Genomic DNA, 450,955 nt, shown 5'->3' with positions numbered 1-450,955 from the left:
TACCGTATCAATCTCGCCAGACGAAACCTCAGCCTTCAAATGCTCAAATGTCAGCATACAATACCTCTGTGATATGCGAGAATTTTCGACGAAAATTCTTTGTCCCTGTAACGACCGGCCCGCGAAAGAGCGGGCCGGTCAAGTATTTTATCCGTAACGATAGGGCCGCCCGGCCTTGAGCATTTCAGCGTTGTAGCGCTTGAAGATATCCACGACCTTTGCCTTGGTCTCGGATTCCGCAGCAATTTCGTCCCAGAACTTAACAGCAGCTTCTTCAACCGTCGCCCACTCTTCATCCGGGATGGTCGTCAATTGCATCTTGGTACCGTTAACCCGCAGGTTGGCCTCGCCGCCCCAATACCACCACTGGCGGTAGTAGTGCGACTGGTCACAGCAGACCTTGAACAGAGTTTGCAGATCTTCCGGCAGCTCGTTCCAGCGATCCATATTGGCAAAGAAGTGGCCGGCCCAGGCCCCCGAAATGTTGTTGGTTAGGAAGTAGTTAGTCACATCCGCCCAACCCACGGTGTAGTCTTCGGTGATGCCCGACCAGGCAATACCGTCCAACTCGCCGGTTTGAACTGCAACTTCGATGTCTTCCCACGGCAGCGTGACGGGAACAACGCCAAACTGGCTGAGGAACCGGCCTGCTGTCGGGAAGGTGAAGATGCGTTTGCCCTTCATATCCTCCAGCGAATTGATCGGATCCTTGGTCGCAAAGTGACACGGATCCCACGCGCCGGCGCTGATGTGTTTAACGCCAACCTTGGAATACTCTTCGTCCCAGATTTCGTTCAAGCCCCACTGGTTGAACAGCACCGGTACGTCCAGCGAATAGCGCGAAGCGAACGGGAAGTAGCCGCCGAAAACAGTGACTTCGGTGGGCGAGGCCATCGAGTCATCATCCGATTGAACCGCGTCGATGGTTCCCTTCTGCATAGCGCGGAACAGCTCTCCGGTCGGGACCAGTTGATCGGCGTAGAACAGCTCGATCTGCATACGGTCACCGGCGATCTGGTTGAACATCTTGATAGCCGGGTCGATCACATGCTCGGCCAGTGCAGGACCGGCATATGTCTGCATCCGCCATGTGATCGTGCTTTGCGCCAGTGCAGGCGTTGCCAAAGGTGCCGCCGCAACCCCTACCCCCGCAGTTTTCAGAAACTTACGTCTTGTCGTCATGTCAATTTCCTCTCCGTTTAAGTTTGGGTGCCCGTGTGTCGGGCCTTCTGGTTAATTTCCGTAAACATACCCGGGCAGCCACAAGGCGATCTCGGGGAATATCATGATTATTGCGAGCGCCAGGATCATCACCCCGACAAAGGGCACGATTGAGCGGTAGATGTCCCGCAGGCTGATTTCTGGTGGAGCCATTGCGCGCATCAGGAACAGGTTGTAGCCGAAAGGCGGCGTCATATACGCGATCTGGGTGGTGATGGTGTAAAGTACACCGTACCAGATCAGATCGAAGCCAAGCGCCCCCACGAGCGGCACATAGAGCGGCGCCACGATGACGAGCATTGCGGTGTCGTCCAGGAACGTGCCCATGATGATAAAGCTGAGCTGCATCAGGATCAGGATCAGCCACGGTGACAGCCCCAACTGCTCGGTGAACAGGTTCTCGATGGCCTTGACCGCGCCCAGCCCGTCAAACACCGCGCCGAAGCCCAGCGCCGCAAGGATGATCCACATGAACATGCACGAGATGGCCAAGGTTTGCTTGGTACAGTCCTCGAAAATCTTCCACGTCATCCGACGTTTGAGGACTGACGCCACAAGCGCCGCCAACGCTCCGATGGCCGAACTTTCTACCAATGAGGTCCAACCGTTCACGAACGGCAGCATCATCGCAGCGAAAATCATCAATGGCAGTGCCCCGGCCCAGAGCAGACGGAGTTTCTCGGACCTCGGGACCTCGTGCGCGTCTTCCATCGCTGGTCCCAGATGCGGTTGAAGCCGGCAACGAATCCAAATGTAGAGGATGAACAAAGACGCCATCAGCAGCCCCGGCACAATGCCTGCCAGCCAAAGTTGACCGACAGGTTGCCGCGCGATCATGGCATAAAGCACCAGAACTACCGAGGGCGGCACAAGGATGCCCAAGCTCGACCCAGCCTGAATGACTCCCGTCACCATGGTCTTGTCGTATCCGCGCCGCAGCAGTTCAGGCAGTGCAATCGTCGCCCCGATAGCCATACCTGCCACGCTAAGCCCGTTCATCGCCGAGACCAGCACCATCAGGCCGATGGTGCCGATGGCAAGCCCACCGTTCACCGGCCCCATCCAGACGTGGAACATGCGATAGAGGTCATCGGCCAGACGACTTTCGCTCAGGACATAGCCCATGAAGATGAACATCGGCAGGGTCAGCAGTGGGTACCATTTCATCAGCTTCATCGCCGCCGAAAACGGAATGTCCTGCCCGCCTGTCCCCCAGAGCGCCAGTGCCGCAATGGCTGCGACGGCACCAATTGCACCAAAGACGCGCTGCCCGGTGAACAGCATCAGCATCATCGAAGCGAACATGAAGATTGCGATAAATTCCTGGCTCATGCCCGCGCTGCCCCGATCTCTTGCCCGTTGATCCGCGCAATGTCTTTGAAAAATTCTGATATCGCCTGCAGCAGCATCAGGAAGAAGCCGAAGACCATGATCGCCTTGACCGGCCAGATGTATGGTCGCCACGCAGTGGAGGATCGTTCTAGCCGTCCGACTTCTTCGCTGCCGGTCAGAAGGCCTGTGAAATAGGCGACAGGCTCATCACCCCAATAGCCCAGGCTGTACGCCGTGGATCCAAGCCCACCGTAGAACAGTACACCCAGATAAAGGATCAGCAGCAGTACCGTGAAGGCATCGAACCAGGCTTTCCGGCGATGGCTCCAATTATGATAAAACAGATCCATTCGCACGTTCGAACCCAGTTGGATCGAATACGGCCCCCCCATGATGTAATAAGTCACCATCGCAAACTGCGCCATTTCTAGCGTCCAGAGCGAAGGCAGAAAGAAGGTCTTCGAGATCGAGGACCACAGCAGGATGCCCATCATCACGAACAGGCCCCACATCATGACCCGCCCGATCCGGTAGTTCACCGCATCGACTACACGCACATATGCTGACATTGCCTTGATCATTCGCCCACCCCGCTACAGAACGGAGCAATGGTACGATTGATCCACGGGGCCAGACAATCGGCCATGACCCGCTGCTGCTCGGCTGTCTGAATCAGATCATTCCGGATCTCGATCATGACGTTTAACAATCCGTTGGGCGCTGCGTGAAGATCCAAAGTGTGCGCCACCCCGTCTGCCGCCGAATAGGGTTCGTTCAATCGAGTAACCAGGGGCAGCTCGTGCGCGGCGCTGGCCAACATCGCCTTGGCAAAGCGGGCGTCCTGGCCATGCAGCAAACCAAGCTCAACATCGCGCGGTGTTCCGCGGTATATCGGCGTGAAACTATGAACCGTCACCATGAGTTTTAGCGTGCGGTGATGACGGATCAGAACATCCTCTAGCCCTTGGCAAAACGGCACATATACGCCTTCAATCCGCTGCTGACGCGCATTGGCGCTCAGTTCAAGGTTCGCCGGGATCGGTGTGTCTTCACTGCATTCCGGCATAGCATCGGGGGCTTCGGGAGGGCGGTTGCAGTCATAAACCAGCCTCGACACCCCGCCATGCACCAGCACGCCGTTCAACTGCTGGGCCAGTGCCTGTGCAACCGGCAGCGCGCCCGGGTCCCACGCGATATGGCTGCGCAGTGCCTCGGCACTTAGCCCCATGTCCCCCAGTCCGTCCGGGATACGATGCGAGGCGTGTTCGCACACCACCACAACCGAAGGCTCTTCCGGCGCGTCGTCGATGTGAACGACGGGACCGAAATCAGGCTGAGCAGAGGTGAGAGTGGCGCTACGTGATTCCATTTGGAAAAAATTCCACAGAGGTTCTTAACCTGTCAATAAATTTCCTGTATAAAATTCCCCAAGTCAGATTGCATTGTCAAATTTTCCACATAAACATGGGTAGAAAGGGAAAGGAGTATTCCGTGCGAGTGACAGAAAGGCTCCTTGCGCATCGCGAAATGATGACACCGACCGAGCGGCAGTTGGTCAACGTGCTGCTGGATGATTACCCCATGGCAGGGCTTGGCAGCATTACCGAGCTGGCCAGTATCGCCTCGGTTTCCACCGCCACGGTTGCGCGGATGCTTCAGAAAACCGGCTTTGATGGCTATCCGCAGTTTCAGTCCGCGATACGTAGCGAAGTGAAAGAGATGATCTCGGGGCCCGTCGCCAAACGGGATGTCTGGCAGAATGACTTACCTGAAGAACACATTCTCAACCGCTACTCCCGCCAAGCGCTTGAGAACCAGCGGCGTTCGATTGATGAGGTCGACCCGGATGAGTTTGACAGTTTCTGCCGTATGCTTTGCGATCCCAAACGGCGTGTTTTCATCACCGGCGGACGCATAACCGGGACCCTGGCGCAATATCTCTACCTCCACCTGCAGATGATCCGTCCTGATGTGAAGCTGCTGTCAGATGCAGCGTCGTGGACTCACGATCTGCTCGAAGTGCGCGAAGGCGACGTGCTGGTGGCCTTGGATGTGCGGCGTTATGAGAACACTACTTTGTTGATCGGGCAGCTTTGCCATGAACGCGGGGCCGAGGTTGTCCTGCTGACGGATCAATGGCGATCCCCCATCCACCGGCTGGCGAAACACACCTTTGCGGTAAGGATCGCAGTGCCTTCGGCATGGGATTCCATGACTTCGCTAATGGTGCTATTGGAATGCGCCATTGCCGAAATGCAGGAACGTCTCTGGGACAGTGTCAAGCAGCGCACGGACGAGTTAGAGCAGGCCTTTGACCGGACGAAGCTGTTTCGCAAGTTCGGCCAAAGCTCGGGGTCCTGACGTCAGGTAGCGACGTTTCATAAGGTACAACTGCGCGTGAGCCCTGTTGTCAGACGCTGCGCAGACCGTACACTCCAGCGTATGACATTCATCGCTGAAAACCAATTACCTCTGCTGATACTGGCCTTTATGATCGGCCTGTTTGGCACAGGATTTCTGTTCCGCAAACCTGCAGGGCATCGGGCGTGGAAACTGGCGGATCTGGTCTGGGTCGTATTGGGTGGGATCGGTGCGCTGGTCGCCGTGTTGGCCGGGCTTTACACCTCGGACAGTTCGCGGCTGGACCGGCAGATCGACGTTGCTTATGCCGCCACGCTTGCATTCGACCGTGATGCCGCGCGGTTTCGGCTGAGGTTCTGTGACCCCGCTTACGACCCGGATACAGCTGTTTTGTGCGAAAAGGTAGAGTTTCTGTCCGCCTCAACCGCAAGCAATGCCGATTTACCGTTGTTCATCGCGGTCACGAACGAAGTAGCCCCGCTTCAAGGCCTGCATTTTCTATTCGGCCGCACGTCGAGTGATGACATGGATGAGGCCCGCGAGATGGCCGCGAAAGCGGATGCCTTCAGCATCGATCAATTTCTCGTCTTCACATCTCTGGACGATGATACACAAACCGCAATTGACAACATGCGGCGCAAGGTGCCTGCGATTGCTGGTGATTATCTGATCCTGGCCCAAAGCTATGACGATCTGATCGAACAGGTCGGCAAGCTCAAGGATGAATGGGAATATCTGCAGGCGAATGCGCATATTTTGGTACTGCAGATCATCGCCCTATGTCTGGTAAGTTTTGCTGCACCGTTCCGTCTGGGCAAATCCATCGTTGAGCTACGCACAGCCTTCAACGCCGATACGACTGCGCCAGCAGATGCGGATCAGCCCCCAGAAAGTACCGCGCCAGAGTCCAAAGGTTCCGCGCGCCCCGCCGAAACCAACCCTGATGGATATAGCGTTCCGCACTCGTAACCGCGTCTGCTTTCAACAGCACCGGGCGCGGCAAAGCGCGGATCAAGGCGACATCCTCCATCAGTGGCTGATCTGGGAATCCTCCGACAGAGTCATATTCCCTGCGACGCACCAACAGCCCCTGATCGCCGTAGGGCAAACCAAACACTCTGCTACGCAGGTTGGCCCAACCGGCAACCCAGCGGGCACCAATCCCACTGACGCGAAACCGCAATCGGAAGGCTGCTGGTCTGTGCGAACGCAGATGCTCTGCCACGATGGCGCTCCAGCCTGACTGCAACTCGGTGTCGGCATGCAGGATCAGCAGCCAGTCGCCAGATGCTTTGGCACACCCCCTTTGCAACTGCCCTCCCCTTGACGCCGGACCTGTTACGATCATGGCTCCGGCTTCATCCGCCATCTCAAGTGTTGGGTCCTCTGAGCCGCCATCGGTCACGATTAACTCTCGGATCAGGCCCGAATGAAGCCCTTCCATCAAAGCCTGCAGCGTTCCCGGCAGGGAATGCCCCGCGTTAAGGGTCGGAATCACAATGCTGATCGGGGCGGACACGTCTGAAACCCTCTGGTCATGGCGGCGCGATTTCCTATATCACGAAGCCAGACGAATTGACGAGGATCAACCCATGTCCAATCGCCGCATTCTGCGCCTGACCGGCAACGATACTGATAGCTTTCTGCAGGGGCTGATCACAAATGACGTGCAGCGGCTGGACGACGGGCTGGTCTACGCCGCCCTTCTGACCCCGCAGGGCAAGTACCTGGCTGACTTCTTTCTCAAACGAGACGGTGAGTCGGTGCTGCTGGATGTGGCCGAAGTGCTGGCCGACGGGCTTGCCAAACGACTGACGATGTACAAGCTGCGTGCAGATGTGACCATCGACCAGACCGACCTGAACGTACAACGCGGCACCGGCCCCGCGCCCGAGGGCGCCCTACCCGACCCGCGGCATCCTGATCTGGGATGGCGCGCTTATTCTACCGCTCTGGAAAGTGATGACGGTACGGACTGGGATGCGATCCGCGTCCGTCACTGTATCCCCGAAACCAGCATCGAACTGACGCCAGACAGCTATATTCTTGAGTCCGGGTTCGAGGCGCTGAATGGCTTGGACTTCAAGAAGGGCTGCTATGTCGGACAAGAGGTCACCGCGCGCATGAAGCACAAGACTGAGTTGCGCAAAGGTTTGCGCGTTGTCGAGATCGCGGGCACCGCTCCGGTCGGGACCGAGATTCACTCCAGTGGTAAACCCGCCGGGGTGTTGTTTACACAGTCTGGCGGAAAGGCGATCGCATACCTTCGGCTGGATCGCGCGGGGGACGAGATGCAGGCAGGTGGCGCGACGCTAAAACTGCCAGGTTGATTTTGTTGCTGAACCGGCACGCCCATTCTTTTGAAACTGTTTGCGTATTTGACGCGGCCGGGCCGCGCGGTATCACTGACTGCAATCGGCCTAACGGGATACGTGCATGTTTCGCCTCTATACCGCGATATGGCGTGTCAGCGCCGGACGGCAAATCATCCTTATTCTGCTGTCATTGGCGGTGGCTGCGCTGGCGGCTGCTCCGCTTGAGTTCCAGCGCGACATCGTCAATCACCTGACATCTGATAGCATCGAAGTGGATCGCCTGCTGTTGCTGGGCACCGGGATGATGGGCGTCATCCTGTTGAGCCTCACGTTGAAATGGGTGCTCGGGTATCGCTCTGGAACGCTGGGCGAAGACATCATCCGACTGATCCGGGGACGGTTGCTTGCCCGATCAATCGATCTCAGCGAAGAGGGGCAAGACCTTCGTTCGGGCACGATGACAACGGCCGTATCCGCTGAGGCGGAAGAGCTGGGCAAGTTCGCAGGCGGTGCATTTTCTGACCCCGTGGTGCAAATCGGCACATTGATCAGCGTAATCGGCTACATCTCTTCCACCCAACCGGGGCTGGGCTTGATCGCACTTTCCATGATCGTTCCTCAGATCATTATCGTTCTGGCCTCTCAGCGAAAAGTGAACATCTTCGTGGCCGAGCGTGTTCGAATTCTGCGCAGCGCGACCGACCGCTTGACGCACGAGGATATCGAGGCGGCATCGCGAGCGATTGAGAAACAGTTCGACGAGATATTCGAGACCCGCCGCAAGATGTTCATCTGGAAACTCTCGGCCAAGTTCCTGCTGAGTGTCATCAATGGCGCAGGGACTGTTGGGATTCTGATGCTGGGCGGCTGGCTGGTGTTGCAGGGTAAAACCGATGTCGGCACCGTCGTGGCCGCGATAAGCGGTCTCGGACGCATTCAAGGCCCGACCGCTTTCTTGATCGCGTTCTACCGACAGGTCAGCGCCAATCGCATCAAGTACGAACTGATGCTGGAGCTGTTTGGAGATCATCCCGAGCGCTATCGCATTCGGACCTAAAAAAGGGCCGCAGAGCGACCCTTTTGCACCGAACCATCGTCCGCTTACGCGCGTTCGGAATATTCCATGGTCTCGGTATTCACTACGATCATCTCATCCTGCCCGATAAAAGGCGGCACCATGACCTTGACGCCATTGTCCAGAACCGCTGGCTTAAACGAGTTCGCCGCAGTTTGACCCTTCACAACCGGCTCGGTCTCGACGATCTTGCAAGTCACTTTTTGGGGCAGCGTGGCGTTCAGCGCCTCGCTTTCATAAAACTCCACTACGATGGTCATGCCGTCCTGCAGAAACGGGCGGCGCTCACCCAGCAGTTCCGAAGGCAGTTCGATCTGCTCGTAGGTCTCGGAATCCATGAACACCAGCATGCCATCGGATTCGTACAGGAACTGCTGATCCTTCTGCTCAAGGCGCACGCGTTCGACTTTGTCGGCCGAACGGAAGCGTTCGTTCAGCTTTGAGCCATTGCGCAGGTTGCGCAGCTCGACCTGGGCAAAAGCTCCGCCTTTGCCGGGCTTTACGTGATCCACTTTGACCGCCGCCCACAGTCCGTCATTATGCTCAAGCACATTGCCGGGGCGAATTTCGTTCCCATTTATCTTGGGCATGACTTAAATCCTTCACAAACGGTTGATGCGTCAGTTCTCGTCCCTATATCTGGCGTGACCACACCTGACAAGACAACGAAACCTAGTGCTGCACCTGCAGCGAGCCATGCAAATGACGCAACGCAACTATGCATTTTAGGTGTATCCGAATCGCATGTAATAGGTCATAAGGACCGTCACGCCGAAAATTGCAAGAGCAAGAAAAACAGGAAAGACGAGATGAGAGATTTCGTTGACGGCACTGCCTTTAACAACGAACAAGGCAATCGTGCACGCAAACTTTTCGCAGCCGTTGTACTGGCTGCTCTGGATGATGCCATCGCCGACGACAAGAAGTATGGCAACGGACCGGAACAAATTGCCCGTTGGGCACGTTCGCGCGATGGGCGCGAAGTACTATCGTGCGCCGGCATCGACCCCAATGAGCGGGTTGTAGGCGGGCTGATGGAATTTGTTGGTCGCGGCGTACGGACGTCTGTCGCCCTGTCCCGCGAAGAAAGCGAACGCCGGAATGCGGCTCAGCAGGCCGAAGCTGCCTGATTGTTCCCCGCATCCGATCGAAAAAACGCGCCCTGACATCGGGGCGCGTTTTTCTTTGGGCTGATTGGTCAGATCAAAAATACATGATCCATTGCCACGCCACCCAAAGCTCGGCCGCCAGTAACAGCGCAAAGAACAGTTTTGCCGAAACCGACAGGCCGCGCTGCCAAAGCACCACATAGGCGGCAATGCAAATCGTCACTGAGATCGGCGCGATCCAAGCCGCATGATGTGTGCTGTCCCAATAGCTGATCGGACTGTGAAAGACCCATGAACTGATCGGCCAGAACTGTGGTCGGCCATCGCCTGCGTGCAATAAGAAATCCATCACCAAATGAAGTATCCCTGCGGATGCGCCAATAGTCAGCAGGTGCCAGCCGCGCCACAGCCCGAGTGCAAGTGCCACTCCCCACAAAATGAACGAGTTATCGATGGCGAATACGGTTTGCCACGCGGGTGAAAAGTAAAGCTGATCAAACACCACCTGTGCCGGGATGTTCAGGATGTGCAGCGAAACGCCGGCCATCAGGTATAGCGACAAATCCGGCAACAAGGACCCAAACAGAGCTGCCCATAGCGTCGCGCCCCGGGCCGGGCGCGCAAAAACAGCAGCACCGATCAAAAGATGCGCAGGTGTATTCATATGGGGCTTTTCCTTTGGCCTTAAATCAGGTCATCTGCGCCCGAGCATAGGAGACAGGCCATGGCGCGGTCCATCATGATTCAAGGCACCGGCAGCAATGTCGGCAAATCGGTTTTGGTGGCCGGGTTGGCCCGCGCCTATACGCGACGCGGGTTGCGCGTGGCTCCGTTCAAGCCGCAGAACATGTCGAACAACGCCGCTGTTACGGAAAACGGCGGCGAAATCGGGCGCGCGCAAGCCCTGCAGGCGCGGGCGGCCAAACGACCGACGCATACGGATATGAACCCAATCCTGCTCAAACCCGAAACTGATACCGGCGCGCAGATCATTCTTCAGGGCCAGCGCGCAGGTACAATGAAGGCGGGCGATTATCGCAAGGACAAGTCTAAGCTGCTGGGGGCGGCTCTGGAAAGCTTTGAAAGGCTTTGCAGCGACGCTGATCTGGTGTTGATCGAAGGCGCGGGTAGTCCGGCAGAAACTAACCTGCGCAAGGGTGACATCGCCAATATGGGATTTGCTTGTGCCGCACAGGTTCCGGTGGTTCTGGTGGGCGACATTCATCGGGGTGGCGTGATCGCTCAGATCGTGGGGACGCAAGCCGTCTTGGAGGCCGGGGACCTTGCGATGATCCGGGGCTTTGCGATTAACCGCTTCAAGGGCGATGTCTCCCTGTTCGATGAAGGGCGCGACGATATCGCATCCCGGACCGGCTGGCCCTGTATGGGCGTGGTGCCCTGGTTCCATGACGCATGGAAGCTGCCGGCAGAAGATATGATGGACATCCGCTCTCATGCCGGAGGGGCATGCAAGATCGCTGTGCCTCAGCTTGAGCGGATGGCCAATTTCGACGATCTCGACCCGCTTTCCGCCGAACCGGGCGTTACGGTCGAGATCATCCCAGCAGGCCGCCCCCTGCCCGGAGATGCCGATCTGGTGCTGTTGCCGGGCAGCAAGTCTACAATCGGCGATCTGGCCTATTTCCGGGCGCAGGGTTGGGATATCGACCTTTATGCCCATGTCCGCCGCGGGGGTCATGTTCTGGGCCTGTGCGGGGGTTATCAGATGCTGGGCAAAACCATCTCGGACCCCGATGGCGTCGATGGACGCCCCGGTCAGGTCGAAGGGTTGGGATTGCTGGATGTCAGCACCACAATGGCCGGAGAAAAGCAGGTTATCCTGCGCTCAGCAACCGCCCTGCCCGGTCATGAACCCGTCAGCGGATATGAGATCCACATGGGCCGTACTGATGGCCCGGATTGCGCTCGGGCCTGGCTGCAGATCGAAGGTCGCCCGGAAGGTGCCGCCAGCGCCAATGGGCGCATACGCGGCAGCTATCTGCATGGGATTTTCACCTCGGACACGTTTCGCGCCAGCTATCTGGCAGAGCTGGGCGTGACATCGGAAACAGCTTACGAAGACGGCGTCGAACAAGTGCTGGACGACCTTGCTGACCATCTGGAACAGCATATGGATCTGGATCTGCTTCTCGCGATGGCGCAGACGCCACGCACCAGTTAGACCTCAGTCAACATCCGCTGCGGCGATCGCCCGCGTGATCTCACGCCGAACCATCTTGCGCAGGTTTTTCGTGATCCGTTCGCCCAGCGCGCCCTGCAGCTCTTCCCGGACGATCTGGGCGACGAGTTCGCGCAATTCCTCTTCTCCGATTGTAACATCGGTCGGCTTCTGTGCCATATCTTCCACCACCTCCGGGTCGCGAATAAATGTGGCTTCGGATTTTGGTTCAGCCGCCTGAGACTGCGCAAAAGCCCTGTCTACCGGCCATTCAACAGCCTGCGTCTTGGTGCCAGAGTAGTCATCATCGCTCTCGCCATCAGGCTCCCACTGATCCTCGGTGCGCGCGATAGCAGCTTCCAAAGCTTCAATCTTGGCGCTGAGGCTTCCCGCTAGGTCGCGCTTTGGTGCGTCTGCCTTGGCGTCGACATCACCAGCGCGCACAATATCGCTGGGTTGCAGCCGCATCGGTTCGGCAGGGTTGCTTGGCGCATTTGCGGCCTGCTTTGCGGTACTGTCACCCGCGCTATGCTGGGGCATCAGTTTCAAGGGCGCGGCCTTCTTGGCGATCAGCGGTTCATTGCTGACGCGCAGCGCATCCGTTAAAACCAACCGGCCCGGCTTGGCAGCCGGGGCCGTCGGAACAAATATGAATTCTGATTCGTCATGCGCGTCCTCGTCGACCATTCGCTTAACCGACGAAAGAACGTCCTGAATATTGGCGCTTACAACACGATCTGACATTATTTTCTACCGCTCTAACCTAGGCCCGATTGTAGCCAATCTGAGCCAGCGCCACAACAGGTAGCGATGCCCTTTAGTCGCGGCGCAATGCCTTGAGCACTCGATCCAGATCGCGGCTTTGCTTACTGACCTGCGACGGCGCCTTTTTCACAAGGTTGTAATACAGGGTCGGATCATAGATCTGCACTGCAAGACCCAAACGCTCTGCTGTCAACAGCCCCTGGGCTTGCAGCAGTTCATATGCAGCCCGCGACCGCTCGGTTCGGGATGCTACCTCGGCCAATTGCGCGTCCAGCAAATCCTGCTGGGCATTCAGGACGTCCAAGGTCGTCCGTGCACCCAACGTTGCTTCTTCACGAATACCGTCAAACGCCACCTGCGAAGCACGAACCCGTTCCGTTGACGCCCGCAGGCTTGCAGTTGCCGCCTGAAACGCAGCATAGCGATCGGCAACACCTTGTGTGATGTCTTTCTGAACGTTCAGAAGGTTGGCACGCGACGCATCACGAGTTGCCATCGCACGACGCACCGCTGCCGCCAGACCGCCACCGGAATAGATCGGCTGATTGAAGTTCAGTGAGATCGTCGCATCGTTGATGTAATCGTCATTGTCGTAGCTCTCGGTAATGCCCGCATCCGCATTCAGGCTGACATTCGGACCCAGATTTGCACGCTGCTGCTGCACGATCAGGTCCAGCGCACGCACCTGATGCTGTGCGGAAAGAATCGCAGGGTGGTTCCGCTGAGCCAAATTCACCGCATCCGCCTCTGAACGCGGCAGGTTGGGCAGCCTTGGCTGACCAGCCGTCCGCCCAGGTGTCTTGCCAACGGCGTTTACGTATTCAGCCTGAGCAATGCTCAGGTTACCACGTGCGACCGCCAAATCAGCCTGAGAGCTGGCCAATTGTGCCTCGGACAGGGCAACGTCTGTACGTGTAACCTCACCTACTTCAAAGCGATCCTGTGATGCGCGCAGTTCTTCCGCCGACACTTCCACGTTGTTCTGGCGGATCGCAACCGTCTCTTCCTGCAGCAGAACACCCAGATAGGCGTTCGCGGCTCTGATCAGGATTTGTTGTTCAATATCAATAAGAGACTGACGGGTGGATAGCACAGTTTCCTGCGCCGATTGCTTGCCAAGGATGGAAGCGCCACCGTCATAGATCAACTGGCTCAGCGTGAGACCGGAAAAAAAGCTCGAAGGCTCGCGCGTCGTGATCAAGCTGCTCGTGTTGGTGCGCGTGTAATCCCGGCTCACCCGTACGGTCCAGTTGATGATCGGACGCAGCGCTGAGAGCGCAATGGCGACATCTTCATCCGCTGCGCGTAACAAGGCACGGTTCTGCTCAAGCAGGCCGCTGGTGTTATACGCGCCGATGAATGCATCGGTCAGATTATCTGCCCAAACCGACCTTCCGGGCATCACACTTAATGCAACACCAGCAGCCAAAGTCAGGCCTTTGACCAGCTTTCCTGTCGTCGTCCCGCGCATAACTAAGTCCTCTCAAATCGAAATTACGCAACCACCAGCGCAGTTTGCGCCGGTGTTTTCAAGTAATCAAGGCATCAAAATACTTCTATTGCCAACTATAGCGAAAATGCACACTCAGCGCAAAATGCGGGCAAAATCGGTGCGCTAGCATTGAATGCAAATCGCCACGAGACACGGCCTGAGGACTTGAGACCCATACGAACCGTGCCAAGATCACCCTCCATGAACAGGCAAATGATCCGGCCCCCATCCTTGAGTTGATCCAGCAAAGTGTCTGAAAGCTGCTCGACCCCACCCTGAATCATGATCACATCGTAGGGTCCATGCTCAACCGCGCCTTGTTCAAGCGGTCCTTCATGAACAATGGCGTTGTCTACATCAGCTTCCATCAGAAGCGTCTGAGCTTCAGCCGCCAATGCCGGGTCGGATTCCACGGCCACAACCAACTCTGCCATTCGTGCGGCAATTGCGGTTGAGTAACCCAGCCCCGGCGCGATATCCAGCACCACTTCATCATTGGAAATGTTGACTGCGTCCAACATCTTAGCCAGCGTCCTGGGCTCAAGCAGACAACGTCCATCACCCAACTCGACCAGATCACCAACATAGGCTGCCTCACGTTGCGCATCCGGCACGAAATTTTCGCGCGCAACGCTCAGCATCGCATCAATGATAGGGAACTTGGTCACATCCGAGGGCCTGACCTGAGTATCAACCATCGTAAGGCGCCGGGCTGCGAAATCTGTCATGTGATCGCTCATTCCTTATCAGACTGTTATCTGGCTTTTGCCACATCCGCCTGCCTGCAGCAACGGGCCAGATTGCATTTCCGGGCGCGGCAAAAACGTACCATTGGGGTATTGTCAAATTTCCAAACAAGACAGAAATAATCGCCCTCAAGGCTATGGACGTTCAACCTGAAAGCTGATAGAACGCCCCTCACACCACGGCAAGTTATTGATATTGCTTAAAAAGGCGAGTTGGCGGAGTGGTGACGCAGCGGATTGCAAATCCGTGTACACCGGTTCGATTCCGGTACTCGCCTCCAACAAATTCAGTGGGTTGCATAGCTTTCGCTCTCCTTCTGCTCCATTTTTGAAACACGCGTTGAAACTTTCATGTTTCGATCTTGCTCTGTTCCATCCGATTTCTGGCATTCTGCGCGCGCGTAGCCAGTTCACGCTGACGCACCATCCCTCCATATTTTTTAAGCATCTCTACCCCAGAATGGCCGGTGACTGCCTTAACCATCTCGTCGTCGCTACCAGCTAGGTATAGTTCGATTGTCGCGTTTTTTCTTAGTCCGTGCGTTACATAGGTTGAAGCATCGGAATGCTTCATTCGGGCTTTTACGTCACGCATTTCTTGTGCGATGGTACGATACCTCACGGAGCGGCCTTTTGCGTCGCAGACAACATTCTCGCCGCATCTCTCAACCATCTCCAAGAAATCCTTCAAGCGGTCCGTGAGTGGGATCCACATTGGCTTGTCAGTTTTTCCCTGTTTGAAGTCATAGAAGCCATTCTCGATGTGCTCCCACTTTATCTCCAGAATGTCGCCTATGCGCTGGCCGAGGCCCAAACAAAGCTCATAGACTAACCGCGCTCGCGGAGGTGCAATTGCCTCAAACTCATCGCGTACTTCTTTGGGCCAAGGTTCCCAGCCGTCGCTTTGCTGCTTGAAAAGCGGGATACCTTTTGCGGGATTTCCGTGCTCATTCCCAAGAAAGCCAATTAAGCGTGCATGTTTCATCAAGACGACCAGGACTTGAACTAAGTAGTTGGCCTGACGCCAACGATCTGCGTTTGCCTGATGAAGCTTGTAGATATGGTGAGGTTCGACCTTCGCCGGGTCCTTTCTCCCCCAGATCTTCCGGATATGCTCAATATGTTTTCTGTAGTCTGATTGCGTCCGCGGTTTGAGTTTCTTAAACGCTTCGCTTTCAAAATAGCTAAGGATCAGAGCTTCAAATGTGCGCTGTGTTGGGGCGGGTTTCTTTCCCTTGATCAGTCGGTTGTAGTGATCCCAGAATTCAGGAGATCCAAATTCCTCTTTCATCATTACTGATTGACCACGAGGTCGGCGGATGAAGCGCAGGTAACCTCGATCTTCATAAACATATGTCGGCAAATTTTTTCTGGTCACTTGCCCATTCTCAGTTCGGTGTCGAGAAAATCATCTAGAGGCTCTGCATCAGCCATACCCGCATCAATTGTAACGCTTCCGTCTGGTTTGATTTCAAACCGCGCCCGAGACCAGCCCGCCTCACGAGCTTCTCTGAGCAATGCAGAGATCGTTTGCTTGGCGGCAGTGTAAGGACGCGAATTCGCCATCTTTAAACCCCTTAATCCTCGAGGAGAGCATCGACATGCTCTGGGAGAAGCAACATTTGCTTACCGCACATCATGAAATGACCTCGTTCGCGAGCTCGCTTCTTCATCGTCCGGACTGCAACCCGCACGCCGTGAGTTTGCCGAAGGGCATCGCACCAAGCCTCAACGGTTCGACCGCGCGACAACGCAGCAGGGAGGCTCTTTAGGGGCTCTTTATCAACTATATCGGATTCCTTACTCATCTTTCATATTCCTAGCTGTTGCCAGATCAGACCAACTAACGCATGATGTCGCCAGTATTGCACCATTATGGCACATATAGGTTTATGATACGCACAAATAACGACATTACAAGCCTTCGTAAAGAAATTGGAGCGCGCCTAGCCCAGTTCAGAGACATGTTGGGGCTCCTTCAGTCTGAATTTGCAAAGGAATTGGATTTGTCTCCGCGCAGCTATCAAAACTATGAGCTCGGAATTCGAGAGGTGCCAATTTCCGTCGTCTCAAGGTTAGTCGCGAAGTTTGGTCTTAATAGCCATTGGCTAATAACCGGTCATGGTGGACCATATTATTTAGACCCGGTAACGGCCTCACGAACGGCTCTCGAAGAAATCATTAATCTTGCATCAGGTTCGAAAATCAACCCTGATCTGAGTAAATTACCCGACATAGTTGCGATTACGGTAGAGCAAGAAACTAAGCTAAGAAGTCTCAGTGAAGACGAGATGAAAAGACTAATCAGGCTTGCCTCTAGGCCGAGCTAATCACTCGCTCAACAGTTCTTCCGCGGTTCGTCTGATCCGGGCTTCGGTCGCTAAGTGATCCCGGCTATATGCCTTTGAAATCAATCGGATAGCCCCACGCACGTCACCCGGAGATTTACCTCCCATCTCGTTAGTCTGGAACGGGGCATCCGTTTCCGTAAGGACTCGTTCAATTGGGGCAATCTCAAGCAAGTTTCGCCCTCTTGGAACCTGCAACATCTGTTCGTTGACAGAAAAGTAGCATCCCAATTCTAATGCCCGCCTGATCTCCGAACCCGAAGCGTTAAACCAATGCAGTACTGGAACACATGTGCGATACGCACCCGTCCGCTCCACGACGTCGAGCACCTGTTTGGCGGTTCGAACACTGTGAATGCTGATTACTTTGTCGCCGAGCCTCGCGGAGAGTTCCATAACGCGTTCGAAGACGAGCTTTTGACGTTCGAAGGATGTATAGAACCGGCGACCGGCATCCAGGCCAACCTCACCTATGTACTTGGTCGAGGGCGCGAGCTCTTCAAAAAGGGAAAGTTCCGAAGCTCTCTCGGCGACAAGCTGCGGGTGCAATCCAAGGGCCGCCCGCACGAAGCGGCCATTGCGCGCCATGTCGTCGTTTCGAGTAAACGCTTTAGGTGTCGTCGTGACCGCGAGTGTCAGGCACCGCGTGGCCTCACACCTCGCATATTCCGCCCGCATGTTCTTACAGAGATCGAGATGGCAATGAAAGTCGACCGGACCGGACCAATCTAAATCAGACATGTTTTGCTCTCACGCCCTTAAGGATCTCTGATACTTCATTCATGCCTCGACGATATACATCTACATAGGCAGCTAAATCATCGCGATCTAGGGGACCCGGTTTTTGCACGAGGAACCTTGCCCGGGCCGGATTTTGTCTCAGGTTCTCCGCCGCAAACATGAAGGACCTGATGTTCTTCCCGTCCGCCGATTTCGAGTCCAAAACGCCACTCTTCAAGTCATCAAGAAAGTATTTCGTGGTATCCGCTTCATCGAGCCCGGCGGCAAGTGATGCTCGGCGGATCAGGCACGGGACACAGCGTCCGCAGTGCTGGGGCGGCGCGCTCTCGAAACGGACCTGCGCGGGGTGGGAACACGACATTGAAGCAGGTGCGAGTTTGGTAAGCAGATCGCGATCAAAACACTCCCTGGCCATCTCTCCCTTCGTCTTGAAACGATAAGGGTTTTCGAGCGTTACGTCGATGCCCAGAGCCTTGACCAGTTTGGACATCGACCCGATGAAATGCGGATGGGCTGTCCGTGTGCTAAGTGACCCGAGCCGATGGGCATCCATTGGCACGTTGAGCGCGATTAAACCATTCTCGGGGATAAGCACGTTGTTCGTTGAGGCGACGGCATCGGCCGCTACCACAGCGAGGCTGTAGAAAAGGAAAGAGCGCGCCCTCTGGTTGTTGTCACTTCCGGCTTCAGCAAAGTCCGACTTCCGGAAACCGATATAGGCTCGGACAGATTCGAACGCGCCGTCGTGCCGTTCCTTTAATACCTCGAGCAGCTGTCGTTGTGCGCTGGATGCCTCTCCATCCCAGTAATGGCTGACTAGGAGCGGTCGCCGTCCTGAGGCGAGTAGATCAATCGCTCCGATGAGACTGTCCAATCCGCCCGAGAACAAGCTAACTTCTGTGAAGTCAGTAAGATCCATCTCTTCGGGCTGCTTCGTGAAGGATTGGAAGTCATCCGGTCGATGGCGAAACGTGAAACTCCAATGATCGCCGGTCAAGAATTGCAACATCCGGGACAGATGGTCGTGCTGGAGTCGCCAGAGCTCCGGTTCCGCCACGGGAACGCTGAGATCAATCATGCGCGTCCAGCCGTCATCAGCGTACCGGTCTCGCGAGACGCCAGTGTCGGCCGCATACACCGCAGTCGCTACGATCATAAGATCGACAGCAGACTCGCATGGTCTCGCACCTAACTTGAAGAGCCGGTCCAGCAACTGGCCCAACCCCCTGTCGAGATCACCGAAACTGTCGATCATATCGATGGTGATATCTGCCGTGTCCTCAGCTGGTTCCTCGTCGCCGCGCCCCAATCGTACAAAAATGCTCCGTCTCATTGCATAGTCTCCAGAACTGCCCCGAGCATGTCGAAGGTATCGGCATAGACCTCGGAAATGCTTCTGTCGATTTCGGATTGTGTTGGACGCGATCCAACATCGAGCCTGCTACCAAGCGCGTCCCTGACCCGCCCTTGCGTAAAATCTCGCGTTATCCGCTCTGCCTCCCGAAAATCAGCGTCGGATGCGGATCCGTGCAACGCGTTCGTCCCAATCTCGTTTAGGACCTTGGTCACCACACTGCGGGTGATCACGTCACATAGGAATTCATCGAGTTGATCTGCTGTAAGCTCATCAAACGCACCGGGATCATCTTCTGCGACCTCCGCGATAGCTTCGAGCATCGCGTCACGGGCAATTGATTCATCGATTGTCCCGCCGTCGGGACAGATGACCTCCGCTACGGCTTCTAGGACCTCTGCGGCGGGACGGCCCGCAAGGCCTTGAAGATCAAATTGGGCGAGCGCCGCCTCGGCGCCTTCATTCGCGACCGCACTTGCGAGCCCAGCTATACCGGATGCCACCCGAGTAGAGTTCGGCATTCGCCGTGCAGCCCCGGCACCACCCCCTGCGGCGCTGACGTAACCCTTTAACGCCCGTCCGAGCGACTTGCTCCCGCCTCCGTTCGTGAATCGGGTGAACTGGCCACGAGGATAGGTGAATGTTCCACCGCTAGGTGCTACGGCGGGCGGTGTCTGCGCTACTCCGCTATCTTCGCCCTCATCCGGCGTTGGGTTTTCGAATTCAGAGCCGTTAGTTGCATCCTGATCAGACCCATCTTCACCATCACCCATTCCCGGGTCTACGCCGTCGACCCAATCCGGAACGAGACCGGACGTTGGTCCACCGTATGAACTCGACGTTCCCATTATCCTACCCCCTTCCCTCGGGTACTTCGTCCGCCACCCGCAGCGAGCTGGAGAGGTTTGTTCTCATCAAGTTTGGCCCAGCCCTCCTTGAGTTTGGCGAACTCGCGCTTGGCCTCCGCCCCAGTGAAGACCTTGTCCCAACCCGTGGCTGCCCAAGGCCCCAACTGACCGCTTGGAAGGTCAGCGAGAAGGCGAACAGTCGGGGTTTGGAGACTGGCGGATATTTTGCAAAGCTCAGCAAGGCCTTCGATGCCATTAGGTCGCCTCTTAAGGTCCGTTGCCGCCCGGATCCTAGCAGCCACAACATCAAATATTTGCTCAATCTCTCCAGGCGTGAGCTTCGCAATTTCCACAGCAGCAGCGCGCGCACCCAAGGTGCTACCGCAGAGCTTCTCGATCCAATCCTCTTTCAGCGCGAGGTTGGAACCTGCGGTGAATAGCGCCTTACGATCTCGGGAAACGAATAAATACGGGCGCAAATCCTCATCTGCGAGGGCTGGAGAGACCAGAGCCCATCGTCTCACCCATTCACTCGTAAGAAGGTCATCTTCCGGGGTTTTCTCCGATTGAGCCCGGCCCTTGCCAGTGGTCAGTTTTTCGGTTTTCTCGGGCTCCGAGTCGTCGTTTCGCAACGCTTGTTCGAGTGTAGCGACGGTTTTTGAGGAGCCGCTGACGGCGGCCTCGGCTTCGAGGCGCTCAAAGAAATCGGCTTTAAAGCGCTCTGCGAGCATCAGTTTGGCGAGGACTGCGGAGTTAACTTCGTCTCCAATCCCACGTGCGTCTGCTATCGCGAGACGAAGGTTGAGCGCGTTTAGAAATCTCTTGATCTGCCTCGGATTGCCTTGAGCGCCTTCGGCCAGTGGCAACGCGAGTTGATCGGCGAGAATGAGCGCGTTTTCCAGTTCTGCCGAGACCGAACCGAGACGCTCTTCGATCATACCACGACTCAGCCCGTTCCCGTCCCAAGGGCGTCTCAACGCCTCACGCCCAATTTCGAGTAATGAAACGAACTGAACCGAACCGGAGTCGAGTGAGCTTCCGGCCACGAGGAGGGTCAGATAAATCTTGGTTTCGACGTATCCAAGTGGAGGCAGGCGGAACGGTACCTGGATGAGTTTTTCAAGGTAATTCCGGGCGTAAGTCGACGGGCCAGACGAGAGTGGTAAATCAGGGAAATGGGACCTAACGGCGTATTCGATCATCCCCTCGTCGGCTGCAATGACAAAGGCCGCCCCTGGCACAAATAGAAAGAGGCGTATCGCCTCAAGCGTCTCGATTGCGGTCGCGGGAAGGCATCGGTCCAGATCATCAACGACGACGACCAGGCGATCTATATCCGCGGCCGCGAGCAGATCCTCAAATTCTGACCTGAAGGCATGGATTTGGGCGGGCAAGGTTTCGGCATCAGGGTCGTTGAGACAATCTGTGACATTCCTGATGTACCCTGACACATCGCCAACAGTCAGATCTCCGCCGTCGGCCAGGAGTTTTTTCCCCTGTTCCATGATTCCGCTGAGCATGTCAGGGGACGGGATACCGGTGAACCCGGTCAGCGCGAGACCGCCCGCCTTGGACGCGACCTTCATAAAATCGACGCGCTTCAGCAATTTTTTGGATGCGTCCTTCAGCTTGGTGGTGAGCGCCCGGTCCCGCAGCAATTGCTCAACGATCGTTTCGATTACGACGGTCTTCGCATCTTCGAGGCCCTGAAATAGCCATCCGTTGAACCGGATGACTGATGTGCGATCGTCGTCGGAGAACGCATCCTCCAGCATTAGCAAAACGCTCGACTTTCCTGCACCCCAATCCCCGTGGACGCCGACCGTGAGAGGCTCGGCCCCCGAGTCTCTGATCACCTTCGCAACTGTCGCGGAGACAGCTTCTGAATAGATCATGTCAACGGCGGTCTCGTTATCTGGAATAATCATAAAATTTCATTTCCGTGTTATGTCGTAGTTTAAAAAATTGTAGCTTTCGTGCCGTTGGCCCACATGTCACTGACTGGTGCGTTAGTCGTATCCCTGCAAGTTTTCATGATCATCGGTCGTAGCTACTCGTTCATATATCATCTCAGCAAATCTCGAACTGGGACGAACGCCAGATTGGTTTCGGCGGCACGGCGTAGCTTTTCGTCAAGCACGTCGATTAATGAGAGTCGGTTATGAACGACCTGATGCAGATCGAGCCCATCGGCGCAGATAATATTTGTGCGCCGACCAGTCCCGAATGCCTTCAGGCCATCCTCGGAAAAACCCGAATTACTGATGAAGAGCCCGCGCGTCCACGTTGCCTTGCCCGAGACCTTTCCCGAAAAGGTTAGCAGATCGGATTGTCCCGTGAGGCCTGCCTGCCATTTGGCTTCGACGAGGTAAGTCTCCCCATGCAGCTTGAAGCTTCCATCTATCTGTTCGCCTGTCAGCTTGAAAGGTGCCCGTGGTGTCAGACCATAAGCCTCGAAAAGCTCATTGAGAAAGCGCTCATATTCATAGCCACGCCGCTGAGGCGGGTGTTCAAATAGGCCAATCAAGCGAGCCGATAGCGCCTGCGCCAATTCGTCCGAAAGCTTAGTGACCTTCGACGCCGCCTTCGTCTCCGGCTCAGACTGGTCTCCGGGCAGTGTTTCAAGAAACGCGGGATCGTTCAACTCTGGCACTTTTAACGACAAACGCAATAGCAGCACGTTCAATCCATCTATCTCCGCCCGGGTTAGAGGCTCTCCTTTGCCTCTGCGCCAAGTCATCGATTGTCGGACGATCGCAAGCATCAATGGGCTAAACTTGTGACGCCGTTGACTGAGGATTGAGGACAACATTAGGACAATCGCCGGGCGCTTGCTCCCACCGGTCCAGTGGTCTTCGCATTGGACTTGTGCGGCCGCCAATGGGAATGCTGTCCGGGAGTTTCCGCTCCCGGGCAAGAAGTTGTAGAGTAGGTCTGCGAGATCTTCCACGCATTGTTCCTCGACGAAATTCATGAGCGAATCCAATGGCATAATAAAGAAGCAGCTAACATGTTCTCGCTGAACGCTCCTGTAATCCTTCGCAATCTGACTTTCACTAGTTGCCTTTCCCTCCCATCAACTCTCGGGACAGTGCCCTCTGCAAAGTGCTGCGGTTCACACCGAGGAGTTCTGCCATCCCGGAAACGGTCTCACGTTTCGCTTCGATAGCGGTTTTCGCGTGAAAGATTTGTGCGGCGGTCAGGGCGGGTGGTCGGCCCAACCGTTTGCCGCGCTTTCTCGCAGCTCGAAGACCTGCCTTGGTCCGCTCTTGGATCAAATCACGCTCAAACTCAGCCAATGCGCCCATGATATGAAACACAAGCCTTCCACCTGCGGTCGTCGTGTCGATTCCGTCTGTCAGGCTGCGGAATTCGATACCAATATCCCCGAAAAGTTTCAGAAGGTGGATCAGGTCGGCGATGGACCGCCCTACCCTGTCTAGCTTCCAGACCACCAGAAGATCGCCCTCGCCCAATAGTTCCATCACCTCTGAAAAACCCGCGCGAGATTCTGCCACTTTCGCGCCGCTTTGCGCTTTGTCGGTGATGATACGGTCGCACCCGGCCTCGGTCAGCGCCTCGATCTGTAGATCAAGGCTCTGTTCTTCCGTGGAGACCCGTGCATAACCGATTTTCATAGAATCGTTTTGCACGAGGTTTTTGCGGCGGTCCAGTACAATTGGAATCAATGACTTAGCAGAAACAGGAAAAGTGCCGCAAAAAGGGTCCTTTTCGCCTCACCCCGAACAATGTTAGCCGTTTGCTGTGCTGAACACGAACTCGAAAGATGCGGACAAAGCCGCCATCTGGTCAAAGTCTGCTTTGGCAATTTCAAGAAGTTGAGGGCTCTTGAAACAAGGTGTCCAAAATCGGGCAGTCTGGTACATCGCCGCGGCTGCACTCTGACGCCATCTTTTTCAGCGCATCTTCCAACCGGCGCAGGGCCAGGATTTTCTCTTTGACCGAGGCTAAGTGGTTTATCGTCATGCTGTGAACCTCGCCGCAGGTGAAGTCACGCCGATCCACCATTTCCAGCAATGCGCGGATTTCTTCGATGCTAAATCCAATCTCCCGAGAACGCTTGATGAAGGATAGGCGCTTGAGTTGATCGTGGTTGTATTGACGATTGCCGCCCGCCGTTCTGTCCGGCTTTGGCATGATCTCAATTCGCTCGTAGTAGCGGATAGTCTCGATGTTTACTCCTGTGTGCTTCGACATTGCCCCGATTGGGTAGCCTCTCGCGTTCGTGAACTCAGACATCGAAAAAACCCCTTGTTTCTGTAGTTGCTACAGATCGTATCTTGCATCTCGAAACTTGAAAAGCGAGTCCGTGAATGACTGACGTAATTGAAGTCGACCAGAAACAGGTCGATCCCGAAACCCGAAAAACGCGTATGATTGCGGCTGGGGGTATCCTTGGTGCACTTGCCGCATCAACCTGTTGCGTTGTGCCATTGATCCTTTTCAGCCTCGGTATTTCCGGGGCGTGGATCGGCAATTTGACCGCCCTTGAGCCTTACAAGCCTGTCTTCGTAGTCGTTACACTTGGTTTCCTCGGTTACGGCTTCTGGATGGTTTACCGCAAACCCAAGGCCTGCGCCGAGGGCGAGGTCTGCGCGCGACCACTTCCTAATCGGCTGGTAAAGTCCGCGCTCTGGGTATCGACAGGTCTGATCTTGATTGCGTTGTTCTGGAACTGGATAGCGCCGGTCGTCGCCCCCATTCTTCTTGGTCTTTGAAAGGAACATCCATGAAACTCTACACCCCCGTCTTGGCTCTGATCAGTTTGGTAGCCACCGCACCTGCCTTTGCGGCAGAGCAAACCGTGACATTCTCGGTGCCTGGTATGCACTGCCCGAGTTGTCCTTTTATTGTTGAATCTGCGATGGGCAGCGTCGAAGGCGTCACCCAAGTGACGGCAGATTCTGAGGCGCTGACGGCAGAAGTTGTCTTTGACGATGCTGTTGCGAGCGCTGAGGATATTGCGCGCGCATCTGCCGCTGCCGGATATAAGGCCGATCTCGTCACCGCTTCGTCCGGTTCTTGAGCGCTTCCTATGAAGGACGGTTCAACAGGTGGCATCCTCGCATTCTTGATTGCGGCTCCTGTTGTCGTCATCTGTTGCGGCGGACACGCGGCTCTACTTGCCTCCATGTTGAGCGGTGCCATAGGCGCAGCAAACGGCCTTGATGTACTCACTGCCCTGTTGATCGCCGTTGGAACGGGCGTGTTCATCCTTGCCATTCGAACGGTCCTTCGAAGCCGCAGGGTCAGCGACACTGAAGATCGAAAAACTGAGGAAACCACGTGAGCAATAGACTTCTCAAAACGGGTATTATCGGTACGATCATCGCGGCACTCTGCTGCTTCACACCTTTGCTCGTTGGGCTACTCGGTGTCGTCGGTCTCTCCGCAGTCGTCGGCTATCTTGACTACGTGCTGATGCCTGCGCTTGCGGTGTTCATCCTGATTACAATCTACGCGCTGATCCGTCGCGCCCGAAATACGAACTCCTGAAAGGCAGTATTATGTCTGACTGTTGCTCCCCTGAAAATTCTGAAACTGCCGAATTTGACCTCGTTGTCATCGGCGCAGGGTCTGCCGGTTTTTCCGCTGCGATCACGGCAGCGGATGAAGGCGCGCGTGTCGCGCTGATTGGGTACGGCACGATTGGAGGCACATGCGTAAATGTCGGCTGTGTGCCATCCAAAGCAATGATCCGTGCCGTCGAAACACTGCACAGTGCAAAAGCAGCCAGTCGCTTTGATGGTGTTGAAGCATCTGGACAGATCACCGACTGGAAAGCGCTAATCGCTCAGAAACAGGCGTTGGTGGATGATCTGCGGGCTGCAAAATACGTAGATGTGCTGCCTAACTATGAGGCCGTGACGTATATCGAAGGCCAGGCTGTCTTTCAGGAAGACGGTTCTGTTCAGGTTGGTGAGCGCAACCTGAAACCCGCAAAGGTTATTGTTGCAACCGGATCATCCCAGCATGTGCCTGAGATTTCTGGTCTGGCTGAAATTGAATGGCTGGACAGCACGTCCGCTTTGCAACTCGATGAAAGGCCCGCGTCTTTGATGGTTATGGGCGGCGGCTACATTGGTGTCGAGATTGCACAGGTCTTTGCACGGGCCGGAGCCAATGTGACAATTGTGACGCGTCGCGGGCTGTTGCCCGAAGCTGAACCCGAAATCAGCGCGGCGCTCACGGAAGCCTTTGTTGGCGAAGCCATTACGGTTCTCGATGGTCTGTCCTATGACCGCTTTGAAACCGCCGACAACGGAGTACGGTTGCATGCCATCCGAAACGGCCAGCCAGTGACAGTTGATGCAGAAAAATTGATGCTGGCGACGGGTCGTGTGCCAAACACCGGATCGCTGGCGCTCGATGTTGTCGGGATCGCAACGGATGCAAGAGGTGGGATTGTAGTGGACCCTGCGATGACCAGTTCCCGTGAAGGCGTATACGCGGCGGGCGATGTGACCGGAATTGACCAGTTTGTCTACATGGCGGCCTATGGGGCAAAGTTAGCCGCAAAGAATGCTATGAACGGCAACTCGTTGAGCTATGACAACGGCGTCATGCCGTCTGTTGTTTTCTCTGACCCTCAAGTTGCCAGCGTTGGGGCGACCGAGGCGCAAGCCGTTGCCCAAGGCTACGAAGTCATCACTTCCGTATTGGGACTTGAGCACGTCCCGCGCGCACTTGCGGCGCGCGACACCCGTGGCGTTATCAAGCTGGTGGCAGATAAGCAGACCAAAAAACTGCTGGGTGCTCACATCATCGCACCTGAAGGAGCGGATACGATCCAGACCGCGGCAATGGCCCTGAAAATGGGAATGACTTACGATGATCTGGGAGACATGATCTTTCCCTACCTCACAACTGTCGAGGGGCTTAAGTTGGCAGCGCAGACGTTCGAAAAGGATGTAGCAAAGCTGTCCTGCTGCGCCGGATAATGGCTCCTTTTGATCGCAGCCCCTATCTGGACTGGTCAGACGTGACTGATCCAGTCGCGGATAATGCGCTGCGATGCCTTTTGACAGTAGATCGGATGCGTGAACGGTGGTTCGGCCTTTCGGAAGAAACACGTTCTGTTCACGGGATAATTCTTGAAAGCTTTGTCCAGCGCGCTCGACCACCAACGCCCCAAGACCTGTCAGTGTTGGGAATACCAGAGTTCCAGGTCAAGGAAGTGTTGGAGGAGCTGGATCGTCGCGACCTGATAGTGTTTCGGCGGGGCGCAATCAATTCTGCCTATCCATTTTCGGCGAGCGAGACGCGGCACACTGTAGAAGCAGATGCAGTAAGAAATTGGACCGTTTGTGCAATTGACGCGCTCGGAACTGCGGCAATGCTTGGAAAAGCTGCTACCGTCCGGTCAAGCTGCCCAATCTGTGGCGAGAATCTGCAAATCCACGTGACCAAAGACGGACTATCGGCCTACGAGATCACCCCTTCGCGCGTGGTTGTTTGGGCGGGTGTTGCAGAAACAGACGGATGTGCTGCCGAGACGCAGTGTCGGTCCATGCTGGCTTTTTGCTCTATGGATCATCTTGAGGAATGGAAACCCGAGAGCGCAGCAGGATTTCGACTTTCACCGAGACAGGCAATTCAAGTCGGGGCTGCCATTTTCAAACCGTTTTTGTGAATGGTAACTTGGCCAGATTTTGCTGTTAGTCGGTTTGCCATGAGCCGCAATTCTACCTATTTCGACAGGCCGGAGATGATGTCTGATATGTTAGCAAACTACGCGAAGCCGACATTCGCTACGTAGCAGATTTTGGCAGGTCTGGGCTCGTTCAAGACTTTAGCTGCAAAGCGTTCGGATCGCGGCAAGGCGGACGAAGCAGTCGTTGGTAGTCACTTACCCTAGCTTTGTAAGAATAAGACCGTCAGGGCCGTTTGAAATTTGTCCAGGAACATGGACCAAATCACCAACCTCAAAATAAAGCACTAGGTTGAATAGTTTGCCAATGCATGCTCGACTGAGATTACTTTGTTAGCAACCGATATGACCCTGCTATGCCAGACCTTACAATCGATCTTTCGGATGAGCTTCACGAGCGCATAAATCAAGTTGCCAAGGCGGAAGTAACAGATGCGGAAACTCTGGTTAGTCAGATAATTGCTCTGAAAGTTGGCTACAATCCGTCTACACGGGAACAGCCAATTTCAACGGGTTTTATTATGAGACAGACAGATGATGTGCTGTCGGTTGCCAAAAAAGAACCCATCTTCTTCATCGATTCTGAAAAACGGGAATTTGTTCTGGTGTCCGAAGAACACTTTAGTCAATCATCAACACACAACACATCCGACGAACAAAAATAAGAGGGGGCTGTCTGCCCCCGCACCTGACGGCGCTCCCCCGAGGATGTATGAAGGAAGATGAATGTGCAGGTATTTATTCCCTCACACATTAGGCGCAGCTGCCGCTGATGGCCTAGTTGCGCTTGCTATTTTTCTTCCACTTGAGACGAAGAATTAGGTAAAATGTCAGTCTTTGGCTCGAAGGTTGATTGCTCTCTTTCAACCGACCAGATGACAACAGGCTTGTTTCCACTCTTCGCTATCGCCAAGGCTTCATGTGCACCTCGGATGAGGCTTTGACCAATTTTTCCCATTCCCAATTCCTCATCTGCTCGCACCACGGAAAACAAATGGCCTCGTCCTGTAAATACTGCCAAATGAATACATACCTCTTTGTTGCGGGAGGTCCAAGACGGCAAGCAACACTGGATCGATCTGACTCAAAAGGACTAACGGGTGAGTCGATCGGCCCGTTCTTTCATTCTTAGCAGTTTAGCGCCTGTGCCACTACTTTGCGGATCTGATTTGCGAGTGGTCGCATCACTAGCAGATAAAGTTCCTCGCTCCATGTTTCGGTGGATGACATCTGGTTTTGACCGAATGCCAGTTTGTGGCGGCCGTGTCATACGTTGCCCTATTCCTCCCGCAAACGACCCCACGATACCGGCGTTGATGTCACCCGAAAGAGTTCGCACAATAGTCGGGATAAACCAAATCATCGCCAGCGATAGCGAAATAAGTGCAAGAAAGGGAATGGCAGCACCGATATTGGGTGTATCTCCAGCGCCACCCAGGGCGCTCTGCATCACCCGCATAAGGCCGAAAATCACTGAAAAAACACCAGCGATCACCACGGGGTAGAACGACCAACTTACAAGAGCCGAGAGCCAACGCTGGAAGTAGTCCTGGGTTATCCTGAACATCGACATCATGATCATTGCTGGTGCGATGCCGATCAACATCGTTACCATCATTTTGGCTAGCACCAGCACGAGCGCCGCCGCACCGCCAAGAACTGAAAGCAGCACAGTAAGAACCACGCTCAAAACTGCTCCTGTCATCCAATTTAGGTTCGACCCGATTTCATTGGCATAGTCGGCAAGATCATCAATCATCTGATCGAAACGATCGGCGAAATACCCAGCACCTGAGCCATTATCGCCAGTTATCGACCCGATCAGCATTCCAGCGACGTTATCAAGCCCATCAAAGATTAGGCCACTGACATAGTTGAAATTCACCCAATTGAAGGCAAAAGCATTGATCAATGCAATTTTGAACAGAAGGGGATAGACCTCGCTGGCGACCATCGGCTTGATCTGCAAGGCTACGTTGATGAACAACGTAATCATGGCGAACGTGGCGACGACAAGGATCACTGTTCCAAGGCCGCCTGCTACAGCAGCAAACTGAGAGGCCGCTACGGTTTCGAGACCTTGGTCGGCTGCATCTACAATGAAACTGACAACCCCCATCACTCAATCTCCCCGCAAAGATGTTGCACGGCTTCGCGAAGATCTGAGATTACCGGAAAATATTCGGTATCCACCCAATCATCATAAGCGCTTGATTTTCCTTCTGAAAACCCCAATGATTGGTAATCACCCTCTATGACAGACCAATCCGGCCGCAAAGTCGCGCAATCGCAGCTCTGATCCTTCAACGACGCGCCATAGCGATGGATATCATAGAGTTTGTCAGCGGCAATCGAACGCCAGGCATCTCGGAATGTGATAAACGTCAGATGTTCTGGACGCTGCAAGATCTGACATCCGAAGCGATCAACTTTAAGGCCCTCATTCTTGAACTGGGGCTGTGGGGCATCGGCAAATGCGATTGATGCCGCACAAACGAAGCAAGTCAGAAATAATCTCAATATCATAAAGTTACTCCTCTGTTGCCTGTTGCTTGTTGCCTGTTGCCTGTTGCCTGTTGCCTGTTGCCTGTTGCCTGTTGCCTGTTGCCTGTTGCCTGTTGAAGGTGCCGTGTTCTTTGTTCCTTGCAACATGTTGCTTGTTCCCTGTTCCCAGCAGATCAGTGACGAAGGCCATGAAGTTCCTCCTCATTTTGGTGGCTTAAAGTGTCGTGAGTTGCTTCTGAGCTCTCTTTACGTGCTCCATGCTGTCTTTCAGCTTCGGCGAGTTCTGCTCCGTGCCTGAGGCATCCTGCATCCAGCCGTTTAAGGCTTCGACCAATGAGATCTGTGATCTGAGCAACGCGATCACTGAGTTGCGCAAACAATCCACTTCTTCCTCGAGGCCTTTCCTCGAATTGACCAATTCCCTCACTGATGCCTCGGAGGTTTTCGTCAACCGCTCGACGTAGCTCAGCAATTCGCGTTCTAACGGTGTCAGACCATCCATTGCTCAGTCCTCGCTGATTTTCAGGCAGCTCACTGCCTGACCTGCGAGCGTACATCTGGTCAGCACCGCATTGTTGCTTGTTGGGATCAAATAGGTCGCTTCTGGTCGTTCGATTTTCCTGACACCCATTGACGCCATCGATGGCGTCAACCAAGTCAACACCGACCAAGTGGCCGTCGACGAGCTGATCATCAGACAACAGGCCACCAACACCGGCCAGATCATCGCTCTCGCTTCCGAGTGTGCTTTGTTCGCGCTCTGCCTCAGCAGGTGTTTCCTCACCCGCAGAAGATACCCTTCTGTATCGGTCTTGATTATAGCCAGCGCGCCTTCGGCAGTGGCTTTCAAATCGCTCCTGAAGCTCATCAATTGAGAATCTATCAAGGCGGCGTTCTCTGTTCTGATCCGCTCTATATCCTCGTTCAGTTTCTCGCTCAGACGTTGTTTCGGCACGCCAGTCTTCATGAAAAATCACTCCTTTCAGCCGAAACCGCTCTTCGGTATCGGGGTCTTTGACGGTCAGATAGTTTTTTCCCGCACGGGGCACCTCGAAGCCCGCATCTTTCAGAACAGCAATCATCTCAGCTCGATCATCGATCAGGCCCATAGAAATCTGATCACTAATCCAGGCATGTAGCCCGTCGCGCCCGGCGGCGCGGTCCGGGGCCTCCGCCACCGACTTGACCTCGGCCGCTCGCTCCAAATCCATGGGATCGGCCCAGCCATAGGTCTTATTCATCAGGTCGCGCAGACTGTCGAAGGCACGCTCATAGCCGGGTGGAGCGATGTTTAAACTGCGCCCGCTGTGCAGCTCCATACGCGGTGTGCAGAAATGCAGCTCAACACGATCTTCGTGAGTGTGTCGCACCCAAAGGCAGGCGTAACGATCGACATCAAGGCTGGCGAAAGCGATCTCCTCGAAACGATCGATCACCTCCTGCTGCTGTTCTTCGGTCGGGGCATCTTCGCGAGCGAAGCTTACAACGCCGGCGCGGTAGGACCATTTGTGCGGGCAGGCATCGATTAGGTCGATCATGCCCTGGGGATCGCCGCGCACGATTTCCGGCAAGGGCTCACGGGTCACGGACATGGGCCGCCCCGAGGCATCGCGGATCAGGTCGCGGTTGTCGTCATAGGCAAGCACCGTGCGGGCTGTCAGATACTGGACAGGACCCACGCCGCTGCCTTTGCCGTTGGGGAAAAATTTGATCAGCATCAGGACGGTCTCCTGTGCTGAGCTACAATTTCCGCCAACCGCCGCTCGATGCCTACCAAGGCCGCTGCCACACGCAGAGCATCGACCTCTCTGGCTGAGCCCGCGCGGGTTACGGTATTAAGCCAACGCGAAATCTGGTTGAGGTTCCCGCCGTAGCGGGACACAGCCAGAATAAGCGCTGGATCGACATGGGGCGCGGGTTTGCGCCGCTTCGGAGTCGCACCGGTGGCAAGCTGTCGAAGCATGGCAGACATCGACAGCCCGAGATCCACCGCCGCCTGTCGGATCAGCGCCTTTTCATCGGAGGAGCAATAAAAGAACACCGCTTCTTGCTTCTCTGAGGAGACCGCGCCCTGCGTGGTCTGGTTGGGGTTCGAAGGGGAGGCTCGCCGCCCCTCGCAAGGTCCCGGTTCGCAGGTCGCAGACCTAGAATTGGGTCGCCTTGCTCTTTGCTCAAACTGCATGGTGAAGCTCATGCTTTGATGATGTTAACAAGGTCCAGCGTTCGGTGATGAGCCAGTTTCGCCACATTGGCCAATCATCTTTGTTGGTCGGAGGGAACCTGCTAGGAAGCCAGTAGCCGCGTTCGCCGTTTACAACGGTTTCCGGAAGAACCCGATCGATCCATCTTGCAAACATTCGTTCGGTGAACTGCTCCCATTGGCGGCAACCGAAAGATTGGCGCGAAACGAAAACAGCTCGCGAAACACACTCGCGCGCCGAGCCGGATGGCCCTCCATTCGGCAGATCCGGTTCAAGCGCGGGGATTTGTTCTGTAGATTGTTCTATCGTTATATAGGAAAGATCACCCATGCGCCTTTTGTCTGTAACAGGTGAACCCTTTCGCCCTCCCGAAAGGCTCACCGATGCATCCTTTTTCTTCGAGCGAAACGGGATGATCTTTGCAGGAGCGCGAAGGTCATATTCTGTGTGATTACCGGCCCCGCGCCCTTCCGAACGGAACAGCCAGCCGAACTCGACAAGCTGCTTCAGGCAGCGTTTGATGGTAGCGAGCGACATTCCCGCCAGGAACTCGTTCAGAGTCTTTAGCGAAGGGTTCAACTGCCCCGTCTTGTCATTCGCAAATTGAACGGAGAGAGCAGAGGCAACTGCTTTAGTTGATGAATTAAGGTCTGCACACTGCAAAACAGCCTTCAACCATTCAAAGCGATTAAGCTTAGGCATGTGCGCCTCCCGCGATTGCGGTGGCACACGGTAACGTGCTATGATTTGCTGAAAGCGATGAGGCTTTGAAAATTTGGGCTCCGATCACAGTTGCCGCTGTGACGGAGCCTTTTTCTTTTGTTGCACTTAAGCAGTGCAATTCCGCATTTGAAACATTCGCGGTCTGTTCGCAATATGTCCCGGGGCAATTTGAAACACTAACTCGATGTTTTTCATTGCGTTTTAACCGGATTGCAAATCCGTGTACACCGGTTCGATTCCGGTACTCGCCTCCAATTCACTCTAGATCATTGACTTAGGGCGAGTACGTTGTCCGCCTTGTGCGCATTTTCCTGGAAAACGACAACACGCTACGCCAGTCCCACCTGCGCCAGCTATTTCGGCACTTCACCAAAATTCTCCGGCTCCTGTACTACGCAGTTCTAGACGGTGTTGGCTGCAAAGCGAAGGCGCTGACGACAAACTATGTCGCCGTGTTTCAGAATCTGGATAAAAGGCACCTGAAGCCATGAGGAACGACAGGCGGCATACCTCAACTTCAATCGCCTAGATAAGTCCAGCGGTAGTGGGGTGGCGTAGGGCCTTTGTTGCGTCCGCCTTGCTGGGTCTGCTCCCAGGCATGGGCCAGAATGCCGACCGACCGCGAAAGGCAAAACAAGCCTCGTGCCAATGGCGGGGCAAAGCCTAGCTCTGCATAGATCACTGCCGTGACACCATCGATATTCATCGGCACCGGCTTGCCTTTCCGGCGCATCAGGTCGGTTTCCACGGCTTGCCCGACTTTCATGAACCGACCTTCGCAGGCGTCCTGTTCGACTGCATCAGCAACCAGGGCCATCAGCCGGGGTGCGCGCGGGTCCGTCGGTGTATGGAACCGATGCCCGAAACCCGGCAGTATCTTCCCGCGTTCGGCGATCCAGTCGTCCAATGCCTGTTCTGGGCCTTCGGCATGGGCGTCTACAAAGTGATAAAGCTCCATCGCCTGCTCGCCGGCACCACCATGGATGTCACCCAGCATGTTAACAGCACTCGCCATCGCGTTGTTAAGAGACAGCCCGCAGGTCACCGCCATTCGTGCAGCCGCGATCGAGGGGGCTTGCGGGCCGTGATCCACGGCGGCGACCAAAGCGGCCTCGAACAATCGAGCCTGCGCAGGTGTCGGTCTGTCACCCCGCACCATCAACCAAATCATTTCAGCGAAACCCAGATTGCCGATCAGGTCTTGAATCGGCTGGCCACGCAGTTCAATGCGCCCGGGCTCCATATCGATGATGGCGGTGCGCCACCAATCGGCAACATCGCTCATATCACCCTCTCATGTCGCAACGTTTTGATCTCTGCGTCCGACAGTCCAAGCTCGGCCCAAATCGAGAGGTTGTCGGCCCCAAGATCCGGTGGCGCGGATCGTGGCATGCGGCGTGCGCCATCAATGACCACTGGGCTGCCCGCAAGGCGTAACCTCTCTCCGTGCGCCGACAGAGTTCCAATCAGCCCGCGACCTGAGAGTTGATCGTCGGACAAAGCCTGCGGCACCGTCATAACCGGCCCGGCCGGTACACCCAACGCATTCAACTCTTGGACCCAATCACTGGATGGACGGGTAGAAAGCGTGCGTTCCAGCTCTTGACGCAATTCATGCCGGTTGGTCTTGCGATCCTCGCGGGTTAGATAGTCCGGATGCGTCAAAAGGTCGGCGCGGCCCAGATGTTGGGCGAGCGCATGCCATTGTTCGTCGCGATTGGCGGCGATATTAATAGGGTTGTCGGATGTGGCAAAAGTTCCGGACGGGGCCGAGGTTGTGTTTTCGTTCCCATGCGGCGCAGGAGTCACACCACCGACCAGATAGTTGGACACCACCCACCCCATGGTCGAAACCACCGCCTCGCTCATTGCGACATCAAGGAATGCCCCGCGCGGGTTGGCATTCAAGGCCGCGCTTATGGCAAAGGCCGCCGTCATCCCGCCGACGGTATCTGCCAGAGGATAACCGACCCGGTAAGGCGCGGTATCCGACGCACCTGTGATTGACATGACACCGCTGATCCCCTGCACGATCTGGTCATAGGCCGGGTCATCCCGGCGTGGTCCATCCTGACCAAACCCGCTGATGGCACAATAAATCAGTCTGGGGTTCTCGGCGCGCAGAACCTGATACCCCAGCCCAAGCCGGTCCATCACGCCGGGCCGGAAGTTCTCGACCAGCACATCGGCAGTCTTGACCAGACGCTTGAGCAGAGCCTTTCCCCGATCAGCCTTCATATCCAGAGTCACGGATTTCTTGTCCGCATTCTGCGCCAGAAAGCTTATGCCCATGCCAGCCTTGTTCCGATCAGGATCCGCCCCCAGCACACGGGCCAGATCTCCGCTGCCGGGCCGTTCGACTTTGATCACTTCGGCCCCCATCAGGGCCAGTTGGTAGCAACAATACGGCCCGGCCAGGACATTAGTCAGGTCAAGAACCCGAATGCCTGAAAGTGGCTCAGTCGCCATCGGCCACGCCTGCCGCTCGCGCCTTGGCGCGACGTGCGCGGTAACTGGGCAACAGCACCAGAAGGAGGGCAATCACCAACAGGCCCAGCGTCATCGGACGTTCCCAGATAAAGGCGATGCCGTCATACAGCTGCATGGAACGGGCGAAGTTATCCTCCATCATGCCACCAAGGATGAAACCGATCAGCAGTGGTGCCAGAGGGTAATCGGCAAATTTCAGTGCCGTGGCGCAGACGCCAAAGCCCACCAATATCAGCAGTTCCGTGGCATTGTTCTGCCCGATATAGGCCCCCATGAGGGTGAAGAACAAAATGAACGGGATCAGATAGTTGCGCGGTACTGCAAGCACCTTGGCGATATAGGGGATCAACGGCAGGTTCAGGATCAGCAGCACCAGATTGCCAATGAACATCGACATGATGACAGCCCAGAATACCTGTGGCTCGTCGATCATCAGGCGCGGACCCGGTGTCACATTCAGCGCGATCAGGGCGCCCAACAAAATGGCCGTAGTTCCGGAACCTGGAATGCCGAGCGTCAGCAACGGAACAAAGGAACCGGTACAGGCAGCATTGTTAGCTGTCTCGGGTGCTGCCAGACCTTTGATCGAGCCTTTGCCGAACTCCTCCTGCTCTTCTTTCGGGGCAATATTGCGTTCAACCGCATAGCCAAGGAAACTGGCAATCGTTGCCCCTGCCCCCGGAAGCACACCGATAAAGAAACCCTGCACAGATTGGCGACCAACCACCGGAGCGATGGCCTTTGCCTCGGATCCTGTGATGCGCAGGTCCTTGATTTCGCCTTCGTCGCCTTGCAGGTCCTTGGGTTTGAGAACCAAAAACAGCGCTTCGGGCAGGGCAAACATCGCCATTGCAAGCGTGATGAAACCAAAGCCGGACTGCAGATCCATGATCCCCATCGTGAAACGCGGCAAGTTGAACAGCGCGCCCTCGCCGACAGTGGCCATGATCAGCCCGAGAATGGTCATGACAATTGCCTTGGCCACCTGCCCGGTTCCCGCAAAGGCGGCGATGGCGGATAGACCCACTACCATCAAGGCAAAGTACTCAGCCGAGTGGAACAGCAGTGCGACCGAGGATAATGCAGGCGCAAAGACCATCAGCAGTAGCGCGCCTATCGTACCCCCGGCGAAACTGGCGATAGCGGCAACTGTGAGCGCCTTCCCGGCTTTGCCCTGGCGAGCCATCGGATAGCCGTCGAAGCTTGAGGCCACGGTTCCCGCGACCCCCGGCGCGTTCAGAAGAATGGAAGATGTCGAGCCACCAAAGATTGCGCCGTAATAGACACCGGCAAGCAGGATCAATGCGGCGGACGGATCGCCCATCGAAATGGCGACCGGAATCATGATGGCGATAATCGACATCGGCCCAAGACCGGGCAGCATGCCGATGAATGTACCAATCAGACAGCCCGCTATGACCATCAACAAGTTTTGGATGGAGAATGCCGTTTGTAGGCCGATCAACAATCCTTCAAGCATGTCAGCCTCCGAAAACGCCCGGCAAGGGTCGCATGTAGATGCCAAGAACCTCTTGCACTAGGTACCAGACTGAACCTGTAGCGATTACGGCAACCGGCAGCATGACGTGCCATTTGCGTTCGCCCAGAATGAAAGAACCGAGGATCAGGAACCCGGATGTCGAGATCAGAAATCCAACCGGACGCAGGCACAGCGCATAGGCAACCATCAAAGCCAACAACAGCAACGCCTGGCCCAGATGATATTCGCCCAGCCTCCTATAATCGATATCAGCCTCTTTGGGCTCAGCCTTTTCAAATCCCAGCAAAATAATCGTTGTGGCAATTATCCCCAAAATCGACAGCACCTTGGGAAAGGTGCTCGGCCAAATGGGGTTGCGCTGCATGAAGGGGGGCAGACTGCCATCCATCGTGAACCAGGCGGTGTAGCCATATGTCAGGCATATGCCCAGCAAAACGAGCGCGATCCAGCGATCCAGCGCCATGTTTCCCCCTCCTTTGATTTATTGTTGGTTGAGGCAGAGCGGTTGCCCGCTCTGCCCGAGGTATCCTTACAGGAAACCCAACTTTTTCATCAGATCGCCGATCTGCTTTTCCTGCTGTTCCAGGAACGATTGGAAATCAGCACCCGAGTTGTGGATGTTCACCCAACCGTTACGGGCGCGGACCTCTTCCCATTCAGGTGTGTCATACATCTTGGCGATGGCTTCTTGATAAGCGACCAGCTTGTCCTCGGGCAGACCAGGAGCAGCAAAGAACCCACGCCAGTTCACGAAAGTTGTGTCGATGCCCTGCTCTTTCATGGTCTGCGCATCAGGGGCTGCATCCACGCGCTCTTCTGCGGTGACGCCAATGATCTTCACCTCACCCGCATTCGCCAGATCGACAGCCTCCGAGAAACCGGTCGACAGCGCGGCAATCTCACCGGACAGAAGCGCGGCCATCGCTTTGCCACCTGCATCATAGGGGATGTACTTCACGCCCAAAGCGTCCTTGCCTGCCGCTTCCATAACCATCGCCGCGACCAGATGGTCCATCCCACCCGGCACAGAACCGCCGCCGATGGCCGTTGTACTTGGATCGGCGTCATACGCGGCTAGCAGGTCCGCCATTGAATTGATGGGGCTGTCTTTGCCCACAACAATCGCGGCGTAATCGCCGATCGTGCCCGAGACCAGTGTCAGGTCGCGGAAATTGTGCGGGAACACTCCGGTCAGAGAGCGGATCACGATCGGGGTCGAGTTGACCATAAGCGTGCCGTGGTTGCTGTCGGCGTTTTCGATCAGATATCCAATGGCTTTACCACCACCGCCGCCCGACATGTTTTCGTAGGATGCAGTTCCCACGAGACCCGCATTCGTCAGCGCCTCACCGGTGCCACGGGCCGTGCCGTCCCAGCCGCCTCCTGCGCCACCGGGGATCAGAAAGTGGATGCTATCTACGACCTCTTCAGCGAAAGTCGGTCCAGCCAGACCAATAGCGGTCACAGCCGCGATAAGGGCGCGACGGCCCAGTTTGATTGTCGTCATGAATTCCTCCCGTTTGACAACCGGCCGCAGTGCGGCTCAGATTATTCGAAACCTAAACACATCAACCTGACATCAACCTGTCATGGGTGAAATTACTATTGGATCCCGATGAAATTCCTCTTGGTCGAAGACAATCTGGACCTCGCCAATGCCATAAGTTCGCGCATGCGACTGGACGGGCATGTGGTTGATCACGCAGAGAAAATAGAAGATGCTGTGGCCTTTGTTGAAATCGATGAGTATGACCTGATCCTGCTGGACATCATGCTTCCCGACGGGGACGGGCGCGATTTCCTCAAACGGCATCGCGCCAGCCATCTGGACACACCTGTCATCGTTCTGACCGCCCGCAGTCAAGTGTCGGATCGAATCGGCTCACTCGATCTTGGGGCGGACGATTATGTCACCAAGCCCTTCGACCATGCCGAACTTGAGGCGCGCTGCCGCGCAGTGCTTAGACGCAAATCCGGCAAGACCAAAACGACGATTGAAATTGGCGGCGTCGTCTTTGATCCGGTTGCGGGTCATTTGACGGTGGGCGACGACATCGTCTCGCTTCGCAACCGCGAACTGCGCTTGTTGGAACTGCTGATCAACGCCCCCGGTCAGGTGTTTTCTAAGCAGAAGCTGGCGGACCGGTTGTTCTCCTACGACGACAATGTTTCGGACAATGCCATCGAGGTCTATGTCGGCCGACTGCGAAAGCATCTGGAAAAATCGGACCTCAGGATCACAACGTTGCGCGGTTTGGGCTACAGGCTGGATCATGGCAACTAATCCAAACGTTTCCGGATCACTACGAAACCGTCTTGCGCTAACGCTAATCGGCGGTGCCGCGATTCTGGCCCTTGTGCTGTTCTTTGCTGTCCGCGACTATGCAGTTCAGGTTGCCCAGCAAGGTCAGGACAACATTCTGGGTGCCTCAGTCACCTCGATCCTCGACGCCGCGGCGCTGCGCGGAGGCGAGCTTGAAGTCGATATCCCCTATGCTGCCTTTTCAATGCTGAGCACGCCGTCGGACGACCGGGTGTTTTATGCGATCTTTCAGGATGGCGAGTTCCTGTCCGGCTACGAAGACCTGACCCCAACTCAAGGACCCGCTGATGGAAAGTGGACCTTTCGCTTCGGTGAGGTGCGTGGTGAAAACGTTCGTCAGGTCAGTGCCAGCCGCACACTGGTCGGGCTGGGAAATCAGACAGAAATCGAAGTGGCCTTGGGACAGACCCAAGATGCGCTGTCGGAGACGCTGGATCAAATCTCACGCAATGCCGGCCTTTTGGGATTGGGGTTCTTTGTGCTTGCGGCTGTATTGTCCTTCTGGGTGAGTTCGGCCACCATTGGTCAGCTCGACAGATTAACGACATCCGTCACCCGTCGGGGACCGCAAGATCTCAGCCCATTCAAAAAACCAGTACCGCGTGAAATGGCGCCTTTGGTGTCATCGCTGAATTCGCTTATGGGACGCCTGGACCAGTCTCTCAGCCAATCCGAGGACTTTATCGCCGAGGCCGCCCATAGGGTCCGCACCCCGCTGGCAACGGTCAGGTCTTATGCCGAGGCGACGCTGCAACGGGTCGAGAGAGAAGACAACCGCGAGGCGTTAAGATCAATGATGCGCGCCATCGACGAAAGCTCTAGGGCTGCGGGGCAACTACTGGATCACGCCATGATCACATTCCGCGCCGACCATCTGGAGCGCGAGGATATCGATCTGGTGACTCTGATCCGTGAACTTGTCCAGCGCTTGACGCCCATCGCTGAAATGAAAGACCTTTCGCTTGCTTTGAGCGGCGATCCGCAGGTCATGTATTCGGGCGACCCCATCCTCATCCAAAATGCGGTGCGGAACATGGTAGACAATGCGCTTAAATATGCGCCAGCGGACAGTACCGTAGTCATCGATGTCGCAGGGTCACCCACAGCCCGGATCACGGTCAGTGACCAGGGGCCAGGCTTTCCGCCAGATGAAATCGAAACGCTCACAAGACGTTTCGAACGTGGTCAGAACGCGGCGGGAACCATCGGATCGGGCCTCGGGCTAACCATTGCCCAGGACGTCGCGGTCGCCCATGGCGGCACGCTGGTACTGTCAAACAAAGCGGAGGGCGGCGCATGCGTTATCTTGTCACTCTGATCCTGTGCCTATTCGCCAGCGGCGCAGGGGCTCAGGATTGGGAAGACCGACAAATATTCAACGAAAGTGCCGACGGCCCCCGACTGCGGGTCATTTCCAGCACCGATACCGCCCTGTTTGCGCCGCTGATCGAGGATTTCGTCGCCCAGAATCCAGCGATATCGGTCGAATATCTGGTGACCGGCACGGCCGATATCGACCGACGCGTCCGAGCCACGCCAGAAGCGTTCGACGTTGTCGTTTCCAGCGCGATGGACCTGCAACTGAAGCTCGCGAATGACGGATATGCGCTGGCGCTTAACGATCTTCCGCACCCCCCTTGGGCGCAATGGCATCAAAGCCTGTTCGCCTTCACTTCGGAACCCGCAACCATCGTTGTCAACCGCACCGCGTTCGAAGGACAACCAATGCCGCAAACGCGGCAGGAACTGATCGAAGCGCTGCGTGCCCGCCCGGATGATTTTCGGGGCAAAGTCGGCACTTATGACGTGCGCCAGTCGGGATTGGGCTATTTGTTCGCCACGCAGGACGCCCGCGCCTCGGAAACCTATTGGCGCTTGATGGAGGTTTTGGGCGGCCTGGATGTGCGGCTGTATTGTTGTTCGGGCGACATGATTAACGACCTGGCGGATGGTACAATCGCGGTGGCCTACAACGTGCTTGGCAGTTATGCGGCGGTACGAACAGAAGGAAAGGATGCCCTTCAGATCATTCTGCCTTCCGATTTTCAGACGACGATGATGCGAACCGCCATGGTAACTGGCAAAAGCCGCTTGCCGGAGGAAGCGGAAACCTTTGTCCGGCACCTGACCACGCTGAATCCGGAATCACTGGCAGCACTGCCACTTCTGGACACGCAGGACTCCACGACCGAAAGCGCAGCGATAGCGCTGGACCCTGCGTTGTTGACGTTCCTCGATACGCTGAAGCGCAGAAAGTTCCTGTCTGCCTGGGAAAGTGCCGCTATTCAAAGATGATCGGACTTAGACAACAACCCTATCCGTCATCGCTGAACTTGTTGCTTAACACTGTTGACGCTGGAAGACACTAGCCAGCCTGGGTTACGTCGCACGAATCTATAATCAGAAAAATGATCTCGGCTCAAAGTTTCTCGACGGCCACCTGCGCCCCCATGATGGCCTTGAGCCGCAGCCCCGCAGAATTTGCCCCGAGGAATTCGTGGAACGCACGCATCACGTCATCTTTCCACCAACCGCGCCTGTGATAATCGTCAAGCATGATTACGCCGCCTTCGATCATCTTGGGCAGCAAAGCATCCAGATCCGTTTTTACGCCCTCGTAGGAATGGTCGCCGTCCAAATAGGCAAACCCGATGCTCTGATCTTCAAACAGGCTTAGCGCCGGTCGCGAATAGTCGCGAATGATCGAAATTTGCCCCTTGGCGATCTCGGTGCTGTATTTACCCGTTACTGCCTCGTATATTCGATCCATATCCTTCTGCGTGCGCGCTCCGGCAAGCGAAGCACCGCCATCTGGGTCTTGCTGTACTTGCCAGGGATCGATGAGGCACAATTTCGAGGGCTGCAGCTCTTCCAGCAGAATCCGCGAAAATTCGCCCTTCCAAACGCCAATTTCAACGCTCAGCCGTCCATGCGGCATGGTCTTGAGCATTTCGCGCCGCAGGGAATCCTTCCGCTCGCGCTGCTCAGCTTGCTTCTTGCGGCGATCCTCAGCAGATACAGCTTCACCCATAGACGTCTTCTCCGGTTGAGGAATTTTGCAACGCTTCAACCAGATCAACCCAGTCCGGTCTGGCTCTCAATTCTTCGGCTTTCGACCTGTGCCACTCACATGCTTGGTGATGGAGGTCTGCCAATTGCGGATCTGCCATCATCTCAGCTTTGATGTCGTGCATAGCCGGCATATGTTCCAGAATTGAGCGATCCTCAACATCATTGTGGTTCATCATGAGCCAGTATTTGAGCCCTTGATCCTGCCCCACATGATTGGTGCGCCCACGGTCGCGCTTGACCAAAAAGCTATCAGTGCTGCGCACAGCATAATGATGAATGCGCGCGAATTCATGGCTGAAACCACGCCATGCTTTCCATTTCACTTGGTCTGCTGGGTAGAGGTTCCCGCCCGAATCCCGCCACAACACGCCTTCGTATGGCGCGTCAGGGTTCGGTGCATCTTCTGGATTGATCCTGGGACGATGCGCGCGAAAACGGCTGAATTTTCCGTTGTTGCGGAACAGCGTTTTGAACCCTTTGGTCCGGTGATGCGGATAGCCGTCTTCCGTGGCGGCCAGAAAGAAAGTCTCAGGTACAGGTCGATCAACGAAATCGTTCTGACCCGCGTTTCCGAACATGCGCCAGCAGATCGAGATCGCATCCGCCACGCCGCTGGCCTCAACGAGGCTTCTTATATCACTATTGGGCAAACGGATATTGATATACTCGTCCACATCCAAACTTAGAATCCAATCCGATGACAGATAGCTTGGGTGATTCCGCGCAAGCGAAAATGCACGAACCTGCGGCGCGGCGCGCGGACCCAGTCTGTTTCGTTGGTGGTGAGCCCAGCCAAGCGCTTGCAACCGTTCGCCCATGGCATCGGTACCATCAGCGCAATCATTGGTATAAATCAGAATGTCATCAAAGCCGATTGCGTGGTTGTAGGCCACCCAATCGATCATGAAAGGCCCTTCGTTTTTCATCGTTGTTACGATGAGAAAGGTCTCATTCGTCATAAGTTGTTCTCTTGCCTGTGCCGGTGTCGGACTCCTGTCGACCTATTTAGAATAGCACCAGAATTTTGTCCAACCAGGTCGCCAGACAGCCGCAATGCTTGCCGATTAATCGATCTACCGATTCTGCGGGATCACCTCATAACCCGGTTCTTCTGGCTCGTCGTCCAGCATCTCGGTTGGGAACCCTGGCGCCTGGATCTCCAGTCCGGTCGCGTCCTCTAGCCGCCTGATGATGTTCGGGGACAGTTCACGCTCACCATATCGCGCGATGCCATCTTCGAAAATCTTGATCATCAATGGGTTTATCTCCAGAGGAACTCCGGCACGGTCGGCGACCTCCTGAAACAGACCGATATCTTTTTTCACCAGATCCATGGTGAAGGAAATATCGCGCGAGCCGTTCAGGATGACCTGACTTTCGGTCTCGTGCACGAAGGATGTGCCTGACGATATCTTGATCGCTTCATAGGTGGTTCCAAGGTCCATACCGGCGGCCTTGGCTGTCACCAATGCCTCGGCGCAGGTGATCAGGTTGGCGGTAGCCAGATAATTGGTCAACACCTTCAGAACAGAGGCCGAGCCCAGATCGCCCGTGTGCAAAATGCGCCGCCCCATGGTGGTCAGGAATGGCAGGATACGTTCAAAAGTCTCACGATCACAGCCTGCGAAGATCGAGATATTACCCGTCGCTGCCCGGTGACATCCGCCGGAAACCGGGCAATCCACCGCTGCGCCGCCTCGTTCGATGACCATTGCGCCAAGGCGTTTGACTTCGGCTTCGTCAGTGGTCGACATTTCCATCCAGATTTTGCCAGGGCCGACCTCTGGCAACATTTCCTGCATCACCGCATCCGAGGCCGCAGGAGAAGGCAAACAGGTTATAACAGCATCGCAATCGCGCATCAGTTGCGCCGGGCTTTTGGCGGCTTTGGCACCCTTGGCGACGAATTCGGTCACCAGATCCGGGTTCAGGTCATGAACCGTCAGATCGATACCGTTTCGTAGCAGCGATCCAGATAGCTTGCCCCCTACATTCCCCAGCCCGATAAACCCTACTTTCATGCGCGGTATCCTCCTGTTCGCATCTTGCTGCCATGCCAGCACGTCGTTGCAGAAGTATCATGCCGCCCAGCGACCCCGACAGGTCGCTTTTTATCCGCTTTTTCACGGATCGGCGCGACTCGCTTGACAAGCAACCCTGCCCTGCCGCATGTCCCTTTCGTTGGTGTCTGCGAGAGCAGATGAAAAGGGAATGCGTCAGCGGTTTTTGCCGTCAAACGCAGCCGCCCCCGCGACCGTGACCGGAGAGGGTGCCCAAAGCCACTGGCAGTATGGCCGGGAAGGCGGGACATCCGACAGAGGCCTCCTCTGACATCCGCAAGCCGGGAGACCTGCCAACGCCCGAAGATGAAACCGGACGGGGTGTTCCGGTGTGGGGCTGTGATCGGCCCGCATGAAACCCCGTCCCCCACGAAGAGGATTTGGGGGGATGAGAGACATGACCGAGACCGCACCGGTCGAACTGCTGGTTTGCACTACCTGCCGTCGCGGGCTGCCTGTCGAGGATGACGCCCAGCGCCCCGGCACGTTGCTGCACAAGGCGCTTGAACAGGCGGGCCTGCCCGAAGGCATTACCTTGAAAGCTGTGGAATGCCTGTCGAATTGCGATGAAGGCTGCTCGATCGTGCTACGCGGAGGACCGGATCGCTGGACTTTCGTGTATGAGCATCTGAACGAGATCGACCATGTTGAAACCATCGTCGAAGGCGCAGCCAAATACCTCGCCACCGAGGACGGTTTGGTCAAATGGCGCGAACGTCCCGAACATTTCCGCAAAAACTGTGCGGCCCGCATTCCCCCGATTGGAGCCCTGAAATGAGCAATCTCGAGAAACTTCCCGTCACTGTGATCACCGGCTTTTTGGGCTCGGGCAAAACCACTTTGGTGCGACACCTGATGCAGAACCCGCAGGGCAAGCGTCTGGCGGTGGTCGTCAACGAATTCGGCGATGTCGGCGTCGATGGCGATATCCTGAAGTCCTGCGCCATTCCTGATTGCCCCGCAGAAAACATCATGGAACTGGCCAATGGTTGCATCTGCTGCACCGTGGCCGATGATTTCATCCCGACCATTGAAGCCCTGATGGCACTAGAGCCGCGACCTGATCACATCCTGATCGAAACCTCCGGTCTCGCCCTGCCAAAACCGTTGTTGAAAGCGTTCGACTGGCCCGATATCCGCTCGAAAATCACCGTCGATGGCGTGATTGCTCTGGCCGATGCCGAGGCTGTGGCCGCTGGTCGGTTCGCTCCAAATGTCGAGGCGGTGGATGCGCAACGCATGGCAGATGACTCGATTGATCATGAAACTCCCTTGTCCGAGGTGTTCGAGGATCAGATTTCCTGCGCCGACATCATTCTGCTGACCAAGCCCGATCTGGCTGGCCCGGAAGGCGTTGCGAAAGCGAAAGAGATCATCGCCGCCGAAGCGCCCCGCCCCATGCCCGTGGTCGAAGTGGCCGAGGGTGCCGTGGACGTCCGCGTCGTGCTGGGTCTAGAAGCCGCGGCCGAGGATGACATGGACGCGCGTCCCAGCCATCACGACGGCCATCACGATCACGAGCATGACGATTTCGAAAGCATCATCGTTGAACTGCCCGAGCAAACCGATCCGATTGATCTAGTCGCCAAGATTGAACGATTGGCCAACGAGTTGAATATCCTGCGCGTCAAAGGCTATGCCGCCGTTCAGGGCAAGCCCATGCGCCTACTGGTTCAGGCCGTCGGTGCGCGCGTGCGTCACCAATATGACCGCCCGTGGGAGCCCGGCGAAGACCGTCGGTCGCGCCTTGTGGTCATTGCCGAGCATGACGATATCAAAGAGGCCGAGATCCGCGATATCCTCGTGGGTGTTACCGAGGCTGCCGAGTAAGACCTATGCACGTCGTCTTCCGCGAAAGCCATGGGCTCGAAGAAACCGAGACCCCGACCGATCTGGGCCAGAGCCCGGCGGACCTGGTGGTGCTGTCCTTTTCCGACAGTGACCTTGGCGCTTTCGCGGCGGGATGGCATCGTGGAGGTGGGCCTGAAGGACGCATGCCAACGATGCGGCTGGCCAATCTGACGGCGCTGAAGCATCCCCTCTCAGTCGACACATATGTCGAGCAGACACTGGAGGGCGCAAAGGGCATCCTGATCCGTCTAATTGGCGGTGTGCCTTATTGGGCTTACGGACTGCAACAGGTTCTGGCACTGGCGCAGGCCAACGGAATTGCGCTGGCCGTTCTGCCTGCAGACGGGCGCGAGGATACACGGCTGGACGACTACTCTACCCTACCCGTCTCGACCCTGCGGCGGCTGGCGCATCTCTGCGACACCGGCGGAGAGGTCGCGGCGCAGGCCGCTCTGGCGCAGATGGCACTGGCTGCTGGATTGTATGCAGGTCCGGTCATGGGCGCGAAGACCATCCCCGAATGCGGCGCCTGGTGCCCGGATCGCGGTGTGATCCCGGCAGAAAACGCTCTGTCAGGTGATACGAAACGTATCATCGTGACCTTTTATCGCGCATACCTGACCTCGGCAGATACCGCCCCAATTGCGGCGTTGATCCGCAGCTTGCGGGCGCGGGGTTTTGAGGCCGTCGGCCTGTTTGCCCCGTCGCTCAAAGCACCAAATGCCGCCGATTGGCTGCGCGAGACTATTGTGGCGCTGAAGCCTTCGGCGATCGTGAACGCCACCTCATTCTCAGGCAAGGGCGCATCAGGCACCTCACCTCTCGATGTGGCAGAGGTGCCGGTCTTTCAGGTCGCGCTGGCCACGTCACGCCGCAAAGCGTGGGCCGAAGCGGAACGTGGCCTTTCACCAGCTGATCTTGCCATGCATGTGGTCCTTCCGGAAGTGGACGGGCGGATCAACGCGGGCATCGTATCCTTCAAAGAGCCGGGCAAACGCGACCCGCATCTCGAGTATTCTCGTTTCGCTCATCGGGCTGAACCCGAACGGATCGAAGCCATCATCAACCGCATCTCCGGCTGGCTGAACCTTCACGACAAACCCAAAGCGGAGCAGGTTCCGGCGCTGGTACTATCGACCTATCCCGGCAAAGACTGGCAGATGGCACATGCAGTGGGTCTGGATGCGCTGGCCTCGGCTGAGGCAATGTTGCTCGATCTGCAAGGCGAAGGGTATGACACCGCGCCTGCCGAGCCGATTGCTGAAACTCTTCTTGATGCCCGGATTTCATGGCCGCTAGAGGATTATCAGGCGGCGCTGGCGGCGCTGCCGGAAACACTCCGCGCCGATCTCAATAAGGTTTGGGGCACTCCCGAAGACGACCCTGCTTTCACAAATGGCGCGTTCCACTTCACTGCGCTGCGTCGCGGAAAGGCTCTGATCGCGCTGCAGCCCGAGCGCGGCACACCCGAACTGCGCGATGACGACTATCACGATCTGTCGCGCACACCGCGCCACGCCTACGTCGCCTTTTACTTGTGGCTGCGCAAAGGATTGGTCGCGGATGCGCTGATCCATATCGGCGCACATGGCACGCTGGAATGGTTGCCGGGAAAATCAGTCGCCTTGTGCAACGAATGTTGGCCCGAGGCGTTAATCGGCGATCTGCCGGTGATCTACCCCTTCATAGTCAACGACCCCGGCGAGGCCGCGCAGGCCAAGCGTCGGATCGGGGCGGTTACGTTGGGCCATATCCCACCCCCGATGAAGGAAAGCGGCACACCAGATCGCATGGTGCGGCTGGAATCGCTGTTGGACGAGTTCTCGAACGCGGACGGGCTAGACCCCAAACGCCGCGATCGCCTGCAGGAAGATATCCGGGACGAGGCGCAGGCGATCGGGCTGGAAAGCGATCTTGGCCTCGATCAGGCCACCTGTACCGCTGAGGCGATCACGCGCATTGACCGATTTGTCTGCGACATCAAGGAAAGCCAATTCGGAGATGGGCTGCATATCTTTGGGCGCGTCCCCGATGTGACGGGTAATTTCGACGCTGCCCCCTCAGCCCAAGCTGAACGCTCTGCCCTGATTGACGCTTTAGCGGGCAAACGGATCGAGGCCGGGCCGTCCGGATCCCCCTATCGCGGACGTACGGATGTATTGCCGACCGGGCGGAATCTTTTCACGACCGACCCGCGCTCGGTTCCCACGCGCGCGGCCTATACACAAGGCGTCAAGCTCGCTGAGGAACTGGTTCGGCGGCACCTGCAAGAAGAAGGCGACTACCCCAAGGGCTTGATCGTCGATCTATGGGGTTCGGCCACTATGCGCACAGCGGGCGAGGAATTCGCCCTGGCGCTGCACCTGCTGGGGGTGAAGCCGGTTTGGGATAAAGGGTCTGAGCGGGTCTCGGGCATCGAAGTGTTGCCGATCACCGATCTCAGCCGCCCGCGTCTGGACGTAACATTGCGCGTCTCAGGTCTTTTCCGGGACGTGTTCCCGACGCTTTCGGCGCTATACGGTCAGGCTGTCCGCGCATTGACCAAACGAGATGAAGCACCCGACTGGAATCCTTACGCCGGTCAGGAGCCTGCGGCGCGGGTCTATGGGCCAGCCCCCGGCAGCTATGGTCTGAACATGACTCATCTGTCCGAAACCTATACGGATGAGGCACGCGTGCAAGCGGGTGAGGCTTGGCTTGATGCCAGTTCCTTCGCTTTGGAAGGCGAGCATATAGCGCAAGATAAGGACGGTATCTCGCAACGCGTCGCCAACGCCGACAGCTTTGTGCACCTACAGGACCTGACCGAGACGGACTTGTTGCTGGCCAATGATTATGCAACGCACGAGGCCGGATTTGCTGCCGCCAAGAAAATCACTGGTGGTACTGCGCAGCTTTATCATCTGGACAATACCAACCCGGACAACCCGCGCGCCCGCACCCTGCCCGAGGAAATCAGCCGCGTCGTCTATGCCCGCGCCGCCAACCCGGGATGGATTGCCGGAATGCAGCGGCACGGGTTTCGGGGTGCCGCTGAAATCGCGGCGACGCTGGATCATATGGCATCTTTCGCGCATCTGTCCGGCACAGTCGCACCGCATCTGTTCGATCTGTACCACGACGCCACGCTGGGCAATGAAGAGGTCGACGCCTTCCTGCAACAGGCAAACCCGCAAGCACATCAGGCCATGCAGGATCGGTTCCGGGCACTGCTGGAGGCAGGGCTATGGCATACCCGCCGGAACTCGATCCGCGCCGACCTGGAGGGGTTGGGATGAGTGCGCCCATCGTGCAGGGCTGGTGCCCCGGTGCCCATCGCCCGATGATGTCCGGTGATGGGCTGGTCGTGCGTGTGCGCCCTCGGCTGGCGCGCCTGGATGCCCAACAGGCGATAGGGCTGTGCGAATTGGCGGAACGGTTCGGCAATGGCACGATCGACCTTACCAACCGCGCCAACCTTCAGCTGCGTGGAGCAAAGGAAACCGACCATCAATCCTTGTTGGCCGCGCTTTCCTCGCTGAACCTGCTGGACGCCGAACCCGGAATCGAAATTCGCCGCAACATTCTGGTCTCGCCACTCTATGAAGCCGGTGATCTGACCGCTCGGCTGACACAGGAATTGATCCAGCGTCTGGCCGAGCTTCCGGATTTACCTGCCAAGTTCGGCTTTGCCATCGACACAGGTTCCGAGCGTTTATTGGCCGATGACTCGGCGGATATCCGGCTTGAACTCGGTTCGGGCAGCCTGATCCTGCGCGCGGACGGGGCCGAAACCGGGCGAGTGGTGTCGGAAGCTCAAGCCATCGACCAAGTGATCGCGTTGGCGCAGTGGTTTGCGCAAACCCACACAACCGAGACCCGCCGCATGGCGCGGACCGTTGCCACATATGGTTTGCCCGGCGAGTGGCAAGGCAGCGCGCCCGGCCCCATTGGCGTGCCTCTTCAGCCGGGAGCCTGCGTGCAGGGGACACTCTATGGCGCTGCCTTTGGGCAGCTACCGGCGCGGCAACTCCTTTTGCTGATCGAAAACAGCAACGCCACTGCCCTGCGGGTCACACCATGGCGGCTGTTCCTGTTGGAAGGCGGGGCGGCGATACCCGCCCTTGACTTTGTCACAGATGGCACCGACCCGCTGAGAACAACCGACGCCTGCCCCGGCGCGCCATACTGCCCGCAGGCGCAGGTCGAAACCCGCGGTGTGGCGCGCGCCCTGGCCGCGCGCGTTGCAGGCAGCCTGCATGTATCGGGCTGCGCCAAGGGATGCGCCCGAATGGGTCCGGCCGATGTCACTTTGGTTGGCAATTCCGGACGATTTGACCTTGTCAAACAAGGCCGTGCGGGGGATGAGCCCTGCCAACGCGGCCTGACCGAAGAAACACTCATGACCATGGACTTCACCTGATGCCCTATGAATACGAAACCGACGGCGCGGCGATCTACAAGCAGAGCTTTGCCACCATCCGATCCGAGGCTGATCTGGCCCGGTTCGATGCCGATGAAGAACAGGTCGCCGTTCGGATGATCCACGCCGCAGGGATGGTCGGGCTGGAAGAGTTCGTCCATTTCTCGGACGGTTTTGTCTCGGCAGCGCGTTCCGCGCTGGAAAATGGCGCGCCGATCCTGTGTGATGCCCGCATGGTCAGCGAAGGCGTCACCCGCTTTCGCCTGCCCGCTGATAACGAAGTGATCTGCACCCTGCATGACGAGCGCGTGCGCCCTCTGGCTGCCGAAATGAGCAACACGCGCTCTGCCGCCGCGCTAGAGCTGTGGCGTCCGCATCTGCAAGGAGCACTGGTCGCGATCGGTAACGCCCCTACCGCGCTTTTCCACCTTCTGAACATGTTGGAAGATCCCGACTGCCCACGCCCCGCTGCCATTATCGGCTGCCCGGTGGGCTTCGTCGGAGCGGTCGAGTCCAAGGATGCCTTGTGGGAAGCGCAGCCCGTACCCTCCTGCATCGTCAAAGGCCGTTTGGGAGGCAGTGCGATCACAGTTGCTGCCATCAATGCTATCGCGAGCCGCACGGAATGAGCGGGGGTAAAATATACGGCGTGGGCCTCGGCCCCGGCGATCCGGACCTGATGAGTGTCCGTGCGGACCGCCTGCTGCGCAATGCCCGCCATGTGGCGTTTTTTCGCAAACCTGGCCGCACAGGTCAGGCCCGCAAGATCGTCAATGGAATGATCCCCGGCGACGCCATCGAGTTTCCAATGGAGTACCCGGTAACCACCGAAATCCCGGTGACGGATCCAAGGTATAATGAACTCCTTTCGGTGTTTTACGAAGACTGTGCCGCACATCTGAAGTCGCTTACCGAAAATGGTGAGGATGTAGTGGTCCTGTGCGAAGGCGATCCGTTCTTCTATGGATCATTTATGCACCTTTACAATCGACTACGAGACATATCTGAAGTCGAAGTCGTACCTGCCATAACCGGCATGTCCGGCGCCTGGACCGCAACCGGTGACCCGATAACTTGGGGCGACGATGTCCTCACGGTTCTTGTTGGAACCTTGCCCGAGGATACTCTGACTGAACGCATGACCCAGACCGACGCGCTGGTTGTCATGAAGATCGGGCGGAACTTCGACAAGGTAAAGCGCGCGCTGAGACAAGCCGGGCTGTATGACCGCGCGTGGATCGTCGAATACGCTCAGATGCCGAACCAACGGGTCTGCAAACTGTCTGACAATTGCGAAGGGATCACGCCCTATTTCTCAATCATTCTGGTTCATGGACAGGGACGCCGACCATGAGCGGTTGGGTCAAGATCGCTGGCCTTGGGCCTGGAAACGAAGCACTGGTCACTCCCGAAGTCACTGCCGCGCTGGCAGAAGCGACGGACGTGGTTGGCTACATCCCTTATGTTGCTCGGGTGGCCGAGCGAGAGGGATTGACCCTGCACGCCAGCGATAACCGGGTCGAGATCGACCGCTCTCAGCACGCTTTGCAAATGGCGGCCGACGGTAAGCGCGTCGTTGTAGTCTCGTCAGGGGATCCCGGCGTGTTTGCGATGGCCGCAGCGGTGTTTGAAGCGCTTGAAAACGGGCCGAATGACTGGCGCGACATACAGATCGAAGTGTTGCCCGGGATCACTGCGATGCTGGCGGCTTCGGCCCGCGCTGGGGCACCGTTAGGGCATGATTTCTGCGCCATCAACCTGAGCGACAACCTGAAGCCATGGCCACTGATCGAAAAGCGCCTCCGACTTGCCGCGCAGGGCGATTTCGCCATGGCGTTCTATAACCCTCGCTCGAAGTCTCGACCGGAAGGGTTTGAAAAAACGCTGGAAATCCTGCGAGAGGAATGTGAGCCGGAACGACTGATCCTGTTCGCACGCGCTGTATCCCGCGAGGATGAGGCTTTGCGGATTTCAACTCTGGAAGAAGCCACGGCAGATATGGCGGACATGCAGACCGTCGTCATCGTCGGCTCGTCCCTGACCCGCATAGTCGAGCGCAACAGCGCCCCGATCGTCTACACCCCGAGATTCACGCTGGCCAAGGATTAAGCATGCGCCAGCCAGTCCAAGACCTGCGTGACATTTGCCAACTCGGTCCGCTTCGGCAGGGTCGGACGGTCTATCATCAGAACCGGCAAGCCCAGCGCCCTGGCGGCATCGAGTTTGGCCCGCGCGCCGGTGCCACCCGCATTCTTGGATACAATCAATTGCGTATGGTGACGTTCCATCAAGGCCCGGTCCTCTTCAACAGAAAACGGGCCCCGCGAAACGATCACATCGCTTTTCGGAAGCGGCAATGCGTCCGGATCGTCTACAAGCCGCAAAAGATAGTGATGCTGAGGTTGGGCTGCGAAGTCATGAAGATGCATGCGGCCAACTGCCAGGAAGACGCGGCGGGCTGGACCGGCCAGAGCTTCAACCGCACCTTCAATATCCGGTACGTGCTGCCAGTTGTCCCCGTCTTGCGCGACCCAAGCAGGTCGCGTCAAAGCGGCCAAGGGCGTTGCGCCCCCCGCACAGGCTTCCACCGCATTTCGGCTCATCTGCGCTGCAAAGGGGTGAGTCGCATCGACAACATGGCTGACGCCGTGCTCGTGAATGTACCGCGCCAGTCCCGCTGCACCACCAAACCCGCCCACGCGCATCGGCACGGGTTGCGAGCGCGGGTTATCGACACGTCCAGCGTAGGAATATGTAGCGGGAATGCCTTGATCGGCAACCGATTTTGCCAGAGCATTCGCCTCGGTCGTGCCACCAAGAATCAGGAGGTTGGGCATGTCTGAAACTCCGTGGCTGACTGTATTGGGTTTGGGCGAAGATGGACTGGATGGCCTGTCCCCTGCAAGCCGTCAAGTGCTGGACCGCGCTGAGATTGTCATGGGTCCGACACGCCACCTGTCGTTGATACCAGACAGCGCGGCGGAACGGATTGAATGGCCGGTCCCATTTGCCGATGGCCTGCCAATTCTGACCGCATTGCGCGGTCGGCAAACCGTTGTGCTGGCCTCGGGTGATCCGTTCTGGTTCGGGGCCGGGTCCGTTATCGCGCGTAATTTCGATGCGAACGAATGGATTGCCCTACCCGGCCAGTCGACCTTTTCGCTTGCTGCTGCGCGGCTTGGTTGGCCGCTTGAAAACACGTTGACCTTCGGGCTACATGCCGCGCCTCTGACGCGCCTTCGCCCTCACTTGGCACCCGGCCTGCGCGCGATTCTCTTGCTGCGCGACGGCAAAGCCGTAGCTGAGCTTGCGACCTATCTGGGCGAAACCGATTTTGCCGATTGCACTCTGCACGTCATGGAAGCGCTCGGTGGCCCCCGTGAACGCGCGCGCAGCGTGTCGCTGACCGAGGCGTTGCTTGGAACATTCGAACATCCGGTTTGTGTCGGTCTTGATGTCGCGGGTACTGGGCGTGCCTTTCCCAAAGCCTCGGGAAAGCCCGATGACATCTTTGAAACCGACGGCCAGATCACCAAGCGCCCCATTCGCGCGCTAACCCTGTCGGCGCTTGCCCCTCAGCGGGGTGAGCATCTGTGGGATATTGGCGGCGGCACCGGTTCGATCAGCATCGAATGGCTGATGTGCGATCCGACGCTAACTGCAACGACTATCGAGCCGCGTGCTGATCGGGCCGAACGCATTCGCCGAAACGCCAATACACTGGGGCAGGATCGGTTGTGCGTTGTGCACGGTTCTGCACCAGAGTCGTTGGCTGATCTTGAACGACCCGATGTGGTGTTCATCGGTGGCGGTCTGAGTGCGGATCTGCTGAACTGGCTACACGCAAACCTTCAGGGCGGCACGCGGCTGATCGCCAACGCGGTGACACTCGAAAGCGAAGCGCTGCTAGCTGAATGGCACGACAAGCTGGGCGGAGACCTGCTGCGCATCGAACTGGCGCAGGCAGCTGCGCTTGGTCCACGGCGAGGCTGGAAATCTGCCTATCCCGTAGTGCAGTGGAGCCTCACGTTATGATCGTCGCGGGGTTAGGTTTCTCATCCTCTGCTACGCTGGCCAGTCTTCGTGCCGCTTTCGAGCTTGCCTCGACAGGAAAAACTGTCGATGCCCTTGCGACCGTTGCGGACAAGGACGGACACACCGCACTTGCCGCGCTTGCAGAAGCAACTGAGCTGCCGGTACATTTCATTCCGGCAAATGATCTTGCCGAACAACGCACACTTACTTGCTCAACCCGTAGTCGCGCCACATATGGCACCGGCAGCGTGGCCGAAGCATCCGCTCTTGCCGCCGCCGGACATGGCGCGCGGCTGATTTCACCCAGACAAATCTCGGACGACCGGCTTGCAACCTGCGCCGTCGCCATCGGAGGACAGACATGACCGTTCATTTCATCGGCGCCGGACCGGGCGCCGCCGACCTGCTGACCCTGCGCGGGCGCGATATCATCGCCTCCTGCCCGGTGTGCCTCTATGCGGGTTCATTGGTACCCGAGGAGATTCTAGGCCACTGCCCCGAAGGTGCGAAGATCGTAAACACCGCACCCATGGATCTGGATCAGATCATGGCCGAAATCGAAGCAGCGCATAACGCTGGACAGGACGTGGCGCGGCTGCATTCCGGGGACCTCTCGGTCTGGTCGGCGATGGGTGAGCAAATCAGACGTCTGAAAGAGATGGGTGTCCCGGTCAGCGTCACGCCCGGTGTACCCTCGTTTGCGGCTGCGGCTGCAGCGCTCGGGACCGAGCTGACACTGCCCGGTCTGGCGCAATCAGTGGTCTTGACCCGCACGCCCGGGCGTGCGTCTTCGATGCCGGAAGGCGAGACACTGAAAAACTTCGCTAAAACAGGTGCGACTTTGGCTATCCACCTTTCGATCGGAAATCTGGATAACGTCATCGCCGACCTGACACCTGCCTATGGGGCAGACTGCCCGGTCGCCGTGGTCTACCGCGCTAGTTGGCCGGATGAGAAGATCATCCGCGCAACGCTTACCACGTTGAAGGAGGCACTGGACAACAGCATCTCGCGCACCGCACTGATCATGGTTGGTCCGGCGCTTGCAGGTGAAGGGTTTGACGAAAGCTGTCTGTATTCCAAGACATATGACCGCCGCTATCGCCCTCAAAGCGCCGACAGTCCGTGGTCGAGCTGGAGCCATGGTGATGACTAACCCCCCCGGAATACTGATTTCCGCTCCGTCGTCGGGTACAGGCAAGACCACTGTCATGCTGGGATTGCTCCGGGCTTTGGCCGAGGACGGCTTGACCGTACAACCGTTCAAAAGCGGACCGGACTACATCGACCCGGCTTTTCACCGGGCTGCGGCAGGCCGTGCCTCGTTCAATCTGGATAGCTGGGCGATGGGGGAGCCGCTGCTAAGCGCGATCTCTAAGCAGGCCACGGGCGCGGATATTGTGGTGGCCGAAGGCTCAATGGGTTTGTTTGATGGCGTCGCCAAACCCGGAGAGCTGGGGCATGGGTCGAGCGCTGAAACGGCGCTACGCATGGGATGGCCGGTCGTTCTGGTCCTGGATGTCGGAGGACAGGCGCAATCGGCGGCGGCGACTGCGCTTGGCTTTCAGATGTATAACCCCGATCTACCTTTTGCCGGGGTGATCCTGAACCGCTGCGCCAGCCCAAGACATGAGCGGCTGACGCGGCTGGGCATGGAACGGGCTGGATTGCCGGTTCTGGGCGTTCTTCCGCGCCGAGGTGACCTGACCCTGCCCGAAAGACATCTAGGCCTGATCCAGGCGGTTGAGCATCCGGATCTGGAAACGGCAATCGCCGGATATGCCGCATTCCTGCGTGAACATGTCGATCTGGATGCGATCAAACGGGCGGCCTCCTCAGGCCCTGCTGGGCCATCGTCAGCCGCGCTGCCGCGCCCCCCCGCGCAGCGGATCGCACTGGCCCGTGATGCAGCGTTTTCATTTACCTACCCGCATCTGCTGGAAGGGTGGCGCAGCGCCGGTGCAGAAATACTGCCCTTTTCGCCACTGGCAAACGAAGCGCCAGCTGCAGACGCTGAACTGGTCTGGCTACCGGGGGGCTATCCCGAGCTGCACGCAGGAACATTGGCGGCAGCAGATACTTTCTTGACGGGGCTGCGCAAACACGCGGAAACGCGGCCCGTGCATGGTGAATGCGGGGGCTATATGGCATTGGGGGAAGTTCTGGTCGACAAGGAAGGCGCGCCACATCAGATGGCGGGGTTGTTGGGTCTGCAAACCTCATACCAAAAGCGCAAATTCAACCTTGGCTATCGCAGGGCTGAACTTTTGGCGTCGATGCCGGGCTTTGCCAAGGGTACAGCCTTGCGCGGACATGAGTTCCACTATTCCTCGATCATCGAACAACCTGACGCTCCTCTTGCGCGAGTCTTCGATGCCGAGGGGGCCGAAGGCCCTCAGACAGGATCGCGACGTGGCAATGTCACCGGCACATTTTTCCATCTTATTGCAGAGGCCTCGGCATGACCGGTTTTGTCTCTTTCATTGGCTCCGGTCCGGGTGATCCGGAGCTACTAACGCTCAAGGCCGTAGACCGGATGCAGAAGGCCGATGCGGTGCTGTTTGATGATCTCAGCAGCGGCCCGATCCTGACCCATGCGCGTGACGATGCTGATCTGGTTGGTGTTGGCAAACGCGCCGGTCGCCCTTCGCCCAAGCAGGATCACGTCAGCCGATTGTTGGTGGAGTATGCGCAGACCGGTCAGCAGGTGGTACGCCTGAAATCCGGTGACGGAGGATTGTTCGGTCGACTGGAGGAAGAACTGGTCGCGTTGCAGGCAGCCGGCATCAAATATGAGATCATTCCCGGCATCCCCTCTGCCGTCGCGGCGGCAGCTGCCGCTGGTATCCCTCTGACCCGACGCCTGACTGCACGTCGTGTTCAATTCGTCACCGGGCATGACGTAAGTGGCAAATTGCCGACCGATCTGAACCTTCCCGCCCTGGCTGATGCTAGCGCGACGACGGTCGTATTTATGGGCAAGCGCACTTTTCCCTTGCTGGTCGAAGCCCTGAGCGCGCATGGCTTGCCGTTGGACACGCCTGCTTTGATGGCCGAATCTGTTTCAACTCCCGAGCAATCCTTGGGGCGCTCCACAATCGGAGACCTGTCCGACAAGCTGCGATCCGAGGTTGGAACCGCCCCGGCCCTGATCCTGTATGGCCCGCTGGCAGAGTTCGAAGATGTTTGAACTGATCCTGATCGGAATCGGAACGGGTAATCCCGACCACCTGACCTTTCAGGGGGCGAAGGCGATCAGATCAGCGGACCTGATCCTGATTCCGCGAAAAGGAGAGAACAAAGCCGATCTGGCCGGTTTGCGCGAAGACATCATCACGCAAGTCACCGACAAACCTGCACGGATCGCCTATTTCGACGTTCCCAAACGCCGGGCAGATGACGGTTATCTCCGAGGCGTCGACGAATGGCACGACGCAATTGCCGTACGCTGGCACGAGGCGATTTCAGCCTACCCGGACGCGCAGAAGGTGGCGTTGCTGATCTGGGGTGATCCGTCGCTGTATGACAGTTCGCTAAGAATTGCAGCGCGGCTGGACCCGCAACCGCGAGTCCAGGTTATGCCGGGAATCACAGCGTTACAGGCGTTGACTGCAGCCCATGCGATCCCGATCAATGATCTGGGTGCGCCCTATGTCGTGACCACAGGCCGTCGCATCCGCGATGATGGATGGCCTGAAACGGCGTCGAAAGTGGCCGTAATGCTGGATGGCGAATGCTCGTTCCAGAGCCTGAAGATGACCGATTATGACATCTGGTGGGGGGCATATGTGGGCATGAAAGAAGAGATTCTGATCAAAGGCCCATTGGCGGATGTGGCGCAAGACATTCTGGATACCCGCGCGCAGGCCCGTTCTGATCACGGCTGGATCATGGATATCTATCTGCTGAAGAAACGTGCGACCTGACGCGCGCACAGGATTGTGAGCCCCGTTTCAGCGCTTTTCTGTCATCAATTCCCCAGTCAACAGGAAGGGAAAGAACATGAGGGCGCTTTGGGCTGCGATCTGCCTGCTGGCGATGCCTGCTTGGGCCAACGGCATCGAACCTCTTACTGGATGGGCGGTTTACTCCAGCGGAAAAAGCTATGAGACCCTCGTGGATGACACAAAGGCCGCGGTAAAGGAAAACGGCCTGATCGTTGTGACACAGGCCGGGCCGACCAAAGCGGCGGCCTCGCGCGGTATCAGCATTCCGGGCAACCGGGTGATTGGCGCATTCAACAACGATTACGCGGTTCGTGTTCTTGAAACCTCGACCAACGCGATGATCGAAGCGCCCATCCGCTTCTACGTAACCGAGAACGAGGACGGCACTGCAACCCTTTCTTACAAGACACCAAGCTTCGTCTTTGCCCCTTACGCAGACGAGGGCGGAGACGCTCTGCGCGAGATTGCCATAGAATTGGACGCAAAGTTTCAGGCCGTAGCGGAAAACGCCGTCAAATAGTCACACTGACGTGAACCTGCTTGCGTCCGGACGCGTCCTCCGCAATCTGCTGACAGATAACTTTGTCGGAGCTTGATTAATGCAGGACCTGTCTCCCCGCGCTGCGGATTTGTTGGCACAACGCCTTTTCGAGGCCGGATGCCGCCATGCGTTCGGAATGCCCGGCGGCGAGGTTCTGACATTGGTGGATGCGCTGGAACGCGCGGGCATTGCTTTCCACCTTGCAAAACACGAAAACTCAGCAGGTTTCATGGCCGAAGCGGTCCACCATCGCGATGGTGCACCTGCAATCCTCGTGGCCACACTCGGACCCGGAGCGATGAACGGGATCAATGTTGTCGCCAACGCCCTGCAGGATCGGGTGCCGATGATCGTGCTGACCGGATGTGTCGACGCGGATGAGGCGTTGACCTACACCCATCAGGTGATGGATCACGCGCAAGTCTATCGCTCGATCACCAAAGGCAGCTTCATGCTGACGGCCGACGGGGCCGATATCATCGCCGACAAGGCGGTATCGCTTGCCAACCAAGCGCGCCCCGGCCCGGTACACATCGATGTGCCTATCTCGGTGGCCGATACGCGCGTATCAGGGGTTAAACGTCGTCGACTGGCAAAAGTTGCTCCTGTCGCGCCTGGCGCGGAATGTCTGGAAAAGGCCCGCCGCTGGGTGGCCGAGGCTGAGCGACCTTTGGCGATCATCGGTCTTGATGTTCTTTACGACGACTCGCGCTGTGTGGTGCGAGCATTTCTAGAGCATTTCAACATTCCCTTTCTCACCACCTACAAGGCCAAGGGGGTGGTGCCCGAGGATCATCCACTCTGCCTGGGCGGGGCGGGTTTGTCTCCGCTGGCCGATAAGCACCTAGTCCCGCTGGTGGAACAGGCTGATCTGGTACTGTGTTTGGGATATGACCCTATCGAGATGCGCCCCGGCTGGCGCGAGATATGGAACCCAGAAACCAAGCGCGTGATCGACATATCAGCCGTGGTGAACGATCATTACATGCATCAGGCTGGGCTAAATCTGGTCGCCGACACCGGCGCAACGCTTGAGGCCATTGCCAAGGGCAACCCTGCCGGCAAGACTTGGCCGAATGGTGAGCCTGAACAGGTCAAGGCTGCGCTGGCGAATGCTTTTCCGATAGATGAAGACTGGGGACCGGCGGCGATCATCGCAGAAACTCGTGCCGTTCTGCCACCCGAGACCCTCGCCACGGCCGACAGCGGCGCGCATCGCATTCTGCTCAGTCAGATGTGGGAGTGTTCGGAGGCACGAGGGTTGATCCAGTCCTCGGCGCTCTGCACCATGGGGTGTGCCGTTCCGATGGCGATCGGTCTGAAATTGGCCGAACCGGATCGCCCCGTGATCAGCTTTTCTGGCGATGCCGGCTTTCTGATGGTTGCCGGAGAGCTGTCGACTGCCGCCGAATTGGGTGGCAACCCAATTTTTCTGGTCTTTGTCGATGCCAGCCTTGCGCTGATCGAACTGAAACAGCGCCAGCGCCAGATGGGCAATCGCGGAGTGGACTTTGACCGCCATGACTTTGCCGCTTTAGGCCGCGCATTCGGCGGTTATGGTCACACAGTTCGTAGCCGCGACGATTTGCGGGCTGCATTGGATCAGGCGTTGAAAGCAGACAAATTCACTGTCATTGCTGCGGAAATTGACCGTGGAGGATATGATGGCCGCATCTGAAGGACCGCTGAAAGGCGTCAAGGTACTGGACCTGTCTCGCATTCTGGCAGGACCCACTTGTACGCAGTTGTTGGGCGACCTTGGCGCTACCGTCATCAAAGTCGAAAACCCGGCGACCGGTGGTGATGATACGCGGCAATGGGGCCCTCCTTACGCCGAGGATGCGGATGGCAACCGCTCAGACCTGAGCGCATATTTCATGTCCTCCAACCGCAACAAGAAATCGGTCGCCTTGGATATCGCAACACCCGAAGGACAGGCAGAAGTCCGACGCCTAGCCTCGCACGCTGATATACTGATCGAGAATTTCAAGCCCGGTGGACTGGCGAAATACGGGCTCGACTACGCAACGTTGTCCAATGAGTTTCCCGACCTCGTCTATTGTTCAATCTCAGGCTACGGGCAGACAGGCCCAAACTCATCGAAGCCCGGATATGATCTAATGGCGCAAGGATATGGCGGGATCATGTCTCTGACCGGAGACGCCGAAGGCGCGCCGATGAAAGTAGGCGTCGGAATTGCTGACGTGATGTGTGGTATGTATGCCTGCGTTGGTATTCTGGCTGCGCTGCGTCATCGCGACATGACTGGCGAGGGTCAGCAGATCGATCTGGCGCTGGTGGATGCACAGATCGCTTGGCTGATAAATGAGGGCGTGAATTATCTGACCTCGGGCGAAGTGCCTCAGCGGCGCGGCAACGGGCATCCCAATATTGTGCCTTACGAGGTCTATCAGACGGCGGATGGGCACGTGATTCTGGCCGTTGGAAATGACAGTCAGTTCAAAAGATTTTGCAGCTTCATCGAAAAGCCAGAGCTTGCCGACGATCCCCGATTTGCCACCAACCCGGCCCGTCTTGAAAATAGGGATGCGTTGAATGCGATCCTGCGCCCGGCAGTTCAGGCGCTGGATACAGGCAGCGTTATCGCGGGGCTTGAAGACCTGAAAGTCCCTGTTGGCCCGGTGCGGACGCTCGATCAGGTTTTTGCCTCGGATCAGGTCGCTGCCCGCCAGATGCAGATCTCGATGCAAGCTGAGCCTGGCGAGGTGCAACTGATCGGGAATCCCCTGAACCTGTCACGCACGCCTGTAACATATCGCAGCGCACCACCGGTCTGTGGGGCTGACACACAGGCTGTTCTGAACGCGGAAAATCCCTTCGAAGATTGAAACACTCTGCCCGTTTAGGCGGCAAGTTGCTGAAACATGCCCTTGAATCGGCGGTTTTTTTCGCGTTTCTCACACACGGGATTTCACCAATTCGAGAGCAGGGTCGATACTGTTACGACCCGGCTGCACACTCTGTTACATCGAACAGTGTAGAACGTCGCAATCAGATTGGACCCGAGTATGAAACAAGACGTCTTTGGACAGATGAACACCCTGAACCAGCCCGCAAGCGTCGAGGCATGGGATGGTGTTCTCCTTGGGTTCATGGCGCATGCCGCTGTCACACCGCAATATCTGGGGAAGGTTCTGGAGCTTGAGCCGGACTTTGCGCTGGGCCATGCGGTCAAGGGGCTGTTCATGGTTCTGCTGGGCCGGCGCGAGATGATCGCGGTCGCTGCCGAAGCGCTGAGTGCCGCGAATGAAGCGATGGGGCGTCAGCCAGTTTCAGCCCGGGAAAGGCTATATGTCGAGGCGCTTGGTTTGTATATGGCCGACCTTCCATCACAGGCCGTTCAGAAATTTGAAGAGATTCTGCGGGCGCACCCAACGGATACTCTGGCCATGAAGCTCAGCCATGCGACGCGCTTCGTTCTGGGCGATGCGGCGGGGATGCGTCGGTCGATCGAACGGGTGATGCCTGCGTATGAACCCGACCACGCCGGACGTGGATACTTGCTGGGATGCCACTCGTTCGCGCTGGAGGAAACCGGCGCCTACGAGAAAGCCGAGATCGCCGGTCGTCAGGCCTTGTGGATGGTTTCGGACGACGCCTGGGGATTGCACGCTGTAGCGCACGTGCACGAGATGACGGGCAACGCGCAGCTGGGACTGGACTGGCTCGCAGGACGCGAGGACGCTTGGGCGCATTGCAACAATTTCCGCTATCACGTCTGGTGGCACAAGGCGCTGATGCATCTGGATTTGGGGCAAGTCGATCAAGTGATGGCGCTTTACGATCATCACATCCGCCAGGACAAAACCGACGACTATCGCGATATCTCGAATGCAACCTCGCTGCTGTCCCGGCTAGAGCTTGAGGGCGTTGATGTTGGCAACCGTTGGGAAGAACTGGCCGATCTCAGCGCAGCCCGAACCGAAGACGGATGCTTGATCTTCGCCGATCTTCACTACTTGCTGGCATTGACCGGGGACAATCGTTCGGAGGCTACAGCAAATATGCTGCAGCGTATTCAAAATGACGCCCAGCGCAATCAGGGTGACACGCCGATCCGCATGTCCGACCCGGGCATTGCCGCCGCCAAGGGGCTTGAGGCCTTTGGAGAAGGCCTTTACGGCCAAGCCTTTGATTTTCTTTCAAATGCCCGGGGTGGGATGCAACTGGCGGGTGGCAGCCACGCCCAACGTGATGTATTCGAGCGCATCACCATTGATTCCGGCCTGCGCGCTGGCCGCCTGGATGCTGTCGAGCGCATCCTGGACGACCGCCGCGCCAAACGTGCCGGGGGAGAGGACAATTACGCCCTCGCCCGCCGAGAATTGATCGAGGCCGCACGCGACAGCGGCGACGCACAAAGCGTCCCCGCCGAATAACAACAATAAAAGACCAAGAAGGACAGAAACCGTATGGCGACCGCATCGCCCGCTTCTGATTTTGCTCCGGTGGCGTCTCAGGTCGCCGCCCCCGCCGCTATGCGCGATCCGCGGTTGGATTTCTATCGCGGCATCGCGATGTTCATCATCCTGATTGCCCATATTCCGAACGATCCGTGGGCCAAATGGATACCTGCCCGCTTTGGCTTTTCGGACGCAACCGAGATCTTCGTATTCTGTTCAGGCATGGCTTCGGCAATTGCTTTTGGGGGGGCGTTCATGCGCAAAGGCTGGTGGATGGGCACCGCACGCGTGAGCTTTCGCATCTGGCAGGTCTACTGGGCGCATATCTGCCTGTTCTTCTTTGTCGCGATGACAATGGCAGCCCTGAACCAGAGTGGGCTGTTCGAGAAAAACTATATCTCCTCTCTCAATCTACAGCATTTCTTCAACGATCCGGCGTCACAGATCGTCGGACTTTTTACCCTGACCTATGTGCCGAACTACTTCGATATTCTACCGATGTATCTGGTGGTACTGGCGATGATGCCCCTGTTTATGGGGCTATATCGTATCGGATTCTGGGCGGTCGCCATGGCCTCGGTCACGATCTGGCTCGTTGCACAATTCGACTACCTTGACCTGCCGGCCGAGCCCTGGTCAGAGCGCCAGTGGTTCTTCAACCCATTCGGGTGGCAATTGCTGTTCTTCACCGGCTTTGCGTTCATGCGAGGTTGGATTCCAGCGCCGCCGGTGTCGAAAACTCTGATCTGGGCGGCAGCATTGTTTTTGATCTTCTCGATGCCGTTCGGCTCGTGGAAGGTATTCACTTGGATCAATGCAGCAGCCCCTGATCTGGCTGAAGAGATTCGCAAGGTCTGGCCAGTGACCAAAGAATTTCGCGACAAGACCGACTTTGGTCTATTCCGATATCTGCATTTTCTGTCGCTTGCCTATCTGGGTTGGGTTATCGCCGGTGAGCATGGCCACCGCCTGATAGCGACCGGTCATGGGGCAGCCGCAAAAGTCTGGCAGTTCCTGCTGACCATCATCACCAAAGTGGGTCAGCAATCGCTCGCGGTGTTCGTATTTTCTATGGCAGCAGCACGACTTATCGGCGTCGGACTGGACCTGAGTGGGCGGGATGTTGCCAGTGTGTTCATCGCCAACATGATTGGCTTTGCCATGATCATCGGCGTGGCTTATCTGGCCGCCTGGTTCAAGTCACAACCTTGGAAATCAAAGAAATGAACTTTACACGTCGCGCTTTTCTCGCCTCATCAACCGCTCTGGCCTTCGCCCCAGCGGCATATGCCACAGGTGGAGAGACCCCGTTCAGCCGAGACGACGTCATCGCAATGGCCCGCGACCTGGCCAGCCGCGATTATGCAGAGCGTGAGATGGTTCCGCAGGAGTGGCAGGACCTGACGTATCAGCAATACCGTTCAATCCGGTTCCGGCTGGATCGCGCGCTGTGGTACGAGACCGAGACGCCCTTCAACATCGATTTTTTCACGCCGGGCCTGTATTTTCCACGCACAGTGAAAGTATCGACCGTCGAGGACGGTATGACCAAGCCGGTCGCCTTTGATCTAGCCATGTTCGATAAGTCTGAAGACGTACCTGAGCTGCCCATTGACGACACGCTGGGCTTTTCAGGTCTACGCCTGCGTACTGAGATGCACCGCCCTGGCGAGACAGACGAGTTCTGCGTTTGGCAAGGGGCCAGCTATTTCCGCGCCATCGGTTTGCACGAAGTCTATGGCCTTTCGGCCAGAGGGCTCGCCTTGAAGACCGGCGATCCAGATGGCGAGGAGTTTCCCGAATTCATTCGTTTCTGGTTGGAGCGTCCAGAACCGGATCAACGTAACATGGTCGTTCATGCGCTCATGGACAGCCCCAGCGTTACAGGGGCCTACCGCTTCCACGTTACCGCCGGTTCAGATTGCGTGATGGATATTGAAGCCACCCTGTTCCCACGTACCGAACTGCCCCATGTCGGCATCGCGCCCGGCACATCTATGTTCCTGTTCGATCAGACCAATCACAGCCGTTTCGATGATTTTCGCCCCGCAGTGCACGACAGTGACGGGTTGATGATCCGCAACGGCGCAGGAGAGGTTCTGTGGCGCCCGCTTGCGAACCCGACTCGCCTGCAGATCTCGTCTTTTGTCGACACAAACCCCCGCGGCTTTGGTCTGATGCAACGCAAGCGCAAGTTCTCGGACTATGCGGATCTTGAAGCCAATTATCACAAACGCCCAAGCTTGTGGGTCGAACCCAGCGAAGACTGGGGTAAAGGCACCGTCACGCTTGTCGAAATCCCAGCGGATCAGGAGATTTATGACAACATCGTCGCCTATTGGCGCCCGATGGAACCCTACGCCGCAGGCAGCCAGATTGATCTGTCCTATCGCCTGATCTGGGGCGAGGAACCGCAGCACACCCCTATGGCCCGCGTGATCAACACCGCGATGGGCGACAACACGTTCGGCGAGGGCCGTTTGGCTGTGATTGATTTCGAAGCCAGTGAGCTGCTTGACGATCCCGAGGCCATCACGGTGTTTGTCGACTCGCCCCATGCCGAAACTTCAGAAGGCGTTCTGCAGCGTAACCCAGACACGGGCGGGTTGCGGCTGGCGTTCTCATTCGAACCAGGCGAACGCAACCACGTGGAACTGCGCGCGCAGTTGCTGAAAGACAAACAACCAGCCTCTGAAGTCTGGCTTTACCGTTGGACCATATGAACCGCGATCTTCATATCATGCCGCCCGAGGCCCCTCTGGCGATGCCAGCGCAGAACTTTGCGCAGGGATTCCGCGATGCGCAGGTACCTGCCGGGGGTCGAATTCCCTCCGTCGGGTTCTGGCGCGCGCTGGTCTTCTCACCTGCCATGGCGGCGACTTTGGGTCTGCTCTGGGTCATGTCCGACTGGTTCAGCGCCGAAGGGATTAATCTGGTCGAAGGTATCCTGCTGACGCTAATCTCGTTCAATTTCTTCTGGATTTCTTTCACGGTCTGCACCGTGCTGCTGGGCATGGTCTCGCTGTCCCGGCAAGAGCAGCCAAAGCGTGAAGGACGCTCGCAACCGTTGCGCGTGGCGCTTTTGACGCCTGTCTATAACGAGGTGCCGTGGAACGTGCTCGGCAACGCCCGCACGATGCTGGAAGACCTGCAGAAACGCGGTGGTCAGCACCACTATGCCATGTTCATTTTATCCGACACGCGCGACCCCGAGATCGCCGCGCAGGAACAGGCCAGTGTCGAGGCGCTACGGACCACGCTGGCACCGGGGCTTGAACTCTATTACCGCCGCCGCCCCCAGAATACGGATCGCAAGGTCGGTAATATTACCGATTGGGTCAGCCGCTGGGGCGCGGACTGGGATGCGATGTTGGTGCTGGATGCCGACAGCCTGATGACGGGTCGCGCGATCTCGCGCCTGACCGATGCGTTGGCCCGCGATCCCGGCGCAGGCCTGATCCAAAGCTATCCGCAGCTGATTGGCGCGCAATCGGTCTTTGCCCGGATGCAGCAGTTTGCCAACGGCGTCTATGGTATCGCCTTTGCCGAAGGCCTCGCGCGCTGGTGCGGGCAAGAAGGCAATTATTGGGGCCACAACGCCATCATTCGCACCTGTGCATTTGCTTCTAGCGCAGGTCTGCCCAAGTTGCGGTCGCTAAACGGACAAGACAAGCTGATCATGAGCCACGATTTCGTCGAGGCCGGATTGCTGCGCCGCGCAGGATGGGCCGTGCGCTTTCTGCCGCGCATACGCGGATCATATGAAGAAACGCCCCCCACCCTCATTGACCACGCAATGCGCGATCGCCGCTGGTGTCAGGGCAACCTGCAGCACCTGAAACTGCTGGGTTCGACCGGCTTCCGCGCAGTCTCGCGGTTCCATATGTTCCACGGAGCGGTCGGATATCTGATGTCGCCGCTATGGTTCGCACTTTTGGTGATGTGGGCCTTGATCGGTCAGGGCAAGGACGCCTCGGTCCTGCATTACTTCAGCCCGGACAATCCGCTGTTCCCGCAATGGCCAGAAATGTCCGAAACACGGCATGTGCTGATCATTCTGGTGATGTATGCGATGCTATTGGCGCCCAAGGTTTTGGGCGTCGCTGCCCTGCCCCTCAGCGGTGTGCGCTATTCCGATTTCGGCGGAGCGCGAAAATTCTTCACTTCATTTCTGTCCGAAGTCATCCTGTCGATCCTCTATGCCCCTATACTTATGGTGCAGCAGATGATTGCAGTGTTCCGCACCTCGTTGGGCATTCAAAAGGGCTGGTCCCCGCAAGCGCGCGATGGTGGCAGCTACGGGCTGCGCACGCTGATCCTGTGCCACAGCCTTGAGACTATCATCGGCGTCGCGCTTAGCGTTGGCATCCTCGCCGGTCTGGTCTCGGTCTGGCTGGCCCCGATTGCGATCAGCCTGGCACTGGCGATCCCATTGTCTGCGCTCAGCGGCGTATCGGCAGGCACCGCGCGCCGTATGGTTGGTATGCGCGAAGATGTCAGTGAGCCTGCAATTACACGCTCGGCCCGGCGCTATCGCGATGAGTTGAAGCGATTGATCGAAGGCAAAGGCGTGATCACACCGGCGGAATGATCACCCGCCGGGCAAGCCCTCGTACCAGTCCACCATCATATCAGCCCAGCCGTTTGGCACCGTATGGCCACCCGGGAACAGAGCAAATTCCAAGGCGCTGCCTTCGGCACACCCCATCCAGTTGCGACGCATAAACTGGCCCGTGGTAGAAAACCCGCTGGGCTTGGTATCGGCACACTCATTGGCGACCCGCCAGATTTCCAATCCGGCAAAGATATCGCCCTGGTGGAAACGGCCTCCGCCCAAAAGGCGGCCCTCCAGCGGCACCACATTGTCCGTCCAACCATGGGTGTGGAACATGCGTACCGGACCATCACAGCTTTCGGGATGTGGCCGCCAGAACCCGCCTGAAACCGGGACATAAGCAGAAAATGAATCCGGCGCAGCGCAGGCGAGGTAATAAACCATGAACGCGCCAGCCGAGAAGCCGCCCAGCACCACGCGATCCGGGTCGATATCAAACCGGTCGGCAGCGTCCTGCACTACTTCACGAAGAAACGCGGGTTCATCCCGACCTTCCCAACCGGGAAAGAAGTTCCAGCTTTTTCGGCCGTTTCTCTCGGACCCTTCCGGTGCCATCACCGCGTAGCCGCGCGCCAGCAACGGCTCGACCATGGATCGGTTCTTGAGCGTACCGGTGGCGCTGCCGCCATAGCCGTGCAGGAACACAACCAGCGGAGGGTTCTCCGCTTTCGGCAGTTCGATGTGATATCCGCCTGATGCGGTTTCGCACATCCCCTCGGTATCGCCACAAGCCGCAAGGCCGGGTTGCCCGGCAAAAACAAAGCACGCGGCCAACCAGTGTCTGACACTCATCCCGTTTCCTCTTCATAATCGTTGACAGGCAACCCAGCCCGCACCCAACCGGGCCCAGCCGCCGAACCCAGCATGCCCTCGGGCACGTCGATGATATTGGTAAATCCAGCCTCGGTCAGTCGATTGCTTAATCGGGCCGAGCGCACCCCGCGTGCACAGATCAGTGCGACAGGTGCAGATCGGTCCCCACCGAGCAGATGGTCCAAGGCCTGCACGAAATCCTCACGGCGCATGTCGAGCGGATGGGCTGCTTCGGCGACCCCGGTCGCCCGCCATTCGCGTGGGGTTCGGATATCGATAAGATGGATCGCGCCGTCGAGAGCCTGTTGATGGGCTGTGGCCGCCGCAATCTGACCACCAGCATAGGCCTGCGGGATCAGCCGGTATTCGCGGATTGCGAAACCCGCTGCAATGGCGGCCCCTCCGCCCAATAGGACCCATCTGCGGGTTCGGCGTTTCCCTTCTGCCATGCGGCACTCTCCTGCATTGTCAGATCGGTATTATCATATGGCAATTCGCGACGCTTTCAGGAAATCCAACCCTCAGATCAAGTTCGTGTCATAGTTACACAGGTGGATCACGTCCAATATGTGCGCTTTAGGACCTTTCGGAACCTTGCAATTTCCGGACAGTCAATAAATTATCCCTAGTAATTCAGTCATATTGACCGCACAGACCGGAGTATCGCACTTGTCCCTATTCCTTATCGCGGCCCTTCCCTTCCTCGGAGCTGTCTTTCCGGCCCTCCTGATCCGGGCAGGACGAAACGCAGCAGCATCAGCGGCTGGGTTGACCACCTTCCTCGCGTTGATGGGATTGCTGATCCACATTCCCAGCGTCATGCGCGGTGATGTTGTGACCGCGCGGTTCGACTGGATACCCGGACTTGGACTAAACGCGAACTTCATGCTGGACGGCCTGGGTTTTTTGTTCGCCCTGCTGATCCTGGGCATCGGTCTTCTGATCATCCTCTACGCACGATTCTACTTGTCGCGCGAGGATCCGATGGGGCAGTTCTATACCTATCTGCTGCTGTTTCAGGGCGCGATGGTGGGAATTGTTCTGTCCGACAATATCCTGCTTCTGCTAATATTCTGGGAACTTACGTCGCTCAGTTCATTCTTGCTGATTGGTTACTGGAAGCACTTGCCCGAGGGTCGTCAAGGCGCGCGTATGGCTTTGGCCGTGACCGGTTCGGGCGGGCTGGCGATGATCGCAGGGATGCTTATCCTCGGCAATATCGTGGGATCTTATGACCTGAGTGTCATTCTGCAGAACAAAGAGCTGATCCAGTCCTCGCCGTACTACCTTCCTGCGCTGATCCTGATCTTGCTTGGCTGTTTCACCAAATCGGCGCAATTCCCGTTCCATTTCTGGCTGCCGCACGCGATGGCGGCTCCGACGCCAGTGTCGGCCTATCTGCACTCGGCCACAATGGTGAAGGCAGGCCTGTTCCTGATGGCCCGGATGTGGCCGGTTCTGGCGGGTACGGATGCGTGGTTCTACATCGTCGCCACTACCGGTTTGATCACCATGCTGCTGGGTGCCGTGATTGCGCTGTTCAAGGATGACCTAAAGGCGCTGTTGGCGTTTTCGACGGTGTCCCATCTGGGTCTCGTGACGATGCTACTGGGCTTTGGCACGACGATCGCTGCTGTTGCAGCCGTCTTCCACATCATCAACCACGCGACGTTCAAGGCGGCCTTGTTCATGACCGCCGGGATCGTGGACCACGAGACCGGCACACGCGATGTCAAACGGCTGGGTGGTTTGCGGCATCTGATGCCGATCACGTTTACTATCGGCACCATCGCTGCCCTGTCGATGGCCGGTCTGCCACCGCTGAATGGTTTCCTCTCGAAAGAGATGATGCTGGAAGAGACAGTCCACACGACTTGGCTTAACTCGCCTTACTTGGTACCCGGATTGGCGCTTCTGGCTGCGCTATTTTCAGCAGCCTACTCCTTTCGCTTTGTCAGCCATGTCTTCCTTGGGCCCGAGCGGGACGATTACCCCGCGCATCCGCATGACCCGCCTGTCGGTCTTTGGTTGGCGCCGGCGTTCCTTGTGGTGCTGGTTGTCCTAATCGGCCTCTATTCTGCTGCCATCGTTGGCCCGCTTGTCGCGGTTGTCTCCAGCGCCGTGATCGGGGGCGAGAAGCTGCCTTATTACTCGCTGAAACTGTGGCACGGCTTTACACCTGCGCTTTACATGTCGGTGGTCGCGACGCTGGGAGGCCTGTTCCTGCTGTCGTTGCACAAACGCGGCGACCAGATATGGAACGCCCTGCCCCGGCCCGAGGCAAAGGCGATCTTCGAGGCAATCATCGACGCGCTGACCCGTCTCAGCCGCTGGATTACGGACGAGCTGCATAATGGTGTGCTCAGCCGATATGCGATCATCTTCGTGGCTTTTGTCGTTGGGCTTGGCTACTACGCCTACACCACCGGCACCATTGGCGTTGAAACACGCGTACCGCTTGAGGCTCAGGTCATCCCGATCATCGGCTGGATCTGTCTGGTGGGTGCGACGCTGGCGATCATGTGGTTCCACCGCAACCGTCTGCTGTCGCTGGTGTTGATCGGGGTGGTTGGCCTGATCGTTTCGATGGCATTCAACTACCTTTCTGCCCCCGATCTGGCGCTGACACAGATTTCGGTCGAAGTGGTGACGATGATCCTGCTGTTGTTGTCGCTGAACTTTCTGCCGACCGACACACCCTGGGACAGCAGCGCGGCACGGCGTTGGCGTGATGCGGCAATTTCGGTGGTTGCCGGGATCGGCTCAGGCGCTTTGATCTATGCGCTGATGATGCGGGATTTTGCTTTCCCAACGATCTCGGAATTCCATCTGGCCAATTCGTACAAAGGTGGCGGTGGCACCAACGTCGTGAACGTGATCCTCGTCGACTTCCGGGGTTTTGATACCTTTGGCGAGATCATCGTGCTGGGCATCGCAGCCCTGATCATCTACGCCCTGACCGAAGCAGTGCTGAGCACCAACGTGCGCAGTTACCTGCTAAACCGTAAACCACATTGGCCGCAGTCGGGTGACTCTCACCCATTGATGATGGTGGTCGTCACCCGCGTGATGATGCCCATCGCATTAATGGTCGGGGCCTATATCTTCTTCCGAGGCCACAACCAGCCCGGCGGCGGCTTCATCGCAGGCCTCATCGTCGCGATCGCCTTCCTGATGCAGTACATGGCCAGCGGCTATACCTGGGCGATTGAACGGCAGCGGTTCTACTATCACGGCACCATCGGTTGGGGCGTTCTGATCGCCGCTGCCACTGGTCTGGGTGCATGGTTCAATGAACGCCCGTTCCTGACCAGCGATTTCGGTTATATCCACTGGCCCCCGCTGGAAGAATTCGAATGGGCCACCGCGATTCTGTTCGATACCGGCGTCTTCCTTGCGGTACTGGGCGCTGTGATGCTGGCGCTCGACAGCCTGTCGCGCTTCGCGTGGCAGCCGGGAATGGCACAAGAATTCCCGATGGATATCAACCCGCTGCGGGATAGCCCTCAGGATGAAGATAACGAGAAGGAGCAGGCCTGATGGAAGCGCTCGTAGCCTCTGCAGTCGGCGTGATGACCGCCGCCGGGATATTTCTGATCCTGCGCCGTCGTACATTCCCAGTCATTCTGGGCCTGTCCCTGATCACCTATGCGGTGAACGTGTTTCTATTCGCCACCGGGCGGCTGGCGCTGAACGCACCTGCCGTTCTGAACAAATATGAAGATGTCCCCTATACCGACCCGCTACCGCAGGCGCTGGTGTTGACGGCCATCGTGATCTCATTCGGGATGACGGCGGTGATCGTGATGATCTCGCTGTCCGCCTATCTGTCCTCGAAGGATGACCATATCGATATGAGCGCAAGCGATAGCGTGGACGCACCGGGAGAAGACGCATGAACCATTGGATCGTCGCGCCGATCGTCCTGCCCGCGATCCTGGCCCCGTTTATCATTATGGTGTTGCGATATCATTTGGACCTTCAACGCATCTTCTCGGTCGCCGGCGTCGTGGGATTGCTGGGTATCGCCTTGACCATTACCGCCCAGGCATCGGGTGGCGAGGTTCAGGTCTATGAGCTCGGCAACTGGCCCGCACCGTTCGGCATCGTAATGGTGTTGGACAAACTTTCGGCCATGATGGTGTTGTTGACGGCCCTGCTGGCCCTGCCGGTTGTCCTTTATGCCATCGGCTCTGGCTGGGATGAGAGAGGCAAACACTTCCATGCTCTACTCCATTTTCAGCTAATGGGTGTCTGCGGTGCTTTTCTGACCGGCGACGCCTTCAACCTCTTTGTGTTTTTCGAGGTCCTGCTGATTGCCTCTTACGGCCTCATGACGCATGCAGGTGGCGCAGTGCGGTTGAAGGCCGGTGTTCAGTACGTCGCCTATAACCTGCTCGGCTCGACATTGTTCCTGTTTGCATTGGGCACGATTTATGCTGTGACCGGCACGCTCAACATGGCTGATCTGGCCGTTCGCGTGGCCGATATCCCACCCGAAGACACCGCTTTGCTGCGGGTTGGAGCAGTCTTGCTATTACTGGTTTTCTGTATCAAGGCTGCAGTGTTGCCACTGCATTTCTGGCTTCCTGCAAGCTACGCAAATGCACCGCTGCCCGTTGCGGCGCTGTTCGCGATCATGACCAAAGTCGGTGCTTATTCGATCCTGCGGGTCTATACGCTGGTCTTTGGGCCCGATGTAGCCGCAACCGAAGGGCTAGTCGGTAGTTGGCTACAACCTGCAGCACTGCTGACATTGGCCGTTGGCGCTATTGGCATTCTGGGCTCGCAACATATCGCGCGAATGGTGGCCTTTTGCGCCATCGCATCGATGGGCACATTGCTGATTGCGATCTCGTTGTTTAGCGAGGCCGCGACGGCGGCAGCGCTCTACTATATCTTCCATTCGACTCTGGCGACGGCCCTGCTGTTCCTTGTCGCGGACATGGTAATGGAGCGCCGTGGCGGAGCCATAGCCCCTTCGAGGCCGATGCCGCAATCCGGTCTGATCTCAGCCCTGTTCTTTGTCGGCGCCATCGCGATGGCTGGCATGCCGCCACTATCGGGCTTTGTGGGCAAGCTGCTGGTACTGGACGCCTCACGTGGCGCGCCCGATGCAAATGCGGTCTGGGCCGTGATCTTGATCGGGTCGTTCGTCACAATCGTGGGTCTGGCCCGCGCGGGAACGCTGATCTTCTGGAAAAGTCACGACGCCCAACATAATGTGACGCCTGAGCCAACCGAAGAAGCCGGCCTACCAACCGCGCCCGAGCCCTATCCGGGCCTCGCCTTTACTTCGGTGTTCGGGGCGGTTCTGGGACTTGTGCTGCTGACACTGTTTGCAGGTCCGGCGCTGCAATATGCCAGCAACACGGCCGTGCAACTGTTCGCGCCGGAAGATTACATTTCGGCCGTGCTGGGAGGGGAAGAATGATGAAGCTTCTGCACCGTATATTTCCGCATCCCCATCTGACCGCACTACTTACACTGGTGTGGGTGTTTCTGGCAAACACCGGGTCTTTGAACTCGGTGGTCTTTGGCCTGCTACTGGGCATCATCATTCCGTTTATCACTCAGCCCTATTGGCCGGATCGCCCGAAACTGCGCAATTGGCCGATGGTGGCGGAATACATGTTGGTTGTCTTATGGGATATCGTGATGGCCAATATCGCGGTGGCCCGGATCATCCTGTTCAAACGCGACGCAGACCGCCAGCCAAGCTTTGTCAGCGTCCCGCTGGAACTGCGCACGCCCGAGGCCATCACAGTTCTGGCCGGAACCATCACCATGACCCCCGGCACCGTCAGCTGCGATTTGTCCGCACAAGGGCACTACCTGCTGGTTCATTGTCTGGATGCACCGAACCCCGAAGAGGTGCGCGACCAGATCAAACAACGCTATGAGCGCCGCCTGAAGGAGATTTTCGAATGATCACCTATGCGATCTACTTTGCTTTTGCCTGCTTCGGCGCTGCGATCATGATGTGCTTGTGGCGTATCATTACTGCCGACGGTGTCGGTACCCGTGTTCTGGCCCTAGATACAATGGTGATCAACACCATCGCTCTGCTTATCCTTTACGGCTTGAGTATCGAGACCGAAATCTTCTTTGAATCCGCCATGATCATCGCCATGCTCGGCTTTGTCTCAACCGTGGCTTATGCGCGCTTTATGCTGCGTGGCAATATCATCGAATGAGCGTGGCATGACCTTTATCTTCGAACTGCTCATCGCATTCTTCCTGATCGTATCGGGCATTTTCGGCTTTGTCGGATCATTCGGCATGATCAAGCTGAAAGACCCCATGTCCCGCCTGCACGCACCCACCAAGGCAACTACGCTGGGCGTGGGCGGCGTCCTACTGGCCTCGATCGCGCATTCGGTTTTGCTTGAGGGCAAACTGTCGATGCACGAGTTGTTGATCACGCTCTTTCTGTTCCTGACGGCCCCGATCACGGCCCTGTTCATTGCCAAATGGCACATTCATCGCCATGAAAAACCCAGTGATCTACCAGACGCAGGCGAGGATGAGCTTTGGGCCACCCACGCGGTCGAACAGGTCGAGGACGTCCCGGACCACAGTACGAACTGAGACCTATGCACAAACCTCTGCTGCCCCTAACCCGCGATCTGGTTCTGATAGGCGGAGGACACACGCACGCGCTACTGCTGCGCAAATGGGGTATGAAACCACTGTCCGGCGCGCGGGTTACGGTGATAAACCCCGGTCCCACCGCACCCTATTCGGGCATGTTGCCAGGATTTGTCGCTGGTCACTATCAGCGGTGGGAGCTTGATATTGATTTGGTGCGTCTGGCCCGCTTTGCCGGTGCGCGGGTGATACTGGGCGCAGTTGAAGGTATCGACCCGGACACACGCCAAATCCATGTGCCCGGACGCCCGCCGGTGGCGTTTGATGTGGCCTCGGTCAATGTCGGGATCACCTCGGATATGCCAGCATTGCCGGGATTCGCCGAGCATGCCGTTCCGGCCAAGCCGCTCGGCCTCTTCGCCGCGCAATGGAAAAGCTATCTTTCAGGGACGGGCCGCGCCTCGGTCGCCGTGCTCGGTGGTGGCGTTGCGGGAGTAGAGCTAGTCATGGCGATGGCCCATGCACTGCGTTCCAAAGGACGTGAAGCGCAGGTTACTTTGATCGACAGTGCAACGGCCCTGACAGCGACTGTCCCGAAGGCATCCGCCACCATCCGGCAGGCGATGGCGCAACTGGGGATCGAAGTTCTGGAAAACACATCAATCCAGAAGATTTCTGCGGGCGAAATCGAGCTAACGGACGGTCGCCAGATACCAGCCGATTTCATCACCGGTGCTGCAGGCGCGCGGCCCTATGAGTGGATATCCAATACCGGCCTCGCGCTGCATGACGGTTTCATCAAAGTGAACGCTTCCCTGCAATCCAGCGATCCGGCGATTTTCGCCGCGGGAGATTGCGCCCATCTGTCCGAGAACCCGCGCCCCAAGGCAGGGGTCTACGCAGTGCGCGAGGCACCAATATTGTATGACAATTTGCGCGCCGCGCTAGGGTCTGGGAATATGCGGCGTTACGTGCCGCAGAAGGATTACCTGAAACTCATCTCTCTGGGTGGAAAATCCGCACTGGCCGAGCGATTGGGAACATCATTCAGCGGGCCGCTCATGTGGCAATGGAAAAACCATATCGATCAGAAGTTCATGTACCGGTTCCGTGAACTGCCCCAAATGCCCACCACCGCATTGCCCCGTCATCACGCAGCAGGGCTGCAAGAGGCGTTGGGAGAAAAACCAATGTGCGGCGGGTGTGGTGCAAAGGTGGGTCGAGGCGCTTTGCAGGCCGCATTGCAGGAGTTGCCGCAGCTCGACAGGCCCGACATTACACCCCTGCCCGGTGACGATGCGGCGGTGCTGCTAACCGGTGGCACGCGACAGGTTATGACATCGGATCACTTACGCAGCTTCACCAACGATCCCGCCTTGATGACGCGTATCGCCGCTGTCCACGCGCTTGGTGATATCTGGGCAATGGGCGCTCGTCCGCAGGCTGCGACAGCAACGATCATCCTGCCGCGCATGTCAGCTGAGTTGCAGCAGCGCACAATGGCTGAGATCATGCATATTGCCAGCGACGTCATGCACCAAGCCGGGGCTGAGATCGTTGGCGGCCATAGCTCAATGGGTGACGAAATGACCATCGGGTTCACTCTGACCGGGCTCTGTGATGCTGAACCGATCACGCTGGGTGGCGCAAAACCTAATGACGCTTTGATCCTGACAAAGCCGTTGGGCAGCGGTGTTTTGATGGCGGCCGAAATGGCGGGCAAGGCGGAAGGCGCCTGGGTCGCGGCAGCTTTCGCGCAAATGATACAGCCGCAGGGTGAGGCGTCCCGCATCCTGAAAAATGCCCATGCGATGACGGATGTCACCGGTTTTGGTCTGGCGGGTCACCTGCAAGGGGTATGCGAAGCGTCAGGCTGCGGGGCAACGCTGTCTTTGGACGCGATTCCAGCTCTGGAAGGTGCGGCAGAGCTCAGTGATCAGGGCATTCGATCTACAATCTACACCGACAACCGTGCCATCGCCCCAGGCCTTCCGACCGGCGGCAAGGCGGATTTGTTATTCGATCCTCAGACTGCGGGAGGTCTCTTGGCGGCCGTCGATGCCAACGAAGCCGAGCAAGTATGCTCGGAACTACGCGCCGCCGGTTACCCTGCCGCCCTGATTGGTCACATCGACGCGACAACGGGCCTGCGTGTTCAAAGCTGATCCAGAACATTCTTAATCCGAGCCACCGTCGCCGACAGCCCGGTATCATCAAGTGACGGTGCCTCAATCTGCGCGATCACTTCGGCACGCTGCGCCTTACGCGATTTGGCATAGGCCGGGTCGTAATGCTGTTCCATCAATGCCTGTGTCAGTCCACGCTTGTCGCCGGCATTGATCAATTCCAGCCAACCATCCACAACCTCATGACCGCGATGAATGCGCAGTGGAGACAATCGATCACGTAGCCGTTCGCTATCCGACAGAATGTCATCGTAGGCAGACACCAGATACGCGGTGCGCGCAGCAATCGGTGCTGTGATCTGGATGCGAGGTGCAGAACACAAGGCCGACCACAGGCTGGGCGGGAGGATCAGGTTTCCGATCTTGGATGATTCTGCTTCAACAACCACCGGACGCGCTGCATCCAGCTCGCCCAAGGAAGCGGCGAGCGCGGATTCGAAGGCTTTCTGACTGGGTTGCCCACCCGGCATTTCGCCCAACAATGAGCCTCGGTGATTGGCCAGCCCTTCAAGGTCCAGCACTTGCGCGCCTTGCGCCTTTAGATGGCCCAACAGGTCTGTCTTGGCCGTCCCGGTATAACCATCCAGCGCGACCAATCGATATGGCAACACTTCATCATAGAGGAACTGCTTTACCAGTCGGCGATAGCTGCGATAGCCGCCTTCAACCACCTCGGCGCGCCAGCCGATTTGTTGCAACATCCAGGTAAATGATCCTGATCGCTGCCCGCCACGCCAGCAATAGACCAGCGGTTTCCAGTCGCCCTCATGATGGCTCAGGTGATCCTCGATATGGCCTGCCGCGTTGCGAAACACCAGCGCAGCACCCAGCTTGCGGGCCAGAAACGGGCTTTGCTGGACGTAGATAGTACCGACCCGTGCCCGTTCTTCATTGTTCAGAACCGGCAGATTGATAGCGCCCGGCATATGGTCTTCGGCGAACTCAGCCGGGCTACGCACGTCGATAATCGTATCAAACGTGTGGTTGTAGAATTGCTGCAGGCTGGAGACTTTCAAAACCATATCAACGGTCTATCCCGCATGGTGCCGGAAGAAAACCCAAGCCGCTGTTGAAGGTACCAGACCATAATACGGAACAGCCATTGCAAACCATCTTCGCTTGGGTAATGAACCATCGATACTGGTTTCTTATTGGCATGGGACGTGCGCACAAATGGCACAGCAGACCGCAAATTCCCTCAAGAGCAAAGCATTGGCCGATCTGGAGACAGGGAAGTTGCCGCAGGCCTTGAAAAAAGCGCAGCTTGGCATCAAGAAACACCCCAAGGATGCCGATTACCAAGCAATCGCAGGCTTTGTCCTGACCGAGATGAAGCGGTACAAGCAATCCATTCCACACTTTGCTGAAGCATCGCGAATGAAACCGGACGATGCTCAATTTGTCGAAAACCTCGCCAACGCGTTAATGCAGACAGGTCAAATTCCGCGTGCGCTGTCTTATGCCGAGCAGAAACTTGAACGCTTCCCGAATAACAAAGAACTGGTCCGCGTCATTGATGAAATACAACTCAAGGGACAGAATTGGCGCCTGATCATCGACCATACGACGAAAAAACTGGAAAAAGACCCTGACAATGCAGATTTGCTTTGGTTGCGGGCCCGCGCCTACGGAGAGGTCGGGTTCTCCGATCACAGCTCTCAGGACATTGCCCGCGCTTATGGGATCGCACCTGAAAATGAAAAAATCGCATTGTCGAAAGCCGTAGACTTGTATCAAACGGGCGACAAAGAGGGCTCAAAAACCATTTTGCGCGCTGTACTCGAGAGAAACAAGTTTTGCGCGGCGGCACTCTACCAAATGTCTCTAATGGTGGACAATGACCATGCCGAGAGCCTTGCGCGTGCTGTCGACACCGCAATTTCAGAAAGTGATCACGCCAACTCGGTGCTTGAATTCGCAAAGGCGCACTTGATCTCCAAACGTGATGGGCTGTTCTCGGCGCTCCCCCACTTTGCGCGGGCCAATGCCATTCAACACAACGTGAATCCCTATGACAGTACGCAAGAAGAGAAACGGTTCAAAGAAATCAGCACGTTTTTTCCCCTGAATGCACCCCCTGCGACTGCAGGCGTAAGCGATGGGCCCAAGCCGATATTCGTGGTCGGACAGCCACGATCAGGCACAACACTGATGGAAATGATGCTTAGTTCGGCACCGGATATCGCCGGCTGCGGAGAGCTGACGATTGCAGGTGAATTATCCCAGAAGGTCAGAGAGAGCGGCAAACCATTTGACGCAGACGCAGCTGCTGAATGTGCAGCAGAGTTTCGCAGGCTGATGCCACCCTTACCCGAAAGTTCGACTGCATTCGTTGACAAGATGCCACATAACTATCAGCGGCTCGGCTTCATAATGTCAGCGTTCCCGAATGCCCGCGTGATCAACATGTTGCGCGATCCAAGGGATGTGGGGCTATCAAAATGGATCAGGCGTTTTCACTCACCGGGTATGCGCTATGCATCCAATCTTGAATCGATTGCCCACTCAGCCAACCTGTACCGGTGCTATCTTTCTCATTGGGAAAAGCTGTTCGGTGATCGTATTCTAACGGTTCGATATGAGGACCTGGTAGTCGACCCCAAAACCTGTATCCAGCAAGTCGCCGCCTTCTGCGGTATCGACTGGGATGAGCGGATGATGACCCCTGAGAAAAATACCAGGAAAGTCCGCACCGCCAGCACCGATCAGGTGCGCAAGAAAATCTCAACCGGGTCAATTGGTGGCTGGCAAGAGGTTGCGGATCAAATTCAGCCGATGTTGGATGGGCTGGATCAGGCGTTGTGGCCCGAATACAGGTTCGATTGACCAAAAAAAGGCCGCCCCGAGAGACGGCCTTTTTTTTGCTTCTCCGGTCACATCACTTCTGTTTGATACGCCCGTCCAGATAAGGCTGATACGGGGCGTTCTCGGCCAGATATTCCGCCGTAACATCCGCCAGATCAGGCCCGAAATCATAGGCGTTCTTGTCATCACCCGAGAACACAGAATAACCATCGCCGCCATTGCGGACATAGTTGTTTGTCACCACCAGATATGTCGCCGCGGGATCGATAGCTTCGAAACCGCCATCCTTGGCGACCATGACCTCAACAATCCGGCCCTCATTCGGGGCAACCGATGGATCCCAGGTAAATGTCATTCCTGCCACCTGAGGGAAGCGGCCTTTGACCTCTTCAACTTGGCTCACCCCATTTTCAAGCGCATCGATCACGCCCTGACCGCTGATCTCGAAGGTCGAGAGCGTGTTCTGGAACGGCAGTACTGTCAGCACCTCACCCATGGTCACCTCACCCGGATCGATCGAGGCGCGCAGCCCACCCGAGTTCGCAATCGCAATCTGGGCGCCCTGATCGGCAACCCGCGCCAACATGGCATCCGCAACAAGATTGCCCATTTCACATTCCTGCACGCGACAAACGGAACGGTCGCCTTCAATCGAAGCTGACGCTTCCGCGACAACCTTGTTGCGAATTTCATCCAGCGGAACGGCCAGCTCGGCGATGCGGTCCAGCGCGGCCTGATCCTCGGTCACCGCATTGTCCATGATCAGCGGTTCACCCTCAGCGGATACAACATTTCCGTCATCATCGAATGTCACATTCAATTCACCCAGAAACTTGCCATAGGCATAGGCCTGAACGATCTGCACCCCGTTTACGACGGTAGGGTACGGTCCGGCGGCCTTGTCGGATGTGTTCGAAAGATATGTGTTCGAATGCCCACCCACGATCACGTCAACGCCCGTGGTCTCCTGCGCCACGCGCTGATCGACGACATAGCCTGAGTGGCTGAGAACGATGATCTTGTTCACACCTTCGCCGGTCAGCTTGTCGACCTCAGCCTGAACGGCAGGAACTGGATCAGAGAAGGTGATGTTTGGACCGGGTGACGCGATATCGTGCGTGTCTTCCGGCGTCAGTCCGATCAGACCGATCTTTTCGCCGCCCACTTCGATCACAGCCGATTTCTTGATCTTGTCGGTCAGCAGTTCCTCATCCGCATAATCGGCGTTGGACATCAGCACCGGGAAATCGACCGAGTCGATGAAGCCGCGCAGCACCTCAGGGCCATCGTCGAATTCATGGTTGCCCACAGTCATGGCGTCATAGCCCAGCTTGTTCATGAACTCAGCCGCAACCTTACCCTTGTAGTAGGTATAGAACAGCGAGCCTTGGAACTGGTCGCCCCCATCAACGAGGATCGAGTTATCGGCCCGTCCGCGGGCCTCTTCGACTGCCGTCACAAGGCGCGCCGATCCACCAAAGCACTTGCCTTCGGCATTGTCTTCGTCGCCACAGGCGCTGTCGTACTTGTTGATCGGCTCAAAGCGCGAGTGGAAATCGTTTGTATGCAGAATCGTAAGCTTGTATTCGGCAGCCGCCATACCGGCGCTTAGCCCCAATACCGCAGCCGAAGCCAGAAAACGGGTGAACATCGTGAAACTCCCTATGATTGTTTTGCGCGATGGTGCGCGTTGCGTGGCGAAGAGTCAAAGGGGGAAATCCGGCTTGATTCTACCCGTCGCGCGGGGCATCAGGACTTCATGCTGATTTACAAGATCTTCCGCGCCGATGAATGGGCAAACCTGCAAGCACAAGGGGCTTCGGATGGTGCACCGATTGATGTTTCGGATGGATATGTTCATTTCTCAACCGCAGAACAGGCCGCTGAAACCGCTGCCAAGCACTTTGCCGGGGTCGAGGGCCTAACCCTCTTGGCCTGTGATAGCCAAGCAATGGGCGATGATCTGAAATGGGAGGTTTCGCGTGGTGGCGCATTGTTCCCCCATCTCTACCGCCAGATTCAAATGTCGGATGTGGTCTGGTCACGCGAACTGCCCTTTGACGGTCAGGCGCACCAGTTCCCGCAGGAGATGGAATGACACGCTTCATCGATCCCGAACGCGAACAGTTCGAGGCGTTTAAGGCCCTCGATCGAGACCATCCTATCGAGATGCTCAATCTGGTGAAGTTTCGCGAAACAGCTCAGTATCCGTCAGATCACGCACTGGCCGGCGCACATCTGACCGGCGCACAGGCCTATGGCAAATACGGGTCTGAAACCGCGCCTATCGTCGCCCGCATAGGAGCGTCGATCCTTTGGCGCGGCGCATTTCAGACTATGCTGATCGGTCCACAAAATGAGGCTTGGGATGCTGTGTTCATCGCCCGCTACCCCACCGCCCACGCATTTCTTGAGATGGTGACCGACCCTGCCTATCGCGCCGCGGTGATACACCGGCAGGCCGCCGTTGAAACCTCGCGCCTGATACGTTGCGCGCCGACAGAGGGTGGAGATTCCTTCGGATGAAACTGACCGAAAAACTTGGGCTCGCTGCGCTGCACCGTCTTGACCCGGAAACCGCGCATGGGCTTTCGATCAAGGCCCTGACCTCGGGGCTTGCACCGACGCCTGGGCCGGTCACATCGGACCGGCTGAAGACCCGAGTCGCGGGTCTGGATTTGCCCAACCCCGTCGGACTGGCTGCGGGGTTTGATAAGAATGGCGAGGCGCTGGCCCCGCTCTCGCGCGCCGGATTCGGGTTTATCGAAGTGGGTGCGGTGACACCCCGCCCACAGCCAGGCAACCCTAAACCGCGCCTCTTCCGCCTGACCGAAGACCACGCGGCGATCAACCGCTTTGGCTTCAACAATGAAGGTATGGAAGTCATGGCCACGCGTCTTGCGCAGCGTCCCAAGGACGCGGTGATCGGTCTGAACCTCGGGGCCAACAAAGACAGTGATGATCGCCCCAGAGACTTCGCCAAAGTGCTTGCCCATTGCGCTGCGCATTTGGACTTTGCCACCGTCAACGTGTCTTCACCCAACACCGAAAAGCTGCGAGATTTACAGGGCAAAGCGGCGCTAACTGCGTTGCTGAGCGGTGTGATCGAAACCCGAAACGCCCTGCCCCGCCCGATCCCGATCTTCCTGAAGATCGCCCCGGATCTAACTGAGCACGAATTGCAGGATATCGCCGCTGTCGCCCGTGAAACCGGCGTGGACGCGGTGATCGCCACCAACACCACACTGTCGCGCGATGGCCTGCGCAGTGCGCACAAGGATCAGGCCGGAGGCCTGTCCGGCGCGCCGTTATTCGAGAAATCGACGCGGGTGCTGGCGCAGCTCAGCCAGTTGACAGGCGCAGATATCCCGCTGATCGGGGTCGGCGGCATCAGTACGGCAGAACAGGCCTATGCCAAGATCTGCGCCGGAGCGTCCGCAGTGCAGTTCTACACGGCGATGGTCTATGGCGGGATTTCCCTGGCCGCTGACATCGCACAGGGGTTGGACACGCTGCTGGAGCGCGACGGCTTCGATTCGGTCGCGCACGCGGTGGGCAGCAAACGAGAGGACTGGCTATGATCGAATACTGGCACAATCCGCGCTGTTCCAAGTCCCGCGCGGGGTTGGCGTTGCTGCAGGAAAACGGCGCAGATCCTGAGGTGCGCAAATACCTCGAAGACGCGCCCTCGGCCGATGAAATCCGGACGGTTCTGGCCAAACTGAATATCCCGGCGATCAGCATGATGCGCACCGGAGAGAAAACGTTCAAAGAGCTTGGCCTGGCCAAGACCTCGCCCGATGAGGAGCTTGTTCAGGCCATGGCCGAACACCCGATCCTGATCGAGCGTCCGCTGGCCATCGCGGGCGACAAAGCCGCTATCGGACGCCCACCCGAGAACCTGCTGGACTTGCTTTAGGCGATCTGTGCCTCAAGTCGCGGATAGCGCCAACCAAGCGTAAGGCCCCGTGCGATGTTCAACACCATCAGCGCGGCCCAAAGCCCATGATTGCCCATCGTTGGCACCAGCACGAACAACGCAACCACGTACAGCGCGACTGACTGGATCATCGCGTTGCGCATATCGCGGGTCCAGGTGGCGCCGATATAGATACCGTCGAACATCCAGCTTGCCACTCCGATGATCGGTGCCAGAGCAGCCCAGAGCAGATACTCGCGTGCCGTCATACGAACTTCAGGCGATGTCGACATCAGATCGATCAGCGCAGGCCCTGCCAGGTAAAACACCAGCCCAAGCCCGATGGCCCCGCCAACGCCCCATTGCGAAGCCATGACCGACGCGCGCCGGACCTTCCGGCGGTCGCGAGCACCGACGGCTCCTCCGACAAGAGCTTCAGCCGAGAAAGCAAATCCGTCCAAAGCGAATGCGGTGATTTCGAGAAACTGCAATAACACCTGATTGGCCGCCAAATTCACGTCGCCCAGATCGGAACCGACAAACAAAAACGTGGTGAATGCTCCGGTCAACAGAACCGAGCGCACCATGATATCGCCATTCACCTGCATCATCCGGCGCAGCCGTGCGGCATCAAAAATACGCGGCCAATCCCGCCATTGCTTGCCGCCAAACGCATCACCACAAAGCCACAAACCCAGGGCAAGACCCGTCCACTCGGCAATCAGTGTCGCGATGGCAACGCCCTCGACACCCCAGCCCAGGCCAAGCACAAACCATAGATCCAGCGCTATATTCAGCCCATTCATCCATATCTGCAGGATGAATACACCTCGCGTGCGTTCGACTGCGATCAGCCAGCCTGTCACCGCATAAAGGGCAATCGTGGCCGGAGCGCCCCAGATGCGAATCTCCAGATAGGCGCGCGTCAGAGACTCGACTTCGGCGCTGGCGGGCGACAGTGCAAAAGCTCCAAGGAATACCCAAACCTGCCCGGCAATGAAGACCAATCCTGCTGTTCCGCCCAGCAGCAAGCCTCGCATGAGCAACGCTCCGGTTTCTGCAGTGTCACCTGCACCGCGCGCCTGTGCCGCCAGCCCGGTGGTGCCCATCCGCAGAAAGCCGAAAATCCAGTAGATCGCAGACAGGATCACCGCACCCATGCCCACAGCCCCGATGGGGGCGGCCTGCCCCATCTGACCGACAACGCCGGTATCCACTGCCCCGAGGATCGGTACGGTCGCGTTCGACAGCACGATCGGCAACGCGATTTTCAAAACGCGCCGATGGGTAATGGGCGCTGAGGCGTCCTCCATCCTTAGTCTTTCGATGTCGGAGATTGCGGCATCAGGAAGTGCCCCGTACCTTGCGCAAAGAGTTTGGCGTGATTGTCTTGCCAGGCTTCGACCCGGACAGAGGCATAACGTCGACCCGAGCGGTTGATGAAAGCGCGCGCATAGGCGTCTCGCGGCAGGCCCGACCGCAGGTAGTCGACCGTGAAGTCGATGGTTTTGGGAAAGCGGATATTCACGTCAGTCAGGATGTCCTCCGCACCGATCTCACCGCTTTCAATCCTGGGAAACATATGTTCCCAACTCAGCGTGATTACGGCAGTGACTTCCAGAAACGCCGCTGTCACCCCACCGTGGATAGCGGGTAGAAAAGGATTACCGATCAACTTCTCATCGAAATTCAGAACGCCTGTCAGTTCGTCCCCCCGCCGGTCGAATGTTATGTTAAGGAACCGAATATACGGCACACCTTCGACCAGCGCGGTCAATGCGGCATCACGGCGTTGCTTGACCACCTGCATAGGTTCTGGGCGAGGTCTTGCCATCTTAGCGACCCTCCACGGTGAAGGCACCTGAAGCGGTGGCAACGGGACGGTCGCTGTCATCATCCGTCGCCGTCGCCCGCACAAAAGCCACGTTGCGCGTGATGTGATAGCAGGTCGCGCGGGTCCGGATACTTTGACCCGGCGTTGCGGCCCGCATGTAATCAATACGCAGATCGATGGTGGCGGTTCCTCCCGGGGCTGAGGGGTGGCTCATCACTGCGGCACCGCAACAGGTATCCAGCATGGCCGACACAGCCCCGCCATGGATCACGCCAGTCCGAGGATCGCCGATCAGTTGCTCGTTATAGGGCATCGAGATTTCAGCCTCGCCCTCTCCGATGTGGGTCAGATCAAGCCCCAAGGCCTTGGCGTGCGGAATCGCCTCGATGAACTGGCGCGCTAAAACTGTCTTATCGACCATGGGGTTGGGTCCTGTCCTTGTACCTGCCCCTTTATGGGCCTGCGTTTACACCAAGGGCAAGCCCACCTGTTGCGCTTGCCGCAACGACGCCCTAGGTTGCTGCCAAGGAGACCCGGAATGTCCGACACCCGTTTGTCATTCAAAGAAATGTGCGCCGAGTTCGACGTGACCCCACGCACCCTGCGCTATTACGAATACATCGAATTGCTGCAGCCTGATCGTGAAGGCAGATCGCGGTTTTACGGGCCTCGTGAATGCGCCCGGATGAAACTGATCATGCGTGGTCGAAAGTTTGGATTTCCATTGGAAGAGATTCGCCAGTGGCTGCTGATCTACGAAGATCAGGGCAATCAGGCGCAGATGGCGACCTTTATCGAGATGGCCGATCGTCAAATGGAAGAGCTGCGCCAGCAGCGCGCGCAGTTGGATGAAGCAATGGATGCGCTTCAGCAATTGCGCGATCAGACCGTCGGCCTGCTGAAATAGCTCCTTCCCCTACGGCAAGAAAATTGCCGAAACCCCTGCTTACGCGACTGGATGTTACGTCAACTATTTTGTGACGCAGCGTCCGCATTACGTAAACGTCACTTGTGTGTTGTAAAACGCTCATCGACTGCGCAACTCAGATTGCATGACGCCAGTGATGAGAGTTTGAACCATGACCGAAGATCTGCTGACCATCCGTGAAATGTGCGAGACATATGATGTCACGCCCCGCACATTGCGGTTCTACGAGGCCAAAGAGCTTTTGTTTCCGATCCGCGAGGGCCAAAAGCGCTTGTTCACCAAACGGGATCGTGCACGCCTGAAACTGATCCTGCGCGGCAAGCGCTTTGGCTTCAGCCTCGAAGAGATCCGCCAGCTTCTGGACCTGTACCACGTGGGTGACCAGCAGCTGACCCAGATGTCCCGCACTTATGAAATCGCGTGCGAGCGTCTTGCTGACATGGAATCGCGCCGCGAAGAGCTGACGCAGGCCATTGACGAACTGAAAGAGCAGTTGCGCTGGGGCGAAAAGGTTATCGCCTCGATGAAACAGGAAAAGAAGGCCGCCGAATAAGCCCGGCCTTTCGGACATATGAATTAAGGGAGCTTCACATGCCCGTCTATAACGCGCCAACCAAAGATACGCAGTTCATCCTGCACGATGTTCTGAAAGTCTCGCAGTCGGATATCCCCGGCTATGATGAACTGGAGGCCGAGTTTACCGGCGCGGTTCTGGAAGAAGCGGGCAAAGTTGCCACCAATGTGTTGCACCCGCTGAACGTGGTTGGCGACATCGAAGGGTGCCGGTTGGAAAACGGGATTGTGTACACCCCAACAGGTTTCAAAGATGCCTTCGAGCAGATGAAAGAAGGCGGCTGGACTGGCCTCGACATGCCGGAAGAGTATGGCGGCCAGAACATGCCTTATGTGATGGGTACTGCGGTGGGCGAAATGTTCTCGGGCGCGAACCAGGCGTTTGTGATGTATCAGGGCCTGACCCACGGCGCAGCCTCGGCAATCCTCGCGCATGGTTCGGATGAGCAAAAGAACACGTACCTGCCCAACATGGTCAGCTGCGAATGGACCGGCACCATGAACCTGACCGAACCGCATTGCGGTACCGATCTGGGCCTGATGCGCACCAAGGCGGAACCTCAGGGCGACGGTAGCTACAAGATTTCCGGTCAGAAAATCTTTATCTCGGCGGGCGATCACGACATGGCCGACAACATCATTCACCTGGTGCTGGCCAAAATTCCAGGCGGACCCGAGGGCATCAAAGGTGTGTCGCTGTTTATTGTCCCGAAGTTTATCGTGAACGAAGACGGTACTCCGGGCGAGCGGAATGGTGTTTCGGTCGGCAAGATCGAGGAAAAGATGGGCATCCACGGCAATTCGACCTGCGTCATGAACTATGACGAGGCCACCGGCTGGCTGCTGGGCGACGAGCACAAAGGCATGCGCGCCATGTTCACGATGATGAACGAAGCGCGTCTGGGTGTGGGCATGCAAGGCCTGTCCCAGGCCGAGGCAGCGTATCAAAACGCCGTCGAATACGCCAAAGACCGCCTGCAGGGCCGCGACGTAACAGGTGTGAAGAACCCGGATGGCCCGGCCGATCCGCTGATCGTGCACCCGGACATCCGCCGCAACCTGATGGATCAGAAAAGCTTCACCGAGGGCGCACGTGCGTTCATCCTGTGGGGCGCGACCATGATCGACAAGGCGCACCGCTCGGGTGACAAGGATGCGGACGGGCTGATCTCGCTGCTGACGCCGGTCATCAAGGGCTTCCTGACGGATGAAGGCTACGACATGACCGTTCAGGCGCAGCAGGTCTATGGCGGTCATGGCTACATCGAAGAATGGGGCATGTCGCAATACACCCGCGACGCCCGTATCGCGATGATCTACGAAGGGGCAAACGGCGTTCAGGCGTTGGATCTTGTTGGCCGGAAGCTGGCGCAGGATGGCGGCAAGCATGTCATGGCGTTCTTTGAGATGGTTAAAACCTTCTGCAAGGAAAATGCCGGCAAGGATGAAGCTTATGACAAAGCGTTCATCGAACCGCTGAAGGCCGCGTCCAAGGACCTGCAGGCCGCTGGCATGTATTTCATGCAGGAAGGCATGAAGAACCCTAACAACGCGCTGTCCGGTTCGTATGACTTCATGCACATGTTTGGTCATGTTTGCCTGGGCCTGATGTGGGCTCAGATGGCGAAAGCCGCTCGCGAAGCGCTGGATGGTGGCGCCTCGGACAAAGAGTTCTACGAGACCAAGATCAATACCGGTCGCTTCTACATGGCCCGTCGCCTGCCCGCGACAGCCATGCATTTGGCGCGCATCCAAACCGGAGCGGACACGGTAATGGCGCTGGACGCAGCGAACTTCTGATCTCAGTGTGGGCTCGGGCGTCGTAGCCCGAACCCACCCTTGGAGGAGACAAGATGCCAAAACGCTTTCGCCTGACCCGCCGCTTTCCCGTCGCCATGACCGAGGATGGCTATCGCAAACTCCGCGGATTCGCGCGAGAGGCGGGATTGGATGAAGGTGAGGCTTTGTCGTTCCTGTTCGAGAATTTCAATAGCGTGATTGATCACGAGAACCTGACGCACAGATTGCGCATCTTCAACTCCGAGCTGGACGCAAGAAAGCGCTGAACGCGCAATACGCCTTGGGAGGGGCGCCCAAATGACCATCAAACTGCATTGCTTCGGTGAAAGCGGAAACAGCTACAAAGCCGCTCTGGCGCTTGAGATGTCAGGTCTGGAGTGGGAGGCGGTCTTTGTCGACTTTTTCAACGGCGCAACGCGCACCCCTGAATTCCGGGCCGAAGTGAACGAAATGGGCGAAGCACCCGTACTGGTCGATGGCGATTTTCGCACCAGTCAGTCTGGGGCAATCCAGGCCTATGTCACCGAGAAGTCGGGCAAATTCGGCGGCAAGGATCGTGATGAGAACTACGAGATTTTCCGATGGGTTCTGTGGGACAATCACAAGCTTAGCTCAATGGCCGGGCTGACCCGTTTCCTGATCAACTTCCTGCCCGAAAAGCACCGCAACCCGGATGTGATCGCGTTCAATCAGGGTCGCCTTAAGGCTGCTTATCAGACACTGAACGCCCATCTTGAAGGCCGCGACTGGATCGTTGGTGACGGCGTGACCAATGCTGATATCAGCTGCTGCGGCTACCTCTATTATCCCGAACCATTTGGCTTTGATCGCGCCGACTGGCCCAACATCGATGCCTGGCTGACGCGCCTTAGCGAACAGCCCGGTTGGAAACACCCCTACGACCTGATGCCCGGCAACCCGTCGGATCGAGCTTAAGGAGAAGACCCCATGACCGAAGCCTATATCTATGACGCCCTGCGCACTCCGCGCGGCAAGGGCCGCAAGGATGGCAGCCTGCACGAGGTAACCTCGGTGCGCCTGTCCGCCCTGACCCTGAACGCAATGAAAGAGCGCAATAATCTGGAAGGTCACGCCGTTGAAGACGTGATCTGGGGCAACGTCACGCAGGTGATGGAGCAAGGCGGCTGTCTGGCGCGCTCGGCAGTTCTGGCTTCGGATCTAGATGAATCGATCCCCGGTCTGGCGATCAACCGTTTCTGCGCCTCGGGCATGGAAGCTGTGAACTTGGCGGCAAACCAGGTCAAAGGCGGCGCGGGTGAAGCCTATATCGCAGGTGGTGTCGAGATGATGGGCCGCGTGGCCATGGGTAGCGACGGTGCGGCGATTGCCGTTGACCCGTCTTTGGCGATGGAAACCTATTTTGTGCCGCAAGGTATCTCGGCTGACATAATCGCAACTGAATATGGGTTCAGCCGCGATGATGCGGATGCTCTGGCCGTTGAATCCCAAAAACGCGCAGCAGCGGCTTGGGAAGACAACCGGTTTGAAAAGTCGGTGATCACCATCAAAGATCAGAACGGTCTGACAATTCTGGACCGCGACGAGTACATGCGTCCCGGCACAGACATGCAGTCGCTTGGCGCGCTGAACCCGTCTTTCGCAATGATGGGTGAGCAGATGCCGGGCTTCGACAAGGTGGCGATGATCAAATACCCGCATCTTGAGCGGATCAACCACATACACCACGCGGGCAACAGCTCGGGCATCGTGGACGGTGCGGCCGCTGTGCTGATCGGTAATAAGGAGTTCGGCGAGAAATACGGCCTGAAGCCGCGCGCGCGCATCAAGGCAACTGCCAAGATCGGCACTGATCCGACCATAATGCTGACCGGTCCGGTTCCGGTGACTGAGAAAATTCTGGCCGACAACGGAATGAAAATCGGTGATCTGGACCTTTTCGAAGTGAACGAAGCCTTCGCCTCGGTCGTGCTGCGCTTCCAGCAGGCGTTTGATGTTGATCCGGCGCTGGTTAACGTCAACGGCGGCTCGATCGCGATGGGTCACCCGCTGGGTGCAACCGGCGCGATGATTATCGGTACGCTGCTGGACGAGTTGGAGCGTCAGGACAAGGAAACCGGTCTGGCCACGCTCTGCATCGCATCCGGTATGGGTGCGGCAACAATTATCGAGCGCGTCTGATGCCCAAACTGGATCTTTCTCAGATACCGTTCAAAGGCGGTTCATCTTACCCCGGTAAGCTAGCCGAGGCCACCGCGGGTCGTTTTGTCCAGCGCGTCGGAGATGCAGGCGGGCTGACCCAATACGGGGTCAACATCGTACGTTTGGAACCCTCAGGGCTATCCTCGCTGCGCCATTACCACATGGAGCAGGACGAGTTTGCCATCATGCTCAGCGGCAAATGCATGCTGATCGATGATGATGGCGAGCATGAGATGCTGCCTGGTGACTGCGCCGCTTGGCCTGCAGGTGAGGCCAATGGCCATCACCTTGTGAACAAAACCGACACGCCTGCAACCTTTCTGGTGGTGGGCACCCGGACCCCGACCGAGACCGGCTATTACAGCGATATAGACATGATGGTGAAAGATGATGAGAACGGATTCTCTTTCACTCGCAAGGATGGCAGCCCGCTGACGGCTGACCAGATTGGAGATGACAATGACTGATTTCACTCTCAGCAAAGACGCCGATGGCGTCGCCTTCATCACCTGGGACGTTCCCGGCAAATCCATGAACGTCCTGTCGCGCGAGGCCTTCACTCTGGTCGGTGATCTGATCGATCAGGCGCTGGCGGATGATGAGATCAAGGGCATCGTTATCACCAGTGGAAAAGAAGGGTCGTTTGCAGGCGGCATGGACTTGAGCACGCTCGCCACGATCCGACAGGAGGCCGGCGACGAACCCGCGCAGGCACTGTTCGATTTCGTCATGAGTGGCCATAACATCTTACGTCGGCTGGAACTGGCAGGCATGGACCCCAAGTCCAAAAAAGGCGGCAAGCCGGTCGCCTGTGCCATCAACGGCACCTGCGCAGGGATCGGGACCGAGATCGCATTGGCCTGTCATCACCGTGTGATGACCAGCAATCCGAAATCCAAGATCGGCCTGCCTGAGATTCTGCTGGGTATCTTCCCCGGTGGAGGCGGCACCATGCGCTACAGCCGTATGGTCGGCGCAATGGCGGCGGCACCCGTCTTGCTTGAAGGCAAGATGATGGACCCGAAGAAGGCCAAAGGCGCGCAATTGATCGACGCGGTGGCGGATGATCCGGTTGCGGCAGCCAAGGAATGGGTACTGAACGCCAAGGAAGCCGATCTGGTAAAGCCGTGGGATGCCAAGGGCTACAAGATGCCCGGCGGCGCTCCCTACCACCCCGCCGGTTTCATGACCTTCGTGGGCGCAAGCGCCATGGTGAACGGCAAGACCCAAGGTGCCTTCCCGGCACCCAAGGCTCTACTGAGTTCGATCTATGAAGGCGCGCTGGTTGACTTCGACACCGCCTTGAAGATTGAGGCGCGCTGGTTCACCAATGTGCTCATGAACCCGTCCTCGTCGGCGATGATCCGGTCGCTGTTTCTGAACAAGGAGGCGCTGGAGAAAGGCGCAGTGCGGCCCAAGGACGTGCCCGATCAGCGGGTCAAGAAGATCGGCGTTCTGGGTGCCGGCATGATGGGGGCTGGTATCGCGCTAGTCTCGGCACAGGCCGGGATGGAGGTCGTTCTGATCGACCGCGATCAGGCGGCTGCCGACAAGGGCAAAGCCTATAGCGAAAGCTACATGGATAAAGGGATCAAACGCGGCAAAGCGACGGCTGAGAAGAAAGAAGCCCTGTTGGCCCGTATCACCGCCACGCCCGATCTGGAGCACCTGAAAGGCTGCGACCTGATCATCGAAGCGGTGTTCGAAGACCCCGGCGTCAAGGCTGAAATGACCAAGAAGGTTGAGGCGATCATCCCCGAGGATTGCATCTTTGCGTCGAACACCTCGACCCTACCGATCACAGATCTGGCCAAGGCCAGCGTACGGCCCGAGCAATTCATTGGCATCCACTTCTTCTCACCGGTCGAGAAGATGTTCCTGGTTGAAATCATCAAAGGCAAGGAAACCGGTGATCGTGCTGTCGCCAAGGCGCTGGACTATGTGCGCCAAATCCGCAAGACACCGATCGTGGTCAATGACGCGCGCTTCTTCTACGCCAACCGCTGCATTATTCCGTACATCAACGAAGGTCTGCGGATGATCACCGAAGGCGTCAGCCCTGTTCTGATCGACAATGCGGCGCGTCAGTTGGGCTTCCCCGTAGGACCCATTCAGCTGAACGACGAAACCTCGATTGACCTGGGGGCCAAGATCGCCCGCGCTACTAAGGCAGCTATGGGCAACGCTTACCCGGAAAATCCGGGCGATGATCTGATCTTTTGGATGGAAGAACAAGGTCGTCTGGGTCGCAAGGCCAATGCAGGATTCTTCGACTATGACGACAAGGGCAAACGCGTCGAGTATTGGAAGGGCCTGCAGGACAAATACCCACATGCCGCAAACCAGCCCGACCTGATCGAAGTGCAGGAACGTCTGATGTTCGCGCAGGTTCTGGAAGCCGTCCGTGCGCTGGAAGAAGGTGTTCTGGAAGATATCCGCGAGGGCGACGTGGGTGCGATCCTTGGCTGGGGCTTTGCCCCGTGGTCCGGTGGCCCGCTCAGCTGGTTGGACATCATTGGTACGCCCTACGCCGCCGAACGCTGCGATCAACTTACCGAAGCCTATGGTGAGCGCTTTACCTGCCCGCCGCTGCTGCGCGAGATGGCGGAAAAAGGTCAGAGCTTCTATGGCCGCTTCAACCCCGAAGCACAGGCCGCCTGAACAATGACAGCAGGCGCATGAGCCCATGCGCCTGCTTCATACTCAAACACCTACTATTGCAGCTGCCATTCAGGCCGCAGGAACAGCGCAGGCATATTGGGCCGCCCCGGTCGCCCGGGTCGACGTACGCCCAATGCCGGTCGGATCGGGAAAATTGGCTCTTGCGGAATGGGTGCAGGTAACGCGGCCAACGGGTTGGTCAAAGCCGAAAGGTTCCCTTTGCCGGTCACGGCCTCGATCAGAAGATCGGCGTGTTCGGCATCTGCGACTTCATAAAACTCCGGGTTTCGACTTGAACCGGTATTCATGCGACCGGACGGGCAATAAGCCTGAAATCCGCCCTCGATAAAAACCAGCTCATCCTCGTCAAAGAATAATGACGTGACATCGAATGACTGCGCAGGCGTGCTGGACTCAATACGCCCCACCCCGCTGAGCGTTCGAGCTGGAATGATCGAGACCCCCTCGATTCCGACGCCAAGCTTGCCTTGATCCAACGCCATACCTTGTTCCGGCATCAGCCAAACAGGACGCCCATTGTATGCTGCTCGGGATGGCACAAGGATCGGCAGATGCTCGGGCCGACGCTCGTCTCCAGCCACAACAATGCGGTCGACGCAAACGCGTCTCAGTTCTTTGAACCCATGGTCCCGTGTCCGCACCAGATCACCTGCAACCAGTCTTTCGACCCGTTTCCAGCCCCCTGTTGTGGACACTTTGGTTCCGTGCAGCAATCCCCCACGACGCGCTGATGCGGCCCGTCCCACAAAGGCCTGTCGGCCTTTAACTTCACGTTTCGAATACCCCGAAACACTCACTAACTCTAACACGTGCCGTCCCCCTGTTGGCACCTTCAAACAACTCAGAAGGTCTTAGAGTTGTGCCTCAATTTGACTTAGTTTTGCCACATTTGTGGCCAAATTAGGTCAGTTTCGCCGCAATTTACTGGTTTTCAATAAACAAATCAGTATTCCGAACGGGCTTTGATCTGCATCTCGAAACGATACTATGACGGATACAAGCCGATTCTATTCCGTTCTTACTGCGCCGCCTGCTGTAGCGAGGATATCCGCCGCTCCCGCCACCCAAGCAGCACTCCGGCAGAGGCGATCATGCCAATGCCGATGATTTGCATCTGCCCGACGGACTGCCCAAACGCCACCCAGGCAAAGAGCGGGCCAAATATCATGACCGAGTATTCAAAGACTGCGACATATGATGGCTCACCCAGTTGATAGGCTTTGATCAGCATGAAAACGGCAATTGTTGAGCCCACGGCCTGAACCACAACCCAAGGTAACGCGTCTTGCATCGGCCAAACCCAACCGCGCATCGCAAAGCCATCCGGCCCGACTGGCACGCCAACCGGATACAGGGCAAGCCAGATCAGTCCGACTGCCCCTGCAAGCCCCAGCGTGACAACCATCGCCGCAAGCAGCGCAACAGTGCTTTCGTCCGAACAGTGGGTACGCGTTACAACAGCGCTGAGTGCGTAAAAGAAGCCACCAGCGACTGGCAGTAGCGTCTTTACGTCAAATGATGTCGGGTCCGGCTGCAATACGCACAGAATTCCCGAAAACCCCAATAAAACAGCCACGATCCGCCAGGGACCTATGCGCTGCTTCAACAAAAGGGCCGAAATCAACAGCACGAATATCGGCGATGTGAATAACCCGGCAAGCGCCTGAGCGATGGGCATCAATGCCAGCGCGCTGAAATAGAAAAGCATTGCCAGCGTGATCAACACGCTGCGCACCGCGACGACACCAATCCGCCGGGGCCTCAAGGTGCCCATACCCAATATCGACAACACCGCGATCAGCGGCAGCATCAGTAAGGCGCGACTTAGGTGAAACTGCCATAGCCCCACGCTCTCGGCCACGCGGATCACGAAATTGTCGATCACGCCGATAATGGACATGGCCGCAACCATCAGCAACGACGCCATGATTGAATGGGTTTGTTGTTGTGACTGCATCCGCGCCTCTGCCCTTAATCAGCCCGTTCTGGCCGAAACTTACCCGGCACACTCAGCACATTTCACAAACACTGCGCAACAGGTTTGCGCCGCTGGTTTTCGCCATGCTAAGCTTGGCGCAAAATAATATTCGAGCAGCATTACCCGATGACCGCACTCAAACAGTACCAGCGGATCGAAGCCACCGGTCTGTGGCGTCCCTCGCCCAATGAGCAACGGCGCGAAGTAGTCGTATCGATTGGTGAAGCCACTCTGACGATTTCTGACTTCAATGACAGCGCGCTGACCCATTGGTCGCTGGCGGCGCTAGAGCGACAAAACCCCGGAACCTACCCTGCAATATTCAATCCCGACGGCGATCCCGGCGAAACACTGGAGCTTGCAGAATCTGAAACCACAATGATCGAAGCAATTGACCGGCTGCAGCGCGCGATCGACCGTGCCAGACCACATCCCGGACGGCTGCGCTGGCTCAGCGTTGTAGGGGTTGTTCTGGCGGTCTTGGCAGTGCTTTTGTTTTGGCTACCCAGCGCACTGCAGCGCCATGTTGTTTCGGTAGTGCCAGAGGTCAAGCAACAAGAAATCGGCGATGCAATCCTGCAGCGGATCGAAAGGGTGTCAGGCAAGGCTTGCTCTTCGCCTGATGCGCAAGCGTCGCTGGATCAGCTGGCGCGCCGCACCGGTGTCCGCCAAATCGTGATCCTACCAGCAGGTCTGCCTGACAGCCTGAGCCTGCCGGGTGGAACCGTGCTGCTAAACCGGGCACTGGTCGAAGATCACGAAGACCCAGCCGTTGCCGCCGGATACATCATAGCTGCGCGCGCGCGGGCAACTCAGCAGGAACCGCTGGACGATCTGTTGGACCGTACAGGCCCGAGTGCCGCATTTCGGTTGCTGACCACCGGCGAATTGACGCCCGAGATCGTGGACACCTACACCGAGCAGGTTCTATCCGGTCCACAGCCGCAGCTAAGCGATGACGTGCTGCTCGCGGTTTTTGCACAGACCGCTCTGCCCTCGACCCCATACGCCTATGCGATTGATATCACAGGCGAGTCCGTTCTTGGATTGATAGAAGCCGATCCGATGGCGGGTCGTACTTTGGAACAGGTACTGCCCGACCGCGATTGGGTCCGGCTACAGAATATCTGCGGGCAATAGCACCTATTTGGTCCCGAACATCCGATCCCCGGCGTCACCTAGTCCAGGCATAATGTAACCCTTTGAGTTCAGTTCACGATCCAGCGCGGCCGTGACGATTTTGACATCCGGGTGCGCCTCTTTCATGCGCGCGACGCCCTCGGGGGCAGCCAGCAGGCACAGAAAGCGGATATCTTTCGCCCCCTGCTCTTTCAGCAAATCAATGGCCGCAGCCGAGCTGTTGCCGGTTGCCAGCATCGGATCAACAGCAATGACCAAACGGTCCGTCAAACCCTCGGGAGCTTTGAAATAGTATTGGACCGGCTTCAGCGTCTCTTCATCCCGATAAAGCCCCACGAACCCCACTCGGGCAGAGGGGATCAGCTCCAGCACGCCGTCCAACATCCCGTTTCCAGCCCGCAGGATCGATACCAGCGCCAATTTCTTGCCCGCCAGAATGGGAGCGTCCATTTCTTCCATCGGGGTTTCGATATGGCGGGTGGTCAGCGGCATCTCGCGGGTGACCTCATAAGCCAGCAAAAGCGTGATCTCGCGCAGCAACTGCCGGAACACAGCGGTTGAGGTGCCTTTGTCCCGCATGAGCGTCAATTTGTGCTGCACCAGTGGGTGGTCGACGACGGTCAGGTGATCGCTCATGATGTCTCCAGTCTTTTCTTGACCCGCGCGCGGGTCTCTTCATCGCAAAAGGCCGCGTTCAGGGCTGTTTCATTCAGGGCAGCAAAATCTTCGGCTTGCCAGCCGAACGCTGCATTCAGCATCTCATATTCGCGCCGCATCGTGGTATGAAAAAACGGCGGATCGTCAGTGGATACCGTGACGTTGACGCCTGCATCACGCAATTTAGCGATGGGATGTGCGGCAAAATCAGGAAACAGGCCCAGTACCACGTTTGAACCCGGGCAGACCTCAAGCGTTATGCCCCGGTCAACTAACTCGTACACAAGATCCGGGTCTTCGATGGCGCGGACGCCATGGCCTATGCGCTCGACCCCCAAATCACGGACGGCATCCCGAACACTCTCTGGACCGCCAAATTCACCGGCATGGGTCGTCAATCGCAACCCAGCCTCGCGCGCGCAGTCAAAGGCCCATTTGAAATCGCCCTGCGTTCCGACGGATTCGTTGCCGCCCATACCAAATCCGGTAATCCAGTCACCTGCGGTTTCAGCCGCACAATGGGCGCTGGCCTTGGCTTGCTCGGGTCCAAAATGGCGCACGCAGGTGATGACACCACGCAGGGTGATCCCGAATTTGCGCTCGGCCTCGTCTGCGGCGTCCTGAATCGCAGTCAGGTAATCCTTCCATGCATGCAAATCGCCACCGCCGCAGAAATCCGGGCTAAGGAATGTTTCGGAATACACCACACCATTCGCGGCGCTCTCTTCCAGAATGGCCAGCGTTAGGCGGCGGAAATCTTCAGGTGTTTTCAGCACCTCGCACGCAGCCTCATAAACGCTAAGGAAATGGGCAAAGTCGCGGAAATCATAAGAGCCGTCGGGTTTGAATATCCCGCTCAGGTCCACTCGTTTCTCATGGGCCAGTTGGCGTATGAAGCTAGGCGGAGCGGCGCCTTCATGGTGCAAATGTAATTCGATCTTAGGCAGGTCAGCGACTGTCATATAAAAGTCCTTCCCGGCCCTTGCACCGGTATGTTCAGGTGGTGCGCGATACTGGCGGCGATATCGGCAAAGTTCACGGGACCGATCTCGCCCATGCCCTGCCCTGCGATCAGCACGGGCACTTGTTCACGGGTGTGGTCAGTGCCGCTCCAACTGGGGTCGTTGCCGTGGTCTGCGGTCAATAGCATCAGATCACCGGGGCGCAGTTTTTGTAGGATCGCGCCAATTTCACGATCGAACCATTCCAGCGCACGGGCATAGCCGCTGATATCGCGCCGATGGCCATACAGACTGTCGAACTCGACAAAGTTTGCAAATGTCAGACTGCCCTCTTCCGCCTCATCAACGAGGTCCGAAAGGTGGTGCATCAACTCTGCGTCCGAACCCTTTAGCAGCGTGTCGATCCCCTGCATTGAAAATATATCGCCAATCTTGCCCACCGCATGCACACGGCGACCGGCATCCTGTGCCCAATTCGTAAGAACGGGTTCAGGTGGAACTATGGCAAAATCCTTGCGGTTGGTTGTCCGGGTGAACCCCTTTTCGGGCGTTCCGACAAACGGCCGGGCGATAACGCGGCCCACTTTCATCTCGTGCAATCGCGGCGCAAGGGTGCGGCACATATCCAGCAGGCGGTCGAGCCCAAAGCTGTCTTCATGGGCGGCAATCTGGAATACGCTATCGGCAGACGTGTAGCAGATCGGCCAGCCGGTACGTATATGCTCGCCCCCCAGTTCTGAGATGATCGTCGTCCCCGAGGCATGGCGATTGCCCAAAATACCGTCGGTCCCTGCGGCCTTGGCAGCGGCTATACTTAGGGTTTCGGGAAATGCGGGTCGGGTGTCCGGGAAATAGTGCCAATCCCATGGCACTGGCAAACCTGCCAGTTCCCAATGCCCCGAAGGCGTATCCTTGCCGGGTGAGTGTTCGCGGGCGCAACCCCAAAGCCCCGTGGGCGCAGCCTCAAGCCCCGGCGTCGGTACGCCCGAGGCCAGACGGGTCGCCGCCCCCAGCCCCAAGGCATCCAGGTTGGGCAGTTGCAACGGTCCGCTCCGCCCTTCTTCCGCGCGCCCCTCGGCACAAGCTTGTGCTATGTGGGCCACTGTGTTCGCGCCCGTATCAGGTTTGGACCCGTTGAAAAAACGATCGGCATCCGGCGCGCCGCCGATACCCACCGAGTCCATCACCACCAGGAAAGCGCGGCTCATGCGCTGATCCTTTCATGGATTTGAGGCGGTTGTACTACCGGTTCGTCACTCAGCGAAATAGCATCCAGTACCACCGCCGCAGCCCTTTGCGCCGCATCTTCCCGCCCCGCATGAACAACCGCCAACGGAGCGCCTTTGGTCACCTTATCTCCGACCCTCAGAATGCCCGACAAGCCAACCGCCGGATCAATCTCATCGCTCTCGATCTGGCGCCCACCGCCTAGGGCCACGACTGCGAGGCCCAGCGCCTCGCCATCAATAGACGAGATATATCCGCCATGCGGAGCATGAACTTCCCGGATCACATTGGCCTCCGGCAAAAACCGATCCCATGTGTCAACGAAATGCACCGGTCCACCCACGGCAGCCATCATGCGTCCGAACCGTTCGGCTGCACGACCATCGCGGATCACTTGGGTTATTCTGGTGTTCCCTTCCTCTGCCGTTGCGCACATACCGGCATCCGCCATGAGAACGCCCCCCAACTCGGCCGAGATTTCCGCCAAAGGTGATCCCTGCCCGCTGGTCAAAGCTTTCATCACCTCGGCCACTTCCAGCGCATTGCCAAGTGCGGAAGCGAGGGGCTGGCTCATGTCGGTGATCACTGCGGATGTACGGCAACCAGCGGCATTAGCCGTTTCGGTCAAGGCCTGCGCCAAATTGCGTGCCTCATCGAGTGTCTTCATGAACGCGCCGCTGCCCACCTTAACGTCCAGAACCAACGCATCCGGGCTAGCCGCCAGCTTCTTGGACAGGATTGATGCCGTAATCAGGTCAAGGCTCTCCACCGTCGCCGTCACATCGCGAACCGCATACAGCCGCTTGTCCGCAGGGGCGATCTGGCCCGTTGCCCCCACGATGGCTGCCCCGGTGTCTTTCAGCACTTGCGTCAGTCGCGCCTGCCCGATCTGAGTGGTCACTCCCGGTATGGCCTCGAGCTTGTCCAGAGTGCCCCCGGTATGGCCCAGACCACGCCCCGAGATCATCGGCACATACGCCCCGCATTCCGCCAAAGCCGGGGCAAGCAGCAGGCTGACGCAATCGCCGACCCCACCGGTCGAATGCTTATCGACAACCGGCCCGTCCAATTCCCACGTCAGCACCTCGCCGCTGTCGCGCATGGCAACAGTCAAATCAGCCCGCCCATTGGCCCCCAGACCGCCCATACAGACAGCCATTGCAAAGGCCCCGGCCTGCGCGTCACTGACGCCACCATCGGCCAGGCCTTGCGCGAACCACATTAGTTCGTCGCCGGTTGGTACTTCCTGACGGCGAAGTTTGGCGATGATCGAGCGCGCATCCATGAAGTCAGACATCCTCCATATGCGACGCGTCGAACGCACCCGGCAATAGATCGGCAATCGTGGTTTTGGTTTCCAGACCATCAACCGTCGCCATTGTAACGACCACATCCCCGTTTCCGAACTCGGCCAGTTTCTGACGGCATCCACCACATGGGGGCACCGGCTGCGGGCTGCTGGCGACCACGTAGACCTCGGTCAGTTCTTTTTCACCAGCGGCGACCATTGCCGCGATTGCCCCGGCCTCGGCGCACGTACCTTCGGGGTAAGCAATATTTTCGACATTGCAGCCAAAATAGATCACACCTGAACTGGACCGGATCGCCGCCCCGACCTTGAAATTCGAATAAGGCGCGTGGGCATTTTCCCGAACGGCCAAAGCTGCATCTTTCAAAGACATGGCGAATCCCAATTTTTGATCATCTGGTCAGAATATCATACCCTACTGGAAAGCGACGGGGGAATTGAAGCCCCCTTGACGCCATTATCCACTTCTTCTTGGCCCTAACCCAACGTCGTGTTGAAGGTCCCCGGCAAAGTCACCTCAAGCAGTTCCATATCCTGCGAGGGGTCTGACAGCCGTGTTCGCATTCCCGGCGGGATGACGAAGGCATCGCCCTGTTCCAACCGATAGGGCTCCCGCCCTTCACCCTCAAGAGTCACCTCGCCGGTCATCACGAAGGTAAAGTGTATGTCGGTGTCGTGGCTGGCCCATTGAGGGTTACCCTCGCCCCGGCGCACGACCTGAACGCCCGCCACGCCTTTGGTATTCTCGGCAATCGTCGTGTCACGGCAGATGTAACCGGGCAAGCGGAATGGCACCCAGTCGGCATCATTGGCTTGATTGTAAACGAACCGCTGCCCATCCCATTCCCGATCCGGACGGAAATGCGGGGTGGGCAGTTCCATCTCATGATCAATCTCCGTGACATGCTCGGCTGGGACACCAATCTCGATCACCTGAACGTTGTCTGACGCTTCCAGCACGCGGTGGCGGATTTCAGGCGGCTGAATAAAGCAATCGCCTGCCGTCAGGCGCATCTTGTCGCCCTGATCTTCGTAGACCACATCGACCCAGCCGTGGATGCAGAAGATCAGCTGAAATCCGACTTTGTGGAAATGCACCATATCGGGCACAGGACCGCCATCTGGGATACGTATATGGCTGGCGATAATCGATCCGCCCAGCCGGTCCGGCACGAGATCGCGATAATGCATCCCTGCCCGTCCAATGATCCACGGCGCCTGATCCTTGAGCCTACGGACAACAAAAGAGTGGACCGTATCCGGCATGATCAGCGGCGGGTTCAACTCGTCAATCTCGATCCGGGTGCCGTTTGGGGCTACAAGACTTCGTTGACCTTCTGCAAAACCATCTGGATCGGATGTCAGAATGCGCAACGTTCCCGCCGCTTCAGCTGCATCTTTCTCGATCCGCAAGCGCAGACCGTGACCAGAGAACACGGCAACCCGAGGGTCATCTGCCGGATAGATCATATCCATCCGCATCCCCAGTACCTTGGTATAAAACGGGATATCGTTGCGCAGTTCCTGCGTCGGCAGTCGGATTTCAGCGCGCGTGAGGGAGTCGCCGGTATTGCTGGTCATTCTGTTTCTCTTCGGATTTTGGTTTTGGCCATCCGATCAGAACAGCAGCCAAAATGCCAATCGAAAAGTACATCTCCAGCGTTTCTTCCATCACGAACAAACGTGTAACCATCGCAACCGAAAGGTATTCGTCGAACAATCCGCTGATTTCCTCAAGAAGCTGAGCCAGCACCGCAACACTTCCGGCCAGGAAAAAAATCATCAGAAAAGGCGCGCGGATTTTAAGTGCCTTAATTCCGTTCGGTATCCCATGCCAGAGCAAACCACCAATGACGATCGCAGCCAAAACGATCCTTACTGCAGTCACATCAAGCAATAAATCAACCCAGTTTAGCACCACGAAAGGCGCGCTGCCTTCTGTGTACACCTCCGCCTCCAATTCGCGCTCGGCCAACAGCAGGCAGACCACCGCGATGTAAAGCCGCGAGACGCCTCGGAAGCGTACCAACGCGACCAAACCGGCAGCCAGTAACGCAGAGGCCGATATCGTCTCAATCAACCCGCCTTCTTGGATGAAAGTTGCTGCCGGTTGGTGCCAAATCACAACTACGCAAAGAAATGAAACCGCCGAAATAAGCACAACAAAGAAGACATTCCGATTGGCACCAATCCTGATTGAAGGGTTGGCAAATTGCGCACTAGCACAAGCTTTGTCTTCATGACGCATGATAAGGTCCGCCGCTTCTGGTGTCCGTCAGGTTCCCCGGAATTGGCTGTACATAAAAACGATGCAGCAACTCTCAACCAACGTTTCGTTAACGTATCCGTGAGGCCTGTCTCTGACTGCGGTCCGAGGCGACATAGCCAAGCGCTGAGAAATAGTTTAACCATCAAACGAATATTGGAACGGAGTTGTATTACCGATGTCTGACACACCGAACCTGAGACAGGCCGCGCTTGACTATCATGCGCATCCAAAGCCCGGAAAGCTTGAGATCAAGGCAACCAAACCAATGGCAAATGGTCGGGACCTTGCGCGGGCATATTCGCCAGGCGTCGCCGAAGCCAGTCTTGAGATAAAGGACAACGCCGCCAATGCTGAGAAATACACGGCCCGCGGCAATCTTGTTGCGGTTGTGTCAAACGGCACCGCAGTTCTAGGCCTTGGGAATATAGGCGCATTGGCCTCGAAACCGGTGATGGAAGGCAAGGCCGTCCTGTTCAAAAAGTTCGCAGGCATCGATTGCTTTGATATCGAGGTGGATCAGCCTGACCCAGAAAAGCTGGCAGATATCGTCTGCGCCCTGGAACCTACTTTTGGCGCGATCAACCTTGAAGATATCAAGGCACCGGATTGTTTTATTGTCGAAAAACTGTGCCGGGAACGGATGAACATCCCGGTGTTTCATGACGATCAGCACGGCACGGCAATCGTTGTTGGTGCCGCAGCTAAGAACGCCCTATATGTGGCAGGAAAGAGCTTCGAGGATATCAAAGTAGTTTCGACCGGCGGCGGTGCTGCCGGGATCGCCTGCCTCAGCATGTTGGTGAAGCTCGGCGTCAAACGCGAGAATATCTGGCTCTGCGACATTCACGGGTTGGTCTATGAAGGTCGCGCCGAGGATATGAACCCGCACAAGGATCAGTTTGCGCAGAAAACCGATCTGCGCACTCTGGATGATGTGATCGGAGGTGCTGATCTGTTTCTGGGGCTGAGCGGACCAAATGTGCTCAAGCCTGAGATGGTCGAGAAGATGGCCAAAACCCCGATCATCTTTGCGCTGGCCAACCCCACTCCGGAAATCCTGCCACAGGCGGCGCGCGAAGTTGCCCCTGACGCGATCATTGCGACCGGTCGCAGCGACTTTCCGAACCAAGTGAACAACGTGTTGTGCTTCCCGTTTATCTTCCGAGGTGCCCTGGACGTAGGTGCGACTGAAATCAACGACGAGATGCAGATCGCCTGCGTCGACGGCATCGCCGACATGGCCCGCGCGACGACCAGCGCCGAAGCCGCGGCGGCCTATAAGGGTGAGCAGCTGACTTTTGGTCCAGATTACCTGATCCCAAAACCCTTCGACCCGCGCCTCGTTGGGGTCGTTTCCTCATCGGTTGCACAGGCTGCTATGAAGAGCGGGGTCGCAAAACGACCCATTGATGACCTCGAAGCCTATAAAGAACGCCTGAACCAGACCGTGTTCAAATCTGCACTGTTGATGCGGCCAGTGTTCGAAGCCGCAGCCGTCGCATCGCGTAGAATTGTCTTCGCAGAAGGGGAGGACGAGCGTGTTTTAAGGGCTGCGCAAGCGATATTGGAAGAAACCACGGAAACCCCGATCCTGATCGGGCGACCGGACGTGATCAGCGCACGGTGCGAAAGGCTAGGCCTGACAGTACGACCGGGGCAGGATTTTCAAATCGTGAACCCTCAGGACGATCCCCGTTACTACGATTATTGGAATTCGTACCATCAAATAATGCAGCGTCGGGGGGTCACTCCGGATCTGGCCAAGGCCATCATGCGCACCAACAACACCGCCATTGCAGCAATCATGGTGCATCGCGGTGAGGCGGACAGCATGATCTGTGGCACTTTTGGTGAGTATCGCTGGCATCTTAACTATGTCGAACAGGTTTTGGATGATGGCGATTTGCGCCCGCATGGCGCGCTTTCGCTGATGATTCTGGAAGATGGCCCTCTGTTCATTGCAGACACGCATGTAAGACAATTGCCGACACCAGAAGAACTTGCCGAATCCACCATTGGAGCTGCTCGTCACGTGCGGCGGTTCGGGTTGGAACCCAAGATCGCATTTTGTTCGCAATCGCAATTCGGCAATCAGGCCGAGGGATCAGGCAAGCGGCTGCGGGCTGCGCTTGAGATTCTCGATTCCGAGCCACGCGACTTCAGCTATGAAGGCGAGATGAACCTTGATCTGGCTTTGGATCCTGAATTGCGTGCACGTATCTTCCCGAACTCGCGTTTGGAAGGCTCTGCAAATGTCCTGATCTTCGCCCATGCGGATGCGGCAAGCGGTGTGCGCAATATCCTGAAGATGAAAGCGGACGGGCTTGAGGTAGGTCCAATCCTCATGGGAATGGGAAACAAGGCGCATATCGTAACGCCTTCGATTACGGCCAGAGGACTGCTGAACATGGCGGCCATCGCAGGTACGCCAGTCGCGCACTACGGATAAGCCCAGCGCCTATATCATTACGAAACATGACCGGGCACCAGATTAGGTGCCCGGTTTGATTCTGTTAGCGCCAGCACATTTGCAGCAATAAATTTGCAGATTTGCAAATCTTTGCGTGTGACACTCAGAAATCTGCTCAGATCAGAGGATTTGCAAAAATTTGCAAGCCAAACTGCAAGGTTCTGCAAAGATTTTGCGATAAACTGACGCGCCGTTATGCGCATCGCTTGCTCGAAACATCCACGATGCCTAACACATAGCTCAAGGAATTTGGGAGGAGGCCATCATGGCATATCAGGACGTCTACGAGAGCTGGAAGAACGACCCCGAAGCATTCTGGATGGATGCAGCCAAGGGGATCGATTGGGTTCAAGCGCCCAGCAAAGCTCTGTTTGACGACAATGCGCCTCTTTACGAATGGTTCAGTGATGCCAAGGTAAATACGTGCTGGAACGCAGTTGATCGCCATGTGGAAAATGGTCGTGGTGAGCAAACCGCGATCATCTATGACAGCCCCATTACTCATACCAAACGCGAAATCTCATACGTCGAGTTACGCAATCGGGTTGCTAATCTGGCTGGCGCGCTCCGTGCAAAAGGTATTGAGAAAGGTGACCGCGTCATCATCTACATGCCTATGATCCCCGAAGCGCTGGAGGCAATGCTGGCTTGCGCCCGACTAGGAGCAGTGCATTCAGTGGTATTCGGCGGTTTTGCCAGCAACGAACTGGCCGTACGTATCGACGATGCGAAACCCAAGGCGATCATCGCTGCCTCATGCGGGATGGAGCCGGGACGCGTTGTGCACTACAAACCTCTGCTGGATGGCGCGATCGATCTGGCCACCCACAAACCCGAGTTTTGCGTAATATTCCAGCGCGAGCAGGAAGTCGCACAACTAATCGAGGGGCGCGACGTCAACTGGCACGGTTTCCAATACGGTACCGAGCCCGCAGAATGTGTACCAGTCAGCGGCAATGATCCAGCCTATATCCTCTATACATCCGGCACCACTGGTGCGCCCAAAGGCGTCGTGCGCCCGACTGCCGGCCATCTGGTCGCACTGAACTGGACGATGAAAAACATCTACAATGTCGATCCTGGAGATGTGTTCTGGGCGGCTTCGGATGTCGGCTGGGTCGTTGGCCATTCCTATATCTGTTATGCCCCGCTGATCCACGGCAACACGACGATTGTTTTTGAAGGCAAGCCCGTCGGAACACCTGACGCCGGAACTTTCTGGCGCGTGATATCCGAACACAAGGTCAAAAGCTTCTTCACCGCCCCAACCGCCATTCGTGCCGTAAAACGCGAAGACCCAAGCGCAGAATTGATGGCGAATTACGATCTATCCTGCCTTAAGGCTCTGTATCTTGCAGGAGAGAGGGCTGATCCAGATACGATCATCTGGGCGCAGGATGCGCTGAAAATTCCGGTCATCGATCATTGGTGGCAAACCGAAACTGGCTGGACCATCGCTGGCAACCCGCTCGGAATCGAAGAGCTTCCGGTCAAGCTGGGATCACCTGCCAAGCCTATGCCGGGCTATGACGTTCAGATTCTGGACGAGGGCGGCCATCCTATGAAACCGGGCGAGTTGGGCGCGATCGCAGTCAAGCTCCCGCTTCCGCCAGGCACATTGCCAAACCTGTGGAATGCCGAGGCGCGCTTCAGAAAATCCTACCTTGAGCATTTTCCCGGCTATTACGAAACCGGTGATGCGGGCATGATCGACGAAGATGGGTATCTCTATATCATGGCCCGTACCGATGACGTGATCAACGTCGCCGGGCACCGACTTTCGACGGGCGGGATGGAAGAGGTTTTGGCCGCTCACCCCGATGTGGCAGAATGCGCCGTGATTGGGGTTTCTGATCAACTGAAAGGCCAGATGCCCGTAGGTTTCCTGTGCCTGAATGCCGGATCCGACCGAAATCACGCGGAGGTGGTAACCGATGTGGTCCAGATGGTTCGTGACAAAATCGGCCCAGTCGCTGCGTTCAAGAAAGCAGTGGTGGTGGATCGTCTGCCCAAGACACGCTCGGGCAAGATCCTGCGTGGTACGATGGTGTCGATCGCGGATGGCAAGGCGTATAAAATGCCTGCCACAATCGATGACCCAGCAATTCTGGACGAGATCACGGCGGCCCTGCAAACTATCGGCTACGCACAGTAATTTCACGGTACGATCAAGTGGAGCGCCTTACGGCGCACTAGATTTGCGCTGTCGCGCGTGTGCGAGGTTCTGCCTCGCGCTCGGAGATATTTTTGGCCAGATGAAGGTTGGATCCGTTTTGCGATTGCGGGGCTTGTCATTGGGTCTTCCTCACCTCAGTTTGAGGTGAGGAGGACGAGCATGACACAGGGCGATATCTGGCGTTTTGATGCAACAGAATTGGCTGCGCTGACCCAAGCAGGCGAGTTGAGCGCTAAAGAGGTGATCAGTGATGCATTGGAGCGGATGCATCAGGTAAATCCCTCGCTGAATGCTGTCGTGGACGATCTGGGCACAGAAGCGTTAGAGCGTGCATCTGCGCTTGATCAGGCGCGCCGCAATGGTGCCTCGGTTGGACCGCTGCACGGGGTCCCCGTGACCATCAAAGTGAATGTCGACCAGAAGAACCATGCCACTACAAATGGTGTGGTTGCCTTGAAGGATGTCATTGCCCCTGATGACGCACCGGTGGTTTCAAACTTGCACAATGCGGGGGCCATTGTCATCGGGCGGACCAACACGCCCGAATTCTCGTTCCGCGCTGACACGGATAATCCACTTCATGGGCGCACGCACAATCCTTGGGGCCGCCATATCTCGCCCGGTGGGTCGTCCGGGGGCGCGGGGGCTGCGGTCATGGCGGGCATCGGTGCCCTGGCTCATGGCAACGATATCGGAGGCAGTCTGCGCTTTCCGGCAGCGGCTAATGGCGCAGTTACGGTGAAACCGGGGCTGGGCCGCGTACCCGCCTGGAACCCCAGCCAGAAGGCAGAACGTGGGATGCTGGCACAATCGATGTCGGTACAGGGCTTGATCACAAGAAGCGCAAAGGACTTGCACCTTTCGATGCCCACCCTGATCGCCCCGGACGCCCGCGACCCCTTCCATGTGCCAATGCCTTGGCGCGGCGCGGGGCCGGACGTCCCAATCAAAGTTGCGTTCACCAAAAATACGTTCGAATACGCTTTGCACCCCGAAGTGGACAAAGCGCTAAGTACCGCTCGGGAGGCGCTGGTAGATGCCGGATATATAGTTGAAGACATTGATCCGCCGGATGTGTTCGAATGCGGGCGCATCGGCTATCGCGCGCTGATGGGTGAAGTGCTGACGTTGATGAAAAACGATATCGAGGCAGCCGGGTCTCAAACCATCCGTGATATTTTCGAGGTTTATTTTCAGGAGTTTCCTCCGATCGTAGGCGACGAACTGATTCAGGCGTTGGCGCAACGCAGCCATTATGCGCGCCAATGGTCGCTATTCATGCAGAAATATCCTTTGGTCCTGTCTCCATTCCTGCCGCAGCCGTTCTTTAAACCTGATCGCGATACCGAAGGTGCCGAAGGCGTTCATGAGGTGTTAGGATGCGCGGTCTATTCTTATGCGATGAATTTCCTCGGGCTGCCCGCCGCCAGCGTTCCCGCACGCTTGGCCGAATTGCCGAATGGGCCGCAACCGATCAATGTTCAGATTGCTGCTCGACGCTGGCGTGAGGATATGGCGGTGGATGCAGCGGTCGCGATCGAAGCGCGTGTGGGGCAGATGGCTCCGATTCTGTGGGATCGAATGAGCGCGCAAACCTGAGACATCGTCACTCAGGCCTCACAAATGAAATAGACCCCGGGATTTTGTCCCGGGGTCCGCATACTAAAATATGCCCGGATCAAGATGACGAGCGTAGCACCACCCACCCTCGCCAGCGCGAAAACTGCGCAACCATTCGAAAACACCTTTAGATGGCCACTCACTTCCACCTCGGCGTGTTCTCCGGGCAACTTGAAGTTAACAAACCCTTATCGCGTTGCATGTGAACTGGTTCACACAAGCGGTGGAAAAATGATCAACACGCTGAGATTTAAGTAAATTGTTCAGAGATCAACCGTTCTTCCAGGCCGTGGCCAGGGTCAAATAAAATACGATGCTGGATCGCAATCTCAGACCTGATCTCGACCCAATCGATATCCGGAAACGATATGGAGTCGGCCGCAACGATAACCGGGCGTTTGTCAGCCTCGATCACATCGAATCTGACTTTCGCAACTTTCGGCAGCAAGGCGCCACGCCACCGCCGGGGGCGAAACGCGGCGATTGGCGTCAATGCCAGAACGTCCGCGCCAATGGGTACAATGGGTCCGTGAGCGGAATAGTTATATGCGGTTGAACCCGCCGGCGTGGCAAGCAATGCACCATCACACACGAGTTCGGCCATACGTACCCGCCCATCCACGCTGATCCGCAGCCGCGCTGCCTGCGGCCCTGCGCGAAGCAGCGAAATCTCGTTGATTGCAAGTGCTTGGTGCTTTTGGCCCGCCTGGTCCATTGCAGTCATCGCCAGTGGATTGATGACTTCTTCCTCTGCCTCTGCTAGCCGGGCCATCAGATCAACTTCGGCATATTCGTTCATCAGAAACCCGATGGTACCGCGATTCATTCCGTAAACCGGCTTATCCAGGTGCTGGACGCCCTGCAACGTCTGAAGCATGAAGCCATCACCACCCAGCGCCACCACAACATCTGCGTCTCTCGGCGCTGCATTTCCGTAGCGCGCCACAAGCGCATCCCGGGCGGTCTGCGCAACCTTGGCATCGCTGGCCAGAAAGGCGATTCTCTTTGTCATGTTTTATAGTTTCCAGTGCTGCACATTTGGTTCCGAAACAAACATACCTTTCCGCAATAGGCCAGAGTTGACGCCATAGAGGGCCATTTCGTCGCTTTACAACCTTTCTGACACACGTCGTTTCCGATAGGAAATCCGCCAGATACACCCCAGCCATGCGGAGCGCACATGAACGCCAATCTTCGTGACAACGGATTTTTCACCCAGTCCCTCGCGGATCGTGACCCCGAGCTGTTCGGCTCGATCACATCTGAATTGGGCCGCCAGCGCGACGAGATCGAACTGATCGCCTCGGAGAACATCGTCTCTGCCGCCGTAATGGAGGCGCAGGGCTCGGTCATGACCAACAAATATGCCGAAGGTTATCCGGGCCGCCGGTACTATGGCGGTTGTCAGTTCGTCGACATTGCCGAGAACCTGGCTATCGACCGTGCCAAGCAGTTGTTTGGGTGTGAGTTTGCCAACGTCCAACCGAATTCGGGATCGCAGGCGAACCAAGGTGTATTTCAGGCGCTGATCAAGCCCGGTGACACCATTCTAGGAATGTCGCTGGATGCAGGTGGTCACCTGACCCATGGTGCGGCGCCGAACCAGTCGGGCAAGTGGTTCAACGCGGTACATTATGGCGTGCGCAAGCAGGACAACCTGATCGACTATGATCAGATTGAAGCGCTGGCAAAGGAACATAACCCCAAGCTGATCATCGCCGGAGGCTCGGCCATCCCGCGCGTCATCGATTTTGCCCGCATGCGTGAAATCGCCGATATGGTCGGCGCCTATCTGCATGTGGACATGGCCCATATCGCCGGTCTGGTTGCCGCAGGCGCGCACCCTTCGCCCTTCCCGCATGCGCATGTGGCCACCACCACCACGCATAAAACCCTGCGCGGCCCGCGCGGCGGCATGATCCTGACCAATGATGAAGCGATTGCCAAAAAGATAAACTCGGCGATCTTCCCGGGCATTCAGGGTGGCCCGCTGATGCATGTGATTGCTGGCAAGGCCGTTGCCTTTGGCGAGGCACTGCGTCCTGAGTTCAAGGACTATATCAAGCAGGTCGTTGTGAATGCGCAGGCCCTTTCAGATCAGCTGATCAAGGGTGGCCTAGACACTGTGACCCACGGCACCGATACCCATGTGGTTCTTGTCGATCTGCGCCCCAAATGCGTTAAAGGCAACGCAACCGAGAAAGCTTTGGGGCGGGCACATATCACCTGCAACAAGAACGGTGTGCCGTTCGACCCCGAAAAGCCGACGATCACCAGCGGTATCCGTCTGGGCTCGCCCGCCGGAACCACCCGCGGTTTTGGTGAGGCCGAGTTCCGCCAGATCGCAGACTGGATCATCGAAGTGGTCGACGGTCTGGCCGCAAATGGCGAAGACGGAAACGGTGCGGTCGAAGCCAAAGTTAAAGCCGAAGTCGCCGAACTTTGCGCGCGCTACCCGCTTTATCCGAATCTCTGATCCAATACGGATCTTAGAACAGAAAACGGCGCCCTGATCGGCGCCGTTTTTCTTTGAGGTGTGCAGCGTTCAGATATACCCGCGCCATCGTAGTACGAATACAGCCAACGCCGCCAACACGATCAGGCCCAACGCAAGCGAGCCAAGAAAGCTCAGGAACCATCCCCAACGTCGATCTGCCAGATTGATCGCGTTCAGGTGGCCTTGCACCTCGTCCGACGCTTTTTCGAGCCGGGGCATATCCAAAACCATCCGCAGTTTGGGATGCTCGGCCATCTGCTCGGCCTCTGCCAGAACCAAGGCCTGTTTATAGACCTTGCGCGGCAAACGCCGCTTTGCGCGCCGGACCGAGGCAATCAGGGTCTTGTCTTTCACGCCAAGCTTTTTACGCAGCAACCGAATGGTCTCTGCGATCCGGGTCTGGATATCGATTTCCTGCGTCATTGGCGCCTCCTGACGGGACAATGTAGCCGCGCGTCACACCGGCGACAATGGGGCTGGTTGTTCCGCGCGGTGACGCGTATCACAGAAGCATGCTGAATACGATCATCCATGGCGACCCGACTGATCATCCGCCCCTGCTGATAGCGCATGGCCTCTATGGTTCGGCGCGCAACTGGGGAGTCATTGCGCGGCGACTGTCGGACGAAAGACAGGTGATTGCCGTCGATATGCGCAATCACGCCTACAGCTTTTGGGATGCTCAGCATGGCTACCCAGATTTGGCGCATGATCTGGCAAAGGTCATCGACAGCGTTGGCGGCATCGCCGATATCGTCGGGCATTCCATGGGTGGAAAAGCTTCGATGGTGCTGGCGCTGGAATATGGCGATCTGGTGCGCAAGCTGGTCGTCGCAGACATCGCACCAGTGGCATACAGCCACAGCCAGATTCAATTCATCGAGGCAATGCGGGCGGTCGATATGTCCCGCGTTCAGCGTCGTTCAGATGCCGAAGCACAGCTGGCCGATCTGGGCGTCGAAAAGGCGCTGCAGAGCTTTTTTACGCAGTCTTTGGATGTTGAGGGAAGCCGCTGGCGGCTGAACCTAGATGTACTGGCCAGCGAAATGCCAAAGATCATGGGCTTCCCCGAGATTTCGACCCATTGGGACGGCCCCGCTCTGTTCCTGTCCGGCGCAGCATCAGATTATGTGCAGCCCGAATACCGAGAGCAGATTCGCACCCTGTTTCCTGCAGCTCGCTTCGCCAAAATTCCCGGTGCGGGGCACTGGCTGCACGCCGAGAAACCCCGCGAATTCGAAGCTGCAGTCAGGACCTTCTTGAACGCTTAATCAAGCGCCTTGATACAGGCGTTTTGCCACCAGCCACGACACCGGCGCGGCAACAACCGCCCCTGCTGCTGCGGCGGAAACGATGGCCATCCAGGTCACCATTCCAACCGCTAGGACCGCAATCACGGCAGAACCCGCGATGGCTGTGGCGATCAAAGAATAAAGCGTGGCTGCTAGGCGTATCATGGCCAGTATCCTGTGTTTAAGCTTCTGGCCTTTACATTACAGCAACGGAATATGTGTGACTTTGATTTGGGTCAGATATGTAGCTACATCCCGCGATCCATTGGCCCGGTCGCCTCGCCGCCGCCATTCACCCAATCCGCAAACCCGCCCAGATTATAGACGTGTAAATACCCCATATCCTTAAGCAGTTTCCCAGCCAGCGCCGCCCTGCCACCAGATGCACAATGCAGGATGATCACCCGGTCCTTGCGCAGTTCCGCGTCATGGGAAGGCAGCTCGGGATCGGCCCGAAACTCCAACATCCCGCGCGGGATATGATGCGAGCCGACCGCGCGCCCTGTCCTTTCCAGTTCAGGCGCATCGCGAATATCCAACAACAAGGCACCCTGCCCGATCAGTTCTTTCGCCCGGCTGGCATCGATACGCTCAACCACCGCGTTTGCAGCTTGCATCATGTCTTTGACCGTCAATGGCATTTGCGCCCCTCCAGGAAATGAATCCGTGAAAGGCTAACATGCAGAAAATTGAAGGTGTAGACATTCAGGCGCTTAATGTTCGCGGAAAGCACGCGACATACTGTCAACCACCGGCTTGGCGATATAGGCCGCAAAGGTACGTTCCTCGGTCTGGATCATGATCTCGGCGGGCATTCCGGGTGTCGGCACGAAGCCCCGCACGCGACCCATCTCTTCCGTGGTCAGAGAAATGCGCGCCAGATAGACCTCTTGCGGCATACCGGCAGAATCCTCGACAAGCGAGTCAGCCGAGACGTAATAGACCTCGCCCTCAAGCACTGGGGTTGTCCGTTGATTGAGCGCAACGAGGCGCACCGTCGCGATCTGCCCGGTGACCACGCTGTCGATCTCGGTACGCGGGATCTGCGCTTCGATGATCAATGGCGCATCGGCGGGCAGAATCTCAGCAATCTGTTCGCCAGTTTCGATCACCCCGCCCGGCGTGTGGTGATGAAGTCGCACCACTGTGCCTGTCACCGGTGCACGCACAACGGCACGGGCCAGAACGCTACGGGCCTGACGGGCTTTTTCACGCACACTTTCAAGATCGGCTTCAATAACGCCCAACTCGTCCAGCGCAGCCTCGCGGTAGGCTGAGCGGGTGCGCAGAATCTGCTCTTCATACTTCAGCAGCATCTGGTTTACCTCAGCCGTTTCAGCGCGCAGACGCGCCAGTTGACCTTCGGCTTCGGCCTGCACCCGGCGGATCGTATTCAGATCACCTTTGCGCACTAATCCTTTTTCAAACAACGAATATTTGGTCTCGTATTCTTCCTCGAGAATCTCTGATCGCCTTTCCATGCTGACCAATTGTGCTTCAAATCCTGACGCACGAATTTTCAACGCCTCCATGTTGCGCTGCAGCAAAGCAATATCGTTCAGCAGCGTCTTTCGCGATACATCAAAGCTGAGTTTCTGATTGTCGAGGATCGTCATGACCTCAACGTCGTCCGATGCTTCGATCAATCCGGGCGAAAACACGAGGGTTTCCTGTTCGCTATGCTCAGCCAGCAATCGTTCGGTCATGGCCTGAAGGCGAAGTTTGCGAATGAACAATTCGCGTTCACTCGCCTCGGCCGAGGTCTGATCCAAAGTCATCATGATCTGTCCGGCTTGAACAGATTCACCTTCCGAGACCAGTATGTTCTCGATGATACCGCCTTCCAAATGCTGCACGATCTTGTTGCGACCGGTCGCGACAAAGCTGCCTTGCGCGATGACTGCAGCGGCCAGAGGTGCACGGAAGGACCAGACGCCAAAGCCGCCAAAACAGACAATAAGCATGATAAAGCCAATTACGATGAATTTGGTGATCGAGCGCGGAACCTCAGAGTACCAAAGACCGCCTTCATCGGTGCGTGCCACGTCGTTCATCGCTTAATCCCCCTTGCCCTGTATTTCGGGCGGTTGCTGGCGCGGCCCGTTGAGCTGTTCCAGCACCTGTTCGCGCTGCCCGAACAGCGCCACGCGCCCATCGGTCAGCAGCATGATCTTGTCGACAACATTCAACAGAGTCGGCTTTTGCGTAATCACCACAACGGTGATCTTGCTTTCCTTTGCTTGCTGAATTGCGCGCGCAAGCGCCTTGTCACCCGCCACGTCGAGGTTCGAGTTCGGCTCATCCAGAACAACCAAACGTGGGTTGCCGAAGAAGGCACGCGCCAAAGCAATACGCTGCTTCTGACCACCTGAGAGAGGTGAGCCGTCGGCGGCCACAACCGTCTCATACCCCTGCGGCAGCGTTGCGATCATGTTGTGCACGTCGGCCAAAACGGCGGCATCGTGGATCTGCTCATCCGTGGCATCGGCACGCATCCGGCCAATATTGTCTTTGATGCTGCCGGGGAACAGCTGTACGTCTTGCGGCAGATAGCCAATATTTTCGCCAAACTGGCGGGGATCCCAGTTACGGATATCCATCAGGTCCAGCCGCACACTGCCTGAGGTCGGCAGGATCGAACCCACCAGCGTTTTACCAAGTGTCGTTTTGCCTGCGCCTGAATTCCCGATGATCGCCAGAGTTTCACCTGGGTTCAGCGCAAAGGTGATTCCGTTCAGAACCACCCGCTTGGTGCCGCCGGGGACATATAGCAGGCGTTCGACATCCAACCGCCCCTCAGGCCGTGGTAGGCGCAGTTTTTCGTATTGCAGGGCCGAGTTCGACAGCAGAGCCTTGATCCGTCCAAAAGCACCCCGTGTCAGCAGAAAGGTATTCCAACCCTCAATCGAGCCTTCGATCGGCGCGAACGCCCGTCCCGCGATGATCGAGGCGGCGATGACCATACCGCCTGTAATTTCGCCTTGAAGGGCCAGAAAGGCGCCCCAGCCCAGAATGCCGATCTGCGTCAAAAGACGAACGGCACGTGAAATGGCCGCGAAGATCACGTTACGATCCTGCGCCTTGACCTGCCATGTCAACGATTGTGCGGTGTCACGCCCCCAGATGCGCACTGCCTCGGGGATCATCGCCAAAGCGTTGATGATCTGACTGTTGCGCGACATTGAATCCAGATGCTGGTTCGCCATTGATTGCGCCTGATTGGCCTTGGCAAAGGGCTTGGCGGTCATTTTCTGGTTGATCAGCGCGATGATCATCAGAATCACGGCCGTCGTCACCACAATCATCCCAAGTTGCGGATGCACCAGAAAGATCATCAGGATGAACAGCGGTGCAAATGGTACATCCAGAAATGAGATCAGAGTGCCCGAGACCAGAAAGCCCCGCACCTGTTGCAGATCCCCAAGTGTCTGATATTCGCGTCCGTTGCCGTGCAGCGAGGCATGGGCCGCAGCGCTAAGAACCGGGGCCCCAAGACGGGCGGCGACCTCGACCGCTGTACGCATCAGCATGAACCGACGAACGGCATCAAATGCGGCTTGAAAAATGACTGCTCCGGCAACGATTGCCGTCAGCATGATCAACGTATCCAGCGAGCGACTAGTCAGAACCCGGTCACTGATCTGAAACAGGTAGATCGGGATCGCTAGGATCAGGACGTTGGTCGCGCAGGTCAGTACCAGCACGAAAGCCAGATTGCGCCAAATCGCGCGCAGTGAGGTACGCAGCGTCTTCTGGAAATCTTCAGGCGGCGTGCGTTTGTGGAATGTTTGGGGTGGCCCCTTGCCATCGCCACCACCCGTCCCCGGGCGCAGCAAGGGTTGGTTGGCCTTGGCCTCGATCGTGGTGCCCATGCGGTCTTTACCATCCGACGGCGCAGAGGGGGTCATGCGTGCAGTCGATTGGTCGGCGGTTTCACAATCGGGGGCTTCGGTATCGGCCACCCCAGTGTCGCCACCCGCAGGATCCTTATCTTGCGCGGGCCGCGACGACGCGCGCCGAAGGGGAGAACCAGCGCGCGGTTGTGATGTTTGATCCAACTGCTCTGCCTGGGTCTGCCCCGGATTATCCGGTTGTGTCGTCGCCTGAGGCGCTTCTGATTGCCGCGATCGTTTCGCGGGCCCGGCAACCGGGGTGTCACTTGCTTCCGGGGTCTCTGGTTTGGTTTCGGGTTCCGCCAGTTGCATATCACTTGTCAAACGCAGGCGGGACGCTGTTTTTGCAAGTTTACTTTCATTTGGTTTTGCTACCCGATTTCGGGGTTCCAGGGTCAATGGGCCTCCGCCTCCGTGCCGGTCCAATGGACTTGCAAAACGGGTGCGGCGCGACGAAAAAACGATCGACATAAACTAACCTTCCGGTCACTCGTAAATCAGGAAATATTAGGCCAGCATGGTCTGCAGGCCATCGGAGGAATTCGCCATTTCGCTTGGCGTGAGATCGTTACCGTTAGGCCCAATGCCATTGTCGTGACCTGGCATACCCGCCTCTTCCATGATGGCGGCGATTGCCTCGTTGGTCATCTCGGCGATGTCCTCATTCGTGGGCATGTCAAGCAGGCTTGCCTGATGCAGTAGCAGGTCAGAAAATGCCCCATCCTGAGCCATAACAACCGAATCCACGCCGGCCTTGGTTACATTGGCGGCGTTCAGCATCGCATTGCTGCCTGCCAGAACCTCGGTCTCGTCCGCGTGGGGACCATTCAGATATACGTCATCCTGATCGGCAAGCATCGTCGATTGCTCGGCCACGTTGACCTGAACCAGCGATCCATCGATCTTGAGGACCCGCATCTGCTCCATGCCAGCAAACATCGGATCGTTCATTAGCGCCTCTTCCAGCGCTGCCATGTCGTCCTCGCCCATGGTCATGGCGTCGGCCATGGAGTCGTGCATCGCCTGATACGTATCTTCGCCTTCTTTCTTGAGAGAAACCTCGTTCATAACCAGGTTTTCGTCCGATCCATCGATGGGTCCGGGCAATCCGCCCATCACCACATCGTCATCCAATAATACGTGCGTCTGGACAAACGCATCGACCGATATCATGTCGCCTTCGATCATGATCAGGTCATAATAACTGCCAAGTTGAAGAATATTGGTGACATCAATCAACTCGTTGTCACCCAACGCATACAGCGTGGTCGTCGCGCTAATCTCGGCATCAATATGATCGATATCCGTTGCATCGATGTCCTGCTTGACAAAATTTGCAACGATCAGATCGGTCGTAATCCAATCAACATGCACATATGCCGGGGCATCGTCTCCACTTGAGCCTTTCTTAAGCCAAGGGGCTGAGTTGCCTTCGACCTCGATCGTCGACGAGTGCACCACATTGGTGCCCGAGCCGCCATTCGTGCCTTTGTCTGTGTCAGATACAACGGCGACCTGGCTCACCATGGCCAGTTCGATTGCTTTTCCACCGACCGCAATATAAGGCGCATCGACCCAGGCCACAGTTGCGTTCATCTCGTTGATCGCAAGGTTGCCGCCTGCGATCACCGTGTGACCTTCGGCAAATTCGTCTTCCTCGTCCTGAGCCCATTCTGCGGGCATCATATCGGGTGTTTCGTCGTCCTCTTCCTCGTCCGGTCTATGATGCGCAGGCAGAAGATCTTCCCATTCTGGGGCTTCGTCCACATACTCACCATTGACGATCACGCCCATCGCGTCTTCGCCGTGGAACTGATAAACAACCGCGCCTTCAACTTCGACATTGATCGGGGCCAACATCGCTTCGGCCAAAGACTCGACGTATTCAACCGACAAGTAGTCCGAGATCGAGAACGAGGGCACGGCAAACGCGTGCATCGATGCTGCGACCTGCGCAGCCGCCTCGGCCAATGCGATCAGCTGATCGACATCGCGGAAATCTCCCTCGCCGACAACGTCATTGTCGCGCAGGAAAATCGTCTGGAACGTGTAGGTCACAGCAGACCCGATAAGCTCTGTCACAATCTCCAGCTGCTGCTCGATCACAAACGTTGCACCTAGGCCGGTTGTCGCTTCGGGTAACGGCGGACCGTCTGAGAGTGGTGGTTCAAGTACAACGACCGTTTCAAATTCAGGGCCGTCGGTTGGGGGTGGAAGTTCAGGAGTGGCGGGGGGGGTGTCAAACCGATAGGAAAGCGGACCATATTTGCCTGGGTCCAATTCAAGATCTGCCTTGATCCGGATCTTTGCGGGTTCTTCCAGTTCGTCCAGTTCCGCCTTGCGCCGCATGGCGGTGAACTCTTCGTACTGATCCCTCAACCGGGCTTTTTCAATCGTAAGATCAAAAGATCCAATAAAGTGTGCAATCTTTTCGGTAACACTATCGAATGACATTTCGATGATCCCTTACCCCCTTGCCGACTAAAATTTCCGGTTCGGGATTTGCTGGGCCGAGGCCACATTACGCGGCCCCGGCGATTTCATTGAACGGGGGCCGATAATGCGGCCCCCGCGAATTGGTCTTAGACCTCGGTGTCGTCGCTCGAATAAGTCGAGGTCATCGAACCGCCAACCATGGTCGTATCGACCGAGTTACCTAGCACGTTGGCACCCTGTACGATCGATTGGTTGAACGCGTTCGTATCGACGACTGCTGCTGCGGATGCATAAGACTCGCCGTTGACGATACCATCGCCACCATTATCCGAACCCCAGGTACCGCCATTACCGCCAGCACCACCGGCACCCGAATATGCACCGGATGCTTCACCACCGGTGTTCATTGCACCTGTGGTTGCACCACCAGTAGACGAGCCCATGACGTCGCCGCTGGTACCGCCAGTCGATGCCGCTGCACCACCGGCACCGCCGTCACCTGACATCGCAGTACCTGTTGCATCACCTGAAGCCATCGAGTCCGCATCATTATCGGACGAAGCATCTCCACCGTATCCGGCAATCGCTTCGGCAAGGCTTTCGGCATAACCATCGTTGGCTGAATCGGCCCATGCTTCAGAGTCACCGCCGTTTCCGGCTTCGTTGGTTGCGTCAGCTGAACCAGCACCGCTTCCGGCCGAGCTTGCCTCGGGGTTGGCCGTACCGCCAGCGCCACCAGTACCTTCGGCCGATGCCATTCCATCGCCGCTGGCGTCTGCTGATCCATTACTTGTGTTGGTACCACCATTACCACCAGAACCGTCAACGTCCTGATCATTGTCGGCAGAGCCATCGATATCACCAGGTGACTGCGTGATTACAGGGCCGGCAGCATCTTGGTCACCAACACCTTGCGCATCAGCATCCGTGTCAACGTAGCCGCCGCCTGCACCACCGGTTCCTGTACCGCCAGCACCCGGTCCGCCAGTACCTGTGCCACCAGTACCAGTACCTCCAGTACCCGTACCACCAGTACCTGTACCGCCAGTACCCGTACCGCCGGTACCTGCACCACCAGTGCCACCGTCTCCGCCGGTACCGTTCGAGTTACCAGCTGCTGCAGCTTCTTCGTCTCCGTCAGGATCTTCCTCTTCCACAAGGAGTACCGGGAATGGGAAGGCTTCTTCTACCGAGCCGGAATCTCCGCCGGTGCCGTCGCCACCGTTGGCATTGCCACCGGAGCCTTCGCCACCAGTGCCTTCACCGCCTGAGCCTTCACCGCCTGAGCCTTCGCCCCCGGAGCCTTCGCCACCGGCGCCTTCGCCGCCGGAGCCTTCGCCGCCGGAACCGCTACCGCCATCGGCATCATTCCAGCCCATCGCGCCAGCGCCAGCCAGACCCAAACCAATATTGCCTCCAGAGGAAGACTCGTTGGCTTCGTTGGTTCCGTCGCTAGAGTTGTCTGCCGAACCATCGTTATCGGCATCACCAGCGCCACCATCGGCACCGTCGTTGGAAGCATCGGTGCCTGCCAGACCAAGGCCAGCAGCTAATGCCCCAGATGTATTGTCACCACCGTCTGCATCGCCATCGGCGTTCGCTCCGGACAAACCAAGACCAAGACCAAGGCCAATCGATCCGGCATTACCACCGTTACCACCAGTCGAGTCACTATCGGAACTCGCTTCGCCGTGGTTGTCGGCATTGGACTCGCTGTCTGCTGCGCCGCCTTCGCCGCCGGTGCTGTCACCGTCTGCGCTGGCACTCGAATGACCAAGACCCAGGCTTGCGTTATAGGTATCACCCGAAGATGCGCCATCTCCACCTGTCGCAGCGCTATCAGCATTTCCTGAATGACCACCAAAGGCCAGCGAATGGCTGCCATTGGTGTCGCCATAGGCTTCACCACCATAGCTCATGCCGCCATCGCCAGAGGAGCCACCGTCGTTGTTTACGTCGATACCGTCTTCGGCATAGGCTTCACCGCCGTTGGCGTCACCGCTTTGTGTGAAATCACCTGAATTCACGACACTTGCGGTACCCAGACTGTCATTGTCTTCCAGGCTGGCAAACTGCTGGTTGATTGACGCGAAATCATTTCCGGGACCATCTTGCGAGATATCAATGTTGACGTCGTCGCCGGGATCGTAATTTACATCGTCACCGGCAGTAATAACGTCGCCGACATCACCTTCGACGTCCTCAATATCAACGTCGACTTTGTCATCGTCGCGCGGAATCCACTCTCCGCCGCCGAAGTCGATATCTACGGTCGCGGTATTGGTGTTGCTGTCGTCACCGCCATTGGTCTGTGAGTTGCTGTCGTTACCACCATTGGTGTTGCTGTCGTTACCACCATTGGTGTTGCTGTCGTTACCACCATTGGTGTTGCTGTCGTTACCACCGTTGGTGTTGCTGTCGTCGCCCTGCTGTTGTTGCTGCTGCTGTTGCTGTTGGTTCAAATCTTCAACAGCCATCTCTTCTTCTTCCAGCTGCGGTTCGTCTACAACAGGATCCTGATCGTCGATAACTTCTTGGACATCGGTGATTGGAGCTAATCTGCGTTCCATAATAAGTTCCACTTTTACTGAAGCACCAGACCGCCATTCATCTACAAAGCGGTAACAGGCGCGGTTTGAAACAGACTTTGCGCGCAACGTGTCAATCTGGACACTCGCGCGGCCGTGAAGGTCTTCTGTTTGGTTTGCCCCCCTTTCTCGGCTAAGCCGATTCCATGACCACGGAGAATTCGCAGAAATACGCGGACCGCAGGCACGTCAGGTCTAAGATCACTTCACAAATTGAAGCTTGGGCATGGTTGCAGCGATAAGGGGATGTGCATAGCTGGCCGAAAGGGCTATTTTCCGTAATTAGCTGTTTAATATATATATTTTTCGAAATCTGGCGTATTTCGCACCAAATTTGCCTCAGAAACAATCATGCGCAAACATATAGGATTATTAACCCTGAAATTTCATAAAGTTACGCTAAAACTATATACGAAAAACCTGATCAAAGGTTCTAGTACGCGGTATTGCGGAACCCGCCTTTGGTTGCTGAAACACGTACTTTCAGCTATGATAAGGTACTATTTGAGTTCAAAGTTACTGTTTCGCGCCATCCAGTTCTGTACCCGATTTAAAGTTTCAGAGGGTGGCGTTTGTATTAGTGGGGGGAAGATCAATGAATATTTCATTGCAAGAAGACGCCCGTGATCAGATTGAATATCCCGAAGAGCTGTCGATCATTTTTATCGGCAAGGAACTGTTCTACTCGAACCAAACCCTGAGAAGTGTTCAAAGCGAATTCGGCGTTCGTGCGTCAAGATATGAAAGCCTTGACGACCTGCTGGCCGAGAGTGGGAACTCTGTTCCCTCCGAGCGCATCATTGTTGTGGATCAGATGATGCTCGAAGATCTGTTGGCGCGGCCCGCTGATTACTCCCAGCTCGCCGAGACAGGATGTCTGGCCTTCGCCTATCGCAAGAAAAGTCCGGCCCGGGTTCTGTTCGAACGCTGGGATCGTACCCGTTTCGGCAGTGTCGGGTATTTGCCAATGAACGTGGCGCCGGATGTTTGGCGCGCAATACTGCGCCTTCTGATGCACGAAGAGCTGCACCTGCCCTGCTTTCTGGCCGACAGCATGACCGCAACACAAAGTGCGCCAGGCACACCTATCGAAAAACAGCCTGCAACCAGAACCCGGTCGCCTGACAAACTGTTGCGATACTCAAAGCTGACGCGCCGCGAAAAGCAAGTCCTGAGGCTGGTATCGCAAGGCAAGAGCAACAAGACCATTGCGTCGAATCTGGGCATCACCGAACACACCGTCAAACTGCATATGCACAATGTCTCGGGCAAGATCGATGTGAGCAACCGGACTGAAGCTGCGCATTTCTACTTTGAGGTCGCGCCGAACGAAGCGCGCAACGCGCCCGTTGGATGAGGCATTCGAAACCCGGTTCGACCGGCTCATTCTGTTGGTGGGTCGGCTCAACTATATGTGGACGAACACTGAAAGCCTGCTGATCCACCTGATCGCAGGTCTGACCGGGGCCAAAAAAGATGTTGCGGTCATCATATTCCTGACGCTTAACACCACACGTGCCCGTATCGATCTGGTCGAACGTCTCGCCAAGATGGAGGGTCGCCCCCGTGAAATCCGCGATCCGATTCTCGAACACACCCAGCGGTTGTCGCGCCTGTCCTCTATTCGAAACAAGTACAATCACTGCATCTATTCTTTCGATCAGGAAAGCGGAAATCCAAAGACCATCCTGATGCGCATTGCTGATCGCAAGACCGACATCAAACTTGGTCGCGAAGACACAGTTGACGACAAAGCAATGAAAGAAATCGAGGATGTTGTCACTCAGCTCTCGAATGCCAACAGGGATATCTGGAAATTGATCACCCAACTGGGTTTCCCTGTCTGAGATGGTGCTGGTGCGGGCGGTGGGACTCGAACCCACACGGCACTAAGGCCTTCGGATTTTAAGTCCGATATGTCTACCATTCCATCACGCCCGCACATCATCGTCGAAGTTTTGTCTCACCGCGCCGATGTCGTGTGCAGACACTTACAACCAACCAAAACGATTGAAAAGATACTCATTCATCAGATCCAGGGATGCATGCAGAACACGAACACAATCCTGCTGAATCAAGGCCGAGCTTGACAGCCTTCGGCCAATTCGTTCACGTCGGCGCAACACAAGATCAGGGAGCGAGCGATGAAACTAGTCAGTAACCCGTTTCGAGGTGGTTCTAAGCTTTCGGATCAGGCCCCTTATCCCTCCGTAGAGACAGATGGGTTGGGCCGGCATCGATCCTTCTGTCCTGACTTTGTCGAAACGCCCCTTGTGAATGCATCGGCGCTGGCACCCGTCGCGAATCTCTGGGTTAAAGATGAGCGAAGCCGTATGGGCCTGGGATCGTTCAAAGCGCTGGGTGCGGCTTATGTGATCGCCTGCGAAGCGAATGACATCTCGGTCACGCCAGATGGTAACACGCTCAAAGGGCGCACCTATGTTACGGCAAGCGCGGGCAATCACGGGATGAGCATGGCCGCGGGCGCGCGCACTTTCGGAGCTGATGCAGTTGTCTACATCGCAGAAACAGTTCCTGAAAGCTTTGCAGATCGCCTGCGCGCTCAAAACGCACAAGTGGTCCGGGCGGGTGCGGATTACGCTGCCAGCATGGAAGCAGCCAGTCAGGCGGCGCAGGACAATGGCTGGACTTTGCTCTCGGACAGTTCCTGGGAGGGGTATACTGAACTACCGTACTTGCTGATGGAAGGGTATCTGCAAATGGCGGTCGAAGCCGCCGAGCAATGTACTGAGGCACCAACGCACGTTCTTTTGCAAGCCGGTGTTGGCGGCATGGCCGGAGCCGTCGCTGCCTATGCGCGGGTCGTTTGGGGAGATGCTCCGCAGATCATTGTTGTCGAGCCAACCTCTGCCCCGGCGCTGCAGGCCAGTATCGAAGCGGGGCATTGTGTGTTTGCTGACGGGCCCGACAGCATCATGGGGCGACTGGATTGCAAAGAGCCCTCGCTGATCGCCTTGAACGGCTTGGCCCGAGATGCCGATCTGTTTGTGACAATCGAGGATGACACTGTCGAAGCACAGCTTCCGGCTATGGCGAAGGCCGGGTTGGAAACCAGCGCTTCGGGCGGTGCTGGCATTGCGGCCGTTCTGAACGACGCGATCCGTAGTGAACTGGGTATTGGACCGAATTCCAAAGTGCTCTGCATTTTGAGCGAGCAACCTGCATGAGAGGTTTCGCACCAGAGGAATTCGCGACCCGCGTTGCGCGCGCCCAGCATCGGATGCAAGAAACCGGTCTTTCGGCCCTGTTGCTTACGACTGAGCCCCAGCTTCGCTATTTCACAGGTTATCTGACCCGTTTCTGGGAAAGCCCAACGCGGCCTTGGTTTCTGATCGTTCCGATTTCTGGCAAGCCGGTTGCAGTAATCCCATCCATCGGTGCTGCATTGATGGCGCAGACATGGATCGACGACATTCGAACCTGGAGTGCACCCGACCTTGAAGATGATGGGGTATCCCTGCTGGCCGATACACTGAGAGGGTTGACGCCTGAAAACGCCTCAATCGGCTGCCCCGACGGGCATGAGACTCATGTAAGGATGCCACTGGCCGATCTAAGGCATCTCGAATCCGCAATTGGAGCGCGCCAAATTACGGGTGACCATGGCATCCTACGGGCGCTGCGCATGGTGAAATCTGACGCTGAGATCGCAAAGATTCGAACTGCCTGTCAGATTGGTGCCCACGCCTTTGCACGAGTGCCCGAGATTGCCTCAGCAGGGACACCGTTGGATCAGATATTTCGAAACTTTCAGAGACTCTGCCTTGAAGAAGGTGCCGACTGGGTGCCCTATCTGGCCGGAGGGGCCGAGCAAGGCGGGTACTCGGATGTAATCTCACCCGCGACACAGACCCCGCTTCGTATAGGCGATGTGCTTATGCTCGACACCGGCCTCGTCCACGATGGCTATTTTTGCGACTATGATCGCAATTGGTCCGTCGGCCCAGCGAGCAAGGCGGTACGCGATGCACATGCCAGATTGGTCGAGGCTTCGGATGCAGCGTTTGATCAAGCCCGCCCAGGCGTGACGGCTTCTCAGCTTTTTCATACGATGAACACAATACTTACCGATGGCAGCGCGGGTACCGATGCCGGGAGACTGGGCCACGGGTTAGGAATGTCGTTGACCGAATGGCCTTCGCTTATTCCCGATGATCATACTGAACTGCAACCGGGAATGGTTTTGACGCTTGAACCGGGTATTGCGGTCGATGGCAAAATTCTCGTGCACGAAGAAAACATCCTGATAACCGAAGGCGCGCCCGAATTCCTCAGCCCCCGCACCGGACCAGAGATCGCCGAGATATGAGCACGTTGCCGTACACACTGGATCCTGACGATCCCTCGGCCGTACCAATGGGGCTGATCGTTTTACAGACTGACGAGACAATCGAACCTGAGTTTCGTAGCCTTTTTATCGATGACAAAAGCCCGCTTTATGTCAGCCGCATTCCCAGCGGGACCGAGGTTAACACCGACACGCTGGCGCAGATGGAGACCGACTTACCTGCAGCGGCTGATTTGCTGCCAAAGGCGCGGCCCTATCGAGTTGTTGGCTATGGATGTACGTCAGCCAGTTCGGTTATCGGCTCGGATCGGGTTGAGCAGATGGTCATGCAGTCCTGTAATACATCGACCGTCACCAACCCGTTGCGGGCAGCCTCTGCCTGCGCGAGACATTTGGGCGTCTCAAAATTTGCACTGCTGTCGCCTTACATTGAAGAAGTAAACACTCCGTTGCGACGCGCGTTTGCAGAACAAGGCATCTCGATGGATGTGTTTGGCACTTTCGGCGAATCCGAAGAAGCCAAAGTTGTGCGGATCTCAACCGATTCCGTGGTCGATGCCGCCGTGCGACTGGGAAGAGATTCAACAGTCGACGCCGTATTCCTAAGTTGTACGAACCTTCGGACACTGACGGCTATCCCAAGGATCGAGGCGCAGATCGGCAAGCCTGTCCTGTCAAGCAACCAGAGTTTGGCCTGGCATATGAAACAACTGAACGTGTCGCAAAATTAGGCAAATGCGGCGTTTACGCGACTCCAATTGCTTTACGGGCTTGCGACCATTTGTTAGCCTCGTCATCAATGCACGAGAAGATCAATGAGGCCCGGACCAACCGGGTAATCATTTGACGCAACAGGGGGTCTTGTGACCGACACAAATAGCGACGCCGCGTTTGTTGAATTTCAACGCGTTCAAAAGTCTTATGATGGCGAGAACCTCGTCGTCAAAGATCTCAACCTGGCAATGCCAAAGGGCGAATTCCTGACCATGCTTGGGCCGTCCGGATCAGGTAAGACGACCTGCCTGATGATGCTTGCCGGATTCGAAACCGCCACACATGGCGAGATTCTTCTGGATGGAAAACCCATCAACAATATCCCTCCGCACAAACGTGGCATCGGGATGGTGTTCCAGAACTACGCTCTGTTCCCGCATATGACTGTAGCCGAGAACCTTTCGTTCCCGCTGGAAGTCCGCAAGCTGGGTAAGTCCGAGCGCGAGGAGAAGGTCAAGCGCGCGCTGGACATGGTGCAGATGGGTGCCTTCGGCAATCGTCGCCCCGCGCAGTTGTCGGGTGGTCAGCAGCAACGGATCGCACTGGCACGTGCGCTGGTGTTCGAGCCCGAACTGGTTTTGATGGACGAACCGCTGGGTGCGTTGGACAAACAACTACGCGAGCATATGCAGTTCGAAATCACCCGTCTGGCGCATGAACTGGGCATTACCACCGTCTACGTGACCCACGACCAGACCGAGGCATTGACCATGTCCGACCGTGTTGCGGTGTTTGACGATGGCCGCATTCAGCAACTGGCCCCGCCGGATCAGCTGTATGAAGAACCCGACAACAGTTTCGTGGCGCAATTCATCGGTGAAAACAATACCCTGGAAGGTGTTGTTAAATCCATCGATGGAGATACCTGCCTTGTGCAATTGGATGACGGCTCGGAAATCGATGCGGTGCCGATCAACGTGCACAATCCGGGCGAACGTACCAAGGTCTCGATCCGGCCCGAGCGCGTAGAATTCAATAAAGACCGACTGCATGCCGATGCACATACGCTGAAAGCAACGGTCAAGGAATTCATCTATATGGGCGACGTGTTCCGCTTCCGCATGTCGGTGGCGGGCAATGACGAGTTCATCGTCAAAACACGGAATGCCCCCGACGCCATCCGTCTGAATCCCGGACAGGAAATCGAGATCGGCTGGCTTGCAAAGGATTGTCGTGCGCTCGACGCATAGACCAAGCCGCGCGATACAAACGTGGCTTACCGAGGGACCAGCTGGCGAAAACCCGTGCGTCAGCTGACCAAACAACAAACGGGAAGTACTGGGAGTAACACATGAAAACTACCAAAACACTGCTGACAGCAGCTGCTATTGCGACAGCGGCTGGCGGCGTTTCCGCCGAAGAGATGACCATCGTCTCGTGGGGCGGCGCCTATTCCAAATCGCAGCTCAAGGCTTATCACGAGCCCTATTCGGAGAAGACCGGCGTCACCATCCTGAATGATGACAGCTCGAACGAGGCCGTCGCCAAACTGCGCGCGATGAACGAAGCGGGCAACATCACATGGGACGTGGTTGATGTGGTTGCGGCGGACGCGATCCGCCTCTGCGACGAAGGTCTGGCACTTGAGATCGATTTCGACACTCAACTGGCCCCTGCCCCCGATGGCACGCCTGCCTCCGAAGATTTCGGTGACCTTCTGGTCAGCGACTGCTTTATCCCGCAGATCGTCTATTCAACCACTTTCGGTTATCGCACAGATCTGGTCGGTGATACTCCGCCAACCGACATCTGCGCAGTATTCGATCTTGAAGCCTATCCCGGCAAGCGCTCGCTGGAAAAGCGCCCGATCAACAACATGGAATGGGCGTTGCTGTGTGACGGCGTTGCAAAAGACGACGTTTACGACGTTCTGGCCACTGCTGAAGGTCAGGACCAGGCCCTGGCCAAACTGGACACCATCAAGGACAGTGTCGTCTGGTGGTCTGCCGGTGCCGACACGCCACAATTGCTGGCTGATGGTGAAGTTGTCATGGGTTCGACCTATAACGGCCGCCTGTTCAGCGTGATCGAAGAACAAAAGCAGCCGGTAGCGATGCTGTGGGATGCTCAGGTATTCGATCTTGATGGCTGGATCATTCCGGCTGGCCTGAGCGAAGAGCGTCAACAGCGCGCGCTGGACTACATCATGTTCGCAACTGACACGCAGCGTCTGGCAGATCAGGCCAAGTACATCTCGTACGGCCCGGCTCGTGCTTCCTCTGCACCGCTGGTAGGTCAGCACGCCGATCTGGGCATCGACATGGCACCACACATGCCGACCGATCCGGAAAACGCCAAGAACACGTTCCTGTACAACTACGAGTTCTGGGCGGATTACCGCGACGATATCGACGCCAAATTCCAGGCTTGGCTGGCGCAATAAGCGTCTGATTTCCTGAGATTGTCGGGGGCGGCCTATCGCCCCCGACCCCAAAAATACCCAAGGGGTAACGATGACTGACGCCACCCAAAATACTGGTCCCATGCTGGCCGCGGACGGCACGCCACTCAAGCAATCGCTGGCCCGGTCACTGCGACGGCAAAAGCTGCGGGCCCTGATGCTGGTCGCCCCACTGCTGCTGTTCGTTATGTTCTCGTTCATCGTGCCTATTGCGGCGATGCTGTTCCGATCCGTGGAAAACAGCATCGTACAAGAGACACTGCCCCTGACGGTCGAAGCATTGCAAAGCTGGGATGAAACCAGCGGCGAGTTGCCCGACGAAGCCGTTTATGACGCCTTTGTCCGCGACATGGTCGTGGCCGTCGATAACAAGACACACACCCGGCTGGGTTCGCGTCTGAACTATGAAGAGACAGGCATGTCTTCGATGTTCCGCCGCTCGGGTCGGAAAATGGGTAAGCTGGACCCCGAAACCGATGGGCCGTTCAAAGACCAGGTCATCGAGATTCACGACGGCTGGGGTGAACCGCAGACTTGGGCGGTTATCAAGACGCATTCGCCCGCTGTCACCAATGGCTATTTTCTGAACGCTGTGGACATGCGCCGCACGCCCGAGGGCGCGCAGGCGCAGCCCGAGGACAAGCAGATCCTGATCAAGCTGTTCGGGCGCACTTTGTTCATGTCACTGGTGATCACCGCGTCCTGTATCCTGCTGGCCTATCCGGTCAGTTATTTGCTGGCGACACTTCCGATGCGGGTGTCGAACCTGCTGATGATCCTCGTGTTGTTGCCCTTCTGGACGTCATTGTTGGTGCGAACCTCGGCGTGGAAGGTGATGTTGCAGCAACAGGGCGTGATCAATGAAACATTGGTCTGGCTGGGACTGGTAGCCGACGACGCCAGGCTGGTGATCATCAACAACCAGATCGGCACGATCATAGCTATGACGCATATCCTGCTGCCGTTCATGATCCTGCCCATGTATTCGGTGATGCAGACCATACCGCCCTCGTACACCCGCGCTGCAAAATCCATGGGCGCAACCAACTGGACGACATTCTGGCGCATCTACTTCCCGCAATCCATTCCTGGCATCGGCGCGGGCTCAATCCTCGTGTTCATTCTGGCGATCGGTTACTACATCACGCCTGAAATCGTTGGCGGCACCAAGGGTGTCTTTATTTCGAACCGGATTGCCTATCACATCTCGTCCTCGCTGAACTGGGGGCTGGCCGCGGCATTGGGAACGATCCTTCTGGGCGTCGTACTGCTGCTCTACTGGTGCTACGACAAGATTGTCGGCATTGATAACGTGAAGCTGGGATAATCGACATGGCCGCACTTACTCCGATATCCCGCAAACCTTTGTCCATGGTCTTGCCAAGCGTTGCGCTGGCAGGCGCCTTCGCCGGTATCTTTGTTGGCGCGGGCAATGGCTCGGTCTTCCTCGGCATCATTGGCGGTGCAGCCTTGATCGCCGCTGTGGCCTGGGTCTACATCACGGTACTCAAGAACGAAAAACTGGCCAGATGGATCAATATCCTTGGCTTTGGCATCGTCGGTTTACTGTTCTCTGGCCCAATGGGCGGCATTCTGGGCCTGTTGGGTGGATGGTTCTTCGTCTGGTTTATCTTTTGGCTGTACGAAGGTCGATATCGCCAAAAACTGTTGCCCTATCTGACCGCGAAACAAGTGTTCTATCACTACTTGTTCCGGGTGATCTGCGGCGCGATCTTCGTGTTCCTGATCACCCCGATCCTCGTGGTTCTGCCGCTTTCGTTCAACGCGCAGGACTTTTTTACCTTCACGCCTGAAATGCTGCGGCTCGACCCGGAAGGGTATTCGCTGAAGCATTACCGCGACTTCTTCACCAACAATGAATGGCAGCGCAGCTTCAAGAACTCACTCATCATTGCTCCAATTGCGACGATCATCTCGGTCTCGCTGGGCACGCTGGCGGCCATTGGCCTCAGCCAGAGCCACGTTCCAGGCCGCCGCGCCATCATGGGCATCCTGATCTCGCCAATGATCGTGCCGCTGATCATTTCAGCCACAGGCATGTTCTTCTTCTACAGCGATATCGGCCGCTTCATGGAGGGAACACTGGGCATGAACAAGAACTTTGTGGGCTATGTGAAAGTGATCCTCGCTCACGCCGTTCTGGGTATTCCATTCGTCATCATCACCGTGACCGCAACGCTAGTGGGCTTTGACCGCTCGCTGACGCGGGCGGCTGCGAATATGGGCGCGGGTCCAGTGCGGACATTCTTCAAGATCCAGATGCCCTTGATCCTGCCGGGTGTGATCTCAGGCGGCTTGTTTGCCTTCATCACCTCGTTCGACGAGGTGGTCGTGGTACTGTTTGTCGGCTCGGCTAGCCAAAAAACGCTGCCATGGCAGATGTTCACCGGCCTGCGCGAACAGATCAGCCCGACCATTCTGGCGGTGGCCACGATCCTCGTGGTGATCTCGATTGCGCTGCTGACTACGGTCGAGCTGCTGCGCCGCCGGTCCGAGCGCCTGCGGGGCCTTTCCCCCGCTTGACGCAGGCCTAGGTCTGATCTAACGATTCACCTGTTCATCCCAGCCGCGATGGCGTCGCGGACGCACTGGGATGATCGGCTCTCGGACCCCGAGACCGCCTGTCCTGAACGCCGGGACAAGTGGCCGGGTTTGCCGCCCGGCAATGATGAGAGACCAAGTCATGACAGACACAACAAAACGCCCCGAATTCTTCATTTGCCACAATGGCGACAAAGCGCCCCTGCCGTTCAGTAAGGGCGAATACGACCGCCGCCTTGGCGCCCTGCGCGCAACCATGGCCAAGCATGACATCCCCGCCGTCCTGCTGACCTCGATGCAGAACATCGCCTATTATTCCGGCTTTCTGTACTGCTCTTTCGGCCGCCCCTACGGCTGCGTGGTAACACAGGACGCTTGCACCACTGTCTCGGCAAACATCGACGCGGGCCAACCGTGGCGGCGCTCGGTTGAGGGCAACGTCATCTACACCGACTGGAAGCGCGCCAATTACTGGCGCGCAGTGGCCAGCCTCATCGGCGGGGCCAAACGGATCGGGATCGAAGGCGACCACATGACACTGGCGGCGCGCAACACGGCGCTGGACATGCTGGGCGGACCGGAACTGATCGACATCGCGCCTGACACGATGTTTGCCCGCATGGTGAAATCCGCAGAAGAGATCGAGCTGATCAAAGGCGGCGCGCGCACCGCTGACGTGGGTGGGGCCGCCATTCACGCAGCGATCCGTGAAGGCGCCACCGAGATCGAGATCGCCATGGCCGGGCGCGATGCGATGGAAGAGGAAATCGCCCGCGCCTACCCGGATGCCGAATACCGCGACACATGGGTCTGGTTCCAGTCGGCGCTTAACACCGATGGCGCCCATAACCCTGTCACCAAACGCGCGCTGCAAAAGGGCGATATCCTGTCGCTGAACACCTTCCCGATGATCTCGGGCTATTACACCGCGCTGGAACGCACCCTGTTCCTGGGCGAGCCCGACGCAGACAGCCTGCGCCTGTGGAAGGCCAACGTTGCCGCGCATGAGCTGGGCCTGAGCCTGATCAAACCCGGCGCGACCTGTTCGGGCATCACGGCTGAGATCAACCGCTTCTTCGCGGATGAGGGCCTGCTGCAATACCGCTCGTTCGGGTATGGCCATTCCTTCGGCATCCTCAGCCACTATTACGGGCGCGAGGCCGGTCTGGAGCTGCGCGAAGATATCGACACGGTGCTGGAACCCGGCATGGTCGTCTCGATCGAGCCGATGCTGTGGATCCCTGAAGGCCAGCCCGGCGCGGGCGGCTATCGTGAACACGATATCCTTGTGGTTGGTGAAGACGGGGCCGAGAACATCACCGGCTTCCCCTATGGTCCCGGCCACAACATCATCGATGCATGAAAAAACGGGTGGGGCGACAAGCCCCACCTTCTACCGCTGGGCGCGTTCGTGAAAGATGAAGCCCAGAAAGTTCAGCAATAGCTGCGCCGCCAGAACCTGGGTACTTTCCGTCGGGTCGTAAGCAGGCGCGACTTCGACCAGATCGATGCCCACAACATCGCCGCGTTTGGCCAGACCCTGTAGAATTTCCAGTACATCGTAGTAGAGAAACCCGCCATGGCTGGGCGTACCTGTGCCCGCCGCGATTGAAGGGCAAAAAGCGTCGATATCTATCGTTACGTAATACCGTGCCCCCTGCGGGATACGCGCCAGCACTGCCTCGGCCCCCAGTTTGCGCACCTGCCGCACAGACAGGATGTCCGACCCGCGCGCACGGGCGTCGTCATAGCCTTCCTTCGCGGTGGATGAGACATTGCGGATGCCCAGCTGCGTCATGCCTGAGACATAGTCTTTCTCAATCGCCCGCCGCATCGGGTTGCCATGTCCGGCGGTCACTCCGTGGCGTTCATCGACAAAATCCAGATGCGCGTCGATCTGCACCACATGGATCGGGCCGTTCTGCGTGCAATCCTCGGCGAAGGCATTGATACAGGGGATGTTGATCGAATGGTCCCCGCCAATTGTCACCGGCAATGCCCCTGCTTTCAGGATCTTGCCCACCCCCAAGGCGATATTCGCATGGCTCTCGTCGGTCTTGGTATGGATAATATCCGCGTCCCCCAGATCAACGATCCGCACCGAGCCATCCAGATAGGTTGCGTCATCTTCGTGATCATAAGCCCCAGCGTGGCCGAAACTGAACAGGGTCGAGGCTTCGCGCACGGCCCGAGGTCCAAACCGCGCCCCCGGTCGCCATTGGGTCCCGAAATCGAAGGGCGCGCCGAGAACGGCGATATCCGCCTCTATCTCATCCCAATTCTCAACATATGGAGATTTGGCGAAGGTTGAGATGCCGACAAAAGGCAGGTTTAGTCGCCCCGCCTTATAACCATGGTCTTGCATGGGTATTTCCTTTTTCATTGCCACTGTCACGTTCGATGACATCAATCGCAGCAGCATCTTGTGCTCAGGATGGACCAATGTCGAGATGCCCGGCGTGCAGCTTCAGTATTTCGAGCCATTCACGCGAGTGTTGCGTGTATGTGATCTGCTTTGCAGGCAAGATCGAATATGAACCCGATCGGAGGATGCCATGTCGATTCCACGTCGCAGCTTTGTCGGCCTGTTGGGGGCAAGCGCTGTAGCACCTCGCGCTCTTTGGGCGCAGGATGACCCTGTTTACGATGCCGTACGTTCAACTTTGTATGGCAGTCGGACCGATTTCGAAGCCGGGATGGCGTTCCTGACCGAGCGCGGCAACCCGGACGTTGTGCCCGCGCTTTTGACGGCGATGCGCTATGGCAGACGGCGAGAGCGAGACATTGCCAAAGTCATGGAAGCGTTGAGCGGCGCGCGCCACGGCACAGACTGGTTCGAATGGATGCTATGGCAAGAACGGAACGCTCAGATTGTACCTCATCCATCTTTGATACCGTTCAAACGCGAAGTTCTTTTGGGCATCGATCAGAACTTCGATGTTTTCCTGAAACCCGAATATTTGCAACGCGACAAGATGAAGATTCGGCTGGAAGAGATCAGTTGGGGTGGTGTGCTCAAGGACGGTATCCCTTCGCTGGACAATCCCAAGCTGATCCCGGCGGCGCGGGCGGACTACATGAAAGACGACGATCTGGTCTTTGGCGTCTCGATCAACGGCGATGTACGCGCTTATCCGCTGCGCATCATGGGCTGGCACGAGATGTTCAACGAGGTGATCGGAGGCGTTCCGGTAGCACTGGCCTATTGTACGCTGTGCGGATCGGGGATTTTGTTTGAAACGCAGGTCGAGGGGCGGCGGAAGCCGTTTGTATTTGGCTCGTCCGGGTTCCTGTATCGGTCGAACAAATTGATGTTCGACCGTGAGACGCATTCGTTATGGAACCAGTACACAGGTAAGCCCGTGGTCGGACCGCTGGTCAACAGTGGGATCGAGCTGAAGCAGCGTCCTGTGGTGATCACCCGCTGGGACAGCTGGAAGGCGTCGCATCCGGATACGCAGGTGCTGTCGCTCAGCACCGGTCATCGGCGCAACTATGGCTCGGGCGTTGTGTATCGCGATTACTTTGCCTCACCCGATCTGATGTTCCCGGCCTTGGTCGATCAAAGTAGGCATCGCCAGAAGGACTACGTGTTCGCCGTGCGCCAGTTCGGCGCGGCGCGGGCGTGGCCGTTGGACGCGTTCAAGGGCAAGCCGGTGATCAACGATGCGATTGGCGGGCGGGCACTGATGCTGATGGGCGACCCGGACAAGCGCAGCGTGCGCGCCTACGAGCGTGGATCGCGCCAGTTCCGCGCGACCACCGATGGCGGGCTGCTGGACGAAACGGGCAACAAGTGGCGCGTCACCGAAGAGGCACTGATTGGCCCGGATGGCGCAGAGTTGCCGCGCGTCGCGGGACATATCTCGTATTGGTTTGCCTGGGACAATTATCTGGGCGACGCAGCCAGCGTTTACGGACGCTGATCAAGAATGTTCCTCGGCCGCTGTGGCGGCCAACGCGCGGTTGTAAGCTTTCAGCGCGTCGATGTGATAGAGCGCGCCAACGGGGTTTTCACAGCCGTCCTTGTCGATGATCACCACCGGGATGCAAGGGATGTCATCGCGGTCGAAATATGGCATCGCGGCCTCAAGCGTGGCGCTGGCCTTGACGCATAGGCCTTGTTCGATCAATGCCTGCGCGTCTTCCTTGGAGATCGAACGCGCGTCCCCCAGCGGGCGCATCACCGCGCCTGCGCGCAGCATTGCCAGCAAGTAGGCCTGCGGCCCGGCGGCAAGGTGCACATTGCGTCGTTCCAGCTGGGTCAGGAAGAAGGACCGGTCCACAAGGCGCGAGGCCAGCGCAGTGGACATCGAGACCGAAACCATCACGGCGAGGCCGATCTGCCAGTCTCCGGTCAATTCAAACACGATGAGCGTGGTCGAGATCGGCGCGCCCAGCACCGCCGCCGCCACCGCGCCCATCCCGGCAAAGGCATAGAGCGTATGGGTGCCTGACACATCTGGCAGCAATCCGGTGGCGATCAGGCCGAAGGCCAACCCGGTCAGCGCTCCGATCATCAATGAAGGGGAAAACACACCACCACCCATGCGACCGCCCATGGTAATCGCCACTGCGACGGTCTTGATGACCGCGAACAGGATCGCGGTCGTCAGCACGAGGTCCCCGGTCAAAGCACGGATCGTGGTTTCGTATCCCACGCCGATGATGTGCGGAAACCAGACCGCCAACAGGCCGAGCATCGCGCCCGAAACACCGGGGCGCAGCCAGCGAGGCAGAGACAAGCGGTTTTGGATATGCGTGCCGATATCCTCGGCGAAGAAGATCGATCGCATCAGCAGTAGCGAAACCAGCCCGCAAATCAGGCCTAGGATCAGAAAGGCGGGCAGCTCGACATAGAATTGCAACGACCCGGGCGTTTCCAGCGTGAATTCGGTCACGTCACCATAAGCCAGCCGATTGATCACGGTCCCCGCGACCGAGGCGATGACAATGGGCGCAAAGGCATGAACGGCGAAGTGGCGCAACACAACCTCAAGCGCAAACAAGGCCCCGGCGATAGGGGCGTTGAAACTGGCCGAAACAGCAGCGGCCACAGCGCAACCCAATAGGTCGCGCCCGGTGATACCGTCGGCGTGGATACGGTCGCTGACCCAAGTCGAGATGACCCCGGCCATATGCACAACAGGTCCTTCCCGCCCCGTGGATCCGCCTGAGCTGAGCGTGATCAGCGAAGCGAAAAAAGATGCGATACCGGCCTTCTTTTCGACCCGTCCATCAGTGATGGCCGCACCCTCGATCACATCAGCTACCGAACGCACACGGCCATCATCGGTGTACCTGTTCAGGATGATCCCGACGACCAACCCGCCGACCACAGGTGTAAGGAAAATCCAGAGCCAATGCAGCTTCTCAGCATGGCTGTGCAGGAATAGGATATCTTCGGTGTTGTAGAGATAAGCCTGCAACGACGAGATCGCCATCCGGAATCCCAGCGCCATGAAGCCTGCAGCGATCCCGATGACCAGAGCGATAAACCAGAACTGAATCTGGCTGGGGCCACGATGAAGCATTACCCGCCATGCATCCCGCAGCGCCGAGAGGGCTTGATTGAGCTGATTGCGCAGCACGGTGCGGGTCGATTGGGTCATTGGCCCTCGTTGGGGTGGTCGCCTGACCCTTAGTAAGCCACGCGCGCGCCTTAGAAAAGTCGGTTCACGACAAGATGCTCACAGAATGCGCGTCATGCATCCAACAGAGCACGGGCAGCGGCACGTGCCTCATCCGTAATGGTGTCGCCTGCGACCATCCGGGCGATTTCGTCGACGCGGTCGGGGTCGGCCAGCGGGATCACGGTGGACAGGGTCTGATCGCCGGTGACCTGTTTCTGCACCCGCCAGTGATGCGCCGCCCGTGCGGCCACTTGCGGCGAGTGGGTGACGACCAGCACCTGCCCGCCCTGCGCGAGTGCGGCCAGACGGCGGCCCACCGCGTCCGCCGTGGCACCGCCGACACCGCGGTCAATCTCGTCAAAGATCATCGTGCGGGCACTGTCTTCGTCCGTTAGGCAGACCTTAAGCGCCAGCAGAAAGCGGCTGAGTTCGCCGCCCGAGGCGATTTTGTTGAGCGGCCCTGACGGCGCCCCCGGGTTGGTGGCGACGGTGAAGGCCACCGCATCGATGCCTTCGGGGCCCGGGTCGGTCGCAGTGATCTCGGTCCGGAACACGGCGCGTTCCATTTTCAGGGGCGCGAGTTCAGCCATTACTGCGGTGTCCAACGCACTGGCGGCCTTACGGCGCGTTTCGCCAAGCGCGGTGGCCGCGTTGTCATACGCAGCCTGTGCCGCGTCCACAGCAGCGCGTTTGTTGCTGAGGTCGGCGTCACCCGCATCCAGCCGGTTCAGGCGGTCGCGCAAGGTATCGGCGAAGGTGCCCAGATCATCGGGGGCCACATCGTGTTTCCGTGCCAGCGCGCGAATGGCAAAGAGGCGTTCCTCGGCCTGTTCCAGTTCCGCTGGGTTAAAATCGAGCGCTTGCAGACAGGCGTTGACCCCATCCTGCGCCTCGCCCAGTTCGATCAGGGCGCGACCCAGCGCTGCAATGGGGCCTTCCAACTGGCCACCCGCATTATCCGACACGCCTTCCAGCCAGCGCACGGCATCGGCCATCGCGCCCTCGGCCCCGTCGCCGCCCAGCAAGGCAAAGGCACGGGCCACGTCATCGCGAATCCGCTCGGCCCCTTGCATCATGCGGCGGCGGGCGTCGAGATCTGCATCCTCACCCGGCTGCGGGTCAAGCTGATCCAACTCGGCAACGGAATGACGCAGGAACTCTTCTTCGGCACGCATAGCCTCCAGCGCTGCCTCAGTCTGCGCCAGAGCTTTGCGGGCGATGGACATCTGGCCCCATGCGGCACGCACGGCGGCCAACTGATCCCCTGCCCCGGCATAGGCATCCAGCATTGCGCGATGCCCGCGTGGGTTCAGCAGGCCTCGGTCATCATGTTGGCCGTGCAGTTCGATCAGAGTTTCCGACAGCGCCCGTAACACTTCGCCCGAACAACGGCGGTCATTGACCCATGCAGTCTTACGTCCCTCGGCCGTGTTGACGCGGCGCAGGATCAACTCCTCGCCACCGGGCAGACCCGCCTCGGCCAGAATCGAATGGGCAGGGTGGTCGTCAGGCAGTTCAAACTCGGCCACAACTTCGCCCTGTGCGGCCCCCTGACGAACCAGCTCGGCGCGCCCTCGCCAGCCCAGCACAAAGCCCAGCGAATCCAGCAAGATCGACTTGCCCGCGCCGGTTTCACCGGTCAAAGCATTCAAGCCCGGCTGAAACGTCAGCTCCAGCCGGTCGATGATCAGCATGTCGCGGATATCAAGGGCGCGCAGCATCGGGTCTTTAGCGTCCCAAGCCTTTAGCCATGGCCGTTACAACCACTCACCCTTGACGGTCTGGCGATAGATCGTGCTGAGCCAATTGTTACCTCGGCTCTTTAGATCGAGACCACGCGACGTCAGCAACGTGTACCCCGCGTCGTACCATTCCGAGGACTGATAGTTGTAACCCAGAATCGCACCCGCGGTCTGCGCCTCGTCCACCAGTCCCAGCGCCAGATACGCCTCGATCAGTCGATAGAGCGCCTCGGCGGTATGAGATGTGGTCTGAAAATCTTCGACCACCACGCGGAATCGGTTGATCGCCGCAGTGAAGTGATCCTGACGCAGATAATAGCGCCCGATCTCCATCTCTTTGCCAGCCAGATGGTCGAAGGCAAGGTCGAACTTCAGTACGGCAGATGTGGCATACTCACTGTCTGGGTAGACTTCGATCACCGTGCGCAGGGCCTGCAGTGCCTGAAAGGTCAGCCCCTGATCACGGCCAACTTCGTCGATCTGATCATAGTAGCTGAGCGCCAGAAGATACTGGGCATAGGCGGCGTCTTCGTCAGTGGGATAGAAATCGATATATCGCTGCGCGGCGGCGCGGCTTTCTTCATAGTTCTGGTCCGAATGGAATGAGAACGCCTGCATGATCAGCGCACGTTTCGCCCAATCGGAATAAGGATAAAGCCGCTCTACTTCAGAGAAATACCAAGCCGCGTCGTCCGAGCGATTCTGCGACAGCTCGTATTCACCGCGGGTGTAAATCTGTTCAGGCGTGAAACCTTCGAGGTTTTGGCTGCGGTCTGCCCCACGGTTACCAAACAGACCTCCGGCATTGCCACATGCCGTCAAAGTTGCTGCCAGAAGAAGCGCACCTGCGATTCTGACTGCCGCTTTGCTGCCAACCATTCCGCCCATCCTTGTCGTCTACTTAGCGGGAATTACCCCTGATCGGGCCTCGGTCTAGCACATAAAATTCCAGTGCAAAACGCCTTATCCACCCTCATGGCGCAAATGTCGTCAGAGTTGATCAGATCACGCAACCTGCGGGATTTCGCTTCGCACAAGGCCCTGGCCGGGCAGACGCGCGGCTTGTTCAGGGGTACAAAGGATCGGTCGCACAGCGCCCGGTGTTTCGAACAGTTTGCGCAGCAATGTGTTAGTCATCGAATGCCCCGACTTCTCGCCGACAAAGCGCCCCAGAATCGGACCGCCTGCAAGATAGAGATCACCCAGAGCGTCCAGCATTTTGTGGCGCACCGCTTCATCCGTGTGACGGAAGCCACCCGGGGTCAGGACTTCGTCGCCCTGTACGACTACGGCATTGTCCAATGTGCCGCCCAAGGCCAATCCGTTTTCACGCATCGCTTCGACATCTGTGCGGCGGCAAAACGTGCGACTGTCGCAGAGTTCACGCGCAAACGAACCATTGCGCATGTCCAAAACTTTTGTCTGGCTTCCAATGGCGTCGTCTTCGAAATCAATGTGGAACTCGATCTCCAGACCTTCCGCAGGCGCGATAGATGCCTTTGCGCCCTCGCGTTCAACAGAGACGGGTTTGAGCACTTCATAAGCCAGTACCGGACTAGCCTGACGACGAACGCCTTTGGCCATGATGCCCCGAACAAAGGCCACGGACGAACCATCCATGATCGGGACTTCGGGACCGTCGATTTCAATCAGCGCATTATGGACACCACATCCGGCAAGTGCCGCCATGATGTGTTCCACAGTCGATACCGACACATTCGCATCGTTAACCAATCGTGTGCAAAGAGGCGTCCGCTCAACAACGTCATAGATAGCGGGGATCAACGCATTGCCCAGCTCGATATCAGTCCGTTTGAACCAGATTCCATGACCTGCCGCTGCAGGCTTCAGAACCATCGTCGCAGGCTTGCCGCTATGCAGCCCAGTGCCCACAAACGTGACTGAAGATTTGAGCGTATGTTGCAATGTGAGCCTCGGTGAGTTGTGTCCAGCCTATCAGGGGCTGTGTTGCACCCTCAACTAAGGAAGGGGGCATTAAGGCTCAACTCACCTTTTGCAACCGAATGAAACATGAATGTGACACATCGGCAAATCCCTGCTTACACCAGCTCAACACCTTGTGTTTCCACAAAAAAGGGCCGCGCGATGGCGGCCCTTCGAGATGATTTTGTTACCGCGATCAGTTGGCCTGACGCCGTAGGAAGGCGGGAATTTCGATGCGCTCCTGATCAGGATCGGCTTCATCCTGAACAGGTGCCGTTGCGTCAACCGACCGCATCGCAGGCTGTTGGCGTACCGGTTGAGCGGGCGTATCGGCCGCATGGCCGGTCATCCGGTCAATCAATCGGTTGAAGCCAAAACGCGGGCGATCCTCGGTCGCTTGCTGCGGCTGAGGGGCCGGTTCGCGAGGTGCCTCAGGCGTCGGACGCAGCCGGTTCGAAGGTACTTTCTGAACTGCGGCCTGCAACCGCTGCATCGCTTCCGGAGACGGTGTGCCGGGGGTCTGGGCACGCGGTGCGTCGTAGGAGTCGACTGTCTCTTCGACTTCGGGTTGCGGTTCGAACTGCGCAACCTGAGGCTGATAGGCGGGCGGAGGCAGCCCGTCATCTTCCTGCTCGGCAGCGGGTTGTTCGTCTTGCCAGCCTTCATTGAACTCGACATCTTCGATGGACTCGAAGAGCGTGGGCGCAATGTTGTCCTCAGCCGGGGCCTCATCTGCAGCGATTTGTTCAGGCGTGGAGTCTTCTGCCGAAACCGTGCGTGTCAGCGGAGCCGACATCGAACGGCGGGCGACCGGTACATCTTCGCTTTTCTCGCTGGCATCGATACCGGTGGCAACGACTGAAACGCGCATTCCGCCTTCCATCTCGGTGTCGAGGGTCGAACCGACAATTATATTGGCCTCCGGGTCCACTTCCTCGCGGATGCGGTTGGCGGCCTCGTCCAGTTCGAACAAGGTCAGGTCGTGCGCACCGGTGATGTTGATTAGCACACCCTTGGCACCCTTGAGGCTGATTTCGTCCAACAGCGGGTTAGCAATGGCCTTCTCGGCTGCCTGAATGGCGCGATCTTCACCGGTCGCTTCGCCTGTGCCCATCATCGCCTTGCCCATCTCGTCCATCACGGCTCGAACGTCGGCGAAGTCGAGGTTGATCAGACCCGGACGCACCATCAGGTCGGTTACGCCTTTGACGCCCTGATACAGGACATCGTCGGCCATCGAGAACGCCTCGGTAAACGTTGTCTTTTCGTTGGCCAGACGGAACAGGTTCTGGTTCGGAATGATGATCAGCGTATCAACGACTTTCTGCAGCGCATCAACGCCGTCTTCGGCCTGACGCATACGCTTGGCGCCTTCGAACTGGAAGGGTTTGGTGACAACCCCAACGGTCAGAACACCCAACTCCCGCGCTGCCTGCGCGATGATCGGCGCCGCGCCGGTGCCTGTGCCGCCACCCATGCCGGCGGTAATAAAGCACATATGCGCACCCGCCAGATGATCCACGATCTGTTCGATGCTTTCTTCAGCTGCTGCAGCACCCACGGTCGGACGCGCACCTGCACCTAACCCTTCGGTGACTTTGACGCCCAGCTGCACCCGCGCCGACGAACGGCTTTGCTGCAGCGCCTGTGCGTCTGTGTTCGCGACGACAAATTCTACGCCGTCCAACTGTTTTTCAATCATGTTGTCGACAGCATTGCCCCCAGCGCCGCCAACGCCAAATACGGTAATCCGAGGCTTGAGTTCGTCGTGCCCGGGCATCGAAAGATTTAATGTCATGCTCTGTCCGCCTGTTTTTTATGTTGCCGCAAAATGCGGTTTTTCTGACCTATCCACAGTCGATTTTACTGTGTCATTTCGGAAACGTCACCAGAAAAATCGCACGAATCCACAAAATATGGAGGAAATAAGGCAGCAAACAGCGGCATTTCGCTGTTACCGCGACATGTTGCGGCGAAAGGCTCATGCGCTACTACACACGGAAAGACCCCACCCGCCTTGAGGGGATGCGAAAACTTTTAGTCACTCGTTTGGTCGCGGAAAACTGCTCAATGTCCTGCCGCTGGGCCTCTGCCGGGCCTTGAGCCTTATTTTGCGGCAATTTGGCAGTTGCCGCAACTGATTTCTTTAGCCTACCGGGGCACTTGGGCAATTCAGGCCATCTTCAGAGATGCTACGGACCTCTTGCGTTTCGCTGCCGATGAAGCGCGCCAGCCGCACCATCAGCCGGTCATTGTACAGGTAGGGCCACCAGCAGACTGGCAGGCCATCGGGCGCATCATCATACAGAAAACAGATCTGGCCATTTGGCGTGGTGATCTGGCCATAGACACAGCCCCGCCCCTCCATCCGCCAGACCGAGAGAGTCGGGCTGAGAAATTCCTCAGTTCCGACCAACATACCGCTTCGGATTTCATGGAAGGTGATCGTTTTGCCAACGACGGCGCTCAGAAACGCCTCTGGCGTAATCAGGGTTTGAGCCGGGGCCGCAGCGGGCCCAAGGGCCGCGCCAACGGCTGCACCACGCAGGGCATTACCAATTGTCACGGAACCAGCGCACGGCGCGCTTGAACGGGCGCGCGGCATAGGTGTCGACCGGGATCTCAAAATCCCACCATTCGTCCTGAGGATGCGCCGCAAACAGGCTAAGCCCCACTGCCGAAGAAAAACCGGGCCCGGTCGCGGATTGCGGCAGGCCATGAACGCGCAGCGGGCGGCCCAAACGAACACGCTGACCCAGAATCCGGCTGGCAAGCCCGTCTAGCCCCATGATCTGGCTGCCACCACCAGTCAGAACGATCTGCTGGCTTGGCAGGTGGTCGAAACCGGCAGCGTCCAGACGAGTACGCACCTCTTCGAGAATCTCCTCGACGCGGGGGCGCATGATGCCGATCAACTCGGCACGGCTCACGGTACGGCGGTCATGCTCCCAATCGCCAGTATCGCCACCGATGTCGATCAGGTCGCGATCATCGGCTCCGGTCGCGTGAACGCCACCGTTAAAGGTCTTGATCCGTTCGGCCACCGCTGCGGGCACGCCGAGGCCCATCGAAATGTCGCTGGTCACGTGATCCCCGCCCATGCGCACGCAATCGGCATAGATCATGTGTTTCTTCATGAAGATCGAGATGCTGGTGGTGCCGCCGCCCAAATCGATACAGGCCGCGCCCAACTCCTGTTCGTCCTCGACCAATGCGGAAATGCCCGAGACATAGGCCGAGTTCGCAATCCCTGCCAGCTCCAGATCGCAGCGCTTGATACAGCGGACGATGTTCTGGATCGCCACCGCATCGACGGTTAGCATGTGCATATCCACTGCAAGGCTCTGCCCCAACTGCCCACGCGGATCGATTAGTCCCGAGCGGTTGTCGAGCGCGAAATTCACCGGTTGCGCATGCAGTACCTCGCGCCCTTCGCCGTAATCGGGCACGTCGCAGGCGTTCAGGACACGACCGACCTCGGCTTCGGTAACTAGTTGCCCTTCCAGATCGACCTGTGCATCCAGCCCGTACGAGCGCGGGTTCGCCCCTGAGAAGGATGCAATCACGTGATCCACGCGGATATCGGCCATCTTCTGCGCTGCCTGCAGTGCGGTGCGGATGGCGCGTTCGGTCTCCTGCATCGCTGTGACTTCGCCGAACTGCACCCCGCGCGAGCGGGTAGTCGCAGCGCCGATGACGCGGAACCCGGTCTGACCGGCCATGGAGCCGATCGAGTTATCCTCGGACAACCGCCCCGTCCCGTCGAAGCGCAATACAAGGCAAGCGATTTTGGAGCTGCCGACATCCAGGATAGCAACTACACCGCGTTGCATTGCCTGTCGGCGCATCTGCCGCATAGCCCTTTGGGACTGATAAAGATCGGTCATCATGGTCGTTACTGCCCGCTACTCACATCTACTTTTGTGTTCCACCAGTCTTCGCTGGCCGTTTTGTTCATTCGGATGGTCGGTCGCTGCCCCAGTCGCATGTCGACCACGGCCACGTCACGTTCTAAAAGGTCCTGCACCTCGTTCACCGCCAACACGCGTTCCAGCGCGCGCGCCGGACGTTCGGTCGGCAACATGATGCGCTGGTTGCGATCCAGCACCAGATCCCAGCGCCGTTCGCCAACGCGCACCAAACCGCGAACGCGGTCGCCCAAGCTGCGGGCAGTGGTCAGGATTTGCAGCGCCTCGGGGACATGTTTGTTCGCGCCCTTCCCTGCGATCAGTGGCAGGGCTGCGTGATCGGCGCGTGCTGAAACACGGTCAACATGAGCTCCGGTTTCATCCAATAGCTCGATCCCGTCTCGGGTGCGCCAGACGATGACCGGCTGGCGTTCGACCACATCAACCTGAAGAATCCCGCCGGGGCGAATGCGTACGGTTGCCGATTTCACCGGGTCAAGCCCGGTGATGGTGTCGCGGATCAACTCCACATCCAGATCCCACGAGCTGAGCGGGAAATCGAGCGGCACGATCTCGCGGATATCCTCAGACAGTGCGGTTCCTGCCCCGTCGATGGCCATCAAGTTGACCATGAATTCGGGGCGCTCCTGGATCGAGGTCTTGATGTCGGCGATATAGGTGCTGACCGCCTCACGACGTTCTTCGGCGGCAAAGAAGCCACCCACCAAACCAAAGACGGCCAGAACCGGCAGGCCAATTTTTAGCCCGCGCCGGATGCCGGGGGTGAGCATCCAGCGCTGAAAGCGGTAGCTGAGGCGCGAGGGCGCGGGGTCCGCGTTGCGCGCGCGGCCAAAAAGACGCGCCCCGCGCAAATGCAGCTTAGGTTCGGTTTTGGGCTCGGGCCTTGGCGCGGCGGTGAAATCGGCATCCGGCCCCGCCAACGGTTTGGTCCGGTGGATCACCGGCGCGCGGGTGGCGGTCAGCGGTCGCATGACGCGTCCTCCACCATCCAGGCGCAGAGCTGGCCGAAACTGATGCCAAGATGCTCGGCCTGTTCGGGTACCAGCGAAGTCGGCGTCATGCCAGGCTGGGTGTTGGTTTCCAGCAGAAACAACCCGTCGGCACCCCTGCCGTCATCCCAGCGGTAATCGGTACGGGACACACCGCGACAACCCAGCGCATTATGCGCCTTCACCGCATAGTCCATGCAGCGGTCAAAGATGTCCTGCGGAATGTCAGCGGGCAGCACATGCCACGAGCCGCCGGGCTTGTACTTGGCATCATAATCGTACCAACCGCCATCGGTCATGATCTCGGTCACCGTCAGGGCGCGATCGCCCATCACGGTCACGGTCAGTTCCCGGCCCGCGACGTATTTCTCGACCATCACCTGATCAGGCATCGCCTCGTCCAGTTGCGGCGGGCCGTTGGCATTTTCATGCACGATATAGATGCCGACGCTGGAACCTTCGTTGTTGGGCTTGGCCACATAGGGCGGCTCCATCACATGGACCTCGACCACCTCGACCTTGGGAACGATCAGGCTGGGTACGATGGGTAATCCTTCGGCGGCGTAGACCTCTTTGCTGCGTTGCTTGTCCATTGCAAGGGCCGAAGCCAGCACACCGGAATGCGTGTAAGGAATGCGCATCCATTCCAGTAGCCCCTGCACACAGCCATCCTCGCCCCAGCGTCCATGCAGGGCGTTGAACACCACATCGGGTTGGATATCGGTAAGGCGAGCAGCAAGGTCCGGACCTGCGTCCAGTTCGACCACTTCAAAGCCTTCACCCACAAGAGCGGCTGCGCATTCGCGCCCAGAGCTGAGAGACACCTCGCGTTCCGCCGAGGGGCCGCCCATCAACACCGCCACTTTGGGGTTTGTCCTGCTCGACATACCCAATGTGCGCCTCAATGTCCCCGGACCTTATGTGGTGGTCCGTACTGCGTTTATGCCTTTGATCCGTCGTCCTAATTTGCCTGTTATGGTCTGACGGTCGGGGCTTTATTCTTTCAGCGGATCACCGACCCGCATGATTTCCCACTCTAGCGTGATGCCGCTTGTTTCGTAAACCTTTTTTCGCACCTCTTCACCCAGACCTTCCAGGTCCGCGGCGGTCGCATCGCCCGTGTTGATCAAGAAATTCGAGTGCTTGGGGCTCATCTGCGCACCACCTTTGGTGGCCCCGCGCATACCCGCGTCATCGATCACTTTCCACGCCTTGAGGTCATGCACATCGTCCGCGCGCCCAGTCGACGAGAACCCGGCTGGATTACGGAAGGTCGACCCGGCGCTGCGGTCCTTGGTGGGTTGAGTTTCGTCGCGCTTTTTTAGCTGCGCCTCCATGCGAGCGTGCAGCTCAGCTGGATCGCCCGAGGGGCCTTGAAACGTCGCCGAGATCAGCACCGCGCCTTCGGGCAGGTCGGACTGGCGATAGCGGAAGCTGAAGTCTTGCGGGGTCAGGTCCACGATCTCTCCGGCGCGGGTGACTACGGTAGCCTTTTGCAGCACATCCGCAGTATAGCTGCCGTAACAGCCCGCGTTCATGCGCACGGCCCCGCCGATCGACCCGGGTATCGTGCGCAGGAAAGTCAGGTCCACACCTCCATCCGCTGCTTTACGCGCCACATGCGCATCCAGCGCGGCGGCACCCGCGCTGACGGTATTGCCGTCGACCGAGATACCATTGAACCCGCGCCCCAATCGGATCACCACCGCCCGCAGACCACCATCACGGACGATCAGATTGGATCCGACACCCATAGGAAAGATGGGAACATCCGCAGGCAGATCACGCAGAAACGACTGAAGGTCTTCGGTATCGGCGGGTTGAAACAGATAATCCGCTGGTCCGCCGACGCGCAGCCAGGTGAGTTCGGAAAGAGAACGCGCCGCGGACAGGCGGCCACGGACGTCGGGCAGCTCGCTCATGCGCCTTCCCGGGATGCAAGGCTGCGCCCGCCTACTCCACCCATGATCACCGCAAACAGGAAGGGCAGGACCGCACCGGTCAGCCAGACGAAGGGGCCGAACGCCTGTTCCTCTTCCCCGGTGCCGACACTGGCCAGCATTATGATCAGTACCAGACCAAGGGCCGAGGTCAGCCCGATCAGCCACAGCAGTGCCTTGAGGCCGATCCAGCGCGCGGCGACAAAACCCGCAAGCGTCCCGAGGATCAGGGTAATCAGCGGCAAATAGGCGAAAGTGGCGATGTCGACCATGGGGGCCTCCTGAAAATGGCCAGTTACTTGTTCGCCGCCTTCATGCCCTGCATTTTCGCCTTTGTCCAACGGGTGAGGTAAATCACCGGCCAACGCAGAACTGACATACCTGCAGCCAGAACCAGCAGCCCGATCCATGGACCATTTTCATAGGTGACATAGCCTAGGATAGGGACGCCAACGGCGATCAGGAAATAGGCGCGCCGCCAATGGTTGTCCTTGCTGGGCAACATCGCCAACACGTTGGCGACAACACCCCACAGACCGGCAAGCGCAATCGACCAGTTCATTCCGACACCTCTTTACCCGTCCACTTGCGCCAGTAGTAGCGGATCGGGTTGCGGTACATCGAAACAAAACCGCCAGCAGCCAGGATTCCGACGAACCAGCCATAGTCTAAACTCAGCCACAGAATCAGAGCAGGCGCGCTGGCAAACAGTACAACACCCGGTGGGAATTGCAGGCGCATCGGCAGCATCGCCACAATGGTGGAAGCGAAGACCCAGACGCAGGCGAGTATGAGCGATAGCGCCACGAGGTTAGCTCGCTTTGGCGATTAACCGGTCAGGCAAACCGTTGGCCCAGGTGCTGATCGTACCTGCGCCGAGGCAGACGACCATATCGCCCGGGCGGGCCTGTTCACGGACAAGGCGGGCCAGGTCTTCTTCGTTCAAGATCGCGCGCGCGTGGCGGTGGCCGTGGCGGATCAGGCCCTGCACAAGATCGTCACGGCTGGCACCTTCGATCGGATCTTCGCCTGCAGCAAAGACCTCCGCAATAGCGACCACGTCAGCGTCGTTGAAGCAGGTGCAGAAATCGTCGAACAGGTCGGACAGGCGGGAGTAGCGGTGCGGCTGGTGGACTGCGATGACGCGGCCCTCGGTGGCCTGACGTGCGGCCTTGAGAACGGCGGCGATTTCGACCGGGTGGTGGCCGTAATCGTCGATGATGGTGACGCCGTTAATTTCCCCGACCTTGGTAAAGCGGCGGTTGACGCCGCCGAAATCGGCCAGCGCATCGCGGATTTCACTGGCCTTCATGCCCAGATGACGGGCCACGGCCACGGCGCTCAGCGCATTAGAGACATTGTGGTCGCCGGGCATTGGCAAGGTGCAACCTTCGATTACCTTGTCTTCATGGCGTAGGTGGATGTCGAAATGGGCGACGCCACCCTTATAGGTCAGGTTTTCGGCCCGCACATCGGCCTGTGCGTTGAAACCATAGGTGCGCACGCGGCGGTCGGAGATGCGGCCAACAAGCGCCTGCACCTCGGCATGATCTGTGCAGCAGACGGCCAAGCCATAAAACGGCAGGTTCGAGACGAACTCGTAAAACCCGTCGCGCAGTTGGTCGAAATCGCCCCAGTGCTCCATATGCTCGGGGTCGATATTGGTGACGATGGCGATGGTTGCAGGCAGGCGATTGAATGAGCCGTCGCTCTCATCCGCTTCAACCACCATCCATTCGCCCTGCCCCATGCGGGCGTTGCTCCCATAGGCGTGGATGATGCCGCCATTGATGACGGTGGGATCGAAATCGCCGGCGACCATCAGTTCCGCCATCATAGTGGTTGTTGTGGTCTTACCGTGAGTTCCGGCGATGGCAATGTTCGAGCGCAGGCGCATGAGTTCCGCCAGCATGTCGGCGCGACGGACGACGGGCAGGCCCTGCGCGCGTGCCTCGTCCAGTTCCGGGTTCCCCGGTTTGATCGCGGTTGAGACCACGACTACGGCGGCGTTCTGCAAGTTCTCGGAACGCTGGCCTTCGAAAATCTCAGCACCCAGCCCAGCCAGCCGGTCAGTAATCTTCGAGGTTTTCAAGTCCGAACCTTGTACACGGTAGCCAAGATTCAAAAGCACCTCTGCGATACCCGACATCCCGATCCCACCGATGCCCACGAAGTGGATCGGTCCAACGTCCTGCGGCAGTTTGGTTGCTGGATTCATGAGGTCTCCTTCTGCGCCAGTTGCTCGACAAGGGCGACCAGACGCTCGGTGGCGTCCGGTGCCCCGACCGATAGCGCGGCATGGGCCATTTGCTGTGCGGCTTCGGGGTTGGTGAGAACCGTGGTCATTTGCTGTGTCAGCGCGGGAACGTCAAGGGCGTTTTCGGGGATCATGATCGCCCCACCTGCCTGAACCAACCCACGCGCGTTGGCTGTTTGATGATCTCCGGCAGCCGTGGCAAGCGGGATCAAAATCGACGGACGGCCAATCACGGAAATGTCGGCAATACTGGAGGCACCCGACCGGCTGACAACCAGCTGCGCGTCGGACATGCGGCGAGGTACGTCATCAAAGAAAGGCTGTACATCGGCGCGTATGCCGTGATCGGCGTAAAAGGCCTTGACCCGTTCACCATCCTCATCGCGGGCCTGATGCGAGACGCGGATGTACCCGCGCAGATATTCAGGCAGCGCAGCGATGGCCCCCGGCACCACGTCACTGAGGATACGTGCGCCCTGAGAGCCGCCCATCACCAGGACGGACATCGGGTACTCCCCAGGCGGGATATAGGGGGCAGCAGCGCGTTCAAGAACGGAGGCGCGAACCGGGTTACCAGTGTGTATGCCCTTGGACCCTTCAGGCAGATCGGTGGGCCAGACACCACAGGCCACTTGAGCCACACGCGTGGCAAACAGTTGGTTTACCCGGCCCAGAACGCCATTTTGTTCATGGATCATACGCGGCAGCTTCAGCAGGATGGCCGCGCCCAGCGCCGGTATCGACGGATAGCCGCCAAAGCCCACCAACACATCCGGCTTGTCACGCATCATCTGCGCAGCCATGCTAGTGACTCCAGCAGCAATCTTGGGTCCAACCAACATCTTGGCCGCTAATCCGCCTCGGGCGAAGGTGGCCGAGGATGCCTCGACAATCTCGACGTCTGCGGGGAACGCGCCGGTATAGCGCGCTCCGCGCGGGTCGGTGGACAGGCGCACACGCCAGCCTTTCTGTAGCATCGCCTCGGCCAACGCCTGCGCGGGGAACATGTGGCCCCCGGTGCCACCTGCTGCGATTAGTAGATAAGGTTTGCCCATCAGCCTCGTCCGCGCAGAATGTCGCCCAGCTCGCCCTGCGGGCGGGTTCGGGTGAAGGCCAGCAACATGCCAACCGCGATGCCGCCAGCAATCAGAGACGATCCGCCATAACTGACAAAGGGCAGCGTCATGCCCTTGGCGGGCAGAAGTCTCACGGCGACGCCCATGTTGATCATAGCCTGCACGCCAAACATGCAGGCCAGACCAGTGCCAGCCAGACGGATGAACATGTCGCGTTCGCGCATCAGCCGCAGCAGTGAACGCACAACGATCAGCGAGTACAGCGCGATGATAATCAGCACCAGAATCAGCCCGTATTCTTCGGCCGCGACCGCGATGATGAAATCCGTATGCGCATCAGGCAGAGACCACTTGACCTGCCCCTCACCCACGCCGACGCCGAACAGACCGCCTTCGCGGATAGCATTGGTGGCATACCCAAGCTGGGTGGTCGGATCGAGTTCCTGATTAAGGAAACCATCGATACGACGGGCAAAGTGCTCGGAATTGGAATAGGCAAACATGCCGCCCAGAACGACCGCCCCGGCCATGCCGACCAGCAATAGCATCGGGGCTCCGGCAACAAAATACATCACACCCCAACCAAAAAGGATAAGGCAGGCCTGCCCGAAATCGGGCTGCATCACCAGCATTGCCACGATGGACATACACAGTGCAAAGGACCACAACCGCCCCGGCGGGCCGTTGATTTCCTGTGATGCGGCCAACAGCCATGCGGCCACCACGACAAAACCGGGCTTGAGGAACTCGGATGGCTGCAACGAGGCAAAACCCAGCGAATACCAGCGCACCGCGCCTTTGCCAAAGTCTGTACCGAAGACCGGCAGGAAGGCCAGCGCCACGAACGAGGCCAGAAAGCCCAGAATCGCCAGCCGCCGCACCAGTGTCGGCGACATCATTGAGGTCAGCAGCATCGCGACCAGCGCCAGCCCGCCAAAGATCGCCTGACGTTCTACATAGTGGAAAGGATCGAACCCGTTACGCCCCGCCAGTGGCGGCGACGAGGCCAGCCCAAGCAAAAGCCCGATGACAAACAGGATCAGAACGCAGGACATCGTCCAGCGATCAATCGTTCGCCACCACTTCGGAAGAATCGGTTCTCCGCGCTGGTCCTGGACCGCGCCATACACCATCTCAGTCATGAGATACCGCCACTATCTGCCTCGTTAACGTCCCGTTTTCGGGATCTGATTGAGAGTCTACAGGGATTTTTACATTTGGGCTAGCAGAATGACAGGCAGAACTGGAATTCCGGAACGATGAGCCGCCGTTGACAAACGCGCATGCATTCAAGCAGCGCATGCTGCCTGTTCTGATCGACGGCCCGTTGAGGCTCGGTTTGAGTTCATCCAAATATCAACCGCGCCCAACGTCATTGTTCAAAAAGTAAATCGTCAGTCTTTGATGGGGTATCTGTCAGGCTCTTCAAACACATCGATCACTCGGGAACCCGCCTTGATGCGCCCGCCATGCTCCACTCCGGCTGGGATAGAATAGCTGTCGCCGGGCAGATAAACTTTCGTCTCTCCGCCAATGGTGAGTTCAATTTCTCCTTCCACCACCGTACCCCATTGGGCACCATGTGAATGTAGTGGGAGTTCCATTTCTTTAAGAAAAGTAAAAAAGGCGACCAAACCAGCATCAGATCGAATGACTGCCGTCTGCACGACGTCTTCGGGAAATGGCACGTCTAGTCTTGGAAAGTCTGTAATGAAGTTTGGAAAGCGCATATTTTTATCCCTTTAAATGGATCTAACCGGCAAGCATTAGCACAGAGCCTAGCATGTCAGGATGTACTACGACTAAAAATCCACATACCATATGGCACAAACCCAAGTGCCGCTGAGAAATTCTGTGGGCCAAACCCACACCGTTTTTGGTCTGCGCTCTTGCCATCGCTCACAATCCACGCCATGCGCAGCATATGGATTTCGAGACGATCATCCTCGGTGCTGGCGCGGCTGGCATGATGTGCGCAGCCCATTGCGGTGGCCAGGCGCTGGTGATCGACCATGCAAAAGCTCCCGGAGAAAAGATCCGCATCTCGGGTGGTGGACGATGCAATTTCACCAATATGTATGCGGGACCGGGCAATTTCCTGTCTCAGAATCCGCATTTCAGCAAATCAGCGCTGGCGCGATATACACAGTGGGACTTCATCGAACTGGTCGATCGCCATGGCATTGCATGGCATGAAAAAACGCTTGGGCAATTGTTCTGCGACGGGTCTTCGAAACAGATCGTCCAGATGCTGCTGAATGAAATGGTCAAGGCCGAGGCCGAGCTCTGGGTGCAGACGTTGCTGCGCAACTTGCGCAAAACCGAAAGCGGTTTTGCTTTGGATGTCGAACGCGATGGCAAGCACATCCCTCTGACCTGTCGCAATCTGGTTCTGGCCACGGGTGGCAAATCGATCCCCAAAATGGGCGCAACGGGGTTGGCCTATGACATCGCGCAGCAATTCGGGCTGCAGATAACCGAGACACGGGCGGCGCTGGTGCCGTTCACCTTCTCGGACGGACGGTTCAAGGATTTGTCCGGCGTCTCTTTGCCCGCTCGACTGTCAAACGAGCACAGCAGTTTCGACGAGGCGTTGTTGTTCACCCATCGCGGGTTGAGCGGTCCTTCGGTGCTGCAATTGTCTTCGTACTGGCGCGAGGGTGAGGCAATATGGGTCAACCTGATCCCCGATTTGCCTTTATACGATCTGCTTCGCGATCAGCGGCAGGCTGTTGGGCGCAAGGCGCTGACCACCGAATTGGCACGCCACCTGCCCACGCGTCTGGTGGAATACCTCGCACACCATATCCCGATGAAGGGCAATCTTGCGGATCAGTCCGACACGGCGCTGTCGGAACTGATCGCCGCATTGTCCAACTGGCGGCTTACGCCGTCGGGCACCGAGGGCTATCGCACCGCCGAGGTCACTCTGGGTGGAATCGACACTGACGGGCTGTCGTCCAAAACCATGGAGGCCAGGGATGTCCCCGGCCTCTATGTCATTGGTGAAGCGGTGGATGTCACCGGCTGGCTTGGCGGTTACAACTTCCAATGGGCGTGGTCCTCGGGCCACGCCGCCGGAAGTGCCATCGCAAGCCGTTAGCCTACGACGTTGTAACCCCGTCCGCGCATACAGTTGCGCACGATGACTTCCTTGTTCTGGTTCTTGTTGATCACGTCAGCACCTGCACCAACCAACGCACCGGCAACGGCGGCGCGACCCAGGTTGTCGCTGCTGTCCTGAACGATGCCGGTGACGGCTGCAGCACCTGCGGCGCCGATTGCGGCATTACCTGCGGTCGATCCGTCAACGCTGGCCTGCGAGGCTGCAAGTTGCTGGCACTGATACAGGTCCGAGTTGTAGTTCGGGCCTACAGGGCCATCGATCACGGGCTGATAGTTGGCCCCGGTATTGGTGCAAGCCGCAGCAGCCAGCAGCGCTGGAACGACCAGAAGAAGTTTACGGTTTGGCATATTCATGACCTCGTGTTGAATTTCCTGAAGGCAAAAACCAATGCAGGCAGTGCGTCAAGCAGATAGGCCCACAGCTTCGCCGAACCGGCGATCTATTGCAAACGCATTGCTTTCAGAGGCGTTTTTTAACCTGAACCACGAAGTCATCGCCACGTTGTTCGAAGTTGTCATACTGGTCGAAACTGGCCGCAGCAGGTGCCAATAGAACGGTTTCACCGGGCTGCGCATCGGCCATGGCCTGCATAACCGCCGCTTCCATAGTGGTGCAGACTTGCGCATCGGCCTGCAACTGCATTGCAAAGCTCGCCGCCTCACGCCCGATGACGTAGGCCTTGATTACGTGGTCCCCTGCCCCGTTCAGCGCCTCAAGCCCGCCTTCTTTCTCAAGCCCGCCACAGATCCAACGTATCTTCGTGAACGCGCTCAAGGCTTTGAGGGCGCTATCTACGTTGGTGGCTTTCGAGTCATTCACATAGGTCACGCCGTCCGCCTCGGCGATGATCTGACTGCGGTGCGGCAGACCCGGGAAGCTGTGCAGCGCGTCTTCGATCACGCGCGGAGCAAGGCCCAGCGAACGGCAGGCGGCATAGGCGGCGCAGGCGTTCTGGTGATTATGCGCACCGGGCAGGCCCTTGATCTCACGCAGGTCGATCGATCCGGCCTGACGGCCCTTGCGGTATTCCGACAGGAAACCCTTGCGGGCAAAGACCTGCCAACCCGACCCGGTCAGCTTGCGCGCCACCGAGACGCGGATCACCCGGTCATCCGACGGCCCCTCGGCCAATTGCCCGGCTAGAAACGCGCCCTCGGCCTCATCTATCCCGATCACGGCGCGGTCTGGACCTCCTTCGGCGAACAGGCGACGTTTGGCGGCAAAGTAACCACCCATTCCACCATGTCGATCCAAGTGATCAGGTGAAAGATTGGTGAAAACCGCCACATCCGGCGTCAGTGCGCGGGCCAGTTCGGTCTGGTAGCTCGATAGCTCCAGTACCACGACCGATCCATCGCCACCTGGGTCGATGTCCAGCACGCCGCGCCCAATGTTACCCGCCAGTTGCGAGTCGCGCCCGGCCTCGGTCAGGATATGTTGGATCAACGCAGCGGTGGTTGATTTGCCATTCGATCCCGTCACCGCGATGACGCGCGGTGGGATGTCGTAGTTGTTCCATTCAGGGCCTGCGAAAGAGCGAAAGAACAGACCTATATCATTGTCGACCGGAACTCCGGCTTCCAACGCAGCGGCCACAACCGGGTTCGGCGCGGGGTAGAGATGAGGGATGCCGGGCGAGACAATTAGTGCGGCAATATCGTCAAACGCCCCGTGGCGGCGCAGATCGACACACGAGAATCCCTCGACCTCTGCCGCTTCACGCGCGGCGGGGTTGTCATCCCAGCAGATCGGCTCAGCCCTGCCAGCGCGCAGCGCTCGTGCGGTGGTCAGACCCGACCGACCTAGCCCCAGAACCGCTACTTTCTGCCCTGAAAATCCTTTGACCGGGATCATTGCCATACACCTTCTATCCGAGCCGCTCTTCCAGCCAGTCCGCCCGCCAAGAGACCGGCCCTTTTGGAACGTTTTCTATTACGAACCCATAGTCTGGTAACCGGTCGCACAAAGCATCGTATTCCGCAATAGCTGCGGCCAAGTTGTGCCGCCGGTCATCATCCTGTTCGAATATCTCAGGCCAAGGAGGAAAGAGAAACACGCATGGGTCGTAGCCCAAGTGCAGTATCTGTTCACGCACTTTGGTCTCCAACGGTGTACCGGTTCGATCAAACCAAATCAGCGCGTCCAATGCCGAACGATCAAATAGCACAAGATCATCTTTGGCATTGTTGAAGTCTGATATCGCAAGTTCAATGATCCGGCGGCAGAATACCTCGGAGTTGACCCAAGGCAGAGCGCGACCACCACCTTGTCTTTCCTCGGCAATGACACGACGACCCGGCTCGGAAACTGTTGAATATCCGCGTCGGGCCATCTCCTCCAGCAGTGTTGATTTGCCACCACCGGAGCATCCAGAAAGCACGACGCAACGCGGGCTCATCTGACTTTCAGCGTCGCCAGTCCGATCATCGCTAAGATCAGTGAAATGATCCAGAACCGGATCACGATGGTGGGTTCAGCCCAACCCTTTTTCTCATAATGGTGATGGATCGGCGCCATCAGGAACACCCGCTTTCCGGTCCGTTTGAAATAAAGAACCTGGATGATCACACTTAAAGCTTCAACCACGAACAGCCCGCCCACGACTGCCAATACCAACTCGTGTTTGGTAGCCACGGCGATCGCGCCCAGCGCACCGCCCAGAGCCAGTGATCCGGTATCACCCATGAAAACCGCCGCCGGCGGGGCGTTGTACCAAAGGAATCCCAGCCCAGCGCCAAACAGCGCTGAAGTGAAGATGAAGATTTCACCGGTGCCAGGCACATAGTGAACATCAAGATACTCGGTGAAGTCGACCCGCCCAACCGCATAGGCAATCACACCAAGGGTCGAGGCCGCGATCATCGCGGGCATGATCGCCAGCCCGTCCAGACCATCTGTCAGGTTCACCGCGTTGGCCGCACCCACAATGACGATCACCGCAAAGGGGATATAGAAAAGGCCAAGATTGATCAGCGTATCCTTGAACACCGGCAGAGCCAGCTGGTTTTGCAAATCGCTGGGATGGTGCAGCGTCGCCCAGAGTGACGCCAGCACGGCGATGATGATCCCCAGCGCCAACCGCATTTTACCGGAAACGCCCTTTGTGTTCTGCTTTGAGACCTTGGCATAATCGTCCGCAAAGCCAATGGCCGCATAGGCCAGCGTCACGAACAGTACCATCCAGACATATGGATTGTCCCAGCGCGCCCAGATCAGGGTCGACGTGACCAGAGCGCCCACGATCAGCAGCCCGCCCATGGTAGGGGTTCCAGCCTTGGACAGATGCGCCTCGGGGCCGTCATCGCGGATCGGTTGACCTTTGCCTTGCCGCTTGCGCAATACGTTGATCAAGGGTTTTCCGAACAGAAACCCAAAGATTAGCGCAGTCAGAAAGGCGCCCCCTGCCCGGAAGGTGATATAGCGGAAGAGGTTCCAGAAATCCCCTCCGTCCGACAGGGCGGTTAACCAATAGAGCATTACAAAACCTTTCTCACAATACGGCGGCTCTCTGGCGCGCTGCCATGCCCCATTTGCCGCAGACCGTCAACGATCTGCGCCAGAGCCATGCTGAGAGAGCCCTTGGCCATCACTACATCGCCGCTACGGATCAATTCCGGCAGATGGGCGGCCATCTCATCGCTGGTTTCCGTCCACAACCCGCGCTTGCCCTCGGGCAGAGCCTGATGCAGCGCTTGCATCAAAGGGCCGATGCAATGAACATGATCGACATGCGCCATCGCAGGCACCTCGGCCATGGCGGCGTGCATCGCCTGCTCTTGCGCACCAAGCTCTTTCATGTCGCCCAGAAACGCGATCTTGCGTTTGCCCGCCGACGTAGACAGCACGTCGAGAGCGGCCTCCATCGAGGTTGGATTGGCGTTGTAGCTGTCATCGAGCAGTTCAATCTGCCCGCCATTTGGCAGCGCGATCACCTCGCGCACACCGCGCCCTTTGACCGGAGACCAGCCGCGCAGACCGGCAATCGCCTGATCCAGATCGACCCCCAACGCGACACAGGCCGCCAGAGCGCCCAGCGCATTCATAGCAAAGTGAGTTCCCGCGGATTGGACATCGAATGTGATGTCTGCGCCGCCGACAATACCGTGTCCCCGCACCGAGTCAGGGCCTTGGAGCACGTTGGTCAGGGCATAGTCCCGCGCCTTGTGGCCAAATTCGACGATCCTTGCACCATGCGCAGCGGCGCAGTCGCGCAAGATGCCCGCGTGTTCGATATCGGCGTTGACGATAGCGGTGCCGCCCTCGGCCAGCCCGTCGAAGATCGCAGCCTTTTCAAAAGCAATACCCGCAACGGAGTCGAAGGCTTCGAGGTGGACGGCGGCTACTGTGGTCACCAGCCCCACATGCGGTTGCGCCTGACGCGCCAGCGGAGCGATTTCGCCCGGATGATTCATGCCGATCTCGATCACCGCGAACTCGGTGTCGCGCGGCATTCGCGCCAGCGTCAAAGGCACGCCCCAATGGTTATTGTAGCTGGCGACGCTGGCATGAGTTTTGCCTTGCGTCTCCAGAATGCTGGCCAGCATTTCCTTGGTCGAGGTCTTACCCACGCTGCCAGTCACCCCCACCACGCGCGCACCTGTCCGGGCGCGAGCCGCCTGCCCCAACGCCTCTAGACCCGTCTGCACATCGTCGACGATCAACAGCGGTGCATCTTCGGGCACGCCTTCGGGAATATGCGACACAAGCGCTGCGCCTGCGCCTTTTTCAAGCGCTTGGGCGACGAAATCATGGCCGTCGCGGGCAGCCTTCAACGCAACGAACAGGTCACCCGGCTGCAGGGTGCGCGTGTCGATGGAGACGCCGTTCACCTGCCAATCGGTGGTGGCGCGCCCGTTGGTGGCCTCTGCGGCCTCGGCTGCGGTCCAGAGCGTCATGCGACCCTCCCGTCCAGCGCGGCAACGCTGATACTGGCCTGTTCCACATCGTCAAAGGGCAGGACCTGATCTCCGACTATCTGGCCGGTTTCGTGTCCCTTGCCCGCAATCAGCAGAGCGTCGCCCGGTTGCAGCGCGTCGATGCCGCGCAGGATGGCCTCCGCCCGGTCCCCGACTTCCGTGGCTTCGGGTGCGCCCAACATGACAGCACCGCGGATGGTGGCCGGGTCTTCGCTGCGCGGGTTGTCATCGGTAACAAAGACCACATCGGCGTTTTCAGCAGCGGCCCGCCCCATCAATGGGCGTTTAGTGGCGTCTCGGTCACCACCTGCACCAACAATGGCGATCAGACGTCCCATGACATGCGGGCGCATCGCCTTCAGTGCAGTGGCCACGGCATCCGGCGTATGAGCGTAATCGACAAACACCGCCGCGCCGTTGTCGCGTGTGGCAGCCAGCTGCATCCGCCCGCGCACGGTGATCAGGTGCGGCAAGGTATCGAACACGCGGTCGGGGTCCTCGCCCGCCGCGATGACCAATCCGCAAGCCAGCAAAACGTTCTCGGCCTGAAAGCCGCCGATCAGATTCAGGCGGGCTTGATAGGCCTTGCCTTTCCATGAAAAGCGCAAATCCTGCCCGGTCGCGTCAAAGCGTTGATTCAGCAGACAAAGATCAGAACCCTCAGGGCCCACGGTGATTATATTCTGGCCGCGTGCCTCTGCGATCTTGCGCATCTCGGCACCCTTGGGATCGCTAAGGTTGACCACAGCGACCCCGTCTTCGGGCAGCACACGATCAAACAGACCCGCCTTGGCTGCGAAATAAGCTTCGAACGTGTCGTGATAGTCCAGATGATCCTGCGTGAAATTCGAGAACCCGGCAGCGGTCAGATGCACCCCGTCCAAGCGACGCTGTTCAAGCCCGTGCGAGGAGGCCTCCATCGCCGCATGGGTCACGCCATTTTCGGCAGCTTCGGCGAGACAGCGGTGCAGAGTGACCGGCTCGGGTGTTGTATGGGCCAGCGGCGCAGTCCATGCGCCCTCTACCCCGGTGGTGCCCAGGTTGACGGCGGCAAGTCCAAGCTCGGTCCAGATCTGGCGGACGAAACTGGCGACCGAGGTTTTTCCATTGGTGCCGGTGACCGCCACGATAGTCTGCGGTTGCGCGCCAAACCAAAGGGCGGCGGCCCCTGCCAGTGCCTGACGGGGGTCTTCCGTGACGATCAGCGCAGCATCGGATGCGGCCAGTTCGTCGGTGGCGATCTCGGCCCCTTTCGCGTCCGTCAGGATCGCGGCGGCCCCCATGCGCAAGGCGTATTGGATGAAGTCTCCACCATGGACTCGGGTGCCGGGAAGGGCTGCAAAGAGGAAACCGTCTTTGACCTCGCGGCTGTCAACAGCCAGACCGGTGATTTCGGGATTGGCCCCTCCCCGTGCGGTCAGGGCCAGTTCGCTGAGTTTCTTTGACCGATTGCCCATGACCCACCTTTCGCTGGACAGCCTAATTTGAGGTCAGCGTTATAGCAGCGCGCGCCTCAGGCTCAAGCCGGGGTCTGAGACCCAATAGCGGCGCCACCCGTCCAATCAGTTCGGCAGCAACGGGAACGGCAGTCCAACCCGCCGTGCGGCGCTTTTCGCCATAGGCCACGATGGACGGTTCATCCAGCGTGACGATTAGCACATATTTCGGATCATAAGCCGGGAAGATGGTGGCGAAGGTGGCAATCACCTTGTCCTCATAGTACCCGCCACGCGGCTTGGGTTTATCGGCAGTACCGGTTTTTCCCGCCACGTCGTACCCTTTGACATCACCAAAGCTGGCGGTGCCATCCGTGACCACTTTGCGTAGCATATTTTGCGCCTGCTTGGCGGTGTTTTCGGACATCACGCGAGGACCGTATTGCGGGCCATTGCGGCGCAAGATCGTGGGGCTGACATAGTACCCGCCATTGGCAATCGCTGCGTAACCAGCGGCCAGATGCATGGGGCTGGTCGAAAGGCCGTGGCCATAAGAAATCGTCACGGTGCTCAACTCACCCCATTTCTTGGGCTTGAGCGGTTGCCCGCCCTTGGCCTCGACAATCTCGAATGGGGTTGGGTCGAACATGCCCAGCGCGTTCAGAAAATCCTGTTGCCGGTCGGCCCCGATTTGCAAGGCCAGCCGCCCGGTGCCTCGGTTCGAGCTGTACTTGATTACATCCGAGACACTGATCTCACCATAATTCTTGCCGTTAAACTCGCCGATCGGGAAGCGCCCGATTTTCATCGGGCCGGAAGTGTCAATGATGGTGTTGGAGTTCACCAGACCTAGCTGCACCGCCTGTGCGGCGGTGAAGATTTTGAACACCGAACCCAGCTCATAGACACCCTGTACGTAGCGATTGAACAGCGGGCTGTCCGAGGGATCAAAGCCCGAGGTCGGGGGGCGCGGACGGTCATTGGGGTCAAAAGACGGCAACGACGCGGCCGAGACGACCTCGCCCGTATGGGCGTTCATCAGAACCGCCGAGGCTCCTTTGGCGTTCATGATCTTCATGCCGCCATAAAGCACCTGTTCTACCGCCGCTTGAACGGTCAGATCCAGCGACAGTTGCAGCGGCTTGTTGCCGTTGGCCGGGTCGCGCAGATAGCCGTCGAACTGTTTTTCGACACCAGCTACGCCGATCACCTCGGCTGCGCTGACACCTTCGCGGCCAAAGCCCGAGCCGCCCAGAATATGCGCCGCGAGTTTGCCATTGGGATATAGCCGCATTTCGCGCGGGCCGAACAGGATGCCGGGATCTCCGATGTCATGCACCGCCTGCTTCTGCTCGGGCGAGATGCGCTTCTTGATCCACAGGAATTTTCGCTTACCGGTGAAGTCTTTGACCAAACGCTCTTTTTCCAGATCAGGGAAAATAGCGACCAGTTGCTCGGCTGCGGCGATCGGGTCAATCATCAGCGGTGGCTGCGCATAGACAGAATAGGTGTCCAGATTGGTCGCCAGAATACGGCCTTCGCGATCCACGATATTGGCGCGCTGCATGGCGATGGAGGCACCCGGCGCACTTGCCAATGGTTCTTGCGCCTCGGATGTCGCCAGAACGCCCATACGAAAGCCTACGACCGAAAAGGCGCAAAAGAAGAAAAGACCCAACACCAACAGGCGGCCCTCGGCGCGCGCGCGGGCGCGGTCTTTCATGTCTTCGTGGCGTTTGCGGATGTTCTCTCTCTCAATCGCCTTGGGGTTTTCACCTTTTGCACGGGCGTCGAGGATTCGGGCCAGAGGGCGAAGTGGTGTACGGGTCATGGAACCTGTACCTCGATCAGTGCCTGAATGTCAGTGACGTCCTGTATTTCAAGCGGGTCGACGATGGGCAGATCCGGGTCCTCGCCATAGGAAATCTGATCGGCGCGACCAAACTGCTCAGCCCGCAGAGGCAGCAAGCTGAGACGTTCGAAATTCAAGTCCGCCAGCTCACGCAAACGATCAGGCCGGTTTAGATAGGCCCATTCAGCATTCAGCACGGCGAGTCGCGCCTGCGCCATACCAATCTGGCCTTGCAGCGACTGCGTTTCCTTCAGCACCTGCTGCGTGCGGTAGTTCTCTTGATAAGCCCAAAGCGCCAGCCCGAACACGGATAGTGCAGTCAACACATACAGAATACTCTTCATCTTGCCCTTCCCCCCAATTGCGGCATGCCGATGGCCCGGGCCTCAATTTCCCCTGCCGGGGCATCCGTTCTTATCGCGACACGCAATTTTGCCGAGCGTGCACGTGGGTTTTCTTCAAGTTCCTGCTCATCCGGCCCAACGGCCTTGCGGGTCTTGAGTGTGAATTGCGGCTTCTCCTGCTCCATCTCAGGCGCATAACGGTTGGCGCGTCCGGTTTTGCCCGCGCGCGATTGGAAGAACCGCTTCACCATCCGGTCTTCTATGGAATGGAAAGTCACAACGGCCAGTTGCCCCCCCGGCTTCAAAGCGCGCTCGGCGGCCATAAGCCCCTGAAACAGTTCTTCGTATTCTGCGTTCACCGCGATCCGTAGCCCCTGAAAGCTGCGCGTCGCCGGGTGCGATTGGCCCGGTTTGGGGCGCGGCAGGCAGGATTCGATAATCTCGACCAGCCGCAGAGTTGTTTTGATCGGTTCTTCGGCCCGCGCCTTGACGATGGCCTTTGCTATACGACGACTGGCGCGTTCCTCCCCGAAATGGAACAGGATGTCGGCCAATTGCGTCTCGGTTGCCGCATTCACCAGATCAGCTGCGCTTTCACCATCTTGGCTCATCCGCATGTCCAACGGACCGTCTTTCATGAAGGAAAAACCGCGTTCAGCCTGATCCAACTGCATGGATGAGACACCAAGGTCCAGCACCACGCCATCCAGGTCCTTTGCATAATCATCCATGCGAGAGAACACGCCCTGCTGCATCACCAGCCGGTCACCATATTCCCCAGCCCAGTCAGCGGCCATTTCAAATGCCAGTGGGTCGCGATCGACGCCAATGACTTTCTCGGCCCCGGCCTCCAGCAATGCACGAGTATAGCCGCCTGCGCCGAATGTGCCGTCCAGCCAGGCACCGGATACCGGCGCCACAGCGGCCAGCAACGGGCGCAGCAGTACGGGGATATGAGGTTTGTCCGATGAGGTCTGAGCGCCGGCCATGCCGTCACCCATCCCCGATGCCATCGAGATACTGCATCGGATCGAAATCATCCGGCAGATCGTCCAGCCATTCCTCGGTCGTGGCCAGTTCCTCGGCCTCGTATGTCTCGGGCTTCCAGATCTGGAAGGTATCACCGGCGGCGATAAAGAACGCCTCGTTTTCAAGGTCGATCTTGTTGCGCAGCTTTGCGGGCAGCACCAAACGACCCGTTTCGTCCACATTGGTCGGGAAGGACTGACCATGGAACATCCGCTGAAGCATCCGACGCTGCATCGAGCCACGTGGCAGCGCATCGATCTTGGCATCCACCTCGTCGATCGCTTCCATGGTGTAACATTCAAGGTATTTGCGGCGGTGGTCGCCATAGACAATCACGAGTTCAGGATTGTCACCGGGTTGCCAGCTGGGGTCCGAGGCCTCAAGCACACGACGAAACGAGGCCGGGATCGAGACCCTGCCCTTCGTATCCACCTTATGCTGGCTTTCGCCTCTAAACCTGCGCGCCAAGACGACTGTCCCTTTCGCTTGCGCCCCACCTCAAAATTCACGTTCCCCCGGAAGTAAAACGGCGGGTTGATCTGCTGCCACTGATCAACCCGCCGCATTGACCCGCTTTGCGGGATGTCCAGCTGCGCGCGCCACCTGGGGGGATGTCTGCTCGCCCGCGCGCCGGATCTGTTAAGTGATGAAAGCGAGATGCCTGTATGAAACCTGTTTTTGTATTTTTGGTTCGGGGTCGTTTGGCGCCCCTTAACTGTCCTCGCCCTCATCGGGTACACAAGGGATGCCATGGGAATTCATGGAAATCAATAGGAAATTTGCATATGGAGGCCTGATGCAGGCTTCAGATCAAGACTAATACAATCGAAACTTGGATCAAATATGCCACAAATTGTGCCCCTGATGATCACCAACACTAAATATGTAAGAATTGACGCCTAAATTATTCCTCCCATGAATTCCCAATAATTTTCAGAATTATGGATTATTTGGCGCAGACACTCATGAATGACAGCCGAAGAGGACGAATCGCGGTCCCTTTACAGGGCCTTTCCCATAGTCGCCCCATGCTTTCCCATAGCACCATCACCCCAGGCGCTGGACCTGCCGTGAGAAGATTTGCCCCTCTTGAGTTGACACAACATGCCCAAACAAACACCAATTCCGCTCAATAGATAAGCGGTCACCATCACAGGGTCTGGACACACGAAACGTCAACCACACGTGAAAACCAGTATTTTAAAGGCGATTATTGGGGCGTACCGGATTATCCTGCCAATCCATGCATTTGCTGCATAGCAGCATTGACGACGCGAACTATTGTGCAATCGCAGCATTTGCCTATCTTCAGTCTCAAGCAAACGCCGGACGATGCCGGCAACAGTAAGAATGAACGGATCATGAAGATGGCAGTCGCAAGCACACAAACGGCTCTGAAAGGCACACCGGCAAATGGAATCTCAACGCTGGTTGAGACCGTGAAAACCCGGGTTGCTCGTTATCGCCTGTACCGTCAGACAGTCAACGAATTGTCGGGACTGTCAGATCGGGAATTGGCTGATCTGGGCTTGCACCGCTCGATGATCCGCCGGCTGGCCCAACAGGCCACCGAAGAGCAGATCGCGCGGTAAGCGCAACAAGAACACCGAGATCAGGTCCGTCTTCCTCCCTTTCGGACCTGTATTTCAGCGGCAGCGTCTCTCCTCCTCCCTGACGTTGCCGCACCTAATACCGGCCCTGACCGCCGGAACCTGATACATCGGGGCTCTCCTCCTCCCTGCTTCGATGTTGAAAGCGCGCGGCGACGTCTTCCTCCTCCCTGACGTCGCCGCGTCTTCCTCATACCGGGATCAAACCCGGGTTCGGATACATCGGGGCTTCCTCCTCCCTGCCCTGATGTAGAAAAGAACGGCGGTTCCCCTCCTCCTCCCTGGGAACCGCCGTTTTTCGTTTTTTGCGCACAAGATGTAGGCTGGGGTCGTGAACGCTTTGTCAGGAGTCTCCCATGGCCGCTTATTTCATCGCCCAGATTTCCATTCATGACCCGGATGGGTACCAGAAATACCTCGAAGGATTCATGCCGATCTTTGACCGGCATGGCGGAAGGCTTCTAACCGTATCCTCAAAACTCGTTGAAGTGATCGAAGGCAGTTGGGAAGAAGATGGGGTCGTCCTGATGGAGTTTCCGGATATGGCTGCCGCAAACGCGTGGAAGGACGATCCGGACTATGTCGAATTGGCCAAGATCAGGCAAAAAACGGCGACGGCGAATCTTGTGCTGGTCGAAGGGTTGTAAGCTTCAGAACGGCACGTCATCCTTGTTGGTCAGAAAGCGCGAGACCACTTTCTTCACCCCTGCCTTGTCGAAATCGACCTCGACTTTATCACCTTCGATGCCGATCACTGCGCCATAGCCGAATTTCTGGTGAAACACTCGCTCGCCCAGCGTAAAGCTGGCCACGGCGGTCGCATCAATCACAGTATTCCGGCTTTCTTTTGGCTGAGACATGCCATATTGCCCCTGCCGCGCCTGCATCCGCTTCCAGCCCGGAGAGTTATAGACATTCGCCTCGGCTGCGCGGGTTTCGATCCCGGCTGCCTGCTGACCACCACCATAGAGCCCCGGAGGTGTCAGCACTTCCACATGATCTTCGGGCAACTCATCAATGAACCGGGACGGCATCGAATTCTGCCATTGTCCGAACACCCGTCGGTTGGCTGCAAAGGAAATCGTACAGACTTCTTCTGCGCGGGTAATACCGACATAGGCCAGCCTTCGTTCTTCTTCGAGGCCTTTGAGACCGGATTCGTCCATCGAACGCTGAGAGGGGAACAATCCATCCTCCCACCCCGGAAGGAAAACCGCGGGAAACTCCAGCCCCTTGGCCGCGTGCAGCGTCATGATCGAGACTTTGGCCCCGTCGCTGTCCTGCTCGTTATCCATCACCAGACTGACATGCTCCAGAAACCCTTGCAGGTTTTCGAAATTGTCCAGCTGATTGACCAGTTCTTTCAGGTTTTCCAGCCGCCCCGGCGCCTCGGGCGTCTTTTCGTTCTGCCAATGCGCGGTATAGCCGGATTCGTCCAAGACGATCTGCGCCAGCTCGATATGCGAATGCTCGGGCGCGCCGTATCGGATCGGTGAAACACCGTCATCAATCACCGTATCATCGTCCACCTCGATCCGAGGCCCGCGCGTCATTGCATTCCACCGCGCCAACCCGTCGATCAGTTCGCGCAGCGCCTTGCCACCCTTGCCCTTGATCAGGCTGTTATCGACCGCGATCCGCGCCCCTTCGACCAAAGACACGCCATTCTCGCGCGCCACCACCTGAATCGTTTGCTGCGCCTTGTCGCCGAGGCCGCGTTTGGGTGTGTTCACGATCCGCTCGAAGGCCAGATCATCCTCGGGGCTGACCACCAGCCGGAAATAGGCCATGGCATCGCGAATCTCCATCCGCTCATAGAATCGAGGGCCGCCGATCACCTTGTAAGGCAGACCGATGGTTAAAAACCGATCCTCAAACGCCCGCATCTGGTGTGAGGCCCGTACGAGGATCGCCATCTCATCGAGGTTCATCGGCCGCACGCCGCGTGTACCGCCCTGCATCGCGTCGATCTCTTCCCCGATCCAACGCGCTTCTTCCTCGCCATCCCAATGGCCGATCAGTCGGACCTTTTCACCCTCTTCGCGGTTGGTCCAAAGCTCTTTGCCCAAGCGGCTTTCATTGCCACGAATGACGTTGGACGCAGCGGCCAGAATATGCGGGGTCGAGCGATAGTTCTGCTCCAACCGGACCACATGCGTTCCGGGAAAATCTTTTTCGAACCGAAGGATGTTATCAACTTCGGCACCGCGCCAGCCATAGATCGACTGGTCGTCATCACCAACGACGCAAATGTTTTTGTCGTCATTTGTTAACAGGCGCAGCCAAAGATATTGGGCAACGTTGGTATCTTGGTACTCGTCAACAACAATGTACTTAAACCAATGTTGATATCGTTTTTGAACGTCCTTGTGGGTCCGAAAGATCGCAATCATGTGCAGCAAAAGATCACCAAAATCCACTGCATTGAGTTCTCTTAAGCGAGTCTGATACTGGTCGTATAACGCCACACCCTTGCCGTCAAAAGCGCTCGCATCCGCCACCGGTACTTGCTCGGGTGCAAGGGCACGGTTTTTCCAATCATCAATATGCCCAGCCAACAATCGTGGTGGCCAACGTTTTTCGTCAATATTCGCGGCCTGAATAAGTTGCTTGAGCAAACGTAATTGGTCATCCGTATCCAAAATTGTAAAATTCGATTTCAGATCAACCAGTTCCGCATGGCGACGCAATAACTGGGCACAAATCGAATGGAAAGTGCCCATCCAAGGAATAGGCTCCCGAACACCATAAGGAAGCTCCGCCATCCTCCTTTCCATGTCTTTGGCTGCCTTGTTCGTGAAAGTCACCGCTAGCACTTCGTTGGATCGTGCAAGTCTATTCCTGATTATGAACGCAACTCGGGACATCAGTGTCCTAGTCTTTCCCGTTCCAGCGCCCGCCAAGATTAGAACTGGCCCTTTTAGATGCATAGCGGCTTCGCGTTGGACCGGATTGAGAAAATCCAATTCCAACTCGTTGCGAGGCATCGCCCGCGCCGACAGCGATGCGCCTTCGAAGGCGTCCATTTCGTCAAAACTGCTCATGCCGGTAAACTACGCCGGATGGGCGCGGAGGGAAAGGGTTTGTTCACGGCTTGTTCGCTCAAATCAAATAGAATCATCCCTCCAAAGGGCGCAGCGAGGATATTCGGAGAAACGGGCATTATTTGCTCTTTCCCACGGGGGATTGATGCCGCAATGCAGCATGTGCAATAAGTTTGCGCAAAAGGGCGGCGTTTGCGAGCGTTAACATGCCGGTTCTACCCAGAACTACATATGTACGTGGCCGTATTGTCCGCCTATGCACAAGGCCACAGCCATTAAGACCGGGACCTGAAATGACAGACTTCAAGAAAATCCTGATTGCCAATCGCGGCGAGATTGCCATCCGTGTGATGCGGGCAGCCAACGAGATGGGCAAGCGCACCGTCGCGGTCTTCGCCGAGGAGGACAAGTTGGGCCTGCACCGGTTCAAGGCGGATGAGGCCTATCGCATTGGCGCAGATCTGGGACCGGTTGCGGCGTATCTGTCGATTGACGAGATCATCCGGGTGGCCAAAGAAAGCGGCGCAGATGCGATCCACCCTGGTTACGGTTTGCTGTCCGAAAACCCGGATTTCGTGGATGCCTGCGTTCAGAACGGCATCACCTTCATCGGACCCAAGGCCGAGACCATGCGCGCGCTTGGCGACAAGGCCAGCGCTCGGAAAGTGGCGATTGCCGCCGACGTTCCGGTTATCCCGGCGACCGAGGTGTTGGGTGACGACATGGCAGCCATCAAGGCCGAGGCAGCCGAGATCGGCTATCCGCTGATGCTGAAAGCGTCTTGGGGCGGTGGCGGACGCGGGATGCGCCCGATCCTGTCCGAGGATGAGCTGGAAGAGAAAGTGCTGGAAGGCCGCCGCGAAGCCGAGGCCGCCTTTGGCAACGGTGAGGGCTATCTGGAAAAGATGATCACCCGTGCCCGCCATGTTGAGGTACAGATTCTCGGCGATAAGCACGGTGAGATCTACCACCTCTATGAGCGCGATTGTTCGGTCCAGCGCCGCAACCAGAAGGTCGTGGAACGCGCGCCTGCCCCGTACCTGACCGAAGAACAGCGCGCCGAAATCTGCGAGCTGGGCCGCCGTATCTGCGCCCATGTGAACTATGAATGCGCGGGCACCGTCGAGTTCCTGATGGATATGAACACCGGCAAGTTCTACTTCATCGAAGTGAACCCGCGCGTGCAGGTGGAACACACTGTCACCGAGGAAGTCACCGGCATCGACATCGTGCAGGCTCAGATCCTGATCGCCGAGGGCAAGACCCTGACCGAGGCCACCGGCAAGGCCACGCAGTCCGACATTCGCCTGAACGGCCACGCGCTGCAGACCCGCGTGACCACCGAGGACCCACTAAACAACTTCATCCCCGACTATGGCCGCATCACCGCCTATCGCTCGGCCACCGGCATGGGCATCCGTCTGGATGGCGGCACCGCTTATGCAGGCGGTGTGATCACGCGGTATTACGATTCGCTGCTGACCAAGGTGACCGCTTGGGCCCCAACGCCAGAAAAGGCGATTGCGCGGATGGACCGTGCGCTGCGGGAATTCCGTGTGCGCGGTGTTTCCACCAACATCGCATTTGTCGAAAACCTGCTAAAGCACCCGACTTTCCTGTCGAATGAATACACCACCAAGTTCATCGATGAGACACCGGACCTGTTCCAGTTCAAGAAGCGCCGCGACCGGGGCACCAAGGTTCTGAACTATATCGCCGACATCACTGTGAACGGGCATCCCGAAACCAAGGACCGCCCGATGCCGCGCCCCGACCTGAAAGAGGCCAGGCCCCCCGCGCCCAAGGCCGAACCGCAGATGGGCACCCGCAACCTGCTGGAGCAAAAAGGCCCGCAGGCGGTTGCTGACTGGATGAAGGCGCAGCGTCAACTGCTGATCACCGACACCACCATGCGCGACGGGCACCAGTCGCTGCTGGCAACCCGGATGCGCTCGATCGATATGATCAAAGTAGCACCCAGCTATGCTGCGAACTTGCCGCAGCTATTCAGCGTCGAATGCTGGGGCGGTGCAACCTTCGATGTCGCCTATCGCTTCCTGCAGGAATGCCCTTGGCAGCGCCTGCGTGATCTGCGTGAGGCGATGCCGAACCTGATGACCCAGATGCTGCTGCGCGGGGCGAACGGGGTTGGCTATACCAACTATCCCGATAACGTGGTGCAGGAGTTTGTGCGTCAGGCGGCCAAGGGTGTCGACGTGTTCCGCGTGTTCGATTCGCTGAACTGGGTCGAGAACATGCGCGTCGCCATGGATGCTGTGATCGAAAACAACAAGATCTGTGAAGGCACCGTTTGCTATACCGGCGATATTCTGGACCCGGACCGCGCCAAGTATGACCTCAAATACTATGTCGGCATGGCCAAGGAACTGCGTGACGCGGGCGCACATGTGCTGGGCCTGAAGGATATGGCGGGGCTTCTGAAACCGGCCTCCGCCAAGATCCTGATCCGGGCGCTGAAGGAAGAGGTCGGGCTGCCGATCCACTTCCACACGCACGACACCGCTGGCATCGCCAGTGCTACCATTCTGGCCGCCTCCGAGGCCGGTGTGGACGCGGTGGATTGCGCGATGGACAGTTTCAGCGGCAACACCTCTCAGGCAACGCTCGGCACCGTGGTCGAGGCGTTGCGCCATACCGAGCGAGACACCGGGCTGGACATCAAGGCCATCCGTGAGATCAGCGACTATTTCGAGGCGGTGCGTGGCCAATACGCGGCCTTCGAGTCCAGCCTGCAGGCACCGGCCTCCGAGGTATATCTGCACGAAATGCCTGGTGGTCAGTTTACCAACCTCAAGGCACAGGCGCGTTCGCTTGGACTGGAAGAGCGCTGGCACGAGGTTGCTCAGATGTATGCGGACGTGAACCAGATGTTCGGCGATATCGTCAAGGTGACGCCGTCGTCCAAGGTGGTCGGTGACATGGCACTGATGATGGTCAGCCAGAACATGACCCGTGCGCAGGTCGAAGACCCTAACACTGATGTCGCCTTCCCCGACTCGGTGGTGGACATGATGCGCGGCAATCTGGGTCAGCCTCCGGGCGGGTTCCCCGATACAATCATCCAGAAGGTCCTGAAGGACGAGGCCCCCAACACCGAACGCCCCGGCAAGCATGTCGAAGCGGTCGATCTCGAGGCCACCCGCGCCGATTTGTCCAAACAGCTTGAGGGCAAAGAGATCGATGACGAGGACCTGAATGGATATCTGATGTATCCCAAGGTGTTCCTCGACTATATGGGCCGTCACCGCACTTATGGCCCGGTCCGTACTCTCCCCACGCGTACCTTCTTTTACGGCATGGAGCCGGGCGAGGAGATCACCGCCGAGATCGATCCAGGCAAGACGCTGGAGATTCGCTGTCAGGCCATCGGCGAGACGGACGAGAATGGCGAGGTTCGCGTGTTCTTCGAACTCAACGGTCAGCCCCGCGTGATCCGCGTGCCGAACCGTTTGGTGAAAGCATCAACCGCTCAGCGGCCAAAGGCCGAAGTTGGTAACCCCAACCATATCGGCGCGCCAATGCCGGGTGTCGTTGCAACTGTTGCCGCTGTCACAGGTCAAGAAGTCAAAGAAGGCGATCTGCTGCTGACCATCGAAGCGATGAAGATGGAAACAGGTATCCACGCCGAGCGCGACGCGGTGGTCAAGGCCGTTCACGTCCAGCCCGGAGGTCAAATCGACGCCAAGGATCTGCTGGTCGAACTGGAATAACCGGTTTAGCCTTCTAAGCTAATAAGGGCCGTTCGGGGAACCGGGCGGCCCTTTCAACATCAGGAGGCCGCATGCTGACCATCACCCCGATCTACGCCGCGTTGATCGCATTTCTGTACGTCGCACTCAGCGTGAATGTCATTCGGCAACGCCGGGTGGGCAAAATATCGGTCGGGGATCATGGCGACAAGGCCATGATCAAGGCAATGCGAACGCATGCGAACTGCGCCGAATACGCTCCCTTTGCTTTGCTGCTTATCGCCATGGTCGAACTGCAAGATGCTGGCGGCTGGCTTGTGAACCTGCTGGGGATGTTACTTTTGGCGGGCAGGCTTCTGCACGCTTATGGTTTTGGCAAGACCCCACAGATCATCATCCTGCGCCAGATCGGAATGGGTCTGACCTTTACGACTATATTGCTGGCGGCCATGGCGAATCTTGTTCTGGCTGTATGAGAACGTTTAGCCCGTCAAAACCTGCGTTTCGATCAAAGGAGCTTGCGGAAGGCTAGGCTGCGCCTCTGCCAGTGTTTCATCGCTCTGACTGTAGATCACGGTGGTAAGAACAATCAGCGCCGCCAATGCCGCCATTTTAATGTCTGCAATATCTTTCATTTCCTCTGCCCAATCCCTTATTTCGTTCATTGCTATATCTCTTGAACACCGCAGCCCCGAATTTCCGTCGAAAGATTTTTTGCTGTTTTTTGTGTTTTTCCGCTTGCAGCCTCGTGTGGGAATTTATACATCCCTCCTCACTCAACGGCGCGGGCGTAGCTCAGGGGTAGAGCATAACCTTGCCAAGGTTAGGGTCGGGCGTTCGAATCGCCTCGCCCGCTCCATTGAGAGGTCTACGGACCATATAAGTATCTGATGCGGGCGTAGCTCAGGGGTAGAGCATAACCTTGCCAAGGTTAGGGTCGGGCGTTCGAATCGCCTCGCCCGCTCCAGATACCAAACTCTCCGAACATGCTGGTTCTTTCGCGATTGCTGCGGCATCTTTGCTGCACATGAAATTACGACGGAGATGCGGGTATGTCCGATTACATCATTCGCGCCTTAACAGCAGACGAACTTCAAACCGCCGTTGATTGGGCGGGTCAGGAAGGCTGGAACCCCGGGCTGCACGACGCGGTCTGTTTTCGCAGTTCGGACCCCGAAGGGTTCAAGGGCGGTTTCCTGGACGGCCAGATGATCGCGTCCGCATCCGCCGTGAACTACGATGATGCCTACGCATTTCTTGGCTTCTACATCGTGCGCCCCGAGTATCGCGGCTCGGGATACGGATTGCAGGTCGCCGAAGCGGTCAAGGCACATTGCCAGGATCGTAACATGGGCATGGATGGTGTGGTCGAACAGCAGGACAACTATCGGAAATTCGGTTTTGAACTGGCGTATGACAATTATCGATTCGCGGGCACCGTCGGCGGCATCCTGGATGCCCTGGGTCGCGTGGAGGACACTCGGGTTCGTCCAATCAACGCACTAACCGATGATCTAAAGTCGTATGACCGAGGCCTGTTCCCCGCCGCGCGCGACACGTTCTTGCGCGGCTGGTTGGAGGCACCCAGCCACGTTTCGCGGGTGTTTGAGGAAAATGGACGGATCAAAGGCTATGCAACGTTGCGGCGCTGCCTGAGCGGGTACAAGGTCGGGCCTCTGTTTGCCAACAATCCACAAATCGCGCAGGCGCTTTTGGTTTCCCTTCTGACGACGCTACCCGCCGATCAGGCAAAGGCCGAGGTATTCATCGACAAGCCTAATCCAAACGCACAAGCCATGGAATTGGCCAAACAGTTGGGGCTGACCAAGGTATTTGAAACGGGGCGCATGTATTCCAGTCACGCGCCAGACATCGACCTTGACCGGATATATGGCATCACGACGTTTGAACTGGGCTAGAACGCCTTGAACGTCATCGTGGTCAGCGAGCGTTCGATATTGGGAATCACCAGCAGGTTTTCGTTGATGAAATGGCCCACATCCTCGGTTTCGGGGATGTAGAGCTTCAGCAGCAGGTCGTATTCGCCGCTTGTGGAATACAATTCGGAATGGATTTCACGCAGCGCGATCTCTTCGGCGACTTTGTAAGTGGTGCCGGGTTTACAACGGATCTGGATGAAAACGCAGGTGGACATGGGCCGGGCCTTGTTGGTTCGTGTTGCCCGCAGGCTGGCACGGGCCGCGCCCAGGTGCAATCCCCTGCAACAGTTTGCAGCGAAGGCTTAAAGCGGTCTGGATAGGCCGTTCATCCGCGTCTATAAGCGCCCTGTAGCAAAAGGAATTCGCCCATGCGCAGCGCTAAGATCAGTCGTCAGACCGCCGAGACCGAGATCTCGGTCGAGGTCAATCTGGACGGCACCGGCCAGTATGACAACCAGACCGGTGTCGGGTTCTTTGATCACATGCTGGACCAGTTGGCGCGCCATTCGCTGATCGACATGACGATCCGGGCCAAGGGTGATTATCACATCGACGACCACCACACGGTCGAGGATACCGGAATCGCGCTGGGTCAGGCGCTGACGCAGGCGCTAGGGGACAAGAAGGGTATTCGCCGCTATGGCGAGTGCCATCTGCCCATGGATGACGCACAAGTACGCTGTGCGCTGGACCTGTCGGCTCGTCCGTTCCTGATCTGGAATGTGGACCTGCCGACGCAAAAGATCGGCACGTTCGACACCGAGCTGGTGCGCGAGTTCTTTCAGGCGCTCAGCACCCATGGCGGGATCACCCTGCATATCGATCAGTTGCATGGTTTCAACAGCCACCACATTGCCGAGGCCGCCTTCAAGGCCGTTGCCCGTGCTTTGCGCGACGCGGTCGAAACCGACCCACGCAAGGCGGATGCGATTCCCTCGACTAAGGGCGCGCTGTAGATGCTGACAGCCATCATTGACTACGAGAGCGGTAACCTGCACTCGGCGGAGAAGGCGTTTCAACGGATGGCGCGCGAACTGGATGCGGGCGAGGTCGTCGTGACATCGGACGCAGACGTCGTCGCGCGGGCCGACCGGCTGGTTCTGCCCGGTGATGGCGCTTTCCCGGCATGCGCCGCCGAGTTGCGCGGCCACAAAGGCATCTATGACGCGATGGTTGAAGCCGTTGAGCAGAAAGGCCGCCCGTTTCTGGGCATCTGCGTCGGAATGCAGCTGATGGCGACCAAGGGCCATGAATATGCTGAGACCGACGGTCTGGGCTGGGTCGCAGGTGATGTTGTGAAGATCGAGCCCTCGGACAGCGCGCTCAAGGTGCCACATATGGGCTGGAACGATCTGATTCTGGAAAGCGACCATCCGGTCTTTGACGGGATAAAATCAGGCGATCACGCCTATTTTGTGCACTCCTACCACTTCCGGGTGATGGATCCGGCGCAACGGCTGGCCTATGTGGACTACGGGCAAGAGGTCACGGCCGTGATTGGCCGCGACACTATGGTTGGGATGCAGTTTCACCCTGAGAAAAGCCAAGACGTTGGCCTGCGGATGATCGGCAATTTCCTGACCTGGAAGCCCTGAGATTTACTGAACCCGTGTCCAGACCTGACCCCGGCAGACCAGACCCCCAACGGCACATCCCTTAACGGTCAGTTTGTTCTGGCTGTCCAGTGTCATTTTCGAACTATAGGTTTTGTCGCGATCAGGGGCCCAGATTTTGCCGTCGTCATAGCTGCCGTCACCCTCGGGGATCATGTCCCAGATGATTTGCTTGCCAAGGTTTTCGTACTCCAGCTGTTGGTTGCCTTGGGCATCAAATGCGCTGTCGATAGTTCCGCAGATGGCGCTGCCACATTCCGAAATCGACACATGCAAATAGCCGCCCGTATCGCCCGGAGCGGTCTTCCACAGCCCGTCTACCGGATCGGCAGCAAAGGCGGTGGTGGCCATCGCAGCGAAGACCGCTGCAAGAGAATATGTCTTCATGGTTATCTCCCTGTCTTTCCGGTCAGTCTGACCTGCCGTTCGGCACCGGGCAAGAATGACTTAGCGTCGCGTTGCGCCCCTGCCCTGCCTGTGCGATATCCCGCGCGTGTAACAGTGATATAGGGCCGCCCGACATGATCCTCTACCCCGCCATCGATCTGAAAGACGGCAACGCCGTGCGCCTGCTGCGTGGTGAAATGGATAAGGCGACGGTCTTTAACGAAGACCCTGCTGCGCAGGCCCGCGCCTTTGTCGAGGCTGGTTGCGAGTGGCTGCATCTGGTTGATCTGAACGGTGCTTTTGCCGGGGAGCCTGTTAATGCGGCACCCGTTGAGGCAATTCTGAAAGCCTGTAACGTGCCCGCGCAGCTAGGCGGCGGCATCCGCGATATGGCCACGATCGAAACCTGGATCGAGAAAGGTCTGGCGCGGGTGATTCTGGGCACCGTTGCAGTCGAAAATCCTGATCTGGTGCGCGAAGCTGCCAAAGCCTTCCCGGGCAAGGTAGCCGTCGGTATAGATGCGCGAAACGGCATGGTTGCCACCAAGGGCTGGGCCGAAGAGACCGACGTACAGGTCACCGATCTGGCGCACAGTTTCGAGGACGCTGGCGTGGCAGCGATCATCTATACAGACATCAACCGCGACGGTGCGATGCAGGGTCCGAATATCGAAGCCACGGCGGCGCTCGCGCAGGCGGTTTCGATTCCGGTAATTGCCTCGGGCGGTGTCAGCTCGCTGGACGACCTGATCGCTCTGCGTGATTGTGGCGTCGAGTTGAACGGCGCGATCTCTGGCCGCGCGCTCTATGATGGCGCGATTGACCTAAAAGAGGCCATTCGCGCCCTGAACTGAGTTATTGAGCAGCGGCGGCGGTCAGTTTCGCCAAAGCGCCGCGCATCTTTTCGATGATGGGGGATTTCTCTACTTCGTCGAGCTCGTCCATCGTCTCTTTCGGATCTTCATAAGCCAGCCAGACCTGTCCGTTTGCGTCTTCGTAGGCCTGCACCTTCAGCGGCAAGAACAGCCCCGCGCGCGGGTCGATCTGCATGGCGGGAGTGCCCAGAGCCGGGTTGCCGAAAATCAGCACCTGATTGGCCAGGATCGGCGTTCCGACCTTTTCCGCCCCCGCCGCGTGATCCACGCGGGCAAACACGGTGGCGCCCGCATTACCCACGGCGGCTTCCAGCGCGTCCAGCGCCTCGGCCACGGATTTGTTGGTTTCCACTTTGATGATGTCGTCAGCCATGGCGGACAGGGCGCCTCCGAATGTGAGAATTGAAGCCAAAAGAAGTTGTCGCATCTGGGTAATCCTTTTCATAAATTTCACCCCTAATTTCCATGGCTTCGCGACAGATCACAATCACAAGTCTGGCATCGGCGGGGCTTTGCCGGTACAGGTGCCCCGAGCAAAGGAAAGCCCATGCTGAAAACCCGCATCATTCCCTGTTTGGATGTCGCCGATGGCCGTGTGGTCAAAGGTGTGAATTTCGTTGGCCTGCGCGATGCTGGTGACCCCGTGGAATCGGCCAAGGCATACGACGCTGCCGGAGCGGATGAGATCTGCTTTCTGGACATCCATGCGACGCATGAGAACCGCGGCACGATGTTCGATGTGGTCCAACGCACGGCAGAGCAGTGCTTTGTGCCTCTGACTGTAGGTGGTGGCGTGCGCACCAAAGATGACGTGCGGGCCCTGTTGCTGGCGGGGGCTGATAAGGTCAGCTTTAACTCGGCCGCCGTCGCGAATCCGGACGTCATCGCCGAAGCAGCGGACCTGTTCGGCAGCCAGTGCATTGTCTGCGCCATTGACGCCAAGACGGTCAGCCCCGGCAAGTGGGAGATTTTCACCCATGGCGGACGCAAACCAACAGGCATCGACGCCGTTGAATTTGCCAAAACCGTCGTTTCAAAGGGCGCAGGTGAAATCCTGCTGACCTCGATGGATCGCGATGGCACCAAGGCCGGGTTCAACCTGCCCCTGACCCGAGCGATCAGTGACGCGGTGGAAGTGCCGGTGATCGCCAGCGGGGGCGTGGGCAATCTGGATCATCTGGTCGAAGGTGTGACTAAAGGTGGGGCCAGCGCGGTGCTTGCCGCCTCGATCTTCCATTTCGGCGAATACACCATCCACGAGGCCAAAGAGCATATGGCCGCCGCTGGCATACCGATGAGGCTGACATGAGTATTTTGCACGATCTGGCGGCTACGATTGAGGCCCGTAAAGGGGCAGAACCAGACAGCAGCTGGACCGCCAAGCTGTTGGCCAAAGGTCCCGAGAAATGTGCCGAGAAATTCGGCGAAGAAGCCATTGAAGCAATCATCGAAGCCGCCAAAGGGGACAGGGGAAAACTGACCTCCGAGGCGGCTGATGTGCTTTATCACCTGCTAGTGATGCTGGCCGCGCGCGATGTTGCGCTGGATGATGTGCTGGGCGAACTGGCCCGTCGACAGGGCACCAGCGGCATAACGGAAAAGGCATCCCGCCCCAAAGGTTAAGCGGGTTTCGCGCGGATACCCGGCTCGCTATACTCCGGGTTCGGGTGCATTGAGGCAAAGGGCGCGCAGATGATCAGAGCTTTGGTGTTTGCAGCGGTACTTGCCACCCTCGCCGCCTGTGCCACCCCTCCCCCGTCTTCCGGAGATGAGGTCCAGCGGCTGGCGGCTGAAATTCAAAGCCTCGGCCCCGATATCGACCCAGCAGAAGCCACCCGCGCCGCCCGCATCGCCTATGCCTATACTGCGCAACTGGCGCAGGAATACGAGATCACCGACCCTCCGCTTATCCATAACGCCAAGGTCAACAAGGGTCTGCGTCCGCGTGGTCTGTGCTGGCACTGGGCTGAAGATATTGAGCGGCGACTGGATCAGGAGCAGTTCCGCACTCTGGAAATGCACCGCGCCATCGCCAACGCGGATAACCCGTTCCGCATCGACCACAGCACTGCCATTATCAGCCGCAAGGGAGAGAGCATGTACGAAGGCGTTGTCTTGGATCCCTGGCGCTATGGCGGAGTGCTATTCTGGTCGCCCCTGGTTGAGGACACCCGTTACGAGTGGGTTCCACGCGAAGTGGTTCTGGAAAAGCGGCGACAGGAACAAGCATCCAGCCCGTGAGACTGAGCTTCTGCGGGCAGTGATCGAAGCGCCATAGCGACCCGACGAAAGCGTTACCCGTCGCGCCCAGGCTCGTTTGGATTGCTGGAAAACAGCGCGATTTTGTTGCCCTGAGGATCGCGCAGATAGCCGACATAGAAATTCGGACCATACGAGGCGCGAAAGCCCGGCTGGCCTTCGTCAGACCCGCCTGCGGCAAGCGCAGCGGCGTGAAGGTCGCGAACCTGCTGTTGGGTGCGCGCCTCAAACGCCACCATGGACCCGTTGCCAGCCGAAGCCGCGCCTCCATCAAAGGGTGATTTTACATAGAACTCGGGCTGAACCGGGGATTGCCCCGGCGGCACTGGCAGCGCATAGCTCAAGTCTCCGTGATACCGCTCCAACGCATAACCAAGGGCGGGCAGGAACGCCGAATAAAACCGCTCGGCACGCGTGATATCGTCAACACCAACAGTCACATAAGCAATCATTCCGCATGGTCCTGTCTTATTGGTTTGCTGAATGGGTATAGGTCAATTGGACCTCCCCCTCAACAAATGCACCATTTCTGTTCAATTCAGGCCGGGACGTAGACACAAACGTCAGGGCCGTCACAGCTTGGACGAAATCACTCCAGTCGCAAACCCACCCATACGCAGTTCGCCAAACAAGCGCTGATATTCGATCTTGGGGCAGCGGTTCATGACTACGTCGATATCGCGGGCCTGCGCTTTAGCAGCGGCCTCGGCATGTTCAACTCCGATCTGCATCCAGATGGTGCGCAAGTCGGGAAACGCATCCAGCGCCTCGTCGACAATGGGTGGCACGGCCTCGGAGCGGCGAAAGATGTCAACCATATCGACGGGCTCGGGAATATCGGACAGCGAAGCCTGCACCGTCTGGCCAAACAGCATCTTGCCTGCATGGCCCGGATTGACCGGAATCACCCGATATCCCTTGAGCGACAGATACCGCGCCACGTAATAGCTGGGCCGCACCGGGTTCATTGAAACCCCAACCACCGCAACCACTTTGGTGCGCCTAAGGATTTGGGTCAGAACATCGTCGGAGTAGTCATTCATGAGCACACCATAAGCAAGCGCATGCAAAGAAAAAAGCGCCCAGGAAACTCCTGAGCGCCAGTTGTTGGAACGAGGGACAGTGAAATGACCCGCGGCAGTTCCATTCCGCGGTCACTGTGACATTTAAGCATGAGTTTTCTAAAAAAAAGAGGTCGCGCGCATTTTTGTGATGACACTTCACAAAAGGCGGAATGTCGCCGAATGAAACCGTGCGCATTTCCTTCGGCGATCATGGTCAGAACGGCTCGTTACATAAGCCGCGCGCCGATCTAAAGCCAAGAGCAATAGGCTTTATTGGTAAAGAACCGCAGGCCAATGCCCCTCGGCCTCGCGGATGTAATTGGTGACATCGCGTTCCCAGATACGTTCGATCGCTTCCGAGTGGGTCAGATATAACCGCCCATCCACAATCTGCCATGCCATGGGATCGGTACTGCTTAGCAGACCTTTCGCCATCGCATAGGCGCAGTAACCACCAAACTGCGGGGCATAGGCGCGCGGATTGCGTTCAAATCGATCGCGATTTTCCTCTGACGCAAACCGCCAAATCGCACCCTTCCACATCAGCGCTATGTCGGGCTGACCCAACTCTGGTGCTCCAGCCTTGAAATAAGAAACCGCATCATAGCCTGAGACCGCCATCCCATCGTCCACGTAGAACATGGGCATTTCCTGCGCACCGACGACAGAGGCAAACGGGGTACAAGAGAGACTGATCAAGAAGGAACGTCGAGACAACATAGGTGATTCACTGGATTGCGGTTAGAGGGCTTCAAGATGCATATTTCAAACCGTATCTGAAACCCCCATGACGCCGATGTGAACTGGCGTGCGGTTGTTAATCGAAAACGTCTTCGATCACGTCCCAGGCTTCGTCCAACACCTTTGAGAACAGACCCCGCTTTTTCTTCTTTTTGTATTTTTTGTGCTTCTGTGCCGGCTGGTAACTTTTGATCGGCCGATCTGCCAGTTTGGCTTTTGGCACCATCTTGAGATTATGCAGGGGTGCGCCGCAGCTTGCGCAACTCAGCTCGTGCTGTTGCTTTCCCCGAAGAACCAATGCGGCACGGGTACCGCAATAGCAGCAGGTGGCAATTTTATGTGGAGTGGATATGGGGGCCTCCTGTCATCTGGGTTTGGATGCATATAGTGCGATAGCCGCGGCATTTGAGACGTTCAGAGAACCAAATCCCCCCGCCGCGTCAATTTTTACCAATTGATCGACGGTTTCTTTGGTTTTCTGCCGCAACCCGGGCCCCTCGGCCCCCAGCACCAGCGCCACCGGGCGATCACGCTTGTCGCCCAGCGTGGCTTCTATCGTCTGTTCGGCCTCACCATCCAGACCCAGGACTAAATACCCCATGTTCTGCAGCTCGATGATCGTATCGGCCAAATTGCGCACGCGTAGATAGGGTTGTCGTTCCAACGCGCCGCTGGCAGTTTTTGCCAAAGCGCCGGTCTCGGGCGCTGAATGGTGGCGGGTGCCAATGACGGCGCTGGCGCCCAGCACTTCTGCCGAGCGTAGAATCGCCCCGACGTTATGTGGGTCTGTCACCCGGTCCAGCAGCAGCACACGTGGGTTTTCCTGCCCGATACAATTCTCGGCAAGCCCACCCCATTCCAGCGGCTTGACCTCAAGTGCCGCGCCCTGATGAACCGATCCCGGATCAATCGGTGCGGTGAATTTTCGCGGATCAACGATCTCGGGTACAATCTCCGCAAATTCAATAGCTTCCAGCAGTTTGTCGCGGGCATTGCGCGTCACAATCAGGCGCAGCTTCTGCCGTTTCGAGTTCATCAGCGCGTCGCGTACGGCGTGTAAACCGAACAGCCAGACGGTTTCTGCCGCAGCCGCTTTGCGCGCCTGTTCCTTCTCAACGACCCACTTTGGTTTCTTCATGATACGGGCCTCCGGGCCGGGAATTCGGTTTCCTGCGTCAAAGCGGTATTTTCCTGTTGACGCCCTTTAGACGCGCTAGTAATCACGCCTCCACGTCAGGTGCAACGCCTGACAGTGGGCGACAGGCCGCAAGGTGTGGCAGGGGACTGTAACTCCCTCGCGGAGACGCACGCCTGGTTCGATTCCAGGGTCGCCCACCACTTACTCACCGAAAAAATTGAGCCATTCGTTCAGGCCGATATCTGGGTGATAGCAACGTTCGATGTCAACTTCCATGGTCCCCGCGCTATTGCGACACAGGTCCAAATGACAGCGTCATCTCTTCGTTGTTGTCAAAGCGGTATGGCGCAACCAAGGTTTTCACCTGTGCTGGGTCGACGTCCTTCGGGACATTTCGAGCCGATTCCCAAACCCGAAGAGCAGCATTTGGCGCGCGCGGGTCCCGATCGCTGTAAACAGGCTGATCGGGCGCAAAATAGGCCATGTTTCCGGAAATCCAATTGTCAGCAACAATTGCATTTTTGGGCGCTGTTTGCGCAATTATCTCAGAGGTCAAAGTAGCGAAAGGGGCCGCGCGTTTGGCATCCCCTGCCAGATTGTGATGCAGCATCGCCAGTCCAATAAACACCGCCAGAACGGCGCTGACCTGGGCAAATCGCTTTACGCCTTTACGACCTGCATTCGGTAACAACCACAAACACAGTACGGGGCCGGCATAAATCAATATCGGTTGCAGCCAGCGATCCTTCACGTTGGTGCTTCCGCTCACAAGCACTACAGCCGCCATAAGTAACAACGCCCAGACCAGAGTACGCGTCATCAATCGCCTCAGATCATCGCCTTTGGCGGCCACCCCTTGTCTGAGGTAGACCAACCAGAGAACACCCAGGACGATTAGCAAGAGCGATACAAACCCAGCCGACGCCAAGGCCAACTCAACCAGGCCTTGCAGCGCGATCAATGTGGTTGGGCCATCGCTGCTCATGTCCAACTTGCGCGCGCTTGCAAATGCGTGTTCGGGATTGTTCAGAACCCATAGCATCGGTGGTGTGACAAGCAATGCGGCGACACCCAACGAAAGCAGCAGTCGAGGCGACCAGAGAGGCTTGCGCGTCTCAGATGCACTGAAAGCCGCCAGCAACATGGCCAGCAGCGCGATCGCATAGTTGTATTTTGACAAACTTCCCATTGCCACGACTACGCCCAGCAAGACGAATCCCCAAGTCGTCGGTTTGCGAATTAGCCCCCAAATCACCGCGAAGGTCAGAACCGAGCAGAGATTGGCCAGAACGGTATGCGTCAGCGCGCGTTGCGCCTCCCAACTAAACTGATAGAGCATCAGAAGTGACAGGACCGACAGCCCTGCCCACAGTGGCGCATGACGGGTTCGTATGGTCAGGTACAGCGCGACAACCGTCGCCAGCAGCATCCCGTTCTTCAGCAGTGACAGCCCTAATATGCCGGGACCGGTTATCTGAAAGATGCCCCATTGCAGCCAGGCATAAAGTGGCAGTTGCGGGCCGTAGCCCCATTCCAAGCGGCGCGCATCAAGAAGTATCTCAGCCTCATCCAGACCAAGCGCGCCGCCGGTTGCAACTCGCAATACGACATGAAGCAGAAAGTAAGCCGTTACTATGCTTAACCAGAAGCGATCTGTCGACATCAACCCATCGAGACGGGATTGCTTCGCTGCCGGGTCATCGACCCCGCAAGCGGCTTCCAGAGATCGCTCATCTGAGACGCACTGATCTTCGATCATGGATAAGCCCATTTCGTCGGCACTCGCCCAGGATACCTGGCCGCCGGATTGCAACTTTGACCGAAGCTAGACCCGATGTGTGGGCTCAAGTCCACCATTTTTGCGGCAGTTGGGCGCGTGAAACGAAGTGCTTCGCTTAGTCGGTCGAAGCGCGGGCTTTAGTTGCCAGATGCCGCGGCGTGTTGCACGTCGGTTTGGGATATTTTGTCAAACCACTCAGTCAGGCTGCTGACATCGGGGCCAAGCGCCTCGGCTATGCCGCCGGCGAATTCCTGAAACTTTTCAATGTTCAATTTATTGACGCCCACCAAGACGGGAATTTCACGTTCAAGAGCGTCGGCGATAATCGGGCGAAAGCCCCGACCGTCCGCCTCGTGCTTTCCGAACTTGTTGATGATCAGCAATTGAGGGCTATCCTCAAGCGACCGCGTCACGAGGCCGACGGCCCGTTCCAATTCAGCCGGATCCAGACGGCAACCCCGAGCGTTCTTGCCAAGGGATTGTGAGATGCGAATGGTTTCCCCGGTCGGCAAGACTTTCAGATCCATATCGCATTTATATCCGTCGGCACATTCGGTGTTGGTCTGCACAACCCCGGCAATCGGTGTTCCGGCCTGCACAAGACCATCCGCAAATTCGCTAAGCAGGCGATCGGTTGCGCCGCGATCGGTTGTCGTAACATAGGCCAGATGCATTTTTTGGACCTCAAAGTTCAATTGGTGACGTTTCAGATAGCACGCGTCGGCTTGTCCGACCACCTTCATCCATCAAGGCAGTGGAGAAAGCCCGATCACCGATGCGTGCAGGTGGAGGAGAACCGCGTAAGAAGCCAAAGCAGTCAACCAGACCCAAAGGCTGGGCCAAGGGCGGGGCGCGCTGAGTGACAGGCGCGCCGTATTGCGGGAAAGGCGTACCCATTCCGTCCCCAAATTGCGCGCGGTGCGGTGATCAATGAGCGCCATGCCCATCACCGCAAAGCCAGCAAACAAGCCGAACAAGATGACATGAGACAGGCTTCCATTGGCCAACAGATGTGCCAAAGCCCATAGCATCAACGCCACAAGTATCGGATGACGCGTCGTGCGCAGGATTCCAGGGTTTTCGGGATCGAACGGACGGTGCCCCAGCCCTCCGAATGAGAACGGGTTCCGGATCGACAGGCCCGCAATGGCCAACCAGCAGACTATAGGCATGACCAGCAAAGGCACCCAGCGAAAGATTGGAAGCGGCGGGATCACTTCGACATAGGGTGCATTTGCGGCGGCGATGATCAACCAGGCCAAAACGGCCAAAGAAATCATCGAATAGCTGGCGAAATATGCGCGCTTTCCCATCGTACCGATCAGCCAGCCGCGCACTGCTGGGCGTGCTGGAATCATGTGGCTAAGAAGGAATGTGGCAAGTGCAGCGAGGAAGAGGCCCCAACCAGTCATTGTAATCTCCGAACGTGTTGCGCCCGGTTTAGGCCGTGACAGCGCGCTGGTCTTTGTCCGAAATCAAGTGAGGGCAAAGGGGCGGTTACCCGCCCCTGCCCTGTCTTACAGGCCCAGCGCCTTGCGGCGTTCCTCGGCAAAACCCTGCACCATACGATCAGCGATCAGTGCTAAAATCGCCATGGCGGCACCGGCCGAGATGCCAAGCCCCACATCCGCCTGCCCCAGCGCCAGATAAATCGACTGGCCCAGACCGGTTGTCCCGATCAGTGCTGCTATCACCAGCATGGCGAAGGCATAGAGGATGGTCTGGTTCAGCCCCAGTAGGATGGTCGGTGCGGCATAGGGCGCGCGGACGTCGCGCATGATCTGCCACTCGGTCGCGCCGCTGGAGATTGCGGCTTCCATCATTTCCTCGGGTGTGTTGACCAGCCCGTGTCGCGTGTAGCGGATCATCGGGACGATGGCGTAGGCGCAGATCGCTAGGAAGGCCGAGAACTCACCGATCTGAAACACCATCAGAACTGGGATCAGGAACACAAACAGTGGGATCGTCTGCAGCATATCACAGATCGGGCGAACCACTTTCCAGACCGGCCCCCAAACTGCACTGGCAAGACCGATCATCCCTCCGACCACTGCGCAGGAAAACACTGCGGCACCGCTGAGGTAGAGCGACAGGAGTGCCCGCTCCCACAGGCCTGAAACGAGGATGGTACACAGCAGCCCAACCGACAGCGCCGCAAGACGCCAGCCACCCGCGACCCAACCCAGCGCAGCCGCGCCCGTCAGGACAAACGGCCAAGGCAGGTTTGATATGCCGGTTTCCAGCATTCCGATCAGGATAAGAACGATCAGTCCACCGGTCAGATGCCCGCGCCATGCCATCAGCAGAGCGATAGCCGCACCGGCGGCGAACAGACCCCAGCTCATGCTCGGGGTCCACTGGAATCCCCAGGTGAACGGTAGTACAGCCTGGTCCAGACCGATCCGCAAGGGCAACAACACATAGAACAGAGAGTTGTTCTTGAGTGCGTCCAGCCAAGGCCCGTTAGCCTGCGTAAATGAGGTCAGGCCGGTGTCAATCGCCTCTGCCATCGGGTCCAGAACTGTAAGGTCAGACGGGTTCGGCAACCGGGACCAGAAGGCAGCGGTAAACAGCACTGCAAAGCCCAGCATCGCCCAGACAACGCGGCTGTCATATCGCTTGCGCTCGGTCGCCAAAGTGCCGCTCATCCTGTCGATGATCACTGCGAAGACAACGATGACCAGACCGGCCATGAGGGATTCACCGAACTGCGCCTTGCGCATGGTCAAAAGGACTTCCCAGCCGATGTCGTTGAAGCCGCCGATGACCGCAGCGATGATCACCATCGACAGGGCGGCCATCAGGCATTGGTTCACACCAACCATGATCTGAGTCGTGGCAGCAGGAATTTCGACCTGAAATAGCTGCTGCCAGCGCGTCCCGCCGGACATGATCGCAGCTTCTTTGATTTCGGGCTCTACCCGTTCCAGCCCCAGCATAACGTTGCGAGCCATAGGTGGCGCGGCGTAGATGGCCGAGGCGATCAGGCCAACCACCGGACCAAAGCCAAACAGAAGCAGCAGCGGCGTCAGATAGGCAAAGGTCGGCACCGTTTGCATGATGTCCAGTACTGCCTGAACAAAGGCCTTCACACGTGGCACTTCATTGGCAAGAATACCGATAGCCCCGCCCATAATCAGCGCCACGGGGACAGACACGGCGACAAGGGCCAGCGTATTCATGCTCTCGGCCCAATAGCCTGAAGCCAGAACGAAGCTGAGGCCAAAGAACCCCAGCGCCGCCATCGGCAGACCGCCCAGATACCAACCCAGCGCAGTGACGACCCCAATCAAGATCGGCCAGGGCGTGCTGCCAAGCACGTAGTTTGCAGCATTCATCGGATAAGTCATCAGGTCCGAAAACAACCGCATCGCCGGTTTAATGCCATTCAGAAACCAGTCGAGAAACGCACCAACCCATTGCGTTGCAGGCAGTTCCCATTCTTTGGGCCATGTGACCAGCCATGGGGCGACGCCTTCCAGCGCAAGGCAAACCGCGCCAACGACAAGGGTAATCAGCGCGGCCTGCGCCCCAGACGTCAGGCGGGCCTGCCGCGCGGGGATATCCGTCACAGCGGTCATGCTTCATCCACCTGCAAAGCTGCGGCGAGATCGGACGGATGAACCGTACCGACAATATTGCCGTCTGCATCGCGGACAGGAACGGGTTCATACAGCTCCATGCAATGCGCGAGCGCCGCGTCGAGCGTCATGGATGTGGTCAAGCCCGGATCATCCGGCCCACGATCAGCATCATCACGCATGACCGAAGCAACCTTGGCATGCTGGCCTTTGGCCACGTCCTTAGAAAATTCGCGCACGTAGTCGTCTACCGGACGCAGCACGATATCCGTCGGCGTGCCGATCTGAACGATCTTGCCATCGCGCATGATGGCGATGCGGTCTGCCAGTTTCAGCGCCTCTTGAATGTCGTGAGTGATAAAGACAATGGATTTTTTCAACGTCGCCTGGATGCGTAGGAATTCATCCTGCAGCTGGCGGCGGATCAAAGGATCAAGGGCCGAGAACGGCTCGTCCAGAAACCAGATATCGGGATTCACCGCAAGGCTGCGCGCGATCCCCACGCGTTGGCGTTGACCACCCGAAAGCTGCCGGGGAAAGCTATCTTCGCGGCCTTCCAAGCCGACCAGCGAGATTACTTCCTGCGCACGCGCCAAACGTTCCTTTTTGCCGACGCCTTGCACACGTAGCGGATAAGCCACGTTTTCAGCCACGGTCATATGAGGGAACAGGCCAAAATGCTGGAAAACCATGCCCAGCTTCTTGCGCCTTAGTTCAGTCAGGGTTTTCTTCGATGCACCGATGACATTCTCGCCATCCACACGGATCTCGCCGCCCGTACCGGGCAGAAGTTGCGAAATGCAACGAATCAGCGTCGATTTGCCCGAGCCGGACAGGCCCATGATGACAAAAAGCTCGCCTTCTTTGACCTCGAAATTGGCATCCTGAACAGCGGGGATAAACCCCTGTTCGCGCAAATCGGCGGCGGCTTTGTCAGCGTCACTCCCTGACCGAGACAGCGCGTCGGTCAGAGCTTTGTCGGCACCTTGGCCAAACACCTGCCAGAGATTCTGGCAGGCGATGGCTGGCGTATTCGCTTCAGTCACTTAAGCGGACTCACTGCGTTGCCGCGTCAACGACGGGGCGCCATTTGTCTTCATTCTCGGCCATCCATGCCGCGACGACTTCTTCGACCGCGCCACCATCTACGTCGATCGCCCCCATCATTGGCTGCTGGTCTTCGACCGAAAGCTGATAGTTAGTCAGGATTTCATAGGCAGCGGGCCACTTGTCTGCCATGCCGCTCCAACCGGCCTTGAAGATACGTGACGGCGAGAAATCGCAATCATTCACTGCGTTGGGGTTCGGACCCCAAGACGGATCGTTAAAGCACGCCTCTTCGCCTGCAGGCAGTTCGACAAACTGTACGTCATATGCCGACATCGCCCAATGTGGCTGCCAGAAGGTGATCAGCAACGGCGACTTGCGCTCGGTCGAGGCGCGCAATTCGGCGATCAAAGCGCCCTCGGAACCCGCGGGGACCGCTTTGAACGGCAATTCAAGACCGGTCATACGATCCGCGCCGGGCGTTCCCCAATCCGCTGGGTAATCGACCAGACGGCCACCGGGCAGAGTTTCAGCCGTAGCAAAAACTTGCGCACACTCTTTCAGCGCTTCCCACGCAGGCAGGCCCGGGCACAGCTCCGCCACATGTGCCGGGTAGGCAATGCCTTCCTTGGCATCAAGCCCCAGATCGCCGATTTCAACAACGGTGCCTTCGTCGATCTTCTTGGCATATTCGTCGGACACGTTGGACGACCAGATTTCCAATGTCGCGTCAATGTCCCCATCGGCCAACGCCTGGAACTGATTCATCATCCCGGCGGTCACGTATTCTACGTTATAACCGGCGGCCTTCAGCATCTCACCTGCCACATGGGTGGTCACATGTTGACCGGTCCATTCGTTGATCGCCAGCTTGATCGGTTCATCGACCGCGCCCATATCTGCGGCATGGGCCGCCCCGGCCACTGCGATAGCCAAAAAGCTTACGCTTAGCTTTTTCATAACAACAACTCCCTGTTTTTACGTTTGCCCCATGGCGATATCCAGCCCGCCCAGGATCATTTGTGGTCACAGCACATTTCGCAACATGCACAAGTTTAGCCGAAAAAGGAAAGGGAACAGTTGTTCCGGGTCCGACGCGCTTCATCAAGCGTGAAAACACGACCCATCCCTGCTGCTCCACTCGGCAATATACACACTTAACACCGTCAGTTCGGAACCGTCAAAGATATTGATTGACTAGTCAATATAAAACACGCGCTTCATCTCAAGATCTGATTTGCCTTGTCAAATCTTCTTAATAAGGCAGCATCTAGATAAGGGAGGGTCTGGGAGATGCGTCACTTTGAAAAGATCTACCAGATATCGGCTGATCGCCACGGCGGCCCCGCCGAACTGGAAAGCAAGCTAAGCAAGCCTAAACCAATCGCCGAATTGGTGTCGATGTCAGATGATCGCTGGTTATCGATTATTACGAAAACCGTGTTCCAGGCAGGGTTTAACTGGAAAGTGATCGAATCGAAGTGGGACGGATTCGAAACGGCATTTGACGGCTTCGACATTGGACGCTGCGCATTCATGGATGACGAGAAATTCGACGCACTGCTGCAGGACACCCGCATTGTCCGCAACGGAACTAAGATTGCCACAGTGCGCGACAATGCCGCGTTTCTGCTAGAACTCCGCGCGGAAGGTGGCGTCGGGCAAATTCTGGGCGGGTGGCCATCACAGGATTATGTCGGCTTGCTACAGATGCTCGCCAAACGCGGATCGCGGCTGGGCGGTGCTTCGGCGCAATATGCCATGCGATTTGCCGGGCGGGACAGCTTTATTCTGTCCCAAGATGTAACAGCCCGCCTGATCGCCGAGGGCGTCATCGACAAACCTGCAACCTCCAAAAAAGCAATGGCCGCTGTGCAGGCCGCCTTCAATACATGGATGGAGCAATCCGGGCGGTCGCTGACGGAAATCAGCCGGGTTCTGGCGATGAGTCTCTGAAAACGACTTGCAGCGCCAAGCTGCCGCATTAGGCTTAATACCATGATCCGCCCCCTGTTGATTTCATTGCTGTTTCTTTTTGCGTCCTGCGGTCGACCCCTGACCGATCACGAGCGGGCATTTGCCAGTAAACTCCACGGAGAAACTTTGAACCTGGATCGGGTGCGATTGGTCGAGGGCGCCCCCGTTGCAGCGGTTACATTTACCCGCAAAGCCCGCCCTCGGGTTGCATGCCGCGAACGGATATTGCCGCCTGTCAAAGAGGAAACCGTAACCGGCAAACCCGCAGGCGTGGCCCTGTTCAACCACGTCTACTTCACCAAGGACTGGTATCTGGACGATTACATGAGCCAGTACCCTGATCAGGTGAACCTGATCGCGGCTATGCTGCTGGCGCATGAATTGACCCATGTCTGGCAATGGCAGAATCGCAAGACCACCGGTTATCACCCGCTCCGCGCCGCGGCAGAGCATAGCGGGAAGGATGACCCTTACCTGTTCGATCTTGATACATCGCCCGATTTTCTGGCCTACGGCTTCGAGCAACAGGGCGCTATCGTCGAGGAATATGTCTGTTGCCGCGCGCTGGACCCCGACGCACCTCGAACCAAGCGCCTGCACGATATGCTAAGCGCCCATTTCGATGTCTCGAAGCTTCCCGGGAACAGGCGTGAAAGCGATGTCCTGCTTCCGTGGTCAGGCGCGAAGGTGCAGGGCATCTGCCGCTAAGCGTCTTAATCCTCTTGCAGGGTTTTTAGATAAGCCACCAAATCCACGATTGGCTTGCTGGTCAGAATTGGCTGCCCTTCCGGTGTTTTGATCGCGGTATCGTTGCCCTCGAAGTACGGGCCATAGACCGGCATCGGGCTGCCGTGGCTGACCAAGGGTTCACGCCCGTCAATCCGCGCCACGACGCGCGCCGTCGGAAACACACCGTCCGAACCGGCCAGCGCCCTCAGGTTCGTCGGCTGGATCACCAGCACCCCGGCCATCGGACCATGCCCGGTTGCGTCCAGCCCGTGGCAGGTGGCGCAATAGTGCTGATACAGCTCAGCCCCGGTCTCGACATCCTGAGCCAAAGCGACCTGTGGCATCGCAGCAAGTACTGTCAGCGCGCCTGCGCCAAGTATTGATCGGATCATCACTTTTCTCCCTCCTGCCTTGCAATTCGAGACTTGCCGGGAGGTCGCGCTGGCGCAATGATCCAGATCAACGAAATAGGCGCAGGGACAAAAGGCAATGACACAATACGCAGCCATCATGCTGGCCGCCGGGATCGGCGTTCCCATCCTCGCCGCGCTGAACGCCGCATTAGGCAGGTTGATCGGCTCACCCAACGCGGCCGCCGTCATTCTGTTTGCGATCGCCTTTGTCGCTTCAGCACTGGCGCTTTTGGTACTCGGTGGATCCGATGCCTTTGCCAAACTCACCCAAGCCCCCAAACATCTGCTGCTGGGTGGCGTATTAATCGCCTTCTATGTGCTATCAATCACCCATGTGGCCCCACATTTTGGCGTGGGCAATGCGGTGTTTTTCGTCTTACTCGGCCAGTTGATCAGCACAGCCGCAATTGACCATTTTGGCTTGTTCGGCGCGCAGGTTACGCCGCTGACATTAATGCGGGCCGGAGGCATTACGGTGATGGCAATCGGGGTCGCAATCACTCAGCTGGCCTGAGCACGCCGCCCTCCAGCCGCAACATCCGGTCCATCCGCGCCGCCAGATCAAGGTTATGCGTCGCGATCAGCGCCGAAAGCCCTTCATCCCGGACCAGCGCCATAAGGGCCGCAAACACCTGATCCGAGGTTTCGGGGTCCAGATTGCCGGTCGGTTCATCCGCCAGCAGCACACGTGGCTGATTTGCGAGCGCCCGGCAGAAGGCCACGCGCTGTTGCTCTCCGCCCGACAAGGCTGCTGGCCGGTGATCTGCGCGCGGAGCGACGCCAACGCGATCAAGCAACTGCATCGCACGGGCTTGCGCTGCTTTCTCGGAAGCACCGTTTGCCAGTTGCGGCAACACGATGTTCTCCAGCGCCGTAAACTCAGGCAACAGATGGTGGAACTGATAGACGAAGCCAACATCGCGCCGACGGATCGCTGTGCGCGTGCGATCCCCTTTGCCCGTCGCGCCCTGCCCTGCGACTTCGACTTCGCCGGTATCCGGGATATCCAGCAGGCCCGCGATATGCAGCAGGGTCGACTTGCCCGCCCCGGATGGCGCAACCAATGCCACAGCCTCACCCGCGCGCAGCTCCAGATCGGCACCGCGCAGAACCTGCACCTCTCCTGGGGTGCCTTGCAGATAGGTCTTGGTCAGACCGCTGAGCCTTAAAGTCACATCACTCATAGCGCAGCGCCTCAACCGGGTTCAGCCGCGCTGCGCGACGAGCCGGGAAATAGGTGACAAGGAAAGACAGGCCAAGTGACAGCCCTATCGCTTTCATGACGTCAGACAGGTGCAATTCGGCGGGCAATGCGTAGATGCCGCGAATGGACGGGTCCCAGACGCCGCCACCCATGACGTAGTTCACGAAGGAAAAAATCGGATCGATATAGATAGCGAAGAGGCAGCCCAGTACGACGCCCATCGCTGTTCCGATGATTCCCGTAAAGGCCCCGCAAATGAAGAACACCCGCAGCACTGATCCTTCGCTAAGCCCGATGGTGCGTAAGATACCGATGTCGCGCCCTTTGTTCTTCACCAGCATGATCAACCCCGAGACGATGTTCATTGCTGCAATCAGCACGAGGATCGACAGGATGATGAACATCACATTGTCTTCGACCTCCAGCGCCCGCAGGAATCCTCCAGAGGCATCCTGCCAAGTCCATATCTGGCTGCGCTCACCTGCGGCCTCAAGGATCGGAATCAGGATCGGGGTCAGCTCTTCGGGGCGCTCAACCATCACTTCGATCTCGTCCGCCACGCCTTCACGGTTGAAGAAGCTTTGCGCCTCGGCAAACGGCATGTAGACGCGCGTGCGGTCGATGTCATAGCGCCCGGCAGAAAAGACATAGACCACCTCATAAGCGTTCACGCGGGGAGATGTGCCAAATGCGGTTTTGACACCGTTGGGCGAGGTCAGTTTGACCCGATCCCCCACCGTCGCCCCGATGGCCCGCGCCACGCCCGAGCCGATGGCGATGCCGTCCGGGAACCGGGACAGGTCACCATAGGCCTCTTCGCTTTCTGCAATACCTGGCAACTCGGCCAGATCGTCGGGACGAATGCCAAAGACCTGCACGCCTGAACTGCGGTCCGCGTTGGTGATCAGCACCTGACCTTTGACAAGCGGTGCTGCCCGTTCGACCCCCGGCACCTGCGCGATCCGCTCGGCCATTCCATCGAAATCCGTGATGGTACGGTCTAGCCGCCCCTGCGCATCGGTTTCTCCGGCGGAATACACCGTGACATGTGCGTTGGCCCCAAGAATAGTGCCCACGAATTCTGACCGGAATCCGGACCGAACAGCCAGCGTCGCGATCAAAGCGAACACAGCGAGCGTAATCCCGATCAGCGAGATCCAGGTCATCACGCTAACGCCCCCTTCGGCCCTACGGGCACGGAGGTATCGCCAGGCGATTTTCCATTCGAAAGGGGCAAAGGGCGGGGGAGATTTGGCCATTCCTGCCTCGGGTTCAGATTTTTCGCGACCCTTTCGACATTTCGCCGGATGGTCAAGCCAGTTATCGTGCGGACACCGGTTCGGCGTTACTGCGCCCGATAAAGGGGCGAAAAGAACAGTTTGAAACGAATCATTTGCCCCAAGCCCCAACTCATCAGCGGCAGCACGAGAAATCACTGGCCGCAAATTATACCAATGGTTGTGAACCCCTTCACAGACAAGGGCTTATTGTTTCAGTTATGAAGTCAATGTGAGATATCAGCACCCGACTGAGTCACAATCGCAACATTCAGGTGCGAAATATTGTTTCACAAATTGATTAGTGTGAGAAACTTTGTCACCCTATTTGTGTGGGGGACACATTTTAAGAGTTTAAGGGCGGAGGCACGCTCATGGGTATTCAAGAACATATGGAAGGTACGGGCCCGATTACTGCCCGTTCAGCAGCAACAGAACTGGATTGCGAAAGCGCCGCATTGTTGCGGGCAGCGATCAGGCCGGTTTTCACAAGCGCAGCAAGCTGGGCCGGTTTGGCCGACATACTGCGGGACAAAGGCTATCGCCTTGCTTTCCGGCAGGGGCGGCTGTGCATCACGGATCGCGCCACTGACGAACGCGTCTGTGGATTGCGGTTTCTGGGCTTCGAACTGGCGGAACTTGTACGCCGCTTTGGTCGCCCGATCGTGGTCGCACGCGGCAGCGAAGCGGACGGCGATTTCCTGACCGCACGTCCGACCTCAGCTTCCTGAGCTAAACCGCCGAAGGTTGCACCGCCTTGTTCAGGCGATGCCCTCATAGATTTCTGCGATCTTGGTGACGGCCGCATCGGGGCTGAGCTCCTCACTTTCGCCGGTACGGCGGCTGGTGAGTTCGACCACACCGTTCTTCAGACCACGCGGGCCCACTGTGATGCGCCACGGCAGACCGATCAGGTCCATGGTGGCAAACTTGCCCCCTGCCCGTTCATTCCGATCATCATAAAGCGGCTCAAGCCCCAGCGCAGTCAACGCGCTGTAGAGTTTATCGCACGCCGCGTCCGCCTCTTCATCACCTTGCTTCAAGTTCACAATGCCGCAATGGAATGGAGTCACGCCTTCGGGCCAGATGATGCCCTTATCGTCATGGCTGGCTTCGATGATCGCACCGATCAGGCGGCTAACGCCGATGCCGTGGCTGCCCATATGCACCGGAACCGGTTTGCCATCGGGGCCTTGCACAGTCGCTCCAAGAGCTTCGGAATACTGGGTGCCAAAATAAAAGATCTGCCCCACTTCGATACCACGCGCCACGCGGCGGCGGTTTTCGGGGATTTGGTCAAACAGGGCTTCGTCGTGGGTTTCGTCCGTTCGGGCGTATTTAGAAGTGAACTCTTCGAGGATCGCCTGACACTGTTCGCGGTTATCATAGTCGATCTCACGATCGCCGAAGGTCAGATCGGTGACCGCGCTGTCATAAAAGACCTCGGATTCGCCAGTATCGGCCAGTACGAGGAACTCATGCGTGTAGTCACCGCCGATAGGTCCAGAATCAGCGCGCATCGGGATGGCTTGCAGACCCATCCGCTCATAAGTACGCAGATAGCTGACCAAGTGGCGGTTATAGGCGTGCAGCGCGTCTTCTTTGGTCAGATCGAAATTGTATCCGTCCTTCATGTAGAACTCGCGCCCCCGCATCACGCCGAAACGTGGGCGGATTTCATCGCGGAACTTCCACTGAATCTGATAGAGCGTCAGCGGAAGGTCTTTGTAGCTGCTCACGTGGCCGCGGAAGATGTCGGTCACCAGTTCCTCGGCGGTTGGCGTGTACAGCATATCGCGACCGTGGCGGTCCTGCATGCGCAGCATTTCCTGGCCATAATCGTCATAACGACCGGATTCGCGCCACAGGTCGGCTGATTGCAGAATCGGCATCTGGATCGCGATGTGCCCAGCCCGCGCCTGTTCTTCATGCACAATGTTCTCCAGCTTGCGCAGAACCTTGAAGCCCAATGGCAACCAAGAATAAATCCCGGCGGCGGCCTGTTTGATCATCCCGGCACGCAGCATCAGCCGGTGGCTGACGATCTGAGCCTCCGAGGGGTTTTCCTTGAGAACGGGCAGAAAGTAACGGCTGAGGCGCATAACGTAACCTTACGGGTGAGAATTTCGCTGCAAGGTGATTATTCCAAAGCCTAGCCGGGGGCAATCGCACATCGGTGTTTTGCGACCCATGCGCAGTCGGTTTTTTGATTGACCCGAGCGTTGGGGTTTTCAATGTTGGCGCAAACGTTAAACCGCAAGGCAGCAATGCAAACAATCACCGAACCCGCCCGCCAGATCCCCGTTGTTCATCAGACAGACGTATTGGTTGTCGGCTCGGGCCCCGCTGGATTGTCAGCAGCGCTGGCTGCCGCACGCGCTGGGGCCGAAGTTTCCTTGATGGATAGATTCGGTTGCATGGGTGGGAATATTACGGCAGTCGGCGTCGAAGGCTTTGCCTGGTATCGCCACGAACAAACTGTCGAGGCCGGAGGCATCGGCATGGAATTCGAAACCCGCGCCAAAGAGATGGGTGCAGCAGTGCCTGAAAGCCAATCGCTCAGCTACGAACTGGACAGCGAGGGTTTCAAGCTGGTGGCCGACAAGCTGGTCGAAGAGGCCGGCGTTCACCCGATGCTGCACCGTCAATTCGTTGCCCCAATCATGGAAGGGGATCGCATCACTGGGGTGATTACCGAATCCAAAGCGGGGCGTGAGGCGATCTTGGCCAAGGTTGTCATCGACGCCACAGGGGATGCAGATGTAGCGCATCGCGCGGGCGCCCCGACGCACAAGACGCCGCGTGAGGACATGATGGCAGCCTCGGTCATGTTCCATCTGGCCGGTGTCGACAAACGGGCGTTTATGGAAGGCATCAAAGCCGATCCGCAGACCTACAAGGACTGGGGCGGCGGTGGCGAATGGAATATCGAGACCTCTGGCAAAGAGGACGACATGTTCTCACCCTTCGTCAAGAAACCCTTCCAGCAGGCGATTGATGAGGGCCTGATCCCGGCGCATCTGAACACGATTGCAGGCACGTGGGGAGCGATGCACGATACCGGAGAGCTGACTTATATGAACCTGATTCATATGGACCAGATCGATGGAACCGACCCCGAAAGCCTGACCTTTGGTGAAATCGAAGGCCGCCGACAGGCGATGCTGGCCATTGATGCCCTCCGCCGTTTCATGCCGGGGTGCGAAAACGCACGTCTACGCAATTTCGGAATGACCATCGGCATTCGGGATACGCGCAAGATCGATGCCGTCTACAACATGACCGAAACCGATGCCCGACATCAGGGCCGGTTCGAGGATTCCATCGGTATCTACCCTGAATTCATCGATGGCTACGGCATTCTGATCTTGCCGACCACGGGGCGATATATGCAGATTCCGTATCGCTCGATGCTTCCCAAAGGGATCAAGGGCCTGTTGGTTGCGGGCCGGTCCCATGGCGCGGATCGGGTCGCTCACGCCGCGACGCGCAACATGTCCTGCTGCGCGGTGATGGGTCAGGGCGCAGGGATCGCGGCGGCCTTATCGCTGAAAAGCAATCAGGAGCTCGACAGTATGAACCTTGCTCCTGTGCATAAGGAACTGGAACGGCAAGGCGTGAGAATTACCTAATGGAGCATATTCCGACCATAGATATCAGCCCGCTGACTGATCCTTCTAGTCCGCTGTATCAAGCAACGGTCGCGCAGATCATGGATGCCTGCACCAGTATCGGGTTTCTGTCGATCACAGGAACAGGCATCGCGCCTGAGCACATCGAGCAGGTGCGCGAGTGTGTCAGTGCGATCTTTGATATCGACGAGGCCCGAAAATGGGATCAGGCCATCACCCGCGAAAACTATCGTGGGTACATTCCGATGGGGTTCTTCACGCCCAATGACGGCTCGGGCGCGGCGGATAAGTACGAAGGGTACAAGCTGCATTTCGAAGCAGCCGAAGATGCGCCGATCCGGGTTGAATGCGCGCTTTACGGCCCGAATATCTGGCCCCGAGAAGTGCCCCAGGCCCGCGCGGTAATACTGGATTACTGGCTACAGCTTGATGGCGTAACAGATCTTTTGCTGGGTGCATTGGAAGTGGGGTTAAAAATCCCGCCCAACACACTACGCGACGCCTTCCGCGACCCGATGACCAACATGACCCTGCTACACTATCCGCCACAATCCCCGGATGAGCGTGGCTATGGAATTCATCCGCATAAGGACACCGACGCACTGACAATAATCGCTCCCGATCCGGTCGGAGGACTTGAGGTGCAGACCCGCACCGGCGGCTGGATCACACCGGACTGCCCGCCCGGCGGCTTCGTGGTCAATATCGGCGACATGCTGGAACTGTGGTCGGGCGGGCGGTTGAAATCGACCCCGCATCGCGTGGTTAATCGATCCGGGCGTGAACGCTATTCCTTCCCTTATTTCGCCGTTCCGCGCCACGATGTGGTGGTTGCGCCACTGCTGCCTGCCCTGCCCGGCTTTGATCGCCCGAAGGTACATTGCGGACACTGGTCGGCGGAAATCTGGCGCACCAACTGGCCTGATGAAATGGCCACAGGTGAGACACCGGAACTGGGTACTCTGACAGACTAGGGTATAAAAATCGCGCGCCATGAACCGCTTGCATCGCCGGGCGTCATGGGCCAAGAACACGGCAATGCTGTGCAAACGAGGGATTGCGCCATGGCCTTGCCGGTGAAGGATCAGCTTAGATACTGGGGCATTGCCGCCGCTGTTTTCGTGCTGCTTTTGTACCTGTTGGGCGATGTCTTGCTGCCCTTTGTGATCGGTGGTGCGATTGCATATTTCCTTGATCCCGTTGCGGACCGCCTGGAAACACTCGGCCTTTCGCGCATGGCTGCGACCGGGATCATTACCGTTGTCGGCGTGTTTGGTTTTGTTTTGATGATTCTTATGGTTGTGCCCGCGTTGATCACACAGCTACTGGATCTGATTGATGTTTTGCCAAGCCTTTTTAAAGAACTGCGCGCCTTTATTGAGAAACAATTCCCGGCTTTGCTCGATCGCGAATCAAATACCCACCAGATGCTGGTGTCATTTGGCGAGACGCTGAAATCAAAAACCGGCGATGTGCTGCAAACCGTTCTGGCCTCATTGGGTTCAGCGATAAATGTTGTCGTCCTGTTGGTTATCGTACCGGTTGTCGCGGTTTATCTGCTGATGGATTGGGATCGCATGATCACCCGGATCGGAGAGCTCTTGCCCCGTGATCACGCCCCCACGATCAAACGACTTGCTGGTGAAATCGACGCCGTTCTTGCCTCATTCGTGCGTGGAATGGGTACCGTCTGCCTGATCCTCGGCACCTACTATGCTGTCGCATTGATGCTGGTCGGTCTGCAATTCGGCCTGATCGTCGGCTTCATTGCAGGGCTGGTAACCTTCATCCCCTATTTGGGCGCCCTGATCGGAGGCACCCTAGCCATAGGCCTGGCCCTGTTTCAGTTCTGGGGGGATTGGGCACATATCGGTTTGGTCGCCGGTATTTTTGCTATCGGACAGGTGACCGAGGGCAACTTCCTGACGCCCAAACTCGTCGGTAGTTCGGTGGGCCTGCACCCGGTCTGGCTGCTGCTGGCCTTGTCGGTCTTCGGCGCACTGTTCGGCTTTGTCGGAATGCTGATCGCAGTACCTGTAGCGGCTGCCTTGGGCGTGCTGGCACGGTTTGCGACCGAGCAGTATCTGCACAGCCGCCTATATACCGGGCTTGAAGGGCTCAATCAGGAAGACGAATAAATGGCCATGCAGCTCAGCTTTGATCTGCCGTCCAAGACTGCCTTGGGCCGCGAAGACTTTTTCGTCTCGCCTGCTAATGCGCTAGCTGTTGCGATGATCTCTGCCACCTCATGGCCTGGCAACAAACTGGTGCTGAGCGGCCCTGCAGGATCGGGCAAGACCCATCTGGCGCATGTCTGGGCCGGCGAGACCGGCGGTCGAATCGTACAAGCCGCCGCGCTTCGATATGACGACGTGCCGGACCTGGCGCGCGGTCCGGTGGCGGTCGAAGATGTGCCAGTAATCGCGGCGGACGTCGAGCAGCAGAAAACTCTGTTCCATTTGCACAATCTGGTTCTGGCCGAGGGCCACGCCTTGCTGATGACCGGGCGCACGACGCCGAAACTGTGGCATCTGCCGCTGGCCGATCTGCAAAGCCGGGCCGAAGGTGCGCATCATGTGTCGCTTGAAGGGCCGGACGATGCGTTGCTGGGCGCAGTGCTGGCGAAGCTATTCACCGACCGGCAGCTCAATCCGGGGCCTGATGTCATAGCCTATCTGGTCAAGCACATGAATCGCAGCTTTGAAACCGCCGCCCGCGTCGTCGAACAGCTGGACGAAATTGCGCTGACCGAAAAACGCGACATCACCCGTGCGCTGGCGGTGCGTCTATTGAACACAGAAGCCGAACAATCGGATGCCTGCAATTGACCGGACAAGGGTGATCTCGCATCCTGTCGCGCAAAAGACCTGGGGACACCATGACCAAGATTGCCGAGACTGATTTCCCGGATCACGGGCTGTTCGGAAGGCCGCTGTTCGAAGATCCGGGCGCCCGTGCACTTTCCCGGGTCGGGGTTGTCGATATCGGATCGAACTCGGTCCGGATGGTGATTTTTGACGGTGCGGCGCGCTCACCGGCCTATTTCTACAATGAAAAGGTGATGTGCGAACTGGGCGCCGGCCTGTCAGAGACCGGCCGACTGAACCCTGAAGGTCGCAAACGGGCGCTGGCTGCCTTGCACAGGTTTCAGCATCTTGCCAGAGACCTCGGCCTGCCCGCCCTGCACGCGGTCGCCACCGCTGCGGTGCGCGAGGCCAGCGATGGACCGGATTTCTGCGCGCAGGCAAAAGCCGAAACCGGCCTGATCATCAACGTTGTCGATGGCGAGGAAGAAGCACGGCTCTCAGCTCAGGGCGTGCTGCTGGGTTGGCCCGGAGCTTATGGGCTGATCTGCGACATCGGTGGCTCGTCCGTCGAACTCGCTGAGATCGGAGGCGGCAAGGTCGGACGTCGCATGACTTCGCCCCTGGGGCCGCTCAAGCTGCGCGATATCAAAGGCGGTCGCCGGGCGCGTAAGGAGCATATCAAGAAGACGCTGGAAGAGATGCGCGACCGGATGGGCCCTCAACGTGATCGGCTGTTTCTGGTCGGCGGCAGCTGGCGCGCCTTTGCCCGGCTAGATATGCTGCGCCGAGGCTATCCGCTGAACGTGCTGCACGAATACCGCATGACACAAAGTCAGGTACGCGAGACCATCAAGTTCATCGAACAGAATGATCCTGATGAATTGCGCGCATTGGCCGGTGTGTCGGGCTCGCGTATGGCATTGATCCCCTATGCAATGGATGTGCTTTCCCGCCTGATCCGCACGTTCAAACCCAAGGACATAGCGATTTCTAGCTACGGCATCCGCGAAGGATTGCTGTATGAACAGATGCCGCAACGCCTGCGCGACCGGGATCCTTTGATCGAAGCCTGCCGGTTTGCCGAAGCGAAAGACGCGCGCTTGCCCGGTTTCGGCAAACACCTGTTCGATTTTGTCATGCCCTTGTTCCGTTCCGCGCCGGAACCGATGCTGCGCCTGATCAAGGCAGCTTGTCTGCTGCATGACGTCAGTTGGCGTGCGCATCCAGATTACCGGGCCGAGGCCTGTTTCGAATATGTCACCCGCGCCAACATGAGCGGGATCAAACACTCCGAGCGGATCTTTATCGGGCTCGCTTTGCAACACCGATATCGCAACAAACGCGAAGGGAGCCGCTTTACCGAGCTTTACGAACTGCTCGACGAACGCGGCCAGGAACAAGCCGAAATCCTGGGCAAAGCACTACGGTTCGGAGCGATGCTTTGGATGCAGCACGACGCAGCCATGGGCAAGATGCGTTACTATCCCAAAAAACAAAAGCTCGAACTGCGTCTGCCCAAATCGGCAGGCGCATTGTTCAACGAAGTCGCCGAGGCCCGTTTTAACTCGTTGGCCGGCGCGCTGAAATCAGAACCCAAAGTGATCATTCGGGGATAATCAGATATCGGTATAACCGTTAGAAGTCTCTTCTTCCGGCACAACTTCTTCGGGCTGATCTTTGGGCTTCTTGCGGATGATAATGTCGCCGTTTGGTAACATCTCGGGCGCTTCATACGCGCTCCAATCCTGCACCTGAGCAGCCAAATCAGCCAGCGCCGGACCCATTTCCCGCATGAAAGACTGCAAAGCCGGACCAAATTGGTCCGCAAATCCACGCAGGTCTTCGAGCGTGGGCTCCATCTCCTGCCGCAAGCCTTCCAGAAATAACTCGGCACCCCGCTCCATCAGCGACTTACCTGAATCGTTCTGTGCTTGGGCAGGCAGGGCCAAGGCGGTACAAACAGCGCTGATCAGCATGAGACGTAGCATAGCTTGAATATAAGCGAGCGTTCCGAGTGTTGAAAGGTCAGAGCGTAATATCCAACGTTACCGGGAAGTGGTCGGATGCGGTTAGCAAGGCATCCCTCAGCTCGGGGTTGCCCCAGCAGGCGGCATCTCGAAACGGATGCCAGATGCGCCAGTTCGGGTGGTGGGCGCGCAAATCCTCGCTAATCATGATGTAGTCCAACAACGCCTCAAGATACCGTCCCTCATTAGGCCGTGCAAATCGGGCAGTTGCCGGGACAGAACCGGGGCGCAGTTCCAATGCCCTTGCTGCATGAGGATCATAGAGCCCCGCCTGCAACAATATCTCGACCGACGATCGACCGAAGAGGTGTTCGAACTCGTCCAGTCCGGGTCCGTCATTGAGATCGCCCACCAAAATCACCGGCTCTTGCTCCGTCAAATGATGTCGGACCCGTCGACCCAGCCATACCGCCTGCGCCAACTGCTTACGGCGATTGGCAATCGAAATTCGTATCATCTCATCCCGCGATGCAGCGCCATGGGGCGCTTTGGACTTCAGATGCGCCCCGATCAGTCGAAACTCCTGCCCTGAGGTTGTTTGGATCGCCAATTCCATCGGAGGCTTTGAAAACCGCACAAGATCCTCGGTCGCATCCACATCCAGGTCGATCCGGAACTCGGCATCGAAACGCGGCGCGTTCTCAGCCTCCCTTGCGTCGTGTTTGGCTGTAAGAATTTCGGGATCATAAAGCAGGGCCAATTCCTGATGTGTATCATTGGGAAATCCCATGATTGCATGGCTTGTACGCAGACCGAACGCCTCGGAAAATCGCTGCAAGGCACGGACGGTATTCTGAGACTTGCCTGTGTTGGGGGCTTCGACGATCAGCATCGCATCGGCATCAATCGCCGTCAGCACCTTTGCGATCGCCTCAACCTGCCGGGCCTTGGTCACATCGTGACGCCCTGACCAGCTGTCATCGACAATCAGGCTGTCATTGCGATCAAACAGGTTGGCGAACCATTCGATATTGTAGGTCGCCAACCGCACGGATCAGACCCGGGCGCCGTTGATTTCATCCCAGGCGCGGTTGATATCGATCATCTTTTTCTCGGCCAGCCGCACCGCCTCTTCCGGAACGCCGCGTGCCAGCATCGCATCGGGATGAGTTTCTCTCACCAGTTGCCGCCAAACCTTGCGAATTTCGGTCAGAGGAGCGTCGCGGGGAACGCCCAGAACCGTATAGGGGTCTTTCGGCGCATCCGGTACGAAACGCGCGCGCAGGGCCATGAACTGAGCGTTGGTCTGGCCGAAAATGCGGCTGACTTCTTCCAAAAACTCGTTTTCGTTCGGATGGTAGAACCCGTCCGCCATGGCAATGTGAAACAGCCCTTCCATCAAATCGCACAGGGTGGTGCTATCTTCGGCGAACATGCGGGCAATCCGGCGGGCATAGTCCTGATATCCAGCAACGTCTGTCCGTGCCATGTCAAAGACCTTGGCCGCCCCGTCTTCATCTTCGGGCGCGATCTGGAACACTTCACGGAAAGCCGTCACCTCATCCCGCGTCACCTGACCGTCGGCCTTGGCCATCTTGGCGCCAAGCGCCACAACAGCAATCGCAAAGGCCACCGAACGTTCTGGCGGCGTGCGCAGTTTCTCAAACACCGCAGTCAGGCTTTCGCCCTGGGCAAGCGCGTTCAGCGCGTCGGCTATTCTGGACCAGATCGACATGGGCGCACCCTAGCGTGCCTTGTCACGACTGTCAGGTGCGACAGATGACTGCGGGCCGAGTATTTTCTGCATCAGGACAAGATCCAGCCGCTGCCCCCATTTGAACCCCACTTCAGGCATGCGTCCCACCTGCTTGAAGCCAATTGCCTTATGGAAGGCTAGGGCTGCGGGGTTGGCCGATGAAATGCCCGCCACCAAGACATGCACGTTATCCTCCCGCGCGATGGCTTCAAGAGCCTCCATCAACGAACGGCCAACATTCTGGCCTCTGGCTTCGGGTGCCAACTGAATCGAATGTTCGCGGCACTGCGCATATCCCGGTCCCGAGCGGAAGGTGCCATAGGTCGCAAACCCCTCGACGGCACCACTGCGCTCGGCGACCAAGAAGGCGGGACCTCTGGTTTCGATCTCTGCCACCACGCTTTCAACGCTGCGTTCATCAGTGGTGAAAGTGACCAGCGTATCACGGATAATCACGTTTGCTATCGCCGCAATCGCGGATGCATCGTGGGCTCTGGCCTGCCGGATGTTCATTCCAGCACGCGCAACCCGTGCGGTGTTTCGACTTCAGCGCGCAATGCAGCCGGGCCGCTGTCAAACGCGACATACTCCAACGCCCCCAAACCCTTGGCTAAGTCGATTGCATCCGGATGGCACACTATAAGGCGGCGTAACCGGCAGCCACTGTCCTGAAGCATTTGCGCCGGATGCAGATCACCCTGCCACTCAATAAGCGCCGGAAAGAGGTTGTCAAATGGCAGACGTCCATTTGGGGGGACTGCCATACGCCAGCGCAGTGCGCCTCGGTTCAGATCGATAGGTTGTCCGACGCCGTCGGGGAAAACGGTCAGTGACGCTTCGATATCCGGAACCCGGCAAATCCAGTTGGTCAGGCGGGGTGATCCGGTGAACCGGTCCAGATCGAACCAGCGCGTCCTTTGCGGTTTGGAGGCTTCGGGGTCGATCGCAATCGCCTCCAGATAGAGCCCATCCCGCAAGCCCAAAAGTCGATTATACGTCCCGAATTTTTCATGCTTGCCGCCGTCCTGAAGCCGTACGCCCAGCGCCTGTTCGATATGGTCAGAAGCTTCTTCAAGCGTTTCGCCCGCAACAGCCAGATGATCCAGTAACATGAAGACGCCTCCTGATGACAAACGACCAGACCATTTGGGTCTGGTCGCATGTTTTCCGCAAAGGGGCGAAATCACAAGATTTTTCGTACGAAAAATCTAGGCCCCGGTGTCAGGACTTAGCTTCACCGATCAAACGCAAGATGTCTTGTGCCGCGTCAGGGATATTCGTTCCCGGACCAAAGATCGCCTTCACACCGTGATCGTAAAGGAACTGGTAATCCTGTTGCGGAATGACCCCACCGCAGATGACTATGATGTCTTCAGCCCCTGCCTTTTTCAGTTCCTCAACCAACTGAGGCGCCAATGTCTTATGCCCCGCAGCCTGCGAAGAGATCCCAATCACATGCACATCATTGTCCACCGCGTCCTGTGCGGCTTCTGCAGGCGTCTGGAACAGAGGGCCGACATCCACGTCAAACCCGATATCAGCAAAAGCAGTGGCAATCACCTTGGCCCCTCGATCGTGGCCGTCCTGCCCCATCTTGACCACCAGCAGACGCGGGCGACGGCCCTCGGCCTCGGCGAATTCTTCTATGGAATTCTGGATCGCGGCAAAACCTTCGTCACCTTCATAGGCCGCGCCATAAACACCGGCCAGGGTCTTCACTTCGGCGCGGTGGCGACCGAACTCTTTCTCCATTGCCATGCTGATCTCTCCTACGGATGCGCGGGCTCGGGCGGCCTCGACGGCGGCAGCCAGAAGGTTTCCACCCTCGCGGGCGGTTGTTGTCAGGGCGTCCAGCGCCTGTTGGCAAGCCGCCTCGTCGCGCATAGCACGGATGCGTTCCAGCCGTGCAACCTGAGCTTCGCGCACCGCGACGTTGTCGACGTCCAGAATGTCGATCGGGTCTTCCTGCTCCTTGCGGTACTTGTTGACGCCAACGATGACTTCTTCGCCCCGGTCGATCATGGCCTGACGGCGCGCGGCGCTTTCTTCGATGCGTAGTTTGGGCATACCGCTGGCAACGGCCTTGGTCATGCCGCCCATCTCCTCGACCTCTTCCATCAAAGCCCAAGCTTTTTCGACCAGCTCATTGGTCAGACTTTCAACGTAGTAAGAGCCCGCAAGCGGATCGACCACATCGGTCACGCCGGTTTCCTCTTGCAATACCAGCTGCGTGTTCCGCGCGATACGAGCCGAGAAATCGGTGGGCAGGGCAATCGCCTCGTCCAGTGCGTTGGTGTGCAGCGATTGGGTGCCGCCCAGAACCGCGCTCATGGCTTCATAGGCGGTACGGACCACGTTGTTATAGGGATCTTGCTCCTGCAGACTAACACCGGATGTCTGGCAATGTGTCCGCAGCATTTTCGACCGTTCGGATTTCGCCCCGAACTCGGTCATTACGCGATGCCAAAGGGTGCGCGCGGCGCGCAGTTTCGCGATCTCCATGAAGAAATTCATGCCGATGGCGAAGAAGAACGACAGACGACCCGCGAACTTGTCCACGTCCATACCCGATTGCGTCGCAGCACGCACATATTCGCGGCCATCGGCGAGCGTATATGCCAGCTCTTGCACGAGGTTCGCGCCGGCCTCTTGCATGTGATAGCCGGAGATTGAAATCGAGTTGAACTTGGGCATCTCGTTCGAGGTGTATTCGATGATGTCCGAAATGATCTTCATCGATGGCTCGGGCGGGTAGATATAGGTGTTACGCACCATAAACTCTTTCAGAATGTCGTTCTGAATGGTGCCCGAGAGCACGGCCTTGTCATGCCCCTGCTCTTCACCTGCAACGATGAAGCTGGCCAGAACCGGGATCACTGCCCCGTTCATCGTCATTGAGACTGAAACCTTGTCCAGCGGGATACCGTCGAACAGGATTTTCATATCCTCAACGCTGTCGATGGCCACACCGGCCTTGCCGACATCGCCCACCACACGGGGATGGTCACTGTCATACCCCCGGTGAGTCGCCAGATCGAAGGCGACCGAGACACCTTGCTGGCCGGCTGCCAGATTGCGGCGGTAAAATGCATTCGATTCTTCAGCCGTCGAGAAGCCTGCATATTGACGGATCGTCCAAGGGCGCCCTGCATACATCGTCGCCTTTACGCCGCGCGTAAACGGACCGAAGCCCGGAAGCGAGCCCATATGCGGCAGATCAGCCGTGTCTTCCTGAGTATAAAGCGGTTTGACGTCGATGCCTTCCAGCGTCTCTTTGGTCAGATCGCCCAAAGGTCGGCCGCGCAGCTCTTTTTCAGCCAGCACCTGCCAGTCGTTGGTGTCGGTCATGTCGATTTCCTCTGTTCGATTCTGGTTTCGGCGGGGGCGACCCCGCGTGCATTGCTATCTGTCCGGCAGATCAGTTCAGCCCTCCCATCGGCGCCCGAGGCAAGCCATTCCAGATCATCGGCATAATCAGCCCAAAGCTGCATCGCCTGTTCAGCGGTCAGACCATGGGGCGTGGCTTTGGGCGCAGCATTCAACGCAAGGCCATCGCTGAATTCGGGCGCGGTGCGACCCGTCAGCGCCTGAAGCTGCGCCTGTTGATGACCCGCAAATTCCTCAAACGGCAAAACGAGCAATGGGACGCCCGGGAAGGCGTGGCTAATATCGGTGATGACGTCTCGCCAGCTCCGCTTGCTTTGCGCGATGCGGGTCCACTTTGTGGGCTCGATTGGGGCGCTGCCACGTTTGAACTTATAGGCGGCCACGGAAGACCAATACATATCCAACGCGCGGATATTCAGTGCAATTTTGCTGACTCCGCCATCGAAGGCCTTTGCCAAAAGCTGCCCGCGTTCCTGCATGCCGGGATAAAGCGAGGCAAAGGCGATATTGCGCTCCATCGAGCCCACGAAATTCTCTTGGCTGACCAATAGCTGCGTCGCGCCGTCTTGCTGACATACGTCTAACTCGCGGCGTAATCCATCACAGACCTCAGTCGTCAATTTGTTCAAGCTGTTGAGGCCATTGGAACGTGTTCGCTCCAGCCCCCAATACGCCAGCCCTTGATCTGCAAGGACCTGCACGTTCCGGCTCAGATAGTTCTGGAAACTGGTGCTTGCACATCGATGTGCGCCACAATGCAGGATCACTTCCATCGGCCTACTCTCCCCACGCGAAGGCCGCGGGAACGGCGCGTTTTGCAGGCAAATTGATAAATACGCATGGGTAGGTGCGGCGTCCACGAAGCAAATTTTTGGTGATCACACGCATTTCGTCAGTCGCATTCGCCCCAGCAGAGGCTATATTCATGACAACAGGAGGCCTCATGACACGCACGCTTGCCTTTGTTTTCTCGGCACTATTCCCGTTGGCCGCCTTGGCCGCCGACGCGACTGCCCCTGCGGATGACAGCTTTGTTCGTCCAGTAGCTGACAGCGATCTAAGCGATTTTCTCTGGACGCATCGCCCGATCGTCGTTTTTGCCGATACCCCGGCAGACCCAAGATTCCAGCAACAGATTGACATGTTACTCGAAGGCGAGGACGCAATGCGGGATCGCGACGTGATTGTCTTGACCGATACTGATCCGGCGGCGCGATCATCGATCCGATCAAAACTGCGACCGCGTGGTTTCCAGATGGTGTTTGTCGACAAGGATGGTGTCGTCAAACTGCGCAAACCCAGCCCATGGAGCGTGCGTGAGATTGGCCGGTCCATTGACAAGACGCCTTTGCGCGAGCGCGAAATCCGCGAACGACGTGAGGGCGGCTGAGCACCTGCGACATGCCTCAAGATCCCGGCGGAAGCCGCTGGGAACCTTGAAAGATATGTCGCAGGTGCGCGCATCATCACTCGAACTCGATGATCACATCGTCAACGGCCAGACTGTCGCCGGGGCCCGCGTTGATCTTGGAGACAACGCCCTTTTTCTCGGCGCGCAGGATGTTCTCCATCTTCATCGCCTCAACGGTACAAAGTGCCTGACCTTCCTGCACCTCCTGACCTACTTCCACATCAATCTTCACGATCAAGCCCGGCATTGGGCAGAGCAGCATTTTCGATGTATCAGGCGGCAGCTTCTCGGGCATCAGGCGGGCCAGTTCGGCCTGACGCGCGGTGCGCACATGTACCTTGAGGTCAGCCCCTCGGTTTCGGATACGGAACCCGCCCGAAATCTTTCCAACCTTCAAGACCAACGGGCTGCCATCCACGTCCAACACCGCAAGTTGGTCACCCGGCGTCCAGTCAGAGGACACACGCAGAGCTGACCCGTCTTTAAATTTGACAGTCGCGCCCTGTTTGTCAGCCTTAACCTTGACGCTGAAATCCTGCCCTTGCAGAGCGACATTCCAACGTTTGCCGACTTTCCGTTCATGGTTGTCCATCCGGCCCGATACGCGGGTGCGACGGATTTCGGCAACCCGGTGCATGGCAGCGCACGAGGCTGCGATGCGACGCAGATCTTCTTCGGGAAGGTCGACGCCTTCAAATCCGTCCGGATACTCCTCGGCGATGAAAGCGGTCGTCATGTCACCACTTACAAATTTCGGGTGATCCATGACCGCTGACAGGAATGGCAAATTGTGACCGATGCCTTCGACTTCGAAACTGTCCAGCGCCACGCGCATCGCCTCAATCGCCTGTTCGCGGGTCGGTGCCCAAGTACACAGCTTGGCGATCATCGGGTCGTAATACATGCTGATCTCGCCGCCCTCATAGACGCCGGTATCGTTACGCACAGCGCTACCCCCTTTAGGCGCATCACCTTGCCATTTGTCATTCACAAGCAGCGGGCCGGCTGCGACCTCCTGCGGCGGGCGATAACGGGTAAGGCGGCCAATCGAGGGCAAGAAGCCACGATACGGGTCCTCTGCATAAAGACGGTTTTCAATCGCCCAGCCTGTCAGGGTGACGTCATCCTGCGTGATCGACAGTTTTTCACCAGCCGCCACACGGATCATCTGCTCCACCAGATCAACACCGGTGATCAGTTCGGTCACCGGGTGTTCCACCTGCAGGCGGGTGTTCATTTCGAGGAAGTAGAAGTTCTTTTCGCCATCCACGATGAACTCGACCGTACCGGCGCTGGCATAGTTCACAGCCTTGGCCAACGCGACCGCCTGTTCGCCCATCGCCTTGCGGGTTTCAGGGTCAAGGAACGGCGATGGCGCCTCTTCCACAACTTTCTGGTTCCGGCGCTGGATCGAGCATTCGCGTTCCCCGAGATAGATGCCATTGCCGTGACTGTCACAGAGCACCTGAATCTCGATGTGGCGCGGCTGAGTCACAAATTTCTCGATGAAAATCCGGTCGTCGCCGAAGGAGTTCGCGGCCTCGTTCTTGGATGACTGGAAACCTTCCCGCGCCTCTTCGTCATTCCACGCAATCCGCATGCCCTTGCCACCGCCGCCAGCGCTGGCCTTGATCATCACCGGATAGCCAATGTCGTTCGAAATCTTCACCGCCTCATCGGCGTCTTCGATCAGGCCCATGTAACCGGGCACCGTCGAAACCCCGGCCTCCTGCGCGATCTTCTTCGAGGTGATCTTGTCCCCCATGCTTTCGATCGCACCGACCGGGGGGCCGACAAAGGCGACGCCTTCGGCATCCAGCGCCTCGGCGAATTTGGAGTTCTCGGACAGAAATCCATAACCGGGGTGGACCGCCTGCGCGCCGCTTTTACGGATGGCATCCATCACCTTGTCGATGACGATGTATGACTGGTTGGCGGGCGGCGGGCCGATATGCACGGCCTCATCCGCCATTGAAACATGCAGGGCGTTCTTGTCAGCATCTGAATAGATGGCAACCGTGCCAATGCCCATCTTGCGGGCGGTCTTGATGACCCGGCAGGCAATCTCGCCCCGGTTTGCGATCAGGATCTTGTTGAACATGGAACGTCCTTTGGCTTGATGTTCTGGAAACGCAAAACGCCGCCGCGGGGCGTTGACCCCACGACGGCGTGATGCGCAATGACGGACGGGACTTTTCCAGCCCCGTTAAATTCAGCTTTAGTTACAGTTGTTCTGGGTCTTGCAGTAAAGCACGTTGCCCGCAGCCCCGACTGCCGCCCCAAGCAGCGGATCTGCACTGAGGACCGCCGCCCCCAGAGCCCCCGCACCGCCGCCAAGGATCGCCTGTTCGCCGGTCGAGCCACCGCAGGCCGCCAAACCCGCGCAGGTTGCCAACGCAAGAGAAATTCGTTTGATTCGCATGGTTTCTGCCCTTCTAGATTTTTTGCAGTCTTTGAGAGCAGATGCCGATTTCGCGCCCTGTTATGCAATAACACGGACCACAAACTTGCGAATTGCGCAGGTTTTTGCCGCTTTTTGTCCAAACCTGACAAAAAGAAAACCGCGGACAGAACTCTGTGGGGAACACAAGCCTGCCCGCGGAAGGAAGGGGTACGGAATAGTAGGTGCTTGTGCGACGCAGGCAAAGTAGAGCCGCACGGCCCAATCACTGTGCACAGCACAATTCTGGCCGCCAACCAGTTATTGTTTCCATCTGAGATTCCGGCTGAAACCTGCCCATCCAGCGCGGCACCACGCAGATTTGCGCCGACGTCGTAATCGCCCGGACAGCGACGACTACGTCTGAAATCCGTCACGTTCCTGTTACAAATCGAAGACTTGTAGCGAGGCAGTGCGCGAGGCACTTCACGCAACATCACTACAAACTCACGCAAAAATCCTTCCGGTGACAGTAACTTAGATTCCGGTTTCACCGCAGCGTGAAACGTCACATGTCTACCGACACTTTTGCTTGAAAAATTGAGAGCATCTTCTCTCAACTTGGTGATTTCCCAAGAATTCAGTTGCGTGGAACGGTGCCCCTGCACACTCGTACACAAGGAACTATCCATATGATAACAAAGGGTAAAAATGCTAGCCTGCTTGCTGCCAGCGCGCTTTCCGTGACCGGTATGCAAGCCTTGGCGCAAGATGCACAAACTCAGGCTGAACTGGATGCACTGCGCGCCCGGGTCGAAGCGCTGGAATCCTCCAATCCCGGGTCTGGCACTGGGGATCTGCAGATCGGCAACACCACTCTGGACGTCTACGGTTATGTCAAAGCCGACTTCTTCTATGACTTCGAATACGATCAGGGCGACACCGCATTCGTAAACGTGATTGGTGAACCCTCGGCCGAGACAGATGGTACGTTTGGCGCCACAGTCCGTCAGTCTCGTATCGGGCTGCGCACCAGCACGCCTTCGGGAATCGGAGACATTCAGGGCCAGATCGAAGTCGATGCCTTCGGCTCGGACGGAACCGCCGAATTCCGAATTCGTCACGCCAATATCCGGATTGGAGAACAATGGCTGATCGGACAATACTGGACCAATTTCCAACCTCTGGACACCTACCCGACCTCGGTGGAATTTAACGGGCCGGTCGGGATCGCTTTCGCGCGCGTACCGCAGGTGCGCTACACCAACAATATCGGATCGAATACCACCTTCGCCGTTTCCGTTGAAGAAAACGTCGGCGGCTCGGATTCGGATGATCCTGTGCTGACTGGTTCGGTCGAATACAACGATGGCAAATACATCGCTCGTGCCTCGGCGCTCTACGGCAAGGCGCAATCCGGCGACGTCGAGGTCGATCAGACCGGTTTCTCTTTGTCGGGCTCGATCCGACCGTGGGAAGGTGGGTTGTTCCAGGTCAACTATGTCAACGGCGAGGCACTTGGCCCCTACCTGATCGGCTTGGGCGACGCAGTCGTCGGGGGTCAGGCCAACGATGTTGATGGCTACACCATCGAATTCCGTCAGGACCTGAGTTCCAAATGGAACGTCGGCATCGCCTATGGCAAGGAAGACTACGACCTGCCTACATCGACCGGTACTTTGTCGTTCACCGAGCTTGAGACGATCCACGTCAATGCCTTTTACAAGGCGACAGACAACCTGACGCTCAGCGCCGAATACATCTATGGCGAGCGGAACGACACAATTTCCGGCGACACATTCGACGGCAATCGTGTCCAGTTGGCCGCGCAACTCAACTTCTGATGAAAACAGCCTACCCTGCCCGTTAGCGGACAGGGTTCCACTGTCACTGATCACCTGAGTGTTATGTGCGGCAGCCCCGGTCACAATCAGCGCACTCCGTCGAACACGTCAGGGAAAGATTGGCGCGCGGCGTCCAGATTGATCACCAGCAGAGCATCATAGCTTGCAGGATCAAACGGGTCTTCGGCGGCGACAACCTCACGCCCGAACAGCCAACTTAGACGGCCCGCGTCCAGATTGCCCCGCTCAAAGGGCTGATCACCAAAATGCGCCCATAACGCCTCGATAAACGCGACATCTGCGCGCTTGTCGGCGGGTTTGCGATCGCGAAAGCGTTCTCGCTGGGTCAGCGGCGTAACGCCCTTGGGATTGGCCCGCCGAATGGTGAACTGGAAGTCTGTTCCGGGCAAACGTCCGGGGAAACCGCGATGTTTCAGCATTGCGAAACCTCAACGGACAAGTTCCAGATATGGCAGGCCATCGGACATGCTTGCGGGATTGAAGTGATCATGCGAACCTCCAGAGCTGCATCACTGTATCGGGACACTCTGAGACCGTGACATTGTTGGTTCATGGTCAGAGCCCCTCCCAGATACACCGGGATTGATCCAGCCGGTAGGCTTCGAAGAACTGCGTTGCGTCAGGTTCGGAGGTGCCGAACGCCACCGGTCTGTCCGAAAACGAAATCACGATCCGGGCAGGCTGCAATTCGTGCTGGGCCACGTAAGGCACCGCCAGTGTTTCACACAAATGCTCCATGTCGACTACGGCGACATCATATGTGATACGACCTGCAGTCGATCCGATCTTGGGTGCAATGAACCGAAACCGCACCCAAAGCTCACCCGGATTGGTGTCCAGAAGCACATCGCTAAGCTCGACCGGTTGACCCGATGGCACGGGCAGCAGGTTTGAGGCCAGCGCCGAACCTACTCCGACCAGCAACGTAAAAACCCCGGCGCATCCCCGGATCCGCCAGCGGCGGTTTCCTTCCTCCGAGGGAGCGTGCAGAGCTGTTGCAACCTGCACGGTCTTATGTCCGGTCAATCGGGGCATTTACGGCTCGGGCCTCCTCGGCGGGCATTTACAGCGGGATATTGTCGTGCTTTTTCCAAGGGTTCTTCAGTTGCTTGCCGCGCAGGCTCGCAAATGCACGTGATACACGGCGGCGGGTCGATTGTGGCATGATCACCTCATCAATGAAGCCGCGCTCGGCCGCAACGAAGGGATTTGCGAACCGGTCCTCATAGTCCTGAGTGTGTTGTGCGATCTTATCGGAATCGCCGAGATCGGCGCGGTGGATGATTTCGGTCGCGCCCTTTGCACCCATCACCGCGATCTCAGCCGTGGGCCACGCATAGTTGAAATCGCCGCGCAGGTGTTTGGAGGCCATAACATCATACGCGCCACCGTAGGCCTTACGCGTAATTACGGTGACCTTTGGCACGGTCGCTTCGCCATAAGCAAATAGCAGTTTCGCGCCGTGCTTGATCACGCCGCCATACTCCTGCGAAGTGCCCGGCAGAAAGCCCGGAACATCAACAAGCGTCAGGATCGGGATTTCAAAGCAATCACAGAACCGCACGAACCGGGCCGCTTTTCGGGAACTATCGATGTCCAAACATCCTGCCAATACCATGGGTTGGTTGGCCACGACGCCCACGGTCTGCCCTTCAAGCCGGATAAAACCGGTGATGATGTTCTTAGCGTAGTCTTCCTGAATCTCGTAAAAATCACCCTCATCCGCCACTTTGGTGATCAGTTCCTTCATGTCGTACGGCGTGTTCGGATTGTCCGGGATCAGCGTATCCAGCGATGTCTCGACCCTGTCAGGGCTGTCAAAAAACGGACGAACCGGCGGTTTCTCGCGATTGTTGAGCGGAAGGAAGTCGACAAGACGGCGCACCTCGGCCAGCGCCTCCACATCGTTTTCAAACGCGCCATCAGCGACCGACGACTTTTTGGTGTGGGTCGAAGCCCCTCCCAGTTCCTCCGCCGTCACGACCTCATTGGTGACAGTCTTCACAACGTCTGGGCCGGTCACGAACATGTACGAGGTGTCTTTGACCATGAAGATGAAGTCGGTCATTGCAGGACTGTAAACCGCACCACCTGCACACGGCCCCATTATCACGCTGATCTGTGGCACGACGCCTGAGGCCATGATGTTACGCTGGAACACCTCAGCATATCCGGCCAATGAAGCGACGCCCTCCTGAATCCGCGCCCCGCCCGAGTCGTTGATCCCGATCACCGGCGCTCCGTTTTGAACTGCCATATCCATGATCTTGCAAATCTTCTGCGCATGGGTTTCTGACAGCGAGCCACCGAATACGGTGAAGTCCTGGCTGAAGACGTAGACCATTCGACCATTGATTGTACCCCAGCCTGTGACCACCCCGTCACCAGCAGGCTTTTGTTTCTCCATTCCGAAATCAGTGCAGCGATGGCTGACAAACATGTCAAACTCTTCAAAGCTGCCTTCGTCTACCAGCAACTCGATCCGTTCGCGTGCCGTCAGCTTTCCGCGGGCGTGTTGCGAGTCGATGCGTTTTTGCCCACCACCCAATCGCGCGTTGTTGCGACGGCCTTCGAGCTCGGAAAGGATGTCTTTCATGTCGGTAGTCTCCCAAGAGAATTTGCGCGACCATAACGATTTGGGAGCAGTGGCCAAAGTAGTTTTCGGCAAATTTGCAAATATTTGGCAACACTATTTGAGATAACTGCAAATTTGTTAATTAACACAACAAGCCAAACTGCCGATGGCGTTTCGCGCGATCAGGGTCTAAAGGTAAACCATGCAGTTCAGTTCACCCTCTGTCAGCCGCACGCCCCCCACGCTTGCAACACTCGTTTTGTTGTCAGGATTGTCGGCGCTGAGCATGAATCTGTATCTGCCCAGCCTTCCCTTTATGGCGACGTATTTTCAGACTGATTACAAGGTGATGCAGCTTTCGATCGCGCTTTATCTTCTGGTCAACGCGGCGCTGCAAATCTTAATAGGACCCATCGCCGATAAGGCCGGACGTCGGCCTGTACTGCTGTGGGGACTCGCCCTTTTTCTGCTGGCAACGCTGGGGTGTATATACGCCCCAAATGTCGAAACCTTTCTGGCCTTCAGAATGTTTCAGGCCGTCATTGTCGTTGGTATTGTCTTAAGCCGTGCGGCTGTGCGGGACATGTACGAACAGGACCAGGCTGCTTCGATGCTCGGATATGTCACCATGGGGATGGCAGTCGTCCCGATGATCGGCCCTGCTGTCGGCGGGCTTCTCGAAGAAACTTTTGGCTGGAAAGCCAATTTCTGGCTGCCTTTCGCTCTTGCGGCGCTGGCGCTGGTGCTGACCTACCAAGACTTTGGCGAAACTGCGGCCGCAAGCGGCAAAACACTGATGCAGCAATTTCGCGAATACCCTGAACTGCTGAAATCGCCCCGCTTCTGGGGCTATTCCCTGTCCTCGGCGTTCTCTTCAGGTGCGTTCTTTGCCTATCTCGGGGGCGCACCCTTTATCGGGACCGAAGTGTTCGGCATGACAGCCGCCGAGGTCGGCATCTACTTTGGTGCGCCTGCGATTGGCTATTTCTTCGGCAACTTCATCAGCGGTCGATTCTCGGTTCGCTTCGGCGTCAACCGAATGGTGCGCTGGGGATGCTGGCTGAATGCAATTGGCGTGGCCCTATCAGCTTTGTTGTTCCTAGTGGATTTGGGAACGGCGCTCAGCTTCTTTGGCCTGATGACCTTCGTCGGGTTGGGTAACGGCATGGCGATCCCGAATGCGACTGCCGGATCGCTTTCGGTCCGCCCGCATCTGGCGGCTACTGCCTCTGGTTTGAGCGGTGCGATCATGTTGGGCGGCGGCGCGGCACTCAGCGCATTGGCGGGCGCATTGCTGACGCATGAGACAGGCGCGATGCCTCTGCTTTGGCTGATGCTGGCAACCGCCGCCCTGGCAATCTGCGCAATCAGCGTTGTTATCTGGCGCGAACGGCAATTGGGTCTGTAGACGGCTTGCGCGACAGGGTTTGCAAAGTTAGCCTGCAGATTCAGTAAAGCTGCAAAGAACCGCCATGGCCACTCAGAAATTATACGCTGGCGCCAAGCTGCGCGAAATGCGCACACGCCTGACCCTCACGCAGAAGGATTTCGCCGCAAAACTGGGCGTTTCACTGCCCTATTTGAACCAGATGGAGAATAACAACCGGCCGATTTCGACGACCGTTGTTCTGGCACTGGCGCAAGAGTTTGGTATGGATGTGACCGAACTCAGCACAGGGGATAGCGAACGATTGGTTTCGGATATGCGCGAAGCACTGGCCGATCCGGTGTTCGCCGAAACGGCGCCCCCTCTGGCTGATCTCAGGCTCACCGCTTCAAATGCGCCCGCGCTTGCACGCGCGTTCATCGAGTTACACCGCGCCTATCGCCAGACCCATGAACGCCTCGCCTCGCTCGACGAGGCATTGGGCCGCGAGGATGCCCGTATTCAGGCCAGCCCATGGGAAGAGGTGCGCGATTTCTTTCACTACTGCGACAATTATATTGACGCCGTTGACCGCGCCGCCGAACGCTTCGCCAGCCGTGCCGATGAAACCAGCGATATTCGACAAGTCGCCCTGAACAGCCTGTCAGAACGCGGCATTCACGTCACTTTTGCCGACACAGAAACCTTACGCAGCTACAATGCTGGTGACAAAACCCTGCGCCTTTCCTCGCGCGCCGCACCACAAACGCAGGTCTTCCAACTATTGCTGCAGGTGGCGTTGATCAGTCAGGATAAGCTGCTTGAAGCAACGCTAGATTTCGCCCGTTTCCAAAGCGATGAGGCCCGCGCCATCGCCAAAATTGGCCTCGCCAACTATTTTGCCGGGGCTTCGCTGATGCCTTACGGCGCTTTCCTGTCCGCAGCGCAAGACTATCGGCATGATTTGGAGCTGCTTAGCAACCGGTTCGGGGCGTCGATTGAACAGGTGGCGCACCGCCTATCCACGCTACAGCGCCCCGGCGCAAAGGGGATTCCGTTCTTTTTTGTCCGTGTCGATCAAGCCGGAACGATCACCAAACGCCATTCAGCTACGCGCTTGCAATTTGCCCGTTTCGGCGGTGCCTGCCCACTCTGGAATGTCCACCGGGCATTCGAGACCCCGGGTCATTTCCTGCAACAGCTAGCCGAGACACCGGATGGCGTCCGCTATATCTCATTGGCTCGTGATGTTTCAAAATCCGGAGGCTCGTTCGGTGCTCCTGTCCGCCGCTACGCCATCGCTTTGGGATGTGAGGTTCGTCATGCCGAAGCATTGGTCTACGCCGATAATCTCGACATAAACAATGCGAGCGCCTACGAGCCCATCGGCATATCCTGTCGCATATGCGAGCGCCAAACCTGCCACCAAAGATCAGTCCCACCGTTAGAGCGCCGCCTGACCATCGACGCCCATAGCCGCGGCACCCTGCCTTATGAGGTCACCTGATCTTCATCTGGCCATATATATCCTGCGAGTCCGGGGGCAGAGCCCCCGCCTAATCCTTAGCTTTTTGACAAGATCGCCCAGATCTCGTCCTTGAGCGCCGCGCGTTTCTTGCGCAAATCAACCTCGGCCAATTCCTCCATCGGCTCAACATTGGTTTCAGCCCGATGCACGGTGCGGTTGACCTCATGATACTCATCCGCAAGTCGGGCAAAATGCGCATCCGTTTGCTTGAGCTGGCTCATCACTTCGAGCTTGTCGGGGAACTCTTCAGCCAGTTCATGCGGGGTATGAGACATCCAGTTGGCTCCTTGTTTCAGCGTTACATCCCAAGGCTAAACATGACTGTCGCACTCCGCTTTGACGCCGATCAAATTCTGAGCGCAATCAACAAGCTTTCAGGATAAATGCACGCCGTGGGTTTTGGATGTGTCAGCGCTGTGCCGTTGCCCATCTCGGACTTATCCAGGGCTGGTCGTTCGCTTTGGGCAGAGGGTCTTTCTGCAGCAAATGGTCCGACATCTTTTCACCCACCATGATCGACGGCGCGTTCAGATTGCCATTGGTGATTTGCGGGAAAATCGAGCTATCGGCGACGCGCAATCCATCCGCCCCAATCACACGCCCTTGCGGGTCGACAACGGCATCCTTGTCATCCGCGCGGCCCATGCGGCAAGTCCCGCAAGGGTGATAGGCGCTTTCGGCATGCTCGGCGATAAAGGCATCTAGCTCATCGTCCGACTGAACCTCCGCCCCCGGTTGGATCTCTTTACCGGCAAAGGGTTTGAACGCCTGCTGTCCAAAGATCTCTCGGGTCAAGCGAATGCAGGTTCTGAAGTCTTCCCAATCCGAATCATGGCTCATGTAGTTGAACCGGATCACCGGCGCGTCTTCGGCTTTGGCGGATCGCAGAGTCACAGCGCCGCGCGAGGGCGACCGCATTGGCCCCACATGCGCCTGGAATCCGTGCCCTTCGGCTGCCGCCTGCCCGTCATAGCGAACCGCCATCGGCAGAAAATGATATTGTATGTCAGGATATTCCACACCCGGTTTCGAACGCACAAAGGCGGCGCTTTCAAACTGGTTCGATGCGCCAAGGCCGGTTTTGGTAAACAACCATTGCGCCCCGATCATCCCCTTACTGATCAGGTTCCAATGCTTGTATAGCGTGATCGGCTGGATCGAGGCCTGTTGGATATAAAGTTCTAGGTGATCCTGCAGATTGGCGCCGACGCCAGGGCGGTCGGCGACCACTTTGATACCGTGCTCAGCCAGGTGCGCCGCAGGTCCAACCCCCGAAAGCATCAGCAACTTAGGCGAATTGATGGACGAAGCCGCCAATACAACCTCGCGCCGCGCTGTGATCACTTCCCGTTTGCCACCCCGGATCAATTCGACCCCGGATGCGCGCCCGGATTCAATAATCACGCGCGCCGCAAGACCCCGGATGATTTCGCAGTTTTGCCGCTTGAGCGCTGGCCTAAGGTACGCATTCGCCGCCGACCAGCGCCGTCCTTTCCAGACGGTCTGCTCCATCGGCCCAAAACCTTCTTGTTTCTCACCGTTGTAGTCGCCAGTGACCTCATATCCAGCCTGCTGACCTGCATCGACGAACGCCTTAAACAGCGGATTTTCACGAGGCCCTCGCGACACGTGCAGAGGTCCATCCGTGCCTCTCCAGGTGTGATCACCGCCATGACCACCATCATGCCAGGTTTCCATGCGTTTGTAGTACGGCAGCACATCTGCGTAAGACCATCCATCTGCGCCCATCTCGGCCCAGGTGTCAAAATCTCGCGCGTGACCGCGCACATAGACCATGCCATTGATCGAAGAAGACCCTCCGATCACCTTGCCCCGAGGGCAAGCAAGTTGACGATTGTTCAGATGTGGTTCGGGTTCGGATTTGTAGCCCCAGTCATATCGCGACATATTCATCGGATAGCTTAGGGCGGCAGGCATTTGGATGAAGGGTCCGGCGTCTGTGCCGCCATGCTCGATCACCAGAACCGAGGCTCCGGCCTCACTCAGACGGTAAGCCATCGCGCAACCAGCAGAACCGGCGCCAACAATGACAAAATCTGCTTCCATATTCGTGTCTCCGTTCACCTTCGGGGCAAGATTTTTCGACGAAAAATCTCTGCACTTCCGACGGGTGCAATTTCAAAAATGTAAAGGATTACTCGCCACGCGGATAACGCTGGCTATCCTCGACATCGTTCAGGTCCATATGATTGCGCATGTACCGTTCAGACGCTTTCTGAAGAGGCTGATAATCCCAAGGATAATAGCCACCCTGCCGCAGTGCCTCATAAACCACCCAGCGCCGGGCTTGGCTGGCCCTCACATCGGCGTCAAAGCGATCCAAATCCCATCGCGCCTCGGATTTAGCACGCAGTGTTTGCAAGGTGCCTGCATGTTCGGGCAGGCCAGCGAGATTTTCCATCTCATGCGGATCAGCCTCGAGATCGAACAGTTGATCGGGGTCCAACGTACAGCGATTGTATTTCCACTTGCCATAACGCAAAGAGACTAAAGGAGCGTATGAGGCCTCGGCGGCATATTCCATTGCAACCGGCGCGGTTCGGTCTGTGCCCTTTGCCAACGGAACAAGGTCCTCACCATCCGTCCAAGGTGAGATTTCAGCCATATCGACGCCCGCCAACGTACCAAGCGTCGGTGTCACGTCGATCGTCGAAACTGGTGTATCGATGCGACCAACTGGAAGATCGGGGGCCGAAATCATGAGCGGCACGCGGGAAGAGCCTTCGAAGAAAGTCATCTTGAACCACAACCCGCGCTCACCCAGCATGTCGCCGTGGTCGGACACGAACAGTATGATCGCCTCTTGACGCGTCGTTTCCAGAACCTCCAGTATCTCACCGATCTTGTCATCCAGATATGAGATATTGGCGAAATAGGCGCGACGGGATTTGCGAATATCCTCGGTCGTTATGTCGAAGCTGCGCCAGTCATTGGCATCGAAAATACGTTTGGAATGCGGGTCCTGATTGTCATATCCCAGATCCGCGATCTGTGGCTCAAGATGCTCACAATCTTTATACAGATCCCAGTACTTGCGTCGCGCCACGTAAGGATCGTGTGGGTGCGTGAAGCTGACGGTCACACACCAGGGGCGATCATCCTTGCCGCGTGCAAGGTCATATAGCTTGGCCTTGGCGTTATAAGCGACCTCGTCATCATATTCCATCTGGTTGGAAATCTCGGCAATGCCTGCCCCAGTGACCGAGCCCATATTGTGATACCACCAGTCGATGCGCTCACCGGGTTTACGATAATCCGGCGTCCAACCGAAATCTGCCGGGTAGATATCAGTGGTCAGACGATCTTCGAACCCGTGCAACTGGTCTGGGCCAACAAAGTGCATCTTGCCGGACAAGCAGGTGTAATATCCTGCACGACGAAGGTGGTGGGCATAGGTCGGGATATCGCTGCTGAACTCGGCGGCGTTGTCATAGACGCCAGTGCGCGATGGCAGTTGACCCGACATAAAGCTCGCACGTCCCGGAGCACAGAGCGGCGAGGCAGTGTAGGCATTTGCGAAACGCGTTGATCTTGCCGCCAGCTTCTTCAGGTTCGGCGCATGCAACCATTCTGCAGGACCGTCGGGGAAGAGGGTCCCGTTGAGCTGATCCACCATCAGGATCAGAATATTCGGCTTTGTCATTTTTCGGCCTCTAGGAAAACTCTCAGTACCCGCAGCGCATGGGTGACTGCCCGCTGCGGCTCTTGTGGGGAATTCAGTGCAGAGTGGATGTACAAACCATCGATCAGCGCGATCATACCTTCGGCAGCCTCGCTCGGGTCACTCATATGTGGGCGCAACGCATGGATCAGGTTCGAGCGGATGCGTGCCTGATAGATTTGCCAGAGCCTCAGCGCATCATCGTTGGTTTGCGCCAAAACATAAAAAGTCATCCAAGCTGCGATAACATCCGGTGTGAAACATGATGGCGCGAAACAGGCGCGAATGATGGCCTGTGCGCGCTCTTCCGGATCTGCCGTACTGAGTTGTGCGCGCGCTTCAGATCCAAAATCCGTCAGGATACGCCGCATCGCGGCTAGGAATATCTGTTCTTTGCCCCCAAAGTAATGATGCGCCAATGCACTGGACATACCTGCGCGTTTGGCGATCTGGCTAACGGTGACATCAAGGGATTTTTGCGCGCCAAGCTCGGCGATCGTCGCCTTGACGATCGCGTCCCGCCGGATCGGCTCCATTCCGAGTTTTGGCATCTTCGCCTCTTCGCCATACCTGAGTGCAAGGAAGGCTAAGCGGTTTTTATTGACTCGTCAATCAATAACGGTTCTTGGTTTCGCCGGTGGGGTCTCAGAACCTTGCGGCGGTGTGCCGCCACGGCTCAGCACGGCTTCACGCCAGGTGATGAAGCTGACGGCAGCCAGGATCAGAGTGCCTCCTGCAATTACCCAGATGTCGATGCGTTCATGGAAGGCCAAAGCGCCGAGCAAAGTGGCCCAGATCAGCTGCAGGAACGTCACCGGCTGGGTCACGGCCACCGGGGCAGCCTGCAATGCAAGCGTCATGAAATAGTGTCCCGCAGTCGCAAAGCTGGCGACGATGAAAAGTATACCAAGATCGCGCAGGCTGGGCGGCTCCCAAACCGCGACGGCGAAAGGGATAAGCGCGATGGTGACCCATATCGAAAGATGGGCAACAACGGCTGAGGGACGGATATCACGGACCATGACTTTGGCCAGCAGATAGGAACCACCAAGCGCTAGTGCAGCCGCCAGCATCGCTATGTGACCGGGCAAAATCTCGCGAAAGCCCGGGCGCAGGATGATCACTACTCCAATCACAGCAACACCAATCGCGGCGATACGACGAAAAGCTAGCTTTTCACCCAAGAACAGTGCCGCACCCACCGTGACGTAGATAGGTGTCATGTAATTCATCGCGGTCACCTCGGCGAGGGGGATGCGCGTCATCGCAAAAAACCAAAGCATGACGGCGATGGCGTGGACCATTCCGCGTAGTCCAAACAGCGTTAGATTGCGCGGGGTCAATGGAGTTCCGAGGATCGCCCGGATTGCGGGCAAAAGAAACACCAGACCCAGGACATAGCGCAAGAATGCCGCTTGAATGGGGTTCATGCTGGTTCCCAGAACCTTCACCAGCGCATTCATGCCCACAAAGGACAGCCCGGCCGCAAGCATCCAAAACATGCCAACAAGCGGGCGGTGCTGATCATTAGGTGAGGTCATACAAACGGTTGAACACCGAATTCTGATCCGGGACAACCCTTCACATGATAACAAGTTTCAACGCGATCATAAGCATCACGATTCCGATGATAAAATCAAGAATCTGCCATGCGCGCGGGCGGGCAAAAATCGGTGAAAGCACTCTGGCACCGTAGCCGAGCGAAAAGAAGAAAACGAAACTCGAAGTCATCGCCCCTATCGCAAACCCCATGCGATCTGAATATTGGGCCGATATCGACCCGATCAATACGACCGTATCCAGATATACATGGGGGTTGAGCCAAGTGAAGGCCAGCACGGTCAGCATGGCCGCACGCAGGCTGGTGCGCTGCCCTGTTGCGGTATCCATCACCGCCCCACCTTGCCAGGCAGACCCAAAACTTCGTAGGGCGTACCAAATCAGAAACACCGCCCCACCATAGCGCATCACCGTTTCAAACCATGGCGCGGCCTGAGCCAGGGTGCCGAACCCTGCAACACCCGCCCCGATCAGTATCGCGTCAGACACTGCGCAGGTCAGGCACAGTGCAAAGACGTGCTCGCGCCGCAGGCCTTGGCGCAGAACAAAGGCGTTCTGAGCGCCTATCGCCAATATAAGGCTAAAACTCAGGGCAAACCCGGCAATCATTGATGGGAACATGCAGCCTCCTGTCGATGCTCGTTGACTACATGGCCAGTGTGAATCTATCAAATTAATGATGATTACCCAGATTAAGTAACTCTAATGCTCCTCGACCCTCATCAGCTATCAGCATTGGCGGCGATCTTGCGACACGGCAGCTTTGAGGCCGCAGCCGCAGAGCTATCCGTCACCCCGTCGGCTATTTCGCAGAGGATCAAGGCGTTGGAGGATCGTGTTGGTGCGGCCCTCATTCATCGCGGCACCCCATGCACCGGCACTCCGGCGGGTCTGCGGATCGCCCGTCATGCCGAAGATATCGGTCTGTTGGAGGCAAAGCTGGCGCGAGAGCTGACTTTGGATCAGCGTGAAGGTCCGGTACGGGTTCGCGTCGCGCTACCGGCTGACAGTCTGGCCACATGGTTTATCGACGCGATGGCGCGCGCCGAAGACATACTGTTCGACCTTGTAATTGACGATCAGGACCATTCGGCTGACTGGCTGCGGCGTGGCGACGTAAGTGCGGCGATAACGGTGGGTGGTCAGAACATTACCGGATGCGATGCCATTGCGTTGGGCACTTTGCGCTATTTGCCGACCGCGAGCCCTGGCTTCATGCAACGGTGGTTTTCTGATGGGGTTTCCGCCAAATCCCTGGCACAGGCCCCCTGCTTGACCTTTAACCGCAAGGATAATCTGCAGAAATCCTGGATATATGCCCAGACAGGCAGCCGTCTTTCGCCACCGTCTCACTTTCTGCCGTCCACAAATGCCTTTGTTGACGCGGCAATCGCCGGATTAGGATGGGGTATGAACCCCGAAAGCCTTGTAAGAAGAGCGATCGCAAATGGGCAGATCTGCGAAGTAATCCCCGATGCGCCGCTCGATATCGAACTGACCTGGCAGATCGGGCGCGTCCTTGCCCCCGCCCTTGCACCCTTGACCCAAGCGGTACGCCGCGCGGCAACGCAGCAACTGATCGCACCGGCGGCACATTAGGCCTGCGACTCTGAAGCCTTTTGCGGTTTCGCGATGCGGTAACAGCTAAATGCCGCCCAGATGCTGGCCAGCACGATAAACACGATGGCAGCGGCAACCTCGTGCATATGTGCAACCGCAGCCAAAATTGCAGACAGTGCAACGGCAGCGAGTCTGCAGATGGATTTGATGGCTGCTGCGCCCTGAATACGTTGTTCCTTGGGCGCAACATCTAAAAAATACAGCTGGCGCGCACTGGAAATTCCAGTTGTCGCCACCGAGACGACAAACAGGGCAATGGCGTGCAAGTGAACTTCGTGATCGATACCGGCATAGTGGAACGCCAACAAAACGATCCCTGTCACTGCGACCAACAAGTTGCCCGCGACCATCACGGTACGGTGTGATTTCATGTTCACCAGTTGCCACAAGGGTGCCGAGACCAGATAGCCGGACGCGGATGAGATGATCATGGCCGTCAAACCCTTGGCCGAGTTGTGATGTGCCTCGGCAGCGATGAGCGCAAAAAACGGAACCGACAGCGACACGACAACCAAAGGAAGCCGCAGAGCCATATAGCGCCGGAACCATGGCTGTTCGAACATACTTACGATGCCGGAGATGATGTTCTGCAGCGATTGACGTCCTGCACCTTTAGGTTTTCCATTACCGGATTCATCGGGGGCGATCTCGGCCATGCCGAGAATGCATAATGCTGAAAACAAGAAAAACACGACCGAGGCCGCAATCACCGCGGAATGCCGCGAGAATGGCGGGTACTCTTTCGTGATCTCGTGTATCAGCAACACCAAGCCGATGGCACAAAGACCTCCCGCGCCCAATTGGAGATAACGGATAACCATCCGGGATTTCGATTTCAGATGATCGCCCAACAGGTCAGACAGCATCAGGGATTGGCTTTCTTCAATAAGCCCAATCATGAAAAAGGCGATCACAAAGGCAATGGCCGTCAATGAGACACTGCCGGTAGCCGCGATCAAAAGGGCCATCAGAAGGCAACCGCCAATTCCGATCTCGGTCAGGGCAATCCCGCGTTTCTTCCGCGCCTGCGCAGCAATGGAGCGGGCGAAAAACACGTCCGAGATCATGCTGCCAACCATGCGGATCGACACCAATGCACCGGCAAGGAACATCGGTAACTCCAGCGAGACCGCAAGGAATGGCAATACGATAGACGGGCTGCCCAAAGTCCACGCCACCTGGGAAAGGATACTTTGGCTAGCCAGAACCGGGACATTTCGTCGGGCCGGATCAGTCGATTTACTCGCCATTTGCGATGCTCTGCATGATGTGCCTACGGTTGCCTTTCAGGTCCTTCAGCCTCAATGATCTGAGTTTAATCGCAAGAGGCTTCAGGACCAAGGCTTGTGTAAGACGCGCAACTGCAACAGAAAAACCCGGCCGCTGGGCCGGGTTTGGTTCATCTGGCGTTTGTCCGGTACATCAGAGCTGCGCCATAACCTCGTCGGTCGCTTCGAAGTTAGTGGTCACGCGCTGAACGTCGTCGTCGTCTTCCAATGCATCCACCAACTTCATCAGCTTTTGCATGTCTTCCAGACCCAACTCGGTCGTCGTTGTCGGCTTCCAGACCAGCTTGGTGGATTCGGATTCGCCCAGCGCCTCTTCCAGCGCGTTCGACACATCGTTCAGGTCCGTATCTGCACACCAGATGATGTGACCGTCATCCGAGCTTTCGACATCCTCCGCCCCGGCCTCGATCGCGGCTTCGAAAATCGTATCCGCATCGCCTGCGTCTGCCTGATATACAACTTCGCCCTTGCGGTCGAACATGAACCCGACCGAGCCGGTTTCACCCAAGTTTCCACCATTCTTCGAAAAGGTCGAACGAACAGTCGAGGCGGTACGGTTCCGATTATCGGTCATCGTTTCAACAATCACGGCCACACCGTTGGGACCATAGCCCTCATACCGGATTTCTTCGTATTCATCGCCCTCACCTGCTACGGACTTCTTGATCGCACGGTCGATCACGTCCTTGGGCACCGAATTCGACTTGGCCTCTTTCACCGCCAGACGCAGGCGCGGGTTCTTGTCGGGATCGGGGTCGCCCATCTTGGCGGCGACCGTGATCTCTTTCGACAGCTTGGAAAACAGTTTGGACCGCGCGGCGTCCTGACGTCCCTTGCGGTGTTGGATATTGGCCCATTTGGAATGGCCTGCCATGGTGCGTCCTCGTCATCGTGATTGCGTGTTTGGCGCTCATATAGACGTTTGCGGGGCAAAGGATCAAGAGAGCGGCTTGCCCTGTCTTCGCCCGTGACTATGGTGGCGGTATGACGACAGATCAGATCATTCTTTTTTCCCTTTTCATCGCCGTTTTCGGAATGCTGCTCTGGGGGCGGTTCCGCTATGACCTTGTAGCATTTACCGCCTTGATGATCGCGGTCACGCTGGGTGTGGTGCCCGTTGACAATGCCTTTGCCGGGTTCGGGCACCCGGCCACGATCATCGTGGCGTTGGTGCTGGTGGTTTCTGCCGGTCTGGTGCGCTCGGGTGCAGTGTTCATGATCACGCGCACGCTGGTCGACGCATCGCGCGGATTGGGCGCGCATATCGCGCTAATGGGCGGCATCGGGGCGATCCTGTCGGCCTTCATGAACAACGTCGCGGCGCTGGCGCTACTGATGCCAGTCGATATCCAGACCGCGCGCAAAGCGGGGCGCCCGGTCGGCCTTAGCCTGATGCCGCTCAGCTTTGCGACGATCCTGGGAGGGATGGCCACGCTGATCGGTACGCCGCCAAATATCATCATCGCTTCGATCCGGGCCGAAACGCTGGGCGAACCGTTTCATATGTTCGATTTCGCACCGGTGGGCGGGTTGGCTGCAATTGCGGGGCTGGCGTTCGTCGCGCTGATCGGCTGGCGCCTCCTCCCCAATCGCGGCGCGCAGGAAGAAACCTCGGAAGTTTTGGCCGAATACATCGCCGAACTGACGATCCCGCCTGAATCGCCCCATATCGGGAAACGGGTCAGTGAGCTCTATGAGGCCGCCGAGAAATCTGACGTCGCTATCATCGGCCTGATCCGGGACGGAAAGCGACGCTATGGTCGATCAACCCACGCAACCCTGCATGAAGGCGATGCGCTTGTTCTGGAAGCACGCCCCGAAGCGCTGGATGAGTTCCGCGCCGCGCTCAATCTGGATTTCTCGGACGCCCGTCGGCAGGAGGTTTTGACTGCCGAAGGCGAAGGGCTGGAAGTGGTTGAAGTCGTTGTCCCCGAAAGCGCGCGCATCACTGGGCGAACTGCACAGGCGTTAGGACTGGCCTGGCGACAGAGTACAGTCCTGATGGGCATTTCACGCCAAGGGCGCCGGATCACCAGTCAGGTTCGCAAAACCGAGGTCGAGCCCGGCGACATCTTATTGCTGCTGTGCCCGCGCGATCGAGCACCCGATGTCACTGAGTGGCTCGGCTGCCTGCCCTTGGCCGAGCGCGGCTTGAATGTAACCGCGAATGAGAAAGCCTGGCTTGCCATCGGCCTATTTGCGGCTGCCGTGTTGGCGGCCAGTATCGGGCTGATCTATCTGCCGATCGCACTGGGGTTCGTGGTCGTAGCCTATGTTCTGACTAAGATCATGCCGATTGCGGATATCTACTACCACATCGAATGGCCGGTGGTTGTATTGCTGGGGTCAATGATCCCACTGGGCAGCGCGCTTGAAACCTCGGGCGGAACCGAGTTGATCGCCAACGCCTTGATTCAGCTGACCAACGGCCTGCCCGCCTGGGCAATCCTGACCGTACTGATGGTCGTGACGATGACCCTGTCCGATGTGTTGAACAACACAGCCACCGCCATTGTCGCCGCCCCGGTTGGCATTCAGATGGCGCGCACGCTTGAGGTGTCGCCCGATCCGTTTCTGATGACGGTGGCCGTTGCGGCGTCTGCCGCGTTTCTGACGCCCATTGGGCACAAGAACAATACGCTGGTGCTTGGTCCCGGAGGATACCGTTTTGGTGATTACTGGCGCATGGGGCTGCCGCTGGAAATCCTGATCATCGCGGTCTCGATCCCCGCGATCCTTGTGTTCTGGCCGCTTTGATGGCTAAAGGCTGTTTATGAAACGCTTTCTGATCCTGCAACTGCGCCCGGAAACCGATGCATCGGATGCCGAATATGCCTCGATACTGGACAAAACCGGGCTGAGCCCTGCGCAAACTCATCGCATCCGGCTGGATTGCGAAGACCTGCCCGAAGGGCTGGATGTCGTCGATTACGCTGGTGTCATCGTGGGTGGGGGTCCCGGCTGCGTCAGTGACGATCCGACCACCAAATCCGCGCTGGATGCAAAGATCGAAGGCGCGATCATGAGACTGATGCCCCAGATCACGGCGAAAGATCACCCGTTCATGGGCTGCTGCTATGGCTTGGGTATTCTCGCCGTACATTTGGGCGGAGATGTCAGCAAACGGCAATTTGGCGAACCGGTCGGACCGTCCGACTGCCGTCTGACAGAGGATGGCGCCCAAGACCCCTTGACCGCAGGCCTAAAGCCGAAATTCGAAGCGTTTGTGGGACATAAGGAAGCCGTACAGTTACTGCCGGATGGCTGCGTTCATCTGGTAGCGTCTGACCCCTGCCCGTTTCAGATGATCCGCTGGGGGCAGAATGTCTATGCCACCCAATTCCACCCCGAAGCGGACGCCAAAGGTTTTGAGCAGCGGATCAACATCTACAAGGACCACGGCTATTTTCCGCCAGAGGATGCGCAAAGCTTGATCGATATGTGCCATGCCGCAGACGTTACGGAGCCGGGTGAAATCCTGCGCCGGTTTGCTCAACGCTACGGGTGACCCAACGGCGTTGTTGCCTGATCTACGACCCCTCGCATAGGCTGGCCCGAATGACTTTGGGAGGAGTTGTTCTTGGACCTGCTTATCAACGTTGGCCTGCCCATTTCGCTGGCCATTATCATGTTGTCACTGGGGATCGGGCTAGAAGCCGCCGATTTCCGCCGGGTTTTGGCGCGGGGGTACCCCTTCGCCATTGGCGCCATCAGTCAAGTTGTGCTGATACCATTGGCTGCCTTCGCGACGGTCACTCTGTTCGGACTGCCCGCTGAAATCGCCGTGGGTGTCATGCTTTTAAGCTTTTGCCCCGGTGGGGTCACCAGCAACATCCTCGCAAAATTTGCCAAGGGTGATGTGGCGCTGTCGGTCAGCCTGACAGCGGTGATCAGCCTGCTGTCCATCGTGACCGTCCCCATTCTCGCCGCATGGTCCATAGATCATTTCATAGGCGAGGCCGCACCCAAAGTTTCGATCAGCGCATTAGCCACCGCGCTGTTCCTGATCACGACCCTTCCAGTCGCCATTGGCGTCGCCATACGTCACTTTGCAAGGGGGTTCGCCATTCGGGTCGACGGCCCGCTTTCGACGCTCGCATCGATACTGTTCGTGCTGATCGTCGCGGCGGCACTGGCCGGAAACTGGCAGTTCTTCATCCAAAACCTCAGCTCGATTGGGGCAGCTCTGATCGCGTTGAACGTTGCGCTGTTGCTGATCGGTCTGGGGCTGGCGCGCATCGCCAATCTGACATGGAGTGAGGCGAAAACGATCTCGGTCGAGACTGGCATTCAGAATTCGGCGATGGGAATTACGCTGGCAGCTTTGATCACCGGCACCACGACCGGCTTCAGCCCACTTGCCGTTCCTGCCGCCGTTTATGGTATCACGATGTATGTGGTCGTAACCCCCTTCATCCTTTGGTTCCGCAGCCGCTGAAAGGACATCCGATGACCAATACCACCGCAGATGCGATCGTGATCGGAGGCGGCCTTGCGGGCCTCTCGGCGGCGGCCGAATTGGGCGACCGGGGCAAGCGGGTGATCGTGCTGGATCAGGAGCCCGAGCATTTTCTGGGTGGACAGGCGTTTTGGAGCCTCGGCGGCCTGTTCATGGTCGACACCCCCGAGCAACGTCGCATGGGCATCCGCGACAGCCACGATCTGGCGCTGCGCGACTGGATGGGCAGCGCGCAGTTTGACCGCGATGAAGACAACTGGCCCCGCAAATGGGCTGAAGCCTATGTCGAGTTCGCCGCAGGTGAAATGCGTCCGTGGCTGCATGACATGGGGCTGCGCTGGTTTCCCGTCGTGGGCTGGGCCGAACGCGGCGGTTCTTATGCGGACGGACATGGCAACTCGGTCCCGCGCTTTCACATCACTTGGGGAACCGGCCCAGGTGTACTTGAGCATTTTATCCGCCGCGTCCGCGCGCATGTCGACGCCGGCTTGATCCAATTGAAGTTCCGTCACCAAGTCAGCCACATCATTATGCAAAATGGTTCTGCCAAAGGCGTGTCAGGGGAAGTCCTGGCCGATGACGGCATTCAAAGAGGTGGCAAGACCAACCGGGACGAAGTAGGCGAATTCGAAGTCTATGCCCCTTCGATTATTGTCACCTCTGGTGGGATCGGTGGGAATTTTGAGATGGTGAGACAGAACTGGCCCCGCGACCGGCTGGGTGAACCGCCCAAAGATATGGTGGCAGGCGTTCCGTTTCATGTCGATGGCCGCATGATCCCGATCAGCGAGAAAGCTGGCGGACATGTCATCAACGGTGACAGAATGTGGCATTACACCGAAGGGGTGCGCAATTGGGATCCGATCTGGCCCGCGCACGGTATACGTATTCTACCCGGCCCAAGTTCGATGTGGTTCGATGCGCGCGGCAATCGCCTACAACCCCCTTGCCTGCCGGGGTTCGATACGCTGGGAACGCTGAAAGAGATCCTGAAAACCGGATATGAATACAGCTGGTTCGTTCTGACCCAGAAGATCATCAAAAAGGAATTTGCACTTTCGGGGTCCGAGCAGAACCCGGATTTCACTTCGGGCAGCTGGAAAGAGGTGATCCGTCAGCGCATCCTGTCTGGCACCAAGGCGACTGGGCCGGTCGAGGCGTTCAAGGAAAAGGGCGAGGATTTCGTCGTCGCCAACACGCTGACTGAATTGGTCAGCGGCATGAACCAATTAGGCGGGGGTCTGATAGACGAGACGCATCTGCGCACCCAGATCGAGGCACGGGATTCTCAGGTCGACAATCCGTTTTCCAAAGACGCCCAGATGATGGCCATCCTTGCGGCACGCAATTATCGGGGCGACAAGCTGATCCGGACGGCCAAACCGCACAAGTTCCTCGATCCATCAAACGGCCCGCTAATCGCGGTCAAGCTGCACGTACTGACCCGCAAGACACTGGGCGGGCTGCAGACCAATCTGGACAGTCAGATGATCGGCGCCAATGGACAAATCGTCCCCGGCTTGTTTGCAGCCGGAGAGGTCGCGGGCTTTGGCGGCGGCGGCTATCACGGGTACAACGCGCTAGAGGGCACGTTTCTGGGCGGTTGCATCTTCTCGGGTCGCAACGCAGGAAGGTCCCGCGCAGTGGCCTGATTACTGGGTGCGCACGAATTTCAGTATCGGCTCACCTGCAGCATCGAGCAAAACCATGCTGTCGCCGGCAACGGCATAGTTCGTCACGTTTTGCAGGGCAGCAAAGAACTGATCCTCGACCTCGTCCAACTCTGGCGGGCACGCCATTAAAGTCGCGGCCATATTGTCTGGAAACTCAAGGCTGTTGCCGGTGATCTCGGCTTGCCCGGAAAACCGGTTGCAACCGCCCGTGCCACCGAACGCACCACCTTGGGCGAAGGAAAGCTGAGGCGGCCGTTTTGTGTCGAGCACGGTTCCACCGATACCGATGGCTGTCCACTCAGTCCCTTCCAGGGCCGCGGGGCTCTGAGCACCGGCCTGCACCAGCACAAGATCTGCCGAATTGCCTTCGCCGTTGGTCAGCACGGGATGGACCGTATCCGTCGTAAACAACAGCTCACCCCCGCGATAGATCGATCCGCGTACTGCATAGGTCATACCCTCGCGGATCAGCGCGTCATCAAAAGTCAGCTCAAATTCCGAGGGCACTCCGTTCAACGCATAGCGTTGCGCCGCCAGCGTGACCGCTGCCGCATCGGCCCGAGAGATATCCTGCAATTCGACAAATAGCGTCGCATCCGGTGGCAGGGCGATCCGTTCACGGTAGGTTGCCGTGCCAGTGACTGTTCCTGCCGAGCTTTGGCTGCCCAGCAAGGCCAATACGATTGCTCCGGCCACAATGGCCTGCCCGAGTTTTGGAAAAGGCATGATCCCATCCTTTCACATTCATCTTAGGCAAAAAGATTGTGACGATATCGACATTTACAAGGCCCGAAACACCAGGTCGGCGAATCCGTGCCAGTGTCAGAGCGGCCAGATGAACGGAATAAGAAGTGACGCCAGCAGACCCACAGTCAGGTTCAGCGGCACACCAACTTTCAGAAAATCGGTGAATCTGTACCCACCCGGGCCATACACCATCATGTTGGTCTGATAGCCAATCGGCGTCGCAAAGGATGCCGATGCCGCCACCATCACCGCGACCACCAGCGGGCGCGGATCAATTCCTACAGCCTGAGCCAGAGAGATCGCGATAGGAGTGACCACCACCGCCACGGCGTTGTTCGAAACCAATTCGGTTAGCACCGAGGTCAACAGATATACGGCCCATATGATCAAGAAAGGTGGCAACATGCCCAGCGCCGGTGCGACCGCTTCGACAATCAGTGTAACCGCACCCGATTTATCGAGCGCAGCCCCAATTGCGAGCATGGAGAAGATCAGGGCCAGCAATCGGCCTTCGACAAATGAGAACGCCTCATCCGCGTCGATACATCGGGTCAGCAGAACCACGGCAACGGCGATGATCGACAACAGCAAAATCGGTGCCACGCCCAACCCCGCCAGGGCGACGATCCCGACCAGCGCACCGATGGCTATGGGCGCATGGCTGCGGCGAAACGCTCGTGCCGAAGGTTGCGTAACATCGACCATATCCATATCGGCGGCCAGCTTCTGGATATCCGCAGGCGAGCCCTCTAACAGCAGCGTATCCCCGACACGCACGGTCAAAGCATCCAACTGACGCCCGATATTCTGGTTCCTGCGATGAACCGCCAGGACGTAGACACCATATCGGCGACGTAACCGCATCGCACCAAGCGTTCGACCGACCATACGGCAGCCCGGCGTGATCAGAACCTCAACTGTCTTGGTCTCAACGGCTGAGACCTGATCCACGCGCTTGAGTTCCTTGTTGCTTTGAAGACTCAGCAATTCGGTCATCTCGGTGCGCAAAACTACCCTGTCGCCCACTTTCAGCGTCACCCCCTTGAGGTTCCGCCGCAGCGAGTCATCGCCTCGGATGACGTCGATCAGGCGCACACCGGGGCGCTTGAACAGCTGAACGCCGGTCACTTCGCGGTCGATCAGATTGCTGTCGGGTGGGATAACCGCCTCAGTAAAGAACTTCATCTTGGACCGGTCGCTGAGCATCTCGGCCATGCTGTCACGCTCGGGTAGCAGTCGTGGCGCAATGAAGCGCAGGTACACCATACCGTAGATCACCAGCGCTATGCCCAGCGGGGTAACCTCGAAGATTGAAAACGCCGTCATACCCTGTGCGCGGGCCACACCATCGACCAACAGGTTAGTCGAGGTGCCAATCAGCGTCAGCGTACCCCCAAGGATCGCCGCATAGCTGAGCGGGATCAACAATTTGGACGCCGAAACGTTCAGCGTGCGGGCGATCTGGATAAAGACCGGGATCATTACAACGACAACCGGTGTGTTCGACACCACCGCCGAAGCGACGACGACAAACGCCATCAATAACCCGATGGCAAACCGAGGGTTCACCTGCGCCTGCTTCTGCGCGAGCGAGGTGAAGGCATCAAGCGCTCCGGTGCGCACCAAGGCACCCATGATGATGAACATCGCGCCGATGGTCCACGGCGCGGGATTCGAAAGGACTGCAAGCGCACTTTGATAGGGCAGGATACCGGTTGCCAGCATCAGGGCCGCCCCGCCGATTGCGACAACTTCGGTCGGATAGACCTCGCGCAGAAACATGATGAACATGCCCGCTACGATCATCAGCGCCAGAATTGCGCTGCCCATCTCTGTCAGTTGAAGGAATTGCATTCTTGGTATTCTGTCCGAACCCTGATCTGGCATACGCGCCTAATTGGTAGTTTCACGTATTGCGTGCGGCGGGGCAAGTCTGACGTGCTTTTCAGGGTGTAGACTGCTGCAACCGCCCGCCAACACGAATCATCTGCACGGATTTTGCGCTTCCATCGCGGTCATCGGTTTCGACAAAAACTCCGCTCAAGGTCGCCTCACCGGTCGCAGGCGTAAACCGCGCCTTGGGCATCCCGGTTATGAACCGGCGCATCGGTTCCTGCTTGTCCATTCCGATGACCGAGTCATAGTCGCCGCACATCCCGGCATCGGTCAGATATCCTGTACCGCCCGGCAATACCTGCGCATCCGCGGTAGGCACATGCGTATGCGTCCCAACCACAAGGGTCGCGCGTTTGTCGCAATAATGGCCCATCGCCATCTTCTCGGACGTTGCCTCGCAATGCATGTCGACGATGATCGCCTGCGCCTGGCCGCCGCGTGGGTGCGATTTCAGGATCGGTTCAATGGCCGAAAAGGGATCGTCAAAGGGGCGTTTCATGAAGACCTGCCCTAACACCTGCACCACCAGAACCTTGCGACCGCCCGGCGCGGTGAACAGTCGATGCCCCCGCCCCGGTGCCCCTTTGGCATAATTCAACGGACGCACGATGCGAGGTTCTTTCTCAATAAACTGCAGCATGTCTTTCTGGTCGAAAGCATGATCGCCCAGGGTGATACAATCGGCCCCCGCGTCCAAAAGCAGCTTGGCGTGGTCCCCGCTCAGCCCCATTCCGTTCGAGGAGTTCTCGCCGTTGACAACGACAAAATCCAGCCGCCATTCGTCACGCAGGCGTGGCAGATGCTGCTGGATGGCGGCGCGACCCGAGCGCCCCATGACGTCACCAAGAAACAAAATCCTCATGATTGCGGTCCTAGGGGCTGGAAGTGGCAATAACAAGGCAGAAGCAAACAATCACTCAGCCTGAAGCCTGCCAATGTAAAGGAAATCGCGATCGCGCATAGCGAGGGATAACTTAGAAAGTTAGCACCCGGCTTTCAGTAATCACCATATCGAGTGGTTGATCGGTCGGCTCCAGCGGCAGATGTTCGGCTTCCTGCGCATCAAAGGCAAATCCTATGGCAAGCGTCGGGCGCTTGGCGCGCAACCCTTCAAGCGTGCGATCATAGAAGCCGCCGCCATACCCCAAGCGGCCACCCTGCGCATCAAAGGCAACCAGTGGCACGATCAGGATCTCCGGGTCGAAATAGTCATCGATCTCGGGCACTTTCGCGCCGAAGGGTCCATCTTTCAGCATGCCCTCAGGCGTCCATCGAGAGAAGCGCAAGGCCTGCCCTGCGGCCTGAATGACAGGCACGCCCACTGGGCCATATGCAGAAGCCTCGGCCATTGCAGGCAGCGGGTCGATTTCGGTGCGGATCGGCATGTAGCCGGACATGGGAACACCGCGATGACCCGCCAAAACCTCGGACAAGCGCCCGGCCGCGCCCGGGATGCGCATATCAAACGCTACCTTGCGTCGCGCGAATGCCGCCTTGCGCGCTGCGGCCTTGATTTCGGTCAGATCGGTTGTCTCGTTCACAATAGCACCACGCTGGCAAGCCCCAGAAAGATGAAGAACCCCATGACATCCGTTGTCGTGGTCACAAAGGTTCCTGACGCCAGCGCCGGGTCAACACCCAGACGGTCCAGCACGACCGGTACTACCGTACCAGCAAAGCCCGCGATGATCATGTTCACGACCAGCGCAGATCCGATCACGACACCCAGCAGCGGGGAGTCGAACCACATCATCCCGACGGTTCCCAACACGATAGCGAAACACAGCCCGTTGAGCATTCCCACCAGCAGTTCTCGCCGGATCACGCGCCCTACGTTCGAGCCGGTCAGGTCGCGTGTTGCCAACGCCCGCACTGCAACGGTAAGTGATTGGGTCCCGGCATTGCCCCCCATCGAGGCGACGATCGGCATCAGGATCGCGAGCGCCACCAGTTGATCAATCGCGGCCTCAAACTGAGAAATCACCAGCGATCCGCAAATCGCCGTAACGAGATTGACACCAAGCCAAGGCAAGCGGCGCCTACTGGTTGCCGCTACACTATCGGACAGAGAGCTTTCGTCCGAGACGCCCGCAAGACGCAGCATATCCTCTTCGTATTCTTCGTCCAGGACCACCATCGCATCGTCGATGGTGATGACACCGACCAAACGACCGTCGCCATCAACGACGGGAGCCGAAATCAGGTGATACTGATTGAACGCATAGGCCACGTCCTCTTCATCCTGTTCGACGGGGATGGTGTAGAATTCATCCTCGGCAATGTCCTGCAGCGGCACCTCGCGCCGGGTTGCCATCAACTTGCCCAGCGTGACCTGAGCAACCGGTTTCAATCGCGGGTCAACAAGTATGACGTGATAGAACTGTTCCGGCAAATCGTCGGTGGCACGCATGAAATCGATGGCCTGCCCCACGGTCCAGTGATCGGGCGCCATGACCACCTCGCGCTGCATAAGGCGGCCAGCAGAGTTTTCTGGATAAGATAGGGCTTGCTCTGCCGCGACGCGTTCGGAGTCTTCAAGCGCGCCCAGGATTGTTTCTTGCTGCGGCTCTTCAAGGTCTTCCAGAAGGTCAACAACGTCATCACTTTCCATATCCCGAACGGCTTCGGCCAGAACGTCCGGTTTCAGGACATTGATTACTTCTTCCCGAACTGACTCGTCGAGCTCCGACAGGATATCGCCGTCGAACTCTTTGTCATACAGCCGGATCAGGCGCGCACGGTCGTAAGGATTGATCTGCTCCAGAAGGTCAGCGATATCGGCCGCGTGCAGCGGCTCCATCAGCTCAATCAGCTTGGCACGATCTTCGACATCAACCGCATAAAGGATGGCCGCAACGGTTCGCGGGTCCAGCGCATAGGCGTCCTCATCGCGGGGCTGATCGGGTCTGGCTTCGTCGTTGCCTGTCGTCATGCGCTGCCCCTCTTTCTTGTCGATTGCCCCTAGATAGAAGAAGCAGCTACCGGAAAACAATGACAATGGTCCAATTTACCCGCATCTTTCGCGCCCCTATGCTGGTTGGCGGTCCAAAACAGGCGGAGAACAGAACAAATGGCGCAAAAGACGCTTCTGAAGGGACGTGTGCTTAGCTTCAACGGATCACCGTTCGAAGGTGAGCCCACCGATGCGACCAAAATTCACCAAGCCGTCCTGATCGAAGATGGCCGCATCGCGGCACTGGGCCAGGCGTCCGACCTGTCTGACGCGCATCCCGAAGCCAACATTAAGGATTATGGCGATCAGCTGATCATGGCGGGATTTGTGGATTCTCATGTCCACTATCCGCAGACGGCAATGATCGCGAGCTGGGGAAAGCGGCTGATCGATTGGCTGAACAGCTACACGTTCCCTGAAGAGATGAAGTTTGACGACCCCGCCTATGCCGCTGAAATTGCAAACAGATATCTAGACCTAACCGCAGCCCATGGCACCACGACCATGTGCAGCTTTTGTACCATTCATCCAGAGAGTGTTGATGCCTTCTTTACCGCCGCGCAGGCGCGTGGGCAGCGGGTTGTCGCGGGTAAAACCTGCATGGATCGCAATGCGCCTGAGGGGCTGCGGGATACTGCACAAACCGGGTACGACCAGTCCAAAGCTCTGCTTGAAAAGTGGCATGGGGTTGATCGCATATCTTACGCCATCACTCCACGATTTTCGCCGACATCGACGCCAGAACAGCTGGAGGCGATGGGCGCGCTTTGGGCCGAGCATCCCGACTGCCTGATGCAAACCCATCTGAGCGAACAGACCGATGAGATCGAATGGGTCCGATCCCTGTTCCCCGACGCGCGCGACTATCTGGACACCTATGAGCAGTTTGGATTGCTGGGCGGAAATGGCCTTTATGGGCACGCAATCCATCTGGAAGACCGAGAGCGGGATCGTCTGCGCGAGGTAGATGCAGCTCTGATCCACTGCCCCACATCAAACACGTTTATCGGCTCTGGCCTGTTTGACATGAATGGTCTGATCCACTCAGGGCACCGCGTGGGCTTGGCCACCGACACCGGAGGCGGCTCAAGTTTTTCAATGCTGCGCACAATGGCTGCGGCCTATGAGATTGGTCAATTGCGGGGCCAACCCTTGCACCCGTCGCAATTGCTTTGGCTTGCAACGGTGGGATCGGCTCGTACCCTGCGGATGGATGACCGAATAGGAAACATCGCCGTGGGCATGGAAGCCGATCTGGCGGTGCTGAACCTCGCATCGACGCCTGCTATCGCCCAGCGCGAAGCTCATGCTGATGATCTTTGGGAAGCGGTGTTCCCGACCATCATGATGGGTGATGACCGTGCCGTAACCGATACCTGGATCGCCGGACGAGCCGTTTCTGGTTGATAGGAATGGGCCTATGGCCCATGCCTCCGGCGGAGGTATTTTTAGCCAGATGAAGAGCGGATCCGCTATTCTGCCAGCGCGCGTGCCAGACGATTCTGGGTTTCGATGACCCTTGGCAGGTCGATCGTGGCGATCTGGCTGTCACGAACAATCTGGCGTCCCTCGACAAAGAGGTGTTTGACACGCGTTGGTCCGGCCAGAAGGAGCGCAGCGGGGTCCCAACTGCCTGCACTTTCAATTCCTTGCACGTCCCAAATGGCAATATCAGCTCGTTTACCGGGCATAAGCCGGCCGCAATCGGGCCGATTCAACACATCCGCCCCGCCTCGGGTGGCGATCTCAAGCGCCTCACGGGCCGACATGGCGTCAGCGCCGTTTGCGACTCGTTGCAGCAGCATAGACTGGCGCGCCTCGGCCATCAGATTGCCGCCGTCGTTGCTGGCTGATCCATCCACGCCCAACCCGACTGGCACGCCTTGATCACGCATTTTTCGGACTGGCGCGATACCTGAACCAAGACGACAATTGGAACATGGACAGTGCGCAACGCCGGTTCGGCTACGTGCAAACAGGTCAATCTCGGCGCCATCCAGCTTGACACAATGAGCGTGCCAGACATCCGAACCGGTCCAGCCCAATTCTTCGGCGTATTGGCCGGGTCTACAGCCGAACTGATCTTGAGAATAGGCAATATCCTCATCGTTCTCCGCCAGATGGGTGTGCAGCATCACACCTTTGTCGCGCGCCAACAGCGCGGCATCACGCATCAAGTCTCGGCTAACCGAGAACGGCGAACATGGCGCCAAACCAACGCGAACCATCGAACCCTCAGATGGGTCGTGATAGGCGTCTACGACACGGATCATATCCTCCAGAATAGCCTGCTCGGATTCGACCAAAGCATCAGGAGGCAGTCCACCATCACTTTCGCCAATGCTCATAGCCCCACGCGTGGGATGAAAACGCAGCCCCAGCTCTGACGCTGCATGGATCGTGTGTTCAAGCCGCGCGCCATTGGGATATAGGTAAAGGTGGTCAGAGCTAAGCGAGCAGCCGGACAGTGCCATCTCGGCCAATCCGATCTGGGCAGATATAAACATCTCGTCAGGACCAAAGCGGGACCAGATGGGATAGAGCGTTCGCAACCAACCAAACAGCAAAGCGTCCTGCCCGCCGGGAACCGCGCGGGTGAGCGTTTGGTAGAGATGGTGATGGGTGTTCACCAGACCGGGGGTCACAACACACCCAGTGGCATCATGTATTTCGCCATCGCTCGTAAGGCGCTGGCCAATCTGGGCAATCTTACCATCCCGAACCAGCAGATCAGCGCCTGCAAGCTCTTGCCGATCATCATCCATCGTCAGGATCATGTCGGCGTTACGGATCAGAAATTCTGTCATTTTCGCACTCCCGCATACTGCCCGTCTCATGCATGGAGTGATGGGCTGGTGGAAAACGGGCGTAAGAACCAGCCGTGATCAGTTTAAAGTCGCAAAGAAGGGTCGGCAACCCGTTTAGTATTGCTTCAGAATTTCTAGCGCTGCCGCATGAATCTCAGTATTGGCTGCAGCGAGCGCACGCCCACCATTATGAGCCGGATTGCCCTGCCAATCCGTCACAATACCACCCGCGGCCTCGATCACCGCGATTGGGGCCTGGATATCGTAGGAATTCAATCCGGCCTCGACCACTAGATCGGTTTGACCTGCAGCGAGCAACGCGTAGGCATAACAATCCATCCCATAGCGTGTCAGCTTCGTTTTCTGAGAAACCGCCTTGAAGGCGGCGGCCTCGACCGCGCTGCCAACCTCCGGGAAGGTGGTGAAGATGATCGCCTGGTCCAGAGATCGAGTGTCACGCGTCCCAAGTTCGGTGCGTCCCAAAGGGCCTTTGACAAAGGCGTGCTCTTTATCTCCGATAAAACGTTCGCCGATATAGGGCTGATCGATCACACCAAGCTTCGGTCCAGTCTCATCGCTCAGGGCGATTAAGACACCCCATGTGGGCGTACCACTTATGAAACCGCGCGTGCCATCAATTGGGTCCAGCACCCAAACTCGTCCGCTTGTTCCCTCGGAATGACCGAACTCTTCCCCCAGGATACCGTCCTCAGGCCGGTGATCAGCCAGCACCCTACGCATTGCTTTTTCTGCTTCGCGATCAGCGGCTGTCACCGGATCAAAACCGGCATCGAGTTTGTTGTCTGTCTTCAGGTTAGATTGGCGGAAAAACGGAAGAATGGCCGCCCGCGCAGCGTCGGCCATTTCTTCGGCAATCTCTAGATCGCTTCGTAGGGTGTTTTGCATTGCTTACCCGTGCGCCCCACACCCCGCGAAGTCAAGCGCTTGTATCAGGCGACGTCGCTCAGCACGCGTGCCAGTTCAAACAGGCGGCGACGCTGGTTTTCCGGGATCGCATAATACGAGCGAACAAGATCAAGCGCTTCTTTATCACCCATCAAATCCGCAGGAACCGATTTCTTGTCTGCATCCGACTTCTGAGCCTCTTCAAGACCCTCGAAGAAAAAGCTGACTGGAACATCCAAAGCTTCGGCAATGTCCCACAAACGCGATGCGCTTATCCGGTTGGCCCCTGTTTCGTATTTTTGGATTTGTTGAAACTTGATACCAACTTGCTGCGCCAACTGCTGCTGAGTCATGCCAATCAGCCAGCGGCGATGCCGGACGCGTTTGCCCACATGGACATCGACGTGATGGGTCATTGGTAGTCTCCTTTACACAAACACCTGTCCGGGAAACCGCGACAGCAGCCATCGCCGCTTAGTTAGCGGGTCGCTGCTTAAGAACTCCCTAATTCGGATCGTGCCCCCCGAACAGCACCATAGTACAATATTGCCGCAATCCGTTATTTTTTCAAGCTGGTTGAATCAGAGAATTCGAACAGTGGTTTGTGGTTGTACGGCCAACATAGAGATTGATAGTTTCTAAATGGGAAACAGTTGATCCACCCTATTCAGTTTAACGCTGTGAAGATTGCGAATGGAATTGACAAACGGTCAAGCCAAACGGCCTATGGCGACAAAAGAGCGGAGACCAATGATGCAGGCATTTCGTATCGAGACCAAAGGGGCACCCGCTCAGCTATGCGAAACACGCGAAGCACCGCTGCAAGAGAACCAAGTTCGTATCGCAATCCGCGCCTGCGGCCTGAACTTTGCAGACCTTCTGATGCAGAAAGGAACGTATCAAGACACCCCCGAAGCACCGTTTACGCTGGGCATGGAGATTGCAGGGATTGTCACCGAAATTGGAAACAATGCTACGCATTTGAAGTTGGGCGATCGTGTTGCAGTCTATTCAGGTCAAGGCGGCCTGGCCGAATCAGGCGTTTTTGATGCGGACCGGGCAATTCCCCTTCCAGATTCCATGAGTTTCGAAGACGCGGCCGCAATCCAAATTGCCTATGGCACCAGCCATATTGCTCTTGCGCACCGGGCGCGACTGCAACCGGGCGAGACCCTACTGGTCACCGGTGCTGCCGGTGGCGTGGGATTGACCGCAGTTGAAATCGGAAAACTGATGGGTGCGACAGTCATCGCCCAAGCCCGCGGGCAGGACAAATTGGCCGTGGCACAAAAAGCTGGTGCAGACCATTTGCTTGACGCAAGCGAAGACCTGCGCGACCGCGTTCTCGCTCTGGGTGGTGCTGACGTGGTCTACGATGCGATTGGTGGAGATGTCTTCAAGGCCGCCTTCCGCGCGACCAACCCGGAAGGCCGCTTGTTACCGATCGGATTTGCGGCAGGTGAGGTGCCCCAGATCCCGGCCAACCATCTATTGGTCAAGAACCTGACCGTGATCGGCGTATATATCGGCGGCTATCTGAATTTCAGACCCGAGATCGTGCGCGACAGCTTCAGCACCTTGTTCCGCTGGCATTCTGAGGGCCGGATAAAGCCTCATATCAGCCACGTCCTGCCCTTGCAGGATGCAGCAAAAGGTTTGGAACTGCTGCGCGATCGCAAATCCACTGGCAAGGTGGTGATCCGCATCAACTCGCCACTTTAAGCGGCTGCGCCGTTGGATGATTGAAATTTTGGCGCAGTAGGTTCGCAAGCTCTGATACGTATTCCTCACGTACCCGCTCGGCACCATAGAGGTTGATGAACTGCACAGGCAGATCCGGCAGAACCCCGGCATGGTCAATCAGTTCCTGATGGCTGGGCTGGGTGCCTTCCAGCAAAACTCCCACAGCCAGATCAGCGCTGACGGTGGCTTCAACGGTGCGGTCGGAATCGCTGTCGATGCTCATATCCCATTCGATTCCCGCATCATCCAGCGCCGCTGTCGCAACCGGACGGAAAATGCAATTCCGGCAAAACCCCAGCCGCAAAGGCTTTTGGCGCCAGGCAGATCCGTTCAGCGCGCCAACCCAACGCAAAGGCATATGGTGCAGGGTTTCGGCACCTTCGCCCGCACCCGATTCCGTAGTCACAATCAGATCGAAGCTTCCGCGTGCGAACTCTTCTTTCAAGTGCCGCGTGTTGGAAGTGACCAAGTTTACGCTGACCCGAGGAAAGCTGGCATTGAAACGCTTCAACACGCGCGGGATGAACGGATGAACGACGTCATGCGGTACGCCTAGCACGACCTCGCCCTCAAACGCCTGATCCGTCAGCCGCCCGATTACCTCATCATTCAACGCAATTATCCGCCGCGCATAAGCCAGCAACTGCTCTCCGGACGCCGTTAGCGCGATGGTTCGACCGGATCGATCCAGTAATTCCAGGCCCAAAAGCTCTTCCAGCCGTTTTAGCTGCATAGAGACCGCAGATTGCGTGAGGTGAAGAAATCCAGCGGCACGCGTCACGCCACCATGATCAGCAACAGCTACGAAAGACCGCAATGTAGTGATGTCCAGATTTCGCATGTTCAAGATTCCTTATGAGACTCGTCATAAACATTCATTTCCAAAATATGTCAGACTGCTCCATATAGATCAAGGAAATTGATTGAAACGCCACGTTTCATCAGACAATCAGGAAAGGGCAATACTCATGACCCATATAGCCATCTCAACCCCTCGTCGCATCAAGCGTAAGGCAATTGGCGACCGGATACTTGACCTGCTTAGCCTCGCTCGTCAGCGTCGCGAACTCGCCCAGCTTGATGATGATGCACTGAATGACATCGGCGTTTCACGCAAAGACGCGCGTAACGAAGCAGAGCGCCCGTTCTGGGACGCGCCCGACAGCTGGCACAAACATCTGTATTAATTCGAAAATACCGGCGGCTTGAGGGATTTGGCGACCAAGCCGCCGGTTTTTTGGCGACAGTTGCAAAAATTGCCGACAGTTTTGCTGAGTTTCAGGCTTAAAACCCTTGAAACGAGGGCCACACTCTCCGATATTTACCGGGAAACCGGCTCGCATCCGTGGGCTGCGAACAGAATATTGAAGGGAGACCCCTATATGGCACAATTCGACACGATCCGGACGGCGTCCGGCGCGCGCGCTGCCGAGATAGACGAGGGCCTGCGCGCCCATATGAACAAAGTATACGGCACGATGTCCGTAGGCATGCTGATCACATTTGCCGTGGCATGGGCCGTGGGCTCGAGCCCGCAACTGCTGTCGATCTTCCGTGATCCGGTCACGCTGAGCCCCAATATCCTGGGCTGGATCGTGATGTTTGCACCTTTGGCGATGGTGTTTGGCTTTGGCGCCGCCATCAACCGCCTCTCGGCGTCCGGCGCACAGCTGTTCTTTTATGCATTTGCAGCCGTGATGGGCCTGTCGCTGAGCTGGATTTTCGTAGCATTCACCGGCATCTCGATCGCGCAGGTATTCCTGGTGACTTCGATCGCGTTTGCAGGTCTTTCGCTGTACGGTTATGTGACCAAGAAAGACCTGTCCGGCATGGGTACTTTCCTGATGATGGGCGTTATCGGCCTGATCGTCGCGATGGTTATCAACATCTTCCTGCAGTCGCCTGCGATCATGTTCGCAGTGTCGATCCTGGGTGTGCTGATCTTTGCCGGCCTGACCGCCTATGACACGCAGAAGATCAAAACCACCTATCTGCAGATGGCTCATGCGGGCGATCAGGAATGGCTTGGCAAAGCGGCAATCATGGGTGCATTGAACCTGTACCTGGACTTCATCAACATGTTCATGTTCCTGCTGCAACTACTGGGCAACAGAGAATAAAACTGCTTCCAACAGAATACAGAAAGCCCCGCTTAGCACTCCGCTAAGCGGGGCTTTTTTTATGTTGCTCTTCAAAAGCCCATACCAAGCCTTGGTGAATTCGCATGATTTTCCGACTAGTTTATTTTGCCTCCACAAATTTTACACGCCCTCATAGCCGGATAGTCGCCCGTATTTACGCATAGTCCTCATGCTCAATTCACCGATTCCCATCAAAGCTCCGCGAACAATGATCAGCCTGCAGTTACTGTAGCAGTCGGCAGTCAACCATGTTGGCGCAACCCTAATTTTGCACCACTCTGAAAGCCGCGTTTGCAAGTTTGCATATGCGTTCATCAGCGCCTTTCGCCATTGGAACGTTCGTGTACTTGGTCGATCCAATCAAAGAATTTCATAATTTTGATTGCCGAAACCGGTTTCGGAGAAAACAAATAGAAGAATGATGACGAATCCAAGTCTCCAGCAACCGCAGTCTCGCCCCCGGAGTCATTCTGGCCCCGGCAGGGTAAAACTGGATCAATTGGCCGATCATCTTGGGCTTTCTAAGAGCACGGTGTCCCGCGCCCTGAATGGATATACCGACATCTCGGAATCCACGAGAAAGCGCGTTGAAACCACGGCGCGAAAGATGGGCTATCGCCCACTCAGCCATGCGCAGGCGATACGAACCGGGCGGGTGCGCGCCATCGCCATGGTCATCAACAGCGAAGAACCAGACCGGCATAATCCATTTCTTCAGGACTTTCTGGCCGGAGCATGCGAAGCGGCGAGCGCATCCGACTGGACGATGACGATTTCTACGGCGAAGTCCGAAAAAGATATGCTTGATGTATTGGGGCGGCTTGTCGAAGAGCGCAAAGCCGATGGATTCATTCTGCCCCGGACCGAGGTCGACGATGCGAGGGTGAAATACCTGCAAGAGTTGAAGGTTCCCTTCATCATGTATGGCCGCACGGGGTATGGGCAGGCGGACTGGCAGGATGAGACATCCTGGTTCGACATTTCGGGTGAATCTGCAACCCGTGATGCGGTCGGTCGGCTCGTCGATTTTGGCCATACGCGTATCGGCTATGTCGGTAGCGATCCGAAATTCAACTACAGCCATCTGCGCCGTGACGGTTATCTCGAAGGTCTCAAGATCGCGGGCTTGTCTGCCGATCCCGAGTTGTTCCGGGAAGGTGCTCGTACGCGCGAGGAGGGTGCGGTTGAGGCACGCGCGCTTTTGACGCTGAATCACCCACCTACTGCAATAGTGTTTGCAACAGATCTTGCTGCGCTGGGGTGTTACTCGGTCTGTGCAGAACTGGGCCTCGAGGTCGGGCAAGATGTATCAATTTTGGGATATGACGGCATCCCTGAATGCCAATATGTCAGCCCTGGTCTAACCACGTTCAGCGTCGATTCTAAGCGGGCCGGAGAACGCCTTGCGACGATGCTGATCAGTCAGACTCGCGGTGAAGCACCGACAGATCTGCGTGAGATTAGTGAGGCCGTTCTGATCGAACGCAATTCCGACGGGCCACCAAGCGTTACAGCCGAGGAACTGGCCCGAAAAATTCAACTTTCAAAAGATCATAACCGGGGAGGAAACCGACTATGAAACTTGCACCTTTAGCATCGCGAATGATGCTTGGAACATCGCTTGCGCTAGTATTGGCGGCGATGTCCGCTCAGGCGGATACGATCCGCTTCTGGACCACCGAAGAACAGCCCGAGCGGCTGGCCAAGCAACAGGAAATGGCTGACCAGTTCAAGGCTGAAACCGGCACCACGGTCGAGGTTATCCCGGTCACCGAAAGTGATCTGGGTACACGCGCCACAGCAGCATTTGCCGCCGGAGACCTGCCAGATGTGGTCTATCATCCGCTGCAATATGCCCTGCCATGGGCTGAAGCGGGCATTCTGGACACCGAAGCCGCCACCGAAGTGATCGAAGAACTGGGCGCCGACACCTTCGCCCCCGGCGCGCTTGGTATGGCGGCGTTCAATGACGAAACCGCGTCGGTACCGGTCGATGGATGGACCCAAATGGTTGTCTACCGCAAAGACCTGTTTGATGAAGCGGGCCTTGAGGCCCCGAACTCATTCGCCAACGTCGTTGCTGCGCTGGAGCAGTTGCACAACCCGCCCGAGATGTACGGTTTCGTTGCTGCAACCAAAGTTGATGAAAACTTCATGAGTCAGGTTTTGGAGCATGTGTTCCTCGCCAATGGCGTGACCCCTGTTGGCGCGGACGGATTCCAGCCGCTGGATGAAGCCAAGACCATAGAGGTATTGGATTTCTACAAGGCGATCTCGAAAGCCTCGCCCCCGGGTGAGCTATTCTGGAAACAATCGCGCGAGCTGTATTTTGATGGCAAAGCAGCGATGATCATCTGGTCGCCCTTCATCCTTGACGAACTGGCCGGTCTGCGCGACAGCGCCCCGCCGACGATCAACGATGATCCGACCTCACGCGATCTGGCCTCGAAGACTGGTATCGTCACTAACTTCTCGGGCCCATCGAACCCGGATGGCGCGGCTTGGGGTGACGTTCGTTACTTTGGCATCACCAACGACGCCGACACCGACGCGGCTATGGAGTTCGTGAAATTCGCCATGGACGACGGCTATACTCAAACACTGGCCATCGCACCCGAGGGCAAGTTCCCGGTCCGTCGCGGTAATGCTGACAACCCGACCGCGTTCTCGGAAGCATGGGCAGAGCTGCCTGTTGGCGTGGACCGCAAAGCCCCGTTGGGCGAGCTGTATGATCAGGCGATGATCGATGAGATCGTCGGCGGTCTGGACGTGGCGCAGCGCTGGGGCGTTGCTGAAGGCCAGCTGGCTTTGGCGTCCAAAATGATCAACAGCCAGGCAATTAACCGGGTCGTGCGCCAATATATCGACGATGAAATCGATGCCGCCGCTGCAGTGGCCGCAATGAACGACGAGCTCGCGAAGGTTCAGTAACCTTGTGACACATGCAGCGGCGATTGCGCCGCTGCACCCAACCCTTCGAGGTATCCCATGTCTTCGGCCACCCCACCGACCGGAACCGGGGCGCTAGCCAAACGCGAGGCGCGTCTGGCCTGGACGCTGCTGGCTCCGACAGTGATCAGTGTATCGCTTGTGGTGATCCTGCCCTTGCTGGCGATCTTTTGGATCAGCTTCAAGCCCTTCACCCTGTCTGACCTTCGTCCGCCTGCACCTGTGGTGCGTGAAAGCTTGCGCGGATCTGGCGAGGATCTGCGGATTGAATACCGCGTCCGCAACTCAAGTCAGGACATCGCCGTTGTCGGCGTCACCCTGACAGATGTTCTACCGGACGGCGTGACGGCGCGCGAAGTTGCAAGTCCCTGTGTTCTGGACGGGCAAGACCTGTTCTGCGATTTCGGCACACTGGAAGGCGGTCAACGCGAACGCATCCGTATTCCGGTCACCTTGGACGGAGATCAGGACGCTTTCGAAGAGCTGCTCGAAGGATCAGAGCCCGGCGTGACCGGGAGCGGACCCAGCGTCCTGACCAACCTTGAATTCAGTCTGGAAAACTACGCCCGTGTCTTTGATGGAGACGAGTTCTGGGGCGTGCTGTGGGTCACGTTGTTCTACACCGTGGTCGGCACCATTGGAGCTTTGGTGATGGGCCTGTTTGCAGCCTTGTTACTGAATAAAAGCTTCAAGGGACAAGGGTTCATACGCGGCCTCTATCTGTTCCCCTATGTGGCGCCGGTCATCGCTGTGGCCTTCACATGGGTCACCTTGTTCGACCCGTTCTCGGGTTCTGCCAACGCATTATTGGTGCAGATGGGACTAAGCAGTGAACCGATCAACTTCTTCGGGGAACGCCCTTTGGCGCTGATCATGGTGACAGTTTTCGAGATCTGGCGCTATTTCCCGCTGTCCTTCCTGTTCATTCTGGCGCGGATGCAATCCATCGACTCTAGCATGTATGAAGCAGCGGATATGGATGGAGCCTCACCATTCCAGAAGTTCTGGCTGCTGAGCATCCCGCAACTGCTGGGCATCCTGTCGGTACTATTCCTGCTGCGCTTCATTTGGACGTTCAACAAGTTCGACGACATCTTCCTGCTGACCGGCGGCAATGCCGGCACCCGTACTCTGACTGTAAATGTCTATGAACAGGCCTTTGCGGTTTCGAACATCGGCGCAGGCGCAGCGGTGGCCGTTGTGATCCTGATGTGCCTGATTGCCTTCAGCTTCGTCTTCTTCCGCTTCATCAGCCGTGAGGAGGGTTTGTGATGCGCAAAGGGTATATAACCGCCCCGATTCTAGGCGCGCTCTGGCTGGTGGTGATCGCCACTACCGTCGCCATCACCATGTCATTCTCGACCGGGGCTGCGTTCCGGCCACAGGTCTTGCTCTGCTTGATATGGGGGGCTGTTGCCGGTCTGGTGTATGTCCGCTTCCCGGCGCAACGCGCACCGGCCCGACTGGGTGTTTCCGCCTTGTTAGGCCTGTCTTGCCTGACCGGAGTCGGGCCTGTCCTAATCGGCCCTGACACATCCCTGCAGGCAATACTGGTCACCGTGGTAGCGATGGCAGTCGTGATGCACCTATCCGTTGCCGCAATCCTGATAGAGACACCGTTCGGCGAGCTCACCCGCCACGAGTACGAAGAGGCCGTGATCCGGTTCTGCACGGGCTTTGGCTATATCTTCTTCACGGCGATCGTGATCATTCCGTTCTATGTGATGGTGATGACCAGCCTGAAGTCGCAACAGGCCCTGTTGCAGAACCCGCTGGATTTCTCGGTAGATCTATCACAAGGCACCGCGCTGTTTCGCAGCTATACCGAGCTGTTTCGCGATTTCAACTTCGGCACCTATCTTTGGACCTCGCTCTACGTCTCGGTCCTGACGGTCTTTATCACCCTGCTGTTCAGCGTCCCCGGAGCCTATGCCGTCGCGCGGTTCCGTTTCTCGGGGCAAAAGGCGTTCTCACGCTCGATCCTGCTGATCTACATGGTGCCGATGATCGTCCTGGCATTGCCGATCTATATCGCGTTCTCGCTGACTGGCTTGCGCAACTCGATACTTGGCATCGTGATGATCTACCCGGTCACGACGATCCCTGTCGCGCTGTACATGCTGCAAGGTTATTTCCGTGGTTTGCCGACTGAGGTGGAAGAAGCCGGTCTCATGGATGGGCTGTCGCGGCTGGCAGTGATTTGGAAGATTACGCTGCCGCTTAGCCTGCCTGCGCTGGCGTCGGTCTCGCTCTACGTCTTCATGATCGCTTGGAACGAGTTCCTGCTGGCCTTCATGCTGCTGGACGACCCTTCGAAATTTACCCTGACCCGAGGCGTCACGATGCTGAACTCCTCGGAAATTCCCCGACAACACCTGATGGCGGGTGCGGTGATCGCCACTGTTCCGATTATGGCGCTGTTTTTGGGACTTGAACGTTTCATGACCAAAGGCCTGACAGCCGGGTCTGTCAAAGGATGACTGAGATGAACCAACATACCAACCCTGATCGCGAGGCGCGCAACATCCTGGTTGCCAATGATCGCGGCGGCTACACCATCCCGACCGAAGGGCTTTACCCCTATCAATGGAATTGGGACAGCGCGATTGCGGCGCTTGGTTTTGCCGAGTTCGACATTGATCGAGCCTGGGTGGAACTAGAAACACTGTTCTCGGGCCAATGGGATGATGGAATGGTGCCGCATATCCTTTTTCACAAACAGGATGACGGATATTACCCCGGCCCGGATGTCTGGGGTGGCCACGGGCCGATCCCGTCCTCTGGCATCATTCAGCCCCCGGTGGCTGCAACTGTGGCGCGGAAGATCTGGGAAAAAGATGGCGATGCAGGCGCGGACCGCGTTCGCGCGCTCTTCCCATCTCTGCTGGCGTGGCATCGCTGGATCATGAGATGGCGACTCGACGAACACGGCGCGGTCTGCACCACGCATCCGTGGGAAGCTGGTCGCGACAATGCACCGGACTGGGACAAGGCAATGGAGGGCGTAGATCCCACAGGTGTCGGAGACTACCAGCGCCGTGATACAAGCCACGTCAACAGTGCAGACCGACCGACCAAATACGACTATGACCGCTATATCAAATTGGTTCAGATCGGCTGTCAGGCCGACTGGGATCAACAGAAGTTGCTGAGCCTGAATCCCTTCCGAGTCGCAGATCCGACGATGACATTTATCACTCTGCGCGCCGCACGCGATCTGCAGGAGATCAGCGAAAGGCTTGGAATTGCTGCGGATGAACTAAGTAGCGACATTCAAAGGCTCGAAGCGGGCGCGCGATCTTTGTGGAACGAAACGCTGAGCTCGTTCGACTCGCGTGATGCGCTGACTGGTGATTGGGCCGGAAGCATCTCTAACGCGTCGTATCTTTGCTGGTTTGGGGGACTTGACTCACAGCACATGCTGGAGCGCCTGCGGGCGACGCTTGCAAAAGTACCCTTTCCAGTTCCCAGCTATGACCCCGCGATGCCCAACTTCGACCAACGCAGGTACTGGAGGGGTCCCACTTGGGGGTTCATGAATATGCTGATCGGGTTTGGATTAGCGGATATGGGGCACCTCGAAGAAGCCGAGGCACTGCGCCAGAAAACGTCGCAGCTGATCGCAACAAACGGCTTCGCTGAATACTACGATCCTCTGACCGGCAGCCCTGCCGGAGGGAATTCATTCACCTGGACAGCCGCGGTTTGGCTGCATTGGGCAGGGAGGAACTAATGGGCAGCATCGAACTAAAATCCGTCGAAAAGTGGTTTGGCTCGGCCCAGGTCATCAAAGGCGTTGACCTAATGATTGATGAAGGTGAATTCATCGTCTTCGTCGGTCCATCGGGCTGTGGAAAATCCACCCTGCTTCGCATGATCGGTGGGCTTGAAGATATCTCGCGCGGATCGCTACTAATCAACGGCAATGATGTCACGGATCACCCACCCTCCAAGCGGGGTCTGACGATGGTGTTCCAGTCCTATGCGCTTTATCCCCACCTGACGGTCGCCGAAAATATGGGGTTCTCACTTAAGGTCGCGGGTGTTCCGAAGGCCGAGATAGCAGAGCAGGTCAATAAAGCCGCCGAGGTTCTCAAGCTGGGACCTTTTCTGGAACGTCGCCCCAAGGACCTGTCCGGTGGACAGCGGCAGCGCGTTGCAATTGGTCGTTCTATCGTGCGCGACCCGACGGCGTTTCTGTTCGATGAACCGCTCTCGAATCTTGATGCAGCGCTTCGTGTCGAAATGCGTTACGAAATCGCGAAACTTCATCAGAACCTAAAGCGCACAATGATCTACGTGACGCACGATCAGGTTGAAGCGATGACATTGGCCGACCGCATCGTCGTGCTTGAGTACGGCAAGATCGCGCAAGTCGGCACACCCCGCGAACTTTACGAACGCCCTGCCAATCTGTTTGTCGCACAGTTCATTGGCAGCCCCAAAATGAACATATTGCCGTGCACGACTCAGAACGATGGCTACACTCTGGAACATGGCAGAGGCGGCGACTTCGCGCGCTCGGGTGTAGCAAGCAAACTCGGCATTCGCCCCGAACACATCGATGTTGTATCATCGGGCGATGGGCAATGTGATGGCATCATCGAGGTGATTGAGTATCTGGGGGCAGATACCTTCCTGATCGTGGATTGCGGCGCCGAAGAGAAGGTTACCGTGCGCCTAAATGGGGACACCGCTCTAAAGCCTGGGGCAAAGATCGGCCTGCATTTTCCCACCGACAAACTTCATTTCTTTGACGAGAATGGGCAGGCATTGGTAGAGCAATGAACGTTGCTTCCTATCAGTTGAGGTTAAACAGTTCTGCTGATCTGGGCAGAGTTTCACCACTGATTATTCTTTGGCGGTGAGGCGGAATAGAGAACACGCATAGCGCTTGCTTGGATGCCTACGGATGGCGGGGGCCTCTGAACTCGCGTGATCATCGCCCGGTGTGTCACATGGATTGAATGACCGGTGCTGGGTTTGGGCCATTGTTCAGCGCCTCGTAAGACTTGCAGAAACACTGAAACTAGAAAGCCCCCGCCAATGGCGGGGGCTTTTACTTAGATTGTGTAAGCTAAATTAACGGCAGTTCAGTGGCACTGCAAAACCCGAACTGCGCTCGGACGAACCTTTGCGGTATACATCACCCGCGGGCAAACATCCGGTAAAGCGTTCCGTTTGAGCGCCAAAGGCCGAGCCCACCGATGTATCAACTTTGGTGGAGTTGTTTTCCGTACGCAGGACGCCGAACAACTGACCGTTCACACTGACATTGCTCAGGTACAGATTGGTATCACTGCCAGTGAGCTGAACTGAATTCGCATCTGAGCGACCGCCATTATCGATTGCGACACCTGCGATCTTTTCAAGCTCGGCTTTGTCCGATGTAACCTGGACCGTTGGTAGCTTGGCCAGTTCCGCCGGGATGTTGGTTTCTGGCGGCAAAAAGGCTACGGCGCCTTTCACATCCGACACTGTGCGCGGTTCACCATCAATCCCGGTGAAACCAACACCTTCGCGGTTAAAGGGGTCTTCGCAGGCTGACAATGTCAGAACAGCAAGAGCGGGCAACAAGATTTTTTTCATGGCGGTCAACATTTTGGAAAGGGTTGCTGAAGCGTAGCGGCAGGGGATTAGAAAAAGCAAGCCGCTGAGATTCAGAACACCCAAACCTCTGATGCGCCCCTGCAACGCCCCTGCTTGGTTTAGGCCGACCAAGAGATACCCCAAAACAATACAAAAAAGGACCCTGCATGGCAGAGTCCTTCTTCAAAAAGTATGTCAGAGGGCAGATTACTTGATCTTGCCTTCTTTGTACTCGACATGCTTCCGAGCGACCGGATCGTATTTACGAATGGTCATTTTCTCGGTCATGGTGCGCGCGTTCTTCTTGGTCACGTAGAAGTGGCCCGTGCCCGCGGTCGAGTTCAGACGGATCTTGATTGTCGTCGGCTTCGCCATGGTTATCTCCTGCGTCCGAAAAGGCAGGGGCCTTTCGGTTGAATCCTTATGAGCGTGCGCTTTTAACCGCTCATGCGCCCAAGTCAACCGGATTCGCCGCGTTAGGGGAACAATTCCTGACACGGCTTCAAGAGCAGTCGATTTGGAGCGCTCACGATTCTGTGATAGTGTCGCCGGAACCTTCGAAGCCCGTTTTACGGACTTAGGTAATACCGTGCCGGATGTAAATTCCGGCAGACAACACCGCTCACAACTATAGCAACGCCCGGCTGTCTATTTGGCCGGGTCTTTTCCGGTTTGCGCGCAATCCTGCACGCGACACGGCCAGGGAGTCGGCCGCTTTTAGCGCTCCGAATAAACTGCAACCAAGGGAGAGAAATATGCCTGTTTTCATTACCTATGCGTCTTATTCGCAAGATGGGGTCAAAGGAATGTTGGCAAAACCGGAAGATCGCACCGGTCCCGTCAAGTCCTTGCTTGAGAAAGCAGGCGGCAGACTGATCTCATTTTATATAACCACCGGAGGCAATGATGTCGTCGTTATCAGCGAACTGCCTGCAGGCAGTGATGCTGTGGCAATTGGCATGGCCGTCGCGGGCACGGGTGCGGTTTCGAGGATCGAGACCGTTCGCGCATGGTCGGCGCAGGAATTTGTTGCCGTCGCCGAAAAAGCTGCAGCACTTGGCGGCACCTACACACCTCCGGGCGGTTAACAGGAGACGCGCGGAGGGCCTGTAAGCCGGATCCTGTTCCAGGGTTGCCCCCTTCGATGACCATTCCTCTAGGCCGTGCATTGCTGCGCGGCTCGAGCTGCCAACCCGGTCCCTCTCGGCCAAGGCGTACCTAGCGGCGGTATCGGTTTGCACCGACCGGCCCGCGCGGGGACCCTATTCGGCATTGCTCCCGGTGGGGCTTGCCGTGCCGCCACTGTTGCCAGCGGCGCGGTGGGCTCTTACCCCACCGTTTCACCCTTGCCACACATGTGTGGCGGTCTAATTTCTGTGGCGCTTTCCGTCGGGTTTCCCCGCCCGGGCGTTACCCGGCACCGTTGCCTTGTGGAGTCCGGACTTTCCTCTCGGGCCTAACGACCCCAGCGGCCATCCGGCCCTCCGCGCGTGGGTTGGGTAGGCTCTGTGCGCGGTGGCGTCAAGGGTGGTTGGCGCGTTAAAGGGGCCAGCCCCTTCTTGGCCTGCGGCCAATTCATCCCCGAGATATTTTTGGCCAGATGAAGGGCGGATCAGGTCGATTTTGGGAGCGGACAGAGGGCTATGAGATCATCGAGGTGCAAGGGGCCTGAGGCCCACGGGCGATAGCGCAGGCGTGTGGAATTTAGGAGCGTCTTCTCGTCGCTTGTCGCTGTGTAGCCCCGGTTCTGCGCCAGCTCGCGGAAGTTGACGTTCGGTTCGAGGGCAGTACCACGCCGAGCGGCAAGGCGCTGGTGTTCCAGCCTTTGCCAGTCGAACCGGGGGCCGGGGTCGGACTTGCGGCCCGGTGCCATGTCGGAATGCCCGATCACACCCTCTGGCGCGATGGTCCAACGCTGCATGAGTTCGGGCAAAAGCTGTTCCAATACACGCATTTGGGGTTCGGCAAACGGGTGATCTCCGCCATTGTCCAGCTCGATCCCGATTGAGCGGGAGTTTATGTCGGCTTGCCCTTGCCACTCCCCTGCCCCGGCGTGCCAAGCGCGATCTTCCTCTCGGACAAGCTGCCATAGCGCACCGTCACGACCGATCAGGTAGTGGGCGGAGACCTCGGGACCCGGATCGCAGAGACGTTCAAGCGCGGCAGCAGCGCTCTCCATTGCAGTGTAGTGCAGCACGATCAGCTTGGGTGACAGCCCATCCCGACGGGGGCCGAAATTGGGCGATGGGTGCCAGATGGGGGAGAGCTTAGTTGTTGACGGCACTGCGGAACGGGCTGGGGTCCCAGCCGCAGGCGTAACCGTCGCCATCCGGATCCAGCCCTTTGCGGTCACGCTGGGGGCCTCCATTCGACAGAAACTCAATCTGCGCCTGATCAGGAGAGGCGAACTGAGCGCAGTTGCGCTGTGCCTTGGCCTGCAGGTTAAATCCGGCTCGGCTGTACAACTGGGTACCGATGGGGTTCGAAGTGCTCAGGGCGTATTGCACGATATTGGGTTGCCCGTCAGAGCCGCGCTCGGGCACGGCAGTAGGGGCGACGACCTCGTAAGACTGCCGATTCTGTTCGATACGAGCGGCGTCGGCATCGATACTGCGACGGTTCGAGACAGCCTCAAAATCCTGCTCATCAGAGATACTTGGGTTGTTTGTTGCAGTCAGAGGCGCGACGCGCGTCTCTTGACCCGACGTATTCGCCAAGGCAATGGCTGTCTGGTTGGCGATGTCAGTGGCGTCGCCTGTCGGCGCGGCACCAACAGCCCCCTGCGCCGAGAGCGGCTGTTCGGAAACTGCCTCGGGTGGCGCAAGCGGATTACCGGCAAGACCCTGCCCGGCCAGTTCGGCCTCGCGCTGCGCCTGATATTCCGGCGTATTGAAACCGGTACCCGAAACAGGGGTAACGGTATCACATGCCGCGATCAGCCCAAGGGCCGGGATCAGAAGCAATTTGCGCATTTGGCTGCTCCGGTTCTTTATTGCCGTGTCAGGATTGAGGATTACCACCATTTTCCGGGCTTGGCCACAAACCCAGCCGCACTCTCTAGCGCGTAGGCGGTGTTGAGCAGATCGCCTTCCTCCCACGGACGGCCGATCAGCTGCAGACCCAACGGAAGGCCCTGTTTGTCCAGACCAGCAGGCACCGAAATTCCGGGCAGGCCGGCGAGGTTCACTGTCACGGTGAACACATCGTTCAGGTACATCTGAACAGGATCAGCCTCGGTCATCTCGCCCAGACCGAACGAGGCCGACGGCGTTGCCGGGGTCAGGATCGCATCAACGCCTGCAGCAAAGACATCTTCGAAGTCCTTCTTGATCAGGGTACGGACCTTGCGGGCGCGGTTGTAGTAGGCGTCATAGAAGCCTGCAGACAGCACGTAGGTGCCGATCATCACCCGGCGCTGGACCTCATGACCGAAGCCTTCGGCGCGGGTCTTTTCGTACATCTCGGTGATGCCATCGCCTTGAGCCAGCTGTGCTCGGCGGCCATAACGGACACCGTCATAGCGGGCGAGGTTCGACGACGCCTCGGCAGGAGCAATCACGTAATAGGCAGGCAGCGCGTATTTGGTATGCGGCAGCGAGATATCGACGATTTCGGCGCCTGCGTCTTTCAGCATAGCGGTGCCATCGGCCCAAAGCTTTTCAATCTCGGCAGGCATGCCGTCCATGCGGTATTCCTTCGGGATACCGATTTTCTTGCCTTTGATATCGCCGGTCAGCATCGCCTCGAAATTTGGCACGGCCAGCTCGGCGCTGGTGGAATCCTTGGGGTCATGACCGCACATGGTTTCCAGCATGATCGCTGCGTCACGGACGTTCTTGGTCATCGGACCGGCCTGATCCAGAGAAGAGGCGAAGGCCACAATGCCCCAGCGCGAGCAACGACCATAGGTTGGCTTGATGCCGGTGATACCGACAAAAGCAGCAGGCTGGCGGATCGAACCGCCGGTATCGGTACCGGTTGCGGCCAGACACAGGTCAGCCGAGACAGCCGAGGCTGAGCCACCGGACGAGCCGCCGGGTGTCAGCTGTGCATCGTCATTGCCGCGCCGCCACGGGCTGACGGCGTTGCCGTAGACAGAGGTTTCATTGGACGAACCCATGGCGAATTCGTCCATGTTCAGCTTGCCCAGCATCACGGCACCGGCATCAGCCAATTGTTGCGACACGGTGGATTCGTATTCGGGCTTGAACCCCTCGAGAATTTTCGAGGCCGCTTGCGAGGGCACGCCCTTAGTGCAAAACAGGTCCTTGATGCCGATCGGCAGACCGCACATCGAAGGCGCGTCACCGCCTTTGATCCGCTCATCCGCCGCCTTGGCGCGCTCCAGCGCGATCTCGGGCGTTTTGTGGACAAAGGCGTTGAGCGCGTCGGCGTCGTCAATCGCCTTGAGGCAAGCCTCGGTCAGTTCAACGGATGTGACATCTTTGGCACGCAGCGCGTCGCGGGCCTCGGCCAGGCCCAATTTGTTCAGTTCGCTCATGACTTACTCCACAACTTTTGGAACAGCGAAGAACCCTTCGCGCGCATCGGGGGCGTTGGATAGGACTTTGTCCTGCTGGTTTCCATCGGTGACCACGTCCTGACGACGCTTCAGGCGCATCGGCTCAACCGAGACCATCGGCTCGACGCCTTCGACATCCACTTCGTTCAGTTGCTCGATAAACCCGAGGATATTGTTGAACTCGGACGCCAGCGCAGGCAGCGCATCATCCTCGACCTTGATCCGGGCCAGTTTGGCCACCTTGGCGGCGGTGCTTTGGTCAATCGACATCGGAAACCCTCATCTACGTTAGGGGGCGTTTACCTGCCTGCCGCAACACTCGCAAGAGCGACAGGCGGCAGACGGGGATTCAAACCCAATATCGCCAGCTGCCATGCATATTTGAATGGCTGATATGCAAATAAGTAAACCGATTAGTTCAGTTTTGCCATTGAAAAAATGAACCGAACAGTTCACCTCAATATCGTGACGCAACGAGAAATCGGAGACACCTCATGAAAACCCTTCTTCCCGCCTTCATATTGTCCGCTCTGGTTCTGACCTCGCCCGCCCTGGCTTTGGGTATCGATATGAACAATCTGACCCGAAACCTTAGCTTCCCCGCGCCTGTTTCGGAGCCCATGACGAGGGACCACACCCAGGCAGGCAAATAACCCTGACCTGCGCGCCGGATCGGTACGCCCCCTCCCGATCCGGCGCTTTTTACAATTGACTGCTGCACCCATTCCAACAACTCGTTAGCATGGTCTTGGACCAAACGCCGAACCACCCGTCAGGTGCAGTGCAGGCGAGCTAACGGAGCAGAGAATGAGCACACGCAAGCAAACCGTTCTGGACGCAATTGACGCAGCAAATGCGCAAGACCCTAATATGGAGGACGGCCAGCCGGTCGAGCTGCTTTATGGCCAACGCATGAGCACCGAGCTGGATCGGCTATTTCCCGATGCGTCGGATGCTTTACAGATCGCCGCACGTGGTCAGCATGTCGAACGCTGGAAGCTAAAGCGCACTGAATACCCCGAAGGACGTGCAGGGTATCTGGCCTGGCGTAAGGCGCAGGGCGTTTATCACGCCGATGTTGTGCAGGGGTTCATGGAACTGGCGGAATATGGTGCGGACGATATAGAAGCCGTCGGGCAAATGCTGCGCAAACAGGGGATCAAGCGCAATGCCGAGGTACAGGCGCTTGAGGACGTGATCTGTTTCGTTTTTCTGAAATGGTACTTTGAACCTTTTGCCGCCAAGCACTCCGCCGAAAAAATCCAGCGCATTGTTGAAAAAACGGCTTTCAAGATGTCAGCCGAAGGCCGCGCGCGCGTATTGGCTGAATTTGATCTGCCCGAGGCTTTGGCTGCTGCGTTCAGGGACTAACCAATCAGGAAGATGCTTAGGTGGTTCTGATCAATGCCCTGATCCTGCAGCCACCGCAGCTCCGGCAGGTGGATTTCGGATCGCCCGCAGATAAACCTCAATCATCCAGCCCAGCATAACTGCATTCAGAATGTGCCACATAAAATGCGTCCCCGTTGGCAGATACCCGCAAATTGGAGTGTCCAGTGATCGAAAGGTGATCGAGGTGATCAGGACAGTTGCTCCTATTGTCAGCCCACGCGCAGTGTCCGGGGCTTTCCGGCGCAACAGGATCGCATAAATCAGAATCAATAGAGGGACTGGGGCGTATGCCGCCGAGCCACCAAGCCCAGGCACCAACTGGAATAGCGGGATCGTCAGCGCCACGTACGGAAAGAACATCGCGGTCAAACCCAGCGCGTATCTGTTGCTCAGCCGCCAGACATCGCGATTCACTGCGTAGATGTAAACGAGGATGTACAGCAGAATTGGCGTCACATCCAAGATCGCCGCCCAAACCTGCGCATGTGTATGGAACAGATAGCTGCCAATTCCGATCATCGCCAATATGACAACCAAAGTCATCGCCAAAGGTGCGCCCTGCCCCCGCGCCCTTTGCCACATCACAAATGCAGCAATAAGAAAGGCCGCATTGGTAATCGCGTTTATCGGCTCGGCCCAATACGCGGGTGAGAGCCTCTCACAATATCCATCAACATACTGCGTCCAATCCATAGATTTTTACATAGCCGATGCTAGGCTAACTCCAAGCGGAAAATGGGAGGATTCTCTATGGATATCATTTGGCTGGGACATGGCAGCTTTCGCATCGAAACAGCAGGACAAGTTCTGTTGATCGATCCCTGGCTGACGGGCAACCCGTCTTTGCCCGAAGATCAGCATGACGCAGCCGTTGCGGGCGCGACGCATATCCTGCTGACTCATACTCATTTCGATCATGTCGTCGATGTGCTGCCGCTGGCCAAACATCTAAACGTGCCCGTGGTCGGGCAATACGACCTGATGGGCTACTGGGCCGAGGCTGAAGGTATTGAAACGGTCGGATTCAACAAAGGTGGCACTGTTGACCTAAACGGTGTCAAATTAACGATGGTGCCTGCCTCGCACAGCTCGACCTTCTCGACGCCTGATGGTCTGCGCACGGGTGGAACCGAGGTCGGCTATATGATCGCGTCCGAGGACCGTATGCTCTATTTCTCGGGCGATACCGACATTATGGCCGACATGGAGTGGATGGGTGATTATTACAAACCCGATATCGGCATCCTTTCGGCAGGCGGCCACTTTACCATGGACATGAAGGGCACTGCCTATGCTGCCAAGCGGTATTTCAATTTCAAGACAGTGATCCCGTGCCATTACAAGACCTTTCCGGTTCTCGCGCAATCGGCTCTGGAATTGGCTGTCGGGTTACCCGGTGTCGATGTAATCGAGCCCGAGGTCATGCAGGCGATTTCTCTCTGATGCCCGCGTCGGATTTCAGCGCGCAGGAATACGCTGACCGCATTCACAAGACCCGTTCTGCGATGGATCAACAGGGTATCGAGACCTTGTTGATCACGGACCCATCGAACATGGCGTGGCTCACCGGTTATGACGGTTGGAGCTTTTACGTACCGCAGATGGTCATCCTGCCCGCCAGCGGATCGCCCCTTTGGTGGGGCAGAACGCAGGACAAGGCTGGGGCTGCGCAGACCACCTGGCTGGACCCCGAGGACCTGCTGGACTGGCCCGAAGAGCATGTTCAACACCCGGAGCACCACCCGGTCGACGCCCTTGTCCTTGCGTTGCGGGATCGCGGCTGGACCGCTGGTATCGGCGTAGAGATGGATAACTATTACTACTCAGCCGCCAGCCACCGTATCCTCGAACGCGCCTTCGGTGCATTGATTGACGCCACAGGGCTTGTGAATTGGAAGCGCGCCGTAAAAAGCGATGCCGAGATCGCAATGATGCGCAAGGCGGGTCAGCTGACCGCACATATGCACGGAGTTCTGCGTGACGCATATCGCGAAGGATTGCCCAAAAACCAACTTGTCGCCGAAGTGCAGGCGGCAGGCATCGCCGGACTGCCCGGCCTAGCCGGAGATTACCCTGCTATCGTGCCGATTGCACCCTCCGGTCGTGAGGCTTCTGCCTCGCACATTACTTGGAACGACCGACCTCTGGCGCGGGATGAGGCGACCTATTTCGAAATCTCCGGCTGCTATCGACGCTATCACTGCCCCGCCAGTCGCAGCCTGTTTCTGGGTGATCCCCCGGATGATATCCGCCGGGCCGAAGCCGCCGTTCTAACCGCTATCGACGACACAATGACCGCCGCACGCCCTGGCATCACCTGCGAAGAGGTCGCGGCTTGTGTCTATGACAGTTTCGCCCGCGCGGGGTATGTCAAAGCCAACCGCACCGGCTATCCCATCGGGCTCAGCTATCCGCCCGACTGGGGCGAGCGCACCATGAGCCTGCGACCCGGTGACACGACGGAATTGCAAGAGAATATGACCTTTCACCTAATGCCCGGCCTCTGGACCCCAGACTGGGGACTGGCGATTACCGAAAGCTTTGTGGTGACGTCAGATGGGGGCAAGCCCCTGGCTGATATCCCACGTGAAATGGTCGTTAAAACTTAACCGCGCTGCGCCGCGAAGAAGCGTTTCAGCAGCGCGGCAGCCTCTTCGGCGGCAATGCCGTCATAGACCTCGGGTCGATGGTGGGCCTGTGGGTGTGAAAACACGCGCGCGCCATGCGCGACACCGCCAGATTTCGGATCGGAAGCGCCGTAGTAGATGCGCCGGATGCGGGCTGCGGCCAGCGCTGCGGCGCACATGGCACAAGGCTCAAGGGTTACGTAAAGGTCATGATCGGGTAAACGCTCGGACCCGGCCGCGGCACATGCGGCGCGCAGAGCCAGAATCTCAGCATGGGCAGTGGGGTCATTCAACTCGCGAGTGCGGTTCCCATCTGCGGCCACCACCTGCCCGTCGGGCGCGACGATCACCGCGCCGACCGGCACTTCACCTCGGTCTGCTGCCGCCTGTGCCTGTTCCAGCGCCTGTTTCATGTGGGATCTGAACTTCATGCCTCTGACTGCCTCAGAAACCCGTCTTTCGCAAGCCGCCGGGATGGGTTATGGCCGGAGGATGACCAATACCCCTCCTCCCGGCGACCGGATCGCCAAAGTGCTGGCCCGCGCCGGTGTCGCCTCGCGCCGCGAAGCTGAACGCATGATCGAAGCCGGACGTGTGACCGTGAATGGCAAGGCGATCAACAGCCCTGCGCTGAACGTAACCGCCAAGGACAGGATTACCGTCGATGGTAAACCAGTATCCGAGCCCGAGCCATCACGCCTGTGGCTCTATCACAAGCCACCGGGACTGGTGACGACGGCGCGTGACGAAAAAGGCCGCAAGACGATTTTTGACGACCTGCCCGAGGATATGCCCCGGGTCATGAGCGTCGGGCGACTCGATCTGAACTCGGAAGGATTGCTGCTGCTGACTAATGATGGCGGCATCAAGCGCAAGCTGGAACTGCCCTCAACTGGATGGCTACGCAAATACCGGGTGCGGGTAAATGGACGCCCCAAAGACGAAGATTTCGAACCGCTGCGCAAAGGCCTGGCAATCGATGGTGAGCGGTTTCAGCCCATGACCGTGACACTGGACCGGCAACAGGGCGCGAACGCTTGGCTGACCATCGGCCTGCGCGAAGGCAAAAATCGCGAAATCCGCCGCGCTATCGAAGATATCGGTTATGTGGTGAACAGGCTTTTGCGGGTTTCTTACGGCCCATTCCAACTGGGCAACCTGAAACCCGGCGAGGTTGAAGAAATCCGCCGCCGTGTCATGCGCGACCAACTGGGGCTGGATGCTGAGGATAGCGGAATACCCCCGGCCAAACGCCCTGCTCGACCGCAGCGCAAAAGACCAGCAATCGGCAAGAAACCTCGCAAGTGACGCGGGTAATTCAACCTTCCCCCTAGCGCCAAGCCCTCGTATCGCCTAAATTTTCCCTGATGGTCACAGTTGGGGGGCGCTATGTCCGGGACCGGAGTACAAAAATTGGCCTATGCGGCCCTGTTGGTGCTGTTGTTCGGCGTCTGCACCGGTCTGTTGGGGGGCCTGTAGCGAAATGGCCAAACGGTACGGCGGCAAATTCAGCCCAGAAGGCGATGTTTCCTCGCAAGATCAGCCATCGCGTGGCCAATTCGATGGTGCCCGTGTCGAACCGGCAGGTGCACGCGCGAACATCCTGTTTGTCCCGGCGATACCACTGGTGTTTCTGTCTCTGAACGATGGCGCGATCGGAATGACCATCGGCCTGGTTGCGGCAGGGCTACTGACCGCTGCCGCGTTTCTGCTGCGCGAAGGTTTAAGGGCCGAATCCGCTTACAACGCCCGCCGCACCGCACGCAGACCTGCGTTTCCCCGCAAGATGTTTTCCAGCGTTCTGACCGGTTTGGGGGCGGCGCTAGCCTCATACCGGACCGAATTTCTGGACGCCGAAACAGCATCACAGGTAAGCCTGCTGGCCCCCATCCTGTTTGGCGCCGCTGCAACGGTTCTACATTCGGTTTCCTTCGGCCTCGACCCAATGAAGGACAAAGGAATGGAGGGTGTCGACACCTTCCAGCAGGACCGTGTCGCACGCGTGGTCGAGGACGCCGAAACCCATCTGACCCAAATGACAGATGCAATAAAACGCGCAGGTGACCGCCGGATCGAAGCGCGGGTCGAACGCTTTCAGGATACAGCCCGCGATCTGTTTCGCACGGTCGAGGAAGACCCGCGCGATCTGGCTGGTGCCCGGAAATATCTAACTGTTTATTTGCAAGGCGCACGCGATGCGACGGTGAAGTTTTCGGACGTCTATGCCCGTACCCGCGATGCGCAGGCGCTGGCGGATTACTCGGCCCTGCTGGACGATCTTGAACAGAATTTCGCGGCGCGGACGCGAAAGATGCTATTGGATGACCGCAGTGATCTGACGGTTGAAATTGATGTGCTGCGCGACCGGTTGCAGCGCGAAGGCGTCCGGTTGGACTGACCGGCTTTTATGTAAGCGAGGATTACCCCATGTCCGATGAGATCAAGAACAAGGCAGTCGAGGCTGAAACGCTGGTGCAGGAAGTCACCGCGGTCGCCCTCCCCGAGCCGCAGGCCGAGATTGTCCCGCTGGAAGAGGCCGACGAACCGGTGGGCGCCGAAATCCGTAAGCGGATGGGTGAGATCGATATGGGCGACACAAACTCGATCGTCTCGTTCGGATCATCCGCACAGGCGGAATTGCAAGAGATCAGTCAGGCGATGCTGGCCGATGTCCGCAACAAGGATGTGGGCCCGGCGGGTGACAGCCTTCGCAACATCGTAACAACGATCCGCGGATTTTCAGTCAGCGAACTGGATGTGCGTCGCGAGCGTAGCTGGTGGGAAAAACTGCTGGGCCGTGCTGCGCCCTTCGCCAAATTCACAGCGCAGTATGAAGACGTTCAAAGCCAGATCGACCGGATTACTGATGATCTTCTGGGGCATGAGCATACACTGCTGAAAGATATCAAGTCTTTGGATCTGCTGTACGAAAAAACGCTGGAGTTCTACGACGAACTCGCACTGTACATCGCAGCGGGAGAGGAGAAGCTGACCGAGCTGGACAGCCACGACATTCCTGAGAAAGAGACCGAGGTTCAGGCCGCGCCCGAAGACCAACAGGTGATGAAAGCGCAGGAATTGCGCGACTTGCGTGCCGCGCGCGATGATCTGGAACGCCGGGTCCACGACCTGAAGCTTACCCGTCAGGTGACGATGCAATCGCTGCCCTCCATCCGTCTGGTGCAGGAAAATGACAAGTCGCTGGTGACCAAGATCAATTCGACCCTCGTCAACACAGTACCGCTCTGGGAAACCCAGCTGGCACAAGCTGTCACCATACAGCGCAGTGCCGAGGCCGCCGCTGCCGTACGTGATGCCAATGATCTGACCAATGAATTGCTGACCTCGAACGCCGCCAACTTGCGCGAATCCAACAAAATGATCCGCGAAGAGATGGAGCGTGGCGTCTTCGATATCGAAGCCGTCAAACAAGCCAATGCAGACCTGATCGGCACCATCAACGAAAGCCTCGCCATTGCAGACGAAGGCAAGGCCAAACGCGCCGCAGCCGAGGAAGAACTGAAGAAGATGGAGGCCGAATTGCGCGACACGCTCGCCTCGGCCAAGGCGCGACAGGACGGGATCGGCGACAATGCCGGAACGGCTGTTCCCGGATAATGGAAACAGCGGGCGTGCGGCCATTTCATCGCGCTAAGATTGCAGTATTGGGCTTGTCGCTGCTGGCATTTGCTGGCTGCGATGAGGCATTGACGACGACGATCGCTCCTGAACCTCAACCTGCCCAGCCGCAAGGCCTGAGCAATGCATATCAAGCGCCCTCACCAGCGAGCCTTGATCTCGCGCGATACTATGAAAGCGTACAAAACAACTTGCTGACGCGCGGGTTGCTGAGAACCGATGGCGGTGGCCCTGATACGCCCTATGATGCCGATGATCTGGCTCGGAACTTTGAGACCATAGCGTTTTATAATGAATATCCGGGGCAAGCCGTTGCCAGCGGCAGCAGTCGCACCAGCCGACAGCTTAGTCGCTGGTCGTCGCCGGTTCGCATAAAGCCCGAGTTTGGTCCATCGGTTGCACCTGAAGTCCGCCAGCAAGAGGCCGCCCGAATTGACGCCTACGCCAACCGCTTGTCGCGGCTCACTGGACACCCGGTCTCAACCACCACCCGGAATGCAAATTTCCACGTCTTCGTGGCGGGTGAAGATGATACCGCTTATGTGCAAGCCCGGCTGCGACAACTGATCCCGGGCATAGGGCAGGCACAACTTGACCTCTTCGACAAACTGCCGCGCTCTTTCTATTGCTTTGTATTCGCTTCGGCGTCGAACAGCGCGCCACAGACATATACCCGGGCTGTTGCCCTGATCCGGGCGGAACATCCCGATCTGGTGCGCCTGAGCTGCGTCCACGAAGAGATCGCTCAGGGATTGGGGCTGCCGAATGACAGCCCGTCTGCCCGGCCATCAATCTTCAACGATGACGACGAGTTCGCCCTGCTCACAAGCCATGATGAAAAGCTGCTGACCATCCTTTATGACCCGCGCCTTAAGGCTGGCATGACCGCTGAAGAAGCGCGCCCGGTGGTCCGTATCATTGCACGCGAATTGATGGGGCAGTCGCTCTGACCCCGAAGACAGGAGAAATCCAATGGGAATTTTTGATTTTCTGACCGGTGAATTCATAGATGTCATCCACTGGGTCGACGATACGCGCGACACCATGGTCTGGCGGTTCGAGCGTGAAGGACACGAGATCAAATACGGCGCCAAGCTGACCGTGCGCGAAGGTCAAGCGGCGGTCTTTGTGCATGAGGGTCAGTTGGCGGATGTCTTCACCCCAGGTCTCTACATGCTTGAGACAAACAACATGCCGATCATGACGACGCTGCAGCATTGGGATCACGGCTTTCAGTCTCCGTTCAAGTCCGAGATCTATTTCGTCAACACGACCCGTTTCAATGACCTGAAATGGGGCACGAAAAACCCGATCATGCTGCGCGATCCTGAGTTCGGTCCAACGCGCATCCGGGCATTTGGCACCTATACGGTGCGGGTCAAGGACCCGGCGAAATTCCTGGTCGAAATCGTCGGTACCGATGGTGAATTCACCATGGACGAGATCAGCTTTCAGATCAGAAACATCATCGTGCAGGAATTCAGCCGCGTCATCGCAGGCTCGGGCATTCCAGTTCTCGATATGGCGGCGAACACGGCCGATCTGGGCAAACTGATTGCCGCCGAGGTGTCACCGGTGCTGGACGGGTATGGTTTGAGCATGCCCGAGTTCTACATCGAGAACATCTCGCTGCCAGCAGCGGTCGAGGCCGCGCTGGACAAGCGCACATCGATGGGGTTGGCGGGCGATCTGGGCAAGTTCACGCAGTATTCCGCAGCTGAAGCGATGACCGCAGCGGCCAACAATCCCGGTCAGGGCGGCGGCATGGGCGCCGGTCTTGGCATGGGAATGGGTATGGCGATGGCACAGCAGATGTCGAACATGGCAGCGGGTCAACCAAGCGGCCCTTGGGGCGGTTCCGCCCCCGCTGCCCCGCAAGCCGCAGCGCCTGCGGCACCGCCACCCCCGCCACCCGTCGAGCACGTGTGGCATATCGCGGTGGATGGCCAGACCAGCGGGCCGTTCTCCAAGGCCAAGATGGGTCGTATGGCAACCGATGGTGAAATCACGCGTGATACCCACGTCTGGACCGCCGGTCAGGACGGTTGGAAGAAGGCAGGCGACGTGCAGGAACTGGCACAGCTGTTCACGATCCTGCCTCCGCCGCCTCCGGGCGCGTGATCTGACATTTGGTAACCTGATTTCGAGGTTCTGTCATGGCGAAAGACGAACACCGTTTCCCCTGCGACCAATGCGGGGCGGATTATCGGTTCAATCCCGGTGACGGAACGCTGACTTGCGATCATTGTGGCAACACCAGAACGATCGGTGCTGGCCCATGGGGTGGTGCAAGTCTGCGAGAGCTGGATTTCGACGCCGCCATCGCGGATCGCTTGCCTGACAGCGAGATTGAAGAAACCCGTGTTCTGACCTGTCCGAACTGCGCGGCTCAGGTTGAGTTTGATCCGAACACCCATGCTGCGGAGTGCCCGTTCTGTGCCACTCCGGTTGTGACCGATACAGGCGTTAGCCGCCATATCAAACCTCGAGGAGTGTTGCCCTTTGCACTGGATGAACGCTCGGCCCACAAGGCAATGGGGGATTGGCTGGGCCGACTGTGGTTTGCACCCAACGGGTTGAAGGAATACGCCCGAAAGGGACGCAAGATGCAGGGCATTTATGTCCCGTATTGGACCTTCGACGCTGATACCAAGTCGAGCTATCGTGGGGAACGCGGTGTGGTGTATTACGAAACTCGCACTGTGATGCGCGATGGAAAGCGCGTGCAGCAACAGGTCCCCAAAGTACGCTGGACTCCAAAATCCGGACGGGTTGCGCGGTTCTTTGACGATGTTCTGGTGTTGGCATCACAATCGCTGCCCAAATCCTATACCGATGCGCTGGAGCCATGGGACCTGCCTGCGCTTGAGCCATACCAGCCGGAATATCTGGCCGGTTTCCGCGCCGAGGCTTACACGGTCGAACTGCGAGAAGGTTATCAAGAGGCCCGCGCACATATGGCACGGGTGATCGAGCGTGACGTGCGGTTTGATATCGGAGGCGATCGTCAGCGCATTCACGCTGTCGACACCGAAGTGCGAGATGTCACATTCAAACACATCCTCTTGCCGGTTTGGATGGCGGCCTACAAATACCGCGGCCAGACCTATCGTTTTGTGGTCAATGGCCGGACTGGCCGCGTTCAGGGTGAGCGTCCCTGGTCCGCAATCAAGATTACGATCGCCGTGGTTCTGGGCCTTCTCGTTGCGGCCGGCGTCGGGTATCTGGTGGCAACTGGACAGCAATAACGCTGATAAGCAGAGCACGCTCATGGAACCTACTCCTCGGCATGCCTGAAAGGAGATGTTGAATTGCACCTTGACGCTCTGAACGCGCTCTTGGCCGATCGTTTTTCTTGCCGTGCCTTTCGCACGGACCTGGTGCCTCGCGAACAGATTGAACAGATCGTCGCCAGTGCTGCGCGTGTTCCAAGCTGGTGCAACGCGCAACCCTGGCAGGTCGTCATCACCAGCGGGGCCGAGACAGACCATTTTCGGGACGCGTTGCAACACGAAGCCTCGCACGTTGCGCCTGCTCCGGACCTACCCTTTCCAACCGGCTATTCCGGTGTTTATCAAGAACGCCGTCGCGCCTGTGGCTGGGCCCTCTACAAAGCGGTTGGTATCGCAAAAGGTGATCGCAGGACTTCGGCGCAACAGATGATGGAAAACTATGCTCTGTTCGGCGCCCCACATTGCGCCATACTGTCCAGCCCGGCTGAACTGGGCCCTTACGGCGCGATGGATTGTGGTGGCTTCGTGACCGCATTTTCACTGGCGGCGCAGGCCCTGGGTGTGGCTTGTATCCCGCAGGCAGCGGTAGCGGCCCATGGCGCATTTCTTCACCGTTACTTCGGGATATCAGAAGATCGCTTGATTCTGTGCGCGATTTCGTTCGGATATGCGGATATGGATCACCCGGCGAACGCGTTCAGAACGGAACGTGCCGCGCTGGATGAAGTGATCGATTGGCACGAATAGCAATAAAATACAGGACCTGCAGATGCGCGCCTTACTTCAAAGAATTTCCAGTGCCTCGGTCAAAGTCGATGGAACAGTCATCGGGCGATCGGGCCCCGGATTGATGATTCTGGTTTGTGCGATGCAGGGGGATGGAGAGACACAAGCTGATCAATTGGCTGAAAAGATCGCAAAGCTCCGTATCTTCAATGACGACGCGGGAAAGATGAACCGGTCGATATTGGACATTGAGGGCTCGGCCCTGGTGGTCAGCCAGTTCACCTTGGCAGCTGACACATCGCGTGGAAACAGGCCTGGGTTTTCCGGGGCCGCCCCGGCGGCTGAGGGCGAACACCTCTACGAGGCGTTTGTACACAACCTTTCATCGCGGGGCATTCCGGTTGAGACAGGTGCGTTCGGAGCTGACATGGCGGTAGAGTTGGTCAATGACGGACCAGTCACAATTTGGATGGAAAGCTGATGCAGAGTTCGCAAAAGGCACAGGACATTTGGCGCGCAGGTGTGGCGGCGGTTGATGGATATCGCGCAACGCTGGAGGCCACTCAGGCGATCGAAGCCCCAGATCAGATATTGGCCGTTGGAAAAGCCGCAGGGGCCATGGCCCGTGCCGCCGTCGAACGGTTTGGCCCAGTGCCCACTCTGGTGGTTACCAAGGATGGCCATGGCCACGACCTGCCTAAGCATATTGTGGTGATTGAAGCTGCACACCCGGTTCCTGATGCCCGCAGTCTGAAGGGTGGGCAGGCATTGCGCGAAACGGTTGAGGCGATGAAACCCGACAGCAAGCTGCTTCTGCTAGTTTCGGGAGGGGCTTCTTCGCTTGCCGAGGACCTCGTGCCCGGTACGACATTGGATGATCTTGAGGCCCTCAACCAAAGACTGCTGAGTGAAGGCCTCGACATCGGTGCAATGAACACGGAACGGCGCAAGCTGTCCCGGATCAAGGGTGGCGGTTTGTTGTCGGCATTCTCGGGGAAAAGTGTGACCGTTCTGGCGATCTCGGACGTCCCGGGTGATGATCTGGGCGTTATTGGCTCCGGTATCGGGTCATTGCCCGAAGAACCGGAGTTTTCTGCCCACACCGCGATAATCGCATCAAACGCACACGCGCGCGACGCCGCAGCATTTGCGGCCGAGAACTCAGGCATCAAGGTCCTCGGCAACGAAGAAGCGATGCACGATGACTATCTCTCGGTTGCAGCTAAATTAGGAGATCGGCTGCGGAATATGCCCAAGGGCGCCATGGTATTTGGCGGCGAACCAACCGTGGTCCTACCTGATGCGCCAGGGCGCGGTGGGCGCAATCAGGCCCTTGCTCTAGCACTCGCGCGCGAAATCGCAGGGCAATCTGATTTGACCGTCATCGTCGGAGGAACAGATGGCACCGACGGGCCAACAGATGCAGCAGGCGCCATCGTTACCGGCGACACTTGGTCTGATAAGGCGCAAGCGTATCTGGACAATGCAGATAGCGGCAGTTTCCTCGACAAGGCGGGGGCGCTGTTGGTCACGGGACCCACAGGAACAAACGTAATGGATCTGATTGTTGCAATAAAAAACTGATCCTAGACCCTGACTCCGCCCATCCGAAAAACCCACCAGATAGAATCACTTAAAGGCCGGAATGGCGTTTGATCTGTGGAACGAAAGTTCATGCAAAACTGACCAGGCAACTATCGGATAATTTGTTCAGGTCAGAGTAAGTAGTTAGGAATAAGGGGTTTTGGATTTCCAAAGGCTCATAACAAGATCATCTGGCGCGATCAAAGGCGGAACCTCCCCATTATTTCAAGAGATTTGCACTTGCCCGCTGCCCTGAATTGCACCTAAGTTGACTCATGCGTCAATAAAAAGCCCGCCAACGGGCTGAACATCCTATCAACTGGGAGAAATCTGGATGAACGAACAACTCACTCACATGTCAAAGCAGGTCACAGCTGGAAAGCTGACCCGCCGTGAATTCATGGGCAAAGCAGCGGCACTGGGTGTCTCGGCCGCAATGGCAAGCACTATGTTTGCCGATGCGGCACGTGCCGCTGGTCCGAAAAAGGGCGGCGATCTGAAATTCGGTTTGCAGGGTGGTGAATCAACCAACTCACTTGATCCGGCAACCTACGCAAGCTCAGTCCCGTTCCAGAACGGCAAGCAGTTCGGAGACCAACTGGTCGAAGTGGCGCCCGACGGAACCATCGAACCGCGCCTGGCTGAAAGCGTCGAAGGAAGTGCAGACGCGAAAGTATGGACGTTCAAGCTGCGTCAAGGGGTCGAGTTCCACAACGGCAAGACCATGACCAGCGAAGACGTGCTGAAAACTATGCAGCGCCACTCGAACGAAGATTCCAAATCAGGTGCCTTGGGCATCATGAAAGGCATCGAGTCGATGAAGGCCGATGGAGATAATTTCCAGGTCACACTGACCGAGCCGAACGCCGACCTGCCGTATCTAATGGCCGACTATCACCTCATCATTCAGCCCGATGGCGGCATGGATAATCCGGCGGCAGGTATCGGCACCGGCCCGTACAAACTAGAAGTGGACGAACCCGGCGTCCGTCACTTGTTCACCAAGAACGAAAACCACTGGAACAGCGATTTCGGCAATTTTGACAGCGTAGAAGTTGTTGTGATCAACGATGCGACGGCACGGACCGCTGCACTGCAGTCCGGACAGGTCCACGCCGTCAACCGCGTTGAACCCAAAGTTGCCGACCTGTTGGGCCGTGCGCCTAACCTGACGGTGCATTCAACCGCTGGTCGCGGTCACTATGTCTTCATCATGCATTGCGACACGGCTCCGTTTGATAACAATGAACTGCGCACCGCACTGAAGTACGCCATCAACCGCGCAGAATTGGTTGACAAAGTTCTGCGCGGCTATGGCTCGATCGGGAATGATATGCCGATCAATTCAGCCTATCCATTGTTTGATGAAACCATCGAACAGCGCGAGTTCAGCGTTGAAAAGGCTGCAGAGCACTATAAGAAATCTGGGCATGATGGCTCTCCGATTATTTTGCGCGTTGCCGATGGTGCGTTCCCAGGTGCTGTAGATGCTGCTGCTCTGTTCCAGCAGACTGCTGCACAGGCCGGAATTCCGCTTGAAATCAAGCGTGAGCCCAATGATGGCTACTGGTCCGAGGTTTGGAACGTTCAACCCTTCTGTGCGTCTTATTGGGGCGGCCGCCCGGTTCAGGACCAGATGTACTCGACTGCATATCTGTCGACCGCAGACTGGAATGACACGAGGTTTAAGGTTCAGGCGTTTGACGACTTATTGTTTGCAGCAAAGGCGGAACTCGACCCTGAGAAACGCAAAGCCATCTATAGCCAGATGGGTCAAATGGTACGCAACGAAGGCGGCCTGATCTGCCCGATGTTCAACGACTTTGTCGAAGGCGTCAGCAACCAGCTGGATGGATGGGAATCTGACCCGACGCAAGAGATGATGAACGGCAACATATCCCGCAAAATGTGGTTCGTCTAAAACGGGCTACGGATAATGCATCCCATCATCAAATTGGTTTCCCAGCGCCTGGCGCTGGGACTCCTTTTGCTGCTCGGCGCTTCGGCCCTGATTTTCGGCCTAACCGAAGCCCTACCCGGAGACGCCGCGCAAGCCGTCCTGGGGCAGTCCGCAACTCCAGAGGCCTTGGCAAACCTACGCGAAGAAATGGGCCTGAACCGCCCTGCCCTTACACGCTATTTCGAGTGGTTGGGCGGCATACTTCAGGGTGACCTGGGTCAATCCCTGACCAACAAACTTGATATCTCCGAGAGTATTGGAAAACGCCTTGGGAACACTCTGTTCCTGGCTTGCGTGGCAGCAATAGTTTCCGTACCGCTTGCAATCTTTCTGGGGCTGCTTGCCGTGCGGTTCCGCAATCGCTGGCCCGACAAACTGATTTCAGCCATCACCCTGACGACGGTTTCGATCCCCGAGTTTCTGATCGGTTATGTGGTGATCTACTATATCTCAGTGAAATTAGGATGGTTCTCGTCGCTTGCGATGATCAATGATTCTATGTCGTTTGGACAAAAGTTGAATGCAATCGCGCTACCTGCCTTTGTTCTGACGCTGGTCGTGCTGGCACAGATGATGCGCATGACGCGCGCGGCCATTCTGAACCTCATGCAATCGGCCTATATCGAAACCGCTGAATTGAAAGGCCTCAGCACATTTCAGGTTATTGCCCGCCATGCCTTTCCCAACGCGATTTCACCGATCGTGAACGTCGTCATGCTGAACCTGGCCTATCTGGTCGTGGGTGTTGTCGTGGTCGAGGTTGTGTTCGTCTATCCAGGTATGGGGCAATACCTTGTGGATGCCGTGACCAAACGTGATGTGCCGGTTGTTCTGGCCTGCGGCGTGGTGTTTGCGGCCGTTTATATCGGTCTGAACATGGTTGCAGATATCGTGTCGATCCTTGCCAACCCAAGACTGAGGCATCCGAAATGATAAAGAACATTCCTCTTTCGGCTCTGATTGGCCTTATCTTCACCTTCGCCTATTTCTTTGTGGCGATCGCCGCCCCGTTGATTGCACCCTATGGAATGGCAGAAGTCGTCGGCGACGTCTGGGAGCCGAGCAGCCCCGAACATCTGCTAGGCACTGACAATATCGGTCGCGATCTGCTGACCCGCATGATCTATGGCGGGCGCACGACAATCTTCATCGCGGCAGCGGCGACGCTGCTCAGCTTTCTGACCGGTACGTCGCTGGGCTTGCTGGCTGCTGTACTGGGCGGATGGGCTGATCAGGCGCTCAGCCGTACGGTGGATCTGATCATGTCAATCCCGACTCTGATCCTGGCACTGGTCATTCTGGCCATCGTTCCGGTGACCGTCCCGATCCTGATCCTTGTTATGGGCTTACTGGATGCCACTCGCCCGTATCGTCTATCGCGATCCGTAGCGGTGGACATCAACGTGATGGACTATGTTGAAGCCGCCAAGCTGCGCGGCGAAGGGCGCGCCTGGATCATCTTCCGGGAAATCCTGCCCAATGCGCTGTCGCCACTTGTGGCCGAATTCGGGCTACGGTTCATCTTCATGGTTCTGTTCATCTCGACCCTGTCGTTCCTGGGACTGGGCGTCCAGCCACCGCTGGCTGACTGGGGCGGTATCGTGAAAGAAAACAAGGATGGCATCGTCTATGGCATCGGCGCAGCGCTTTATCCCGCTGTGGCCATTGCGACGCTGGCAATCTCGGTCAACCTGGTGGCTGACTGGGTCCTGAATCGTACCACATCGCTGAAAGGAGGCCGGGGATGAGTGATGTCCTTCTCAAGGTCCGCGACCTCAAAATCGGCGCGACCGTCTATCCGCCGGGTGAAAAGCCCCATGACATCGAGATCGTGCACGGGGTCAGCTTTGACCTCGCGCCAGGCAAGGTGCTGGGTCTGATCGGCGAATCCGGGGCTGGCAAATCTACCATCGGTCTGGCCTCAATGGCCTATGGCCGTGGCGGTGTGAAAATCACCGGGGGCGAGGTTTGGGTAAACGGGCGTGATATCCTCAAGACATCTCATGGGGATATCCGCAAACTGCGCGGTGGTGAGGTAACATATGTTTCCCAATCCGCCGCCGCATCGTTCAACCCCGCAAAGAAGATCATGGATCAAGTGGTCGAGGCCGCAGTTGAGCAGAAGAAGTTTTCGCGCAAAGAGGCTGAAGCCCGCGCGCGTGAGCTTTTTGCCAAGCTGGGTCTGCCCGACCCTGACAATATCGGTGATCGTTACCCGCATCAGGTTTCGGGCGGACAGCTGCAGCGCTGCATGACGGCGCTGGCGCTTTGCCCCGAGCCTGATCTGGTGGTTTTTGACGAACCTACCACGGCACTGGACGTGACTACCCAAATCGATGTGCTGATGGCCATCAAAGACGCCATTCGCGACTCGGGCGTTGCCGCCTTGTATATCACCCATGATCTGGCAGTTGTGGCCCAGGTCAGTGATGACATCATGGTGCTGCGGATGGGCGATACGGTCGAATACGGAAATACCGACCAGATCATCAACCGCCCGCAAGAAGAGTACACACAGGCGCTGGTTTCGGTCCGCTCAATCGAGCACGAAGAGAAAAAACCAACTCCTGAACCCGTGCTGAGCGTCGATGGTATCACCGCGCGCTACAAAGGCTTGAATTTCGACGTGCTGCATAATGTCAACGTCGAGCTTCATCCGGGCCAGACACTGGCGGTTGTGGGTGAATCCGGGTCGGGTAAGTCTACGCTGGCACGGGTCATCACCGGGCTTCTTCCACCCCGTGATGGTGAGATTACCTTTGCGGGCCGCAAGCTCAGCTCTGATCTGAAAGGCCGCACGCGTGAAGACCTGCGTGAGCTGCAAATGATCTACCAGATGGCCGACGTGGCAATGAACCCGCGTCAGACCGTCGGTACGATTATCGGCCGCCCACTCGAGTTCTACTTCAACATGCGCGGCGCCGAGAAACGCAAGCGGATCGTCGAGTTGCTGGATGAGATCGAACTGGGCGAGAAGTTCATCGATCGTTATCCGGCGGAACTGTCGGGTGGTCAAAAACAGCGTGTCTGTATCGCGCGATCACTGGCGGCCAAGCCAAAGATGATCATCTGTGATGAGGTCACCTCGGCGCTCGACCCGCTGGTCGCGGACGGTATCCTCAAGCTGCTGCTGGATCTGCAAAAGATCGAGGATGTGGCATACCTGTTCATCACCCACGATCTGGCGACAGTCCGTGCGATCAGCGATAGTATCGCGGTGATGTACCAGGGTCGGGTGGTTCGCTACGGTCCCAAGAGCCAGGTGCTAAGCCCTCCGTTCGACGACTATACAGACTTGCTGCTTAGCTCGGTGCCTGAGATGCATCTTGGCTGGCTGGAAGAGGTTGTCGCCCACCGCAAAATGGAGAGCGCGGGGAACTGATCCGCGCCCTTCTCATAGAAACACCGAAGACCATTCAAATTCCCGGCGCTGTGAACACAAGCAGACGTCGGGATTTTGCTATTTGGGGCGCAAATGCGCAGCCATAGCCGGACGAATCTCATAGGTTCGCCGGAACGAATACTCAGAAACAAGGGCCGGAACATGGACCGCAAACTGCTTTTGATCATCCTCGACGGCGTCCCCTGGCGCAACTTTCGTCGACTGTTTGGCAATCTTGAAGGGTGGGTCGACAGCGGTGCTGCCCGGGTTTGGAAACTCCGCTCTGTGCTGCCCTCGACCTCTGCCAGCTGCTACGCCTCCATCCACACCGGGGTCACACCGCAAGAGCATGGCTGTACAGGCAACGGCAACGTCTTCCGACTAAGCCACAAGGACGTGTTCAGTCAGGTGCGTGAGGCAGGCGGTGTAACCGGCGCGGTCACCCACAGCTATTGGTCTCAATTCTTCAATCGCCACCCGTTCGACTACGTCCGCGATGTTGAATATGACGAGCCCGACAACCTGACAATCAACCATGGTCGCTTTCATTCAATGACGGGATATGGCAACGCCAACCAGATGACGCCAAGCGATGTCGATCTGTTTGCCTCGCTCACCAACCTGTGTCTGCGCTTCGGACTGGATTATGGCATCCTGCACACTTGCACACTGGACAGCATGGGGCATCGTTTCTTCCACGATTGCGCCGAGATGGACCATGCCTGTTTCGTCATGGACGAAATGCTGGCCCCATTCATTCCGCGTTGGCAGCAGTTGGGTTATGACGTCATCGTGACGGCTGATCATGGTCAGGACGAACGCGGCCATCACGGTGGTCGCAGCCCGTTGCAGCAGGAAACGGCGCTTTACTATTTTGGTGAGGCCAAAGGCCCTGAACCGGATACCGTGATCGACCAGCTTCAGCTAGCCCCAACCATACTTAAGCGTATGGGTGCGCCGGTGGCGGACACGATGAAAGCCAAGCCGTTCCTGACCTGACGCGGTTCAGTCGTAGGACCAAATCCCCTGCCCCAATGCCTCAATGGCCACGGAAATGCGTTCAAAGCTGTCCGCTGCGCGCCCGACAGATGTTCTGGCGCGTAGGTACCCATGGACCAAACCTGCCTCGTTGATGCATTGGGCTTGCCCACCTGCGGCTGTGATCCGGTCGCAATAAGCTTTCCCGTCATCGCGCAGCGGATCGCAATCGGCGGTCACCACCACCGTCGGCGGTAGCCCCGAGAAATCGACGTCATGCAACGGTGCAAAGGTAGGATCGTTCTGGGGCGTGGTCCCTTGATACCGAACAGTCTCATAAAACCGGATATCGTCCAATGTCAGCAGCGGGGCATTGGCATGTTCGATATACGACCCCTGCGACATATCTCCGCCTAAGCCGGGATATATGAGGACCTGCCCCAGCACATTTTCCAACCGCCCCCGACCATGGTGCGAAACGGCTGCTGCCAGATTGCCACCCGCGCTGTCACCGGCCAGCACGATCGGTTCGCCGTATTCCTGAACCACCCAGTTCGTGGCGGTCCAGCTATCCTGAAACTGCGCCGGGTGCACATGCTCAGGGCACAACCGATAGTCGACCGAAACGATCCGATAGCCCGTCTGGGCGCAGAGTTCAGCACAAACATCATCGTGGCTATCCAAGCCCCCGACGACGAACCCACCACCATGTATGTAGACGACAGTCCGGGTGGGGTCACCGGCACTATAGATGCGAACAGGTACGCCATCGGCGGACCTGTCGCGCACCTCGATGCCAGGTGGGCGCGGCTGGCGGAAGTCCTGACACATCGCGTCATAGACCCGGCGTTGGTCAGCAATGGACATCTCTACTGTATCATCCGGATAGCTCTCGGCTGTGCGCCGGATGAAACCCCAGGTCTCCTCGTCGATCAGACGTTCATAGTCCATTGTTCCTCCGAATTATTCAGACCACTCCCATGGCCGGGTAAACGAACCCAACACTTTTGAGACATCGTCTTCGGAAGACCCATTCGCGTCAAGCTGCGCGACAAGACCCCTCTTCTTGTCGTCGATTACCGAAACGACACGCGCTTCAATGCCTGCGGCGTCCAAAGCACCGTTGTAGATGCGAGTGATGGCCTGCTTGCGCAGTTCGGGTTTGAAAACCTTGCCAACGGCGGTTTTCGGCAATTCATCCAGAATGGTCATATGCTTGGGCTGTGCCGCACGTTCATGGACGTGAACCTTGCAATAGTCCATCAGCTCCTGTTCAGTGACCGAGGCCCCCTCGACCAGTTCAACAAAGGCGCAAGGCACCTCACCCGAATGCGCATCAGGCTGACCGATAGCCCCTGCAAAGGCGACCGCGTCATGGCCCAGCAAAGCCTCTTCGATTTCAGCAGGGTCGATATTGTGTCCGCCCCGAATGATCAGATCCTTCGCGCGACCGGTGATCCACAGATAACCGTCTTCATCAAACCGTCCCAGATCGCCTGTGCGCAGGTATTTATCAAAATGATAGAGGTTCGTATTCTTGTCGGTCTCGGTATAAGTATTGCCCGCGTATACGCCGGGGTTCGAGATGCAAATTTCACCGATCTGATCTACGCCGCACTCGGTTGGTCCATCCGGCCCGTCCTGCAGGATTTTGACGTCCGTATAGGGGAACGGGATGCCGATCGAGCCGATCTTCTTTTCCCCATCCACGGGGTTGCATGACACCAGACAAGTGGCCTCGGTCAGGCCGTAGCCCTCGACGATAGTAACGCCAGTCGCTTCTTCAAACCGACGGAACAGTTCGACCGGCAGCGGAGCTGATCCCGAAAACGCCGTTTTCACGCTGGATATATCCGCATCCACAGGTCGCTGCATTTTGGCTGAAATCGCTGTTGGCACTGTAATGATGAACGAAACCTTCCAGCGTTCGATCAGTTTCCAGAAATTGTCGAATACGCCATCGCCGCGATACCCGGCAGGCGTCGGGAATACCACATGTGCACCAGACGACACCGCCGCCATCACGATGACATGCACCGCAAAGACATGGAACATCGGCAGTGGGCACATGATGACGTCGTTCTCGTCAAAGAGCAGCGTGTTGCCCAACCAGCCATTGTAGATAAGGCCCGAGTATTTGTGCTGCGCCACTTTCGGCATGCCCGTGGTGCCGCCCGTGTGGAAGTAGCACGCCACCCGATCTTCCTGGCTATCCTCAAAGTTCAGCGTTTTAGGCTGCTTGTTCAGCTCATCAAGGAAGTTCTTGTAGTCCGCATGGGCCAGCTTTTCTTTATCACCCATCTTTGGGCGCAAGAACGGTACAAGCCAGGATTTGGGCGGCGTCAGATAGCGATTCAGGTCGATCTCAAGGATCGTGTTGACGCCTGGAGCGTGGCGTACTGCCTCTTCAACCTTTTGGGCTACATCGGTTTTGGGGAAGGACTTCAGCGTGACCACGACCTTGGCCTTGGTCTCACGCAGGATCGCCGCGATCTGCTCCGGCTCCAGCAATGGGTTGATCGGGTTAACGATCCCAGCTACCGCACCGCCCATCATGGTGACCAGCGTCTCGTTGCAATTGGGCAGCACATAAGCCACCACGTCGTTTTCTCCGATGCCAAGGGAACGGAACAGATTGGCCGCTTGGTTGACCTTGCCCAGCAGTTCGGACCATGTCAGCGTCTCAGCCTTGTCACTCGGTCCAGACAACAACTGAAAGCTGATCGCTTTGTGGTTCGGGAACTTGCCCGCCGTCCGCGACAACAGCTGGTGGAAAGTGACGGGTACGTCCCGGTCCTCCCACGTCATCTCCTGCTCGATGCGTGCCTTGTCTTCCAATCCCACAAAGGCCATGTGGCTCCTCCCCTGATCTGTCTCCCGTGTCGCGCACAGGCTTGTTTGTCACCTCCAAGATGGAAGCAAAACACACCATGCGCAAGCAAGGGCTTAGCGATCAGGTCCGGGAATATGTAGAATGACGCTACGGCGAAACGAGATGTGCCGGAGCGTCACTTTATTCTGCAGCCACCCCGTCGGTGAACTGCAAGCGTGCGAGGCGGGCATACAAACCGTCCTGCGCCACCAGATCGTTATGGGTACCCTGCGCCACAATGCGCCCGGCTTCCAGCACGACAATCCGGTCTGCCTTCTTAACGGTCGCCAGACGGTGCGCCACGATCAGAGTGGTGCGCCCTGCCCTCATGTTATCAACCGCACCCTGCACTGCACGTTCGCTTTCTGCGTCCAAAGCCGAGGTCGCCTCGTCCAGCAGCAGCACCGGTGCGTCGCGCAGGATGGCACGTGCGATGGCGATACGTTGCTTCTGACCACCCGACAGCATTACGCCCCGTTCGCCCACAAAGCTGTCATACCCTTCGGGCAAAGCCGAGATGAACTCATGCGCGGCGGCGGCTCGGGCGGCGGACTCGACTTCGGCATCTGAGGCGTCCAGACGGCCAAAGCGGATATTCTCGCGCGCCGAAGCGGCAAAGATCACGGGGTCTTGCGGGACCAGCGCGATGTGCTGACGGAAGTCGTCACGGTTCAACTCGCGCAGGTCGAGCCCATCAAGACTGACCTGTCCCGCATCGGGATCATAGAATCGCTGAATCATCTGGATGACTGTTGTCTTGCCCGCACCAGACGGGCCAACAAAGGCCACTGTCTCCCCAGGTTTAATCTGCAGTGACAAATGATCCAGCGCGACAACGTCCGGGCGCGCGGGATAGTGGAATGTCACATCGTCGAAACGTATCTCTCCGCGTACGGGCACAGGCAATGCCTTGGCCTGCGACGGATCGTTGACTGTATCTTCAGCGTTCAGAAGCTCGACCAAACGCTCGGTCGCACCTGCAGCGCGCTGCAACTCGCTCCAGATTTCGGACAACGCGGCGACTGAACCCGCCATGATGATCGAATAGATCACAAACTGGATCAGCACGCCCTCGGTCATAACCCCGTTACGCACATCATTCGCACCCATCCACAGCACGCCAACGATGCCCGAGAAGACGAGAAAGATCACAATGACGGTCAGAATCGCACGGGTCTGGATCCGACGCAGAGAAACTTCGTACGAAGTTTCTGTCATCTCTCCGAACTGCGTCCTGCTGGCGTCCTCATGAGTAAAAGCCTGCACGGTTTGCACCGCACCCAACGCCTCGCCGGCATTTCCAGAGGACGCCGCAATCCAGTCCTGATTTTCCCGGCTGATCACCCGTAACCTGCGGCCCAGTACCAATATTGGCACAACCACCAGCGGAATCAGCAGCAACACCATCCCAGTCAGCTTAGCCGATGTCAGCAGCATCAGCACCAGTCCACCGACGAACATCAGAAGGTTGCGGAGCGCGATGGACACAGACGACCCCAGCACCGATTGGATCAGCGTTGTGTCGGTGGTGATCCGGCTCAGAACTTCGCCGGTCATGATGCGCTCGTAAAACTCGGGGCTCATCCCGATCACGCGGTCAAAAACCGCCTTTCGGATATCGGCCACCACACGTTCACCCAACCGGGTCACCAAAGCATAGCGAATACCCGTACCCACGGCGAGAATCCCGGCGATACCGAGGGCGGCCAGAAAGTACCATTCAAGCAAATCACCATCTTCGATGCGGAAATTGTCGACCACACGCCGCACAGCCAAGGGCAATGTCAGCGTCATGCTGGCCGTCAGGATCAACGCCAGTGTCGCACCGATCATCAGCAGTCGATAGGGCTTCATAAACGGCCACAATGACCGCAGCACGCCAATTTTTTTAGACCTAGCCCGTTCATCGTAGGCGCCGGGCGCTTGTGCATTTGCTGGATTGGCGGAGCGTGTTCTTGCCATATCTGGCCCTTGTATTCTGGTCGCAGCCCTTATCAGGCGTCAATCAACGTTTCATGGCGGCGTGGGACAATGGGGTCAAGCTTTGGGCGCAATTCGGGGCACGATCCGGGCCTTTTGACGCATTCGACCGGAATGTTAGAGATGGAGGGGCTGAGTTGGAGCGGGTAGACGGAATCGAACCGACATAGCCTGCTTGGAAGGCAGGGGCTTTACCATTAAGCTATACCCGCTCAGTGCTTGCGCTGATTATTTTATGTACCAACCATCGTCAAGCGCGAAGTTGTGTTTTCAGCCTCAGATACGGCGCACGACATCAATGACACGATCTTCAAGAAATTTTCAGATGGGCGGCAAAAAGGGAAGTCGTAGCAATTCAATGGTCGTTAATTAGCGATGGAAAACAGATCTGGGTCACCACCAAACGCAAGGGAAGTAACTTGATTCCGGCATCTAACTCACACTGGAGAAAAACACTATGTATGCTTATCCCAGCCTTAGTGTTCACTTGCCTGATCGTGTTGACACTCTCGCAGCAGTCGCCCGTATGGATGCCTTTGGATGATGCCTATATAACAATCGGAAACGTGGATCTGTTTCTTTCGGGGCGCTCAGATCTTTACGGCAATGATGGTCCGACCGGCGCAAGTAGCTTGGTTCATTTTCTCGTGCTGGCCTTTTTATCGCAATTCACCACTACACCAGAGGCCAGCTTGGCCTTGAGCGTTCTAAGCGCCGGCGCATATATGATTGGGTTATGGTTGTTACTGTGTTCCGTGTCAGGCTCTCGGATCGTTGCAGCATCTGGGTCGATTGCGGGTCTCTTATTAGGATTCGCGTGGCTCCACCTTATGAATGGCCTAGAGACTGGTATGGCAATGGCAGCCATCACTTGGGCCTTTTTTCTACGCCAAACCAATCGCCACGTCGCGCTATCGATATTGATTGGCATAATGCCTTTTATCAGACCGGAGTTTTACGTTCTTTCTGCTCTCTTGTTCATTTCTATCATCGTCGTGAAGCCGATCAACTACGCGTACTGCGTCAAGATTTTTTTCATTTCCGCATCCGCCTACATAATCTTGGCACTTGTGAGCGTTCTGATTCTAGGCAGTGTTTGGCCTGATACCGCCGGCGCGAAAGAGGCTTTTTTTGCAGAGAAAGGTGAAGTTTTCTCTAGTCGACTGATGGTCGCTCTGCGCGCCGTGGTCGAGACCAATCTGCTTGTGGTTTTCTCGGGCTTGGTCTTCGCACCATTCCTTAGGGGAGGCTGGGTTGCCTTAGCTTTTTTCGGAATTTTTGTGCTCTCATCAGCTCTGAAACTACCGGGTGCTCTGTATCACAACGATTTCCGCTACCTGTATCCGTTGCTACCAATTGCAATTGCATCTTGGACAGCGGTCCTGACGGCGCGTCAAGTTTCTTCGGCCCCGGTCTTTGTGATCGGTGCCCTCCTGTCGGTATACGCTTTTGCGACAAGCAGTTGGCCAGTCTACACCATACAATGGAAATCGGGTAGCGAAGAGCGTCTTATTACAGCGGAATGGATGACTGAGAATTTACCGTCGAATTCTGTAGTAGGTGTTCACGACGCAGGCTTTATACCCTGGAAGATCGCCTCAACAGTCTCGAATCAAAACATTCGGTTCGTTGATCTTGTCGGCTTGAAGTCGCCTTCCGCGATCAAATTTCACGAGGAATTCACTGCCCCCTCGAATGGTAAAGAACGATGGCGAGCATTTGATGTGTTGGGGCGGGAACGTAAGATTGATTACATCATTGTTCTGGATCGACCGTTTTGGCGTCGTATCGAAGACAGTTTCAAGACTGCGGGCTGGGATATCAACCTTATTTTCGCCAACGAGGGCGGATATCAAGTGTTCTCAGCCAACCCAAATTGAGCGGAGCAATTGAAAACTGCCTGTTTTGAACTGATGTTTTCGAAATGGAGAATAACTCAACCTGTGGTTTGAAAACAAACTGTCATGTTACGTGAATATACGCTGTTCACCAAAACCCTATTCAGACAGCCAGGAGCTATCCATGACAGACGTCGATCTTACCACCCTTTCCGCCGACGATTGGGATGAGTTGCACTTCCCCCGCCCGGATGAACACGACTTCGACCGCGTGGTTGAAAGCGCTATCTCGCGACGGGGTTTCCTGTCAGGAGTTGTAGCTCTTGGGTCGGGCGCTGCGGCGATGGGCGCTGGTTTGTTGGGCTCAACTTCAGCACAGGCGGTCGATGCGCAACGCTTTGCCTTCACGCCGATTCCCGCCCAGACCGATGGGACAGTCCACGTGCCGGAAGGTTATGAGTGGAAGATGCTAATGCGCTGGGGCGATCCGCTGTTTTCCGAGGCCGATGGATACGATTTGACCGATGGCGGTAAGGTTGAAAACTCCGACAAGGTTTTTGGCGAGAATACGGATGGGATGGAGACATTCTCGTTCCGGGGTCACGAGCTGATTGCGATCAACCACGAGTACCCGAACCGCAAGATCAACCTGCCTGCCGCGCAGGAAGGTGTTCCAACCAGTGCCGATGACGTTCTAAAGTTGCAAAACATCCAGGGCGTGACCGTAATGGAGATCAAGGAAGGCCCTGCGGGCTGGGCGGTCGTTAAGGACAGCCCCTTCAACCGCCGGATCCACCACAACACTCCAATGAAGATCGTCGGCCCCGCCGCTGGTCATGACCTACTGAAGACCGAGGCCGATCCGACAGGAACCGCGTCGCTGGGCACCATGAACAACTGTGGTTCCGGCAAGACACCGTGGGGCACCTACCTGACCTGCGAAGAAAATTTCAACGGCTACTTTGGTTCCTCTGACGAGAATGCCAGCTACGATCAGAAGGTCGCGGACGGCATGAAACGCTATGGCATCAAGGCCGAAAGCTGGAACGGTTACGAGCTGTTCGATCCGCGTTTTGACACCTCGAAAAACCCCAACGAGCCGCACCGCGCAGGCTGGATCGTGGAAATCGACCCGACGAATCCCGACAGCACTCCGGTCAAACACACAGGCCTGGGCCGTTTCAAGCATGAAAATGCCGAGGTCACGCTGGCTGCAGACGGTCGCGTGGTGGTCTATATGGGCGACGATGAACGTGGCGAGTATCTGTACAGGTTTGTCTCGAACGCGGCCTATGCGCCCGGTGTCGATACTCAGAGCCTGCTGAATGATGGCACGTTATATGTCGCCAAGTTCAATGACGACATGAGCGGTGAATGGTTGCCGCTGACGCCAGAAACGACCGGTATGGACGCGGCCGAAATTCTGATCTTCACCCGTATGGCGGCATCGGCTGCGGGTGGCACCACCATGGACCGTCCGGAATGGGTGGCCTCAAGCCCTGTCGCGATTGAGGCCTATTGCTGCCTGACCAACAACAAGAACCGGGGTGTTAAGCCAAATGCTGGGGGTGATGACACTGCAGTCAACGGCCCTAACCCGCGCGAGGCCAACAAATACGGCCAGATCGTGCGCTGGCGTCCAGCGGATGAAGATCACGCGGCCACTGGCTTTGATTGGGATCTCTATGTCATGGCCGGAAACCCAACTGTTCATTCGGATAACCGTGGCGGATCGGCAAATGTGAACGAAGGCAACCTGTTCAACTCACCCGACGGCATGGCCATCGATTCGACTGGTCTGGTCTGGATTCAGACAGACGGGAATGATGACAACGAGGAAGAATTCGCAGGAAACGGCAATAACCAGATGCTAGTTGGCGATCCCGTGACCGGGGAGATTGTGCGCTTCATGACCGGCCCGAATGGCTGTGAAGTCACCGGTCTGGCCTGGTCGACCGACCTGCGCACCATGTTTGTTGGCATCCAGCATCCGGGCAGCAATTGGCCCGATGGCGGTACGCCGCGTTCGTCGGTGATTGCGATCAAACGCACCGACAACGGGCTGGTCGGCTAATCAAGCCCTTGCATCAAAAGCGCTCCTGAACTTCGGTTCCGGGGCGCTTTTTCGTCTCAATTCAAATATCCTCACCCGGTGGATCAAGCAGCCCGCCCGGCGCAAGCAAGGCACGCTCTGAAAGCCACGGGTTCAGTTCGAGTGCATGGTTCAGCGCCGTTCGCGCTTCGTCCAGCCGCTTGAGACCCAACAGCGATAATGCCCGCCCGCTAAGCGCCGCTACATGGTTCGGGGACAGCTCAATGGCCCGATCCAGATCGATCAGGGCCGCACCGTAATCCTGCTGCAAATAGTTGACGAATGCCCGTTGATTGTACCCCTCGGCATAATCCGGGCAATAAGCGACCAGAGCGTCAAACTCGGCCAGCGCACCGGTCAAATCCCAAGACTCGCGCAGAGACATCCCGCGATCCAACAGGGTTTGAGATCGGGCGTCCGGCGCATCGGTCCAGAGTTGCCACATCCGTCCCGAAATGCCCCGCGCCTCGCGCTCAGACGACGCGGTTTGGGCTTGCGTAATCAGGGCGTCGACGCCAGAGATATGATCCGGCGCAACCGGGCAATCTGCAGAAGCCTGAGCGGCAGAACCAGCGAGTATGGCAACGATAAGTACGTTTTTCATCCTCTCTAACCTGATCCATCAGTCGTTTAGGTCAACTGCTTTATAGCGGAGCCAGCAACCCGGTTTCTTTCACCGCCTCCATCGCAACGAAGGTGGAGGTGTTGGCAACATGCGGCAGGGATGAGATTTTCTCGGCTAGCACCGTGCGGTATTCCGTCATCGATCGGGTGCGGATTTTAAGCAGATAATCAAAGTTGGACGCGATCATATGAGCCTGTTCAATCTCAGCAACTCTGCGCACCGCTGCATTGAACTCGGCCAGTGCCTTTTCACGAGTATCTGTGAGACGCACCTCGACAAAGGCCACATGGTCAAGGCCCAGACGGATCGGGTCCAACATGGCGCGATAGCCTGTGATGATCCCGTCAGCCTCAAGCCGCTTGAGCCGCGCCTGTGTCGGCGATTTTGACAAGCCGATCCTGCGCGCAAGGTCCGTCACTGAGATGCGGCCATCTTCAGCTAATGCCGTAAGGATCGCACGGTCAAAGCGATCAAGGCTGGACAAGTCGTTTTGCATAATCAGGCTCCTATATTTCAGTCAATTCGACCAGAATTCGAGGAAATTCGGTCCATTCTCCTGACTATAGGCGGTTATATTAGGCAAAAGCCCCGGAGTACACATGTCACACAGCCTACGCACCAAAATCGACACTCAGACTTATGCCGACCAGTCCACTGTACTGGACGCGCTGATCTCTCAGGCCAAGCTGTCAGAGGCCGACCGAACGGCCATTTGTGAGGCTGCAGCACAGCTGGTGCGCGACATCCGCTCAAGCACGTCGCCTGGCATGATGGAAGTGTTTCTGGCTGAATACGGCCTGTCCACAGATGAAGGCGTTGCGCTTATGTGTTTGGCCGAGGCGCTGTTGCGTGTACCAGATGCGGATACCATTGACGCACTGATCGAAGACAAGATCGCCCCGTCAGACTGGGGAAAACACCTGGGACAATCATCCTCGTCACTGGTGAACGCGTCGACATGGGCGTTGATGCTAACAGGCCGGGTCCTGGACGAAGACAAATCCTCGCCCGTCGGTGCGCTGCGCGGGGCCATCAAGCGGCTGGGTGAACCAGTGATCCGCACCGCCGTTGGTCGTGCGATGAAAGAAATGGGGCGTCAGTTCGTTTTGGGCGAAACCATTCAATCCGCCATGAAGCGCGCCAAAGGCATGGAAGATAAGGGCTATACCTACTCGTACGACATGCTGGGCGAGGCGGCACGGACCGAGGCCGATGCTGCCCGCTATCACCTGTCTTACTCGCGCGCGATCGCCGCTATTGCCGAGGCTTGCACCCATAAAGACATTCGCGAGAATCCGGGCATCTCGGTCAAGCTGTCGGCCCTGCACCCCCGTTATGAGCTGGCACAGGAACAACGGGTGATGGACGAACTGGTGCCCCGGCTGCGCGCGCTGGCTTTGCTGGCCAAGGCAGCGGGCATGGGGCTGAACGTTGACGCGGAAGAGGCCGATCGCCTGTCGCTCTCGCTGCAGGTGATCGAAGAAGTTATGGCAGAGCCTGCACTGGCCGGTTGGGACGGGTTTGGCATCGTCGTGCAAGCCTACGGCCCACGCGCCGGGTTGGTGCTGGATACGCTCTATGACATGGCCCAGCAACACGACCGCAAGCTGATGGTGCGGCTGGTAAAGGGAGCTTATTGGGATACCGAGATCAAGCGCGCGCAAGTCGAGGGCGTCGATGGTTTTCCGGTCTTCACCGATAAGGCGGCGACGGATGTGTCCTATATCGCCAACGCCCGCAAGCTGCTGGGAATGACCGACCGTATCTATCCGCAATTTGCCACGCATAACGCCCATACGGTCAGCGCCATCCTACATATGTCGGACGGCCAGCCATTCGAATTCCAGCGCCTGCACGGGATGGGTGAGACCCTGCATCAGATCGTGCGCGACAAGCGGACCTCGCGCTGCCGTATCTATGCTCCGGTCGGTGCGCATCGGGATCTGTTGGCCTATCTGGTGCGTCGCCTTCTGGAAAACGGGGCAAATTCCTCGTTCGTCAATCAGATCGTTGATGAGGAAGTCGCCCCAGAAACCGTTGCCGCAGATCCGTTCGTGGCCGTTCAAACACCTGGCAAACCGCTGCCAACCGGGCCTGAGTTGTTCGCACCGGAACGCCCAAACTCGAAAGGCTTTGATCTGCACCATACGCCGACGCTGGACCAGATTGACATCGCACGCGACGCCTTCCGCGCCCATCATTGGTACGCCCGCCCCTTATTGTCGGATGATGCACAGCCTTTGGCAGACACTCCCGTGATCAATCCTGCGCAACCGCAGGATCGCCCCGGTTCGGTTGCTGCGGCCAGCCCCGAAGACGTGGAACTGGCGTTGGCCAGCGCTTGCCCATGGCAGGCCTCAGCCGAGAAGCGCGCTGACATTCTAAATAAAGCAGCCGATCTCTACGAAGCGCATTTTGGAGAGCTGTTTGCCCTGCTCGCCCGCGAAGCCGGAAAATCCGTGCCCGATGCGGTAGCCGAGCTGCGCGAAGCGGTTGATTTCCTGCGCTACTACGCCGCCAATATTCCTGCCGCCAAACCCGCCGGAATATTCACCTGCATCAGCCCGTGGAACTTCCCTCTGGCGATCTTCACCGGGCAGATATCGGCTGCGTTGGCCACCGGCGACGCTGTGCTGGCAGCCCCTGCCCCGCAAACGCCACTGATCGCCCATCGCGCAGTTCAGCTGATGCACGAAGCAGGTGTTCCACGCGATACGCTGCAACTGCTTCCGGGTGGGCCGAAAGTGGGCGCGGCGTTGACGTCGGATGAACGCGTCTCGGGCGTGGCCTTTACCGGGTCGACCGCTACCGCGCATAAAATCCGATCTGCCATGGCACAGCATATGCGTCCGGGCACGCCATTGATCGCCGAGACCGGCGGCCTGAATGCGATGATCGTAGATAGCACCGCGTTGCCGGAACAAGCTGTGCAATCGATCATCGAAAGCGCGTTCCAATCGGCAGGCCAGCGATGCTCGGCCCTGCGCTGCCTCTATCTGCAAGAGGATATTGCCGATGACGTTCTGACCATGCTGCAAGGGGCGATGGACGCTTTGCAGGTGGATGATCCCTGGCTGATCTCGACCGATTGTGGTCCGGTCATTGACGCGCAAGCCCGGCAAACCATCGCGGACCACGTGGCTCGCGCTCGTGCCGAAGGACGGGTGCTGAAAGAGATGACAACGCCTCCCGAGGGTACATTCATCGCACCGGCACTGATCGAAATACCCGGCATCTCGGCGCTAGAGCGCGAGGTGTTCGGCCCGGTGCTGCACGTCGCCCGGTTCAAGGCACAAGAGATCGACAAGGTCATCGCGGATATCAATGCCACGGGCTACGGCCTGACCTTCGGCCTGCACACGCGTATCGACGACCGGGTGCAGCATGTGACCGAGGCGATCCATGCCGGTAATATCTACGTCAACCGCAACCAGATCGGCGCGATCGTCGGCTCGCAACCCTTCGGCGGCGAAGGTCTGTCCGGCACCGGCCCCAAGGCGGGCGGCCCGAACTATATGGCACGGTTCTGCGCCCCGGATAGGCAGAATGCGTCGGGACGCTGGGACAGTTCGGCCGAACCAGGTGCGCCTGAAGGGCAACCTGCAACGCCCAGCACCCAATCGCTGCCCGGTCCCACCGGCGAATCTAACCGCCTGACCGAATATGCCCGTGCCCCGCTTTTGTGCATGGGTCCGGGGGCCGAGGCCGCCAAAGCTCAGGCGGATGCGGTCAAATCGTTGGGTGGTACAGCGATCCGTATGACGGGCATGCTGGATCTGCACCGGCTTGAAAACCTGACCGGTTTCTCGGGTGTTCTGTGGTGGGGCGACGACGACACTGCCCGCCAGATCGAGCAGCATTTGGCCCGGCGCGATGGCCCGATCATCCCGCTGATCCCCGGGCAGCCCGACCGTGCGCGGGTACTGGGGGAACGCCATGTCTGTGTCGACACCACCGCCGCCGGAGGCAACGCCGCCCTTCTGGGAGGTGCGGCATAACCGGACCTTGACGCTGGGCGGCGAAAAGCCCAGCGTCGCGCCATGTTTCCGATCCGAGACCATAACCCTTCGGGGCGTACTCCGTTTGTTGTTTATGCCCTTATGGCTGCGAACATCCTGATCTTCCTCAGCTATGTGGGTGTCATGGAGGATGCGCGGCTGATCAATCAGCTTTATGTTGACTACGCAGTCATTCCTGCCCGGATAACTGACGGCTATGGATTCGAGACACTCGTGACGTCAATGTTCCTGCATGGGGGCTGGATGCATCTGGCGGGAAACATGCTGTTCCTGTGGATATTCGGCGACAACCTCGAAGACGAAATGGGGCATGTGCTGTTTCTCGTGTTCTATCTGCTGGCAGGAATCGGAGCAGGGTTGATTCACGTCTTTTCGGCACCGGATTCGGTGGTGCCAACAATTGGCGCGTCCGGAGCGATAGCCGGTGTCATGGGCGGCTATCTTCTGCTTTTCCCAAAAGCGCGCGTAGATATCCTGTTGATTCTGATCGTCTATATCCGGATCTTTACCATCCCGGCCTTTATCATGCTGGGTGTCTGGCTGGGCCTGCAATTCCTTGGCAGCCTCTCCAGCAATCCCGATGAAGGTGGCGTTGCCTATTGGGCGCATACCGGAGGGTTCTTTGTTGGTTTGATCCTGTGCATCCCCCTATGGCTCAGGCGCGGAGGGACTGGGTTCTGGAACCGCACCCACGGCCATCCACCGCATCCGGAACACAAGTACAAACTCTCGCAATCACGCATCCCCAGAGTGCCGCGCAAATAATCAAGCGTCAGCTCTTGGGTAGCCTACCGCCGCTCAGGTGGGTGATCTCTTGCGCCGCGCGCATGACCAGATCGCCCAACTCGGGCGCGCGTTCTCGGCTGAACCTTACGGTGGGTCCGGATACCGAGATACCGGCGCAAGGCTCAGCCCTGTCATTGAAGATGGCCGCACCAATGCAAGACATACCTTCATACCGTTCTTCGTGATCGTAAGACCAACCTCGGGTACGAGTTTCAGCCAGATCTGTATACAGGCCTGAAGCGGGCAACTGCGTATTTTCAGTGAAAGCAACCGGATCAATCCGGCCCAGAACTTTGCCTAAACTCTCTTCGCTCAACGCAGCGAGAATAGCCTTTCCTGTACCGGACGCATACATGGGCGTCCGCGCACCGGGTGGAAAGAAGGCCCGGATGGGGTTCTGAGTTTCGACCTGCCCGACAAAGACCACCTCTGCTCCATCGGGTACGGCCAGATTTGCGGTCTCACCGCTGTCTTGCATCAGACGCCGCAGGATCGGCCTGCCGATTTCCAGAACGCTCTTGCGCCGCAGAAAAGACGCACCGGTCCGATAGGCTTCGATTCCGACCAGCCATTCCTGCCGTTCCTCATCAAAAGATACGAACCCGTGTTTTTGCAGTGTCACCAGAATGCGATGCGTGGTGGCTGTCGGAACATCAACCTCGCGGGCAAGATCGCTTAGCCCGACGCGCTCTAGCCGGGCAACAGTGGTCAGTACGCCCAGCGCCCGATCCAATGATTGCATGGTCCCGGCCGAACTTTCTTTAAACAGCGATTTGGGTCTGCCGCGCGGTCGCTTTTGCGTTTCCATTTCTCACCTGGCTTTCGGACTTTCCCCCGAAAACCCGAACCAATTTTTCTGGCCCGGAATTCTCCGAGATCATTTTGATAAACTGAATTCCTATCCGTTTCAGCACCTTATCAATTTAACGGATAAAATGAAAATATTTTTCAAGAAAATTGCAACACACAACCGTTCAAGCGACACTTGGGTCCAAAGCAGAGGATTGAGTTATGTCGCATCAAAACCCGGTCTTTATCCCAGGCCCAACCAACATTCCTGATCGATTGCGCCTTGCCATGCAGGTTCAGACGCAAGACCATCGCGCCCCGGATTTCGTTGAAACCTTCGCCCCGGTACTGGAGGATACAAAACAGGTCTTTGGCACCACCGAAGGCCAGATAATCACTTTTCCAGCCAGCGGAACGGGCGGTTGGGAGGCAGCGATTACAAATACGCTCAGCCCCGGTGACAAGGTTCTTGTCGCCCGCTACGGCGTCTTCAGCCATCGCTGGATCGATCTGTGCGAAAGACACGGGTTGGACGTTCAGATTGTTGAATGTCCATGGGGAACAGGCGCGCCAGCCGACAGGTTCGAGGCCATCCTGTCCGCGGATAAAGCGCATGAAATTAAGGCCGTATTGGTGACGCATAACGAAACCGCGACAGGTGTGCGTTCCGATATCAGCGCTGTGCGCGATGCGATGGATGCGGCACATCACCCGGCCATGATGTTTGTGGATTGCGTGAGCTCTTTGGCCTCAATGCCGTTCGAGTTTGACCGGTGGGACGTGGATATTGCAGTCTCGGGGTCGCAAAAGGGGTTCATGCTGGCCACCGGCATGGCAATCCTATGCGTTAGCCCCAAGGCACTGGCGTCGATAGAGACTGCGCAACTGCCACGCACCTTCTTTGATTTCCGTGATATGATGTCGGCAAATGCGTCTGGCGGCTTTCCCTATACTCCGCCGCTGCAGCTGATCTACGGCATGCGCGAAAGCCTTAAGATGTTGTTCGAGGAAGGGTTGGACAATGTCTATGCCCGCCACACTCGCCTTGCCGAAGGTGTGCGCCACGCGACTGCGGCCTGGGGCCTGAAGTTGGTCGCACAATCTCCTGACCTCTACTCGGATACCGTCAGCGCCATTTTTGTGCCCGAGGGTTTCGACAGCAACGAACTGACTGACCATGCCTTCAACACCTATGGGGTATCCTTCGGCATTGGTCTGGGTGAGTTGAATGGCAAAGCGTTCCGTATTGGCCACTTGGGCAGCCTGACCGATGTTATGGTCCTGTCGGGGCTGGCCACGGTCGAGATGGCCATGGCCGATCTGAACTACCCGGTGAAGCTTGGCAGCGGGGTTGCTGCGGCGCAGGAATTCTATCGCGCCAGTTCAACCAGCCACGCAAAAGCCGCAGCTTAGGGAGGGCAGTCATGTTGGATCAAATCCCCGTCGCCGAACTGACCTATGCTGACGTGCAGGCTGCGCACGAAAGGATCAGGCCGCACATCCGACGCACACCGGTAATGACCTCGGACTATCTGAATGAATTGACCGGCGCACAGCTGTTCTTCAAATGCGAGAACTTTCAGGAAGCAGGCGCATTCAAAGTGCGCGGTGCCAGTAATGCGGTCTTCGGCCTAAGCGATGAAATGGCGACCAAGGGTGTTTGCACCCACTCAAGCGGGAACCACGCCCTGTCGCTGTCATATGCGGCTGGTCGCCGGGGCATTCCATGCAATGTGGTGATGCCGCGCACCGCGCCGCAGGCCAAGAAAGACGCGGTACGACGCTTTGGTGGTACGATCACTGAATGTGAGCCATCCACCTCTTCCCGCGAGGCAACGTTTGCCGAGGTGCAGGCCCGAACAGGCGGAGAGTTCGTGCACCCGTACAACGACCCTCGTGTTATCACTGGTCAGGCCACATGTTCGGCTGAATTGCTTGAGCAGACCGATGGCCTGGATGCAGTGATCGCGCCAATCGGCGGTGGCGGGATGGTCTCAGGCACCTGTCTGACGGTCTCGAACCTGGCACCAGGAACCGCGATCTATGCGGCTGAGCCTGAGCAGGCGGACGATGCGTACCGTTCCTTCAAAGCGGGCCATATCATCGCGGACGATGCCCCCAAAACGGTGGCAGACGGGCTGTTGGTCCCGCTCAAGGAAAACACATGGCACTTTGTGTCGAACAATGTGACCGACATCTTCACCGCGTCCGAGCAAGAGATCATCGACGCAATGAAACTCACCTGGAAATACTTGCGCGTGGTGATGGAGCCGTCTTCGGCCGTTCCGCTGGCCACCATTCTCAAGAACCCCGACACCTTCCGGGGCAAGCGCGTCGGCGTCATCATCACCGGCGGCAACGTGGATCTGGACAAGCTGCCCTGGCTGAAAGGGCAAGGAGAAACAGGATGAACAAACCGATGAACAGTGATCAATTCGAAGTTGGCTATGACATTCCTGCCGCGATCGGCATGGATGAATCCGAAATCCAGACTCCTTGCCTGATCCTTGATCTGGACGCGCTCGAGCGTAACATCAAGAAGATGGGCGACTATGCCAAGGCACATGGGATGCGGCACCGGGTGCATGGCAAGATGCACAAATCCGTAGACGTCGCGAAGCTGCAGGAACAATTGGGCGGCGCAGTCGGCGTCTGCTGCCAAAAGGTTTCCGAGGCCGAGGTGTTTGCGCGCGGAGGCATCAAAGACATTCTGGTCTCGAATCAAGTGCGGGACCCGGCCAAGATTGACCGTCTGGCGCGCCTGCCGAAGCTTGGTGCACGCACAATCGTTTGCGTCGACGATGTGGACAACGTCGCTTACCTTTCTGCTGCTGCCGCTAAGCATGGCACTGAATTGGAAGTTTTTGTCGAGATCGACTGCGGCGCGGGCCGCTGTGGTGTCACCACGACCCCCGCCGTGATCGAAATCGCCAAGGCGGTTGAGGCCGCCCCTAACCTGAAATTTACCGGCATTCAGGCCTATCAAGGCGCGATGCAGCATCTGGATACGTATGAGGCACGCAAAGAAAAACTGGATACCGCAATCGCCATGGTCAAGGATGCCGTCGACGGATTGAAGGCTGAAGGGATCGACTGCGAGCTGGTTTCGGGCGGCGGTACGGGGTCTTATTACTTCGAAAGCAACTCGGGCGTTTATAACGAGCTGCAGTGTGGCTCTTATGCCTTCATGGATGCTGATTACGGTCGGATTCTGGACAAGGACGGTCAACGGATCGATCAGGGTGAATGGGAAAACGCCTTGTTCATTCTGACCAGCGTGATGAGCCACGCCAAAGCGGACAAGGCAATCTGCGATGCGGGCCTGAAGGCGCAATCCGTCGATAGCGGCCTGCCCTTCATCTTTGGGCGGGACGATGTGGAATACCTGAAGTGTTCGGACGAACACGGCGTGATTGGCGACCCGGATGGGGTGTTGAAGGTTAACGACAAGCTGCGGCTGGTGCCCGGCCACTGTGACCCGACCTGCAACGTTCATGACTGGTACGTCGGTGTGCGCGGCGGCAAGGTTCAAGCGCTTTGGCCGGTCTCTGCCCGTGGCAAGGCCTATTGAATTACAGATGAATGCAAGGGCGGACGTTTAGCACCGCCCTTACTAATGCCATCAAAAAGAAAGACAAACGCGATGATCATCGTTCCTGAAAAGGAAATCGGCGCTCTGTTAGGCCGACAGGAAAGCTATACTGCGGTTGAGCAGGTGTTTGCCGCGATGGCGGCTGGGGATGCCTACAACTTCCCGGTCGTGCGCGAGGCCATAGGTCATGCGGATGCGCTCTATGGGTTCAAAGGCGGGTTTGATCGCGCGGGCATGAACCTTGGCCTGAAAGCAGGCGGTTATTGGCCAAACAATCTGGAAACGCACGGGCTGATCAATCACCAATCCACCGTGTTTTTGTTTGATCCAGATACGGGTCGCGTTCGGGCCATCGTTGGGGGCAACCTGCTGACCGCGCTGCGCACGGCTGCAGCCTCGTCGGTTTCGATCAACCATTTGGCACGCAAGGATGCCAAGGTGATCGGAATGGTTGGCGCTGGGCATCAGGCGACATTCCAATTGCGCGCGGCATTGGAACAGCGGGACTTTGAGAAAGTCATAGGCTGGAACTTGCATCCAGAAATGCTGCCAAATCTCGAAAAGGTCGCGGCTGAAGCGGGGCTGCCTTTTGAGGCTGTGGATCTGCCCGGCATGGTGCAGGCGGACGTGATTGTCACCATCACATCCTCCTTCGCGCCAACACTGATGTCCGAGCACGTCTCCGACGGCACACACATCGCATGTATGGGCACTGATACCGTCGGCAAACAAGAGGTCGCCAGAGACCTGATCGCCCGCGCAAGCGTCTTTACCGACGAGGTCGCGCAGGCCGTGACATTGGGTGAAAGCCAGCATGCCGTGGCTGCCGGAATGAAAGCCGAAGGCGATATCCGGCAGATCGGAGAGGTCATTAACGGTACCCATTCCGGGCGTGTGTCCGAGGCTGAGGTGACCGTGTTCGACGGTACTGGCGTGGGGCTGCAAGATCTAGCTGTGGCAAGCGCAGTGGTCGATCTGGCAGTCCAGCAAGGGATTGCGATCGAGGTCGACTTCTAAACCAAAACGCGCGCCCGGAACGGACGCGCGTACCATGATCAAATGACCGGGGTTGAATATCAGCCCCGGATTACCTTTGCGAAATTGTCAAAGATCGGTTCATTGGCGCAGATCACTTCGCCATCCTCAAGCACGCTGCCTTCGGGGTTCAGCGCCTGAACAAAGCCGCCCGCCTCTTTCACGATGATGATGCCTGCGGCCAGATCCCAGGCGTTCAGGCGACGCTCCCAAAAGCCTTCGTAACGACCGGCGGCCACATAGGCCATGTCCAGCGCGGCAGCACCCCAGCGACGAACACCAGCACAGGCAGGCATCAGACGGGCGAGGTCCTGCAAGGTCGCAGGCAGATCCGAACGGCCACCGAATGGCAGACCTGTCGCGAAGATCGACTCGATCATGCGATGGCGGCCCGACACACGGATGCGCATGTCGTTCATCCACGCACCTTCGCCTTTTTCAGCAAAGAACATCTCATCCTTGGCAGGGTCATAGATCACACCCGAAACGATCTTGCCCTTATGTTCCAACGCGATTGAAACGGCCCAGTGCGGCAGCCCGTGCAGGAAGTTGGTTGTCCCATCCAGCGGGTCGACGATCCAGCGACGAGTCGGGTCTTCGCCGTCAATCGCGCCGCCCTCTTCGGCCAGCCAACCATAGGTCGGACGGGCACCCAGCAATTCCTCTTTCAGGATGGCTTCGGCCGCGATATCGGCCTTCGACACAAAGTCGCCCGCACCTTTCATCGACACCTGCAGGTTCTCGACTTCACGAAAATCCTTGACCAGAGAACGCCCCGCCTTACGCGCGGCCTTGATCATGATGTTGAGATTTGCACTGCCAACCATTTTCCAAAGGCTCCTGTCCGGTCAAGCCGCGCGTATACTGGGGCAACGCGCCCTTGCCAAGAGGAATGATGTTCAATGTGAAATTGGACACTGACAGCTATTCGTCGTTAGGCAATTGTTGATCCGCGCTGGAGGTCGAATCGCTCTGGTCCGTCTGCCAGCCCGCACATTGAACTCGCACAAATCACTGTGATGCAATTCTAAGGAGATCTCATATGGCTACGTATCACGAGTTTCCCCAAAGAGAAATTGACCAACTTATCGAAACTGGGCGCGCCAATTTTGATGAACAAAACATAGCAGCGCGTTCATCAAAGGACGCAGTGCTTGGTGCTTCTCCGCTCATTGTAGGTGAAGTCTGCATTTCGGTAACCGTCGAAGATGGAAAAGTTTGTCTGAAAATTCCAATTGTGGACATTGAGGAATGCTTCAAAGTGCCGGGCTGGATTCCCGATGGGACGGTAGTGAAAGCTTGTTTAAAGATTTGCTTTATTGGCCCTGTACCCAGCGGAGTATGCGTTCTGGTAACCGCGCTTGACAAGGAGGTCTTTCGACGGTGCTACGGAGCTTGCTAGTAAAATTGAAGCCGTGTTGTTGAAGAGTTTTCTGGCTTGGTTTAACAAGTTAATTCCATGCATGCTGCAAGCTACTGTGCCTGCAGCTTGTGTGCTTCGGCTCGTGCGAGTTCTACCAACTCTTGTACAAAGGGCTTTTCAAGGTCGTCGCAACGCACTGCAGCGTATAGTCCGCGGGTAACGCCCTGCTTGGTCAGCGGACGTGTGACATAATCAGAGTTGTACTTCACTTCGCGCACCACCCAATCGGGCAGAACTGAGATGCCCCGGTTCGAGGCGACCAACAACAATATTACTGCGGTCAGTTCGACCTGCCGGACCGAGGCCGGCTCGACCCGGGCCGGGATCAGCAACTGACTGAAAACATCCAACCGGGTTCGTTCGACCGGGTAGGTAATCAGTGTCTGACCTCGGAAATCTTCAGCTTCGATATAGGGCTTTTCAGCCAATGGATGCGAAGACGCCGCGACAAATACGGCCTGATAGTCAAAGAGTTCGACAAATTCGACACCCGGCAGATCTTCGGGGTCAGAGGACACCACTAGATCAACTTCTTCTTTCTGCAAGGCGGGCAACGCGTCGAATGCAAGGCCCGGGCGGATATCCACATCAACGTCTGACCAGGATTTACGGAAAGCTTCAAGCACCGGAAACAGCCACTCGAAACAAGCGTGACATTCGATCGCAATGTGCATCCGACCGGTGCGACCGTCGCGCAGCGATGAAAACTCATCCTGCATCGCCTCGACCTGAGGCAGAATTTGTTCAGCGAGCCGCAGCAGCCGCAAACCAGCTGCCGACAACTTCATCGGCTTGGATCGACGTAAAAACAGCTCGACCCCGGCCTGATCTTCCAACCCCTTGATCTGGTGACTTAGTGCGGATTGCGTGATGTTTAGCTGATCAGCTGCACGCGCAAGCCCACCGCATTCGTGGATGGCTTTGATCGTCCGTAAGTGGCGAAATTCGATATGCATTACTCACGTGACTCATGTTGTTGTTGAACAATATGAGTTTGTCTCACAATGCATCTGATGGCACAAGGGCATAAATGACAGCTACGAGGCCACTATGACCAAGCCTGAGATTTCATTCGAGTTCTTCCCGCCGCAGACTCTGGAGGCCTCGTTTCGCCTTTGGGATACGGTTCAGACCTTGGCGCCGCTGAACCCACGGTTTGTATCGGTGACCTATGGTGCTGGTGGTACAACACGTGAGTTGACGCGTGATGCAGTTGCAACCTTGCACAAATCCTCGGGGCTGCCTGTTGCTGCGCATCTGACTTGTGTCGATGCCTCGCGTCAGGAGACGCTTGAGATTGCAGACACATTCGCGCGCGCAGGCGTTCAGGATATCGTTGCCCTGCGTGGCGACCCCCCTAAAGGTCAAGACCGGTTCGCCCCCCACCCTGATGGTTTCACCAACTCGGTAGAACTGATTTCTGCACTGGCCGAGACCGAGATGTTCAGCATCCGTGTCGGCGCCTATCCGGACAAACATCCCGAAGCAAGCAATGCCCGCGCTGATGTGGATTGGCTAAAGGCCAAGCTGGATGCGGGCGCGGACGAGGCGTTGACCCAATTCTTCTTCGAGGCTGAAACCTTCTTCCGGTTTCGCGATGCCTGCGAAAAAGCGGGGATCGACAAGCCTATCGTACCGGGCATTCTTCCCATCGAGAACTGGAAGGGTGCGCGTAACTTTGCAAAACGCTGTGGCGCCCACATTCCCGACTGGATCGAGAACGCATTTGACAAAGCAATCCGGGACGATCGCGAAGATCTTCTGGCGACGGCGCTATGCACCGAACTCTGCTCGGACCTGATAGAAGGCGGCGTGGACAAACTGCATTTCTATACGCTCAACCGACCTGAGCTTACTCGGGATGTCTGTTTTGCCCTGGGCATTACACCCCAGACCGAATTGCAGAACGTCGCCTGATCCCACAGTTTTTGCGTTTGCCCTGTATCGCCGGGCGTGGCAGTCGTCTGCCATGCTCATTTGCGACAACCGCTGCGCAGGCGACAATCTCGATATGCACCCGTCAACTGTTGCCCTACCTCAGTCTAATTCCTGAAAAAATTTGACAAAAATGTGATCAATGGCAATCTGATCCCGTTGTAGTTTTAATGAGTGTTTTGAGTATGAAGCCAGTGAGCAAGGTACAGGCTCGGGCCGAAGCGTTGCAGGTTCTTGGTCTGCCCCCAAATGCAAACGCAAACGAGATTCGTGAAGCCTGGCGCAAAATCGCGTTCCACGATCATCCTGATCATACCGACGGTGATTATTCCGGTTTTTCGGATGCTAAATCAGCCTATGATTTTTTGCGTAAAGAAGGGATGACACGCAAAAACGGTTTAGATTCTTCTACACCGCGTCGTCCTCGTTTGAAGAAACGCGTAATCGAACTGGCCGCAGATGAAATCAAAGCTTGTCACGATCTGTTAAAACCTGAACGCGCGCTGAAGGATTTATCGGAACTGGGTGAACCGGACGCCGCCAAAAGCGCCCGCGAATCTTCGGACCATGTTCCTGATGCAATCGGATGCTTCGGGCGCGATCTTACCTACTTCGTCGCATCGTCAGTCTGCGAAGGGTCTAACCGCGTTGCATTGCCAACCTCGGTACTTTCCGGCTACCGCAAGTCAGAAACAGAGATTCTGACCTTTCGGTCCAAGGGCTCGGGCTCCGGTGAGATTGTCATTCCTGACCCGATACGCGAGAGGAAATTTCCCGGTGCCAAGAGTGTAACAATACGGTTCGAAGCGGATCAACACATGCGGGATATGTTCGAGTTGGCGGGGTGAGAGAACCCGCCAGCGAAAAAAGCCCGGCCTTAGTGGCCGGGCTTTCTTTCATTAATCGGAATCAGTTGGAAATCGGGCCTTCTGATGTGAATTTCGGGATCACGCTGGTCGAAGCGGCATCCCCTTCGATTCCGGGCCAGTTGCCTTCCGCCAGGTCGATGTTGGCCGGAACATCCTCTTCCCAGAAACCAACAACAACATCAGTGATGTTCAGATAGAGCTTGTCATCGACAATACGCCACAGATTTGGGTTGCCCGGAACCTTGCCGCCTTTCGACACGCCGTATGCACAATGGCCATCATATTGCGGTGCGTAAAAGGCCGGGTTTTCCAGAAACTTGTCACGGTTCTCTTCGGTCGCAAACGCCCAGGTTACACCATTATAGTCTGCGGTGATGTCGGCCCGACCGCGAACAGCCTCGGGTTGCGACTGGCCTAAGGGCACCTGATCCAGGCTGCGGTAAGCAACAACGTCGTATCCCGATACGGCAAATCCGGTGCCATCAACATATTGTTCTCCGGCGAACGCGGGCACGGCAAAAGCCATCGTCGCGGCAAGGGTCAGCGCAAAGCGTTTCATGTGATTGGTCCTCATGTCCTTACGGTTTCTGGTCACCCGAACTGCGGGTCTGGTCAAACAATAGGTAATTTTGGCCCGGCGCGAAGACCCCCTCGCGCCGCTGTGAAAACCAGAGGGGTTTTGTGAGGTGAACGAGGTGCAATGTTACAAATATCTCGCCACATCCGGGGTTGGACTTTGAGTTTTGCAATATTAGCTGTGAAGGCGGCGGCGTTTTGGCCAAATGATGCAGAAAGGCAAAAGATGAGCGAACAATCCACTTACACACCCCCAAAAGTCTGGACTTGGGACAGCGAAAGCGGGGGACGCTTTGCCAATATAAACCGGCCCATAGCTGGTGCGACTCACGATAAGGATCTTCCGGTCGGGAAGCACCCGCTTCAACTGTATTCGCTCGCCACCCCAAACGGCGTCAAGGTTACAGTCATGCTGGAGGAGCTTTTGGCATTGGGCCATTCCGGGGCCGAATACAATGCGTGGCTGATCAACATCGGTGAAGGTGATCAGTTCAGCTCGGGCTTTGTCGGGGCCAATCCTAACTCGAAGATACCGGCGCTGTGGGATCATTCAGGTGAAACACCTGTGCGCGTTTTCGAGAGCGCCTCCATCTTGCTGCATCTCGCTGAGAAATTCGGTGAGTTTCTGCCCGCCAGCGGTGCCGAACGGACAGAAGTGATGAACTGGTTGTTCTGGCAAATGGGCAGCGCGCCATATCTGGGCGGTGGCTTTGGCCACTTCTACGCTTATGCGCCTGAGAAATGGCAATATCCGATCGACCGTTTCGCGATGGAGGCCAAACGCCAGTTGCATGTGCTGGAACTGGAACTTGCCGATAAGCCTTATATTGCAGGTCAGGACTATACGATCGCCGACATGGCGATCTGGCCGTGGTACGGGCAGCTTGTTCTGGGCCGTCTATACGATGCGGCAGAATTCCTGGATGTCGAAAGCTATGAAAACGTGATGCGGTGGGCCAAAGCCATCGATGCTCGCCCCGCCGTTCAGCGCGGCCGGATGGTCAATCGTGCGTTTGGAGAGCCGCATACGCAGTTGCACGAACGCCATGACGCCAGCGATTTTGAGACCCGCACGCAGGATAAACTGGAAGCGGCGGATTAACGTCCTGCGCTACTTCAATATCGGGGGCCGCTCGGGATCACTGCCCGGCGCGGCCCTTTCCATTTGGGGCGCTTGAGGCTGGGGCAAATCGAACCGCAGCCCAACCTTTGCCAAGGCAGAAGTAGCCGGATCCTGCACTTCAAAAAAGCCAACATCCAGCGCTCCGGCCTCGATCCCCGAAAAGGTCAATGCCTCGGATACGGCGCGTGCAAGCGCTGGCTGCGCGCCTTCGACCGCCGAAACAAAACCCAACAAATGACCCTGCCCCCCATCCTCGGTCCTTGTTCCAACCAGAAACGCCGCCGCAGCCAGACCTGCAGCCGTCGCCAGCTTTGCATCAAGCGCGGTTAACAGAACATCTGGCAAACCGGAGGGCGGATGGAATTCGGCAAGTCGCTGCTGCACCTCCTTAGGACCATGCTGCAGCGTTTCAGACAACCAACCGAGCGCTTCAGCGGGGATCAACATCGACGACGGTGCAACATCAAGGTTCAGACCCAGCCCGACCCCCTGCCCCGACAACATCCCTGAAAGAACACGACCCGACAGAGCGACATAGGGGACCGGTCGACCCGCAAATGCCGCCATTCGTTCCTCAAGATCAAACACCAGAACAAAACGACCATCCGCCACATCGAACAGCTCGGGCGAAATGCTTTCATCCTTCGCTTCCTCGGTCAGCATCAGGAACAGCTCGCTATCGGCCAGTCTTTCGAAAAAGCGTAGTCGAGCGTTGTCGTCTTCCGGGGCCGCCTGCATGGCGTTATGTGCAGCATCCAAAGCTGTGGCTTCAGTCATTCAGAACCTCATTCACCCGTTTCTGTAGCACCGGCAAAAGCTCGGCCTCGAACCAGGGGTTTTTCTTCAGCCAAGCCGTATTGCGCCAGGACGGGTGAGGCAAGGCAAACACGCGCGGTGCATGGTCTCGCCAAAGACTAACAGTCTCGGTAACCGGTGTTTTTACGCCAAGATGGTATTTATGGGCATGACCCCCGACGAGGATCGTCAACGGTACTTCTCCCAACGCAGCCATCACTTTGTCATGCCAGGTGCGCCCGCATATCGGCGGCGGAGGCAGGTCGGCCTTGCGCTCATTGTATCCGGGGAAGCAAAACGCCATCGGCACGATGGATACGCGCGAACGGTCATAAAATGCGTTCTCATCCAGTCCCAGCCAATCCCGTAGCCGGTCACCCGAAGGGTCGGTGAAAGGCTTCCCTGAAGCATGGACGCGCGCGCCCGGTGCCTGACCTGCGATCAAAATGCGCGCACCGGGGCGAAACCAGACCACCGGGCGCGGCTGGTGCGCAGTCGTGGTCTGCGCGAACCTATCCGCGCACAAACGGCAGGCTTGGATGTCCTCAATCAGCGATTTCATCGGATCAACAGGCTTTTGCAATGTTCATTGATGAAGATAGGCATCATCTACCCTCGAGCCAATGAAACCGTCCTTGCAACACATCAATGTCATGAACGCGGATGCGCATTGATCATTTGTTTCATATTTCGACATAATGTGGCCAACATGGATCGGTAGCACACCGATCCTCGAACCGTCAAAACCCCGAGCGATCTGCAGGCCGCACATGCTGGAATTCGAAAATGTCAGCAAGTCTTTCTGGACCGGAACCCGCCGCAAGGTGATTCTGGATCGGGTCTCGTTCCGGGTTGAGCTTGGAACATCTCTTGGCGTGCTGGCCCCGAACGGAACCGGCAAGACCACGTTGATCAACATGATGGCAGGGCTGGAAAAGCCCGACGAAGGCGTGATTCGGCGCGACTGCCGCGTATCCTTCCCCATGGGCTTTGCAGGAGGTGTGGCCAAGCGCCTGTCCGCGCTGGAGAACGCACGCTATATCGCGAAGATCTACGGCATGGATCCCGACTATGTCGAAGCCTACTGCAAATGGCTGTGCAACTTGGGTGAGTATTTCGACCAGCCGCTCGGAACCTATTCGTCCGGAATGCGGGCCCGGTTTACATTTGCACTGATGCTGGCCCTGGATTTCGATATGTATCTGATCGATGAGGGGATGCCCTCGACAACCGATGTCGAGTTCAACAAGAAGGCGGGCGACATTCTGAAAGAGAAGCTGCGGACAACGACTTTGGTGATCGTATCGCACAACCCTTCGCTTCTTGAAAAATTCGCGCGGCAGGCTGCGGTTTTGGTAGACGGCCAGCTTTACATGTTTGAAACCTTGGAAGAGGCAAAGCAGCTCTATGACTACCAAACCCAAGGCTAGGAAATACAATCCCGACCGCACGGCACGCGGTTCTGGCACTGCCGAGGCACGCTCGGACGCCATTTCGCGCATCCGAAAGGCGACCCAAGGCACAGACTCGGCTGACGACACTCAGCAACCGGGCAACGAGTTGGATGCGATCAAACGCGAAGGTCTGACAGGGCGGCAATTGCGCGTCGCGCGGCGTTTGGCGCACAAGAACGGGCTGGCGGCGACGTCTGACTACGATGCGGTCCGGCTGTTACGAAAGAAAGGAATTGATCCGTTTCAGCGCACAAACCTGCTTGATCTGGCAGCTCCTGACCAAGGTAAGCCAACTGGTGATGACGCCGCGCAAGACAATATAAAGATTCACCTGCCGCAAACGACCAGGGACTCGCAGAAGAACCTGCCAGGACCCGAACTCAGCCCGGCCGAACGTCGTGAATATGAAATCGGGCAGATCCAGAAAGACATCGCCCGCCGCCGCCGCCGCAAGCTTGCCGGGCTATTCGCACGATTGACGGTGTTCGTATTCATTCCAACGTTTATCGTGGGCTACTATTTCTATCGCGTGGCGACGCCGATGTATGCCAGCGACTCGGTGTTTTCGATCTTGCAAGCGGATGGCGGCGGTGCCTCGTTCGGTGGATTTCTGGCGGGCACGCAGTTTGCGACGGCGCAGGATTCCGTGTCCACTCAGGAATTTCTGGAATCCAAGGATGCATTGGAACGGCTTGAGCGTGATGTCGGATTTACTGAGTTTTTTCGGCAGGATTGGATAGACCCGATCCAACGATTGCCGGCTGATGCGACGCTTGAAGAAACCTACAAGCTTTATAAGCGTATGATCACAATCGGATATGATCCTAGTGACGGCGTCATCCGAATGGAGGTCGCAGCGCCGAGCCCCGAGATAGCGGTCGATTTGTCCAGGCGGCTTATCTCTTACGCGGAAGAGACCATCAATGGTCTGACTGAATTGAAACGCGAAGACCAGATGCGCGATGCCTTGGCGAGTTTTGAGGCTGCGCAAGAGGCACGCAGACAGGCTCAGGAAGACCTGATCGAACTGCAGCTACAAGGTGCGATACTGGACCCGCAAAGTGTGATCGCCAGCCTGCGAGGAAGGATCGATCAGTTCGAATTCGAGCTGCAGGACAAAGAACTACAATTGGCCGCGCTTCTCGATAATACGCGCCCCAACCAGGCCAAGGTGGATGGTACACGGGCGGATATCGCGCGGCTGCAAGCGGTCCTTGATGAGTTGAATGCCGAGATGCTGGATGTGTCAGCGGGCGAAAATTCGCTGGCGCGTTTGAGCGTGCGAATCCAGATGGCTCAGGCCGATCTGGCGGCGCGTGACATGATGCTGCAAACGGCAATGCAGCAAATGGAAGCTACGCGGACCGAGGCCAATCGAAAAGTGCGGTATCTGACCGTCTCGGTGAACCCGGTCGCCAGCCAGGAACCCAGCTATCCGCGCAAGTTCGAAAATACGATTTTGGCATTCCTGTTATTTGCTGGTATCTACCTGATGATCTCGCTTACCGCGTCGGTCCTTCGTGAACAGGTATCCTCGTAAGACTCATGAAACATGTAAAAATAGCCGACCTGACGGTTGGCAACGACCTTCCGCTGACCATCATTGCCGGCCCTTGCCAGCTTGAAACCGCCGATCACGCCCAAATGATCGCCGGCACCATGAAAGAGGCATGCGACGCCGTAGGTGCGCAATATGTGTTCAAGGCCTCGTATGACAAAGCCAACCGGACCTCGCTGTCCGGCAAGCGCGGCATGGGCATTGAGTCCGGGCTGCAGGTGCTGGAAGATATCCGCAAAACCATGGGCATACCGGTACTGACCGATGTCCATACCGAAGCGCAATGCGCGATTGCGGCTGAGGCCGTCGATATTCTGCAAATCCCTGCGTTTCTGTGTCGTCAGACGGACATGCTGCTGGCGGCGGGCAATACCGGCAAAGCGGTCAACGTAAAAAAAGGGCAGTTTCTTGCCCCATGGGAAATGCCGAATATCGTCACTAAAATCGAAAGCACCGGCAATCAGAACATCCTGCTGACCGAGCGTGGAACTTCGTTTGGCTACAATACGCTGGTCGCGGACATGCGATCGCTGCCGCAGATGGCGCAAACCGGATATCCGGTCGTCATGGACGCGACCCACTCGGTGCAACAGCCCGGCGGCCAAGGTGGTTCCTCGGGTGGACAGCGTGAGTTTGCGCCAGTGATGGCGCGCGCCGCTGTATCTCTGGGCGTCGGGGCTGTTTTCATAGAAACCCATCAGGATCCCGACACCGCCCCCTCAGATGGGCCGAACATGATCCCTTTGGATCAGATGGGCCATCTGGTTGACACATTGATGCGATTTGATGCGCTGGCCAAAGAAAACCCAATTCAGATTTAACGATTGAGATTTGTGATGACCAAGCCTTTGCCTGAGGTGACCCCAAACACCTGGAGCTTTCTACGCGATCCGATGATCAAGCCCACGGGCTTTCGCGAATATGACGCGCGGTGGAAATACCCCGATGAGATCAATCTGCCAGGCATGACGGCCCTGGGTTTGGGTCTGGGCACACAGATGCTCAAACGCGGGATCGAACCCGTGATTGCAGTGGGAAATGACTATCGCGATTATTCCCTGTCGATCAAAAACGCTCTGATCGTTGGACTTATGCAGGCGGGTATTCAGGTGAAAGATATCGGCCCAGCGCTCAGCCCGATGGCGTATTTCGCGCAATTCCATCTAGACGTACCGGCGGTTGCGATGGTCACGGCAAGCCATAACCCGAACGGTTGGACCGGCGTCAAAATGGGCTTTGACCGCCCACTGACCCACGGCCCTGACGAAATGTCGGAACTGCGCGACATCGTATTGAATGGGGAAGGCGTCGCGCGCCCGGGCGGGTCATATGAATTCGTCGACGGTGTGAAAGAAGCCTATATCGACGATCTGGTCGGTGACTTCAGAATGTCACGTCCGCTGCAAGTGGTCTGCGCCACCGGAAACGGCACCGCCGCCGCCTTCGCGCCCGAGATTTTCGAAAGGATCGGGGTTGAGGTTGTGCCCAGCCACACACGGCTGGATTACACATTCCCAAATTACAACCCGAACCCGGAAGCCATGGAAATGCTGCATGACATGGCCGACACGGTCAAATCCAGCGGCGCGGACCTGGCGCTAGGGTTTGATGGGGATGGCGATCGTTGCGGTGTTGTGGATGACGAAGGCGAAGAGATATTTGCCGATAAGGTCGGCGTCATCATGGCCCGTGATCTGGCCAAGCTGCATCCAGGTTCGACCTTTGTGGCCGATGTGAAATCCACCGGTCTGTTCGCCAGCGATCCCGAGTTGCAAGCGCTTGGGGTCAAAGCCGACTACTGGAAAACCGGCCATAGCCATATGAAGCGCCGCGTCAAGGAAATCGGTGCGCTGGCTGGGTTTGAGAAATCGGGACACTATTTCTTGGCGGAACCGGTCGGGCGCGGATACGACTGCGGAATGCGCGTGGCGGTGGAAATCTGCAAACTGATGGACCGCAACCCGGACAAAAGCATGTCAGACCTTCGGAAAGCACTACCAAGGACATGGTCGACACCCACCATGTCTCCGTACGCAGCAGATACAGAAAAATACGATATACTGCAGCGCCTGGTCGGCAAATTGGTTGCCAAGGCCGACGCCGGCGAACACTTCGCAGGGCGGGCTATCAAAGAGGTCGTGACCGTCAATGGAGCCCGGGTCATTCTGGACAATGGCAGTTGGGGCCTCGTTCGCGCATCATCCAATACACCCAATCTGGTCGTCGTCTGCGAAAGCAGCGAAAGCGAGGATGAAATGCGCGCGATCTTCGCAGATATCGACGCCGTCATTCGAACTGAACCCGGCGTGGGCGAATACGATCAGACAATCTAAATGACACTATGAAGGGCGCCCATTTCGGCGCCCTTTGTTATCGCGCTTAGATCAATCCCCGCCAAACAGCTTGAGCAGGCCTTTCTTGGCCTCATCCTCAAGCTTGTTCTTCAGCGCGTCTTCGATGTGACCGGAATCCGTCACCGTGGTATCCAGTTCTTTACCAACCTTTTCCAAAACCTTCTTCTTTGCGTCGTCTTCCAGTTCTTTAACTTTGCCTTCGGCTGCCGCCTCAATGACTTTGGTAAGGTCCGGCTTGATCGACGGGTCGCTCCACGGACCTTTAATTCGGACGGGTACCGATATCCCCTGCCCTGAGTTGGCGCGCAGGGCGACTGGTGTAAACAGATAATCGATATCGCGAGCTCCTAAGCCAATGCGGCCCGTACCGTCCGCCCGGAAATTATCCAGCTGCATCAACAGGTCCTTGTTGGTCAAGTCGCCATTCTTCATCGTAAAGCTGGCCGTAAGGCTGTTGAATACGGTCGTACCACCCGATCCCTTTCCTCGCCCCATAAGGCGGTCAAGATCCAGCCCCGAGATAACGCCCCGCCCGACCTCGATATCTCCTTTGCCGCTGAGCGATCGCATGATCTGATCTTCGCTCTGTCCGACGCCCAGAAATTCAAGATTGCCTGAACCGGTGCCCGAAAGCCGTTTGATATCCCCAAGCGTTTCGAGCGCTTCGTTGATATCGATATTGGCGGCTTTCAGACTTCCACCAACCGACAGACCGTTGCGATTATTGGCGACCACCTGGCCGTTCAATTGCCCCGAGAACAGCGAGGCCGGGTGCATCTGCAATACCGCCCGCGACCGATCAAGGCTGAGTGTCAGATCACTTTTCCCAAAGGTCATACCCGGAACCGCAATCGAGGTGGCTTGCAAGCGGATCTTGCCATTTGCCAGCGCCAGAAACGACGCATCAATTGGGGCTTTTGACCACCCTTCCGTATCTGAGGTGCCGTCAGAAGCGTTGCCTCCGCTTACCTTCGATAAGTCGAGATCGCCTGCGTTCAGACGCGCAGTCATCTGGGGCGGATTTGAAATCTGGATATCAGCTTCGCCCTCAAGCCGGTTTTGATCCAGAACCGCGATCATGTTGCGCAATGAAATCCGCCCGTCCCGGGTATAGGTCATCTGCCCGGATACGCTCGCGACCTGTCCTAGTCCCTCGGGCACGGTGACTCCTCCGTGACCAAACGCGGCCAGCATCCTTCGGGTGTCCTTGGCCGTGACCGTCGTCTTGCCATCCATTTCGCCGGCCAGATTCACCCGGCCCGAGAACTGAATATCTCCGCCAGGCGCGGTTAGGCTCAGCTGCAACGGCGTGACAGCGCCGCTGGAAAATGCGGGCAAGTCGGGGATGGTAAGGTCCACTGCGACGCTGCCTCCGGGGACGGACATACTGGCTTGCATTTCCATTGGGGCCGTTACGTCAGGCCAGCGGGCCGAAAGATCGACATCGGCAAAATCCATACTAACCGCGCCATTCTCAAGATAGATTAGGCGCGCATTGGTCAGTTCCAACCGCTCGAGCGTGATGGGTCGGCTTTCAACGGCTTGCGCCGTAGCGCCCGTTTGCGAGGAGTTACCTGGCTGATGCAGCTCCCAGTTGCCGCGCCCATCGGCGCGTTCAAGGCGTAGAACCGGGCTATCGGCCAACACCCGTTTGATCCGGATATTCCCAGACAACAACGCCGAGGCATCGACCCCAACCGCGAGGCTTTGGGCGCTAAGCATCGGTTCCGGCCCGGCCCAAGGCGCATTGCCAAATGTCACAGGGCCGGTTTCCATCCCCAATACCGGCCAAAATGACAGTTTGACGTCACCGGTCAACGCGAGATCGCGGCCTGTTTGCGCCTTGACTTGTTCAGCAAGTATTGTCGCCAGTTTTTCGCCTGGCATCAGCAGCAAGGCACCAATGACCAGCCCGAAGGCTGCAACTATGAGAAATAGAAAACGAATGAGCCACTTCATGGGTCTGCCTTTCCGGCCTTTCTGCTCTGTTTCAAGTCAGCCCCGAGCGGGCGGGATTTGCAAGGGGAAGCTTTCCCCTCTATATGCCCGGCCATGAGCACGAACCCACCGAACCTTCGCCCTGATCTGGCCCCAGAGGCCCGGATCGCCGAGACGCCCCGCCGTGGCCAACCGACCCTTGGAATGGTGTCGCTGGGTTGTCCAAAAGCGCTGGTTGACAGCGAACGCATCCTGACCCGGTTGCGGGCCGAGGGATACGGTATATCGCCGGACTATACGGGTGCTGATGCCGTTATTGTGAATACCTGCGGGTTTCTGGACAGCGCCAAGGCCGAGTCTCTGGACGCAATTGGCGAGGCATTGGTTGAAAACGGCAAGGTCATTGTGACCGGCTGTTTGGGGGCTGAGCCTGACTATATCCGGGAACACCATCCGCGCATTCTGGCGGTTACAGGACCGCATCAGTACGAACAGGTGCTGGACGCAGTACATGCAGCCGTACCACCCGACCCAAACCCTTATGTCGATCTGCTGCCCGCTTCGGGCGTCAAACTTACCCCGCGCCACTATAGCTATCTCAAGATTTCCGAGGGCTGTAATCATAAGTGCAAGTTTTGCATCATCCCCGACATGCGCGGTAAACTCGCAAGCCGCCCGGCCCATGCAGTGCTGCGCGAGGCTGAGAAACTTGTCGACAGCGGTGTGCGCGAACTGCTTGTGATCTCACAGGATACCTCGGCCTATGGGCTGGATCGTAAGTATGACGTGAACCCATGGAAAGATCGGGAGGTGCGCAGCCATATCACCGATCTGGCACGGGAACTCGGCCAATTCGATGCGTGGGTCAGGCTTCATTACGTCTATCCCTACCCCCATGTGCGCGATTTGATCCCGCTGATGGCAGATGCGGGTAGCAATGTGCTGCCGTATCTCGACATTCCATTCCAACATGCGCATCCCGATGTTCTGAAACGCATGGCCCGCCCTGCCGCAGGGGCAAAAACTCTGGACGAGATTGCCAACTGGCGCGCTATTTGTCCGGATATCACTTTGCGGTCCACGTTCATCGTCGGCTACCCCGGAGAAACCGAGTCAGAGTTCCAGACGCTTCTGGACTGGATGGACGAAGCGCAGTTGGATCGTGTCGGCTGTTTCCAGTACGAAAATGTCGATGGCGCCCGCTCGAACGACCTGTCGGATCATGTCCCGGCCGAGGTCAAGCAAGAGCGATGGGAGCGTTTCATGGAGAAAGCTCAGGCCATTTCTGAGGCCAAGCTGGCAGCAAAGGTTGGCCAAAAACTCGATGTCATCGTAGACGAGGTGGATGAAGAGGCCGCGACCTGCCGCACCAAGGCCGATGCTCCAGAAATCGATGGTAACTTGTTTATCGACGAACGCTTCGAAGGCCTGAAACCCGGGGATATCGTCACGGTCGAGGTAGATGAAGCCGGAGAATACGACTTGTGGGGGCGTTTGCACCCCTCGGCGTAACGAAAGGCGTCTGTCCCTAGAACAAGCCGATCAAAATCACGATCCACGCCACTCCGGCAGCGACTGCAGACAACGCCACCGCTGCACTTGCTGCATCCTTGGCTTGCCCCGCCAACGCGTGGTGCTCGGTCGAGGTGTGATCGACGGCACGCTCGATGGCCGTATTAAATAACTCGGCCACCAAGACCAGAATGCCCAAAGCAAGGATCAGCGCCCGTTCTGCCGTACCTAGAGGGAGTGCAAGCGCCAATAAAGCCGAAATCAGGTTGGCCCAAACCCACCCACGAAACGAATACTCTTGCCGCCAGGTTGCAGCCAGGCCCTGCCAGCTCCAGCGGGTACGATCCTTTAGGTGGTCAAAGAATTTGCGCATGGGGTTTCCGATCAGTCGTCCTGCAAGAAGACGTCCGCGACCCACAGCAGAAAGGCAAGAAAAAACCGCCTCGAGGGCGGTGTTCTTTTTAAAGGTGTGCAGGCGGCCCTGCGATCAGAACCGCCTGCTTAATACTTATTGGGTGACCGGGTTACATACGGTCTGGCCTGCTTCGGTTGTGGCCAGTTCATAGCCTGCCGAGCAACTGGGTGTACCAAACTTGTCATAGTCGGGCTGGATGTAAACCGGGGTCGGTTCCTCTTGCTGCGAGCACGCAGTCAATACAACGGCCGTGGCGCAGATAGCAGCAAATTTCAGTTTCATGTCCATCAATCCTCTATTACTTTTCTGATATTGCCCAGTTTTTCGGGGCCGGTATCAGAATAGGACCAAGAATTTCATATGGCAACCGAATCGATAACGCATTCGTGAATAAAGGCGAAACCACGCTGGAAGGCGGGTTTTCATTCGCAGTCTACCTTTTTTGACAAAGAGCCCTAAACTTTGACTTCGACATCAGCCAAAGACGGAGTAGCCACATGTCAGACGCCCCGATCATCGCCCAGAAATCGCCCTATCCGGTCGAAGTGACCGAAGGAAAAACCTATTTCTGGTGCGCCTGTGGCAAATCCAAGCGGCAACCGTTTTGCGATGGTTCGCACAAAGATACGTCGTTTGAACCCGTAAAATATACTGCTGATGCCAGCAAGAAGGTCTTCTTCTGTGGCTGCAAGCATTGCGCCAACCCGCCGTTATGCGACGGAACGCACAATAAGCTTTGAAGGTCAGGTCAAGTCGTTCAAAACCTGAGCATTGGCACAAAAATCAGGCGCTTCCCCAGCCAGTCCTTGTTGTGCGGCAAGCCATATCTGACAACGTTCGTCGCATATTGCGCCCCGGCATCGGGTCACCAGCTGAGCGTAGTCGGCAGGTGTCAGTTTCCCTTCGGCCATTGCTTCGGTCAGAGAAATCCCTAAGGATCGCGCCACCGAGCGTGTCAGCCAAAAGTGTTTTTCGATCTCGCCCAGAGATGTTCGATCCATTTGATCACCTTTGCTTGCTGACCCTCAAGGTGGCGAACCTGTGCCGGTTTGGGCAGGTGCAGGGCGCGCTTTCCGCCGTTTCGTTCTCGTTCAACCAGTCTGGGCATGCCCGCGCCCATTCGCACCCGCGGCAGAGCTGAACCATATCTGCCCATTCCTGTTGGCTCAGGTGCCCGTCGCGATGTGCGGTGGCAAGGTCGGTTCCCGTCGCCTGTGCCATTCGCAATACAAGGCGAAGATGGGTCATGATCCGTCCAAGTCGTGGCACGGTACCCCCCTTTGGCGTTACGGCTTGAGCCTGTTCAGCAGCTCGTGATTGCGGCAGTATTCAGGTGTGTCGGGCGCTGTCAGGTTCTTGGCCAGAAAGGCCTTGCAATGGCCCGGATTCGGGCATTCCGTACACCGCAATACCGCGTCCGAGATCTCGTCGAACTGTAAGGCCCCTTCGATGGCAACTTCTTGCAAATCTACGCCCAGCGTCGTGGCCATCCGATCTACAAGGTCGGCGTGACGTCGCAGCGTTTCACGATCAGACATGCGGTTTCCTTTTCCAGTCACTCTATGGAAAGAGTAACGCATACCCCGCACAGTGCCCTTGACTCAGGTCAATGCCCGGTTGCCAGCTGGTCCAGATAGGCCCGCGTGGAGTCCTGCACGCGGCGAAAGCGGTCCCCGCCCAGCTTCTTGCCACCGTACCAGCGTGTCACGATGATTACGTGATCCGTCAGCTCAGCCCGCTCCATCATCCGCAAAATGACCATTGCCGCGCCAGACTCTCCGTCATCAGCCTTGAGCGCACCGTTTGGCAAGATGGCCGCCCAAGTGTTGTGAGTTGCCTTCGCATATGCCTTGTCGGATTTCAGTTCCGCCAGTACCGCATCGACATCAGCACGACTGGTGACCCCCGCGCCGGTCACAGCATATTTCGACCCGCGATCACTGAGAACGACACCCAATCGGGTTAAGTTGACCATTACCGTAATCCCAGTTCCCGAGCCGTTTGCAACACAACTTCGACCCGCTGGGCATTGGGAGGGTGCGTGGCAAGGAAACGATCACCCGGATCAGGAATGCGTTGGAAGAAAGCCATCCCGGCTAGCGGGTTATACCCCGCCGCGTAAGTGATCTGTGTCCCCAGACGATCCGCTTCCAATTCGAACTCACGCGTGTAGTTCTGCACCCCGACCTCAGCACCCAGCGCCTGTGCGCGCTCAATACCTGCATCGTCCGCGCCCTGATTGCGCGCGAGTTCACCGAATATCCGCGCGCTTTCTTTGGCGTTCTGCGCCTGCCGGGCGATGTGACCCAATATATGGTGGGCGGCCTCATGGCTCATGACAAAGGCCATCTCGTCCGCGTTCTGCGTTGCATCGATCATCGGCTGTGTAAAAACGACTAGCGGCCGCCCATCCTTGTCCAAGGTCTGAAACGCATTCGCTGGGGCCTTTGACGAAAGATCAACCAAAATCACGAAATCACAATTGGCAGTCCTCGATTGGCGGCGGCATTCCCGGCTTGCGGTCGTTCCGACAGCCCGGCTGACCTGCTCGAATACGCGCGCCCTGTCCTTTTGTTCTGATGACGATGGCTGCCATTGATCGGCCGGGATCGCGATAACAGGCGACATATCGCAAGCCGCCAACAGCATCACCAGCAACAGGGCAAGACGGCGCATTCACATTCCTTTCGGTCACTCTGTCGGCAGACAAGCATAGCGCGGCATTTAAGGCCGGGCCACAGCCGATTACAGCTTGCAACGGGTTGCATTGCGATCTTATGCCCTGCACTCTGCACATATGTTTTCAATTGAACACGAATTCGACTCGACGGTGATTACGCTGGTGGACGAAGGCGCAAAGCCTTTGCAAGAGGATGTCGTCATCAACAACTTCGCTGAATGCGTCACACTTGAGCAGTTGGACCCGCGGACCGATCAGATTCAGAAGATTACCCTGTCACCAGAGCAGGTACGCGATCTGGCCGCTGCGCTGGATTTGCCCGAGGGCGTTTATCAGATACGTGAGTCCGAGAGCACCAAAGACTAATGGTTCCTTTTGGATCTTGCGTCTGATCACAAGCAGCAATTCAGATTGAATTTGTCGCCTTTTGATGAGCAGTTTGCCCTTGAAAGAGAACAGTATGCCTCCGACATACAGACTGCCATGTGAAGGAAGTTAACATATGACCCTGAAGAACCAAGCTGCGCTGGATTTTCTGCACGCGCGCCGGTCTCGTCCGGCCAAAACGCTGGTAGCCCCGGCCCCAACCCGGGAAGAGCTGAGGCCGCTGCTGACTGCTGCAGCGCGCAGCCCGGACCATGGAAAGCTGGAACCCTGGCGTTTTGTTGTTGTCGAGCATGGGGCCATGCAACGCCTTGCAGATCTTACAGAAACTTGTGGTCTCGCCTTGGGAAAATCGCCCGAAGATATCGCCAAGGCGCGCAGCCAATTCGAAATGGGCCATTTGGCGGTTGCTGTTATTGAGGTGCAGAAACCTTCTGACAAGATACCGGCAATTGAACAGACCTATTCAGCGGGTGCGGTATGTCTGGCTCTGCTGAACGCAGCGCTGGCCGCAGGTTGGGGGGCCAATTGGTTGTCCGGCTGGCAATCGCATGATCGCGAGTTTTGCGAACACGGGCTTGGCTTGGCCGAAAACGAGAAGATTGCAGGCTTTATCCATATCGCAACCGAAGGTACGACCCCTCCCGAACGACCGCGCCCCAATGTGGAGGCACTAACCCAATGGGTTTCCGAATGATCATCATCCAGTCGTTTCTACAGGCGCTGGGACAGATCGGCGACCCAAGATTCCGCAAGGTACTTCTGTTGGGTGTTGGCCTGACATTCGCGTTGTTGGTGGCTGCCTATGCCGGATTTTTGTGGCTGATCAACGCGCTGGTCGGCGATCAGGCCACCTTGCCAATACTGGGTGAGGTGACATGGTTGAACGACCTGCTCAGCGTGTCATCATTCCTGCTGATGATGGTGCTGTCGGTGTTTCTGATGGTCCCCGTTGCGTCAGCCATCACCTCGATGTTTCTGGATGAGGTCGCACAGGCGGTTGAGGATAAGCATTACCCCGGTCTGCCGCCGGCTCAGCGCATCCCCTTTGGCGATGCGCTAAGGGATACGCTCAATTTTCTGGGTGTACTGATTGTTGCCAACCTGTTGGCATTGATCCTCTATGCACTCTTCACGCCATTCGCGTTGTTTATCTTTTGGGGTATGAACGGGTTTCTTCTGGGGAGAGAATATTTCACCCTGGCTGCGATGCGCCGACTGGGGCGCGAGGGGGCGCGAAAGCTGCGCGCGAAGCACGCGACAACCATTTGGGTCGCCGGTATTCTTATGGCGGTCCCGCTCTCTGTGCCATTGGTCAACCTGTTGATCCCGATCCTAGGAGCGGCGACCTTCACACACATTTATCACGGTCTGTCGGGTAGCCGAACCTGAGCTACTCGCGTGGTTCCAGTTGGTTCAGCCAATCGAAATCGCGCACGCTGATTACGCCGGAGATAATGATGCCTGCAATGATCGCCCACAGCACCACCGATATCCCGGTGGTAATCCACAGCTTCTTCTTCATGTGATGGACTTCCGGCGCACCCGCATGAGTGCCCGGAACAATATCCCCCAGATCCCCCTGCGTTTTGATGTGCACAGGCAGAACAATCAGCAAGGTCAGAAACCAAATTACAGCGAAAAGAACCAGAGCGGCGGTAATGGTCATCGACTTCAGACCTGCTCCAGCTCAACGAGGCAGCCGTTGAAATCCTTCGGGTGCAGGAACAACACCGGTTTGCCATGCGCCCCGATCTTGGGTTCACCCGATCCCAGAACGCGCGCGCCGGTCTCTTTCAGATGATCGCGTGCTACGATGATATCCTCGACCTCATAGCAGACATGGTGGATGCCGCCTGATGGGTTCTTTTCCAGAAACCCGTTGATCGGGCTGTTCTCACCCAGCGGATACAGCAATTCGATCTTGGTGTTGGGTAGTTCAATAAAGACCACGGTGACCCCATGATCCGGCTCATCCTGTGGAGCGCCGACTTTGGCGCCAAGCGCATTGCGATACTGGGCCGATGCGGCCTCTAGGTCGGGAACAGCAATGGCTACGTGGTTCAGGCGACCAATCATGGGACTCTCCTTCCTTCTGCGTTGCAGCGGTTATGGGGGCAGTATACCCAAAGGACAAGTGCGCCAAATCGTCGTTAACCCTGTATTAGCCAGAAGTTCCTAGCGTGAGGCATCTGCTAAACAGGAGTTCTGCCATGGACGATTCGGGACCTTTCGCCTCTCCAGCGCTGGCCACCAAGATGCGACCGCTGCTGGGCCAAACAATCCTTGTGGTCGAAGACAGCCGCTATGCGTGCGATGCAATACGATTGATGTGCTTGCATAGCGGTGCGCGTATCCGTCGTGCGGATTGTCTGAAATCAGCGCGGCGCCATCTGCAAATCTATCGTCCCTCGGTCCTGATCGTCGATATGGGTCTTCCTGACGGGTCCGGCGCTGACCTGATAGCCGAAATGACCCACGCTGTACCCCGCATCGGTGTCATTCTCGGGCTGTCTGGCGATGACAGCATGCAGGTTATCGCCAGACGCGCAGGTGCAGATGGGTTTCTGGCCAAACCCCTGACCTCGGTCGCTTATTTCCAGACCTCCATACTTGAACTTCTGCCCGAAGATCGCCGCCCAGGAGGTCTGGATTCCGTCAGGGATAATATCGTTCAGCCCGATCCGCTGGCCTATCGGGACGACATGGCCCATATCGCCGACGTGCTTACCGGCCCCACTGATCAGCGCACGTTGGATTATGCGGTACAATTCCTGCAAAGCGTTGCGCGAGACGCCGAAGATACTGTGCTTGCCGAAGCAGCCCGGGACCTTGCCCAATCTCGTGCGCAGGGGACACCGGTCACCGCCCAGGCTGCACGGATTGCGGGTCTGGTTCAGGATCGGCTCGAGCGGCAAGAGGCGATCTGAGATGCTGACCGCGTACTTTATTACCGCATCGATCCTTTGCATCTGGGTCTACCGCCTGACACGACAGACGGCCAGGAGCATCCGCAATCGTCGGGATGCCGCAAATCCACTGGATTGAGTTGAGCTTGTTTTGAGACCACCACGCAACTCAGATTTGCGTGGCGCGGCGAATACACCGATTGTATTGCACTGCCCCAAACGTAAACCGCCCGCTCAGGGCGGGCGGCTAGATTTAGTCTTGCGGGATGATCCTGAGACCCAGTTCCATCAACTGATCCGAGGTCGGATCGGATGGCGCATCCATCATCAGGTCTTCGGCGCGCTGGTTCATCGGGAACATCATGACCTCGCGGATGTTGGCCTCATCCGCCAGCAGCATCACGATCCGGTCGATCCCTGCGGCACAGCCGCCGTGCGGCGGGGCGCCGTAGTGGAAGGCATTGAACAGTGCGCCAAAGCGGGACTTCACTTCGTCCTCACCATAGCCCGCCAGTTCAAAGGCTTTCAGCATGATCTCGGGTTTGTGGTTCCGGATGGCACCCGAAACCAATTCGTAGCCGTTACAGGCCAGATCATATTGGTACCCGCGTACGTCCAGAGGGTTGCCCTGCAAAGCTTCCATCCCGCCCTGCGGCATCGAGAAGGGGTTGTGTTCGAAATCAATCGCACCGGTTTCTTCGTCCTGCTCGTAGATCGGGAAATCGACGATCCAGGCAAAGGCAAAGCGGTCTTTCTCGGTGAGGTTCAGTTCATCTCCGATCACGTCACGGGCCTTACCGGCCACCTTCTCAAAGGCTTTTGGCTTACCACCCAGGAAGAACGCGGCATCACCGACGCCCAGACCCAATTGCTGACGGATCGCCTCGGTTCGTTCGGGGCCGATGTTCTTGGCCAGTGGACCTGCGGCCTCCATACCCTCGCCCTGATCACGCCAGAAAATGTAACCCATACCGGGCAGACCTTCTTTCTGGGCAAATGCGTTCATACGGTCACAGAATTTGCGGCTGCCACCGCTCGGCGCTGGGATAGCGCGGATTTCGGTGCCCTCCTGCTCCAACAGTTTCGCGAATATCGCGAAGCCAGAACCGCGGAAGTGGTCAGAGACCACTTGCATCTTAATGGGGTTCCGCAGGTCAGGCTTGTCGGTGCCGTACCACAGGGCTGAGTCCTTGTAGGAAATCTGCGGCCACTCTTGATCGACCTTGCGCCCCCCCCCGAACTCTTCAAACACACCGGTCAGCACGGGCTGGATGGTGTCGAACACATCCTGCTGCTCGACAAACGACATCTCTAGATCGAGTTGATAGAAATCGGTGGGCGATCGGTCTGCACGCGGGTCTTCATCGCGGAAGCAGGGTGCAATCTGGAAATACTTGTCGAAGCCCGACACCATGATCAGCTGTTTGAATTGCTGCGGGGCCTGCGGTAGGGCGTAGAACTTGCCCGGATGTAGTCGCGAGGGGACCAGAAAGTCGCGTGCGCCTTCGGGCGACGATGCGGTAATGATCGGTGTCTGATATTCACGGAATCCCTGATCCCACATCCGGCGGCGCATAGATGCGACAACGTCCGAGCGAAGGGTCATGTTTTGCTGCATCGCCTCGCGTCTTAGGTCGAGGTAGCGATAGCGCAGACGTGTTTCCTCGGGGTATTCCTGATCGCCGAACACCATCAACGGCAATTCGTCGGCAGCACCAAGAACCTCCAGCTCACGCACATAAACCTCGATCTCGCCTGTCGGCAATTTCGGGTTAATGAGATCAGCGTCGCGGGCTTTGACAGTGCCGTCGATGCGGATGCACCACTCGGACCGTACCTTTTCCAGTTCAGCAAATGCCGCACTATCGCCGTCGCACAAAACCTGGGTCACACCGAAATGGTCGCGCAGGTCGATGAACAGTACGCCGCCGTGATCTCGGACACGATGCACCCAACCGGACAGGCGGACGGTTTCACCGACATTGGCGGCGGTCAGAGCGGCGCAGGTGTGGCTGCGATAGGCGTGCATGGATCATATCCCTTCGGGCGCAGAATTCGTCGCGCCGATACACCCCGTCAGGCTTGGAAAGTCAAGGCGGGTCGCGCCGTCAAAACGGCCTTTGCACGTTGCCCGAGTAGAAATAGACGCCCAGCCCTGCCGCAAAGATAATATTACCGGCAATTGCGTGCAGAAGAACTGCATAAAAGAATGATCCGCGCTTGCGGTAGGCCCAGGTGAACAGGAGGCCTCCGACGAAAGTCATGATGGCTACTACCCAGCTCCAGTACATGAGGTGCGCAAGCGAAAACAGGCCAGCGTTCAAAAGGTATGCGGCCCGCCCTTCAGGTAGGATCGCGTGATAGCGTCGGAAAAAGAGAGAGCGGAAAAGCAGCTCTTGTGGCAGAGCGGACAACAACGGGTAGCCGATACAGATGAATATCAACATCTCTGGCCGATGCAGCAGCAAAACAAAGGCTGCATCCGGTCGCGCCCACAGCACCAGGGCGGAACAGAAGGCAGCCATGAACAGGGTAAATGCAAAGACTTCGGTCCACGACCAGTTTCGCCAGCCATACCGAAGCTCCGCCCAGGAAAAACCGGGCGTATCCTGCAGCAGCAGTATGCCCAGTCCGGTAAACGCAAAAAGCGAGGGGAACATCCAGTTTGGCGGGAACAATGTCGCGATGGCTATGGGAACCGCCACAAAAAAGAGCACAAACTCAATCCTGAGGCGTGAGTTGGTAACAGGGGTCTCCACCCATTCGGTATTTTTGCTCAAGGTGCCACAAGCTCCGCACGGATCAGCCCCCGAAGGGAATTTCCACAGTGGATAGATTGCGCGTTTTTTAGATCGGTCAAGGTCAGAACGGATTCGGTAACTTCTTTATTATCCAACAATTCCTCGCGCAAAACCCCGGGAAGCAATCCGCATTGCAGTGAGGGCGTCAGTCGTCTGCCGTCGGGCATGGTCAGGAACAGGTTCGTGATAGTTCCCTCGCAAAGCTCATCCCGTTCGTTCAAAAACAAAAGCTCATCAACACTTAACGGCAAGCCCGCCCGCGCCATGTCATAGACGGCCCGTCGGGTCGTTTTGTAACCCAGCCAGATATCCGATGATGATAGTCTCTGTTTGGCCAAATCCACACGCCAGACGGGCGGATTGGCAGTCAATTCTCCGGACGTCAGTTCAAATTTGCCATCCGCGTCCAAGGTCAAACGGCAGCGCAATGCAATCTCACCCAAACTCGCATCCAAAATCGTCCAAGCGGCGGTTCGGTCAAAATCAATGCCGAACTTCTGTGCTGTGTGCGCCATGCGGGCCAAATGACGATCAAGCCTGACGAACCCCTGCCCCGGCCTGTAGGCCAAAGTTTCGATCAGACGGAAATCAGGCTCAGTTGGTGGGCGAAGCGGGCTTTCCATAGCGCCTCCTCATATTCCGATGGCGCGGTGCTGTCCCAGACCAGCCCGCCGCCTACGTTAAGGGTCGCCTTGCCGCCTTCAACCATGAGGGTCCGGATGGCCACGTTGAATTCCGACCGACCGTCCGGGGCCGCCCAACCGATGGTTCCGCAGTAAACATCGCGAGGCCAAGGTTCCAGTTCGGACAGGATCTCCATCGCGCGAATCTTTGGCGCTCCGGTGATTGATCCGCACGGGAACAAGGCGGTCAGAATATCAGAAAGGCCTACGCCAAGGTGTAACTGCGCCTGCACAAGCGAGACCATCTGATGGACAGTCGCATAGGTCTCAACCTTGAACAGCTCGGGTACTTTCACCGATCCGGCCAGCGCGACCCGGCTAATATCGTTGCGCAGCAGATCGACGATCATCAGATTTTCGGCCCGGTTCTTTTCATCCGAAGACAGGAAAGCGCGTCGACGCTCGTCTTCGACTGGGTCCTCGCTGCGCGGTTGAGTTCCCTTCATCGGGCGCGTTTCGATCCGGCCCTCGGCGTCGGTTCGGAAAAACAGTTCGGGCGAGCGGCTCAGCAGATCAGGCAGCCCCTCCTGCTCAACCAAGGCGCCGTGGCCGACGGGTTGACCAGCCGCAAGCGCCGCATAAAGCGCGACGCTGTCTCCGGTTACATCGAGATCAATTGGGAAGGTCAGATTTGCCTGATAAATGTCACCCGCACCAATCGCCTCATGCACTGTACGAAAGGCCTGCGTATATCGCGCCTCGTCCCAGCGGGGCTGAAACGCAGTGACACTGCCCGACGCCTTTGGCAGTCCAACGCGATCCGGTGCGTCAAACACACCGAAACACAGTAGTGGCAGGCGTCGTCCTTCTGGCAGCCGGTCTGCCAGACGTGGTTCTAGCACGTAGCCCAGTTCATAACTTGCGTACCCTGCCAGCCAGGCCCCATCCGCGCGCGCCTGATCCAGCGCCGCCAGAGCCTGGGGCACCTCCGCCGCGTTATCCGCGCGGATAATCCGGGACGGACGCTCAAACCGGGTTCCGCGACCGGCAGGTCCTTGATCGAAACGAATACGCAATTGCATCCTCATTTGCCGTGCTGCGCGGTATAGAGAATAGCGCGCCAAGGGAAAGAGGGGAAAGCGGCAATTTCAAACCCGTTTCCGATACCTCTTGCACCTTTTCGCGCGGTCCCTATAACGCAGGACAATTTGGGCGCTGGGGCGGTGCCCTGACTCGCGGACAATTGAAGGGGCCAAGCCATGCCGAGAAGAACCGACATCCAGTCGATCATGATCATCGGGGCAGGCCCCATTGTTATCGGTCAGGCCTGCGAGTTCGACTATTCCGGCGCTCAGGCATGTAAGGCGCTACGCGAGGAAGGCTATCGGGTCATTCTGGTGAACTCGAACCCTGCAACGATCATGACCGACCCGGGGCTAGCCGATGCGACCTATATCGAGCCGATCACGCCCGAAGTTGTCGCCAAGATCATCGAAAAAGAACGCCCCGATGCCCTACTGCCCACTATGGGCGGACAGACCGGCCTGAACACCTCGCTGGCGCTGGAAGAGATGGGCGTGCTGGATAAGTTCAACGTCGAGATGATCGGCGCCAAGCGAGACGCGATCGAAATGGCCGAAGACCGCGCCCTGTTCCGCGAGGCGATGGATAGGTTGGGCATCGAAAACCCCAAGGCCGAGATCGTGACGGCCCCCAAGGATGAGAACGGCAAGAAAGATCTCGACGCCGGTGTGGCACTGGCGCTTGAAACCCTCGAAACAGTTGGTTTGCCCGCCATCATCCGCCCCGCCTTTACGCTGGGCGGCACCGGCGGCGGTGTCGCATATAACCGCGAGGATTATATCCATATTTGCCGCTCGGGTATGGATGCGTCCCCCGTCGGTCAGATCCTGATCGATGAAAGTCTTCTGGGGTGGAAAGAATACGAGATGGAGGTGGTGCGCGACACCGCTGACAACGCCATCATCGTGTGTTCCATCGAAAACGTCGACCCGATGGGCGTGCATACCGGTGACTCGATCACCGTGGCCCCTGCCCTGACGCTGACCGACAAAGAATACCAGATCATGCGCAATCACTCGATTGCGGTGCTACGCGAGATCGGCGTGGAAACCGGCGGGTCAAATGTGCAGTGGGCGATCAACCCGGTTGATGGTCGTATGGTCGTGATCGAGATGAACCCGCGTGTGTCGCGATCCTCGGCTCTGGCCTCGAAGGCGACCGGATTCCCGATTGCCAAGATCGCCGCAAAACTGGCCGTTGGGTACACGCTGGACGAGCTAGACAATGACATCACCAAGGTCACCCCGGCCTCGTTCGAGCCGACCATCGACTATGTTGTCACCAAAATCCCGAAATTTGCCTTTGAGAAATTTCCCGGCTCGGAACCCTATCTGACCACCGCCATGAAGTCGGTGGGTGAGGCGATGTCAATCGGCCGCACCATTCACGAATCGATGCAAAAGGCGCTGGCCTCGATGGAGTCGGGTCTGACAGGCTTTGATGAGATCGAAATCCCCGGTCTGAACGTCGGAGTCTGGGAAGAAGCCGACGACAAAGCCGCTGTGATCAAGGCAATCAGCCAGCAGACCCCCGATCGTCTGCGCACAATCGCGCAGGCCATGCGTCACGGCCTGACCGACGATGAGATTTTCGGCGTCACCAAGTTCGACCCGTGGTTCCTGGCCCGCATTCGCGAGATCATCGAGGCCGAGCGTCAGGTGCGCAAAGATGGTCTGCCGGTTACCGAGGACGGTATCCGCAAACTGAAAATGCTTGGATTCACCGACGCGCGTCTGGGCAATCTGACCGGCCGTGACGAAGACAACGTCCGCCGCGCCCGCCGCAATCTGGGTGTGAACGCCGTCTTCAAACGCATCGACACCTGTGCGGCTGAGTTCGAGGCGCAGACCCCCTATATGTACTCGACCTACGAAGCCCCGATGATGGGTGAGGTCGAATGCGAGGCACGTCCAAGCGACCGCAAAAAGGTCGTCATCCTTGGTGGTGGTCCGAACCGGATCGGCCAGGGCATCGAGTTCGATTACTGCTGCTGCCACGCCTGTTTCGCGCTGACCGAAGCCGGATATGAGACCATCATGGTCAACTGCAACCCCGAGACGGTCTCAACGGACTATGACACCTCGGACCGTTTGTATTTCGAGCCGCTGACCTTCGAACACGTCATGGAAATCCTTACGAAGGAACAGGAAGCCGGCACGCTGCATGGAGTGATCGTTCAGTTTGGCGGGCAGACCCCGCTGAAACTGGCCAATGCGTTGGAGGCTGAAGGTATCCCGATCCTCGGTACCACGCCCGACGCGATCGACCTCGCCGAAGATCGTGAGCGTTTCCAGGCGCTGGTCAATGAACTGGGCCTGAAGCAGCCCAAGAACGGCATCGCCTCGACCGACGAAAAGGCGCTGGAGATTGCCGAAGATATCGGCTTCCCGCTGGTCATCCGCCCCTCCTATGTTCTGGGCGGCCGCGCGATGGAAATCGTGCGCGATATGGATCAGCTACGCCGCTACATCAATGAGGCCGTAGTGGTATCCGGCGACAGCCCGGTTCTTCTGGACAGCTATCTGGCCGGTGCGGTCGAACTGGACGTGGACGCGCTGTGCGACGGTAACGACGTGCATGTTGCAGGCATCATGCAGCACATCGAAGAGGCCGGCGTGCACTCGGGCGACTCGGCCTGTTCGCTGCCGCCTTATTCGCTGTCGAAAGAGATCATCGAACAGATTAAGGATCAGGCGTTCAAGCTGGCCAAGGCGCTGAATGTCGTCGGCCTGATGAACGTGCAGTTCGCCATCAAGGATGACGAGATTTACCTGATTGAGGTCAACCCTCGTGCCAGCCGCACCGTGCCTTTTGTGGCTAAAGCCACTGACAGCGCCATTGCCTCTATCGCTGCGCGTGTAATGGCCGGTGAGAAACTGGCGAACTTCCCGAAACGCCCTCCGTACAAAACGGTCGATGACACCAAAATCGCCGACCAGATGACGCTGGCCGACCCGAACATGCCGTGGTTCTCGGTGAAAGAAGCCGTTTTGCCTTTCGCCCGCTTCCCCGGCGTTGACACCATCCTGGGCCCTGAAATGCGTTCGACCGGAGAGGTCATGGGCTGGGATCGCGACTTCCCGCGCGCTTTCCTGAAAGCACAAATGGGGGCCGGTATGGTGCTGCCCAGCGCAGGTCGTGCGTTTATCTCGATCAAGGATGCGGACAAAGGGCCGGATATGCTCGAAGCAGCGCGTGTTCTGGTTGAGCAAGGCTTTGAGCTTGTTGCGACCCGCGGCACACAATCCTGGCTGACTGAAGAAAGTGTGCCGTGCGGCGTGGTCAACAAAGTGTACGAAGGCCGCCCGGATGTGACCGACCTGATGAAGGACGGCGGCGTGCAGCTGGTCATGAACTCGACCGAAGGCGCACAGGCGGTGGAAGACAGCCGATCAATCCGGTCGATCGCGCTGTACGACAAGATCCCCTATTACACCACAGCCGCAGCAAGCTATGCCGCCGCGCTGGCGATCAAGGCGCAGGCCGAAGGCGATGTTGAGGTGAAATCGCTGCAGGGCTAAGCCCCGGCAACGGTATGAATGAATGGACCCCGGCCTCGGCCGGGGTCTTTTTTCTTCCCCTCCTTGCCCATCGCCCACATGATGGGCGGGGAAGGAGTGCTCATGGACCTCTACACCACATACGGAAGCAACGACCTGCCGCGGGCTATCCGCTTTTATGATGCGATCTTCGCAGTTCTTGGTCAGCCACGCCTGCCCGGATGGATCGACGGATGGGCTGGATGGGGTACCGACCCCGACAGCGGCACCGGGTTTTGGATCTGCAAACCTTTTGATGGAGCCCCCGCCAGTACCGGCAATGGCACGATGATCGCCTTTCCCGCTCAGAGTGCCGTTCAGGTTCGGCATTTCCATGCCACGGGTCTGGAAAACGGCGGCACGGATGAAGGCAAACCTGGTGTCCGCCCCCATTACGAGCCCGGATTCTATGTGGCCTATCTGCGCGACCCCGATGGCAACAAGCTATCCTGTTTTTACTACCATTATGATCCAAAGGAGGATGCGGGCGGTTGATCAACCAGCAGCCAGACGTCGCTTTTCTTCACGGTTGAAAAACAACATGTAGAAGACAGGTGCGGCGACCATGGTCAGGATCGTGGCAAAGGCCAGACCGCCCATGATCGTGACTGCCATGGACACAAAGAACGCATCCGTCAGAAGCGGTGCCATCCCCAGAATCGTCGTGATCGCCGCCAACATTACCGGGCGCAGACGCGAGACAGAGGCCTCAACAATCGCAGGACGCAGGGCTTTGCCAGTAGCGCGGACCAGATCGATTTCTTCGACCAGTACGATGCCGTTCTTGATCAGCATCCCTGACAGACTTAACAGCCCCAATAGCGCTGTGAAGGTGAAGGGCAGGCCTGTTCCAAGCAGACCGATAACCACGCCATTTACGGACATCGGGACCAGTAGCCAGATAATGACCGGTTGCCGGATTGCATTGAACAGCAATACGGAAATCAACACCATAATCAGCAAGCTCAGCGGCAACTGCCGCCCAAGGCTGGCCTGCGCATCGCCTGAATCCTCGAACTCGCCCCCCCATTCCATACGATAGCCGATCGGCAGTTCCATCGCTTCAATGGCACTGCGTACTTCGGAGTGGACCTGCGCGGCGGTCATGTCAGGGGGGATGTCCGCTCCAACCGTGATGGTCAACACCCGGTCACGGCGGTGAACCAACGTATTGAGCGCCTTGTAGTCGAAGCCATCCACCATCTGCTCGATTGGAACGAAACGTTCCGACTGATCGGAGTAAACCACCTGATCGACGATCGAATAGTCCCCATCCGCCGGACGGCGCAAGATGATCGGGATCTGGCGGTCGCGCTCGCGCAAAACGCCGCCCGTGATGCCATCGGTCGAAAACTGCAACGTAGCCGCAATGTCTTCGCGCGATACGCCTGCTGTTTGGGCGCGCTCCGTGGCATAGATCGGCTGCACGGCCAATTCCTGCTCACGCCAGTCGTGATGCACATGTAGCGCATTCGGAGATGCGGCTGACATGCGCTGTACCGCTTCTTCGGCCAGTTGACGCAGAACAACCGGATCACTACCCGAGAACCGAGCCTGGATTGGATCGCCGCCACCGGGACCAAAAATCAGGCGTTTGGTGCGGAACTCGCCTTCGGGGAACTGGGCTGAACCGAACTCCTCAAGATCGGCTTGCAAGGCAGGAATGTCGTCCAAAGCCTCGGTGCGGATGATCATATGTCCATAGCTTGGGTTTGGCTTCTCGGCAGCGTAGGTCAACATGAACCGCGTGGCACCCTGCCCGACGAATGTGGCAACCGAGACGACGTCATCACGTTCGGCCAGCCAGTCCTCGAATACGGCCATATCTTCCGCCGTGCGGGCGATCGGCGTGCCTTGTGGCAGCTTGTAGTGCACGAAGAACAACGGCGTGTTCGAGTTTGGGAAGAATTGCTGTTTCATCAGTCCAAAGCCCGCAAAACAGACGACTGTGACCCCGATCAACCCGGCCACTACCAGCCATCGGAACCGAAGCGCCCAGTTCAGGATTGCACCGTAGACGCGGAACAGGATGCCGCCATAGGCATCCACCTCACCCTCTTTGCCCTGCTTGAAGAAATAGTGCCCAAGCAAAGGTGTCACCGTGATGGCCAGAACCCAGCTCAGCAGTAGTGAAATGCCGATCACGGCAAATAACGAGAACAGGAATTCCCCGGTCGCGTCAGGACTGAGCCCGATCCCGGCGAAAGCCATGATCCCGATCACCGTCGCGCCCAGAAGTGGGATCTGCGTTTTTGACGCAACCTCTTCCGCAGCATCGCGCGAGGATTTTCCCCGCAACATCGAAATCTGCATTCCTTCGGCCACCACGATGGCGTTGTCGACCAGCATCCCCATGGCGATGATCAGAGCGCCCAGCGAGATCCGTTCCATCTCGATCGAGAACATCGACATGAAGAGCAAAGTACCCACAACGGTCAGCAACAGTGTGGAACCCACGACGATGGCCGCACGCCAGCCCATGAAAATGCCCAGAACCGCAACCACGATGCTGACTGACATGGCGAGGTTCAGCAGGAAGGCGTTCGAGGCCTCATCGACAACAACATGCTGCTGATAGATGGGCAGGATTTCGACACCAAAGGGGATTTCGGAATCCAGTTCGGCCAGTTTGGCATCTGCACGCTGCCCGACTTCGACGATGTTTTCAGTGGCCAGCCCAGCGATACCCAGCGTGAAAGCTTCAGCGCCGTTGAATCGGATCATGATATCGGGATCATTCTGCCGCCCGCGATAGACATCTGACATATCAAACAGATTGATCACCTGCCCCTGCGATCCAACCGACAGGCCGGCGATCGCCGACACGCTGTCCGAGCCCTCGGCCGTCAAGATCGTGGTGCGGTCACTATTGGATCGCAGCGAACCCGAAGCGTTGACCGAGTCCGCGTTTGCGATAGCTTCGTTGATCGCCTGCAGCGGGACGTTCTGATTGACCGAGATCGACAGGTCGGGCTCAATAAAGATCGCCTCATCTGGCAAGCCCTGAACCTCGACATCTGCAACACCGCTTACCGTCAGCAATTCGCGGCGAAGGAAGGTCGCCAGTTCGTGCTTCTCGGCGTCAGAAAACCCGTCTGCCGTAACGGCATAGAACAGGCCGAACACATCCCCGAACCCGTCATTCACATAAGGCGCACCCACGCCCGAAGGCAGACCGCGTGCTGCATCGCGCACCTTGGCGCGCAGACGGGTCCAGATGTCGGGCAACTCACTGCCGTCATAGGTGGATTTAATCTCAACCTCGATCAGCGACTGTCCCGGCTGGTTGACCGAGGTGATGACATCCACCTCGCCCATCTGCTGAATGGCAGATTCCAGCGGTTCTGAAACCTCCAGCGCCACCTGTTCGGCAGTCGCACCGGGGTATTGCGTGGCGATCACCGCCTGTTTGATGGTGAAGGCCGGGTCTTCAAGGCGACCTAGCGACGTGAAACCCCAAATGCCGCCGAACAGGGCAATCAGGATGAACAGCCACGTATAGAGAGGCCGGTCGATCGAAGCGCGTGCGATGCTCATGAAACCGCCCTCAGTTCGAGAAGCCGACAAAGCGGCGGACAGTTTGACCATCGGACAATGCACCCCCACCGGCGACGACGATTTCGTCTCCATCCATCAGGCCGGTGAGCACGCGGACATCACCGCTCTGCGTAGGTTCAACAGTCACGGGAACCCGGCGGACGGTGCCTTCGTCGGCGCCAGCAGGCGAGAAGACCAGAACGCCCAGCGCGCCGCTGGCATCAGAAACTACAGCCGTTGGCGGGATGATGATACCGGTGCGTTCATCCTGCACCTGCACCGTGACGGTCACGGAGGAACCGGGAAGAATCTGCAATCCCTCGGGCGGTGTCAAACCGAACTGGATGCGAAAGGTCTGGCCCACGCTTGAAGATTCAGCATCGAATTCCCTTATTTCCAGCGGAAAGATCTCGTCGCTGACAGGGAACTTGGCAGTAATCGTGATGTCGTCCTGCTGTCCGGACCGCTGAAATAGGATTTCGGGCACATCCACCTCGATACGCAGTTCAGACATATCGTGAATCCGCACGATCGGAGTACCCGCAGAAACAGTTGTAAACGCCTCAACTGCACGGCTTGAAACCAGCGCGTCGAACGGAGCGGTCAGCGTCGCATGTTCCAACTCATATTCTGCATCTCGAACCGCAATCGCAGCCAGTTGCGCAGCTGTTTCGGCATCATCGACGGCAACCTGGCTGGCTGCGGTTCCACGCAGACGCGACAGGCGGGCAAGTGTTCGATCCGCCTGATCTTTTTGCAAGCGCGTCCGGTCGCGCTGCAGTTCGAACGGTTCCTGATCGAGGCGGGCAATCAACTCACCCTTTGGGATTACAAAGCCTTCAGTCACAGGCATCTCAACGATCTGCCCTGCGACCTGAAACGCCAGATCAACGGTCTGACGAGCGGCGATCCGACCAAAGAATTGGCGCGAAAAGCCGGGAGAGGTTTCGCTTACCTGCATCAGTTTCACAGGCTTGGCAGGCTCTTGCGCCATGGCAGGCGCAGTCAACAAGGACAGTGCGAGGCATACAGAGGTCAGGAGTTTCATTTCGTCAATCCCTCGGGAATTCCGGTTTTCAGAATGTTGTCACGGATTTTGTGAGCCAGACGTGCGAACTCGGCGGTTTCTTCGGTGTTCAGACCCGATGCGCTGTGGAAAAGCTCACCCGCCACGGCCACCAGCATATTGCGGGCCTCTTCGCCCTGTTCGGTCAGCACCAAAAGCCAGGCGCGACGGTCTTCGGGATCACGCTGTCGGGTCAGGTGCCCCGCCAGTTCAAGTGCATCGGCGGTCGCCGTAATCGTTGACGGCACTGTCAACATATCTGCGGCCAGCACTCCCATACGTTTGGGCACATCGAGCTTGATTAGCATGTGGCATTCCTGATGGCTCAGGTCTGTTTCGATGCTGTCAAAGCTCTCTTCCAGTTTCCAATAAAGCGCGTAGACCCCCATCATCGCCTGAATCTCAGGGCTGAGGCGTCCTAACCGCATACTGATATCGTCTGACATGAATCTTTTCCGTGCGAGTCGCGGCGAAATATACTTCGAATTTTGAACTATTCAAGTTATGAAGCGAGAGGCGATACATTCCCTTGGGTCAACACATCTTGATCAATACTAATAGGGGCTGCATTTTGTGCAGATCATGAACTCAGGGCCAGCCATGTACACTCCTGCCATCACCGGGACTGGTGTCTATACACCAGAAAACATCATCACCAACGCCGAATTGGTGGAAGCGTTCAATGCCTATGCCGACCGGATGAACGTTGAAAACGCGGATGCGATTGCAGCGGGCGACATGGAACCGATGCAGCATTCCTCGGAAGAGTTCATCCTGAAGGCATCAGGGATCGAAAACCGGTATGTGATGGACAAGACCGGTGTTTTGAACCCCGAGATCATGCATCCCGCGCTGCGCCAGCGTAGCGACGACGAGCCTGGGATCATGACCGAGATGGCGGTGGATGCGTGCCTTAAGGCGCTAGCACAAGCGGGGCGCAGCGCCGAGGATGTCGATTTGGTGATCTGCGCCGCTTCGAACCATGAACGTGCCTATCCTGCAATTGCCATTGAGATTCAGCAGGCATTGGGGATCAGCGGATTCGGGTTTGACATGAACGTGGCCTGTTCCTCGGCCACATTCGGCATTCAGGCGGCGGCGGATATGGTGCGCTCGGGTTCGGTCCGGGCGGCGCTGGTCGTCAACCCCGAGATCTGCTCGGGTCATCTTGAGTGGCGCGACCGGGATTGCCATTTCATATTTGGCGATGTCGCGACCGCTACTCTGATCGAGCGGATCGAAGACGCCCAAGGCCCACATTTCGAGATAGTATCGACTCGGTGCGCAACTGCGTTTTCCAACAATATCCGCAACAATAACGGCTTCCTCCGCCGATCGCGCCCCGATGGTCTGGTGGATCGCCGCGACATGCAGTTCATGCAGAATGGTCGCAAGGTGTTCAAAGAGGTCCTGCCCATGGTCAGTAAACATATCAGCGACCACATGGAGGCAGAGGGCATCAGTAGTGATGATCTAAAACGCCTCTGGCTGCATCAGGCCAACAAAACGATGAACGACTTCATCGGTAAGAAGGTTCTAGGGCGCGAGCCTGAACCGGGTGAGCAACCCAACATTCTGCAGGACTACGCCAATACCTCATCCGCCGGGTCGATTATCGCCTTCTCGAAACACTCAGACGATCTGGATGCGGGCGATGTGGGCCTGATTTGCTCGTTCGGGGCCGGGTATTCGGTGGGTTCTGTGATCGTCAGACGGCATCAATAAGCGCGCGCCTTAACTGCGCTGCTGGAATCGCTGCAAGACCAAACCGCTTTCTCAAGAATTATTCAGACGGGCTCAACCGCTCCTTCATCTCTGACCGACACATCGAAACCCGGATGCCCTGCGCATCCGAGTGATGTAGTTATGGGAGCCCGCTGTTATGGGAAATAATATTCGCTTTGGACTGGCCGCACTGGTTGCTGCATCTTTCATTGGGGTCATGGCGACCGGCGCGGCAATTGCAGAACCGCAAACCTGTACAGTCAACACCGCGCGTGTTGCCGCCAATGAAGGCGATTTTGACACGCTCTGCGGCTGTTCGCAGGTCACGCGAGGGTTTGTATCACATCTGCAAAAACGATCTGATTTTGCTTCGATTCTGCAGAACACTTCGGCGCAATGTCCCGGGCTGACCCAGCTATTGAGCGATCTGCCCACAGCATCGATCTCTAACACGAATGCCGGGGAAGATCGCAGCAGCGATCCATCCTCCAACTCGGGTGACGCAAACGGAAGCGGAAGTTCGGACAACAGTGGAGGTAGCCCAGGCAACAGCGGAGGAAACTCTGGCGGCAGTAGTGATCCGGGTGATGGCGGAAACAGTCCAGGCGACGGTGGACGCAAAGGTGGCCACGGCGGCGGCGACAAACCCGGTAAAGGGGGCGGCAAAGGCGGTCACGGCGGAGGTGACAAACCCGGTAAAGGCGGTGGCAAAGGTGGTCACCACGGGGGTGACAAGCCCGGCAAAGGTGGGGGTAAGGGTAAAAAGTAACCCGAAACCAAGACAGAAATGAAAGGATCTGTGCCGCGCGAGTGGCTCAGGTCCCATTATTGGTCACGAATGGGGACGACGTACCGAAATAGCGCTCACCTATTTGCCCTGTGCGGGACATTCAGCTAACGCTTTCTTCTTCCAGGTGTAGCTTCATCTCAATCAGCACCTGCTGCAGCATACTGGTTTCTTTCAACAGTCGCTTCGCCTCGTTCACCGTGATGATGCCATCTTCTATCGCCGACTGATATTCCGTCATCAGCATGGCAAACCGCTGGCTCAGCGCAATGACATCGGAATTTACTCCGCCCGTACGTGGGCTGTCCGAGTTTCGTCCATCGTAAGAAAGCGTGATATTCTTCAAATCCGCCAATGCCGCAGTCACGTGCGGATAGGCAGCCGCGTTTTCCAACCGGGCAACAGCATCCACCGGCATGAACCGGTCAGAATGTTCTGCGTTGTCTGAATAGTACCTGCCAAGCGTGGCTTTGGATTTCCCGGTGATCTCGCACGCTGCTTCGATTCCGACATCCTTAACCAATGCTTCGGTATGCTTTTTCAGATAGGCCCCGATATCTGCCATTTTGCTACCCTTGTTACCTGCGCCCTGCCCCCTCTGCCTGTCCATGCTGGGGGAAAGGGTAGGGAAATTTCCCATATTCGATTCATAATTGAAATGGCAATAATTGACTATCCCTCAGATATGCAGGGATTTTGTGAGTGAGTGGCGGCCGTTCGAGCCGGTAAAGAGTGTATGCGGGGCAGGATTTTAGCCTTGCAATGTATAGGCCACTTGTAGGCCGACGACGCCACTGTCGCGAAGGCGAGGTAATCCATCCCCAAGAGCATTTGCTCAACCTCAGCTGTAGCGATGGTGGCGTCGATTTACCCCCATGAGACGGCTTGCCCAGGCAGCACATGCGAATTAGACCCACGGCATGGCAAAGCTCTATTTCAACTATTCGACTATGAACGCGGGCAAATCGACCGTGTTGCTGCAGGCCTCGCATAACTATCGCGAACGCGGCATGGATACCTACCTGATGACAGCCGCCATTGACGGACGCGCCGGTGAGGGGCGGATCGCATCAAGAATCGGAATCTCGGAACGAGCGGACATGTTTCGTCCCGACGACAATGTGTTTGCCATGATCGAAAACCGCCTGACACAAGGGGGCATCGCCTGCGTATTCATTGATGAAGCCCAGTTTCTTTCGGAAGAGCAGGTCTGGCAACTTGCGCGCGCCGTAGATGATCTGAAGGTCCCAGTGTTGACCTACGGGTTGCGGGTGGATTTTCAGGGTAAACTGTTCCCCGGGTCGGCAGCATTGTTGGCTCTGGCCGATGAGATGCGCGAAGTACGCACCATCTGCGAATGCGGGCGCAAGGCGACGATGGTGATTCGTCAGGATGAAAACGGAAACACCATCACCGAAGGGGCGCAGGTCCAGATTGGCGGGAACGAGACTTATGTCTCGCTCTGCCGCAAACACTGGCGCGAGGCGGTGGGTTCCTAAACCGGGTTGGGTAACGTTCGCCCGGCCACGAACGCCGCGACATTGTCCAACGCCATGTGCCCCATATCGGTGCGTACCTCTTCGGTCGCGGTGCCGAGGTGGGGCAGCAGAGTCACATTTTCCATGTCACACAAGGCCTGCGGCACCTTGGGCTCGAACTCGTAGACATCCAGTCCAGCGCCAGCAATCTGACCCGCATGAAGCGCTTGGATTAAGGCGGCTTCGTCCACAACTTCACCGCGCGCAATGTTTATCACAATGCCCGAGGGCTTCATCGAGGCCAAAATCTGCGCGTTGACCAAGTGTCGTGTTTCAGCTCCTCCGGGGACGGCTATGACAAGAAAATCCACTGCCGCAGCCAATGCATTGAGTTCAGGGATGTACTCTGCTTGGAAGTCCAGCTGTTTTGGACTGCGTGATTGATAGGCAACGGTCATGTCGAATCCGAAATGACACCTCCGGGCAATGGCCTGACCTATGCGGCCCATTCCGATGATGCCCACCTTTTTGCTGGTCACATGTTGGCCCAGCATCTGTGTGGGATGCCACCCCTGCCACTGGCCTGACCTGACCAACCTTTCCCCCTCACCTGAACGGCGGGCCGTCGTGAGCAAAAGTGTCATGGCAATATCGGCGGTGGCATCGGTGACGGCACCCGGCGTGTTGGTAACCGCGACTCCGGCAGCATGTGCGGCGTCCACGTCGATATGATTGTAACCAACGCCGAAATTTGCCAGCAGTTTACAGCGAGGCTCTGGCACCTGAGCAAAGATCTCTGCCACGAACTGATCGCCCAACGTCGGGACCACGACGTCAAATTCAGTCAGCGCCCGCAACATTTCTTCATGCGTCATAGGCGTGGTTTCACTGCGGAATTCCACATCGAATTCGGCACGGGCGCGCACTTGGACAGCCGAAGTCATCGGTCGGGCAATCAGCAGTTTCATCAATGCATCCTTCCACCGATGGGCACAGCGCCATCGGGGCCTATCAACACGATCTCACCGTTTTCGTCAGGAAGACCCAACACCAAAACCTCGGACATGAATTTACCGATTTGGCGCGGGGGAAAGTTGACCACGGCCATCACCTGCTTGCCCACCAGCGTCGCCGGATCGTAGTGCGCGGTGATCTGGGCTGAAGTTTTGCGCTCACCGATCTCATCGCCAAAATCGACCCACAGCTTGATCGCGGGCTTGCGGGCCTCCGGGTATGGCTCGGCGCGTATCACCTCACCTACACGAATGTCGACTTTGAGAAATTCGTCGAATGAAATCTCACTCACGAGACAGCTCCTTGGATCGGTCGGTTGCAGCTTTGACGGCACGATGTAGCAGGTCTGGGAAACCCTCTTCTTCATGCATCAACACCTCCAGTGCGGCCTGAGTGGTGCCGTTGGGAGAGGTGACGTTAACTCGCAATTGCGAGGGGTGTTCGTCAGCGGCCATCGCCAACGCCCCTGCCCCGGCGACGGTTGATTTGGCCAACTTCATCGCCAGTTCCGGTGGCAGACCATGCGCTTCGCCAGCTTGCGCCAGTGTTTCGATCAGGTGGAATACATAGGCCGGGCCCGAACCGCTGACCCCGGTGACGGCATCCATCTGTGTCTCATCATCCAATCGAACCGTCTCACCAATGGCCGAAAGCAGGTCTTCAGCCAGTAGGATATCCGCGTCCGAGGTGTTGGCATTCCCAATCAGCGCCGTGATCCCCTGCCGAACCGCCGCAGGCGTATTTGGCATCGCACGGATGATCGGTGTGTTCGCGCCGAGGACGTTTTCGAAGGTGGCCAGTGAGGTACCTGCCGCGACCGAAATGAACAGACTATCACCACCGCCCAGCGCCTGAATGGCGGGCAATGCATCACCCATCATCTGAGGTTTGACAGCGACCAGAACTACCGCAGGAGACTCGGGCAAAGGCGTATTGATGTTGACACCCTGCGCCTTCAGCCAATCCGAGGGGTAAGGATCAATCACCCAAACAGATGCTGCGGGCAGGCCATGTTCCAACCAACCCGCAAGCATTGCTGAACCCATCTTGCCGCATCCCAGAAGCACCAACCCCTGTTCGGCGACGCGCGAGATATCCATGATTGCCCCTCCCCTATGGTTCGGGGCAAAGCTTTACGCGCGGCCGTAGGCCTCTGCAATGGCGACCTGCATCGCTTCTTCGGGGTCTCGGTTTCCCCAGGTCACCAGTTGGATCGCGGGGTAATAGCGCTCGGCGCTCAGTACCGCCGCGGTGATCATGGTATCGATCTGTTCCGGGCTGGCCGTCTGACCACCGGCCAGCACCAAGCCATAGCGATAGACCATCAATTTCTGATTGGCCCAGTAGGTAAACGCCCCGGCCCAACACTGATCATTCATCTTGTTCAGTAGCTCATAAAGCTCGGTTTCGCGCTCGGCCGGAGGCTCCATCTCAAAGGAACACACCATGCGGAGCGTTTCATCGTAATTCGACCAGGCCAAAGTTATCGAATATGTGCGCCACTGTCCTTCGACAGCCATCGCAATCTGATCATCCCCGATCCGGTCAAAATCCCAGTCGTGATGTTCTGCAAGATGTTCAACAATGTCGATCGGATGAAGGTCTTCTTCGAGATACTGCTCGGAAAGGGCCATAATGCCACCTCACTAATCTCTAGCATTTTGGGGCTGGCAGCGCCCCAGCGCTAGTTGCCTGCTCTACAAGCCGGGCTTCCCCAGTCTGCCTGTACTAAATATGGTGCGATGTGAGCACTGCTCTGGCAACCCTATTTATTGGGGATAACAGCAATAAGTTGTGGACAGTTGGCAACGCCGATCAAAATATTGGCGTTGGATGCAGCTTTGTCTTGATAAATTTCTGCAGAGCGGCAAAATGCACAACACCGCACAATCCAAGTTCGGATTGCGCGGCGGATGCTTTTACCCAAAATCTTAAATTCCTGCGGACGTTACTTGTCCAGCTTCGCCTCGAGCGCGGCAAGTCGCCGTTCAAGTGCACCGTTCTCTTCGCGCGCTTTCTGCGCCATGGCACGCACAGCATCAAATTCTTCACGGGTTACGAAATCCCGGTCGGCCAGCCAGCGGTCCATCATGGATTTCATCGCATTCTCGGCCTCTTCTCGTGCCCCCTGCGCCACACCCATGGCATTGGTCATCAGTTGAGACATATCGTCCAGAATCTTGTTACGGGTTTGCATGGGCTTTCTCCGATTTCGCGATTGCTCTCTATATGGGTAAAGATTGGCCCGGGCTCAAGGTTGACTTGCCACGCAAACCCCGGGCAATGAGACGCACATGCAGGCTGTTTTGAATTTCCCCGATCTGTCACCCGAAATTTTCTCGATCTCTCTGTTCGGGATGGAGTTTGCGCTCAGGTGGTATGCGCTGGCCTATATCGTTGGCATCCTGATTGCTTGGCGCATGGCGCTGATGGCGCTTAGGCGGCCTGTGCTTTGGGCTGATGACACACCACCGATGCAACCCGATCAGCTTGAGGATTTGGTCACCTGGATCATACTGGGTGTAATTCTCGGTGGTCGATTGGGGTTCGTCCTTTTCTATCAACCCGCATATTATTTTGCTTATCCACTGGAAATTCTGATGGTTTGGCAGGGTGGCATGGCATTCCATGGCGGCCTGTTGGGCGTGGTGATCGCCACGTATCTGTTCGGCAGGCGCCACGCTATTCCGATTCTTTCGCTGGGTGATCTGGTTGCCTACACAGTGCCGCCCGGGTTGTTGCTGGGACGATTGGCGAATTTCATTAATGCCGAGCTTTGGGGTCGACCCAGCGAATTGCCGTGGGCGGTGATCTTTCCCGGAACTGCGGCCCAGGATTGTCCCGGCGTTGTTGCCGGGATGTGCGCTCGCCACCCTTCGCAACTGTATGAGGCAGCACTCGAGGGTCTGGTCCTCGGGGCGATTCTGATTTGGCTGGCCTACCGGCGCGGCGCGTTTCGAAAACCAGGTCTGGTTATGGGCGTATTTCTGGCTGGCTACGGCGCATCGCGGTTTTTTGTCGAATTCTTCCGTCAACCCGATGCACAATTTGTATCGCCCGGTAATCCGCTAGGGCTGGCGTGGAATGTTGGCGGATATGGATTGACGATGGGGCAACTCTTGTCGCTACCAATGATTGCACTTGGCCTTTGGTTCGCAATTCGGGCAAAACGCAGATCATGAACCTGAAGGATCGTCTGCTCCTGCGCATCCAGAATGATGGCCCTATGACCATCGCTGACTACATGACCGAGTGTCTGATGCATCCGGAACATGGATACTACACAACCCGCGATCCGCTGGGCGCTCAGGGCGATTTCATTACAGCGCCTGAAATCAGTCAGATGTTCGGGGAGCTTATCGGGTTGTGTTTGGCGCAATCCTGGCTGGAGCAAGGCAAACCTGAACGGATTGTTCTGGCCGAGCTTGGCCCTGGTCGTGGCACCCTGATGGCAGACATCCTGCGCGCCACTCAGTGGGTGCCTGGCTTTCACAAAGCAGCCAAGATCGCATTGCTCGAAGCTTCACCTGTTTTGCGCGACGTACAAGCCAAGGCACTGCAAGGCTATGAACCTCAGTGGATCGAGGCAATTTCTGATTTTGAAGATCTTCCTCTGTTTCTGGTGGCAAACGAGTTCTTTGATGCCCTGCCCATCCGCCAGTTCCTGCGCGAAGGCGAAGGTTGGCGCGAGAGGTTAGTTGGCAAAAATGGTGCATCGCTTGCGTTCGGTCTTGGTGCGCAATCGGCACAAGCTGCGCTCAGCGAACGTGTCGAGGATACGCAGGACGGAGATCTGGTAGAACTGTGCGCTGCTGCCAGTTCCATTATGTACTCTGTTGCCGGGCAGATCGCTCGTAACGGCGGAGCCGCGCTGATCATCGATTATGGTGACTGGCGCTCGCTTGGCGACACATTGCAGGCGTTGCAAGCGCATGAACGTGTCGATCCCCTGGATCAGCCCGGTCAGGCGGATCTGACCACACATGTCGACTTTGAGCTCTTGGCGAAGGCGTCTCATGCTTCGGGCTGCGCATATACAAAACTGACCCCGCAGGGGGTGTTTCTTGAACGGCTCGGGATCACCGCGCGCGCGCAATCGCTTGCCACCCCTCTCAGCGGGTCACAGCTTGAGACGCTGGTCACTGCACATCGACGGTTGACGCATCCCGACGAAATGGGAAACCTGTTCAAAGTACTGGGCCTTTATCCGCCAAACGCCACGCCGCCACCGGGACTGGAACCATGACACTGGAAATCATTACCTCAGACATGCTGTCCCCCGTACGACACGGGTTCTTCAGCCGCCGCGGTGGCGCATCTTCTGGTATCTTCGAAGGACTTAACTGCGGAACCGGTTCGACAGATTTGACTGAGGCCGTAGCTTTGAACCGTCGGCGCGTCGCCGACGCGATGGAAGTGGCACCTGAGGCGATGATCGGTGTGCATCAAGTGCATTCGCCGACCGTGATTGCAGTCGATGGGCCGATGACGGGTGACAAACCCAAAGCTGACGCGGTTGTCACATCAACGCCGGGTTTGGCGCTTACAATATTAACCGCTGATTGTCAGCCGGTGCTGTTCGCGGATCCTGACGCAAACGTGATCGGGGCCGCACATGCAGGTTGGCGCGGCGCGTTGGATGGTGTGCTGGAATCAACACTGGACGCGATGGAAGCGCTGGGAGCCAGCCGGGATAACACAATTGCCGTAATCGGCCCCACGATTTCACAACGCGCTTACGAGGTCGGCTCAGAGTTTCTGGACGACTTCCTTGCTGACACGCCAGAGAACGCGCGTTTTTTTGCAAATGGCAAAGGTGACCGGATGCATTTCGACCTGCCCGCCTTTGGCCTGCATCGTCTGCGCGAAGCTGGTATCGGCCAGGCCGAGTGGGTCCGTCACTGCACCTACTCCGATCCCGACAGGTTTTATTCCTACCGGCGCTCGACCCATGCCAACGAGGCCGACTATGGCAGATTGATTTCCGCTATCAGGTTGTAAATCTGGCCCAGATTAAGGCAGCTTTGCCCAGTTTCTGCCACATTTCTTGTGTTTATCAGAGTCAGAATCGTCTCAAATTTTCGCCAATGCACAGACGGTTACCCCAAGTGGGGTCGTCTTGGCATGGGCGGAAGCAACTAAGAGGTACCTGAAACCTTCAATTTGTCCTCAATTCAACCCGGATCAGCCTTATAGGCGCCGCAAATCAGCGTCACATTGGCTTCATAAACGGGAACAGGGCGACCGCCCTATCGAAGCAGGACAATGGATATGAAATCGAAATCACGCTTTCTCAGCGCCGTTTTTGCGGCTGTCAGGGATCAAGAACCAGAAATGCCCTGGAAGCGGGTTTCAAGTCACTCAGTCAGAGTTGCACGCCGTTTGGCCGCGCGACGCTGACACAGCAACCCCAAGAGACCAGCTGCCGGTCTCAGAGGGCGAACGCATACCGGATGAAGCTCCGGTTCGGTGTGTGGGGTCGCAATCAGGACTGCGACCAGGGTTCGGGGCGTGTGAGTGCAGGCAATTGCAGCCTGCGGTTTACGAGTTTGTCTGGGGGGTCAAGAACTTGACCAAAACACTGGTGTTTTCTGATGCGGCGCTGTGCATTCGCGGCGACCGGCCTGTGTTTACCCATCTGATTACAGACAAAGAACAAGGTCGTCCGGCGATATTGCACGGGGGTTCAAGCCGTCGGACGGAATTTAGAGGGGACGGAATACCATGACTATTCCAAATTCTCTGGCCCGCGCTGCCAGAAACGCGGTCGAGACGTCAGCGCTATTGCGCGATGCGCCTCGTCCCGCGACAAAGCAAAAAGCACAGCTTCGACGTTATGAAGTGTGCAGTCTGTTGAAAAACGGGGATATTTCACAGACGCGCCATATCGCGCCAGCTTTGCCGATGTTTGAAGATGCATTTTGTGCGTTCACGCGCGGATCGTTGGTCGAGACGCCGCAAGGCCAGATGGCGATCGAAGATCTGCTGCCGGGTGATGATGTCCTCACTCAGGACGGATCATCGGAAACCGTGCTTTGGAAAGGGTCTGTCACGCTGATACCCGGACGCGAGGATACGCGCGGGCGAACCCGGCCGCTGACACGGATCATGGCCGACACGTTCGGGATGCAAAAACCGATGTCGGGCGTCATCACGGGCCCGGCCGCACGTCTGCTGGGTACGCCTACGCACATGCGTCATTTGAACGGCGGGCAGCCCATGCTGACACCCGTCAGTGAGTTTCAGGATGGAATGGGTATCATTGAAACGCTGCCGCCGACTCCGGTCGAGCTGTTTCATATCTGTGTGGCCCGACATTCCGTGATTCGGGTCGATGGCCTGCAATTCGAGACCTATCATCCGGGCATCAACGCAGTCCGAATGATCAGTCACTCTTTGCGTTCGATCTATTTGAATCTATTCTCACATATCGAATCGTTGAATGATTTTGGGCCGTTGCTCTTGCCAAGAGCCGGAGATGGTGAAATTGACGCTATGACAGCGTGAACTGGTTAACTAGTACTGCAAGCGTGGGGCATTATGCAGATTTTACTGAGTTGGGTTTTAACCCTTGCACTGGCAGCGATGCTGCCACCCTGTCCTGTGGATCAAACAAGAGGTAGGTTCAGGCCGTCCGGTTCATCCGGTCTTCCAGTACGTCAAATGGTACGCCTGGCTCGTCTTTTGCGCCTCGGATAACAAGCGAAGTCTTGACGCTGGCCACGTTTGGCGTGGTCAGCAACTCGCCTGTCAGAAATTGCTGAAAACTGCTGAGATCCGGTGCGACGCATTTCAGGATGAAATCAACCTCGCCATTCAGCATGTGGCATTCGCGAACCAATGGCCATTCCCGACACCGGTCTTCAAAGGCGCTGAGTTCGGATTCGGCCTGACTTTCAAGTCCGACCATGGCAAAGACCTGCACTTCAAACCCAAGCTCGCGGGCGTTCACCTCGGCATGATAGCCCCGAATGTACCCCGAATCTTCCAGCGTCCGCACCCGTCGCAGGCAAGGAGGAGCGGATATTCCTACGCGCTTAGCAAGCTCAACATTGGTCATACGGCCATCGGCCTGCAGTTCCGCAAGAATTTTGCGGTCGATTTCATCCAACCGGGTCGTGACCATCGAATGCTCCTGAGTTTTTCAGTTGTTATATCAGCAGCCCCGGGAGGCGCAATAATATTTCACAGCCACGCAATTTTCGTTATTTCAGATACATAATTGGCCGCAAAGCCAATCATTAGGCACATCACGGACCTGCAATATGAAGGGGCTTTAAGCCCTGCCCTGCGGTCGCTATATCGATCCGCACCGGACAACACGTCCGCCGAGGCAGTTTGAGTGAGGATACCATGGCCGAAACACGACACACCAAGGTTCTGATCATCGGGTCGGGACCTGCAGGATACACCGCGGGCGTTTATGCAAGCCGGGCCATGTTGGAACCGATCCTGGTGCAGGGTATCGAACCCGGTGGGCAGCTGACCACCACAACCGAGGTGGAAAACTGGCCGGGTGACACCGAGGTTCAGGGGCCAGACCTGATGGTTCGGATGCAGGATCACGCAAAGGCAATGGGATGCGAAGTGATCGGCGATATCATCAGCGATCTCGATCTAAGCCAGCGTCCCTTCACAGCCAAAGGCGACAGTGGCACCGACTACACCGCCGACGCGGTGATTCTGGCGACGGGCGCACGAGCCAAGTGGTTAGGCATTCCCTCGGAAGAGAAATTCAAAGGGTTTGGCGTGTCAGCCTGTGCCACCTGTGACGGCTTCTTCTATCGCGGTCAGGAAATCGTTGTGATCGGCGGCGGAAATACTGCCGTCGAAGAAGCGCTGTTCCTGACCAACTTCGCAAGCAAAGTCACTCTGATCCACCGCCGCGATGAGTTGCGAGCTGAAAAGATCCTTCAGGATCGGCTGTTCAAGAACGAAAAGATCGAGCCGCTTTGGTTTCACGAACTGGATGAGGTGATCGGAACCGATGCCCCACTGGGTGTGGAAGGCGTCAAGGTCAAGAATGTAAAGACCGGCGAAATCACGGAGATTCCGTGCAAAGGCGTATTTGTCGCTATCGGCCACGCCCCGGCAAATGAGCTGGTCAAAGATACGCTGGAAACCCACATGGGTGGCTACGTCGTGACCAAGCCGGGCACGACGCAAACTTCGGTTCCGGGAGTTTTCGCTGCCGGAGACCTGACCGACCACGTATACCGTCAGGCTGTGACAAGCGCCGGTATGGGCTGCATGGCCGCGCTGGATGCAGAACGATTCTTGGCGGAGAACGACTAAGATGATCACAGATTTCTCCGGCCTCGTCTGGAGAATTCTGTTCCGCACCCAATCGGGTGACCCGCTCTCATCGGCCCGTGCCCCCGAAGGACGGTTTCATCATTCTGGCCAATTCGCGCTTTATGCGTCGCTTAGCGCTGAAGGGGCCGGGATCGCCATTCGGCGCTATGTCTCGCAGTGCGACCCTCCACGGACGATCCATCGCTTGAAGATATCCAAGGCGCAAGTATTGGATTTGCGAGGGCAACCTTCTGCCTCGATCGTCTGGCAAGACATGCGGGCAACCGGCATACTCTCTCCAACATGGCGATTTTCGGACAAGGCCCGCACATACGGCGCGGATGGGCTGCTATATAGTTCGCGCTCGCGCCCTGAACTGAGCCATCTGGTATTGTTCAACGCAGAACACCAGATAATACAAACCGCAGGCGCCCCCTGCGACTGGTTCCCCGAAAGGTGACCGCGCCTATCTTGACCGGCACCCGGCACCGTATCAGGATCAACCGCAGTAACGCGAAGAACAGGTGAGCTTTTGGAAAACGTTCTTTGGCGCGGCGGATGGATGAGCCGGCTCAGAATCGCAAGCGGCCTCGTGCTGTTTGTCTTTGCGTTCTTTCATTTCATCAATATCGGCCTTGGTCTGTTTCACACTGATTTGCTGCACGGGATGCAGGGCGGACGTAAAGCTGTCAGCCGTAATGAGATCGGCAGCGTCGTGATATATGGCGCATTGCTGCTGCACATGGGACTGGCGCTTGTCTCACTCGCGCAGCGCCGCACGCTCAGAATGCCTTCCAGCGTCGCGCTTCAGGTTATTCTTGGATTGTTGATCCCGCTGCAGCTTATCTCACATCTGGTTCAGACCCGATACGCGCATGAGATTTTCGGGGTGAATGATGAAATGGGTTACATCATCATTCTGATGTGGCCCAGCACCGCGATCTGGTTTCAAAGTCTATTGCTTCTGTTGGTGTGGGTCCACGGATGTATAGGGCTACATATGTGGTTACGGTTGACCACATGGTGGCGCGCGATGGTTCCATATCTGATCGGTCTCGCCGTCTTTGTACCGGGCTTCGCCTTCGCGGGCCTTCTGACCGAGGGGCGGCGTATCTGGGCCGATTTTGCCGACCCCGATCTACGAGAACAGTATGTCGAATACTATAACTGGCCTTCGCAAGAAGAGTTTCAGTCTTTGTTTTCCGTCACAGACTATACGCACTGGGTATTCTGGGCCGCGCTTGCACTAACAGGCTTGGTCTATCTCGGGCGCAAGCTTTGGCGGCGGCGGCATTCGGTGCGGGTGCGCTATGTCAACGGTCCAGAAGTTGTGTCGGAGAAAGGCATGACCCTTTTGGAGATGTCACGCGCAAATGGCATCCCACATACCGCGCTGTGTGGTGGCAAGGGGCGCTGCACGACCTGTCGCGTAGTGGTTGAAGATGGTGCCGATCAGTTGCACCCGCCTACCGAAGTTGAAGCCCGCAGTCTGAAAGCGATCAGCGCGCCAGAAGGAACCCGCCTGGCCTGCCAGATGCGGCCGTCCGACCCGCTCACGGTGTTTCGTGTTTTCCGCCCCGACGGCGCGCGTGATCGTGCGCATGCGAGCCAAGGGCAAGAACGGCAGCTGGCGGTTCTGTTTCTGGACATGCGTGGGTTCACCGCCCGCACAACGGGGCAATTGCCGTATGATATCGTGTTTCTGTTGAATCGTTTCTTCGACGCAATTGTTCCAGCAATCACGGTGCAAGGCGGGGTTGTCGACAAATACATGGGCGATGGGTTGCTGGCGATGTTTGAAACAGCCAACGCCGCAAGTTCGGCAAGTGCCGGTCTGAGGGCAGCGGCCGGGATCGGACACGCATTGAAGCGTTTCAACCAGCAGCTTCAAGCAGAAGGCAGCCAACCCGTGCGCATTGGTATGGGTCTACATCTTGGTGATCTTGTGCTGGGCGAAATCGGTGCGGCGAAACACGCGCCACGCACGATCATCGGAGACGCTGTAAATGTTGCCAGCCGTTTGGAGGCTGAAACCAAAGGACTGGGGGTCGAACTCCTTGTATCGGACAAGGTTTTGGACGCGGCTGGATTACAATGTGATCCCCGCGATCTGCGGGAATTCAGCCTGCGCGGTGTCTCTGAACCTGTCCCCGCCCTGCCCGTCAGGCACGCAGCCGACCTTGAGTCGCAAACCTCACCACTGGAACAGATTGCCTGAGAATGCGCCTAATGAGCCTGAGCGGCGGGATTTTTTCAATAACCTGAAACAAAAAACAGAAAACCGTTCCATTTCGAGAAAAAACCACGCATTTCATCCTTAGTTTTTGCAAGTCTATGGACTTCACCCTCAGGCCGAGGCACATGCCCTGCAAACACCCTTGAAACAAATGCCAACAGAACTGCGATAAGAGTTTTCCGATGACGATGTTAAGCAATCTGGCCCCTATCTCCGAACTGTATGTTTCCTACGAGTCTGCGCAGAAACTCAAGATAGAAGCCGCTGATCTGACCAGCTGGGATCTTAAGCCCCGGCAGATTTGCGATCTGGAACTGCTTATGAACGGCGGGTTCAATCCGCTCAAAGGTTTCCTGAGCGAAGCGGACTATGACAACGTGGTCGAAAACATGCGCCTCGCCGATGGAACACTTTGGCCAATGCCGATCACCTTGGATGTTGATGAGGATTTTGCCGCATCGATCGAGCTGGGCCAGGATATTGCCCTGCGCGATCAGGAAGGCGTGATCCTCGGCACCATGACCGTGACCGACCGCTGGACACCAGACAAGGCGCGTGAGGCGGAAAAGGTCTTTGGCGCTGATGATGATGCGCACCCGGCTGTGAATTACCTGCACAATGTAGCGGGCAAAGTTTATCTGGGCGGCCCGGTCACTGGCATCCAGCAGCCCGTGCATTACGATTTCAAAGCCCGCCGCGACACGCCGAACGAGCTACGCGCCTATTTCCGCAAAGTGGGCTGGCGCCGGATCGTTGCGTTCCAGACCCGTAACCCTTTGCACCGTGCGCATCAGGAATTGACCTTCCGTGCTGCAAAAGAAGCACAGGCCAACTTGCTGATCCATCCCGTGGTTGGCATGACCAAACCGGGCGATGTGGATCATTTCACCCGCGTGCGTTGCTACGAAGCCGTGTTGGATAAATATCCGGCCTCGACTACGTCGATGTCGCTGCTGAACCTTGCGATGCGCATGGCTGGCCCGCGCGAGGCAGTCTGGCACGGGTTGATCCGCGCAAACCACGGCTGCACCCATTTCATCGTCGGTCGTGACCACGCAGGTCCGGGCAAAAACTCTGCCGGTGAGGATTTCTACGGCCCCTATGATGCGCAAGACTTGTTCCGAAAATATCAGGACGAGATCGGCGTCGAGATGGTCGATTTCAAACATATGGTCTACGTGCAGGAACGCGCGCAATACGAACCGAATGACGAGATCCTGGACAAGGACAACGTCACGATCCTCAACATCTCGGGAACTGAACTGCGCCGCCGTCTGCGCGAAGGGCTGGAGATTCCTGAATGGTTTTCGTTCCCCGAAGTTGTTCAGGAACTGCGCAACCGCTTCCCGCCGCGCTCGCAACAGGGATTCACCGTGTTTTTCACCGGTTTTTCAGGCTCGGGCAAATCCACCATTGCCAACGCCTTGATGGTCAAGCTGATGGAGACCGGGGATCGTCCGGTTACCCTGCTGGACGGGGATATCGTGCGTAAGAACCTGTCTTCGGAACTGGGCTTTTCGAAGGAACATCGCGATCTGAACATCCGCCGCATCGGTTATGTCGCGTCTGAGATAACCAAGAACGGCGGTATTGCCATCTGTGCTCCTATCGCGCCTTACGCAACTACCCGTCGTGCTGTGCGTGAAGAGATCGAACAATTCGGTGCATTTTGCGAGGTGCATGTCGCGACCAGCATTGAAGAATGCGAGCGCCGAGACCGCAAGGGTCTGTACAAACTGGCACGTGAGGGCAAGATCAAAGAGTTCACGGGGATTTCCGACCCTTACGACGCCCCTGAAGACCCAGAGCTGCGCGTCGAGACCGAGAATGTCGAGGTTGACAACTGCGCACATCAGGTTCTGCTTAAGCTGGAAAGCATGGGGCTGATTGCAGCATCCTGATCACTTAAGACGAAAAAATACATCAAAGGCCCTCAGATTTCTGAGGGCCTTTTTCGCAGGTGCGGGTCTGGTTCAGTCGGGCAAATCCACCTGCCCGCGCATCAGGACATGGCCGCGCCCGGCAACTTTGATCCCCGTCATCGCATCCGAAGGTCCAACGCGCGTCACGGTCGCCTGACCTGGGCGGCCCATGTCATGGCCCTGTTCGGCGGTGAATGTCTCTTTGTCCATCAGTCCGTGTTTCCAGAGATAGGCCGCCATCGCTCCGGTGGCGGATCCGGTGAACGGGTCCTCGGGCGGGCTGGGGGGCGCCATCATCAGGCGCGAGAATGTGTCGCCCGTAGTCGTTGCGCCTTTCAGTGTTACAAGAAACGGTTCAGCCATGTCCGACCCTGAGAAACCGGCCTTTTCGGTAATATGACTGAGCAAAGCAACATCCAGCTTGGCAGCGCGCAGCGCCTCGTGATCGCGCAGGACCGTAATGCAAAAGGGCAGACCGGTTGAAACGAACTGCGGTGGAGAAATTACCACCTCTTTCGGCAGGCTGATGGCGGCGGCAACCAGATCTGCGGACACATGATCGCCGAATTGCGGGGCGACCTGCGTCATTTCGATGTCATCGCCATTCAGTTTGATCGATACAATCCCTGCTCCGGTCTCAAGCGTCAGAGCATCACCCTGAACCAACCCCCGTGATCGCATCGCTGCAACGGTTGCTATGGTCGGGTGCCCGGCAAATGGGATTTCCCGGCTGGCCAGGAAGTACCGGACCCGGATATCAGCGATATCGGATGGCCCGGTAAAAGTGCATTCAACCAGAGAAGTCTCGCGCACATATGCCATGCAAACCGCGTTCGACAGCCCTGCACCCTCATGCACAACTGCGCAGCCGTTGCCACCAAAGGCCTGATCGCTGAACGCATCCACCCAATCGAAATCATACCAGCTCATCGCGCACTCCTGCGTTTCATTCAGCGGCACGATCACCGCTGAGGCAGAAAATGTCACGTCAATTCGGCGGAATGTTTGGTGGCCTAGTGAACGGCCACCGGGGACAGGTCATGTTCGCGTGCCAGTACAAAGGCCAGCTTGCGATCGGCCACCAATGCCAGTTGCTGCCCATCGGAATCGTGGACAGCATACAGCTGATCCAGATCGCCTGCCTGCTCGCGCAGATCTTGCGGCAGGTCGGCCACATCAACGGCCTTTACATAGACAATCCGATTGCCTTCGGCGTTGATCTCAATCGGTGTATTCATTGCTCTTACCCCTTCTTGATGTTGATTGTCTGAACCACGGTTTCAGGCACGGCGCGGGTCAGGTCCACATGCAGCAGACCGTTTTCCATGATCGCCTCGCCCACCTCGACCCCGTCAGCCAGCACAAACATGCGCTGGAATTGACGCGCCGCGATGCCACGGTGCAGGAATATGCGCCCCTCGCTGTCGTCGCGCTGACGGCCCCGGATCACCAACTGGCGATCCTCGATGGTAATCGACAGGTCCTCTTCCGCGAACCCGGCCACCGCCAAGGTGATACGATAGGAAAAATCCGAGGTCTGCTCGATATTATAGGGCGGGTATCCTTCATTTCCGGCCTTTGCAGACCGTTCCAGAAGGCGTTCCAACTGCTCGAACCCCAAAAGATGCGGGTATGAGCCTAAGGTAAGTTTCGACACGTATTTTCGTCCTTCATTGTCAAAGCGACGTATTCTGCGGTCCCGATGTCGGCAACCGCGTGATATAGAATATGGGAAGATACAGGGATGTCCACAAGGTCTGGCCGGATAAACCCTGACACACTATCTTGTGTTAGAAGCACCACTTGAAACACTGAGTCGTCCATGAACGCACCCACCGATCTTTCGATGAAAACCGATGAAGTCCTGCGGGTGGAATTAGAGGTCTTTCGACGCCAGCACCGTGATTTGGACGAAGCGATCGAGGCCTTGCAGGCCAAGGGGACCTCGGACCAATTGACGATCAAGCGGCTAAAAAAGCAGAAACTGCGCCTGAAAGACATCATCCGTCTGATCGAAGACAGATTGACCCCCGATATCATCGCCTGAGACGCGCGTACCGCATTGCCACATATGCGGATTTGGCTATAGTGCGCGCTCTTTCCGATGGCAGGGGCGTAAGCGGATGAGCGATGTGAAAGTAGGGATCATCATGGGCAGCCAATCGGACTGGCCTACGATGAAAGAGGCCGCCGATATTCTGGATGAGCTGGGCATCGCATATGAGGCGCGGATCGTCTCGGCCCACCGCACGCCGGATCGCCTCTGGGATTATGGTAAAACCGCCGTGTCGCGCGGCTTGCAGGTCATTATCGCGGGCGCGGGTGGCGCGGCGCATTTGCCGGGCATGATGGCTTCGAAAACCCGCGTGCCGGTAGTTGGCGTTCCGGTGCAGACCCGCGCGTTGTCGGGTGTGGATTCGCTCTATTCCATCGTGCAGATGCCCAAAGGTTTTCCGGTTGCAACCATGGCTATCGGTTCCGCCGGCGGGGCCAATGCGGGCCTGATGGCCGCGGGCATTCTGGCGCTGCAGGATGCCGCGCTTGCGGAACGGCTGGATGCGTGGCGCGAGGCCCTCTCTGCTTCGATCCCGGAAGAGCCTCAGCAATGAGCCGTATCGGTTTCATCGGCACAGGCCACATCGCTGCGCCAATCGCGCGGCTGATGGCTGCTAAAGGTCATGATCTTTATGTCACCGAGCGCAATGCCCAAGTCTCCTCGGCTCTGCAGGCCGAGCTTGGGGCTAGTGTTGGCACTCCCCAAGACGTAATTGATGCGTCCGAGATCGTGTTTCTCTGCCTCCGACCTCATGTGGCCGAAGTCGTTCTAACCCCACTAAGCTTTCGCGCAGATCAGAAAGTTGTTTCGGTGATGGCCGCCGTTTCTGAGCTGCAGCTTACCAACCTGTGCGCACCAGCATCAGATTTTGTGCAAACCATCCCGCTGGGGTTCCTTCAGACAGGGGGTTGCCCGCTGGCCGCTTACGGCAACGATCGCCTCTTGGCTGATTTGTTTGAGCCTGAAAACCCTGTGGTGAAGGTTGCCAATGAGGCCGCGTTGAACGCCCACTTCGCCATCTGCGCCATGGTGCCAGGTATCCTGGATCTTATGGCAACAGGCACCGACTGGTTGGCTGATCAGACCGGCGACAAAGACCGGGCCGAATTCTACACCACGCAGCTTGTGTCAGGGTTTCTGACATCAATGCAAAAAGAGCATGCGGGCCAACTGGCAGCCGAGCGTGACGCGCTTGCGACCGAGGGCACACTGAGCCTTCAGATGACGGATATTTTGCAATCCGAGGGCGCGCATGATGCCTTGCGTGCTGCACTGAGTGCCATTGGCAAGAGATTGGAGACATGACGATGTCAGATATGCTTACGCCCGGTGCGACAATCGGGATATTGGGGGGCGGTCAGCTGGGCAGGATGCTCTCGATCGCGGCTGCACGGTTGGGGTTCAAGTCCCACATATTCGAGCCGGGCGCAAATCCTCCGGCCGGTCAAGTTGCAAATCAGGTCACGACCGCCGCCTATGATGACGCCGACGCATTGAAGGCCTTTGCGGAGTCGGTGGACGTGATCACCTACGAGTTTGAAAACATCCCCACCCAGGCGCTGGATCTGCTTGAGGCACACCGCCCCATTCACCCGGGTCGAGAGGCGTTGCGGGTCAGTCAGGACCGCTTGACCGAAAAGACATTTCTACAAGGCTTAGGCCTGCAAACCGCGCCCTTTGCAGACATCTCCGATTTGGACAGCTTGCGCGCCGCAATTGATGACATTGGCACCCCCGCCATCCTGAAAACCCGCCGCTTCGGCTATGACGGTAAAGGTCAGGCCCGGCTGCGCGCACCCGAAGATGCCGGGGCGGCACTGGCCGATATGGCGGGCGCGCCGTCCATACTGGAAGGGTTTGTGGACTTCAGCCACGAGGTTTCGGTCATCGCAGCACGCGGTCTGGACGGGCAAGTTGCCTGTTTCGATCCTGGAGAGAATGTCCATCGCGATGGCATCCTGCACACGACCACAATACCGGCACGCCTGTCTCCGGCGCAGCGGACAGATGCGGTATTGCTGGCCGCCAACATTCTCAACGCGCTGGATTATGTCGGCGTCATGGGTGTCGAATTGTTTGTGACGCCACAAGGATTGATCGTGAATGAAATCGCGCCGCGCGTTCATAACTCGGGTCACTGGACCCAGAACGGCTGCGCCGTGGATCAGTTTGAACAACATATTCGCGCCGTGGCCGGTTGGCCTTTGGGCGACGGTCAGCGCCACTCGGACGTCGTGATGGAGAATTTGATCGGGCATGACATGGACCGCGTACCCGAGCTTTCACGCGAACGGAACGTAGCACTGCATTTCTATGGCAAGGCCGAGGTCAAGGCCGGCCGCAAGATGGGGCATTTCAACCGGATTTCGCGATGAGGTATTCGCGCTTACGCGCGATGCCTCCGGCGGAGGTATTTTTAGCCAGATGAAGCCGGGATCAGCTCAAGAAACGTATTGCGATACTACCGGACATATAGCTGACACACCCGCCTGACAGTGTGGCAGCGACTTTGTGGGTTGTCGCATCGAGTATCACCAGATCAGCACGATATCCGGGCTGTAGCGTTCCGCGATCCTTCAGGCCTAAAACCCGCGCGGGACCGGACGAGACAAGCGCCCAGGCGCTCGCGATATCCAGCAGGCCAGATTTTACCAACATCAGCGCAGCGCGGCGCGGGCTGGGGTAGTGGTAATCCGATGCCAATGCATCACACAAACCCATCGAGATCAGATCCACCGCGCTGGCATTTCCCTTATGTGAGCCGCCCCGCACAACATTGGGTGAGCCGAGGATGATGTGATCTCCGCCCGCCCGGGCACATTCGGCGGCTTCCAGCGTTTCCGGAAATTCCGAGATCATCACCCCGCGCTCGCGCCACTCAGCACGATCCTGCGGCGTTGTATCATCATGGCTGCCGAGCCGAATTCCTCGGTTCGCAAGGACAGTGCAAAGGCTGTCCAGTGCTGCTGGCACCTCGGCGCTGCGGTTGTGCATTGCCTTCAGCATCTCAAAATGCACTTCGGGATTCCGTCCCGCCTTCAGTGCCTGCCCCGTCAAGCGGGGTGGTTTTCGCCCCTCAGCCAGCCGGTCATGAGGTAGATGATCATTCAGAACCACATAAGGCACCTGCCAATCCGCGATACGTTCGGGCAGCCCGTCATAGTCGTCCAGCATATGGGTTTCGAAGCGCAGTTGAGGGATCAGTTGGGTTACAACATCATCCCGAACCGCAGCGATGGCGTCAAAAACCTGACCAGCAAACTCGGGCCCGCGCACGCCGCCTTCCCAACTGTGGAACTGCGCCAGAACAGCTGTGGTTATTCCATTCGCGGCCAGTTCCGCCTCGACCGATAAAATGCCCTCTGCCATCTGCTTCATGGCACCGCGCCGGGGCGCGATGTGACGTTCAAAACCGTCGCCATGCAAATCAATGATGCCAGGCAGGATGAGGTATCCTGACAGATCAATCTGCCGCCCTGCCCTATCGGATTGAACGGTACCTTCGGCGATCGTCAGTTCAGCACGCGACACCCCTTCGCCGGGCAACAGAACATTCGCGCCGGTCAATGTCAGTTCCAACGAGTTCATTGAGTGGGCTCCGAGTCGGGTTCCGAGCAATCTTCCCCAAGACAGATCTGGTCGATGATATCCATCACCCCGTCAAGCCAGGTGATTTGTGGATCGAACTGTCCGAATTCGATGAAATGCAGGGTCTGCGCCATGACCCGCGGGTTGTTCATCATGAACGTATGCGTCACCGGCAAGACGATGTGATCAGCCATACCCTCAACCTTTGTGGTCTCTATCGATACCTTGCCGTCATCTGGACCATCGATCAGAGACGAGAACAATGGGTTCAATGAGTTCTCGCCTGCAATCACCCCCAAATCGAACTCCACGGGCGGCAGGCGGCGTGGAATACCCTCTGGTCCGGTTCCCAACGCAAGCCCTGCAGGGCCATTCAGAAAGCCGAAAACCTCCCAGGCGCCAAGCTCGTCTACCAGTTGGCTGCCCTGATTAGGAGGTCCGAGCATGACAACGCGTCCCAGATTCTCGGGGTCGTTGTCCTGCAACCAATAGCGCAGCAGAATGCCCCCCATCGAATGCGCTACAACGTTAACCGTATCCTCCCCGCAGGCGGCGAACGCAGCTGGTAAAGTCTGGTTGGCGAGGTCTGGTATTGGTAGGTCTGTCGAAGGGTAACCTGGACGAACCACAGTGTAACCATGCGCATGAAAAAGCTGTTCCATGACGGTAAACGAGGCCTCTGTGCGCGCGAGGCCATGCAGAAGAACCACGCATTTCGCATTGGCCACCGCAGGCATAAGGCACAAGAGGAGAACAGCAAGAAATTTCATACACGCCAGATAAGGCCTAACCCAGGCCGAGGGAACCCCTAGCCACGGTTCCGGCGCAGCACCGCCAGTGCGATGCCGCCGAGTACAAATCCGGCGCCGAGCAGAAGCCTTAGACTTGCCATCTCGGCTAACAGGATGACCCCGGCAGCAATTGCGATAACTGGAACGCTGAGTTGCACGATCGCGGCCACCGCCGGTGAAAGCTGTGGCACGACACGGTACCATAGCGCATAGCCGAGACCGGACGTGACGCCTCCGGAAAGCGCAGCCAGCCCATAGCCAAGCGGAGACATTTGCCAATTGCTTCCCAGCAGGAACAGGGCAAATCCCGTGACGGGCAACGCCATGATGAAATTTGCTGCAGTTCCCGACAATGCATCTGGTTCGGACCGGCCCGCGATGGAATATATGGCCCACCCGACCCCGGCAGCCGTCATTAAGCCGGCCCCTGTCGGGTCGACCTGAACCGTCCCAGCAGGCCAAAGAACAAAAACCAGTCCACCAAGCGCAATACCGGCACCCAATATCTGTCTCAAAGTGGGTGCAGAACCGGTCATTGCACCAATCGCAAACATGGTAATTTGCACAACCCCGAACAGGATCAGCGCACCAAGCCCGGCATCAAGCGTCAGATACGCTACTGAAAACCCGATCATATAAAGCGACAGTGACCCGGCCCCAACAACACGTCGACGATTAAAAACAGGGATCGAGCCGCCCCGAAGCGCCACCAATACCGTTAAAACCAAGGCACCAGCCAAAACCCGGATAATGGCAAATCCCGCCGGATCACTTGCGCCACTATCGATAGCAAGGCGGTTCAGGATCGAATTCGCAGCGAAGGCGCACATTGTCAAAGCGGTCAGAAGAAACAGTCGCATATCAACCGCATAGCCGTTTCAAAGGGATTTGCACACTCACATTCCCGATTGCCGAGCCAATCCCGACCCTCCTCGGACCAGAGCCTACCAGCGCCAATGATACGAATGCACAACAGACATTCCAAACAAAACCGGGGCCGCCCAAAGGCGACCCCGCTATTAAGCACTAAGGCTTAAGCAGCTTACATCATGCCGCCCATGCCGCCCATGTCGGGCATGCCGCCGGCAGGTGCCGCGCCTTCTTTGGCGGGCTTATCGGCAACCATTGCTTCGGTGGTGACCAGCAGGCCCGCAACCGATGCCGCATCTTCCAGAGCGGTACGGACAACTTTGGCCGGGTCGATCACACCGAACGAGAACATGTCGCCATATTCTTCGGTCTGAGCGTTGAAGCCGAATGCTGCGTCGTCGCTTTCGCGAACTTTGCCAGCAACAACCGCACCGTCGACACCAGCGTTCTCGGCGATCTGGCGCAGAGGCGCTTCGATTGCCTTACGAACGATGTTGATACCTGCGTTCTGGTCGGCGTTTGCACCTTCCAGAGTTTCCAGTGCTTTACCGGCCTGAACCAGAGCAACACCACCGCCCACAACAACGCCTTCTTGTACAGCAGCGCGGGTTGCGTTCAGAGCATCGTCCACACGGTCCTTACGCTCTTTCACTTCAACTTCGGTCATGCCGCCAACGCGGATAACGGCAACACCGCCTGCCAGTTTGGCAACACGCTCTTGCAGCTTCTCACGGTCGTAATCCGACGAGGTTTCTTCGATCTGAGTGCGGATCTGAGCAACACGTGCTTCGATCTCGGCTTTCTCGCCAGCACCGTCGACGATGGTGGTTTCGTCTTTGGTGATCTCGATCTTCTTGGCGGTGCCCAGCATGTCCATGGTGACGGACTCGAGCTTCATGCCCAGATCTTCGGAGATCACCTGACCACCGGTCAGGATCGCGATGTCCTGCAGCATGGCCTTGCGGCGATCGCCGAAGCCCGGTGCCTTGACAGCAGCAATTTTCAGGCCGCCGCGCAGTTTGTTGACCACGAGGGTCGCCAGCGCTTCGCCTTCAACGTCTTCCGCGATGATCAGCAGCGGCTTCTGCGACTGGATCACCTGCTCGAGCAGCGGAACCATCGGCTGCAGCGAGGACAGTTTCTTTTCGTGCAGCAGGATCATGCAGTCGTCGAGTTCTGCGATCATCTTGTCTGCGTTGGTGACGAAGTAAGGCGACAGGTAGCCACGGTCGAACTGCATACCTTCGACAACATCGGTCTCGGTTTCCAGACCTTTGTTTTCTTCGACGGTAATAACGCCTTCGTTGCCAACCTTCTGCATCGCGTCTGCGATCTGCTGGCCGATTTCGGCTTCGCCGTTGGCCGAGATGGTGCCAACCTGAGCAACTTCTGCCGAGTCTTTGACTTCACGCGAAGCGTCTTTGATGCCTTCGACAACCTTGGCAGTTGCCAGGTCGATGCCGCGCTTCAGGTCCATCGGGTTCAGGCCAGCAGCAACCTGCTTCAGACCTTCGCGAACGATGGCTTGGGCTAGAACGGTTGCGGTGGTGGTGCCGTCGCCGGCTTCGTCATTGGTGCGGCTGGCGACTTCTTTCACCATCTGCGCGCCCATGTTTTCGAACTTGTCTTCCAGTTCGATTTCCTTGGCAACCGAAACACCGTCTTTGGTGATGCGCGGCGCGCCAAAGGATTTGTCCAGAACCACGTTACGGCCTTTGGGACCCAGGGTCACTTTAACAGCATCGGCCAGAACATTTACACCGGCCAGCATGCGGTTACGGGCATCGGTGTCAAACTTGACGTCCTTTGCAGACATGTTGTCTCTCCTTGAGAATATCTGTTGAAACGAAGATCAGAGAAAGCGGGTGCGCTTACTCGATGATCCCCATGATGTCGCTTTCTTTCATCATCAGCAGCTCTTCGCCGTTGACCTGAACCTCGGTGCCCGACCATTTGCCGAACAGGATCTTGTCGCCAGCTTTTACAGCCATTGCGATCAGTTCGCCGCTGTCCTTGCGCGCGCCTTCGCCGGTTGCAACGACTTCGCCTTCGCTGGGCTTTTCTTTTGCGCTGTCGGGAATGATCAGTCCGCCTGCGGTTTTCTCTTCGCTTTCTACGCGACGAACCAGCACACGGTCATGAAGCGGTTTCAATGCCATCTTTGCAGCTCCTTGGGCTCAAAGTTTGTTTTCCTCCCCTCGCCGACTGACGAGGCGTTAGCACTCGGGTCTCATGAGTGATAACGACGCATAGCTAGGGAGTTGCAGGAAGCGAGTCAACAATATGTGAAAGATTTTTTTGCCCGGCGCGATAAGCAGGCAAGAACAAGGCACCTAGTCTGGCTGATCCCAGCTGTACGCCCAGTGTTTCAGACCTTCTTGCCCTGCCTCAGACAGCGCGTAGACGCCCTTTTCCAATTTTTCGAACCAGCCGTAATGATTGTCGTACATCAAACGTGTCGCCGCACTTACGCCAGTGGCCTTTGCGACATCGGCCCCCTTGCCCGCTCCGTTCTCTGCCAGATGGGCCGCGCATTTTAGCGCATCTTGCCGATAGGCCGTTACGATCCCATGACGCGTGGCACCGCCCGCATTCGGATCGCCCTGCAACCTTTCAAACTCGCGCAGCAATCGCTTTGCCTTGACCTTATCCTTGCGCGGCGCATAGGGGCCGGGATCGCATTGAACCTCGACCGTCCCATCAGAGCGCACGGTGATCAGACCCAACCCCAGGCGACGGCACAACGCCAGATTATCCTTCAACGCCCGTCGCGCTGCCCGGCCTTTTGGTTTACAGACCCCAATGTAGACCTGATCGGTTATTTTCAGACGAGTGATAGCTTGGTGAAACAGCGCGAGGCTGAAGCGAAGCTTGAGTTCAACGATCACCGGCTCCTGCCCGTCTCGCAGAGCAACAATGTCGGCGGCGCCAACTTCACCTTTCACGGTATATCCCTGACGTTCCAACAAGGCTTTGATGGGTGGGTAAAGGTCCTGCTCGAGCTTCATAACGCTATGCTATGTAGTTTCGCGCGGATTGCCAGCCACGGTTTGAAGACAAACTACATTGCAACTTACAAGAAGGCAGGAGTACGTCTTGGTCATATTTGCCATTTCCGGAAGGTTTCTTATGCGCTTGCTCAGCTTTTGTCTCGGCCTTTTGCTTCCGATTACCGCCCATGCGGCCTGCGAAGGGAGAGATCTTAGGCTTGACCTGTCGGCCGAAAGTCAAGCTGATCTCGAGAAGACAATCAGTGACATTCCGTTTCCGGAGGGCAACCACTGGATCGCGACAAAAGACGAGACCGTCTTGCACCTGATCGGCACCCTCCACACCAGCGACCCCCGCATGGCACCCGTGGTCGAGCGCTTGGAGCCAGTTCTGAGTCAGGCTGACTCGTTTTTCTTCGAGGTCACACAGGACGAAATGGACGCGTTCGAAAAAGATCTGGCTGATGATTTCAGCCCGGTCCTGATTACGTCCGGCCCCACTTTGATTGACCTGATGTCGGAAGAAGATTGGACAGCGCTGTCCGCGACTCTGGCCGAGCGTGGCATTCCCGGCTGGATGGCGGCCAAAATGCGCCCCTGGTTTCTAAGCATGATGTTGGGCATTCCGCCTTGCCTGATGAATACCCCAGACTTTGATCGCGGCATGGACACGCGCTTGACGGAACTGGCCGAACAACACGGGATACCCCAGTATTCGCTAGAGCGGATCGAGGATTTGATCGCCATGTTCGACAGCCATTCTCTAGAGGAACAAGTGGCCTCACTGACCAGGCTGGCCGGGGCGCTGCAGGCCGGGGACGACCAAATGATCACCATGGCGAACGCCTATATCGAAGAGCAGCACGCCGCGATCATTGAGCTTGCGAAAATTCAGGGACTTGAAGCTTCAGGGATGACACCAGAAGAGTTTAACGCCGAATGGAAAGGGTTCGAGGATCAGCTTCTGGTGCAACGCAACGCCAACTGGATGGAGAAGATTCTGGACCTGAAGGATCAGACCGCGGTGATCGCTGTCGGGGCCGGGCATCTGAGCAACGACTACGGCTTACTGAACCAGCTACAGCAAGCCGGATATACACTGGAACGCGCTGAATTCTAGGTTTTCAGACCAAGGGTCGCAGCAAGTTTGCTTCCGGGTGACAACCGTGTTTGACCACCCTATAAGGCGCGCAAATCCATATTCTTCAGGACACGAGACATGACAACGCTAGTTTTTGGCCACAAATCTCCCGACACCGATTCCACCGGCTCTCCGATCCTGTGGTCGTGGTATCTGAACGAAGTAAAAGGTGAACAGGCACAGCCCGTTTTGCTAGGCGAACCCAACACCGAAGCCGCCTTTATGCTTGAGCGTTGGGACCTGCCCAAGCCGCAAATCATCGAGGACGTGGCCGAGGATGCACCGGTTGTCATCGTCGACACCAACAATCCGGCCGAGCTGCCCGCCAGCATCAACAGCGCCGATATCCGCGCCATAATCGACCACCACAAACTGGTTGGCGGGCTTGAAACCAAAGGCCCCATCGACATCACCGTGCGCCCGCTGGCCTGCACGGCAACCATCATGGTCGATCTGATGGGTGACGACGCCGCCAAGATGCCCGACGCGATCAAAGGTGCCGCGCTGACCTGCATCCTGTCGGACACACTGGAATTCCGCTCACCCACAACCACCGCGCACGACCGCGCCGTGGCTGAGAAACTGGCGGCTGAACTTGGTCTGGATGTCTCGGCCTACGCCGCCGACATGTTTGCAGCAAAATCGGATGTATCGTCATTCTCGGACGCTGAACTGATCCGCATGGACAGCAAAGAATACGAAGTAGACGGCACCAAGTTCCGGGTCTCGGTTCTGGAAACCACAGCCCCCGGTGTCGTGCTGGATCGCAAGGACAGCATCGTAAGCTCGATGGCTGATGTGGCCAAGGAAGACGGCGTTGATCAGGTGTTGTTGTTCGTGGTCGACATTCTGAACGAAGAGGCAACGCTGCTGGTTCCAAATGATCTGGTGAAAAGCGTCGCTGAGAAGAGCTTTGGCGCAACCGTGGACGGTGACGCGGTTGTGTTGCCCGGCGTGATGAGCCGGAAAAAGCAGATCATTCCGAACCTCAAGGTTTGAATTTAGATCATCAAAGGCGCCCGAAACCGGGCGCTTTTTTTTGCGAGGCTCTGCCTCGTGCTCCGAGATATTTTTGGCCAGATGAACAAGGGGGGTTGATTTCGGCCGCTCCGCCTTGGGCTGCACCTCTGGCCAATTGCGCCACGCTCTGCCATAGGCTTTGACATCTCGCATTCCCTGCTGCACGAGGCGCGCCATGACCCAGATCGTTTCTTCACTCGCTGAAATCTCTGACCGCTACAAAGCGCTGTTTGTTGATTTGTGGGGTTGCGTTCATAATGGGATAACTGCCTACCCAGAGGCCGTCGCGGCGCTGCAAGCTTATCGCAAAGCCGGAGGCACAGTGGTTCTTGTAACCAACTCTCCCAAGCCTCGTGCTGGCGTTGCAGAGCAGCTTTCGCAATTTAATGTGCCAGCGGATGCCTATGACACGATTGCAACCAGCGGTGATTCGGCGCGTTCAGCGATGTTTCGCGGGACGATTGGCGAAAAAGTCTACTTCATGGGGGAATGGCAGCGGGATGCCGGTTTTTTTGAACCCCTGAAACTGCTGGATCATCCGATCCACATTGAACGCGTTCCGCTGGACGCGGCCGAAGGCATCGTGTGTTGCGGCCCGTTCGACCCGATGGCGGACCCGAATGTGAACCGGCCCGACTTTCTTTATGCCAAGCAGAAAGGGATGAAACTGCTCTGCGCCAATCCAGACATCGTGGTGGACCGAGGCGAAACGCGCGAATGGTGCGCAGGTGCTTTGGCCCGACTTTATACCGAGATGGGTGGTGAAAGCCTATATTTCGGTAAGCCACACCCGCCGATCTACGATCTGGCCCGGCGCAGGTTGCAGGCGATAGGGGTTGATGTGTCGGATTCTGAAATACTTGCCATAGGGGACGGGCCGCAAACAGATATCGCTGGAGGCATGGGGGAAGGCATTGATACCCTCTTCATCACCGGCGGTTTGGCAGCCGCAGAAACCAAAACATCACATCATCCAGACGAAGACGCGTTGAAAGCTCATAACGAGAAGGAACAGATCAATCCAACCTATTCGATTGGTCGCCTGAGATAGCAAAAAAGACTTGATTTTCTGCAACTGCGAAGTAATAAAGTTGCCGACGAGCGGCAGATGATGGTCTTTTGTTGCTCTTTCGATCTCGAATGAGGGCAGCATGTTGGACAACCTTCCGCGCGGAACGATTTGCATCGAAGACATCGAAATGGGCATGTCACGGCACTTGCGCAAAGTCGTGACCAATGAAGATATCGAGATGTTCGCTCAAGTATCGACCGACCGGAATCCGGTTCATCTGGATGATGACTATGCCCGCGATACGATTTTCGAAGGACGTATTGCCCATGGCATGCTGACCGCCGGCCTGATCTCTGCCGTGATCGGAGAGCAGCTGCCCGGACATGGAACCGTGTACATGGGACAATCGCTTAAATTTCTGGCGCCGGTGCGTCCGGGCGACATGGTTTATGCCGAGGTCAAGGTGATCGATATCGATTTCGCCAAACGCCGGGTTAAGCTGGATTGCCACTGCGCAGTTGACGGAAAGAAAGTGCTGGTGGGTGAGGCCATGGTGCTGGCTCCGAGCCGCAAGTTCGACTGATAATCCACCTTAACCGAACTGCGGCTTGAACCTGACGGGCAGTCCCGCTAGGCAAGCCGCATGCATATCATCCGGGACTTCCAGTTTGTTGAACCAGAAGACCGAGGCGCAAGTGTCGCCATCGGGAACTTTGACGGTGTTCATCTTGGCCATCAATCCGTCATCGAGTTGGCGCGCAATGCTGAATTGAACGCACCGCTGGGGGTCATGACATTTGAGCCGCATCCACGAGAGTATTTTTCCCCAGAGGCACCGCCCTTTCGTCTGATGCGCGGCAATGCACGCGCGCACCGGCTGGAAAAACTCGGCGTGCAGAAGCTTTATGAACTGCCTTTTAATTCAACGCTCGCGGGTATGACGCCCGAAGCTTTTGCGAGAAATGTCATATGCGATGGTCTGGGGCTTTCTCATGTTGTCGTGGGTGCCGATTTTTGTTTTGGCAAAGGGCGCAGCGGTAACCCTCAGGACCTGGTTCGCTTTGGCGAAGAGATGGGGTTCGGTGTGACAATCGCGCCCCTGTTGGAGCGCACCGAGAATGTGGTTTCGTCGACTGCGATCCGGACAGCTCTGTCAGAGGGGCGCCCGCGCGATGCGGCAACAATGCTGGGGCACTGGCACCGGATTGAGGGTGAGGTCGTCGGAGGCGAGCAACGCGGACGAGAGTTAGGGTACCCGACAGCCAATATGTCGATCGAAGGACTGCACCCTCCGAAATTCGGCGTCTACGCAGTACTGGTTGACGTCTTGGACGGCCCGCATCAGGGCAGCTATCACGGGGCGGCATCGGTTGGGACCCGGCCCATGTTCCAAGGCGAGGTTCCTAACATCGAGACATTTCTGTTCAATTTCTCGGGTGATCTTTACGGTGCCACGCTGTCCGTTGGTCTGGTCGACTATCTGCGGCCCGAAATGACATTCGACGGCCTTGACGGGTTGATCTCGCAGATGGATGCCGATTGCGCGCGCGCCCGAGAGATACTGGCCAGTACATGACTACGGATCCAATCGATCGAGCTGGCCTCGCGCCCCGATTCTGGGAACGCAAGCCGCTGCGCAAGATGAACCAGCGTGAGTGGGAGGCCCTGTGCGATGGTTGCGGAAAATGCTGTCTGAACAAGCTGGAAGATGAAGATACGGGCGAGGTCGCATTGACCTGTGTTGCCTGTCGCCTGCTGGATGACGAAACTTGCCGGTGCACCCAATATGATATCCGCCACCAATTCGTGCCCGAATGCATCGTCATGAAACCCGATAACATCGACAACCATGCCTATTGGCTGCCCCAGACTTGCGCCTATCGACTGCTCTGGGAAGGCAAACCGCTTTACGACTGGCACCCTTTGCTATCAGGTACGCCTGAAAGCGTTCACACCGCCGGAGTCTCCGTGCAGCGGCGAACCGTATCTGAATTCGAAACGCCCATGGAAGAGTGGGAAGACTACATCATCGAGGAGCCGAATTAATGCATTTTGCCTCTGATAATTCCGGGCCTGTTCATCCCGAAGTTCTGGCCGCATTGGCCGAAGCCAATCAGGGCTATCAGATGGCTTATGGCGCCGACACCTTGATGAACGAAGTGCGCGACCAAATCCGCGGCATTTTCGAAGCACCGGGTGCGGCAGTTTATCTGGTCGCTACGGGAACGGCAGCTAATTCACTGGCGTTGGCGACGCTGAGCAAGCCGTGGGAAACCGTGTTCTGTTCACCCGTTGCTCATATCCATGAGGATGAGTGCAATGCCCCCGAATTCTACACCGGCGCGAAACTGACTCTGGTGCCGGGTGGCGACAAGATGACCCCCGAAGCATTGACCAAGTCCATTGAGGGGGAAGAAACCCGCGGCGTGCATGGTCCGCAGCGCGGGCCTGTCTCGATCACTCAGGTGACCGAGCGTGGCTCGGTTTACTCGCTTGCCGAACTTCAAGCCTTGTGTGGCGTTGCCAAGAAGTATGGGTTGCCGGTGCATATGGATGGTGCACGCTTCACTAACGCTCTGGTCGCTTTGAATTGCTCACCGGCAGAGATGACGTGGAAATCTGGTGTTGACGCAGTCAGCTTTGGCGGCACCAAAAACGGGCTGATGGGTGTCGAGGCCGTAATCTTCTTCGACGAAAGCAAAGCTTGGGAGTTCGAGCTGCGGCGCAAGCGCGGGGCGCACCTGTTTTCCAAGCACCGTTATCTGTCGGCCCAGATGGCTGCTTATCTGCAGGATGACCTGTGGCTGAAATCAGCTCGCAAAGCGAATGCCAATTGCGCGCGATTGGCGGATGGTCTACGGGCAGTCGGGGCAGAATTCCTGCATGAACCCCAGGCAAACATGATTTTCGCAAGCTTTCCCCGCAGCCAACACAAGCGCCTGCACGAGGCCGGCGCCGTCTATCACCTGTGGGGCGATACGTTGGACGGTGAGGACGAAGACGAGATGCTGGCCTGCCGCCTTGTCTGTGACTGGTCCATCGAAACCGACCAGATCGATCGGTTTCTGAACCTCTTGTAGCCGTGCCTCCCTGCCCCGGCTATTTCAACTCAGCCAGATGCTTGTCCAGATCATCAAGACGGTCCTGTCCCCAGAACCTCTGATCGTCCGGTGTGATGTAAAATGGTGCCCCGAAAACACCCCGGTCCACGGCTTCTTCCAGATTTGCGGCGTAGGTTTCCGCACCTACCAACAGGCCACTATCAGCTAGATTTGGATTAAATCCTGCCTGTTCCAAGCAATCCCGGATCACGCCATCATCAGAGATGTCCTTTTCTTCTGCCCAGCAGGCACGCAAGAAGGAATGGCAAAGTTTACCCACATCACCTGATCCATCCTGTACTGCTGCGATCACAGCGTAAGAGGACGGTGCCATGTTCGTCGGCCAGTGCGCAGGCTGCAGGTTCAACGGCATATCCAGATTGCGCGCTTGGCGCACCAATTCCTGCGCGCGGTATTCGATGCGAGATATATGTCGGTCTTTTGGTGGTGTTCCACCTGTCCGGCCGAACAGGGCAACAATATCCAATGGTTTATAGTTGATCGTCGCACCGTGTTTTGCCGCGATCTCTTCAAGGCGCATTCCCGCCAGATAGGAATAGGGCGAGAGTGTCGCAAAAAAGTAGTCAATCTGGGCCATGTTCACTTTCTCCGCTGCGTTATCTTTGCGGGACGGTAGACCCATGCTAAGCGGTGTCAACATCACGAATCTGTCACATTGCCACTGCTGCCCGGGGAAAATCAGCCGATGCCGACACTTCACGAACCCAAGCTTATCGCTGGGAACGCCAATCTTCCGCTTGCCGAAACCATTGCACGTCGCATGAGCCTGCATCGCGGCGTTGACCAGGGGCTGGTCGATGCTCGGGTCGAACGGTTCAACGACGGAGAGATTTTCGTCGAGGTTTTCGAGAATGTGCGCGGTGAGGATATGTTTATCGTTCAACCAACCTCGAACCCCGCCAATGACAATCTGATGGAGCTGCTGATCATCGCAGATGCGCTGCGCCGTTCATCCGCAGCCCGGATCACCGCTGTCATTCCGTATTTCGGGTACGCCCGTCAGGACCGCCGCACCAAGGCGCGCACACCAATCAGCGCCAAGCTGGTGGCAAACATGCTGACTGGTGCGGGTATCGAACGGATTCTAACTATGGATCTGCACGCAGCCCAGATTCAGGGCTTTTTCGACATGCCGGTGGACAACCTATATGCCTCTCCGATCTTTGCCCTGGATGTGAAGAAACAATTCAAGGATCAGATGGACGACCTGATGGTGGTCTCGCCGGATGTCGGCGGTGTTGCACGTGCCCGTGAATTGGCCAAACGCATCAATGCGCCCCTTTCGATCGTTGACAAACGCCGCGAAAAGGCAGGCGAAGTGGCCGAGATGACGGTCATTGGTGACGTGAAAGACAAAATCTGCCTGATTGTCGATGACATTTGCGATACCGCTGGCACTCTGTGCAAAGCTGCCCAGGTGCTGATGGATAACGGCGCCAAGGAAGTACACTCTTACATCACCCACGGTGTCATGAGTGGACCGGCGGTTGAACGTGTGACCAATTCGGTGATGAAATCTCTGGTCCTATCGGACACGATCCAGCCTACGGCCGAGATCAACAAGGCCGCCAACATCCGCATCGTACCCACCGCGCCGATCTTTACGCAGGCGATCCTGAACATTTGGAACGGCACAAGTGTATCATCGCTGTTCGAAGACAAGACACTGACGCCGATCTACGAGTCACTTTATCATATGGATTGATCGAAAAACTGCTGACTACCATAGATAATGTCTGAATTCATGACGGCCTGCCTATTCGGCGACCGTCATGATTTCTTCCAACGGCTTTTTCATCTTTGCAACTTTTGGCACCTTCGCGTCGTCTTGCGGATGGCCTACAGCTACGATCATAATAGGCTTTTCATGATCAGGGCGGTTTAGCAGTTTATTCAGGAATTTCATCGGGTTGGGTGTGTGGGTCAGCGATACCAGCCCTGCATGGTGCAGCGCCGTCAACAAAAAGCCCGTGGCAATGCCCGTGCTTTCAGGCACGTAGTAGTTTTTGAACCGATCTCCATCATCGAAATGACCCCAACGTTGGGCGAAAATCACTATCAGCCACGGTGCGTCTTCCAGATGCGGCTTCTGATCGTTAGTCCCGATTGGTTCAAGCGCCTTCAGCCATTCATCCCCGGCACCGCCTTCATAAAACCTGCGCTCTTCAGCTTCTGCCTCTTCCCGAATACGGCGTTTCATCTCAGGGTTCGAGATGGCCACAAAGTGCCAGGGCTGATGATTGGCCCCTGAGGGCGCTGTTCCGGCTGAGCGAATGCACTCTTCGATGACCGTGCGCTCGACGGGCCGGTCCGAATAGTCACGCACGGTATGGCGGCGTTTCATCTTGTCGTAGAATGCTCGCGCTTCGGCCAGCATTTCTTCATCAGACAAGTCCATACGATCCGGAAGGTCGAAGGCTTCGTATTCGATATGATCTCGTGCAAACACCTGTAAGATCCTCTGGTTGCGCTAGCCGCTATTTGGGGTGGCCAGTCTTCTTTATGGGACGACGCGCGAAGGTGCGCAATCTTATGTCACGAACAGGCCTGCTTCACGAGATGTCCCAATCGTCTTCATGCGAAACATCTCCAATTGCGGTCCAATTCACCCGAATTCTGGCGATACGCGTATCGGACCAGGTGCGAAACACCGCATTGAATCCTTCCAGCGTTATATCTTCGGCCTGAACTTCAGCCCGTAAAGCGGAAGACGTATCCACATCCCAAAGCACCACGCCTATCTGGACGATTGGCACAGAGCGGAACACTTCTGAAAAACGGACGCTTACACGACGCTCACGCGGGCCCTCACCAGTCCACATCACGCCACCATCGGCGAAATCGGAAAACAAGACCTCCTCGCCCTGATCAATGCCGATGGGATGGGTTTGAAACTTTTTCATCTATCGTCTTTTATTGTTCAATTCCTGCAGCTTAACTTCAGCGAATGGCAAAATCACGACAAAAAAACGGCCCCGCGTATACGGGGCCGTTCCAAGTGATCAGAATGTCATGAACCCTTACAGGCTCATATGCGTTCCTAGAGCTTCCATGTCAGCCAGCAACTTTGCAGCATCGTCGACGATGGTCTGATCGTCACCGGCCTTGGCTGCCTCGTGCGAGGCGCGGGCGTCAGCGATCAGATCGTCCAGATGCGAACGTGTTACTTCAGCAACTGGAATGGCCTTTTCGGCCAGAACCGACAGGCCATCACCATTGATCTGAGCAAACCCACCGGTGACCAGGTATTCGCTGGAGCCTTGGGGTGCTTCGACTTTCAGGATGCCCGGGCGCAGAGTTGTAATTGTGGGGGCATGATCGGGCATTGCCGTCATGTCCCCGTCCGCGCCGGGAATCTGGACCGCGGTGGCCTCGAGCGAAGCAAGGCTCCGCTCGGGGCTGACGAGGTCGAATTGCATCGTGTTTGCCATCAGGGATACTCCTTAGGCGGCTTCTGCGGCCATCTTCTCCGCTTTGGCGATCACTTCTTCGATGCCGCCAACCATCAGGAAGGCCGCTTCGGGCAAGTGATCGTATTCGCCAGCGACAACCGCTTTGAACGATGCGATGGTCACATCCAGAGGAACCTGAACGCCCGGCGAACCGGTAAAGACTTCGGCCACGTCGAACGGCTGCGACAGGAAGCGCTCGATCTTACGGGCACGCGCCACGGTCAGTTTGTCTTCTTCCGACAGTTCGTCCATGCCGAGGATGGCGATGATGTCCTGCAGCGACTTGTAGCGCTGGAGAATCTGCTGAACGTCGGTTGCGACCTTGTAGTGCTCTTCACCAACGATGGCCGGGTCGAGCAGACGCGAGGTCGAGTCGAGCGGGTCAACCGCCGGGTAGATACCCTTTTCCGAGATCGCACGGTTAAGAACGGTGGTCGCGTCCAAGTGAGCAAACGAGGTTGCTGGTGCAGGGTCGGTAAGGTCGTCTGCAGGAACATAAATGGCCTGCACGGACGTGATCGAGCCCGACTTGGTCGAGGTGATGCGTTCCTGCAGAGCGCCCATGTCAGTCGCCAGCGTCGGCTGATAGCCCACAGCCGAAGGAATACGACCCAGCAGAGCCGAAACCTCAGAACCCGCCTGCGTGAAACGGAAGATGTTGTCGACGAAGAACAGAACGTCGGTACCGGACTGGTCGCGGAACTGTTCGGCCAGCGTCAGACCGGTCAGCGCAACACGTGCACGTGCTCCGGGAGGTTCGTTCATCTGACCGTAAACCAGGGCCACCTGCGATTCCGACAGGTTGTCCGGCTTAATAACGTTCGATTCGATCATCTCGTGATACAGGTCGTTCCCTTCACGAGTCCGTTCACCAACACCCGCGAACACCGAAAAGCCCGAGTGCACTTTTGCGATGTTGTTGATCAGTTCCATGATCAGAACGGTTTTGCCCACACCGGCACCGCCGAAGAGGCCAATTTTACCGCCTTTGGCGTAGGGGGCCAGCAGGTCAACAACCTTGATGCCGGTTACCAGAACTTCCGACTCGGTCGACTGTTCGTCGAAGGTCGGCGCGGGCTGGTGGATCGCGCGGGCCTCGGTTGCTTCAACCGGACCTTTTTCGTCGATCGGCTCACCAACCACGTTCAGGATGCGGCCCAGGGTGGCGTTACCAACCGGAACCGAGATCGGAGCGCCGGTGTCGGTGACTGCCTCGCCACGAACCAGACCTTCGGTCGCGTCCATCGCGATGGTGCGGACGGTGTTTTCACCCAGGTGCTGAGCAACTTCCAACACCAGGCGCTTGCCGTTGTTGGTGGTTTCCAGCGCGTTCAGAATTTCAGGCAGCTGATCTTCGAAGTGCACGTCGACGACGGCCCCGATGATCTGTGTGACTTTGCCTTTTGCATTCGCCATGTTTCGTCTCCGGTATGTCTCTACAGCGCTTCGGCGCCGGAAATAATTTCAATCAGCTCGTTGGTGATCACGGCCTGACGCGAGCGGTTGAACTGGATCGTCAGCTTGTCGATCATCTCACCCGCGTTGCGTGTCGCGTTGTCCATTGCGGACATCCGTGCACCCTGTTCAGACGCTCCGTTTTCGAGCAGAGCCGAGAAGATCGCGGTGGCAACCCCCTTGGGCAGCAGGTCGGCCAGGATGGCCCCTTCGCTGGGCTCGTAGTCGAATACCGCACCGCTGTCGTCACCCGTCGCTTCGTCTTCGAACGAGGCGGGGATGACCTGCTGTGCCGTCGGGATCTGGGTCACAACGTTGACGAACTTCGAGTAGAAGATCGTGGCAACGTCGAACTCACCCCCGTCGAAACGAGACAGGACGTCCTTGGCGATGTCTTGCGCGTTGGAATACCCCAGACGCTTGACCTCGCTCAGGTCGATATGTCCAACGAACAGATCGCTAAAATCACGCTTGAGCGCGTCGCGGCCTTTTTTGCCGACGGTCAAAACCTTGACCGTCTTGCCTTTGGCGCGCAACTCGTCCGCCTTTTGGCGAGCGAGCTTGGCGATGTTCGAGTTGAAGCCGCCACACAGGCCGCGTTCAGCTGTCATGACAACCAGCAGATGGACATCATCACTGCCCGTGCCACGGAGCAGCTTGGGGGCGCTGTCGCTGCCCCCGACCGAAGCCGCCAGCCCCGCCATCACGGCATTGAACCGCTCGGCATAGGGACGCGAGGCTTCGGCAGATTCCTGGGCGCGACGCAGTTTTGCAGCCGCGACCATCTGCATGGCCTTGGTGATCTTGCGGGTCGATTTGACCGACTCGATCCTGTTTTTAAGGTCCTTAAGATTTGGCATATGCCCGCCTCTCCCTTAAGCGAAGGTTGCGGCGTATTCGTCCAGCGCAGCCTTGATCTTGTCGGAAGCGTCACCCTTGATCTTGGGATCTTCGTCCGTGATCCACTGAAGCAGGTCCGCGTGCTTGCCACGCAGGTGCGCCAGCAGGCCAGCTTCGTAACGGCCAACATCGGACACGTCGATCTTGTCGAGGTAACCATTGGTGCCGGCGAAGATTACGCAGACGATTTCAGCGTTGGTCAGCGGCGAGTACTGCGGCTGTTTCATCAGCTCGGTCAGACGCGCACCACGGTTCAGCAGCTGCTGGGTTGCGGCGTCGAGGTCAGAACCAAACTGCGCAAAGGCAGCCATTTCGCGGTACTGAGCCAGCTCCAGCTTAACCGGACCGGCAACCGACTTCATCGAGTTGGTCTGAGCCGAGGAGCCCACACGCGAAACCGACAGACCGGTGTTCACAGCAGGGCGGATGCCTTGGTAGAACAGTTCGGTTTCCAGGAAGATCTGGCCGTCGGTGATCGAGATCACGTTGGTCGGAATAAACGCCGAAACGTCACCACCTTGCGTTTCAATAACCGGCAGAGCGGTCAGCGAGCCCGCACCGAAGTCTTCGTTCAGCTTTGCCGAACGTTCCAACAGACGCGAGTGGAGGTAGAAAACGTCGCCAGGATAGGCTTCACGTCCGGGCGGACGGCGCAGCAGCAGCGACATCTGACGATAGGACACAGCCTGCTTCGACAGGTCATCATAGATGATCAGCGCATGGCGGCCGTTGTCGCGGAAGTATTCGGCCATCGCGGTTGCGGCGTAAGGTGCAAGGAACTGCATCGGTGCCGGGTCGGACGCGGTTGCCGCCACAACGATCGAGTAGTCGATCGCGCCGGACTCTTCCAGTTTCTTCACCAGCTGAGCAACGGTCGAACGCTTCTGACCGATCGCAACGTACACGCAGTACAGCTTCTTCGACTCGTCGTCGCCTGCTGCGTCGTTGTAAACTTTCTGGTTCAGGATCGCGTCCAGAGCAACGGCGGTTTTACCGGTCTGACGGTCACCAATGATGAGCTCACGCTGGCCACGGCCGATTGGGATCATTGCGTCAACCGATTTCAGGCCGGTTGCCATCGGCTCGTGAACCGATTTACGCGGAATGATGCCCGGCGCTTTAACGTCTGCAACGCCACGCTTGGTTGCGTTGATCGGGCCTTTGCCGTCCAGAGGGTTGCCCAGACCGTCAACAACGCGGCCCAGCAGCTCGTCACCAATCGGAACGTCCACGATAGAGTTGGTGCGCTTAACAGTGTCACCTTCTTTGATGTCACGATCGGAACCGAAGATAACGACACCGACGTTGTCGCTTTCCAGGTTCAGGGCCATGCCCATGATGCCACCGGGGAATTCGACCATCTCACCGGCTTGCACATTGTCCAGGCCGTATACACGGGCAATCCCGTCACCGACGCTCAGCACGCGGCCGATCTCGGCCACTTCGGCTTCCTGACCAAAATTCTTGATCTGGTCCTTCAGGATTGCAGAAATCTCTGCAGCTTGGATTCCCATTTATCCGACCTCTTTCATTGCATTCTGTAGGGAGTTCAGCTTCGAACGGATCGAGCTATCGATCATTTTCGAGCCCACTTTAACGACAAGACCGCCGATGAGGCTTTCATCAACGGTCGCATTGATTGTCACGGTCTTGCCCACACGCTCGGACAGCGTCTTGGACAGTTTATCCATTTGGGTCTTGGTGAGCGCCTTGGCCGAGGCGACATCGGCGGTCACCTCGCCACGCTCGTCAGCCAGCATGTCGCGCAGAACCTGCACCAGTTGCGGTACAACGAACAGACGACGTTTCTGCGCCATCAGACCCAACGTATTGCGCAGGATGGCATGTAGGCCCATCTTGTCAGCAACAGCAGTGATTGCGCTTTCCTGTTCGGCGCGCGAAACCAAAGGCGATGCGATCAGGTCGCGCAATTCTGCGCTGTCACCCAATGCTGCTGCCAGATCGTTGATTCCGGTTTCCAGACCTACAAGGTCATTATTCTCTTTAGCGATCTCGAAGATCGCGGTGGCATAGCGCTCGGCGATGCCAGTGGAAATCGAAGCTGGTTCGGACACGTCCACCCTTCCGATATTTGAGGCCCCGATTTTGAGTAGCGGCCGCTACCTTGGGGCGTGAGGAAACCCCGTCCATTTAGGGCGGGGATCAAAATCACCGGGGATGTAGCAGAGGTGTTCCAACCAAGCAATACGCTATAGCGGTAACAGTTTTATCCACAAATTATTATTTTTCATACACTTAACCCAACTGCGACCCTTTGGACCGATTGGGGCAGTTGAAAAATGTTACGAATATGCAGGTTTTTGCGATTCCTGTGACCTTTTTCCCGCATTTTTTCCGTTCAAAATGCGCCGGACTGTCACGCAGGCTTTAACAAACCATCCAACGCTTTGATCGGGCGCTTCGCTGTGTCTTTGGTAACGCTCCCGCTAGGCGGGCGAATGAGTTTACTGGCCTCAACCATAAGCACGCCTCCGGCCATGACGGTTGGGATGCGTTGTCCAGTCTTCTCGATCAGGCTACCTGATTTTAGCCAGAACCGACGGAACGAAGGCGGCAGGTAAAGCGCCGAGCAATGGTTTTCAGGGACGAAGTGGTGCGCGCGCAATTGGTTTTCCAATTGGGTCGTTGAATAGGGCTGCCCAAAGCCAAACGGCGTCCGGTCTGAGCGCGACCAAAGCCCGGCCCGGTTCGGTACGACAAATAGCACACGCCCTCCGGGCCCCAGAACGCGCCAGCATTCTTCCAGCAATTGGCTGGGTCGGTTTGAATTTTCCAAACCATGCATCACCACCAGTTTATCCACATGGCCAGTTTCGATTGGCCACATCGTCTCTTCGGTCAGAACGGAAACATTGGGCATCCCCGCAGGCCATGGCATTACACCCTGCGGACCAGGCATAAGACCAATCACACGACGCGCATCTTTGAGGTAAGGCCGCAATAAAGGTACGGCAAAACCAAATCCGACCACAGTTTGCCCTTTGGCTTCGGGCCAAAGATCCACCAACCGACCACGGATCGCTGCCTGGGCCGCGCGACCCAGGGTACTGCGATAGTAGAAATTCCTCAGATCCTGCACATCAAGATGCATTGCGGACACCCGGTCAATCGGCTTAGCTGGGCGCAGTCTAGCAATGAAAGGGCAAAAGGCCATGCCTCTTGAGATCGTTACCATTCCTTGCCTCAGCGATAATTACGCCTTTCTCGCCCATGATCCGGCCAGCGGTGAGACTGCCTTGATCGATGCGCCAGAGGCAGCTCCGATTCTGGCCGAACTGGATTCGCGCGGCTGGCAGCTAAGCCATGTGTTGTTGACACATCATCATTGGGATCATGTGGACGGGCTGAGCGGCATTCTAGCGAAACAGCCCGCGCGTGTGATCGGCGCAAAAGCAGATGAGCATCGGTTGCCAAAACTCGATCAGGCGGTGGTTGAAGGTGACACATTTTATATCGGCGGTGAGCCGGTCGAGGTTCTTGATGTGTCCGGTCATACAATTGGGCACATTGCATTCTACATGCCCCAAACTGGCGTTGTATTCACCGCTGACAGCCTGATGGCGCTGGGATGTGGACGATTGTTCGAGGGCACGCCTGCGCAAATGTGGGCCTCTCTCAGCAAGTTGGCGGCCCTGCCCGATGAAACAATCGTGTGCTCAGGCCACGAATACACACAGGCAAACGCCAAGTTCGCCCTGACCATCGATCCCGACAACCCAGCCTTGCTTGACCGCGTGGCCGATATTAATCGCGCCCGCGCTGCTGGAGAACCTACTGTGCCTTCGCTTTTAGGCCTGGAAAAGGCGACAAATCCGTTTCTAAGGGCCACTGATCCGGCGATTCAGGCCCATCTGGGCATGGAAAACTCTGATCCCGTGTCCGTATTCGCCGAAATTCGAGCCCAAAAAGACAGCTTTTAACCCGTTTCAAGCCCCAATCACGGCCACGGTCACAACAAATGTGACTGTCAAGTGAAAGAAAACCCTTGAAGCCGGGGCGGGATCAACCAAACTCTAATAGTATGAGGACATGGTTGGGATGGGGATCCGGCCTGCAGCCCGCCCCCTTCCGGCCCAATACAGAGGAGCACCCGCGTGCCTTCATTCTCGAGCACACTTGAACAAGCCATCCACGCGGCCCTTGCGGCGGCGAATGAACGGCGACATGAATTCGCAACGCTAGAGCATCTGCTGCTGGCGCTGTTGGAAGAACCCGATGCGGTGCGCGTCATGAAAGCGTGCAGCGTCGATCTGGACGAGTTACGCAGCACCTTGGTCGAATTCATCGACGAAGATCTGTCAAACCTCGTCACTGATATCGACGGGTCCGAAGCAGTACCGACTGCAGCCTTCCAGCGTGTCATTCAGCGCGCCGCGATCCACGTTCAAAGCTCTGGCCGCACAGAGGTGACCGGGGCCAATGTACTGGTGGCCATCTTCGCCGAACGTGAAAGCAACGCAGCCTATTTCCTGCAAGAGCAGGACATGACCCGTTATGACGCGGTAAACTTCATCGCACATGGTGTGGCCAAAGACCCGGCCTATGGAGAGAATCGTCCTGTAACGGGTGCTGATGAAGCCGAAGAAGAGGCTCAGACGACCTCTGGTGACGCTGAGCAGAAAGAAAGCGCGCTTGGCAAATATTGCGTTGATCTGAACGCCAAATCACGCGCCGGTGATGTAGATCCGCTGATCGGACGCTCGGACGAGGTTGAACGCTGTATTCAGGTGCTGTGTCGCCGGCGCAAGAACAACCCGCTGCTGGTAGGTGACCCCGGTGTCGGCAAAACCGCCATCGCCGAAGGTCTGGCGCATAAGATCGTTGCGGGCGAGGCCCCGGACGTGTTGTCGGAAACCACTATCTACTCGCTCGATATGGGCGCCCTGCTTGCGGGAACTCGCTATCGCGGCGATTTCGAAGAGCGTCTGAAAGCGGTTGTGACCGAATTGGAAGAGCACCCTGATGCGGTTCTCTTCATCGACGAGATTCACACTGTGATCGGAGCGGGTGCAACCTCGGGCGGTGCGATGGATGCGTCGAACCTGCTGAAGCCAGCGCTTCAGGGTGGCAAACTGCGCACCATGGGCTCGACCACGTATAAAGAGTTCCGTCAGCATTTCGAAAAAGACCGCGCGCTGAGCCGCCGGTTCCAGAAAATCGACGTGAACGAGCCGTCGGTCGAGGACAGCGTCAAAATTCTGCGCGGTCTGAAACCGTATTTCGAAGAGCATCACTCGATCAAATATACTGCCGACGCCATCAAGACGGCTGTCGAATTGTCGGCGCGCTATATCAACGACCGCAAACTGCCCGACAAGGCCATCGACGTGATCGATGAGGCCGGGGCAGCGCAGCACCTGCTGGCCGAAAGCAAACGTCGCAAGACCATCGGCGTCAAAGAGATCGAGGCGGTGGTTGCCAAGATTGCGCGAATCCCACCCAAGAACGTCACCAAGGATGATGCAGAGGTTCTGAAAGATCTCGAAACCTCGCTGAAACGCGTGGTGTTTGGTCAGGATGAAGCGATCGAAGCGCTGTCCAGTGCGATCAAACTGGCGCGCGCCGGTCTGCGTGAGCCCGAAAAACCCATCGGCAACTATCTGTTCGCTGGCCCCACCGGTGTTGGCAAAACAGAGGTGGCGAAACAGTTGGCTGACACGCTTGGTGTTGAACTGCTGCGTTTCGACATGTCGGAATACATGGAGAAGCACGCGGTCAGCCGTCTGATCGGTGCGCCTCCGGGTTATGTCGGGTTTGATCAGGGTGGTTTGCTGACCGACGGTGTCGACCAGCACCCACATTGCGTCTTGTTGCTTGATGAGATCGAAAAAGCGCACCCGGACGTGTTCAATATCCTGTTGCAGGTGATGGATCACGGCGAATTGACCGACCACAATGGCCGGACGGTGAATTTCCGCAACGTGGTCCTGATCATGACATCGAACGCAGGTGCGCAGGAGCAGGCGAAAGCCGCCATCGGCTTTGGCCGCGACCGGCGCGAAGGTGAGGATACCGCAGCGATCGAACGTATGTTCACGCCGGAGTTCCGCAACCGCCTGGACGCTGTGATCTCATTTGCACCACTACCGAAAGAGGTCATTTTGCAGGTCGTTGAGAAGTTTGTCCTGCAGCTGGAAGCACAGTTGCTGGATCGTGGCGTGACCATCGATCTGACACCGCGTGCCGCCGAATGGCTGGCCGACAAGGGCTATGATGACAAGATGGGTGCGCGACCTCTGGGTCGTGTTATTCAGGAACACATCAAGAAACCTCTGGCCGAGGAACTGCTATTCGGCAAACTGGCCAAAGGCGGCGTGGTCCGTGTCTCGATGAAGAAGGGCGAGCTGAACCTGGAAATCCTGGGCCCCGATCAGCCCCGCATTCCGGGCGACAAGCCCCCGCTTTTGACAGCGGACTAACCCACGGCTTCTATAACGAAAAACGCCCACCTTTTCGGTGGGCGTTTTTCATTTTTGGCATGTAATCCAAGTTGGTTCGTACCAGCCTTATCGCTCTGTCAGCTTCAACTCGATCCGACGATTCTGGGCGCGCGCTTCGGGTGTGTCGGCGGGATTAACAGGCTGGAATTCTCCGAACCCGTTTGCCGCCAAACGATCAGGTGGAATGCCCAGTGCGTCAACCATGTAGCGCACCACAGAAAGGGCACGACCCTGGCTGAGCTCCCAGTTGTCGCGATATCGTCCGCTGCCTGCAAGTGGCACATTATCGGTATGCCCATCGACACGGATGACCCAGTTCAGCCCCTCGGGTATTTCGGCGGCAACGCTTCGCAGGATATTGGCAACTTTGGCAACCTCCTGACGGCCTTCCGCGGACAGGTTTGCGGACCCGGTGGCAAACAGCACCTCCGACGAGAACACGAAGCGGTCGCCCTCAATGCGCACACCATCCTGATCACCCAGCACATCGCGCAGTCGCCCGAAGAATTCCGAGCGATAGCGCTGCAAATCCTCGGCCTGTGCGGCTAGTTCCTGATTTTGGCCCGCCAGTTTCTCGGCCTCGGCTTCCAGCCGAATACGTTCAGCCTCTTCCAGCAGTCGGCGACGGCGTTCTTCCGAGGCTGCGCGCGCTAGAGCGGCATTCAGATCCTGGCCCAGCGTCTGTATCTGGATCTCTGCGGCGGTATTACGTTCTTCGTAATCGTCTAACAAAGCCTGCAGCGACCCCAACTGGCTGCGCAGGGCTGCCATCTGCTGATTAAGCAGCGCGGTCTGACGTTGCGCTTCGGTCGAGATTTCCTGTTCCGATGCAAGCGCCTCTCGGGCGAGCGCCAGCAGCGCCGCGCGCTCCTCGGCCAGCGACCTTTGTTCAGCTTCATTTGCTAGTGCTTGGGTTTGGGCATCCAGTGCCGCCTGCAGTTGTTCCCTCAGTTCTTCGGCATTGATCTCACCGAACTGACGCTCAAGCTCTGCCTTGGCAGCCTGTGCCGCAGCTAGCAAAGTCAGGGTATCCTCGGCTTCCTTTCGCTGCGCTTCCAGCGCCAAGGTCATCGCTGTCAGTTCAGCATCTGCATTCTGCAATCGATCACGCAACGCCTCAGCAGCGGCGGCTTCGGCCAGACGCGCGGCCTCTTCCTCGGTCAGTTGCTGTTCCAGCTCGGATATCTGAGCTGCCTGTGCATCTTCGCTGGTTTCAAGTTCGGCGACGAGAGCTTCAAGTGCTTCGCGTCGAGCCGCGGCAAGGCGGGCGGCTTCGGCCTGTGCGTCGATTTCTTGTCTGCTTTGAGCAAGTGCCAAATTCAAGGCATCTTGTTCATTTAGCAACTCATCGCGTTGCGTTTCTAGCGCGGCGATATCCCCCTGCGCACGCGCCTGATCAGCCAGCAAAGCCGCGACCTGTGCTTCAAAGTCGGTTATGCGGGTTTGTGCCTGCGCCAGATCGTCTTCGACCTGATTAAGCGTTGCATTCAAGTTCCCAAGACGCGCTTGAAGACGGCTGTTTTCCCGCTCTTCCAGCCCCAGCGCCCCGGCCAGAGCGGCGATTTCGTCGGACAGCGCAGTCAGTTCATCCTCTTGCCCTGAAATGGTTTCGCGCAGCACAAATTGCACGACCATGAAGATGGTCAGCACAAAGGTCAGCACCATCAACAATCCCGTCATCGCATCCACGAAGCCGGGCCAGACCGAGCCCGAAAATCGTTGACCTGTGCGGCGGGACAGCGCCATGGGTTACTCTCCTTCTGGCGGCGTTCGTACGGCGCCCCGTGGCAAGGTCAACGCTTTGACCAGTAACTCAAAATCCTTGCGCAGTTCGTTCATGCTGTCCTGACGACCAGCGGAGATTTCTTCGAGTATACGCAGCAACTGAACATCCATCGACCGCAGGCGCATGCGGCTTTCCGCATCGATCCCCTCGCCCGCGCCATGTTCGCGCATGTGATCCAACAAAGCGTCCTGCCCCAGCGCCACACGTTCAAGCGCAGCCGTTACGCCTTCGGTCTGGGCCTGCCGCTGGTTCATTTCCCCGATGACATCGACCAAATGTCCCAGTTTGGTCGAGACGTTCGTGCGATCAACTTCTTGCGCCGAGAACATGTCCTGCAGTGCATCCATTTGTTCAGACATGGCGTCCAGTACTGGGGTCAGCACGGCCAGTTCCGCGCCGCCCTCATCGCCCGCAGCAAAGCCAACGCGGGTGATTGAGGACAACCATTCTTCCAATTCGCGATAGAACCGGTTCTGGCCATGGCCCGCGAATAGTTCCAGCAAACCGACGATCAAGGATCCGGCCAGACCCAGCAATGACGACCCAAAAGCAACGCCCATGCCCTGCAGCTGCGCTTCCAATCCTGTCATCAGACGGTTGAAGACGGCCAGACCTTCTTCACCTTCCTGCGGGTTCAGGCTGCGGATCGTATCAACGATGGCGGGGACAGTGGTGGCCAAACCAAAAAATGTCCCCAGTAGGCCAAGGTAGATCAGCACGTTGGTGATGTAGCGGGTGATCTCGCGCTCTTCTTCGACCCGTTCGGCGACGGAATCGAGGATCGATCGGGTAGAGCTAGAGCTGATCTGAGACCGCGCGCCGCGTTCCCTCAACAACGACGCCAGTGGGGCAAGCAGTTGCGGCGGGCGCACATCGTCACGTTCGACGCCTCCGGCAAAGGCTTCGATCCAACGAACCGATCCGATCAGCTGTGTGACCTGCAGAAAACAGGCAGCGACACCGATGACAAAGACCAGCAAAATGAACCCGTTAAGATACAGATTGGCCTGAATAACCGGCAGCACATATGGCAACGCCATGAACACGCCAAGTCCTGACAGCCCTATTGCGATCAGCATCATCAAAATCTGACGGATCGGTTGTGAGAAATGTGGTCTCACGCCCTGTTGTGCCTGCGCCATGCGCGTGGCTCCTGGTATTGTCTGCTCTGGGCTGAACCTATCGAAGTTCACCCCGTGACGCCAAGAGTTTATGCGCTGATTGTCCGCACCCGTTGCGACAACCACTCAAGATCAGGGTCGTGCAGTCCGATCTCGGTCAAGTGCGAGGCAGTATTGTATAGATATTCGGTATTTGGGCCACGTCCGCCAACCGCGTGGGCGATGATCTGAGCCTGCTCTTCCAATGGAAGACCGCCGCAATACTGAACGTGGTGAGCATCGATGACGTAAGTCACTGCATTTACGATCTGCCCGCAGTCCAGATGCACGTCCAGCATCCGCTCCAGATAGGCTGACGAAATCAGCTCACGCTCACGCAATTCAGCCAAAGTGCGCTCTTCGTGACCTGCCTCGACAGCAAGCGCCAATCCAGTGCAATGCGCGTCTGGCTGTTCGTCCAGCGCCAATACCAAACCGGGGTGTTCTTCCGTGCCGCGATGGTGGATAGAGCGCATGCAAAACGACCGCGCATATCCGTGCAACTTAGCTCGTTCGCTGCGTGCCACCGGAAAGCCCGGGTTCCACAGCAGCGATCCATATCCGAATACCCACATCGTCATTGCACTGGTCCTTGCCCGTTTGGCCCTATAAACATCAAATCCGAGGCAGGAAAAAGGGCCATTCATCATGCGCCGTCTGATACGCGTTTTCGTATTTATCGCCCTCGCGTGGAGCGCCTACTGGTTTGTCGCCGGTTATGGTCTGCGAAACGCCCTGACCGGTTGGTTTGACCGGCAGCAAGAACTGGGCTGGCAGGCCGAATTCTCGGACGTGTCGACGGCAGGATATCCATTTCAGCACATCACACGCCTGAATAATCCGGCTTTGGCCGATCCGGTCAACGGAACGGCGTGGAGTGCGGACTGGGTCGAGTTCCAAAGCCCAGCAATCTGGCCCGGCCGCCAGATGCTGCGCTTTGCCAGTACGCCGCAGCGCCTTTCCTATTTCGACCAGACCACGACCGTTCAGGCCGAAGCGCTACAAGCCGAGTTGCAGCTCCAACCCGGTGTCGCGCTGGTGCTCGAGAAAATGGCGCTGACCTCAAAGCGCTGGCTGCTGACAACCGAAGGTGATCCGCAAGCCGGAGGCCAGTCGCTGAGCCTTGTGATGGAGCAATCTGGAGCGCCCGAAAGCTATGGGATTACCGCGAAGATCGACGGATTTACCCCCGGCGATGATCTGAGACGCCTGATGCGTTCAGCATCGACCCTGCCGCAATCGTTCGAAACGCTGGAAATGGATATGTTTGTCACTTTCGACAAACCCTGGGACCGCACCGCACTTGAGCAGCGTCGCCCCCAACCCGTTGCGATTGATCTGCGTTTGGCAGAAATGAAATGGGGTGAGCTGCGTCTGTTCGCCACCGGCGAACTGGAAGTTGACGAACAGGGCATTCCAACGGGTGAAATTGCGATGAAAGCCGAAAACTGGCGCGACATGATCGCGATGGCAAACGCCGCAGGTGCGCTGCCGGATCAGGCAGTCGATCCTGTGACCCGCGCATTGGGCTTCATGGCTGGACTGGGTGGCAACCCAAATTCGCTGGATTTACAGCTGAATTTCAGAGATGGGTTCGTCGCCTTGGGTCCGTTGCCCCTTGGTCCTGCCCCGAGACTGGTACTGCGTTAACGGCAATAGGTGCCGCTGCGGTAGCGCGCGGTGTCTAGGTGGAAATGATCCCGATGGTAGCGATCAGAGTTTGGTCCGAGAACCGTGCCAAATGGCCCACACGCGCCGCGCCATACTTTGGTCAGTTGCTTCTTGGACGGATTTTTGCGCCAGCCATTCAGAACCGTCACCACCTCACCATCGGCCATCTTGAAGCCCGAAATGTCGATGGCGCGCCCTTTACCATGCTCAGAAATCCGCGCCCCTTTTCGGTTGTTACGTGTTCTGCAGGCGTAATGCGCGGCGACCTGTAGCTCGACCACCGGACCTCGGCGTTTGAACGTGGGCTTTACAGTTTTGTCGACCCAATTGTTCAGCGCCTGTGCAGTGCCGCAATCCATCGTCGCTGGGCGGCTCAGCCCGACCCCCGATACTGAGGTGATTTGCACTGCATCCTTAATCCCGCAGGCTTTGATCTTGCCCTTCACACGTCCAACCGGCTTACCCTGAATATCGATATCGCCACAGACTGAACCCTTACGCAGCTTGCGTTTCTTAAGAAAGACGCGTTGTTCCAATTCTTCCGGGCGCACAAACGGGCGGATCGAATTCTCGGGCCCGAGCAATGGTAATTCTGCGGGACGGGCTGCAGCGGCCGTTACCTGCGGCGAAGCGGGCCGTAGCACAGGCCGGATGTTGGGGGTGACGATTGCCACCATCGCTTGGGTGGTTTCCGGGCGCGTCAACGGCACAATAGAAGTTTCAGGCGCCGCCGCATTTGCAGTCGTTGCCGCCAAAGCAACGCAGAAAATCAAATGGCTGCAACCGATCTTTCTCATGTCGATGTTTTTCCCCGCCCGAAATCTGGCGCATCCGTATCCTGGCCCGCATCAATGATGCCGCGGCGGATCGCCCGTGTGCGCGTAAAGTAGTCGAACAATTGCTCTCCGTCACCTGTTCGGATGGCCCGCTGTAGCGCAAAGAGCTCTTCCGTGAACCGGCCCAGAATCTCCAGCGTTGCGTCTTTGTTGGTCAGAAACACATCACGCCACATCGTCGGGTCCGAAGCCGCGATGCGGGTGAAATCGCGGAAACCAGCTGCCGAATACTTGATGACTTCGGTGTCTGTAACCCGCCGGAGATCATCCGCAACACCCACCATCGTATAGGCAATCAGGTGAGGTGCGTGCGAGGTGACCGCCAGCACCAAATCATGATGCGCGGCGTCCATTTCATCGACATTCGATCCCAGACCCTCCCACAAAGCCCGCAGGCGAGCGATCGCATCCGGATCGGAATCTTCGACCGGCACCAACAGGCACCAACGGTTGTCGAACAGTTCGGCGAAACCCGAATCAGGCCCGGAATGCTCGGTCCCAGCCAGTGGGTGCGCCGGAATGAAATGAACGCCATCAGGTATGTGTGGTGAGACGGCGTCAATCACGTGACGCTTTACCGACCCCACGTCTGAAACGGTGGCACCGGATTTCAGAACCGGTGCAATCTGCTGCGCCACAGGTCCCATTGCGCCAACCGGAACACACAGAACCACCAGATCAGCACCCTCGACCGCCTCTTCCGCGGTCTCGCAAACCCGGTCACAAAGGCCGATCTGGCGCGCCGTCTCGCGGGTTGCCTCGGATCGCGCATAACCCGTCACTTCGCCCGCAAGCCCAGCCCGTTTGATCGCCCAGAACATGGACGATGCAATCAGGCCCAACCCGATCAGCGCAACACGGTCGTAAATCTGGCTCATACAGCGCCCCCTTTGAACGCAGTAATCGCTGCAACCACGCGACCGCAGGCGATTTCGTCGCCTACGGTGATCCGCAGCGCGTTTGGCAGGTTGTAGCCCGCGACCCGCCGCACGATCAAACCCTGCGTTTTCAAATAGTCATCGCAGGCTTCCGCCTCGGCCCTGTCAGCAAAACGGGCGAGGATGAAATTCGTGCATGACACATCGGATGAAACGCCGACCTTCGCCAGTTCATCAGACAACCAAATCCGGAGGCGTGCATTTTCAGACAGGCAGAACCGCAGATATTCCTCATCCCGCACGGCGGCCTCAGCCGCCGCAAGAGCCGTCAGCGACAGGTTGAACGGCTGACGAACGCGGTTCAGCACATCAATAATCTCTTTCGCCGCATAGCCCCAGCCAACGCGCATCCCACCTAGACCGTACACTTTCGAAAACGTCCGGGTCATGATGACATTGCTAAACCGGTCCACCAGCCCTGCGCCTCCATCGAAACCATCGACAAATTCGGCATAGGCACCATCCAGCACCATCAGGCAATCGGCTGGCAATGCATCCGCCAACCTCTGCAATTCGGCGTCAGAGATCATGGTTGAAGTCGGGTTGCCCGGATTGGTCACAAAGACAATCCTGGTCTGTCCGGTGACGGCGGCAAGGATGTTGTCCACGTCCACCCGGCGATCCCGCTCAGGCACCATAACCGGGGTCGCGCCAGCCATGCGCGCGATGATGGGATACATGGAAAATCCATGCTCGGTATAAATCACCTCATCCCCCGGACCGGCATAGGCCTGCGCCACGAACTGCAACACTTCATCACTGCCGACACCACAGATGATACGGGTGGCATCCAGTCCGTGCCGTTCAGCAATTGCGGCGCGCAGACTGGCATGATCGGTGCTGGGATAACGATGCAGCGAAGCCGCGCTTTCGCGCACCGCTTCGATCGCTTTGGGGCTTGGCCCAAACGGGTTTTCGTTGGAACTCAGCTTTATGACATCCGCAACGCCGTCGACATGGGACTGACCGCCCTGATACAGTGCGATGTCCATTATGCCGGGTTGAGGGGTGATCTGGGTCATGAGGGGCTCCGCTAACTTGGCCCCTCATACCTGTCTCAACGGGTTGAGAAAAGCGGCAATTCCTTCAGGCCGCCTTGAAGCGCGCCGTAGCAGGGTCGGCATTGTAGAATGGCACGAATTCCTCGGTCCGGCGCGACAAGTCATTAACGCTGTCGATGATGAATTGAACGGTTTCCTCGCTCATGAGGTACGAGAAATTCAGTCGCACCCAACCGGGCTTCTTCATTTCTTCACCCGCCGACAACGAGGCGTGCAACTCATCCGATGTGGCACGATCAATGCCCAGCAAACGATGCGCATATGGCCCGGCACAGGCACAGCCGCCACGCGCCTGTATGCCATAGATATCGCTGAGCATTCGGGTAAACAGCTGCTGGTGCACCGGTTGCCCACTCCGATCACGCACAAGGAACGAGAATATCGGCAGGCGGTGTGCATTCTCGGCACCTAGCAATGTCAGATGTGGGTTGTCGGACCACCCATCCAACGCCATGCGGTTACACTGCGCCTCACGCTGTGCGATTTCATCCGTTCCGACCGCATCCTTGACAATGAAGGCCAGGGCCGCGCGAATGTCTCCGATCACATTTGGTGTACCCGCCTCTTCTCGTGTCGCGAGATCGGCGCTGTAGTCGTGTCGCCAAGGCGAGACAAAGCTGACAGTCCCACCGCCGGGCCAACTCGGACACGTCCGCTTCACAGCACATTGGTTAACGACCAGAACACCCGACGCCCCCGGCCCACCCGGAAACTTATGCGGAGAGACAACGATCGCGTCCTTCCGCGCATCTTCCGGCCCCATGTCCATTGGCAAATAAGGTCCACCACCCGCATAGTCCCATACCGCAAGCGCACCATGTTCTTTCAGCATCCGCGTCACTGGATCAGGGTCGGTGATGATGCCGGTGACGTTTGACGCCGCTGAAAAGGATCCGATCACAAGATCGGATTCCGCGTGTTCCAGCAGCGCCGCCTTCAGCGCGGGCATGTCGGGACCACCATCAACGGCTTCAGGAATCTCGATCACTTGCGCCTTGCTTTCCCGCCAAGGCAGAATGTTCGAATGATGCTCATACGGCCCGATCAAAACGACCGGCTGATTAGCCTCTTGCACTCCCAGCAGACTAACCAGCCGGTTAAGACCCGCTGTAGCGCCAGACCCGGTAAAGATCACCGCGTCCTCTTCCTTGGCGCCAACTATGCAGGCGATCTCGGCCCGCGCCTCGCGGCGCAAACGGGTTATATAGGAACCGCAATAGGAGGCTTCGGTGTGGCTGTTGGCATAGAACGGCAACACATGCTCAGCCACGAAATTTTCGACCTGTCGCAACGCGCGACCCGAGGCAACGTAGTCCGCATACACAAGCGGCACGTCCCCATGCAGACCCGGGATGAGTACCCCCTCACCGATCAGCCCATCACGCAGAGTATTTCCGTGAGCAGCAGATTGAATTTCTGCGCGAAAGTTGGACAAGGTCATAACACAGGCTCCATATTGCTAACTCCAATATGATTGATCCATCCTGTGGAAACCTCACAATTTTATGCTTTATATGTCCGAGTTTTGTGTCATATGAGTTTATATGGAGAAAAAATTAGATCAAATTGACACGCGTCTTCTGAAGGAACTGCAAAAAGACGCAACACTTTCCCAGCGAGAATTGGCAGATAGGGTCGGCCTGTCCCAAAATGCCTGCTGGCGAAGAATAAAGGCCTTGAACGACACAGGTGTCCTGCAAGGTTCTACGGCGCGCATCGCGCGTGAAAAGCTTGGGCTGAATCTGGTGGTTTTCGTCATGCTGCGCACGCGCCACCACTCTGCCCAATGGTTGCAGGCCTTTCGCAGTCATGTCCTGACCATTCCTGAAGTGGTCGATTTCCATCGCATTGGCGGCGACTATGACTATCAACTCAAGGTCGTTACAGAAGATATGGCCTCTTACGACAAAGTCTATCAACGCCTCATCGATAAGATCGAACTGGACAGCGTCACCTCCTATTTCGCAATGGAGGCCATTGCCGAAAGTCGCCCGCTTCCTATCTGATCCGCCTCTTCATCTGGCCAAATATATCTCGGGGGAGTCGCGCAGCGACTGGGGCAGAGCCCCATAAAAAAAAAGACCGCGCTGAAAGCGCGGCCCTTAAACTCAACAGGTCGGCGAAGATTAGTTCTTCGCGTAGAATTCGACGACCAGGTTCGGTTCCATCATAACCGGGTAAGGCACATCGCTCAGGCCCGGTGCACGCACGAAGGTCGCGGTCATTTTCGAGTGGTCGGCGTCGATGTAGTCAGGCACATCACGCTCGGCCAAGCCGACAGCTTCCAGGACAACGGCCAACTGCTTGGACTTATCACGCACTTCGATAACGTCGCCTTCTTTGACGCGGTAGGACGGGATGTTGACCCGCTTGCCGTTCACTTTAACGTGGCCGTGGTTCACGAACTGACGTGCGGCGAACACGGTCGGAACAAACTTGGCGCGGTAAACAACGGCGTCCAGACGGCGCTCCAGCAGACCGATCAGGTTTTCACCGGTGTCGCCTTTGACACGTTCGGCTTCTGCATAGATGCGGCGGAACTGCTTCTCGGTCAGGTCGCCGTAGTAGCCTTTCAGCTTCTGCTTGGCACGCAGCTGCAGACCGAAGTCAGACAGTTTGCCCTTGCGGCGCTGGCCATGCTGGCCGGGGCCGTATTCACGACGATTAACCGGGGATTTCGGACGACCCCAGATGTTTTCGCCCATCCGGCGGTCGATTTTGTACTTGGCAGACGTGCGTTTGGTCACGGCTGATCTCCTTCTTTAGATCGAGGCCCCGATGGGCCACTATGAAGGGCGTTGTCCTCTTGAGGTTTCCCCCATGACAGGCATCCCCTCGCGGGGGCCACCAACACCAATGAAGCCGCGCTTATATCCCTGCTTCGGCCAGAGTCAACACGCCACAGCAAGCAAAGGGTAGGATTTCTGCTTAGAGTTGGAATCTTTCTGAGAAGTATCCGTTATTCAGCGGCCCAACCGGCAGTAATTGATAGACTTACCGGCACTGAACTTGCATTTGCGCGAGCCGCCGGGAACACGACAACCTTGTCGTCATAACCGCTGTCAATCTCAACAGGTTCAATATGCGAAGCTGCCGAACTGACCCAGAAATCTTGATCAGGCTCAGGGCATCCATCCTCAAACACAAGCACCAGAGACGCTTCGTTCACCTCACGCACCAGCTCGGCAACGAAAGTCTGAGCCCCGTTTGACAACTCGATCTTGGCACTTTCGTTGATCTCGCCGGGGTTGGCGAAACTGGCTCTGGCCGCCAATATAGATCTAAGACCGGTGGAGCCTGCGTGCAGCGCAACTTGGTCAGCACTTGCGGCGAGTTGGACCCCTCGCCCCCTCCAGGACCAAGAGCTACCAACGCACAAGTGGGCCAAAGGCGCCGCCTCAAGCCCGTCAACTTCCGTCTGTGTCCAAAATATTGCTATTCGACCGTTATAACCGGTTCTCATCTGTCCGCCCGCACTTTTACTCATCCCACAAGTAACTGTGCTTGTGTATCAACGAAAAAATGGGCGGAAAAGAGACCGAAATGTAGCAATCACGAAAATGTTGCTAAAGAACAGCCTCATATTGATACTTTTCGTCGAATGTTGGTGAACGTCTGGCGCACCGCGCTAAGTTCGCTTCGATCCGAAGTCCGCGAAGATAGCCGACTTTGATTGATTGCAGATAGCTTTTACGCCAAATCAGCCACACTTAGAATGACCGCAGCTGCGGCAGGTCATGCAGCCTTCGATCATCACCATGTCGAACTGACCACAGGATGGGCAAGTCTTGCCACGCGGGGCGTCCATGTTGACCACCTGCGCCTGAGGATCGGATTTCAGGCCCATGCCTTCGCCCTCAAGGAAGCCGATATTGACCATGTGTTGCTCGATCACGCCGCCAATCGCGGCCAGAATGGACGGAATGTACTTGCCTTTGACCCAGGCCCCGCCGCGCGGGTCGAACACAGCTTTCAGTTCCTCGACCACAAAGGACACATCGCCACCGCGTCGGAACACGGCCGATATCATCCGGGTCAAAGCCAGCGTCCAAGCATAATGCTCCATATTCTTCGAGTTAATGAACACCTCGAAGGGACGGCGGCGTCCGCCAATGACGATATCGTTGATTGTCAGATAAATTGCGTGCTCGCTGTCCGGCCATTTCAGCTTGTAAGTCGACCCTTCAAGCGATTGTGGGCGATCAAGCGGTTCGGACATATAAACGACCTCGCCCCCGTCAACCTCATGCGGGGCATCCGCGCTTTCACCCGGCGCTTTGTCGTCGCTTTCCGATACGCTCAGAACCGAACCGGTGATATCATTGGGGCGATAGGTTGTGCAGCCTTTGCATCCCTGATCCCAGGCCTGCATGTAGACGTCTTTGAAGGCATCAAAGCTGATATCTTCGGGGCAATTGATTGTCTTCGATATCGAACTATCGATCCACTTTTGCGCCGCCGCCTGCATTTTTACGTGATGGGACGGGCTTAGTGTTTGCGCATTCACGAAATACTCGGGCAATTCGGCGTCGCCAAACTTGTCGCGCCACATCTGCACCGCATAGTCCACAACCTCTTCTTCGGTGCGCGAACCGTCCTTTTGCAGCACCTTGCGCGTGTAGGCATAGGCAAAAACCGGCTCGATCCCCGAAGATACGTTGCCCGCATAAAGCGAAATCGTACCCGTCGGCGCGATCGAGGTCAGCAGCGCGTTGCGGATGCCGTGTTCGCGGATTGCGTCGCGCACATCGTCATCCATCTGTTGCATGGTGCCGCTGGCCAGATATTTCTCGGCGTCAAACAGTGGGAAAGCGCCCTTTTCCCTCGCCAAATCGACCGACGCCAGATACGCGGCGCGCGCGATCGCGTGCAACCAGCGTTCGGTCTGACGCGCCGCCTCGTCCGAGCCGTAGCGCAGACCTAACATCAACAGCGCATCGGCCAGACCAGTCACGCCCAGCCCGATGCGGCGCTTGTCTTGCGCCTCGGCTTCTTGTTCGGCCAGCGGGAATTTCGACGCGTCCACCACGTTGTCCATCATGCGAACGGCGGTGGCCACCAGCTCTTGCAAAGCCTCCTCGTCCAGATGCGCGGCATCCTCGAACGGCTCGGCAACCAACCGTGCCAGATTGATCGAACCCAGCAGACAGGCACCATAAGGCGGTAGAGGTTGTTCTCCGCACGGGTTGGTCGCTGAGATCGTCTCGACGTAATTCAGATTGTTCGCCTGATTGATCCGGTCGATAAAGATCACGCCCGGCTCGGCATAATCATAGGTGGCCTGCATGATCTTGTTCCAAAGATCCCGCGCCTGAACGGTGTGATAGACCTTTCCGTCAAATACCAGATCCCACGGTCCATCGGCCTTGACGGCCTCCATGAATGGATCGGTGACCAGAACCGACATGTTGAACATGCGCAAACGCGCCGGGTCGGATTTCGCGGTGATGAACTGTTCGATATCCGGATGGTCGCAGCGCATGGTCGCCATCATCGCACCACGACGCGAGCCTGCAGACATGATCGTGCGGCACATGGCGTCCCAGACGTCCATAAAGCTTAGCGGGCCCGAGGCATCCGCTGCGACCCCTTTCACATCGGCGCCGCGCGGACGGATGGTTGAGAAATCGTAACCGATCCCCCCGCCCTGCTGCATGGTCAGCGCGGCCTCTTTCAGCATGTCGAAGATACCGCCCATGCTGTCGGGGATCGTCCCCATCACAAAGCAGTTGAACAGGGTTACCTGTCGCGCGGTGCCCGCCCCGGCGGTGATGCGGCCAGCAGGAAGGTATTTGAAATCCTCTAGCGCCTCATAGAATTTTTCTTCCCAATGCGCCGGGTCTTCTTCCACACGCGCCAGATCACGAGCTATGCGCCGCCAGCTGTCCTCGACTGTCTGATCGATGGGCGTACCATCCGCCTGTTTAAAGCGGTATTTCATATCCCAGATCTGCTCGGCGATGGGGGCGGCAAAGCGGCTCATTGGTGATTCCCTGTGCTGAAAGAGGCATTCAGATTAGCCCAGATCACATCTAAACCACAACACCTTGATGACAAGCGCATGAGGGCTACAATATAGGGATCACCCTTGGGACGACTCTGTGGGAAAGCTGTGGATAAGTACGTAAACCTCATCAAACTTTCGGTTGGGTCAGAAAGCGTCGACACGTTGATGGCGTGGCAAGACAGCCGCAAACCACTCTATGAGGACGGATACCCGCGCCACGTCACCCGCATGTGGCCCAAGCGCGACGCTGAAATTCTGAATGGCGGGTCGATCTATTGGGTGATCAAGGGTGTGGTCCAGTGCCGCCAGCGCATCCTGCGGCTGGATGAAGTCCGCGGTGAGGATGGCATCCGCCGCTGCGCCATCGTCCTGGACCCCGAGGTACACAGAACGCAGAACGCTCTGAAGCGTCCATTCCAGGGCTGGCGGTATCTCAAGCCTGAGGACACCCCGGCCGACTTGCCTAAAAATCGCGAGCAGGACGATGCCCTGCCCGACGATCTGAACCGCGCATTAGCGGAAATTGGGGTGCTTTAGGCCAACCTGTCCAGCAGCTCATTCAAAGCCGTCTTTTCAGCCGCATCGTATTTGGCCACGCGGCTGCGCCACAGCGTGGCCTGCGATTGCAGGATCAACCCATCCGACAGGATTTTCAGGTGGTTCGCCCGCAGTGTTTCCCCGGTCGAGGTGATATCGGCAATCGCCTCGGCTGTCTCATTCACCACCGTCCCCTCGGTTGCGCCCTGGCTGTCGACCAGCGTGTAATCGGCCACTCCCGCTTCGGTCAGGAATTCGCGGACCAGACGGTGGTACTTGGTAGCGATGCGCAGCCGGTGGCCATGCGCCCTGCGAAAACCCGCCGCCGCCGCATCCAGATCATCCAGAGTATCCACGTCGACCCAGCAGGCTGGGGTTGCAATGATAAGGTCCGCCTTGCCGAACCCCAAAGGTGCAACCTCTTCCACCTGCTGTTCCCAGCGCGGCAGCTTTTCATGCACAAGATCGATGCCGGTCACGCCCAAATGAATGCGTCCCGCCGCCAGCTCGCGCGGAATCTCTCCTGCAGACAATAGGATCAGCGAGACGCCACCAATCCCATCAACCTTGCCCGCGTATTCCCGGTCTGATCCGCTGCGCGACAGTGTAATGCCGCGCTTTTCAAACCATGCGAAGGTCTTGTCCATCAACCGGCCCTTCGAAGGCACACCGAGTTTCAGGCTCATTGCGCAGCCTCCTCGATTTCGAGCATCAGGTCCGGGCGGATCACGCCGCCAATTGCCGGAATCTCGGCCCCACCACCCAATTGCCTGGTCAGCGCATCATAGCGCCCACCGGTTGCGACCGGTGGCAGATCAGGGCGGCCTTCGGCATAAAAGCCGAATACAAACCCGTCGTAGTACTCCATCGAGGTCCTGCCATAAGACGCCTCAAAATCCAGTGTATCCACATCCACGCCCCGCGCCTGCAGGGCTGCGATACGAGCTTCCAAACGATCCAAAGCAGATGTGATCTGTGGCAGATCAACCGCAATGTCACGCAGTTGTTCCAGCGCGAAAGGCATGGTTTCGCGCACGTTAAGCAGCGTCTCCAAACCGGCCAGTTCATTGTCCGAGATCGGCGGCGCAGCGCGGTCTTCGCGCAGGGCTTCAATCCGGTCGAGGATTTCCGGCGCGCGGCGTTTACCGATCATGGGCACGTCAATCGCCAATGGGTCAGCTGCGTCTAGCAGAGCATCGCGCCCCTCGAGACTAGCTTTGCGTCCGGCATATCGGTCCAGCAAAACGCGGAACCGGCGAGGCCGCCAGAGATGCCGCATCAGTGCAGCCTTACGACGGCTAGTGGTCTTGAGACCCCCGACGGCGGCGATCAGAATACCGATATCACCTGTCGCTGCCCGCAAAGGCAGCCCGCGCAATTGCAGGGCAAATAACGAAAACACCTCGGCATCGGCTCCGGCGGGGTCTTCGCGATCAAATACTTCGTAGCCGACTTGGATATACTCATTAGCACGATCCGGATCGTGTTCCTGACGGCGGAACACTTCGCCGGAATAGGTGTATCTTGCTGGTTCAGCCCCATCGGACATGTGCATCTGTACCACCGGCAGGGTGAAATCCGGGCGCAGCATCTGCTCACCCCGCAGCGCGTCCGAGGTTACGTAAGCACGGGCGCGGATATCTTCTCCATAGAGGTCCAGCAGCGTCCCGGCTGGCTGCAGCAGAGGCGTATCAACCACCTGCGCGCCCGCCGCCTCGAACCGGACACGCATCATTGCGGCGCGGGCCTGTATTTGGGAACGGTTCGGCATGGGTCAGTCCTGATTGTCCAGAATCTCGCGCACCTTAGCGACCAGATCGCCGCGGGGCACTTCGAACTGGCTGGGCCGTTCTTTCCATTCCTCAAGCGTGGCGCTTTCGGCAATCTTGGCGCCAAGGATCAGGTCCTTGATCTGTACGATCCCATTTGCCTTTTCGTCACCGCCTTCGATCACCGCAATTGGAGAGTTCCGCTTGTCCGCATATTTCAGTTGGTTGCCAAAGTTCTTGGGGTTGCCCAAGTAGACCTCGGCCCGGATTCCGGCATTGCGCAGTTCTGCCACCATCGCCTGGTAGTCCGCCATGCGATCGCGGTCCATCACGGTCACAACCACTGGGCCGGTGGCCTGCGCCGCGATCCGCCCCTTTTCACGCAAAGCGGCCAGCAATCGGTCAACACCGATGGAGATGCCGGTCGCGGGTACTTCCTGTCCGGTAAACCGCTTGACCAGATCATCATAGCGACCACCACCCGAGACCGACCCGAATTGCCGCTTGCGGCCCTTCTCGTCGTATATTTCGAAGGTCAGTTCGGCCTCATAGACCGGCCCGGTGTAATAGCCGAGGCCACGCACGACCGAAGGATCAATCTCGATCCGGTCCGAACCATACCCGCCTGCATCCAGCAGCGCACCAATCTGCTCCAACTCAGCGATCCCGTCCGCACCGATCTTGCTGTCACCCACAGCGGCGCGCAGGTTGGCCAGCGTTCCGGCGGTATCTGCAGCTTTAGAAGTCAGGAAGGCAATCACCGGCTCGGCCTGATCACCGCTAAGACCAACACCATCGATAAAAGCGCCAGAGGCATCCAATCGGCCGTTGGTCAAAAGCTCACGCACACCAGCCTCGCCCACCTTGTCGAACTTGTCGATCGTGCGCAGAACATTATCTCGGGCGGCGGCGTCTTCACCCAAACCCATCGCTTCGAGCACACCATTCAGAACCTTACGGTTGTTGACCCGCACCAGATAGTCACCGCGCGGGATTCCAACGGTTTCCAGCGTGTCCGACAGCATGGCGCAAATCTCGGCATCCGCAGCCATTGAGGCCGTGCCCACCGTATCCGCATCGCACTGATAAAACTGGCGATACCGCCCCGGCCCCGGCTTCTCGTTCCGCCAGACCGGACCCATCGCATAGCGGCGATAAGGCGTCGGCAGATCGTTGCGGTGCTGCGCATAGACACGGGCCAGAGGCGCAGTCAGGTCATAGCGCAGCGCCATCCAGTCGCCATTGCCGCCTTCGTCAAATTCCTGCCATGCAAATACGCCCTCGTTCGGGCGGTCCACGTCGGGCAGGAACTTGCCCAACGCCTCAACCGTTTCAACCGCGCTGCTCTCCAAGGCATCGAACCCGTAACGATGATAGACGCCTGCAATCGTCCGCAGCATCTCGGTGCGCTGCGTGACTTCCTCGCCGAAATAGTCACGGAACCCTTTCGGCGTTACGGCCTTGGGGCGGGGCTGTTTCTTGGGCTTGGCCATGTGGGGCGTCCTTGGGATTTAGTGTTCCGCGCGCGGTCTATCCCATGGTCTGTTTCGGGGCAAGGCGGGGTTTCTCTGGCCAGGGCGTCACAGGGTCGCTATGAGACGCCTATAAGGAGAGCCCCATGCAGCATCTGGAAGAGCAGATCGCCCATCTGACCCGCACGGTCGAAGAGCTGAACTCGGTCGTCACAAACCAACAGAACGAGATCGACCGCCTGACCCGCCGCGTCGAGATGCTGTTGCAACGCGAGGCGGAACGCGCGCAGGAAGGCTCAGGCGGCGTTGTGTTCGGCGACGAACGCCCGCCGCATTACTGAGGGGTTACAACCCCAGCGTCGACTTCACCGCGTTATCGACCACACCGCCCAGAAGGGCATTCTTGTCGGCGGCACAACCCTCTGACAGAGCAGCAATGAAGGCTTCGCGCAGTTGGGTCTTTTCCTCGTCAGTGGCCGCATGATCTTCGATATTGATCTGGCGGTTATAGAGTGACAGGGCCGTCATTTTTCCAACAACGGCCACGACAAATTCTTCGTCGCCATCAGCCTCCTCTGCGATCGACGCACATGTGTAGTGCATCACAGGCAAGGCATCCTGTACCATCTGCTCTGCTGAATCGTCAGCCAGCGCGAATGTGGGTACGACAAAGAGCGTGGCACAGAAAGTAGATTTTATGAGAATTGACTGCATCAGCTTCACTTCCAGTTATGTCCGATAATCGCACCGGCCACCCCACCGACCGCAGCCCCTTTACCATCGCCTACCAGCGCGCCAACGCCCGCGCCGACCAAGGCCCCGGTAAGAGTGTTTTTCTTCTTTTTGTCGTCTGCATGTACCGCAGTGGCCAATGCCAGTGAACATGCCGCGGCGAGTGTAAATATCCTTAAAACATTGCCTGAACTTGCCATTTCGGAACCCTCCTGTGAAATGACCTTTGAGGATGTTCACCCAGCCTAGCGGGGTCCATCGCGTGTGGCAACATTACGGTTCGGGATCAGATTTCTTCGATCTCCGATATCCCCTCGAGCGACTTCAGCGCGCCTTTGATTTCTGGGTTGATCGGAAATTCCCGGCCCAGATCCATCTCGACCTCGCCTGGCAGTCCGGGATCGAATAGGCAAACATAAACAGGTCCCTTGGCCACCCTTTTGGCTGAAGCCTCTGCGCCTTCCAGTACCGTGGCCATGTTCGGCAAAACCTTCGAATCCTCGACAAACACACGCAAACCCGTCGCACCCGCATCGGCCACAACTGTATCAACCGGACCAACGGAACGGCCCAGCAGTTTCAGCTGATCGGCCTCCATGGTCGCTTCGGCCGTCAGTACCACCTGTGCGCCGGTTTCCAGAAACTCTCGGGATTTCTCCAGTGTTTCCGAGAATAACGTGACCTCGAATGCCCCAGTCGGATCAGAGAGCTGCGCAAAAGCAAACCGATTGCCACGCGCTGATTTCCTTTCCTGCCGACCTGCAACGACTCCGGCCATCTTAGCGATAAATGGTCCAGAGCGCGCCTTTTCAGTCACCTGGTCCAGTGTCAGCACCTGTTTGCGCTTCAGGGCCGGCATATAGTCATCCAGCGGATGGCCAGACAGGTAGAATCCGATGGCCTTGAATTCCTCGCTTAGGCGTTCGGCAGGTAGCCAATCAGGCGAAGGGGACAGACGCGGTTCGGGCAGGTCATCGCCTGCCTCGCCAAACAGGGAAACTTGGTTGGAATTCTTCTGCTCGTGAATCGCCGCCGAATACTGAACCAACGGATCAAGGCTTTCAAACACACGGCGACGATTTTTATCGAGCTCGTCAAAGGCACCGGCGCGAGCCAGCATCTCAAGCGGGCGTTTGCCGACCTTCTTCAGGTCAACACGGCGGGCGAAGTCGAACAGGTTTACGAAAGGCTTTTCGCCACGCCCCTCAACCACAAGATTCATTGCCTCGACGCCTACGTTCTTGAGCGCGCCCAGCGCATAGACCAAATGCCCATCGGCCACATCAAAGGTCGCTTGGGATCGATTTACGCACGGCGGAACATAGGGCAGCTGCAGCCCCTTGCGGACTTCCTCAAAATAGATCGCGAGCTTGTCGGTCAGATGGATATCGCAGTTCATGACACCTGCCATGAACTCGACCGGGTGGTTCGCCTTTAGCCAGCCGGTTTGATAGCTGACCACCGCATAGGCGGCGGCGTGGGATTTGTTGAAGCCATAGTTGGCGAACTTGTCCAGCAGGTTCCAGACTTCGGTCGCCTTGGCCTCATCCACATTGTTTTCGGCAGCACCTTTGAGGAACTTGGGCCGCTCTGCATCCATCGCCTCCTGAATTTTCTTACCCATCGCGCGGCGCAGCAAGTCCGCGCCCCCAAGGCTGTAACCCGCCATTTCCTGCGCGATCTGCATCACCTGTTCCTGATAGACGATGATGCCCTGCGTCTCATCCAAGATATGGTCGATGGACGGGTGCAGCGTGTCGCGTTCGCTAAGCTTGTTCTTGACTTCGCAGAACTTGGGGATGTTCTCCATCGGGCCGGGTCGATAAAGCGCGACGAGGGCGATGATATCCTCGATACAATCCGGCTTCATCCGCTTGAGCGCATCCATCATGCCCGAGGATTCAACCTGGAACACCGCCACCGTCTTGGCCGCCGAATAGAGTTTGTACGTCGCCTCGTCATCCAGCGGGATGGCGTTGATCTGATTTATTGCCCCTTCGGCGGGTTCATAGAGTTCCGTGCCATCGGGAGCTATGTGAAGGTCACGGCCTGACTTAAAGATCAAATCCATCGCGTTCTGGATCACGGTCAGTGTTTTCAGACCCAGGAAATCGAACTTTACAAGCCCGGCCTGTTCAACCCATTTCATGTTGAATTGGGTCGCAGGCATGTCCGAACGCGGGTCCTGGTATATTGGAACCAGTGCATCCAGCGGCCGGTCTCCGATCACCACGCCGGCAGCGTGTGTCGAGGCGTTGCGCAGCAGCCCCTCGACTTGCTGGCCATATGTGAGCAGACGGTCCACGACCTCTTCATTGCGTGCCTCTTCCCGCAGGCGCGGCTCATCCTTCAGCGCCTTTTCGATGGAAACGGGTTTGACGCCTTCGACCGGGATCATCTTGGACAGGCGATCAACCTGTCCGTATGGCATCTGCAATACACGCCCAATATCGCGCACAGCCGCCTTCGACAGCAAGGCACCGAAGGTGATGATCTGCCCCACTTTGTCGCGCCCGTATTTCTGCTGCACGTAGCGGATAACCTCTTCACGGCGATCCATGCAGAAGTCGATATCGAAGTCGGGCATAGAAACCCGCTCGGGGTTCAGAAACCGTTCAAACAAAAGCGAATACCGCAGCGGATCAAGGTCGGTAATCGTCAGCGCATAAGCCACCAGTGATCCCGCACCCGAGCCTCGCCCCGGACCCACCGGAATGTCATGATCCTTGGCCCATTGGATAAAGTCGGCAACGATCAGGAAATAGCCTGGGAAGCCCATCCCTTCGATGATGCCAAGTTCGAAATCCAGCCGTTCCTGATATTCTTCAGGTGTCACGGCGTGCGGGATCACGGCCAGACGTTTTTGCAGACCCTCGTTGGCGATGCGACGCAGTTCGGCGACCTCATCATCTGCAAACTTCGGCAGGATCGGGTCGCGGCGATAGGCCATGAAGGCGCAGCGTTGCGCGATTTCAACCGTATTCTCGACGGCTTCGGGCAGATCGGCGAACAGCGTCACCATCTCCTGCTGCGACTTGAAATAGTGCTGCGCGGTCAGACGTCGGCGACCGTCCTGCTGGTCGACATAAGCCCCCTCGGCGATACAGATCAGCGCGTCGTGGGCCTCGTACATGTCCGAAGTCGGAAAATAGACGTCATTGGTGGCCACCAGCGGCAGGTTCTTTTCATACGCCATCTCGACATGACTGCGCTCGGTCAAGCGCTCGGCCTCAGGTTGGCCTCCTTCGCCTGGGTGACGCTGCAACTCAACATAAAGGCGATCCGGGAAAATCGCGGACAAACGATCCACCAAGGCCTCGGCAGCAGGGCGCTGACCTTGCTGTAACAGCAACCCTACGGGCCCGTCTGGACCGCCGGTTAAGCAGATCAAATCATCTGATCGTTCCGCCAATTCGTCCAAAGTGACCTGCGGCAACTGCCCGCTTTTGTCTACATACAGGCAGGAACTGAGCTTCATCAGATTCTCATATCCCACCTCGGATTGTGCCAGCAGCACCAGCGGCGCGGGTGCTTTTGGCTTTTCTCCCGGCTGCGCCTGAACGTAACTGAGATCGACCTGACAGCCCATGATCGGTTGCACACCCGCCCCGCTGGCGGTGACCGAAAACTCTAAGGCCGAGAACATTGAATTGGTATCCGTCACCGCGACGGCGGGCATCTCCATCTTCTGGCACAGGTCCGGCAGCTTCTTCAGCCGCACGGCACCTTCCAGCAACGAATATTCAGTGTGAACGCGGAGGTGAATGAATCGGGGGGAACTGCTCATACAGGCTAAGCTATCTCAGCCAGCGACGTTGCAAAAGCGGGAACCGGCACCATCGATTGCCGAAAAAATCATCGGTGATTATTCGGCTTTTTCAGAAGGTGCTTCGGGCGCAGGAACGCACACCTTCCCAAAAAGTGTTTATTTTCAATTTATTAAGTTTCACACATACACGACAATCATGGGCCGCTCGGGTGCAATGGTGTATCATATAGGCAGTTTTTCTTGCCAGATAAGGTGCGCTGTTTCTAACATCTGACGGCAAGCTACCGCCCGCCACTCTTTCTACGTCGCATCGAAGGAGGGCCGAACGGGCGCAACCGGGTAACGCGACGGGTTTCTCGAATGAACATCACGTTTCTTCTGAACGGAGAGACAGTGGAGCTGCCGGATGTCGATCCGACGGCCACCCTACTGGACTGGCTGCGTGAAGATCGCGGTCTGACAGGCACCAAAGAAGGCTGCAACGAAGGCGATTGCGGCGCGTGCACGGTCATGGTGACGGACGAAGACGGTGCAAAAGCTCTGAACTCCTGCATCCTGTTCTTGCCCCAGCTGCATGGCAAAGCGGTTCGTACAGTCGAAGGGGCAAGCGGCCCGGATGGCGAAGCACATCCCGTTCAACAGGCAATGGTTGACCTGCACGGTTCGCAATGCGGTTTTTGCACTCCGGGTTTTGTCATGTCGATGGTCGCCAGTCATGCGACGGGCGCCACGGATCATGACACCCAGCTTGCCGGAAACCTGTGCCGCTGCACTGGCTATGCACCGATTATTCGCGCCGCGAAAGCGGTCGAGGACCGTCCCGTGCCAGTCTGGGTCAAAGACAAGCCACTCGCATCTTCTGCTGCGTCGCGCATGCTGCCTGAATCTTCCGATGAACTGGCAGCTGTATATGTTGAAAACCCGGATGCCACGCTGGTTGCCGGAGCAACAGATGTCGGCCTGTGGGTGACAAAGCAACTGCGCGACCTGGATCCAGTAATCTTCCTCAACCGTTGCGATGATCTCAAACAAATCACCATCACCGACGATGAAATTCGCTTTGGCGCAATGGTCGACATGAATCGGATGGGTGAGGCTCTGGCCGATCTTCACCCCTCTTACGCCGAAATGATCCGTCGCTATGCCAGTGTTCAGGTGCGCCATGCTGCAACGGTGGGCGGCAACATCGCCAATGGCTCGCCCATTGGTGACAACCCGCCTGCGCTGATTGCTCTGGACGCAACCCTTCATCTGCGCAAAGGCGACACCCGCCGGTCCGTTCCGCTGGAAGAGTTCTTTATCGACTATGGCAAACAGGACCGCGTTCCCGGTGAATTCGTCGAAGCTGTCAGTTTCCCCCGTCAGCTGGATCGCCTGAAGGCCTATAAACTCAGCAAGCGGTTCGATCAGGACATCTCGGCCGTCTGCGGGTGTTTCAACATCACCGTCGCGGGCGGCATCGTCACGCAGGCGCGCATCGCGTTCGGCGGCATGGCCGGCATCCCGAAACGGGCAACCCATGTCGAGGCCGCATTGGTCGGTAAACCTTGGGCGCGCGAGACGATTGACGCCGCGCTGCCTGCCTTTGCCGACGATTATTCACCACTCACGGACATGCGCGCCTCGGCCACCTATCGACTGGAAACCGCCAAAGCGATGCTCGAAAGATACTTCTTGGAAGATCAGGGCGAAGTGACCAATGTGCTGGAGGTATCGGCATGAGCGTGACCAAACCCCTCCCCCACGACGCAGCACCGCTGCACGTTTCAGGAACCGCGCGGTATGTGGACGATATCCCGACACCCAGGGACAGTTTGCATCTGGCTTTTGGCCTCAGCCCGATTGCCAAAGGCAAGATCACCGCAATGGACCTGTCTGCGGTGAAGGCTGCCGAGGGCGTCGTGATGGTTATGGCTGCGGATGATCTGCCCTTCGCCAACGACGTATCGCCTTCGATCCATGATGAACCACTGCTGTCGGACGGAACAGTCCACTATATCGGCCAGCCGGTGTTTCTGGTCATCGCCACCAGCCATCTGGCCGCCCGCAAGGCCGCACGTCTGGGCAAGATCGACTATGCCGAGGAAACGCCAATCCTGACGGTCGAAGAGGCTCTGGCCGCCGACAGCCGGTTCGAGGACGGCCCGCGCGTTTACGCCAAGGGTGATGCAGATGCGGCTATCTCTGGCGCGACACACGTGATCGAAGGGTCTTTCGAACTTGGCGGGCAGGAACATTTCTATCTCGAAGGTCAGGCGGCGCTGGCCGTGCCGAATGAAGGCGCGGATATGCTAGTGCACAGCTCGACCCAGCACCCGACCGAGATCCAGCACAAGGTGGCGGACGCTTTGGGCGTTCCGATGCACGCGGTCCGCGTTGAAACCCGCCGTATGGGCGGAGGTTTTGGCGGCAAGGAAAGCCAGGGCAACGCTTTGGCTGTGGCTTGTGCTATAGCCGCACGTGCAACCGGCAAGGCCTGCAAGATGCGCTATGACCGCGACGATGACATGATCATCACCGGCAAACGCCACGCCTTCCGGATTTCCTACAAGGCTGGGTTCGATGAGAATGGCCACATTCAGGGCGTTTCGTTCTTACACCACGCCATCTGCGGTTGGGCGCAGGATCTGTCCCTGCCCGTCGCCGACCGCGCGATGCTGCATTCGGACAATGCCTATCTGTTGCCAAATGCACGGATCGAAAGCCACCGGCTGAAGACCAACACCCAATCCGCCACCGCTTATCGCGGCTTCGGCGGCCCGCAGGGCATGGTTGGCATCGAACGCGTGATGGACCACGCCGCGTATGAGCTGGGTCTGGACCCGGTGGAACTGCGCCGCCGAAACTATTACGAACCGGCCCATGCGATTGCCGAGATCACGCCGTCCGAGAAGCCTTTGGGTCATCCCGACCCGCATGAGGACCTAACAAGCCGCGGCGCGGTCGAAACCGGGGACGCCCCCGTGCGCCCTCTGCCCGCTGGCGGCAATACCACGCCCTACGGAATGGAGGTCAGCGATTTCGAATTACACGGGATGACTCAGGCGCTACTGAAATCCAGCGATTACGAAACGCGCAAGGCCGCTATTGCGAAATGGAACGCCGAGAACAGCGTGATCAAGAAGGGCATTGCCTTTTCTCCGGTCAAGTTCGGGATTTCCTTCACGCTGACCCACCTGAATCAGGCAGGCGCTTTGGTGCATGTGTATCAGGATGGCTCGGTCCATCTGAACCACGGCGGCACCGAGATGGGTCAGGGTCTGTTCCAGAAGGTGGCACAGGTGGCGGCTTCGCGCTTTGGCATCCCGCTGGAGATGGTCAAAATCACCGCCACAGACACGGCCAAGGTACCGAACACTTCGGCCACGGCAGCATCCTCGGGCAGTGACCTGAATGGTATGGCCGTGAAGGCGGCCTGCGATACGATCCGCGATCGAATGGCGGACTATCTGGCCGAGCGGCATCAGGCCGATCCGTCGACTGTAACCTTCTCTGATGGCCATATTTCGGTTGGCGCAGAACGCTACACCTTCGCTGAAGCTGCGGCGCTGGTCTATCAGGGTCGGATCAGCCTGTCGGCGACCGGTTTCTACAAGACACCCAAGATCGAATGGGACCGGATCGCCGGACGAGGCCGTCCGTTCTTCTACTTCGCCTACGGAGCGTCGGTCACCGAAGTGGCCGTCGACACTCTGACTGGTGAGAACCGCATTCTGCGCACCGATATCCTGCATGATGCCGGTGCTTCGTTGAACCCGGCGTTGGATATCGGGCAGGTCGAAGGAGGTTATGTGCAAGGCGCGGGCTGGCTAACGACCGAGGAACTGGTCTGGGACGGCACGGGCAACCTGCGCACACACGCACCCTCGACCTATAAGATCCCCGCCTGCTCAGATCGACCCGACGTATTCAACGTCGCACTCTGGAATGCCGAAAACCGTGAGGACACGATCTATCGTTCGAAAGCGGTGGGCGAACCGCCGTTCATGCTGGGTATTTCAGCATGGCTGGCCCTGTCGAATGCGGTCGCGGCCTGTGGAGAGGCCTACCCCGCTCTTGATGCACCAGCCACGGCTGAAGAGGTTTGGCGCGGCGTCCAAAAGATGAAGGGAGGCATCTGATGGGATTTGACTTAGAGGCTTTGAGGGAGGCGGTCAAAACCCACGGAACAGTCGTCCGGGTGGTCATCGCCGGCATCAAAGGGTCGTCTCCACGTGAAGTGGGGGCCGCGATGCTAGTCTGGAAGGACGGGCAAAGTGGCACCATCGGTGGAGGCACGTTGGAGTATCAGGCAACTGAAGCTGCGCGATCCCAAACCACCGCCACCCGACTAACGCATCACGCTCTTGGCCCCGACATGGGGCAATGCTGCGGCGGTGCAGTTTCATTGCTGAGTGAAGTATTTGATCATGAAACGCTGAATGCACTGGACGATACCGTCATCGCGCGTTCGGCGTCGGGCGGAGAGATGCCGCTATCGGTCAAACGTCTGCTGGCGGCAGCGCGAGGACAGGGTGTCGTGCCCGAGCCCCGACTGATCGAAGGTTGGATGGTCGAACCCGTTCACAAACCGACGCGTAATCTGTGGATCTGGGGCGCAGGCCATGTCGGCCGGGCGCTGGTGGACGTTTTGTCCCCCCTACCCGATCTGGCAATCACCTGGGTCGATACCGGACCCGAGCGGTTTCCCGATGTGGTTCCAACCGGTGTAACCCCGGTTCCGACCGCAAAACCCGCCGAGCTGGTTCGCCACGCGCCAACCGACGCCGAGCATCTGGTGCTTACCTATTCGCACAATCTGGATCTGGAACTGTGCAACCGGCTGCTTTCGCACAATTTCCTCTTTGCGGGGCTTATCGGCTCGGCTACGAAATGGGCGCGATTCCGGTCGCGGCTTGCGGCCCTTGGACATCCGCCCGAGCGGATCAGCCGGATCACCTGTCCGATCGGCGATCCGGGCTTGGGCAAACACCCGCAGATGATCGCCGTTGGCGTGGCAGCGCAACTGTTACGCCCCGCCCGACAGAACGAATTGAAGAAGGACCTGAGCGCGTGACCACTCCACTTCTGAGCTTGCAAGGGCTGACCAAAGCCTATCCCGGCGTCGTGGCCAATGATCAGGTGTCCTTTGACATCGGTGAAGGCGAAGTTCACGCACTGCTGGGCGAGAACGGCGCGGGCAAATCCACGCTTGTCAAAATGATCTATGGGCTGGTGAAACCCGACAGCGGCACGATGCTGCTGCGTGGGCAGCCCTATGCACCGCCTGAACCGCGCGCCGCCCGTGCGGACGGGATCGCGATGGTGTTCCAGCATTTTTCGCTATTCGATGCGTTGAACGTCGCCGAGAATATCGCTCTGGGGATGGAGAACCCGCCCCCAATGGGTGATCTGGCCTCGCGTATCCGCGAAGTATCCGAAACCTACGGCCTGCCCTTGGACCCCTTCCGCACGGTTGGCGATCTGTCTGCAGGTGAGCGTCAGCGGGTCGAAATCATCCGCTGCTTGTTGCAGGACCCGAAGTTGCTGATCATGGACGAGCCGACCTCGGTTCTGACGCCGCAAGAGGTTGAAATCCTTTTCGAAACGCTGAACAAATTGCGCTCGGAAGGGACATCGATCCTGTATATCTCGCACAAGCTGGAAGAGATTCGAACGCTATGCGACCACGCCACGATTCTGCGGCTGGGTAAGAATGTGGGCGAATGTGTACCAGCCGAAACCTCAGCGCGCGATATGGCTGAGATGATGGTGGGGTCAACCCTGCAGACACCTGAACGTTCCGGCCGGGAATTCGGTGACGTTGCGCTGGATGTCAGCGGATTGTCAGTGCCGTCGCCGTCGGAATTCGGAACCGCGCTTCGCAACGTCCACATGACCGTCCGCAAGGGCGAGGTTCTGGGGATCGGGGGTGTCGCGGGGAACGGTCAGGATGAATTGCTGGGTGTGCTTTCTGGCGAAATTCCGACCACCGCAGATGCGATCAAATTCAACGGTCAACCCATCGGCAAACTCGGCCCGACCGCGCGGCGTAAGCTGGGCGTGTTGACCGCACCCGAAGAACGGCTGGGCCACGCGGCTGCCCCTGATATGAGCCTCACTGAAAACGCTCTGCTGACTGGGTCGGTCCGCGAGGGGCTGGAGAATAACGGCTTTCTGAAGTGGTCTGAGACCAAGAGCTTTGCCGAAAAGATCATTAGCGCCTTTGACGTGCGTACGCCGGGTCCTGAGAATGCCGCCCGGTCCCTGTCGGGCGGGAACCTGCAGAAGTTCGTGATTGGTCGCGAAGTGCTGCAAAACCCGGATGTTCTGGTCGTGAACCAGCCGACTTGGGGCGTGGATGCAGCGGCGGCGGCCTCGATCCGGCAGGCCATTCTGGATCTGGCGGCCAAGGGAACTGCGGTCATCTGTATCTCGCAAGACCTCGATGAACTGATGGAAATCTCAGACAGTTTCGCCGCCTTGAACGAAGGACGACTAAGCGCCCCGCGTGAAACTACGGGTCTGACGGTCGATGAGATCGGCCTGATGATGGGCGGCGCGCATGGCATGGAGGTGGCCCATGTCTAAACACTTAAAAGAAAAGAGAAACGCGGGGGTATGAGCAAATGATTGTGTTGGAGAAACGGCCTCAGCCGTCCAAGGCGTGGTCTTATGCCACCCCTCTGGTCGCGGTCCTGGCGACGATGGTTTTTGGTGGCATCCTGTTCGCCATTCTGGGCAAAAACCCGGTCGAGGCTATTGGAACCATTTTCTGGGAACCCCTGTTTGGCGAGTTCGCCTTCTATTATCGGCCGCAATTGCTGGTTAAGGGCGCGCCCCTGGTTTTGATCGCTATCGGCCTGTCTTTAGGCTTCCGCGCCGGTATCTGGAATATCGGGGCCGAGGGTCAGTACATTATGGGGGCCATTTTCGGTGCGGGTGCTGGTCTGGCATTCTATCCGCTGGATGCATTCTACATCTTTCCGATCATGGTGATTGCAGGCGCGTTTGGCGGCTGGCTATGGGCAATGATCCCAGCCTTCCTGAAAGTGCGCTTCGGTACCAATGAAATCCTTGTGTCGCTGATGTTGGTCTATGTGGCCGAACAGATGCTGGCCTCGGTCTCGCTAGGCCTGCTGAAGAATCCCGAAGGGTTCGGCTTTCCGGGTTCGCGCAATCTGCAATCCTACGACAGCGCGTATAATGCCGAGCTGATTGCGGGTTCAGGCATGCACTGGGGCGTAGTCACTGCCCTGATCGCTGTTATCTTTGCATATGTCTTGCTGAACCGGCACATGCTGGGCTTCCACATCCGCCTGACAGGTGAGGCCCCGCGTGCGGCGAAGTTCGCAGGTGTAAACCCTGCCCGCCTGATCCTGTTCTGTCTGGGTCTGGCCGGCGCGCTGGCCGGTCTTGCGGGGATGTTCGAAGTCTCGGGCCCTGCTGGCGTGGTCAGCATCGATTTCAACGTCGGTTACGGCTTTACCGCGATCATCGTGGCTTTCCTTGGCCGTTTGCATCCGGTGGGCATCCTGCTGGCCGGAGGCCTGATGGCGTTGACTTATATTGGCGGTGAAATCGCCCAATCTCAGCTGGGTCTGCCCGCCGCAGCCATTCAGGTATTCCAGGGGATGCTTCTGTTCTTCCTGCTGGCATTCGATCTTCTGACAAACTACCGCATCCGTGCGGCCCGTAGCGAGGTAGCGTGATATGGACCTTGGTGAAATTAACCCCGTCCTTCTGGTCGCCTCGCTAATGGTGGCCGCAACCCCACTTTTGTTGGCCGCAATCGGAGAATTGGTGGTCGAAAAAGCAGGCGTCCTGAACCTCGGTGTCGAGGGCATGATGATCGTGGGCGCAATCAGCGGCTTCGCAATCTCAGTCGAGACCGGTTCGCCCTGGCTGGGCTTTATTGCGGCAGCAATCGGTGGCGCGGTGCTATCGCTGTTGTTTGTGCTGCTGACGCAGGTGGCGCTGGCCAATCAAGTTGCCAGTGGCCTGGCCCTAACATTGTTCGGCCTCGGGTTCAGCGCGCTGATGGGGCAGAGCTACGTAGGAATAAAGCCGCCCAGCATGGGTGAAATCCATATCCCGTTAATCAGCGATATCCCTGTTATTGGACCAATCCTGTTTCAGCACGACCCGATCCTCTACGTCGGAATTGCCCTGACGGCCGCCGTCTGGGCCACGCTGAAATACACACGCATCGGCCTGATATTGCGCGCCGTTGGCGAAAACCACGATGCGGCGCATGCGCTGGGCTACAAGGTCATCAAGATTCGCATCATGGCGATCCTGTTTGGTGGTGCTTGCGCTGGCTTGGGCGGCGCCTACATCAGCCTGATCCGCGTGCCGCAGTGGACCGAGGGCATGACTGCCGGTGTCGGCTGGATTGCCTTGGCGCTGGTGGTTTTTGCCAGCTGGAAACCATGGCGTGTCTTGCTGGGCGCCTATTTGTTCGGCGGCATCACTGTGTTGCAGCTTAATTTGCAGGCAGCGGGCGTTGCCATTCCTGTCGAGTATCTGGCAATGTCGCCCTACATCATCACGATCCTTGTGCTTGTGATCCTTTCGGCCGACAAGAGCAGCGCACCTGCCGCATTGGGCCGGACCTTCCATGCCTCGCACTAGGCGAGGCCAACTGAACCAACTTGGGGAGTAACACATGAAATTCACTACACTTTTGGCAAGCGCCGCAATGGCGCTGGGTCTGGCCTCGGGGGCCGTGGCCCAAGACAAGACCAAAGTCGGCTTCGTCTATGTCGGCCCAGTGGGCGATGGCGGCTGGACCTATGAGCACAACAAGGGCCGTCTCGCCGTGGAAGAGCACTTTGGCGACAAGGTCGAAACCGTGTTCGTCGAGTCGGTGCCTGAGGGCCCAGATGCAGAACGCGTGATGACCCAGATGGCGCTGGAAGGCGCGGACCTGATCTTCACCACCTCGTTCGGCTACATGGATCCGACCATCAATGTCGCGAAGAAATTCCCGGATGTGAAATTCGAGCACGCAACCGGCTACAAGACCGCCGACAACGTCTCGGTCTACTCGGCCCGTTTTTATGAAGGTCGCGCAGTCCAAGGCCACATCGCCGGTAAAATGACGGAATCGAATATCATCGGCTACATCGGGTCCTACCCGATCCCTGAAGTGATCCGTGGTATCAACTCAGCCTATATCCACGCCAAGAAGGTGAATCCGGATGTCGAGTTCAAGATCGTCTGGGCCTACACTTGGTTCGATCCTGCGAAAGAAGCTGACGCCGCCACAGTTCTGATCGAACAGGGCGCGGACGTGATCCTGCAGCACACTGACTCGACTGCACCGCAGGCAGCCGCGCAAGAGGCAGGAAACGTTGTCACCTTTGGCCAAGCCTCCGACATGAGCGAATACGCACCCTTCCCGCGTGTGTCTTCAATCATCGACGATTGGGCTCCCTACTACATCGCGCGGACCCAGGCCGTGATGGACGGAACATGGGAAAGTGCCAACACATGGGATGGCATCCGGGAAGGCATGGTAGCAATTGGTGAGATTTCGGACGCCGTTCCCGCCGACGTTAAAGAAGAAGCACTGGCGCTGAAAGCCGCGATGGCAGCCGGCGAATACCACCCCTTCACTGGCCCGCTGAAAAAGCAGGACGGCAGTGACTGGCTGGCCGAAGGCGAGAGCGCCGATGACGGTACGCTGGCGGGCATGAATTTCTACGTTGAGGGGCTGGAAGGCGAAATTCCGCAGTAGAATCTGATCCGGAAACTAACAACAAGGCCCGCATGTTTTTGCGGGCCTTTTTAGTCGCCCTGAGCCCAATCTGGACATTGACGAGTGGCTATGCGCATCGTGAAACATGTCGCTCACGGAAGACCTGAACCAAATTTTAGAAACTGCCCTGCCGACCGATCCCAGTTTTCGACAGATCGAAAAGGCCGTGATTGACGACTGTATTGCTGAAACCCGGCAATATGCTTCAGAGGGCTCTGTCGAAGCCTTCCTGTTGTCAGCGATGCGTTTATTTGCACTTCCCGGCAATGGGCACACACGGCTGATCCCGAATGATGCGATCTCGGTGCTACCGCTGAGATTCGTGAGCGTTGGACGTTCCGTTCAATTCATCGACGCGGCGCCAGAGATAGCCGCACCGCGAGGAGAGTTGATAGCGGTCAACGGCTCAGCTTTGAGCCAGATTGAAGCCACTGCAGAGAAATTTCTGGCGGGAACGTGCCAAAGGAAACGGGTCATCGGCCCGATTCTACTCGCTTGGCCGTACGCTTTGGCACGTTTGGGTTTTTCGTCAAACGGCGGCATGACCGAGTACCGTGTGCAGGACGAAAGTGGGCGGATAGCCAATCTGAAAGTGGCCAATGAACATACAGTTCCTGGATCGATGCTCTACCCGAGAAACGAGCACGGCAAGGCTGATCCAGCCTGGGAACCCGAGATATTTGTAGAGATAAAGGACTGGCAAGAGCTAGGGCTATCAATAGCGTTACCAAGCTTCTTTGATCCGAGGGAAAGTGCGCTGCCTAAAGCCATCTCAGCCGCGGTGGAATGTGTGCGCGCATCCTCGAACAAAACACTACTAATTGATGTTCGCGGAAACACTGGTGGCGACTTTCTTCTAACGATGCCCTTGATCGACGCGATCTCAGAAAGTGCAAACAAGCAGGTTGTTATGCTTGTCGATAAATTCACGTTTTCCGCTGCGATAGTGTTTGTAGCCATCCTCAAACATCGATTGGGAAACAGGCTCAAACTTATTGGTGAGGAAATGGGAGATAGGCTGACGTTCTTTGCCGAGGGCGGATTGCTCGAATTGTCGACCAGTGGAGCGGTCGTTCGATACTCATCAGCCTTTCACGACTGGAAGAATGGAACGACTGACGATACCACGCCGCCCGAAATCGCAAGAAAAATCGTACCTGCGGGATCACTGAACTTGGATTTGGAATGGGTCGAAAGACCTGCAGTTGAAGATGCACCAACCGAACTCCATCAACGAGTTCTCAAAAGCATGAGCAAATCCCTAGACAGCCGCTAAGTCTGCATAGCTGCATTCCAAGAAAGCAAATGCTGCACGCGCGGCGAAGGTCTACTTGGTGGCCAGTCTTATTGGCGACCAAACACCATCGGCCCGTGGGCAATATTAACCACGAGCGTTTCGATACCCAGCTGTCGTCGGGTCAGGACTTCAAGCGATTGAATCGCCGCAATGGTTAGGTTCTAGGGCGTGAAATTAGTGTCCGCCCAGCACCAGAGTGTTCACTGGCATCAGGATCAGTCGCAGGCGCAGGCCTGCCGCATGAACGACGCCAATCGTGTCTACCACATGCAGGAACGATTTTTCCCAGAAGCCGAGGCTCTCATCCTCCAACTTTGCATGATTATCCGTATAGATATTCGCCAGACAGTTGCTGCCTGGAGGCACATCATCGGCCATGCTTTTGTAGAGCGGTTCAAGGTAGACAAGGATCGAACCCGGATTGGTGTTGCTCTGCACGTCCCGTAACTCATCAGATGGCCTGATCTGCCCCGATGGGATCACATCCTGCACCTCGACGACAACCACCGGGATAACGGTAAAGGGCTTGGTCATGCAGCCCAATTCGCCAATCATACCCGGTTTGACCACCTGGGCCGAAAGCTGACTGAACGCCGCCTGGAATCGGTCATGTCCGGAGGAGGATGGCACCAGAATACCCGCCGGGCGCAGCAAAGGGCTGACATAGTCGCCGACCTGAAGCCCGAATTGTTCAACCCTGCCCGTCACTCCAGCGTTGACCACAGTCTTGTCCAACTCGGTCAATGCCGCATCCAGCTGCGCATTGGCACTGGCAAGTTGGGCCGGGATCAGCTCTTCGATCTGTTGTACAACCGCTGCGCGCTTTGAGACGGCTGCTTTGACCTGCGCTTCACGCTCGGCAACCAGATTTTCCAACCGATCAATCTCGGCCAAGCGCACCGCGCTGGATCCCTCGTCACGTAGGGTGGTATTGCGTTCCAGATCCTCGAGCGACTGATCCAGAGCTGCGCGCGCGCCTGCAATCCCGGCCTCAGCCTCGGCCAGATCGGTTTCCGCCACCTTCAACGAGGCTTGAACCTGAGCAATCTGGGCATGCGCCGCTTCGACCTGCGCGGTTTGCGTGAAGTCTTCGATCCGGAAAATCGGCTGTCCAGCTGTCACCTGCTCATTGTTGCGCACGTAGACTTCGGAAACGCGCCCCCCTAGCTGCGGCAGGATCGTTACCGTCCGGAAGTAGGAAGCCGCTGTTTTGCTGGACGGGTGAAAATAGAACAGCGTTGTGATAACGGTTAGCGCCAAAATAGCGCAAGTCGTCAGCCCCCAGCGCAACTCGTACCACATGGTGAACAGCGTGATCTCGTGTCCGATCCGTTTGCCCTGCACAAAGCGGCGAAACAGATAGTCAGGAAGCACGGTAATCAGGGCGCACAGCATCGTCTCGATCATTGTTCAGTGCCCCTGTGCTGCCGGTTCGGAGGGTTTGGATTGTTCGGGCTCAGTTTCCAGCTCAGGAGGGGGTGAAGCGTGTTCTTTGTCCTGCCCAGGCGCCAAAGATCGGATGGCATCGGCAATCGAGCGCAGCGGTGCCGCGAAATCAGGGAACTGGAACCCAGCCACAAGGATGGCGGCAACCCAGAAAAGGCCGTTATGCGTAAACAAAGCCAAAAGCGCCAGAATTCCAACCAATTGGAATTGCGGGTGATTGGTTTCATGCGCCATTTTTTCCGGGATCGAATGCAACGTAAAGTAGGCAACCCCGATCAGCACGACCATCCCGACGGTAAAAAACAACATGAAGGTGAAGAGGAAGTCGCTACCATCTGCCTGTGTCACATATGACGGAATGTGCCCCGTTGCCATCGGGTGAATATCTGCCGCGTTCACGTCCGCCTCCGAATCTTATGTTGTTTGCACTAAAAGCAGGCTGGCCGCCTACGATCAAGTTTCCATTGCGGTGGGCTTGTGTCTTTTCGTTTGGCAGTACGCGTGCCATGGTCCGCCAATGTCGCCAGTCAACTTACCACCGCCTCGATCACTTGGCGGCCGGAAACGGAACAAAACGCATGATTGATTTTCTCATAATCGGTGGCGGTGTCGCCGGGCTAAGCGCAGGTGCGCGCCTGTCAGAGCACGGCACAGTTACGGTGTTAGAGGCCGAGGACGGATTGGGATATCATACTTCGGGTCGTTCAGCTGCCCTGTTCGAAAAGGGTTACGGTCCAAACTCGGTCAAGGCATTGAACGAGGCAAGTGCTGCGTTTTTTGAAACAAATGCGTACCTAACACCACGCGGCCTGATGCTGATTGGCGGAAGGGATCAACAGGCGCTGTTTCAAAAAGACGCCCAAGATCTTGGTGTGCAAGAGATTTCGCCGGATGATGCCATCGGACACATTCCTGTCCTGAATGCTGAAACTGTCGGTTATGCAGCCATAAGTAATAGCGCATATGATATCGATACAGATCGCGTCCTGCAGGACTTTGCGCGAACCGTCCGCAAGAATGGCGGTTCAGTCCTGACCCGTCAGAGGGTCAGCAGCATCCGCAAATCGGTTCATTGGACCGTCGAAACCTCAGAATCCTTTGAGGCACGCAATCTGGTAAATGCCGCCGGAGCCTGGGTCGATGAGGTGGCGCAGATGGCAGGAATCTCCCCCATCGGGATCACACCTTACCGTCGATCGATTGCGCGCATCCCCGCACCGGGCGAACATGACCTGCGAAACTGGCCAATGATGCTGGGCGCAGGCGAGAGCTGGTACGCCAAACCTGATGCGGGCAAGCTACTGGTCTCGCCTTGCGAGGCGGACCCAACCACACCCCATGACGCTTACGCCGATGACATGGTTCTCGCAGAAGGACTGGCACGATACGAAGCGATGGTTACTGAAACTGTAACTCGGGTAGAAACCAATTGGGCGGGGTTACGTAGTTTTGTTGCCGATGGCACGCTGGTGCTCGGACCTGATCCAACCGATCCATCGTTTATCTGGTCGGCAGCACAGGGAGGGTATGGGTTTCAGACCGCTCCTGCAGCCTCGCAACTTGTGGCGGATCTTGTGACTGGCGCGTCGCCGCGCCTTGATGCGGCGATTGTGAAAGCGCTGACACCCGGTAGGCTGTAACGATGACAAAACGCAAACTGCCCCCGAATGCCAGCGTCGCCACCGAGGGCGACGGCAGCAAACTCGTCGCCCCAGCCGCCAGCCGAAACACGGTTGTGCTGTGCGATCTTCTGGCACGGGTCGCCCCGTCATCAGGACAGGCCCTGGAACTGGCCAGTGGAACCGGACAACACATTTCGGCCTTTGCCCAGCGGATGCCCGGGTTGCATTGGCAACCCAGCGAAGTCACCTCTGAACGGCGCGCCAGCATCGATGCGTACACCAAGGGTTTACCAAACACCGCCGCAGCCGTTCATCTGGATGCAACTGCGGAGGGTTGGCACAAAACAATGGCGCAGCAAGATTTGGTTTTACTGGTCAATCTCTTGCACTTGATCAGTTTACCCGAGGCTGAAACCCTCGTTGCCGAAGCAGCGTGCGCTCTGAAAACGGATGGGCGTTTGGTGCTTTATGGCCCTTTCAAACGTGACGGACACCTGACAAGCGATGGCGACCAGCGATTTCACGACGCACTGGTCCAACAAGACCCTGATATCGGGTACAAAGACGACACATATATATTGTCTATGTTAAAGGACAACGCCCTCGAACTGGTCGAAATCGTAAAGATGCCTGCGAACAACTTGGCATTTGTCGCCCAAAAAACTGGAATCTGATCAGGATCAAAGTCTGCTTTGCTCTTCATCACTCATATGCAGATTATCATATGTATCAAGAGGGACGTGATAATGAGCTGGCAGGATTCACTGAACGAAACGCGCAAAAGCTTGCGTAACCTTAACGGAGCCATTCCTGATACGGCGCGTGCCTTCGGGGCGCTGGGAAAATCTGTCAAGGAAGGCGGGACGCTGGACTACAAAACCAAAGAGTTCATCGCGTTAGGCATGTCAATCGCAGTACGGTGTGAGCCTTGCATTACCCTGCATTCCGAGGCGTTGGCCAAGGCGGGAGCCACCCGCGATGAGGTTTCGGACGTTCTGGCAATGGCCATCCAGATGGGCGGTGGGCCGTCCATGATGTACGCCGCCAAGGCACTAGACTGCTTTGATGAATTAAGCGCATGAAAAAAGCCCACCGAGAGCGGGCTTTTAGTAGGCGGTGCTACGTGAGTACCGCCTTATTTCTTGGAAGCGTCAGCCGTCTTTGCGGATTGTTTCGTTCTTCGGATCGTAGGGGCTGTCGCAAGTCACGACCGCATCCCACAGCTTGTCCTGCATTTTGACCTGCAGCTTGGTGCCTTCGACCGCCAGCTCAGGCTTCACATACCCCATGCCGATGGATTTCTCGAACGCCACCGAGTACCCGCCCGAGGTCAAACGACCCACGCGCTCACCTTCCGGCGTGTACAGCGCCTCGCGGCCCCAGGGGTCGGCATCGTCCGGTCCGTCGATCAGCAGAGTGCAGCACTTCACGCGCACGCCGGTCTCTTCCAGCTTGGCTTTGCCATAAAAGTCTTTCGACAGATCAACAAAGCGCGGCAGGTCAGCTTCCAGCGGGGTCGCGTCGCGGCCCAGTTCGGTGCCGAAGGCGCGATAGGATTTCTCCTGGCGCAGCCAGTTTTGGGCGCGGGCACCAACCAGTTTCATGCCGTGCTTTTCACCGGCCTTCTCCAGCAGGTCGAACAGATAGTTCTGCATCTCGATCGGGTGGTGCAGTTCCCAGCCCAGCTCACCCGTATAGGCCACGCGGATCGCGTTGACCGGGCACATGCCCAGTTCGATCTGACGGGCCGACAACCAAGGGAAGCGCTGGTTGGACAGCGCGGTTTCCGGATCGGCGTCCTTGATGACCTCTTTCAGAACGTCACGCGACTTGGGTCCGGCGATCGCGAAGACGCCCCACTGGGTGGTCACGTCCTGGATTTCGATGTAGCCGAACTCCTCCATCTTGTCCTCGGCCGCCTTGCGAAGGTAGTCGGCGTCGTACTCGGTCCAGGCACCGGCAGAGACGATGTAGTAATTGTTCTCGCCATTGCGGACGATGGTGTATTCGGTGCGGGTGGTGCCGTGCGCGGTCAGCGCGTAGGTCAGGTTGATGCGACCGACCTTGGGCAGCTTGTTGCAGGTGAACCAATCCAGGAACTGGGTCGCACCGGGGCCTTTGACGACATGCTTGGTGAAGGCCGACGCATCGATCAGGCCAACGCCTTCGCGGATGGCCTTGGCTTCGTCGACCGCATACTGCCACCAACCACCGCGGCGGAAGCTGCGGCTTTCTTTGTCGAAGTTATCAGGCGCATCCAGCGGGCCGAAATAGTTCGGACGTTCCCAACCGTTGACCCAGCCGAACTGTGCGCCACGCGCTTTCTGACGGTCATAAGCCGGAACGGTACGCAGCGGTCGGCAAGCTCCACGCTCTTCATCCGGGTGGTGCAAGATGTAGACGTGCTCATAGCACTCTTCGTTCTTGCGCGCCGCGAACTCGGTGGTCATCCAGTTCGACGAATACCGCTTGGGGTCCAGCGAAGCCATGTCGATCTCGGCTTCGCCATCGACCATCATCTGAGCCAGATAATAGCCGGTGCCGCCTGCAGCGGTGATGCCGAAACTGAAGCCCTCGGCCAGCCACATGTTGCGCAGGCCCGGCGCCGGACCAACCAGCGGGTTGCCATCGGGGGTGTAGCAGATCGGACCATTGAAATCGTCTTTCAGGCCGGATTCAGCGCATGAAGGCACGCGTTCGGCCATCGCCATGTACTGATCGGCAATCCGATCCAGATCCAGCGGGAACAGGTCGGCGCGGAAGCTGTCCGGCACGCCGTGTTCGAACTGCGCAGGAGCGCCATGTTCGTAGATACCCAGAATCCAGCCGCCACGTTCTTCGCGCGCATACGACTCGTTGTCTGCATCACGCACAACTGGATGCTCGGGGTTGCCCGCTTCACGCCATTTGACCAGCTCAGGGTCTTTGTCCATGACGATGAAGGTATGCTCGACCGGGATCGCGGGCATCTTGATACCCAACATCTTCGCGGTCCGCTGTGCGTGGTTGCCTGACGCGGTCACGACATGTTCTGCGGTGATCACAACCTGCTCATCTGACGGAATGAGGTTGCCACCCTTTTCGACCATCTTAGTGCAGGTGACTTCCCAGTGAGTACCGTTCCAGTGGAAGGCATCAGCCTGCATCTTGCGAACGATGTCGACACCGCGCTGACGCGCACCTTTGGCCATCGCCTGGGTCACGTCCGCAGGGTTAATGTAGCCGTCTTCAGTGTGATAGATCGCGCCTTTCAAGTCCGAAGTTTCGATCAGAGGCCAACGTTCCTTGATTTGCTCGGGCGTCAGCCACTCATATGCAACATCACAAGTTTCCGCTGTGGATGCATAGAGCATGTATTCATCCATACGCTCTTGTGTCTGTGCCATACGCAGGTTTCCGACTACGGCGAAGCCTGCATTCAGGCCGGTTTCTTCCTCTAGTGTCTTGTAGAAATCGACTGAGTACTTGTGGATGTGGGTCGTGGCATACGACATGTTGAACAACGGCAACAGGCCCGCTGCGTGCCAGGTGGAACCGGATGTCAGTTCGTCCCGCTCGATCAGCATCACATCATCCCAGCCCGCTTTGGCAAGGTGATAGGCAATCGAGGTCCCGACGGCGCCGCCGCCAACGACCAGTGCTTTGACTTGGGTTTTCATAGCCGGGTGTCTCCCCTTGAATTCAGTTGACACCATATGGCGCATTTGAGGGGCTCGACGCGACATTCATCCGACCAGTGATATAAGAAAAGCGACCTGAGCGTTGCACCAGGTCACTTTCCAACAGTCGATCTGACGTGTTATCCGCCCCCCAATTTGCACCTTTTGAACGTTCCGGTGGTTGCGCAATCAATGCCCGTTCCGGAACCGCCTCGGTTTACCCGCACGGCAGTTTCTGCTTCGGAATCAGAGCTACCAAAGGCTGACAACAGTCCGGACAGGAAGCCTTCATTTTCGTTTACAGATGCGACTTCTTCAGAGGTTTCCTGATCTTTGAATTTGGCGAACAAATTTCCAAAGAAACCCTCGTCATCTCTGTCTGCCTGCTGCATCTCGTCTTCAAGCAAATCTGTCAGTCCTTTGCGGTATCCGACCTGGACCAAATCATCCGCAGATTCGATTCTGTTCGCGGTCAAGTCGAAGGTGTCTGCCGGCAAACCGTATTGCGCGGCCAAAGTATTTGCGACAAGAGACAACCCATCAATGTTTTCTAGCTTCAAACGCGCCAGCTCGCTGCGCAGCTTGACAAACTCGCCGCGCAAGGCGGCCATGTTTGTCGCCAGTTCACTTTCTCGTTCAGGATCAAAGAGGGTATCGTTGCCGACGCCAGGCACTTGCTTTTGAAGCAGTGCGTTCAATCCGTCATAATCCAATCGATCTAGAAACGCTCGCAGCATAGGCGCTGGTGCATCGGAATAGACTTGTAAACGAATTTCTTCGCCCAGTCCGATTGTGGCCTTGTAGATTTCAAACCGAGGTTCGACCTCAAGGTCCGTCAGGCTCGCCGTGATCATTGACCAAAACTTTCGATCTTTCACTGTGACGGGTTTGTATCGGCTGTTTTCAAACCTGAAATACGCAGCACCACCAATTATGCCGAATGGAGTGTAGCCACTCGATCCTGCGCCCAACCCTTCGACAGACCTGACGATGTTGCCAGTCAGTGTATTGGATTTAGCGTCTTTCCTGGGTTTCGCCTGTAGCCAGACCGTATGCTCGCCGCTTTCGTATATCCAACTAGAATTATCGAGTTTTCTGGCCAGTTGTTCGGTCTCTTGCACAGCAACTCTTTTTGCAATTGGACGAGCAGCTTCGCTTATTCCGTCCTGCAAAACACCTTCTCGGGCATCGCGGGTAAAATCTGCATCCACGATCGAACGACGCACCCAGCCTTCGCCCGAATCCGGCAGGTACGGCTTGGCCCCCTCTCGCCAACGCTTCTGTCTTTCGCGTTCAATTTCTTCCGCGGCTAGCTCCGCCTGATACAAGTTGAACCGCTGATTAATCGTGTCGACATATCCGTTGAAGGACAACCTGCCTTCGACTTTCTTATCCTGCTGATAATAATCCAGACCTACGACAACCACGACGGCAATCAGCAAAAACCCAATGAAACGCAACGCGCCCATGAATAACCTCGGAATCAAATACTGCTCTTTCCTAGATCATTCACCTAAAATTGAGGCGCTGTTATGGCCGAGCCCAACAATCACGGTCAGAGTACCTTGCCAGGATTCATGATGCTATCGGGATCCAGCGCTGCTTTGATCGCCGCCATATAATTTGTCGCCGCACCAAGTTCTTTCACCAGATAGGAGCGTTTACCCTGCCCTATTCCGTGTTCTCCGGTACAGGTGCCCTCCATCGCAATTGCAAGATCATTTAGCCAACCGACGAATTCCTCTGCACTTGCGACCTCTTTTGCGTCATCCATGTCGATTAACAGAAGTGTATGGAAGTTACCGTCACCAACATGACCCACGATTGGGGCCAGCAAACCCAATTCAGCGGCCTTATCCTGTGCGGCGGTCACACATTCGGCCAAACGCGAGATCGGAACACATACATCCGTAGAAATGCCCCGCGCGCCTGGGCGCAGTTGTAGGCTGGCCCAATACATATCGTGCCGGGCCTGCCACAGCTTGTTGCGCTCTTCGGTTGTCGTGGTGGTGGTGATATCGCTGCCACCAAATTCTTCCGCGATTTGGCCAAAGGTCTCTGCCTGTTCCGCTGCACCGCTTTCCGAACCGTGAAATTCCAGCAGCAGCAGTGGCGTTTCTGGCAAATCCAGTCCCGAATAAGCGTTTGCAGCTTTGACCGACATTTGGTCCAGCAATTCGATCCGCGCAACCGGGATACCATACTGAATAGTCATCATCACAGCCTGACAGGCTGCATCCACCGATGGAAACGAACAGCGAGCTGAACTGATGGCCTCGGGGATACCCTGCAATCGCAATGTGATTTCGGTGATTATTCCCAGCGTGCCCTCGGCACCGATTAGCAAGCGGGTCAGATCAAAACCCGCCGAAGATTTGCGCGCACGATGCCCCGTGCGGATCACTTGCCCGTCCGGCATCACGGCCTCAAGACTAAGCACATTGTCTTTCATTGTCCCATAACGCACAGCATTGGTGCCAGACGCGCGTGTCGCGGCCATGCCACCTAGCGACGCATTCGCGCCCGGATCAATCGGGAAGAACAACCCCTGATCCCGCAGATGGGTGTTCAATTCGGCTCGGGTGACACCCGGTTGGACAACGCAATCTAGATCACCGACATTGACCGCCAATATCTTGTTCATCTGACTCAGATCGACGGATATGCCACCAGCAGGAGCGTTTACATGACCTTCGAGCGAGGTGCCTGTTCCGAACGGGATGACTGGCACCTTGTGCTCGGCACAGGTCCTGACGATATCGGCCACTTCTTCGGTTGAATGCGGGAAGACGACTGCGTCCGGACTCTGGTTTTCAATCCACGTTGTCGTGTGCCCGTGCTGCTCGCAGATCGCAGCACCAGATTGCAGCCGGCCTGCGAACCTCTGCTTCAGAATTCCCAGCGCCGTGTCGATCCCGGCCTCGTTTCGCGGCAAAGCGGTTGCCTGAACCATTGCGTTCCCCTTTTCTTAGGCCACAGCCTAAAGCATTGCAGGCACAACCTGATCTGGCGGGCGATGACCGTCTTCGAAGGTCTTGATGTTGATAATGACTTTCTCACCCATCTCGATCCGACCCTCAAGCGTAGCTGAGCCCATATGAGGCAGCAGCACCACATTCGGCAATTGCCGGAGGCGTGGGTTCACATCCGTGCCCTGTTCATAAACATCCAGACCAGCGCCCGCGATCTCACCGGCGCGGATCATGCGTGTCAGGGCGTTCTCATCGACGACTTCACCGCGTGATGTATTCACGATCACGGCCGTGGGTTTCATCAATTTCAAACGCCGCGCATTCATCAAATGAAAGGTCGAAGGGGTCGACGGGCAGTTGATCGAGATGACGTCCATCCGCGCCACCATCTGATCAAGACTATCCCAGTAGGTCGCCTCCAGTTCCTGTTCAATCTCGGGGCGCAACCGGCGGCGGTTGTGATAGTGAACCTGCATTCCAAACGCGCTGGCACGTCGCGCAACGGCCTGCCCTATCCGGCCCATCCCAAGAACACCCAAGCGGCGACCACCGACCCGGCCACCCAGCAAGGCCGTCGGGGCCCAACCGGCCCAATCGCCCTTTTGCATCACACCTAACCCCTCGGGGATACGTCGTGTAACCGCCAGGATCAGAGCCATAGTCATATCTGCAGTATCGTCAGTCAGTACTCCTGGTGTGTTCGAGACAAGGATCCCGCGCTGCCTCGCCGTCGCCACATCAATATTGTCGACACCGGCACCATAATTGGCGATCAGTCGCAATTTCTCACCAGCCTGCCCCAGGATACCGCCATCAATTGTATCGGTTATCGTCGGAACCAGCACATCTGCTGTGTTCACTGCCGCCACCAGCTCTTCGCGAGTCATGGGATCGTCGGTGTCACGCAGTTTTACATCGAAAAGCTCGCTTAGCCGTGTTTCCACCGCTTCGGGCAACCGTCGCGTAACGACAACACTCAGACGTTCTCTTGGCACCTTGACCCTCCTACCGCTTTGCAAACTGCCGCGCGCCATGGCATCGTGGCGCAGGATTACACGGGGCACAAGAACCCCTTGGGCATCGTCTCAACCTTTTTTGCATACGATCCACAGGCATAAGAGCAGACAGGCAGTGAGTGCTAGTTTTTCAGTGAACCGCCATTTTGTGGTGTTGATATCGGTTTTCCTGCTCGTGCTCGGCGCAGTGGCCGTGTCCGCGCAGGAAAAACGCGGTCCAGTGACGAATCTACCGCTTCCACGATATGTCTCGATGAAAGCCGCCGAGGGTAATGTCCGTCGCGGCCCTTCGCTGACTCACCGAATCGATTGGGTGTTCAAACGCCGTGGCATGCCGCTGCAGATCACGGCCGAATATGGAAACTGGCGCAAGGTTCAGGATCGAGACGGTGCCGGGGGTTGGGTGCATTACGCGCTGCTTTCAGGTGTGCGGACAGTCCTTATCGAAGCCGACTTGCTGCCGGTTTACGCGATGCCTGATCCCAAATCGCAGGTGAACGCGCAATTTGAAGACGGCGTCGTCGCCCGGCTTGAAAAATGTTCACCCGATTGGTGCCGCATATCGGCAGGCGGCTATCGCGGCTGGACCCTGAAAAGCAATCTTTGGGGGGTCGACCCCACCGAGATTCGGGAATGACACGCGTGCGCGACAGCGCCGACTGAGCTACTCCGCGCCTGCAGCGCTGCCGCGTTTGGCCAGTTCCTGATCCAACAACAGCAGGTTCCATCGGTCCCCGCTGGCCGCCTTGGCCTTATCCAGGATCGATGTGAACAGGTCTTCTTCCTCTATCTGTTCGGCCAGGAACCAGTTCAGCATATTCTGTGTGCTGTATTCTTTGACCTCATGCGCCAGCTCAAACAACGCGTTGATCTGGCCCGTCACGGTTTGCTCCTGCGCCAGCGCCTGCTCCAGTACATCAACGGGTGATTCATAGTCCGTTTGCGGTTTTTCGATGCCGTCGAGATTTACCCTCCCACCCCGCTTGGCGATAAAGTCGAATATACGCATTGCATGGGTTTCCTCTTCGGCAGAATGCCCCCGAAACCAACTGGCGAATCCAGGCAGATCCTGCGCCTCAAAATAAGCCGACATCGCCAAGTAGGTGTACGAAGCGTGGAGCTCATTGTTGATCTGCTTATTCAATGCTTCTGCAACTTGCGAGTTCAGTTTCATTGCTCGCTCCTTTTTTTGTGCTGGTTAGCGGACTTTATCTAGCTAGGTCCGCAGCCAAAGACATTCAACTGATAAAGGTAATATTTATCGATATTAATCAACAATTTAATCCGATTCTTGTGCTATTGAAACGCAGTCGCAGGAACGAGCGTTGTGGCGCATTGTGGATGGCATCTCGCGACCGCAAAACCTAGGATTGCCAGTTGGATTTTCGTTTTAGAGATCTAGCTTCGCCTCAAACAATCGCCTGACCCATATTCGACAATCCCGACGATCCAACCGCCATCAAACTAAATTGCATATCCACATCAAAATTGTCCAAAAAAGCCCTTGAACCCTGAAAGCAACAGTCGTAGATAGCCGCTCACCGTTGGGGTGTAGCCAAGTGGTAAGGCAGCGGTTTTTGGTACCGTGTATCGTAGGTTCGAATCCTACCACCCCAGCCATGAACTTCCAAAGATACAATAAAATCAAGGGGGGACAGAACCCACCCCTGACTCGCTGTGTGCTACAGCCCTCAGAAACCGAGACACATATTGCAAAACACCCGAACCGCCGAAGTCTACAATGAGTGAGCTGACCATCCGTCTTCTCAGAGCAATAAGCCGGAGCATTGGCACCGTTTGTGGGCTGACTATCAGAATTTCTACAAGACCTCTGTGAGCTAAGAGATCTACAAAGCATCTTTCGAACTGCTTTTATCTAGTCGTTCTGTTACTTTAGCCGTAGGATCGCAGAAGTTGACGGCAAAGCGATAGGATTGTTTCACTTTCGATACCATCGCTTTAAGTAATATCTCGAAGATGCCTGTTATCTAAAGAATCTTAATCGCGACCCCTATGTACGAAGGAAAGGTTTTGATTAAGCGCCGATCGAAGCAGTACACAAATCGGCCAAGATCTTCGGAATCCCTAACAACTTTTCAGCCCGTTTGTTGTTGCGCAGGCGGTACAAGTTGCCTTTCTGGTCGCTAGCGGGTGGAGCAAGCTCAAAGAACCGCTTCATCTCCACCCATTAAGTTCAGATCATCGCGTCTTCATTCACTACATCAGCGAAGGACTTGAAGAATTTTCCTGCGAGCTTCTTGGCTGTGCTCTGGATCAAACGACTGCCGAGCTGAGCCAGTTTTCCGCCAATCTCGGCCTTTGCTTCATAGCGCAGGATCGTTGTGTCGCCGTCTGCACTCAGCGTCACATCTGCGCCACCCTTTGCATGACCAGCGGTACCACCATTGCCCTGACCAGACAGCGAGAATGCATCAGGGGCGCCGGTCTGGTCCAGGGTGACATTGCCTCCGAACCGCGCCTTGACGGGCCCTACTTTAAGCAAGACCTTGGCCTCCAGTTCAGTATCAGAATGCTTGATTAGTTCTTCACAACCCGGGATGCATTGTTTCAACACCTCGGGATCATTCAGTGCCGCATAGACGCGATCTTTCGGGGCGTTGATGATGATTTCGTCCTTCAGTTCCATAGTCTTGTCCTTCTTAGCAACAGGGAAATCTTATGTTGTCTGCTTGTTCAGTGGTCATTTCGAGCGATTTAAGACGCCCGCGCATCCAGATCAGAAGTCGGCTCATGAGATCGGCTCGTTCGCGGTTTCCAAATGGGTCGCATAGTCATCCGGGGTATCGACATCGGTGTAGAACCCTGGCGATGGCAGCTTAGCGGCTTGTACATGTTCGGGATGATCGCGCGTGAAGCCCAAGCAGCCGGGGCGTGCGGGGTTTTCCAGCAATCGCCGGCGCAATAGCTGCGGGATAGTAATTGGATTGCCTCGTGCGCCGTTATGGACAGGTATCGTCACTTTAGTCGCATCACCTGCAACGTGAGCGGCAATCAGATCTTGCAGATCCTGAGTGGTCAATAGCGGCTGATCACCCAAGCCGATCAGAAGCAGATGGGCGTCAGGTGCACAATGCAATCCCGTGGCAACCGAGCTCTGCTGGCCGCTGGTGAAGTTTGCATTGTGAACCAAAGAAACAGCTAGCCCTGATAATGCCCGGCGCACGGCGCTCGCCTCATGTCCTGTTACCACCGTCAGGTCAGTATCAATGGCACCTAAGTAAGCCATGGCTACCCGGCGGATCATCGGCACGCCGTCTATTGGTAACAGCAGCTTGTTTTGCGCCCCCATGCGACGGGAAAGACCGGCGGCCAGAAGGATCGCGGCAACATCAGCCATCGGCAAGCCCCACAGTCTGCCGTCTGACACGGACTAACTGCGCAAGGATCGACAGCGCTATTTCCTCGGGCGTGACCGCCCCCAGGTCCAGACCCGCCGGGGCGTGGACGGTGTTGATGGCCTCGGGCGTTATGCCGGCGGTCTTTAGTTTTTCAGCCAGTGTCGCGAATTTCCGAGCGCTTCCGACGAAGGCAACATAGTCGGGCAAATCTGTCAGTACGGATTTGAGCGCGTCCAAATCTCCTTGGCCTTGCGTCGCAATGACAACGAAGCGTCGTCGATTGCACGTCGTATCAGTCGACGTGGTGCCAGAAACCGACCAGTGGAATTGCGGTGCCAGGGAACTAAGCGCTTGGGCCACAGGGGATGCGCCAAGCACGACAAGTTCGGGCATTGGCAAACAGGGCTCGATAAAAATGTCGACGGTGCCTTTTGACGGGCAACCATTGCGCGCAAAGCGCGTCCCGTCGACTTCATCCCCCGCTATCACGCCCATTTCTTCCAGGAGTTCCTCGGGCGCGACAGAAACCAGTTGCGGCTGACCGGCGCGCAAAGCCTCTACCGCAGCGCGTTTGACCGCGCCACGCGTGCATCCGCCACCAAGCCATCCATGCAGGATTGTCCCGTCCGCGCTGAGCAGCGCTTTGGCACCCGGCTTGGCCGCCGTCGCCCCCGCAGTGCGCACGATTGTCGCGAAGGCGAATGGTTCTTGCCGGTCACGCAGGTCTTGTGCCGCATCGGCAAGGTCCGTGTCTAAGATCTCTGCCGGACTCATAGCGTCACCAATTTTGGTTCCAGGGCGGCAAAATCGGCAAGGGTGTTGGCCGGTTGAAAAAGGTCGAGATAAGGCAAGGCCGCAGCCATTCCGCCAGCTACGGGCGCGTAGTCGCTCCAACCCTTCAATGGATTGAGCCAGATGATCTTACAGCCGCGTTTTCTCAGCTTCTCAAGCGCTGCTGCCAGGATTGCGGGTGGCTCGGTATCATAGCCGTCCGACAGGATCACTACGACAGACCGGCCATCTACAAAGCGCCGCGCATAGGTATCGGCAAAGCGTTGCAACGATGGCCCGATCTTTGATCCACCGCCGAAGCCATCTGCCATCAGCGACATCCGACCAATTGCACGCAGTGCGTCTTTGTCGCGCAATGCTTCAGTGATGCGAACCAGCCGTGTGTGAAAAAGATAAGCGTCGGCATCTTTGTCAGCGCGCATCAGCCCAGCGAGAAAAGCAAGGAAAACTTGTGCATAGACGCTCATCGATCCCGATACATCGCAAAGCGCTACGATTTTGCGGCTGCGATCTGGGCGAGACTTGCGCAAGAGCTGCAGAGGTTCCCCTCCTGTCGCAAGGCTCAGGCGAATGGTCTTGCGAAAATGCAGGCGGTCGCCTTTGCGGGCGGCGATCCGACGGCGCGAACGTCGGTCGCGCAAAGCGGCACCGATGCGACGCGCAACTGCTTCGGCCTCTGCGATATCATCCGCGCGGACCAGATCACGCAGATCGCGGCGGCTGAGATTGCGTTGCTGAGTTGCGATAAGTTTACCGGTGCCGTCGCTGTCGGCCTCGCCGTCACCGGAATCAGGAGCGATGGCGCTGCCCGATGCGCCCATATCCTGACCCTTGGCTTGACGAGAGGAATGCACGTCATCGCTGAGCGCAGACTGCGCTTTGGGCACGGCCCTTTGCTTCACCCGACCGGAATCCATCCAAAAACTATCGAAGAGGCTGTCGAACCGTTCGGCCTCATCCTTGCATCCTGTGCAGATGGCCCGTAACGCGCGACGGCTTTCATTCGGGACAGCGGCATTGACCTCGCCGAGGGCAAGCAAGGCAAGCTCTGCCTCTGCCACACCTAGGCGCAGGCCGTTCTGGCGCAAATGCGCAATGAACCCGGCGACACGGGCCGCTGGCCCCGGATCACGCGCCGCAAATTTGGAAACCCGGCTCATGCGGCCTTCCCCGCGATACGGGCCGCGACTTCGGCGGTGATCTGTGCCTGATCGCTTTGAGTTTTCAGCAGCGTGGTTAAGGTGGAGTGCAACACGGTTGGATCGTTGGTCAGATCCGCAATCCCAAGTCCCATCAAGGCGGCAGCAAAATCGAGCATCTCAGCGATGCCGGGTGTCTTTTCCAGTTCCTCCTCGCGAAGCTTTTGTACAAAGCCTACGACTTGCGCGCCAAGACGCGCCTCAATCGCAGGGCAGCGGGCTTTGAGGATTGCAAGTTCTGTCTGTCGGTCCGGATAATCGACATAGGTGTAAAGGCAGCGACGACGCAGTGCATCGGATAGATCGCGTGTGCCGTTTGATGTCAGGATCACGATCGGCTTACTAGAGGCCGTGATGGTGCCGAGTTCTGGCACAGTCACTTGATAGTCGGCCAGAACTTCCAGCAAGTAGGCTTCGAATTCCACATCAGCACGGTCAATTTCGTCAATCAACAAAACAGGCGGCGTGTCCTGGGTAATGGCGGCCAATAGAGGGCGTTCCAACAGGAAATCACGGGAAAAAATACGCTCCTCAACGCTTTTGCCCGTCTCACCATCTTCGGCGGCGGCGCGGATCGTCAGCAATTGCCGCTGGTAGTTCCATTCGTAGATGGCCTGCGCGGCGTCGAGCCCCTCATAGCATTGCAGTCGGAGCAACTTGGTGTCGCGCGCATCGCTCAGGGTGCGCGCGACCTCTGTCTTACCTACGCCCGCGGCGCCCTCCAGAAGAAGGGGCCGCTCCAACGTCAGCGCCAAATGGAGAGCAACTGCTAGGTCGTCGGATGCGACATAGCCCTGCCCTTCAAGAGCGGATTGTAAATCGGTCCAGGTCATGTGTGTCTCCGGGCAGAGCGGAACGTCTCCGCCCTGCCTTTCGCCTTTAGCCGTGCAGGCCAAGCTCATTGGCGGTCTTCCAGATCCGCCAGTGATCATGTGGCATGTTGGTATGCCGCAGACCAAAGGCCCGGAACGCATCCTGCACCGCGTTGGAGAAGCATGGCACCCCGCCCACATGCGGACTTTCGCCCACGCCCTTCGCACCGATGGGATGATGTGGCGACGGCGTGACGGTGTAGTCGGTCTCGTAGTTCGGAACCTCCCATGCGGTCGGCAGGAAGAAATCCATCAGCGTGCCCGTCTTCACGTTGCCCTGATCGTCATAGGCGATTTCCTGGCCCAAAGCGACGGCGAGTGCTTCGGTCAGGCCGCCATGAACCTGTCCTTCGATGATCATCGGGTTGATCCGGGTACCGCAATCGTCCAGAGCGTAGAAGCGGCGGATGTCTGGCACGCCTGTATCCACATCAATATCCATCACGCAAACATAGGCACCGAACGGATAAGTCATGTTTGGTGGGTCATAGTAGCTGACCGCTTCAAGCCCTGGCTCAATCCCTGGGATGGCCTGATTGTAGGCGGCGAATGCGATTTCTTTCATGGTCTTGAACCGCTCGGGCGCTCCTTTGACCACGAAACGGTCGACGTCGAACTCGACGTCATCGTCATGCACTTCCAACAGATAGGCCGCGATCATTTGCGCCTTGGCGCGGATCTTGCGGCCAGCCATGGCCGTAGCCGCCCCGGCAACCGGGGTCGAGCGCGAGCCGTAGGTGCCCAGACCATAGGGCGCGGTATCGGTGTCGCCCTCTTCGATGGTGATGCTATCGGCAGGTAATCCGATCTCGGAGGCCAGTATCTGTGCGAATGTCGTCGCGTGGCCTTGCCCCTGCGAAATCGTTCCAAGCCGTGCAATTGCAGAGCCCGTTGGATGGATGCGAATTTCGCAGCTATCGAACATACCCAGACCCAGAATATCGCAATTCTTCACTGGGCCAGCACCCACGATCTCAGTGAAGAAACTGAGACCGATTCCCATAAGCTTGCGCGTTTCGCCCCGTTTGAACGCCTCTACACGCTCGGCCTGTTCCTTGCGCAATCCCTCGTAGTCGACGGTGCTGAGCGCTTTGTCCCATGCAGTGTGATAATCGCCAGAGTCATATTCCCAGCCAAGCGCAGCCTGATAGGGGAATTGCTCTTTCTTGATGAAGTTGATCCGGCGCAAATCTGCCGCGTCCATGTTCAACTCGATCGCCAGCACCTCGATCATCCGTTCGATGAAATAAACCGCCTCTGTCACGCGGAAGGAACAACGGTAGCTGACCCCGCCCGGCGCTTTGTTGGTGTAGACGCCATCAACCTCAAGGAATGCAGTCGGGATGTCGTAAGATCCGGTGCAGATATTCATGAAACCCGCCGGGAATTTGGTTGGGTCGGCGCAGGCGTCAAATCCACCATGGTCCGCTGTCACATGGCAATGCAACCCGGTGATCTTGCCGTCCTTGGTGGCAGAAATGCGGCCCTTCATCCAATAGTCGCGGGCAAAGGCGGTGGTCATCAGATTGTCCATCCGGTCTTCGATCCACTTGACCGGCTTGCCGGTGACGATGGAGGCGACGACCGAACACACATAGCCCGGATAGGCCCCAACCTTATTTCCAAACCCGCCGCCAATATCGGGAGAGATCACACGGATATTGTGTTCCTCGATCCCGGAAATCAGGCTGACCACAGTGCGGATAGCATGGGGCGCCTGGAACGTGCCCCAAAGAGTCAGCTTGCCATTGACCTTGTCCATTGAGGCGACGCAGCCGCAGGTTTCCAGTGGGCATGGGTGCGTACGGTGGTAATACATGGTCTCTTCGGCAACGACCTCGGCATTGTCGATTGTCTCGAATGTTGGATCCTTGTCGCCCGCTTCCCACGTGAAGATATGGTTGTGGTGCTTTCGAGGACCATGTGCTCCATCGATTGGTTTGCCATCCTCGCCCACGGTGTCTTCACGCAGAACTATCTGTGATTCCATCGCCTTGAACGGATCGACCAGAACCTCAAGCTCTTCGTATTCGACTTCGACGGCCTCGATTCCATCTGCCGCCGCATAGCGGTCTTCGGCCACCACAAACGCCACTTCCTGGCCTTGAAACAGAACCTTGCCATCGGCCAGAACCATTTGCTTGTCGCCGGCCAGCGTCGGCATCCAATGGAGGCCGAGCGGTTCAAGGTCCTTGGCGGTCAGCACAGCGAGAACGCCGGGCACTTCAAGCGCTGCCGCCGTATCGATGTTGGTGATCCGTGCGTGAGCGTAGGGAGAGCGGACGAAATCTCCAAAGAGCATCCCGTCAAGCTTCACGTCATCGACGTAGTTGCCCTTGCCTTGAGTGAAGCGGGCATCTTCGACCCTTTTACGCGAACAGCCCATGCCCTTGAGGTTCGCGGTGCGTTCCTCACGATCTGGTGTCATGTCATTCATTGGGCCGCCTCCTTGGCTGCATTAATCTCGGCCGCTGCGGCTTTGATGGACTTCACGATGTTCTGATACCCGGTACAGCGGCAGATATTACCTGCCATGCCAAAACGGATCTCTTCCTCGGACGGGTTCGGGTTCTCTTCGAGCAACTTTGCCGCACGTGTGATCATGCCCGGTGTGCAGTAGCCGCATTGCAGCCCGTGATGTTCCTTAAACGCCTCTTGCAGCGGGTGCAGCGCGTCAGGCCCACCGATGCCTTCGATGGTTGTGATATCCTTGCCATCGGCCTGCGCCACGAACATGGTGCAGGACTTGACTGATTTGCCATCAATGGTGACGGTGCAAGCGCCACAATGGGAAGTCTCGCAACCAATATGCGGGCCGGTGATATTGAGCCGCTCGCGCAGCGTGTAGATGAGAAGTTCGCGTGGCTCGGCAAGGAATTCCTCTTCCTTGCCGTTCACCGTGATCTTGTAGTGTTGTTTCTTTGACATCGGACGATCTCCTCACGCACGCGACCAGGCGCGCTCAATGGCGCGGGTCAGAATGATACCTGCCACGTGTTTTTTGAAAGCGACGGGGCCGCGGTTGTCCTCGGTGGGGTCAATATCACCGAGCATGGCGGCCACAGCGGTCTTAATGGCATTTGCATCGACGCCGGTGCCAACCAGAGCGGCCCCAGCCGCCTCGGAAAAGACCGGTGTGTCGCTCAGATTGGTCATTGCAATCGAGGCGGAGGCACAGGTGCCACCATCTTTCACGATCTGGACTGCAGCAGCAGCGGTAGCATAATCGCCAATCTTGCGCTTTTGTTTTTCATAGGCGTAACCGCCATGCGGCGTTGGGATGGAGACTGCCGTCAACACTTCTTCGTCTTCCCGAGCAGTCATGTAGGCGGCTTCGTAAAACTCGCGGGCAGCGATGTCGCGTTCCCCGTCAGGACCCTCGACAGTAAAGCGCGCATTCAGGCACTGCATCAGGCCGGGCATGTCATTGCCGGGGTCGCCATTGGCCACGTTGCCACCAACTGTCCCCATGTATCGGACTTGCGGGTCTGCGATCTGAAGGGCAGCTTCGCGCAGAATCGGAGCGGCCTCAGCCAGTGCGTCGTGATCAATAATCGCGTGCTGGGTGACCATCGCACCGATGCGGATACTGTCACTTCCGATCTCGATATCAGACATGCCGCCGACATCCTGAAGATCGATCAGATGCGGCACATCCGCCATCCGCAGCTTCATCATCGGAATCAGGCTGTGCCCACCGGCCATGACGCGGGCATCATCGCCATGCTCTTCCAGGATCGACAGCACACCGGCCATGTCCTTGGGTCTGTAGTATTCGAATGCCGCTGGAATCATCGGCTCTCCTCCCTTCAAGCAAATGTTCTGGCTGAAAGGATCACTGCATGCGCTTGGATGGCGACGCTTCAGTAAATCAACAAAAAACAGGTATTTTGCACGAAATGCGCCCTAGGTCGCACGAATTGCGCCCACCTGCGATGCAAGCGCATCCTGAACCGTCTTGAGTTTGGATCGACTGACCGGCGCGGGTGGCAAACCATCCCCGTCGAACAGGCATCGGCCCTTATCCTTGGTACGCTCAAACCGCGCCACGCGCTGAGGATTGACAAGGTAGCTGCGGTGGGTCTGGAGAAATCCGGTGGGCACCAATCGCTTGGCGGCCTCGGTCACTGGCCAGACACAAAACAACCGATCCGTTTCGGTGTAAACTTGGGTGTAGTGCCCATCCGCGCGCAAAAACAGAACATCTTCGGCAGAGATGAAGACCTTTCCTCCATCCCGTTCGCAAGGAATTTGCAGCAATGGTTTTACATCCGCGGTCGCTTCTGTTGGCTCCGGGTCTTTCCTCGAAGGTCCTGGCAGGTAGGTCACGCTGACCCACAAGCAAGCACCAAATATGATGAAACTGAACAGGATTACGCCAATGGCCAGCGTCTCATTGCTCATCAACGGGCCAAACTCAACCCCACTTGGCACGGCGACGAAACGGGTGCTCGCCAGAGCAAGAAAATGAACGGTGCAAACCGCCGCTGCAAAACACAAAGTGCCCAGCAAAATGTTTCTGTTTGTTCGCTGCCCGTAGGCAATCGCGAAAGCCAGCATACAAAGCGCTATTGCAGCAATCGAGGACAAGATGACGCCACTGGGCGTATACACTGCCCGGCAAAGCTCCAAGCCAGCCATGCCAATATAGTGCATCGCCAAGATGCCCAACCCAACAACGCCTCCTGCCATCGCAATCGTGGCGCGGTTGCGTTCGGTGAAATGCAACAGAATAAGCGCAGCTCCGACGAGCAGGATCGCGACAAGGGCAGACACAAGTGTGATTGCAGCGTCGTAATAGAACAGGATCGGCATCTGAAGCCCGAGCATGGCCACGAAGTGCATGGCCCAGATTCCACCGCCAAGCGAAACAGCCGCAAGAGCCACCGAGGCCTTCTTTTCAAAGACCGGCTTCGTCGAAAGATCTCGCGTCATCGACAATCCTGTAAACCCTGCCACGAAGGCAACAATACAGGACATGGCGACGAGGAAACTGTTGTGGCTGACGTCGAGAAACTCCATTGTCGCAAATTGGCTAAAAAGTATGCGTTTGGCAAATGGATCAACGATGTCGGACGTTCAAAGAGCGGTTACACATTAGGCGATGCCCAGCTCCGAAGCATTCGTCCGAGGTGGCTAGCACGCTGCTATTCGGCGGCCTTGAGGCCAAATCCGCCGTTCATATTGATTGGGTGAAAACCACAATTTAAGGCTAATGAAGGTCTGCTCGGCCCCTCGCGCCGTCATCATTTGATGTTTAATTTGTGACTTCCAAAAGCTGTTGGGTGGACTGGCTAGAGATGCCTTTAGACCGCTCTAAAAACTTGCCAGTCTTCGGATAAGCCCTTCAGTTCTTTTGTTCCAAGACTTTCGAAGTCCAAACCGGACCCAGCCACCAGATCTTTTACTGTTCTGGAAACGACGATGTCGCCGCCTCCGCCCAATTCAGAGATACGCGCTGCAATGTTAACGGCAATTCCGCGCACATAATGCAAAGAAACTTCGACTTCGCCTGTGTGAACCCCTATGCGAACTTTCAGATTCAGCTTGGAAATGGCATCGCCAATCGCCTTGCCACGATGGATCGCCTGGCCGGGTCCGTCAAACGTAGCGAGAAAGCCATCGCCATATACTTGGTAGGCAATGTGCACCTCATCGCTGTGCCTCCATAGGACAACTCTATTGGCAAAGAAAGGCTATGAGGCACGCTTAGTTCAACCAATATCATTTCAATCAGCAGTGAAGGCCAGAAGGCCAGCCCGTTAGCCGATGGTTCGATCCTTATAGCAATCGATTATCCACAATAGTGCTTATGGTTTCGCTTTTTGTGCTAGCGTTGGGCAGTTGCGAGCACGCACGTTTGAGTATGCTTACGAAAGTGGGAGTATGGAGATGCTGGTTGACCGATATGGACTGACGCTGACGACCAGCCTGCCAGAGGCGCGGGACGCCTATGTCGCGGGGCTTGATCACATCCTTGCAGCAACGTTTGGTGCAAGCGAAGCTTTTTCCGCCGCCATCACGGCCGATCCCGGCTTCGCCCTCGGTCACGTTGGGCTTGCTCGAGCTCGAATGTATGAAAACGATATGTCTGGCGCTCAAGAGGCAATGGCGTCGGCCCGCGCCTGCGCATCTGGGTTGACTGAGCGCGAGGAGGGTCATCTCGCGGTATTCGATCTCTTGCTTCAGGGACGTGTTTCACAGGCACGAAGCGCAGTTCTGAAGCACGCTGCTCATCACCCCCGCGATGTCCTTGTCGCGCAAATCTGTACCAACATTTTTGGTTTGATTGGGACATCGGGTGAGCCTGGTCGGGAAAGCACGCAACTTGCCTACACGACCAAATTATTTGATGCCTTGGGCGAAGACTGGTGGGTTATGAGCGTACACGGTCAGGCGCTGTGCGAAGTTGGGCGGCTTGATGAGGCCATGTCCATGATGGACGGCTCGCTCGCTTTGAACAACGCCAATGCAAACGCGTCACACTTCAAAGCGCACACGCTCTACGAGCAAGGTTATGGAGAGGCCGGTCGCGCATACCTTGCCGACTGGATCGCGGATTATGATGTGCGCTCGGTATTGCACGGCCACTTAAGTTGGCATCGCGCTCTGTGGGCCTTGGAGCAAGGGAATGAGGCTGAGCTATGGACGATTTACGAGGGAGCTATCGCACCCGCAGCGTCCTATTCGTTGCCGATAAATGTTCTAACCGATGCTGCTGCACTTTTGCACCGCACTGAAATTGCAGGTCTAACAGTTGCGCCCAAACTTTGGCGCGACCTGAGCGAATACGCATCACGGTTTTTTCCAAACCCAGGCATGAGTTTTGCGGACATACATGGCGCGCTGGCTCATGCAATGGCAGGGGAAGGTGAACGCCTTGCGGTTCTGACCGAAACAAGCTTGGGTTTTGCGGCAGATCTTGTTCGCCCGGTGGCACGTGCTTGGGGTGCGATTGCGCGACAAGATTGGACGGATGCGCTGCAACAGCTGACTCCGGTCATGGCAGATCACGCTCGTCTGGGTGGCAGCCGCGCACAGCGTGACCTTTTGGAGCTGACTTACCTGAATCTGCTATTGAAATCCGGCCATATTCAAGAAGCTCATCGAACGATTACAGCGCGACGCCCGATCTTCAGTCATACTGCGCCCGTTGCAGGCTTTGTCTGAATTCACAAAGCTCTAGTTTATCAGCTCTTCTTACCCCTCCTTTAGCTAGGCTACGCACGACCGGAATGGACTGGTTACTTCCTGATTACAAATCCCGAATCACGCCATTTATGGTATGCAAGCCTGATCAATCGCTCTGCAACCTGGTCGTAATTTCTGACAGGCGAGACCAGGATTGTAAGGTGACGGGCAAAGCAAGTGCGGCTTCCGCAAACTCCCACGAATAGCTGATAATCGAAAATATCATGCCCGGTGTCGCATCCAGGTTTTGGGTCGCGAACCACAGGTTGAATAGGAGCAGACCTATTAACAGAATGAAGATTACGCCATACAGAACGGCTTCGGTATCCGAGAGCTTTACTTCGAACCGGCGCAGTTTACTCAGGTGGACGAAAACCGGACGGTCACGTCGTTGTTCCAGAACACTGACCTGATGCTCCATTTGCTCATTCAGCGCACGGTTCCATTGCCAAAACGTCGAATGAAACAGAGCGTACACAGATATCATTCCGACAAGAACCCCACAGGCAGACAGGGCCAGAACTGGCGAGAAGTAAAACAGCAAAATTGCTGATACGACGAACTGCACCACCCCCGCGATTGCCGAAGGCAGGATCTCTTCAAGAAAGTCGGCCAGTTCGCGCCCCATCCCGATCCGGGCGTTCAGCGACGAAATTGGAAGATTTGAAAACCGCGCGGCAAGCGCCTTGCCCAATTCGACACGGATCATACCGTAGACACGTGTATCGTAAATCCGCCGGATCACGCTGATCATAGTAAGGGCAACCATGAGCGCACCTAACTGCACAAAGGGCTGAAAATCTTCGCTCAGCAATCCATCTATGGCGAAGCCGACGAACAGCGGAATCAAAACTGTCAGGGCAGTTTCAACCAGGATCAGGAACCACGTAAGCCCTACGCGCCAGCGGAACACACTCAGAAGCGTGCCGATTGTCAGTTTTCGATCTGTCAGCATGTCGAATTACTGATCATAGTGAATGCGAACACGCACATCGCCCGGCCAGACCGAGGCAGCCTTGAAATCCGGCTCGTCCTGAGGGTCTGAGGCACCTGTTGAACCCAGCCCCTCCAACAGTTTTGTCTCAGTCATGTTCAGGTCATCGTCCTTGTTTTCGTCATGAAACAACAGCACAGCGTATGGGCCCGTGTTCAGGTCAGAAAACTCATGGCTGACGCTGCCTTTACGTGACGGAATCTGGGCGTAGTCAATGGCGCTCCAGACATCCAAACTGTCAAAGGCGCGCGCGTTATCGAATACAAGGATCACGATGTTGCCGTTGGCGTTGCGGATGCCGTCCACAGTCACATTCAGACCCTCGGCGGAGGCCGGTGTCGCAAGCGTTACCACGGCGAACGCAGGGGCTAGAAGGTTCCGTATCATGGCTTTGTCCTTTCTTCAGAAGGCTGCGGAAGGGGTGACTTGAAAATGGCAATGACATCCTCGGTGATGGCGATCAGTACCGGCACCAGCAGCAGCATGAGGGCTGTGCCGAAGAGTTCTCCAAAAGCTAAAGAGATTGCCGCAGGGATCAGATACTGCGCTTGCTCAGAGGTTTCGGTCAGCAAAGGCAGCAGACCAATCACTGTAGTTGCGGTGGTCAGAAAGATCGCCTTGAAACGTCCAATGCCTGCGCTTCTCAGCGCCAGATTCACGGGCTGACCTTCCTCTCGCGCCTGATTGTAGCGGGTGATCATGACCAGACTGTCGTTCACAATCACACCGGTCAGAGCGAGCATGCCGAAGAACGAAAACAGCGACAGCGAGACATCCATGATCAGGTGCCCGACGGCGGCTGCGATAAAGCCGAATGGCACGATGGCCAGAATGACAAAAGGCTGCCAATAGCTTTTCAACGGCACGGCCATCAGCACATAGATCAGAACGGCTGCCAGCAACAGCGCGCGCTTCAGGCCATCGCTTATATCGGCCATCTCTTCCAGTTCACCGGCCGGCAGGACGGTTACGCTGGGATATTTGGCACGGAGTTTCGGGACCAGTTGCTCGAACACCGCCTGCCCCACCTCTTCGGGAGCAACAAGGTCGCGGTCGATGGACGCGGCTACGATGTTCATGCGCTTGCCGTCACGGCGATCGATAGTGCCAGAGGCATAGGTGCCCTCGATTTCGGCGACGGTCTCAAGCGGCACCCAAGCGCCGGATGCGCTGCGCAACCGGGTCTGCACCAGATCCGCCAACGTATCGCGGTTTTCACGCGCGTTCTGTACGACTACGCGGACTTCGGACCCATCGCGACTGACCTTGGTCACCTCGGCCCCGCCGAACCCATAGCCAATCTGTCTGGCCAGAGCCTCGGCGTTAAAACCAAGGTGCCGCGCGTCCGGGCGCAGGCGGAGTTTCAGTTCAGGTTGGCCGCCCACCAACCCATCCCTTACATTTGCCACGCCCTCGATGTTCGACAGGAAACTTTTCATTTCGGCGCTGGCTTGCTGCAGAAGGTCTTCGTCTTTTGACGCCAACCGGATTCGGAACCCTCCGGCAAGCGTTTCCGATCCGGTGAACTCCAACTCGGTGGCGCCCTCGACCGCACCGACCCGGTCGCGCCATTCGCGGACCACAGAAAGGATCGGGACATTCGGACGCTCAGCTACCGGGATCATTTCAGCGAAAATTTGCGCATTTCCAGCGCTGTTGATGATGGTGAATACTGTCTGAACGGGTGGAGCAGACATGCTCGCCTCTTCTGCAAGCTCGACGTTCAGCTCGTTCAACACGGCTTCGATCCGATTCACGTTCGTGCGGGTCAGTGCAAAGGGGGAGCGGGCATCCATTTCCAGGTTCATCGTGATGACCTGACCGGGCACCTCGGGAAAGAACACCGTCCTGACCTTGCCCTTGTACATCAGGCCAAGCCCCAGCGTTGCGGCGGCAATGAACAAGATCAGCACGGCATAGCGCTGACGCACCGCCGCGACGAGCAAAGGCTGGTAGATGCGATCCCGCACCCAGTACAACCCGCCCTGCGCAGAATCCTGTACCCGCCCCCACAAGCGGGTCAGCAGGTATCGACGCTCTTGCCGCATCGAAACCTGCGCCAGATGGGCGGGCAGGATGAATTTGCTTTCGATAAGCGAAAAGATCAGCGTCAGGATCACGATGCCCGCGAACCCGGCAAGTACCTTGCCCAGCGGATTGTCGATCAACAGCATCGGGAAAAAGGCTGCGATTGTGGTCAGCACGCCAAAGACGGTCGCAACAGCCACGCGATGCACGCCGCGTTCCGTGTCCCTAATCGGGTCCTTCCCCTTGCGGCGTTCTTCGAAAACGCTTTCGCCGACTACAACGGCATCATCGACCAGAATTCCCAAGGCAATGATCAGACCAAAAGTCGTTACATCGTTCAGCGAATAGTCCACCCATTTCGAGCCCGAGACAGCAAGCGCCCCCATGACCGAAACGGGAATGCCCATGGCAACCCAGAAGGCCAAACGCACGTTCAGGAAAATCGACAGCATCAGGGTCACAAGGATCAAACCCTGCACCCCGTTTGAGCGCAACAGCGCCAGACGGTCCGAGATGTAGCCAGCGCTATCACCCCAAACCTCGACCTGTACCTGCGACGGCAGCTGTCGGCTGAACTCGTCAACCGTGCTGCGCACGACATCACTGATCTCCAGCAGGTTCTCCTTCTGCCCGACCAGAACCTCCATCCCTACGGTTGGTTTGCCGTTCAGGCGAAACAGGTACTCGCCGTCCTGAAACCCGTCTTCGATTTTGGCAATATCGCCCAAAGGCACATAGGACCCGTCGTCACGTTCGATGATCGGCAGAGCTGCGTATTCCGGCACGTATTTCGCCCTGTCATCGGCCCGCAGATAGATCGTACCGCCATCGGTCCTCAGACGACCTGCCTGAAAGGCCAGCGAATTCACTTCGATGGCACGGGTCACATCCGAAACCGTCAACCCATAGTGGCGCAGCAACGCCGGGTCGATTTCAATGCGCAATTCCCGCGGTATCAGGCCCCAGATTTGCAACCGCGACAATTCCGGTTGCGCCAGCAACTCTTCTTTCAGGCGTTGCGCCAAGCTCTGCAATGTGGCGGGGTCTGTTTCTCCGAACAAGTTCAGATACAGCGCCGGGAAATCGAAACCCGAGGCTTCGATCATGGGTCGGCGCGCAGTATCAGGCAGATCAGTCAAGCCGTCGATCCGAATACGGACATGATCCAGGACGGCTTGTAGTTTCTGGCCACCTGCGCGACGGACAGTCACGACACTTAGGTCATTTTGGGATTGTGAGGTCACACTACGCACGCCCTCCAAACCTTCGAGGGCCTGCTCAACTTTCTGGGTCACCAATTCATCAACCTGTTCGGCTGTGGCGTCCGGAAACTCGATCGCGATTGTAACACTTTCCGGCGGAATGCGGGGGAAGCCTTCGATCCGAATGTTCAGCAGCGTTTGCACCCCAAGAAATAGGATCAGTGCCATCATCAAATTGGCAGCGACCGGATTTCGGATAAACCAGCATGTCAGAGCGTGCATGGCTCAGCCCCCATCTGATTGCGGCGTCACCCGCTGACCCGGTAGAAACGAGGCCAAAGGTGTTTTGGCCACGCGCCACGGGCCGGTCCCTTCGGGAGCCGATACCGTCACAGTACTTTCGCTGCGGAACAGGATGTTCGGGCTAAGCCTCTGCAATTGGTCGTTATCGTCTACAAGCCAAATGTATCCCGCACGGGTCAGGACGCTTTCGGGTAGGGTTAATGTGTCCGAGATCCGGCGTCCGGGAATGTGAACCTGCAGGAAGTCTCCGGCGAGTATGCGTTCATCGGGCTTTGTGACATCCAGAAAGACCCGCACCTGCCGCGTGTCTTGATCCAGAAACCCTCCTCCACGCCGGACTTGAGCCCGCCCCAACGCTCCGCCCGAGCGCTGTGTCAGATCAGCAGTGGCGCCAGAGATCGGATGATCCAACAACGCCCAGTCCGCCTGACTAAACTCGGCGACCAGTTCGAATTGCTGGTCGTCCGAAAGGTGTATCAGGGCATCGCCTGGGTTGACCGTCTGGCCCAGGCTGGCAAAGCGATGGGTTACAAATCCCGAAAAAGGGGCGACAACCTCCGCGTCCTTCAGTTCATTTCGCGCCGCATTCAGCCGTGCCTGCGCAGCTGCAACGGATTTCTCGGCAATGCGCAATTGCGGTAGATTCACAGCCAGTTCGTTTGGCGGTTCTGTTTCATCCCGGTCAAACTGTCGTTGCGCGACTGTCACTTTGTTCTGCGCGCGCAATAACGCCAGTTCCGCTTGCTCAAGCTCCATCTCAGCGGCTGCAACGGCGCTTTGATAAGGTGCATTTTCGATTGAAAACAAAGGGGCACCCCGTTCCACCTTAGTCCCTGCCAAAGCGGCGTTGTGTACTGCAATGATGCGCCCGGACACAGCAGATCGCAGCTTGGCATCCCACCGAGGCCGAACTTCGGCAAACGCCGAAACCCGCGCTTGTACGGTTGCCGAAACTACTGTGACGACCGAGACGGTCGGTGGCGGAGGTGAGGTCGTTGTTGCCTGAACATCAATTGTATCTTCTGTATCAAACAGGAGGATGACGATCGCTACAAACAGTGCCAACGATAGTCCAATCCAAAGCCATCGCCGGGTCGGTCTTTGCCGAGTTTCCAAAGTTTTTTCTGTCATAGACCAGTCTTTCCTGTGCCGCCGAATCCATTGCACCTTGTGGCATTCGATAGAGTGTCATATATTATGAACGATCGTTCGTTCAATATTAAGTTGAAAAAATGTCCGATGACACCAAGAAGCCGGAATCAATCCGGGAAAAGGCAACAGCCAAGCGTCGCAACCAGATTTTGGAGGCCGCAGTTATGTGTTTCCTTGAGCGGGGCTATCATCAGACAGGCGTCCGCGATATCGCTGCGCGGGCGGGCGTCAGCCTTGGAAATCTCTATAATCATTTTCGCGGCAAACATGATGTGCTTGTAGAAATCGCAATACTTGAACGCCACGAGATGGAGCCGTTTCTGAAAATCCTGAACTCAGATGCGCCCGCGCCCAAAGTCATAAGAAAGTTCATCAAGGCCTACGCAAAATACCTTGCTGCGCCGGAAAACGTTATTTTAACATTGGAAATTTCGAGCGAAGCAGTTCGTCAACCGGACATCGCGCAGCTGTTCGTCGAGAACCGGTCGAGTTTGACTGAGGCCCTGGAAGCCGTAGTGAAGCGAGGAATTACTGGCGGTGAATTGCGCGCCGTTCCGGATCCCCTTCAGGCGTCACAACTGGTGATCGAAGTTCTGGAAGGCAGTGCATATCGTAGTGTGCTGTCAGAATTGCCCATGACCGGGATCATTGTGTGCGCTGAAGACTTTATTATGAGTTCCCTGCTGGCACGTCATTAGCACGTGGGTAGCGTGTCGTTTTGGAATTCGTGAATGTCAGCCAAAAGGAAACTGCCTGACACATTCATGTAGGCAGCAAACATCGACTTTGAGCCGGCCAAAACGCGGTGGAGGTCAAAGGAAAGTTGGATTTGCGGTTAGGACTATTGGCTAACGCAAAATCATCCGAGGTTCGGTTACCAGACTTCGTTTATTCACAAGACAAAGCGGTCGCAAAGCGCATGCAGATTCCAACCACCGGCACAGCGCCAGATCGTTTTTTGATGCGATTGGCGCACTGATCTATTGATACTTTAGGGATCAGGCGATCAGATACGATGGCAGATTTCTCAAGCATCCGCCTTTATCAGGTCGCTTGCCTTTTCGCCGATCATGATCGCTGGTGCGTTGGTGTTGCCGCTGACGATTTCCGGCATGATCGAACAATCGGCCACCCGCAGGTTCGAAATACCGTGTACCTTTAGTCTTGCGTCGACAACAGACGTCTCGGCGTTCCCCATCGCGCAGGTGCCGGTTGGGTGGTAGATCGACACGCTGTTCGATCTGGCCCAATCCAGAGTGCCTTCATAATCTTCGCAGCTCAGCTCTGCCGTTGGTCGAAACTCTTCTGATATCTTCGAGGCCAGAGGGTTTTGTTTGGCAATCCCGCGCGCGATGTTCACGCCGTCGACAATGGTTCGGCAATCCGTTTCAGTGGACAGATAGTTCGGGATGATCTTGACATGTTCGGATGGGTCCGGTCCGTTCAGGCGCAGCTCTCCCCGACTTTCCGGACGCAGTTGGCAGACCGACATCGTGAAGGCCGAAAACGGATGCACACCTTCGCCTGGGCTGTCGGCGGACCAGGGTTGCACGTGGAACTGAATGTCGGGCGTCTCAACATCGGGCCGGGTTTTCATGAAACCAGTTGCAAGGCTGGCGGCCATTGTCATCGGACCTGCACGAAATAGTGCGTATTTCAGCGCGATTCGCGCCTGATTGAACAGGCTGCGAACTTCGTCATTCAGTGTGGGCTCATTGCATTTGAACACCAGCCGCGCCTGCAAGTGATCCTGAAGACCTTTGCCAACACCCGGCAGGGCGTGCAGCGGTTTGATACCATTTTCCTTTAGATGATCCGGCTCTCCGATCCCTGACAACATCAGGATTTGGGGAGAGTTGATCGCCCCGCCGGACAGGATGACCTCGCGCCGAACAGTCAGTGTCTGCTCGTTACCAGAACGATCCCGGTAGACCAGCCCGGTTACTTTTTTCCCATCCAGAACCACACGCGACACAAGCGCTTTGGTGATGATGTTGAGGTTCTGACGACCGCGAATGGGCTTGAGATAGGCGACGGCGGCGCTACAGCGGCGCCCATTGCGCGTGGTCAGTTGGAAGTAACCCACGCCTTCTTGCTCGGCCCCGTTATAATCTGGGTTGAACGGGTAACCGGCGGCCTGTGCTGCTGCGACCCAGGCATCGCAGATCGGGCGCTGAATGCGCATGTTGGACACTGACAAGGGGCCATCGACGCCATGATATTCATCCTCGCCGCGTTCTTGATCCTCACAGCGTTTGAACAGGGGTAGCACATCGTCCCAGCCCCAACCCTCGTTGCCCATTTGCCGCCAGCGGTCGTAATCTTCCTTCTGGCCACGCACATAGAGCAACCCGTTCAGCGAAGATGAGCCACCCAGTACCTTGCCCCGTGGCCAGTCGATGGATCGACCGTTAAGGCCGGGGTCGGGCTCAGTGCGATAGCACCAGTCAACCGAGGGGTTATGCATCGTTTTGAAATAGCCGACGGGGATGTGAATCCACGGGTTGGTATCGCGGCCACCTGCTTCGAGCAGCGCAACAGTTGTGTTGGGGTCTGCGCTCAACCGATTGGCAATGACACAGCCCGACGATCCTGCGCCAACAACTGCATAATCCACCTCCATGACCGCCTCCTTCCAAACTCGCTGAAAAAAACTCTATGCAAGATGCAAGAATTATACTAGCCTTTTTTGATACAAAACGTCTCAATAATTGCGATCAGGGAGGTAAGCAATGGAGATCGGACGGAAACTAAGTGGTATTTCACGGCGAGATTTCTTCCGCGTGGCCGGGCGTTACGGCATGAGTTCGACACTGCTGGCGGCAGGCGGGTTCGGCGGCGCGATGAGTCTGGCGAATCTGGCGCAGGCCGCCGAATCCACCTATGAGAAGCGCTTTTCGAAAGAGCCGAAGCACACGCTGAAATTCGGCGCGTCGGGTTTCAACACCCGCAACCTGTTGATTGAGCGCGCCGGCGCAATCGAGTTCGCGCGCGACCTGGAAGAACGCACGGACGGCGAGATTCGCATCGAATTCATCGGCGACAACCAGATCTGCGGCCAGCTGAGCTGTGTCGAAAAGACCCAACAGGGGATCGTCGATATTTATGCCGCCTCAACTCAAAACTCGGCCGGAGGCGCACCTTATCTGAACGTGCTGGACTACGCCTATATGTTCCCCAGCCGCGCGGCGCAGTATCACTTCTTCTATAGCCCGGCGAGCCAACGCATCCTGCGTGATCCGCTGGAAAAACGGCACGGGTTGAAGTTCCTGTTTACCCATTGTGAGCTACGCGGCCTGCAAATGGGATCGACCTTTGCCGACAAGCCGACCGTCACCAAACTGGAAGAGTTGTTTGGTACCAAGAACCGCGTGACGGGTACGCAGTTGGGCCGGATTGCAATGCAATTGCTGAATCTGAACCCAGTCCCGGTGGCTTGGGAAGAGACACTGGATGCGCTTAAGACAGGTCTGATCGATGGGGCGGAAACCTGGGCCTCGGCCGTGGCTTACGCCAACATGGCGCCGGTGGTTTCGCAGTCGGTCAATCTGAAATTTTTCTGCGGCACTGAACATACGTCCATGTCGGCCGAGGTCTTTGACGGTCTGAGTGGAGAATTGCAAGACGCAGTTATGGAGTCTTCCTACTTCACTCAAGCGTTGATCCAGGGTGCGAATGAAGCCGCATTGCTGAATACTGTAGGCTTCTCGGAGCCGCAATTGCCGGACACTATCTTCGCCGAAAATGGCGTGCGCCCGGCATTCCTGGCTGACGATCAGATCAAGCTGGCCGAAGAGATGTGCGCTCCGAACTACAACCCAGAGCCTTGGGCCCAATGGCGCGAACGTCTGAATAAATGGGCAGGCGGCATTGATACCTATCAGGAAATCTACGACATCGCGCGCGAGATTCCGGCCGACACCCTGCCGGAAAATGTCGAACCGCGCCGTTGGTGGAAAGGCGAAGCCTGATAGACTGTTACGAACCGGCCCTGAGCGGGCCGGTTCAACTTTATACCGACTGGGAGGACGGGGTTCATGTCGTTTTGGGCAGACATCGGCGCGATTTTCAGCGCCTTTCTCAGCCAGGATTCGTTCGAGATTCAATCCGCACTGGAATCCGACGCCGCCTGGGTGTTGGGCGCGATTGTATCGGCGATTGGCGGAATCGTGATCATGTTGATCTATCGGGCGGTGCCCTTTGTTGAACGTCATCTGGAACGGTCGGTGATGGTGTATTCCTACCTTGCGATCGCATTAATCATCTTCTGGGGCGTGATCGACCGGTTTGTGTTCAACGATCAGGAACCCTGGTCGACTACCATTCCCCCGCTGCTGTTCATGGTCATGGCGTGGTTTGGGGCGTCGTACAATGTCCGCCTGCGCACACATTTGAGCTTCAGCGAATTCCGCACTGCAATGCCGAGGGCTGGGCAATTGGCTTGCCTGATACTCGACGCGATATTGTGGTTCATCTTTGCGGTGATCGTCATCGTGACCACAACACGGCTGGTGGCATTGTCGGCATCAAACTTTCAGATCGTTCTGGGAACAGACAATATCATGCAGTGGTGGTTCCTTCTGGCCGCACCGCTGTCGTTCTTTCTGATGGTCGGGCGCGTGTTTCAGAACCTTGCCGATGATCTGAACAACTGGAAAACAGGCGAGCCGCTGATCAAGCAGGCCGTGATCGGAGCAGACTGATGACAGACGGAACTATGGTCACACTGATCTCTCTTGCGGTCACCTTTCTGTTCATGCTGGGCGTGCCGGTTTTGCTGGTAATCGGCTATTGGGTCATCGGCTGTTCGTTTGTTCTTGGCCTGACGCTGGACAACATGGGTGCTGAACTTCTGAACGTGTTCAACAAGGGTTTCGCCCTGCTGGCGATGCCGCTTTTCATCCTGACCGGCGACCTGATTAATAAATCGGGCATCGCGCGGCGGCTCAGCGATTTCGCCTATGCCTGTCTGGGCTGGATACGCGGCGGGCTGGCGATGGCATCCCTCGGGGCTTGCGGATTGTTCGCAGCAATCTCAGGCTCAAACTCGGCCACAACCGCCACGATCGGTTCGATGCTGCACCCCGAGATGGTCAAAGGGGGTTATGACGAACGTTTCAGCGCAGCCACCGCTGCGGCTGGTGGAACTGTCGGGATCATCATTCCTCCCTCGATTATCTTCATCGTCTACGGCTTCCTGATGAACCTGCCGATTTCCGAGCTATTCGTCGCGGGTATCCTTCCGGGCGCGCTGATGGTCTTTGGCATGCAGTTCGCCTGCTGGATCATCTGCCGCATGAACGGGTGGGGTCATCTGATCCCGCTGCAACTGAACCGGGTGTTGAAAACTGCATTCGGTGCCTGGCTTGGATTCTTCGCCATCGGGCTGGTGCTGTGGGGTATATACACAGGCAAATTCTCACCAACTGAGGCAGCCGGAGTGACGGTCGGCTTCTGCGTTATTGCAGGGTTGGTCAGCTATCCGATCAATCGGATCATGGGCGCGCGGAACGACATCTCACCCACCGAAAAAAGCTATGCCGAGATGTTTGTCGTCGAAGGCTTCACGATCCCCGAGATCCCCTCAATCGTGATCCGCTCGGCCCAGATCACAGGTATCCTCGCACCGCTGATCGCGATTTCTGTGGTGATGCAGCAGATCCTGTCATTGCTTGGCGCTCAGCAAACCATTGGGGATTTCGTAACCTCGATGGGTGGCTACCATGCGGTTCTGTTTACTTCGATGGTGATCGTTTTCTTCTCGGGCATGGTACTCGAAAGCCTGCCTGTCACGATCATCCTGGCCCCGATTCTGGCACCGATTGCGGCCTCGGTCGGGATTGATCCGATCCATTTCTCGGTAATCTTCCTTGTGGGGGCTTCGATTGGCTTCATCACACCCCCCTACGGTCTCAATCTCTACGTGGCATCAGGGGTGACTGGCGTTCCCTACTTCCGTCTGCTTCGGTACACTGTGCCCTATCTAGCAGCGCTGATATCAGTGTGGATTTTGATCTCGCTTGTACCTGATCTGGCCTTGATCCTGCTGCCAAATAACTAGACTGTTGCGGGATGGCCGAAACGGAAACACAAGACAAAGAAACCCAGATCCCAACTAACTTGCGCCTTCTCCTCATCCTTGAGGAGGTGGCGCGACGCGGGGTTGCCGTCAAACCATCGGACCTGATCGAGGCACTCGGTCTGGCGAAACCAACAATCCACCGTTTGTTGCAAACAGCAGAGGCCGAAGGTTTCCTGCAGCGTGATCTGGATGGCCGCTCATACGGTCCCGGGCACCGTCTAAGGTTGCTTTCAGTCAACACCATGTCGTCCGAGCATCTGCGCACAGCGCGTTTGGCGATCTTACGCAGTGTCGCCGAGCAGGTTGGTGAGACATGCAATCTCGCCATTCCTGACCGAGAGGGCATGATCTATCTTGACCGGGTTGAGACGAAGTGGCCTTTGCGCATTCAATTACCGGTCGGGACACAGGTTCCCTTTCATTGCACCGCCAGCGGCAAGATGTACTTGTCCACGCTCCGGCAGAAAACACTGGATGGATTTCTTTCAGCAGGAAATCTGCAGCCACAGACTGAAAGTTCCCTGACCGATCCGCAGTCATTGCGCACGGAGATCCAACATATCGCTCAGTACGGTTATTCCACTGATGATGAAGAGTTCATGAGTGGAATGGCAGCCCTAGCAGTACCCGTTCAAGATGGGCAAGGCCGATTGGTGGGCACACTTTCGGTTCATGCACCGACACAACGTCACAACGTCAACAGCCTGATGTCGTTTCTGGGTATCCTGAAAAAGGGGGCAAATGAACTTTCGGCTCTGTTAACCACGTGACCAGAACCTGAAAGACAGCCGCGACAAAATAATTTTTGCCCGATTGCCGCGGCAGGCATCGTCCGGTTCGGAGCATTCTGCATCGCAACGGATCAGCCGCGTACAAAGGCCTTCCTCACAGCTTTCTTAGTCTGCTAGCCATAAACTCTTAGTCTAAGAAATACTCACACCAGTAGTTCAAGTTGGATTGGCCGTGCATGCCGAATCCGGGTCGTACATCGTTGGTAGATTGGAGCGGGTAGATTTCCAGAGATAGCCCTCAAGGTTGGGATCACACAATAGTGCGGGCAGGACCGAGTGATTGACGTAGTCTTATTTCTGTCGGCAACTCAACACTTTGACCGCTGTGCGCATCACGGAGTATCTGGATCAGCATCCCAGCGGCGCGACGCCCCATCTCGCGATGCGGGACATGTACCGTCGTAAGAGCGGGTTCGGCGAGCATTGCAATTTCGATATCGTCAAAACCGGTAATTGAGAGGTCTCTAGGCACCTCAAGCCCCATTTCCCGAGCCGCACGTAAGGCTCCGACCGCCAAAACATCATTG

Annotated in this window: 440 protein-coding genes, 8 tRNA genes, 1 other RNA gene and 1 riboswitch (1 of these 450 running past the window's edge); of the genes, 211 read left to right on the top strand and 238 right to left on the bottom strand. The window is 57.3% G+C overall.

The window, feature by feature from the left end; genetic code table 11:
• Positions 1–147: 147 nt before the first annotated feature.
• Genes AC2TEM_RS12665 through AC2TEM_RS12650 form a run of 4 tightly spaced genes read right to left on the bottom strand, consistent with a single transcriptional unit; the run spans position 148 to position 3,922 of the window.
• Positions 148–1,182, bottom strand: a complete 1,035-nt coding sequence (locus AC2TEM_RS12665; RefSeq protein WP_170391784.1) for a TRAP transporter substrate-binding protein — start codon at positions 1,180–1,182, stop codon at positions 148–150.
• A 51-nt stretch (positions 1,183–1,233) separates the two neighbouring features.
• A complete protein-coding gene (locus AC2TEM_RS12660) occupies positions 1,234–2,553 on the bottom strand; it encodes a TRAP transporter large permease (RefSeq protein ID WP_170391787.1) in 1,320 nt (439 codons plus the stop codon).
• Positions 2,550–3,134, bottom strand: coding sequence for a TRAP transporter small permease subunit (locus AC2TEM_RS12655; RefSeq protein ID WP_170420973.1), 585 nt, complete (start codon positions 3,132–3,134; stop codon positions 2,550–2,552). Before AC2TEM_RS12655 ends, AC2TEM_RS12660 begins: the two co-directional genes overlap by 4 nt.
• The gene (locus AC2TEM_RS12650; protein WP_170420971.1) at positions 3,131–3,922 is read right to left on the bottom strand and encodes an N-formylglutamate amidohydrolase; all 792 of its coding nucleotides are present in this window, start codon (positions 3,920–3,922) and stop codon (positions 3,131–3,133) included. Before AC2TEM_RS12650 ends, AC2TEM_RS12655 begins: the two co-directional genes overlap by 4 nt.
• A 128-nt stretch (positions 3,923–4,050) precedes the next feature.
• Between AC2TEM_RS12650 and AC2TEM_RS12645 the strand changes: the two genes are divergently transcribed.
• Positions 4,051–4,914 carry a MurR/RpiR family transcriptional regulator gene (locus tag AC2TEM_RS12645; protein ID WP_255611699.1) on the top strand — a complete coding sequence of 288 codons (864 nt, stop codon included), beginning with the start codon at positions 4,051–4,053 and terminating at the stop codon, positions 4,912–4,914.
• Between the two features lie 844 nt (positions 4,915–5,758).
• Here AC2TEM_RS12645 and AC2TEM_RS12640 read toward each other — a convergent pair.
• A complete protein-coding gene (locus AC2TEM_RS12640) occupies positions 5,759–6,433 on the bottom strand; it encodes a TIGR04283 family arsenosugar biosynthesis glycosyltransferase (protein ID WP_170420967.1) in 675 nt (224 codons plus the stop codon).
• Between the two features lie 73 nt (positions 6,434–6,506).
• Between AC2TEM_RS12640 and ygfZ the strand changes: the two genes are divergently transcribed.
• A complete protein-coding gene (gene ygfZ, locus AC2TEM_RS12635; RefSeq protein ID WP_170391797.1) occupies positions 6,507–7,244 on the top strand; it encodes a CAF17-like 4Fe-4S cluster assembly/insertion protein YgfZ in 738 nt (245 codons plus the stop codon).
• A 106-nt stretch (positions 7,245–7,350) separates the two neighbouring features.
• On the top strand, positions 7,351–8,286 hold the full coding sequence (locus tag AC2TEM_RS12630; RefSeq protein ID WP_170420966.1) for an ABC transporter transmembrane domain-containing protein: 936 nt from the start codon (positions 7,351–7,353) through the stop codon (positions 8,284–8,286).
• A 44-nt stretch (positions 8,287–8,330) separates the two neighbouring features.
• Here AC2TEM_RS12630 and efp read toward each other — a convergent pair whose 3' ends face one another.
• Positions 8,331–8,894, bottom strand: a complete 564-nt coding sequence (gene efp, locus AC2TEM_RS12625) for an elongation factor P (protein ID WP_170391801.1) — start codon at positions 8,892–8,894, stop codon at positions 8,331–8,333.
• Positions 8,895–9,113: 219 nt separating this feature from the next.
• Between efp and AC2TEM_RS12620 the strand changes: the two genes are divergently transcribed.
• The gene (locus AC2TEM_RS12620; protein WP_008757056.1) at positions 9,114–9,434 is read left to right on the top strand and encodes a DUF6280 family protein; all 321 of its coding nucleotides are present in this window, start codon (positions 9,114–9,116) and stop codon (positions 9,432–9,434) included.
• 73 nt (positions 9,435–9,507) lie between these two features.
• Here the strand turns inward: AC2TEM_RS12620 and AC2TEM_RS12615 are convergent, their stop codons facing one another.
• Entirely contained in the window at positions 9,508–10,077 is a 570-nt protein-coding gene (locus tag AC2TEM_RS12615) for a cobalamin biosynthesis protein CobQ (RefSeq protein WP_170391803.1), read from the bottom strand.
• 60 nt (positions 10,078–10,137) lie between these two features.
• Here AC2TEM_RS12615 and AC2TEM_RS12610 point away from each other — a divergent pair, with 60 nt between their 5' ends.
• Positions 10,138–11,595 carry a cobyric acid synthase gene (locus tag AC2TEM_RS12610; RefSeq protein WP_170420964.1) on the top strand — a complete coding sequence of 486 codons (1,458 nt, stop codon included), beginning with the start codon at positions 10,138–10,140 and terminating at the stop codon, positions 11,593–11,595.
• Between the two features lie 3 nt (positions 11,596–11,598).
• Here AC2TEM_RS12610 and AC2TEM_RS12605 read toward each other — a convergent pair whose 3' ends face one another.
• The 3 genes from AC2TEM_RS12605 to AC2TEM_RS12595 all read right to left on the bottom strand — a co-directional run bounded on the left by AC2TEM_RS12605 (position 11,599) and on the right by AC2TEM_RS12595 (position 14,577).
• Entirely contained in the window at positions 11,599–12,336 is a 738-nt protein-coding gene (locus tag AC2TEM_RS12605; RefSeq protein WP_170420962.1) for a hypothetical protein, read from the bottom strand.
• A gap of 73 nt (positions 12,337–12,409) precedes the next feature.
• Positions 12,410–13,828, bottom strand: coding sequence for a TolC family outer membrane protein (locus AC2TEM_RS12600; protein ID WP_170391809.1), 1,419 nt, complete (start codon positions 13,826–13,828; stop codon positions 12,410–12,412).
• Between the two features lie 95 nt (positions 13,829–13,923).
• A complete protein-coding gene (locus tag AC2TEM_RS12595) occupies positions 13,924–14,577 on the bottom strand; it encodes a protein-L-isoaspartate O-methyltransferase family protein (RefSeq protein ID WP_170401191.1) in 654 nt (217 codons plus the stop codon).
• A 225-nt stretch (positions 14,578–14,802) separates the two neighbouring features.
• On the opposite strand from AC2TEM_RS12595, the gene AC2TEM_RS12590 reads away from it, so the two are divergent.
• Positions 14,803–14,876 (top strand) — tRNA-Cys (locus tag AC2TEM_RS12590).
• A gap of 68 nt (positions 14,877–14,944) precedes the next feature.
• Here AC2TEM_RS12590 and AC2TEM_RS12585 read toward each other — a convergent pair.
• Together AC2TEM_RS12585 and AC2TEM_RS12580 are read right to left on the bottom strand one after the other, a co-directional pair.
• Positions 14,945–15,973 carry a site-specific integrase gene (locus tag AC2TEM_RS12585; RefSeq protein ID WP_480856228.1) on the bottom strand — a complete coding sequence of 343 codons (1,029 nt, stop codon included), beginning with the start codon at positions 15,971–15,973 and terminating at the stop codon, positions 14,945–14,947.
• Positions 15,970–16,161: a hypothetical protein gene (locus tag AC2TEM_RS12580; RefSeq protein ID WP_480856227.1), complete on the bottom strand. Its 192-nt coding sequence runs from the start codon at positions 16,159–16,161 to the stop codon at positions 15,970–15,972. Before AC2TEM_RS12580 ends, AC2TEM_RS12585 begins: the two co-directional genes overlap by 4 nt.
• 284 nt (positions 16,162–16,445) lie before the next feature.
• Here AC2TEM_RS12580 and AC2TEM_RS12575 point away from each other — a divergent pair, with 284 nt between their 5' ends.
• Positions 16,446–16,925 carry a helix-turn-helix domain-containing protein gene (locus tag AC2TEM_RS12575; RefSeq protein ID WP_480856226.1) on the top strand — a complete coding sequence of 160 codons (480 nt, stop codon included), beginning with the start codon at positions 16,446–16,448 and terminating at the stop codon, positions 16,923–16,925.
• Here the strand turns inward: AC2TEM_RS12575 and qatD are convergent, their stop codons facing one another.
• The 7 genes from qatD to AC2TEM_RS12540 all read right to left on the bottom strand — a co-directional run bounded on the left by qatD (position 16,926) and on the right by AC2TEM_RS12540 (position 24,146).
• Positions 16,926–17,684 carry a Qat anti-phage system TatD family nuclease QatD gene (gene qatD / locus AC2TEM_RS12570; RefSeq protein WP_480856225.1) on the bottom strand — a complete coding sequence of 253 codons (759 nt, stop codon included), beginning with the start codon at positions 17,682–17,684 and terminating at the stop codon, positions 16,926–16,928.
• Complete coding sequence (qatC, locus tag AC2TEM_RS12565; protein WP_480856224.1) at positions 17,677–19,017, bottom strand: Qat anti-phage system QueC-like protein QatC; 1,341 nt, start codon at positions 19,015–19,017, stop codon at positions 17,677–17,679. The genes qatD and qatC overlap by 8 nt, the downstream gene beginning before the upstream one ends.
• Positions 19,014–19,886 carry a Qat anti-phage system associated protein QatB gene (gene qatB / locus AC2TEM_RS12560; RefSeq protein WP_480856223.1) on the bottom strand — a complete coding sequence of 291 codons (873 nt, stop codon included), beginning with the start codon at positions 19,884–19,886 and terminating at the stop codon, positions 19,014–19,016. Before qatB ends, qatC begins: the two co-directional genes overlap by 4 nt.
• Positions 19,886–21,814, bottom strand: coding sequence for a Qat anti-phage system ATPase QatA (gene qatA, locus AC2TEM_RS12555; RefSeq protein ID WP_480856222.1), 1,929 nt, complete (start codon positions 21,812–21,814; stop codon positions 19,886–19,888). Before qatA ends, qatB begins: the two co-directional genes overlap by 1 nt.
• Positions 21,815–21,951: 137 nt before the next feature.
• Positions 21,952–22,626, bottom strand: coding sequence for a restriction endonuclease (locus AC2TEM_RS12550; RefSeq protein ID WP_480856220.1), 675 nt, complete (start codon positions 22,624–22,626; stop codon positions 21,952–21,954).
• A gap of 316 nt (positions 22,627–22,942) precedes the next feature.
• Complete coding sequence (locus tag AC2TEM_RS12545; protein ID WP_480856219.1) at positions 22,943–23,524, bottom strand: recombinase family protein; 582 nt, start codon at positions 23,522–23,524, stop codon at positions 22,943–22,945.
• A 193-nt stretch (positions 23,525–23,717) separates the two neighbouring features.
• Positions 23,718–24,146 (bottom strand): MerR family transcriptional regulator, encoded by a 429-nt coding sequence (locus AC2TEM_RS12540; RefSeq protein WP_480793277.1) that lies wholly within the window; start codon positions 24,144–24,146, stop codon positions 23,718–23,720.
• 74 nt (positions 24,147–24,220) lie between these two features.
• Here AC2TEM_RS12540 and AC2TEM_RS12535 point away from each other — a divergent pair, with 74 nt between their 5' ends.
• The 7 genes from AC2TEM_RS12535 (at position 24,221) to AC2TEM_RS12505 (ending at position 28,223) form a co-directional block, all read left to right on the top strand.
• Positions 24,221–24,625 carry a mercuric transporter MerT family protein gene (locus AC2TEM_RS12535; RefSeq protein ID WP_480856218.1) on the top strand — a complete coding sequence of 135 codons (405 nt, stop codon included), beginning with the start codon at positions 24,221–24,223 and terminating at the stop codon, positions 24,623–24,625.
• Positions 24,626–24,636: 11 nt separating this feature from the next.
• Entirely contained in the window at positions 24,637–24,933 is a 297-nt protein-coding gene (locus tag AC2TEM_RS12530) for a heavy-metal-associated domain-containing protein (protein WP_480856217.1), read from the top strand.
• Between the two features lie 9 nt (positions 24,934–24,942).
• Positions 24,943–25,197, top strand: a complete 255-nt coding sequence (locus AC2TEM_RS12525; protein WP_480856216.1) for a hypothetical protein — start codon at positions 24,943–24,945, stop codon at positions 25,195–25,197.
• Positions 25,194–25,403 carry a mercury resistance system transport protein MerF gene (gene merF, locus AC2TEM_RS12520; RefSeq protein ID WP_480793273.1) on the top strand — a complete coding sequence of 70 codons (210 nt, stop codon included), beginning with the start codon at positions 25,194–25,196 and terminating at the stop codon, positions 25,401–25,403. The genes AC2TEM_RS12525 and merF overlap by 4 nt, the downstream gene beginning before the upstream one ends.
• An 11-nt stretch (positions 25,404–25,414) precedes the next feature.
• Positions 25,415–26,848 carry a mercury(II) reductase gene (merA, locus tag AC2TEM_RS12515; protein ID WP_480856215.1) on the top strand — a complete coding sequence of 478 codons (1,434 nt, stop codon included), beginning with the start codon at positions 25,415–25,417 and terminating at the stop codon, positions 26,846–26,848.
• On the top strand, positions 26,848–27,540 hold the full coding sequence (locus AC2TEM_RS12510; protein WP_480856214.1) for an alkylmercury lyase family protein: 693 nt from the start codon (positions 26,848–26,850) through the stop codon (positions 27,538–27,540). The genes merA and AC2TEM_RS12510 overlap by 1 nt, the downstream gene beginning before the upstream one ends.
• Before the next feature lie 374 nt (positions 27,541–27,914).
• Positions 27,915–28,223 (top strand): hypothetical protein, encoded by a 309-nt coding sequence (locus AC2TEM_RS12505; RefSeq protein WP_480856213.1) that lies wholly within the window; start codon positions 27,915–27,917, stop codon positions 28,221–28,223.
• 125 nt (positions 28,224–28,348) lie between these two features.
• On the opposite strand, the gene AC2TEM_RS12500 is transcribed toward AC2TEM_RS12505, so the two are convergent.
• Both AC2TEM_RS12500 and AC2TEM_RS12495 read right to left on the bottom strand, forming a co-directional pair.
• Positions 28,349–28,579: a hypothetical protein gene (locus AC2TEM_RS12500; protein WP_480856212.1), complete on the bottom strand. Its 231-nt coding sequence runs from the start codon at positions 28,577–28,579 to the stop codon at positions 28,349–28,351.
• Positions 28,580–28,651: 72 nt separating this feature from the next.
• Positions 28,652–29,677, bottom strand: a complete 1,026-nt coding sequence (locus AC2TEM_RS12495; RefSeq protein ID WP_480856211.1) for a TrbL/VirB6 family protein — start codon at positions 29,675–29,677, stop codon at positions 28,652–28,654.
• A 203-nt stretch (positions 29,678–29,880) separates the two neighbouring features.
• On the opposite strand from AC2TEM_RS12495, the gene AC2TEM_RS12490 reads away from it, so the two are divergent.
• A complete protein-coding gene (locus tag AC2TEM_RS12490) occupies positions 29,881–30,042 on the top strand; it encodes a hypothetical protein (RefSeq protein WP_480856210.1) in 162 nt (53 codons plus the stop codon).
• Positions 30,043–30,088: 46 nt separating this feature from the next.
• Here the strand turns inward: AC2TEM_RS12490 and AC2TEM_RS12485 are convergent, their stop codons facing one another.
• The 4 genes from AC2TEM_RS12485 to AC2TEM_RS12470 all read right to left on the bottom strand — a co-directional run bounded on the left by AC2TEM_RS12485 (position 30,089) and on the right by AC2TEM_RS12470 (position 32,966).
• Positions 30,089–30,253 carry a hypothetical protein gene (locus tag AC2TEM_RS12485; RefSeq protein WP_480856209.1) on the bottom strand — a complete coding sequence of 55 codons (165 nt, stop codon included), beginning with the start codon at positions 30,251–30,253 and terminating at the stop codon, positions 30,089–30,091.
• Complete coding sequence (locus AC2TEM_RS12480) at positions 30,237–31,655, bottom strand: relaxase family protein (RefSeq protein WP_480856208.1); 1,419 nt, start codon at positions 31,653–31,655, stop codon at positions 30,237–30,239. Before AC2TEM_RS12480 ends, AC2TEM_RS12485 begins: the two co-directional genes overlap by 17 nt.
• A 125-nt stretch (positions 31,656–31,780) precedes the next feature.
• Positions 31,781–32,104, bottom strand: coding sequence for a plasmid mobilization protein (locus tag AC2TEM_RS12475; protein ID WP_480856207.1), 324 nt, complete (start codon positions 32,102–32,104; stop codon positions 31,781–31,783).
• A gap of 130 nt (positions 32,105–32,234) precedes the next feature.
• On the bottom strand, positions 32,235–32,966 hold the full coding sequence (locus tag AC2TEM_RS12470; RefSeq protein WP_480856206.1) for a helix-turn-helix domain-containing protein: 732 nt from the start codon (positions 32,964–32,966) through the stop codon (positions 32,235–32,237).
• A 183-nt stretch (positions 32,967–33,149) separates the two neighbouring features.
• On the opposite strand from AC2TEM_RS12470, the gene AC2TEM_RS12465 reads away from it, so the two are divergent.
• A tRNA-Cys gene (locus AC2TEM_RS12465) sits at positions 33,150–33,241 on the top strand.
• 263 nt (positions 33,242–33,504) lie between these two features.
• Here the strand turns inward: AC2TEM_RS12465 and AC2TEM_RS12460 are convergent.
• The 5 genes from AC2TEM_RS12460 to AC2TEM_RS12440 all read right to left on the bottom strand — a co-directional run bounded on the left by AC2TEM_RS12460 (position 33,505) and on the right by AC2TEM_RS12440 (position 38,485).
• Positions 33,505–34,272 (bottom strand): citryl-CoA lyase, encoded by a 768-nt coding sequence (locus AC2TEM_RS12460; RefSeq protein WP_170420960.1) that lies wholly within the window; start codon positions 34,270–34,272, stop codon positions 33,505–33,507.
• The gene (locus tag AC2TEM_RS12455) at positions 34,269–35,456 is read right to left on the bottom strand and encodes a CoA transferase (protein WP_170420957.1); all 1,188 of its coding nucleotides are present in this window, start codon (positions 35,454–35,456) and stop codon (positions 34,269–34,271) included. Before AC2TEM_RS12455 ends, AC2TEM_RS12460 begins: the two co-directional genes overlap by 4 nt.
• Positions 35,446–36,957, bottom strand: a complete 1,512-nt coding sequence (locus AC2TEM_RS12450) for a tripartite tricarboxylate transporter permease (RefSeq protein ID WP_170391820.1) — start codon at positions 36,955–36,957, stop codon at positions 35,446–35,448. Before AC2TEM_RS12450 ends, AC2TEM_RS12455 begins: the two co-directional genes overlap by 11 nt.
• 1 nt (position 36,958) lies before the next feature.
• Positions 36,959–37,441, bottom strand: a complete 483-nt coding sequence (locus tag AC2TEM_RS12445) for a tripartite tricarboxylate transporter TctB family protein (RefSeq protein ID WP_170401217.1) — start codon at positions 37,439–37,441, stop codon at positions 36,959–36,961.
• A 66-nt stretch (positions 37,442–37,507) separates the two neighbouring features.
• Positions 37,508–38,485, bottom strand: a complete 978-nt coding sequence (locus tag AC2TEM_RS12440; protein ID WP_170391824.1) for a tripartite tricarboxylate transporter substrate-binding protein — start codon at positions 38,483–38,485, stop codon at positions 37,508–37,510.
• Positions 38,486–38,593: 108 nt separating this feature from the next.
• Here AC2TEM_RS12440 and AC2TEM_RS12435 point away from each other — a divergent pair, with 108 nt between their 5' ends.
• The 3 genes from AC2TEM_RS12435 to AC2TEM_RS12425 are packed head-to-tail and all read left to right on the top strand — an operon-like array spanning position 38,594 to position 41,596.
• Positions 38,594–39,262: a response regulator transcription factor gene (locus AC2TEM_RS12435; RefSeq protein WP_170420955.1), complete on the top strand. Its 669-nt coding sequence runs from the start codon at positions 38,594–38,596 to the stop codon at positions 39,260–39,262.
• A complete protein-coding gene (locus tag AC2TEM_RS12430) occupies positions 39,252–40,619 on the top strand; it encodes a sensor histidine kinase (protein WP_170420953.1) in 1,368 nt (455 codons plus the stop codon). The genes AC2TEM_RS12435 and AC2TEM_RS12430 overlap by 11 nt, the downstream gene beginning before the upstream one ends.
• Entirely contained in the window at positions 40,598–41,596 is a 999-nt protein-coding gene (locus tag AC2TEM_RS12425) for an ABC transporter substrate-binding protein (protein ID WP_170391831.1), read from the top strand. The genes AC2TEM_RS12430 and AC2TEM_RS12425 overlap by 22 nt, the downstream gene beginning before the upstream one ends.
• Before the next feature lie 124 nt (positions 41,597–41,720).
• Here AC2TEM_RS12425 and AC2TEM_RS12420 read toward each other — a convergent pair whose 3' ends face one another.
• From AC2TEM_RS12420 to AC2TEM_RS12410, 3 genes are all read right to left on the bottom strand, one after another.
• Positions 41,721–42,332 carry a class I SAM-dependent methyltransferase gene (locus tag AC2TEM_RS12420; protein WP_170420951.1) on the bottom strand — a complete coding sequence of 204 codons (612 nt, stop codon included), beginning with the start codon at positions 42,330–42,332 and terminating at the stop codon, positions 41,721–41,723.
• The gene (locus AC2TEM_RS12415; RefSeq protein WP_480790524.1) at positions 42,325–43,332 is read right to left on the bottom strand and encodes a glycosyltransferase family 2 protein; all 1,008 of its coding nucleotides are present in this window, start codon (positions 43,330–43,332) and stop codon (positions 42,325–42,327) included. Before AC2TEM_RS12415 ends, AC2TEM_RS12420 begins: the two co-directional genes overlap by 8 nt.
• A gap of 114 nt (positions 43,333–43,446) precedes the next feature.
• A complete protein-coding gene (locus AC2TEM_RS12410) occupies positions 43,447–44,433 on the bottom strand; it encodes an NAD(P)-dependent oxidoreductase (RefSeq protein ID WP_480439222.1) in 987 nt (328 codons plus the stop codon).
• A 105-nt stretch (positions 44,434–44,538) separates the two neighbouring features.
• A riboswitch (cobalamin riboswitch) is annotated at positions 44,539–44,745 on the top strand.
• Positions 44,746–44,830: 85 nt separating this feature from the next.
• Between AC2TEM_RS12410 and AC2TEM_RS12405 the strand changes: the two genes are divergently transcribed.
• Genes AC2TEM_RS12405 through cobJ form a run of 7 tightly spaced genes read left to right on the top strand, consistent with a single transcriptional unit; the run spans position 44,831 to position 52,795 of the window.
• Positions 44,831–45,211: a DUF1636 family protein gene (locus tag AC2TEM_RS12405; RefSeq protein WP_170391837.1), complete on the top strand. Its 381-nt coding sequence runs from the start codon at positions 44,831–44,833 to the stop codon at positions 45,209–45,211.
• Complete coding sequence (gene cobW, locus AC2TEM_RS12400) at positions 45,208–46,263, top strand: cobalamin biosynthesis protein CobW (RefSeq protein WP_170420949.1); 1,056 nt, start codon at positions 45,208–45,210, stop codon at positions 46,261–46,263. The genes AC2TEM_RS12405 and cobW overlap by 4 nt, the downstream gene beginning before the upstream one ends.
• Before the next feature lie 5 nt (positions 46,264–46,268).
• Positions 46,269–49,562 carry a cobaltochelatase subunit CobN gene (gene cobN / locus AC2TEM_RS12395; RefSeq protein ID WP_170420947.1) on the top strand — a complete coding sequence of 1,098 codons (3,294 nt, stop codon included), beginning with the start codon at positions 46,269–46,271 and terminating at the stop codon, positions 49,560–49,562.
• The gene (locus AC2TEM_RS12390; RefSeq protein ID WP_480856205.1) at positions 49,559–50,686 is read left to right on the top strand and encodes a cobalamin biosynthesis protein CobG; all 1,128 of its coding nucleotides are present in this window, start codon (positions 49,559–49,561) and stop codon (positions 50,684–50,686) included. Before cobN ends, AC2TEM_RS12390 begins: the two co-directional genes overlap by 4 nt.
• Positions 50,686–51,315 (top strand): precorrin-8X methylmutase, encoded by a 630-nt coding sequence (locus tag AC2TEM_RS12385; RefSeq protein WP_170594882.1) that lies wholly within the window; start codon positions 50,686–50,688, stop codon positions 51,313–51,315. Before AC2TEM_RS12390 ends, AC2TEM_RS12385 begins: the two co-directional genes overlap by 1 nt.
• The gene (locus AC2TEM_RS12380; RefSeq protein ID WP_170420941.1) at positions 51,312–52,040 is read left to right on the top strand and encodes a precorrin-2 C(20)-methyltransferase; all 729 of its coding nucleotides are present in this window, start codon (positions 51,312–51,314) and stop codon (positions 52,038–52,040) included. Before AC2TEM_RS12385 ends, AC2TEM_RS12380 begins: the two co-directional genes overlap by 4 nt.
• Positions 52,037–52,795 carry a precorrin-3B C(17)-methyltransferase gene (gene cobJ, locus AC2TEM_RS12375; RefSeq protein ID WP_170512163.1) on the top strand — a complete coding sequence of 253 codons (759 nt, stop codon included), beginning with the start codon at positions 52,037–52,039 and terminating at the stop codon, positions 52,793–52,795. Before AC2TEM_RS12380 ends, cobJ begins: the two co-directional genes overlap by 4 nt.
• On the opposite strand, the gene AC2TEM_RS12370 is transcribed toward cobJ, so the two are convergent.
• Complete coding sequence (locus tag AC2TEM_RS12370) at positions 52,792–53,523, bottom strand: cobalt-precorrin-6A reductase (RefSeq protein WP_170420939.1); 732 nt, start codon at positions 53,521–53,523, stop codon at positions 52,792–52,794. The genes cobJ and AC2TEM_RS12370 overlap by 4 nt on opposite strands.
• Between AC2TEM_RS12370 and cbiE the strand changes: the two genes are divergently transcribed.
• The 13 genes from cbiE (at position 53,522) to mdoH (ending at position 68,224) form a co-directional block, all read left to right on the top strand.
• Positions 53,522–54,721 (top strand): precorrin-6y C5,15-methyltransferase (decarboxylating) subunit CbiE, encoded by a 1,200-nt coding sequence (gene cbiE / locus AC2TEM_RS12365; protein WP_170420937.1) that lies wholly within the window; start codon positions 53,522–53,524, stop codon positions 54,719–54,721. The genes AC2TEM_RS12370 and cbiE overlap by 2 nt on opposite strands.
• Positions 54,718–55,086: a cobalamin biosynthesis protein gene (locus tag AC2TEM_RS12360; RefSeq protein WP_170391855.1), complete on the top strand. Its 369-nt coding sequence runs from the start codon at positions 54,718–54,720 to the stop codon at positions 55,084–55,086. The genes cbiE and AC2TEM_RS12360 overlap by 4 nt, the downstream gene beginning before the upstream one ends.
• Positions 55,083–55,877 carry a precorrin-4 C(11)-methyltransferase gene (cobM, locus tag AC2TEM_RS12355; RefSeq protein ID WP_170420935.1) on the top strand — a complete coding sequence of 265 codons (795 nt, stop codon included), beginning with the start codon at positions 55,083–55,085 and terminating at the stop codon, positions 55,875–55,877. The genes AC2TEM_RS12360 and cobM overlap by 4 nt, the downstream gene beginning before the upstream one ends.
• On the top strand, positions 55,864–57,186 hold the full coding sequence (locus AC2TEM_RS12350) for a cobyrinic acid a,c-diamide synthase CobB (protein ID WP_480614670.1): 1,323 nt from the start codon (positions 55,864–55,866) through the stop codon (positions 57,184–57,186). The genes cobM and AC2TEM_RS12350 overlap by 14 nt, the downstream gene beginning before the upstream one ends.
• Positions 57,183–57,911, top strand: a complete 729-nt coding sequence (cobA, locus tag AC2TEM_RS12345; RefSeq protein WP_170391860.1) for a uroporphyrinogen-III C-methyltransferase — start codon at positions 57,183–57,185, stop codon at positions 57,909–57,911. Before AC2TEM_RS12350 ends, cobA begins: the two co-directional genes overlap by 4 nt.
• Positions 57,904–58,647 (top strand): precorrin-6A synthase (deacetylating), encoded by a 744-nt coding sequence (gene cobF / locus AC2TEM_RS12340; protein WP_170391863.1) that lies wholly within the window; start codon positions 57,904–57,906, stop codon positions 58,645–58,647. Before cobA ends, cobF begins: the two co-directional genes overlap by 8 nt.
• A 76-nt stretch (positions 58,648–58,723) precedes the next feature.
• Positions 58,724–59,188, top strand: a complete 465-nt coding sequence (locus AC2TEM_RS12335; RefSeq protein ID WP_170391865.1) for a DUF302 domain-containing protein — start codon at positions 58,724–58,726, stop codon at positions 59,186–59,188.
• A 79-nt stretch (positions 59,189–59,267) separates the two neighbouring features.
• Positions 59,268–60,887 (top strand): thiamine pyrophosphate-binding protein, encoded by a 1,620-nt coding sequence (locus tag AC2TEM_RS12330; protein WP_170391867.1) that lies wholly within the window; start codon positions 59,268–59,270, stop codon positions 60,885–60,887.
• Positions 60,874–62,058, top strand: coding sequence for a CoA transferase (locus tag AC2TEM_RS12325; protein WP_170420931.1), 1,185 nt, complete (start codon positions 60,874–60,876; stop codon positions 62,056–62,058). Before AC2TEM_RS12330 ends, AC2TEM_RS12325 begins: the two co-directional genes overlap by 14 nt.
• A gap of 180 nt (positions 62,059–62,238) precedes the next feature.
• Entirely contained in the window at positions 62,239–63,609 is a 1,371-nt protein-coding gene (locus tag AC2TEM_RS12320; RefSeq protein WP_170609000.1) for a tetratricopeptide repeat protein, read from the top strand.
• A 33-nt stretch (positions 63,610–63,642) separates the two neighbouring features.
• Positions 63,643–64,860, top strand: coding sequence for an OpgC domain-containing protein (locus AC2TEM_RS12315; protein ID WP_170420927.1), 1,218 nt, complete (start codon positions 63,643–63,645; stop codon positions 64,858–64,860).
• A complete protein-coding gene (locus AC2TEM_RS12310) occupies positions 64,857–66,356 on the top strand; it encodes a glucan biosynthesis protein G (RefSeq protein ID WP_170420925.1) in 1,500 nt (499 codons plus the stop codon). Before AC2TEM_RS12315 ends, AC2TEM_RS12310 begins: the two co-directional genes overlap by 4 nt.
• Complete coding sequence (gene mdoH / locus AC2TEM_RS12305; protein ID WP_170420923.1) at positions 66,353–68,224, top strand: glucans biosynthesis glucosyltransferase MdoH; 1,872 nt, start codon at positions 66,353–66,355, stop codon at positions 68,222–68,224. The genes AC2TEM_RS12310 and mdoH overlap by 4 nt, the downstream gene beginning before the upstream one ends.
• Here the strand turns inward: mdoH and AC2TEM_RS12300 are convergent, their stop codons facing one another.
• A complete protein-coding gene (locus tag AC2TEM_RS12300) occupies positions 68,225–69,040 on the bottom strand; it encodes a PHB depolymerase family esterase (RefSeq protein WP_170391879.1) in 816 nt (271 codons plus the stop codon).
• Positions 69,037–69,510, bottom strand: a complete 474-nt coding sequence (locus tag AC2TEM_RS12295) for a rhodanese-like domain-containing protein (RefSeq protein WP_170401273.1) — start codon at positions 69,508–69,510, stop codon at positions 69,037–69,039. Before AC2TEM_RS12295 ends, AC2TEM_RS12300 begins: the two co-directional genes overlap by 4 nt.
• A 220-nt stretch (positions 69,511–69,730) precedes the next feature.
• Between AC2TEM_RS12295 and AC2TEM_RS12290 the strand changes: the two genes are divergently transcribed.
• Genes AC2TEM_RS12290 through selD form a run of 7 tightly spaced genes read left to right on the top strand, consistent with a single transcriptional unit; the run spans position 69,731 to position 77,817 of the window.
• On the top strand, positions 69,731–72,601 hold the full coding sequence (locus tag AC2TEM_RS12290) for a monovalent cation/H+ antiporter subunit A (RefSeq protein WP_170420921.1): 2,871 nt from the start codon (positions 69,731–69,733) through the stop codon (positions 72,599–72,601).
• Positions 72,601–72,960 (top strand): Na+/H+ antiporter subunit C, encoded by a 360-nt coding sequence (locus AC2TEM_RS12285; RefSeq protein WP_170391885.1) that lies wholly within the window; start codon positions 72,601–72,603, stop codon positions 72,958–72,960. The genes AC2TEM_RS12290 and AC2TEM_RS12285 overlap by 1 nt, the downstream gene beginning before the upstream one ends.
• Complete coding sequence (locus AC2TEM_RS12280) at positions 72,957–74,495, top strand: monovalent cation/H+ antiporter subunit D (protein WP_170609354.1); 1,539 nt, start codon at positions 72,957–72,959, stop codon at positions 74,493–74,495. The genes AC2TEM_RS12285 and AC2TEM_RS12280 overlap by 4 nt, the downstream gene beginning before the upstream one ends.
• On the top strand, positions 74,495–74,992 hold the full coding sequence (locus tag AC2TEM_RS12275; protein ID WP_170392908.1) for a Na+/H+ antiporter subunit E: 498 nt from the start codon (positions 74,495–74,497) through the stop codon (positions 74,990–74,992). The genes AC2TEM_RS12280 and AC2TEM_RS12275 overlap by 1 nt, the downstream gene beginning before the upstream one ends.
• The gene (locus AC2TEM_RS12270) at positions 74,989–75,258 is read left to right on the top strand and encodes a K+/H+ antiporter subunit F (protein ID WP_170391889.1); all 270 of its coding nucleotides are present in this window, start codon (positions 74,989–74,991) and stop codon (positions 75,256–75,258) included. Before AC2TEM_RS12275 ends, AC2TEM_RS12270 begins: the two co-directional genes overlap by 4 nt.
• Before the next feature lie 7 nt (positions 75,259–75,265).
• On the top strand, positions 75,266–75,652 hold the full coding sequence (locus tag AC2TEM_RS12265; RefSeq protein ID WP_170401276.1) for a Na+/H+ antiporter subunit G: 387 nt from the start codon (positions 75,266–75,268) through the stop codon (positions 75,650–75,652).
• A gap of 5 nt (positions 75,653–75,657) precedes the next feature.
• Positions 75,658–77,817, top strand: a complete 2,160-nt coding sequence (gene selD, locus AC2TEM_RS12260; RefSeq protein WP_480856204.1) for a selenide, water dikinase SelD — start codon at positions 75,658–75,660, stop codon at positions 77,815–77,817.
• Here the strand turns inward: selD and mnmH are convergent.
• Complete coding sequence (gene mnmH, locus AC2TEM_RS12255; RefSeq protein WP_170420915.1) at positions 77,808–78,860, bottom strand: tRNA 2-selenouridine(34) synthase MnmH; 1,053 nt, start codon at positions 78,858–78,860, stop codon at positions 77,808–77,810. The genes selD and mnmH overlap by 10 nt on opposite strands.
• A gap of 151 nt (positions 78,861–79,011) precedes the next feature.
• Between mnmH and AC2TEM_RS12250 the strand changes: the two genes are divergently transcribed.
• Positions 79,012–80,664, top strand: a complete 1,653-nt coding sequence (locus AC2TEM_RS12250) for a tetratricopeptide repeat-containing sulfotransferase family protein (protein ID WP_170420913.1) — start codon at positions 79,012–79,014, stop codon at positions 80,662–80,664.
• Positions 80,665–80,716: 52 nt separating this feature from the next.
• On the opposite strand, the gene AC2TEM_RS12245 is transcribed toward AC2TEM_RS12250, so the two are convergent.
• Positions 80,717–82,294, bottom strand: a complete 1,578-nt coding sequence (locus tag AC2TEM_RS12245) for a bifunctional metallophosphatase/5'-nucleotidase (RefSeq protein ID WP_170420911.1) — start codon at positions 82,292–82,294, stop codon at positions 80,717–80,719.
• A 108-nt stretch (positions 82,295–82,402) separates the two neighbouring features.
• Between AC2TEM_RS12245 and AC2TEM_RS12240 the strand changes: the two genes are divergently transcribed.
• The 4 genes from AC2TEM_RS12240 to arsC are packed head-to-tail and all read left to right on the top strand — an operon-like array spanning position 82,403 to position 84,562.
• On the top strand, positions 82,403–82,741 hold the full coding sequence (locus AC2TEM_RS12240) for a DUF952 domain-containing protein (RefSeq protein ID WP_170420909.1): 339 nt from the start codon (positions 82,403–82,405) through the stop codon (positions 82,739–82,741).
• Complete coding sequence (locus tag AC2TEM_RS12235) at positions 82,738–83,169, top strand: DUF1330 domain-containing protein (protein WP_170420906.1); 432 nt, start codon at positions 82,738–82,740, stop codon at positions 83,167–83,169. The genes AC2TEM_RS12240 and AC2TEM_RS12235 overlap by 4 nt, the downstream gene beginning before the upstream one ends.
• Positions 83,166–84,224: a quinone-dependent dihydroorotate dehydrogenase gene (locus AC2TEM_RS12230; protein WP_170420904.1), complete on the top strand. Its 1,059-nt coding sequence runs from the start codon at positions 83,166–83,168 to the stop codon at positions 84,222–84,224. The genes AC2TEM_RS12235 and AC2TEM_RS12230 overlap by 4 nt, the downstream gene beginning before the upstream one ends.
• Positions 84,221–84,562 (top strand): arsenate reductase (glutaredoxin), encoded by a 342-nt coding sequence (gene arsC / locus AC2TEM_RS12225; protein ID WP_170420902.1) that lies wholly within the window; start codon positions 84,221–84,223, stop codon positions 84,560–84,562. Before AC2TEM_RS12230 ends, arsC begins: the two co-directional genes overlap by 4 nt.
• On the opposite strand, the gene AC2TEM_RS12220 is transcribed toward arsC, so the two are convergent.
• From AC2TEM_RS12220 to AC2TEM_RS12210, 3 genes are read right to left on the bottom strand one after another with little or no spacing between them, the layout of a single operon-like run.
• Positions 84,559–85,875 carry an MATE family efflux transporter gene (locus tag AC2TEM_RS12220; protein WP_170420900.1) on the bottom strand — a complete coding sequence of 439 codons (1,317 nt, stop codon included), beginning with the start codon at positions 85,873–85,875 and terminating at the stop codon, positions 84,559–84,561. The genes arsC and AC2TEM_RS12220 overlap by 4 nt on opposite strands.
• A 2-nt stretch (positions 85,876–85,877) precedes the next feature.
• Positions 85,878–86,396 (bottom strand): PaaI family thioesterase, encoded by a 519-nt coding sequence (locus AC2TEM_RS12215; protein ID WP_170391910.1) that lies wholly within the window; start codon positions 86,394–86,396, stop codon positions 85,878–85,880.
• 1 nt (position 86,397) lies between these two features.
• Positions 86,398–86,817, bottom strand: a complete 420-nt coding sequence (locus AC2TEM_RS12210; protein WP_010438901.1) for a PaaI family thioesterase — start codon at positions 86,815–86,817, stop codon at positions 86,398–86,400.
• A gap of 117 nt (positions 86,818–86,934) precedes the next feature.
• Here AC2TEM_RS12210 and AC2TEM_RS12205 point away from each other — a divergent pair, with 117 nt between their 5' ends.
• The 8 genes from AC2TEM_RS12205 to AC2TEM_RS12170 all read left to right on the top strand — a co-directional run bounded on the left by AC2TEM_RS12205 (position 86,935) and on the right by AC2TEM_RS12170 (position 94,539).
• Positions 86,935–87,303, top strand: coding sequence for a MerR family transcriptional regulator (locus tag AC2TEM_RS12205; RefSeq protein ID WP_170391912.1), 369 nt, complete (start codon positions 86,935–86,937; stop codon positions 87,301–87,303).
• A 172-nt stretch (positions 87,304–87,475) separates the two neighbouring features.
• A complete protein-coding gene (locus AC2TEM_RS12200; protein WP_039536426.1) occupies positions 87,476–87,877 on the top strand; it encodes a MerR family transcriptional regulator in 402 nt (133 codons plus the stop codon).
• Positions 87,878–87,915: 38 nt separating this feature from the next.
• A complete protein-coding gene (locus tag AC2TEM_RS12195) occupies positions 87,916–89,697 on the top strand; it encodes an acyl-CoA dehydrogenase C-terminal domain-containing protein (protein WP_170391914.1) in 1,782 nt (593 codons plus the stop codon).
• Between the two features lie 53 nt (positions 89,698–89,750).
• Positions 89,751–89,963 (top strand): hypothetical protein, encoded by a 213-nt coding sequence (locus AC2TEM_RS12190; protein ID WP_170391916.1) that lies wholly within the window; start codon positions 89,751–89,753, stop codon positions 89,961–89,963.
• A gap of 31 nt (positions 89,964–89,994) precedes the next feature.
• Positions 89,995–90,633 carry a glutathione S-transferase gene (locus AC2TEM_RS12185; protein WP_170420898.1) on the top strand — a complete coding sequence of 213 codons (639 nt, stop codon included), beginning with the start codon at positions 89,995–89,997 and terminating at the stop codon, positions 90,631–90,633.
• A gap of 12 nt (positions 90,634–90,645) precedes the next feature.
• Positions 90,646–91,857, top strand: a complete 1,212-nt coding sequence (locus AC2TEM_RS12180; RefSeq protein WP_170420896.1) for an acetyl-CoA C-acetyltransferase — start codon at positions 90,646–90,648, stop codon at positions 91,855–91,857.
• Positions 91,857–92,345: a cupin domain-containing protein gene (locus tag AC2TEM_RS12175; RefSeq protein WP_170420894.1), complete on the top strand. Its 489-nt coding sequence runs from the start codon at positions 91,857–91,859 to the stop codon at positions 92,343–92,345. Before AC2TEM_RS12180 ends, AC2TEM_RS12175 begins: the two co-directional genes overlap by 1 nt.
• Entirely contained in the window at positions 92,338–94,539 is a 2,202-nt protein-coding gene (locus AC2TEM_RS12170) for a 3-hydroxyacyl-CoA dehydrogenase NAD-binding domain-containing protein (protein WP_480856203.1), read from the top strand. The genes AC2TEM_RS12175 and AC2TEM_RS12170 overlap by 8 nt, the downstream gene beginning before the upstream one ends.
• A gap of 53 nt (positions 94,540–94,592) precedes the next feature.
• Here AC2TEM_RS12170 and AC2TEM_RS12165 read toward each other — a convergent pair whose 3' ends face one another.
• Both AC2TEM_RS12165 and AC2TEM_RS12160 read right to left on the bottom strand, forming a co-directional pair.
• The gene (locus AC2TEM_RS12165) at positions 94,593–95,369 is read right to left on the bottom strand and encodes a Hint domain-containing protein (RefSeq protein WP_480856202.1); all 777 of its coding nucleotides are present in this window, start codon (positions 95,367–95,369) and stop codon (positions 94,593–94,595) included.
• A gap of 209 nt (positions 95,370–95,578) precedes the next feature.
• Positions 95,579–96,517 (bottom strand): DMT family transporter, encoded by a 939-nt coding sequence (locus tag AC2TEM_RS12160; protein WP_170391926.1) that lies wholly within the window; start codon positions 96,515–96,517, stop codon positions 95,579–95,581.
• A gap of 147 nt (positions 96,518–96,664) precedes the next feature.
• Between AC2TEM_RS12160 and AC2TEM_RS12155 the strand changes: the two genes are divergently transcribed.
• On the top strand, positions 96,665–97,678 hold the full coding sequence (locus AC2TEM_RS12155) for a hypothetical protein (RefSeq protein ID WP_480856201.1): 1,014 nt from the start codon (positions 96,665–96,667) through the stop codon (positions 97,676–97,678).
• A 3-nt stretch (positions 97,679–97,681) separates the two neighbouring features.
• On the opposite strand, the gene upp is transcribed toward AC2TEM_RS12155, so the two are convergent.
• The 7 genes from upp to AC2TEM_RS12120 all read right to left on the bottom strand — a co-directional run bounded on the left by upp (position 97,682) and on the right by AC2TEM_RS12120 (position 103,808).
• Positions 97,682–98,314 carry a uracil phosphoribosyltransferase gene (upp, locus tag AC2TEM_RS12150; protein WP_170391930.1) on the bottom strand — a complete coding sequence of 211 codons (633 nt, stop codon included), beginning with the start codon at positions 98,312–98,314 and terminating at the stop codon, positions 97,682–97,684.
• Positions 98,311–99,297, bottom strand: a complete 987-nt coding sequence (locus AC2TEM_RS12145) for an adenosine deaminase (protein WP_170401310.1) — start codon at positions 99,295–99,297, stop codon at positions 98,311–98,313. The genes upp and AC2TEM_RS12145 overlap by 4 nt, the downstream gene beginning before the upstream one ends.
• Positions 99,294–100,505, bottom strand: a complete 1,212-nt coding sequence (locus tag AC2TEM_RS12140) for a phosphopentomutase (protein ID WP_480856200.1) — start codon at positions 100,503–100,505, stop codon at positions 99,294–99,296. The genes AC2TEM_RS12145 and AC2TEM_RS12140 overlap by 4 nt, the downstream gene beginning before the upstream one ends.
• The gene (locus tag AC2TEM_RS12135; RefSeq protein ID WP_170422406.1) at positions 100,502–101,809 is read right to left on the bottom strand and encodes a thymidine phosphorylase; all 1,308 of its coding nucleotides are present in this window, start codon (positions 101,807–101,809) and stop codon (positions 100,502–100,504) included. The genes AC2TEM_RS12140 and AC2TEM_RS12135 overlap by 4 nt, the downstream gene beginning before the upstream one ends.
• A gap of 4 nt (positions 101,810–101,813) precedes the next feature.
• On the bottom strand, positions 101,814–102,206 hold the full coding sequence (locus AC2TEM_RS12130; RefSeq protein ID WP_170391936.1) for a cytidine deaminase: 393 nt from the start codon (positions 102,204–102,206) through the stop codon (positions 101,814–101,816).
• Positions 102,207–102,310: 104 nt separating this feature from the next.
• A complete protein-coding gene (locus AC2TEM_RS12125) occupies positions 102,311–103,414 on the bottom strand; it encodes a cupin domain-containing protein (RefSeq protein WP_170420881.1) in 1,104 nt (367 codons plus the stop codon).
• Positions 103,377–103,808, bottom strand: a complete 432-nt coding sequence (locus AC2TEM_RS12120) for a hypothetical protein (protein WP_170420879.1) — start codon at positions 103,806–103,808, stop codon at positions 103,377–103,379. Before AC2TEM_RS12120 ends, AC2TEM_RS12125 begins: the two co-directional genes overlap by 38 nt.
• A gap of 469 nt (positions 103,809–104,277) precedes the next feature.
• On the opposite strand from AC2TEM_RS12120, the gene AC2TEM_RS12115 reads away from it, so the two are divergent.
• The 3 genes from AC2TEM_RS12115 (at position 104,278) to AC2TEM_RS12105 (ending at position 110,347) form a co-directional block, all read left to right on the top strand.
• Positions 104,278–106,551: an NADP-dependent malic enzyme gene (locus tag AC2TEM_RS12115; RefSeq protein WP_170401318.1), complete on the top strand. Its 2,274-nt coding sequence runs from the start codon at positions 104,278–104,280 to the stop codon at positions 106,549–106,551.
• A 286-nt stretch (positions 106,552–106,837) separates the two neighbouring features.
• On the top strand, positions 106,838–108,727 hold the full coding sequence (prpE, locus tag AC2TEM_RS12110) for a propionate-CoA ligase PrpE (RefSeq protein ID WP_170420877.1): 1,890 nt from the start codon (positions 106,838–106,840) through the stop codon (positions 108,725–108,727).
• Positions 108,728–108,907: 180 nt separating this feature from the next.
• The gene (locus tag AC2TEM_RS12105; RefSeq protein ID WP_170420875.1) at positions 108,908–110,347 is read left to right on the top strand and encodes an amidase family protein; all 1,440 of its coding nucleotides are present in this window, start codon (positions 108,908–108,910) and stop codon (positions 110,345–110,347) included.
• A gap of 271 nt (positions 110,348–110,618) precedes the next feature.
• Here the strand turns inward: AC2TEM_RS12105 and AC2TEM_RS12100 are convergent, their stop codons facing one another.
• Positions 110,619–111,380 (bottom strand): NAD kinase, encoded by a 762-nt coding sequence (locus AC2TEM_RS12100; RefSeq protein WP_170391948.1) that lies wholly within the window; start codon positions 111,378–111,380, stop codon positions 110,619–110,621.
• Between the two features lie 168 nt (positions 111,381–111,548).
• On the opposite strand from AC2TEM_RS12100, the gene glyA reads away from it, so the two are divergent.
• Positions 111,549–112,844 (top strand): serine hydroxymethyltransferase, encoded by a 1,296-nt coding sequence (glyA, locus tag AC2TEM_RS12095; protein ID WP_170420872.1) that lies wholly within the window; start codon positions 111,549–111,551, stop codon positions 112,842–112,844.
• Positions 112,845–112,913: 69 nt separating this feature from the next.
• On the opposite strand, the gene AC2TEM_RS12090 is transcribed toward glyA, so the two are convergent.
• The gene (locus tag AC2TEM_RS12090) at positions 112,914–113,288 is read right to left on the bottom strand and encodes a hypothetical protein (RefSeq protein WP_170391953.1); all 375 of its coding nucleotides are present in this window, start codon (positions 113,286–113,288) and stop codon (positions 112,914–112,916) included.
• A gap of 89 nt (positions 113,289–113,377) precedes the next feature.
• Between AC2TEM_RS12090 and AC2TEM_RS12085 the strand changes: the two genes are divergently transcribed.
• The gene (locus AC2TEM_RS12085) at positions 113,378–114,136 is read left to right on the top strand and encodes an alpha/beta fold hydrolase (protein ID WP_170391963.1); all 759 of its coding nucleotides are present in this window, start codon (positions 113,378–113,380) and stop codon (positions 114,134–114,136) included.
• On the opposite strand, the gene AC2TEM_RS12080 is transcribed toward AC2TEM_RS12085, so the two are convergent.
• The 6 genes from AC2TEM_RS12080 to AC2TEM_RS12055 all read right to left on the bottom strand — a co-directional run bounded on the left by AC2TEM_RS12080 (position 114,137) and on the right by AC2TEM_RS12055 (position 123,056).
• Positions 114,137–114,322, bottom strand: a complete 186-nt coding sequence (locus AC2TEM_RS12080) for a hypothetical protein (RefSeq protein WP_170391965.1) — start codon at positions 114,320–114,322, stop codon at positions 114,137–114,139.
• Positions 114,323–114,405: 83 nt separating this feature from the next.
• Positions 114,406–114,798 carry a rhodanese-like domain-containing protein gene (locus tag AC2TEM_RS12075; RefSeq protein ID WP_170420870.1) on the bottom strand — a complete coding sequence of 131 codons (393 nt, stop codon included), beginning with the start codon at positions 114,796–114,798 and terminating at the stop codon, positions 114,406–114,408.
• A 72-nt stretch (positions 114,799–114,870) separates the two neighbouring features.
• Entirely contained in the window at positions 114,871–116,211 is a 1,341-nt protein-coding gene (locus AC2TEM_RS12070; protein ID WP_170391969.1) for an HlyD family type I secretion periplasmic adaptor subunit, read from the bottom strand.
• 3 nt (positions 116,212–116,214) lie between these two features.
• Positions 116,215–118,521 (bottom strand): type I secretion system permease/ATPase, encoded by a 2,307-nt coding sequence (locus AC2TEM_RS12065; RefSeq protein ID WP_170391971.1) that lies wholly within the window; start codon positions 118,519–118,521, stop codon positions 116,215–116,217.
• Positions 118,522–118,557: 36 nt separating this feature from the next.
• Positions 118,558–120,504: a type I secretion protein gene (locus AC2TEM_RS12060; protein ID WP_170420868.1), complete on the bottom strand. Its 1,947-nt coding sequence runs from the start codon at positions 120,502–120,504 to the stop codon at positions 118,558–118,560.
• 128 nt (positions 120,505–120,632) lie between these two features.
• The gene (locus AC2TEM_RS12055) at positions 120,633–123,056 is read right to left on the bottom strand and encodes a hypothetical protein (RefSeq protein ID WP_170609007.1); all 2,424 of its coding nucleotides are present in this window, start codon (positions 123,054–123,056) and stop codon (positions 120,633–120,635) included.
• Between the two features lie 613 nt (positions 123,057–123,669).
• Here AC2TEM_RS12055 and AC2TEM_RS12050 point away from each other — a divergent pair.
• Both AC2TEM_RS12050 and AC2TEM_RS12045 read left to right on the top strand, forming a co-directional pair.
• Positions 123,670–124,431: a response regulator transcription factor gene (locus AC2TEM_RS12050; protein ID WP_170420864.1), complete on the top strand. Its 762-nt coding sequence runs from the start codon at positions 123,670–123,672 to the stop codon at positions 124,429–124,431.
• Positions 124,424–124,921, top strand: coding sequence for a hypothetical protein (locus tag AC2TEM_RS12045; RefSeq protein ID WP_170420862.1), 498 nt, complete (start codon positions 124,424–124,426; stop codon positions 124,919–124,921). The genes AC2TEM_RS12050 and AC2TEM_RS12045 overlap by 8 nt, the downstream gene beginning before the upstream one ends.
• 8 nt (positions 124,922–124,929) lie before the next feature.
• Here the strand turns inward: AC2TEM_RS12045 and AC2TEM_RS12040 are convergent.
• A tRNA-Leu gene (locus tag AC2TEM_RS12040) sits at positions 124,930–125,015 on the bottom strand.
• 203 nt (positions 125,016–125,218) lie between these two features.
• On the opposite strand from AC2TEM_RS12040, the gene AC2TEM_RS12035 reads away from it, so the two are divergent.
• The 8 genes from AC2TEM_RS12035 (at position 125,219) to AC2TEM_RS12000 (ending at position 134,483) form a co-directional block, all read left to right on the top strand.
• Positions 125,219–126,262: a pyridoxal-phosphate dependent enzyme gene (locus tag AC2TEM_RS12035; protein WP_170420860.1), complete on the top strand. Its 1,044-nt coding sequence runs from the start codon at positions 125,219–125,221 to the stop codon at positions 126,260–126,262.
• Positions 126,259–127,404 (top strand): M24 family metallopeptidase, encoded by a 1,146-nt coding sequence (locus AC2TEM_RS12030; RefSeq protein WP_170420858.1) that lies wholly within the window; start codon positions 126,259–126,261, stop codon positions 127,402–127,404. The genes AC2TEM_RS12035 and AC2TEM_RS12030 overlap by 4 nt, the downstream gene beginning before the upstream one ends.
• On the top strand, positions 127,401–128,114 hold the full coding sequence (locus AC2TEM_RS12025; RefSeq protein WP_170391994.1) for an aspartate racemase/maleate isomerase family protein: 714 nt from the start codon (positions 127,401–127,403) through the stop codon (positions 128,112–128,114). Before AC2TEM_RS12030 ends, AC2TEM_RS12025 begins: the two co-directional genes overlap by 4 nt.
• Before the next feature lie 132 nt (positions 128,115–128,246).
• Positions 128,247–129,347, top strand: coding sequence for an ABC transporter ATP-binding protein (locus tag AC2TEM_RS12020; protein ID WP_170401347.1), 1,101 nt, complete (start codon positions 128,247–128,249; stop codon positions 129,345–129,347).
• Between the two features lie 101 nt (positions 129,348–129,448).
• Positions 129,449–130,540 carry an extracellular solute-binding protein gene (locus tag AC2TEM_RS12015; protein ID WP_170391999.1) on the top strand — a complete coding sequence of 364 codons (1,092 nt, stop codon included), beginning with the start codon at positions 129,449–129,451 and terminating at the stop codon, positions 130,538–130,540.
• A gap of 70 nt (positions 130,541–130,610) precedes the next feature.
• Complete coding sequence (locus tag AC2TEM_RS12010) at positions 130,611–131,885, top strand: ABC transporter permease (RefSeq protein WP_170392001.1); 1,275 nt, start codon at positions 130,611–130,613, stop codon at positions 131,883–131,885.
• 5 nt (positions 131,886–131,890) lie between these two features.
• Positions 131,891–133,102 carry an ABC transporter permease gene (locus tag AC2TEM_RS12005; RefSeq protein WP_170420856.1) on the top strand — a complete coding sequence of 404 codons (1,212 nt, stop codon included), beginning with the start codon at positions 131,891–131,893 and terminating at the stop codon, positions 133,100–133,102.
• 160 nt (positions 133,103–133,262) lie between these two features.
• Positions 133,263–134,483, top strand: coding sequence for an aminopeptidase P family protein (locus tag AC2TEM_RS12000; RefSeq protein WP_170420854.1), 1,221 nt, complete (start codon positions 133,263–133,265; stop codon positions 134,481–134,483).
• A gap of 30 nt (positions 134,484–134,513) precedes the next feature.
• Here the strand turns inward: AC2TEM_RS12000 and speB are convergent, their stop codons facing one another.
• Positions 134,514–135,485, bottom strand: coding sequence for an agmatinase (speB, locus tag AC2TEM_RS11995; protein WP_170420852.1), 972 nt, complete (start codon positions 135,483–135,485; stop codon positions 134,514–134,516).
• Between the two features lie 190 nt (positions 135,486–135,675).
• Here speB and AC2TEM_RS11990 point away from each other — a divergent pair, with 190 nt between their 5' ends.
• The gene (locus AC2TEM_RS11990) at positions 135,676–137,046 is read left to right on the top strand and encodes a DUF3179 domain-containing protein (protein ID WP_170420850.1); all 1,371 of its coding nucleotides are present in this window, start codon (positions 135,676–135,678) and stop codon (positions 137,044–137,046) included.
• On the opposite strand, the gene AC2TEM_RS11985 is transcribed toward AC2TEM_RS11990, so the two are convergent.
• The 17 genes from AC2TEM_RS11985 to AC2TEM_RS11905 all read right to left on the bottom strand — a co-directional run bounded on the left by AC2TEM_RS11985 (position 137,047) and on the right by AC2TEM_RS11905 (position 154,360).
• Positions 137,047–138,732, bottom strand: a complete 1,686-nt coding sequence (locus AC2TEM_RS11985) for a chloride channel protein (protein WP_170420848.1) — start codon at positions 138,730–138,732, stop codon at positions 137,047–137,049. It abuts the gene before it with no gap.
• Positions 138,733–138,824: 92 nt separating this feature from the next.
• A complete protein-coding gene (gene recN, locus AC2TEM_RS11980; RefSeq protein WP_170420846.1) occupies positions 138,825–140,474 on the bottom strand; it encodes a DNA repair protein RecN in 1,650 nt (549 codons plus the stop codon).
• A 36-nt stretch (positions 140,475–140,510) separates the two neighbouring features.
• Positions 140,511–141,374, bottom strand: a complete 864-nt coding sequence (locus AC2TEM_RS11975) for an outer membrane protein assembly factor BamD (protein ID WP_170392015.1) — start codon at positions 141,372–141,374, stop codon at positions 140,511–140,513.
• Positions 141,375–141,500: 126 nt separating this feature from the next.
• Positions 141,501–142,421 carry a UDP-3-O-acyl-N-acetylglucosamine deacetylase gene (lpxC, locus tag AC2TEM_RS11970; protein ID WP_170420844.1) on the bottom strand — a complete coding sequence of 307 codons (921 nt, stop codon included), beginning with the start codon at positions 142,419–142,421 and terminating at the stop codon, positions 141,501–141,503.
• A gap of 214 nt (positions 142,422–142,635) precedes the next feature.
• Positions 142,636–144,237, bottom strand: coding sequence for a cell division protein FtsZ (gene ftsZ, locus AC2TEM_RS11965; RefSeq protein ID WP_170420842.1), 1,602 nt, complete (start codon positions 144,235–144,237; stop codon positions 142,636–142,638).
• 348 nt (positions 144,238–144,585) lie between these two features.
• The gene (locus AC2TEM_RS11960; protein WP_170420840.1) at positions 144,586–145,005 is read right to left on the bottom strand and encodes a hypothetical protein; all 420 of its coding nucleotides are present in this window, start codon (positions 145,003–145,005) and stop codon (positions 144,586–144,588) included.
• Complete coding sequence (gene ftsA / locus AC2TEM_RS11955) at positions 144,992–146,326, bottom strand: cell division protein FtsA (protein WP_170392023.1); 1,335 nt, start codon at positions 146,324–146,326, stop codon at positions 144,992–144,994. Before ftsA ends, AC2TEM_RS11960 begins: the two co-directional genes overlap by 14 nt.
• Positions 146,327–146,334: 8 nt before the next feature.
• On the bottom strand, positions 146,335–147,339 hold the full coding sequence (locus tag AC2TEM_RS11950) for a cell division protein FtsQ/DivIB (RefSeq protein ID WP_170420838.1): 1,005 nt from the start codon (positions 147,337–147,339) through the stop codon (positions 146,335–146,337).
• Positions 147,327–148,244 (bottom strand): D-alanine--D-alanine ligase, encoded by a 918-nt coding sequence (locus tag AC2TEM_RS11945; protein ID WP_170420836.1) that lies wholly within the window; start codon positions 148,242–148,244, stop codon positions 147,327–147,329. Before AC2TEM_RS11945 ends, AC2TEM_RS11950 begins: the two co-directional genes overlap by 13 nt.
• A gap of 108 nt (positions 148,245–148,352) precedes the next feature.
• Positions 148,353–149,279 carry a UDP-N-acetylmuramate dehydrogenase gene (gene murB / locus AC2TEM_RS11940; protein ID WP_170420834.1) on the bottom strand — a complete coding sequence of 309 codons (927 nt, stop codon included), beginning with the start codon at positions 149,277–149,279 and terminating at the stop codon, positions 148,353–148,355.
• The gene (locus AC2TEM_RS11935) at positions 149,276–149,569 is read right to left on the bottom strand and encodes a hypothetical protein (RefSeq protein WP_170392030.1); all 294 of its coding nucleotides are present in this window, start codon (positions 149,567–149,569) and stop codon (positions 149,276–149,278) included. The genes murB and AC2TEM_RS11935 overlap by 4 nt, the downstream gene beginning before the upstream one ends.
• Before the next feature lie 23 nt (positions 149,570–149,592).
• Positions 149,593–149,859, bottom strand: a complete 267-nt coding sequence (locus AC2TEM_RS11930) for a DUF2484 family protein (RefSeq protein WP_170392032.1) — start codon at positions 149,857–149,859, stop codon at positions 149,593–149,595.
• Positions 149,856–150,104 carry a DUF2484 family protein gene (locus tag AC2TEM_RS11925; protein WP_170420832.1) on the bottom strand — a complete coding sequence of 83 codons (249 nt, stop codon included), beginning with the start codon at positions 150,102–150,104 and terminating at the stop codon, positions 149,856–149,858. Before AC2TEM_RS11925 ends, AC2TEM_RS11930 begins: the two co-directional genes overlap by 4 nt.
• 4 nt (positions 150,105–150,108) lie before the next feature.
• Positions 150,109–151,515: a UDP-N-acetylmuramate--L-alanine ligase gene (gene murC / locus AC2TEM_RS11920; RefSeq protein WP_170420830.1), complete on the bottom strand. Its 1,407-nt coding sequence runs from the start codon at positions 151,513–151,515 to the stop codon at positions 150,109–150,111.
• The gene (locus tag AC2TEM_RS11915) at positions 151,512–152,609 is read right to left on the bottom strand and encodes a UDP-N-acetylglucosamine--N-acetylmuramyl-(pentapeptide) pyrophosphoryl-undecaprenol N-acetylglucosamine transferase (RefSeq protein WP_170420828.1); all 1,098 of its coding nucleotides are present in this window, start codon (positions 152,607–152,609) and stop codon (positions 151,512–151,514) included. Before AC2TEM_RS11915 ends, murC begins: the two co-directional genes overlap by 4 nt.
• A complete protein-coding gene (ftsW, locus tag AC2TEM_RS11910) occupies positions 152,609–153,772 on the bottom strand; it encodes a putative lipid II flippase FtsW (protein WP_170392040.1) in 1,164 nt (387 codons plus the stop codon). The genes AC2TEM_RS11915 and ftsW overlap by 1 nt, the downstream gene beginning before the upstream one ends.
• Positions 153,773–154,024: 252 nt before the next feature.
• The gene (locus tag AC2TEM_RS11905; RefSeq protein ID WP_170392042.1) at positions 154,025–154,360 is read right to left on the bottom strand and encodes a cupin domain-containing protein; all 336 of its coding nucleotides are present in this window, start codon (positions 154,358–154,360) and stop codon (positions 154,025–154,027) included.
• Between the two features lie 194 nt (positions 154,361–154,554).
• On the opposite strand from AC2TEM_RS11905, the gene AC2TEM_RS11900 reads away from it, so the two are divergent.
• Entirely contained in the window at positions 154,555–155,733 is a 1,179-nt protein-coding gene (locus AC2TEM_RS11900; protein WP_170420826.1) for a BaiN/RdsA family NAD(P)/FAD-dependent oxidoreductase, read from the top strand.
• Here the strand turns inward: AC2TEM_RS11900 and AC2TEM_RS11895 are convergent.
• The 10 genes from AC2TEM_RS11895 to mraZ form a co-directional block, all read right to left on the bottom strand.
• On the bottom strand, positions 155,730–156,110 hold the full coding sequence (locus AC2TEM_RS11895; RefSeq protein ID WP_170392045.1) for a glycine zipper family protein: 381 nt from the start codon (positions 156,108–156,110) through the stop codon (positions 155,730–155,732). The two genes, AC2TEM_RS11900 and AC2TEM_RS11895, sit on opposite strands and share 4 nt — an antisense overlap.
• 106 nt (positions 156,111–156,216) lie before the next feature.
• Positions 156,217–157,611: a UDP-N-acetylmuramoyl-L-alanine--D-glutamate ligase gene (murD, locus tag AC2TEM_RS11890; protein WP_170422403.1), complete on the bottom strand. Its 1,395-nt coding sequence runs from the start codon at positions 157,609–157,611 to the stop codon at positions 156,217–156,219.
• A 13-nt stretch (positions 157,612–157,624) separates the two neighbouring features.
• A complete protein-coding gene (locus AC2TEM_RS11885; protein WP_480856199.1) occupies positions 157,625–158,155 on the bottom strand; it encodes an AAA family ATPase in 531 nt (176 codons plus the stop codon).
• On the bottom strand, positions 158,152–159,234 hold the full coding sequence (gene mraY, locus AC2TEM_RS11880) for a phospho-N-acetylmuramoyl-pentapeptide-transferase (RefSeq protein ID WP_170392049.1): 1,083 nt from the start codon (positions 159,232–159,234) through the stop codon (positions 158,152–158,154). Before mraY ends, AC2TEM_RS11885 begins: the two co-directional genes overlap by 4 nt.
• On the bottom strand, positions 159,234–160,652 hold the full coding sequence (locus AC2TEM_RS11875; RefSeq protein ID WP_480856198.1) for a UDP-N-acetylmuramoyl-tripeptide--D-alanyl-D-alanine ligase: 1,419 nt from the start codon (positions 160,650–160,652) through the stop codon (positions 159,234–159,236). The genes mraY and AC2TEM_RS11875 overlap by 1 nt, the downstream gene beginning before the upstream one ends.
• Entirely contained in the window at positions 160,649–162,130 is a 1,482-nt protein-coding gene (locus AC2TEM_RS11870; protein WP_480856197.1) for a UDP-N-acetylmuramoyl-L-alanyl-D-glutamate--2,6-diaminopimelate ligase, read from the bottom strand. Before AC2TEM_RS11870 ends, AC2TEM_RS11875 begins: the two co-directional genes overlap by 4 nt.
• A gap of 22 nt (positions 162,131–162,152) precedes the next feature.
• Positions 162,153–163,940 carry a peptidoglycan D,D-transpeptidase FtsI family protein gene (locus AC2TEM_RS11865; protein WP_170420814.1) on the bottom strand — a complete coding sequence of 596 codons (1,788 nt, stop codon included), beginning with the start codon at positions 163,938–163,940 and terminating at the stop codon, positions 162,153–162,155.
• On the bottom strand, positions 163,937–164,305 hold the full coding sequence (gene ftsL, locus AC2TEM_RS11860; RefSeq protein WP_170392057.1) for a cell division protein FtsL: 369 nt from the start codon (positions 164,303–164,305) through the stop codon (positions 163,937–163,939). The genes AC2TEM_RS11865 and ftsL overlap by 4 nt, the downstream gene beginning before the upstream one ends.
• Positions 164,302–165,294, bottom strand: coding sequence for a 16S rRNA (cytosine(1402)-N(4))-methyltransferase RsmH (gene rsmH / locus AC2TEM_RS11855; RefSeq protein ID WP_170422402.1), 993 nt, complete (start codon positions 165,292–165,294; stop codon positions 164,302–164,304). Before rsmH ends, ftsL begins: the two co-directional genes overlap by 4 nt.
• 4 nt (positions 165,295–165,298) lie before the next feature.
• Positions 165,299–165,766 (bottom strand): division/cell wall cluster transcriptional repressor MraZ, encoded by a 468-nt coding sequence (gene mraZ / locus AC2TEM_RS11850; protein WP_480439182.1) that lies wholly within the window; start codon positions 165,764–165,766, stop codon positions 165,299–165,301.
• 935 nt (positions 165,767–166,701) lie between these two features.
• On the opposite strand from mraZ, the gene AC2TEM_RS11845 reads away from it, so the two are divergent.
• Both AC2TEM_RS11845 and AC2TEM_RS11840 read left to right on the top strand, forming a co-directional pair.
• Positions 166,702–166,926, top strand: coding sequence for a DUF1127 domain-containing protein (locus tag AC2TEM_RS11845; protein ID WP_170392061.1), 225 nt, complete (start codon positions 166,702–166,704; stop codon positions 166,924–166,926).
• Between the two features lie 374 nt (positions 166,927–167,300).
• Positions 167,301–167,591 (top strand): DUF1330 domain-containing protein, encoded by a 291-nt coding sequence (locus AC2TEM_RS11840; protein ID WP_170420812.1) that lies wholly within the window; start codon positions 167,301–167,303, stop codon positions 167,589–167,591.
• Between the two features lie 3 nt (positions 167,592–167,594).
• On the opposite strand, the gene AC2TEM_RS11835 is transcribed toward AC2TEM_RS11840, so the two are convergent.
• A complete protein-coding gene (locus AC2TEM_RS11835; RefSeq protein WP_170420810.1) occupies positions 167,595–169,988 on the bottom strand; it encodes a UvrD-helicase domain-containing protein in 2,394 nt (797 codons plus the stop codon).
• Positions 169,989–170,281: 293 nt separating this feature from the next.
• Between AC2TEM_RS11835 and AC2TEM_RS11830 the strand changes: the two genes are divergently transcribed.
• Positions 170,282–173,719, top strand: a complete 3,438-nt coding sequence (locus AC2TEM_RS11830) for a pyruvate carboxylase (RefSeq protein WP_170420808.1) — start codon at positions 170,282–170,284, stop codon at positions 173,717–173,719.
• Between the two features lie 71 nt (positions 173,720–173,790).
• Positions 173,791–174,174, top strand: a complete 384-nt coding sequence (locus tag AC2TEM_RS11825; protein WP_170420806.1) for an MAPEG family protein — start codon at positions 173,791–173,793, stop codon at positions 174,172–174,174.
• Between the two features lie 6 nt (positions 174,175–174,180).
• Here the strand turns inward: AC2TEM_RS11825 and AC2TEM_RS11820 are convergent, their stop codons facing one another.
• Complete coding sequence (locus AC2TEM_RS11820; RefSeq protein ID WP_170609008.1) at positions 174,181–174,363, bottom strand: hypothetical protein; 183 nt, start codon at positions 174,361–174,363, stop codon at positions 174,181–174,183.
• A gap of 119 nt (positions 174,364–174,482) precedes the next feature.
• On the opposite strand from AC2TEM_RS11820, the gene AC2TEM_RS11815 reads away from it, so the two are divergent.
• The 3 genes from AC2TEM_RS11815 (at position 174,483) to AC2TEM_RS11805 (ending at position 175,617) form a co-directional block, all read left to right on the top strand.
• Positions 174,483–174,557, top strand: a tRNA-Gly gene (locus AC2TEM_RS11815).
• 33 nt (positions 174,558–174,590) lie between these two features.
• A tRNA-Gly gene (locus AC2TEM_RS11810) sits at positions 174,591–174,665 on the top strand.
• A gap of 85 nt (positions 174,666–174,750) precedes the next feature.
• On the top strand, positions 174,751–175,617 hold the full coding sequence (locus AC2TEM_RS11805) for a GNAT family N-acetyltransferase (protein WP_170420804.1): 867 nt from the start codon (positions 174,751–174,753) through the stop codon (positions 175,615–175,617).
• Here AC2TEM_RS11805 and AC2TEM_RS11800 read toward each other — a convergent pair.
• Complete coding sequence (locus AC2TEM_RS11800; RefSeq protein ID WP_170325761.1) at positions 175,614–175,853, bottom strand: Lrp/AsnC family transcriptional regulator; 240 nt, start codon at positions 175,851–175,853, stop codon at positions 175,614–175,616. The genes AC2TEM_RS11805 and AC2TEM_RS11800 overlap by 4 nt on opposite strands.
• 153 nt (positions 175,854–176,006) lie before the next feature.
• Here AC2TEM_RS11800 and hisB point away from each other — a divergent pair, with 153 nt between their 5' ends.
• Together hisB and hisH are read left to right on the top strand one after the other, a co-directional pair.
• Positions 176,007–176,594, top strand: coding sequence for an imidazoleglycerol-phosphate dehydratase HisB (gene hisB, locus AC2TEM_RS11795; RefSeq protein WP_170374919.1), 588 nt, complete (start codon positions 176,007–176,009; stop codon positions 176,592–176,594).
• Positions 176,595–177,233 (top strand): imidazole glycerol phosphate synthase subunit HisH, encoded by a 639-nt coding sequence (hisH, locus tag AC2TEM_RS11790; RefSeq protein ID WP_170401427.1) that lies wholly within the window; start codon positions 176,595–176,597, stop codon positions 177,231–177,233. It begins immediately after the preceding gene.
• A gap of 3 nt (positions 177,234–177,236) precedes the next feature.
• Here the strand turns inward: hisH and AC2TEM_RS11785 are convergent, their stop codons facing one another.
• The gene (locus tag AC2TEM_RS11785) at positions 177,237–177,638 is read right to left on the bottom strand and encodes a DUF2147 domain-containing protein (RefSeq protein WP_170392077.1); all 402 of its coding nucleotides are present in this window, start codon (positions 177,636–177,638) and stop codon (positions 177,237–177,239) included.
• 134 nt (positions 177,639–177,772) lie between these two features.
• Here AC2TEM_RS11785 and hisA point away from each other — a divergent pair, with 134 nt between their 5' ends.
• On the top strand, positions 177,773–178,492 hold the full coding sequence (gene hisA, locus AC2TEM_RS11780) for a 1-(5-phosphoribosyl)-5-[(5-phosphoribosylamino)methylideneamino]imidazole-4-carboxamide isomerase (protein WP_170420802.1): 720 nt from the start codon (positions 177,773–177,775) through the stop codon (positions 178,490–178,492).
• Position 178,493: 1 nt separating this feature from the next.
• Here hisA and AC2TEM_RS11775 read toward each other — a convergent pair whose 3' ends face one another.
• Positions 178,494–178,940 (bottom strand): DUF302 domain-containing protein, encoded by a 447-nt coding sequence (locus AC2TEM_RS11775; RefSeq protein ID WP_480763097.1) that lies wholly within the window; start codon positions 178,938–178,940, stop codon positions 178,494–178,496.
• A gap of 120 nt (positions 178,941–179,060) precedes the next feature.
• On the opposite strand from AC2TEM_RS11775, the gene hisF reads away from it, so the two are divergent.
• The 3 genes from hisF to AC2TEM_RS11760 all read left to right on the top strand — a co-directional run bounded on the left by hisF (position 179,061) and on the right by AC2TEM_RS11760 (position 180,754).
• Entirely contained in the window at positions 179,061–179,822 is a 762-nt protein-coding gene (hisF, locus tag AC2TEM_RS11770; protein WP_480856196.1) for an imidazole glycerol phosphate synthase subunit HisF, read from the top strand.
• Positions 179,819–180,136: a phosphoribosyl-ATP diphosphatase gene (locus AC2TEM_RS11765; RefSeq protein WP_170420798.1), complete on the top strand. Its 318-nt coding sequence runs from the start codon at positions 179,819–179,821 to the stop codon at positions 180,134–180,136. Before hisF ends, AC2TEM_RS11765 begins: the two co-directional genes overlap by 4 nt.
• Before the next feature lie 69 nt (positions 180,137–180,205).
• On the top strand, positions 180,206–180,754 hold the full coding sequence (locus AC2TEM_RS11760) for a hypothetical protein (RefSeq protein ID WP_170420796.1): 549 nt from the start codon (positions 180,206–180,208) through the stop codon (positions 180,752–180,754).
• 53 nt (positions 180,755–180,807) lie between these two features.
• Here the strand turns inward: AC2TEM_RS11760 and AC2TEM_RS11755 are convergent, their stop codons facing one another.
• The 5 genes from AC2TEM_RS11755 to rlmB all read right to left on the bottom strand — a co-directional run bounded on the left by AC2TEM_RS11755 (position 180,808) and on the right by rlmB (position 183,715).
• A complete protein-coding gene (locus AC2TEM_RS11755) occupies positions 180,808–181,224 on the bottom strand; it encodes a VOC family protein (protein ID WP_170392087.1) in 417 nt (138 codons plus the stop codon).
• Positions 181,225–181,344: 120 nt separating this feature from the next.
• Positions 181,345–181,815: a CoA-binding protein gene (locus AC2TEM_RS11750; RefSeq protein WP_170392089.1), complete on the bottom strand. Its 471-nt coding sequence runs from the start codon at positions 181,813–181,815 to the stop codon at positions 181,345–181,347.
• A gap of 291 nt (positions 181,816–182,106) precedes the next feature.
• Positions 182,107–182,478, bottom strand: a complete 372-nt coding sequence (locus tag AC2TEM_RS11745; protein WP_255611718.1) for a YHS domain-containing (seleno)protein — start codon at positions 182,476–182,478, stop codon at positions 182,107–182,109.
• A gap of 175 nt (positions 182,479–182,653) precedes the next feature.
• Positions 182,654–182,929: a hypothetical protein gene (locus AC2TEM_RS11740; RefSeq protein WP_255612144.1), complete on the bottom strand. Its 276-nt coding sequence runs from the start codon at positions 182,927–182,929 to the stop codon at positions 182,654–182,656.
• A 12-nt stretch (positions 182,930–182,941) separates the two neighbouring features.
• A complete protein-coding gene (rlmB, locus tag AC2TEM_RS11735) occupies positions 182,942–183,715 on the bottom strand; it encodes a 23S rRNA (guanosine(2251)-2'-O)-methyltransferase RlmB (protein WP_170420794.1) in 774 nt (257 codons plus the stop codon).
• A 116-nt stretch (positions 183,716–183,831) separates the two neighbouring features.
• Here rlmB and AC2TEM_RS11730 point away from each other — a divergent pair.
• Positions 183,832–183,915 (top strand) — tRNA-Tyr (locus tag AC2TEM_RS11730).
• Positions 183,916–184,001: 86 nt separating this feature from the next.
• Here AC2TEM_RS11730 and AC2TEM_RS11725 read toward each other — a convergent pair.
• From AC2TEM_RS11725 to AC2TEM_RS11700, 6 genes are all read right to left on the bottom strand, one after another.
• Positions 184,002–185,474 carry a glycosyltransferase family 39 protein gene (locus AC2TEM_RS11725; RefSeq protein WP_170420792.1) on the bottom strand — a complete coding sequence of 491 codons (1,473 nt, stop codon included), beginning with the start codon at positions 185,472–185,474 and terminating at the stop codon, positions 184,002–184,004.
• Between the two features lie 158 nt (positions 185,475–185,632).
• On the bottom strand, positions 185,633–186,169 hold the full coding sequence (locus AC2TEM_RS11720) for a DUF2478 domain-containing protein (RefSeq protein WP_170422398.1): 537 nt from the start codon (positions 186,167–186,169) through the stop codon (positions 185,633–185,635).
• A 72-nt stretch (positions 186,170–186,241) separates the two neighbouring features.
• Positions 186,242–186,907 carry an NnrU family protein gene (locus AC2TEM_RS11715; protein WP_170420790.1) on the bottom strand — a complete coding sequence of 222 codons (666 nt, stop codon included), beginning with the start codon at positions 186,905–186,907 and terminating at the stop codon, positions 186,242–186,244.
• A 105-nt stretch (positions 186,908–187,012) separates the two neighbouring features.
• Positions 187,013–189,076 carry an ABC transporter permease subunit gene (locus AC2TEM_RS11710; RefSeq protein WP_170420788.1) on the bottom strand — a complete coding sequence of 688 codons (2,064 nt, stop codon included), beginning with the start codon at positions 189,074–189,076 and terminating at the stop codon, positions 187,013–187,015.
• On the bottom strand, positions 189,073–190,122 hold the full coding sequence (locus tag AC2TEM_RS11705) for a betaine/proline/choline family ABC transporter ATP-binding protein (protein ID WP_170420786.1): 1,050 nt from the start codon (positions 190,120–190,122) through the stop codon (positions 189,073–189,075). Before AC2TEM_RS11705 ends, AC2TEM_RS11710 begins: the two co-directional genes overlap by 4 nt.
• Positions 190,123–190,132: 10 nt before the next feature.
• Positions 190,133–191,083 (bottom strand): ABC transporter substrate-binding protein, encoded by a 951-nt coding sequence (locus AC2TEM_RS11700; RefSeq protein ID WP_170392106.1) that lies wholly within the window; start codon positions 191,081–191,083, stop codon positions 190,133–190,135.
• Between the two features lie 333 nt (positions 191,084–191,416).
• On the opposite strand from AC2TEM_RS11700, the gene AC2TEM_RS11695 reads away from it, so the two are divergent.
• A complete protein-coding gene (locus AC2TEM_RS11695) occupies positions 191,417–192,079 on the top strand; it encodes a DNA-3-methyladenine glycosylase I (RefSeq protein WP_170420784.1) in 663 nt (220 codons plus the stop codon).
• 42 nt (positions 192,080–192,121) lie between these two features.
• Entirely contained in the window at positions 192,122–192,808 is a 687-nt protein-coding gene (locus tag AC2TEM_RS11690; RefSeq protein ID WP_170420782.1) for a hypothetical protein, read from the top strand.
• Positions 192,809–192,813: 5 nt separating this feature from the next.
• Here AC2TEM_RS11690 and AC2TEM_RS11685 read toward each other — a convergent pair whose 3' ends face one another.
• Positions 192,814–193,221, bottom strand: a complete 408-nt coding sequence (locus AC2TEM_RS11685; protein WP_170420780.1) for a c-type cytochrome — start codon at positions 193,219–193,221, stop codon at positions 192,814–192,816.
• 97 nt (positions 193,222–193,318) lie between these two features.
• On the opposite strand from AC2TEM_RS11685, the gene AC2TEM_RS11680 reads away from it, so the two are divergent.
• Positions 193,319–193,756, top strand: a complete 438-nt coding sequence (locus AC2TEM_RS11680; protein ID WP_170420778.1) for a DMT family transporter — start codon at positions 193,319–193,321, stop codon at positions 193,754–193,756.
• Here AC2TEM_RS11680 and AC2TEM_RS11675 read toward each other — a convergent pair.
• Together AC2TEM_RS11675 and AC2TEM_RS11670 are read right to left on the bottom strand one after the other, a co-directional pair.
• On the bottom strand, positions 193,740–194,426 hold the full coding sequence (locus tag AC2TEM_RS11675; protein WP_170420776.1) for an ABC transporter ATP-binding protein: 687 nt from the start codon (positions 194,424–194,426) through the stop codon (positions 193,740–193,742). The two genes, AC2TEM_RS11680 and AC2TEM_RS11675, sit on opposite strands and share 17 nt — an antisense overlap.
• Positions 194,419–195,705 (bottom strand): lipoprotein-releasing ABC transporter permease subunit, encoded by a 1,287-nt coding sequence (locus tag AC2TEM_RS11670; RefSeq protein WP_170420774.1) that lies wholly within the window; start codon positions 195,703–195,705, stop codon positions 194,419–194,421. Before AC2TEM_RS11670 ends, AC2TEM_RS11675 begins: the two co-directional genes overlap by 8 nt.
• Positions 195,706–196,097: 392 nt before the next feature.
• Between AC2TEM_RS11670 and AC2TEM_RS11665 the strand changes: the two genes are divergently transcribed.
• Positions 196,098–196,454, top strand: a complete 357-nt coding sequence (locus AC2TEM_RS11665; RefSeq protein WP_170401488.1) for a hypothetical protein — start codon at positions 196,098–196,100, stop codon at positions 196,452–196,454.
• A gap of 30 nt (positions 196,455–196,484) precedes the next feature.
• Here the strand turns inward: AC2TEM_RS11665 and proS are convergent, their stop codons facing one another.
• The gene (proS, locus tag AC2TEM_RS11660; RefSeq protein WP_170420772.1) at positions 196,485–197,825 is read right to left on the bottom strand and encodes a proline--tRNA ligase; all 1,341 of its coding nucleotides are present in this window, start codon (positions 197,823–197,825) and stop codon (positions 196,485–196,487) included.
• A 132-nt stretch (positions 197,826–197,957) separates the two neighbouring features.
• Here proS and AC2TEM_RS11655 point away from each other — a divergent pair, with 132 nt between their 5' ends.
• The 5 genes from AC2TEM_RS11655 to AC2TEM_RS11635 all read left to right on the top strand — a co-directional run bounded on the left by AC2TEM_RS11655 (position 197,958) and on the right by AC2TEM_RS11635 (position 203,778).
• Positions 197,958–199,355, top strand: coding sequence for an FAD-dependent oxidoreductase (locus AC2TEM_RS11655; protein WP_170420770.1), 1,398 nt, complete (start codon positions 197,958–197,960; stop codon positions 199,353–199,355).
• Entirely contained in the window at positions 199,355–200,329 is a 975-nt protein-coding gene (locus AC2TEM_RS11650; RefSeq protein WP_170420768.1) for an isopenicillin N synthase family dioxygenase, read from the top strand. The genes AC2TEM_RS11655 and AC2TEM_RS11650 overlap by 1 nt, the downstream gene beginning before the upstream one ends.
• 90 nt (positions 200,330–200,419) lie before the next feature.
• On the top strand, positions 200,420–201,493 hold the full coding sequence (locus AC2TEM_RS11645; RefSeq protein WP_170392915.1) for an AI-2E family transporter: 1,074 nt from the start codon (positions 200,420–200,422) through the stop codon (positions 201,491–201,493).
• On the top strand, positions 201,494–202,183 hold the full coding sequence (locus AC2TEM_RS11640; RefSeq protein WP_170392125.1) for an HdaA/DnaA family protein: 690 nt from the start codon (positions 201,494–201,496) through the stop codon (positions 202,181–202,183).
• A gap of 50 nt (positions 202,184–202,233) precedes the next feature.
• Positions 202,234–203,778: a Ppx/GppA family phosphatase gene (locus tag AC2TEM_RS11635; protein ID WP_170401504.1), complete on the top strand. Its 1,545-nt coding sequence runs from the start codon at positions 202,234–202,236 to the stop codon at positions 203,776–203,778.
• On the opposite strand, the gene AC2TEM_RS11630 is transcribed toward AC2TEM_RS11635, so the two are convergent.
• The 7 genes from AC2TEM_RS11630 to AC2TEM_RS11600 form a co-directional block, all read right to left on the bottom strand.
• On the bottom strand, positions 203,779–204,150 hold the full coding sequence (locus tag AC2TEM_RS11630) for a hypothetical protein (protein WP_170420766.1): 372 nt from the start codon (positions 204,148–204,150) through the stop codon (positions 203,779–203,781). It lies immediately after the preceding gene.
• 37 nt (positions 204,151–204,187) lie between these two features.
• The gene (locus AC2TEM_RS11625) at positions 204,188–205,180 is read right to left on the bottom strand and encodes an endonuclease/exonuclease/phosphatase family protein (protein WP_170420764.1); all 993 of its coding nucleotides are present in this window, start codon (positions 205,178–205,180) and stop codon (positions 204,188–204,190) included.
• 3 nt (positions 205,181–205,183) lie between these two features.
• On the bottom strand, positions 205,184–205,864 hold the full coding sequence (locus AC2TEM_RS11620; RefSeq protein ID WP_170420762.1) for a molecular chaperone DjiA: 681 nt from the start codon (positions 205,862–205,864) through the stop codon (positions 205,184–205,186).
• A gap of 9 nt (positions 205,865–205,873) precedes the next feature.
• The gene (locus AC2TEM_RS11615; RefSeq protein ID WP_170420760.1) at positions 205,874–206,398 is read right to left on the bottom strand and encodes a GNAT family N-acetyltransferase; all 525 of its coding nucleotides are present in this window, start codon (positions 206,396–206,398) and stop codon (positions 205,874–205,876) included.
• Positions 206,395–206,997, bottom strand: coding sequence for a VOC family protein (locus AC2TEM_RS11610; RefSeq protein ID WP_170420758.1), 603 nt, complete (start codon positions 206,995–206,997; stop codon positions 206,395–206,397). Before AC2TEM_RS11610 ends, AC2TEM_RS11615 begins: the two co-directional genes overlap by 4 nt.
• Before the next feature lie 109 nt (positions 206,998–207,106).
• Positions 207,107–209,233 (bottom strand): methylmalonyl-CoA mutase, encoded by a 2,127-nt coding sequence (gene scpA, locus AC2TEM_RS11605; RefSeq protein WP_170420756.1) that lies wholly within the window; start codon positions 209,231–209,233, stop codon positions 207,107–207,109.
• Entirely contained in the window at positions 209,230–210,045 is an 816-nt protein-coding gene (locus tag AC2TEM_RS11600; protein ID WP_480856195.1) for a hypothetical protein, read from the bottom strand. The genes scpA and AC2TEM_RS11600 overlap by 4 nt, the downstream gene beginning before the upstream one ends.
• 170 nt (positions 210,046–210,215) lie before the next feature.
• On the opposite strand from AC2TEM_RS11600, the gene AC2TEM_RS11595 reads away from it, so the two are divergent.
• Positions 210,216–210,662: a DUF4174 domain-containing protein gene (locus tag AC2TEM_RS11595; protein ID WP_170392143.1), complete on the top strand. Its 447-nt coding sequence runs from the start codon at positions 210,216–210,218 to the stop codon at positions 210,660–210,662.
• Positions 210,663–210,738: 76 nt separating this feature from the next.
• Here AC2TEM_RS11595 and AC2TEM_RS11590 read toward each other — a convergent pair whose 3' ends face one another.
• Entirely contained in the window at positions 210,739–212,784 is a 2,046-nt protein-coding gene (locus AC2TEM_RS11590; protein WP_170420752.1) for an acetyl-CoA carboxylase biotin carboxylase subunit, read from the bottom strand.
• A gap of 117 nt (positions 212,785–212,901) precedes the next feature.
• On the bottom strand, positions 212,902–213,105 hold the full coding sequence (locus AC2TEM_RS11585) for a hypothetical protein (RefSeq protein WP_170392147.1): 204 nt from the start codon (positions 213,103–213,105) through the stop codon (positions 212,902–212,904).
• A gap of 650 nt (positions 213,106–213,755) precedes the next feature.
• On the opposite strand from AC2TEM_RS11585, the gene AC2TEM_RS11580 reads away from it, so the two are divergent.
• A complete protein-coding gene (locus AC2TEM_RS11580; RefSeq protein WP_170392149.1) occupies positions 213,756–214,907 on the top strand; it encodes a DcaP family trimeric outer membrane transporter in 1,152 nt (383 codons plus the stop codon).
• A gap of 86 nt (positions 214,908–214,993) precedes the next feature.
• On the opposite strand, the gene AC2TEM_RS11575 is transcribed toward AC2TEM_RS11580, so the two are convergent.
• The 3 genes from AC2TEM_RS11575 to AC2TEM_RS11565 form a co-directional block, all read right to left on the bottom strand.
• Entirely contained in the window at positions 214,994–215,347 is a 354-nt protein-coding gene (locus tag AC2TEM_RS11575; protein WP_170392151.1) for a hypothetical protein, read from the bottom strand.
• 136 nt (positions 215,348–215,483) lie between these two features.
• Positions 215,484–215,963, bottom strand: a complete 480-nt coding sequence (locus tag AC2TEM_RS11570) for a DUF6497 family protein (RefSeq protein ID WP_480614831.1) — start codon at positions 215,961–215,963, stop codon at positions 215,484–215,486.
• Between the two features lie 28 nt (positions 215,964–215,991).
• Positions 215,992–217,524, bottom strand: a complete 1,533-nt coding sequence (locus AC2TEM_RS11565; protein ID WP_170392153.1) for an acyl-CoA carboxylase subunit beta — start codon at positions 217,522–217,524, stop codon at positions 215,992–215,994.
• A 181-nt stretch (positions 217,525–217,705) separates the two neighbouring features.
• On the opposite strand from AC2TEM_RS11565, the gene AC2TEM_RS11560 reads away from it, so the two are divergent.
• Positions 217,706–218,911 (top strand): multidrug effflux MFS transporter, encoded by a 1,206-nt coding sequence (locus AC2TEM_RS11560; protein ID WP_170420747.1) that lies wholly within the window; start codon positions 217,706–217,708, stop codon positions 218,909–218,911.
• Between the two features lie 64 nt (positions 218,912–218,975).
• Positions 218,976–220,376 (top strand): helix-turn-helix transcriptional regulator, encoded by a 1,401-nt coding sequence (locus AC2TEM_RS11555; protein ID WP_170392156.1) that lies wholly within the window; start codon positions 218,976–218,978, stop codon positions 220,374–220,376.
• A gap of 56 nt (positions 220,377–220,432) precedes the next feature.
• Here the strand turns inward: AC2TEM_RS11555 and AC2TEM_RS11550 are convergent, their stop codons facing one another.
• The 6 genes from AC2TEM_RS11550 to AC2TEM_RS11525 all read right to left on the bottom strand — a co-directional run bounded on the left by AC2TEM_RS11550 (position 220,433) and on the right by AC2TEM_RS11525 (position 226,260).
• Complete coding sequence (locus tag AC2TEM_RS11550; RefSeq protein ID WP_170392158.1) at positions 220,433–220,672, bottom strand: HP1242/YdcH family protein; 240 nt, start codon at positions 220,670–220,672, stop codon at positions 220,433–220,435.
• A 133-nt stretch (positions 220,673–220,805) separates the two neighbouring features.
• On the bottom strand, positions 220,806–222,464 hold the full coding sequence (gene betA / locus AC2TEM_RS11545) for a choline dehydrogenase (protein ID WP_170420744.1): 1,659 nt from the start codon (positions 222,462–222,464) through the stop codon (positions 220,806–220,808).
• 88 nt (positions 222,465–222,552) lie between these two features.
• Entirely contained in the window at positions 222,553–224,061 is a 1,509-nt protein-coding gene (gene betC / locus AC2TEM_RS11540) for a choline-sulfatase (protein ID WP_170401539.1), read from the bottom strand.
• Entirely contained in the window at positions 224,058–224,630 is a 573-nt protein-coding gene (gene betI / locus AC2TEM_RS11535; RefSeq protein WP_170392164.1) for a choline-binding transcriptional repressor BetI, read from the bottom strand. Before betI ends, betC begins: the two co-directional genes overlap by 4 nt.
• Positions 224,631–224,687: 57 nt before the next feature.
• A complete protein-coding gene (locus AC2TEM_RS11530) occupies positions 224,688–225,620 on the bottom strand; it encodes a DMT family transporter (protein ID WP_170420742.1) in 933 nt (310 codons plus the stop codon).
• Positions 225,621–225,660: 40 nt separating this feature from the next.
• Positions 225,661–226,260: a LysE/ArgO family amino acid transporter gene (locus tag AC2TEM_RS11525; RefSeq protein WP_170420740.1), complete on the bottom strand. Its 600-nt coding sequence runs from the start codon at positions 226,258–226,260 to the stop codon at positions 225,661–225,663.
• A gap of 84 nt (positions 226,261–226,344) precedes the next feature.
• Here AC2TEM_RS11525 and AC2TEM_RS11520 point away from each other — a divergent pair, with 84 nt between their 5' ends.
• Positions 226,345–227,238: a LysR family transcriptional regulator ArgP gene (locus AC2TEM_RS11520; RefSeq protein WP_170420738.1), complete on the top strand. Its 894-nt coding sequence runs from the start codon at positions 226,345–226,347 to the stop codon at positions 227,236–227,238.
• Here AC2TEM_RS11520 and AC2TEM_RS11515 read toward each other — a convergent pair.
• On the bottom strand, positions 227,235–228,509 hold the full coding sequence (locus AC2TEM_RS11515; RefSeq protein WP_170420736.1) for an MFS transporter: 1,275 nt from the start codon (positions 228,507–228,509) through the stop codon (positions 227,235–227,237). The two genes, AC2TEM_RS11520 and AC2TEM_RS11515, sit on opposite strands and share 4 nt — an antisense overlap.
• Positions 228,510–228,681: 172 nt before the next feature.
• Positions 228,682–229,422 carry a YebC/PmpR family DNA-binding transcriptional regulator gene (locus tag AC2TEM_RS11510; RefSeq protein WP_170392173.1) on the bottom strand — a complete coding sequence of 247 codons (741 nt, stop codon included), beginning with the start codon at positions 229,420–229,422 and terminating at the stop codon, positions 228,682–228,684.
• Positions 229,423–229,532: 110 nt separating this feature from the next.
• Between AC2TEM_RS11510 and AC2TEM_RS11505 the strand changes: the two genes are divergently transcribed.
• The 4 genes from AC2TEM_RS11505 to AC2TEM_RS11490 all read left to right on the top strand — a co-directional run bounded on the left by AC2TEM_RS11505 (position 229,533) and on the right by AC2TEM_RS11490 (position 234,659).
• Positions 229,533–231,305, top strand: coding sequence for an SLC13 family permease (locus AC2TEM_RS11505; protein WP_480856194.1), 1,773 nt, complete (start codon positions 229,533–229,535; stop codon positions 231,303–231,305).
• 16 nt (positions 231,306–231,321) lie between these two features.
• A complete protein-coding gene (locus tag AC2TEM_RS11500) occupies positions 231,322–232,056 on the top strand; it encodes a glutamine amidotransferase (RefSeq protein ID WP_170392177.1) in 735 nt (244 codons plus the stop codon).
• Between the two features lie 72 nt (positions 232,057–232,128).
• A complete protein-coding gene (locus AC2TEM_RS11495; protein WP_170392179.1) occupies positions 232,129–232,986 on the top strand; it encodes a bile acid:sodium symporter family protein in 858 nt (285 codons plus the stop codon).
• A gap of 11 nt (positions 232,987–232,997) precedes the next feature.
• The gene (locus AC2TEM_RS11490) at positions 232,998–234,659 is read left to right on the top strand and encodes an FAD-binding dehydrogenase (protein WP_170392181.1); all 1,662 of its coding nucleotides are present in this window, start codon (positions 232,998–233,000) and stop codon (positions 234,657–234,659) included.
• Here AC2TEM_RS11490 and AC2TEM_RS11485 read toward each other — a convergent pair whose 3' ends face one another.
• From AC2TEM_RS11485 to mgtE, 5 genes are all read right to left on the bottom strand, one after another.
• A complete protein-coding gene (locus tag AC2TEM_RS11485) occupies positions 234,660–235,406 on the bottom strand; it encodes a YbaY family lipoprotein (RefSeq protein WP_170392183.1) in 747 nt (248 codons plus the stop codon).
• A gap of 96 nt (positions 235,407–235,502) precedes the next feature.
• Positions 235,503–237,281 carry an SLC13 family permease gene (locus AC2TEM_RS11480; protein ID WP_170392185.1) on the bottom strand — a complete coding sequence of 593 codons (1,779 nt, stop codon included), beginning with the start codon at positions 237,279–237,281 and terminating at the stop codon, positions 235,503–235,505.
• 91 nt (positions 237,282–237,372) lie between these two features.
• Entirely contained in the window at positions 237,373–238,185 is an 813-nt protein-coding gene (locus AC2TEM_RS11475) for a TIGR00282 family metallophosphoesterase (protein WP_170392187.1), read from the bottom strand.
• 112 nt (positions 238,186–238,297) lie between these two features.
• Positions 238,298–238,864 carry a 5-formyltetrahydrofolate cyclo-ligase gene (locus AC2TEM_RS11470; protein WP_170420732.1) on the bottom strand — a complete coding sequence of 189 codons (567 nt, stop codon included), beginning with the start codon at positions 238,862–238,864 and terminating at the stop codon, positions 238,298–238,300.
• Positions 238,861–240,255 (bottom strand): magnesium transporter, encoded by a 1,395-nt coding sequence (gene mgtE, locus AC2TEM_RS11465; protein WP_170420730.1) that lies wholly within the window; start codon positions 240,253–240,255, stop codon positions 238,861–238,863. The genes AC2TEM_RS11470 and mgtE overlap by 4 nt, the downstream gene beginning before the upstream one ends.
• Positions 240,256–240,393: 138 nt before the next feature.
• On the opposite strand from mgtE, the gene guaD reads away from it, so the two are divergent.
• The gene (guaD, locus tag AC2TEM_RS11460) at positions 240,394–241,683 is read left to right on the top strand and encodes a guanine deaminase (RefSeq protein WP_170420728.1); all 1,290 of its coding nucleotides are present in this window, start codon (positions 240,394–240,396) and stop codon (positions 241,681–241,683) included.
• A gap of 65 nt (positions 241,684–241,748) precedes the next feature.
• Here guaD and AC2TEM_RS11455 read toward each other — a convergent pair whose 3' ends face one another.
• The 3 genes from AC2TEM_RS11455 to AC2TEM_RS11445 form a co-directional block, all read right to left on the bottom strand.
• Positions 241,749–243,083: an 8-oxoguanine deaminase gene (locus AC2TEM_RS11455; protein ID WP_170420726.1), complete on the bottom strand. Its 1,335-nt coding sequence runs from the start codon at positions 243,081–243,083 to the stop codon at positions 241,749–241,751.
• Positions 243,084–243,197: 114 nt separating this feature from the next.
• Positions 243,198–243,989 carry a histidinol-phosphatase gene (gene hisN / locus AC2TEM_RS11450; protein ID WP_170401576.1) on the bottom strand — a complete coding sequence of 264 codons (792 nt, stop codon included), beginning with the start codon at positions 243,987–243,989 and terminating at the stop codon, positions 243,198–243,200.
• Positions 243,990–244,033: 44 nt separating this feature from the next.
• The gene (locus AC2TEM_RS11445) at positions 244,034–244,405 is read right to left on the bottom strand and encodes a helix-turn-helix domain-containing protein (protein WP_170343628.1); all 372 of its coding nucleotides are present in this window, start codon (positions 244,403–244,405) and stop codon (positions 244,034–244,036) included.
• A 337-nt stretch (positions 244,406–244,742) separates the two neighbouring features.
• On the opposite strand from AC2TEM_RS11445, the gene AC2TEM_RS11440 reads away from it, so the two are divergent.
• A complete protein-coding gene (locus AC2TEM_RS11440) occupies positions 244,743–245,711 on the top strand; it encodes an NADPH:quinone oxidoreductase family protein (protein WP_170401579.1) in 969 nt (322 codons plus the stop codon).
• Here the strand turns inward: AC2TEM_RS11440 and AC2TEM_RS11435 are convergent.
• Positions 245,695–246,573 carry a LysR family transcriptional regulator gene (locus AC2TEM_RS11435; RefSeq protein ID WP_170401582.1) on the bottom strand — a complete coding sequence of 293 codons (879 nt, stop codon included), beginning with the start codon at positions 246,571–246,573 and terminating at the stop codon, positions 245,695–245,697. The two genes, AC2TEM_RS11440 and AC2TEM_RS11435, sit on opposite strands and share 17 nt — an antisense overlap.
• 127 nt (positions 246,574–246,700) lie before the next feature.
• Here AC2TEM_RS11435 and AC2TEM_RS11430 point away from each other — a divergent pair, with 127 nt between their 5' ends.
• From AC2TEM_RS11430 to AC2TEM_RS11395, 8 genes are all read left to right on the top strand, one after another.
• Entirely contained in the window at positions 246,701–246,919 is a 219-nt protein-coding gene (locus AC2TEM_RS11430) for a YjiS-like domain-containing protein (protein WP_170401585.1), read from the top strand.
• 195 nt (positions 246,920–247,114) lie between these two features.
• Positions 247,115–247,852, top strand: coding sequence for a Bax inhibitor-1/YccA family protein (locus AC2TEM_RS11425; protein WP_010441904.1), 738 nt, complete (start codon positions 247,115–247,117; stop codon positions 247,850–247,852).
• 439 nt (positions 247,853–248,291) lie between these two features.
• Positions 248,292–249,452: a LacI family DNA-binding transcriptional regulator gene (locus AC2TEM_RS11420; RefSeq protein ID WP_480790512.1), complete on the top strand. Its 1,161-nt coding sequence runs from the start codon at positions 248,292–248,294 to the stop codon at positions 249,450–249,452.
• The gene (locus tag AC2TEM_RS11415) at positions 249,449–250,804 is read left to right on the top strand and encodes an extracellular solute-binding protein (protein WP_170420724.1); all 1,356 of its coding nucleotides are present in this window, start codon (positions 249,449–249,451) and stop codon (positions 250,802–250,804) included. Before AC2TEM_RS11420 ends, AC2TEM_RS11415 begins: the two co-directional genes overlap by 4 nt.
• Positions 250,805–250,861: 57 nt before the next feature.
• On the top strand, positions 250,862–252,094 hold the full coding sequence (locus AC2TEM_RS11410; protein ID WP_170420722.1) for a carbohydrate ABC transporter permease: 1,233 nt from the start codon (positions 250,862–250,864) through the stop codon (positions 252,092–252,094).
• Positions 252,094–253,302 (top strand): carbohydrate ABC transporter permease, encoded by a 1,209-nt coding sequence (locus tag AC2TEM_RS11405; RefSeq protein WP_170420720.1) that lies wholly within the window; start codon positions 252,094–252,096, stop codon positions 253,300–253,302. The genes AC2TEM_RS11410 and AC2TEM_RS11405 overlap by 1 nt, the downstream gene beginning before the upstream one ends.
• 5 nt (positions 253,303–253,307) lie before the next feature.
• The gene (locus AC2TEM_RS11400; protein WP_480790511.1) at positions 253,308–254,555 is read left to right on the top strand and encodes an MGH1-like glycoside hydrolase domain-containing protein; all 1,248 of its coding nucleotides are present in this window, start codon (positions 253,308–253,310) and stop codon (positions 254,553–254,555) included.
• Positions 254,555–255,610: an ABC transporter ATP-binding protein gene (locus AC2TEM_RS11395; RefSeq protein WP_170392212.1), complete on the top strand. Its 1,056-nt coding sequence runs from the start codon at positions 254,555–254,557 to the stop codon at positions 255,608–255,610. Before AC2TEM_RS11400 ends, AC2TEM_RS11395 begins: the two co-directional genes overlap by 1 nt.
• Before the next feature lie 294 nt (positions 255,611–255,904).
• On the opposite strand, the gene AC2TEM_RS11390 is transcribed toward AC2TEM_RS11395, so the two are convergent.
• Both AC2TEM_RS11390 and rpmG read right to left on the bottom strand, forming a co-directional pair.
• Complete coding sequence (locus tag AC2TEM_RS11390; protein WP_170392214.1) at positions 255,905–256,411, bottom strand: membrane lipoprotein lipid attachment site-containing protein; 507 nt, start codon at positions 256,409–256,411, stop codon at positions 255,905–255,907.
• A gap of 207 nt (positions 256,412–256,618) precedes the next feature.
• Positions 256,619–256,786 (bottom strand): 50S ribosomal protein L33, encoded by a 168-nt coding sequence (gene rpmG / locus AC2TEM_RS11385; RefSeq protein ID WP_010441901.1) that lies wholly within the window; start codon positions 256,784–256,786, stop codon positions 256,619–256,621.
• A 380-nt stretch (positions 256,787–257,166) separates the two neighbouring features.
• Between rpmG and AC2TEM_RS11380 the strand changes: the two genes are divergently transcribed.
• Entirely contained in the window at positions 257,167–257,499 is a 333-nt protein-coding gene (locus AC2TEM_RS11380) for a GYD domain-containing protein (protein ID WP_480856193.1), read from the top strand.
• Between the two features lie 6 nt (positions 257,500–257,505).
• On the opposite strand, the gene rnpB is transcribed toward AC2TEM_RS11380, so the two are convergent.
• The 5 genes from rnpB to gatC form a co-directional block, all read right to left on the bottom strand.
• Positions 257,506–257,899: RNase P RNA component class A (gene rnpB / locus AC2TEM_RS11375), an RNA gene on the bottom strand.
• Between the two features lie 124 nt (positions 257,900–258,023).
• On the bottom strand, positions 258,024–258,740 hold the full coding sequence (locus tag AC2TEM_RS11370) for an N-acetylmuramoyl-L-alanine amidase (RefSeq protein WP_170609439.1): 717 nt from the start codon (positions 258,738–258,740) through the stop codon (positions 258,024–258,026).
• A complete protein-coding gene (locus AC2TEM_RS11365) occupies positions 258,679–259,383 on the bottom strand; it encodes a hypothetical protein (protein WP_170420712.1) in 705 nt (234 codons plus the stop codon). The genes AC2TEM_RS11370 and AC2TEM_RS11365 overlap by 62 nt, the downstream gene beginning before the upstream one ends.
• 41 nt (positions 259,384–259,424) lie before the next feature.
• Complete coding sequence (gene gatA / locus AC2TEM_RS11360; RefSeq protein WP_170420710.1) at positions 259,425–260,912, bottom strand: Asp-tRNA(Asn)/Glu-tRNA(Gln) amidotransferase subunit GatA; 1,488 nt, start codon at positions 260,910–260,912, stop codon at positions 259,425–259,427.
• Positions 260,913–260,915: 3 nt separating this feature from the next.
• Positions 260,916–261,203, bottom strand: coding sequence for an Asp-tRNA(Asn)/Glu-tRNA(Gln) amidotransferase subunit GatC (gatC, locus tag AC2TEM_RS11355; protein WP_170392224.1), 288 nt, complete (start codon positions 261,201–261,203; stop codon positions 260,916–260,918).
• A gap of 224 nt (positions 261,204–261,427) precedes the next feature.
• Between gatC and AC2TEM_RS11350 the strand changes: the two genes are divergently transcribed.
• The gene (locus tag AC2TEM_RS11350; RefSeq protein ID WP_170420708.1) at positions 261,428–261,586 is read left to right on the top strand and encodes a hypothetical protein; all 159 of its coding nucleotides are present in this window, start codon (positions 261,428–261,430) and stop codon (positions 261,584–261,586) included.
• 154 nt (positions 261,587–261,740) lie between these two features.
• A complete protein-coding gene (locus AC2TEM_RS11345) occupies positions 261,741–262,304 on the top strand; it encodes a DUF4202 domain-containing protein (RefSeq protein ID WP_170420705.1) in 564 nt (187 codons plus the stop codon).
• A 30-nt stretch (positions 262,305–262,334) separates the two neighbouring features.
• Here the strand turns inward: AC2TEM_RS11345 and AC2TEM_RS11340 are convergent, their stop codons facing one another.
• On the bottom strand, positions 262,335–263,018 hold the full coding sequence (locus AC2TEM_RS11340; protein WP_170420703.1) for a ceramidase domain-containing protein: 684 nt from the start codon (positions 263,016–263,018) through the stop codon (positions 262,335–262,337).
• Positions 263,019–263,075: 57 nt separating this feature from the next.
• Between AC2TEM_RS11340 and AC2TEM_RS11335 the strand changes: the two genes are divergently transcribed.
• Both AC2TEM_RS11335 and AC2TEM_RS11330 read left to right on the top strand, forming a co-directional pair.
• Positions 263,076–263,768, top strand: coding sequence for a metal-dependent hydrolase (locus AC2TEM_RS11335; RefSeq protein WP_170420700.1), 693 nt, complete (start codon positions 263,076–263,078; stop codon positions 263,766–263,768).
• Positions 263,768–264,934: a M24 family metallopeptidase gene (locus AC2TEM_RS11330; RefSeq protein WP_170420698.1), complete on the top strand. Its 1,167-nt coding sequence runs from the start codon at positions 263,768–263,770 to the stop codon at positions 264,932–264,934. The genes AC2TEM_RS11335 and AC2TEM_RS11330 overlap by 1 nt, the downstream gene beginning before the upstream one ends.
• On the opposite strand, the gene AC2TEM_RS11325 is transcribed toward AC2TEM_RS11330, so the two are convergent.
• Complete coding sequence (locus tag AC2TEM_RS11325) at positions 264,931–265,383, bottom strand: nucleoside deaminase (protein WP_170420696.1); 453 nt, start codon at positions 265,381–265,383, stop codon at positions 264,931–264,933. The genes AC2TEM_RS11330 and AC2TEM_RS11325 overlap by 4 nt on opposite strands.
• Here AC2TEM_RS11325 and AC2TEM_RS11320 point away from each other — a divergent pair.
• The 14 genes from AC2TEM_RS11320 (at position 265,364) to AC2TEM_RS11255 (ending at position 280,475) form a co-directional block, all read left to right on the top strand.
• A complete protein-coding gene (locus AC2TEM_RS11320) occupies positions 265,364–266,260 on the top strand; it encodes a pseudouridine synthase (RefSeq protein WP_480856192.1) in 897 nt (298 codons plus the stop codon). The two genes, AC2TEM_RS11325 and AC2TEM_RS11320, sit on opposite strands and share 20 nt — an antisense overlap.
• Before the next feature lie 175 nt (positions 266,261–266,435).
• A complete protein-coding gene (locus AC2TEM_RS11315) occupies positions 266,436–267,350 on the top strand; it encodes a 5-bromo-4-chloroindolyl phosphate hydrolysis family protein (protein WP_170392241.1) in 915 nt (304 codons plus the stop codon).
• Positions 267,351–267,379: 29 nt separating this feature from the next.
• The gene (locus tag AC2TEM_RS11310) at positions 267,380–268,570 is read left to right on the top strand and encodes a toxic anion resistance protein (RefSeq protein WP_170420695.1); all 1,191 of its coding nucleotides are present in this window, start codon (positions 267,380–267,382) and stop codon (positions 268,568–268,570) included.
• Positions 268,570–269,541: a DUF2927 domain-containing protein gene (locus AC2TEM_RS11305; RefSeq protein ID WP_170420693.1), complete on the top strand. Its 972-nt coding sequence runs from the start codon at positions 268,570–268,572 to the stop codon at positions 269,539–269,541. The genes AC2TEM_RS11310 and AC2TEM_RS11305 overlap by 1 nt, the downstream gene beginning before the upstream one ends.
• A 22-nt stretch (positions 269,542–269,563) precedes the next feature.
• The gene (locus tag AC2TEM_RS11300; RefSeq protein ID WP_170420691.1) at positions 269,564–270,712 is read left to right on the top strand and encodes an SPFH domain-containing protein; all 1,149 of its coding nucleotides are present in this window, start codon (positions 269,564–269,566) and stop codon (positions 270,710–270,712) included.
• 35 nt (positions 270,713–270,747) lie between these two features.
• A complete protein-coding gene (locus AC2TEM_RS11295; protein ID WP_170392249.1) occupies positions 270,748–271,839 on the top strand; it encodes a TFIIB-type zinc finger domain-containing protein in 1,092 nt (363 codons plus the stop codon).
• 63 nt (positions 271,840–271,902) lie between these two features.
• Positions 271,903–272,571, top strand: a complete 669-nt coding sequence (locus tag AC2TEM_RS11290; protein ID WP_480856191.1) for a nitroreductase — start codon at positions 271,903–271,905, stop codon at positions 272,569–272,571.
• Positions 272,572–272,593: 22 nt separating this feature from the next.
• A complete protein-coding gene (gene dtd / locus AC2TEM_RS11285; RefSeq protein WP_170420687.1) occupies positions 272,594–273,031 on the top strand; it encodes a D-aminoacyl-tRNA deacylase in 438 nt (145 codons plus the stop codon).
• Positions 273,031–274,134: a DUF4147 domain-containing protein gene (locus AC2TEM_RS11280; protein ID WP_170420685.1), complete on the top strand. Its 1,104-nt coding sequence runs from the start codon at positions 273,031–273,033 to the stop codon at positions 274,132–274,134. The genes dtd and AC2TEM_RS11280 overlap by 1 nt, the downstream gene beginning before the upstream one ends.
• A gap of 334 nt (positions 274,135–274,468) precedes the next feature.
• Entirely contained in the window at positions 274,469–276,055 is a 1,587-nt protein-coding gene (locus AC2TEM_RS11275) for an ABC transporter substrate-binding protein (RefSeq protein ID WP_170392257.1), read from the top strand.
• A 15-nt stretch (positions 276,056–276,070) separates the two neighbouring features.
• Positions 276,071–277,027, top strand: a complete 957-nt coding sequence (locus AC2TEM_RS11270; RefSeq protein WP_170392259.1) for an ABC transporter permease — start codon at positions 276,071–276,073, stop codon at positions 277,025–277,027.
• Positions 277,027–277,842 carry an ABC transporter permease gene (locus AC2TEM_RS11265; RefSeq protein ID WP_170402849.1) on the top strand — a complete coding sequence of 272 codons (816 nt, stop codon included), beginning with the start codon at positions 277,027–277,029 and terminating at the stop codon, positions 277,840–277,842. Before AC2TEM_RS11270 ends, AC2TEM_RS11265 begins: the two co-directional genes overlap by 1 nt.
• Positions 277,839–279,476: an ABC transporter ATP-binding protein gene (locus AC2TEM_RS11260; RefSeq protein WP_170392262.1), complete on the top strand. Its 1,638-nt coding sequence runs from the start codon at positions 277,839–277,841 to the stop codon at positions 279,474–279,476. Before AC2TEM_RS11265 ends, AC2TEM_RS11260 begins: the two co-directional genes overlap by 4 nt.
• 162 nt (positions 279,477–279,638) lie before the next feature.
• Complete coding sequence (locus AC2TEM_RS11255; protein WP_170401655.1) at positions 279,639–280,475, top strand: alkaline phosphatase family protein; 837 nt, start codon at positions 279,639–279,641, stop codon at positions 280,473–280,475.
• 6 nt (positions 280,476–280,481) lie between these two features.
• Here the strand turns inward: AC2TEM_RS11255 and AC2TEM_RS11250 are convergent, their stop codons facing one another.
• From AC2TEM_RS11250 to AC2TEM_RS11240, 3 genes are all read right to left on the bottom strand, one after another.
• Positions 280,482–281,405: an alpha/beta hydrolase gene (locus AC2TEM_RS11250; protein ID WP_170420683.1), complete on the bottom strand. Its 924-nt coding sequence runs from the start codon at positions 281,403–281,405 to the stop codon at positions 280,482–280,484.
• A 12-nt stretch (positions 281,406–281,417) separates the two neighbouring features.
• Positions 281,418–283,307 carry an acyl-CoA synthetase gene (locus tag AC2TEM_RS11245; protein ID WP_170420681.1) on the bottom strand — a complete coding sequence of 630 codons (1,890 nt, stop codon included), beginning with the start codon at positions 283,305–283,307 and terminating at the stop codon, positions 281,418–281,420.
• A gap of 160 nt (positions 283,308–283,467) precedes the next feature.
• Complete coding sequence (locus tag AC2TEM_RS11240; RefSeq protein WP_170420679.1) at positions 283,468–285,288, bottom strand: ABC transporter transmembrane domain-containing protein; 1,821 nt, start codon at positions 285,286–285,288, stop codon at positions 283,468–283,470.
• Here AC2TEM_RS11240 and AC2TEM_RS11235 point away from each other — a divergent pair.
• The gene (locus AC2TEM_RS11235) at positions 285,282–285,476 is read left to right on the top strand and encodes a hypothetical protein (protein WP_170392271.1); all 195 of its coding nucleotides are present in this window, start codon (positions 285,282–285,284) and stop codon (positions 285,474–285,476) included. The two genes, AC2TEM_RS11240 and AC2TEM_RS11235, sit on opposite strands and share 7 nt — an antisense overlap.
• Here the strand turns inward: AC2TEM_RS11235 and AC2TEM_RS11230 are convergent.
• Positions 285,445–285,518: transfer RNA gene (locus AC2TEM_RS11230), tRNA-Gly, on the bottom strand. The two genes, AC2TEM_RS11235 and AC2TEM_RS11230, sit on opposite strands and share 32 nt — an antisense overlap.
• A 318-nt stretch (positions 285,519–285,836) precedes the next feature.
• Between AC2TEM_RS11230 and AC2TEM_RS11225 the strand changes: the two genes are divergently transcribed.
• Entirely contained in the window at positions 285,837–287,186 is a 1,350-nt protein-coding gene (locus AC2TEM_RS11225) for a hypothetical protein (RefSeq protein ID WP_170420677.1), read from the top strand.
• A gap of 142 nt (positions 287,187–287,328) precedes the next feature.
• The gene (locus AC2TEM_RS11220) at positions 287,329–289,218 is read left to right on the top strand and encodes a PhoX family protein (RefSeq protein WP_170420675.1); all 1,890 of its coding nucleotides are present in this window, start codon (positions 287,329–287,331) and stop codon (positions 289,216–289,218) included.
• Positions 289,219–289,279: 61 nt separating this feature from the next.
• On the opposite strand, the gene AC2TEM_RS11215 is transcribed toward AC2TEM_RS11220, so the two are convergent.
• Together AC2TEM_RS11215 and AC2TEM_RS11210 are read right to left on the bottom strand one after the other, a co-directional pair.
• Positions 289,280–289,840: a tetratricopeptide repeat protein gene (locus tag AC2TEM_RS11215; RefSeq protein ID WP_170392277.1), complete on the bottom strand. Its 561-nt coding sequence runs from the start codon at positions 289,838–289,840 to the stop codon at positions 289,280–289,282.
• A gap of 40 nt (positions 289,841–289,880) precedes the next feature.
• The gene (locus AC2TEM_RS11210) at positions 289,881–290,357 is read right to left on the bottom strand and encodes a winged helix-turn-helix transcriptional regulator (protein ID WP_170401672.1); all 477 of its coding nucleotides are present in this window, start codon (positions 290,355–290,357) and stop codon (positions 289,881–289,883) included.
• Between the two features lie 103 nt (positions 290,358–290,460).
• Here AC2TEM_RS11210 and putA point away from each other — a divergent pair, with 103 nt between their 5' ends.
• Both putA and AC2TEM_RS11200 read left to right on the top strand, forming a co-directional pair.
• Positions 290,461–293,859 carry a bifunctional proline dehydrogenase/L-glutamate gamma-semialdehyde dehydrogenase PutA gene (gene putA, locus AC2TEM_RS11205; protein ID WP_480856190.1) on the top strand — a complete coding sequence of 1,133 codons (3,399 nt, stop codon included), beginning with the start codon at positions 290,461–290,463 and terminating at the stop codon, positions 293,857–293,859.
• Positions 293,860–293,901: 42 nt separating this feature from the next.
• Complete coding sequence (locus AC2TEM_RS11200) at positions 293,902–294,645, top strand: rhomboid family intramembrane serine protease (protein ID WP_170420670.1); 744 nt, start codon at positions 293,902–293,904, stop codon at positions 294,643–294,645.
• A gap of 7 nt (positions 294,646–294,652) precedes the next feature.
• Here the strand turns inward: AC2TEM_RS11200 and AC2TEM_RS11195 are convergent, their stop codons facing one another.
• Entirely contained in the window at positions 294,653–295,474 is an 822-nt protein-coding gene (locus tag AC2TEM_RS11195) for an IclR family transcriptional regulator (RefSeq protein WP_170420668.1), read from the bottom strand.
• Between the two features lie 203 nt (positions 295,475–295,677).
• On the opposite strand from AC2TEM_RS11195, the gene bhcA reads away from it, so the two are divergent.
• From bhcA to bhcD, 4 genes are all read left to right on the top strand, one after another.
• Entirely contained in the window at positions 295,678–296,868 is a 1,191-nt protein-coding gene (gene bhcA / locus AC2TEM_RS11190; protein WP_170420666.1) for an L-aspartate--glyoxylate aminotransferase BhcA, read from the top strand.
• A gap of 11 nt (positions 296,869–296,879) precedes the next feature.
• Entirely contained in the window at positions 296,880–297,866 is a 987-nt protein-coding gene (gene bhcB / locus AC2TEM_RS11185; RefSeq protein WP_170420664.1) for a beta-hydroxyaspartate dehydratase BhcB, read from the top strand.
• Complete coding sequence (bhcC, locus tag AC2TEM_RS11180; RefSeq protein ID WP_170420662.1) at positions 297,863–299,026, top strand: 3-hydroxy-D-aspartate aldolase BhcC; 1,164 nt, start codon at positions 297,863–297,865, stop codon at positions 299,024–299,026. The genes bhcB and bhcC overlap by 4 nt, the downstream gene beginning before the upstream one ends.
• 72 nt (positions 299,027–299,098) lie before the next feature.
• Positions 299,099–300,064: an iminosuccinate reductase BhcD gene (gene bhcD / locus AC2TEM_RS11175; protein WP_170420660.1), complete on the top strand. Its 966-nt coding sequence runs from the start codon at positions 299,099–299,101 to the stop codon at positions 300,062–300,064.
• Positions 300,065–300,123: 59 nt separating this feature from the next.
• On the opposite strand, the gene AC2TEM_RS11170 is transcribed toward bhcD, so the two are convergent.
• Positions 300,124–300,909, bottom strand: coding sequence for an inositol monophosphatase family protein (locus AC2TEM_RS11170; RefSeq protein WP_170392295.1), 786 nt, complete (start codon positions 300,907–300,909; stop codon positions 300,124–300,126).
• A gap of 215 nt (positions 300,910–301,124) precedes the next feature.
• Here AC2TEM_RS11170 and AC2TEM_RS11165 point away from each other — a divergent pair, with 215 nt between their 5' ends.
• Positions 301,125–301,484 (top strand): hypothetical protein, encoded by a 360-nt coding sequence (locus tag AC2TEM_RS11165; RefSeq protein WP_170420658.1) that lies wholly within the window; start codon positions 301,125–301,127, stop codon positions 301,482–301,484.
• 71 nt (positions 301,485–301,555) lie between these two features.
• Here the strand turns inward: AC2TEM_RS11165 and AC2TEM_RS11160 are convergent, their stop codons facing one another.
• Positions 301,556–302,461: a LysR family transcriptional regulator gene (locus AC2TEM_RS11160; protein WP_170420656.1), complete on the bottom strand. Its 906-nt coding sequence runs from the start codon at positions 302,459–302,461 to the stop codon at positions 301,556–301,558.
• Between the two features lie 94 nt (positions 302,462–302,555).
• On the opposite strand from AC2TEM_RS11160, the gene metF reads away from it, so the two are divergent.
• Positions 302,556–303,422, top strand: coding sequence for a methylenetetrahydrofolate reductase [NAD(P)H] (metF, locus tag AC2TEM_RS11155; protein WP_170609018.1), 867 nt, complete (start codon positions 302,556–302,558; stop codon positions 303,420–303,422).
• Positions 303,423–303,625: 203 nt separating this feature from the next.
• The gene (locus tag AC2TEM_RS11150; RefSeq protein WP_170401705.1) at positions 303,626–304,288 is read left to right on the top strand and encodes a J domain-containing protein; all 663 of its coding nucleotides are present in this window, start codon (positions 303,626–303,628) and stop codon (positions 304,286–304,288) included.
• Between the two features lie 61 nt (positions 304,289–304,349).
• Here the strand turns inward: AC2TEM_RS11150 and AC2TEM_RS11145 are convergent, their stop codons facing one another.
• Complete coding sequence (locus AC2TEM_RS11145; RefSeq protein ID WP_170420652.1) at positions 304,350–304,868, bottom strand: YHS domain-containing (seleno)protein; 519 nt, start codon at positions 304,866–304,868, stop codon at positions 304,350–304,352.
• 243 nt (positions 304,869–305,111) lie between these two features.
• Here AC2TEM_RS11145 and yghU point away from each other — a divergent pair, with 243 nt between their 5' ends.
• Positions 305,112–305,987 (top strand): glutathione-dependent disulfide-bond oxidoreductase, encoded by an 876-nt coding sequence (yghU, locus tag AC2TEM_RS11140; protein ID WP_170420651.1) that lies wholly within the window; start codon positions 305,112–305,114, stop codon positions 305,985–305,987.
• Positions 305,988–305,996: 9 nt separating this feature from the next.
• Here yghU and AC2TEM_RS11135 read toward each other — a convergent pair whose 3' ends face one another.
• Positions 305,997–306,785, bottom strand: coding sequence for an SseB family protein (locus AC2TEM_RS11135; RefSeq protein ID WP_170420649.1), 789 nt, complete (start codon positions 306,783–306,785; stop codon positions 305,997–305,999).
• Entirely contained in the window at positions 306,778–307,365 is a 588-nt protein-coding gene (locus AC2TEM_RS11130; RefSeq protein ID WP_170420647.1) for a uracil-DNA glycosylase family protein, read from the bottom strand. Before AC2TEM_RS11130 ends, AC2TEM_RS11135 begins: the two co-directional genes overlap by 8 nt.
• Before the next feature lie 208 nt (positions 307,366–307,573).
• Between AC2TEM_RS11130 and AC2TEM_RS11125 the strand changes: the two genes are divergently transcribed.
• The 4 genes from AC2TEM_RS11125 to AC2TEM_RS11110 are packed head-to-tail and all read left to right on the top strand — an operon-like array spanning position 307,574 to position 312,148.
• A complete protein-coding gene (locus tag AC2TEM_RS11125) occupies positions 307,574–308,233 on the top strand; it encodes an ABC transporter ATP-binding protein (RefSeq protein ID WP_170392311.1) in 660 nt (219 codons plus the stop codon).
• Positions 308,211–309,797 (top strand): capsule biosynthesis protein, encoded by a 1,587-nt coding sequence (locus AC2TEM_RS11120; RefSeq protein ID WP_170392313.1) that lies wholly within the window; start codon positions 308,211–308,213, stop codon positions 309,795–309,797. The genes AC2TEM_RS11125 and AC2TEM_RS11120 overlap by 23 nt, the downstream gene beginning before the upstream one ends.
• A gap of 5 nt (positions 309,798–309,802) precedes the next feature.
• A complete protein-coding gene (gene kdsA, locus AC2TEM_RS11115) occupies positions 309,803–310,636 on the top strand; it encodes a 3-deoxy-8-phosphooctulonate synthase (RefSeq protein ID WP_170420645.1) in 834 nt (277 codons plus the stop codon).
• A 15-nt stretch (positions 310,637–310,651) separates the two neighbouring features.
• Complete coding sequence (locus AC2TEM_RS11110) at positions 310,652–312,148, top strand: phosphomannomutase/phosphoglucomutase (protein WP_170420636.1); 1,497 nt, start codon at positions 310,652–310,654, stop codon at positions 312,146–312,148.
• Positions 312,149–312,199: 51 nt separating this feature from the next.
• Here the strand turns inward: AC2TEM_RS11110 and AC2TEM_RS11105 are convergent, their stop codons facing one another.
• The gene (locus tag AC2TEM_RS11105) at positions 312,200–314,128 is read right to left on the bottom strand and encodes an AsmA family protein (RefSeq protein ID WP_170420634.1); all 1,929 of its coding nucleotides are present in this window, start codon (positions 314,126–314,128) and stop codon (positions 312,200–312,202) included.
• A gap of 93 nt (positions 314,129–314,221) precedes the next feature.
• Here AC2TEM_RS11105 and rimO point away from each other — a divergent pair, with 93 nt between their 5' ends.
• Positions 314,222–315,619 carry a 30S ribosomal protein S12 methylthiotransferase RimO gene (gene rimO / locus AC2TEM_RS11100; RefSeq protein WP_480856189.1) on the top strand — a complete coding sequence of 466 codons (1,398 nt, stop codon included), beginning with the start codon at positions 314,222–314,224 and terminating at the stop codon, positions 315,617–315,619.
• A 16-nt stretch (positions 315,620–315,635) separates the two neighbouring features.
• Here rimO and AC2TEM_RS11095 read toward each other — a convergent pair whose 3' ends face one another.
• The gene (locus AC2TEM_RS11095) at positions 315,636–315,992 is read right to left on the bottom strand and encodes a diacylglycerol kinase (RefSeq protein WP_170420629.1); all 357 of its coding nucleotides are present in this window, start codon (positions 315,990–315,992) and stop codon (positions 315,636–315,638) included.
• 135 nt (positions 315,993–316,127) lie between these two features.
• Positions 316,128–316,316: a hypothetical protein gene (locus AC2TEM_RS11090; RefSeq protein ID WP_255611743.1), complete on the bottom strand. Its 189-nt coding sequence runs from the start codon at positions 316,314–316,316 to the stop codon at positions 316,128–316,130.
• 215 nt (positions 316,317–316,531) lie between these two features.
• Between AC2TEM_RS11090 and AC2TEM_RS11085 the strand changes: the two genes are divergently transcribed.
• Positions 316,532–316,774 carry a CDGSH iron-sulfur domain-containing protein gene (locus AC2TEM_RS11085; RefSeq protein WP_170401738.1) on the top strand — a complete coding sequence of 81 codons (243 nt, stop codon included), beginning with the start codon at positions 316,532–316,534 and terminating at the stop codon, positions 316,772–316,774.
• 3 nt (positions 316,775–316,777) lie between these two features.
• On the opposite strand, the gene AC2TEM_RS11080 is transcribed toward AC2TEM_RS11085, so the two are convergent.
• The 5 genes from AC2TEM_RS11080 to AC2TEM_RS11060 form a co-directional block, all read right to left on the bottom strand.
• The gene (locus AC2TEM_RS11080; protein WP_170420627.1) at positions 316,778–317,035 is read right to left on the bottom strand and encodes a DUF6455 family protein; all 258 of its coding nucleotides are present in this window, start codon (positions 317,033–317,035) and stop codon (positions 316,778–316,780) included.
• Positions 317,036–317,039: 4 nt separating this feature from the next.
• Positions 317,040–317,303, bottom strand: coding sequence for a DUF6455 family protein (locus AC2TEM_RS11075; protein ID WP_480439149.1), 264 nt, complete (start codon positions 317,301–317,303; stop codon positions 317,040–317,042).
• 17 nt (positions 317,304–317,320) lie between these two features.
• Entirely contained in the window at positions 317,321–317,572 is a 252-nt protein-coding gene (locus tag AC2TEM_RS11070) for a DUF6455 family protein (protein WP_170420623.1), read from the bottom strand.
• Between the two features lie 68 nt (positions 317,573–317,640).
• A complete protein-coding gene (locus AC2TEM_RS11065) occupies positions 317,641–318,009 on the bottom strand; it encodes a YigZ family protein (RefSeq protein WP_170420621.1) in 369 nt (122 codons plus the stop codon).
• The gene (locus tag AC2TEM_RS11060; protein WP_170420619.1) at positions 318,009–318,710 is read right to left on the bottom strand and encodes a M48 family metallopeptidase; all 702 of its coding nucleotides are present in this window, start codon (positions 318,708–318,710) and stop codon (positions 318,009–318,011) included. The genes AC2TEM_RS11065 and AC2TEM_RS11060 overlap by 1 nt, the downstream gene beginning before the upstream one ends.
• 121 nt (positions 318,711–318,831) lie before the next feature.
• Between AC2TEM_RS11060 and AC2TEM_RS11055 the strand changes: the two genes are divergently transcribed.
• From AC2TEM_RS11055 to AC2TEM_RS11045, 3 genes are all read left to right on the top strand, one after another.
• Entirely contained in the window at positions 318,832–319,080 is a 249-nt protein-coding gene (locus tag AC2TEM_RS11055; protein ID WP_170392337.1) for a hypothetical protein, read from the top strand.
• Positions 319,081–319,216: 136 nt separating this feature from the next.
• Entirely contained in the window at positions 319,217–319,795 is a 579-nt protein-coding gene (locus tag AC2TEM_RS11050; protein WP_170420617.1) for a nitroreductase family protein, read from the top strand.
• Positions 319,792–320,490 carry an EI24 domain-containing protein gene (locus tag AC2TEM_RS11045; protein ID WP_170422392.1) on the top strand — a complete coding sequence of 233 codons (699 nt, stop codon included), beginning with the start codon at positions 319,792–319,794 and terminating at the stop codon, positions 320,488–320,490. The genes AC2TEM_RS11050 and AC2TEM_RS11045 overlap by 4 nt, the downstream gene beginning before the upstream one ends.
• Position 320,491: 1 nt before the next feature.
• On the opposite strand, the gene AC2TEM_RS11040 is transcribed toward AC2TEM_RS11045, so the two are convergent.
• Positions 320,492–320,767, bottom strand: coding sequence for a DUF1467 family protein (locus tag AC2TEM_RS11040; RefSeq protein WP_170420615.1), 276 nt, complete (start codon positions 320,765–320,767; stop codon positions 320,492–320,494).
• 5 nt (positions 320,768–320,772) lie between these two features.
• Positions 320,773–321,177 (bottom strand): methylmalonyl-CoA epimerase, encoded by a 405-nt coding sequence (gene mce, locus AC2TEM_RS11035; protein ID WP_170420613.1) that lies wholly within the window; start codon positions 321,175–321,177, stop codon positions 320,773–320,775.
• Positions 321,178–321,311: 134 nt separating this feature from the next.
• Here mce and AC2TEM_RS11030 point away from each other — a divergent pair, with 134 nt between their 5' ends.
• Positions 321,312–322,028 carry a response regulator gene (locus AC2TEM_RS11030; protein WP_170401760.1) on the top strand — a complete coding sequence of 239 codons (717 nt, stop codon included), beginning with the start codon at positions 321,312–321,314 and terminating at the stop codon, positions 322,026–322,028.
• A 232-nt stretch (positions 322,029–322,260) separates the two neighbouring features.
• Here the strand turns inward: AC2TEM_RS11030 and aspS are convergent, their stop codons facing one another.
• The 4 genes from aspS to AC2TEM_RS11010 form a co-directional block, all read right to left on the bottom strand.
• Positions 322,261–324,036, bottom strand: a complete 1,776-nt coding sequence (gene aspS / locus AC2TEM_RS11025; protein WP_170392347.1) for an aspartate--tRNA ligase — start codon at positions 324,034–324,036, stop codon at positions 322,261–322,263.
• A gap of 79 nt (positions 324,037–324,115) precedes the next feature.
• Positions 324,116–324,787 carry a type II CAAX endopeptidase family protein gene (locus AC2TEM_RS11020; RefSeq protein ID WP_170392349.1) on the bottom strand — a complete coding sequence of 224 codons (672 nt, stop codon included), beginning with the start codon at positions 324,785–324,787 and terminating at the stop codon, positions 324,116–324,118.
• Complete coding sequence (locus AC2TEM_RS11015; protein ID WP_170420611.1) at positions 324,784–325,431, bottom strand: aminotransferase class IV family protein; 648 nt, start codon at positions 325,429–325,431, stop codon at positions 324,784–324,786. Before AC2TEM_RS11015 ends, AC2TEM_RS11020 begins: the two co-directional genes overlap by 4 nt.
• Entirely contained in the window at positions 325,386–326,513 is a 1,128-nt protein-coding gene (locus tag AC2TEM_RS11010; protein WP_170401766.1) for an aminodeoxychorismate synthase component I, read from the bottom strand. The genes AC2TEM_RS11015 and AC2TEM_RS11010 overlap by 46 nt, the downstream gene beginning before the upstream one ends.
• A 177-nt stretch (positions 326,514–326,690) precedes the next feature.
• Here AC2TEM_RS11010 and carB point away from each other — a divergent pair, with 177 nt between their 5' ends.
• The gene (carB, locus tag AC2TEM_RS11005; protein ID WP_170420609.1) at positions 326,691–330,035 is read left to right on the top strand and encodes a carbamoyl-phosphate synthase large subunit; all 3,345 of its coding nucleotides are present in this window, start codon (positions 326,691–326,693) and stop codon (positions 330,033–330,035) included.
• A 102-nt stretch (positions 330,036–330,137) separates the two neighbouring features.
• Positions 330,138–330,548, top strand: coding sequence for a VOC family protein (locus tag AC2TEM_RS11000; RefSeq protein ID WP_170420607.1), 411 nt, complete (start codon positions 330,138–330,140; stop codon positions 330,546–330,548).
• On the opposite strand, the gene AC2TEM_RS10995 is transcribed toward AC2TEM_RS11000, so the two are convergent.
• From AC2TEM_RS10995 to AC2TEM_RS10985, 3 genes are read right to left on the bottom strand one after another with little or no spacing between them, the layout of a single operon-like run.
• Positions 330,549–333,590, bottom strand: coding sequence for an efflux RND transporter permease subunit (locus AC2TEM_RS10995; protein WP_170420605.1), 3,042 nt, complete (start codon positions 333,588–333,590; stop codon positions 330,549–330,551). It abuts the gene before it with no gap.
• A gap of 10 nt (positions 333,591–333,600) precedes the next feature.
• Complete coding sequence (locus tag AC2TEM_RS10990) at positions 333,601–334,638, bottom strand: efflux RND transporter periplasmic adaptor subunit (protein ID WP_170420603.1); 1,038 nt, start codon at positions 334,636–334,638, stop codon at positions 333,601–333,603.
• Positions 334,635–335,102, bottom strand: coding sequence for a MarR family winged helix-turn-helix transcriptional regulator (locus AC2TEM_RS10985; protein WP_170420601.1), 468 nt, complete (start codon positions 335,100–335,102; stop codon positions 334,635–334,637). Before AC2TEM_RS10985 ends, AC2TEM_RS10990 begins: the two co-directional genes overlap by 4 nt.
• A gap of 154 nt (positions 335,103–335,256) precedes the next feature.
• Here AC2TEM_RS10985 and AC2TEM_RS10980 point away from each other — a divergent pair, with 154 nt between their 5' ends.
• Positions 335,257–336,381, top strand: coding sequence for a beta-ketoacyl-ACP synthase III (locus AC2TEM_RS10980; RefSeq protein ID WP_480856229.1), 1,125 nt, complete (start codon positions 335,257–335,259; stop codon positions 336,379–336,381).
• Positions 336,382–336,538: 157 nt separating this feature from the next.
• Entirely contained in the window at positions 336,539–337,150 is a 612-nt protein-coding gene (locus tag AC2TEM_RS10975; protein ID WP_480856188.1) for a hypothetical protein, read from the top strand.
• A gap of 121 nt (positions 337,151–337,271) precedes the next feature.
• Here the strand turns inward: AC2TEM_RS10975 and AC2TEM_RS10970 are convergent, their stop codons facing one another.
• Entirely contained in the window at positions 337,272–337,733 is a 462-nt protein-coding gene (locus tag AC2TEM_RS10970) for a hypothetical protein (protein WP_170392365.1), read from the bottom strand.
• 355 nt (positions 337,734–338,088) lie between these two features.
• Here AC2TEM_RS10970 and AC2TEM_RS10965 point away from each other — a divergent pair, with 355 nt between their 5' ends.
• A complete protein-coding gene (locus AC2TEM_RS10965) occupies positions 338,089–338,667 on the top strand; it encodes a thymidine kinase (protein ID WP_170512522.1) in 579 nt (192 codons plus the stop codon).
• Here AC2TEM_RS10965 and AC2TEM_RS10960 read toward each other — a convergent pair.
• The 5 genes from AC2TEM_RS10960 to AC2TEM_RS10940 all read right to left on the bottom strand — a co-directional run bounded on the left by AC2TEM_RS10960 (position 338,664) and on the right by AC2TEM_RS10940 (position 341,857).
• Entirely contained in the window at positions 338,664–339,614 is a 951-nt protein-coding gene (locus AC2TEM_RS10960) for a 2-hydroxyacid dehydrogenase (RefSeq protein ID WP_480562429.1), read from the bottom strand. The genes AC2TEM_RS10965 and AC2TEM_RS10960 overlap by 4 nt on opposite strands.
• A complete protein-coding gene (locus tag AC2TEM_RS10955; protein ID WP_170392371.1) occupies positions 339,614–339,952 on the bottom strand; it encodes a tRNA-binding protein in 339 nt (112 codons plus the stop codon). Before AC2TEM_RS10955 ends, AC2TEM_RS10960 begins: the two co-directional genes overlap by 1 nt.
• A complete protein-coding gene (gene proC, locus AC2TEM_RS10950; RefSeq protein ID WP_170420593.1) occupies positions 339,945–340,760 on the bottom strand; it encodes a pyrroline-5-carboxylate reductase in 816 nt (271 codons plus the stop codon). The genes AC2TEM_RS10955 and proC overlap by 8 nt, the downstream gene beginning before the upstream one ends.
• Before the next feature lie 33 nt (positions 340,761–340,793).
• Positions 340,794–341,294, bottom strand: coding sequence for a type III secretion system chaperone family protein (locus AC2TEM_RS10945; RefSeq protein WP_010441802.1), 501 nt, complete (start codon positions 341,292–341,294; stop codon positions 340,794–340,796).
• A 314-nt stretch (positions 341,295–341,608) separates the two neighbouring features.
• Positions 341,609–341,857 carry an accessory factor UbiK family protein gene (locus AC2TEM_RS10940; RefSeq protein WP_480856187.1) on the bottom strand — a complete coding sequence of 83 codons (249 nt, stop codon included), beginning with the start codon at positions 341,855–341,857 and terminating at the stop codon, positions 341,609–341,611.
• A 97-nt stretch (positions 341,858–341,954) separates the two neighbouring features.
• Between AC2TEM_RS10940 and lgt the strand changes: the two genes are divergently transcribed.
• The 4 genes from lgt to AC2TEM_RS10920 all read left to right on the top strand — a co-directional run bounded on the left by lgt (position 341,955) and on the right by AC2TEM_RS10920 (position 346,167).
• The gene (lgt, locus tag AC2TEM_RS10935) at positions 341,955–342,842 is read left to right on the top strand and encodes a prolipoprotein diacylglyceryl transferase (RefSeq protein ID WP_170420590.1); all 888 of its coding nucleotides are present in this window, start codon (positions 341,955–341,957) and stop codon (positions 342,840–342,842) included.
• Positions 342,839–343,906, top strand: a complete 1,068-nt coding sequence (locus AC2TEM_RS10930; protein WP_170420588.1) for an SAM-dependent methyltransferase — start codon at positions 342,839–342,841, stop codon at positions 343,904–343,906. The genes lgt and AC2TEM_RS10930 overlap by 4 nt, the downstream gene beginning before the upstream one ends.
• Complete coding sequence (pgeF, locus tag AC2TEM_RS10925) at positions 343,903–344,661, top strand: peptidoglycan editing factor PgeF (RefSeq protein ID WP_170420586.1); 759 nt, start codon at positions 343,903–343,905, stop codon at positions 344,659–344,661. Before AC2TEM_RS10930 ends, pgeF begins: the two co-directional genes overlap by 4 nt.
• A 723-nt stretch (positions 344,662–345,384) precedes the next feature.
• On the top strand, positions 345,385–346,167 hold the full coding sequence (locus tag AC2TEM_RS10920; RefSeq protein ID WP_170392383.1) for a Hint domain-containing protein: 783 nt from the start codon (positions 345,385–345,387) through the stop codon (positions 346,165–346,167).
• Positions 346,168–346,285: 118 nt separating this feature from the next.
• On the opposite strand, the gene AC2TEM_RS10915 is transcribed toward AC2TEM_RS10920, so the two are convergent.
• Positions 346,286–346,786, bottom strand: coding sequence for an Lrp/AsnC family transcriptional regulator (locus tag AC2TEM_RS10915; protein WP_170392385.1), 501 nt, complete (start codon positions 346,784–346,786; stop codon positions 346,286–346,288).
• A gap of 227 nt (positions 346,787–347,013) precedes the next feature.
• On the opposite strand from AC2TEM_RS10915, the gene trxB reads away from it, so the two are divergent.
• From trxB to AC2TEM_RS10895, 4 genes are all read left to right on the top strand, one after another.
• Positions 347,014–347,955 carry a thioredoxin-disulfide reductase gene (gene trxB / locus AC2TEM_RS10910; protein ID WP_170420583.1) on the top strand — a complete coding sequence of 314 codons (942 nt, stop codon included), beginning with the start codon at positions 347,014–347,016 and terminating at the stop codon, positions 347,953–347,955.
• A gap of 1 nt (position 347,956) precedes the next feature.
• A complete protein-coding gene (locus AC2TEM_RS10905; RefSeq protein WP_170420582.1) occupies positions 347,957–348,415 on the top strand; it encodes an RES family NAD+ phosphorylase in 459 nt (152 codons plus the stop codon).
• Between the two features lie 102 nt (positions 348,416–348,517).
• Positions 348,518–350,173: an adenylate/guanylate cyclase domain-containing protein gene (locus tag AC2TEM_RS10900; RefSeq protein ID WP_480790508.1), complete on the top strand. Its 1,656-nt coding sequence runs from the start codon at positions 348,518–348,520 to the stop codon at positions 350,171–350,173.
• 200 nt (positions 350,174–350,373) lie between these two features.
• Positions 350,374–352,092, top strand: coding sequence for a bifunctional sulfate adenylyltransferase/adenylylsulfate kinase (locus tag AC2TEM_RS10895; protein ID WP_170392393.1), 1,719 nt, complete (start codon positions 350,374–350,376; stop codon positions 352,090–352,092).
• Between the two features lie 72 nt (positions 352,093–352,164).
• Here the strand turns inward: AC2TEM_RS10895 and AC2TEM_RS10890 are convergent, their stop codons facing one another.
• The 3 genes from AC2TEM_RS10890 to AC2TEM_RS10880 form a co-directional block, all read right to left on the bottom strand.
• Positions 352,165–353,043, bottom strand: coding sequence for a PhzF family phenazine biosynthesis protein (locus tag AC2TEM_RS10890; protein WP_170420578.1), 879 nt, complete (start codon positions 353,041–353,043; stop codon positions 352,165–352,167).
• Between the two features lie 83 nt (positions 353,044–353,126).
• Positions 353,127–353,351 carry a DUF1150 family protein gene (locus tag AC2TEM_RS10885; RefSeq protein ID WP_170392397.1) on the bottom strand — a complete coding sequence of 75 codons (225 nt, stop codon included), beginning with the start codon at positions 353,349–353,351 and terminating at the stop codon, positions 353,127–353,129.
• 5 nt (positions 353,352–353,356) lie between these two features.
• On the bottom strand, positions 353,357–353,770 hold the full coding sequence (locus tag AC2TEM_RS10880; protein WP_010441788.1) for an Hsp20 family protein: 414 nt from the start codon (positions 353,768–353,770) through the stop codon (positions 353,357–353,359).
• A 165-nt stretch (positions 353,771–353,935) separates the two neighbouring features.
• On the opposite strand from AC2TEM_RS10880, the gene AC2TEM_RS10875 reads away from it, so the two are divergent.
• From AC2TEM_RS10875 to AC2TEM_RS10860, 4 genes are all read left to right on the top strand, one after another.
• A complete protein-coding gene (locus AC2TEM_RS10875) occupies positions 353,936–354,160 on the top strand; it encodes a YdcH family protein (protein WP_010441787.1) in 225 nt (74 codons plus the stop codon).
• Positions 354,161–354,236: 76 nt separating this feature from the next.
• Complete coding sequence (gene purE, locus AC2TEM_RS10870) at positions 354,237–354,722, top strand: 5-(carboxyamino)imidazole ribonucleotide mutase (RefSeq protein WP_170420576.1); 486 nt, start codon at positions 354,237–354,239, stop codon at positions 354,720–354,722.
• On the top strand, positions 354,719–355,474 hold the full coding sequence (locus AC2TEM_RS10865; protein ID WP_170420574.1) for an NAD(P)-binding domain-containing protein: 756 nt from the start codon (positions 354,719–354,721) through the stop codon (positions 355,472–355,474). The genes purE and AC2TEM_RS10865 overlap by 4 nt, the downstream gene beginning before the upstream one ends.
• A gap of 2 nt (positions 355,475–355,476) precedes the next feature.
• Positions 355,477–356,544 (top strand): 5-(carboxyamino)imidazole ribonucleotide synthase, encoded by a 1,068-nt coding sequence (locus AC2TEM_RS10860; RefSeq protein ID WP_480856186.1) that lies wholly within the window; start codon positions 355,477–355,479, stop codon positions 356,542–356,544.
• 61 nt (positions 356,545–356,605) lie between these two features.
• Here the strand turns inward: AC2TEM_RS10860 and AC2TEM_RS10855 are convergent, their stop codons facing one another.
• The 6 genes from AC2TEM_RS10855 to AC2TEM_RS10830 all read right to left on the bottom strand — a co-directional run bounded on the left by AC2TEM_RS10855 (position 356,606) and on the right by AC2TEM_RS10830 (position 362,426).
• Complete coding sequence (locus tag AC2TEM_RS10855; protein WP_170420571.1) at positions 356,606–357,757, bottom strand: alpha-D-ribose 1-methylphosphonate 5-triphosphate diphosphatase; 1,152 nt, start codon at positions 357,755–357,757, stop codon at positions 356,606–356,608.
• On the bottom strand, positions 357,754–358,527 hold the full coding sequence (locus AC2TEM_RS10850; RefSeq protein ID WP_170401841.1) for an alpha/beta fold hydrolase: 774 nt from the start codon (positions 358,525–358,527) through the stop codon (positions 357,754–357,756). The genes AC2TEM_RS10855 and AC2TEM_RS10850 overlap by 4 nt, the downstream gene beginning before the upstream one ends.
• 38 nt (positions 358,528–358,565) lie before the next feature.
• Positions 358,566–359,408, bottom strand: a complete 843-nt coding sequence (locus tag AC2TEM_RS10845; RefSeq protein WP_170420569.1) for a DMT family transporter — start codon at positions 359,406–359,408, stop codon at positions 358,566–358,568.
• 182 nt (positions 359,409–359,590) lie between these two features.
• The gene (gene groL / locus AC2TEM_RS10840; protein WP_170392413.1) at positions 359,591–361,234 is read right to left on the bottom strand and encodes a chaperonin GroEL; all 1,644 of its coding nucleotides are present in this window, start codon (positions 361,232–361,234) and stop codon (positions 359,591–359,593) included.
• A gap of 55 nt (positions 361,235–361,289) precedes the next feature.
• Positions 361,290–361,577, bottom strand: coding sequence for a co-chaperone GroES (gene groES / locus AC2TEM_RS10835; protein WP_010441779.1), 288 nt, complete (start codon positions 361,575–361,577; stop codon positions 361,290–361,292).
• A gap of 174 nt (positions 361,578–361,751) precedes the next feature.
• Positions 361,752–362,426, bottom strand: coding sequence for a DUF2161 family putative PD-(D/E)XK-type phosphodiesterase (locus AC2TEM_RS10830; protein ID WP_170420567.1), 675 nt, complete (start codon positions 362,424–362,426; stop codon positions 361,752–361,754).
• Between the two features lie 121 nt (positions 362,427–362,547).
• On the opposite strand from AC2TEM_RS10830, the gene AC2TEM_RS10825 reads away from it, so the two are divergent.
• The 7 genes from AC2TEM_RS10825 (at position 362,548) to AC2TEM_RS10795 (ending at position 368,661) form a co-directional block, all read left to right on the top strand.
• The gene (locus AC2TEM_RS10825) at positions 362,548–363,528 is read left to right on the top strand and encodes a TraB/GumN family protein (RefSeq protein ID WP_170420565.1); all 981 of its coding nucleotides are present in this window, start codon (positions 362,548–362,550) and stop codon (positions 363,526–363,528) included.
• A gap of 99 nt (positions 363,529–363,627) precedes the next feature.
• Entirely contained in the window at positions 363,628–364,548 is a 921-nt protein-coding gene (locus AC2TEM_RS10820) for a manganese-dependent inorganic pyrophosphatase (protein WP_170420563.1), read from the top strand.
• Between the two features lie 196 nt (positions 364,549–364,744).
• Complete coding sequence (locus AC2TEM_RS10815; protein ID WP_170420561.1) at positions 364,745–365,620, top strand: TIGR01459 family HAD-type hydrolase; 876 nt, start codon at positions 364,745–364,747, stop codon at positions 365,618–365,620.
• Between the two features lie 100 nt (positions 365,621–365,720).
• Positions 365,721–366,164: a MaoC family dehydratase gene (locus tag AC2TEM_RS10810; RefSeq protein WP_170420559.1), complete on the top strand. Its 444-nt coding sequence runs from the start codon at positions 365,721–365,723 to the stop codon at positions 366,162–366,164.
• A 60-nt stretch (positions 366,165–366,224) separates the two neighbouring features.
• The gene (locus AC2TEM_RS10805; RefSeq protein ID WP_170420558.1) at positions 366,225–367,157 is read left to right on the top strand and encodes a bifunctional riboflavin kinase/FAD synthetase; all 933 of its coding nucleotides are present in this window, start codon (positions 366,225–366,227) and stop codon (positions 367,155–367,157) included.
• Positions 367,154–367,627 (top strand): YcgN family cysteine cluster protein, encoded by a 474-nt coding sequence (locus AC2TEM_RS10800; RefSeq protein ID WP_170420556.1) that lies wholly within the window; start codon positions 367,154–367,156, stop codon positions 367,625–367,627. Before AC2TEM_RS10805 ends, AC2TEM_RS10800 begins: the two co-directional genes overlap by 4 nt.
• Positions 367,627–368,661 (top strand): threonine aldolase family protein, encoded by a 1,035-nt coding sequence (locus AC2TEM_RS10795; protein WP_170392428.1) that lies wholly within the window; start codon positions 367,627–367,629, stop codon positions 368,659–368,661. Before AC2TEM_RS10800 ends, AC2TEM_RS10795 begins: the two co-directional genes overlap by 1 nt.
• A 19-nt stretch (positions 368,662–368,680) precedes the next feature.
• Here AC2TEM_RS10795 and AC2TEM_RS10790 read toward each other — a convergent pair whose 3' ends face one another.
• Positions 368,681–369,280, bottom strand: coding sequence for a 2-hydroxychromene-2-carboxylate isomerase (locus AC2TEM_RS10790; RefSeq protein ID WP_170420553.1), 600 nt, complete (start codon positions 369,278–369,280; stop codon positions 368,681–368,683).
• Between the two features lie 108 nt (positions 369,281–369,388).
• Here AC2TEM_RS10790 and AC2TEM_RS10785 point away from each other — a divergent pair, with 108 nt between their 5' ends.
• The gene (locus tag AC2TEM_RS10785) at positions 369,389–370,408 is read left to right on the top strand and encodes a ribose-phosphate pyrophosphokinase (RefSeq protein ID WP_170392433.1); all 1,020 of its coding nucleotides are present in this window, start codon (positions 369,389–369,391) and stop codon (positions 370,406–370,408) included.
• A gap of 51 nt (positions 370,409–370,459) precedes the next feature.
• Here the strand turns inward: AC2TEM_RS10785 and AC2TEM_RS10780 are convergent, their stop codons facing one another.
• From AC2TEM_RS10780 to AC2TEM_RS10745, 8 genes are all read right to left on the bottom strand, one after another.
• Entirely contained in the window at positions 370,460–371,152 is a 693-nt protein-coding gene (locus tag AC2TEM_RS10780) for a nitroreductase family protein (RefSeq protein ID WP_170420551.1), read from the bottom strand.
• Between the two features lie 103 nt (positions 371,153–371,255).
• Positions 371,256–371,606, bottom strand: a complete 351-nt coding sequence (locus tag AC2TEM_RS10775; RefSeq protein WP_170420549.1) for an H-type lectin domain-containing protein — start codon at positions 371,604–371,606, stop codon at positions 371,256–371,258.
• A gap of 117 nt (positions 371,607–371,723) precedes the next feature.
• A complete protein-coding gene (locus tag AC2TEM_RS10770; protein ID WP_170420547.1) occupies positions 371,724–372,134 on the bottom strand; it encodes a F0F1 ATP synthase subunit epsilon in 411 nt (136 codons plus the stop codon).
• Between the two features lie 12 nt (positions 372,135–372,146).
• On the bottom strand, positions 372,147–373,571 hold the full coding sequence (gene atpD, locus AC2TEM_RS10765) for a F0F1 ATP synthase subunit beta (RefSeq protein WP_039537698.1): 1,425 nt from the start codon (positions 373,569–373,571) through the stop codon (positions 372,147–372,149).
• Between the two features lie 20 nt (positions 373,572–373,591).
• On the bottom strand, positions 373,592–374,470 hold the full coding sequence (locus AC2TEM_RS10760) for a F0F1 ATP synthase subunit gamma (RefSeq protein ID WP_480856185.1): 879 nt from the start codon (positions 374,468–374,470) through the stop codon (positions 373,592–373,594).
• A gap of 15 nt (positions 374,471–374,485) precedes the next feature.
• Positions 374,486–376,024, bottom strand: coding sequence for a F0F1 ATP synthase subunit alpha (gene atpA / locus AC2TEM_RS10755; protein ID WP_170392443.1), 1,539 nt, complete (start codon positions 376,022–376,024; stop codon positions 374,486–374,488).
• Complete coding sequence (locus AC2TEM_RS10750) at positions 376,025–376,585, bottom strand: F0F1 ATP synthase subunit delta (protein ID WP_170420546.1); 561 nt, start codon at positions 376,583–376,585, stop codon at positions 376,025–376,027.
• A gap of 302 nt (positions 376,586–376,887) precedes the next feature.
• Entirely contained in the window at positions 376,888–377,622 is a 735-nt protein-coding gene (locus AC2TEM_RS10745) for a methyltransferase domain-containing protein (protein ID WP_170392447.1), read from the bottom strand.
• Between the two features lie 61 nt (positions 377,623–377,683).
• Between AC2TEM_RS10745 and gloB the strand changes: the two genes are divergently transcribed.
• The gene (gloB, locus tag AC2TEM_RS10740) at positions 377,684–378,451 is read left to right on the top strand and encodes a hydroxyacylglutathione hydrolase (RefSeq protein WP_480459604.1); all 768 of its coding nucleotides are present in this window, start codon (positions 377,684–377,686) and stop codon (positions 378,449–378,451) included.
• Between the two features lie 174 nt (positions 378,452–378,625).
• Positions 378,626–380,950 carry an ATP-dependent Clp protease ATP-binding subunit ClpA gene (clpA, locus tag AC2TEM_RS10735; protein WP_170401887.1) on the top strand — a complete coding sequence of 775 codons (2,325 nt, stop codon included), beginning with the start codon at positions 378,626–378,628 and terminating at the stop codon, positions 380,948–380,950.
• A gap of 87 nt (positions 380,951–381,037) precedes the next feature.
• Here the strand turns inward: clpA and AC2TEM_RS10730 are convergent, their stop codons facing one another.
• From AC2TEM_RS10730 to AC2TEM_RS10720, 3 genes are all read right to left on the bottom strand, one after another.
• Positions 381,038–382,717: a peptidoglycan -binding protein gene (locus AC2TEM_RS10730; protein WP_170420542.1), complete on the bottom strand. Its 1,680-nt coding sequence runs from the start codon at positions 382,715–382,717 to the stop codon at positions 381,038–381,040.
• 3 nt (positions 382,718–382,720) lie between these two features.
• Positions 382,721–383,899: a biopolymer transporter ExbB gene (locus AC2TEM_RS10725; RefSeq protein ID WP_170392455.1), complete on the bottom strand. Its 1,179-nt coding sequence runs from the start codon at positions 383,897–383,899 to the stop codon at positions 382,721–382,723.
• Positions 383,900–383,967: 68 nt separating this feature from the next.
• Positions 383,968–384,498, bottom strand: coding sequence for a gamma-glutamylcyclotransferase (locus AC2TEM_RS10720; RefSeq protein ID WP_170420540.1), 531 nt, complete (start codon positions 384,496–384,498; stop codon positions 383,968–383,970).
• A gap of 67 nt (positions 384,499–384,565) precedes the next feature.
• Here AC2TEM_RS10720 and AC2TEM_RS10715 point away from each other — a divergent pair, with 67 nt between their 5' ends.
• Complete coding sequence (locus tag AC2TEM_RS10715) at positions 384,566–385,567, top strand: DUF2125 domain-containing protein (RefSeq protein ID WP_170420538.1); 1,002 nt, start codon at positions 384,566–384,568, stop codon at positions 385,565–385,567.
• Here the strand turns inward: AC2TEM_RS10715 and AC2TEM_RS10710 are convergent.
• The 4 genes from AC2TEM_RS10710 to AC2TEM_RS10695 all read right to left on the bottom strand — a co-directional run bounded on the left by AC2TEM_RS10710 (position 385,564) and on the right by AC2TEM_RS10695 (position 389,864).
• On the bottom strand, positions 385,564–386,385 hold the full coding sequence (locus AC2TEM_RS10710; protein ID WP_170420536.1) for an extensin family protein: 822 nt from the start codon (positions 386,383–386,385) through the stop codon (positions 385,564–385,566). The genes AC2TEM_RS10715 and AC2TEM_RS10710 overlap by 4 nt on opposite strands.
• Positions 386,382–387,302, bottom strand: a complete 921-nt coding sequence (locus AC2TEM_RS10705; protein WP_170420534.1) for a prephenate/arogenate dehydrogenase family protein — start codon at positions 387,300–387,302, stop codon at positions 386,382–386,384. Before AC2TEM_RS10705 ends, AC2TEM_RS10710 begins: the two co-directional genes overlap by 4 nt.
• Positions 387,299–388,384, bottom strand: coding sequence for a histidinol-phosphate transaminase (hisC, locus tag AC2TEM_RS10700; protein ID WP_170420532.1), 1,086 nt, complete (start codon positions 388,382–388,384; stop codon positions 387,299–387,301). The genes AC2TEM_RS10705 and hisC overlap by 4 nt, the downstream gene beginning before the upstream one ends.
• Positions 388,385–388,448: 64 nt before the next feature.
• Positions 388,449–389,864 (bottom strand): aminotransferase class V-fold PLP-dependent enzyme, encoded by a 1,416-nt coding sequence (locus tag AC2TEM_RS10695; RefSeq protein ID WP_170420529.1) that lies wholly within the window; start codon positions 389,862–389,864, stop codon positions 388,449–388,451.
• Between the two features lie 103 nt (positions 389,865–389,967).
• Between AC2TEM_RS10695 and AC2TEM_RS10690 the strand changes: the two genes are divergently transcribed.
• A complete protein-coding gene (locus AC2TEM_RS10690; protein WP_170401903.1) occupies positions 389,968–390,429 on the top strand; it encodes an Lrp/AsnC family transcriptional regulator in 462 nt (153 codons plus the stop codon).
• A 120-nt stretch (positions 390,430–390,549) separates the two neighbouring features.
• Here AC2TEM_RS10690 and rpsD read toward each other — a convergent pair whose 3' ends face one another.
• The 3 genes from rpsD to AC2TEM_RS10675 all read right to left on the bottom strand — a co-directional run bounded on the left by rpsD (position 390,550) and on the right by AC2TEM_RS10675 (position 394,406).
• Complete coding sequence (gene rpsD, locus AC2TEM_RS10685) at positions 390,550–391,170, bottom strand: 30S ribosomal protein S4 (RefSeq protein WP_170392466.1); 621 nt, start codon at positions 391,168–391,170, stop codon at positions 390,550–390,552.
• Between the two features lie 212 nt (positions 391,171–391,382).
• Positions 391,383–391,697 (bottom strand): hypothetical protein, encoded by a 315-nt coding sequence (locus tag AC2TEM_RS10680; protein WP_480856184.1) that lies wholly within the window; start codon positions 391,695–391,697, stop codon positions 391,383–391,385.
• Positions 391,698–392,123: 426 nt separating this feature from the next.
• Positions 392,124–394,406 carry an adenosylcobalamin-dependent ribonucleoside-diphosphate reductase gene (locus AC2TEM_RS10675; RefSeq protein ID WP_170420527.1) on the bottom strand — a complete coding sequence of 761 codons (2,283 nt, stop codon included), beginning with the start codon at positions 394,404–394,406 and terminating at the stop codon, positions 392,124–392,126.
• A 129-nt stretch (positions 394,407–394,535) separates the two neighbouring features.
• Between AC2TEM_RS10675 and AC2TEM_RS10670 the strand changes: the two genes are divergently transcribed.
• On the top strand, positions 394,536–394,967 hold the full coding sequence (locus AC2TEM_RS10670; protein WP_170392480.1) for a DUF1489 family protein: 432 nt from the start codon (positions 394,536–394,538) through the stop codon (positions 394,965–394,967).
• On the opposite strand, the gene hisG is transcribed toward AC2TEM_RS10670, so the two are convergent.
• From hisG to hisS, 3 genes are read right to left on the bottom strand one after another with little or no spacing between them, the layout of a single operon-like run.
• Positions 394,964–395,653, bottom strand: a complete 690-nt coding sequence (gene hisG / locus AC2TEM_RS10665; protein ID WP_170401909.1) for an ATP phosphoribosyltransferase — start codon at positions 395,651–395,653, stop codon at positions 394,964–394,966. The two genes, AC2TEM_RS10670 and hisG, sit on opposite strands and share 4 nt — an antisense overlap.
• The gene (locus AC2TEM_RS10660) at positions 395,650–396,738 is read right to left on the bottom strand and encodes an ATP phosphoribosyltransferase regulatory subunit (protein WP_170420523.1); all 1,089 of its coding nucleotides are present in this window, start codon (positions 396,736–396,738) and stop codon (positions 395,650–395,652) included. The genes hisG and AC2TEM_RS10660 overlap by 4 nt, the downstream gene beginning before the upstream one ends.
• Before the next feature lie 3 nt (positions 396,739–396,741).
• Complete coding sequence (gene hisS, locus AC2TEM_RS10655) at positions 396,742–398,229, bottom strand: histidine--tRNA ligase (protein WP_170392483.1); 1,488 nt, start codon at positions 398,227–398,229, stop codon at positions 396,742–396,744.
• A 125-nt stretch (positions 398,230–398,354) separates the two neighbouring features.
• On the opposite strand from hisS, the gene AC2TEM_RS10650 reads away from it, so the two are divergent.
• A complete protein-coding gene (locus tag AC2TEM_RS10650; RefSeq protein WP_170392484.1) occupies positions 398,355–398,549 on the top strand; it encodes a SlyX family protein in 195 nt (64 codons plus the stop codon).
• Positions 398,550–398,553: 4 nt separating this feature from the next.
• Here AC2TEM_RS10650 and AC2TEM_RS10645 read toward each other — a convergent pair whose 3' ends face one another.
• From AC2TEM_RS10645 to dnaE, 3 genes are all read right to left on the bottom strand, one after another.
• Positions 398,554–398,922: a hypothetical protein gene (locus AC2TEM_RS10645; protein WP_170420521.1), complete on the bottom strand. Its 369-nt coding sequence runs from the start codon at positions 398,920–398,922 to the stop codon at positions 398,554–398,556.
• Positions 398,923–398,927: 5 nt separating this feature from the next.
• Positions 398,928–399,140: a YMGG-like glycine zipper-containing protein gene (locus AC2TEM_RS10640; RefSeq protein ID WP_170420519.1), complete on the bottom strand. Its 213-nt coding sequence runs from the start codon at positions 399,138–399,140 to the stop codon at positions 398,928–398,930.
• 86 nt (positions 399,141–399,226) lie between these two features.
• Positions 399,227–402,727: a DNA polymerase III subunit alpha gene (gene dnaE, locus AC2TEM_RS10635; RefSeq protein WP_170420517.1), complete on the bottom strand. Its 3,501-nt coding sequence runs from the start codon at positions 402,725–402,727 to the stop codon at positions 399,227–399,229.
• 342 nt (positions 402,728–403,069) lie between these two features.
• Between dnaE and xdhA the strand changes: the two genes are divergently transcribed.
• The 8 genes from xdhA (at position 403,070) to AC2TEM_RS10595 (ending at position 413,727) form a co-directional block, all read left to right on the top strand.
• Positions 403,070–404,431 (top strand): xanthine dehydrogenase small subunit, encoded by a 1,362-nt coding sequence (gene xdhA / locus AC2TEM_RS10630; protein ID WP_480856183.1) that lies wholly within the window; start codon positions 403,070–403,072, stop codon positions 404,429–404,431.
• Complete coding sequence (xdhB, locus tag AC2TEM_RS10625; protein ID WP_170420513.1) at positions 404,428–406,830, top strand: xanthine dehydrogenase molybdopterin binding subunit; 2,403 nt, start codon at positions 404,428–404,430, stop codon at positions 406,828–406,830. The genes xdhA and xdhB overlap by 4 nt, the downstream gene beginning before the upstream one ends.
• Positions 406,830–407,765: a xanthine dehydrogenase accessory protein XdhC gene (gene xdhC / locus AC2TEM_RS10620; RefSeq protein WP_170420511.1), complete on the top strand. Its 936-nt coding sequence runs from the start codon at positions 406,830–406,832 to the stop codon at positions 407,763–407,765. The genes xdhB and xdhC overlap by 1 nt, the downstream gene beginning before the upstream one ends.
• Positions 407,762–409,279, top strand: a complete 1,518-nt coding sequence (locus tag AC2TEM_RS10615) for an ABC transporter ATP-binding protein (RefSeq protein WP_170420509.1) — start codon at positions 407,762–407,764, stop codon at positions 409,277–409,279. Before xdhC ends, AC2TEM_RS10615 begins: the two co-directional genes overlap by 4 nt.
• 38 nt (positions 409,280–409,317) lie before the next feature.
• Complete coding sequence (locus tag AC2TEM_RS10610) at positions 409,318–410,400, top strand: ABC transporter permease (protein WP_170392492.1); 1,083 nt, start codon at positions 409,318–409,320, stop codon at positions 410,398–410,400.
• A gap of 1 nt (position 410,401) precedes the next feature.
• Positions 410,402–411,322 carry an ABC transporter permease gene (locus AC2TEM_RS10605; RefSeq protein WP_170420507.1) on the top strand — a complete coding sequence of 307 codons (921 nt, stop codon included), beginning with the start codon at positions 410,402–410,404 and terminating at the stop codon, positions 411,320–411,322.
• A 34-nt stretch (positions 411,323–411,356) separates the two neighbouring features.
• Positions 411,357–412,430 carry a BMP family ABC transporter substrate-binding protein gene (locus tag AC2TEM_RS10600; RefSeq protein ID WP_170420505.1) on the top strand — a complete coding sequence of 358 codons (1,074 nt, stop codon included), beginning with the start codon at positions 411,357–411,359 and terminating at the stop codon, positions 412,428–412,430.
• Positions 412,431–412,536: 106 nt separating this feature from the next.
• On the top strand, positions 412,537–413,727 hold the full coding sequence (locus tag AC2TEM_RS10595) for a S41 family peptidase (RefSeq protein ID WP_170420503.1): 1,191 nt from the start codon (positions 412,537–412,539) through the stop codon (positions 413,725–413,727).
• 195 nt (positions 413,728–413,922) lie between these two features.
• On the opposite strand, the gene AC2TEM_RS10590 is transcribed toward AC2TEM_RS10595, so the two are convergent.
• Entirely contained in the window at positions 413,923–415,155 is a 1,233-nt protein-coding gene (locus AC2TEM_RS10590) for an HlyD family secretion protein (protein ID WP_170392496.1), read from the bottom strand.
• A 3-nt stretch (positions 415,156–415,158) separates the two neighbouring features.
• A complete protein-coding gene (locus AC2TEM_RS10585; RefSeq protein ID WP_170422388.1) occupies positions 415,159–415,569 on the bottom strand; it encodes a hypothetical protein in 411 nt (136 codons plus the stop codon).
• A gap of 203 nt (positions 415,570–415,772) precedes the next feature.
• Here AC2TEM_RS10585 and AC2TEM_RS10580 point away from each other — a divergent pair, with 203 nt between their 5' ends.
• The 3 genes from AC2TEM_RS10580 to AC2TEM_RS10570 all read left to right on the top strand — a co-directional run bounded on the left by AC2TEM_RS10580 (position 415,773) and on the right by AC2TEM_RS10570 (position 417,898).
• Positions 415,773–416,834, top strand: coding sequence for an NAD(P)/FAD-dependent oxidoreductase (locus AC2TEM_RS10580; RefSeq protein WP_170401934.1), 1,062 nt, complete (start codon positions 415,773–415,775; stop codon positions 416,832–416,834).
• 2 nt (positions 416,835–416,836) lie between these two features.
• Entirely contained in the window at positions 416,837–417,490 is a 654-nt protein-coding gene (locus AC2TEM_RS10575; protein ID WP_170420501.1) for a DUF938 domain-containing protein, read from the top strand.
• A gap of 72 nt (positions 417,491–417,562) precedes the next feature.
• Positions 417,563–417,898, top strand: coding sequence for a carboxymuconolactone decarboxylase family protein (locus AC2TEM_RS10570; protein WP_170401940.1), 336 nt, complete (start codon positions 417,563–417,565; stop codon positions 417,896–417,898).
• A 69-nt stretch (positions 417,899–417,967) separates the two neighbouring features.
• On the opposite strand, the gene AC2TEM_RS10565 is transcribed toward AC2TEM_RS10570, so the two are convergent.
• The 4 genes from AC2TEM_RS10565 to AC2TEM_RS10550 form a co-directional block, all read right to left on the bottom strand.
• Positions 417,968–420,475 carry a GcvT family protein gene (locus AC2TEM_RS10565; RefSeq protein WP_480856182.1) on the bottom strand — a complete coding sequence of 836 codons (2,508 nt, stop codon included), beginning with the start codon at positions 420,473–420,475 and terminating at the stop codon, positions 417,968–417,970.
• A gap of 140 nt (positions 420,476–420,615) precedes the next feature.
• Positions 420,616–421,944, bottom strand: coding sequence for a hypothetical protein (locus AC2TEM_RS10560; protein ID WP_480856181.1), 1,329 nt, complete (start codon positions 421,942–421,944; stop codon positions 420,616–420,618).
• 86 nt (positions 421,945–422,030) lie between these two features.
• Positions 422,031–423,428, bottom strand: coding sequence for an FAD-linked oxidase C-terminal domain-containing protein (locus tag AC2TEM_RS10555; protein ID WP_170420495.1), 1,398 nt, complete (start codon positions 423,426–423,428; stop codon positions 422,031–422,033).
• Between the two features lie 27 nt (positions 423,429–423,455).
• Complete coding sequence (locus AC2TEM_RS10550; protein WP_170392503.1) at positions 423,456–424,442, bottom strand: 2-hydroxyacid dehydrogenase; 987 nt, start codon at positions 424,440–424,442, stop codon at positions 423,456–423,458.
• Between the two features lie 169 nt (positions 424,443–424,611).
• Here AC2TEM_RS10550 and AC2TEM_RS10545 point away from each other — a divergent pair, with 169 nt between their 5' ends.
• The gene (locus AC2TEM_RS10545; protein WP_480615131.1) at positions 424,612–425,100 is read left to right on the top strand and encodes an SH3 domain-containing protein; all 489 of its coding nucleotides are present in this window, start codon (positions 424,612–424,614) and stop codon (positions 425,098–425,100) included.
• 27 nt (positions 425,101–425,127) lie between these two features.
• On the opposite strand, the gene AC2TEM_RS10540 is transcribed toward AC2TEM_RS10545, so the two are convergent.
• Positions 425,128–425,637, bottom strand: coding sequence for a ferritin (locus AC2TEM_RS10540; protein ID WP_170420493.1), 510 nt, complete (start codon positions 425,635–425,637; stop codon positions 425,128–425,130).
• Positions 425,638–426,008: 371 nt separating this feature from the next.
• Between AC2TEM_RS10540 and AC2TEM_RS10535 the strand changes: the two genes are divergently transcribed.
• A tRNA-Gln gene (locus tag AC2TEM_RS10535) sits at positions 426,009–426,083 on the top strand.
• Positions 426,084–426,657: 574 nt separating this feature from the next.
• Here the strand turns inward: AC2TEM_RS10535 and AC2TEM_RS10530 are convergent.
• From AC2TEM_RS10530 to AC2TEM_RS10485, 10 genes are all read right to left on the bottom strand, one after another.
• Positions 426,658–427,110: an SRPBCC family protein gene (locus AC2TEM_RS10530; protein WP_170420491.1), complete on the bottom strand. Its 453-nt coding sequence runs from the start codon at positions 427,108–427,110 to the stop codon at positions 426,658–426,660.
• A gap of 102 nt (positions 427,111–427,212) precedes the next feature.
• Positions 427,213–427,821 carry a nucleotidyltransferase family protein gene (locus AC2TEM_RS10525; RefSeq protein WP_170392516.1) on the bottom strand — a complete coding sequence of 203 codons (609 nt, stop codon included), beginning with the start codon at positions 427,819–427,821 and terminating at the stop codon, positions 427,213–427,215.
• Entirely contained in the window at positions 427,814–428,596 is a 783-nt protein-coding gene (locus AC2TEM_RS10520; RefSeq protein WP_170392517.1) for an XdhC family protein, read from the bottom strand. The genes AC2TEM_RS10525 and AC2TEM_RS10520 overlap by 8 nt, the downstream gene beginning before the upstream one ends.
• Positions 428,593–429,774 (bottom strand): vWA domain-containing protein, encoded by a 1,182-nt coding sequence (locus AC2TEM_RS10515; protein WP_170392518.1) that lies wholly within the window; start codon positions 429,772–429,774, stop codon positions 428,593–428,595. Before AC2TEM_RS10515 ends, AC2TEM_RS10520 begins: the two co-directional genes overlap by 4 nt.
• Positions 429,771–430,646, bottom strand: a complete 876-nt coding sequence (locus AC2TEM_RS10510; RefSeq protein ID WP_170392519.1) for an AAA family ATPase — start codon at positions 430,644–430,646, stop codon at positions 429,771–429,773. The genes AC2TEM_RS10515 and AC2TEM_RS10510 overlap by 4 nt, the downstream gene beginning before the upstream one ends.
• A gap of 46 nt (positions 430,647–430,692) precedes the next feature.
• Complete coding sequence (locus AC2TEM_RS10505; RefSeq protein ID WP_170392520.1) at positions 430,693–433,122, bottom strand: aerobic carbon-monoxide dehydrogenase large subunit; 2,430 nt, start codon at positions 433,120–433,122, stop codon at positions 430,693–430,695.
• Positions 433,119–433,613 (bottom strand): (2Fe-2S)-binding protein, encoded by a 495-nt coding sequence (locus tag AC2TEM_RS10500; protein WP_170564295.1) that lies wholly within the window; start codon positions 433,611–433,613, stop codon positions 433,119–433,121. The genes AC2TEM_RS10505 and AC2TEM_RS10500 overlap by 4 nt, the downstream gene beginning before the upstream one ends.
• Before the next feature lie 12 nt (positions 433,614–433,625).
• A complete protein-coding gene (locus AC2TEM_RS10495) occupies positions 433,626–434,480 on the bottom strand; it encodes an FAD binding domain-containing protein (protein WP_480856180.1) in 855 nt (284 codons plus the stop codon).
• A gap of 111 nt (positions 434,481–434,591) precedes the next feature.
• A complete protein-coding gene (locus AC2TEM_RS10490; RefSeq protein ID WP_480567406.1) occupies positions 434,592–435,707 on the bottom strand; it encodes an MHYT domain-containing protein in 1,116 nt (371 codons plus the stop codon).
• Between the two features lie 284 nt (positions 435,708–435,991).
• Complete coding sequence (locus AC2TEM_RS10485; RefSeq protein WP_170420485.1) at positions 435,992–436,336, bottom strand: adenylate/guanylate cyclase domain-containing protein; 345 nt, start codon at positions 436,334–436,336, stop codon at positions 435,992–435,994.
• A 241-nt stretch (positions 436,337–436,577) separates the two neighbouring features.
• Here AC2TEM_RS10485 and AC2TEM_RS10480 point away from each other — a divergent pair, with 241 nt between their 5' ends.
• Positions 436,578–437,855 (top strand): tetratricopeptide repeat protein, encoded by a 1,278-nt coding sequence (locus AC2TEM_RS10480; RefSeq protein WP_170420483.1) that lies wholly within the window; start codon positions 436,578–436,580, stop codon positions 437,853–437,855.
• Between the two features lie 127 nt (positions 437,856–437,982).
• Here the strand turns inward: AC2TEM_RS10480 and AC2TEM_RS10475 are convergent, their stop codons facing one another.
• Genes AC2TEM_RS10475 through AC2TEM_RS10460 form a run of 4 tightly spaced genes read right to left on the bottom strand, consistent with a single transcriptional unit; the run spans position 437,983 to position 443,534 of the window.
• Entirely contained in the window at positions 437,983–438,831 is an 849-nt protein-coding gene (locus AC2TEM_RS10475) for an ABC transporter six-transmembrane domain-containing protein (RefSeq protein ID WP_170420481.1), read from the bottom strand.
• A gap of 6 nt (positions 438,832–438,837) precedes the next feature.
• Positions 438,838–439,257 carry a DUF2141 domain-containing protein gene (locus tag AC2TEM_RS10470; protein ID WP_170420479.1) on the bottom strand — a complete coding sequence of 140 codons (420 nt, stop codon included), beginning with the start codon at positions 439,255–439,257 and terminating at the stop codon, positions 438,838–438,840.
• Positions 439,254–442,382 (bottom strand): efflux RND transporter permease subunit, encoded by a 3,129-nt coding sequence (locus AC2TEM_RS10465; protein ID WP_170420476.1) that lies wholly within the window; start codon positions 442,380–442,382, stop codon positions 439,254–439,256. Before AC2TEM_RS10465 ends, AC2TEM_RS10470 begins: the two co-directional genes overlap by 4 nt.
• A gap of 3 nt (positions 442,383–442,385) precedes the next feature.
• On the bottom strand, positions 442,386–443,534 hold the full coding sequence (locus AC2TEM_RS10460; protein WP_170420474.1) for an efflux RND transporter periplasmic adaptor subunit: 1,149 nt from the start codon (positions 443,532–443,534) through the stop codon (positions 442,386–442,388).
• A 101-nt stretch (positions 443,535–443,635) separates the two neighbouring features.
• Here AC2TEM_RS10460 and AC2TEM_RS10455 point away from each other — a divergent pair, with 101 nt between their 5' ends.
• Positions 443,636–444,253: a TetR/AcrR family transcriptional regulator gene (locus AC2TEM_RS10455; RefSeq protein WP_170420473.1), complete on the top strand. Its 618-nt coding sequence runs from the start codon at positions 443,636–443,638 to the stop codon at positions 444,251–444,253.
• A 329-nt stretch (positions 444,254–444,582) separates the two neighbouring features.
• Here the strand turns inward: AC2TEM_RS10455 and AC2TEM_RS10450 are convergent, their stop codons facing one another.
• Positions 444,583–446,178 carry a GMC family oxidoreductase N-terminal domain-containing protein gene (locus AC2TEM_RS10450; protein ID WP_170402106.1) on the bottom strand — a complete coding sequence of 532 codons (1,596 nt, stop codon included), beginning with the start codon at positions 446,176–446,178 and terminating at the stop codon, positions 444,583–444,585.
• A gap of 109 nt (positions 446,179–446,287) precedes the next feature.
• Here AC2TEM_RS10450 and AC2TEM_RS10445 point away from each other — a divergent pair, with 109 nt between their 5' ends.
• From AC2TEM_RS10445 to AC2TEM_RS10430, 4 genes are all read left to right on the top strand, one after another.
• Positions 446,288–447,526 carry a TRAP transporter substrate-binding protein gene (locus AC2TEM_RS10445; RefSeq protein WP_170402109.1) on the top strand — a complete coding sequence of 413 codons (1,239 nt, stop codon included), beginning with the start codon at positions 446,288–446,290 and terminating at the stop codon, positions 447,524–447,526.
• A 66-nt stretch (positions 447,527–447,592) separates the two neighbouring features.
• The gene (locus AC2TEM_RS10440; protein ID WP_170392533.1) at positions 447,593–448,258 is read left to right on the top strand and encodes a TRAP transporter small permease; all 666 of its coding nucleotides are present in this window, start codon (positions 447,593–447,595) and stop codon (positions 448,256–448,258) included.
• Entirely contained in the window at positions 448,258–449,616 is a 1,359-nt protein-coding gene (locus tag AC2TEM_RS10435; RefSeq protein WP_170392534.1) for a TRAP transporter large permease, read from the top strand. Before AC2TEM_RS10440 ends, AC2TEM_RS10435 begins: the two co-directional genes overlap by 1 nt.
• Positions 449,617–449,627: 11 nt before the next feature.
• A complete protein-coding gene (locus AC2TEM_RS10430; RefSeq protein ID WP_170420471.1) occupies positions 449,628–450,407 on the top strand; it encodes an IclR family transcriptional regulator in 780 nt (259 codons plus the stop codon).
• Positions 450,408–450,678: 271 nt separating this feature from the next.
• Here AC2TEM_RS10430 and AC2TEM_RS10425 read toward each other — a convergent pair whose 3' ends face one another.
• Positions 450,679–450,955 carry the final stretch of a LacI family DNA-binding transcriptional regulator gene (locus tag AC2TEM_RS10425; protein WP_170422384.1) on the bottom strand. 761 nt of this gene lie beyond the right edge of the window, so 277 of the gene's 1,038 nt are visible here — the last part of the coding sequence; the start codon falls outside the window, past its right edge; it ends in the stop codon at positions 450,679–450,681.

The sequence above is a fragment of the Ruegeria sp. HKCCD3925 genome (assembly GCF_057221175.1).
Note: the sequence above shows the minus strand (reverse complement) of the source record. Positions and strands in the feature narration are given on the sequence as shown.

Excerpts from the sequence above, each read along its gene's own strand:
- AC2TEM_RS11165 (WP_170420658.1), top strand. The coding sequence starts at position 301,125 with ATGGCTACGTATCACGAGTTTCCCCAAAGAGAAATTGACCAACTTATC.
- AC2TEM_RS11645 (WP_170392915.1), top strand. The coding sequence starts at position 200,420 with ATGGCCTTGCCGGTGAAGGATCAGCTTAGATACTGGGGCATTGCCGCC.
- AC2TEM_RS11220 (WP_170420675.1), top strand. The coding sequence starts at position 287,329 with ATGACAGACGTCGATCTTACCACCCTTTCCGCCGACGATTGGGATGAG.
- AC2TEM_RS11440 (WP_170401579.1), top strand. The coding sequence starts at position 244,743 with ATGCAGGCATTTCGTATCGAGACCAAAGGGGCACCCGCTCAGCTATGC.
- AC2TEM_RS11030 (WP_170401760.1), top strand. The coding sequence starts at position 321,312 with ATGGACGATTCGGGACCTTTCGCCTCTCCAGCGCTGGCCACCAAGATG.
- AC2TEM_RS11895 (WP_170392045.1), bottom strand. The coding sequence starts at position 156,110 with ATGAATATGCCAAACCGTAAACTTCTTCTGGTCGTTCCAGCGCTGCTG.
- bhcA (WP_170420666.1), top strand. The coding sequence starts at position 295,678 with ATGTCGCATCAAAACCCGGTCTTTATCCCAGGCCCAACCAACATTCCT.
- AC2TEM_RS11900 (WP_170420826.1), top strand. The coding sequence starts at position 154,555 with ATGGATTTCGAGACGATCATCCTCGGTGCTGGCGCGGCTGGCATGATG.
- hisS (WP_170392483.1), bottom strand. The coding sequence starts at position 398,229 with ATGGCCAAGCCCAAGAAACAGCCCCGCCCCAAGGCCGTAACGCCGAAA.
- AC2TEM_RS10970 (WP_170392365.1), bottom strand. The coding sequence starts at position 337,733 with ATGGCAGATATCGGGGCCTATCTGAAAAAGCATACCGAAGCATTGGTT.
- AC2TEM_RS12315 (WP_170420927.1), top strand. The coding sequence starts at position 63,643 with ATGGCGACCGCATCGCCCGCTTCTGATTTTGCTCCGGTGGCGTCTCAG.
- lgt (WP_170420590.1), top strand. The coding sequence starts at position 341,955 with ATGCAGGCTGTTTTGAATTTCCCCGATCTGTCACCCGAAATTTTCTCG.
- AC2TEM_RS10760 (WP_480856185.1), bottom strand. The coding sequence starts at position 374,470 with ATGCCAAATCTTAAGGACCTTAAAAACAGGATCGAGTCGGTCAAATCG.
- AC2TEM_RS11490 (WP_170392181.1), top strand. The coding sequence starts at position 232,998 with ATGACCAATACCACCGCAGATGCGATCGTGATCGGAGGCGGCCTTGCG.
- AC2TEM_RS11765 (WP_170420798.1), top strand. The coding sequence starts at position 179,819 with ATGAGTATTTTGCACGATCTGGCGGCTACGATTGAGGCCCGTAAAGGG.
- AC2TEM_RS11260 (WP_170392262.1), top strand. The coding sequence starts at position 277,839 with ATGAGTGATGTCCTTCTCAAGGTCCGCGACCTCAAAATCGGCGCGACC.
- hisA (WP_170420802.1), top strand. The coding sequence starts at position 177,773 with ATGATCCTCTACCCCGCCATCGATCTGAAAGACGGCAACGCCGTGCGC.
- AC2TEM_RS12085 (WP_170391963.1), top strand. The coding sequence starts at position 113,378 with ATGCTGAATACGATCATCCATGGCGACCCGACTGATCATCCGCCCCTG.
- AC2TEM_RS11240 (WP_170420679.1), bottom strand. The coding sequence starts at position 285,288 with ATGGCAAGAACACGCTCCGCCAATCCAGCAAATGCACAAGCGCCCGGC.
- efp (WP_170391801.1), bottom strand. The coding sequence starts at position 8,894 with ATGCCCAAGATAAATGGGAACGAAATTCGCCCCGGCAATGTGCTTGAG.
- AC2TEM_RS10470 (WP_170420479.1), bottom strand. The coding sequence starts at position 439,257 with ATGATACGGAACCTTCTAGCCCCTGCGTTCGCCGTGGTAACGCTTGCG.
- hisH (WP_170401427.1), top strand. The coding sequence starts at position 176,595 with ATGCTGACAGCCATCATTGACTACGAGAGCGGTAACCTGCACTCGGCG.
- AC2TEM_RS11840 (WP_170420812.1), top strand. The coding sequence starts at position 167,301 with ATGGCCGCTTATTTCATCGCCCAGATTTCCATTCATGACCCGGATGGG.
- AC2TEM_RS11210 (WP_170401672.1), bottom strand. The coding sequence starts at position 290,357 with ATGCAAAACGACTTGTCCAGCCTTGATCGCTTTGACCGTGCGATCCTT.
- AC2TEM_RS12060 (WP_170420868.1), bottom strand. The coding sequence starts at position 120,504 with ATGTCATTCGATAGTGTTACCGAAAAGATTGCACACTTTATTGGATCT.
- AC2TEM_RS11055 (WP_170392337.1), top strand. The coding sequence starts at position 318,832 with ATGTTTTCAATTGAACACGAATTCGACTCGACGGTGATTACGCTGGTG.
- AC2TEM_RS12630 (WP_170420966.1), top strand. The coding sequence starts at position 7,351 with ATGTTTCGCCTCTATACCGCGATATGGCGTGTCAGCGCCGGACGGCAA.
- cobA (WP_170391860.1), top strand. The coding sequence starts at position 57,183 with ATGACCGGTTTTGTCTCTTTCATTGGCTCCGGTCCGGGTGATCCGGAG.
- AC2TEM_RS12210 (WP_010438901.1), bottom strand. The coding sequence starts at position 86,817 with ATGGTCGATAAGACAGTTTTAGCGCGCCAGTTCATCGAGGCGATTCCG.
- AC2TEM_RS10900 (WP_480790508.1), top strand. The coding sequence starts at position 348,518 with ATGAGCCGGCTCAGAATCGCAAGCGGCCTCGTGCTGTTTGTCTTTGCG.
- AC2TEM_RS11195 (WP_170420668.1), bottom strand. The coding sequence starts at position 295,474 with ATGGAAACGCAAAAGCGACCGCGCGGCAGACCCAAATCGCTGTTTAAA.
- AC2TEM_RS10580 (WP_170401934.1), top strand. The coding sequence starts at position 415,773 with ATGATTGATTTTCTCATAATCGGTGGCGGTGTCGCCGGGCTAAGCGCA.
- AC2TEM_RS10965 (WP_170512522.1), top strand. The coding sequence starts at position 338,089 with ATGGCAAAGCTCTATTTCAACTATTCGACTATGAACGCGGGCAAATCG.
- AC2TEM_RS12650 (WP_170420971.1), bottom strand. The coding sequence starts at position 3,922 with ATGGAATCACGTAGCGCCACTCTCACCTCTGCTCAGCCTGATTTCGGT.
- AC2TEM_RS12010 (WP_170392001.1), top strand. The coding sequence starts at position 130,611 with ATGACTGACGCCACCCAAAATACTGGTCCCATGCTGGCCGCGGACGGC.
- AC2TEM_RS12490 (WP_480856210.1), top strand. The coding sequence starts at position 29,881 with ATGGATATCATAGAGTTTGTCAGCGGCAATCGAACGCCAGGCATCTCG.
- AC2TEM_RS12265 (WP_170401276.1), top strand. The coding sequence starts at position 75,266 with ATGACCTTTATCTTCGAACTGCTCATCGCATTCTTCCTGATCGTATCG.
- AC2TEM_RS11480 (WP_170392185.1), bottom strand. The coding sequence starts at position 237,281 with ATGCAATTCCTTCAACTGACAGAGATGGGCAGCGCAATTCTGGCGCTG.
- AC2TEM_RS11785 (WP_170392077.1), bottom strand. The coding sequence starts at position 177,638 with ATGAAGACATATTCTCTTGCAGCGGTCTTCGCTGCGATGGCCACCACC.
- putA (WP_480856190.1), top strand. The coding sequence starts at position 290,461 with ATGTCACACAGCCTACGCACCAAAATCGACACTCAGACTTATGCCGAC.
- AC2TEM_RS11390 (WP_170392214.1), bottom strand. The coding sequence starts at position 256,411 with ATGAAAAAAATCTTGTTGCCCGCTCTTGCTGTTCTGACATTGTCAGCC.
- AC2TEM_RS10690 (WP_170401903.1), top strand. The coding sequence starts at position 389,968 with ATGGAGAAAAAATTAGATCAAATTGACACGCGTCTTCTGAAGGAACTG.
- AC2TEM_RS12285 (WP_170391885.1), top strand. The coding sequence starts at position 72,601 with ATGGAAGCGCTCGTAGCCTCTGCAGTCGGCGTGATGACCGCCGCCGGG.
- AC2TEM_RS11985 (WP_170420848.1), bottom strand. The coding sequence starts at position 138,732 with ATGACCCAATCGACCCGCACCGTGCTGCGCAATCAGCTCAATCAAGCC.
- AC2TEM_RS11775 (WP_480763097.1), bottom strand. The coding sequence starts at position 178,940 with ATGCGACAACTTCTTTTGGCTTCAATTCTCACATTCGGAGGCGCCCTG.
- AC2TEM_RS12550 (WP_480856220.1), bottom strand. The coding sequence starts at position 22,626 with ATGACTTGGCGCAGAGGCAAAGGAGAGCCTCTAACCCGGGCGGAGATA.
- AC2TEM_RS10610 (WP_170392492.1), top strand. The coding sequence starts at position 409,318 with ATGATTGTGTTGGAGAAACGGCCTCAGCCGTCCAAGGCGTGGTCTTAT.
- AC2TEM_RS12595 (WP_170401191.1), bottom strand. The coding sequence starts at position 14,577 with ATGACAGATTTCGCAGCCCGGCGCCTTACGATGGTTGATACTCAGGTC.
- AC2TEM_RS12330 (WP_170391867.1), top strand. The coding sequence starts at position 59,268 with ATGCAGGACCTGTCTCCCCGCGCTGCGGATTTGTTGGCACAACGCCTT.
- AC2TEM_RS12610 (WP_170420964.1), top strand. The coding sequence starts at position 10,138 with ATGGCGCGGTCCATCATGATTCAAGGCACCGGCAGCAATGTCGGCAAA.
- AC2TEM_RS12660 (WP_170391787.1), bottom strand. The coding sequence starts at position 2,553 with ATGAGCCAGGAATTTATCGCAATCTTCATGTTCGCTTCGATGATGCTG.
- AC2TEM_RS10720 (WP_170420540.1), bottom strand. The coding sequence starts at position 384,498 with ATGACGATGTGGGTATTCGGATATGGATCGCTGCTGTGGAACCCGGGC.
- AC2TEM_RS12170 (WP_480856203.1), top strand. The coding sequence starts at position 92,338 with ATGACTGATTTCACTCTCAGCAAAGACGCCGATGGCGTCGCCTTCATC.
- AC2TEM_RS12405 (WP_170391837.1), top strand. The coding sequence starts at position 44,831 with ATGACCGAGACCGCACCGGTCGAACTGCTGGTTTGCACTACCTGCCGT.
- betA (WP_170420744.1), bottom strand. The coding sequence starts at position 222,464 with ATGGAAGCAGATTTTGTCATTGTTGGCGCCGGTTCTGCTGGTTGCGCG.
- betC (WP_170401539.1), bottom strand. The coding sequence starts at position 224,061 with ATGACAAAGCCGAATATTCTGATCCTGATGGTGGATCAGCTCAACGGG.
- AC2TEM_RS12325 (WP_170420931.1), top strand. The coding sequence starts at position 60,874 with ATGGCCGCATCTGAAGGACCGCTGAAAGGCGTCAAGGTACTGGACCTG.
- proC (WP_170420593.1), bottom strand. The coding sequence starts at position 340,760 with ATGGATATCTCGCGCGTCGCCGAACAGGGGTTGGTGCTTCTGGGATGC.
- bhcD (WP_170420660.1), top strand. The coding sequence starts at position 299,099 with ATGATCATCGTTCCTGAAAAGGAAATCGGCGCTCTGTTAGGCCGACAG.
- AC2TEM_RS11610 (WP_170420758.1), bottom strand. The coding sequence starts at position 206,997 with ATGTTACTGGATCATCTGGCTGTTGCGGGCGAAACGCTTGAAGAAGCT.
- AC2TEM_RS11515 (WP_170420736.1), bottom strand. The coding sequence starts at position 228,509 with ATGGCGAGTAAATCGACTGATCCGGCCCGACGAAATGTCCCGGTTCTG.
- aspS (WP_170392347.1), bottom strand. The coding sequence starts at position 324,036 with ATGCACGCCTATCGCAGCCACACCTGCGCCGCTCTGACCGCCGCCAAT.
- AC2TEM_RS12460 (WP_170420960.1), bottom strand. The coding sequence starts at position 34,272 with ATGAGCGATGTTGCCGATTGGTGGCGCACCGCCATCATCGATATGGAG.
- AC2TEM_RS11830 (WP_170420808.1), top strand. The coding sequence starts at position 170,282 with ATGACAGACTTCAAGAAAATCCTGATTGCCAATCGCGGCGAGATTGCC.
- AC2TEM_RS11870 (WP_480856197.1), bottom strand. The coding sequence starts at position 162,130 with ATGGGCAATCGGTCAAAGAAACTCAGCGAACTGGCCCTGACCGCACGG.
- cobN (WP_170420947.1), top strand. The coding sequence starts at position 46,269 with ATGCACGTCGTCTTCCGCGAAAGCCATGGGCTCGAAGAAACCGAGACC.
- AC2TEM_RS10565 (WP_480856182.1), bottom strand. The coding sequence starts at position 420,475 with ATGAAAACCCAAGTCAAAGCACTGGTCGTTGGCGGCGGCGCCGTCGGG.
- AC2TEM_RS10745 (WP_170392447.1), bottom strand. The coding sequence starts at position 377,622 with ATGCATCTTGATGTGCAGGATCTGAGGAATTTCTACTATCGCAGTACC.
- AC2TEM_RS10490 (WP_480567406.1), bottom strand. The coding sequence starts at position 435,707 with ATGGAGTTTCTCGACGTCAGCCACAACAGTTTCCTCGTCGCCATGTCC.
- AC2TEM_RS11170 (WP_170392295.1), bottom strand. The coding sequence starts at position 300,909 with ATGGTTGGCAGTGCAAATCTCAACATCATGATCAAGGCCGCGCGTAAG.
- AC2TEM_RS10500 (WP_170564295.1), bottom strand. The coding sequence starts at position 433,613 with ATGTCAAAGAAACAACACTACAAGATCACGGTGAACGGCAAGGAAGAG.
- AC2TEM_RS10945 (WP_010441802.1), bottom strand. The coding sequence starts at position 341,294 with ATGGCCCTTTCCGAGCAGTATCTCGAAGAAGACCTTCATCCGATCGAC.
- AC2TEM_RS11845 (WP_170392061.1), top strand. The coding sequence starts at position 166,702 with ATGGCAGTCGCAAGCACACAAACGGCTCTGAAAGGCACACCGGCAAAT.
- AC2TEM_RS10590 (WP_170392496.1), bottom strand. The coding sequence starts at position 415,155 with ATGATCGAGACGATGCTGTGCGCCCTGATTACCGTGCTTCCTGACTAT.
- AC2TEM_RS12215 (WP_170391910.1), bottom strand. The coding sequence starts at position 86,396 with ATGGCAAGACCTCGCCCAGAACCTATGCAGGTGGTCAAGCAACGCCGT.
- AC2TEM_RS11755 (WP_170392087.1), bottom strand. The coding sequence starts at position 181,224 with ATGATTGCTTATGTGACTGTTGGTGTTGACGATATCACGCGTGCCGAG.
- AC2TEM_RS10915 (WP_170392385.1), bottom strand. The coding sequence starts at position 346,786 with ATGGTCACGACCCGGTTGGATGAAATCGACCGCAAAATTCTTGCGGAA.
- xdhA (WP_480856183.1), top strand. The coding sequence starts at position 403,070 with ATGAACATCACGTTTCTTCTGAACGGAGAGACAGTGGAGCTGCCGGAT.
- rlmB (WP_170420794.1), bottom strand. The coding sequence starts at position 183,715 with ATGAAGAAACCAAAGTGGGTCGTTGAGAAGGAACAGGCGCGCAAAGCG.
- AC2TEM_RS11370 (WP_170609439.1), bottom strand. The coding sequence starts at position 258,740 with ATGGCGACGGTTACGCCTGCGGCTGGGACCCCAGCCCGTTCCGCAGTG.
- recN (WP_170420846.1), bottom strand. The coding sequence starts at position 140,474 with ATGCTGCGCGCCCTTGATATCCGCGACATGCTGATCATCGACCGGCTG.
- AC2TEM_RS10885 (WP_170392397.1), bottom strand. The coding sequence starts at position 353,351 with ATGAATACACCGATTGAGATCAACGCCGAAGGCAATCGGATTGTCTAT.
- proS (WP_170420772.1), bottom strand. The coding sequence starts at position 197,825 with ATGCGCCTCAGCCGTTACTTTCTGCCCGTTCTCAAGGAAAACCCCTCG.
- AC2TEM_RS10785 (WP_170392433.1), top strand. The coding sequence starts at position 369,389 with ATGCCGACACTTCACGAACCCAAGCTTATCGCTGGGAACGCCAATCTT.
- AC2TEM_RS11405 (WP_170420720.1), top strand. The coding sequence starts at position 252,094 with ATGCGCAAAGGGTATATAACCGCCCCGATTCTAGGCGCGCTCTGGCTG.
- AC2TEM_RS12135 (WP_170422406.1), bottom strand. The coding sequence starts at position 101,809 with ATGGATGCGCGCTCGATCATCGCCAAACTTCGCCGTCAGGAAGTACCA.
- hisB (WP_170374919.1), top strand. The coding sequence starts at position 176,007 with ATGCGCAGCGCTAAGATCAGTCGTCAGACCGCCGAGACCGAGATCTCG.
- AC2TEM_RS11550 (WP_170392158.1), bottom strand. The coding sequence starts at position 220,672 with ATGTCTCATACCCCGCATGAACTGGCTGAAGAGTTCCCCGACAAGCTC.
- AC2TEM_RS11675 (WP_170420776.1), bottom strand. The coding sequence starts at position 194,426 with ATGAGTGATGTGACTTTAAGGCTCAGCGGTCTGACCAAGACCTATCTG.
- AC2TEM_RS11120 (WP_170392313.1), top strand. The coding sequence starts at position 308,211 with ATGACTACCAAACCCAAGGCTAGGAAATACAATCCCGACCGCACGGCA.
- cobW (WP_170420949.1), top strand. The coding sequence starts at position 45,208 with ATGAGCAATCTCGAGAAACTTCCCGTCACTGTGATCACCGGCTTTTTG.
- AC2TEM_RS11090 (WP_255611743.1), bottom strand. The coding sequence starts at position 316,316 with ATGAAACTGAAATTTGCTGCTATCTGCGCCACGGCCGTTGTATTGACT.
- AC2TEM_RS11150 (WP_170401705.1), top strand. The coding sequence starts at position 303,626 with ATGAAGCCAGTGAGCAAGGTACAGGCTCGGGCCGAAGCGTTGCAGGTT.
- bhcC (WP_170420662.1), top strand. The coding sequence starts at position 297,863 with ATGAACAAACCGATGAACAGTGATCAATTCGAAGTTGGCTATGACATT.
- AC2TEM_RS12175 (WP_170420894.1), top strand. The coding sequence starts at position 91,857 with ATGCCCAAACTGGATCTTTCTCAGATACCGTTCAAAGGCGGTTCATCT.
- AC2TEM_RS11040 (WP_170420615.1), bottom strand. The coding sequence starts at position 320,767 with ATGACCATTACCGCCGCTCTGGTTCTTTTCGCTGTAATTTGGTTTCTG.
- AC2TEM_RS11380 (WP_480856193.1), top strand. The coding sequence starts at position 257,167 with ATGCCTGTTTTCATTACCTATGCGTCTTATTCGCAAGATGGGGTCAAA.
- AC2TEM_RS11720 (WP_170422398.1), bottom strand. The coding sequence starts at position 186,169 with ATGCATCTGGCCTATGTTACGACAACCGATCGCGGCGCAACCGATCGC.
- AC2TEM_RS11885 (WP_480856199.1), bottom strand. The coding sequence starts at position 158,155 with ATGAGCCCGCGTTGCGTCGTGCTTTCTGGATGCTCCGGTGGTGGCAAA.
- metF (WP_170609018.1), top strand. The coding sequence starts at position 302,556 with ATGACCAAGCCTGAGATTTCATTCGAGTTCTTCCCGCCGCAGACTCTG.
- AC2TEM_RS10475 (WP_170420481.1), bottom strand. The coding sequence starts at position 438,831 with ATGCTGACAGATCGAAAACTGACAATCGGCACGCTTCTGAGTGTGTTC.
- AC2TEM_RS10990 (WP_170420603.1), bottom strand. The coding sequence starts at position 334,638 with ATGAAACTCCTGACCTCTGTATGCCTCGCACTGTCCTTGTTGACTGCG.
- AC2TEM_RS12310 (WP_170420925.1), top strand. The coding sequence starts at position 64,857 with ATGAACTTTACACGTCGCGCTTTTCTCGCCTCATCAACCGCTCTGGCC.
- AC2TEM_RS12420 (WP_170420951.1), bottom strand. The coding sequence starts at position 42,332 with ATGGGTGAAGCTGTATCTGCTGAGGATCGCCGCAAGAAGCAAGCTGAG.
- AC2TEM_RS11700 (WP_170392106.1), bottom strand. The coding sequence starts at position 191,083 with ATGAAAAAGCTAAGCGTAAGCTTTTTGGCTATCGCAGTGGCCGGGGCG.
- AC2TEM_RS11070 (WP_170420623.1), bottom strand. The coding sequence starts at position 317,572 with ATGTCTGATCGTGAAACGCTGCGACGTCACGCCGACCTTGTAGATCGG.
- AC2TEM_RS10660 (WP_170420523.1), bottom strand. The coding sequence starts at position 396,738 with ATGCCGAACCGTTCCCAAATACAGGCCCGCGCCGCAATGATGCGTGTC.
- AC2TEM_RS11325 (WP_170420696.1), bottom strand. The coding sequence starts at position 265,383 with ATGAAGTTCAGATCCCACATGAAACAGGCGCTGGAACAGGCACAGGCG.
- gatC (WP_170392224.1), bottom strand. The coding sequence starts at position 261,203 with ATGTCGATTGACCAAAGCACCGCCGCCAAGGTGGCCAAACTGGCCCGG.
- AC2TEM_RS10875 (WP_010441787.1), top strand. The coding sequence starts at position 353,936 with ATGAACGCACCCACCGATCTTTCGATGAAAACCGATGAAGTCCTGCGG.
- AC2TEM_RS11950 (WP_170420838.1), bottom strand. The coding sequence starts at position 147,339 with ATGCGACCGCTGACCGCCACCCGCGCGCCGGTGATCCACCGGACCAAA.
- AC2TEM_RS10930 (WP_170420588.1), top strand. The coding sequence starts at position 342,839 with ATGAACCTGAAGGATCGTCTGCTCCTGCGCATCCAGAATGATGGCCCT.
- AC2TEM_RS11680 (WP_170420778.1), top strand. The coding sequence starts at position 193,319 with ATGACACAATACGCAGCCATCATGCTGGCCGCCGGGATCGGCGTTCCC.
- AC2TEM_RS11500 (WP_170392177.1), top strand. The coding sequence starts at position 231,322 with ATGAAACGCTTTCTGATCCTGCAACTGCGCCCGGAAACCGATGCATCG.
- AC2TEM_RS10525 (WP_170392516.1), bottom strand. The coding sequence starts at position 427,821 with ATGGCTGATGTTGCCGCGATCCTTCTGGCCGCCGGTCTTTCCCGTCGC.
- AC2TEM_RS12245 (WP_170420911.1), bottom strand. The coding sequence starts at position 82,294 with ATGTTCACCCGTTTTCTGGCTTCGGCTGCGGTATTGGGGCTAAGCGCC.
- glyA (WP_170420872.1), top strand. The coding sequence starts at position 111,549 with ATGAACGCCAATCTTCGTGACAACGGATTTTTCACCCAGTCCCTCGCG.
- AC2TEM_RS10640 (WP_170420519.1), bottom strand. The coding sequence starts at position 399,140 with ATGGCAAGTTCAGGCAATGTTTTAAGGATATTTACACTCGCCGCGGCA.
- AC2TEM_RS12240 (WP_170420909.1), top strand. The coding sequence starts at position 82,403 with ATGCTGATTTACAAGATCTTCCGCGCCGATGAATGGGCAAACCTGCAA.
- AC2TEM_RS11085 (WP_170401738.1), top strand. The coding sequence starts at position 316,532 with ATGTCAGACGCCCCGATCATCGCCCAGAAATCGCCCTATCCGGTCGAA.
- arsC (WP_170420902.1), top strand. The coding sequence starts at position 84,221 with ATGATCGAATACTGGCACAATCCGCGCTGTTCCAAGTCCCGCGCGGGG.
- AC2TEM_RS12125 (WP_170420881.1), bottom strand. The coding sequence starts at position 103,414 with ATGACCAGCAATACCGGCGACTCCCTCACGCGCGCTGAAATCCGACTG.
- AC2TEM_RS12055 (WP_170609007.1), bottom strand. The coding sequence starts at position 123,056 with ATGGAACGCAGATTAGCTCCAATCACCGATGTCCAAGAAGTTATCGAC.
- AC2TEM_RS12275 (WP_170392908.1), top strand. The coding sequence starts at position 74,495 with ATGAAGCTTCTGCACCGTATATTTCCGCATCCCCATCTGACCGCACTA.
- AC2TEM_RS10675 (WP_170420527.1), bottom strand. The coding sequence starts at position 394,406 with ATGAGCCGCTTTGCCGCCCCCATCGCCGAGCAGATCTGGGATATGAAA.
- AC2TEM_RS11475 (WP_170392187.1), bottom strand. The coding sequence starts at position 238,185 with ATGAGGATTTTGTTTCTTGGTGACGTCATGGGGCGCTCGGGTCGCGCC.
- AC2TEM_RS11630 (WP_170420766.1), bottom strand. The coding sequence starts at position 204,150 with ATGCTACGTCTCATGCTGATCAGCGCTGTTTGTACCGCCTTGGCCCTG.
- AC2TEM_RS10460 (WP_170420474.1), bottom strand. The coding sequence starts at position 443,534 with ATGACAGAAAAAACTTTGGAAACTCGGCAAAGACCGACCCGGCGATGG.
- AC2TEM_RS12300 (WP_170391879.1), bottom strand. The coding sequence starts at position 69,040 with ATGAGTGTCAGACACTGGTTGGCCGCGTGCTTTGTTTTTGCCGGGCAA.
- bhcB (WP_170420664.1), top strand. The coding sequence starts at position 296,880 with ATGTTGGATCAAATCCCCGTCGCCGAACTGACCTATGCTGACGTGCAG.
- AC2TEM_RS10540 (WP_170420493.1), bottom strand. The coding sequence starts at position 425,637 with ATGAAACTGAACTCGCAAGTTGCAGAAGCATTGAATAAGCAGATCAAC.
- AC2TEM_RS12100 (WP_170391948.1), bottom strand. The coding sequence starts at position 111,380 with ATGACAAAGAGAATCGCCTTTCTGGCCAGCGATGCCAAGGTTGCGCAG.
- murD (WP_170422403.1), bottom strand. The coding sequence starts at position 157,611 with ATGATCCCGGTCAAAGGATTTTCAGGGCAGAAAGTAGCGGTTCTGGGG.
- AC2TEM_RS11270 (WP_170392259.1), top strand. The coding sequence starts at position 276,071 with ATGCATCCCATCATCAAATTGGTTTCCCAGCGCCTGGCGCTGGGACTC.
- AC2TEM_RS11655 (WP_170420770.1), top strand. The coding sequence starts at position 197,958 with ATGTTGGCGCAAACGTTAAACCGCAAGGCAGCAATGCAAACAATCACC.
- AC2TEM_RS11570 (WP_480614831.1), bottom strand. The coding sequence starts at position 215,963 with ATGCCCCGATTGACCGGACATAAGACCGTGCAGGTTGCAACAGCTCTG.
- selD (WP_480856204.1), top strand. The coding sequence starts at position 75,658 with ATGCACAAACCTCTGCTGCCCCTAACCCGCGATCTGGTTCTGATAGGC.
- AC2TEM_RS12450 (WP_170391820.1), bottom strand. The coding sequence starts at position 36,957 with ATGCTTGAAGGATTGTTGATCGGCCTACAAACGGCATTCTCCATCCAA.
- AC2TEM_RS10705 (WP_170420534.1), bottom strand. The coding sequence starts at position 387,302 with ATGAGCCAGATTTACGACCGTGTTGCGCTGATCGGGTTGGGCCTGATT.
- AC2TEM_RS11905 (WP_170392042.1), bottom strand. The coding sequence starts at position 154,360 with ATGCGCTTTCCAAACTTCATTACAGACTTTCCAAGACTAGACGTGCCA.
- AC2TEM_RS11825 (WP_170420806.1), top strand. The coding sequence starts at position 173,791 with ATGCTGACCATCACCCCGATCTACGCCGCGTTGATCGCATTTCTGTAC.
- atpA (WP_170392443.1), bottom strand. The coding sequence starts at position 376,024 with ATGGGAATCCAAGCTGCAGAGATTTCTGCAATCCTGAAGGACCAGATC.
- AC2TEM_RS12495 (WP_480856211.1), bottom strand. The coding sequence starts at position 29,677 with ATGGGGGTTGTCAGTTTCATTGTAGATGCAGCCGACCAAGGTCTCGAA.
- groL (WP_170392413.1), bottom strand. The coding sequence starts at position 361,234 with ATGTCTGCAAAGGACGTCAAGTTTGACACCGATGCCCGTAACCGCATG.
- AC2TEM_RS11505 (WP_480856194.1), top strand. The coding sequence starts at position 229,533 with ATGACGACAGATCAGATCATTCTTTTTTCCCTTTTCATCGCCGTTTTC.
- AC2TEM_RS10715 (WP_170420538.1), top strand. The coding sequence starts at position 384,566 with ATGCGCCGTCTGATACGCGTTTTCGTATTTATCGCCCTCGCGTGGAGC.
- dnaE (WP_170420517.1), bottom strand. The coding sequence starts at position 402,727 with ATGAGCAGTTCCCCCCGATTCATTCACCTCCGCGTTCACACTGAATAT.
- AC2TEM_RS11430 (WP_170401585.1), top strand. The coding sequence starts at position 246,701 with ATGACCCATATAGCCATCTCAACCCCTCGTCGCATCAAGCGTAAGGCA.
- AC2TEM_RS10790 (WP_170420553.1), bottom strand. The coding sequence starts at position 369,280 with ATGGCCCAGATTGACTACTTTTTTGCGACACTCTCGCCCTATTCCTAT.
- AC2TEM_RS10865 (WP_170420574.1), top strand. The coding sequence starts at position 354,719 with ATGAGCCGTATCGGTTTCATCGGCACAGGCCACATCGCTGCGCCAATC.
- AC2TEM_RS11650 (WP_170420768.1), top strand. The coding sequence starts at position 199,355 with ATGGAGCATATTCCGACCATAGATATCAGCCCGCTGACTGATCCTTCT.
- AC2TEM_RS11410 (WP_170420722.1), top strand. The coding sequence starts at position 250,862 with ATGTCTTCGGCCACCCCACCGACCGGAACCGGGGCGCTAGCCAAACGC.
- AC2TEM_RS10980 (WP_480856229.1), top strand. The coding sequence starts at position 335,257 with ATGTACACTCCTGCCATCACCGGGACTGGTGTCTATACACCAGAAAAC.
- scpA (WP_170420756.1), bottom strand. The coding sequence starts at position 209,233 with ATGACCGACACCAACGACTGGCAGGTGCTGGCTGAAAAAGAGCTGCGC.
- AC2TEM_RS12000 (WP_170420854.1), top strand. The coding sequence starts at position 133,263 with ATGACAGACACAACAAAACGCCCCGAATTCTTCATTTGCCACAATGGC.
- AC2TEM_RS10770 (WP_170420547.1), bottom strand. The coding sequence starts at position 372,134 with ATGGCAAACACGATGCAATTCGACCTCGTCAGCCCCGAGCGGAGCCTT.
- AC2TEM_RS12205 (WP_170391912.1), top strand. The coding sequence starts at position 86,935 with ATGTCCGACACCCGTTTGTCATTCAAAGAAATGTGCGCCGAGTTCGAC.
- AC2TEM_RS12270 (WP_170391889.1), top strand. The coding sequence starts at position 74,989 with ATGATCACCTATGCGATCTACTTTGCTTTTGCCTGCTTCGGCGCTGCG.
- AC2TEM_RS12530 (WP_480856217.1), top strand. The coding sequence starts at position 24,637 with ATGAAACTCTACACCCCCGTCTTGGCTCTGATCAGTTTGGTAGCCACC.
- AC2TEM_RS11110 (WP_170420636.1), top strand. The coding sequence starts at position 310,652 with ATGACCAAGCCTTTGCCTGAGGTGACCCCAAACACCTGGAGCTTTCTA.
- AC2TEM_RS12220 (WP_170420900.1), bottom strand. The coding sequence starts at position 85,875 with ATGGAGGACGCCTCAGCGCCCATTACCCATCGGCGCGTTTTGAAAATC.
- pgeF (WP_170420586.1), top strand. The coding sequence starts at position 343,903 with ATGACACTGGAAATCATTACCTCAGACATGCTGTCCCCCGTACGACAC.
- AC2TEM_RS11875 (WP_480856198.1), bottom strand. The coding sequence starts at position 160,652 with ATGACGCTCTGGACCGCAGCCGAGGCCGCAGAGGCCACCAACGGGCGC.
- AC2TEM_RS11080 (WP_170420627.1), bottom strand. The coding sequence starts at position 317,035 with ATGGATCGAACATCTCTGGGCGAGATCGAAAAACACTTTTGGCTGACA.
- AC2TEM_RS12015 (WP_170391999.1), top strand. The coding sequence starts at position 129,449 with ATGAAAACTACCAAAACACTGCTGACAGCAGCTGCTATTGCGACAGCG.
- AC2TEM_RS11415 (WP_170420724.1), top strand. The coding sequence starts at position 249,449 with ATGAAACTTGCACCTTTAGCATCGCGAATGATGCTTGGAACATCGCTT.
- AC2TEM_RS12575 (WP_480856226.1), top strand. The coding sequence starts at position 16,446 with ATGATGTCGCCAGTATTGCACCATTATGGCACATATAGGTTTATGATA.
- AC2TEM_RS11225 (WP_170420677.1), top strand. The coding sequence starts at position 285,837 with ATGCCTTTGGATGATGCCTATATAACAATCGGAAACGTGGATCTGTTT.
- cobF (WP_170391863.1), top strand. The coding sequence starts at position 57,904 with ATGTTTGAACTGATCCTGATCGGAATCGGAACGGGTAATCCCGACCAC.
- ftsW (WP_170392040.1), bottom strand. The coding sequence starts at position 153,772 with ATGACTGAGATGGTGTATGGCGCGGTCCAGGACCAGCGCGGAGAACCG.
- betI (WP_170392164.1), bottom strand. The coding sequence starts at position 224,630 with ATGCCAAAACTCGGAATGGAGCCGATCCGGCGGGACGCGATCGTCAAG.
- AC2TEM_RS11990 (WP_170420850.1), top strand. The coding sequence starts at position 135,676 with ATGTCGATTCCACGTCGCAGCTTTGTCGGCCTGTTGGGGGCAAGCGCT.
- AC2TEM_RS11275 (WP_170392257.1), top strand. The coding sequence starts at position 274,469 with ATGAACGAACAACTCACTCACATGTCAAAGCAGGTCACAGCTGGAAAG.
- AC2TEM_RS12105 (WP_170420875.1), top strand. The coding sequence starts at position 108,908 with ATGACACAGGGCGATATCTGGCGTTTTGATGCAACAGAATTGGCTGCG.
- AC2TEM_RS11215 (WP_170392277.1), bottom strand. The coding sequence starts at position 289,840 with ATGAAAAACGTACTTATCGTTGCCATACTCGCTGGTTCTGCCGCTCAG.
- AC2TEM_RS10890 (WP_170420578.1), bottom strand. The coding sequence starts at position 353,043 with ATGAGCTGGTATGATTTCGATTGGGTGGATGCGTTCAGCGATCAGGCC.
- AC2TEM_RS11135 (WP_170420649.1), bottom strand. The coding sequence starts at position 306,785 with ATGACTGAAGCCACAGCTTTGGATGCTGCACATAACGCCATGCAGGCG.
- AC2TEM_RS11455 (WP_170420726.1), bottom strand. The coding sequence starts at position 243,083 with ATGACAGAATTTCTGATCCGTAACGCCGACATGATCCTGACGATGGAT.
- AC2TEM_RS11580 (WP_170392149.1), top strand. The coding sequence starts at position 213,756 with ATGATAACAAAGGGTAAAAATGCTAGCCTGCTTGCTGCCAGCGCGCTT.
- AC2TEM_RS11160 (WP_170420656.1), bottom strand. The coding sequence starts at position 302,461 with ATGCATATCGAATTTCGCCACTTACGGACGATCAAAGCCATCCACGAA.
- AC2TEM_RS12485 (WP_480856209.1), bottom strand. The coding sequence starts at position 30,253 with ATGGCCTTCGTCACTGATCTGCTGGGAACAGGGAACAAGCAACATGTT.
- AC2TEM_RS11510 (WP_170392173.1), bottom strand. The coding sequence starts at position 229,422 with ATGGCAGGCCATTCCAAATGGGCCAATATCCAACACCGCAAGGGACGT.
- AC2TEM_RS12190 (WP_170391916.1), top strand. The coding sequence starts at position 89,751 with ATGCCAAAACGCTTTCGCCTGACCCGCCGCTTTCCCGTCGCCATGACC.
- AC2TEM_RS10845 (WP_170420569.1), bottom strand. The coding sequence starts at position 359,408 with ATGCGACTGTTTCTTCTGACCGCTTTGACAATGTGCGCCTTCGCTGCG.
- AC2TEM_RS10570 (WP_170401940.1), top strand. The coding sequence starts at position 417,563 with ATGAGCTGGCAGGATTCACTGAACGAAACGCGCAAAAGCTTGCGTAAC.
- AC2TEM_RS10560 (WP_480856181.1), bottom strand. The coding sequence starts at position 421,944 with ATGGGCGCGTTGCGTTTCATTGGGTTTTTGCTGATTGCCGTCGTGGTT.
- AC2TEM_RS12350 (WP_480614670.1), top strand. The coding sequence starts at position 55,864 with ATGGTGATGACTAACCCCCCCGGAATACTGATTTCCGCTCCGTCGTCG.
- AC2TEM_RS11125 (WP_170392311.1), top strand. The coding sequence starts at position 307,574 with ATGCTGGAATTCGAAAATGTCAGCAAGTCTTTCTGGACCGGAACCCGC.
- speB (WP_170420852.1), bottom strand. The coding sequence starts at position 135,485 with ATGCAAGACCATGGTTATAAGGCGGGGCGACTAAACCTGCCTTTTGTC.
- AC2TEM_RS11670 (WP_170420774.1), bottom strand. The coding sequence starts at position 195,705 with ATGGCCAAATCTCCCCCGCCCTTTGCCCCTTTCGAATGGAAAATCGCC.
- AC2TEM_RS10520 (WP_170392517.1), bottom strand. The coding sequence starts at position 428,596 with ATGAGTCCGGCAGAGATCTTAGACACGGACCTTGCCGATGCGGCACAA.
- AC2TEM_RS10940 (WP_480856187.1), bottom strand. The coding sequence starts at position 341,857 with ATGCAAACCCGTAACAAGATTCTGGACGATATGTCTCAACTGATGACC.
- AC2TEM_RS12115 (WP_170401318.1), top strand. The coding sequence starts at position 104,278 with ATGTCTGACACACCGAACCTGAGACAGGCCGCGCTTGACTATCATGCG.
- AC2TEM_RS12540 (WP_480793277.1), bottom strand. The coding sequence starts at position 24,146 with ATGTCTGAGTTCACGAACGCGAGAGGCTACCCAATCGGGGCAATGTCG.
- AC2TEM_RS12160 (WP_170391926.1), bottom strand. The coding sequence starts at position 96,517 with ATGCAGTCACAACAACAAACCCATTCAATCATGGCGTCGTTGCTGATG.
- AC2TEM_RS11350 (WP_170420708.1), top strand. The coding sequence starts at position 261,428 with ATGAAAACCCTTCTTCCCGCCTTCATATTGTCCGCTCTGGTTCTGACC.
- AC2TEM_RS10860 (WP_480856186.1), top strand. The coding sequence starts at position 355,477 with ATGTCAGATATGCTTACGCCCGGTGCGACAATCGGGATATTGGGGGGC.
- AC2TEM_RS10505 (WP_170392520.1), bottom strand. The coding sequence starts at position 433,122 with ATGAATGACATGACACCAGATCGTGAGGAACGCACCGCGAACCTCAAG.
- ftsL (WP_170392057.1), bottom strand. The coding sequence starts at position 164,305 with ATGAAGAGTATTCTGTATGTGTTGACTGCACTATCCGTGTTCGGGCTG.
- AC2TEM_RS10510 (WP_170392519.1), bottom strand. The coding sequence starts at position 430,646 with ATGACCTGGACCGATTTACAATCCGCTCTTGAAGGGCAGGGCTATGTC.
- AC2TEM_RS12390 (WP_480856205.1), top strand. The coding sequence starts at position 49,559 with ATGAGTGCGCCCATCGTGCAGGGCTGGTGCCCCGGTGCCCATCGCCCG.
- AC2TEM_RS11715 (WP_170420790.1), bottom strand. The coding sequence starts at position 186,907 with ATGACTGGTTGGGGCCTCTTCCTCGCTGCACTTGCCACATTCCTTCTT.
- AC2TEM_RS10530 (WP_170420491.1), bottom strand. The coding sequence starts at position 427,110 with ATGGAACTGAAGGACGAAATCATCATCAACGCCCCGAAAGATCGCGTC.
- AC2TEM_RS11530 (WP_170420742.1), bottom strand. The coding sequence starts at position 225,620 with ATGACCTCACCTAATGATCAGCACCGCCCGCTTGTTGGCATGTTTTGG.
- guaD (WP_170420728.1), top strand. The coding sequence starts at position 240,394 with ATGGCGCAAAAGACGCTTCTGAAGGGACGTGTGCTTAGCTTCAACGGA.
- AC2TEM_RS12435 (WP_170420955.1), top strand. The coding sequence starts at position 38,594 with ATGAAATTCCTCTTGGTCGAAGACAATCTGGACCTCGCCAATGCCATA.
- AC2TEM_RS11200 (WP_170420670.1), top strand. The coding sequence starts at position 293,902 with ATGTTTCCGATCCGAGACCATAACCCTTCGGGGCGTACTCCGTTTGTT.
- AC2TEM_RS12065 (WP_170391971.1), bottom strand. The coding sequence starts at position 118,521 with ATGTCGATCGTTTTTTCGTCGCGCCGCACCCGTTTTGCAAGTCCATTG.
- AC2TEM_RS10995 (WP_170420605.1), bottom strand. The coding sequence starts at position 333,590 with ATGAGCATCGCACGCGCTTCGATCGACCGGCCTCTCTATACGTGGCTG.
- AC2TEM_RS11300 (WP_170420691.1), top strand. The coding sequence starts at position 269,564 with ATGGGAATTTTTGATTTTCTGACCGGTGAATTCATAGATGTCATCCAC.
- AC2TEM_RS11340 (WP_170420703.1), bottom strand. The coding sequence starts at position 263,018 with ATGGATTGGACGCAGTATGTTGATGGATATTGTGAGAGGCTCTCACCC.
- mraY (WP_170392049.1), bottom strand. The coding sequence starts at position 159,234 with ATGCTCTATTGGTTAACCGCCCTGTCGGACGGAGGGGATTTCTGGAAC.
- AC2TEM_RS10435 (WP_170392534.1), top strand. The coding sequence starts at position 448,258 with ATGACAGACGGAACTATGGTCACACTGATCTCTCTTGCGGTCACCTTT.
- AC2TEM_RS12070 (WP_170391969.1), bottom strand. The coding sequence starts at position 116,211 with ATGAACGACGTGGCACGCACCGATGAAGGCGGTCTTTGGTACTCTGAG.
- AC2TEM_RS10450 (WP_170402106.1), bottom strand. The coding sequence starts at position 446,178 with ATGGAGGTGGATTATGCAGTTGTTGGCGCAGGATCGTCGGGCTGTGTC.
- AC2TEM_RS11805 (WP_170420804.1), top strand. The coding sequence starts at position 174,751 with ATGTCCGATTACATCATTCGCGCCTTAACAGCAGACGAACTTCAAACC.
- AC2TEM_RS11485 (WP_170392183.1), bottom strand. The coding sequence starts at position 235,406 with ATGCCTTTTCCAAAACTCGGGCAGGCCATTGTGGCCGGAGCAATCGTA.
- AC2TEM_RS11365 (WP_170420712.1), bottom strand. The coding sequence starts at position 259,383 with ATGCGCAAATTGCTTCTGATCCCGGCCCTTGGGCTGATCGCGGCATGT.
- AC2TEM_RS11280 (WP_170420685.1), top strand. The coding sequence starts at position 273,031 with ATGCAGAGTTCGCAAAAGGCACAGGACATTTGGCGCGCAGGTGTGGCG.
- AC2TEM_RS12580 (WP_480856227.1), bottom strand. The coding sequence starts at position 16,161 with ATGGCGAATTCGCGTCCTTACACTGCCGCCAAGCAAACGATCTCTGCA.
- xdhC (WP_170420511.1), top strand. The coding sequence starts at position 406,830 with ATGGGATTTGACTTAGAGGCTTTGAGGGAGGCGGTCAAAACCCACGGA.
- AC2TEM_RS10430 (WP_170420471.1), top strand. The coding sequence starts at position 449,628 with ATGGCCGAAACGGAAACACAAGACAAAGAAACCCAGATCCCAACTAAC.
- AC2TEM_RS11425 (WP_010441904.1), top strand. The coding sequence starts at position 247,115 with ATGGCACAATTCGACACGATCCGGACGGCGTCCGGCGCGCGCGCTGCC.
- AC2TEM_RS12505 (WP_480856213.1), top strand. The coding sequence starts at position 27,915 with ATGCCAGACCTTACAATCGATCTTTCGGATGAGCTTCACGAGCGCATA.
- AC2TEM_RS12605 (WP_170420962.1), bottom strand. The coding sequence starts at position 12,336 with ATGTCAGATCGTGTTGTAAGCGCCAATATTCAGGACGTTCTTTCGTCG.
- AC2TEM_RS11320 (WP_480856192.1), top strand. The coding sequence starts at position 265,364 with ATGTGGGATCTGAACTTCATGCCTCTGACTGCCTCAGAAACCCGTCTT.
- AC2TEM_RS12415 (WP_480790524.1), bottom strand. The coding sequence starts at position 43,332 with ATGACGAATGAGACCTTTCTCATCGTAACAACGATGAAAAACGAAGGG.
- AC2TEM_RS11685 (WP_170420780.1), bottom strand. The coding sequence starts at position 193,221 with ATGATCCGATCAATACTTGGCGCAGGCGCGCTGACAGTACTTGCTGCG.
- AC2TEM_RS11565 (WP_170392153.1), bottom strand. The coding sequence starts at position 217,524 with ATGAAAGACATCCTTTCCGAGCTCGAAGGCCGTCGCAACAACGCGCGA.
- AC2TEM_RS10440 (WP_170392533.1), top strand. The coding sequence starts at position 447,593 with ATGTCGTTTTGGGCAGACATCGGCGCGATTTTCAGCGCCTTTCTCAGC.
- AC2TEM_RS10920 (WP_170392383.1), top strand. The coding sequence starts at position 345,385 with ATGACTATTCCAAATTCTCTGGCCCGCGCTGCCAGAAACGCGGTCGAG.
- AC2TEM_RS12235 (WP_170420906.1), top strand. The coding sequence starts at position 82,738 with ATGACACGCTTCATCGATCCCGAACGCGAACAGTTCGAGGCGTTTAAG.
- AC2TEM_RS10820 (WP_170420563.1), top strand. The coding sequence starts at position 363,628 with ATGACAACGCTAGTTTTTGGCCACAAATCTCCCGACACCGATTCCACC.
- AC2TEM_RS11015 (WP_170420611.1), bottom strand. The coding sequence starts at position 325,431 with ATGGAAAGCCCGCTTCGCCCACCAACTGAGCCTGATTTCCGTCTGATC.
- AC2TEM_RS11045 (WP_170422392.1), top strand. The coding sequence starts at position 319,792 with ATGATCATCATCCAGTCGTTTCTACAGGCGCTGGGACAGATCGGCGAC.
- AC2TEM_RS11255 (WP_170401655.1), top strand. The coding sequence starts at position 279,639 with ATGGACCGCAAACTGCTTTTGATCATCCTCGACGGCGTCCCCTGGCGC.
- AC2TEM_RS11750 (WP_170392089.1), bottom strand. The coding sequence starts at position 181,815 with ATGAATGACTACTCCGACGATGTTCTGACCCAAATCCTTAGGCGCACC.
- AC2TEM_RS11250 (WP_170420683.1), bottom strand. The coding sequence starts at position 281,405 with ATGGACTATGAACGTCTGATCGACGAGGAGACCTGGGGTTTCATCCGG.
- AC2TEM_RS12470 (WP_480856206.1), bottom strand. The coding sequence starts at position 32,966 with ATGCCTAAGCTTAATCGCTTTGAATGGTTGAAGGCTGTTTTGCAGTGT.
- AC2TEM_RS12145 (WP_170401310.1), bottom strand. The coding sequence starts at position 99,297 with ATGACAGTCGCTGACCTGCCTAAGATCGAATTACATTTGCACCATGAA.
- AC2TEM_RS11585 (WP_170392147.1), bottom strand. The coding sequence starts at position 213,105 with ATGCGAATCAAACGAATTTCTCTTGCGTTGGCAACCTGCGCGGGTTTG.
- AC2TEM_RS11760 (WP_170420796.1), top strand. The coding sequence starts at position 180,206 with ATGATCAGAGCTTTGGTGTTTGCAGCGGTACTTGCCACCCTCGCCGCC.
- cbiE (WP_170420937.1), top strand. The coding sequence starts at position 53,522 with ATGTCTGAAACTCCGTGGCTGACTGTATTGGGTTTGGGCGAAGATGGA.
- AC2TEM_RS10810 (WP_170420559.1), top strand. The coding sequence starts at position 365,721 with ATGTTGGACAACCTTCCGCGCGGAACGATTTGCATCGAAGACATCGAA.
- AC2TEM_RS12445 (WP_170401217.1), bottom strand. The coding sequence starts at position 37,441 with ATGGCGCTGGATCGCTGGATCGCGCTCGTTTTGCTGGGCATATGCCTG.
- yghU (WP_170420651.1), top strand. The coding sequence starts at position 305,112 with ATGAGCGAACAATCCACTTACACACCCCCAAAAGTCTGGACTTGGGAC.
- AC2TEM_RS11050 (WP_170420617.1), top strand. The coding sequence starts at position 319,217 with ATGACCCTGAAGAACCAAGCTGCGCTGGATTTTCTGCACGCGCGCCGG.
- AC2TEM_RS12615 (WP_170391803.1), bottom strand. The coding sequence starts at position 10,077 with ATGAATACACCTGCGCATCTTTTGATCGGTGCTGCTGTTTTTGCGCGC.
- AC2TEM_RS11295 (WP_170392249.1), top strand. The coding sequence starts at position 270,748 with ATGGCGAAAGACGAACACCGTTTCCCCTGCGACCAATGCGGGGCGGAT.
- AC2TEM_RS11665 (WP_170401488.1), top strand. The coding sequence starts at position 196,098 with ATGGGTATTCAAGAACATATGGAAGGTACGGGCCCGATTACTGCCCGT.
- AC2TEM_RS10710 (WP_170420536.1), bottom strand. The coding sequence starts at position 386,385 with ATGAGAAAGATCGGTTGCAGCCATTTGATTTTCTGCGTTGCTTTGGCG.
- AC2TEM_RS10480 (WP_170420483.1), top strand. The coding sequence starts at position 436,578 with ATGCTGGTTGACCGATATGGACTGACGCTGACGACCAGCCTGCCAGAG.
- AC2TEM_RS11345 (WP_170420705.1), top strand. The coding sequence starts at position 261,741 with ATGAGCACACGCAAGCAAACCGTTCTGGACGCAATTGACGCAGCAAAT.
- purE (WP_170420576.1), top strand. The coding sequence starts at position 354,237 with ATGAGCGATGTGAAAGTAGGGATCATCATGGGCAGCCAATCGGACTGG.
- mdoH (WP_170420923.1), top strand. The coding sequence starts at position 66,353 with ATGAACCGCGATCTTCATATCATGCCGCCCGAGGCCCCTCTGGCGATG.
- AC2TEM_RS12535 (WP_480856218.1), top strand. The coding sequence starts at position 24,221 with ATGACTGACGTAATTGAAGTCGACCAGAAACAGGTCGATCCCGAAACC.
- AC2TEM_RS10730 (WP_170420542.1), bottom strand. The coding sequence starts at position 382,717 with ATGGCGCTGTCCCGCCGCACAGGTCAACGATTTTCGGGCTCGGTCTGG.
- AC2TEM_RS11105 (WP_170420634.1), bottom strand. The coding sequence starts at position 314,128 with ATGAAGTGGCTCATTCGTTTTCTATTTCTCATAGTTGCAGCCTTCGGG.
- AC2TEM_RS10455 (WP_170420473.1), top strand. The coding sequence starts at position 443,636 with ATGTCCGATGACACCAAGAAGCCGGAATCAATCCGGGAAAAGGCAACA.
- gloB (WP_480459604.1), top strand. The coding sequence starts at position 377,684 with ATGCCTCTTGAGATCGTTACCATTCCTTGCCTCAGCGATAATTACGCC.
- AC2TEM_RS11575 (WP_170392151.1), bottom strand. The coding sequence starts at position 215,347 with ATGCTGAAACATCGCGGTTTCCCCGGACGTTTGCCCGGAACAGACTTC.
- qatC (WP_480856224.1), bottom strand. The coding sequence starts at position 19,017 with ATGAGACGGAGCATTTTTGTACGATTGGGGCGCGGCGACGAGGAACCA.
- AC2TEM_RS12360 (WP_170391855.1), top strand. The coding sequence starts at position 54,718 with ATGATCGTCGCGGGGTTAGGTTTCTCATCCTCTGCTACGCTGGCCAGT.
- AC2TEM_RS11060 (WP_170420619.1), bottom strand. The coding sequence starts at position 318,710 with ATGCGCCGTCTTGCCCTGTTGCTGGTGATGCTGTTGGCGGCTTGCGAT.
- AC2TEM_RS11310 (WP_170420695.1), top strand. The coding sequence starts at position 267,380 with ATGTCCGATGAGATCAAGAACAAGGCAGTCGAGGCTGAAACGCTGGTG.
- AC2TEM_RS12380 (WP_170420941.1), top strand. The coding sequence starts at position 51,312 with ATGAGCGGGGGTAAAATATACGGCGTGGGCCTCGGCCCCGGCGATCCG.
- AC2TEM_RS10600 (WP_170420505.1), top strand. The coding sequence starts at position 411,357 with ATGAAATTCACTACACTTTTGGCAAGCGCCGCAATGGCGCTGGGTCTG.
- AC2TEM_RS11560 (WP_170420747.1), top strand. The coding sequence starts at position 217,706 with ATGCAGTTCAGTTCACCCTCTGTCAGCCGCACGCCCCCCACGCTTGCA.
- AC2TEM_RS11820 (WP_170609008.1), bottom strand. The coding sequence starts at position 174,363 with ATGAACGAAATAAGGGATTGGGCAGAGGAAATGAAAGATATTGCAGAC.
- dtd (WP_170420687.1), top strand. The coding sequence starts at position 272,594 with ATGCGCGCCTTACTTCAAAGAATTTCCAGTGCCTCGGTCAAAGTCGAT.
- AC2TEM_RS11835 (WP_170420810.1), bottom strand. The coding sequence starts at position 169,988 with ATGAGCAGTTTTGACGAAATGGACGCCTTCGAAGGCGCATCGCTGTCG.
- AC2TEM_RS10855 (WP_170420571.1), bottom strand. The coding sequence starts at position 357,757 with ATGAACTCGTTGGAACTGACATTGACCGGCGCGAATGTTCTGTTGCCC.
- AC2TEM_RS11065 (WP_170420621.1), bottom strand. The coding sequence starts at position 318,009 with ATGGTCAACTTAACCCGATTGGGTGTCGTTCTCAGTGATCGCGGGTCG.
- AC2TEM_RS11445 (WP_170343628.1), bottom strand. The coding sequence starts at position 244,405 with ATGACCCATCACGTCGATGTCCATGTGGGCAAACGCGTCCGGCATCGC.
- AC2TEM_RS10795 (WP_170392428.1), top strand. The coding sequence starts at position 367,627 with ATGCATTTTGCCTCTGATAATTCCGGGCCTGTTCATCCCGAAGTTCTG.
- AC2TEM_RS11245 (WP_170420681.1), bottom strand. The coding sequence starts at position 283,307 with ATGGCCTTTGTGGGATTGGAAGACAAGGCACGCATCGAGCAGGAGATG.
- AC2TEM_RS10495 (WP_480856180.1), bottom strand. The coding sequence starts at position 434,480 with ATGATTCCAGCGGCATTCGAATACTACAGACCCAAGGACATGGCCGGT.
- AC2TEM_RS12385 (WP_170594882.1), top strand. The coding sequence starts at position 50,686 with ATGCCCTATGAATACGAAACCGACGGCGCGGCGATCTACAAGCAGAGC.
- hisN (WP_170401576.1), bottom strand. The coding sequence starts at position 243,989 with ATGCAAAACACCCTACGAAGCGATCTAGAGATTGCCGAAGAAATGGCC.
- AC2TEM_RS12155 (WP_480856201.1), top strand. The coding sequence starts at position 96,665 with ATGACCGCACTCAAACAGTACCAGCGGATCGAAGCCACCGGTCTGTGG.
- AC2TEM_RS12230 (WP_170420904.1), top strand. The coding sequence starts at position 83,166 with ATGAAACTGACCGAAAAACTTGGGCTCGCTGCGCTGCACCGTCTTGAC.
- AC2TEM_RS12665 (WP_170391784.1), bottom strand. The coding sequence starts at position 1,182 with ATGACGACAAGACGTAAGTTTCTGAAAACTGCGGGGGTAGGGGTTGCG.
- AC2TEM_RS10650 (WP_170392484.1), top strand. The coding sequence starts at position 398,355 with ATGCAGCATCTGGAAGAGCAGATCGCCCATCTGACCCGCACGGTCGAA.
- ftsA (WP_170392023.1), bottom strand. The coding sequence starts at position 146,326 with ATGACCGATCTTTATCAGTCCCAAAGGGCTATGCGGCAGATGCGCCGA.
- AC2TEM_RS12080 (WP_170391965.1), bottom strand. The coding sequence starts at position 114,322 with ATGATACGCCTAGCAGCCACGCTTTATTCTTTGATCGCCACAGCCATC.
- AC2TEM_RS10775 (WP_170420549.1), bottom strand. The coding sequence starts at position 371,606 with ATGAAAAAGTTTCAAACCCATCCCATCGGCATTGATCAGGGCGAGGAG.
- prpE (WP_170420877.1), top strand. The coding sequence starts at position 106,838 with ATGGCATATCAGGACGTCTACGAGAGCTGGAAGAACGACCCCGAAGCA.
- rpmG (WP_010441901.1), bottom strand. The coding sequence starts at position 256,786 with ATGGCGAAGCCGACGACAATCAAGATCCGTCTGAACTCGACCGCGGGC.
- hisG (WP_170401909.1), bottom strand. The coding sequence starts at position 395,653 with ATGAGCCTGAAACTCGGTGTGCCTTCGAAGGGCCGGTTGATGGACAAG.
- AC2TEM_RS10725 (WP_170392455.1), bottom strand. The coding sequence starts at position 383,899 with ATGGCGCAGGCACAACAGGGCGTGAGACCACATTTCTCACAACCGATC.
- AC2TEM_RS12425 (WP_170391831.1), top strand. The coding sequence starts at position 40,598 with ATGCGTTATCTTGTCACTCTGATCCTGTGCCTATTCGCCAGCGGCGCA.
- rsmH (WP_170422402.1), bottom strand. The coding sequence starts at position 165,294 with ATGGCCGGCGCTCAGACCTCATCGGACAAACCTCATATCCCCGTACTG.
- AC2TEM_RS11145 (WP_170420652.1), bottom strand. The coding sequence starts at position 304,868 with ATGAAACGCTTTGCGCTGACCCTTGCCGCGACGATGGCTTTTGCCGTG.
- AC2TEM_RS11865 (WP_170420814.1), bottom strand. The coding sequence starts at position 163,940 with ATGACCCGTACACCACTTCGCCCTCTGGCCCGAATCCTCGACGCCCGT.
- AC2TEM_RS12545 (WP_480856219.1), bottom strand. The coding sequence starts at position 23,524 with ATGAAAATCGGTTATGCACGGGTCTCCACGGAAGAACAGAGCCTTGAT.
- xdhB (WP_170420513.1), top strand. The coding sequence starts at position 404,428 with ATGAGCGTGACCAAACCCCTCCCCCACGACGCAGCACCGCTGCACGTT.
- groES (WP_010441779.1), bottom strand. The coding sequence starts at position 361,577 with ATGGCATTGAAACCGCTTCATGACCGTGTGCTGGTTCGTCGCGTAGAA.
- AC2TEM_RS10805 (WP_170420558.1), top strand. The coding sequence starts at position 366,225 with ATGCATATCATCCGGGACTTCCAGTTTGTTGAACCAGAAGACCGAGGC.
- AC2TEM_RS10850 (WP_170401841.1), bottom strand. The coding sequence starts at position 358,527 with ATGAAATTTCTTGCTGTTCTCCTCTTGTGCCTTATGCCTGCGGTGGCC.
- hisC (WP_170420532.1), bottom strand. The coding sequence starts at position 388,384 with ATGACCCAGATCACCCCTCAACCCGGCATAATGGACATCGCACTGTAT.
- atpD (WP_039537698.1), bottom strand. The coding sequence starts at position 373,571 with ATGGCGAATGCAAAAGGCAAAGTCACACAGATCATCGGGGCCGTCGTC.
- ygfZ (WP_170391797.1), top strand. The coding sequence starts at position 6,507 with ATGTCCAATCGCCGCATTCTGCGCCTGACCGGCAACGATACTGATAGC.
- AC2TEM_RS11710 (WP_170420788.1), bottom strand. The coding sequence starts at position 189,076 with ATGACCGCTGTGACGGATATCCCCGCGCGGCAGGCCCGCCTGACGTCT.
- AC2TEM_RS11335 (WP_170420700.1), top strand. The coding sequence starts at position 263,076 with ATGGATATCATTTGGCTGGGACATGGCAGCTTTCGCATCGAAACAGCA.
- upp (WP_170391930.1), bottom strand. The coding sequence starts at position 98,314 with ATGAGCGATCACCTGACCGTCGTCGACCACCCACTGGTGCAGCACAAA.
- AC2TEM_RS11935 (WP_170392030.1), bottom strand. The coding sequence starts at position 149,569 with ATGGTCGACATCGCCACTTTCGCCTATTTGCCGCTGATTACCCTGATC.
- AC2TEM_RS12600 (WP_170391809.1), bottom strand. The coding sequence starts at position 13,828 with ATGCGCGGGACGACGACAGGAAAGCTGGTCAAAGGCCTGACTTTGGCT.
- kdsA (WP_170420645.1), top strand. The coding sequence starts at position 309,803 with ATGAAACATGTAAAAATAGCCGACCTGACGGTTGGCAACGACCTTCCG.
- AC2TEM_RS12480 (WP_480856208.1), bottom strand. The coding sequence starts at position 31,655 with ATGTCCGTGACCCGTGAGCCCTTGCCGGAAATCGTGCGCGGCGATCCC.
- AC2TEM_RS10445 (WP_170402109.1), top strand. The coding sequence starts at position 446,288 with ATGGAGATCGGACGGAAACTAAGTGGTATTTCACGGCGAGATTTCTTC.
- mce (WP_170420613.1), bottom strand. The coding sequence starts at position 321,177 with ATGATTGGTCGCCTGAACCACGTAGCCATTGCTGTTCCCGACCTAGAG.
- AC2TEM_RS11330 (WP_170420698.1), top strand. The coding sequence starts at position 263,768 with ATGCCCGCGTCGGATTTCAGCGCGCAGGAATACGCTGACCGCATTCAC.
- AC2TEM_RS11435 (WP_170401582.1), bottom strand. The coding sequence starts at position 246,573 with ATGCGAAATCTGGACATCACTACATTGCGGTCTTTCGTAGCTGTTGCT.
- AC2TEM_RS10800 (WP_170420556.1), top strand. The coding sequence starts at position 367,154 with ATGACTACGGATCCAATCGATCGAGCTGGCCTCGCGCCCCGATTCTGG.
- AC2TEM_RS11930 (WP_170392032.1), bottom strand. The coding sequence starts at position 149,859 with ATGAACTGGTCGATTGCGCTTGCCGGTCTGTGGGGTGTTGTCGCCAAC.
- AC2TEM_RS12025 (WP_170391994.1), top strand. The coding sequence starts at position 127,401 with ATGAGCACGTTGCCGTACACACTGGATCCTGACGATCCCTCGGCCGTA.
- AC2TEM_RS11010 (WP_170401766.1), bottom strand. The coding sequence starts at position 326,513 with ATGCAATTGCGTATTCGTTTCGATCAAGGACCTGCCGGTCGCGGAACC.
- AC2TEM_RS12620 (WP_008757056.1), top strand. The coding sequence starts at position 9,114 with ATGAGAGATTTCGTTGACGGCACTGCCTTTAACAACGAACAAGGCAAT.
- AC2TEM_RS12140 (WP_480856200.1), bottom strand. The coding sequence starts at position 100,505 with ATGAGCCGCGCTTTCCTGGTGGTGATGGACTCGGTGGGTATCGGCGGC.
- rimO (WP_480856189.1), top strand. The coding sequence starts at position 314,222 with ATGAGCACGAACCCACCGAACCTTCGCCCTGATCTGGCCCCAGAGGCC.
- carB (WP_170420609.1), top strand. The coding sequence starts at position 326,691 with ATGCCGAGAAGAACCGACATCCAGTCGATCATGATCATCGGGGCAGGC.
- qatB (WP_480856223.1), bottom strand. The coding sequence starts at position 19,886 with ATGGGAACGTCGAGTTCATACGGTGGACCAACGTCCGGTCTCGTTCCG.
- AC2TEM_RS12185 (WP_170420898.1), top strand. The coding sequence starts at position 89,995 with ATGACCATCAAACTGCATTGCTTCGGTGAAAGCGGAAACAGCTACAAA.
- qatA (WP_480856222.1), bottom strand. The coding sequence starts at position 21,814 with ATGATTATTCCAGATAACGAGACCGCCGTTGACATGATCTATTCAGAA.
- AC2TEM_RS11315 (WP_170392241.1), top strand. The coding sequence starts at position 266,436 with ATGGCCAAACGGTACGGCGGCAAATTCAGCCCAGAAGGCGATGTTTCC.
- AC2TEM_RS10645 (WP_170420521.1), bottom strand. The coding sequence starts at position 398,922 with ATGCAGTCAATTCTCATAAAATCTACTTTCTGTGCCACGCTCTTTGTC.
- AC2TEM_RS10825 (WP_170420565.1), top strand. The coding sequence starts at position 362,548 with ATGCGCTTGCTCAGCTTTTGTCTCGGCCTTTTGCTTCCGATTACCGCC.
- AC2TEM_RS12030 (WP_170420858.1), top strand. The coding sequence starts at position 126,259 with ATGAGAGGTTTCGCACCAGAGGAATTCGCGACCCGCGTTGCGCGCGCC.
- AC2TEM_RS11420 (WP_480790512.1), top strand. The coding sequence starts at position 248,292 with ATGATGACGAATCCAAGTCTCCAGCAACCGCAGTCTCGCCCCCGGAGT.
- trxB (WP_170420583.1), top strand. The coding sequence starts at position 347,014 with ATGGCCGAAACACGACACACCAAGGTTCTGATCATCGGGTCGGGACCT.
- AC2TEM_RS12130 (WP_170391936.1), bottom strand. The coding sequence starts at position 102,206 with ATGTCTTTGAAAGATGCAGCTTTGGCCGTTCGGGAAAATGCCCACGCG.
- AC2TEM_RS12335 (WP_170391865.1), top strand. The coding sequence starts at position 58,724 with ATGAGGGCGCTTTGGGCTGCGATCTGCCTGCTGGCGATGCCTGCTTGG.
- AC2TEM_RS11745 (WP_255611718.1), bottom strand. The coding sequence starts at position 182,478 with ATGTTCTACGTGGACGATGGGATGGCGGTCTCAGGCTATGATGCGGTT.
- AC2TEM_RS10960 (WP_480562429.1), bottom strand. The coding sequence starts at position 339,614 with ATGAAACTGCTGATTGCCCGACCGATGACTTCGGCTGTCCAAGTGCGC.
- AC2TEM_RS11395 (WP_170392212.1), top strand. The coding sequence starts at position 254,555 with ATGGGCAGCATCGAACTAAAATCCGTCGAAAAGTGGTTTGGCTCGGCC.
- cobJ (WP_170512163.1), top strand. The coding sequence starts at position 52,037 with ATGAGCGGTTGGGTCAAGATCGCTGGCCTTGGGCCTGGAAACGAAGCA.
- AC2TEM_RS11695 (WP_170420784.1), top strand. The coding sequence starts at position 191,417 with ATGCGTCACTTTGAAAAGATCTACCAGATATCGGCTGATCGCCACGGC.
- AC2TEM_RS11635 (WP_170401504.1), top strand. The coding sequence starts at position 202,234 with ATGACCAAGATTGCCGAGACTGATTTCCCGGATCACGGGCTGTTCGGA.
- AC2TEM_RS11400 (WP_480790511.1), top strand. The coding sequence starts at position 253,308 with ATGAACCAACATACCAACCCTGATCGCGAGGCGCGCAACATCCTGGTT.
- AC2TEM_RS10695 (WP_170420529.1), bottom strand. The coding sequence starts at position 389,864 with ATGACCTTGTCCAACTTTCGCGCAGAAATTCAATCTGCTGCTCACGGA.
- AC2TEM_RS12440 (WP_170391824.1), bottom strand. The coding sequence starts at position 38,485 with ATGACGACAATCAAACTGGGCCGTCGCGCCCTTATCGCGGCTGTGACC.
- AC2TEM_RS10555 (WP_170420495.1), bottom strand. The coding sequence starts at position 423,428 with ATGGTTCAGGCAACCGCTTTGCCGCGAAACGAGGCCGGGATCGACACG.
- AC2TEM_RS11615 (WP_170420760.1), bottom strand. The coding sequence starts at position 206,398 with ATGAACATCCGGCAGGCCAGAGCCCACGATGCATCCGCGATTGCGGCG.
- AC2TEM_RS12510 (WP_480856214.1), top strand. The coding sequence starts at position 26,848 with ATGGCTCCTTTTGATCGCAGCCCCTATCTGGACTGGTCAGACGTGACT.
- AC2TEM_RS11725 (WP_170420792.1), bottom strand. The coding sequence starts at position 185,474 with ATGATCGAAGATCAGTGCGTCTCAGATGAGCGATCTCTGGAAGCCGCT.
- AC2TEM_RS12370 (WP_170420939.1), bottom strand. The coding sequence starts at position 53,523 with ATGCCCAACCTCCTGATTCTTGGTGGCACGACCGAGGCGAATGCTCTG.
- AC2TEM_RS11525 (WP_170420740.1), bottom strand. The coding sequence starts at position 226,260 with ATGTTCCCATCAATGATTGCCGGGTTTGCCCTGAGTTTTAGCCTTATA.
- AC2TEM_RS10905 (WP_170420582.1), top strand. The coding sequence starts at position 347,957 with ATGATCACAGATTTCTCCGGCCTCGTCTGGAGAATTCTGTTCCGCACC.
- murC (WP_170420830.1), bottom strand. The coding sequence starts at position 151,515 with ATGAATCCAGCAACCAAACTGCCGCAGGACGTTGGACCGATCCACTTC.
- AC2TEM_RS11305 (WP_170420693.1), top strand. The coding sequence starts at position 268,570 with ATGGAAACAGCGGGCGTGCGGCCATTTCATCGCGCTAAGATTGCAGTA.
- AC2TEM_RS12035 (WP_170420860.1), top strand. The coding sequence starts at position 125,219 with ATGAAACTAGTCAGTAACCCGTTTCGAGGTGGTTCTAAGCTTTCGGAT.
- gatA (WP_170420710.1), bottom strand. The coding sequence starts at position 260,912 with ATGAGCGAACTGAACAAATTGGGCCTGGCCGAGGCCCGCGACGCGCTG.
- AC2TEM_RS12320 (WP_170609000.1), top strand. The coding sequence starts at position 62,239 with ATGAAACAAGACGTCTTTGGACAGATGAACACCCTGAACCAGCCCGCA.
- AC2TEM_RS11520 (WP_170420738.1), top strand. The coding sequence starts at position 226,345 with ATGCTCCTCGACCCTCATCAGCTATCAGCATTGGCGGCGATCTTGCGA.
- AC2TEM_RS12430 (WP_170420953.1), top strand. The coding sequence starts at position 39,252 with ATGGCAACTAATCCAAACGTTTCCGGATCACTACGAAACCGTCTTGCG.
- AC2TEM_RS11975 (WP_170392015.1), bottom strand. The coding sequence starts at position 141,374 with ATGGTTGGCAGCAAAGCGGCAGTCAGAATCGCAGGTGCGCTTCTTCTG.
- AC2TEM_RS11690 (WP_170420782.1), top strand. The coding sequence starts at position 192,122 with ATGATCCGCCCCCTGTTGATTTCATTGCTGTTTCTTTTTGCGTCCTGC.
- AC2TEM_RS10585 (WP_170422388.1), bottom strand. The coding sequence starts at position 415,569 with ATGGCAACGGGGCACATTCCGTCATATGTGACACAGGCAGATGGTAGC.
- AC2TEM_RS12200 (WP_039536426.1), top strand. The coding sequence starts at position 87,476 with ATGACCGAAGATCTGCTGACCATCCGTGAAATGTGCGAGACATATGAT.
- AC2TEM_RS11555 (WP_170392156.1), top strand. The coding sequence starts at position 218,976 with ATGGCCACTCAGAAATTATACGCTGGCGCCAAGCTGCGCGAAATGCGC.
- AC2TEM_RS12180 (WP_170420896.1), top strand. The coding sequence starts at position 90,646 with ATGACCGAAGCCTATATCTATGACGCCCTGCGCACTCCGCGCGGCAAG.
- AC2TEM_RS10985 (WP_170420601.1), bottom strand. The coding sequence starts at position 335,102 with ATGTCAGACGATATCAGTATGCGGTTAGGACGCCTCAGCCCTGAGATT.
- merA (WP_480856215.1), top strand. The coding sequence starts at position 25,415 with ATGTCTGACTGTTGCTCCCCTGAAAATTCTGAAACTGCCGAATTTGAC.
- cobM (WP_170420935.1), top strand. The coding sequence starts at position 55,083 with ATGACCGTTCATTTCATCGGCGCCGGACCGGGCGCCGCCGACCTGCTG.
- AC2TEM_RS12295 (WP_170401273.1), bottom strand. The coding sequence starts at position 69,510 with ATGGCAGAAGGGAAACGCCGAACCCGCAGATGGGTCCTATTGGGCGGA.
- AC2TEM_RS12005 (WP_170420856.1), top strand. The coding sequence starts at position 131,891 with ATGGCCGCACTTACTCCGATATCCCGCAAACCTTTGTCCATGGTCTTG.
- AC2TEM_RS10605 (WP_170420507.1), top strand. The coding sequence starts at position 410,402 with ATGGACCTTGGTGAAATTAACCCCGTCCTTCTGGTCGCCTCGCTAATG.
- AC2TEM_RS12250 (WP_170420913.1), top strand. The coding sequence starts at position 79,012 with ATGGCACAGCAGACCGCAAATTCCCTCAAGAGCAAAGCATTGGCCGAT.
- AC2TEM_RS10830 (WP_170420567.1), bottom strand. The coding sequence starts at position 362,426 with ATGAAGCTCGAGCAGGACCTTTACCCACCCATCAAAGCCTTGTTGGAA.
- AC2TEM_RS12525 (WP_480856216.1), top strand. The coding sequence starts at position 24,943 with ATGAAGGACGGTTCAACAGGTGGCATCCTCGCATTCTTGATTGCGGCT.
- murB (WP_170420834.1), bottom strand. The coding sequence starts at position 149,279 with ATGAGCGAGCTGCCCGACGTCCGTGGCCGCCTGTCCGCGGCGCGTTCT.
- AC2TEM_RS12050 (WP_170420864.1), top strand. The coding sequence starts at position 123,670 with ATGAATATTTCATTGCAAGAAGACGCCCGTGATCAGATTGAATATCCC.
- AC2TEM_RS11620 (WP_170420762.1), bottom strand. The coding sequence starts at position 205,864 with ATGTCGATCTGGTCCAGAATAGCCGACGCGCTGAACGCGCTTGCCCAG.
- AC2TEM_RS12655 (WP_170420973.1), bottom strand. The coding sequence starts at position 3,134 with ATGATCAAGGCAATGTCAGCATATGTGCGTGTAGTCGATGCGGTGAAC.
- AC2TEM_RS11130 (WP_170420647.1), bottom strand. The coding sequence starts at position 307,365 with ATGAAATCGCTGATTGAGGACATCCAAGCCTGCCGTTTGTGCGCGGAT.
- AC2TEM_RS11945 (WP_170420836.1), bottom strand. The coding sequence starts at position 148,244 with ATGTCGAGCAGGACAAACCCCAAAGTGGCGGTGTTGATGGGCGGCCCC.
- AC2TEM_RS11590 (WP_170420752.1), bottom strand. The coding sequence starts at position 212,784 with ATGTTCAACAAGATCCTGATCGCAAACCGGGGCGAGATTGCCTGCCGG.
- AC2TEM_RS11600 (WP_480856195.1), bottom strand. The coding sequence starts at position 210,045 with ATGGAAGTGATCCTGCATTGTGGCGCACATCGATGTGCAAGCACCAGT.
- AC2TEM_RS10575 (WP_170420501.1), top strand. The coding sequence starts at position 416,837 with ATGACAAAACGCAAACTGCCCCCGAATGCCAGCGTCGCCACCGAGGGC.
- AC2TEM_RS10595 (WP_170420503.1), top strand. The coding sequence starts at position 412,537 with ATGTCGCTCACGGAAGACCTGAACCAAATTTTAGAAACTGCCCTGCCG.
- AC2TEM_RS12090 (WP_170391953.1), bottom strand. The coding sequence starts at position 113,288 with ATGACGCAGGAAATCGATATCCAGACCCGGATCGCAGAGACCATTCGG.
- AC2TEM_RS11095 (WP_170420629.1), bottom strand. The coding sequence starts at position 315,992 with ATGCGCAAATTCTTTGACCACCTAAAGGATCGTACCCGCTGGAGCTGG.
- AC2TEM_RS11595 (WP_170392143.1), top strand. The coding sequence starts at position 210,216 with ATGACACGCACGCTTGCCTTTGTTTTCTCGGCACTATTCCCGTTGGCC.
- AC2TEM_RS11640 (WP_170392125.1), top strand. The coding sequence starts at position 201,494 with ATGGCCATGCAGCTCAGCTTTGATCTGCCGTCCAAGACTGCCTTGGGC.
- AC2TEM_RS11915 (WP_170420828.1), bottom strand. The coding sequence starts at position 152,609 with ATGGGCAAACCTTATCTACTAATCGCAGCAGGTGGCACCGGGGGCCAC.
- AC2TEM_RS11800 (WP_170325761.1), bottom strand. The coding sequence starts at position 175,853 with ATGTCCACCTGCGTTTTCATCCAGATCCGTTGTAAACCCGGCACCACT.
- AC2TEM_RS10895 (WP_170392393.1), top strand. The coding sequence starts at position 350,374 with ATGACGATGTTAAGCAATCTGGCCCCTATCTCCGAACTGTATGTTTCC.
- AC2TEM_RS12195 (WP_170391914.1), top strand. The coding sequence starts at position 87,916 with ATGCCCGTCTATAACGCGCCAACCAAAGATACGCAGTTCATCCTGCAC.
- AC2TEM_RS10975 (WP_480856188.1), top strand. The coding sequence starts at position 336,539 with ATGGGAAATAATATTCGCTTTGGACTGGCCGCACTGGTTGCTGCATCT.
- AC2TEM_RS12280 (WP_170609354.1), top strand. The coding sequence starts at position 72,957 with ATGAACCATTGGATCGTCGCGCCGATCGTCCTGCCCGCGATCCTGGCC.
- AC2TEM_RS11000 (WP_170420607.1), top strand. The coding sequence starts at position 330,138 with ATGGACCTCTACACCACATACGGAAGCAACGACCTGCCGCGGGCTATC.
- ftsZ (WP_170420842.1), bottom strand. The coding sequence starts at position 144,237 with ATGACATTAAATCTTTCGATGCCCGGGCACGACGAACTCAAGCCTCGG.
- hisF (WP_480856196.1), top strand. The coding sequence starts at position 179,061 with ATGCTGAAAACCCGCATCATTCCCTGTTTGGATGTCGCCGATGGCCGT.
- AC2TEM_RS10465 (WP_170420476.1), bottom strand. The coding sequence starts at position 442,382 with ATGCACGCTCTGACATGCTGGTTTATCCGAAATCCGGTCGCTGCCAAT.
- AC2TEM_RS12075 (WP_170420870.1), bottom strand. The coding sequence starts at position 114,798 with ATGCCATTGACGGTCAAAGACATGATGCAAGCTGCAAACGCGGTGGTT.
- mnmH (WP_170420915.1), bottom strand. The coding sequence starts at position 78,860 with ATGGTTTTGAAAGTCTCCAGCCTGCAGCAATTCTACAACCACACGTTT.
- AC2TEM_RS10515 (WP_170392518.1), bottom strand. The coding sequence starts at position 429,774 with ATGAGCCGGGTTTCCAAATTTGCGGCGCGTGATCCGGGGCCAGCGGCC.
- qatD (WP_480856225.1), bottom strand. The coding sequence starts at position 17,684 with ATGTCTGATTTAGATTGGTCCGGTCCGGTCGACTTTCATTGCCATCTC.
- AC2TEM_RS10815 (WP_170420561.1), top strand. The coding sequence starts at position 364,745 with ATGACCCAGATCGTTTCTTCACTCGCTGAAATCTCTGACCGCTACAAA.
- mgtE (WP_170420730.1), bottom strand. The coding sequence starts at position 240,255 with ATGACGACAGGCAACGACGAAGCCAGACCCGATCAGCCCCGCGATGAG.
- AC2TEM_RS12455 (WP_170420957.1), bottom strand. The coding sequence starts at position 35,456 with ATGGCGACTGAGCCACTTTCAGGCATTCGGGTTCTTGACCTGACTAAT.